General features: G+C 72.1%; 413 protein-coding genes, 6 tRNA genes, 5 pseudogenes and 1 riboswitch (1 of these 425 only partly in view). Of the genes and pseudogenes, 244 read left to right on the forward strand and 180 right to left on the reverse strand.

Annotated elements, in window-relative coordinates; translation table 11 throughout:
- The 3 genes in view from ACTFAP_RS18665 to ACTFAP_RS18675 are tightly spaced (each overlapping or abutting the next) and all read left to right on the forward strand, a layout consistent with a single transcriptional unit that may run on beyond the window.
- Positions 1–746: the 3' portion of a VTC domain-containing protein gene (locus tag ACTFAP_RS18665; protein ID WP_495681606.1), read on the forward strand. Its footprint begins 118 nt before the window's first position; 746 of the gene's 864 nt are visible here — the last part of the coding sequence; its start codon lies off the left edge, out of view; the stop codon is at positions 744–746.
- Positions 736–1,413 carry a DUF4956 domain-containing protein gene (locus ACTFAP_RS18670; RefSeq protein ID WP_390117608.1) on the forward strand — a complete coding sequence of 226 codons (678 nt, stop codon included), beginning with the start codon at positions 736–738 and terminating at the stop codon, positions 1,411–1,413. The genes ACTFAP_RS18665 and ACTFAP_RS18670 overlap by 11 nt, the downstream gene beginning before the upstream one ends.
- On the forward strand, positions 1,413–3,227 hold the full coding sequence (locus tag ACTFAP_RS18675) for a CotH kinase family protein (RefSeq protein ID WP_500466910.1): 1,815 nt from the start codon (positions 1,413–1,415) through the stop codon (positions 3,225–3,227). The genes ACTFAP_RS18670 and ACTFAP_RS18675 overlap by 1 nt, the downstream gene beginning before the upstream one ends.
- A gap of 52 nt (positions 3,228–3,279) precedes the next feature.
- Here ACTFAP_RS18675 and mmpB read toward each other — a convergent pair whose 3' ends face one another.
- From mmpB to ACTFAP_RS18690, 3 genes are all read right to left on the reverse strand, one after another.
- Entirely contained in the window at positions 3,280–3,423 is a 144-nt protein-coding gene (gene mmpB / locus ACTFAP_RS18680; protein WP_390117605.1) for a morphogenic membrane protein MmpB, read from the reverse strand.
- Between the two features lie 86 nt (positions 3,424–3,509).
- Positions 3,510–3,716 (reverse strand): acyl-CoA carboxylase epsilon subunit, encoded by a 207-nt coding sequence (locus ACTFAP_RS18685; RefSeq protein WP_451749048.1) that lies wholly within the window; start codon positions 3,714–3,716, stop codon positions 3,510–3,512.
- Positions 3,717–3,778: 62 nt separating this feature from the next.
- Positions 3,779–5,377, reverse strand: a complete 1,599-nt coding sequence (locus tag ACTFAP_RS18690; protein WP_390117856.1) for an acyl-CoA carboxylase subunit beta — start codon at positions 5,375–5,377, stop codon at positions 3,779–3,781.
- A gap of 170 nt (positions 5,378–5,547) precedes the next feature.
- Between ACTFAP_RS18690 and ACTFAP_RS18695 the strand changes: the two genes are divergently transcribed.
- From ACTFAP_RS18695 to hutH, 5 genes are all read left to right on the forward strand, one after another.
- Positions 5,548–6,405, forward strand: coding sequence for a biotin--[acetyl-CoA-carboxylase] ligase (locus ACTFAP_RS18695; RefSeq protein WP_500466911.1), 858 nt, complete (start codon positions 5,548–5,550; stop codon positions 6,403–6,405).
- Positions 6,406–6,564: 159 nt separating this feature from the next.
- On the forward strand, positions 6,565–7,632 hold the full coding sequence (locus ACTFAP_RS18700) for an adenylate/guanylate cyclase domain-containing protein (protein WP_046724647.1): 1,068 nt from the start codon (positions 6,565–6,567) through the stop codon (positions 7,630–7,632).
- Between the two features lie 8 nt (positions 7,633–7,640).
- Positions 7,641–8,453, forward strand: coding sequence for an enoyl-CoA hydratase/isomerase family protein (locus ACTFAP_RS18705; RefSeq protein WP_500466912.1), 813 nt, complete (start codon positions 7,641–7,643; stop codon positions 8,451–8,453).
- Between the two features lie 69 nt (positions 8,454–8,522).
- Positions 8,523–9,623: a GGDEF domain-containing protein gene (locus ACTFAP_RS18710; RefSeq protein ID WP_500466913.1), complete on the forward strand. Its 1,101-nt coding sequence runs from the start codon at positions 8,523–8,525 to the stop codon at positions 9,621–9,623.
- 118 nt (positions 9,624–9,741) lie between these two features.
- A complete protein-coding gene (gene hutH / locus ACTFAP_RS18715; RefSeq protein WP_500466914.1) occupies positions 9,742–11,319 on the forward strand; it encodes a histidine ammonia-lyase in 1,578 nt (525 codons plus the stop codon).
- Positions 11,320–11,343: 24 nt separating this feature from the next.
- Here the strand turns inward: hutH and ACTFAP_RS18720 are convergent, their stop codons facing one another.
- Positions 11,344–11,523, reverse strand: a complete 180-nt coding sequence (locus tag ACTFAP_RS18720) for a hypothetical protein (RefSeq protein ID WP_390117598.1) — start codon at positions 11,521–11,523, stop codon at positions 11,344–11,346.
- Between the two features lie 136 nt (positions 11,524–11,659).
- Here ACTFAP_RS18720 and ACTFAP_RS18725 point away from each other — a divergent pair, with 136 nt between their 5' ends.
- From ACTFAP_RS18725 to ACTFAP_RS18735, 3 genes are all read left to right on the forward strand, one after another.
- A complete protein-coding gene (locus ACTFAP_RS18725) occupies positions 11,660–11,989 on the forward strand; it encodes a hypothetical protein (protein ID WP_390117596.1) in 330 nt (109 codons plus the stop codon).
- 158 nt (positions 11,990–12,147) lie between these two features.
- A complete protein-coding gene (locus ACTFAP_RS18730; RefSeq protein WP_500466915.1) occupies positions 12,148–13,410 on the forward strand; it encodes a L,D-transpeptidase in 1,263 nt (420 codons plus the stop codon).
- A gap of 81 nt (positions 13,411–13,491) precedes the next feature.
- On the forward strand, positions 13,492–13,839 hold the full coding sequence (locus ACTFAP_RS18735; RefSeq protein WP_436979169.1) for a helix-turn-helix domain-containing protein: 348 nt from the start codon (positions 13,492–13,494) through the stop codon (positions 13,837–13,839).
- 12 nt (positions 13,840–13,851) lie between these two features.
- Here ACTFAP_RS18735 and ACTFAP_RS18740 read toward each other — a convergent pair whose 3' ends face one another.
- Complete coding sequence (locus ACTFAP_RS18740; RefSeq protein ID WP_390117593.1) at positions 13,852–14,469, reverse strand: ClpP family protease; 618 nt, start codon at positions 14,467–14,469, stop codon at positions 13,852–13,854.
- A 1-nt stretch (position 14,470) separates the two neighbouring features.
- The gene (locus ACTFAP_RS18745; protein ID WP_390117591.1) at positions 14,471–15,112 is read right to left on the reverse strand and encodes a ClpP family protease; all 642 of its coding nucleotides are present in this window, start codon (positions 15,110–15,112) and stop codon (positions 14,471–14,473) included.
- A gap of 453 nt (positions 15,113–15,565) precedes the next feature.
- On the opposite strand from ACTFAP_RS18745, the gene ACTFAP_RS18750 reads away from it, so the two are divergent.
- On the forward strand, positions 15,566–16,240 hold the full coding sequence (locus tag ACTFAP_RS18750; protein WP_500466916.1) for a hypothetical protein: 675 nt from the start codon (positions 15,566–15,568) through the stop codon (positions 16,238–16,240).
- Between the two features lie 143 nt (positions 16,241–16,383).
- Here ACTFAP_RS18750 and msrA read toward each other — a convergent pair whose 3' ends face one another.
- On the reverse strand, positions 16,384–17,046 hold the full coding sequence (gene msrA, locus ACTFAP_RS18755; protein ID WP_436979166.1) for a peptide-methionine (S)-S-oxide reductase MsrA: 663 nt from the start codon (positions 17,044–17,046) through the stop codon (positions 16,384–16,386).
- A gap of 14 nt (positions 17,047–17,060) precedes the next feature.
- Complete coding sequence (locus tag ACTFAP_RS18760; RefSeq protein WP_500466917.1) at positions 17,061–18,260, reverse strand: hypothetical protein; 1,200 nt, start codon at positions 18,258–18,260, stop codon at positions 17,061–17,063.
- Between the two features lie 99 nt (positions 18,261–18,359).
- Between ACTFAP_RS18760 and ACTFAP_RS18765 the strand changes: the two genes are divergently transcribed.
- Positions 18,360–19,514: a cystathionine gamma-synthase gene (locus tag ACTFAP_RS18765; protein WP_495681620.1), complete on the forward strand. Its 1,155-nt coding sequence runs from the start codon at positions 18,360–18,362 to the stop codon at positions 19,512–19,514.
- A 29-nt stretch (positions 19,515–19,543) separates the two neighbouring features.
- On the opposite strand, the gene ACTFAP_RS18770 is transcribed toward ACTFAP_RS18765, so the two are convergent.
- Positions 19,544–20,011, reverse strand: coding sequence for a MarR family winged helix-turn-helix transcriptional regulator (locus ACTFAP_RS18770; protein WP_390117563.1), 468 nt, complete (start codon positions 20,009–20,011; stop codon positions 19,544–19,546).
- Positions 20,012–20,203: 192 nt separating this feature from the next.
- Here ACTFAP_RS18770 and ilvA point away from each other — a divergent pair, with 192 nt between their 5' ends.
- From ilvA to ACTFAP_RS18790, 4 genes are all read left to right on the forward strand, one after another.
- The gene (ilvA, locus tag ACTFAP_RS18775) at positions 20,204–21,427 is read left to right on the forward strand and encodes a threonine ammonia-lyase (protein WP_500466918.1); all 1,224 of its coding nucleotides are present in this window, start codon (positions 20,204–20,206) and stop codon (positions 21,425–21,427) included.
- A gap of 202 nt (positions 21,428–21,629) precedes the next feature.
- Positions 21,630–22,781: an ATP-binding cassette domain-containing protein gene (locus ACTFAP_RS18780; protein ID WP_500466919.1), complete on the forward strand. Its 1,152-nt coding sequence runs from the start codon at positions 21,630–21,632 to the stop codon at positions 22,779–22,781.
- Positions 22,778–23,644, forward strand: a complete 867-nt coding sequence (locus ACTFAP_RS18785; RefSeq protein WP_500466920.1) for an ABC transporter permease — start codon at positions 22,778–22,780, stop codon at positions 23,642–23,644. The genes ACTFAP_RS18780 and ACTFAP_RS18785 overlap by 4 nt, the downstream gene beginning before the upstream one ends.
- A 168-nt stretch (positions 23,645–23,812) precedes the next feature.
- Positions 23,813–27,124: a tetratricopeptide repeat protein gene (locus tag ACTFAP_RS18790; RefSeq protein WP_495681623.1), complete on the forward strand. Its 3,312-nt coding sequence runs from the start codon at positions 23,813–23,815 to the stop codon at positions 27,122–27,124.
- A 179-nt stretch (positions 27,125–27,303) separates the two neighbouring features.
- Here the strand turns inward: ACTFAP_RS18790 and ACTFAP_RS18795 are convergent, their stop codons facing one another.
- Together ACTFAP_RS18795 and mca are read right to left on the reverse strand one after the other, a co-directional pair.
- Positions 27,304–27,603 (reverse strand): hypothetical protein, encoded by a 300-nt coding sequence (locus ACTFAP_RS18795; RefSeq protein WP_390117554.1) that lies wholly within the window; start codon positions 27,601–27,603, stop codon positions 27,304–27,306.
- A complete protein-coding gene (gene mca / locus ACTFAP_RS18800; RefSeq protein WP_386541245.1) occupies positions 27,596–28,480 on the reverse strand; it encodes a mycothiol conjugate amidase Mca in 885 nt (294 codons plus the stop codon). The genes ACTFAP_RS18795 and mca overlap by 8 nt, the downstream gene beginning before the upstream one ends.
- A 127-nt stretch (positions 28,481–28,607) precedes the next feature.
- Between mca and ACTFAP_RS18805 the strand changes: the two genes are divergently transcribed.
- Positions 28,608–29,018 (forward strand): DUF4307 domain-containing protein, encoded by a 411-nt coding sequence (locus ACTFAP_RS18805; protein WP_390117553.1) that lies wholly within the window; start codon positions 28,608–28,610, stop codon positions 29,016–29,018.
- A 210-nt stretch (positions 29,019–29,228) separates the two neighbouring features.
- Positions 29,229–29,726, forward strand: a complete 498-nt coding sequence (gene greA / locus ACTFAP_RS18810; protein WP_030728529.1) for a transcription elongation factor GreA — start codon at positions 29,229–29,231, stop codon at positions 29,724–29,726.
- 407 nt (positions 29,727–30,133) lie between these two features.
- On the opposite strand, the gene ACTFAP_RS18815 is transcribed toward greA, so the two are convergent.
- The 7 genes from ACTFAP_RS18815 to ACTFAP_RS18845 form a co-directional block, all read right to left on the reverse strand.
- Entirely contained in the window at positions 30,134–31,234 is a 1,101-nt protein-coding gene (locus ACTFAP_RS18815; protein WP_500466921.1) for a hypothetical protein, read from the reverse strand.
- A 206-nt stretch (positions 31,235–31,440) separates the two neighbouring features.
- The gene (locus ACTFAP_RS18820; protein WP_500466922.1) at positions 31,441–32,376 is read right to left on the reverse strand and encodes a helix-turn-helix domain-containing protein; all 936 of its coding nucleotides are present in this window, start codon (positions 32,374–32,376) and stop codon (positions 31,441–31,443) included.
- A gap of 164 nt (positions 32,377–32,540) precedes the next feature.
- Positions 32,541–33,290: a type I-E CRISPR-associated protein Cas6/Cse3/CasE gene (locus ACTFAP_RS18825; protein ID WP_500466923.1), complete on the reverse strand. Its 750-nt coding sequence runs from the start codon at positions 33,288–33,290 to the stop codon at positions 32,541–32,543.
- Positions 33,287–34,186 carry a type I-E CRISPR-associated protein Cas5/CasD gene (gene cas5e / locus ACTFAP_RS18830; RefSeq protein WP_500466924.1) on the reverse strand — a complete coding sequence of 300 codons (900 nt, stop codon included), beginning with the start codon at positions 34,184–34,186 and terminating at the stop codon, positions 33,287–33,289. The genes ACTFAP_RS18825 and cas5e overlap by 4 nt, the downstream gene beginning before the upstream one ends.
- Positions 34,183–35,535: a type I-E CRISPR-associated protein Cas7/Cse4/CasC gene (locus ACTFAP_RS18835; RefSeq protein WP_500466925.1), complete on the reverse strand. Its 1,353-nt coding sequence runs from the start codon at positions 35,533–35,535 to the stop codon at positions 34,183–34,185. Before ACTFAP_RS18835 ends, cas5e begins: the two co-directional genes overlap by 4 nt.
- Before the next feature lie 46 nt (positions 35,536–35,581).
- Complete coding sequence (casB, locus tag ACTFAP_RS18840; RefSeq protein WP_500466926.1) at positions 35,582–36,151, reverse strand: type I-E CRISPR-associated protein Cse2/CasB; 570 nt, start codon at positions 36,149–36,151, stop codon at positions 35,582–35,584.
- Positions 36,144–37,775: a type I-E CRISPR-associated protein Cse1/CasA gene (locus ACTFAP_RS18845; protein WP_500466927.1), complete on the reverse strand. Its 1,632-nt coding sequence runs from the start codon at positions 37,773–37,775 to the stop codon at positions 36,144–36,146. Before ACTFAP_RS18845 ends, casB begins: the two co-directional genes overlap by 8 nt.
- Positions 37,776–39,052: 1,277 nt before the next feature.
- Between ACTFAP_RS18845 and ACTFAP_RS18850 the strand changes: the two genes are divergently transcribed.
- Complete coding sequence (locus tag ACTFAP_RS18850; protein ID WP_500466929.1) at positions 39,053–43,042, forward strand: hypothetical protein; 3,990 nt, start codon at positions 39,053–39,055, stop codon at positions 43,040–43,042.
- 103 nt (positions 43,043–43,145) lie between these two features.
- On the forward strand, positions 43,146–45,188 hold the full coding sequence (locus ACTFAP_RS18855; RefSeq protein ID WP_500466930.1) for a thioredoxin domain-containing protein: 2,043 nt from the start codon (positions 43,146–43,148) through the stop codon (positions 45,186–45,188).
- Between the two features lie 31 nt (positions 45,189–45,219).
- Here ACTFAP_RS18855 and ACTFAP_RS18860 read toward each other — a convergent pair whose 3' ends face one another.
- The 3 genes from ACTFAP_RS18860 to trhA all read right to left on the reverse strand — a co-directional run bounded on the left by ACTFAP_RS18860 (position 45,220) and on the right by trhA (position 48,137).
- A complete protein-coding gene (locus ACTFAP_RS18860) occupies positions 45,220–45,825 on the reverse strand; it encodes a TetR/AcrR family transcriptional regulator (RefSeq protein ID WP_500466931.1) in 606 nt (201 codons plus the stop codon).
- Positions 45,822–47,363, reverse strand: a complete 1,542-nt coding sequence (locus tag ACTFAP_RS18865; RefSeq protein WP_500466932.1) for an MFS transporter — start codon at positions 47,361–47,363, stop codon at positions 45,822–45,824. Before ACTFAP_RS18865 ends, ACTFAP_RS18860 begins: the two co-directional genes overlap by 4 nt.
- A gap of 63 nt (positions 47,364–47,426) precedes the next feature.
- Complete coding sequence (gene trhA, locus ACTFAP_RS18870; protein WP_390117528.1) at positions 47,427–48,137, reverse strand: PAQR family membrane homeostasis protein TrhA; 711 nt, start codon at positions 48,135–48,137, stop codon at positions 47,427–47,429.
- Positions 48,138–48,376: 239 nt separating this feature from the next.
- Between trhA and ACTFAP_RS18875 the strand changes: the two genes are divergently transcribed.
- The 4 genes from ACTFAP_RS18875 to ACTFAP_RS18890 all read left to right on the forward strand — a co-directional run bounded on the left by ACTFAP_RS18875 (position 48,377) and on the right by ACTFAP_RS18890 (position 52,829).
- On the forward strand, positions 48,377–50,236 hold the full coding sequence (locus ACTFAP_RS18875) for a phosphoenolpyruvate carboxykinase (GTP) (protein ID WP_500466933.1): 1,860 nt from the start codon (positions 48,377–48,379) through the stop codon (positions 50,234–50,236).
- Between the two features lie 277 nt (positions 50,237–50,513).
- Positions 50,514–50,660, forward strand: a complete 147-nt coding sequence (locus tag ACTFAP_RS18880; protein WP_495681636.1) for a hypothetical protein — start codon at positions 50,514–50,516, stop codon at positions 50,658–50,660.
- A gap of 41 nt (positions 50,661–50,701) precedes the next feature.
- Complete coding sequence (locus ACTFAP_RS18885; protein ID WP_500466934.1) at positions 50,702–51,559, forward strand: hypothetical protein; 858 nt, start codon at positions 50,702–50,704, stop codon at positions 51,557–51,559.
- 82 nt (positions 51,560–51,641) lie between these two features.
- On the forward strand, positions 51,642–52,829 hold the full coding sequence (locus tag ACTFAP_RS18890) for a helix-turn-helix domain-containing protein (protein ID WP_500466935.1): 1,188 nt from the start codon (positions 51,642–51,644) through the stop codon (positions 52,827–52,829).
- Here ACTFAP_RS18890 and ACTFAP_RS18895 read toward each other — a convergent pair whose 3' ends face one another.
- Positions 52,830–54,044, reverse strand: coding sequence for a pyridoxal phosphate-dependent aminotransferase (locus tag ACTFAP_RS18895; RefSeq protein WP_390117518.1), 1,215 nt, complete (start codon positions 54,042–54,044; stop codon positions 52,830–52,832). It lies immediately after the preceding gene.
- 183 nt (positions 54,045–54,227) lie between these two features.
- Between ACTFAP_RS18895 and ACTFAP_RS18900 the strand changes: the two genes are divergently transcribed.
- The 14 genes and pseudogenes from ACTFAP_RS18900 (at position 54,228) to ACTFAP_RS18965 (ending at position 66,327) form a co-directional block, all read left to right on the forward strand.
- Positions 54,228–55,520, forward strand: coding sequence for an alanine racemase (locus ACTFAP_RS18900; RefSeq protein ID WP_400010060.1), 1,293 nt, complete (start codon positions 54,228–54,230; stop codon positions 55,518–55,520).
- Positions 55,521–55,645: 125 nt separating this feature from the next.
- Positions 55,646–56,676: pseudogene (locus tag ACTFAP_RS18905) on the forward strand (ParB/Srx family N-terminal domain-containing protein).
- A gap of 26 nt (positions 56,677–56,702) precedes the next feature.
- On the forward strand, positions 56,703–57,590 hold the full coding sequence (locus ACTFAP_RS18910; protein WP_390117512.1) for a hypothetical protein: 888 nt from the start codon (positions 56,703–56,705) through the stop codon (positions 57,588–57,590).
- Between the two features lie 67 nt (positions 57,591–57,657).
- Positions 57,658–58,407: a Flp pilus assembly protein CpaB gene (gene cpaB, locus ACTFAP_RS18915; RefSeq protein WP_390117510.1), complete on the forward strand. Its 750-nt coding sequence runs from the start codon at positions 57,658–57,660 to the stop codon at positions 58,405–58,407.
- 25 nt (positions 58,408–58,432) lie between these two features.
- Positions 58,433–59,656 (forward strand): CpaE/TadZ family protein, encoded by a 1,224-nt coding sequence (locus ACTFAP_RS18920; protein WP_500466936.1) that lies wholly within the window; start codon positions 58,433–58,435, stop codon positions 59,654–59,656.
- A gap of 155 nt (positions 59,657–59,811) precedes the next feature.
- Positions 59,812–60,237 carry a TadE/TadG family type IV pilus assembly protein gene (locus ACTFAP_RS18925; RefSeq protein WP_495681641.1) on the forward strand — a complete coding sequence of 142 codons (426 nt, stop codon included), beginning with the start codon at positions 59,812–59,814 and terminating at the stop codon, positions 60,235–60,237.
- Entirely contained in the window at positions 60,234–60,641 is a 408-nt protein-coding gene (locus ACTFAP_RS18930) for a TadE/TadG family type IV pilus assembly protein (RefSeq protein WP_500466937.1), read from the forward strand. Before ACTFAP_RS18925 ends, ACTFAP_RS18930 begins: the two co-directional genes overlap by 4 nt.
- 16 nt (positions 60,642–60,657) lie before the next feature.
- Positions 60,658–62,004, forward strand: coding sequence for a TadA family conjugal transfer-associated ATPase (locus ACTFAP_RS18935; RefSeq protein ID WP_390117504.1), 1,347 nt, complete (start codon positions 60,658–60,660; stop codon positions 62,002–62,004).
- Complete coding sequence (locus ACTFAP_RS18940) at positions 62,004–62,987, forward strand: type II secretion system F family protein (protein WP_390117502.1); 984 nt, start codon at positions 62,004–62,006, stop codon at positions 62,985–62,987. The genes ACTFAP_RS18935 and ACTFAP_RS18940 overlap by 1 nt, the downstream gene beginning before the upstream one ends.
- Before the next feature lie 18 nt (positions 62,988–63,005).
- The gene (locus ACTFAP_RS18945) at positions 63,006–63,899 is read left to right on the forward strand and encodes a DUF5936 domain-containing protein (protein WP_432744208.1); all 894 of its coding nucleotides are present in this window, start codon (positions 63,006–63,008) and stop codon (positions 63,897–63,899) included.
- A 269-nt stretch (positions 63,900–64,168) separates the two neighbouring features.
- Positions 64,169–64,375: a hypothetical protein gene (locus ACTFAP_RS18950; protein ID WP_234306781.1), complete on the forward strand. Its 207-nt coding sequence runs from the start codon at positions 64,169–64,171 to the stop codon at positions 64,373–64,375.
- Positions 64,376–64,446: 71 nt separating this feature from the next.
- Positions 64,447–64,941, forward strand: coding sequence for a hypothetical protein (locus ACTFAP_RS18955; RefSeq protein WP_500466938.1), 495 nt, complete (start codon positions 64,447–64,449; stop codon positions 64,939–64,941).
- A 24-nt stretch (positions 64,942–64,965) separates the two neighbouring features.
- Positions 64,966–65,589, forward strand: coding sequence for a hypothetical protein (locus ACTFAP_RS18960; protein WP_400010045.1), 624 nt, complete (start codon positions 64,966–64,968; stop codon positions 65,587–65,589).
- Positions 65,590–65,601: 12 nt separating this feature from the next.
- Positions 65,602–66,327, forward strand: coding sequence for an OmpA family protein (locus ACTFAP_RS18965; RefSeq protein WP_500466939.1), 726 nt, complete (start codon positions 65,602–65,604; stop codon positions 66,325–66,327).
- Between the two features lie 19 nt (positions 66,328–66,346).
- Here ACTFAP_RS18965 and ACTFAP_RS18970 read toward each other — a convergent pair whose 3' ends face one another.
- Positions 66,347–68,035: a serine/threonine-protein kinase gene (locus ACTFAP_RS18970; RefSeq protein ID WP_500466940.1), complete on the reverse strand. Its 1,689-nt coding sequence runs from the start codon at positions 68,033–68,035 to the stop codon at positions 66,347–66,349.
- Between the two features lie 566 nt (positions 68,036–68,601).
- On the opposite strand from ACTFAP_RS18970, the gene ACTFAP_RS18975 reads away from it, so the two are divergent.
- From ACTFAP_RS18975 to ACTFAP_RS19000, 6 genes are all read left to right on the forward strand, one after another.
- Positions 68,602–69,351, forward strand: a complete 750-nt coding sequence (locus ACTFAP_RS18975) for a prepilin peptidase (RefSeq protein ID WP_495681647.1) — start codon at positions 68,602–68,604, stop codon at positions 69,349–69,351.
- Positions 69,352–69,626: 275 nt separating this feature from the next.
- Positions 69,627–70,385 (forward strand): isoprenyl transferase, encoded by a 759-nt coding sequence (locus tag ACTFAP_RS18980; protein WP_495684977.1) that lies wholly within the window; start codon positions 69,627–69,629, stop codon positions 70,383–70,385.
- Between the two features lie 322 nt (positions 70,386–70,707).
- Entirely contained in the window at positions 70,708–72,042 is a 1,335-nt protein-coding gene (phoH2, locus tag ACTFAP_RS18985) for an RNA 5'-3' helicase PhoH2 (RefSeq protein ID WP_390117488.1), read from the forward strand.
- Positions 72,043–72,445: 403 nt separating this feature from the next.
- On the forward strand, positions 72,446–73,159 hold the full coding sequence (locus ACTFAP_RS18990; RefSeq protein WP_030728296.1) for an aggregation-promoting factor C-terminal-like domain-containing protein: 714 nt from the start codon (positions 72,446–72,448) through the stop codon (positions 73,157–73,159).
- 160 nt (positions 73,160–73,319) lie between these two features.
- The gene (locus tag ACTFAP_RS18995; protein ID WP_500466941.1) at positions 73,320–74,840 is read left to right on the forward strand and encodes an AI-2E family transporter; all 1,521 of its coding nucleotides are present in this window, start codon (positions 73,320–73,322) and stop codon (positions 74,838–74,840) included.
- Between the two features lie 226 nt (positions 74,841–75,066).
- Positions 75,067–76,086, forward strand: a complete 1,020-nt coding sequence (locus ACTFAP_RS19000; RefSeq protein WP_500466942.1) for an endonuclease/exonuclease/phosphatase family protein — start codon at positions 75,067–75,069, stop codon at positions 76,084–76,086.
- An 89-nt stretch (positions 76,087–76,175) separates the two neighbouring features.
- Here the strand turns inward: ACTFAP_RS19000 and ACTFAP_RS19005 are convergent, their stop codons facing one another.
- On the reverse strand, positions 76,176–78,041 hold the full coding sequence (locus tag ACTFAP_RS19005; protein WP_500466943.1) for an alpha/beta hydrolase: 1,866 nt from the start codon (positions 78,039–78,041) through the stop codon (positions 76,176–76,178).
- Between the two features lie 194 nt (positions 78,042–78,235).
- Between ACTFAP_RS19005 and ACTFAP_RS19010 the strand changes: the two genes are divergently transcribed.
- The 5 genes from ACTFAP_RS19010 to ACTFAP_RS19030 all read left to right on the forward strand — a co-directional run bounded on the left by ACTFAP_RS19010 (position 78,236) and on the right by ACTFAP_RS19030 (position 83,865).
- Positions 78,236–79,678: a catalase gene (locus ACTFAP_RS19010; protein WP_500466944.1), complete on the forward strand. Its 1,443-nt coding sequence runs from the start codon at positions 78,236–78,238 to the stop codon at positions 79,676–79,678.
- A gap of 107 nt (positions 79,679–79,785) precedes the next feature.
- On the forward strand, positions 79,786–80,310 hold the full coding sequence (locus ACTFAP_RS19015; RefSeq protein ID WP_030728281.1) for a PadR family transcriptional regulator: 525 nt from the start codon (positions 79,786–79,788) through the stop codon (positions 80,308–80,310).
- Positions 80,307–80,984 carry an ABC transporter ATP-binding protein gene (locus ACTFAP_RS19020; protein ID WP_436979113.1) on the forward strand — a complete coding sequence of 226 codons (678 nt, stop codon included), beginning with the start codon at positions 80,307–80,309 and terminating at the stop codon, positions 80,982–80,984. The genes ACTFAP_RS19015 and ACTFAP_RS19020 overlap by 4 nt, the downstream gene beginning before the upstream one ends.
- Entirely contained in the window at positions 80,981–83,365 is a 2,385-nt protein-coding gene (locus ACTFAP_RS19025) for an FtsX-like permease family protein (RefSeq protein ID WP_500466945.1), read from the forward strand. The genes ACTFAP_RS19020 and ACTFAP_RS19025 overlap by 4 nt, the downstream gene beginning before the upstream one ends.
- Before the next feature lie 95 nt (positions 83,366–83,460).
- The gene (locus tag ACTFAP_RS19030) at positions 83,461–83,865 is read left to right on the forward strand and encodes a cytidine deaminase family protein (RefSeq protein ID WP_500466946.1); all 405 of its coding nucleotides are present in this window, start codon (positions 83,461–83,463) and stop codon (positions 83,863–83,865) included.
- 33 nt (positions 83,866–83,898) lie between these two features.
- Here the strand turns inward: ACTFAP_RS19030 and ACTFAP_RS19035 are convergent, their stop codons facing one another.
- A complete protein-coding gene (locus ACTFAP_RS19035; RefSeq protein WP_500466947.1) occupies positions 83,899–85,698 on the reverse strand; it encodes a hypothetical protein in 1,800 nt (599 codons plus the stop codon).
- An 82-nt stretch (positions 85,699–85,780) separates the two neighbouring features.
- Here ACTFAP_RS19035 and ACTFAP_RS19040 point away from each other — a divergent pair, with 82 nt between their 5' ends.
- From ACTFAP_RS19040 to ACTFAP_RS19065, 6 genes are all read left to right on the forward strand, one after another.
- Positions 85,781–87,169, forward strand: coding sequence for a serine/threonine-protein kinase (locus tag ACTFAP_RS19040; protein ID WP_500466948.1), 1,389 nt, complete (start codon positions 85,781–85,783; stop codon positions 87,167–87,169).
- A gap of 50 nt (positions 87,170–87,219) precedes the next feature.
- Positions 87,220–88,899, forward strand: coding sequence for a fumarate hydratase (locus tag ACTFAP_RS19045; RefSeq protein ID WP_500466949.1), 1,680 nt, complete (start codon positions 87,220–87,222; stop codon positions 88,897–88,899).
- A 59-nt stretch (positions 88,900–88,958) separates the two neighbouring features.
- Positions 88,959–89,492 carry a DinB family protein gene (locus tag ACTFAP_RS19050; RefSeq protein WP_500466950.1) on the forward strand — a complete coding sequence of 178 codons (534 nt, stop codon included), beginning with the start codon at positions 88,959–88,961 and terminating at the stop codon, positions 89,490–89,492.
- 19 nt (positions 89,493–89,511) lie between these two features.
- Positions 89,512–90,909 (forward strand): class II fumarate hydratase, encoded by a 1,398-nt coding sequence (locus tag ACTFAP_RS19055; RefSeq protein WP_376045474.1) that lies wholly within the window; start codon positions 89,512–89,514, stop codon positions 90,907–90,909.
- 41 nt (positions 90,910–90,950) lie between these two features.
- Positions 90,951–91,652 (forward strand): cytidylyl-2-hydroxypropylphosphonate hydrolase, encoded by a 702-nt coding sequence (gene fomD, locus ACTFAP_RS19060; protein ID WP_390117464.1) that lies wholly within the window; start codon positions 90,951–90,953, stop codon positions 91,650–91,652.
- 88 nt (positions 91,653–91,740) lie between these two features.
- The gene (locus ACTFAP_RS19065; protein WP_500466951.1) at positions 91,741–93,657 is read left to right on the forward strand and encodes an ATP-binding SpoIIE family protein phosphatase; all 1,917 of its coding nucleotides are present in this window, start codon (positions 91,741–91,743) and stop codon (positions 93,655–93,657) included.
- A 36-nt stretch (positions 93,658–93,693) separates the two neighbouring features.
- On the opposite strand, the gene ACTFAP_RS19070 is transcribed toward ACTFAP_RS19065, so the two are convergent.
- Both ACTFAP_RS19070 and ACTFAP_RS19075 read right to left on the reverse strand, forming a co-directional pair.
- Positions 93,694–94,224, reverse strand: a complete 531-nt coding sequence (locus ACTFAP_RS19070; RefSeq protein WP_390117460.1) for an alkyl hydroperoxide reductase — start codon at positions 94,222–94,224, stop codon at positions 93,694–93,696.
- 10 nt (positions 94,225–94,234) lie between these two features.
- Positions 94,235–94,789 carry a peroxiredoxin gene (locus ACTFAP_RS19075; protein WP_030737525.1) on the reverse strand — a complete coding sequence of 185 codons (555 nt, stop codon included), beginning with the start codon at positions 94,787–94,789 and terminating at the stop codon, positions 94,235–94,237.
- Between the two features lie 173 nt (positions 94,790–94,962).
- Here ACTFAP_RS19075 and ACTFAP_RS19080 point away from each other — a divergent pair, with 173 nt between their 5' ends.
- Positions 94,963–95,895: a hydrogen peroxide-inducible genes activator gene (locus ACTFAP_RS19080; RefSeq protein WP_500466952.1), complete on the forward strand. Its 933-nt coding sequence runs from the start codon at positions 94,963–94,965 to the stop codon at positions 95,893–95,895.
- Here ACTFAP_RS19080 and ACTFAP_RS19085 read toward each other — a convergent pair.
- Both ACTFAP_RS19085 and ACTFAP_RS19090 read right to left on the reverse strand, forming a co-directional pair.
- A complete protein-coding gene (locus tag ACTFAP_RS19085) occupies positions 95,882–96,202 on the reverse strand; it encodes a type II toxin-antitoxin system antitoxin (protein WP_500466953.1) in 321 nt (106 codons plus the stop codon). The genes ACTFAP_RS19080 and ACTFAP_RS19085 overlap by 14 nt on opposite strands.
- Entirely contained in the window at positions 96,199–97,140 is a 942-nt protein-coding gene (locus tag ACTFAP_RS19090; protein ID WP_500466954.1) for an SPFH domain-containing protein, read from the reverse strand. The genes ACTFAP_RS19085 and ACTFAP_RS19090 overlap by 4 nt, the downstream gene beginning before the upstream one ends.
- A 115-nt stretch (positions 97,141–97,255) precedes the next feature.
- Here ACTFAP_RS19090 and ACTFAP_RS19095 point away from each other — a divergent pair, with 115 nt between their 5' ends.
- Both ACTFAP_RS19095 and ACTFAP_RS19100 read left to right on the forward strand, forming a co-directional pair.
- Positions 97,256–97,939, forward strand: a complete 684-nt coding sequence (locus tag ACTFAP_RS19095; RefSeq protein ID WP_390117454.1) for a DUF1707 SHOCT-like domain-containing protein — start codon at positions 97,256–97,258, stop codon at positions 97,937–97,939.
- Between the two features lie 219 nt (positions 97,940–98,158).
- Positions 98,159–98,512, forward strand: a complete 354-nt coding sequence (locus ACTFAP_RS19100; protein ID WP_386535112.1) for a WhiB family transcriptional regulator — start codon at positions 98,159–98,161, stop codon at positions 98,510–98,512.
- A gap of 107 nt (positions 98,513–98,619) precedes the next feature.
- Here the strand turns inward: ACTFAP_RS19100 and glpX are convergent, their stop codons facing one another.
- The gene (gene glpX, locus ACTFAP_RS19105) at positions 98,620–99,651 is read right to left on the reverse strand and encodes a class II fructose-bisphosphatase (RefSeq protein WP_030737510.1); all 1,032 of its coding nucleotides are present in this window, start codon (positions 99,649–99,651) and stop codon (positions 98,620–98,622) included.
- A gap of 148 nt (positions 99,652–99,799) precedes the next feature.
- Between glpX and ACTFAP_RS19110 the strand changes: the two genes are divergently transcribed.
- On the forward strand, positions 99,800–100,420 hold the full coding sequence (locus tag ACTFAP_RS19110; protein ID WP_500466955.1) for a DUF4245 domain-containing protein: 621 nt from the start codon (positions 99,800–99,802) through the stop codon (positions 100,418–100,420).
- A gap of 12 nt (positions 100,421–100,432) precedes the next feature.
- On the opposite strand, the gene ACTFAP_RS19115 is transcribed toward ACTFAP_RS19110, so the two are convergent.
- The 3 genes from ACTFAP_RS19115 to xseA form a co-directional block, all read right to left on the reverse strand.
- The gene (locus ACTFAP_RS19115) at positions 100,433–101,026 is read right to left on the reverse strand and encodes a malonic semialdehyde reductase (protein WP_500469497.1); all 594 of its coding nucleotides are present in this window, start codon (positions 101,024–101,026) and stop codon (positions 100,433–100,435) included.
- Positions 101,027–101,139: 113 nt separating this feature from the next.
- A complete protein-coding gene (locus ACTFAP_RS19120) occupies positions 101,140–101,418 on the reverse strand; it encodes an exodeoxyribonuclease VII small subunit (protein ID WP_495681665.1) in 279 nt (92 codons plus the stop codon).
- Entirely contained in the window at positions 101,415–102,656 is a 1,242-nt protein-coding gene (gene xseA / locus ACTFAP_RS19125; RefSeq protein WP_495681666.1) for an exodeoxyribonuclease VII large subunit, read from the reverse strand. The genes ACTFAP_RS19120 and xseA overlap by 4 nt, the downstream gene beginning before the upstream one ends.
- A gap of 90 nt (positions 102,657–102,746) precedes the next feature.
- Between xseA and ACTFAP_RS19130 the strand changes: the two genes are divergently transcribed.
- Positions 102,747–103,757: a 4-hydroxy-3-methylbut-2-enyl diphosphate reductase gene (locus ACTFAP_RS19130; RefSeq protein WP_390117445.1), complete on the forward strand. Its 1,011-nt coding sequence runs from the start codon at positions 102,747–102,749 to the stop codon at positions 103,755–103,757.
- A gap of 40 nt (positions 103,758–103,797) precedes the next feature.
- Here ACTFAP_RS19130 and ACTFAP_RS19135 read toward each other — a convergent pair whose 3' ends face one another.
- Entirely contained in the window at positions 103,798–104,292 is a 495-nt protein-coding gene (locus tag ACTFAP_RS19135) for a DUF6542 domain-containing protein (RefSeq protein ID WP_500466956.1), read from the reverse strand.
- Positions 104,293–104,491: 199 nt separating this feature from the next.
- On the opposite strand from ACTFAP_RS19135, the gene ychF reads away from it, so the two are divergent.
- The gene (ychF, locus tag ACTFAP_RS19140) at positions 104,492–105,580 is read left to right on the forward strand and encodes a redox-regulated ATPase YchF (protein WP_030737494.1); all 1,089 of its coding nucleotides are present in this window, start codon (positions 104,492–104,494) and stop codon (positions 105,578–105,580) included.
- 63 nt (positions 105,581–105,643) lie between these two features.
- Here the strand turns inward: ychF and ACTFAP_RS19145 are convergent.
- Together ACTFAP_RS19145 and ACTFAP_RS19150 are read right to left on the reverse strand one after the other, a co-directional pair.
- Positions 105,644–105,751 (reverse strand): annotated as a pseudogene (locus ACTFAP_RS19145) (type II toxin-antitoxin system RelE family toxin); the annotation flags it as partial.
- A gap of 155 nt (positions 105,752–105,906) precedes the next feature.
- Positions 105,907–106,611, reverse strand: a complete 705-nt coding sequence (locus ACTFAP_RS19150; protein WP_495681669.1) for an alpha/beta fold hydrolase — start codon at positions 106,609–106,611, stop codon at positions 105,907–105,909.
- A gap of 590 nt (positions 106,612–107,201) precedes the next feature.
- Here ACTFAP_RS19150 and ACTFAP_RS19155 point away from each other — a divergent pair.
- Complete coding sequence (locus ACTFAP_RS19155) at positions 107,202–108,068, forward strand: hypothetical protein (protein ID WP_495681670.1); 867 nt, start codon at positions 107,202–107,204, stop codon at positions 108,066–108,068.
- A 218-nt stretch (positions 108,069–108,286) separates the two neighbouring features.
- On the opposite strand, the gene ACTFAP_RS19160 is transcribed toward ACTFAP_RS19155, so the two are convergent.
- From ACTFAP_RS19160 to ACTFAP_RS19170, 3 genes are all read right to left on the reverse strand, one after another.
- Positions 108,287–110,167 (reverse strand): DNA/RNA helicase domain-containing protein, encoded by a 1,881-nt coding sequence (locus tag ACTFAP_RS19160; protein ID WP_495681671.1) that lies wholly within the window; start codon positions 110,165–110,167, stop codon positions 108,287–108,289.
- Between the two features lie 109 nt (positions 110,168–110,276).
- Positions 110,277–112,334: a DNA/RNA helicase domain-containing protein gene (locus tag ACTFAP_RS19165; RefSeq protein ID WP_495681672.1), complete on the reverse strand. Its 2,058-nt coding sequence runs from the start codon at positions 112,332–112,334 to the stop codon at positions 110,277–110,279.
- A gap of 737 nt (positions 112,335–113,071) precedes the next feature.
- Complete coding sequence (locus tag ACTFAP_RS19170) at positions 113,072–113,578, reverse strand: MarR family transcriptional regulator (protein WP_495681674.1); 507 nt, start codon at positions 113,576–113,578, stop codon at positions 113,072–113,074.
- Between the two features lie 72 nt (positions 113,579–113,650).
- Between ACTFAP_RS19170 and ACTFAP_RS19175 the strand changes: the two genes are divergently transcribed.
- From ACTFAP_RS19175 to ACTFAP_RS19210, 8 genes are all read left to right on the forward strand, one after another.
- Positions 113,651–115,813 (forward strand): MMPL family transporter, encoded by a 2,163-nt coding sequence (locus tag ACTFAP_RS19175; RefSeq protein ID WP_495681675.1) that lies wholly within the window; start codon positions 113,651–113,653, stop codon positions 115,811–115,813.
- Positions 115,814–116,159: 346 nt separating this feature from the next.
- A complete protein-coding gene (locus ACTFAP_RS19180; RefSeq protein ID WP_390117430.1) occupies positions 116,160–116,342 on the forward strand; it encodes a hypothetical protein in 183 nt (60 codons plus the stop codon).
- Positions 116,343–116,442: 100 nt separating this feature from the next.
- Positions 116,443–119,577, forward strand: a complete 3,135-nt coding sequence (locus ACTFAP_RS19185; RefSeq protein ID WP_500466957.1) for a lantibiotic dehydratase — start codon at positions 116,443–116,445, stop codon at positions 119,575–119,577.
- The gene (locus ACTFAP_RS19190) at positions 119,574–120,881 is read left to right on the forward strand and encodes a lanthionine synthetase C family protein (protein ID WP_500466958.1); all 1,308 of its coding nucleotides are present in this window, start codon (positions 119,574–119,576) and stop codon (positions 120,879–120,881) included. Before ACTFAP_RS19185 ends, ACTFAP_RS19190 begins: the two co-directional genes overlap by 4 nt.
- Positions 120,882–120,922: 41 nt before the next feature.
- A complete protein-coding gene (locus ACTFAP_RS19195; RefSeq protein ID WP_500466959.1) occupies positions 120,923–121,801 on the forward strand; it encodes an HTTM domain-containing protein in 879 nt (292 codons plus the stop codon).
- Positions 121,785–122,804, forward strand: coding sequence for an alpha/beta hydrolase (locus ACTFAP_RS19200; protein WP_500466960.1), 1,020 nt, complete (start codon positions 121,785–121,787; stop codon positions 122,802–122,804). The genes ACTFAP_RS19195 and ACTFAP_RS19200 overlap by 17 nt, the downstream gene beginning before the upstream one ends.
- Positions 122,779–123,330, forward strand: a complete 552-nt coding sequence (locus ACTFAP_RS19205) for a hypothetical protein (RefSeq protein WP_500466961.1) — start codon at positions 122,779–122,781, stop codon at positions 123,328–123,330. Before ACTFAP_RS19200 ends, ACTFAP_RS19205 begins: the two co-directional genes overlap by 26 nt.
- On the forward strand, positions 123,327–124,538 hold the full coding sequence (locus ACTFAP_RS19210) for a cytochrome P450 (RefSeq protein ID WP_500466962.1): 1,212 nt from the start codon (positions 123,327–123,329) through the stop codon (positions 124,536–124,538). Before ACTFAP_RS19205 ends, ACTFAP_RS19210 begins: the two co-directional genes overlap by 4 nt.
- Here the strand turns inward: ACTFAP_RS19210 and ACTFAP_RS19215 are convergent.
- A complete protein-coding gene (locus tag ACTFAP_RS19215; protein WP_500466963.1) occupies positions 124,528–125,358 on the reverse strand; it encodes a GNAT family N-acetyltransferase in 831 nt (276 codons plus the stop codon). The genes ACTFAP_RS19210 and ACTFAP_RS19215 overlap by 11 nt on opposite strands.
- A 226-nt stretch (positions 125,359–125,584) precedes the next feature.
- Here ACTFAP_RS19215 and ACTFAP_RS19220 point away from each other — a divergent pair, with 226 nt between their 5' ends.
- On the forward strand, positions 125,585–126,337 hold the full coding sequence (locus ACTFAP_RS19220; RefSeq protein ID WP_400010002.1) for a GntR family transcriptional regulator: 753 nt from the start codon (positions 125,585–125,587) through the stop codon (positions 126,335–126,337).
- A gap of 28 nt (positions 126,338–126,365) precedes the next feature.
- Here ACTFAP_RS19220 and ACTFAP_RS19225 read toward each other — a convergent pair whose 3' ends face one another.
- The 3 genes from ACTFAP_RS19225 to ACTFAP_RS19235 form a co-directional block, all read right to left on the reverse strand.
- Complete coding sequence (locus ACTFAP_RS19225; protein WP_500466964.1) at positions 126,366–128,864, reverse strand: SpoIIE family protein phosphatase; 2,499 nt, start codon at positions 128,862–128,864, stop codon at positions 126,366–126,368.
- Positions 128,865–129,019: 155 nt separating this feature from the next.
- Complete coding sequence (locus ACTFAP_RS19230; RefSeq protein WP_390117410.1) at positions 129,020–129,223, reverse strand: SPOR domain-containing protein; 204 nt, start codon at positions 129,221–129,223, stop codon at positions 129,020–129,022.
- Between the two features lie 108 nt (positions 129,224–129,331).
- The gene (locus tag ACTFAP_RS19235) at positions 129,332–129,958 is read right to left on the reverse strand and encodes a TPM domain-containing protein (protein WP_495681684.1); all 627 of its coding nucleotides are present in this window, start codon (positions 129,956–129,958) and stop codon (positions 129,332–129,334) included.
- A 163-nt stretch (positions 129,959–130,121) separates the two neighbouring features.
- Between ACTFAP_RS19235 and ACTFAP_RS19240 the strand changes: the two genes are divergently transcribed.
- The 12 genes from ACTFAP_RS19240 (at position 130,122) to ACTFAP_RS19295 (ending at position 145,962) form a co-directional block, all read left to right on the forward strand.
- The gene (locus ACTFAP_RS19240; RefSeq protein WP_495681685.1) at positions 130,122–132,131 is read left to right on the forward strand and encodes an ABC transporter substrate-binding protein; all 2,010 of its coding nucleotides are present in this window, start codon (positions 130,122–130,124) and stop codon (positions 132,129–132,131) included.
- A gap of 145 nt (positions 132,132–132,276) precedes the next feature.
- On the forward strand, positions 132,277–134,145 hold the full coding sequence (gene typA, locus ACTFAP_RS19245; RefSeq protein ID WP_495681686.1) for a translational GTPase TypA: 1,869 nt from the start codon (positions 132,277–132,279) through the stop codon (positions 134,143–134,145).
- Between the two features lie 383 nt (positions 134,146–134,528).
- A complete protein-coding gene (locus tag ACTFAP_RS19250) occupies positions 134,529–136,169 on the forward strand; it encodes an ABC transporter substrate-binding protein (protein WP_495681687.1) in 1,641 nt (546 codons plus the stop codon).
- Positions 136,170–136,249: 80 nt separating this feature from the next.
- A complete protein-coding gene (locus tag ACTFAP_RS19255) occupies positions 136,250–137,179 on the forward strand; it encodes an ABC transporter permease subunit (RefSeq protein ID WP_495681688.1) in 930 nt (309 codons plus the stop codon).
- Entirely contained in the window at positions 137,172–138,134 is a 963-nt protein-coding gene (locus ACTFAP_RS19260) for an ABC transporter permease (RefSeq protein ID WP_500466965.1), read from the forward strand. Before ACTFAP_RS19255 ends, ACTFAP_RS19260 begins: the two co-directional genes overlap by 8 nt.
- A 14-nt stretch (positions 138,135–138,148) precedes the next feature.
- Positions 138,149–139,192, forward strand: a complete 1,044-nt coding sequence (locus ACTFAP_RS19265; protein ID WP_390117397.1) for an ABC transporter ATP-binding protein — start codon at positions 138,149–138,151, stop codon at positions 139,190–139,192.
- Entirely contained in the window at positions 139,185–140,240 is a 1,056-nt protein-coding gene (locus tag ACTFAP_RS19270) for an ABC transporter ATP-binding protein (RefSeq protein WP_390117395.1), read from the forward strand. The genes ACTFAP_RS19265 and ACTFAP_RS19270 overlap by 8 nt, the downstream gene beginning before the upstream one ends.
- A gap of 174 nt (positions 140,241–140,414) precedes the next feature.
- Positions 140,415–142,046: an ABC transporter substrate-binding protein gene (locus ACTFAP_RS19275; RefSeq protein ID WP_495681690.1), complete on the forward strand. Its 1,632-nt coding sequence runs from the start codon at positions 140,415–140,417 to the stop codon at positions 142,044–142,046.
- Between the two features lie 34 nt (positions 142,047–142,080).
- Positions 142,081–143,004, forward strand: coding sequence for an ABC transporter permease subunit (locus ACTFAP_RS19280; protein ID WP_495681691.1), 924 nt, complete (start codon positions 142,081–142,083; stop codon positions 143,002–143,004).
- The gene (locus ACTFAP_RS19285; protein ID WP_495681692.1) at positions 142,997–143,950 is read left to right on the forward strand and encodes an ABC transporter permease subunit; all 954 of its coding nucleotides are present in this window, start codon (positions 142,997–142,999) and stop codon (positions 143,948–143,950) included. The genes ACTFAP_RS19280 and ACTFAP_RS19285 overlap by 8 nt, the downstream gene beginning before the upstream one ends.
- 16 nt (positions 143,951–143,966) lie before the next feature.
- Complete coding sequence (locus ACTFAP_RS19290) at positions 143,967–144,941, forward strand: oligopeptide/dipeptide ABC transporter ATP-binding protein (protein WP_495681693.1); 975 nt, start codon at positions 143,967–143,969, stop codon at positions 144,939–144,941.
- Positions 144,934–145,962, forward strand: coding sequence for a dipeptide ABC transporter ATP-binding protein (locus ACTFAP_RS19295; RefSeq protein WP_495681694.1), 1,029 nt, complete (start codon positions 144,934–144,936; stop codon positions 145,960–145,962). The genes ACTFAP_RS19290 and ACTFAP_RS19295 overlap by 8 nt, the downstream gene beginning before the upstream one ends.
- Before the next feature lie 105 nt (positions 145,963–146,067).
- Here the strand turns inward: ACTFAP_RS19295 and ACTFAP_RS19300 are convergent, their stop codons facing one another.
- Complete coding sequence (locus ACTFAP_RS19300; protein WP_495681695.1) at positions 146,068–147,072, reverse strand: zinc-binding dehydrogenase; 1,005 nt, start codon at positions 147,070–147,072, stop codon at positions 146,068–146,070.
- A gap of 73 nt (positions 147,073–147,145) precedes the next feature.
- Positions 147,146–147,829, reverse strand: coding sequence for an SDR family oxidoreductase (locus ACTFAP_RS19305; protein WP_495681696.1), 684 nt, complete (start codon positions 147,827–147,829; stop codon positions 147,146–147,148).
- A gap of 87 nt (positions 147,830–147,916) precedes the next feature.
- On the opposite strand from ACTFAP_RS19305, the gene ACTFAP_RS19310 reads away from it, so the two are divergent.
- Positions 147,917–148,477: a TetR/AcrR family transcriptional regulator gene (locus ACTFAP_RS19310; protein ID WP_500466966.1), complete on the forward strand. Its 561-nt coding sequence runs from the start codon at positions 147,917–147,919 to the stop codon at positions 148,475–148,477.
- Between the two features lie 104 nt (positions 148,478–148,581).
- On the opposite strand, the gene ACTFAP_RS19315 is transcribed toward ACTFAP_RS19310, so the two are convergent.
- The 10 genes from ACTFAP_RS19315 to ACTFAP_RS19360 all read right to left on the reverse strand — a co-directional run bounded on the left by ACTFAP_RS19315 (position 148,582) and on the right by ACTFAP_RS19360 (position 159,421).
- Positions 148,582–150,210 (reverse strand): hypothetical protein, encoded by a 1,629-nt coding sequence (locus tag ACTFAP_RS19315; protein ID WP_495681698.1) that lies wholly within the window; start codon positions 150,208–150,210, stop codon positions 148,582–148,584.
- 232 nt (positions 150,211–150,442) lie between these two features.
- Positions 150,443–150,817, reverse strand: a complete 375-nt coding sequence (locus ACTFAP_RS19320) for a DUF6113 family protein (protein WP_495681699.1) — start codon at positions 150,815–150,817, stop codon at positions 150,443–150,445.
- On the reverse strand, positions 150,814–151,656 hold the full coding sequence (gene mshB, locus ACTFAP_RS19325; RefSeq protein ID WP_500466967.1) for an N-acetyl-1-D-myo-inositol-2-amino-2-deoxy-alpha-D-glucopyranoside deacetylase: 843 nt from the start codon (positions 151,654–151,656) through the stop codon (positions 150,814–150,816). Before mshB ends, ACTFAP_RS19320 begins: the two co-directional genes overlap by 4 nt.
- Before the next feature lie 35 nt (positions 151,657–151,691).
- Positions 151,692–151,886 carry a hypothetical protein gene (locus ACTFAP_RS19330; RefSeq protein WP_026047610.1) on the reverse strand — a complete coding sequence of 65 codons (195 nt, stop codon included), beginning with the start codon at positions 151,884–151,886 and terminating at the stop codon, positions 151,692–151,694.
- A gap of 162 nt (positions 151,887–152,048) precedes the next feature.
- On the reverse strand, positions 152,049–153,134 hold the full coding sequence (locus ACTFAP_RS19335) for an oligopeptide/dipeptide ABC transporter ATP-binding protein (protein WP_495681701.1): 1,086 nt from the start codon (positions 153,132–153,134) through the stop codon (positions 152,049–152,051).
- The gene (locus tag ACTFAP_RS19340) at positions 153,131–154,159 is read right to left on the reverse strand and encodes an ABC transporter ATP-binding protein (RefSeq protein WP_390117375.1); all 1,029 of its coding nucleotides are present in this window, start codon (positions 154,157–154,159) and stop codon (positions 153,131–153,133) included. Before ACTFAP_RS19340 ends, ACTFAP_RS19335 begins: the two co-directional genes overlap by 4 nt.
- A 16-nt stretch (positions 154,160–154,175) precedes the next feature.
- The gene (locus ACTFAP_RS19345) at positions 154,176–155,153 is read right to left on the reverse strand and encodes an ABC transporter permease (protein ID WP_030737391.1); all 978 of its coding nucleotides are present in this window, start codon (positions 155,151–155,153) and stop codon (positions 154,176–154,178) included.
- Between the two features lie 105 nt (positions 155,154–155,258).
- The gene (locus ACTFAP_RS19350; RefSeq protein ID WP_495681702.1) at positions 155,259–157,076 is read right to left on the reverse strand and encodes an ABC transporter substrate-binding protein; all 1,818 of its coding nucleotides are present in this window, start codon (positions 157,074–157,076) and stop codon (positions 155,259–155,261) included.
- A 23-nt stretch (positions 157,077–157,099) separates the two neighbouring features.
- Positions 157,100–158,083 (reverse strand): ABC transporter permease, encoded by a 984-nt coding sequence (locus ACTFAP_RS19355; protein ID WP_500466968.1) that lies wholly within the window; start codon positions 158,081–158,083, stop codon positions 157,100–157,102.
- Between the two features lie 369 nt (positions 158,084–158,452).
- Complete coding sequence (locus tag ACTFAP_RS19360; RefSeq protein WP_500466969.1) at positions 158,453–159,421, reverse strand: GNAT family N-acetyltransferase; 969 nt, start codon at positions 159,419–159,421, stop codon at positions 158,453–158,455.
- A 129-nt stretch (positions 159,422–159,550) separates the two neighbouring features.
- Between ACTFAP_RS19360 and fdxA the strand changes: the two genes are divergently transcribed.
- From fdxA to ACTFAP_RS19375, 3 genes are all read left to right on the forward strand, one after another.
- Positions 159,551–159,877 (forward strand): ferredoxin, encoded by a 327-nt coding sequence (gene fdxA / locus ACTFAP_RS19365; RefSeq protein ID WP_019434882.1) that lies wholly within the window; start codon positions 159,551–159,553, stop codon positions 159,875–159,877.
- A gap of 105 nt (positions 159,878–159,982) precedes the next feature.
- Positions 159,983–161,125, forward strand: a complete 1,143-nt coding sequence (gene dapC / locus ACTFAP_RS19370; RefSeq protein ID WP_495681704.1) for a succinyldiaminopimelate transaminase — start codon at positions 159,983–159,985, stop codon at positions 161,123–161,125.
- A gap of 96 nt (positions 161,126–161,221) precedes the next feature.
- The gene (locus tag ACTFAP_RS19375) at positions 161,222–161,542 is read left to right on the forward strand and encodes a hypothetical protein (RefSeq protein WP_495681705.1); all 321 of its coding nucleotides are present in this window, start codon (positions 161,222–161,224) and stop codon (positions 161,540–161,542) included.
- A 64-nt stretch (positions 161,543–161,606) separates the two neighbouring features.
- Here ACTFAP_RS19375 and ACTFAP_RS19380 read toward each other — a convergent pair whose 3' ends face one another.
- The 5 genes from ACTFAP_RS19380 to ACTFAP_RS19400 form a co-directional block, all read right to left on the reverse strand.
- A complete protein-coding gene (locus ACTFAP_RS19380) occupies positions 161,607–162,014 on the reverse strand; it encodes a hypothetical protein (RefSeq protein WP_019434884.1) in 408 nt (135 codons plus the stop codon).
- Positions 162,015–162,159: 145 nt separating this feature from the next.
- Positions 162,160–163,107, reverse strand: a complete 948-nt coding sequence (locus ACTFAP_RS19385; protein ID WP_495681706.1) for a M48 family metalloprotease — start codon at positions 163,105–163,107, stop codon at positions 162,160–162,162.
- The gene (locus ACTFAP_RS19390; protein ID WP_495684978.1) at positions 163,104–164,669 is read right to left on the reverse strand and encodes an MFS transporter; all 1,566 of its coding nucleotides are present in this window, start codon (positions 164,667–164,669) and stop codon (positions 163,104–163,106) included. Before ACTFAP_RS19390 ends, ACTFAP_RS19385 begins: the two co-directional genes overlap by 4 nt.
- A gap of 80 nt (positions 164,670–164,749) precedes the next feature.
- Positions 164,750–165,295, reverse strand: coding sequence for a TetR family transcriptional regulator (locus tag ACTFAP_RS19395; RefSeq protein WP_495681707.1), 546 nt, complete (start codon positions 165,293–165,295; stop codon positions 164,750–164,752).
- An 88-nt stretch (positions 165,296–165,383) separates the two neighbouring features.
- A complete protein-coding gene (locus tag ACTFAP_RS19400) occupies positions 165,384–166,376 on the reverse strand; it encodes a VldE C-terminal domain-containing protein (RefSeq protein ID WP_495681708.1) in 993 nt (330 codons plus the stop codon).
- 51 nt (positions 166,377–166,427) lie between these two features.
- On the opposite strand from ACTFAP_RS19400, the gene dapE reads away from it, so the two are divergent.
- Both dapE and ACTFAP_RS19410 read left to right on the forward strand, forming a co-directional pair.
- On the forward strand, positions 166,428–167,507 hold the full coding sequence (gene dapE / locus ACTFAP_RS19405) for a succinyl-diaminopimelate desuccinylase (RefSeq protein ID WP_500466970.1): 1,080 nt from the start codon (positions 166,428–166,430) through the stop codon (positions 167,505–167,507).
- Positions 167,508–167,615: 108 nt separating this feature from the next.
- Entirely contained in the window at positions 167,616–168,368 is a 753-nt protein-coding gene (locus ACTFAP_RS19410; RefSeq protein WP_390117349.1) for an LOG family protein, read from the forward strand.
- Positions 168,369–168,408: 40 nt separating this feature from the next.
- On the opposite strand, the gene folP is transcribed toward ACTFAP_RS19410, so the two are convergent.
- Positions 168,409–169,269: a dihydropteroate synthase gene (gene folP / locus ACTFAP_RS19415; protein ID WP_500466971.1), complete on the reverse strand. Its 861-nt coding sequence runs from the start codon at positions 169,267–169,269 to the stop codon at positions 168,409–168,411.
- Positions 169,270–169,385: 116 nt separating this feature from the next.
- Between folP and ACTFAP_RS19420 the strand changes: the two genes are divergently transcribed.
- Complete coding sequence (locus tag ACTFAP_RS19420; protein ID WP_495681711.1) at positions 169,386–169,745, forward strand: DivIVA domain-containing protein; 360 nt, start codon at positions 169,386–169,388, stop codon at positions 169,743–169,745.
- 46 nt (positions 169,746–169,791) lie between these two features.
- Here the strand turns inward: ACTFAP_RS19420 and ACTFAP_RS19425 are convergent, their stop codons facing one another.
- Entirely contained in the window at positions 169,792–170,586 is a 795-nt protein-coding gene (locus tag ACTFAP_RS19425; protein ID WP_500466972.1) for an enoyl-CoA hydratase/isomerase family protein, read from the reverse strand.
- Positions 170,587–170,787: 201 nt separating this feature from the next.
- On the opposite strand from ACTFAP_RS19425, the gene ACTFAP_RS19430 reads away from it, so the two are divergent.
- Positions 170,788–170,955 (forward strand): DUF3117 domain-containing protein, encoded by a 168-nt coding sequence (locus ACTFAP_RS19430; protein ID WP_019434894.1) that lies wholly within the window; start codon positions 170,788–170,790, stop codon positions 170,953–170,955.
- A 120-nt stretch (positions 170,956–171,075) separates the two neighbouring features.
- On the opposite strand, the gene ACTFAP_RS19435 is transcribed toward ACTFAP_RS19430, so the two are convergent.
- Positions 171,076–171,726 (reverse strand): O-methyltransferase, encoded by a 651-nt coding sequence (locus ACTFAP_RS19435; protein ID WP_078635784.1) that lies wholly within the window; start codon positions 171,724–171,726, stop codon positions 171,076–171,078.
- A 161-nt stretch (positions 171,727–171,887) separates the two neighbouring features.
- Here ACTFAP_RS19435 and sigE point away from each other — a divergent pair, with 161 nt between their 5' ends.
- Positions 171,888–172,667 carry an RNA polymerase sigma factor SigE gene (sigE, locus tag ACTFAP_RS19440; protein WP_390117342.1) on the forward strand — a complete coding sequence of 260 codons (780 nt, stop codon included), beginning with the start codon at positions 171,888–171,890 and terminating at the stop codon, positions 172,665–172,667.
- Positions 172,664–173,521, forward strand: coding sequence for a zf-HC2 domain-containing protein (locus ACTFAP_RS19445; protein ID WP_495681714.1), 858 nt, complete (start codon positions 172,664–172,666; stop codon positions 173,519–173,521). Before sigE ends, ACTFAP_RS19445 begins: the two co-directional genes overlap by 4 nt.
- A 180-nt stretch (positions 173,522–173,701) precedes the next feature.
- Here ACTFAP_RS19445 and ACTFAP_RS19450 read toward each other — a convergent pair whose 3' ends face one another.
- Complete coding sequence (locus ACTFAP_RS19450; RefSeq protein WP_500469601.1) at positions 173,702–173,989, reverse strand: hypothetical protein; 288 nt, start codon at positions 173,987–173,989, stop codon at positions 173,702–173,704.
- Positions 173,990–174,338: 349 nt separating this feature from the next.
- Between ACTFAP_RS19450 and ACTFAP_RS19455 the strand changes: the two genes are divergently transcribed.
- The 3 genes from ACTFAP_RS19455 to ACTFAP_RS19465 all read left to right on the forward strand — a co-directional run bounded on the left by ACTFAP_RS19455 (position 174,339) and on the right by ACTFAP_RS19465 (position 177,770).
- The gene (locus ACTFAP_RS19455; protein ID WP_500469499.1) at positions 174,339–176,369 is read left to right on the forward strand and encodes a S1C family serine protease; all 2,031 of its coding nucleotides are present in this window, start codon (positions 174,339–174,341) and stop codon (positions 176,367–176,369) included.
- A 99-nt stretch (positions 176,370–176,468) separates the two neighbouring features.
- Positions 176,469–176,942 carry a sec-independent translocase gene (locus ACTFAP_RS19460; protein ID WP_390117338.1) on the forward strand — a complete coding sequence of 158 codons (474 nt, stop codon included), beginning with the start codon at positions 176,469–176,471 and terminating at the stop codon, positions 176,940–176,942.
- Between the two features lie 138 nt (positions 176,943–177,080).
- On the forward strand, positions 177,081–177,770 hold the full coding sequence (locus ACTFAP_RS19465; RefSeq protein WP_390117336.1) for a hypothetical protein: 690 nt from the start codon (positions 177,081–177,083) through the stop codon (positions 177,768–177,770).
- Positions 177,771–177,822: 52 nt separating this feature from the next.
- Here ACTFAP_RS19465 and ACTFAP_RS19470 read toward each other — a convergent pair whose 3' ends face one another.
- Positions 177,823–178,974, reverse strand: coding sequence for an Mrp/NBP35 family ATP-binding protein (locus ACTFAP_RS19470; protein ID WP_390117334.1), 1,152 nt, complete (start codon positions 178,972–178,974; stop codon positions 177,823–177,825).
- 178 nt (positions 178,975–179,152) lie between these two features.
- On the opposite strand from ACTFAP_RS19470, the gene ACTFAP_RS19475 reads away from it, so the two are divergent.
- Positions 179,153–179,863: a hypothetical protein gene (locus ACTFAP_RS19475; protein ID WP_495681715.1), complete on the forward strand. Its 711-nt coding sequence runs from the start codon at positions 179,153–179,155 to the stop codon at positions 179,861–179,863.
- A 13-nt stretch (positions 179,864–179,876) separates the two neighbouring features.
- Positions 179,877–180,425, forward strand: a complete 549-nt coding sequence (locus ACTFAP_RS19480) for a hypothetical protein (RefSeq protein ID WP_400009967.1) — start codon at positions 179,877–179,879, stop codon at positions 180,423–180,425.
- Between the two features lie 105 nt (positions 180,426–180,530).
- Here the strand turns inward: ACTFAP_RS19480 and ACTFAP_RS19485 are convergent, their stop codons facing one another.
- Positions 180,531–181,268 carry a ferritin-like fold-containing protein gene (locus ACTFAP_RS19485; RefSeq protein WP_390117329.1) on the reverse strand — a complete coding sequence of 246 codons (738 nt, stop codon included), beginning with the start codon at positions 181,266–181,268 and terminating at the stop codon, positions 180,531–180,533.
- A 388-nt stretch (positions 181,269–181,656) separates the two neighbouring features.
- Between ACTFAP_RS19485 and ACTFAP_RS19490 the strand changes: the two are divergent.
- Positions 181,657–183,070 (forward strand): annotated as a pseudogene (locus ACTFAP_RS19490) (DEAD/DEAH box helicase); the annotation flags it as partial.
- 191 nt (positions 183,071–183,261) lie between these two features.
- Here the strand turns inward: ACTFAP_RS19490 and ACTFAP_RS19495 are convergent.
- Entirely contained in the window at positions 183,262–185,082 is a 1,821-nt protein-coding gene (locus tag ACTFAP_RS19495) for a bifunctional metallophosphatase/5'-nucleotidase (RefSeq protein ID WP_500466973.1), read from the reverse strand.
- Positions 185,083–185,215: 133 nt separating this feature from the next.
- On the opposite strand from ACTFAP_RS19495, the gene ACTFAP_RS19500 reads away from it, so the two are divergent.
- The gene (locus ACTFAP_RS19500; protein WP_500466974.1) at positions 185,216–186,175 is read left to right on the forward strand and encodes an alpha/beta fold hydrolase; all 960 of its coding nucleotides are present in this window, start codon (positions 185,216–185,218) and stop codon (positions 186,173–186,175) included.
- A gap of 14 nt (positions 186,176–186,189) precedes the next feature.
- Here ACTFAP_RS19500 and ACTFAP_RS19505 read toward each other — a convergent pair whose 3' ends face one another.
- The 8 genes from ACTFAP_RS19505 to ACTFAP_RS19540 form a co-directional block, all read right to left on the reverse strand.
- Positions 186,190–187,032 carry a PHP domain-containing protein gene (locus ACTFAP_RS19505; protein ID WP_495681719.1) on the reverse strand — a complete coding sequence of 281 codons (843 nt, stop codon included), beginning with the start codon at positions 187,030–187,032 and terminating at the stop codon, positions 186,190–186,192.
- 13 nt (positions 187,033–187,045) lie between these two features.
- Entirely contained in the window at positions 187,046–187,702 is a 657-nt protein-coding gene (locus ACTFAP_RS19510) for a DUF6758 family protein (RefSeq protein ID WP_495681720.1), read from the reverse strand.
- A 43-nt stretch (positions 187,703–187,745) separates the two neighbouring features.
- Complete coding sequence (locus ACTFAP_RS19515; protein ID WP_500466975.1) at positions 187,746–188,330, reverse strand: suppressor of fused domain protein; 585 nt, start codon at positions 188,328–188,330, stop codon at positions 187,746–187,748.
- A gap of 10 nt (positions 188,331–188,340) precedes the next feature.
- On the reverse strand, positions 188,341–189,342 hold the full coding sequence (locus ACTFAP_RS19520) for a DMT family transporter (protein WP_500466976.1): 1,002 nt from the start codon (positions 189,340–189,342) through the stop codon (positions 188,341–188,343).
- Between the two features lie 20 nt (positions 189,343–189,362).
- Positions 189,363–189,641: a hypothetical protein gene (locus ACTFAP_RS19525; RefSeq protein WP_453857654.1), complete on the reverse strand. Its 279-nt coding sequence runs from the start codon at positions 189,639–189,641 to the stop codon at positions 189,363–189,365.
- A 119-nt stretch (positions 189,642–189,760) separates the two neighbouring features.
- Positions 189,761–189,988 (reverse strand): DUF3107 domain-containing protein, encoded by a 228-nt coding sequence (locus tag ACTFAP_RS19530; RefSeq protein ID WP_030737309.1) that lies wholly within the window; start codon positions 189,986–189,988, stop codon positions 189,761–189,763.
- Positions 189,989–190,111: 123 nt separating this feature from the next.
- The gene (locus ACTFAP_RS19535; protein WP_390117316.1) at positions 190,112–190,756 is read right to left on the reverse strand and encodes a TetR/AcrR family transcriptional regulator; all 645 of its coding nucleotides are present in this window, start codon (positions 190,754–190,756) and stop codon (positions 190,112–190,114) included.
- 143 nt (positions 190,757–190,899) lie between these two features.
- Entirely contained in the window at positions 190,900–191,163 is a 264-nt protein-coding gene (locus ACTFAP_RS19540) for a hypothetical protein (RefSeq protein WP_390117314.1), read from the reverse strand.
- 112 nt (positions 191,164–191,275) lie between these two features.
- Here ACTFAP_RS19540 and ACTFAP_RS19545 point away from each other — a divergent pair, with 112 nt between their 5' ends.
- The 6 genes from ACTFAP_RS19545 to moeZ all read left to right on the forward strand — a co-directional run bounded on the left by ACTFAP_RS19545 (position 191,276) and on the right by moeZ (position 198,887).
- On the forward strand, positions 191,276–192,331 hold the full coding sequence (locus ACTFAP_RS19545; RefSeq protein WP_495681724.1) for an alpha/beta fold hydrolase: 1,056 nt from the start codon (positions 191,276–191,278) through the stop codon (positions 192,329–192,331).
- An 8-nt stretch (positions 192,332–192,339) separates the two neighbouring features.
- The gene (locus tag ACTFAP_RS19550) at positions 192,340–193,512 is read left to right on the forward strand and encodes a DUF3152 domain-containing protein (protein WP_500466977.1); all 1,173 of its coding nucleotides are present in this window, start codon (positions 192,340–192,342) and stop codon (positions 193,510–193,512) included.
- 162 nt (positions 193,513–193,674) lie between these two features.
- On the forward strand, positions 193,675–195,480 hold the full coding sequence (locus tag ACTFAP_RS19555; RefSeq protein ID WP_495681726.1) for a DUF3492 domain-containing protein: 1,806 nt from the start codon (positions 193,675–193,677) through the stop codon (positions 195,478–195,480).
- Positions 195,477–196,517 carry a hypothetical protein gene (locus tag ACTFAP_RS19560; protein ID WP_500466978.1) on the forward strand — a complete coding sequence of 347 codons (1,041 nt, stop codon included), beginning with the start codon at positions 195,477–195,479 and terminating at the stop codon, positions 196,515–196,517. The genes ACTFAP_RS19555 and ACTFAP_RS19560 overlap by 4 nt, the downstream gene beginning before the upstream one ends.
- A gap of 122 nt (positions 196,518–196,639) precedes the next feature.
- Positions 196,640–197,596, forward strand: coding sequence for an NAD-dependent epimerase/dehydratase family protein (locus tag ACTFAP_RS19565; protein ID WP_390117306.1), 957 nt, complete (start codon positions 196,640–196,642; stop codon positions 197,594–197,596).
- Positions 197,597–197,708: 112 nt separating this feature from the next.
- The gene (moeZ, locus tag ACTFAP_RS19570; protein ID WP_030737285.1) at positions 197,709–198,887 is read left to right on the forward strand and encodes an adenylyltransferase/sulfurtransferase MoeZ; all 1,179 of its coding nucleotides are present in this window, start codon (positions 197,709–197,711) and stop codon (positions 198,885–198,887) included.
- A gap of 39 nt (positions 198,888–198,926) precedes the next feature.
- On the opposite strand, the gene ACTFAP_RS19575 is transcribed toward moeZ, so the two are convergent.
- Positions 198,927–200,501 (reverse strand): alpha/beta hydrolase, encoded by a 1,575-nt coding sequence (locus ACTFAP_RS19575; RefSeq protein WP_500466979.1) that lies wholly within the window; start codon positions 200,499–200,501, stop codon positions 198,927–198,929.
- Positions 200,502–200,522: 21 nt separating this feature from the next.
- Positions 200,523–200,813, reverse strand: coding sequence for a hypothetical protein (locus ACTFAP_RS19580; protein WP_500466980.1), 291 nt, complete (start codon positions 200,811–200,813; stop codon positions 200,523–200,525).
- Between the two features lie 149 nt (positions 200,814–200,962).
- On the opposite strand from ACTFAP_RS19580, the gene ACTFAP_RS19585 reads away from it, so the two are divergent.
- Positions 200,963–201,850, forward strand: a complete 888-nt coding sequence (locus ACTFAP_RS19585; protein ID WP_500466981.1) for a helix-turn-helix domain-containing protein — start codon at positions 200,963–200,965, stop codon at positions 201,848–201,850.
- A gap of 11 nt (positions 201,851–201,861) precedes the next feature.
- The gene (locus ACTFAP_RS19590) at positions 201,862–202,071 is read left to right on the forward strand and encodes a DUF397 domain-containing protein (protein ID WP_432744072.1); all 210 of its coding nucleotides are present in this window, start codon (positions 201,862–201,864) and stop codon (positions 202,069–202,071) included.
- On the opposite strand, the gene ACTFAP_RS19595 is transcribed toward ACTFAP_RS19590, so the two are convergent.
- The 3 genes from ACTFAP_RS19595 to ACTFAP_RS19605 are packed head-to-tail and all read right to left on the reverse strand — an operon-like array spanning position 202,044 to position 203,651.
- On the reverse strand, positions 202,044–202,901 hold the full coding sequence (locus ACTFAP_RS19595) for a helix-turn-helix domain-containing protein (protein WP_500466982.1): 858 nt from the start codon (positions 202,899–202,901) through the stop codon (positions 202,044–202,046). The genes ACTFAP_RS19590 and ACTFAP_RS19595 overlap by 28 nt on opposite strands.
- A gap of 5 nt (positions 202,902–202,906) precedes the next feature.
- Entirely contained in the window at positions 202,907–203,425 is a 519-nt protein-coding gene (locus ACTFAP_RS19600) for a DUF6879 family protein (protein WP_500466983.1), read from the reverse strand.
- Complete coding sequence (locus ACTFAP_RS19605; protein WP_500466984.1) at positions 203,397–203,651, reverse strand: hypothetical protein; 255 nt, start codon at positions 203,649–203,651, stop codon at positions 203,397–203,399. The genes ACTFAP_RS19600 and ACTFAP_RS19605 overlap by 29 nt, the downstream gene beginning before the upstream one ends.
- 180 nt (positions 203,652–203,831) lie before the next feature.
- Here ACTFAP_RS19605 and ACTFAP_RS19610 point away from each other — a divergent pair, with 180 nt between their 5' ends.
- Both ACTFAP_RS19610 and ACTFAP_RS19615 read left to right on the forward strand, forming a co-directional pair.
- Positions 203,832–204,284, forward strand: coding sequence for an NUDIX domain-containing protein (locus ACTFAP_RS19610; protein WP_500466985.1), 453 nt, complete (start codon positions 203,832–203,834; stop codon positions 204,282–204,284).
- A 349-nt stretch (positions 204,285–204,633) separates the two neighbouring features.
- Positions 204,634–205,302 (forward strand): hypothetical protein, encoded by a 669-nt coding sequence (locus tag ACTFAP_RS19615; protein ID WP_500466986.1) that lies wholly within the window; start codon positions 204,634–204,636, stop codon positions 205,300–205,302.
- Here the strand turns inward: ACTFAP_RS19615 and ACTFAP_RS19620 are convergent.
- The 4 genes from ACTFAP_RS19620 to ACTFAP_RS19635 all read right to left on the reverse strand — a co-directional run bounded on the left by ACTFAP_RS19620 (position 205,254) and on the right by ACTFAP_RS19635 (position 208,954).
- Positions 205,254–206,864 (reverse strand): alpha/beta hydrolase, encoded by a 1,611-nt coding sequence (locus ACTFAP_RS19620; RefSeq protein ID WP_500466987.1) that lies wholly within the window; start codon positions 206,862–206,864, stop codon positions 205,254–205,256. The two genes, ACTFAP_RS19615 and ACTFAP_RS19620, sit on opposite strands and share 49 nt — an antisense overlap.
- A 111-nt stretch (positions 206,865–206,975) precedes the next feature.
- Complete coding sequence (locus tag ACTFAP_RS19625) at positions 206,976–207,785, reverse strand: ABC transporter permease (protein WP_500466988.1); 810 nt, start codon at positions 207,783–207,785, stop codon at positions 206,976–206,978.
- Positions 207,782–208,546 carry a molybdate ABC transporter substrate-binding protein gene (gene modA / locus ACTFAP_RS19630; protein ID WP_500466989.1) on the reverse strand — a complete coding sequence of 255 codons (765 nt, stop codon included), beginning with the start codon at positions 208,544–208,546 and terminating at the stop codon, positions 207,782–207,784. The genes ACTFAP_RS19625 and modA overlap by 4 nt, the downstream gene beginning before the upstream one ends.
- A gap of 3 nt (positions 208,547–208,549) precedes the next feature.
- Entirely contained in the window at positions 208,550–208,954 is a 405-nt protein-coding gene (locus tag ACTFAP_RS19635) for a TOBE domain-containing protein (RefSeq protein ID WP_200364616.1), read from the reverse strand.
- A 168-nt stretch (positions 208,955–209,122) separates the two neighbouring features.
- Between ACTFAP_RS19635 and ACTFAP_RS19640 the strand changes: the two genes are divergently transcribed.
- Positions 209,123–209,578 carry a PaaI family thioesterase gene (locus ACTFAP_RS19640; protein ID WP_500466990.1) on the forward strand — a complete coding sequence of 152 codons (456 nt, stop codon included), beginning with the start codon at positions 209,123–209,125 and terminating at the stop codon, positions 209,576–209,578.
- 16 nt (positions 209,579–209,594) lie between these two features.
- On the opposite strand, the gene ACTFAP_RS19645 is transcribed toward ACTFAP_RS19640, so the two are convergent.
- Positions 209,595–212,456, reverse strand: coding sequence for a lysylphosphatidylglycerol synthase transmembrane domain-containing protein (locus tag ACTFAP_RS19645; protein WP_500466991.1), 2,862 nt, complete (start codon positions 212,454–212,456; stop codon positions 209,595–209,597).
- A 176-nt stretch (positions 212,457–212,632) separates the two neighbouring features.
- On the opposite strand from ACTFAP_RS19645, the gene ACTFAP_RS19650 reads away from it, so the two are divergent.
- From ACTFAP_RS19650 to nudC, 4 genes are all read left to right on the forward strand, one after another.
- Positions 212,633–212,980 (forward strand): MGMT family protein, encoded by a 348-nt coding sequence (locus tag ACTFAP_RS19650; RefSeq protein WP_500466992.1) that lies wholly within the window; start codon positions 212,633–212,635, stop codon positions 212,978–212,980.
- Positions 212,981–213,219: 239 nt separating this feature from the next.
- A complete protein-coding gene (locus ACTFAP_RS19655; RefSeq protein WP_500466993.1) occupies positions 213,220–216,459 on the forward strand; it encodes an ATP-dependent helicase in 3,240 nt (1,079 codons plus the stop codon).
- Positions 216,460–216,709: 250 nt separating this feature from the next.
- Positions 216,710–220,036, forward strand: coding sequence for an ATP-dependent helicase (locus ACTFAP_RS19660; protein WP_500466994.1), 3,327 nt, complete (start codon positions 216,710–216,712; stop codon positions 220,034–220,036).
- A 9-nt stretch (positions 220,037–220,045) separates the two neighbouring features.
- Positions 220,046–220,981: an NAD(+) diphosphatase gene (gene nudC, locus ACTFAP_RS19665; RefSeq protein WP_030737259.1), complete on the forward strand. Its 936-nt coding sequence runs from the start codon at positions 220,046–220,048 to the stop codon at positions 220,979–220,981.
- 10 nt (positions 220,982–220,991) lie between these two features.
- On the opposite strand, the gene ACTFAP_RS19670 is transcribed toward nudC, so the two are convergent.
- Positions 220,992–221,252, reverse strand: coding sequence for a mycoredoxin (locus ACTFAP_RS19670; protein ID WP_500466995.1), 261 nt, complete (start codon positions 221,250–221,252; stop codon positions 220,992–220,994).
- A gap of 163 nt (positions 221,253–221,415) precedes the next feature.
- On the opposite strand from ACTFAP_RS19670, the gene ACTFAP_RS19675 reads away from it, so the two are divergent.
- The 4 genes from ACTFAP_RS19675 to ACTFAP_RS19690 all read left to right on the forward strand — a co-directional run bounded on the left by ACTFAP_RS19675 (position 221,416) and on the right by ACTFAP_RS19690 (position 225,011).
- Positions 221,416–223,707, forward strand: coding sequence for an ATP-dependent DNA helicase UvrD2 (locus ACTFAP_RS19675; protein ID WP_500466996.1), 2,292 nt, complete (start codon positions 221,416–221,418; stop codon positions 223,705–223,707).
- Between the two features lie 163 nt (positions 223,708–223,870).
- Positions 223,871–224,224: a hypothetical protein gene (locus tag ACTFAP_RS19680; protein WP_390117276.1), complete on the forward strand. Its 354-nt coding sequence runs from the start codon at positions 223,871–223,873 to the stop codon at positions 224,222–224,224.
- Positions 224,225–224,322: 98 nt separating this feature from the next.
- The gene (locus ACTFAP_RS19685) at positions 224,323–224,682 is read left to right on the forward strand and encodes a WhiB family transcriptional regulator (RefSeq protein ID WP_030737249.1); all 360 of its coding nucleotides are present in this window, start codon (positions 224,323–224,325) and stop codon (positions 224,680–224,682) included.
- The gene (locus ACTFAP_RS19690) at positions 224,679–225,011 is read left to right on the forward strand and encodes a putative WhiB-interacting protein (RefSeq protein WP_030737246.1); all 333 of its coding nucleotides are present in this window, start codon (positions 224,679–224,681) and stop codon (positions 225,009–225,011) included. Before ACTFAP_RS19685 ends, ACTFAP_RS19690 begins: the two co-directional genes overlap by 4 nt.
- Before the next feature lie 130 nt (positions 225,012–225,141).
- Here ACTFAP_RS19690 and ACTFAP_RS19695 read toward each other — a convergent pair whose 3' ends face one another.
- Positions 225,142–226,296 carry a TOMM precursor leader peptide-binding protein gene (locus ACTFAP_RS19695; protein ID WP_500469501.1) on the reverse strand — a complete coding sequence of 385 codons (1,155 nt, stop codon included), beginning with the start codon at positions 226,294–226,296 and terminating at the stop codon, positions 225,142–225,144.
- A 201-nt stretch (positions 226,297–226,497) separates the two neighbouring features.
- On the opposite strand from ACTFAP_RS19695, the gene ACTFAP_RS19700 reads away from it, so the two are divergent.
- The 4 genes from ACTFAP_RS19700 (at position 226,498) to ACTFAP_RS19715 (ending at position 230,206) form a co-directional block, all read left to right on the forward strand.
- The gene (locus ACTFAP_RS19700) at positions 226,498–227,076 is read left to right on the forward strand and encodes a M48 metallopeptidase family protein (RefSeq protein WP_390117272.1); all 579 of its coding nucleotides are present in this window, start codon (positions 226,498–226,500) and stop codon (positions 227,074–227,076) included.
- 86 nt (positions 227,077–227,162) lie between these two features.
- The gene (locus tag ACTFAP_RS19705; protein ID WP_500466997.1) at positions 227,163–228,734 is read left to right on the forward strand and encodes a TerD family protein; all 1,572 of its coding nucleotides are present in this window, start codon (positions 227,163–227,165) and stop codon (positions 228,732–228,734) included.
- 10 nt (positions 228,735–228,744) lie between these two features.
- Positions 228,745–229,434, forward strand: a complete 690-nt coding sequence (locus tag ACTFAP_RS19710; RefSeq protein ID WP_390117268.1) for an AIM24 family protein — start codon at positions 228,745–228,747, stop codon at positions 229,432–229,434.
- A gap of 16 nt (positions 229,435–229,450) precedes the next feature.
- Complete coding sequence (locus tag ACTFAP_RS19715; RefSeq protein WP_400009935.1) at positions 229,451–230,206, forward strand: AIM24 family protein; 756 nt, start codon at positions 229,451–229,453, stop codon at positions 230,204–230,206.
- A gap of 89 nt (positions 230,207–230,295) precedes the next feature.
- Here ACTFAP_RS19715 and ACTFAP_RS19720 read toward each other — a convergent pair whose 3' ends face one another.
- Positions 230,296–230,826 carry an NUDIX hydrolase gene (locus tag ACTFAP_RS19720; protein ID WP_436978997.1) on the reverse strand — a complete coding sequence of 177 codons (531 nt, stop codon included), beginning with the start codon at positions 230,824–230,826 and terminating at the stop codon, positions 230,296–230,298.
- On the reverse strand, positions 230,823–232,277 hold the full coding sequence (locus ACTFAP_RS19725) for a zinc-dependent metalloprotease (protein ID WP_500466998.1): 1,455 nt from the start codon (positions 232,275–232,277) through the stop codon (positions 230,823–230,825). Before ACTFAP_RS19725 ends, ACTFAP_RS19720 begins: the two co-directional genes overlap by 4 nt.
- 133 nt (positions 232,278–232,410) lie before the next feature.
- Here ACTFAP_RS19725 and ACTFAP_RS19730 point away from each other — a divergent pair, with 133 nt between their 5' ends.
- The 4 genes from ACTFAP_RS19730 (at position 232,411) to ACTFAP_RS19745 (ending at position 235,608) form a co-directional block, all read left to right on the forward strand.
- Entirely contained in the window at positions 232,411–233,550 is a 1,140-nt protein-coding gene (locus ACTFAP_RS19730; RefSeq protein ID WP_495681740.1) for an NAD-dependent epimerase/dehydratase family protein, read from the forward strand.
- Between the two features lie 171 nt (positions 233,551–233,721).
- Complete coding sequence (locus ACTFAP_RS19735) at positions 233,722–234,165, forward strand: molybdenum cofactor biosynthesis protein MoaE (protein WP_200364594.1); 444 nt, start codon at positions 233,722–233,724, stop codon at positions 234,163–234,165.
- 107 nt (positions 234,166–234,272) lie between these two features.
- Positions 234,273–234,491: a hypothetical protein gene (locus ACTFAP_RS19740; protein ID WP_500466999.1), complete on the forward strand. Its 219-nt coding sequence runs from the start codon at positions 234,273–234,275 to the stop codon at positions 234,489–234,491.
- A 25-nt stretch (positions 234,492–234,516) separates the two neighbouring features.
- Positions 234,517–235,608: a YlbL family protein gene (locus tag ACTFAP_RS19745; protein WP_390117258.1), complete on the forward strand. Its 1,092-nt coding sequence runs from the start codon at positions 234,517–234,519 to the stop codon at positions 235,606–235,608.
- Between the two features lie 77 nt (positions 235,609–235,685).
- Here the strand turns inward: ACTFAP_RS19745 and ACTFAP_RS19750 are convergent, their stop codons facing one another.
- The gene (locus ACTFAP_RS19750) at positions 235,686–236,228 is read right to left on the reverse strand and encodes a PPA1309 family protein (protein ID WP_495681742.1); all 543 of its coding nucleotides are present in this window, start codon (positions 236,226–236,228) and stop codon (positions 235,686–235,688) included.
- 114 nt (positions 236,229–236,342) lie between these two features.
- Here ACTFAP_RS19750 and ACTFAP_RS19755 point away from each other — a divergent pair, with 114 nt between their 5' ends.
- The 4 genes from ACTFAP_RS19755 to ACTFAP_RS19770 all read left to right on the forward strand — a co-directional run bounded on the left by ACTFAP_RS19755 (position 236,343) and on the right by ACTFAP_RS19770 (position 242,399).
- Entirely contained in the window at positions 236,343–239,291 is a 2,949-nt protein-coding gene (locus ACTFAP_RS19755; protein WP_495681743.1) for a UPF0182 family protein, read from the forward strand.
- Between the two features lie 79 nt (positions 239,292–239,370).
- Positions 239,371–239,444, forward strand: a tRNA-Met gene (locus ACTFAP_RS19760).
- Between the two features lie 344 nt (positions 239,445–239,788).
- Positions 239,789–241,483, forward strand: a complete 1,695-nt coding sequence (locus tag ACTFAP_RS19765; protein WP_500467000.1) for a tetratricopeptide repeat protein — start codon at positions 239,789–239,791, stop codon at positions 241,481–241,483.
- A gap of 115 nt (positions 241,484–241,598) precedes the next feature.
- Positions 241,599–242,399 (forward strand): alpha/beta fold hydrolase, encoded by an 801-nt coding sequence (locus tag ACTFAP_RS19770; RefSeq protein ID WP_500467001.1) that lies wholly within the window; start codon positions 241,599–241,601, stop codon positions 242,397–242,399.
- Here ACTFAP_RS19770 and ACTFAP_RS19775 read toward each other — a convergent pair.
- On the reverse strand, positions 242,318–243,838 hold the full coding sequence (locus ACTFAP_RS19775; protein WP_390117248.1) for an MDR family MFS transporter: 1,521 nt from the start codon (positions 243,836–243,838) through the stop codon (positions 242,318–242,320). The genes ACTFAP_RS19770 and ACTFAP_RS19775 overlap by 82 nt on opposite strands.
- A 193-nt stretch (positions 243,839–244,031) precedes the next feature.
- On the opposite strand from ACTFAP_RS19775, the gene ACTFAP_RS19780 reads away from it, so the two are divergent.
- Entirely contained in the window at positions 244,032–244,616 is a 585-nt protein-coding gene (locus ACTFAP_RS19780; RefSeq protein WP_500467002.1) for a TetR/AcrR family transcriptional regulator, read from the forward strand.
- On the opposite strand, the gene ACTFAP_RS19785 is transcribed toward ACTFAP_RS19780, so the two are convergent.
- Positions 244,606–246,075, reverse strand: a complete 1,470-nt coding sequence (locus ACTFAP_RS19785) for an alpha/beta fold hydrolase (protein WP_495681746.1) — start codon at positions 246,073–246,075, stop codon at positions 244,606–244,608. The two genes, ACTFAP_RS19780 and ACTFAP_RS19785, sit on opposite strands and share 11 nt — an antisense overlap.
- Positions 246,076–246,213: 138 nt before the next feature.
- Positions 246,214–246,834 carry an SACE_7040 family transcriptional regulator gene (locus ACTFAP_RS19790; RefSeq protein WP_495681747.1) on the reverse strand — a complete coding sequence of 207 codons (621 nt, stop codon included), beginning with the start codon at positions 246,832–246,834 and terminating at the stop codon, positions 246,214–246,216.
- Between the two features lie 89 nt (positions 246,835–246,923).
- Here ACTFAP_RS19790 and ACTFAP_RS19795 point away from each other — a divergent pair, with 89 nt between their 5' ends.
- The 5 genes from ACTFAP_RS19795 to ACTFAP_RS19815 all read left to right on the forward strand — a co-directional run bounded on the left by ACTFAP_RS19795 (position 246,924) and on the right by ACTFAP_RS19815 (position 253,703).
- The gene (locus ACTFAP_RS19795; protein WP_500467003.1) at positions 246,924–248,555 is read left to right on the forward strand and encodes a carboxyl transferase domain-containing protein; all 1,632 of its coding nucleotides are present in this window, start codon (positions 246,924–246,926) and stop codon (positions 248,553–248,555) included.
- 29 nt (positions 248,556–248,584) lie between these two features.
- Positions 248,585–250,600, forward strand: coding sequence for an acetyl/propionyl/methylcrotonyl-CoA carboxylase subunit alpha (locus ACTFAP_RS19800; RefSeq protein WP_500469503.1), 2,016 nt, complete (start codon positions 248,585–248,587; stop codon positions 250,598–250,600).
- Positions 250,601–250,614: 14 nt separating this feature from the next.
- Entirely contained in the window at positions 250,615–251,544 is a 930-nt protein-coding gene (locus ACTFAP_RS19805; protein WP_495684981.1) for a hydroxymethylglutaryl-CoA lyase, read from the forward strand.
- Positions 251,545–251,547: 3 nt separating this feature from the next.
- Complete coding sequence (locus ACTFAP_RS19810) at positions 251,548–252,705, forward strand: acyl-CoA dehydrogenase family protein (RefSeq protein ID WP_495681749.1); 1,158 nt, start codon at positions 251,548–251,550, stop codon at positions 252,703–252,705.
- 101 nt (positions 252,706–252,806) lie between these two features.
- Positions 252,807–253,703, forward strand: a complete 897-nt coding sequence (locus tag ACTFAP_RS19815; RefSeq protein WP_495681750.1) for a DUF4429 domain-containing protein — start codon at positions 252,807–252,809, stop codon at positions 253,701–253,703.
- A 72-nt stretch (positions 253,704–253,775) separates the two neighbouring features.
- Here the strand turns inward: ACTFAP_RS19815 and ACTFAP_RS19820 are convergent, their stop codons facing one another.
- Together ACTFAP_RS19820 and ACTFAP_RS19825 are read right to left on the reverse strand one after the other, a co-directional pair.
- The gene (locus tag ACTFAP_RS19820) at positions 253,776–254,459 is read right to left on the reverse strand and encodes a hypothetical protein (RefSeq protein ID WP_500467004.1); all 684 of its coding nucleotides are present in this window, start codon (positions 254,457–254,459) and stop codon (positions 253,776–253,778) included.
- A 34-nt stretch (positions 254,460–254,493) separates the two neighbouring features.
- Positions 254,494–255,510, reverse strand: coding sequence for an ABC transporter substrate-binding protein (locus tag ACTFAP_RS19825; RefSeq protein WP_500467005.1), 1,017 nt, complete (start codon positions 255,508–255,510; stop codon positions 254,494–254,496).
- 121 nt (positions 255,511–255,631) lie between these two features.
- On the opposite strand from ACTFAP_RS19825, the gene ACTFAP_RS19830 reads away from it, so the two are divergent.
- The 5 genes from ACTFAP_RS19830 (at position 255,632) to glmS (ending at position 260,910) form a co-directional block, all read left to right on the forward strand.
- Entirely contained in the window at positions 255,632–256,705 is a 1,074-nt protein-coding gene (locus tag ACTFAP_RS19830; RefSeq protein WP_390117838.1) for a FecCD family ABC transporter permease, read from the forward strand.
- Complete coding sequence (locus ACTFAP_RS19835; protein ID WP_500467006.1) at positions 256,702–257,805, forward strand: FecCD family ABC transporter permease; 1,104 nt, start codon at positions 256,702–256,704, stop codon at positions 257,803–257,805. The genes ACTFAP_RS19830 and ACTFAP_RS19835 overlap by 4 nt, the downstream gene beginning before the upstream one ends.
- 1 nt (position 257,806) lies before the next feature.
- A complete protein-coding gene (locus ACTFAP_RS19840; protein ID WP_500467007.1) occupies positions 257,807–258,646 on the forward strand; it encodes an ABC transporter ATP-binding protein in 840 nt (279 codons plus the stop codon).
- Between the two features lie 72 nt (positions 258,647–258,718).
- Positions 258,719–258,997 (forward strand): hypothetical protein, encoded by a 279-nt coding sequence (locus ACTFAP_RS19845; protein ID WP_030737162.1) that lies wholly within the window; start codon positions 258,719–258,721, stop codon positions 258,995–258,997.
- A gap of 92 nt (positions 258,998–259,089) precedes the next feature.
- The gene (glmS, locus tag ACTFAP_RS19850; protein ID WP_030737159.1) at positions 259,090–260,910 is read left to right on the forward strand and encodes a glutamine--fructose-6-phosphate transaminase (isomerizing); all 1,821 of its coding nucleotides are present in this window, start codon (positions 259,090–259,092) and stop codon (positions 260,908–260,910) included.
- A gap of 419 nt (positions 260,911–261,329) precedes the next feature.
- On the opposite strand, the gene ACTFAP_RS19855 is transcribed toward glmS, so the two are convergent.
- Positions 261,330–261,851, reverse strand: coding sequence for a universal stress protein (locus ACTFAP_RS19855; RefSeq protein ID WP_390117228.1), 522 nt, complete (start codon positions 261,849–261,851; stop codon positions 261,330–261,332).
- 645 nt (positions 261,852–262,496) lie between these two features.
- Between ACTFAP_RS19855 and ACTFAP_RS19860 the strand changes: the two genes are divergently transcribed.
- The 11 genes from ACTFAP_RS19860 (at position 262,497) to rsgA (ending at position 271,656) form a co-directional block, all read left to right on the forward strand.
- Positions 262,497–263,615, forward strand: a complete 1,119-nt coding sequence (locus ACTFAP_RS19860) for a helix-turn-helix domain-containing protein (protein WP_495681755.1) — start codon at positions 262,497–262,499, stop codon at positions 263,613–263,615.
- A gap of 98 nt (positions 263,616–263,713) precedes the next feature.
- The gene (orn, locus tag ACTFAP_RS19865; RefSeq protein WP_453857396.1) at positions 263,714–264,310 is read left to right on the forward strand and encodes an oligoribonuclease; all 597 of its coding nucleotides are present in this window, start codon (positions 263,714–263,716) and stop codon (positions 264,308–264,310) included.
- Positions 264,311–264,415: 105 nt separating this feature from the next.
- Positions 264,416–264,488, forward strand: a tRNA-His gene (locus ACTFAP_RS19870).
- A 428-nt stretch (positions 264,489–264,916) separates the two neighbouring features.
- Entirely contained in the window at positions 264,917–265,915 is a 999-nt protein-coding gene (locus ACTFAP_RS19875) for a helix-turn-helix domain-containing protein (protein WP_495681756.1), read from the forward strand.
- Positions 265,916–266,082: 167 nt separating this feature from the next.
- On the forward strand, positions 266,083–266,535 hold the full coding sequence (locus ACTFAP_RS19880; protein WP_495681757.1) for a peptidoglycan-binding protein: 453 nt from the start codon (positions 266,083–266,085) through the stop codon (positions 266,533–266,535).
- Positions 266,536–266,648: 113 nt separating this feature from the next.
- Positions 266,649–267,101, forward strand: coding sequence for a peptidoglycan-binding domain-containing protein (locus ACTFAP_RS19885; RefSeq protein ID WP_500467008.1), 453 nt, complete (start codon positions 266,649–266,651; stop codon positions 267,099–267,101).
- Positions 267,102–267,342: 241 nt separating this feature from the next.
- Positions 267,343–267,759 carry a peptidoglycan-binding domain-containing protein gene (locus ACTFAP_RS19890; protein ID WP_500469506.1) on the forward strand — a complete coding sequence of 139 codons (417 nt, stop codon included), beginning with the start codon at positions 267,343–267,345 and terminating at the stop codon, positions 267,757–267,759.
- Positions 267,760–267,909: 150 nt separating this feature from the next.
- A complete protein-coding gene (locus ACTFAP_RS19895; RefSeq protein WP_495681758.1) occupies positions 267,910–268,089 on the forward strand; it encodes a hypothetical protein in 180 nt (59 codons plus the stop codon).
- Positions 268,090–268,504: 415 nt separating this feature from the next.
- Positions 268,505–269,227 carry a M50 family metallopeptidase gene (locus ACTFAP_RS19900; RefSeq protein WP_400009913.1) on the forward strand — a complete coding sequence of 241 codons (723 nt, stop codon included), beginning with the start codon at positions 268,505–268,507 and terminating at the stop codon, positions 269,225–269,227.
- A 51-nt stretch (positions 269,228–269,278) separates the two neighbouring features.
- Positions 269,279–270,631: a 3-phosphoshikimate 1-carboxyvinyltransferase gene (gene aroA / locus ACTFAP_RS19905; RefSeq protein WP_500467009.1), complete on the forward strand. Its 1,353-nt coding sequence runs from the start codon at positions 269,279–269,281 to the stop codon at positions 270,629–270,631.
- A 17-nt stretch (positions 270,632–270,648) separates the two neighbouring features.
- Entirely contained in the window at positions 270,649–271,656 is a 1,008-nt protein-coding gene (gene rsgA / locus ACTFAP_RS19910; protein ID WP_390117214.1) for a ribosome small subunit-dependent GTPase A, read from the forward strand.
- A gap of 28 nt (positions 271,657–271,684) precedes the next feature.
- Here rsgA and ACTFAP_RS19915 read toward each other — a convergent pair whose 3' ends face one another.
- The 4 genes from ACTFAP_RS19915 to ACTFAP_RS19930 form a co-directional block, all read right to left on the reverse strand.
- Entirely contained in the window at positions 271,685–272,410 is a 726-nt protein-coding gene (locus tag ACTFAP_RS19915; protein ID WP_500467010.1) for a sensor domain-containing protein, read from the reverse strand.
- Between the two features lie 262 nt (positions 272,411–272,672).
- On the reverse strand, positions 272,673–273,107 hold the full coding sequence (locus ACTFAP_RS19920; protein ID WP_400009909.1) for a PIN domain-containing protein: 435 nt from the start codon (positions 273,105–273,107) through the stop codon (positions 272,673–272,675).
- On the reverse strand, positions 273,104–273,346 hold the full coding sequence (locus tag ACTFAP_RS19925) for a ribbon-helix-helix domain-containing protein (RefSeq protein WP_500467011.1): 243 nt from the start codon (positions 273,344–273,346) through the stop codon (positions 273,104–273,106). Before ACTFAP_RS19925 ends, ACTFAP_RS19920 begins: the two co-directional genes overlap by 4 nt.
- Positions 273,347–273,400: 54 nt before the next feature.
- Positions 273,401–274,441 (reverse strand): NAD(P)H-dependent flavin oxidoreductase, encoded by a 1,041-nt coding sequence (locus ACTFAP_RS19930; RefSeq protein WP_500467012.1) that lies wholly within the window; start codon positions 274,439–274,441, stop codon positions 273,401–273,403.
- A gap of 105 nt (positions 274,442–274,546) precedes the next feature.
- On the opposite strand from ACTFAP_RS19930, the gene ACTFAP_RS19935 reads away from it, so the two are divergent.
- Positions 274,547–275,311 (forward strand): ABC transporter ATP-binding protein, encoded by a 765-nt coding sequence (locus tag ACTFAP_RS19935; RefSeq protein ID WP_500467013.1) that lies wholly within the window; start codon positions 274,547–274,549, stop codon positions 275,309–275,311.
- Complete coding sequence (locus ACTFAP_RS19940; protein WP_500467014.1) at positions 275,308–278,010, forward strand: ABC transporter permease; 2,703 nt, start codon at positions 275,308–275,310, stop codon at positions 278,008–278,010. Before ACTFAP_RS19935 ends, ACTFAP_RS19940 begins: the two co-directional genes overlap by 4 nt.
- Here ACTFAP_RS19940 and ACTFAP_RS19945 read toward each other — a convergent pair.
- Complete coding sequence (locus tag ACTFAP_RS19945) at positions 278,000–278,644, reverse strand: response regulator transcription factor (protein ID WP_200364540.1); 645 nt, start codon at positions 278,642–278,644, stop codon at positions 278,000–278,002. The genes ACTFAP_RS19940 and ACTFAP_RS19945 overlap by 11 nt on opposite strands.
- A complete protein-coding gene (locus ACTFAP_RS19950; RefSeq protein WP_500467015.1) occupies positions 278,632–279,801 on the reverse strand; it encodes a sensor histidine kinase in 1,170 nt (389 codons plus the stop codon). Before ACTFAP_RS19950 ends, ACTFAP_RS19945 begins: the two co-directional genes overlap by 13 nt.
- Before the next feature lie 110 nt (positions 279,802–279,911).
- Here ACTFAP_RS19950 and ACTFAP_RS19955 point away from each other — a divergent pair, with 110 nt between their 5' ends.
- Both ACTFAP_RS19955 and hisN read left to right on the forward strand, forming a co-directional pair.
- Positions 279,912–280,091, forward strand: a complete 180-nt coding sequence (locus tag ACTFAP_RS19955; protein WP_390117202.1) for a hypothetical protein — start codon at positions 279,912–279,914, stop codon at positions 280,089–280,091.
- A 22-nt stretch (positions 280,092–280,113) separates the two neighbouring features.
- Positions 280,114–280,932: a histidinol-phosphatase gene (gene hisN / locus ACTFAP_RS19960; RefSeq protein ID WP_386532781.1), complete on the forward strand. Its 819-nt coding sequence runs from the start codon at positions 280,114–280,116 to the stop codon at positions 280,930–280,932.
- 108 nt (positions 280,933–281,040) lie between these two features.
- On the opposite strand, the gene ACTFAP_RS19965 is transcribed toward hisN, so the two are convergent.
- On the reverse strand, positions 281,041–282,504 hold the full coding sequence (locus ACTFAP_RS19965; RefSeq protein WP_400009899.1) for a catalase: 1,464 nt from the start codon (positions 282,502–282,504) through the stop codon (positions 281,041–281,043).
- A gap of 158 nt (positions 282,505–282,662) precedes the next feature.
- On the opposite strand from ACTFAP_RS19965, the gene ACTFAP_RS19970 reads away from it, so the two are divergent.
- The 3 genes from ACTFAP_RS19970 (at position 282,663) to tesB (ending at position 284,176) form a co-directional block, all read left to right on the forward strand.
- Complete coding sequence (locus tag ACTFAP_RS19970) at positions 282,663–283,088, forward strand: Fur family transcriptional regulator (protein WP_390117199.1); 426 nt, start codon at positions 282,663–282,665, stop codon at positions 283,086–283,088.
- A gap of 42 nt (positions 283,089–283,130) precedes the next feature.
- A tRNA-Met gene (locus ACTFAP_RS19975) sits at positions 283,131–283,204 on the forward strand.
- Between the two features lie 78 nt (positions 283,205–283,282).
- Positions 283,283–284,176 carry an acyl-CoA thioesterase II gene (gene tesB, locus ACTFAP_RS19980; RefSeq protein WP_390117197.1) on the forward strand — a complete coding sequence of 298 codons (894 nt, stop codon included), beginning with the start codon at positions 283,283–283,285 and terminating at the stop codon, positions 284,174–284,176.
- A gap of 57 nt (positions 284,177–284,233) precedes the next feature.
- Here tesB and ACTFAP_RS19985 read toward each other — a convergent pair whose 3' ends face one another.
- Together ACTFAP_RS19985 and ACTFAP_RS19990 are read right to left on the reverse strand one after the other, a co-directional pair.
- Entirely contained in the window at positions 284,234–285,175 is a 942-nt protein-coding gene (locus tag ACTFAP_RS19985; RefSeq protein WP_500467016.1) for a GNAT family N-acetyltransferase, read from the reverse strand.
- A 9-nt stretch (positions 285,176–285,184) separates the two neighbouring features.
- A complete protein-coding gene (locus ACTFAP_RS19990; RefSeq protein WP_390117195.1) occupies positions 285,185–285,979 on the reverse strand; it encodes a phosphatase in 795 nt (264 codons plus the stop codon).
- 118 nt (positions 285,980–286,097) lie between these two features.
- On the opposite strand from ACTFAP_RS19990, the gene ACTFAP_RS19995 reads away from it, so the two are divergent.
- Positions 286,098–286,364 carry a helix-turn-helix domain-containing protein gene (locus ACTFAP_RS19995; protein WP_453855910.1) on the forward strand — a complete coding sequence of 89 codons (267 nt, stop codon included), beginning with the start codon at positions 286,098–286,100 and terminating at the stop codon, positions 286,362–286,364.
- Here the strand turns inward: ACTFAP_RS19995 and ACTFAP_RS20000 are convergent.
- Positions 286,361–286,567 (reverse strand): hypothetical protein, encoded by a 207-nt coding sequence (locus ACTFAP_RS20000; RefSeq protein ID WP_500467017.1) that lies wholly within the window; start codon positions 286,565–286,567, stop codon positions 286,361–286,363. The genes ACTFAP_RS19995 and ACTFAP_RS20000 overlap by 4 nt on opposite strands.
- The gene (locus ACTFAP_RS20005) at positions 286,561–287,391 is read right to left on the reverse strand and encodes a methyltransferase domain-containing protein (protein WP_500467018.1); all 831 of its coding nucleotides are present in this window, start codon (positions 287,389–287,391) and stop codon (positions 286,561–286,563) included. The genes ACTFAP_RS20000 and ACTFAP_RS20005 overlap by 7 nt, the downstream gene beginning before the upstream one ends.
- 29 nt (positions 287,392–287,420) lie before the next feature.
- Between ACTFAP_RS20005 and pdxR the strand changes: the two are divergent.
- Positions 287,421–288,990: pseudogene (pdxR, locus tag ACTFAP_RS20010) on the forward strand (MocR-like pyridoxine biosynthesis transcription factor PdxR).
- A 16-nt stretch (positions 288,991–289,006) separates the two neighbouring features.
- Here pdxR and ACTFAP_RS20015 read toward each other — a convergent pair.
- From ACTFAP_RS20015 to ACTFAP_RS20025, 3 genes are all read right to left on the reverse strand, one after another.
- Positions 289,007–289,798 carry a phosphotransferase gene (locus ACTFAP_RS20015; RefSeq protein ID WP_500467019.1) on the reverse strand — a complete coding sequence of 264 codons (792 nt, stop codon included), beginning with the start codon at positions 289,796–289,798 and terminating at the stop codon, positions 289,007–289,009.
- Positions 289,795–290,568 carry a ribosomal RNA small subunit methyltransferase A gene (locus tag ACTFAP_RS20020; protein ID WP_500469507.1) on the reverse strand — a complete coding sequence of 258 codons (774 nt, stop codon included), beginning with the start codon at positions 290,566–290,568 and terminating at the stop codon, positions 289,795–289,797. Before ACTFAP_RS20020 ends, ACTFAP_RS20015 begins: the two co-directional genes overlap by 4 nt.
- Before the next feature lie 84 nt (positions 290,569–290,652).
- The gene (locus tag ACTFAP_RS20025) at positions 290,653–290,781 is read right to left on the reverse strand and encodes a hypothetical protein (RefSeq protein ID WP_500467020.1); all 129 of its coding nucleotides are present in this window, start codon (positions 290,779–290,781) and stop codon (positions 290,653–290,655) included.
- A 200-nt stretch (positions 290,782–290,981) separates the two neighbouring features.
- Here ACTFAP_RS20025 and ACTFAP_RS20030 point away from each other — a divergent pair, with 200 nt between their 5' ends.
- Positions 290,982–294,698 (forward strand): ABC transporter ATP-binding protein, encoded by a 3,717-nt coding sequence (locus ACTFAP_RS20030; RefSeq protein ID WP_500469509.1) that lies wholly within the window; start codon positions 290,982–290,984, stop codon positions 294,696–294,698.
- Positions 294,699–294,730: 32 nt separating this feature from the next.
- Here ACTFAP_RS20030 and ACTFAP_RS20035 read toward each other — a convergent pair whose 3' ends face one another.
- A complete protein-coding gene (locus ACTFAP_RS20035) occupies positions 294,731–294,952 on the reverse strand; it encodes a hypothetical protein (protein WP_500467021.1) in 222 nt (73 codons plus the stop codon).
- Positions 294,953–295,060: 108 nt separating this feature from the next.
- Here ACTFAP_RS20035 and ACTFAP_RS20040 point away from each other — a divergent pair, with 108 nt between their 5' ends.
- Positions 295,061–295,441 (forward strand): type II toxin-antitoxin system RelE/ParE family toxin, encoded by a 381-nt coding sequence (locus tag ACTFAP_RS20040; protein WP_500467022.1) that lies wholly within the window; start codon positions 295,061–295,063, stop codon positions 295,439–295,441.
- Positions 295,438–295,761, forward strand: a complete 324-nt coding sequence (locus ACTFAP_RS20045) for a helix-turn-helix domain-containing protein (RefSeq protein WP_500467023.1) — start codon at positions 295,438–295,440, stop codon at positions 295,759–295,761. Before ACTFAP_RS20040 ends, ACTFAP_RS20045 begins: the two co-directional genes overlap by 4 nt.
- Before the next feature lie 3 nt (positions 295,762–295,764).
- On the opposite strand, the gene ACTFAP_RS20050 is transcribed toward ACTFAP_RS20045, so the two are convergent.
- From ACTFAP_RS20050 to ACTFAP_RS20060, 3 genes are all read right to left on the reverse strand, one after another.
- Complete coding sequence (locus tag ACTFAP_RS20050) at positions 295,765–296,277, reverse strand: NUDIX hydrolase (protein ID WP_500467024.1); 513 nt, start codon at positions 296,275–296,277, stop codon at positions 295,765–295,767.
- A 114-nt stretch (positions 296,278–296,391) separates the two neighbouring features.
- Positions 296,392–298,512: an ATP-binding SpoIIE family protein phosphatase gene (locus ACTFAP_RS20055; protein ID WP_500467025.1), complete on the reverse strand. Its 2,121-nt coding sequence runs from the start codon at positions 298,510–298,512 to the stop codon at positions 296,392–296,394.
- Between the two features lie 119 nt (positions 298,513–298,631).
- A complete protein-coding gene (locus ACTFAP_RS20060) occupies positions 298,632–299,810 on the reverse strand; it encodes a LacI family DNA-binding transcriptional regulator (RefSeq protein WP_500467026.1) in 1,179 nt (392 codons plus the stop codon).
- A 126-nt stretch (positions 299,811–299,936) separates the two neighbouring features.
- Between ACTFAP_RS20060 and ACTFAP_RS20065 the strand changes: the two genes are divergently transcribed.
- The 3 genes from ACTFAP_RS20065 to ACTFAP_RS20075 are packed head-to-tail and all read left to right on the forward strand — an operon-like array spanning position 299,937 to position 303,101.
- The gene (locus ACTFAP_RS20065; protein WP_046724747.1) at positions 299,937–301,106 is read left to right on the forward strand and encodes a Gfo/Idh/MocA family protein; all 1,170 of its coding nucleotides are present in this window, start codon (positions 299,937–299,939) and stop codon (positions 301,104–301,106) included.
- A gap of 19 nt (positions 301,107–301,125) precedes the next feature.
- Positions 301,126–302,286, forward strand: a complete 1,161-nt coding sequence (locus ACTFAP_RS20070; protein WP_500467027.1) for a dihydrodipicolinate synthase family protein — start codon at positions 301,126–301,128, stop codon at positions 302,284–302,286.
- 17 nt (positions 302,287–302,303) lie between these two features.
- Positions 302,304–303,101, forward strand: a complete 798-nt coding sequence (locus tag ACTFAP_RS20075; RefSeq protein WP_500469511.1) for a sugar phosphate isomerase/epimerase family protein — start codon at positions 302,304–302,306, stop codon at positions 303,099–303,101.
- A gap of 67 nt (positions 303,102–303,168) precedes the next feature.
- Here ACTFAP_RS20075 and ACTFAP_RS20080 read toward each other — a convergent pair whose 3' ends face one another.
- The gene (locus tag ACTFAP_RS20080) at positions 303,169–303,786 is read right to left on the reverse strand and encodes a choice-of-anchor C family protein (RefSeq protein ID WP_400010943.1); all 618 of its coding nucleotides are present in this window, start codon (positions 303,784–303,786) and stop codon (positions 303,169–303,171) included.
- Between the two features lie 155 nt (positions 303,787–303,941).
- The gene (locus ACTFAP_RS20085; protein ID WP_500467028.1) at positions 303,942–306,230 is read right to left on the reverse strand and encodes an ATP-binding cassette domain-containing protein; all 2,289 of its coding nucleotides are present in this window, start codon (positions 306,228–306,230) and stop codon (positions 303,942–303,944) included.
- A 147-nt stretch (positions 306,231–306,377) separates the two neighbouring features.
- Here ACTFAP_RS20085 and ACTFAP_RS20090 point away from each other — a divergent pair, with 147 nt between their 5' ends.
- On the forward strand, positions 306,378–307,154 hold the full coding sequence (locus ACTFAP_RS20090; protein WP_500467029.1) for a TetR/AcrR family transcriptional regulator: 777 nt from the start codon (positions 306,378–306,380) through the stop codon (positions 307,152–307,154).
- A 129-nt stretch (positions 307,155–307,283) separates the two neighbouring features.
- Positions 307,284–308,315, forward strand: coding sequence for a prenyltransferase (locus ACTFAP_RS20095; protein WP_500467030.1), 1,032 nt, complete (start codon positions 307,284–307,286; stop codon positions 308,313–308,315).
- A gap of 79 nt (positions 308,316–308,394) precedes the next feature.
- Here the strand turns inward: ACTFAP_RS20095 and ACTFAP_RS20100 are convergent, their stop codons facing one another.
- From ACTFAP_RS20100 to ACTFAP_RS20115, 4 genes are all read right to left on the reverse strand, one after another.
- The gene (locus ACTFAP_RS20100) at positions 308,395–309,105 is read right to left on the reverse strand and encodes a DUF6891 domain-containing protein (RefSeq protein WP_500467031.1); all 711 of its coding nucleotides are present in this window, start codon (positions 309,103–309,105) and stop codon (positions 308,395–308,397) included.
- Positions 309,106–309,151: 46 nt separating this feature from the next.
- Positions 309,152–310,405: an APC family permease gene (locus tag ACTFAP_RS20105; protein ID WP_500467032.1), complete on the reverse strand. Its 1,254-nt coding sequence runs from the start codon at positions 310,403–310,405 to the stop codon at positions 309,152–309,154.
- Positions 310,406–310,679: 274 nt separating this feature from the next.
- The gene (locus ACTFAP_RS20110; RefSeq protein WP_500467033.1) at positions 310,680–311,141 is read right to left on the reverse strand and encodes an SRPBCC family protein; all 462 of its coding nucleotides are present in this window, start codon (positions 311,139–311,141) and stop codon (positions 310,680–310,682) included.
- A gap of 124 nt (positions 311,142–311,265) precedes the next feature.
- Positions 311,266–311,940 carry a TetR/AcrR family transcriptional regulator gene (locus tag ACTFAP_RS20115; protein ID WP_500467034.1) on the reverse strand — a complete coding sequence of 225 codons (675 nt, stop codon included), beginning with the start codon at positions 311,938–311,940 and terminating at the stop codon, positions 311,266–311,268.
- 152 nt (positions 311,941–312,092) lie between these two features.
- Here ACTFAP_RS20115 and ACTFAP_RS20120 point away from each other — a divergent pair, with 152 nt between their 5' ends.
- A complete protein-coding gene (locus ACTFAP_RS20120; protein ID WP_500467035.1) occupies positions 312,093–313,019 on the forward strand; it encodes an oxidoreductase in 927 nt (308 codons plus the stop codon).
- 54 nt (positions 313,020–313,073) lie between these two features.
- Here the strand turns inward: ACTFAP_RS20120 and ACTFAP_RS20125 are convergent, their stop codons facing one another.
- The 3 genes from ACTFAP_RS20125 to ACTFAP_RS20135 are packed head-to-tail and all read right to left on the reverse strand — an operon-like array spanning position 313,074 to position 314,592.
- Positions 313,074–313,496 carry a hypothetical protein gene (locus ACTFAP_RS20125; RefSeq protein ID WP_495681792.1) on the reverse strand — a complete coding sequence of 141 codons (423 nt, stop codon included), beginning with the start codon at positions 313,494–313,496 and terminating at the stop codon, positions 313,074–313,076.
- Positions 313,497–313,513: 17 nt separating this feature from the next.
- A complete protein-coding gene (locus tag ACTFAP_RS20130) occupies positions 313,514–313,765 on the reverse strand; it encodes a DUF397 domain-containing protein (RefSeq protein ID WP_500467036.1) in 252 nt (83 codons plus the stop codon).
- The gene (locus ACTFAP_RS20135) at positions 313,762–314,592 is read right to left on the reverse strand and encodes a helix-turn-helix domain-containing protein (protein ID WP_500467037.1); all 831 of its coding nucleotides are present in this window, start codon (positions 314,590–314,592) and stop codon (positions 313,762–313,764) included. The genes ACTFAP_RS20130 and ACTFAP_RS20135 overlap by 4 nt, the downstream gene beginning before the upstream one ends.
- Positions 314,593–314,704: 112 nt before the next feature.
- Between ACTFAP_RS20135 and ACTFAP_RS20140 the strand changes: the two genes are divergently transcribed.
- A complete protein-coding gene (locus ACTFAP_RS20140) occupies positions 314,705–315,184 on the forward strand; it encodes an ATP-binding protein (RefSeq protein ID WP_500467038.1) in 480 nt (159 codons plus the stop codon).
- A 19-nt stretch (positions 315,185–315,203) separates the two neighbouring features.
- Here ACTFAP_RS20140 and ACTFAP_RS20145 read toward each other — a convergent pair whose 3' ends face one another.
- Complete coding sequence (locus ACTFAP_RS20145) at positions 315,204–317,189, reverse strand: bifunctional serine/threonine-protein kinase/glutamate ABC transporter substrate-binding protein (RefSeq protein WP_500467039.1); 1,986 nt, start codon at positions 317,187–317,189, stop codon at positions 315,204–315,206.
- Between the two features lie 111 nt (positions 317,190–317,300).
- Between ACTFAP_RS20145 and ACTFAP_RS20150 the strand changes: the two genes are divergently transcribed.
- On the forward strand, positions 317,301–317,957 hold the full coding sequence (locus ACTFAP_RS20150) for a class I SAM-dependent methyltransferase (protein ID WP_500467040.1): 657 nt from the start codon (positions 317,301–317,303) through the stop codon (positions 317,955–317,957).
- Here the strand turns inward: ACTFAP_RS20150 and ACTFAP_RS20155 are convergent.
- Genes ACTFAP_RS20155 through ACTFAP_RS20165 form a run of 3 tightly spaced genes read right to left on the reverse strand, consistent with a single transcriptional unit; the run spans position 317,944 to position 319,336 of the window.
- Entirely contained in the window at positions 317,944–318,600 is a 657-nt protein-coding gene (locus tag ACTFAP_RS20155; protein WP_390117142.1) for a GNAT family N-acetyltransferase, read from the reverse strand. The two genes, ACTFAP_RS20150 and ACTFAP_RS20155, sit on opposite strands and share 14 nt — an antisense overlap.
- Before the next feature lie 41 nt (positions 318,601–318,641).
- Positions 318,642–319,175, reverse strand: a complete 534-nt coding sequence (locus tag ACTFAP_RS20160; RefSeq protein ID WP_500467041.1) for an AAA family ATPase — start codon at positions 319,173–319,175, stop codon at positions 318,642–318,644.
- An 11-nt stretch (positions 319,176–319,186) separates the two neighbouring features.
- The gene (locus tag ACTFAP_RS20165; protein WP_390117138.1) at positions 319,187–319,336 is read right to left on the reverse strand and encodes a hypothetical protein; all 150 of its coding nucleotides are present in this window, start codon (positions 319,334–319,336) and stop codon (positions 319,187–319,189) included.
- 72 nt (positions 319,337–319,408) lie between these two features.
- Between ACTFAP_RS20165 and ACTFAP_RS20170 the strand changes: the two genes are divergently transcribed.
- Positions 319,409–319,993 carry a CGNR zinc finger domain-containing protein gene (locus tag ACTFAP_RS20170; RefSeq protein WP_495681800.1) on the forward strand — a complete coding sequence of 195 codons (585 nt, stop codon included), beginning with the start codon at positions 319,409–319,411 and terminating at the stop codon, positions 319,991–319,993.
- Here the strand turns inward: ACTFAP_RS20170 and ACTFAP_RS20175 are convergent.
- Positions 319,973–321,127 (reverse strand): hypothetical protein, encoded by a 1,155-nt coding sequence (locus tag ACTFAP_RS20175; protein WP_495684986.1) that lies wholly within the window; start codon positions 321,125–321,127, stop codon positions 319,973–319,975. The genes ACTFAP_RS20170 and ACTFAP_RS20175 overlap by 21 nt on opposite strands.
- A 213-nt stretch (positions 321,128–321,340) precedes the next feature.
- Positions 321,341–322,504 carry a peptidoglycan recognition protein family protein gene (locus ACTFAP_RS20180; protein ID WP_500467042.1) on the reverse strand — a complete coding sequence of 388 codons (1,164 nt, stop codon included), beginning with the start codon at positions 322,502–322,504 and terminating at the stop codon, positions 321,341–321,343.
- Positions 322,505–322,700: 196 nt separating this feature from the next.
- On the opposite strand from ACTFAP_RS20180, the gene ACTFAP_RS20185 reads away from it, so the two are divergent.
- The 6 genes from ACTFAP_RS20185 to ACTFAP_RS20210 all read left to right on the forward strand — a co-directional run bounded on the left by ACTFAP_RS20185 (position 322,701) and on the right by ACTFAP_RS20210 (position 331,458).
- On the forward strand, positions 322,701–324,131 hold the full coding sequence (locus ACTFAP_RS20185) for an MFS transporter (protein WP_495681802.1): 1,431 nt from the start codon (positions 322,701–322,703) through the stop codon (positions 324,129–324,131).
- Positions 324,132–324,243: 112 nt separating this feature from the next.
- Positions 324,244–325,392 (forward strand): uroporphyrinogen-III synthase, encoded by a 1,149-nt coding sequence (locus ACTFAP_RS20190; protein ID WP_495681803.1) that lies wholly within the window; start codon positions 324,244–324,246, stop codon positions 325,390–325,392.
- A gap of 310 nt (positions 325,393–325,702) precedes the next feature.
- The gene (locus tag ACTFAP_RS20195) at positions 325,703–326,671 is read left to right on the forward strand and encodes a CehA/McbA family metallohydrolase (RefSeq protein ID WP_500467043.1); all 969 of its coding nucleotides are present in this window, start codon (positions 325,703–325,705) and stop codon (positions 326,669–326,671) included.
- A gap of 91 nt (positions 326,672–326,762) precedes the next feature.
- Positions 326,763–329,093 carry a HelD family protein gene (locus tag ACTFAP_RS20200; RefSeq protein ID WP_500467044.1) on the forward strand — a complete coding sequence of 777 codons (2,331 nt, stop codon included), beginning with the start codon at positions 326,763–326,765 and terminating at the stop codon, positions 329,091–329,093.
- A gap of 342 nt (positions 329,094–329,435) precedes the next feature.
- Positions 329,436–330,854: an NAD-dependent malic enzyme gene (locus ACTFAP_RS20205; RefSeq protein ID WP_386532692.1), complete on the forward strand. Its 1,419-nt coding sequence runs from the start codon at positions 329,436–329,438 to the stop codon at positions 330,852–330,854.
- 322 nt (positions 330,855–331,176) lie between these two features.
- Entirely contained in the window at positions 331,177–331,458 is a 282-nt protein-coding gene (locus tag ACTFAP_RS20210; RefSeq protein ID WP_019433197.1) for an HU family DNA-binding protein, read from the forward strand.
- A gap of 225 nt (positions 331,459–331,683) precedes the next feature.
- Here the strand turns inward: ACTFAP_RS20210 and murA are convergent, their stop codons facing one another.
- Positions 331,684–333,006: a UDP-N-acetylglucosamine 1-carboxyvinyltransferase gene (gene murA, locus ACTFAP_RS20215; protein ID WP_390117123.1), complete on the reverse strand. Its 1,323-nt coding sequence runs from the start codon at positions 333,004–333,006 to the stop codon at positions 331,684–331,686.
- Positions 333,007–333,125: 119 nt separating this feature from the next.
- Here murA and ACTFAP_RS20220 point away from each other — a divergent pair, with 119 nt between their 5' ends.
- The 6 genes from ACTFAP_RS20220 (at position 333,126) to ACTFAP_RS20245 (ending at position 343,534) form a co-directional block, all read left to right on the forward strand.
- Entirely contained in the window at positions 333,126–333,683 is a 558-nt protein-coding gene (locus ACTFAP_RS20220; protein ID WP_500467045.1) for a YqgE/AlgH family protein, read from the forward strand.
- 11 nt (positions 333,684–333,694) lie between these two features.
- On the forward strand, positions 333,695–334,018 hold the full coding sequence (locus ACTFAP_RS20225; protein ID WP_262833150.1) for a DUF3039 domain-containing protein: 324 nt from the start codon (positions 333,695–333,697) through the stop codon (positions 334,016–334,018).
- 29 nt (positions 334,019–334,047) lie between these two features.
- Positions 334,048–335,697 carry a beta-N-acetylhexosaminidase gene (locus tag ACTFAP_RS20230; RefSeq protein ID WP_500467046.1) on the forward strand — a complete coding sequence of 550 codons (1,650 nt, stop codon included), beginning with the start codon at positions 334,048–334,050 and terminating at the stop codon, positions 335,695–335,697.
- Positions 335,698–335,827: 130 nt separating this feature from the next.
- Positions 335,828–336,745, forward strand: a complete 918-nt coding sequence (locus ACTFAP_RS20235) for an FAD binding domain-containing protein (RefSeq protein WP_390117117.1) — start codon at positions 335,828–335,830, stop codon at positions 336,743–336,745.
- 3,026 nt (positions 336,746–339,771) lie between these two features.
- Positions 339,772–341,169 carry a (2Fe-2S)-binding protein gene (locus ACTFAP_RS20240; RefSeq protein ID WP_500467047.1) on the forward strand — a complete coding sequence of 466 codons (1,398 nt, stop codon included), beginning with the start codon at positions 339,772–339,774 and terminating at the stop codon, positions 341,167–341,169.
- 4 nt (positions 341,170–341,173) lie between these two features.
- Entirely contained in the window at positions 341,174–343,534 is a 2,361-nt protein-coding gene (locus ACTFAP_RS20245) for a xanthine dehydrogenase family protein molybdopterin-binding subunit (protein ID WP_390117113.1), read from the forward strand.
- Positions 343,535–343,613: 79 nt separating this feature from the next.
- Here ACTFAP_RS20245 and ACTFAP_RS20250 read toward each other — a convergent pair whose 3' ends face one another.
- Positions 343,614–346,019 (reverse strand): excinuclease ABC subunit UvrA, encoded by a 2,406-nt coding sequence (locus ACTFAP_RS20250; RefSeq protein WP_500467048.1) that lies wholly within the window; start codon positions 346,017–346,019, stop codon positions 343,614–343,616.
- Positions 346,020–346,137: 118 nt separating this feature from the next.
- Between ACTFAP_RS20250 and ACTFAP_RS20255 the strand changes: the two genes are divergently transcribed.
- Together ACTFAP_RS20255 and ACTFAP_RS20260 are read left to right on the forward strand one after the other, a co-directional pair.
- Positions 346,138–346,566, forward strand: a complete 429-nt coding sequence (locus ACTFAP_RS20255; protein ID WP_495681809.1) for a helix-turn-helix domain-containing protein — start codon at positions 346,138–346,140, stop codon at positions 346,564–346,566.
- Between the two features lie 10 nt (positions 346,567–346,576).
- Complete coding sequence (locus tag ACTFAP_RS20260) at positions 346,577–346,990, forward strand: VOC family protein (RefSeq protein WP_400010908.1); 414 nt, start codon at positions 346,577–346,579, stop codon at positions 346,988–346,990.
- A 28-nt stretch (positions 346,991–347,018) separates the two neighbouring features.
- Here ACTFAP_RS20260 and ACTFAP_RS20265 read toward each other — a convergent pair whose 3' ends face one another.
- A complete protein-coding gene (locus ACTFAP_RS20265; protein WP_495681810.1) occupies positions 347,019–347,225 on the reverse strand; it encodes a hypothetical protein in 207 nt (68 codons plus the stop codon).
- A gap of 240 nt (positions 347,226–347,465) precedes the next feature.
- On the opposite strand from ACTFAP_RS20265, the gene ACTFAP_RS20270 reads away from it, so the two are divergent.
- The 5 genes from ACTFAP_RS20270 (at position 347,466) to ACTFAP_RS20290 (ending at position 353,906) form a co-directional block, all read left to right on the forward strand.
- Positions 347,466–348,677 carry a glycosyltransferase gene (locus ACTFAP_RS20270; protein ID WP_500467049.1) on the forward strand — a complete coding sequence of 404 codons (1,212 nt, stop codon included), beginning with the start codon at positions 347,466–347,468 and terminating at the stop codon, positions 348,675–348,677.
- Between the two features lie 77 nt (positions 348,678–348,754).
- Entirely contained in the window at positions 348,755–350,215 is a 1,461-nt protein-coding gene (locus ACTFAP_RS20275) for an MFS transporter (protein ID WP_390117101.1), read from the forward strand.
- A gap of 84 nt (positions 350,216–350,299) precedes the next feature.
- The gene (locus tag ACTFAP_RS20280) at positions 350,300–352,108 is read left to right on the forward strand and encodes a DEAD/DEAH box helicase family protein (RefSeq protein ID WP_495681811.1); all 1,809 of its coding nucleotides are present in this window, start codon (positions 350,300–350,302) and stop codon (positions 352,106–352,108) included.
- Positions 352,109–352,334: 226 nt separating this feature from the next.
- Positions 352,335–352,979 carry an IclR family transcriptional regulator gene (locus ACTFAP_RS20285; protein ID WP_030736950.1) on the forward strand — a complete coding sequence of 215 codons (645 nt, stop codon included), beginning with the start codon at positions 352,335–352,337 and terminating at the stop codon, positions 352,977–352,979.
- A gap of 120 nt (positions 352,980–353,099) precedes the next feature.
- Complete coding sequence (locus ACTFAP_RS20290; protein ID WP_500467050.1) at positions 353,100–353,906, forward strand: S16 family serine protease; 807 nt, start codon at positions 353,100–353,102, stop codon at positions 353,904–353,906.
- A gap of 92 nt (positions 353,907–353,998) precedes the next feature.
- On the opposite strand, the gene hppD is transcribed toward ACTFAP_RS20290, so the two are convergent.
- On the reverse strand, positions 353,999–355,126 hold the full coding sequence (gene hppD / locus ACTFAP_RS20295) for a 4-hydroxyphenylpyruvate dioxygenase (RefSeq protein WP_495681813.1): 1,128 nt from the start codon (positions 355,124–355,126) through the stop codon (positions 353,999–354,001).
- Between the two features lie 125 nt (positions 355,127–355,251).
- On the opposite strand from hppD, the gene ACTFAP_RS20300 reads away from it, so the two are divergent.
- The gene (locus tag ACTFAP_RS20300) at positions 355,252–355,812 is read left to right on the forward strand and encodes an Lrp/AsnC ligand binding domain-containing protein (RefSeq protein WP_495681814.1); all 561 of its coding nucleotides are present in this window, start codon (positions 355,252–355,254) and stop codon (positions 355,810–355,812) included.
- Here the strand turns inward: ACTFAP_RS20300 and ACTFAP_RS20305 are convergent.
- Positions 355,752–356,237 (reverse strand): SsgA family sporulation/cell division regulator, encoded by a 486-nt coding sequence (locus ACTFAP_RS20305; protein WP_390117090.1) that lies wholly within the window; start codon positions 356,235–356,237, stop codon positions 355,752–355,754. The genes ACTFAP_RS20300 and ACTFAP_RS20305 overlap by 61 nt on opposite strands.
- A 257-nt stretch (positions 356,238–356,494) precedes the next feature.
- Here ACTFAP_RS20305 and ACTFAP_RS20310 point away from each other — a divergent pair, with 257 nt between their 5' ends.
- Both ACTFAP_RS20310 and ACTFAP_RS20315 read left to right on the forward strand, forming a co-directional pair.
- Complete coding sequence (locus ACTFAP_RS20310) at positions 356,495–357,823, forward strand: RDD family protein (RefSeq protein ID WP_500467051.1); 1,329 nt, start codon at positions 356,495–356,497, stop codon at positions 357,821–357,823.
- Positions 357,824–358,048: 225 nt separating this feature from the next.
- Complete coding sequence (locus ACTFAP_RS20315; protein ID WP_495681816.1) at positions 358,049–358,918, forward strand: RDD family protein; 870 nt, start codon at positions 358,049–358,051, stop codon at positions 358,916–358,918.
- 60 nt (positions 358,919–358,978) lie between these two features.
- Here ACTFAP_RS20315 and ACTFAP_RS20320 read toward each other — a convergent pair whose 3' ends face one another.
- A complete protein-coding gene (locus ACTFAP_RS20320) occupies positions 358,979–359,344 on the reverse strand; it encodes a hypothetical protein (RefSeq protein ID WP_390117085.1) in 366 nt (121 codons plus the stop codon).
- A 201-nt stretch (positions 359,345–359,545) separates the two neighbouring features.
- On the opposite strand from ACTFAP_RS20320, the gene ACTFAP_RS20325 reads away from it, so the two are divergent.
- Together ACTFAP_RS20325 and ACTFAP_RS20330 are read left to right on the forward strand one after the other, a co-directional pair.
- A complete protein-coding gene (locus ACTFAP_RS20325) occupies positions 359,546–361,924 on the forward strand; it encodes an immune inhibitor A domain-containing protein (RefSeq protein ID WP_495681817.1) in 2,379 nt (792 codons plus the stop codon).
- A gap of 121 nt (positions 361,925–362,045) precedes the next feature.
- Positions 362,046–362,387, forward strand: a complete 342-nt coding sequence (locus ACTFAP_RS20330; RefSeq protein ID WP_390117081.1) for a hypothetical protein — start codon at positions 362,046–362,048, stop codon at positions 362,385–362,387.
- A 67-nt stretch (positions 362,388–362,454) separates the two neighbouring features.
- Here the strand turns inward: ACTFAP_RS20330 and ACTFAP_RS20335 are convergent, their stop codons facing one another.
- Complete coding sequence (locus ACTFAP_RS20335) at positions 362,455–363,045, reverse strand: isochorismatase family protein (protein ID WP_390117079.1); 591 nt, start codon at positions 363,043–363,045, stop codon at positions 362,455–362,457.
- Positions 363,046–363,184: 139 nt separating this feature from the next.
- Positions 363,185–364,513: a nicotinate phosphoribosyltransferase gene (locus tag ACTFAP_RS20340; RefSeq protein WP_495681818.1), complete on the reverse strand. Its 1,329-nt coding sequence runs from the start codon at positions 364,511–364,513 to the stop codon at positions 363,185–363,187.
- A 55-nt stretch (positions 364,514–364,568) separates the two neighbouring features.
- On the opposite strand from ACTFAP_RS20340, the gene clpS reads away from it, so the two are divergent.
- The 7 genes from clpS to rodA all read left to right on the forward strand — a co-directional run bounded on the left by clpS (position 364,569) and on the right by rodA (position 370,300).
- Positions 364,569–364,880: an ATP-dependent Clp protease adapter ClpS gene (clpS, locus tag ACTFAP_RS20345; RefSeq protein ID WP_046725786.1), complete on the forward strand. Its 312-nt coding sequence runs from the start codon at positions 364,569–364,571 to the stop codon at positions 364,878–364,880.
- Complete coding sequence (locus tag ACTFAP_RS20350) at positions 364,880–365,485, forward strand: DUF2017 domain-containing protein (protein WP_400010890.1); 606 nt, start codon at positions 364,880–364,882, stop codon at positions 365,483–365,485. Before clpS ends, ACTFAP_RS20350 begins: the two co-directional genes overlap by 1 nt.
- Before the next feature lie 166 nt (positions 365,486–365,651).
- Positions 365,652–367,214 carry an alanine/glycine:cation symporter family protein gene (locus ACTFAP_RS20355; protein WP_390117073.1) on the forward strand — a complete coding sequence of 521 codons (1,563 nt, stop codon included), beginning with the start codon at positions 365,652–365,654 and terminating at the stop codon, positions 367,212–367,214.
- A gap of 65 nt (positions 367,215–367,279) precedes the next feature.
- Complete coding sequence (locus ACTFAP_RS20360) at positions 367,280–367,711, forward strand: Mov34/MPN/PAD-1 family protein (RefSeq protein WP_495681819.1); 432 nt, start codon at positions 367,280–367,282, stop codon at positions 367,709–367,711.
- A 98-nt stretch (positions 367,712–367,809) separates the two neighbouring features.
- Entirely contained in the window at positions 367,810–368,091 is a 282-nt protein-coding gene (locus ACTFAP_RS20365) for a MoaD/ThiS family protein (protein ID WP_030736910.1), read from the forward strand.
- Positions 368,091–369,041: a PLP-dependent cysteine synthase family protein gene (locus ACTFAP_RS20370; protein ID WP_400010883.1), complete on the forward strand. Its 951-nt coding sequence runs from the start codon at positions 368,091–368,093 to the stop codon at positions 369,039–369,041. Before ACTFAP_RS20365 ends, ACTFAP_RS20370 begins: the two co-directional genes overlap by 1 nt.
- Before the next feature lie 107 nt (positions 369,042–369,148).
- Entirely contained in the window at positions 369,149–370,300 is a 1,152-nt protein-coding gene (rodA, locus tag ACTFAP_RS20375; protein ID WP_500469514.1) for a rod shape-determining protein RodA, read from the forward strand.
- Between the two features lie 6 nt (positions 370,301–370,306).
- On the opposite strand, the gene ACTFAP_RS20380 is transcribed toward rodA, so the two are convergent.
- The gene (locus tag ACTFAP_RS20380) at positions 370,307–370,495 is read right to left on the reverse strand and encodes a hypothetical protein (RefSeq protein ID WP_500467052.1); all 189 of its coding nucleotides are present in this window, start codon (positions 370,493–370,495) and stop codon (positions 370,307–370,309) included.
- A 115-nt stretch (positions 370,496–370,610) separates the two neighbouring features.
- Between ACTFAP_RS20380 and ACTFAP_RS20385 the strand changes: the two genes are divergently transcribed.
- The 8 genes from ACTFAP_RS20385 (at position 370,611) to rdgB (ending at position 379,344) form a co-directional block, all read left to right on the forward strand.
- A complete protein-coding gene (locus ACTFAP_RS20385) occupies positions 370,611–371,366 on the forward strand; it encodes an MBL fold metallo-hydrolase (RefSeq protein WP_495681821.1) in 756 nt (251 codons plus the stop codon).
- 22 nt (positions 371,367–371,388) lie between these two features.
- Entirely contained in the window at positions 371,389–372,117 is a 729-nt protein-coding gene (gene rph, locus ACTFAP_RS20390) for a ribonuclease PH (RefSeq protein ID WP_390117063.1), read from the forward strand.
- 211 nt (positions 372,118–372,328) lie between these two features.
- A complete protein-coding gene (locus ACTFAP_RS20395; RefSeq protein ID WP_500467053.1) occupies positions 372,329–373,378 on the forward strand; it encodes a LacI family DNA-binding transcriptional regulator in 1,050 nt (349 codons plus the stop codon).
- Between the two features lie 27 nt (positions 373,379–373,405).
- The gene (locus ACTFAP_RS20400) at positions 373,406–374,809 is read left to right on the forward strand and encodes an ABC transporter substrate-binding protein (RefSeq protein ID WP_500467054.1); all 1,404 of its coding nucleotides are present in this window, start codon (positions 373,406–373,408) and stop codon (positions 374,807–374,809) included.
- A complete protein-coding gene (locus ACTFAP_RS20405; RefSeq protein ID WP_500467055.1) occupies positions 374,806–375,678 on the forward strand; it encodes a carbohydrate ABC transporter permease in 873 nt (290 codons plus the stop codon). Before ACTFAP_RS20400 ends, ACTFAP_RS20405 begins: the two co-directional genes overlap by 4 nt.
- Positions 375,675–376,568, forward strand: a complete 894-nt coding sequence (locus tag ACTFAP_RS20410; protein ID WP_500467056.1) for a carbohydrate ABC transporter permease — start codon at positions 375,675–375,677, stop codon at positions 376,566–376,568. Before ACTFAP_RS20405 ends, ACTFAP_RS20410 begins: the two co-directional genes overlap by 4 nt.
- A 59-nt stretch (positions 376,569–376,627) precedes the next feature.
- Positions 376,628–378,733 carry a beta-galactosidase gene (locus ACTFAP_RS20415; RefSeq protein ID WP_500467057.1) on the forward strand — a complete coding sequence of 702 codons (2,106 nt, stop codon included), beginning with the start codon at positions 376,628–376,630 and terminating at the stop codon, positions 378,731–378,733.
- Between the two features lie 8 nt (positions 378,734–378,741).
- On the forward strand, positions 378,742–379,344 hold the full coding sequence (rdgB, locus tag ACTFAP_RS20420; protein WP_500467058.1) for an RdgB/HAM1 family non-canonical purine NTP pyrophosphatase: 603 nt from the start codon (positions 378,742–378,744) through the stop codon (positions 379,342–379,344).
- A gap of 104 nt (positions 379,345–379,448) precedes the next feature.
- Here the strand turns inward: rdgB and ACTFAP_RS20425 are convergent, their stop codons facing one another.
- From ACTFAP_RS20425 to bcp, 4 genes are all read right to left on the reverse strand, one after another.
- Positions 379,449–380,150, reverse strand: coding sequence for a class F sortase (locus tag ACTFAP_RS20425; protein WP_500467059.1), 702 nt, complete (start codon positions 380,148–380,150; stop codon positions 379,449–379,451).
- A complete protein-coding gene (locus ACTFAP_RS20430) occupies positions 380,150–380,827 on the reverse strand; it encodes a hypothetical protein (RefSeq protein ID WP_495681826.1) in 678 nt (225 codons plus the stop codon). The genes ACTFAP_RS20425 and ACTFAP_RS20430 overlap by 1 nt, the downstream gene beginning before the upstream one ends.
- 118 nt (positions 380,828–380,945) lie before the next feature.
- The gene (locus tag ACTFAP_RS20435) at positions 380,946–381,725 is read right to left on the reverse strand and encodes an HAD-IIA family hydrolase (protein ID WP_030736868.1); all 780 of its coding nucleotides are present in this window, start codon (positions 381,723–381,725) and stop codon (positions 380,946–380,948) included.
- A complete protein-coding gene (gene bcp, locus ACTFAP_RS20440; protein WP_390121594.1) occupies positions 381,718–382,209 on the reverse strand; it encodes a thioredoxin-dependent thiol peroxidase in 492 nt (163 codons plus the stop codon). Before bcp ends, ACTFAP_RS20435 begins: the two co-directional genes overlap by 8 nt.
- Before the next feature lie 136 nt (positions 382,210–382,345).
- On the opposite strand from bcp, the gene ACTFAP_RS20445 reads away from it, so the two are divergent.
- On the forward strand, positions 382,346–382,663 hold the full coding sequence (locus tag ACTFAP_RS20445; protein ID WP_390121593.1) for a DUF3618 domain-containing protein: 318 nt from the start codon (positions 382,346–382,348) through the stop codon (positions 382,661–382,663).
- A 74-nt stretch (positions 382,664–382,737) separates the two neighbouring features.
- On the forward strand, positions 382,738–383,040 hold the full coding sequence (locus tag ACTFAP_RS20450) for a GroES family chaperonin (RefSeq protein WP_046725788.1): 303 nt from the start codon (positions 382,738–382,740) through the stop codon (positions 383,038–383,040).
- Between the two features lie 96 nt (positions 383,041–383,136).
- On the opposite strand, the gene ACTFAP_RS20455 is transcribed toward ACTFAP_RS20450, so the two are convergent.
- A complete protein-coding gene (locus ACTFAP_RS20455) occupies positions 383,137–385,401 on the reverse strand; it encodes a transglycosylase domain-containing protein (RefSeq protein WP_500467060.1) in 2,265 nt (754 codons plus the stop codon).
- 76 nt (positions 385,402–385,477) lie between these two features.
- Positions 385,478–386,782 (reverse strand): SGNH/GDSL hydrolase family protein, encoded by a 1,305-nt coding sequence (locus ACTFAP_RS20460; protein WP_500469516.1) that lies wholly within the window; start codon positions 386,780–386,782, stop codon positions 385,478–385,480.
- A gap of 12 nt (positions 386,783–386,794) precedes the next feature.
- Here ACTFAP_RS20460 and ACTFAP_RS20465 point away from each other — a divergent pair, with 12 nt between their 5' ends.
- The 5 genes from ACTFAP_RS20465 (at position 386,795) to ACTFAP_RS20485 (ending at position 389,843) form a co-directional block, all read left to right on the forward strand.
- Positions 386,795–388,117, forward strand: a complete 1,323-nt coding sequence (locus tag ACTFAP_RS20465) for a DUF445 domain-containing protein (protein WP_500467061.1) — start codon at positions 386,795–386,797, stop codon at positions 388,115–388,117.
- A gap of 185 nt (positions 388,118–388,302) precedes the next feature.
- Positions 388,303–388,554: a hypothetical protein gene (locus ACTFAP_RS20470; protein WP_500467062.1), complete on the forward strand. Its 252-nt coding sequence runs from the start codon at positions 388,303–388,305 to the stop codon at positions 388,552–388,554.
- A gap of 176 nt (positions 388,555–388,730) precedes the next feature.
- Positions 388,731–388,816, forward strand: a tRNA-Leu gene (locus ACTFAP_RS20475).
- Between the two features lie 141 nt (positions 388,817–388,957).
- Positions 388,958–389,386: an OsmC family peroxiredoxin gene (locus ACTFAP_RS20480; RefSeq protein WP_030736841.1), complete on the forward strand. Its 429-nt coding sequence runs from the start codon at positions 388,958–388,960 to the stop codon at positions 389,384–389,386.
- 88 nt (positions 389,387–389,474) lie between these two features.
- Complete coding sequence (locus ACTFAP_RS20485) at positions 389,475–389,843, forward strand: antibiotic biosynthesis monooxygenase family protein (protein WP_500467063.1); 369 nt, start codon at positions 389,475–389,477, stop codon at positions 389,841–389,843.
- 31 nt (positions 389,844–389,874) lie between these two features.
- Here ACTFAP_RS20485 and ACTFAP_RS20490 read toward each other — a convergent pair whose 3' ends face one another.
- Entirely contained in the window at positions 389,875–391,395 is a 1,521-nt protein-coding gene (locus tag ACTFAP_RS20490) for an MFS transporter (RefSeq protein ID WP_500467064.1), read from the reverse strand.
- Positions 391,396–391,476: 81 nt separating this feature from the next.
- Here ACTFAP_RS20490 and ACTFAP_RS20495 point away from each other — a divergent pair, with 81 nt between their 5' ends.
- Positions 391,477–391,944: a flavin reductase family protein gene (locus ACTFAP_RS20495; RefSeq protein WP_500467065.1), complete on the forward strand. Its 468-nt coding sequence runs from the start codon at positions 391,477–391,479 to the stop codon at positions 391,942–391,944.
- Here the strand turns inward: ACTFAP_RS20495 and ACTFAP_RS20500 are convergent.
- The 7 genes from ACTFAP_RS20500 to ACTFAP_RS20530 all read right to left on the reverse strand — a co-directional run bounded on the left by ACTFAP_RS20500 (position 391,901) and on the right by ACTFAP_RS20530 (position 397,410).
- The gene (locus tag ACTFAP_RS20500; protein ID WP_390121562.1) at positions 391,901–392,659 is read right to left on the reverse strand and encodes an IclR family transcriptional regulator; all 759 of its coding nucleotides are present in this window, start codon (positions 392,657–392,659) and stop codon (positions 391,901–391,903) included. The genes ACTFAP_RS20495 and ACTFAP_RS20500 overlap by 44 nt on opposite strands.
- Positions 392,660–392,772: 113 nt before the next feature.
- A complete protein-coding gene (gene ehuA / locus ACTFAP_RS20505; protein ID WP_030736829.1) occupies positions 392,773–393,564 on the reverse strand; it encodes an ectoine/hydroxyectoine ABC transporter ATP-binding protein EhuA in 792 nt (263 codons plus the stop codon).
- Positions 393,565–393,591: 27 nt separating this feature from the next.
- Entirely contained in the window at positions 393,592–394,245 is a 654-nt protein-coding gene (gene ehuD, locus ACTFAP_RS20510; RefSeq protein ID WP_030736826.1) for an ectoine/hydroxyectoine ABC transporter permease subunit EhuD, read from the reverse strand.
- Positions 394,242–394,940: an ectoine/hydroxyectoine ABC transporter permease subunit EhuC gene (ehuC, locus tag ACTFAP_RS20515; RefSeq protein ID WP_453857675.1), complete on the reverse strand. Its 699-nt coding sequence runs from the start codon at positions 394,938–394,940 to the stop codon at positions 394,242–394,244. Before ehuC ends, ehuD begins: the two co-directional genes overlap by 4 nt.
- Positions 394,940–395,863: an ectoine/hydroxyectoine ABC transporter substrate-binding protein EhuB gene (gene ehuB / locus ACTFAP_RS20520; RefSeq protein WP_500467066.1), complete on the reverse strand. Its 924-nt coding sequence runs from the start codon at positions 395,861–395,863 to the stop codon at positions 394,940–394,942. The genes ehuC and ehuB overlap by 1 nt, the downstream gene beginning before the upstream one ends.
- Positions 395,864–395,923: 60 nt before the next feature.
- Positions 395,924–397,120, reverse strand: coding sequence for a S8 family serine peptidase (locus tag ACTFAP_RS20525; protein ID WP_500467067.1), 1,197 nt, complete (start codon positions 397,118–397,120; stop codon positions 395,924–395,926).
- Complete coding sequence (locus ACTFAP_RS20530; RefSeq protein WP_500467068.1) at positions 397,117–397,410, reverse strand: hypothetical protein; 294 nt, start codon at positions 397,408–397,410, stop codon at positions 397,117–397,119. Before ACTFAP_RS20530 ends, ACTFAP_RS20525 begins: the two co-directional genes overlap by 4 nt.
- A gap of 1,330 nt (positions 397,411–398,740) precedes the next feature.
- Here ACTFAP_RS20530 and ACTFAP_RS20535 point away from each other — a divergent pair.
- Positions 398,741–399,247: a DUF3830 family protein gene (locus ACTFAP_RS20535; protein WP_046724774.1), complete on the forward strand. Its 507-nt coding sequence runs from the start codon at positions 398,741–398,743 to the stop codon at positions 399,245–399,247.
- Here the strand turns inward: ACTFAP_RS20535 and ACTFAP_RS20540 are convergent.
- A complete protein-coding gene (locus ACTFAP_RS20540) occupies positions 399,190–400,674 on the reverse strand; it encodes an amidase (RefSeq protein ID WP_500467069.1) in 1,485 nt (494 codons plus the stop codon). The genes ACTFAP_RS20535 and ACTFAP_RS20540 overlap by 58 nt on opposite strands.
- Positions 400,671–401,687 carry a D-2-hydroxyacid dehydrogenase gene (locus ACTFAP_RS20545; RefSeq protein WP_390121555.1) on the reverse strand — a complete coding sequence of 339 codons (1,017 nt, stop codon included), beginning with the start codon at positions 401,685–401,687 and terminating at the stop codon, positions 400,671–400,673. The genes ACTFAP_RS20540 and ACTFAP_RS20545 overlap by 4 nt, the downstream gene beginning before the upstream one ends.
- 236 nt (positions 401,688–401,923) lie before the next feature.
- Here ACTFAP_RS20545 and ACTFAP_RS20550 point away from each other — a divergent pair, with 236 nt between their 5' ends.
- Positions 401,924–402,832, forward strand: coding sequence for a maleate cis-trans isomerase family protein (locus tag ACTFAP_RS20550; RefSeq protein WP_390121554.1), 909 nt, complete (start codon positions 401,924–401,926; stop codon positions 402,830–402,832).
- 39 nt (positions 402,833–402,871) lie between these two features.
- Positions 402,872–403,660, forward strand: coding sequence for a maleate cis-trans isomerase family protein (locus ACTFAP_RS20555; protein WP_500467070.1), 789 nt, complete (start codon positions 402,872–402,874; stop codon positions 403,658–403,660).
- A gap of 96 nt (positions 403,661–403,756) precedes the next feature.
- Here ACTFAP_RS20555 and ACTFAP_RS20560 read toward each other — a convergent pair whose 3' ends face one another.
- Positions 403,757–405,601, reverse strand: a complete 1,845-nt coding sequence (locus ACTFAP_RS20560) for a putative bifunctional diguanylate cyclase/phosphodiesterase (RefSeq protein ID WP_500467071.1) — start codon at positions 405,599–405,601, stop codon at positions 403,757–403,759.
- Positions 405,602–405,914: 313 nt separating this feature from the next.
- On the opposite strand from ACTFAP_RS20560, the gene ACTFAP_RS20565 reads away from it, so the two are divergent.
- Positions 405,915–407,135 (forward strand): M6 family metalloprotease domain-containing protein, encoded by a 1,221-nt coding sequence (locus tag ACTFAP_RS20565; protein ID WP_495681839.1) that lies wholly within the window; start codon positions 405,915–405,917, stop codon positions 407,133–407,135.
- An 85-nt stretch (positions 407,136–407,220) separates the two neighbouring features.
- Here the strand turns inward: ACTFAP_RS20565 and ACTFAP_RS20570 are convergent.
- From ACTFAP_RS20570 to ACTFAP_RS20590, 5 genes are all read right to left on the reverse strand, one after another.
- Positions 407,221–407,294, reverse strand: a tRNA-Lys gene (locus ACTFAP_RS20570).
- Positions 407,295–407,421: 127 nt separating this feature from the next.
- A tRNA-Lys gene (locus tag ACTFAP_RS20575) sits at positions 407,422–407,495 on the reverse strand.
- Positions 407,486–408,022 carry a hypothetical protein gene (locus ACTFAP_RS20580; protein WP_400010836.1) on the reverse strand — a complete coding sequence of 179 codons (537 nt, stop codon included), beginning with the start codon at positions 408,020–408,022 and terminating at the stop codon, positions 407,486–407,488. Before ACTFAP_RS20580 ends, ACTFAP_RS20575 begins: the two co-directional genes overlap by 10 nt.
- A gap of 51 nt (positions 408,023–408,073) precedes the next feature.
- Positions 408,074–408,451, reverse strand: coding sequence for a DUF8844 domain-containing protein (locus ACTFAP_RS20585; protein ID WP_030736780.1), 378 nt, complete (start codon positions 408,449–408,451; stop codon positions 408,074–408,076).
- A 164-nt stretch (positions 408,452–408,615) separates the two neighbouring features.
- Entirely contained in the window at positions 408,616–409,494 is an 879-nt protein-coding gene (locus ACTFAP_RS20590; protein ID WP_390121550.1) for a phosphatase PAP2 family protein, read from the reverse strand.
- Positions 409,495–409,647: 153 nt separating this feature from the next.
- Here ACTFAP_RS20590 and ACTFAP_RS20595 point away from each other — a divergent pair, with 153 nt between their 5' ends.
- Positions 409,648–410,247 (forward strand): histidine phosphatase family protein, encoded by a 600-nt coding sequence (locus ACTFAP_RS20595; RefSeq protein WP_390121549.1) that lies wholly within the window; start codon positions 409,648–409,650, stop codon positions 410,245–410,247.
- Between the two features lie 327 nt (positions 410,248–410,574).
- On the opposite strand, the gene ACTFAP_RS20600 is transcribed toward ACTFAP_RS20595, so the two are convergent.
- Complete coding sequence (locus ACTFAP_RS20600) at positions 410,575–411,930, reverse strand: NsdA family TPR-like regulatory protein (RefSeq protein ID WP_500467072.1); 1,356 nt, start codon at positions 411,928–411,930, stop codon at positions 410,575–410,577.
- A gap of 176 nt (positions 411,931–412,106) precedes the next feature.
- Between ACTFAP_RS20600 and ACTFAP_RS20605 the strand changes: the two genes are divergently transcribed.
- Together ACTFAP_RS20605 and ACTFAP_RS20610 are read left to right on the forward strand one after the other, a co-directional pair.
- On the forward strand, positions 412,107–412,472 hold the full coding sequence (locus ACTFAP_RS20605; protein WP_495681843.1) for a hypothetical protein: 366 nt from the start codon (positions 412,107–412,109) through the stop codon (positions 412,470–412,472).
- A gap of 25 nt (positions 412,473–412,497) precedes the next feature.
- Positions 412,498–413,352 carry a fused MFS/spermidine synthase gene (locus ACTFAP_RS20610; RefSeq protein ID WP_495681844.1) on the forward strand — a complete coding sequence of 285 codons (855 nt, stop codon included), beginning with the start codon at positions 412,498–412,500 and terminating at the stop codon, positions 413,350–413,352.
- A 36-nt stretch (positions 413,353–413,388) separates the two neighbouring features.
- On the opposite strand, the gene ACTFAP_RS20615 is transcribed toward ACTFAP_RS20610, so the two are convergent.
- Positions 413,389–413,985, reverse strand: coding sequence for a hypothetical protein (locus tag ACTFAP_RS20615; protein ID WP_500467073.1), 597 nt, complete (start codon positions 413,983–413,985; stop codon positions 413,389–413,391).
- A 32-nt stretch (positions 413,986–414,017) separates the two neighbouring features.
- Between ACTFAP_RS20615 and ACTFAP_RS20620 the strand changes: the two genes are divergently transcribed.
- Together ACTFAP_RS20620 and ACTFAP_RS20625 are read left to right on the forward strand one after the other, a co-directional pair.
- The gene (locus tag ACTFAP_RS20620) at positions 414,018–414,713 is read left to right on the forward strand and encodes a response regulator transcription factor (RefSeq protein ID WP_030736762.1); all 696 of its coding nucleotides are present in this window, start codon (positions 414,018–414,020) and stop codon (positions 414,711–414,713) included.
- A complete protein-coding gene (locus ACTFAP_RS20625) occupies positions 414,710–416,173 on the forward strand; it encodes an ATP-binding protein (protein WP_495681846.1) in 1,464 nt (487 codons plus the stop codon). Before ACTFAP_RS20620 ends, ACTFAP_RS20625 begins: the two co-directional genes overlap by 4 nt.
- On the opposite strand, the gene ACTFAP_RS20630 is transcribed toward ACTFAP_RS20625, so the two are convergent.
- The 4 genes from ACTFAP_RS20630 to ACTFAP_RS20645 form a co-directional block, all read right to left on the reverse strand.
- Positions 416,170–417,621, reverse strand: a complete 1,452-nt coding sequence (locus ACTFAP_RS20630; protein ID WP_400010827.1) for a GH1 family beta-glucosidase — start codon at positions 417,619–417,621, stop codon at positions 416,170–416,172. The two genes, ACTFAP_RS20625 and ACTFAP_RS20630, sit on opposite strands and share 4 nt — an antisense overlap.
- Positions 417,622–417,735: 114 nt before the next feature.
- Positions 417,736–418,548 (reverse strand): ABC transporter permease subunit, encoded by an 813-nt coding sequence (locus tag ACTFAP_RS20635; RefSeq protein WP_495684990.1) that lies wholly within the window; start codon positions 418,546–418,548, stop codon positions 417,736–417,738.
- A gap of 137 nt (positions 418,549–418,685) precedes the next feature.
- Complete coding sequence (locus ACTFAP_RS20640; protein ID WP_495681847.1) at positions 418,686–419,693, reverse strand: ABC transporter permease subunit; 1,008 nt, start codon at positions 419,691–419,693, stop codon at positions 418,686–418,688.
- A 19-nt stretch (positions 419,694–419,712) separates the two neighbouring features.
- Entirely contained in the window at positions 419,713–420,981 is a 1,269-nt protein-coding gene (locus tag ACTFAP_RS20645) for an extracellular solute-binding protein (protein WP_495681848.1), read from the reverse strand.
- Between the two features lie 304 nt (positions 420,982–421,285).
- Between ACTFAP_RS20645 and ACTFAP_RS20650 the strand changes: the two genes are divergently transcribed.
- Entirely contained in the window at positions 421,286–422,323 is a 1,038-nt protein-coding gene (locus ACTFAP_RS20650; RefSeq protein ID WP_495681849.1) for a substrate-binding domain-containing protein, read from the forward strand.
- A 375-nt stretch (positions 422,324–422,698) separates the two neighbouring features.
- Here ACTFAP_RS20650 and ACTFAP_RS20655 read toward each other — a convergent pair whose 3' ends face one another.
- Positions 422,699–423,685 carry an NAD(P)/FAD-dependent oxidoreductase gene (locus tag ACTFAP_RS20655; protein WP_500467074.1) on the reverse strand — a complete coding sequence of 329 codons (987 nt, stop codon included), beginning with the start codon at positions 423,683–423,685 and terminating at the stop codon, positions 422,699–422,701.
- A gap of 161 nt (positions 423,686–423,846) precedes the next feature.
- Positions 423,847–424,305, reverse strand: a complete 459-nt coding sequence (locus tag ACTFAP_RS20660; RefSeq protein ID WP_500467075.1) for a GNAT family N-acetyltransferase — start codon at positions 424,303–424,305, stop codon at positions 423,847–423,849.
- A gap of 181 nt (positions 424,306–424,486) precedes the next feature.
- On the opposite strand from ACTFAP_RS20660, the gene ACTFAP_RS20665 reads away from it, so the two are divergent.
- Positions 424,487–424,819, forward strand: a complete 333-nt coding sequence (locus ACTFAP_RS20665; RefSeq protein WP_500469518.1) for a glyoxalase superfamily protein — start codon at positions 424,487–424,489, stop codon at positions 424,817–424,819.
- A gap of 91 nt (positions 424,820–424,910) precedes the next feature.
- Here the strand turns inward: ACTFAP_RS20665 and ACTFAP_RS20670 are convergent, their stop codons facing one another.
- On the reverse strand, positions 424,911–426,335 hold the full coding sequence (locus ACTFAP_RS20670; protein WP_390121537.1) for a glycoside hydrolase family 6 protein: 1,425 nt from the start codon (positions 426,333–426,335) through the stop codon (positions 424,911–424,913).
- Between the two features lie 617 nt (positions 426,336–426,952).
- Here ACTFAP_RS20670 and ACTFAP_RS20675 point away from each other — a divergent pair.
- Positions 426,953–428,920 (forward strand): annotated as a pseudogene (locus ACTFAP_RS20675) (glycoside hydrolase family 48 protein); the annotation flags it as partial.
- Between the two features lie 138 nt (positions 428,921–429,058).
- Here the strand turns inward: ACTFAP_RS20675 and ACTFAP_RS20680 are convergent.
- The gene (locus ACTFAP_RS20680; protein WP_500467076.1) at positions 429,059–430,117 is read right to left on the reverse strand and encodes an SCO2400 family protein; all 1,059 of its coding nucleotides are present in this window, start codon (positions 430,115–430,117) and stop codon (positions 429,059–429,061) included.
- Positions 430,118–430,364: 247 nt separating this feature from the next.
- On the opposite strand from ACTFAP_RS20680, the gene ACTFAP_RS20685 reads away from it, so the two are divergent.
- The 8 genes from ACTFAP_RS20685 (at position 430,365) to def (ending at position 438,387) form a co-directional block, all read left to right on the forward strand.
- Entirely contained in the window at positions 430,365–432,122 is a 1,758-nt protein-coding gene (locus tag ACTFAP_RS20685) for a glycoside hydrolase family 6 protein (protein ID WP_500467077.1), read from the forward strand.
- 131 nt (positions 432,123–432,253) lie between these two features.
- Positions 432,254–433,108, forward strand: a complete 855-nt coding sequence (locus ACTFAP_RS20690) for an SOS response-associated peptidase (RefSeq protein WP_400010815.1) — start codon at positions 432,254–432,256, stop codon at positions 433,106–433,108.
- 348 nt (positions 433,109–433,456) lie between these two features.
- A complete protein-coding gene (locus ACTFAP_RS20695) occupies positions 433,457–434,107 on the forward strand; it encodes a sigma-70 family RNA polymerase sigma factor (protein WP_030733316.1) in 651 nt (216 codons plus the stop codon).
- Positions 434,104–434,439 (forward strand): mycothiol system anti-sigma-R factor, encoded by a 336-nt coding sequence (gene rsrA, locus ACTFAP_RS20700; RefSeq protein ID WP_500467078.1) that lies wholly within the window; start codon positions 434,104–434,106, stop codon positions 434,437–434,439. Before ACTFAP_RS20695 ends, rsrA begins: the two co-directional genes overlap by 4 nt.
- A gap of 215 nt (positions 434,440–434,654) precedes the next feature.
- Positions 434,655–435,944, forward strand: a complete 1,290-nt coding sequence (locus ACTFAP_RS20705) for an HD-GYP domain-containing protein (RefSeq protein ID WP_500467079.1) — start codon at positions 434,655–434,657, stop codon at positions 435,942–435,944.
- Entirely contained in the window at positions 435,941–436,645 is a 705-nt protein-coding gene (locus tag ACTFAP_RS20710; RefSeq protein WP_495681857.1) for an HD-GYP domain-containing protein, read from the forward strand. Before ACTFAP_RS20705 ends, ACTFAP_RS20710 begins: the two co-directional genes overlap by 4 nt.
- 105 nt (positions 436,646–436,750) lie before the next feature.
- Positions 436,751–437,731 (forward strand): tetratricopeptide repeat protein, encoded by a 981-nt coding sequence (locus ACTFAP_RS20715; protein WP_030733325.1) that lies wholly within the window; start codon positions 436,751–436,753, stop codon positions 437,729–437,731.
- A 32-nt stretch (positions 437,732–437,763) separates the two neighbouring features.
- The gene (gene def / locus ACTFAP_RS20720) at positions 437,764–438,387 is read left to right on the forward strand and encodes a peptide deformylase (RefSeq protein WP_030733328.1); all 624 of its coding nucleotides are present in this window, start codon (positions 437,764–437,766) and stop codon (positions 438,385–438,387) included.
- 54 nt (positions 438,388–438,441) lie between these two features.
- Here def and ACTFAP_RS20725 read toward each other — a convergent pair whose 3' ends face one another.
- The 3 genes from ACTFAP_RS20725 to ACTFAP_RS20735 all read right to left on the reverse strand — a co-directional run bounded on the left by ACTFAP_RS20725 (position 438,442) and on the right by ACTFAP_RS20735 (position 441,562).
- Positions 438,442–438,810: a hypothetical protein gene (locus ACTFAP_RS20725; protein WP_500467080.1), complete on the reverse strand. Its 369-nt coding sequence runs from the start codon at positions 438,808–438,810 to the stop codon at positions 438,442–438,444.
- Positions 438,811–438,996: 186 nt separating this feature from the next.
- Positions 438,997–441,078 carry a hypothetical protein gene (locus ACTFAP_RS20730; RefSeq protein ID WP_500467081.1) on the reverse strand — a complete coding sequence of 694 codons (2,082 nt, stop codon included), beginning with the start codon at positions 441,076–441,078 and terminating at the stop codon, positions 438,997–438,999.
- Positions 441,065–441,562 carry a hypothetical protein gene (locus ACTFAP_RS20735; protein WP_500467082.1) on the reverse strand — a complete coding sequence of 166 codons (498 nt, stop codon included), beginning with the start codon at positions 441,560–441,562 and terminating at the stop codon, positions 441,065–441,067. Before ACTFAP_RS20735 ends, ACTFAP_RS20730 begins: the two co-directional genes overlap by 14 nt.
- 119 nt (positions 441,563–441,681) lie before the next feature.
- On the opposite strand from ACTFAP_RS20735, the gene ACTFAP_RS20740 reads away from it, so the two are divergent.
- Together ACTFAP_RS20740 and ACTFAP_RS20745 are read left to right on the forward strand one after the other, a co-directional pair.
- On the forward strand, positions 441,682–443,127 hold the full coding sequence (locus ACTFAP_RS20740) for a coiled-coil domain-containing protein (RefSeq protein ID WP_500467083.1): 1,446 nt from the start codon (positions 441,682–441,684) through the stop codon (positions 443,125–443,127).
- A complete protein-coding gene (locus ACTFAP_RS20745) occupies positions 443,124–444,344 on the forward strand; it encodes a S8 family serine peptidase (RefSeq protein WP_500467084.1) in 1,221 nt (406 codons plus the stop codon). The genes ACTFAP_RS20740 and ACTFAP_RS20745 overlap by 4 nt, the downstream gene beginning before the upstream one ends.
- Here ACTFAP_RS20745 and ACTFAP_RS20750 read toward each other — a convergent pair.
- The 7 genes from ACTFAP_RS20750 to ACTFAP_RS20780 form a co-directional block, all read right to left on the reverse strand.
- Positions 444,324–444,524 (reverse strand): DUF397 domain-containing protein, encoded by a 201-nt coding sequence (locus ACTFAP_RS20750; RefSeq protein ID WP_500467085.1) that lies wholly within the window; start codon positions 444,522–444,524, stop codon positions 444,324–444,326. The genes ACTFAP_RS20745 and ACTFAP_RS20750 overlap by 21 nt on opposite strands.
- A gap of 147 nt (positions 444,525–444,671) precedes the next feature.
- Positions 444,672–445,694 carry a ribonucleotide-diphosphate reductase subunit beta gene (locus ACTFAP_RS20755; RefSeq protein ID WP_500467086.1) on the reverse strand — a complete coding sequence of 341 codons (1,023 nt, stop codon included), beginning with the start codon at positions 445,692–445,694 and terminating at the stop codon, positions 444,672–444,674.
- Complete coding sequence (locus ACTFAP_RS20760) at positions 445,694–448,084, reverse strand: ribonucleoside-diphosphate reductase subunit alpha (protein WP_500467087.1); 2,391 nt, start codon at positions 448,082–448,084, stop codon at positions 445,694–445,696. Before ACTFAP_RS20760 ends, ACTFAP_RS20755 begins: the two co-directional genes overlap by 1 nt.
- A 137-nt stretch (positions 448,085–448,221) precedes the next feature.
- A riboswitch (cobalamin riboswitch) is annotated at positions 448,222–448,380 on the reverse strand.
- Positions 448,381–448,410: 30 nt separating this feature from the next.
- The gene (locus tag ACTFAP_RS20765; RefSeq protein WP_500467088.1) at positions 448,411–448,911 is read right to left on the reverse strand and encodes a GNAT family N-acetyltransferase; all 501 of its coding nucleotides are present in this window, start codon (positions 448,909–448,911) and stop codon (positions 448,411–448,413) included.
- Positions 448,912–448,987: 76 nt separating this feature from the next.
- Positions 448,988–449,233, reverse strand: coding sequence for a YbdD/YjiX family protein (locus tag ACTFAP_RS20770; RefSeq protein ID WP_436978826.1), 246 nt, complete (start codon positions 449,231–449,233; stop codon positions 448,988–448,990).
- Positions 449,230–451,488: a carbon starvation CstA family protein gene (locus tag ACTFAP_RS20775; protein ID WP_500467089.1), complete on the reverse strand. Its 2,259-nt coding sequence runs from the start codon at positions 451,486–451,488 to the stop codon at positions 449,230–449,232. The genes ACTFAP_RS20770 and ACTFAP_RS20775 overlap by 4 nt, the downstream gene beginning before the upstream one ends.
- Before the next feature lie 103 nt (positions 451,489–451,591).
- Entirely contained in the window at positions 451,592–452,401 is an 810-nt protein-coding gene (locus tag ACTFAP_RS20780) for a GntR family transcriptional regulator (RefSeq protein ID WP_390121519.1), read from the reverse strand.
- Positions 452,402–452,582: the final 181 nt, after the last annotated feature.

The raw sequence follows: 452,582 nt of genomic DNA on the forward strand, positions 1-452,582 counted from the left end.
GCGAGGAACTGGCGCGCCGCATGGACCGGGACGAGCACTGCCCGCCCGGCGGGTACGGGGTGTGGAGTCTCTACTACGACACCCCGGCGCTCCGTTTCTACTGGGAGAAGATCGAGGGCCTGAAGTTCCGCCGCAAACTGCGGATCCGGCACTACGGCGACCTCGGCGCGATCACCGACGACAGCCCGGTCTTCGTGGAGATCAAACAGCGCGTCAACCGGGTTACCCAGAAGCGGCGGGTGCGCATGCCGTACGACGGCGCGCGGGCGCTGTGCGACCGGCGTGAGCTGGTGGACACCGGTCCCTTCGGCAACGAGGTGCTCGACCTCATCGTCCGGCTCGACCTGCGGCCCACCGTCATCACCGGCTATCAGCGCGAGGCGCTCAAGGGACGTGACCAGGACGTCGGCCTGCGGGTGACCTTCGACAGCCGGGTGCGGGGCCGTGACCGCGACTTCCACCTCGGAACCACGGCGCAGAACCGTTACATCATCCCGCCCCGGCTGACCGTGATGGAGGTCAAGGTCAACGAGCGGGTCCCGTACTGGATCACCGATCTGATGGCCCGTCGCAGTCTGAGCGTGGTCCGGGTCTCCAAGTACGTCCAGAGCGTGGAGGCGCACGGCAAGGCCCCGCGCTCCGTCTTCCACGTCCGGGAGGAAGCCCTCCCGGAAACCCCGGCCGCCCCGGAAAGCCCGGGAACCCCCACCACCGTCCTCGCGAAGGAAAACGCCCGTGTTCTCTGAACTCCAGGATCTCAGCGGAACGTTCAGCGTCGCTGACATCGTGCTCTCGCTGGTGATCTCCTTCGCCCTGAGCATGATGGTCGGCTACGTCTACCGCGCCACCCACCGCAATGTCTCCTACAGCCAGTCCTATGTGCAGACGCTGGTGATCATCGGGGTCATCGTGGCGATGATCCTGCTCGTGGTCGGCTCCAACCTGGCCCGGGCGTTCTCACTGGTGGGCGCGTTGTCGGTGGTGCGGTTCCGCAACGCCATCAAGGAAACCAGGGACGTGGGCTTCATCTTCCTGGTGATGGGCCTGGGCATGGCCTGCGGCGCCCGCTTCTACGCGCTGGCGATCATCGCCGGCATCACCATCTGCGTGATCATCCTGGTGATGCACAAGTTCAACATGTTCCAGCTGAACGTGCAGCGCCAGGTCGTCAAGGTGCAGGTGCCGGCCGGTGAGGACTACACCCAGGTCATCCAGGACGTTCTGATCGACTTCACCAACGAGTTCGAGCTGGTCAGCACGGAATCGATACGCGGCGGGGCGCTCACCGAGGTCTTCTACACCGTCCGGCTGAAGAAGGGCCGCGAACCCGGTGCGCTGGTCGAGGCGTTGCGCGAGCGCACCATGGGCCAGCGGGTGACCGTCCTGACCGGCTACGACCAGACGGACCTGTGATGACGGCGGGAACGGCCCGGCTCGTCCACCGGCTGCCGGTGCCGCTGCGGCAGCACTGGAAGCCGATGGCCGCGCTGGTGGTGGCCCTGACGGTGTTGTTGCTGGCCTTCGGCGACACCCGCGTCTCGGCGACGGTCACCAGCGCCGCCAGCAACGACGGCGAGCAGGTCACCCAGAACATCGAGGGACTCACCGACCTCTACGACAGCGGAGAGATCCACAGGGTGTCCCTGGAGTACGACGAGGCCGACTACCAGCGGCTGATCACCGCCTACGAGGAGGACGGCGACAAGGAGTGGATGGAGGCCGACCTCACCATCGACGGCACCTTCATCGAATCCGTCGGCGTCCGGCTCAAGGGCAACTCCACCCTCAGCGCTCTGCGCGACGCGGACGGGATGGACGGCCCCGTCATGCGCGGTGTCGGCCCGGGCGGCGAGGAGATCGACCTGGAGGGCTTCGAACTGCCCGAGGGCGCGGGGGGAGACTTCGTCCTGCCCGAAGGGGCCGGAGAAGGCGGCGAGGCCGGTGAGGGCGGCGGCCCCGCGATGGGCGCCGGGATGAACATGGCCGAGCTCTCCGTCGACGAGCCAGAGAACCTGCCCTGGCTGATCAAGATCGACCAGTACATCGAGGGCCGCGCGTACCAGGGCCACACCGAGATCTCGGTGCGGCCGGGCACGGAGGACTCCACACCGCTGAACGAGGCCCTGATGCTGTCGCTGATGGACTCCTCCGGTCAGGTGGCGGAGCGGTACGCGTTCTCCTCCTTCACCGTCAACAACCGCCCCGCCTCCACCCGGTTGCTGGTGGAGAACCCCAGCACCGGCTACGCCGCCGAGCAGATCTACGGCAACGGGGTGCTGTACAAGGCGCGGGCCTCCTCCAGGTTCAGCTATGTGGGGGACGATCCGACCGACTACAAGGACCAGTTCAAGCAGATCACCAAGAAGGGCAGCCAGGACCTCCAGCCGGTGATCAACCTGATCAGGTGGGCGGAGGAGGCCACCGACGAGGAGTTCGCGGCGGAACTGGGCGACTGGGTCGACCTCGACTCGTTCGCGGCCTACGTGGCCACGCAGAACCTGCTCATGAACTTCGACGACATGAGCGGACCGGGGCAGAACTATCTGCTCTGGTACGACCTGGACACCAAGAAGTTCTCGGTGCTGGGCTGGGACTTCAACCTGTCGCTGAGCGGGGACGCCACGGCGGGGCCGCACGACCAGTCCTCGATGGGCGGGTTCGCGATGGGCACGCTGCCGGAGGGGGCCGAGATCCCGGACGGTGCCGGGGAGGGCGCGCAGGACACGCTCCCCGGGGGCGGGTTCCCGGAGGGCTTTCCCGAGGACGGCGCGTTCCCCGACGGTGCCTTCCCCGACGGCGCCCTGCCCGAAGGGCTTCCCGAGGACGGCACGGTCGCGGGCGGCACGGGCCCCGGCGGTGGCGGCCGGATGCCACCGGGCGGTGGCGAGGAGGGCGGTCAGGGCGGCGGGCCACGGCTCATCGGCCCGGACGGCGAGGAGATCGACCTGGGCAGCGACGGCGACATGCGGAGCCTGGGCGGCAACACGCTCAAGGAACGCTTCCTGGAACTGGACGCGTTCGAGGACGTCTACCTCGACGCCTACCGCGACCTGTACCAGCAGTGGTTCGCCTCCGGCAGCGCGCTGGAGGCCCTGGACGCGGTGCTGGAGGCGGCCGAGACCAACGGCGCCGACATGGACGCCCTGTCCGTCACGGCCGACCAGCTGCGCAGCACGCTCACCGAGCGGGCGGCCGCACTGGCCGCCGACGAGACGGTCGGCGGCTGAGCCCCCGCCGCCGGCCCCGCTGCCGCAGCCGCCGACCCGGCTCCCCGCCTCATCAGGTCGGCGGCTGCGACAGCATCACCAAAGACGTGCCGATCAGCCCGGCCAGGGCGATCACCCATCCCACCCGGCGCAGCATGGCGCGGGTGGTCCGGGCCTCCCGGGAGGGCTCCTGACGGCGCAAGTCGGACCACAGCATCCTTCGATGGTCCCGCGCCGCGGGGGCCGTCCGCCTGAGTACGCGTACTCAACCTGGCAGGAGACTTTCGGCCGCCGCCCGGGCGGTCAGTACCCCCGGTACGCGGCCTGCCACGCGCCGGGCCCCGGCGGCGGCAGCGGGCGCCGTACGGCCCCGCCCCGGGCCGCCCAGCCGCCCGGCACCGGCGCGTCGCCGCCCTTGGTGCCCGCCGCGGCGGCGACCCGGGCCCGTACCACCGCCACGGCCGCGGCCAGTTCCTCCGGCGTCGGGTTCCCCCGGACCACCCGGATCATCATGGGCTGCTCCCTGTCGTCGTCCTCGTGACGTACCTCGTGAAGGACCTGGTGGTGGCGGGTCAGAGCGGGATGTTGCCGTGCTTCTTCGGCGGCAGCTGCTCGCGCTTGGTCCGCAGCGCCCGCAGCCCGCGCACGATGTGCCGGCGGGTGTCGGCCGGCATGATCACCGCGTCCACGTAGCCGCGTTCGGCGGCGGCGTACGGGTTGAGCAGCGTCTCCTCGTACTCGGCGGTCAGCCGGGCCCGTTCGCTCTCACGCTCGGCCGGGTCCTCCAGCGCGGCGAGGGTGCGCCGGTACAGGATGTTCACCGCGCCCTGCGCGCCCATGACCGCCACCTGCGCGGTGGGCCAGGCCAGATTGAGGTCCGCGCCCAGGTGCTTGGAGCCCATCACGTCGTAGGCGCCGCCGAACGCCTTGCGGGTGATCACGGTGATCAGCGGAACGGTCGCCTCGGCGTAGGCGTAGATCAGCTTGGCGCCGCGCCGGATGATGCCGCCGTACTCCTGGTCGGTGCCCGGCAGGAAACCGGGGACGTCGACGAACGTCAGCACCGGGATGTTGAACGCGTCGCAGGTGCGTACGAAGCGGGCGGCCTTCTCCGAGGCGTTGATGTCCAGACAGCCGGCGAACTGGAGCGGCTGGTTGGCGACCACGCCCACCGAACGGCCCTCGACCCGGCCGAAGCCGGTGACGATGTTCGGCGCGAACAGCGGCTGCGTCTCCAGGAACTCCCGGTCGTCCAGCACGCCTTCGATGACCTGGTGCATGTCGTAGGGCTGGTTGGCGGAGTCCGGGACGAGGGTGTTGAGCTGCCGGTCCTCCTCGTCCGGCTCCAGATCGGCCTCCTCCTCGGGGAAGGCGGGCGGCTCGGAGAGGTTGTTGGAGGGCAGGTAGGACAGCAGCGCCTTGACGTACTCGATGGCGTCCTTCTCGTCGCCCGCCAGATGGTGCGCGACACCGGAGACGGCGTTGTGGGTACGGGCCCCGCCCAGCTCCTCGAAGCCCACGTCCTCTCCGGTGACGGTCTTGATCACATCGGGCCCGGTGATGAACATGTGGGACGTCTGGTCGACCATCACCGTGAAGTCGGTGATCGCGGGGGAGTAGACGGCGCCGCCCGCGCACGGGCCCAGGATGAGCGAGATCTGCGGGACCACGCCGGAGGCGTGCACGTTGCGGCGGAAGATCTCGGCGAACAGGCCGAGCGCGGTCACGCCCTCCTGAATCCGGGCCCCGCCCCCGTCGTTGATGCCGATGATCGGGCAACCGGTCTTCATCGCCCAGTCCATGACCTTGACGATCTTCTCGCCGTACACCTCGCCCAGCGAGCCGCCGAAGACGGTGAAGTCCTGGGAGTAGACGGCGACCGGGCGGCCGTCGACCGTTCCGTAGCCGGTGACGACCCCGTCCCCGTACGGGCGGTTGCGCTCGATGCCGAAGGAGGTGGAGCGGTGCCGGGCGAACTCGTCCAGCTCGGTGAACGAGCCCTCGTCCAGCAGCGCGAGCACCCGCTCGCGCGCGGTGCCCTTGCCCTTCGCGTGCTGCCGGGCCACTGCCCGGTCCGAGCCGGCCCGCACCGCCTCGGCCGCCCGCAGCCGGAAGTCCTCGATCTTGCCCGCGGTCGTATGGAGGTCGGGGGTGGTTTCCTGGGGCGACAGTTCGGGCACGGTACGCGGCTCCTACTCGTCCTCGGGTGGGCTACCGGAAAGTAGCCTAACCAGCGGCGGGCCGACCGGCCGGTGCGGCGTGGATCACAACGCGAACCGGCCAAAGATCGGCCGGCCCCCGGCGACCGCCCCGCGCCCCGGCGACGTCCTAGGGTGACCCCATGACCCCTCCCCCCGGCCGCTGGTCCGACCTCGACCGCCCGCCGCTGAACGCCCGGGCCCTGCGCACCGCGCTGGTGCGGCCCGGCAGTCTGTGGACCGGCCTCACGGTCGTCGAGTCCACCGGTTCCACCAACGCCGACCTGGCCGCCGCCGCGGCCTCCGGCGACGCCGCGCCCGGCACCGTACGGGTGGCGGAGGAGCAGGTCCGCGGGCGCGGCCGGCTGGACCGGCAGTGGAGCGCCCCGGCCCGCTCCGGCCTGTTCTGCTCCGTGCTGCTCGCCCCCGGACCCGAGGTGCCCGCCGAACGCTGGGGCTGGCTCCCGCTGCTGGCCGGCGTCGCCGCCGTCACCGCGCTCACCCCGGTCACCGAGGTCGCAACCGCGCTGAAATGGCCCAACGATCTGCTGGTGCCGGTGGACGGGGAGGAGCGCAAGCTCGGCGGCATCCTCGCCGAACGGGTGACCCTGGCCGACGGCACACCGGCCGTCGTCCTGGGCATGGGGATCAATGTGTCGCTGCGCGCCGGGGAACTGCCGGTGCCCACCGCCGGTTCGCTGCTCCTGGCCGGGGCGGCCAGCACGGATCGCGATCCCCTGCTGCGCGCCGTCCTGCGCTCCCTGGCCGAGTGGTACGGCCGCTGGACGGTGGCGGAAGGTGACGCGAGCGCCGCCGGACTGCTCCCGGCGTACGCGGCCTGCTGCGCGACCCTCGGCCGCAGCGTGCGCGCCCTGCTGCCGGGCGGCGCCGAGGTACGCGGCGAGGCCGTGGCGGTGGACGGCACCGGCCGGCTGGTGATCGCCGACGCCGAGGGCGTACAGCGCCCGGTGGACGCGGCCGACATCGTGCACCTGCGGTGATTGCCCGGCAACGCCCCGCGTGACTTAGGGCACACCTGCCGTAGGGTTGTGCGATGGACACCACGCGATGGGCGTGAACGAGCAGGAACGGTAGGGCGGCGGCAGTGCGCAGCGGAGGTAACCCCACCCCGGTGGCGTTCGCGTGGGCGAGGGCGGGCAGTGGCCGTGGCTGATGCGGAGGGAACCCCGCCCGATGAGACCGGTGACGATACCATCGCGCTGCGCATCGAACAGCTGATCATCGGGTCCGAACGGCAGTACACCCCCTTCCAGGCGGCGCGCGCCGCCGGCGTCTCGCTCGACCTGGGCACCCGCTTCTGGCGGGCCATGGGCTTCCCCGACGTGGGACAGGCCAAGGTCCTCACCGAGGCGGACGTGCTCGCGCTGCGGCGCCTCGGCGGTCTGGTCGAGGCGGGGCTGCTGAGCGAGCCGATGGCGATCCAGGTGGCGCGGTCCACCGGGCAGACCACGGCGCGGCTGGCGGACTGGCAGATCGACTCCTTCCTGGAGGGCCTGATCGAGCCCCCCGAGCCGGGCATGACCCGCACCGAGGTGGCGTACCCGCTGGTGGAGCTGCTGCTGCCGGAGCTGGAAGAGTTCCTGGTGTACGTGTGGCGGCGGCAGCTGGCGGCGGCCACCGGGCGGGTGGTGCAGGCCCAGGACGACGCGGAGATGGTGGACCGGCGGCTCGCGGTGGGCTTCGCGGACCTGGTGGGCTTCACCCGGCTGACCCGGCGCCTGGAGGAAGAGGAACTCGGCGAACTGGTGGAGGCCTTCGAGACCACCGCCGCCGACCAGGTCGCCGCCCAGGGCGGGCGGCTGATCAAGACACTGGGCGACGAGGTGCTGTTCGCGGCGGACGACGCGGGGACCGCCGCCGACATCGGGCTGCGGCTGGTGGAGACGCTGGGCGATGACCCGATGATGCCGGAGCTGCGGGTGGGCATCGCGTTCGGCACGGTCACGACCCGGATGGGCGATGTCTTCGGCAACACCGTGAACCTGGCGAGCCGCCTCACCTCGATAGCGCCGAAGGACATGGTGCTGGTGGACGGCGCGCTGCGCGACGAACTCACCTCCGCCGGTCTGGCGCCGGAGTCGGAGAAGGCGGCCGGCGGGCGGGACGGGCGCGGGTACCGGTTCGCGCTCCAGCCGCTGTACCAGCGGCCGGTGCGCGGTCTGGGGATAGTGGAACCGTGGCTGTTGTCGAGAAGGGGCGGGGAGTGAGCGACGGCGTGAGCACGAGCGAGGAACGCTTCGGCGAGTGGGTCGCGGTCCGGCGGGACGCGGACAGCGGAGTGGCGGAGCTGGTCCTGGACCGGGTGCCGGCGATGAACGCCGTCTCCTCGGCCATGGCGCGCGGCATCGCCGAGGCGTGCGCCGCCCTGGCGGCGGCACCGGCCCGCGAGGTGCGGGCGGTGGTGCTCAGCTCGACGCACGAGCGCGCGTTCTGCGTCGGCGCGGACCTGAAGGAGCGCAACGGCTTCACCGACGCCGACCTCGGCCGGCAGCGTCCGGTGTCCCGGGCGGCGTACGGCGGGGTGCTGAACCTGCCGATGCCGGTGATCGCGGCCGTGCACGGCTACGCGCTGGGCGGCGGCTTTGAACTGGCCCTGTCCTGCGATGTGATCGTGGCCGACCCGACGGCCGTGGTCGGGCTGCCGGAGGTGACGGTCGGCGTGATCCCCGGCGGCGGCGGCACCCAGCTGCTGCCGCGCCGGGTGGGCGCGGCCCGCGCGGCCGAACTGATCTTCACCGGCCGCCGGGTGGCGGCGGACGAGGCGCTGGCCCTGGGCCTGATCGACGTGGCGGCGGAGCGCGGCGAGGACCGTACCCGGGCGCTGGAGCTGGCGGCGGGCATCGCGGCCAACTCGCCGGTGGGCCTGCGCGCGGCCAAGCGCGCCCTGCGCACCGGGCACGGCCTCGACCTCGCCACCGGCATGGAGGTGGAGGACGCGGCCTGGCGCACGGTGGCCTTCTCCGCCGACCGGGCCGAGGGCGTGGCGGCCTTCAACGAGAAGCGCCGCCCGGCCTGGCCGGGGGAGTAGCCGCGCCCGCCGCCCGATGGGCGGATCATCGCCGGGCGGGCCCGATCCGCCCCGCTTAGCCTGGGGCGCATGGAGGCTTCCGGGGTGCGGGCCGTCGCGGCACTGGTGGCCGGGATGGCCCAGGCGACGCGGCTGCCCGAGGTCGCGCGGGCTGCGGCCGAGGGCGCCCGGCTGGCGCTGGACGGGTCGTTCGCCGCGCTGTCCGTGTGGGAGCGCGAGCGCGGCCGGCTGCGGGTGCTGGTCAACACCGGGCGGCTGGTGGCCGGCGAGGAGGAGTACCCGGCCGACGAGTCCTACGCCGTCCACGACTTCCCGGAGATCGCCCTGTCCTCGCCGCGCGAACCGCGGGCCTGGGTGGAGCGGGCGGACGGCCCCCGGCGCGGCGCCGCGCTGCGCCGCCAGGGCCGGGGCTGCTGCGTGGCCGCCCCGCTCGTGCTGGCCGACCGGGCGTGGGGGGAGCTGTACGTGGCGCGGGACACCGGCGCCCCCGTCTTCACGCCGCGGGACGCCGAGTTCGCGGCCGTCCTCGCATCCGTCACGGCCACCGGCCTGGCCCAGTACGAGCGGCTGGAGCGGGTGCGGCGGCTCGCGTTCACCGATCCGCTGACCGGTCTCGGCAACCGCCGCGCGGTGGACGAGCGGCTGGCGCGGGCGGTTGCCGCGCACCGGGCGACGGGCGAGCCGCTGGTGCTGGTGGTGTGCGACGTCAACGGCCTCAAGCAGGTGAACGACACCTACGGGCACGCCGCCGGGGACCGGCTGCTGGAACGGTTCGGCCGGCTGCTGTCGCTGTGCGCCGCGGCCTTCCCCGGGGCGCTGGCGGCCCGGCTCGGCGGCGACGAGTTCGCGCTCGTCGTCACCGGGCATCCGGACGCCGAGGTGGAGCGCGCGGTGGCCGGGATGTGCCGCGGTGCCGCGGATCTCGCGCTGGGGGAGGGGGTGGCCTGCGGGATCGCGGGCACGGGCGAGAGCATCGGGCCGCCCCCGACCGCGCGCCGGCTGTTCCGGCTGGCGGACGCCGCCCAGTACCGGGCCAAGGCCGCGCACGCGCCGGGCCCCGTGGTGGCGGGCCGGGGCGAGGAGGGCCGGGCGGCGTTGCGGATGGCCGACGCCCCGCCGCCTGCCGCGCCGGGGGAGCAGGAACGCCGGCGCTTCCGGGGCCGGGAGTGACGGCGGGCGTGGCGGTACGGCTCCCGCCGTCCGTCCCCGTATCGGGTCCCGTGTCCGCACATCCGCTGCACCACCCCCTTCGTGACGATTATCGATTCACTTCGTAGGCTCTGTGAATATGGCTATGCATCCCCTCGTCGTGGTCGGCCCCTCGGGCACCACCCCCGCCGACGTCCTCGCCGTCGCCCGGCACGACGCCCGCGTCGAACTCTCCACCGCCACCCGTACCGCGATGGCCGCCGCCCGTGCCGCCGTGGAGGACCTCGCGGCCCGCCCCGAGCCGGTCTACGGCGTCTCCACCGGCTTCGGCGCCCTCGCCGTACGCCACATCAGCCCCGAGCTGCGCGCCCGCCTCCAGCGCAACATCGTCCGCTCGCACGCCGCTGGCATGGGCCCGCGGGTGGAGCGCGAGGTCGTCCGGGCGCTGATGTTCCTGCGGCTGAAGACCCTGGCCTCCGGCCACACCGGGGTACGGCCCGAGGTCGCCGAGACCATGGCCGCGGTGCTGAACGCCGGCATCACCCCCGTCGTCCACGAGTACGGTTCGCTCGGCTGCTCCGGCGACCTGGCCCCTCTGTCGCACTGCGCGCTCACCCTCATCGGGGAGGGCGAGGCCGAGGGCCCCGACGGCCGGGTACGCCCCGCCGCCGACCTCCTCGCCGAGCAGGGCATCGCCCCGCTCACCCTGCGCGAGAAGGAGGGGCTCGCGCTGCTGAACGGCACCGACGGCATGCTCGGCATGCTGCTGATGGCCTGCGCCGACCTCGCCGCGCTGTTCACCGCCGCCGACATCACCGCGGCCCTCACCCTGGAGGCGCTGCTGGGCACCGACCGGGTGCTCGCCCCCGAACTGCACGCGATCCGCCCGCACCCCGGCCAGGCCGTCAGCGCCGCCAACATGGCGCGCGTGCTGGCCGGCTCGGGACTGACCGGGCACCACCAGGACGACGCCCCGCGCGTGCAGGACGCGTACTCGGTGCGCTGCGCCCCGCAGGTCAACGGCGCGGGCCGGGACACCCTCGCGCACGCCCGGCAGGTCGCCGAGCACGAACTGGCCGCCGCTGTCGACAATCCGGTGGTCGTACCGGCGGCCGGTGGCCGTCCCGCCCGCGTCGAGTCCAACGGCAACTTCCACGGCGCCCCGCTCGGCTACGTCCTGGACTTCCTCGCCATCGCCGTCGCCGATCTCGCCTCCATCACCGAACGCCGAACCGACCGGCTGCTGGACAAGAACCGCTCGCACGGACTGCCGCCCTTCCTGGCCGGCGACGCCGGGGTGGACTCCGGGCTGATGATCGCCCAGTACACGCAGGCGGCCCTGGTCAGCGAACTGAAGCGGCTCGCCGTCCCCGCCTCGGTGGACTCGATCCCGTCCTCCGCGATGCAGGAGGACCACGTCTCCATGGGCTGGTCGGCGGCGCGCAAGCTGCGCACGGCGGTGGCCGGGCTCACCCGCGTGATCGCGGTGGAGCTGTGCGCGGCCACCCGCGCCCTGGAACTGCGCGAGGGGCTGGCCGCGCAGGGGCTGCGCCCCGGGCCCGCCGCCCGCGCCGTCGTCGAGGCGGTACGGGCGGCCGGAGTGGGCGGGGCCGGGGAGGACCGCTGCCTGGCGCCCGACCTGGCGGCGGCCGAGGCGTTCGTACGGGACGGCGCCCTGGTGCGCGCCGCCGAGACGGTGGCAGGACCGCTGGGCTGACCGGCGCTGTGTGTCAGGCGGACCCTAGTGCTCCTCGGCGGGCACCTGGTGCTCGCTGACGGCGTCATTGCCCACCGCGTCCTCGCCGGCGGCGTCGTTCCCGGCGTGCGCGGTGGGCATCAGCCAGACCAGGCCCAGCACGGCGGCTGCGACGATGCCGGTGATCAGGGGCGGGTTGTTGGGGGTAGCACGGTGCTCGGCCACGGGGGCCTCCTGGGGGCGGGGCGGGGAGAGCGGGGTGGGGGGTGACGCGGTGGCTGGGGTGGTGCCATGAGCGATGTTAGGGGCCCATGCGGGTCGCGGGGAAGGGCTGTCCGAGGGGGCGGTTACTCTCCGTGTCATGAGTAGCAGCGAGGAGATGCGCCCGGTCACGGCCGAGGCGGCACAGCACGTACGCGTCCGGGTGGAAATGGTGCTGGAGCTGACGGACGCGGACGAGGTGATCCGGGCCGCCTGGGCGCGGATCCACGAGGACGACCTGATGCCCGACGAGGAGCGGCGGCAGGCGGCGGACGCGGTGGCGCAGGACCCGGCCGAGGCGATCGCGTACCTCCTGGACCCCGTCGATCTGGTGACCGATGTGCCCGGGATCGAGCTGGCGCAGGCTTCGTGGAGCAGCGAGCTGGCGGAGTACGATCCGGAGGAGACGTGGGACAGTGACGACGAATAGGACAAAGTTTCCCTAAAAGGGGGAACGCTTCGAACGCCGCCCACGTTGTCACGCAGGACGCCGGGACGAAACGTCCCATGCGTGTCCGAATACCCGCAACGCAACGCCGCCAGGGCGAGTGCCACAAGGGTGCCCCGGCGGGGATGGAGTGGCTGACGATGAGGGACGGCATGCGGCGCAGGGGCGCCGCCGGTGTGGCGGTGCTGCTGTCCGGAATGCTCACGCTGGGGGCCTGCGGCCTCAGCGGCGGCAGCGGGGACAGCGACGCCAAGGGCGCCGATCCGACGGCCTCACAGAGCGCCTCCGACGCGGCCCAGGCCGCCGACACCTCCGCGGCACAGATCTCCATCACCCCCGGTGACATGGCCGACAACGTCGCCATCACGGACGGTGTATCCGTCAGTGTGACGGACGGCACGCTCGACACCGTCACCATGAAGGCCACCGACAGCGACACCGAGGTGGCCGGCACCATATCCGCCGACGGCACCGGCTGGACCCCGGACGGGCAGCTCTCGCGGGCCACCCACTACGAGCTGGCCGTCCGGGCCAGCGACAGCCAGGGCCGCCAGGCGCACCAGAACGCCACCTTCACCACCATCTCCCCGGACAACAGCTTCATCGGCAACTTCACCCCCGAGGACGACTCCACGGTGGGCGTCGGGATGCCCGTCTCGCTGAACTTCGACAAGGAGATCACCGACAAGGCGGCCGTCGAGGGCGCCGTGGAGATCAACACCAGCAGCGGCCAGGACGTGGTCGGCCACTGGTTCGGCGACAAGCGCCTGGACTTCCGCCCCCAGAACTACTGGGAGGCCGGCACCCACGTCACCGTGACCCTGGACTTCAACGGTCTGGAGGCCGCCCCGGGCATCACCGGCGTCCAGGACCGCACGTTCAGCTTCGACGTCGGCCGCTCGCAGATCAGCACGGTGGACGCCGCGACCCACCAGATGACGGTCGTGCGCGACGGCAGGACCCTCAAGACGGTGCCGATCTCCTCGGGCAGCGACGAGAACCCCACCTACAACGGCGCGATGGTGATCTCCGAGAAGTACGACGAGACCCGCATGAACGGCGCCACCGTCGGCTTCACCGACAGCGACGGCAAGGGCGAGTACGACATCCCCGACGTGCCGCACGCCATGCGCCTGTCGAACTCCGGCACCTTCATCCACGGCAACTACTGGAGCTCCACCGACATCTTCGGCACCACCAACACCAGCCACGGCTGCGTCGGCCTCGCGGACGCCCAGGGCGCCGACGACCCCGGCACCGACGGCGCCTGGTTCTACGAACAGTCCCTGCTGGGCGACGTGGTCGTCGTCGTCAACTCCCCCGACCAGACCATCCAGCCCGACAACGGCCTCAACGGCTGGAACATGGACTGGAACCAGTGGGTGGCCGGATCCGCCCTGTAAGGGCACGCGGCGGGGCGGATTTCGCGCCGGGCGGACACCCGCGGGGGTGTCCGCCCTCCGTCCGCCTCCTACGCTGAGGAGATGACCAGCGACCCGTATCAACCGGCCCGCGAGCCCCTGCTGCGGCATCTGATCGGTGAGGTGCTGCGCCGGGAGCGGCAGGCACAGGAACGCACCCTCAAGGACGTGGCCGACGCCGCCCGGATCTCCATGCCGTACCTCTCCGAGCTGGAACGCGGCCGCAAGGAAGCCTCCTCCGAGGTCCTCGCCGCCGCCGCGGGCGCGCTCGGCCTCACCCTCGCCGACCTCCTCGCCCTGGCCCACCGCGAACTCGCCGGGCCACCACGGATCGCCTCGGTCACCTCCCTGACGAGCCGCCGGAACCTCCCGGCCCACCGCACCGGCGAGGCGCTGCTCCTGGCCGCCTGACGGCGAGCACCCTCAGGTGCTCAGCGTCATCGGCGGCACCGCCCGCCGGCTGAGCACCTGATCGGCCAGCCCGTATGCCACGGCCTCGTGCGCCGTGAACACCCGGTCACGGTCCAGGTCCGCCCGCAGGGCCGCCACGTCGTGCCCGGTGTGGCGGGCCAGCACCTCCTCCACCTGGGAACGGATCCGCAGCATCTCCTTGGCCTCCAGGCTCAGATCGGAGATCATCCCCTGCCGCCCGCCGCTGGCCGGCTGCCCCAGCAGCACGCGCGCGTGCTCCAGCACCACCCGCCGCCCCGGATCCCCGCCCGCCAGCAGCACGGCCGCCGTGGACGCGGCCTGCCCCACACAGAAGGTGGACACCGGCGCGGTCACGAAGCTCATGGTGTCGTAGATGGCCATCAGCGAAGTGAACGAACCACCCGGCGAGTTGATGTACAGCGAGATCTCCTGCTCCGGGGCCTCCGCCTCCAGATGGAACAGCTGCGCGATGACGACGTTGGCGACGCCGTCGTCGATCTCGGTGCCCAGGAAGATGACCCGCTCGGACAGCAGCCGGCTGTAGACGTCGTACGCCCGCTCCCCGTTCGGGGTGCGCTCGACGACGGTCGGAATCGTGTACTGGCCCATCTCAGAACCCCGCCCTTCGCGACGCGGCGGCCGGCCGGACCTCGGCGAGCGAGGTCACCACCCGGTCCACCATCCCGTACTCCCTGGCCTGTTCGGCGGTGAACCAGCGGTCGCGGTCCCCGTCCCGGTGGATCGTCTCCTCGCTCTGCCCGGTGTGCTCGGCGATGAGCCGCTCCATCGTCCGCTTGGTGTACTCCAGGTTCTCCGCCTGGATCGCGATGTCGGCGGTGGTCCCGCCGATCCCGGCGGACGGCTGATGCATCATGATCCGCGCGTTCGGCAGCGCGAACCGCTTCCCGGCCGCCCCGACACTCAGCAGCACCTGGCCCATGCTGGCCGCGAACCCCACGGCGAGGGTGGCCACATCGTTCGGGATCAGCCGCATGGTGTCGTAGATCGCCAGCCCGGCGTGCACGGAGCCACCGGGGGAGTTGATGTACAGCACGATGTCGTCCCGCGGATTCTCCGCCGACAACACCAGCAACTGGGCGCACACCCGGTTCGCGGACCCCTCGTCGACCTCGGTGCCGAGCATGACGATCCGCTGCTCCAGCAACTGCGCGGCCAGCCGGTCGTCGAACGCCGACGGTGCGCGTTCCCCCTCCCGGGCGCGCGGTGGGGCGAGTGCGGTGGTGGGAACCATCGGGCCTCCTGCGGTGCGGCGCGGCGCCGTTCGCCACGCTCGCCTCCCACCATCGACCGCCGCCCCCCGCACCGGGAGCCCGATCTGCCGGCGGCGAATTAGCCAACGGCAGATCGCCGGCCACGGGGCCGAGTGTCCTGTTCTGTCAGTCACCGGGCGTAGGTTGCTCGTCATCAGTGCAGGCTGCTCGGCTGGAGGACTCGACCTGTGCCCCGCGTGATTCCTGAACCTCCGTACGACCTCGCCCAGCTCATACCGGAGTTCGAGCCACTGGCCAGGGAGGCAGTGCTGCTGTACCCCCGGAGTGGGGCGCCCGGTCCCGGTGAGAGCTCCATGGGTGGCCCGCTGCTGTGGCCCGCCGATGAAGCGTGGCCGTACTGTGCCCGGCCCGGGCACTGGACCGCCGGCACCCGTGATGGATCGTGGCGGGAGACCAGCCCCGGGGCGGTCCCCATGGTGTCGGTGATCCAGCTCTTCGCCCGTGACATTCCAGGGCTGGAATTCCCCCCGGGGAAGGACTTGGTGCAGTTGCTCTGGTGCCCCCTCGTCCACGACAGCGAGGATCCTGGCCAACTCGTACGGCCCAGGCTGTACTGGCGCGATGAGGCCGAGACCGGCGCGCGCGAGATGTTGCCGGATGCTCCCGTCCCGCGTGAGGGGGAGTACGAGTCCGATCTGGTGCCCCGGCCCTGCACGGTGAATCCGACCCGCGTCGTTGAGTACCCGGGATACGACCTGCCCGGGGACTTGTTGAAGACGCTGGGGCCCCGCCTGGAGGAGCTCCAGGATCGCTTCGGGTTCTGGTACACGGAGGTGGCGAGCGCCTTGCAGAACAAGGTCGGTGGTTATCCCGCCTGGACGCAGGAGCCCATCTGGCCGCACTGTGGCCAGGGCCACCGCATGGAACATCTGTTCAGCATCACCGCCGAGGTGGCCTACGGGCGATGGCTTCCCCTGAACGAGCACGACCCTGGAACGACACAGCCGCGGTGGCAGGCTCCGGCGGCCGAGGACATCGTCGACACCATCGGCCCTGACCTGATGATCGGGGACATGGGCGGCGTTTACATGTTCCTGTGCCGCCGGTGCCCCGATCTGCCGTACGCGCATCGCTTCGACAGTCACTGACCGGCCCCGGAGAGCGGACGCCCCTGCCGCCCGTGGTCCGCCCCGCCGTGGTCCGGACGGAACAGTCCCCCGGAGGCTCCGTGCCTGCCGGGGGATGTCGTGGCCGCCCGTCCGCCGGGGCGGCCGATACGCGCCGGGCGGCGTCAGCCGGCCTTCGCCACCCCGATCGGGCAGGACAGGCCCGTGCCGCCCAGGCCGCAGTAGCCGGCCGGGTTCTTGTCCAGGTACTGCTGGTGGTACTCCTCCGCCACGTAGAACGGGCGGTCGGCCGCCGGGAGGATCTCGGTGGTGATCGCGCCGTAGCCCGAGGACTCCAGGACCTGCTGGTACGCGGCCCGCGACTCCTCGGCCGTTTCCCGCTGCGCCTCCGAGTGGGTGTGGATCGCCGAGCGGTACTGGGTGCCCACGTCATTGCCCTGGCGGAAGCCCTGGGTCGGGTCGTGCGACTCCCAGAAGACCTTCAGCAGCTCCGCGTACGAGACCCGCGACGGGTCGAAGACGACCCGCACCGTCTCGGTGTGCCCGGTCAGCCCGCTGCACACCTCCTCGTACGTCGGGTTCGGCGTGATCCCGCCCTGGTAGCCGACCAGCGTCGTCCAGACCCCCTCGGTCTGCCAGAAGCGCCGCTCGGCGCCCCAGAAGCAGCCCAGCGCGAAGTCCGCCACCTCCAGGTGCTCCGGGTACGGCGGGGCCAGCGGGGTGTCCAGGACGGTGTGCTGTCCCGGGTTGGGCCAGATCGGCTCGGAACGGCCCCGGAGCGCGTCCTCGGGGCCCGGAAGACGGGTCTTGAAACTGTTCAGCGTCATCTTTCTCTTCTCTCCTACTGACGGGTGATCGCCAGCGCGCGGTACGCCGCGTACTCCTGTGCCGGGTGCTGCCCGTCCACCCAGGGGATCGCCCCCACATAACCGTCGACGGCCCGCACCTGTTCCGCCGCCTCCGCGTACCTCTCGGCCCGCACCAGGAAACACAGCAGCAGATGCCGCACGTGCGCCTCCACCGGGTGCCCCGGGCGCACGTTGTTCACCGCGAACTGCGCGGCCTCGATCGCGTCCTTGATCACCGCGCCCTGGTACATGCCGGCCGACAGCTGCACCTCGGGCAGGTGCTCGTACACCGCGAACAGCGGCAGCGCCGGCAGCAGGCTGCCCGCCGGGGCCGCGCCCGCCGCCGACCGGGCGAAGCCCTCGGCGTCCTGGCGCGAGCCGTGCCACTTCTCCGCCCAGTACGGCAGGGCGGCCAGATGCGCCCCCATGTGCTGCGGGTCACGCTGGGTGACGTTCGCCCACAGGGACTCGAAGTCCGCGCGCCGGTAGCTCAGGCCCCGGGCGATGAACAGCTCCGTGATGTACGGGATCGGGTCCGCGGGCGCCAGCCGCGCCGCCTCGCCCGCGACCGTCCGGGCCTCCTCCAGCACGATCCGGTGATCGGCGGAGCCGGTGTCGGACATCGCCTGCCACACCAGGAACTGCGCGTACACCTGCGCGCCGCCCACGTCGGCGGGCTCCTCCTGCCGCCAGCGGCGCAGCCAGCCGGCATCGTGCCGGGGCGCCTCCTTCGACAGTGAGAGGCGGCCGTCGCCGGGCGCCGGGGCGTCCTCCATGGGCTGCCCGGAGGCCCGCCAGTGGGCCAGTTCCATGGCCGCCGCGCCCGCCAGGGACTGCACGCGCTGCCAGCGCAGCTCGCTGTCGTCCGTGAGGGCGAGCAGCTGCCCCGCCGGACGCCAGTTCTGGGTGCGGCGTACTTCCTCCAGCGTCGTCACCAGCTCCGGGTCGGGCCCCGGCAGCCGCAGATCGAGCTGATCGACGGGGACCAGGCCCGTGTCGTGGTACGGCTCCTCGCCCGCTCCGCCCTCGCGCCACCGGCCGCCGGGGCCGGGGCCGGGCCCCGGACCTGCGCCGCCTGACGTCTGCTGGGCGGCGCGCTCCAGCTCCTGGCGCTCCTTGCGGCGGCGCAGGGCGGGCATCACGACCACGCCGAAGATGGCGGTGACGGCGATGAGGAAAAGAAGGGCTTCCATGGCGGCGCGGCTCCCCCGGAAAGGATTTCTACGGTGCGGACAGCCTATGACCCCGCTGTTGCGGGCTCTCTCCACCGTACGGCCCATTACGGTGTACGCATGAATGAGCACGTCAGCACGCGGCATTTCGAGACGCTGGCCATCCACGCGGGGCAGGAGCCGGACGCCGCCACCGGCGCGGTGGTGCCCCCCATCCATCAGGTGTCCACCTTCAAGCAGGACGGGGTGGGCGGCCTGCGCGGCGGCTACGAGTACAGCCGCTCGGCGAACCCGACCCGTACCGCCCTCGAGGAGAACCTCGCGGCGCTGGAGGGCGGCCGGCGCGGCCTCGCCTTCGCCTCCGGGCTGGCCGCCGAGGACTGCCTGCTGCGGACGCTGCTCAAGCCGGGCGACCACCTGGTCATCCCGGACGACGCGTACGGCGGCACCTTCCGGCTGATCGCCAAGGTCGTCGAGAAGTGGGGCGTGGAGTGGTCGGTGGCCAACACCTCCGACCCCGCCTCCGTGCGGGACGCGCTGCGCCCGCAGACCAAGGTGATCTGGGTGGAGACCCCCTCCAACCCGCTGCTGGGCATCACCGACATCGCCCTCATCGCGGACATCGCGCGCGGCGCCGGCGCGCGCCTGGTGGTGGACAACACCTTCGCCAGCCCCTACCTCCAGCAGCCGCTGGCGCTGGGCGCCGACGTGGTCGTGCACTCCACCACCAAGTACATGGGCGGCCACTCGGACGTCGTCGGCGGTGCGCTGGTGACGGCCGACGAGGAGCTGGGCAACGAGCTGGCGTTCCATCAGAACGCGATGGGCGCGATCGCCGGGCCGTTCGACTCCTGGCTGGTGCTGCGCGGCATCAAGACGCTGGCGGTGCGGATGGACCGGCACAGCGCGAACGCCCAGCGGATCGTGGAGGCGCTGGTCGCGCACCCGAAGGTCACCCAGGTGTACTACCCGGGTCTGGCCTCGCACCCGGGGCACGAGACGGCGGCCAAGCAGATGCGGGACTTCGGCGGGATGGTGTCCTTCCGGGTCGCGGGCGGCGAGGAGGAGGCGGTGGCCGTGTGCGACCGCACCAAGGTGTTCACCCTCGGTGAGTCGCTGGGCGGGGTGGAGTCGCTGATCGAGCACCCGGGGCGGATGACGCATGCCTCGGTGGCCGGCTCCGCGCTGGAGGTGCCCGCCGATCTGGTGCGGCTCTCGGTGGGGATCGAGGCGGTCGACGACCTGCTGGAGGATCTGCGGCAGGCGCTCGGGTAACGCCGGCCGCGGGTGGCGGGCCCGCCGGTTCAGGCGGGGCCGCCACCGCTCTGCCACTGCCCCATGGCGCAGTTGAAGCGGTGCAGCAGGGTGTGGAACTGCTCGCGTTCCCCCTCGGTCCACTCCTGCGTCAGCAGCGCCATCAGTTCGCGCCGTGAGGAACGGACCTCCTCCAGGCGGCTGCTGCCGCGCGGGGTGAGCTGGAGCACCACGGCGCGCCCGTCGTCGGGGTCGGCGGTGCGGCGCACCAGGGCGGCGTCCACCAGCGGTGCGGCCTGCCGGGTGACGGTGGAGGAGTCGATGCCCATGCCGTGGGCGAGGGCCTTCACTCCGGTGGGCCCTTCCTGATCGAGCCTGCTGAGCAGCAGATAGGCGGCCCGGTCCATGGAGTTGCGGGCGGGGCCGAGGGCGCCGAGGCGGGTCTGTTCGGCGCGGCGGGCGAAGACGGCCACCTCGTGCTGGAGCCCGTCGTACAGGTCGGTGGATTCAGGCGTCATGTCTCGTGTGATGTCGGTGCCGGGGCACGGCGAACGGCGTACGGGAGGCGTACCTGGGGGCGTACGGGGGATGGCTCGCGCCACAGCGTACGCGGCCGGGCGCCGGTGCGGAGCCCGGTGGCCGAGACCCGTCGCCGAACGAGGGACGACGCCGGGCGGGCCGGGCCGCCAAACGCCTGCCAGACTGGCTCTATGGCCACAAATCCCCTCGCAGGCGCGCCGAATCTGGATGACATACGCGCCGCGCAGAAGGTGCTGTCCGGTGTTTCGCGGGTGACCGCCATGGAGGGGAGCCGGTATCTGACCCAGCTGGTCGGCGCCCCCGTTCACTTCAAGTGTGAGAACCTCCAGCGCACCGGTTCGTTCAAGGTGCGCGGTGCCTATGCGCGCATCGCGGCGCTCTCCGACGAGGAGCGGGCGCGCGGGGTGGTGGCGGCGAGCGCGGGCAACCACGCGCAGGGGGTGGCGCTGGCGGCGGCGCTGCTGGGGGTGCGGTCCACGGTGTTCATGCCGGCGGGCGCGCCGTTGCCGAAGGTGGCGGCGACCCGGGAGTACGGGGCGCAGGTGCGGACCGCGGGGCAGGTGGTGGACGAGACGCTGGCGGCGGCGCGGGAGTACGCGGACGCCACGGGCGCGGTGTTCATCCACCCCTTCGACCATCCGGCGGTGGTGGCCGGGCAGGGCACCATCGGGCTGGAGATCCTGGAGCAGTGCCCCGATGTGCGCACCGTGGTGGTGGGCATCGGGGGCGGCGGACTGGCGGCGGGGGTGGCGCTGGCGGTGAAGTCGGTGCGGCCAGAGGTGAGGGTGGTGGGGGTGCAGGCGGCGGGGGCCGCGGCCTATCCGCCCTCGCTGGCGGCGGGGCGTCCGGTGGCGCTGGAGTCGGTGTCGACGATGGCGGACGGGATGAAGGTGGGGCGCCCCGGGGACGTGCCGTTCCGGATCATCGCGGAGCTGGTGGACGAGGTGCGCACGGTCTCGGAGGACGCGCTCTCCAGCGCGCTGCTGCTGTGCCTGGAGCGGGCGAAGCTGGTGGTGGAGCCGGCCGGGGCGAGCCCGGTGGCGGCGCTGCTGTCGGAGCCCGAGGCGTTCGAGGGGCCGGTGGTGGCGGTGCTGTCGGGCGGGAACGTCGATCCGCTGGTGCTGCAGCGGACGCTGCAGCACGGGATGGCGGCGGCGGGACGCTATCTGTCGCTGCGGGTACGGCTGCCGGACCGGCCTGGGGTGCTGGCGGCGCTGCTGCGGGAGTTGTCGACGGCGGACGCGAATGTGCTGGCGGTCAATCACGTCAGGACCGATCCGCGGCTCGGGGTGAGCGAGGCCGAGGTGGAGCTGCATCTGGAGACGCAGGGGCCCCGGCACTGTGCGGCGGTGGCGGCGGGGCTGCGGGAGGCCGGGTACCGGATTCTCGACTGAGGCCGGGCACGCCGGGATCACCATCGCGATCTGTCGCGACAGTGCGCCCTCGGTGACGTTTTCCCAGGTGAGAGTGGGTTGATCGGGAGTTTTCCACAGGCTGTCGCGCAAGACTTGCGATATATCGCGTCAGCCGTAAAACTGGCGGAGTCGCTCCACCGGGGCGACGCTGAACGTCGGCCACCGATCACGGGGAGACCACATGCCGGGCGCGATCTATGCCGAGGGGCTGGTGAAGACCTTCGGCGACGTCAGAGCACTGGACGGCGTCGACTTCGACGTACCCGAAGGCACCGTCCTGGGGCTGCTGGGGCCCAACGGCGCGGGCAAGACCACCGCCGTACGGGTGCTGACCACGCTGCTGCGGGCGGACAGCGGACGGGCCGAGGTGGCCGGGCTCGATGTCGCGACCCACCCCAACGAGGTACGCCGCGCGATCGGGCTCTCGGGACAGTTCGCCGCCGTGGACGACTATCTGACCGGCCGGGAGAACCTCCAGATGGTCGGGCAGCTGTACCAGCTGTCCGCGCGCGACGCGAAGGCCAGAGCCGGGCAGCTGCTGGAGCGGTTCAACCTCGCCGACGCGGGCGAGCGCACCGCCCGTACGTACTCCGGAGGCATGCGGCGCCGGCTGGACCTGGCCGCTTCCCTGGTGGTCAGCCCGCCGGTGATGTTCATGGACGAGCCCACCACCGGGCTCGACCCGCACAACCGGCAGGCGCTGTGGGAGCTCATCAAGGAGCTGGTGGCGGGCGGCACCACGCTGCTGCTGACCACCCAGTACCTGGAGGAGGCGGACCATCTCGCCGACACTATCGCCGTGGTCGACCACGGCCGGGTCATCGCGCGCGGCACCTCCGACGAGCTGAAGACCCGCAGCGGCGGCGACGTCATCGAGCTGGTGGTGCACGACCGTGCCCGCATTCCGGAGGCCCAGGACATCCTGCGCCGGCTCGGCGAGGGCGAGCCGGGCCTGGTGGCGCACACCCGCCGGCTGACCGTCCCCGCCAGCGGCGGCGCCAAGCTGCTGGCGGAGGTCATCCGCGAACTCGACGGGCGGGACATCGAGATCGACGACATCGGACTGCGCCGCCCCACGCTCGACGACGTCTTCATCTCCCTGACCGGGCACAGCGCCGAGTTCGAGCTGAACGGCAACGAGGGCGACCAGGCCAAGGGCGCGGACCCCACGGGCGGCGGCGACCCGGGTGGCACAGAACCGGGTGGCGCCGCCGGCCCGGGTGGCGCCGGCCCGGCCGCCGGCAGCGACCCGGGCGGCGCGGGGGAGCGGGAACGCGGTCCCGGCGACCGGGGCCGCGGTACGGACGACCACCGGGAAGAGGGTGCCGCATGACCGCCGACACGCTGCGCACCCCGCCGCCCGCCGCCCCGCCCGGAGGCCGCATCACCCTGCGGCAGAACCTGCGCGACTCCCTGGTCGTCGCCAAACGCAACTTGCTGCGCATGCTCCGCATCCCGGAGACCGTCGTCTTCGGGCTCATCCAGCCCATCATGTTCGTCGTGCTGTTCGCCTACGTGTTCGGCGGCTCCATCAGCATCCCCGGCGCCGGGCTCAGCGCCTCCGCCTACCGCGAGTTCCTCATGGGCGGCATCTTCGCCCAGACCGTCACCTTCGCCACCGCCGGTGCCGCCGCCGGCATCGCCGAGGACATGCAGAAGGGCATCATCGACCGCTTCCGCTCCCTGCCCATGGCCCGCGGCGCCGTCCTCACCGGACGCACCTTCGCCGACCTGGCCCAGACCGCCGTCATCCTGGTCGTGCTCGCCATCGTCGCGTTCCTGGTCGGCTGGCGCATCCACGACGGGCCGCTGAGCGCCCTGGGAGCCTTCGGGCTGCTGCTCCTGCTCGGCTACGCGTTCACCTGGATCGGCGCCCTCATCGGGCTCTCCGTGCGCACTCCGGAGGCGGCCACCTCCGGCGGACTGGTGTGGCTGTTCCCGCTCACCTTCATCTCGGTCGCCTTCGTCCCCTCGGAGAACATGCCCGGCTGGCTCCAGCCCGTCGCCGAGTGGAACCCCTTCAGCGCCACCGTGCTGGCCGTACGCGATCTGTTCGGCAATCTGCCGCCCGACTACCAGGCCCCCGACGTGTGGCCGATGCAGCATCCGGCCCTCGCGTCGATCCTCTGGTCCGTCCTCATCATCGTGATCTTTCGCACGCTTGCGGTGCGCAAGTACCAGCGCGCCACGGGCTGACACCGGCCCACGGCCCGAACGCCCGTCCAAGCCCCCTTGGCCCACAGGGAAGTTGCGTATTCAATTCATCACGCCGAACGGCACGGTTCGGCCAAGAACAGCGTGAGGCGGCGGGCGCGGGGAAGGCGTCCGGGTGTCTGGAGGCAGACACCACGGGAGGGGGAACACATGGCGACACAGCTGGCACTGACCCAGGAACACCGGGCGGAGATCGACCGGCTCCTGGTGCGGGCCGCGGAAGAAGAGGTGCGGCGCTCCGACGGCCGCGTCGACGGGAGGCAACTGCTCCAACGCGCCCGCAGCACCATCGACGAGATCCACCGGCCGGCCCTGGAGGAGTACGCCGTCTACCGGCGCGCCGAGGACGAGTTCTCCCCGGGCCGGATGTCCGACCGGTTCCGGCCCCAGGCCCTGGGCGGCGCCGTCGCCGCGACCGTCGCCGCCTCCGTCGCCGTCCTCATCCTCGTCGGCGGCAGCGACCTGGCCACCTCCGTCGCCTTCTTCGACGCCGTCGTCACCATCGCCGCCGGGCTCCTCGGCTACGCCCTGTACGCCGTCTTCGCCCACCAGTGGGCCGTCCAGCGGCACGCGGGTGACCGGCACCAGCCCGGCGGCGTCGAGGCGCTGCGCCTGGAGTGGCTCACCGCCGTCGAAGTACGCGGCATCCGCCCCTACCTCGACCAGCAGCGCGCCCTGACCCCGCACCGCGAGAGCGCCGTCCCCGAACAGCGCGACCCGCGCCGCGCCCCCCAGCAGCAGCGCCGCCCCGACCGCAGCGCCGCCGCCCGCACCCGCTCCGTCCTCACCAAATCCTTCGGCCGGCTGCCCGAACCGGGACACCCCTTCATCGGCCGCCGCCGCCACCTCACCCAGATCACCCAGTGGGTCAACCGCGACCGGGCCCGCACCGACACCCGGCCCACCGTCGTCGTCCTGCACGGCCCGTCCGGCTCCGGGCGCACCATGCTCGCCCGCTGGGCCGCCCACGAACTGCGCGAACTCTTCCGCGGCGCCTGCCTGGTCGACCTGCGCGGCCAGAGCGTCGACCCGCTGCCCACCCGCGACGCCATCCTGCACCTCATGAACCGCCTCGGCGCCCCCCGCGACCAGCTGCTCTTCCGCGAGGGCGCCGGCCGCGAGGCCGACGCCGGACAACTGCGCCGCCTCGCCGAGCGCTACCACCAGCACCTCGCCGGGCTCCCCGTCGTCATCATCCTCGACGACGCCACCGACGCCGAACAGGTCCGCACCCTCATCCCCGAACGCTCCGACTCCCTCGTCCTGGTCACCGCCGCCGAGCCTCTCGACCTCGACCCGGAGCTGCCCGCCTCCGTGCACCAGCTCCCGCTGGAGGCCCTGGACCCCACCAGCGCCGAGGAACTCCTGCGCGCCAATGTCGGCCTGGGATCCCCCCTGCTCGAAGAGCCGGCGGACGGCTCGCCCCCCGGCACCGGACCCGGCAACGCCTCCGAGTGGCTGCGCCTGGCCGACCTGTGCGACGGCCGCCCCCTGCTGCTCCACCTGGTCGGCTCCACCCTCACCCACCGCACCCCCGCCCAGCTCATCGAGGCCCTGGAAGCCGCCACCCCGGAAGGACCGGGCGAGGACCCCGCCGAGCGCGTCCTGCGCACCCGCTACACCGACCTCAGCGAGCCGGCCCGCCGCCTGCTGCGCCGCCTCGCGCTGGCCGGCCGCGCCAGCCTCGGCGCCCGCGCCGCCGCCGCCCTGCTCGACGTCGGCCAGCCCGAGGGCGCCCAGCGCCTGGAGGAACTCAACCAGGCCGGGTTCATCCACAACGTGCGCGGCAGCCGCTACCGCCTCCACGACCTGGTGCGCCGCTTCGCCCGCGTCCGCCTCTTCGACGAGGAGAGCCACGAGGAGCGCTCGGCCGCCCAGGAACGGCTCATCCGCAGCTACGCCGAACTCGCCGACACCGTGATCCGGCTGGTCGACGGCAAGACCTCCACCCGCGCCGACCTGCTGCCCGCCGCCGCCGGCGGCCACGGCTTCAGCTCCCTGGACTCCGCCCTGCGCTGGCTGGACGACGAGACCAGCTTCATCACCGCCACCCTGCGCTACGCCGACGAACGCGTGGACCGGCAGGCCGTCCAGCACCTGCTCGGCGCACTGTGCGACTACTGCCTGCTGCGCGGCGACCTCTACCGGCTCGGCGAGCTGAACGAACTCACCCAGGCCGTCAACCAGGGCCTGCTCACCCGCTCCGTGCAGTGGCGCACCGGTGTCGCCGCCCGGCAGCTCGGCGAGCTGGACAAGGCCCGCTCCACCCTGTCCTCGGTGGTCACCCTCTACCAGGAGGCCCAGAACAACGCGGGCACCGCCCGCGCGCTGCGCGACCTGGGCATCACCCTCCAGCACCAGGGCCAGCTGCCCGAGGCGCAGAGCAAGCTGCGCGAGGCACTCGACCTCCAGCAGGCGCGCGAGCTGGCCGGTGACCGGGGCTGGACCCTCCACGCGCTGGCCGCCGTCGAACGCGAACGCGGCCGGCTCGGCTCCGCCCGCGGCATGCTGGCCGAGGCCCTGCGCCTGCACCAGGGCAGCGGCTCGGTGCACGGCGAGGCGTGGACCAGGTTCCAGCTCGGCCAGACCCTGCTGTGGGCCGGCCGCATCCCCGACGCCGAGCAGGAACTGCGGACCGCGCTCGACCTGTACGAACGCTCCCAGGACGTCCGCGGCGTCGCGTTCGCCACCACCGAGCTGGGTCTTGCCCGGCTCCACGACGGCGACACGACCTCCGCCCAGGAGCAGTTGCGGGCCGCGCTCGCCCAGCACCGCGAGACCGAGGACGCCCGCGGCGAGGCCTGGAGCCTGTACTACCTGGGGCAGGCGCAGGAGGAGGGTGGTGATCCGGAGAGCGCGCTGCGCTCGCTGGAACAGGCGCGCACCATGTTCAGCCGGATGCGGGACATCTATGGGCTGGCCTGGGCCCGGCACCACTCGGCCCGGGTGACCCGCGACATCAGGGCGCAGAGCACGGGCTCGCTGCGCAACTCGGGATTCGCCCGGCAACTGCTCACCGACGCCCGGCGCGACTTCCAGCGGGCCGGGGTGACGCACGGCGAGGCGTGGTCGGCCCTGGAACTGGCCGTGATCGACGCGGGCAACGAGCGGGCCGGGCAGGCGCTGGAGCTGGCCGACGAGGCGCTGCGGCTGTTCACCGAGGGCTACGGCGACGGTGAGCCGGACCGGCGCGGCGCGGACTGGGCGCAGTTCCTGCGCTGCACGCTGCTGCCGCTGGCCTCACCGGGCGGCTCCGAGATCGGCGAGGCGGTGGCGCAGCAGGAGCTGAGCGAGCTGCTGGAGGCGGAGCATCCGCTGCGCGATCCGCGGCTGACGGACGCGGCCTCCTCGTACGCCCTGATGCTGGAACGCGGTCACGGCCCCGAGTCGGGCTGGACCGCGTGGCGGATGGGCATGGTGCCGCGCCGCGGCGCCCGGGACGTCCTGGGCGTGCCCGCCTGACCGTACGGCCACCGGCCGGGCGGGGGAGTGCGGCCCCTGCGGGCGGCTCCCGGCCCGGCCGGTGGGCCGCCGTGGCCCGCGCCGAGGCCCGGATCGTGGCGGCAGGCCGGGGCCACCGCCCGACCGCGACGGCGAGGAGCCGGAACGAGGACCGGGAAGGGCCCCGGGGAACGCCGGGGTCAGGCCCGCGAGGAGGCGGGATCCCGGTCGGCGGCGGCCGGGCCGGAGCCCTTCGGCTCCTCCTCGGCACCGCCGCCACCGTTCCCATCGCCGTCCGGGCCGTCCGTCCCCTCGCCCCGCTGGGCGCGTTCCTGCTCCTTGAAGTCGATCCTGCCCAGCTGCCGGCTCATCGACTTCAGCAGCACCCAGACAGCCAGCCCCAGCACCGCGAACACGATGAAGCCCAGCACACCGGGCGTCACCGTGTACTCGGTGAGTTTCTTTTCGGCCTGCTCGGCCAGGGGAAGCAGCTCACTCATACCGGTCATTGTCGCGGATGCCCGCGAACAGGTCCGACTCGGGGATGGAGGTCTGCACGCGCGACTGGGCCAGCTCGTAGTCCTCCGTCGGCCACACCTCCTGCTGCACGTCCATCGGCACCCGGAACCAGCCGCCCTCCGGGTCGATCTGCGTGGCGTGCGCGATCAGCGCCTTGTCCCGCACCGGGAAGAACTCCGCGCAGGGCACGAACGTCGTCAGCGTGCGCCCCACCCGCTCCATCTCGTCCCAGCGCTCCAGCCACTCCCCGTACGGCGACTCAAGACCGCGCCCCAGCAGCGCCTCGTGCAGCGCGACCGTACGCGGCCGGTTGAAGCCCTGGTTGTAGTACAGCTTCAGCGGCGTCCACGGCTCGCCCGCGTCCGGGTAGCGCTCCGGGTCGCCCGCCGCCTCGTACGCCACCATCGAGATCTTGTGCGTCATGATGTGGTCCGGGTGCGGGTAACCGCCGTTCTCGTCGTACGTGGTGATCACGTGCGGCTTGAACGAGCGGATCAGCGCCACCAGCGGCTCGGCCGCCGCCTCGACGTCCTGGAGCCCGAAGCACCCCTCGGGCAGCGGCGGCAGCGGATCGCCCTCCGGCAGCCCGGAGTCCACGAACCCCAGCCACTCCTGCCGCACCCCGAGAATCTCCCGGGCCTCGGCCATCTCCTTCGCCCGTACCTCGTGAATGTTCTCCTCGATGTACGCGTCACCCTGGAGCTTCGGGTTGAGGATGGAACCCCGCTCGCCGCCGGTGCAGGTGACGACGAGGACGTCCACCCCCTCGGAGACGTACTTCGCCATCGTCGCGGCGCCCTTGCTCGACTCGTCGTCGGGGTGGGCGTGCACGGCCATGAGCCGCAGCTGCTTGGTCAAGGCTCGATCCTCGTGTCTTGGTCCTGGAGTCGCCTTCTATAGTGACTGATGGACCGGCTCGGGATATTCCCGTCCGTCCCGCCCAAGACACCCCGCCGATCCCATGCCCACCGCCGGAGGACGCACCATGGCTACCGTTCGTGACGGCGTGCCCGAGGGGCGGTACGGCCGGACCGGCACCGACGCGGACGCGCGCACCGACCGGCGGCTGAAGATCACCGGCCTCGTGCTCGGCGTGCTGCTGCTCGCCTTTGTCGGCTGGGCGGGCGTCTCCTATATCTCCGGGCAGAAGGTCACCGGAGAGGTGACCGGATTCACGGTCACTTCCGACACCGAGGTCTCGGTGAATATCGCCGTGCGCAAGCCCGCCTCCGTCACCGGTGTGTGCACCGTGCGCTCGCAGGCCGCCGACGGTCTCGAAGTCGGCCGGGCCGAGTTCCGTTTCGAGGAGGACAGCGACTCGGTGCACCGTTCCGTGGTGCTCAAGACCACCGAGCTCGCCACCTCGGCCGAGCTGATGGGCTGCTCCGAGGGCTGACCGGTCCTGACCCCCGTCCCCGCCGGGGCCGGCTCGTGTGGGTTTGCCCACGTCCGGACGGGGTAAATCCTTTCGCAAATCGATCGGCGTTGTTAGGGTCGACGTTTCGATCGCTGATTCGCCCACCCAGGAGCGCTGCCTTCCGGGCGGGCGATGTTTTTGTATCGACCCTCCGTTGTATCCATCACCACCTGTACCCGAGGAGCACCTGTGACCCAGACCAGCGACACTGTCACCTGGCTGACCCAGGAGGCGTATGACCAGCTGAAGACGGAGCTGGAGTATCTGTCGGGTCCCGCGCGCATCGAGATCGCCAGGAAGATCGAGGCCGCCCGGGAAGAGGGCGACCTCAAGGAGAACGCCGGTTATCACGCGGCGAAGGAAGAGCAGGGCAAGCAGGAGGCGCGGGTGCGCCAGCTGACCCAGCTGCTGGAAAGCGCGCAGGTCGGACAGGCTCCGGCCGACACCGGCGTGGTCGCCCCCGGCATGGTCGTCACGATCGCCTTCGACGGCGACGAGGACGACACCATGACGTTTCTGCTCGCCTCCCGCGAATTCGCCACCTCGGACATCGAGACGTATTCGCCGAAGTCGCCGCTGGGCAGTGGCGTCAATGGCAAGAAGGTGGGACAGGACGCGCAGTACGAGCTGCCGAACGGTTCCGTCGCCACCGTGCGGGTCCTGGAGGCCAAGCCCTATCAGGCGTGAGTCCCGCCCGCCCCGCTGAAACCCGCAGAACACCGTGGAATGCCTCCGCGCCCGCCGCGCGGGGGCATATCTGCGTCCGGGAGGCGGGTGCGCTCCGGTGCGGTTTGTGCGTCGGCCGGAACACCGCCGGCGACTGCGCACCGGTGCGTTTTCCGGGAATACCGCAGGGGCGGCACACGATGAGGATCCGGCCGTAATCCGGACCGTCCCGCGCACGCCCCTTCATTCGTGAACGCCGGACGGGACGGTGATTTTCCTTTCGGCCGGTGACAGAGCCGGGCGGCAGGAGAACGGACGTCGCGCGCTCTGCGCCGCCGGGCGGTGCGGCAGCCCGTGAAAGGGCGCCTCACCGCCCGCCTCCCCCGGGGCGGGCGCGGGAGTGGCGCCCGCCCGTCGTCCGGGAACGGTTACCGGGTCAGGCCGGTCGTGACGGGCGTCAGCGTGAAGCCGTCGTTCGGCAGTCCCGCGAGGAGGTCGGCCAGCCCGCCGCTGAGCGCGTACGTCCTCCCCTCCGGGCCCACGGTCACATCGCTGGTGACGGGGTCCGCGACGGTGTCGGTGACCGTCACCGTGGCTTCCTTCCAGCCGTCGCCCGGCTCCACGTGCTGGATCCGGGCGGGCTCGCCGGTCAGCAGACCGCTGCTGACCGCCAGGATCGAGCCGTCCTCCAGGACGCGCATGCCGGCCGTGGGGGCCGCCAGCTGCGCGGAGAGCTCCACCTTCTCCGCGTCCTCGGGACGGTCGACGGGCACCCGGACCAGGGAGCCGTCGGCCATGGAGATGATCAGCAGGTCGCCCTCCACCCAGTCCACCGCCGACATGCCCACACCGTTCAGGAAGTCGGGGATGTCCAGATCACCCTGGAGCAGGTCGTCCCGCAGGAAGACCGAGGCGTTGCCGTCGGTGTCGATGGCGAACACCGTCGGGGACAGCTGATCGACGGCGTAGGCGGTCCCGTCGGGGGCCACCGTCACATCAGCGACCAGGTGCTGCTTGCCATCCAGAGCCACCCCGGTCAGATCCACGCACCAGTGCTGCTCCCCGGTGGCCAGGTCGTAGCTCCCCACCCCGGCGATACCGAACGGCGCCTCCGGGTTCGAACGCTCGGCGGTGCCGTAATCCACGTTGCTGACCAGGAGACGCTCACGCTCGCGGTCCACGAGGACGGACTGCGCCGACACCAGCTCCGGGTCGTCGATGTGGGTGGTCACCTTTCCGTCCGTGTCGACGGAGAAGACCTTGCCCTGACCCAGCGAGCCGGCGAAGAACGTCTGCGAGCGGGGGTCGAAGTCCAGCGAGTGCGGGAACACGTTCGCCCCGTCCGCCTCGATGAGGCCCGGGGCCGCCTGCTCGTCCCCCTCGACCTGCCCGTTCTGCTCGGTCTGGGTCTTCTGGGACCCGGACCCGGTGGCGGTGCCGCTGTCGGGCGAGGCACAGGCCGTCCCGGTGACCGCGGCGACGACCAGGGCGGCGCTCACGACGGCGATCTTCAGCTTCGACTTCTTCATGGTCTCTGTTCCTCGAAGGGTGGGAGTGGGTGTGGCGCGGGGGCGCGGAGCACGAACGGGAGATCGGCAGCCGGAAGAGGGCATGCCGCAGTACCCCGTGGCCTTCCCGCCGCTGTCGGGCCGGGACGGCCGGGTGGGTGTTCAGCTGTGGTGGTCGGACGTGCTGCCCCGGGCGTACCTCGCCGGGGGCGCGACGTGCCCCGGCGTCAGGAGCGCGGGGAAGGTACGACGTGGACGGAGGTGTCGGCGGCGGCCTGACGGGTGGTCGCCGGCCTCTCGGTGGCGGGCAGCAGACTCTGGTGGAGCAGCCGCAGCGCTGCCTGCGAGGCGGAGTCCGAGGCCGCCGTCGTCACCACGACCCGCATCCCCTGCCCCCGGGGGACCGGCAGCGAGTGCTGCAGGACCTCCAACTCCCCGACCAGCGGATGGCGCATCCGGTACTCGGCCATGTCCCAGGCGCGCACCCGGTGCTCGGCCCAGAGCTTGGCGAACTGCGCGCTGCCCATGGTCAGTTCGCCGATGAGCGACGCGAGCTGCGGATCGTTCGGGTACTGGCCGACCGCCTGCCGCAGCTTGCCCACCACATCGCGGGCCTTCCGCGGCCAGTCCACGTACAGCTCCCGGGTGTGGGCGTCCAGGAAGACCAGCCGGGCGGTGTTGGGCCGGGTGGCCACCTGGTCCGGACTGCCCGGGTCCAGATGCCCGGCGAACAACGCGTGCCCGGCGCGGTTCCAGGTCAGGACGTCCGAGCGCCGGCCGACGACCACGACCGGTGAGTCCCCGAAGGCGTCCACCAGTTGACGCACGGCCGCGGTGACCCGCTCGGCGGGAAGCCTGCGGCGGCGCGGCCGGGGATCACCGGAGAGCGTGTGCAGGTGCTGCCGTTCCGCCTCGTCCAGCCGCAGAGCCGTGGCCAGCGCGTCCAGTACCTGGGGGGACGCGTTGAGCGACAGCCCCTGTTCCAGGCGGATGTAGTAGGCCACGCTCACTCCGGCCAGCTGGGCCAGTTCCTCCCGGCGCAGCCCCGGCACCCGCCGCCGGTCACCGTAGTCCCGCAGCCCCACATCGGCCGGCTTCAAGCGCGCCCGCCGCGTGGAGAGGAACTCCCCGAGGGAGGACGCGCCGCGCGTTGTCTCGTCCATGCGATCGAGTATGAACAGCCCCGCCCCACCCAGCCTGCTCCTGCCAGTAGCAGCCACGGCGCCACGGCGTACGCGGCACGTACGCGGGCTCCGCAATGGTGGGCACCGCCGGCGCTCGGGCACCGCGCCTCACGAGATCCGCTCCCGCTCAGCGGTTGAGTGGTTCAGCGTACGAGGATCAGCCCGCAGCTGTACGCGCGCGCGTGGCCGATGCCCTGGGTGAGGGCCGCGACGAACACTCTGGGGTCGGTAACCGTGAGGGTGCCCTTGATTTCTGCGCGAGCGATGCGCAGGCCCTTGTGCGGGGCTGGGCTCGAGACGCGCGGAAGCATGCGTACGGCGATCCGATCAGTGTCGGTGTCCGCTCCGATGCGGGTGACGCCGTCCGGGGCGATCGCGGGTTCGCCGGTCGGTTGGAGACGGCGCGCGAACCACCCCTTCACGTGTTCCGGGCGTGTGTGGGGGATGCGCGCACCCCGGGTCTTCGGCGCGGAGCCCGGTGGCGGCGGAACGCTGCGTACCGGATTGACGACCGTGCGAAACGCCACCCGGTCGCCGACGCGGAAGGTGCGGTCGACGGTGAGAGGCTCCGGCTTCTCGGCCAGGGCCGCGTGGGGGATGCCACTCCAGTCGGCGGGGAGCGACGACTGGACCACCAGGTTGAGCCGCGCCTGACGGAGGTCGACGGTCCAGGTCGACAGGATGCCCATCTGGGCCCGCGGGTCCGGGCTGCCATCGTCCACCCAGCCAGGAAAGCCGCTCATGACGGTTCGGTGCATGTCCTGTGCGTCGATGAGTGATTTACCGGCGAACGGATGCCGCGTATCCAGGGTCAGCAGAGTCTGCGCGGCGATGAATCTGGCGGCCCCACCCGCGCCCGACGGCGCATGTGACGCAGTGGTGGTCGTGTTCACAGGATGATGTCCCATCCACGGGCGTGTGCGGCGATGGTGATGCGGTGGCGGGTCTCCCAGCGGAGGCCGTGGGCGCCCCCGTCCGCTCCGAAGTGCACGGGCTGGTCGGACAGGGGGCCGACGCCGGGGAGCGGCTGCGGGCTCTCGATCCAGGCCCAGGGGCGTCCGCGCGGCACAGCATGTGACTGCTCGGCTTCGTGGCCGACGGCATCGGGAAGCAGGGCGTGTGTCTCGAACGCTTCCCGGAGGGAGCCCGGAACGATGCCGACGGCGAGGTCCCCCGACGGCGGACAGGCTTTACGACCGAGCCAGAGCAGCCTCTTCGGGTGCTCCAGGGCGTGGGCGACACGTTCCAGGAGATCCGTGTCCCGGTGTTCCAGACCGACGAGGAAGGCCGCGTCGGCCAGGTACCAGCGCTCTGTGATCAGGCTGTGGCGGCGGACCTCTCTGGAGACGAGAGCTCCTGACGTCGGGTCGGCGGTGACGTATTTCGGTGCGCCGTACCAAGCATCCAGGTCTGCGCCTCCGAACGAACCGGGCTCCGGGGCGTCACCCGAAGGCGGGACCGGCAGGGGCTCCGTCGTCGCTTTGGCAGCTCTCTGGTGGTCGGTGATGAGGTCGCGCGGGCGCAGCGGATACGTGCCGCCGCCCACCGTGTGGTAGTCGCGGAGCGACGTGCCGGGCCGGTCGGCCCGCACGCCGAAGCGCAGCTCGGCCAATTCCCCGAGGGGTTCTTCCCGCGGCAGTCCGAGCGCTGCCGCGCACAGGCCGATCACGCCCGACTTCGTGGGGCGGCTGTGGGTGTCGCGACGGGCGAATCTGCCGGTGATGCCCCAGGACTGCAGCGGTCCGGCCAGCCGGACGAGCAGGACGTGAGAGTCGTTCGCGTCGCTCACGGGGTGAGGTCCTCGGCCTGCTCCACCACGGACACCGACTCCGGCAGTCCCAGCTCTCCCAGGAGCAGGTCGATCTCGGGGTCGTACGTGAGTACCCGGGTGGTCCGCAGATCGTGGCGCCGGCGGCTGACGAAGGTGTGGTGGCGCAGCAGCCGGCGTACGGCGGCGGGGCCCGCCGGTCCTTCCCCACCGCCCGACACGGCGCCCTCGTCGACCGGCTTCTGGAAGGCAGACGCGTAGTTGTAGGGGCGTTCCCCTTCGAAGGCAAGGACGAGCGCCGGCAGCGATCCGGTGGACGCGGTGGAGTTCTTCTTCGCTTCCGGAAATGCCTCCACGAAAGAGTTGACGAACTCCTTCTCGGCCTCGGCGGCGGCCTGTTCGGCCTCGACCTCGTCCATTCCCGCCACCCGCAGATTGATGCGCAGCTGCGTACGGTCGAGGACGGCGTGCCGGTAGAACGTGCCGGAGATCAGGGACTGGTACCCGGTCATGCCCGCGCCGGCGTCGTCCGCGGCGTCGAGGAAGTCGAGCGCGTTGCGCTTGCGGTCGAGCTTCGCGTCGTCGGCGGCCGCGTAGAAGTCCTCGATCTGCTCGGCCTCGTGCACGGTGAAGGCGTGACCTGTCTGGACGGCGCCGTCCACGTTCGGCGAGTCGGGGATCTCGGCGAGGAAACGGCCGTAGAGAGCGATGTCCACGGCATCGCGAGGGGCGAGGGCCAGCAGAACGGCATCACGTGTGGCCTTGGGCAGCGGCGGCAGGTCGACGGCCGTGCTGGGTTCCGCCGTGGTCTCCTCCGTCTGTGGTGCTGTCGGAACCTTCTTCTTGGCTCCGCGACGCGCCTTCTTCGCTGCCTCACCCTGAGCCTGAGCTTCGAGGTACGTATCGCGCCACTCCTCGACCTCCGCCGCCCGGTCGGCGATGTGGCGCGCGATCCGCACCCCGGCGTCGGACGGCGCGAAGATGAGCACCTTGGTCAGATTGGCGACCGTCTTCTTCTTCGGATCGCCGAATTTGAGACCGCTCGCTTCCATCACCGCACGGGCCGTGGCGGTGGCCCTGTCCCGGTCCCAGCCATGAGCGGATTCGAGTTCTCGTCCGGCCAGCAGCGCCCACTCCCGGGTACGGACCCCCATGCTCCGTCCCTTGAGCGCCCCGAGGCCGGCGTTGGCCCGGTTACGGGCATGGACCCGCTCGGCACGCCGGCGGGCCTGGCTCGTGATCATGTGACGTTCCACGCCACCGAAAACCAGCGATTTGGGCTGTCCGTTCTCGTCACGTACGGGAAGGACCGCAGCCAAGGTCTCGATGAGATGCAGGGAGAGGAACTGGCTCCGAGGTGACTCGGTCACGAGGTGGTGTCCTTATGCGTCGTCGGTCGAATGGTCAGTGGAGACTTCACTCGCCTGTTCGGCTCGTTCGATGTTTTCCGGCCGCGCCCGGCGGGGTGTGGAACTCGACCGACCACTGATAGGCGATGCGTGCCTTGCGGTCGTTCCACTTGATGAGGTCCTCGGTCAGGGCGGTCCACGATGGCGGGGGCTGTTCGCAGGACCGAAGCCGAGTGACCGCGTGCTGGAGGTGGCGCCAGGGGACGCGCCGGCTCGCGACGACACGGTCCAGGAGCCGCTGGGCGCCGGGATTGTCCGGCCCGCGCCCGGTCCCGTCCCCGATCCTGCGTGCCGCGGCGCCGAGACTGCCGTGTCCGTACGAGGGTGTGGGGCGCCCCTGGTGGTAGATCGCGAACAGGAAGGCCACCTGCTCGAAGAGGTCGCGGTGGTCGTCGCCCCCGAACCATCCCGCGCGGATGTGTGCATTGGTACGGACCCGGGCCCGGCGCAACTCGGCCAGCGTCCCGTACTCGCGGTTGTGGACCCGGGAGGTGAGCCAGGCGGTGAGCGCCGTGCTGTCGTGCGGGAAACGGGATGGCTCCGTCTCCCTGACCACCGACGGGTTCTGCTCAGTCAAAGGCGATCTCCCCTCGGAGTTCTGCCGGGGCCCGATCACCGGACATGGCCCCCTCGAAAAGCTGCACGCCCCGGGCACGCGCTCGGTGATTGCGGTCGCCGGGCGGCAGGGTGTCGAGGCGCCGGAGCAACTGAGTGCGCGCCATGTGCATCAACTCCAGTGCGTAGGCGACCAACGGAGCGGACACGGGGTCGTCGTCCTCGACGCCCCGGTCGATCACCTCGTCCAGGAGTTCGTGGAAGGGGGTCTCGGCAGCGGGCCAGAAGGCGTATCGGGCGTCGAGCCGCGCCACCTGGCCGGCTTCGTCCGAGGCTCTCAGGGCGGGGAACGCGGTTTCCGCGGCGACGATCGCCGCGTTCTTCAGGGTCTTCGCGATGTGTTCGGCAATGACCGAGCCACGGCGGGACGCCCGGTAGAGGTGCGCGGCCATACCCGGGGCGTAGGGGTACGCGCCGTGGGTCCAGATGACGGGGAGTGTCTTGTTGGCCAGGAGCCCGACGGCCCAGAGCTGGTAAGGGGCGCCCTGCTCCGTTTCCCGGTACGCGTCCACGGATTCTGTCCGCTGGTACGGGACAAGGGATCGCAGCCGCGCGTACATCCCGGTCCGGTCGTCCTTGACGGCGCTGTACAGGGCATGGGCCTGTTGCCAGAGGGCCCGGCTGGGCGAGGGCCACAACGGCTTCGACACGCCGCTGGTCGTCTCGCTGTACACGGCGTCCTGGAGATGACGCTCCGGGTCGAGTTCCAGTAGCTCACCGGCTCCGATCAGAACCTGGTCGACCATGACCTGTCCGCGCGGACCGCGTGCCGGACGCAGCAGTACGGAACGCCCCAGGGAACTGTGCAGGTCAGCGGAGCTTCGTGGCGCCCGGGGCTTCGGCTTCTCCTTGAACGTGCGCCGTTCGAAACCCGCCGCGGTCCACGAGGTGTTGAGCGGTTCTCCGGGACCGTCGGGCGGATAGAGGTTCAGGCGCAGCGTCTCGCCGAGCGTCCGCCCCAGGGCGACGACCCGGATGCGTCCCGACAGCCGGCCTGCTGCGAGATTCGTGATCTTCGCGCCGTGCTCACCCCCGGACATCCGGGCCCGGCCATAAAGGCCGTAGACGTGCTGCGTGAGGGTGGCGCGGAACGCGTCCGCCGCCGGCAGCGGGTTCTCGCGTTCGAGGTGATGGTGGTCGAAGTGCTGGTTGTAGTCACCGGCGTGTTCGATGATCAGCTGGGCGGTTCCGGTGCCGCTCGTGAAGAGATCCCTTGCAAGATGGGAATTCTGCGCCAAGGGCTTGGTGGGGTGAAACAGGTCCCAGGAGTCCGCCGGTTGCTGCGACAGCCAATCCGCGGCCGGCGCGAGGGTCCTTCTGTCGAGGATCCAGTCGCTCCAGTCCTTGTCGGAGGACGGGCAGGTACCGGAGGCGAAGCAGATGGCCAACAAGTACTCGATGACGGCTACGGTCTCGCCCGGCGAAGCACAGTCGAGGGCGGCCAGGTCATCGGCCTGGACGAAGAGCCCGCGCAGGGAGTGGTGCGCGGTCGAGCCGTCGAGGGCGACGGCGGGGATGCAGGGCTGGACGCGAGGATCCCAGCTGGCGCGCTGTCCGGCAGGAACCAGCGCTTGGGCCTCGTGCAATCCGTGCCACCTCCTTCTGGACCAACACTCAGGAAACTAACAGGTGGTGGCACTGGTGCGGGCGTGTTCTCCACATCTGGCCGCACTCCGAGTGCTCTGCGCACATCGGAGTGCGTCCCATCCCCGCCCACGCGGGGAAAAGCCCTGCCAGAGCACTCCAGGCTCCCGACGGGCCACTCCCGCTACGAGCGGGAAGCGTTGTGGCGGCCTTGAAGCTCCTTGTTCGTAAAAGAGTTGGGCCACCCGGACGGTAGAACCGATCCAGGATCTAAACTCAGAGGTTGCCGATGTTTCGGCAACCTCGGCAGCATTTCACCGGGAAGCCGGCGAGGTGTGAGTGGTCCCCGCCCGTGTGCGCGGAACGGGAACCACTCACTGCTGGGGCAGGCCGTTCTCGACGCGCTAGGTGCGTCGAGAGCGGCCGTCTACCAGAGGTAGTCGACCACCTTGGCTGCCAGTGCGCTCACCACTGCGGCCACCAGGATGAGGGACAGTTCATCCCTGCGGCGCTCCAGCCACTCACGCGCTGCCTCTAACACAACTTCACTCCCTCCATGTCGGGACCTACAGCGCCACGGATACGGCGCTGTAGGCACCCTCACGGCCTGAGCGGATGGCAGCACCCGACAGTTGTACAGCAACATCCCTGCCGTTTAGAGCATTTCAGGCCACTAACGCCGAGGAATGGACGATCAGTTCAGGTACCCGTCTGGATGATTCGCCAAAGCCAGAGCAATCCAGGCCCCCGAGTTGACCAGTGCAGTCCAATCTCCCGAGTTCCAGTAGCTAGAGCAGGCCGCCGATCCGCCTGAGCAGGGCTCCGCCACACGTGCGGGTCCGGTGGGACCGCGTGCCATCGGGCGTATGCCCGCGCTCAACGCGACCTCCGACGCACAAGGATGCTGAGCGTCGTCCGTGCGTCCCTGCGGCGACTCGGTGTGGAGGCGAGGACGGAGACGAGGGCCACGGCGAGCAGGACGAGCGTGTAGAGGAGACCCGCTGACCCGCTCAGGAGAAGAGTGTGATGCAGCAATGGGGGGTACTGAGACACTGTTTTTTTCCTTCTGTCCGGAGCCGGTTTCGGCTGCTGCGGTGATGGCTCCAGACTGGCGGCGGCGGCGCTGTGACTGGAAGTTGCGCCGAGCTTTTCTTCACTGTTTCCCCAGGTCAGCCTGGATGAGGTCTAACGAAGGCAGCCGGGTTTTCGGGCGACGAACAAGGACAGGAGTGGGTCGGTGGCGGCTTCGGCGAGGCCCGCGCGAGACAAGCTGCACGGCATGCTGAAGGAGGCGTGGGACGCCGCCGGGCTGACCTCTGCCTTCGTGGTCGGAAGGCTGGATTGTTCACGCTCGACTCTGCAAGGCTGGATCGAGGGCAAGACGGTCCCCTCGCCGGCGCGGGAGCATGACTTCCGGATCCTGGTGGGCCTGTTGCGGAACGCGCCGGGCTCCACGACGCACTCGGACGCCGCCTGGGAAGCCGCCCTGCGCGCGGCTCAGGAGGAGGCAAGGGGCGAGCAGCACGGCCAGATTTCCGTGAACCGGCGGCAGGCGGACCCCGGTCTCCGTTTCATCGGGCTGCACCGGTCGGCCCCCGACTCTTCCACGGTCGAGGTCCGGGGCCGAGCGAACGAGCGTACGGAAATGAACGTGTTCGCCCAGGACACCCGCTCCGAGGCGCCGTCCTACCTGTGCTGGCACGCCGACGGCCCGGTGGGCAAGACGACGCTGCTTGCCGACTTCGTCCGCCGGAAGCCTCCGCCCGCCATCGACATCCTGACCTTCTTCGTCTCCGCGGCCGAAGGCACCGATACGCGGGCCGAGTTCGAGAAGGAGATCGCCGACCAGATCCATACTTTCCTCGGCAGGCCCGGGAGCCCGGTACCGAGCGGCATCCGGGAGTGGAAGATCCTTTTCGCCGAAGCCGCGGCGAAGAGCGCGCGGCACGGACGGAACCTCTTGCTCGTGGTCGACGGGCTCGATGACGACGTGGCCTGGTCGGACCTCCCGGGCAAGAAGGGGACCCCGGATTCCCTGGCTCACCCCGAGGTCGAGCCCAACGGCCCGGCCGGACCCGTACGAAGACCCGCGCGCGCAAGCATCGCCGCGCTCCTGCCCTCCCGGCCTCCACCCACCATGCGCGTCATCGTCTCCCTCCGGCGCTGTGCCCCACTTCCCCCGGACGTCCCCAAGAAGCGGCATCCACTGCGCCAGGACGGCTACCTGCGGACCCTCCTACCCGTCGCAGGAGTACCGCAGATCCGACAGCCGCCACCGGACGCCACCGCGCTGGGCCAACCGATCGCGGGGCTGCTGGCCGTGGCGGGCGGCGGCTTGCGCACGGCGGACCTGGCCGAGCTGACCGGGCTCTCCGCCGACCACGTCGACCGCTTGGCGCAGGGCCCGGCGGGGCGCGCCCTCATGACCGAGGATCCAGTGCTCCTGACGCGTGCTCTGGCGGACTCCCGCCTCGTCCGCACGGTCCGCGAGGACCTGGGAGAGGCGGAGGTCCTGCGGTACACCCGGGAATTGCTCGCCTGGTCGGCGAGATGGCGCGCGGCCAGCTGGCCTGACGGCACTCCTCCGTACCCTTTGACACATCAGCTCCGCCTGCTGACCGGCGCCGGCGAACGTGCCGCGTACGTCCTCGACCTGCCCCGCCTGCGCCGACTCGCCCGCACCGCTGGGCCGGACGTCGCACTCGCCCAACTGGACGCCTTCGAGGAGGAGATCGGCGAGCGGACCGATGGCACGTCCGACGCCGATGGCCTGGCGGCACTCGTCCCCCTTTACGGGGCTCGGTCCCTGCTGCGCCGGGCACACGGCGCGGACGTGCCCGACGGCGCCGCCGCCCTCTTCGTCAGGCTCGGGGACGCGGAGCGCGCACGCGGCCTGGCGCGCTCCGCGCCCACTGCGGTCAGCAGGGCCGTGCACCTGGCGGACGTGGCGGTGGAACTGGCGTACACGGAGCAGTCCTCTACGGTACGGATCGGCCTGGACGCCGAGGCCGTCGCGCGGGAGACGGTCGCCTGGCTTGAGCAGGACCGTGCCCACCGGGGCTTCCCCGGCACCCTCCGGGACTCCGAGGCATATACACGGATCCTCTGCGCCGCCGCCACGCTCGCGCGTCTGAAGGACCCCGGAGCCGCCCGGCCGATGTTCCTCGCGGTGCTCGAGGACCCGGCGGCCGGGACAGCGGCGACCATGGAGGCGGCGAGGGCGCTGGACGCAGTCCTGGCGTTGCAGCACCGGGCCGAGACGCTCAGTGCCGGCGGCCCGCGTGCCCGGACCGCAGCGGTGGAACTCTACGGCGCGTTGGCGCAGGCCGCGCCCCACCTCCTTCGGTACCCCGGGGATCGCATCGAGGCGATCTGCGCGGCACTCGGCGACGCGGACGGACTGGCAGCCGTCGATGTCTGGGCCACCTCGGCGTCGGCGCTCATGGCTCTGCCCGTCAAGCGACCTGCCCGAGCCGCCGAACAGTTGCAGAAAGCTCTGGCCCGGATGAGCAAGGAGATCGGAGGACTGAGCAACCCCGCTTCCGCGTCCGATTCCCTTTCCGAAGCTGATTGGGCCCATCTGCGCCGCGAACTCGCGGGGACACTGGCGAGCCTTGCCAAGGCCGCCGCCGACATGGGCGTGCGGGGCGACCTCGACGAGATCAGAAGTCTGATGGAGGCACTGCCGGAAGGTCTGCGCATCGGCGTCCTCGGCGACCCCCTGCTGGAACGGGCCCAATGGACTCTCGATACGGCTGAGGACGACACGGCGCGACGTCGCCGCCGGGAAGCGGAGACCGCCGTCGAGAAGAACACAAGAGAGCGCAAGGAGAAGCGCAGGGCCGCGGACGCCGAGCGCGCCGCATTTGCCAAAGAGCGCGAGGCCTACAAGAAGACAGTCGGCCGGACGCCACAACCCACACCGGCGGAACCCGAGGACGTACAGCCCCCACCCCCGCCCCCGCGCGGCCCCACACCCCCGCGCACGAACCCGCACCGGCGATCAACCGGCCTGCTGCGCCCCGGCGACGGCCTCTACCCCGATCGCCCGGACCAGCCGCTCCTCCCGCTGCTCCTGACGGCGGACGACCACCTCAGCACGGGCCATCTCCTCCGCAGCCGGGAACTCCTGGAGGCGGCCCTGCGCCAGCGTCCCGCAGTACGGCCCGCGGACCTCCCGTCCCTCCCGGAGAGCTGGACGGCCGACCTCTGCCAGGCCATGGGCGCGGCAGGGGCATCGGACGAGGCCGAAGCCCTCGCTCGGAGCCTGCCCGACACACGTGACCGCGCGCGGCACCTGGCGGCCCTCTCCCTCGGCTGTTCTCTCGCCGGACACGACGACGCAGGCATCCGCTACGCGCGGGCGGCGGCCCACCTGGTTCCCGACGGCGGCGCCCCCGACCTGGCGAACGCCGTGGCCCAGGCGCTTGCCCACACCGGGGACGAGCCAGCGGCGACAGCGATGGCGACGGGACGTACCGCCGCGCAACGGCGGCAGTCACTGACAACGGTCGCCGCCGGACTCGTACGCCACCGACCGGATGCGGCAGCACGCGCTGCCGAGCCACTGGTGGAGGCCCTCGCACGCCGGATCGAGGCCGGGGGCAGCCCCCTCACTCCCCTCCCCGAACTGGCGGCCCTGCTTCTCGCCTTCCCGGACGTCCGGGCTCCTGCCCCACGGCTGAGCGAGGCGCTCGGCCGCGCCGCGCTACGGGTGGCCGATCCCTCCATGGCGTGGCCGGCCCGGCCGATGGCCGTCCTCGCCCTGCTGGCACGGCTCGGCTGCCTCCCGGACGAAGCCACGGACGCCGCCGAAAGCTCGGTCTCCAGATGGCGGCGCGCCCTTGCGGACGGTCCGGAGGTCTCCGCGGAACTGGCGTTGCTGGCCGCGCTGGACGGCGACACCGCCGCCGTGTGGCGGTACGCCGACGGGGCGCGGACACCGGAGGACCGAGCGGGGGCGCTGAGCACCGCCGCCGCGTACCTGGCGGGCGCCCGGACCGTGCTGGCGACGGACAGCGGTGCCGACGACCGGGTGATCCGGACCTGCCTGGCGCTCGCCCAGACCGCCGGCGACAGCTGTCCCCCCGGGCAAGAGACGGCTCGGCAGATGGCGCTGGGGCTGTTGCGGTCCGACGCGTGGACGCGCACGATCCCGCTGCTTCCCCGACTGGCCCCTGGGGCGCTGGGGCATCTGGGCGCAATGGCGAAGGACATGAACCCGCTCATGGAAGGAGCAGTCGACGGCGGAGCGTCATCCCAAGGGTGAGGCCACGCTGTCCCGTTGCGTCCGGGTGCCGGCTCCGATGGAGCCATGCGGAGCCTGTGCGGGATTCCGCGGCCGGGTTGGGGCCTGTGAGAGGCTTTGGCTCATGAACCGGCTGGCTGGTATGACCTCGCCGTATCTGCTGCAGCACGCCGACAATCCGGTGGACTGGTGGCCCTGGAGCCCCGAGGCGTTCGAGGAAGCGCGACGGCGCGATGTGCCCATTCTGCTGTCGGTCGGTTATGCCTCGTGCCACTGGTGTCATGTCATGGCGCGGGAGAGCTTCGAGGATCAGGAGACGGCCGACTATCTCAATGAGCGTTTCGTCGCGGTGAAGGTCGACCGTGAGGAGCGCCCGGACGTGGACTCCGTGTACATGGACGCGGTGCAGGCCGCGACCGGGCAGGGTGGCTGGCCGATGACGGTGTTCATGACGGCCGACGGGGAGCCGTTCTACTTCGGCACCTACTTCCCGCCGCAGCCGCGCGAGGGCCTGCCGTCGTTCCGTCAGCTGCTGGCCGGTGTGCACACGGCGTGGAGCGAGCGGCGTGGTGAGGTCACCGAGGTGGCCGCCCGGATCGGGCGGGAGCTGGCCGGGCGGGAGCTGGAGTACAGCGCCCCGCGTGCGCCGGGGGAGGCCGAGCTGGCGATGGCGCTGGGTGGCGTGCGCGGGGACTTCGACGCCGAGCGGGGCGGCTTCGGCGGCGCGCCGAAGTTCCCGCCGTCGATGGTGCTGGAGTTCCTGCTGCGCCACCACGCGCGTACGGGGGCGCCCGAGGCGTTGGAGATGGTGGAGCGCACCGCCCAGGCGATGGCGCTCGGCGGGCTGTACGACCAGCTGGGCGGCGGCTTCTCCCGGTACACCGTGGACAACGCCTGGGCGGTGCCGCACTTCGAGAAGATGCTGTACGACAACGCGCTGCTGGCCCGGGTGTACGCGCACTGGTGGCGGGCCACCGCGTCCCCGCTGGCGCGCCGGATCGCGCTGGAGACGGCGGAGTTCATGGTGCGGGAGCTGCGGACCGCGCAGGGCGGTTTCGCCTCCGGCCTGGACGCGGACAGCGACGACGAGCGGGGCCGGCACCGCGAGGGCGCGTTCTACGTCTGGACGCCGGACCAGGTGCGCGCGGTGCTCGGGGAGGAGGACGGCGCGCGGGCGGCCCGGCTGTACGGGGTGACGCCGGCCGGGAACTTCGAGGAGGGCGCCTCCGTCCTGCGGCTGCTGCCGGGCACCGACCACGATCCGGCGCTGCGGGCCGCCCTGCTGGCGGCGCGCGCCGAGCGGGCCCGTCCCGGGCGGGACGAGAAGGTGGTCGCGGCCTGGTGCGGGCTGGCGATCGCGGCGCTCGCGGAGACCGGGGCGTGCTTCGACCGGCCGGATCTGGTGGACGCGGCGCGGGACGCCGCGCTGCTGCTGGAACGGGTGCACACCCGGCGGGACGGGGACGGCGTACGCCTGGCGCGTACCTCGCGGGACGGCAGTGCCGGGCCGAGCGTGGGCGTGCTGGAGGACTACGCGGACGTGGCGGAGGGCTATCTGGCGCTGTACGCGGTGACCGGCGAGACCCGGTGGCTGACGGGGGCCGGGGCGTTGCTGGAGACGGTGCTGGCGCACTTCGCGACCCCCGACGGGGCGCTGTACGACACGGCGGACGACGCGGAGCGGCTGATCCGGCGCCCGCAGGACCCCAGCGACGGGGCGACCCCGGCCGGCTGGACGGCGGCGGCCGGTGCGCTGCTGTCGTACGCCGCGTACACCGGCTCGGAGCGGCACCGGGAGGCGGCACGGCGGGCGCTCGGCATCGTGACGGCGCTGGGGGAGCGCGCCCCGCGCTTCATCGGCTGGGGCCTGGCGGTGGCGGAGGCGGCGCTCGACGGCCCGCGCGAGGTAGCGGTCGTGGGCCCGCCCGGGGACCCGGCGACGCAGGAGCTGCACCGTACGGCGCTGCGCTCGACCGCACCCGGCGCGGTGGTCTCGGTGGGCGCCCCCGACACACCGGACGCGCCGCTGCTGAGCGACCGCGCGCTGCGGGACGGGCTGCCCACGGCGTACGTGTGCCGCAATTTCGTCTGCGCGCTTCCGACGACGGATCCGGTCGAACTGGCCCACCAACTGCGCACCGGCCGCACGGAGGACACCACGGGCTGATGTGGTGGCGGCGGCTCGTTCGCCCGTCGGCTCAGTCGGCCAGGTCGCGGTCCAGGACCGTCATCGCGCGGTCGACCAGGGTGCGCACGTCCTCCTCCAGGCCGGTCTCGGCCCAGTACATGAGGGCCTCGGTCAGGCCGCCGATGAGGGAGCCGACGAAGACCCGCAGTTCCAGGCTGTCGGCGGCGTGGCCGGTACGGGCGGTCAGGGCGCGGGTGAGGAGGTCCGCGTTGGCCGCCGCGTTCTCCTTCATCCGCGTCCTGATGGTGGGCACCGTCGCCACCAGCCGCATCCGCAGGTGTACTTCGGCCATGGCCTCCGGGGTGACGTACAGCTCGTCCAGCGTCTGATGGATCGCGGCGCGCAGCGCGGTCAGCGGGGCCTCGTCGGCGGGCCGCGACCGCAGGGCCGCCTCGAACACCGGGTCGTCCTCGTCGGTGACGACGATGTCCTCCTTGGTGGGGAAGTACCGGAAGACGGTGCTCGGGGAGACCTCCGCCGCCGCCGCGATCGTGTCGACCCGGGTGGCGTCGTATCCGTGTTCGGCGAACAGCCGGTACGCGGCGCGCCTGATGGTCTGCCGGGTGCGGATCTTCTTGCGCTCGCGCAGCGAAGGGGCGGGTGAGGCGGAGGTCATGCCGCCCATTGTCGGGTATCGGGCAGCAGCCGGGCGGCGAGCAGCGCGCAGAGCAGGGCGGCGCAGCCGCTGACGAACAGAACCATGCTCATGGCCTCGGTGAAGGCCGTGTCGGCCGCCGCCGCGAGCGCGGTCAGCCCGCCCGTCTCCGCGAGCGCGTGGGCCGCCGTCACCGACTCGCCGGCGCCCGCCGGGGCGTTCGGCGGCAGGGCGCCCGCGTACGACTGGGCCAGGACGCTCCCGAGCACCGCGACGCCGAGGGCGCCGCCCACCTGCCGTACGGTCATCAGCAGTCCGGAGCCGGTGCCGGAGCGTTCGGGGCCGATGGCTCCCAGGGCGCTGTCCATGGCGGGCACCAGCACGAGGCCGACGGCGAGTCCGGCGACGCCGAGCCAGGAGGCGGTGAGCGCGTATCCGGTGTCGGCGCGGGTGCCGGCGCCCAGGAAGGCGGCGAAGGCGAGCACCGCCAGGCCGGTGGCGACGACGGCTCTGGCCCCGAAACGCCGGGCCAGCGGGGCGGCGGCGCGGGCGGCGACGATGAGCCCCGCCATCAGCGGCATCAGCCGGATCCCGGTGGCCAGCGCGTCGTGGCCGCGCACGGCCTGGAGGTACTGCGGCACCACGAACAGCACGCCGGTGAGGACGAAGGTGACCAGGGTGCCGGTGAGCGCGAACGGTCCGAAGGTACGGTCGCGCAGCATGGCCAGGTCCAGGACGGGGCGCGGCCGGCCGCGTTCGGTGCGTACCAGCGCGGCCAGCAGCAGGGGTGCGGCGATCAGTGAGGCCAGGACGAGGGGGTCGGTCCAGCCGCGGGCCGGGCCCTCGACGACGCCGTGGATCAGGGCGCCGAGGCCGGCGAAGCTGAGCAGCGTGGGCAGGGGCCGCACCCGGGGTGCCGCCGGGTCCCTGGTCTCGGGGAGCAGCCACAGGCAGGCGGCGATGCCGAGGGCGACCAGCGGCACGTTGACGAGGAAGACCGAGTTCCACGCGTAGTGGTCCAGCAGCCAGCCGCCCAGCAGGGGCCCCAGCGGCATTCCGGCGGCGAGGGCGCCGGTGACGGCGGCGACGGCCTTGGCGCGTTCGGCCGGGCCGAAGAGCGCGGGGAGTACGGCGACGGCGAGCGGGGCGATCAGCGCGCCGCCCAGGCCCATGACGGCGCGGGCGGCGATCAGGAGGCCGGGGCCGCCGGCGGCGGCGCCGAGCAGTGATCCGGCCAGCATCAGGGCGAGTCCGGTGATGAGCAGGGCGCGCCGGCCGAAGCGGTCGCCGAGCAGTCCGGCGGGGAGCATGCCGGCGGCGAAGGTGAGGAGGAAGGCGTCGATCACCCACTGCTGCTGGCCGGTGGTGAGGTGGAGTTCGGCGGCGAGGGTGGGCAGCGCGATGTTGAGGATCGTGGTGTCGAAGCCGAGGACGAGGACCGAGAGCACCAGGGCGCCGAGTGCCCACCAGCGGCGGGGGTGGCCGGGGCCGGCAGCGGGGGGAGAGGTGCCCGGGACGGGGGCGGGGACGGGGTCGGCGGGAACGGGCTCGTCGGTCACAGGGCACCCCTTTGAGAGTCACTATCAAGTGATAGTGACTCTCAAAAGAAAGCTACTGTCAAGCTATGCGTGCTGATAGGCGACGATCGAGATGCCGACGTAGTGCACCGCGAACGCCGCCAGCGTCAGCGAGTGGAACACCTCGTGGAAGCCGAACCAGCGCGGCGACGGGTTGGGTCGCTTCATCCCGTAGATGACACCGCCCGCGCTGTACAGCAGCCCGCCGATGACCACCAGCGTCATCACCACGACGCCGCCCGTGCGCAGGAAGTCCGGCAGGAAGAAGACCGCCGCCCAGCCCATGGCGATGTAGCACGGGGTGTACAGCCAGCGCGGCGCGCCGACCCAGAAGACCCGGAAGGCGATGCCGGCCACGGCCGCCGCCCAGATGCCCCACAGCAGGATCTGCCCCCGTGCGCCCTCCAGCAGCAGGATCGTCAGCGGCGTGTAGGTGCCCGCGATGATCAGGAAGATGTTGGCGTGATCGAGCCGCCGCAGCACCGCGGCGACCCGCGGCGGCCAGTTGCCGCGGTGGTAGAGCGCGCTGACCCCGAAGAGCAGGCATGCGGTCAGCGTGTAGACGGCGCAGGCGATGCGGCCCCGGGGGCTGCCGGCGAGGGCCGTCAGGAAGACCCCGGCGATCAGCACCGCCGGGAACATCATCGCGTGCAGCCAGCCGCGCAGTCGCGGTTTGACCAGGGCTGAGGGCGGCGGGGACAGCGGGGGTGCGGGCGCTTCGGTCCCTTCGGCGGCCTGGGCCGCGGCAGCAGTCATGCCGCCGATGCTACCGAGGGTGCCTGGGCCATTGGAGGGGAGCGGCCGGGATGGTGCGTACGCGGCGGGGCGTGCGCCTGCTCACTTGAGCTGCTCTGGACACAGACGAGAAGACGACGCAGAATCATAGGAACAGATGAGCGCGATGACTTCCGGATGAGCAGTGCGCGTACTCACCGGGAACGCTCACCTTGCACCACCCCAAAACCCTCAAACCCTCGAAACCCTCAGGAGTGATCGTGGCGCTGACGTCAGCCAGTCCCGTCACCACCCACAGCACGGACTCCGCCCCCACCCGCCACCGCGAGCTCCTCGCCTGGGTGAGCGAGATCGCGGACCTCACCCAGCCCGACCGGGTCGTATGGTGCGACGGCTCCCAGGCCGAGTACGACCGGCTGTGCGCGGAACTGGTCCAGCGAGGCACCTTCACCGCACTCGACCCCGTCAAGAGGCCGCACTCCTACTACGCCGCCTCCGACCCGACCGACGTCGCCCGGGTCGAGGACCGCACCTTCATCTGCTCCGAGCGCGAGCAGGACGCCGGGCCCACCAACCACTGGAAGGACCCCGCCGAGATGCGGGACATCTTCGGTGGCGAGCGCGGCCTCTTCCGCGGCTCGATGCGCGGGCGCACCATGTACGTGGTCCCGTTCTGCATGGGCCCGCTCGGCTCCCCGCTGTCCGCCCTCGGCGTCGAGATCACCGACTCCGCGTATGTCGCCGTCGCCATGCGCACCATGACCCGGATGGGCAGCGCCGTCCTGGAGCAGCTCGGCACGGACGGGGAGTTCGTCCGCGCCGTGCACTCGGTCGGCGCCCCGCTGGGCCCCGGGCAGCAGGACGTGCCCTGGCCCTGCAACGCCACGAAGTACATCTCGCACTTCCCGGAGATCCGCGAGATCTGGTCCTACGGCTCCGGGTACGGCGGCAACGCGCTGCTCGGCAAGAAGTGCTACGCGCTGCGCATCGCCTCCGTCATGGCCAGGGACGAGGGCTGGCTGGCCGAGCACATGCTCATCCTCAAGCTCACCCCGCCCACCGGTGAGGCCCGGTACATCGCCGCGGCGTTCCCCTCCGCGTGCGGCAAGACCAACCTCGCCATGCTCCAGCCCACCATCCCCGGCTGGACGGTGGAGACCATCGGCGACGACATCGCCTGGATGCGGTTCGGCGCGGACGGCCGGCTGTACGCCATCAACCCGGAGGCGGGCTTCTTCGGCGTGGCCCCCGGCACCGGCGAGCAGACCAACGCCAACGCCATGAAGACGCTGTGGGGCAACTCCGTCTTCACCAATGTCGCCCTCACCGACGACGGCGACGTGTGGTGGGAGGGCATGACGGACGAGCCGCCGGCCCATCTGACGGACTGGCGCGGCAACGACTGGACGCCGGAGTCCGGCACCCCCGCCGCGCACCCCAACGCCCGCTTCACCGTGCCCGCCGCGCAGTGCCCGACGATCGCCCCCGAGTGGGAGGACCCGGCCGGGGTGCCGATCTCGGCGATTCTGTTCGGCGGACGCCGGGCGACCGCTGTCCCGCTGGTGACCGAGTCCTTCGACTGGCAGCACGGTGTCTTCCTGGGCGCGAACGTCGCCTCCGAGAAGACCGCGGCGGCCGAGGGCACGGTGGGCGAGCTGCGCCACGACCCGTTCGCGATGCTGCCGTTCTGCGGCTACAACATGGGCGACTACTTCGCCCACTGGCTGAAGGTCGGGCAGAGCGCCGACCCGGCGAAGCTGCCGAAGATCTACTACGTCAACTGGTTCAAGAAGGACGCCGCGGGCCGCTTCGTGTGGCCGGGCTTCGGCGAGAACAGCCGGGTGCTGAAGTGGATCGTGCAGCGGCTCAACGGCGAGGCCGCCGGGGTGGAGTCGGCGATCGGCGTGCTGCCGGCGCCCGGCTCGCTGGACGTGGAGGGTCTGGGGCTGAGCGAGAGCGAGCTGGAGTTCCTGCTGGAGGTCGACCGTGAGGTGTGGCGCCGGGAGGCGGCCCTGATCCCGGCCCACCTGGACACCTTCGGCGACCACACGCCGCGCGCGCTGTGGGACGAGTACCACGCGCTGGTGGAGCGGCTGGCGAAGCTGCCCGCCCGCGACTGACACCGGCGACGGAGGCGAACACCCTCCGTCACCCCAACGACAAGCCGGCCCCCGCCCGACGATGTGCGGGGGCCGGCTTTGTGCGTGCCCGCCGCCCGTCCCGCACGTCATCCCACGGTGCAGGAAAAGAGCAGGTCAGACGCGGTACGGCGTCCCATCGTCCCGTACCCCCGGCTGTGCGTTGACCGGCTGGGGGAGACCGGGGGCAGTCTTCTCCCAGGGCGCCGGACAGCGCGCCGGGCGCCACGCACCGTGGCCGAGCGGGAGGGGACGACACATGAGGAACGGCACCAGGGCCCTGCGGACGGGGGCCGGCATCGCGGCCGGGGCGACCGTGGTGGCCGCAGTGGGGGTCGGGGTGAGCACCCGGATCTTCAACGACGCGAGGCTCGCCAGCGGCGTCGCCTCCACCCGCTGGTGCTGAGGGCACGGCCCACCGCACCTCCATGGGTCGCCGGGGTGGTGATGCTCGTGGCCGGATGTTCGCTGTCCGGCCACGAGACCCCGCCCGACGTGCCCGATCCGCGGCCACTGGGGGGCGCCGTGCACTTCACGGCCGACCAGCGCAGCGCGCTGTGGGCTGCCGAGGAGGCCGGGGTGCGGGCCTGCATGCGCGAGCGCGGCCACCCCTACGTCTCCCCGGAGCCGGGGGACAGCCGCCGGGCGGCCGCTTCCAGTCCGTACGCCCTGCTGCGGCCCGGATGGGCGGAGAGCGACGGTTACGGCATGACCGCGGAACACATCGGGGGCCTGCCGCCGGACCCCAATGAGGACCACCTGGCCGGCCTCACCGAGGAGGAGGAGGAAATCTGGCGGCGGGCACTGGTGGGGGACGAGGAGAACGTCCGGGAGATCGTGCTCGGAGAGGGACTGACCACCGGTGATGACCCGGGCTCGTGCGTCGGTGTGGCGCGGGCGGAGGTCTACGGCACGGAATGGCCGGAACTTTATGACCCGATGGAGCAGCTGAGCAACGAGGTCATCGAGCTGACCCGGGAGTCGGGGGGCTTCCGGGGGGCCGAGGCCCTGTGGGCGGGCTGCATGGCGGAGCGGGGGCTCGGCTACGAGTCGCTGGAGGACCCGCGCCGCGAGATCCAGGAGTTGCTGATGGAGGGGGCGAGTTCGCAGGCCGCCGGGGAGCGGGAGCTGGAACTGGCCCGCACGGATCTGGAATGCCAGATCGAGACAGGACTTCACGAGGAGGTGGAACGTGCCCAGCAAGAAGTCGAACAAGCAGTCGGAGCCGAAGCGCGGCTGGAGCTGGAACGCTACGAACAAGCCAAGGTGGTCGCTCTTGAACGATCCAAAGTTGGCCGAGAGTAATCGGAATCGTCACGCAGGGTAGCCAAATCCCTCGCTGGTCACTAAGCTGCCGGTGACAGGCACTTGGACCACTGGGGGAGATATGCCCGAAGGACGCGAAGGCGCCGTCGCTATCGAGGCATTCGCCGAGCGGCTGCGTGAACTGAAGGACAGTACCAGTCACAGCTTTGAGTCACTGGCCCGCCGCATCGGGGTGAGCCGTTCCACACTGCACCGCTACTGCCAGGGCAAGGGCGTCCCCGGCGAGTTCGCGACCGTGGAACGCTTCGCGCGGGCCTGCAAGGCCGACCGGGCGGTCCTGACCGAACTGCACCGGTTGTGGGTGCTGGCCGATGAGGAATACCGGCGTGGGGACGTACCCGCGCCGGCCGAGGTGACGGCGGGGGAAGACGTACAGCCATCACCCGAGCCGGCGCAGGTCCCCGAACTGAGCCCGGTAGCGGCCATCACCCCCCAGCCCGCCGCACCGCCGCAGGACCAGGCCCCCGACCCGGGCCCGGATCCGGCGAAGGACGTGGCGGCGGGGTCGCGCCGTTCCCGCCGCTGGCTGGCGGCGGGAACGGCAGCGGCGCTGATCGTCTCCGCCGGTGCCTTCGTGCTGTGGGACAGGGACGGCTCCTCCGGCGACAGCACCGCCGGGAAACCGGCCGACGACCGCCCGCTGTTCAGCGGCGTGTGCGACGAGCCCCTCGCCATGGGCCGGCACGACGGCTGCGTCGAGGAACTCCAGAAGCTGCTCGTCGAACGGGGTCTGCCCCTGGTCGTCGACGCCCAGTACGGCCCCGAGACGCTGCGCCGGGTCACAGCCTTCCAGGTGCTCTCCGACCTTCCCGTCAACGGGGTCGTGGGGGACGAGACCAAGAACGCGCTGTACGAGTCCGACCTGCAGGTGGCCACCTGGAGCGAGGAGGAGATCACCGACCGCATCCGCGAGGTCTTCCCCGGCGAGGCCGGCGATCAGGCGGTGCTGATCTCGCGCTGCCAGTCCCGCCTCGACCCGTTCTATGTCCTCGCCAACGAGAACGGGACCCGCAACTGGGGCCTGTTCCAGCTCACCGACTTCCGGGTGCGCCAGGCCGGGGGCACCACGCTGGACGCCTTCGACCCGGAGTTCAACATCCAGGCCGCCTACCAGCTGTGGTCCCAGCACGAGGACTTCCGCGACTGGCCGTTCTGCCTCCCCGCCCTGGACAACCCGCAGAACCAGGACGAGGAGGAGAAGGGCGGCGACGAGGACACCGGCGAGGAGCCGGCCGAGGACCGGCCCTGATCAGAACTGCTGCTGATAGCCGTCCAGGAACTTCCCGATCCGGGTGACCGCGTCCGTCAGCTGCGTCACCGACGGTAGCGTCACGATGCGGAAGTGATCCGGCTCCGGCCAGTTGAAGCCCGTGCCGTGCACGATCATGATCTTCTCGGCGCGCAGCAGATCCAGCACCATCTGCCGGTCGTCCTTGATCTTGTACACCTTGGGGTCGAGCCGGGGGAACGCGTACAGCGCGCCCTTCGGCTTGACGCAGGTCACCCCCGGGATCTGGGTCAGCAGGTCGTACGCGACGTCCCGCTGCTCCTTGATCCGCCCGCCCGGCAGCACCAGCTTCTCGATCGACTGCCGGCCGAACAGCGCCGCCGCCACCGCGTGCTGCGCCGGCATATTGGCGCACAGCCGCATATTGGCCAGGATCGTCAGGCCCTCGATGTAATTGCCCGCGTTCTCCTTGGGCCCGCATACCGCCATCCAGCCGCTGCGGAAGCCCGCCACGCGGTAGTTCTTGGACAGGCCGTTGAAGGTCAGGGTGAGCACGTCCGGCGCGATCGCCGCCATCGGGGTGTGCGTGGTGCCGTCGTACAGGATCTTGTCGTAGATCTCGTCCGAGCACAGCATGAGCCGGTGCCGCCGCGCCACGTCCGCCAGCTGCCGCAGCATCTCGTCGCTGTAGACGGCCCCGGTCGGATTGTTGGGATTGATCACCACCAGCGCCTTGGTGCGGTCGGTGATCTTCCGCTCGATGTCGGCGATGTCCGGCATCCACTCGGCCTGCTCGTCGCACCGGTAGTGCACCGCCGTACCGCCGGCCAGCGACACCGACGCCGTCCACAGCGGATAGTCGGGCGCCGGGACCAGCACCTCGTCCCCGTCGTCCAGCAGCGCCTGCATCGACATCTGGATCAGCTCGGAGACCCCGTTGCCCAGGTAGATGTCCTCCACCGACAGCTGGATGCCCTTGGTCTGGTAGTGCTGCATGACCGCGCGGCGCGCCGACAGCAGCCCCTTCGCGTCGCCGTACCCGTGCGCGCTGGAGACATTGCGCAGGATGTCCTCGAGGATCTCCGGCGGGCACTCGAACCCGAACGCCGCAGGGTTCCCCGTGTTCAGCTTGAGGATCCGGTGACCCGCTGCTTCGAGCCGCATGGCCTCCTCGAGCACCGGGCCGCGGATTTCGTAACAGACATTGGCGAGCTTCGCCGACTGGATCACCTGCATGTCCGCCACCCTACGGCCGGGCGACGGACGGCGCCCTGTGTTTTCCCCCACCGGAGCGAGGGCCCCCTACGGACAGCCCCGGCCCACGATGGCCTCGGGCGATCGCACTGCGTTGACCGGTGACGTACACGGTGCTAATCAAGGTGAGGCCCCCCGCGCCCGCCCCGCCCCCCTGGAGTCGCCATGAGCACCGCCGCCCTGGACCAGCTCGCGGACGAGGTCGTCGACCACCGGTTCAAGGGGCTGCCGCCCGACGCCGCCGGGGCCACCGTGGGGCGGCTGCGGGCCCAGCGGCGTGATCTGTACACCGGCGGCTTCACCACCCCTGTCCTGACGCTGTCCGCAGAGGCCGTTGAGCACAATGTGCGCTCCCTGGACCGCTTCGCCTCCCGGCACGGCATGGTGCTCGCCCCGCACGGCAAGACGTCCATGGCGCCGCAGCTCTTCCAGCGCCAGCTGGACGCCGGGGCCTGGGGCATCACCCTGGCCGTACCGCACCAGGTACGGGTGGCCCGCGCCTTCGGTGTCCGCCGCGTCTTCCTCGCCAACGAGCTGGTCGACCCGGCCGCGCTGACCTGGCTCTCCGGAGAGCTGGAGGAGGACGCCGAGTTCCGGTGCGTGTGCTACGTGGACTCGGTGCGCGGCGTGGAACTCATGGACGACACCCTGCGCGCCGTCGGCGGGAACCGGCCGGTGGAGGTCGTGGTCGAGCTGGGCGCGCCCGGCGCGCGCAGCGGGGTGCGCGATGCCCGGCAGGCGGCGGCCGTCGCCGACGCGGTGGAGGGTACGGAGTCCCTGCTGCTGGTGGGGGTCGGCGGCTACGAGGGGGAGCTGCCGGACGCGGACGGCGACACGGTGCGCGAGTGGCTGAACGCGCTGTCCTCGCTGGTGGTGGAGTTCGACAAGGAAGGGCGCTTCGCCGACACTCCCGAGATCATCATCAGCGCGGGCGGCAGCGCCTGGTTCGACGCGGTGGCCGAGGTCTTCGAGGAACTGCCCGATCTGTCCCGGCCGGTGTGCAAGATGCTCCGCTCCGGCGCGTACATCAGCCACGACGACGGCCGCTACCGCGGGGTCACCCCCTTCCGCCGTGTCCCGCAGGAAGGGTCGCTGCTGCCCGCGTTCCGGCTGTGGGCCCAGGTCGTCTCCCGCCCCGAACCGGGCCTGGCCCTGATCAACGCGGGCAAGCGGGACCTCTCGTACGACCTGGGGCTGCCCGAGGTCCAGGTGATCCGCGACGCCCGGGGCGCGGTGCGCGGCGGCGCGGGCCTGGTGGTGTCCCGGCTCGCCGACCAGCACGCCTTCGTCGTGCCGGACCCGGAGGCCGGGGCGGACGGCGGCGCCGAGCCGCCGGAGGTCGGCGACTGGGTGGGTCTCGGGCTGTCGCACCCGTGCACCATCTTCGAGAAGTGGCCGCTGATTCCGCTGGTGGCGGGCGACGGCACCGTCACCGACTACATCCGCACCTTCTTCTGACCGCCGGCGTGCGGGCGGCCGCACCCGCACGCGAAGCCGTACCCGCACCCGAATGCGGTTCCGGTTCGCCCGGCCGCCACCCGGCCGCCACCCCTCGGTCATGCCGGGCTGTGATGTTGCCCGGTATGACCCACTCCCGGACACCGCGGCGCCTCGCGCTGCTGCTCACCGTACTGACCGTACTGACCGCGCTGGGCTCGGCCGGCACCGCGACCGCCGCGCCCGGTGCCGGCGCCCAGTCCGCCGCGAAGCCGCGGGCCGGGGAATTGATCACCGTCAAGCTCGGTGACTTGACGCCCACCCAGGCCGCGCTCGGCCACGACCAGATCCGCTACAAGCTGGGCCGCTACACCAGCACCAAGGACGAGGAACGCGGCAAGCCCAACAAGAAGTACGACGACTGGTGCGAGGCCAACGGCCAGGGCGAGGCCGCCACCGTCAAGGCCAACGCCCGCCTGGACAAGCCCCAGCGCTTCACCTGCACCATCCCGCTCGGCCAGGAGACCGCCGAGTCCCTGGCCGCCATGAAGACCGTCGTCGTCGGCCCGCGCGGCCGGCTCTACCTCACCGACGGCACACCTTCACCAGCTTCCTCGAAATGCCGGACGGCGGCACCAAGATGAAGATCCGGGTGCGCGTCACGGACAACCTGAGCCGGCTCGACGAACGCGCGTTCTGGCGCGAGATGGAGAGCCGCGGCTACGTGTGGCTGCGCGACGCCGACAACCGGCCCATCACCCCCGCCCAGCTGCCCGCCCGCCTCGGCCTGCGTGCGATGGCGGACGACCCGTACCGCTCCCTGGTCTACTTCACCCGCGACATCGGCTACGCCAAGCCCGACGACGGACCGAGCCCGGAGTTCCTGGAGTTCTCCTGGGCCGGCTGGCTGCGTACCCAGAGCGACCTCGACCCGGCCGGGTACGACCGCACCGACCTGAGCGGCTACCTGGCGCTCATCGAGGACACCTCGCGCGCCATGGTCGCTCTCGACCCCGGCACCGAACTGCCCGGCAGCGGACGCACCGCGCAGCAGCTGGGACGCCTGGACGCCTTCGGCACCAAGGAGTTCACCTCGCTCTCCGCCCCCCTGTCCGCCGACAAGCCCGGCAAGGTGGCCTACGCCCTCAGCTACCGGAGCACGCCCGGCTGCCGCTAGGCTTCGCCCCGACGGGAGGGGGCGGTATGCCGATTGCCATCGCCGTGACCAGCGCCGATCTGGTGCTGCCGGCCACGGATCCGCACACCCCGGCCGCCCATGTCCTCACCCCGCCCGGCGGGCAGGACTTCCCCACCGCCCTGGCGGAGGCGGCCGGGCTGCTGGAACGCCACGGCTACGTGATCGCCGTCTACCCGGCCACCACCCCGCGCGGCTACGTCCAGCGGCTGCACGCCGTGCGCGCCATGCTGGAGAGCGACCGGATAGCCCTGCTGCCGACCTCCCTCCCACCCCTGGGCGCGGCCGTTCTGGTCCGGCAGTTGCGGCAGTTGTCGGTGTGCGACTTCAGCCCCGGGGTGCTGGGCGCCGCCGCCCGGCTGCTGTCCCACTACATCTACGCGGGCGCGCTGCTCGGCTCGGCGTCCCGCGCCGACCGGCTGCCGGTCGCGCTGCCCGCCGTCACCGGGCCGCGTTCCTCGGCCTCGGGGCCGCACGCCGTGCTGGCCAGGCCCACCGCCCAGCTCGTACGCGCCTCCGGAGTCGGCCTGGCCGGGCCGCAGTTCGCCACCACCCTCACCTACGCTCCCGGCCAGCTCGGCAGCGAGTGGGTCACCGGGCAGCTGGCCCGGCAGTGGCAGGTGCAGGGGGTGCATCCGGTGCCGCTGCCTGAGCAGTCGCCGTCGTGGTGGCGCACCAACAAGCTGGTGGAGTTCGCCGCCGCCATCCAGGACGCCTCGCTGCTGTACCAGATGGTGTCCTCGATGCGTCAGGAAGCCTGCCACTGGTGCGGGTTCACCCTCATCGGGGACCGCTGCGCGTTCTGCTCCGCGCCGGTTCCGGCGGCGCGGGACCGGGTACCGAGAGCGATAGGCGGCGCGAGCGGCGGCGGTCAGCGCAAGGCACTCGCGCGGTGAGCGGTTTTTTCGCACCGATATCCACAACGGCCGACGCGCTGTCAGAAGCAGAAGGTAGAAAGACCCCATGAACGCTCGACAGCGCCGCGGTTCGCTTCTGCTGATCGTCTCGGTCCTGCTCGCCCTCGGCGCGTTCGTCGGGGTGGTGGCGGTGATCAACGACGTGGAGTCGAAGGTCGGCCCCGAGGTCACGGCGTACGAGCTGAGCGAGGACGTCGAGCCGTACACCGAGCTGCGCGCCGCCCAGCTGCGCGAAGTCACCATCCCCGAGCGGTACATACCCGACTCGGCGGTGACCGAGCTGTCCCAGATCGAGGGAAAGGTCGCGGTCTCGCCGCTGCGCGAGGGCTCGCTGCTCCAGCAGGACATGATCTCCGACCGCCCGGAACTCGCGCCGGGCCAGCAGGAGATCGCGGTGCTCATCGACGCCTCCACCGGGGTCGCCGGGAAGATCTACCCCGGCGCGAAGATCAACCTGTACGCGGCGTTCCGGGCCCGCGACACCTCGGCCGACGACAGCGAGGAGATGGAGTTCGTCCGGCTGATGGTCAACAACGCCGAGGTGATCGAGGTCGGCGACCTCACGGAGGTCGAGGAGGACCGCCGTACGACGCAGGCGGTGCCGATCACCTTCGCCCTGGACCATCTGGACGCCGAACGGGTCACCTTCGCCGAGGCGTTCGCCGAGCAGGTGCGGTTGGCGCTGGTCGCCCCCGGGGAGGAGCAGGAGATCCCCGAGGACGAGCGCACGTACACCATCGTGGGCGACATGAGCGGCAGCCCGCACAGCGGCGCACCGTTGGGGATGGTTCCGTGATGAGCATGGGGTTGGGGTGGCAGGGATGACGACGCGCATTCTCCCGGCGGTGGGCGACCCGGACACCGCGCGCTCACTGATCACGCTGCTGAGCCAGCTGCCCGGCACCGAGCCGATGCGCGCGGTGCCCGACTCGGCGACCCTGCTGGAGATCCTGGCCGCGCTCTCCCACGAGTCGGTGGCCGGGCTGCCCGAGGTCGTGGTCGTCCACGAGCGCATCGGACCGCTGCCCGCGCTGGAGCTGATCCGGGAGGTCGCGCTGCGCTTTCCCGCGGTGGGCGTGGTGCTGATCTCCGCCGATCCGACCGCCGGCCTCTACTCGGCGGCGATGGACGCGGGCGCGCGCGGTCTGGCCGGGCTGCCGGTGTCCTTCGAGGAACTGTCCACCCGGCTGGCCGCCGCCGCCCAGTGGGCCGCGGGCATGCGCCGCCACCTGGGCGCGGGCGAGAGCTTCGGCACCGGCCCCGGCGGCACGCTGATCACCGTCTCCGGCGCGAAGGGCGGGGTGGGCGCGACCCTGCTGGCCACCCAGCTGGCGCTGGCGGCGCAGCGGCCGGAGGGGCGCGGGGTGGTGCTGGTCGACCTGGACCTGCTCAGCGGGGACGTCGGCTCGTTCTTCGACGTGCAGTTCCGCCGCTCGCTGGCCGACCTGGCGGGGATCAGCGACATCTCCCCGCAGGTGCTGACCGAGGCGGTGTTCACCCACCGCACCGGCCTGTCGATGCTGATCGCCCCGGCCGAGGGGGAACGCGGCGAGGACGTCACCGACACCACCGCCCGGCAGTTGCTGGCGGCGGTACGCGCCCGGTACGACACGGTGGTGGTGGACTGCGGCTCGCAGATGAACGCCGCCACCGCCGCCGCCGTGGAACTGGCCGACACCGCGCTGCTGGTCACTACCCCCGACGTGATCTCGGTGCGGGCCGTCAACCGCATGGTGCGGATGTGGGACCGGCTCCAGATCCGCAAGGCGGAGGGTGTGACCACCGTCGTCAACCGGCTCACCCGCTCCAGCGCGATCCAGCCGCAGCTGATCTCCCGGATCACCGGCACCCAGGTCGCCCGGCAGGCGGTGCCCGCCAACTTCAAGGAACTGCAGGAGGCGCAGGACGCCGGCCGCATCCAGGACCTGGACGTCAAGGGGCCGGTGCGCCGCGCCATGTGGGCGCTGGCCACCGAACTCGGCCTGGCGGCCCCGCAGCCCGCGGGCGGGGGCGGCCACAGCCGGCGCAAGGGACGCCGGGGATGAGGACGGCCTTCCCGGCCGGGGCGCCGCGAGGCGGCCCCGGGCCCGGACGGCCCGGCCGTACAGCACGCCAGGTCCGGTCCTCCCGTACGCGCCCGGTACCGGCCGGAGCCGCACGCACCGCCGGGGCCACCGGAGACGCGGACGCCCTCGGCTCCGTGCCCCCCGTACGTGCTCCGGGCACCGCGGGCCGGACCACCGACCCGGCGGCGGGCCCCTGCCGGGCGGCGCGCCGTGACCGCGGCGCGGTGATGGTGGAGTTCGCCGGGATCTTCCCGCTGATCCTGCTGCTCTTCGCCGTCGCCTGGCAGTGCGCCGTCATCGGCTACGGCTTCCACCTCGCGGGCAACGCGGCGGACGAGGCCGCCCGCGCCGCCGCGGCGGCGGGCGGCGGCGAAGGCGCCTGCGGCACGGCGGCCCGCGAGCACATCCCCGCCTCCTGGTCGATGAGCGTGTCCTGCCCGCTGGAGGGCGTGGTCCGCACCGCCCGCGTCGAACTCCAGGTGCCGGTGCTGTTCCCCGGCGCGTTCAACCTCCCCATCACCATCTCCGGTACCGCCGGCGCGGTGGAGGAGGACCGATGAGCGCGCGGCCGGAGAACCCCAAGGAACGAGACGACGCGGGCGACAGCGCGACGGCGTACGGGGACCGGGGCGTCACCGCCGTCGAGTTCGCCGGCTGGCTCCCCCTCCTCGTGCTCGTCTCACTCGCCGCGCTCCAGCTCGGCATCGCCGGCTACACAGCACTCCAGGCCGGCTCCGCCGCCCGCGCCGCCGCCCGTACCGCCTCCCAGGAGGAGATCGCCGACCAGTACCAGACCAGCGGGCGGGCCGCGATGAGCGGCTGGCTGGCCGCGAACACCGACTTCGAACTGTCCGCGTGCGGCGACGAGGCCACCGTCACCGCCCGCGTGACGGTGCCCTCCGTCCTGCCGTTCATGAGCGACCTCGGCCGGGCCAGCAAGACGGTGACCATGCCATGCGACTGACGAAGGGAGGCCGGCGATGGGCCTGAGAGCACGCATCCACGCCCAGGAGGAGCCAGGGCCCGGCGCCGGACCCGGTGACAACAACCGGCTGGTCGCCGTCTACCGCGGCAAACTCCTGGAGGAGATCGACCTCGCGGAGATGTCCGCGCTGTCCACCGCCGACCGCCGCGACCGCCTGGAGCGGGTGCTGGGCCACATCCTCAGCCGCGAGGGCCCGGTGCTCTCCACCCAGCAACGCTCCCTGCTCATCCGCCGGGTGGTCGACGAGGCCCTCGGCCTCGGCATCCTCGAACCCCTGCTGGAGGACGCCTCCATCACCGAGATCATGGTCAACGGCCCCGACCAGATCTTCGTCGAACGGTCCGGGCGCGTGGAGCAGCTCCCGCTGCGCTTCGCCTCCGAGGACCAGCTCATGCAGACCATCGAGCGCATCGTCTCCACCGTCAACCGCCGCGTGGACGAGTCCAATCCGATGGTCGACGCCCGGCTGCCCACCGGCGAGCGGGTCAACGTCATCATCCCCCCGCTGTCCCTCAGCGGCCCCGCGCTCACCATCCGCCGCTTCCCCCGCGCGTACACCCTCGCCGAACTCGTCGACTTCGGCACCCTGGACCAGCACCTCGTGCTGCTGCTCGCCGGACTGGTGCGCGCCAAGCTCAACATCATCGTCTCCGGCGGCACCGGGTCCGGCAAGACCACCCTGCTCAACGCGCTCTCCGGACTCATCCCCGACGGCGAGCGCATCGTCACCGTCGAGGACGCCGCCGAACTCCAGCTCCAGCAGAGCCATGTCCTGCGCCTGGAGTCCCGGCCGCCCAACATCGAGGGCAAGGGCGAGGTCACCATCCGCGACCTGGTCCGCAACTCGCTGCGGATGCGCCCCGACCGCGTCATCGTCGGCGAGGTGCGCGGCGGCGAGACCCTCGACATGCTCCAGGCCATGTCCACCGGCCACGACGGCTCGCTCGCCACCGTGCACGCCAACAGCGCCGAGGACGCCCTGCTGCGCCTGCAGACGCTGGCGTCCATGTCCGAGATCAAGGTGCCCTTCGAGGCACTGCGCGACCAGATCAACAGCGCGGTGGACGTGGTCGTCCAGCTCGTACGGCACCCGGACGGCACCCGCCGGCTGACCGAGATCGCGGTGCTCGCCTCGCACGGCCGCGAATCGTTCCGGATCGCCACCATCGCCGAGTTCACCGCCGAGCCGCTCACCCCGGGCGGCACGGTGCACGGCAGGTTCCGGCACTATCCGATACCGCGTGCCGTCGCCGACCGGCTCTACCTGGCGGGCGAGCAGATCCCGCAGGCGTTCGGGGTCCACCTGGACGACAGCCAACTGTCCACCCGGGAGGCGCAGTAGTGGTACCCATCGCACTGGAGACCGGCGCGGCGCGGGCCACCCTGAGCCTCGCGCTGGGCGCGCTGGTGCTGGCGGTGGCCGGACTGTACGTGTACGCCACCGGCCGCGCCGCGCGCCGTGCGCTGCTGCACCGGCTCACCGGCCCGGACGCCGGGCCCGCCGGGGCGGGCGCCGCCGACCCCGGGGACCCGGCCAGGGACCGCCCGTTCGCGGCGCTCGACCAGCGGCTGCGCCGGACGTCCGTGGGCCGCAGGATCCGCGTCAAGCTCCACTCCACCGGCCTGGAGCTGACGGCCGGGGAGTACGTCGCGTACGTGCTGGGCGCGATGGCGGTGTTGTGGGCCGTCGGCCACGTGCTGCTCGCGCCGTTCTTCGGCCCTGTCTTCGCCCTGGTCGCGATCTGGGGCGGCAACGCCTTCCTGGGCTGGCAGCGCGCCAAGCGCACCGAGAAGTTCATTGGCCAACTCCCCGAACTGGCCCGTCTGATCGCCAACGGCACGGCGGCCGGCCTCGCCCTGCGCACCGCCCTGTCCATGGCGGCCGAGGAGATGGACGACCCGGCCGGCGCCGAACTCGCCCTGGTCGCCAACCAGCTCACCGTGGGCCGCTCGCTCGATGAGGCACTGGGAGAACTCGGCGAACGCCTCCCGTCGCGCGAACTGAACGTGCTCGTCACCACGTTGATACTGGCCAACCGGGCCGGCGGCTCCATGGTGGGCTCCCTGCGGAACCTCACCGCCACCCTGGAGGAGCGCAAGGAGACCCGCCGCGAGGTACGCACCATGCTCGCCGAGGTCAACGCCACCGCCGTCACCGTGCCGCTGCTGGGCCTGGGCGCGCTGCTGATGATCAACGGCATGTCGCCGGGCGCGCTGGGCCGGGTGACGGCGAGCCCCGGCGGACAGATCGCCATGGTGATCGCGCTCGTGATGTACGCCGTGGGCTTCGTGGTCGTGCGCCGCTTCGGCCGCATCGACGTCTGATCCGAGAGGAACACCGGCATGCTCGCTCTGCTGCTGGGCCTGGCCATGGGTGCCGCGGTCTTCGGCATCGTGATGGCGCTGCGGCTGCTGCGCACGGCCACCCCGCTGCCGCCCGACCTGGCGCTGGCGCTGGAGATCGGCTCCACCCGGGTGACGGCGACCGGCTCGGCCGTCGACCGCCTCGGGATGCGGTTCGCACCGCTGGTGCTGCGGCTCATGGGCCCCAAGGGCGTGGACCGCAAACGCCGCCGCATCGACCAGGCGGGCAACCCCCAGGGCCTGACGGTGGAACGCTACGCGGCGCGGCGGGCCGTGTACGGCATCTTCGGCGCGCTGGCGACCCTGAGCTTCATCGCCAATGGCTGGCCGTTCTTCGCCCTGTTCGCCCTGGCCTTCGGCGCCTTCGCGGCGGATGCCGTCATCTGGCAGAGCATCAGGGAACGCCGGGACGTCATCGACCGCACGTTGCCCGACTTCCTGGACGTGCTCGCCGTGGTCGTCTCGGCCGGTCTCGGCTTCCGGCAGGCACTGGAGCGGGTGGCCGGACGGTACGAGGGCCCGTGGGCCGATGAAGTACGCATCACGCTACGGCAGATGGACATGGGGGTGTCGCGCCGGCAGGCGTTCGACGACCTGCGGCGGCGCAACGACTCCGAGCCGGTGAACCAGTTCGTCACGGCGCTCCAGCAGGGCGAGGAACTGGGCGCGCCGATCGCCGAGACGCTGATACAGATCGCCACGGACATGCGCCGCACCGACGCCCAGAACTCCCGCCGCCGGGCCGCGAAGGCGATTCCCAAGGCGACGCTGGCGACCCTGGTGTTCATGGTGCCGGCGACGATGATCGTGATCGTCGCGGGCATGATCCTCGGCTCGGGCACGAACATCACGGACATCCTGAACGGTGGCTGACTCCGCCCTTCCTTCGCCCGTGACCACGAAACCGTCCCTTTGCCGAGGTCTCCCTGCCCAAGTGCCCCTGGGTGTGGCACAGTCAGTGCCAACAGGTGTGTGAACGGGTTGGCCCGCAGGGCGCGGGAGGGGGTCGGACATGCTGCGTCCACGCTTCAACCAGGCGTCATACGGGCAGTGTCATTCCCCGAGCCCCAACGCCGGGCACATACCACCTCGGGGCATGAGCATGCCGGCCGGAACGGGGCTGGCCGGGGGAAAAGGACGCCATGAGCAGGATGCTGCTGAACTGGAGAATGAAGGTCGTCACCCATCTGACGACCCCCCGCCACAGCGACCGGGGCGCGGGCTTCGTGGAATACGCGGGCCTGCTGCTGCTGATCGCGGCGATCGTGGGGACGGTCTTCGGTCTGGGGCTGGACACTCAGATCAGCAATGCCGTCCAGCGGGCGGTGAACAACGTCCTGGGCAACTGAGGACCGGACGGCGGACCGGCGATCGCGGAGCGGTCTTCCCGCTGTACATCGCGGTACTGACGCTGACCCTCATGGTCGCCTTCACGTTCCTCGTCTTCGCGCAGGCCTCGGTGGTCCGCAGTGGGGGGCAGTCGGCGGCGGACGCCGCGGCGCTGGCCGCCGCCCAGGAGGCCAGGGACCGCCTGCTGGACGGTGGCGGTGACTGGGAGGACATCCTCGCGGGCGACGGCTTCGCCGTCGATTCGGCGTGTGCGGAGGCAGGCCGGCTGGCGGCCAGAAACGATGCCACGGTCGTCTCCTGCGATGCGGACCGTGCACGCATCGGCTATACCGTGACGGTGCGGACCAGCCGTACGGTCGGGGACTCGATCATCCCCGGCACGGAGAACCAGACAGCCCAGGTACGTGCGACCGCCGTCATCAGGGGGCTGTGCGACGTCACTTCGGACGAGGACGATCTCGTCGAACTCAGCTGCGAAGAAGAACGGCGTTGGTCATTCGATCCGGAGCAGGAAGAGACCTGGCCCGACGCCCGGGACCTGTTCCAGGTGTATCTGGATGAATGACCGCTCCCGAGTACACGCGAAGGAATGAACGAGCAGATGGATCTCCGCGACAGCAAGTCCCGCCTCATCCTCATCGTGGTCGCCCTCGGGGCCGCCCTGGTCATCGCGGTGGCCAGTTGCAGCGGTGGCGGTGGCGATGACGACGGCGCCGCGGGCAACGGTGGGACGTCGCAGACCCCCGCCCCCTCGGGGGACGGCGATGGTGAACAGGACGACGCACCCGGTGACGACGAGCCCGGCGACGGCGGCTCGGGCGAGGTGCTCGCGGAGAGCACGGGCGAGGACAGCATCACGCTGACCTTCACCCGCGCCCAGCGGGAAGCCGGCGGCTTCCTCACGGTGGAGGGCACGATCCAGAACAACGGCAGCGAGACATGGTTCGACGTGGCCTGGGCCGGTGCCGAGCGTGAACTGCGCGACAACGCGTTCTCCATGGCGGGTGCCTCGCTGGTCGCCCCGGAGGAGGGGAAGCGCTACCTGATCCTGCGCGACACCAGTGGCCGCTGCCTGTGCACAGGATTCGGCCCGGGTATCGGACAGGGGGAGACCGTTGAGTGGTTCGCTCAGTTCCCCGAGCCGGACCCGGAGACGACCGAGGTGCAGTTCCAGATCGGCAACATGCCGCCGGCCACCATCGAGATCCGCTGAGAGGCGAGCCAGATGACGTATCGACCGCTTGGACCCGCCCGGGTCTCCCTGGTCGCCGCAGTCGGCACCGTCGCCGTACTGGGCTTGAGCACCCCGGCGCTGGCGGACGACGCCGAGGACGACTACCAGCAGCCGCCCGGGTACGAGGCACCGGCGGTGCCGGACATCGACGCCAACGCGCCCGGTCTGATGCTGGGTGATGGAGCGACGCTGGCCGAACCCCGGGTACTGGACATCAAGTTCATCACCGAGGATCTGGGCAGTGCCGCCGATCCGCCGCCGAACAGCGGCGGCAACAACGAAGATCCTCCCGTCGACCCCGAACCCGACCCCGCGCCGGGTACGGGAGGTGGCGAGCAGCGTGAGGAACGCACCGGCGGACAGCACAAGTTCACGCTCCAGACCGACGTGGTCTTCGGCAAGAACAGCGACGAGATCAGTGAGGAGTCCCGCGCCGCTCTCGCCGAGGTGGCCGCCGCGATCGACGAGTACCAGCCCGAGCAGGTGAACGTCTTCGGCTTCACGGACAACCTGGGCTCGTACGAGAACGGCGTGACGCTCTCCGCCAACCGCGCGCGGAACACCCAGACGGTGCTCCTGGAACTCATCGAGGACCCGTCCGGCATCTCCTTCAACGTCCGCGGCTACAGCGAGGACTACCCGCTGTACGACAACGAGACCGAGGAGGGCCGGCAGAAGAACCGGCGGGTGGAGATCTCCTGGCCCAGCGGCAACTGAGCCGCCGGGCGCGGTGCGGTCAGTCGTTGGGCTTCCACTGGGTGGCCGTGATCAGGTAGTTCCGCAGATCCTGATTCTGCGGAGCGGGCTCGACCCGGTCGATCCACAGCAGGACGAGCGTGCCCTCGGCGGTCTCGACGCAGATGCCGGTGTCCTCCCGGAGGAGGCTGTCGCTCCGGATGTCCTCGATGGTGATGGGGTTGGGGACGTCCGAGCGGTGGGCCGCGTCGTAGCACTCCTCCGGTGTCGGGCCGGGCTTGTCGACGACACCGACGAACGTGTCGGTGTCGAAGCTCATGCCTTCGTTCAGCGCCGTGGGCTGGCCGCAGAACTGGTAGGTGATGTGCGAGTTCTCCGGCACATCGCCCATGCTGCCCATCGGTGACTTGGTGTCGACCGTCAGGTCCTCCAGATTGACCCGGCTGACGTTGGCCCCGTAGCACAGGCCGTTGTGCGCCGTGATGTCCTCCTGGTAGAGCGGGGCCCTGATCGTGAGACTGACATCGTCGGCGATGAGCCAGTACGGCGCGTCCGGGTCCTGCTCCGGAATCTCCTCTCCCCGCTCCTCCGGTCCTCCCGGCAGCTCCGCGCCCGCACCCGATTCCGGGACGGTGTCCGGGTCCGTGTTCGTCCCGGCCTCCGTCTCCGGTGCCTCCCCCGACGGCGACGCCGGGCCGCCCGCCCGGGAGGTGTCGTCGTCCCCGTCCGTCAGCAGCCAGGCCGCCGTCGCCCCGCCCGCGACCGCCGCCAGGACGGCCGTCGCGGCCAGCGCGATCGCCATCGTGCGGCGGGGCTTCGCCGCCGGGGGCGGCGGGATCGCCGGGGCCGTGGCCGGCAGGGGCGGCGGGGTGGGGGGCTGGGTGCCCTGACGCTGCGAGACCTGGGTGGCCAGGCCCGCCGGGAGCCAGCTGTCGCGCCGCTGGAGGGTCTGGCCGGGGGACAGGGACCGGCACATCTCCACGACCTGCGCCGGTCCCGGCCGCTGCGCCGGGTTCTTGGCGAGGCAGGCCGCGATCATGGGCCGCAGGGCCTCGGGGGCGCGGGCCAGGTAGGGGTCCTCCTGCACGATCCGGTACATCAGCCCGTGCGCTCCGCCCTCCCCGAAGGGGTGGCCGCCGGTCGCGGCGAAGTGGGCGATGATGCCGAGGGCGAAGACATCGGTGCCCGGCCCGGCCGGCGGGTTGCCCATGATCTGTTCGGGGGCCATGTACGCCGGGGTTCCGACGCGTACGTCGGTGCCGGTCAGCGCGGTGCTGTCGGCGGCCTGCGCGATGCCGAAGTCGATCACCTTCGGGCCCTCGGTGGCCAGCAGCACGTTGCCCGGTTTCAGGTCGCGGTGCACCACGCCCACCGCGTGGATGGAGGCGAGTGCCTCCGCCACCCCGGCGACCAGCAGCAGCACCGTCTCCAGTGGCAGCGGTCCGTGCCGGCGCAGCGCCTCGGCCAGCGAGAGGCCGGGGACGTAGGCGGTCGCCAGCCAGGGCGCGGCGCCCTCGGTGTTGCTGTCCAGGACGGGGACGGTGTAGAGGCCCTGTACCCGGCGGGCGGCCCGTACCTCGGCGGCGAAGCGGCGGCGGAAGTCGGGGTCCTCGGCGAACTCGCCGCGTACCACCTTCAGCGCGATGGGCTGCCCGCCCCGGGTGTAGGAGAGGTAGACGCTGCCCATGCCGCCCGATCCGATGCGGGCGCGCAGTTCGTAACCAGCCATCTCGCGTGGATCGTTGGGTCCCAGTGGGCTGAACTGGGGTTGAGGTGGGGCGTGTTCGTCGTGCGCGGCCATGGTTCCCCCCTGGCGGTTACGGCGTACCGGCGTACCGCAGGCATCGTAGTGCGCGCCGGTTTCCGGCCCCAGTCGCCCCGCTCCGCCGGCCCGGGTCTGGCGCCGGCCGTGCCCCCTCGAACGGGTGTCCCTCCGCCGGGCTGTTCCGGGCCCCGCGCGCCCGGCGCGTGTCCCTCACCTGCGCCCCCGTGACCGCGAAATGAGGCCAGTGGATGACCGTGGGTAGTGTGACGGAAGGGCTTGTGCGAAGGGGGTCACAGTCCAGTGTCACGTACGGTAGGGTTCCCTCAGTCAGTCACGCTGACATCCATAACTGCCAGCGTCGTCACTCCCACCCCGGCGACGTCTGGCGGGGCGGACCGTGAGCCACCCCCCCCCGCTCCGGTCCCCCCATACAAGCGGGCCGGTCTGCCCTCCCCCCACTCGGGCAGACCGGCCCGCAGTACGTCCGCACCCCTGCCGCTTCCGTGCGGCAGGCCCGTACGCTCAGCCGGGTGCACCCGCTGTTGATCCTCGCCGCCGCCGCGTACGGAGCCCTGACCGGCCCGCTGCTCGCCCGGCCCCGCTACCGGCTGTCCGTCGAGCCGGAGGAACCCTGGCGCTCCGCCTGCCCGGCCGGCCACCCCCTGCCGCCCGCGGCCCAGGGCGGCTGGCTCGGCACCGCACGCTGCCCGCACTGCCCGCCCGCCACCCGCCGCTACGGCACGGGCGCCGGGGCGCTCACCGTCTGGACCGCGCTGGTCTGCGCCGCCCTGGCCGCCGCCACCGGGCCGCACCCCGAGCTCGTCGTCTGGCTGCTCGCCGCACCGGCCGTCGTGCTGCTGGCCGCCGTCGACCTCTCCGTCCAGCGGCTGCCCGACCCGCTCACCCTCCCGCTGGCCGCCGCCCTGCCCGCCGCCCTCGGCGTGGCGGCGCTGTCCGGCTCCGCCACCGGCAGTTGGCTCCGCGCCCTGCTCGGCGGCCTCGTCCTGGGCTCCGTCTACTTCGTGCTCTTCCTGATCAATCCGCGCGGCATGGGCTTCGGCGACGTCAAGCTCGCCGTCCCGCTCGGGGTCGCCATGGGCTGGTACGGCTGGGACGTGATCTTCTTCGGCACCTTCACCGGCTTCCTGTGCGCCGCCGGCTACGGCCTGATCCTGATCGTCGCCCGCCGGGCCACCCGCAAGACCGCCGTTCCCTTCGGGCCCTTCATGGCCCTGGGCGCCCTCGTCGCCCTCCTGCTGGGTGCCCTCGCCGCCGCCTGACCCGGCCCGTCGTCCGCGGGCCCGCCGGCCCGGGACGGATCACCGCGCCACGCCTGAATCCGGCCCACTGGCACACAGCGGCCTCTTCCATGCGTTACGGTGGAATACCCCCCCTCGGGCCGGTCCGTATCCCCCCCACGGACCGGCCCGCTTTCTGTTCCGGCGCCGAGCTGTCCTACAGTGCTGGTTCCGACGGGGCAGGGTGTGCGAGGGGATGCGGCGTGGCAAAGCAGGAGCAGGGCCGAGGAGGAATCTTCGGCAGGGCCCGGAACAAGATCCGCCGCGGGTTCGTACGGCTGTACGCCCACCGGGTGGAGGGCAAGCTCGGCAACGCGGAGGGCGTGCCCAAGCACATCGGCGTCATCCTGGACGGCAACCGCCGCTGGGCCAAGGCCGCCGGTGGCACCACCAAGGAGGGGCACGAGGCGGGCGCCGCCAAGATCCAGGAGCTTCTGGGCTGGTGCGCCGAGACTGACGTCGAGGTGGTCACCCTGTGGATGCTGTCCACCGACAACCTCGCCCGCCCCGCCGACCAGCTGGACCCGCTGCTGACCGTGGTCGAGGGCGCGGTGCGTGACCTGGCCGCCGACGGCCGCTGGCGGGTGCACCACGTCGGTGCCCTGGACGTGCTGCCCGAGCGCACCCGCACCGTGCTCCAGGAGGCCGAGGAGCTGGCCGGAAAGCGCGAGGGAATACTGGTCAACGTGGCGGTCGGCTACGGCGGCCGGCAGGAGATCACCGACGCCGTCCGTTCGCTGCTGGCCAAGCGGGCCGCGGAGGGCCAGGACCTGGCCCAGGTCGCCGAGTCGCTGGGCGTCGAGGACATCTCCGAACACCTGTACACACGCGGTCAGCCCGACCCCGACCTGGTCATCCGCACCAGCGGTGAGCAGCGGCTCTCCGGCTTCATGCTCTGGCAGTCGGCCCACTCGGAGTACTTCTTCTGCGAGGCGTACTGGCCGGCCTTCCGCAAGGTCGACTTCCTGCGGGCGCTGCGTGACTACGCCGCCCGGCACCGCCGCTACGGCGTCTGATCCGGGCGGTTCATCCGGTATTACCCTCTCGTACCTTCGTTCACCACCCCATGTCCGCCGAGCGGGCATGGGGTGGTGCCGTCCGAGGGGTTGTCCGCATGAGATGCGGAGGCAGCGGGCATATTCATCGCGGACCGGGCGTCAGCCCCGTCCGCCGGGAGGCCCGTTTGCGTACCACGGACATGGACCAGGGCCGGTGCCCGGCCCGTGCGTGCATGGCTCCCATGGAGGCCACGGGCCATCGCCGGCCAGCAGACGCCCGGCGTCGCACGACCAGCGGCGCCGCGTCTTCCACACCTCTCCCGAGGGGGTTCGTCCACACGTGGTGACCAGCAAGAAGCGTCTCAGCGAGCGGCGCATGTACGTCCTCGACACCAGTGTCCTCCTGGCCGACCCATCAGCGATGACCCGTTTCGACGAGCACGAAGTGGTGCTCCCGGTGGTCGTCATCACCGAACTGGAGGCCAAGCGCCACCATCCGGAGCTGGGGTACTTCGCCCGCCAGGTGCTGCGTCGGCTGGACGAGTACCGGGTGCGGTACGGCCGCCTCGACAATCCCCTGCCCATCGGTGATCTCGGCGGCACTCTGCGGGTGGAGCTGAACCACTCGGATCCGGCCATTCTGCCGCCGGCCATGCTGACCGGCCGCGGGCAGCTGCTGGACAACGACACCCGCATCCTGGCCGTCGCCCGCAATCTCCAGGCGGAGGGCCACGATGTGACGGTGGTCTCCAAGGACCTGCCGCTGCGCATCAAGGCGTCCTCGGTCGGTCTGGCCGCCGAGGAGTACCGCGCGGAACTGGCCATCACCGATTCCGGCTGGACCGGGATGATGGACATCACGATGCCCGGCGAGAGCGTGGACGAGCTGTTCGCCTCCGAGAGCGTCTTCGATCCGCAGGCCGCCGAGCTGCCGGTGCACACCGGTCTGGTGATCTCCTCCGAGCGCGGCCGGGCGCTGGGCCGGGTGGCGCCCGAGGGCCGGGTGAAGCTGGTGCGCGGCGACCGGGAGGCGTTCGGCATCCACGGCCGCAGCGCCGAGCAGCGGGTCGCCCTGGATCTGCTGCTCGACCCGGACGTCGGCATCGTGTCGATGGGCGGCCGGGCCGGCACCGGCAAGTCGGCGCTGGCGCTGTGCGCGGGCCTGGAGGCAGTCCTGGAGCGCCGCCAGCACCGCAAGGTGATGGTGTTCCGGCCGCTGTACGCGGTGGGCGGCCAGGATCTCGGCTACCTGCCGGGCACCGAGGCCGAGAAGATGAACCCCTGGGCGCAGGCCGTCTTCGACACCCTCTCCGCGGTGACGACCCGTGAGGTCATCGAGGAGGTGGTGGCGCGCGGGATGCTGGAGGTGCTGCCGCTCACCCACATCAGGGGCCGTTCGCTGCACGACGCGTTCGTCATCGTCGACGAGGCCCAGTCGCTGGAGCGCAATGTGCTGCTGACGGTGCTCTCCCGGATCGGCCAGGACTCCCGGGTGGTGCTCACCCACGACGTGGCGCAGCGTGACAACCTGCGGGTGGGGCGGTACGACGGTGTGGTGGCGGTGGTGGAGAAGCTCAAGGGGCACCCGCTGTTCGCGCACGTCACCCTGACACGCTCCGAGCGCTCCCCGATCGCCGCGCTGGTGACCGAAATGCTGGAGGAGGGGCGGGTTTAGCCCCCGGCCACGCTGTGTGTTCCGTCCGTGCGGCCGCTGCTGTTCACCGGCCGCCGGGCGGAACGCAAGCCCCCGTTCGGCTGGAGTGCGTGTGACCTTTCCCACATCGAGCTGAATTGCTTACCGCTCCTCGTTTCCGGCAGTGTGTGCCTCTGTCAGGCCCCGCATACGGCACTGCCGCACCGCCATCGGAGCGGCGCAGTACAGAGTTTGACAACTGAACAGCCGTCAGCCGTATGCCGCCCGCAGCACCACGCGGGGTCCCGTGCCAGCAAGGGCAGGGGGTTCCGCCGGGCCCGTGCCTTCTGTGACCCGCTGGTCCGTTCAGCGGTGAAGGCCCGTGTCAGGGGCACGATTGCGCCCGTGGGGGTCACCCACGCGGGCGATGGTGGAAGGAAACCGTGTGAGCCGGATTTCGGTCCGGGGATTCGCCGTGGCGTCTGCTACCGCGGTCACAACCGTCGGTGCTGCCGTCGGTGTTGCCTCGGGAGACGAGCAGGGCGGCGTCAGCGACATCGAGTTCGCCGCCGCCGACGCGACGCTGCTGGCGGACATACCCGCTGCCCCGAATGCCCAGCTGCACACCGCGTCGCTGGTCCAGCAGGCGGAGTCGCAGGCGGACGTCGCCGACGTCCAGACCCGTAAGGCGGCCGAGGAGGCCGCCCGGGTGCAGGCCGCCTCGGATGCCCAGGAGCGGCGCGAGCGTGCCGAGCAGGAGGCCAGGGAGCAGGCGGAGCGCGAGGCGGAGGAAGAGCGCCAGCGTGAGGCCGCGGAGGCCGCCAGCAGGGCCGCCTCACGGGCTTCCGCGCCCGTCCAGTCCTCGTACAGCAAGGCGGAGATCCAGGCGATCGCCCGGGACATCGTGGCGGCCGACCAGTTCCAGTGCTTCTCCACGATCGTGGAGCGCGAGAGCGGCTGGAACCACACCGCCACCAACCCGTCCTCCGGCGCGTACGGCCTGATGCAGGCGCTGCCGGGCACGAAGATGGCCTCGGCCGGTGCCGACTGGCAGACCAACCCGGCCACCCAGATCCGCTGGGGTCTGAACTACATGAACGAGCGCTACGGCAGCCCGTGTGGCGCATGGGAGTTCTGGCAGGTCAATCACTGGTACTGACCCTTCCGTCAGTCCCCGGCGAACAGTGCTCACGGGATCCCCGCACCGGCTTCGGTGCGGGGATTTCCGCTTTCGTGAGGGGACCCTCCTTCCGGCGGGCGCGCAGGGTAACGTCAGGGCGCGGACCGCGGTGCGAAAACTGGGGGAAGAGGGAAACGGGATGTCTGGAGTGAGCCGGTTCAAGACCGGCCTGGCGCGGCTGAACTCGCGCGTGTCGGCCTATCGGGCCGCCGCGGAGCGCGAGATTCAGCGCCGGGAGCGGGAGGCGGAGGAGCGGGTCGCCGGGCGAGCCGAGGACAGCGGGGGTGGGTACGAGCAGCTGGAGGCCCGGGTCCGGCGGACCGTGGCCCCGGATGTGCTGGGGCCCGTCGAGGGCCCGCCGGCCGGCGAGGGCGGCGGCGCCGCCGGGAGCGGTGCGGGCGGTGCGGGGGCGAGCGCGGGCGGCGACGGCGGGGGAGCCGGGCCGGGTGACGCGCAGCCGCCCGCCACCCCCGAGCGCCCGGCGCCCGATGCCGTGATCCCGTGGGGCGTCCGGGTCGCGGCCGAGGCCGGCTGGCGGGTCCTGGTGCTGGCGGCCGTGGTGTGGGTGCTGATCCAGGTGGTGTCGGCGGTCAGCCTGCTGGTGATCGCGTTCGCCGCCGGGCTGCTGGTCACCGCACTGCTCCAGCCGTTCGTGGGACGGCTGAAAAGGCTCGGGGTGGGGCGCGGGCTGGCCACCGCGATCGTCTCCATCGGCGGCTTCCTGGTGATGGGCGGCGTCGGCTGGTTCGTGGTCTGGCAGGTCATCGAGAACACCGACCGGCTGGTGGAGCAGGTCCAGGACGGCATCGACCAGCTGCGCGACTGGGTGCTGCAGCTGCCGTTCGGGGTGACCGAGGAGAACATCAACGAGACCGTCGACAACCTCAACAGCTGGATCACCGATCACAGTGACGAGCTGACCTCGGCCGGTCTTGAGGGCATCAACTACCTCACCCAGTTCCTGTCCGGCGCCGGTGTGGCGTTGTTCGTGACGCTGTTCCTGCTCTACGACGGACGCGGGGTGTGGTACTGGTTCCTGAAGCTGGTGCCGGCCCAGGCGCGCGAGGGTGTGGCGGGCGCCGGGCCGCGGGCGTGGATCACCCTCACCGGCTACGTGCGCGGCACCGTGCTGGTGGCGCTGATCGACGCGCTGGGCATCGGCATCGGGCTGTTCGTGCTGGAGGTGCCGATGGCGGTGCCGCTGGCCGTCATCGTGTTCCTGTCGGCGTTCGTGCCGCTGGTCGGTGCCATCGCCTCGGGCGCGCTGGCCGTGGTGGTGGCGCTGGTGACCAACGGCCTGTTCACGGCGCTGATGGTGCTGTGCGTGGTGCTGCTGGTGCAGCAGGTCGAGGGCCACATCCTCCAGCCGTTCATCCTGGGCCGGCTGGTGAAGGTGCACCCGCTGGCCGTGGTGCTCGCGGTGACCGCGGGCACGCTGCTGGCCGGTATCCCGGGCGCGGTGGTGGCCGTGCCGCTGGTCGCGGTGGCCAACACGGTGGTCGGCTATCTGCGCGCCTACCAGGCGGAGGCCGATCTGCGGAACGGTCCTTCGGGGGCGACCATAGCGCCGCTGGCCCCGGTGCGGCCGGCCCCTCCGGTGAGCCCGCCGGAGGACGGTGCGGGCGGCGCCGGACGCGAGGGCGACCGGCCCCGGGACTGACCCGGGACGGGGCGCGACGCGCCGTCCCGCCCGGATGTGTGGAGCACGCCGCTCCCCCGGCCGAAGGCTGGGGGAGCGGTCCCGTCTCCGGCCCCCCGGACCGGGCGGCGTCGCGTCGGACTGTCCCCACGGCCGGGCGGCAGGCGGATCGCGTCAGCTCTCTCCACGACAGAACCGATGATCAAGCACGCTCTGCGCGTCACTCGGCGCGGAGCCTGACGGAGGGATGACCGTGTCGGACGAGACCGGGGCGGGCACGTCGACGGCGGAGAAGGCCCGTCGCGCGCTGACGCGGTGGCTGGGCGAGGACGCCCGGGGCCGGTCGGTCTGGGGCCGGGGGCGGGTGCTCGCGGCGCTGGCGGTGCTGACGGGCGGACTGCTGGCGTTCCCCGGCGTCGTCCCCAACACACCGGGCCGGCTGGGCAGTCTGCTGGAGTCCTTCCTGCCCTGGCTCGGCCTGGTGATCGTCGTGCTGTTCGGTCTCGCGGTGCTGCGGCGTTCGGCCACCGCGCTGATCGCCCTGCTGCTGCCGGTGGTCGCCTGGTCCGCTCTGTTCGGCGGGCTGTTCCGGTCGGCTCAGGCCGGTGACGTCGATCTCGTCGTGGTCCAGCACAACGTGAGCGACGAGAACGACGACCCGGCGGGCACCGCCCGCGCCCTGGCCGAGGCGGGGCCCGATCTGATCGCGCTCCAGGAGTTGCTGCCCTCGGCGTTGCCCGCCTACCAGGAGGCGCTGGCCGCGCGGTATCCGTACCACGAGGTCCGGGGCACCGTGGGGCTCTGGTCCGTCCACCCGCTGAGCGACACCCGGGTCGTGGACATCAAGCCCCGGGACATCGAGGAGTACTGGAGCCGGGGGATGCGGACCGTGGTCCACGCGCCGCACGGCGAGTTCGCGGCGTATGTCGCGCACCTGCCCTCGGTGCGCCTCGGGGCCGGCGGGTTCGCGTCCGCCCGGCGTGACGAGAGCGCCGAACGGCTGGCGCGGGCCATCGCCGCCGAGGACCTGGGCCGGGTGGTCCTGCTGGGCGACCTCAACGGCACCGTCGAGGACCGTGGGCTGGCGCCGCTGACGTCCCGGCTGAACGTTGCGGAAAGCGGCTTCGCCTTCAGCTTCCCCGCGTCCTTCCCCGTGGCCAGGATCGACCAGGTCATGGCACGCTCCGCGACGGTCTCCCGCGTGCACACGCTGCCCGCCCTCGGCAGTGACCATCTGCCGGTGGTCGCCCAGCTCCGGTGGGAGTGAGCGGCACCGTGCGGTGGTGATCACGGCGTGCCCCGGCCCGGGGTATCGGCCGAGCCGGGCGTACCCGCGGGCGCGGTGGGGGAGACCCGCTACCCGGCCCAGCCGTGCTGGGGTGGGTGGCGCGCTTCGAGCAGGACGCTCAGGGCGTCCGTCTGCGGCTGGCTCCACCCTTCCGAGGGCGCGATGTACGCCCAGGCGTCGACCGGGTTGGAGCCGTAGCGGTGGCCGTGCGGCGCGGGCGACCCGTACGAGACGGCCATGTCGACCGTCGTCTGCCAGAAGGTGACGAACGGGAACCAGTCGATCTGCGAGGTGACGTCCGGGCCCAGCGGCTCGTTCATCCATTCGGGCCGCTGGAAGAGCAGATCGGGTGACCACCACACCACCGGGTCGGAGGCGTTCTGGAGGTAGATCACCCGGGGTTCCTCCCAGGGGCCCGGTTCCAGCAGCAGGTCCCGCTCGGGGAACTGGGCGAACCGTACGTGCTTCCCGCCGTCGTACACCGGGCGCCACACGGGGCTGCCGGGGTCGCGGCCGGCGGTGAGCTCGCTGTGGAGCGGGGAGAAGTCGGGCGGGCCGACCAGCAGCGCGCCGTCGGTGCGGGCGAGCAGGTCATCCAGGCCGTCGAAGGCGTCCTCGATGGCGGTGACGGCGAGGGACTCGCCGAAGACCACGAGCTTGGGGCGGTCGTCCTCGGGCAGCTGTGACCAGTGCTCCCACACGGCGTCCACCAGTTCGCGGGTGGCGTTGCCGGCCTCCTCGCGGTCCACCACGAACGAGGCCCAGCTGGGGAGGTAGGAGTACTGCATGGTGACGACGGCGGTGTCGCCGCCGTGCATGAACTCCAGCGCCTCCACCGTGGTGGGGTTGATCCAGCCGGTGCCGGTGGTGCCGGCGATGGCGAGCACCTCGCGGTCGAAGGCCCCCGTGCGCTCCAGTTCCCGTACGGCCAGCGCGGCGCCGTCCGGGTAGGCGCCGTAGGCGGCGCGGCCCACGTACACCCGGACGGGCGGCTGGGCGGGGCGCCCGGTGAACTGGGTGATCTCCTCGGTGGACAGCACCGTTCCGGTGAAGGTACGGCCCTTGTTGCCGAGGTCCTCCCAGGAGATCAGCGAGTCGGGGCTGCCGGAGACCATGGGGGAGTACGGGCGCATCACGCCGTCGTCGGTGCTGCGGTCCTTGGCGGCGGAGAGCCGGTCGGCGATGGTGAGGACGCCGCGGTCCCACACCACGTCACGGGTGCCGTACACGACGATGAGGCTGGTGAGGGCCAGGCCGAGGGCGACGGCCAGCGGCCAGGGCACGAACCGGTTGAGCCAGCGGGTGATCAGGCGGGTCAGCAGCCGGATGGCGCGGGCGACGGCCACGAAGAGCACCAGCACCCCGAGCGAGATCAGCGCGATCATGAGGGAGTGCCAGGTCAGGGTGGGCGGCAGCTCCTGGAGTCGGCGCAGTTCGCGCTGCATGTCGGCGCTGCGGCCGAGCATGATCGCGACCGCGAACGGGAGCAGCAGTTCGTACCCCAGCCAGGCGCGGGCACGGAGCCGGGGGGTGGGCTGCCAGGGCAGCAGCCGGTAGAGCGAGGAGACGGTGGAGCCCAGGCCGTAGCCGATGGCGGCGGTGATGCCGCCGATGGCGCCCTGGTAGTACCAGGGGCGCGGCACGAGGGAGGGAGTGAGGGAGAGCCAGAAGAAGAAGGTGGCGACCAGGCAGGCGGTGAGGTCGGGCCAGCGGCGCATCAGCCATTCGGAGCTGGGCCGGTCCCAGTAGGGCTTGCGGGCGTAGGCGAGGGCCAGGTCTCCGGTGCGGCGGGTGGCGGTGCGCAGCGCGGCGCCGGCGCGTTCGGCCGGGGTGGCGGAGGGTGCGGGAGTGGCGGGAGGGGCGGCCGGGTCCGCCGGGGGTGCGGGCTGCGGGGTACCCCCGGCGTCGTCGCCGTCCCCCGTGGTGTGCTGCATTGTCTGTCTCCGACCGCTCCCTATGGCGTGACTCCCCGTGTCCACGCGCCCGTGGGACAGACGCAGCGGTAATGAGCCGAGTTGCTTGCTTCCGCGTTGAACAAACTACAGGTCTTGACGGAGTCCAATCGGTTGCCGATGCGACGGGACCGCGATTCGCTGGTGGGGACCCGCAGCCGGGAGGAGGCTTCGCCATGGACCACACCACCAACAACGCCGGCGTACCGGTGGAGAGCGACGAGCACTCGCTGACGGTTTCGCCGGACGGTCCCGTCCTGCTCCAGGATCACTATCTGATCGAGAAGATGGCGCAGTTCAACCGGGAGCGGGTGCCGGAGCGGGTGGTGCACGCCAAGGGCGGCGGGGCGTACGGCACCTTCACGGTGACCGGGGACGTGAGCGAGCTGACCCGGGCCGACCTGTTCCAGCCGGGCCGGCGCACCCGGATGCTGGCGCGGTTCTCGACGGTGGCGGGGGAGCAGGGCAGCCCGGACAGCTGGCGGGACCCGCGCGGCTTCGCGCTGAAGTTCTACACCCAGGAGGGGAACTACGACCTGGTCGGCAACAACACCCCGGTGTTCTTCGTCCGCGACCCGCAGAAGTTCCAGGACTTCATCCGCTCGCAGAAGCGTCACCCGGGCAGTGGATTGCGCGACCACGACATGCAGTGGGACTTCTGGACGCTGTCGCCGGAGTCGGCGCACATGGTCACCTGGCTGATGGGCGACCGGGGCATCCCGCGCACCTGGCGGCACATGAACGGGTACAGCTCCCACACCTATCTGTGGGTGAACGCGGCCGGCGAGCGGCACTGGGTGAAGTACCACCTGAAGACGGACCAGGGCATCGACTTCCTCACCCAGACGGAGGCGGACGAGCTGGCCGGCCAGGACGCGGACGCGCACCGCCGCGATCTGTACACGGCGATCGACCGCGGTGAGGCGCCGACCTGGACGATGTACGTGCAGGCGATGCCGTTCGAGGACGCGCCCGACTACCGCTTCAACCCCTTCGACCTCACCAAGGTATGGCCGCACGGCGACTACCCGCTGATCGAGGTGGGCCGGATGCGGCTGGAGGAGAACCCGGAGGACTACTTCATCCACATCGAGCAGGCCGCCTTCGAGCCGTCCTCGCTCGTGCCGGGGATCGGGCCCTCGCCGGACAAGATGCTGCTGGGCCGGCTGTTCTCCTACCCGGACACCCACCGCTACCGGATCGGCCCCAACTACGCCCAGCTGCCGCCGAACCGACCGGTCGTCCCGGTGCGTTCGTACGCCAAGGACGGCCCGATGCGCTACGAGCCGGCCAGGACGGCGGCACCGTACGCGCCGAACTCCTACGGTGGCCCGGCCGCCGACACCGCCCGGTACGGGGAGCCGGCCGGCTGGCGGACGGCGGGCGAGATGGTGCGGGCCGCGTACACCCTGCACTCCGAGGACGACGACTTCGGGCAGGCCGGGACGATGGTGCGCACCGTGCTGGACGACGCGGCCAGGACGCGTCTGGTGAGCAATGTGGCCGGCCATCTGAAGGTGGACGTGAGCCCGCCGGTGCTGCGCCGCGCGCTGGACTACTGGCGCAGTGTCGACGCGGCCCTCGGGGACCGCATCGCGAAGGAAGTCAACAGCGCTTAGTCCGAATGGGGTTGGCGTCGCGCGGGGCCCTTGATCATTTATGCAGGTCAAGGGCTATGCAGTCCGGGTATACACACGGTTTATACGTGGTGTGTATAGTGACGGCCATGTCCATCGGTCACACCCTGCTCGCGCTCCTGGAAGCCGGTCCCCGACACGGCTACGACCTCAAGCGCACCTTCGACGATCACTTCGGCCAGGACCGCCCGCTGCACTACGGGCAGGTCTACTCCACGATGTCCCGGCTGCTGAAGAACGGCCTGGTCGAGGTCGACGGCATCGAGGCGGGCGGCGGACCCGAGCGCAAGCGCTACGCCATCACCGACGCCGGCATCACCGACGTCGACGCCTGGCTGGGCACCCCCGAGAAGCCCGAGCCGTACCTCCAGTCCACGCTCTACACCAAGGTCGTCCTCGCCCTGCTCACCCGGCGCGACGCCAACCGGATCCTGGACACCCAGCGTGCCGAACACCTGCGGCTGATGCGGCAGCTCACCCGGCGCAAGAGCAGCGGCGACCTCGCCGACCAGCTCATCTGCGACCACGCCCTGTTCCACCTCGAAGCCGATCTGCGCTGGCTCGAAATGGCCGCCGCGCGCCTGGAACGGCTCGCCAAGGAGATCCACCCGTGACAGCCCTGCTCACCGCGCACGCCCTGCACAAGTCCTACGCCAGCACCCCCGCCCTCGACGGCGCCGACTTCTCCATCAACGCCGGTGAAGTCGTCGCCGTCATGGGCCCCTCCGGGTCCGGCAAGTCCACCCTGCTGCACTGCCTGGCCGGCCTGGTCCCGCCCGACCAGGGCACCGTTCGCTACCAGGGCCGCGACCTGGCCGCTCTCTCGGACGCCGAACGCAGCGCCCTGCGCCGCGCCGACTTCGGCTTCGTCTTCCAGTTCGGCCGGCTCGTCCCCGAACTGAGCTGCGTCGAGAACGTCGCCCTCCCGCTGCGCCTCACCGGCACCAAGCGCAAGGAGGCCGAGGCCCGCGCCACCGAATGGCTCGCCCGCCTGGAGGTGGACGACGTACGCCACCACCGCCCCGGGCAGGTCTCCGGCGGCCAGGGCCAGCGCGTCGCCGTCGCCCGCGCCCTCGTCAACAACCCGCGGGTCGTCTTCGCCGACGAACCCACCGGCGCCCTCGACTCCCTCAACGGCGAACGCGTCATGCAACTGCTCGTCGAGGCCGCCCAGGAGTCGGCCGCCGCCATCGTCCTGGTCACCCACGAATCACGGGTCGCCGCCTTCTCCGACCGCGAGGTCGTCGTCCGTGACGGCAAGGCGCGCGACATGGCGGGGGCGGTATGACAACGCCGGTCTCCGTGTGGACACGGGATCTGCTCATGGGCGTCCGGTTCGCCGTCGCCGGCGGCCGGCCCGGCTGGGCCCGCACCACCCTCACCGCCCTGGGCGTCGGCCTCGGCGTCGCCCTGCTGCTGTTCGCCGCCTCCGCGCCCAGCGTGTTCCAGAACGCGGACGACCGCGGCGACGCCCGCGTACCGATCTGGTACGAGGACCTGGCGCCCGGTCCCGACACCCTGCGCTACGAGAGCATCCCCACCGTCTACCACGGGGCACAGGTCACCGGCATGCTCCTGCAGCCCGACGCGGGCGAGGCCACCACGGCCACCCCGCCCCCGGGCGTCGACGCCTTCCCCGCCCCCGGCGAGATGCTGGTCTCCCCGGCCCTGAAACGGCTCCTGGACTCCTCCGACCACGAGGTCCTGCGGGAACGGCTCGCCGGGTACGAGATCACCGGCACCATCGGCGACGCCGGACTCCGGGGCCCCGCCGAACTCGCCTTCTACATGGGCACGGACACCCTCACCGACACCGCCGCCGACGGCACGCCGAACAACAACCGCACCGACACCTTCGGCGCCAGCTACCCGCCCACCACCCTGAGCCCCATGCTGATCCTGCTCATCCTGGTGATCTGCGTGGTGCTGCTCATGCCGGTGGCCGTCTTCATCGCCACCGCCGTACGGTTCGGCGGCGAACGCCGCGACCAGCGTCTGGCCGCCCTGCGCCTGGTCGGCGCCGACCGCTCCGGCACCCGCCGCATCGCCGCGGGGGAGGCGCTGGCCGGTGCTCTGCTCGGCCTCGCGGTCGGCGTGCTGTTCTTCCTGCTGCTGCGCCAGGCAGCCTCCCACATCACCCTCGCCGGGACGAGCGCCTTCCCCGCCGACTTCGTGCCCAGCGCGCCGCTGACCGTCCTCATCCTGGCCGCCGTGCCGCTGTCCGCCGTCCTGGTCACGCTGTTCGCCCTGCGCGGCGTCGCCATCGAACCCCTCGGCGTCGTCCGGGAGTCGGCCGACCGCCCCCGGCGGCTGTGGTGGCGGCTGGTGCCGGCCGCACTGGGCCTCATGCTGCTGCTCCCACTGGCCGGCGCCTACTCCGCCGGCAGCAGCGGGGCCCGCGAACTCCAGGCCGGCGCGGGCATCGTGCTGATCCTGGTCGGCGCCACCGCCTTCCTGCCCTGGCTCGTGGAACGCGGCGTCGCCGCCTTCCGGGGCGGCCCCGTCTCCTGGCAACTGGCCGTCCGCCGACTCCAGCTGGGCAGCGGCTCCGCCTCCCGCGCGGTCAGCGGCATCACCGTCGCCGTCGCCGGGGCCATCGCCCTGCAGATGCTGTTCGGCGGCGTGCAGGCCGAGGAGAGCAGCCCCACTGGCTACGACACCGACCAGGCTCAGATCCAGGTCGTCTCCTCCGGCATGACCGCCGGGAGCAGCACCCGGATGCTCGGCGAACTCTCCGGCGCCCAGGGCGTGCTGGACGTCTTCGGCAGCTACTCCGGCTACGCGGTGCGTCCCGAGGACCGCGAGCTGCCCGGCGACCTGGTGGCCGCCGGCGTGTACATCGCCGACTGCACCACCCTGCGGAAGATGGCCGAACTCCCCGACTGCTCCAACGGCGACGTCTTCCTCGCCTCCGACCCCGACGACTCGGGGGAGGGGACCTTCCCGCTGCCCGGCCCCGGCGACACCGTCGACGTGAGCGTCGACGTCGGCGGCGCGGCCTGGGACCCGGACCGCGCCGAGCCCGACCTGTGGACCGTCCCGGACGACGCCGTCCGTGTCGACTCCGTCGGCGACCCGCTGGGCCGCTGGGCCTACGGCATCCTGGCCACCCCCGGCGCGCTGGACGGCTCACGCTTCGGCGGCGGCTTCACCGAAGTACTGATCAACGTGGACCCGGAGGACCGGACCGACACCGTCGAGCGGCTGCGCACCGTCCTGTTCGGGATGCCCGAGCGCCCCGCGCTGTGGGAGATCCAGTCCGTCTGGACCTCCGACGAGTTCGCCTCCATCCAGCGCGGGCTGCTCATCGGCTCGATCGCCGTGCTCGCCCTGATCGGGGCCAGCATGATCGTCTCCCAGCTGGAACAACTGCGCGAGCGCAAGCGGCTGCTGGCCTCGCTGGTGGCCTTCGGCACCAAGCGCACCACGCTGAGCGCCTCCGTGCTGTGGCAGACCGCCGTCCCGGTGGCCCTGGGCCTGACCGTGGCCAGCGTCGCCGGTACGGGACTGGGCTTCGTCCTGATGCGGATGGTGGGCCTGCGGGTCACCGACTGGTTCGGCTTCCTGCCCATGGCGGCGGCCGGACTCGTGGTGATCGCCGTGGTCACCCTGGCCAGCATGCCGCTGCTGTGGCGGCTGATGCGGCCCGAGGGGCTCCGTACGGAATGACCGGCTGAACCCCGCGCCCGGGCCGGGCCGCCACGCGTGAAAGCACACCGAAAACGCGTGGTGGCCCGGCCCGTACCGCCGGTACGGTGCCGCCCATGCACCGCGAGCTGATCGACGAGGCCCTGGCCGCCCTGCGCCCGCACCGGGCGGGGGACCGGCTCTTCGGCAATGTGGCCAGCGTGCTGGTCACCGACACCGGGGCGCACCACCGGGGCGTGTGCATCGACACCCCGTGCGGCACCGGCTTCTGCGCCGAACACGCCGCCATCGCCGCCATGGTGACGGCCGGTGAGTACCGCATCGCCGACATCGTCGCCGTGTGGCGCGACGAGACCACCGGCCGCGCGCACGTGCTGCCGCCGTGCGGGCGCTGCCGCGAGTTCATCCGGCAGATCGACCCCGCCAACATCGACACCCGGGTCATCCTCGGCCCCGACCGCTCGGCCCCGCTGCGCGACCTGCTCCCCGCCCACGCGTGGCCCGAACCGCTGGCGGACTGACGCGCGAAGCCCGACGCCTGACGCCCGCGCCGCTCAGTGGGCCGTGGCGGCCTGGGACTCCATCTCCCGCCACAGCTCGACGGCCGCGTTCAGCCGTCGCGCCCGTTCCCGGATCGCCGCGACGTCGTCCCAGGTCACCGCGTCCGCGTGGGCTTGGAGCAGCCGTTCGTGATCGGCACGGATACGCTGCAGGACCCGCACCTGACGCGGTGAGGTACGGGGCATCGGCAGCCCGGCCAGCACCTCGTCCAGCCGCTCCAGATCGGCCCGCGCCGCGAGCGCGGGGATCTCCGCCCGCTCCCGCTCCCGCGCCAGTTGCTCCGGTGTCATCCGGGCGACCTTCCTGGCGCGCGCCGCAGCGGCGCGTATCCGGCGGCGGCGCGGGAACAGCACCCGCACCAGCAGGTTGGCCGTGGACAGCACACTCAGCGCGACGACGGCCAGCACCGCCCAGGTGGTCGGGCTCCAGCCGCCCCCCTCGGTGGTCTCCGCGGCCATCCCCTCATCCGCCTCGTCCCCGCCGGGCACGCCGGCCGCCGGAGCGTCCACCAGTTCCAGCAGCGCGTCCAGCGAGGCGGCCACGAATCCTTCCCCGGACTCCTGGGTTCCCCATGCCCGCTGGGCGAGGTCGTCGTCACCGGACACCGAAACGGCCGAGACGCGGCCACCGTTGTATGTGTCGACGCGGTACACCACCACCCGCTGGTCCGAGGTGTCCGCCCAGTCGATCTGCCCCGCCAGCGTCCCCGCCGGCTCGGCGTCGTCCCCCGACCACGGCGTGTCCTCGCCGAGTTGCAGTTCCAGAACGCTCTCCGGCAGGAAAGCCACCCGCACCGGGGTGCCCGCCCCGGACAGCGCCGCCGCGTACTCCGCCTCCGCGTCGAAGCCGGGGATCCCCGGGTGCACGTACAGCGCCTGCTCCCCGAGCATCCCGGCCGCCTCCGTCAGCAGGTCGGTGTCCGACAGCACGGAGGCCAGCAGCGCCAGCCGCCCCGGCATCTCCTCCACCGGGACCGAGGTGATGGCGCTCGATCCCACCACGCTCACCAGATCGCTGATCGTGTACGGCACGCCGGGCCCGGTGGCCATCACCGCCGAGAAGTCGTCGTCCTGCCACTGGAGCAGCAGCGCCGCCCCGTCGTCCGGCAGATCCTCGGCCAGGGCCGCCATGGTGTCCTCGGTCCGCCCGCTGACCCCCGACACCAGGGCCACCCGCAACTGCGGCACCCCGGCGAACACCGACTCCAGCATCGCCTCGTCCAGCGAGGGGAACGCCTCGGTCACCGCCGGGTCCGTGAAGAACCGCGTGTCGCCGTCCGCCAGTCCGTACACTCCGGCCGACACGTCGCCGTCCAGCGCGTCGGGCAGGCTCAGCAGCACATTCCCGTTGCCGATCCCGACCCGGGCCATCTCCTCGTCGAACAGGCCCCACTCGTCCAGGGAGATGCCCACCGTGGTGCGCTGCTCGCTGCGGTTGGGGCTGTCGCTGGTGGCGCTGCGCGTCTCGCTGTGCACCATGTACACGCCCGGCTCGCCGATCGCCGCCGCCAACTGCTGTGCCGCCGCCCCGTCCTCGCCGATCTCCTCGGTCACGAAGGCGATCCGGAACGTGGTGTCCGTCCGCTCGTAGCGGGCCCGCAGCAGCTCGACCAGCTGCGGATCGGCGCCCTGGTAGTCCTCGGCCACCCACACCGTCTCGCCGTCCGCGAGCGCCGCGATGGCCTCCTCCAGCTGTCCCGCGGCCCGGGCGGGCGGGGCGGTGAGCAACCCGAACAGCAGCAGCACGCCCAGCAGGCCCGCGAGCCGCGCTCTGCGCCCGTCGGTGATCCTCATCCCCGTCCCCCTGTCCGCGATGTCCTGTGGAATGCTATGCCCGCCAACTGACAGCAGGGCACGGACGGGGGACGGGAACCGTATGGCGGTCGGGGATCTTCTGGACGGCCGGTACCGGCTGGTGCGCAAGCTCGGCGAGGGCGGCATGGGCCAGGTGTGGCAGGCCCACGACGAGCGGCTGCGGCGCGACGTCGCCATCAAGACCGCCACCGACGGCGCGGACAGCGCGCTGGTGCGCCGCCTGGAGCGGGAGGCGATGGCCATCGCCCGGCTCGCCCACCCGCACATTGTCACCGTGCACGACATGCTCACCGGCGAGTTCGAGGGCGGCTCCGCCGTCATGCTGGTGATGGAACTGGTGCCGGGGGAGTCCCTGGACCGCACGCTGGCGGGTGGCCCGCTGCCGCTGGACCTGGCCCTGGAGTGGGGCGCGCAGATCGCCGACGCGCTCTCGGCGGCGCACGCCCCGGGCGTCGGCATCGTGCACCGCGACCTCAAGCCGGCCAACGTGATGATCACCCACCAGCGGGTCAAGCTGCTGGACTTCGGCATCGCCCACCTCGCCGAGGGCATCGACGAGGGCCGGCGCACCTCCCTCACCGCCACCGGCACCGCCATCGGCACCCCCGACTACATGGCCCCCGAACAGTGCACCGGCGCCGAGATCACCGCCGCCACCGACGTGTACGCGCTGGGCTGCGTGCTGTTCACCATGCTCACCGGGCGCACCGTCTTCCCGCCCGGCGGCACCGTGATGCAGGTGATGTACCGGCAGGTCAACGAGGTGCCCCCGCAGCGGCCCGGCGAGCTGCGCCCCGGGCTGCCGGCGGACGTCGACGCGCTGGTGCTCGCCCTGCTGGCCAAGGACCCGGCCGACCGTCCGGAGGGCGCCGCCGCCGTACGCGACCGGCTGCGCGAGCTGGCCCGCCCCCAGGGGACACCCGCGCCGAAGCCGGACCCGCGGGTGAGCAGCCCGCACACCGTCCGGCTCACCCCGCCCGTGCCGGGCCCCTCCGAGCCCACCGACCGGGTGCCCACCGGGTACGACCGGGACGCCTCCGCGACCCCGCCGCCCACCCCGCCCGCCCCCTCCGTCCAGGACACCCCCTCCGTCCAGGACGCCCCGCCCGCCCCCTCCCTGCGCAAGGACCCGCCGGAGCCGGAGCCGCAGCCGGAGGAGCCCCCCGCCCGTCCCGCCGACGAGCTGCGCGCCCGTACCCGCGAGGCCCAGGCCGCCCAGCAGAGCGGCAACTCGGCCGCCGCCGCCGAACTGTGGGCCGCCCTCATACCCCGCCTCGCCGAGTACTACGGCCCCGACGGCTGGCCCACCGAACGCGCCTGCGTCCAGCTCGGCCTCATCGGCCACCACACCACCACCGCCATCGCCCGGGACCTGGAGGGCCGCTACGGCTCCCGCCGCACCCGCCGGGCCCGCAAAGCCCTGGCAGGACGACCCATCCCCCTGGAGTGAGAACCGGGCCCCGTACCCTGGAAAGGCTGTACCGCCCCGGCCCTGTGGAGATGACGATGTCTGCCAGTCCCGCGTTCCAATACACCGACCTGCTCCCGGTCGGCGCGGACGACACCCCGTACCGTCTGGTCACCGCCGAGGGGGTCAGCACCTTCGAGGCCGGTGGGCGCACCTTCCTCCAGGTCGAGCCGGAGGCGCTGCGGCGGCTCGCCGCCGAGGCCATGCACGACATCTCGCACTACCTGCGCCCGGAGCACCTGGCCCAGCTGCGGAAGATCCTGGAGGACCCCGAGGCGTCGCCGAACGACCGCTTCGTGGCGCTGGACCTGCTGAAGAACGCCAACATCGCCGCCGCCGGCGTGCTCCCCATGTGCCAGGACACCGGCACCGCGATCGTCATGGGCAAGCGCGGCCAGCAGGTCCTCACCGAGGGCGAGGACGCCCGCGCGCTCTCCGAGGGCATCTTCGACGCCTACACCAAGCTGAACCTGCGCTACTCGCAGATGGCGCCGCTGACCATGTGGGACGAGAAGAACACCGGCTCCAACCTCCCCGCCCAGATCGAGCTGTACGCGGAGGACGGCGACGCGTACAAGTTCCTGTTCATGGCCAAGGGCGGCGGCTCGGCGAACAAGTCGTTCCTCTACCAGGAGACCAAGGCGGTGCTGAACGAGGCATCGATGATGAAGTTCCTGGAGGAGAAGATCCGCTCCCTGGGCACCGCCGCCTGCCCCCCGTACCACCTGGCCATCGTGGTCGGCGGCACCTCCGCCGAGTACGCGCTGAAGACCGCCAAGTACGCCTCCGCGCACTACCTGGACGAGCTGCCGGCCGAGGGTTCGCCCACCGGCCACGGCTTCCGCGACCGCGACCTGGAGGAGAAGGTCTTCGAGCTGACCCAGAAGATCGGCATCGGGGCGCAGTTCGGCGGCAAGTACTTCTGCCACGACGTGCGCGTGGTGCGGCTGCCCCGGCACGGCGCCTCCCTCCCGGTGGCCATCGCGGTCTCCTGCTCCGCCGACCGCCAGGCCAAGGCCAAGATCACCGCGCAGGGCGTCTTCCTGGAGCAGCTGGAGACCGACCCGGCGCGCTTCCTGCCGGAGACCACGGACGAGCACCTCACCGAGGACGAGGTGGTACGGATCGACCTCACCCGGCCGATGGACGAGATCCGCGCCGAACTCAGCAAGCACCCGGTGAAGACCCGCCTCTCGCTGACCGGGCCGCTGGTGGTGGCGCGGGACATCGCGCACGCCAAGATCAAGGAGCGGCTGGACGCGGGCGAGGAGATGCCGCAGTACCTGCGCGACCACGCCGTGTACTACGCGGGTCCGGCCAAGACCCCCGAGGGGTACGCCTCGGGCTCCTTCGGTCCGACCACGGCCGGCCGGATGGACTCCTACGTCGCGCAGTTCCAGGCGGCGGGCGGCAGCCACGTGATGCTGGCCAAGGGCAACCGCTCGGCCCAGGTGACGAAGGCGTGTGCCGCGCACGGCGGTTTCTACCTCGGCTCCATCGGCGGCCCGGCCGCCCGTCTGGCGCAGGACTGCATCAAGGCGGTGGAGGTCCTGGAGTACGCGGAGCTGGGCATGGAGGCGATCTGGAAGATCGAGGTGGAGGACTTCCCGGCGTTCATCGTGGTGGACGACAAGGGCAACGACTTCTTCACCGACCCGGCCCCGGACCAGCCGTTCATCACGAGCATCCCGGTGGGCGGCCCGCGCGGCTGACCCCGCCGGGCGGGAATTCCGGTGCGCGCCACGGGCGCGCACCGGTACCGTCCCCTCCCATGTCGACTTCCGGCGCCCCGCGCGTCCCCCGTACCCGTCCCGAGTTGCGCGCGGACGAGCGCACCCAGCTGACCGGCTGGCTGGAGATGCAGCGCGACATCATCCACTGGAAGTGCGAGGGGCTCTCCGAGGAGGAGGCCCACCGCCCGGTGCTGCCCGGCTCCCCGCTGATGACGATGGCGGGCCTGGTGTCGCACCTGCGGTGGGTGGAGCACTGCTGGTTCGAGGTCATGATGATGAACCGGCCCGCGGTCGGCCCGCAGTTCGACGAGGGGCTGCCCGAGGACGCCGACATGCGGGTCGAGGGGATCGCGCTGGAGCGGCTGCTGGACGACTACCGGCGGCAGTGCGCCGTTTCGGACGGCATCATCGCGGCCCATGGCCTGGACGACGCCGGCCGCAACACGGACTTCAGGAGCGGTGGCGCCAGTCTGCGCTGGATGCTGCTGCACATGATCGAGGAGACCGCGCGGCACGCCGGGCACGCCGACACGATCCGGGAGCTGCTCGACGGCACCAGGGGGTACTACTGAGCGCGTTAGCTTGGGGGGCATGAGCGACTTCAGTGGTGAGTTCCGGGTCGAGCACGACTCCATGGGGGAGGTGCGGGTCCCGGCCGGGGCGAAGTGGCGGGCCCAGACGCAGCGGGCGGTGGAGAACTTCCCGATCTCCGGGCACCGTCTGGAGCGGGGGCACATCGCGGCGCTGGCCCGGATCAAGGCGGCGGCCGCCACCGTGAACGTACGGCTCGGGGTGCTGGATCCGGACATCGGCGCGGCGATCTCCGCCGCCGCCGACGAGGTGACGGCCGGAGAGTGGGACGACCACTTTCCGGTGGATGTCTTCCAGACCGGCTCCGGCACCTCGTCGAACATGAACATGAACGAGGTGCTCGCCACGCTCGCCACCGAGCGGCTGGGCCGGCCCGTTCATCCCAATGACCATGTGAACGCCAGCCAGTCCTCCAACGATGTCTTCCCCTCCTCGATCCATGTCGCCGCCACGGCCGCCGTGCTGGAGGAGCTGATTCCGGCGCTCGGCGTGCTGGCCGCCGCGTTCGAGGACAAGGGCGCGGAATTCGCCGGGGTGGTGAAATCGGGGCGCACCCATCTGATGGACGCCACCCCGGTCACCCTGGGGCAGGAGTTCGGTGGATACGCGGCGCAGCTCCGGTACGGCCAGGAACGGTTGCGTTCCGCGCTGCCACGGCTGGCCGAACTGCCGCTGGGCGGTACGGCGGTGGGCACCGGGATCAACACCCCCGCCGGTTTCTCGGCCGCCGTCATCGAGGAGGTGGCCCGCACCACCGGGCTGCCGCTGACCGAGGCGCGGGACCATTTCGAGGCGCAGGGCGCCCGCGACGGCCTGGTGGAGACCTCGGGGCAGCTGCGTACCGTCGCCGTCTCGCTCACCAAGATCTGCAACGACCTGCGCTGGATGGGATCGGGCCCGCGCGCCGGGCTCGCCGAGATCAATCTGCCCGATCTGCAGCCGGGTTCCTCGATCATGCCGGGCAAGGTCAACCCGGTGATCCCGGAAGCCGTGCTGATGGTGTGCGCCCAGGTCACCGGCGCGGACGCCGCCGTCGCCGCGGCCGGCGCGGCGGGGAATTTCGAGCTGAACGTGATGCTGCCCGTGATGGCCAGGAATCTGCTGGAGTCCATCCGGCTGCTGGCCAACGCGTCCACCCTGCTCGCCGAACGCACCGTGGCCGGAATCACCGCCAACGCCGAACGCGCCCGCGAGTACGCCGAGTCCTCGCCGTCCGTCGTGACCCCGCTCAACCGCTACCTCGGGTACGAGGAGGCGGCCCGGATCGCCAAGCGGGCGCTCGCCGAACGCAAGACCATCCGCGAGGCGGTGCTGGACGGCGGCTACGTGGAGCGCGGTGAGCTGACCCTCGCGCAGCTCGACGAGGCGCTGGATGTACTGCGCATGACTCATCCTTGAGGGTGGCGCCTTGTCCCGGTCGCCCCGAATATCATGTGCCGATGACAGAACCAGTGCACGCTTGGCGACCAGGGGAACACATTCTGTGGCGTTACCGGGCGAACGCGGCGCCGGGTATTCATATCTGCCGCCCCGTCACCGTGGTGCGCGATGCGCCGGATCTGCTCGCCGTCTGGGTGGCGCCGGGTACCGAATGCGTGCGCCCGGCGCTCGCCGACGGCTCCCCGGTCCACCAGGAGCCGCTGGCGACCCGCTACACCAAGCCGCGCATCACGGTGCGCGACCGCTGGTCGGGCACCGGGGTGCTCAAGCTGGCCCGTCCCGGCGAGCCCTGGTCCGTGTGGCTTTTCTGGGATCGGGGGTGGCGCTTCAAGAACTGGTACGTCAATCTTGAAGAGCCCCTGCACCGCTGGTCGGGCGGGGTCGATTCGGAGGATCACTTTCTCGATATCGCGGTCTATCCCGACCGCAGCTGGGAGTGGCGGGACGAGGACGAATTCGCCCAGGCGCAGCTGGCAGGACTGCTGGACGCCGGTCAGGCGGAGCGGATCCGTGCGGCCGGCCAGGCGGCGACGCGGGTGATCGGGACCTGGGGGCGGCCGTTCAGTGAGAACTGGGAGTCCTGGCGCCCGGACCCGCGCTGGCGGAACCCCGCACTGCCCCACGACTGGGACCGGACCGCGGTGCTCCCCGCCCCGTTGCGGGGCGCGCACCCGGTGCCGCAGCAACCCAGAGCCTCTTGATGCACCCCCGGGCGTCAAACGTAGGATCGACCCCCACGACCGCTCCACCGCACAACATCCCCACTTCGCACGCCAGTTCCTCGCCCGGATGGATGGACATCCCCTCGTGACGGACCCGACCTCACCGCAGCCCGTGGCTCGCACGGCGGACGTACCCTCCCACGCCGGCTCCGCGGCGCTGCCCCACGCGCGCTCCGAGCCCGACCCGGCCGAACATCCCCCGGTACGACCGGACGCCGGGGGCGGTGGTGGCGGCGCGGGCACCGTGGGCGGCGGCTCGGGGTCCATCGACCGGCTGCGCTTCGTCGGCGTCGCCACCCGGCGCATCGCCCGGGGCTCCGACGCCGACGAGATCATCCTGGGCCTGTGCCGGGCCACCGTGCCCACCTTCGCGGACGCCATCCTGGTCTATCTGCTCAATCCGCTGCCGGTCGGCGACGAACAGCCCCAGAACCCGTGGGTGTTCGTGCTGCGCCGTACCGACCGCATCCCGGACGAGCTGGCCTTCCGCGACGTCTCGGGCGGCCTGGCGGCCGATGGCGGCGGGGGTACGGGGTCGGCCGCCGTACTGCCGCTGCTGTCGGGCGCCCTCGCCCGCGTCGAACTGCGCGGCAACGGCCCGCTCGCCGAGGTGCTGCGCGGGGTGCGCCCCGTGTTCACCGACACGCAGGTCTCCCAGCAGGCGCTGTCCGAACTGACCGGCGCCGAGACCCTGCCCGAGGAGCGGCACGCCATCCTCGCCCCGCTGCGCGGTCAGCGCCGCGTGATCGGCGCGGCCGTCTTCCTGCGCCGCCCGGACAACGACGCGTTCGAGAAGGACGACCTCCAGGTCGCCCAGCAGCTGTCCACCCACTCCGCGCTCGGCGTGGACAAGGCGATCCTGCACGGCAGAGAAGCCTCCATCGCGGACGAGCTGCAGCGCACCATGCTGCCGGACGACCTGCCCCAGCCCACCGGCGTCCGCCTCGCCAGCCGCTACCTCCCCGCCGGGAAGACCGCCCGGGTCGGCGGCGACTGGTACGACGCGATCCCGCTGCCCGGCAGCCGGGTCGCGCTGGTGGTCGGCGACGTGATGGGCCACTCCACCACCTCGGCCGCCATCATGGGCCAGCTGCGCACCACCGTGCAGACACTCGCCGGGCTCGACCTGCCGCCCCAGGAGGTGCTGCACCACCTGGACGAGCAGGCCCAGCGCCTGGGGGATGACCGGATGGCGACCTGCCTCTATGCGGTGTACGACCCGGTCGCGCACCGCATCACCGCCGCCAACGCGGGCCACCCGCCGCCGGTGCTGCTGCACCGCGACGGCACCACCGAGGTCGTCAACCTGGAACCCAACGCCCCCATCGGCGTCGGCGGCGTGGACTTCCAGACCGTCGAGCTGCCCGCCCCGCCCGGCTCCACGCTGGTGCTGTACACCGACGGCCTGGTGGAGTCCCGTACCCGCGACGTGTGGACGGGCGTGGAGGACCTGCGCGAGAAGCTCACCGAGACGTGCTCGCTCACCCGGCCCGATCACGCGGCCCCGCTGGAGCCGCTGTGCGACGCCATCCTGGACATCGTGGGGCCCGGCGACCGTGACGACGACATCGCCCTGCTGGCCGCCCGCTTCGAGGGCATCGCGCCCGGCAACGAGGCGTCCCTGGAGCTGGAGCCGCGCCCCGAATCGGTTCGACACGCCCGCCGCCTGGTGCGCGAGTCGCTCGCCGGCTGGGACCTGACCGAGCTGGAGGACGCCGTCGAGCTGCTGGTGTCCGAGGTGGTCACCAACGCCGTGCGGTACGCGGAACGCCCCGTCAGCGTACGGCTGCTGCGTACCGACGTGCTGCGCTGCGAGGTGGGCGACGACGTGCCGCAGCTGCCGCGCCTGCGGCAGGCGGGCCCGGCCGACGAGGGCGGGCGCGGGCTGTACCTGGTGCAGCGGCTGGCCCGCAAGTGGGGCGCGACGCGGCTGTCCACCGGCAAGCTGGTGTGGTTCGAGATGACGCTGCCCGGCCGGTCCTGATCGGGACCGGCCGGGCAGGCCGTGGAACGGGGCCGCTCAGGCGAGGGCGGCCTCGGCGTCCAGGGTGGTGGCGACCGCCTGGATGACGGCACCGATCTTGAACGCCTCCTGGATGGTCTCCCGGTCGACGCCGGCCTTGCGCAGCACCTGCTCGTGCGAGTCCAGGCACTGGCCGCAGCCGTTGATGGCGGAGACCGCGAGCGACCACAGCTCGAAGTCGACCTTCTCCACGCCAGGGTTGCCGATGACGTTCATCCGCAGCCCGGCGCGCAGGGTGCCGTACTCCGGGTCGCTCAGCAGGTGGCGGGTGCGGTAGAAGACGTTGTTCATCGCCATGACGGCGGCGGCCGACTTGGCGGCGGTGTACGCCTCCTCCGACAGGTGCTCGCGGGCCTGCGGCTCCAGCTCACGCAGCACGAGCGCGGAGCGGGCGGCGATGGCGCAGGCGAGCACGGTGCCCCACAGCTGCTGCTGGGGCAGGGGCGAGTTGCCTATGACGGAGCCGAGGTTCAGCTTCAGGTCCTTGGCGTACGCCGGGACGGACGCCTTCAGTTCGTCGAGAGCCATGAGGGGTGCCTCACGCGCCCGCGAGCAGCGCGACCGGGTCCAGGGTGGTCTCGCCCTTGGTCCAGTTGCAGGGGCACAGCTCGTCGGTCTGCAGCGCGTCCAGCACCCGCAGGACCTCCTTGGGGTTCCGGCCGACGGAGCCCGCGGTGACCATGGTGAACTGGATCTCGTTGTTCGGGTCGACGATGAAGACGGCCCGCTGGGCGAAGCCGTCCTCGCCCTGCACGCCGGCGGCGCGCATGAGCTCGTGCTTGGAGTCGGCGAGCATCGGGAAGGGCAGGTCGCGCAGGTCGGCGTGGTCCTTGCGCCAGGCGTGGTGGACGAACTCGGAGTCACCGGAGACGCCGAGGATCTGCGCGTCGCGGTCCGCGAACTCCTCCTCCAGCTGGCCGAAGGCGGCGATCTCGGTCGGGCACACGAAGGTGAAGTCCTTCGGCCAGAAGAACACGACGCGCCACTTGCCCTCGTAGGTCTTGTGGTCGATCTGCGCGAACGCGCTCTCGGCGTCGAGGCTGACGCAGGCGGTGAGGTCGTACTCGGGGAACTTGTCGCCGACGGTGAGCAACTCGGTCTCCTTGTGTGGTGCTGAGGGTTTGCTGCCGGGGCTGCCGGGGGGCTTCCCTGACGGTCTGGGCGGGCACTACGCTGCCATATCGGCCATTGATCTCAGAAATAGCTAGACTCGTCGTGATTAATCGGAGGTAGTTATCAGTGGCCGGTACGACGGGTCCCGCGGGCATGCCGAGACAGCCCACATTCGCGCAGCTGAGAGCGTTCGCCGCGGTGGCGGAGCACCTGCACTTCCGGGAGGCGGCGGCCGCCATCGGGATGAGCCAGCCGGCGCTTTCCGGCGCCGTCGCCGCGCTGGAGGAAACCCTCGATATCACCCTCTTGGAGCGCACCACCCGCAAGGTGCTGCTCTCCCCGGCCGGCGAACGGCTGGCCGTACGGGCCCGCTCCGTGCTGGAGACCGTACGGGAGCTGGTGGAGGAGGCCGAGGCCGCCCGGGCGCCGTTCACCGGGGCGCTGCGGCTGGGCGTCATCCCCACCTGCGCGCCGTACCTGCTGCCGACCGTGCTGCGGCTGATCCGCGAGGAGTTCCCCGACCTGGAACCACGGGTGCACGAGGAGCGCACCGCGGAGCTTCTGGAGGGGCTCACCGGCGGTCGGCTGGACGCGCTGCTGCTCGCCGTGCCCCTGGGGTATCCGGGGGTGACCGAGCTGCCGCTGTACGACGAGGACTTCGCGCTCGTCCTGCCGCACGGCCATCCGCTGGCCGGCTGCCGCGACATCCCGCGCGCCGCGCTGCGCGATCTCGACCTGATCCTGCTGGACGAGGGGCACTGCCTGCGCGATCAGGCGCTGGAGATCTGCCAGGAGGCGGGGCGCGAGGCGGGGGCCACCATGGCGGCCAGCGCGGCCGGGCTCTCCACGCTGGTGCAGCTGGTGGCGGGCGGCCTGGGGGTGACCCTGCTGCCGCGCACCGCCCTGAAGGTGGAGACGGCGCGCAGCGAGGAGCTGGCCACCGGGTTCTTCGCCGATCCGGCGCCCACCCGGCGGATAGCGCTGGTGATGCGCACCGGGACGGCGCGCACGGCGGAGTTCGAGACGCTGGCGCGCGCCCTGCGCCGGGCGCTGCGCCCGCTGCCGGTGCGTATCAGCCGTCCCTAGCGCCCGCCCCGTCGCCCCTGCCCCGGCTCTCGCCCTCGCCCTCGCCCCCGAGTCTGCGGCTCTGCCGGGGCGGCCGGCCGCGCCGCGGGGGCGGGCGGGCGTCGCCCGGCAGCCGCCCGGCCTCCCGCATCGCCTGCCGCAGCAGATAGTCGATCTGCGCGTTGGTGCTGCGCAGCTCGTCCGCGGCCCAGCGCGCGAGCGCGTCGTGGACGGCCGGGTCGAGCCGCAGCAGCACCTGCTTGCGGGCGGGCCGCGCGGGGCGCTCCGACGGCGCGGGGGGCTCGGTGGGCTCCGCGGGGTCCGTCACTGGTAGAGGGACCCGGTGTTCAGCACGGGCTGGGGCGAGTGGTTGCCGCACAGCACGACCAGCAGGTTGGAGACCATGGCGGCCTTGCGCTCCTCGTCCAGCTCGACGATGTCGAGTTCGGTGATGCGGGCGAGCGCCGTCTCGACCATGCCGCAGGCGCCCTCCACGATGGTCTCGCGGGCCGCGACCACGGCGCCGGCCTGCTGGCGCTGGAGCATCGCGGAGGCGATCTCGGGGGCGTAGGCGAGGTGCGTGAACCGGGCCTCGATGATCCGCACCCCGGCGGCCTGCACCCGCGCCGTCAGCTCCACGGCCAGCTTCTCGGTGATCTCCTCCGCGTCGCCGCGCAGCGACAGTTCGTCCTGGCCGTGCGCGTCGTAGGGGTACTCGATGGCGATGTGACGCAGCGCGGACTCGGTCTGGGTGGAGACGAACTCCACGAAGTCGTCCACCTCGAAGCTGGCCTGCGCGGTGTCCTCGACCTTCCAGACGATGACCCCGGCCAGTTCGATCGGGTTGCCGTGCGCGTCGTTGACCTTCAGGACCGCGGTCTCGTGGTTGCGCACCCGGGTGGAGATCTTGGTGCGGGTGGTCAGCGGGTTGACCCAGCGCAGCCCGTCCTTGCGGATGGTGCCCGAGTAGCGGCCGAAGAACTGCACCACCCGCGCCTCGCCGGGGGCGACCATGTTGAGCCCGCTCATCATGAAGACCGAGACCAGGAAGAGCAGTGAGCCCGCGACGATGAGCAGCACGCCCATGCCGACGGATTCGTCGTTGGCGAGCACGATGCCGCCGATGCCTATGCCGATGCTCGCCACGGTGCCCAGGAAGGTGAGCAGCAGGGCGAGCCCGCCCGGAATGCTGTGCGCGGGCGTCTCCCTGACCCGGGGTTCGGGCATCTGGGGTGTGTCGACGGTGAGTTCACTGCCAGTGGTCATGGTGTCCCCGTTCCTGTCACGGCGGCCGGTGCGGCCGTGCCCCACCTTAGCAATGTGATATCACTTTATGGCAAGGGGGTGGTCGCGATGTATCGCGAATCGGTAGCCTGAGGGGGTGACTTCCGAAAAGCCCCCCGCCGTGCCGCTGGCCAAGCCCGCCGCACCGGCCCCCGTGCCGCACGCCGCGCCGGATTCCGTACGTGCCTCCGACGCGGACCGGGACCGGATCGCGGACATCCTGCGCGAGGCGCTGGCCGAGGGCCGGCTGGACGCGGAGGAGCACTCCGAGCGCATCGAGTCCGTCTACCGGGCCAAGACCCTGGGCGAACTGGAGCCGCTGATCCGCGATCTGCCCGCCGGGCAGCGCACCGCCCCGCCGCCCCCGGCCCCCGCCCCGCACCATGCCCCGCCGCACGGCGGTCAGATGGTGGTGCCCGAGGGGCCGCGCAGCGTGGTCGCCGTCTTCAGCGCCGCCAACCGGACCGGCCGCTGGCGGATCGGACTGCGCACGGTGGCCTCCGCGGTCTTCGGCAGCGTCGAACTCGACCTGACCGAGGCGATCTTCGACCAGCCCTACGTGACCATCGACGCCACCGCCGTCTTCGGCAGCGTGGAGATCAAGGTCCCGGAGAACGTCACCGTGCGCACCGGCGGCACCGGGGTGCTGGGCAGCTTCGAAGTGGTGGAGATGGTCTCCGGCGACCCGGGCGCCCCGGTGATCATGGTCAAGGGCGCGGCCGTCTTCGGATCCGTCGAGGCGCGGCCGGTGCCGGGGAAAGCGGTGCGGAATCTCCGTTGATGCCTGAGATGTCCGCCTGAAGTGACGGATGCGGACGCCCGTGTGGTTGCTCCGTGCATAAGCACGCGTACAGCGGGTAGGGCTCGGGGGACCGTCACTCGTATGGCCGCGCGAGGTGGGAAAGGCACTCTCCATTCAGTTGGGGACTGGTCCGGTCCGGGTGAGGGTCTCTTAGCCAGCCATGAGCGACCCCCGGTAGCCGTCGTCAGGAGTTTGACTGTGCTGCAATCGTCACCGCCCCAAGAGTCCCAGTGGTCACCGGCCGTCCCGGCTCAGCGCAGTTCGAGAGACCTGGCGGGGCCATGGCACTCCGAGGCAGCGTGTCGGCGGGATGAGGCAGGACTCTTCTTCGCCCCCTCCCAGGAGCCCACCGCGGCCCGGCTCTCCCGCGAACAGGCCGCCAAGGCCGTGTGCGCGCGCTGCCCGGTGCTGCTCGAATGCCGGGAGCACGCGCTGCTCCAGCCCGAGCCGTACGGGGTGTGGGGCGGCCTGACCGCCGCCGAACGCCGCGTGGTGCTCAGCCGGCGCCGCCGCCGCGAGGCCACCAGCGGCAGCACCACGCGCGTCGCCTGACCGGCCCCCACACCGGCCGGGCACGCCACCCGCCGGCCGGCCCGCACCCGTGCGCGGGCCGGCCCCCGGGAGCCGGCCGTCCCACCCCGGCCCTCTTTCGTACGGGCTCACTTGCCCCGGTCGAAGTCCACCGCGCTGTACGCGCGCAGCTTGGACAGCCGGTGCGTGGAGTCGATCTGCCGGATGGTGCCCGAGCGCGAACGCATCACCAGTGACTGGGTGGTGGCGGTCTCGGGCCGGTAGCGCACCCCGCGCAGCAACTCGCCGTCCGTGATGCCGGTCGCCACGAAGAAGACGTTCTCCCCGCGCACCAGGTCGTCCGTGTGCAGCACCCGGTCCAGATCGTGCCCGGCGTCCAGAGCCGCCCGCTTCTCCGTCTCGTCCTTGGGCCACAGCTTGCCCTGGATGGTGCCGCCCAGGCACTTGATGGCGCAGGCCGCGATGATGCCCTCCGGGGTCCCGCCGATGCCCAGCAGCAGGTCGGCCCCGGTGCCCTCGCGCACGCTCATGATGGCGCCGGCCACGTCCCCGTCCGAGATCAGCTTCACCCGGGCGCCCGCCTCACGGACCTGCCGCACCAGATCGTCGTGGCGCGGCCGGTCCAGGATCACCACGGTCACATCGCCCGGCGCGCCGCCCTTCGCCTTGGCGACGCGGCGCACGTTCACGGCGGGCGGCGCGTCGATGTCCACGAACTCGGCGGCCTCGGGCCCGGTCGCCAGCTTGTCCATGTAGAACACCGCGCTCGGGTCGAACATCGCGCCGCGCTCGGCCACCGCCAGCACCGAGACCGCGTTGCCCATGCCCTTGGCGGTCAGCGTCGTCCCGTCCACCGGGTCCACGGCCACATCGCACTCGGGGCCGGTGCCGTCGCCCACCCGCTCGCCGTTGTACAGCATCGGGGCCTCGTCCTTCTCCCCCTCGCCGATGACGACCACGCCGTTCATCGACACGGTGGAGACCAGCGCCCGCATGGCCTTCACGGCGGCGCCGTCCGCGCCGTTCTTGTCGCCCCGGCCCACCCAGCGGCCCGAGGCCATCGCCCCGGCCTCGGTGACCCGTACCAGCTCCAGGGCCAGGTTGCGGTCAGGTGCCTCGGGAGCCACTTCGAGCGGCTGCGGAAGATGATGGTCGGGCATCGGAACGCACCTTTCTGCGCGGCTTGGCCGCTGGATGAGGGTGCTCATGACTTTAGCCGGAATTCGTACACCTGAGCAGAGTGCCCATCTGATGAGCGACCCCGGGGGCGGTTCCGCGCCCGTCCGGGGCATACGGGACGATGGACGGGTGGCGAGCGATGCGGACGTGACCGAGAAGAGCGAGCAGACCGGCCCGGCGGACGAGGCCCCGGCGGCGGAGGCGCAGGCGCCGCCCAAGCGGCCCAAGCTGAAGTCGGCCCGCGACATGGTGCTGTCCATGGCGGTGATCACGGCCGTGTCGTTCGGGCTGTACCTGTTCGCCCCCGGCGGCGACGCCGGCGCGGACCCGGTCAAGCCCATCAGCTACGAGGCCGAGGCCGATCTCGCGGCCCGCGCCGCGCCGTACGCACTCCTCGCCCCCGAAGGGCTGCCGGACGACTGGCGGGCCACCTCGGTGCGGTACCGCGCCACCGACCCGTTCGGCGCCACCTGGAAACTCGGCTTCGTGGACCCGGACAACGAATACGCCGGGCTCGTCCAGGCGGACGGCGACCCCGCGCCCTTCATCGCCGACGCCACCCAGGGCGCCGAGGACACCGGCGAGACCGTGTCCCTCGGCGGCGAGGAGTGGGCCTGGTACGAGGGGTCGCGGTACGACGCCCTCGTGCTGGAGGGGGCGGAGGTGACCACCGTGGTCACCGGCACCGCCCCCCGCGCACAGCTGACGGAGCTGGCCGGATCGCTCCGGGTCAGGTCCGCCGGGCAGTGAGCCGGAAGGGGCTCACAGCACGCTGACCGCCTCGGCGTACTCCAGACGCGGCTTGCGCGGGAAGAACGCGTCAGGCCCCGGGCGGCCGATGTTCACCACCAGCAGCGCCTTCTGCCGGCCGTCGCCGAAGAACTCCTTGTCGACGCCCTGCGCGTCGAAGCCGCTCATCGGGCCGGCCGCCAGCCCCGCCGCCCGCACGCCCAGCAGGAAGTACCCGGCCTGGAGCGTCGCGTTGAAGCTGCCGTGCCGCTCGCGCAGCTCCGCCTCCCCGTACATGTCGTCCTTGAGGGTGGGCCGCACCGGCAGCAGCCGGGGCAGCTTCTCGTGGAAGTCCAGGTCCACCGAGAGGATGGCCGTCAGCGGCGCGCTGCCGGTCTTGTCCCGGTTGCCCCGCGACATCAGCGGCAGCAGCCGCTCCCTGGCCTCGCGCGAGCGCAGCAGGGTGATCCGCAGCGGCGATTGGTTGAACGCGGTCGGCGCCAGCTTGATCAGGTCGTACACCGCCTGGATCTGCTCCTCGCTCACCGGCTCCGCGGTGAACGTGTTGGCGGTGTGCGCCTCGCGGAACAGCAGATCCTGCGCGGTGGGGTCGAGGGCGAGGGTCATCGGGACGGTGCCTTTCATCGGGAGTACGGGACCCGGGGCCGTGCCACCGGGCCAGGGGAGACTTCCCCGCCCCGCCAACCCCGACGCGTCCGTCCGCTATTCCCTCTTGCCCGTCATTCCTCCCGCTCCGCGTCCCCTCCGGCGGCTTCCGCCGCCTCCTGGGCCCGCAGGGCCTGGTCGAGCCTGGCCCGGGCACCGGCCAGCCAGCCGGCGCAGATCTTCGCCAGCTCCTCGCCGCGCTCCCACAGCGCCAGGGACTCCTCCAGAGTGACCCCGCCCGCCTCCAGCCGGCGGACCACATCGATCAGCTCGTCCCGCGCCTGCTCGTAGCTGAGCGCCGGGTCCGTGTCCGCTTCCGCCATGTCCGCCACCTCGTGTCCGCCGTCCGTCATCGCTGTTCCGCCCGTCCCTGCTCCTGATCCGGACCGTCCACCGTCACCGTGAACGCTCCCTCGGCCACCCGTGCCCGCAGCGTCTCACCGGACGCCACCTCGGCCGGGTCCCGCACCGCCGCACCGTCCGCGCGCTGGAGCACGGCGTAGCCGCGCCGCAGGGTGGCCGCCGGCGACAGCGCCACCACCCGCGCCCTGGTGTGCGTCAGATCGGCCTCCGCCCGCTCCAGCAGATGCCCCAGGGTGCGCCGCGACCTGGCCACCAGGGCCTCGATCTCCTCCGCGCGTCCGGCGATCATCCGCTGCGGCTCGGCCAGCACCGGCCGGCTGACGGCCGCCGCCAGCCCCCGCTCCTCACGGTCCAGGTACGTCTCCAGCACCCACCGGCCGCGCTCGCGCAACTGCCGCACCCGGGACTGCTCCTCGCCCACATCGGGCACCGTCCGCTTGGCGGCGTCGGTGGGCGTGGAGGCCCGCAGGTCCGCCACCAGGTCCAGCAGCGGCGAGTCCGGCTCGTGCCCGATGGCCGAGACCACCGGCGTACGGGCCGCGGACACCGCCCGGATCAGCGCCTCGTCCGAGAACGGCAGCAGATCCTCCACACTCCCGCCGCCCCGCGCCACGATGATCACATCGACCTCGGGGTCGGCGTCCAGTTCCTGGAGCGCCTCGATGACCTGCGGAACGGCGTGCACCCCCTGGACCGCCACATTGCGCACCGCGAACCGCACCGCCGGCCACCGCAGCCGGGCGTTCTGCAGCACATCGCGCTCGGCCGCCGACGCCCGCCCGGTGACCAGGCCCACGCACCCGGGCAGAAACGGCAGCGGGCGCTTGCGCTCGGGCGCGAACAGCCCCTCGGACGCCAGCGACTTCTTCAGTGCTTCCAGCCGCGCCAGCAGCTCCCCGACGCCCACCGCCCGCAGATCGGTCGCCCGCAGCGACAACTGCCCACGCGGGGCGTACCACTCCGGCTTGCCGAACACCACCACCCGCGCGCCCTCGCCGATGACATCCGCCACACGATCGAACACACCTCGGAAACAGGTGACCGTCAGTGAGATGTCGTGGGACGGGTCGCGCAACGTGAGGAACACCACGCCCGCCCCCGGCCGGCGCGAGATCTGGGTGATCTGCCCCTCCACCCACACCGCGCCCAGCCGGTCGATCCACCCGCCGATCAGCCGGGACACCTCGCCGACCGGCATCGGCTGCTCCGCCGTCGTCTGTACCGCCATGCCCGCAACGCTAGCGCCGCCCACCGACAGTTCCCGCCCACCGCCCCCGGACCGCCCGCACCGCCGCCCGCCCGCGGGGCCCTGCGTACGATGGGAGACATGGCCGACCCAGCACTTCCCGCCACCGCCGAGCCCGCCCGCCGCGTCCTGCTCGCCGCCCCCCGGGGCTACTGCGCGGGCGTGGACCGCGCCGTCCTCGCCGTGGAAGCGGCCCTCGAACAGTACGGCGCCCCGATATACGTCCGGCACGAGATCGTCCACAACAAGTACGTGGTGCAGACGCTGGAGCGCAAAGGCGCCGTCTTCGTCGAGGAGACCGCCGAGGTCCCCGAGGGCTCCATCGTGATCTTCTCCGCGCACGGAGTCGCCCCCGAGGTGCACCGGGAGGCCGAGCGCGGCAAGCTCGCCACCATCGACGCCACCTGCCCGCTGGTCACCAAGGTGCACAAGGAAGCGGTGCGGTTCGCCCAGGACAACTACCAGATCCTGCTCATCGGCCACGAGGGTCACGAGGAGGTCATCGGCACCAGCGGCGAGGCCCCCGAGCACATCACCCTGGTCGACGGTCCCGCCGACGCCGCCACGGTCCAGGTGCCCGACCCGGACAAGGTCGTGTGGCTCTCCCAGACCACCCTGTCGGTCGACGAGACCATGGAGACGGTGGACGCCCTCAAGGGGCGCTTCCCCAATCTGCTCAGCCCGCCCAGCGACGACATCTGCTACGCCACGCAGAACCGCCAGCTGGCCATCAAGCAGGTGGCGGCCGACGCCGACCTGGTGCTGGTGGTCGGCTCGAAGAACTCCTCGAACTCCGTCCGGATGGTGGAGGTCGCCCTCGGCGCCGGAGCCGGCGCCGCGCACCTGGTGGACAACGCCTCGGAGATCGACGAGGCATGGCTGAACGGCGTCACCACCGTGGGCCTGTCCTCCGGCGCCTCGGTGCCCGAGGTGCTGGTCGAGGGCGTGCTGGAGTGGCTCTCCGAGCGTGGCTACGTCGACGTCGAGCTGGTGCAGCCCACCGAGGAGCACATCCAGTTCTCGCTCCCCAAGGAACTCCGCCGCGACCTGCGCGCCGAGGCCGCCGCGAAGGCCGCGGGCTGACCAGGGCTTGCCTGACGGATCCCGCCCGGCCTCAACGGCGCTATCCGTCAGACAAGCCCTGGCGCGAGGAGGCGGCCCGGCGCCGCCGCCTCCTGATCCGGCCGACGGCCACCCCGATCCCGCGCAGCAGCGCCAGACCGGCGGCGGTGGCCGTCCCGCCGAACAGCCACGGCGCGCGCAGCGCCAGCTCGGTGACGGCGGCCATCGGCCCCAGGGTGGTGACGAGCCCGATCGCGAAGGCGATGGGGGCGGCCACCGGGGCACAGATGAGATCGGCCGGCCGCACCCACAGCGCCGCGACGGCGCAGGCGAGGATGAACAGCACCCCGTACAGGGAAGGGGCGCCGCCCATCGGCTCGCACAGCCAGGCGGCGCCGACCATCGCGACGGTGGCCAGCACCCCGCAGCCGAGTCCGGTCAGCCGGGGACGGGGGAGTCGGGAGAGTGCCGCCAGCACGGGGGGCACGGGGCGGGTACGCGGGCGGTTCCGCATCGCCGCCTGCCCGGCGGGCCGGGGCACACTCGTCCGCACCACGGCGGGATATTGCCGAGGGTGCTCGGTTGTGTGCGTACTGTATTCCACAGGTCCAACGTAAGCCGCCGGACGGGGGCCAGGCGGGTATGGACACGCTTGACGTTCCATATGACTGTGCGCCCGGAGTCGCGGTCGGCCTCGTGCCCGCGCCCGTAGACTGGAGGACGGCCCTTTTCTCCTCGCTACGGGAAGTCGTCACGTGTCGCTCACGATCGGAATCGTCGGTCTGCCGAATGTCGGCAAGTCGACCCTGTTCAACGCCCTGACCAAGAACGACGTGCTGGCGGCCAACTATCCGTTCGCCACCATCGAGCCGAACATCGGCGTGGTCGGCGTGCCGGACGCCCGGCTGGGCGAGCTGGCCAAGGTCTTCGGCTCCCAGCGCCAGCTGCCGGCCACGGTGGACTTCGTGGACATCGCCGGGATCGTGCGCGGCGCCAGCGAGGGCGAGGGCCTGGGCAACAAGTTCCTGGCGAACATCCGCGAGTCGGACGCCATCTGCCAGGTCATCCGGGCCTTCAAGGACGAGAACGTCATCCACGTGGACGGCAAGGTCTCGCCCAAGAGCGACATCGAGACGATCGACACCGAGCTGATCCTGGCCGACCTCCAGACCGTGGAGAAGGTGCTGCCCCGGCTCCAGAAGGAGTCGCGGATCAAGAAGGACCGGCTGCCGGTGGTCAAGGCGGTCGAGGAGGCCCAGGCCATCCTGGAGGACGGCCGCACCCTGTTCTCGGCCGGCATCATCCAGGGCAGCGAGCGCGCCGAGCCGCTGCGCGAGCTGCACCTGCTGACCGTCAAGCCGTTCCTGTACGTCTTCAACGTGGACGAGGACGAGCTGACCGACGAGACCTTCAAGGACGAGCAGCGGGCCCTGGTGGCCCCGGCCGAGGCGGTCTTCCTGAACGCCAAGCTGGAGGCCGACCTCGCCGAGCTGTCCGACGAGGACGCGCTGGAGCTGCTGGAGTCGGTGGGCCAGGACGAGCCGGGCCTGGCGAAGCTCGCCCGGGTCGGCTTCGAGACGCTGGGCCTGCAGACCTACCTGACGGCAGGCCCCAAGGAAGCCCGCGCCTGGACCATCCCCAAGGGCGCCACCGCCCCCGAGGCGGCCGGTGTCATCCACACCGACTTCCAGAAGGGCTTCATCAAGGCGGAGGTCATCTCCTACGAGGACCTGATCGCCACCGGCTCCACCGCCGAGGCCCGCGCCCAGGGCAAGGCCCGGGTGGAGGGCAAGGACTACGTGATGCGCGACGGCGACGTGGTGGACTTCCGCTTCAACGTCTGACCGGACGAGGCAGGGGTCGGGCTCGGTCGAGTCCGACCCCTTCGTCTGGCCAGGTGTCGTTGAAGTGGACCGATGTCCTACGTGCGCGACCCAGACCGCCAACTCTCCGTCGTCGAGCGTGTAGACGACGCGATCATCCCCGACACGCAGGCGGCGGCGTCCTGGACGTGCGCAGTACCTCCGCCAGGTGTGCACGCACGTCGCGGATGGACTTTCTGGGCAGTGGCTGCGTCATGAGGCAAAGGTGCCAAGTGTCCCATGTGTGCACAACCGCGTGCCGGCCGGGCCGATGTGAGACGCATCGGTGACGGTGTCGATTCCGGCGTTCATCGTGCCGGGTCCGTGCTGGGTACCGGTGTGTGGGGAAGTGTTGGCAGGTTGGCCAGAAGGTCTGTGACGGTGGAGGCCACGGTGCGGTGCCAGTAGGTGCTGTGGCGGAGCATCGCGTGGTCCCCGCCGGGGACCAGGGTGACGTCGGCTCGGGCGCCCGCGGCGCGGGCCCGGTGGGCGAAGGACTGGGACGCGCGGGGGTCGGTGATCCGGTCGCGGTCGCCGTGCAGAACGACGACGTGCTTCCCCTTCAGATGATCGACCGGTTCCCCGTCGGGGCACCAGGGCGCCAGCGCGAGGACGGCCGAGACCTGGGGTGAGTCCGCGGCGCGCAATGCGGCGCGGCCGCCCATCGAGTGGCCCACGAGGATCGTGGGGATGCCGGGGAAGCGCTGGGAGAGTTCCGCCAGTGCCCGGCGGGTGTCCCGCAGCGGGTCCTCGTCCCGGCCGTTCCAGCCCCGCACCCGGTAGCGGACGCTGCCGACGACGACATCGTCCTGGGCCCCGGCCACCGCACGGATGAAGGGGCGCATCCGCAGGGCTGCCAGGTGCCAGGGGCGTGACCGGTCCCGGCTTTCGGTCCGGCCGCCGTGCAGGAACAGGACGGCCGCCCTGGGGCCGGCGGGCGCGCGGCGGGTCAGCAGGGCCGACCTGGGCGCGGGTGCCGTTCCGGGGGCGGGGGAGTGAGCCTGTCGTGCCATGCGTGTACCTCTTTCGTCCTGGACCCGATCCTGACAGGGCGACCGGTTCACGGATGATCCGGCGCCGTCCGCCCCGCGGCTTGGTCTTCTGAGGGCGGGATGCTTCTTCGTCGCGACGTGGAGCCCCGGTGGATGCGCCTGCGTTCTTTCTGCGCCGGTCCGGTTCGTCGTTTCCCGGTGTACCCGAAGGGCAGTTCCGGGTCCCCTGTGGGAAGCGCGGGGGCGGCATGGGTGGACACTTTCCGGCGACCCGCGAGGGCAGCCCGGTGGCGGTGGTGCGGCCGGTGCCCGGCGACGGGCGGCGGGACGCTCGTAGGGACCGCCGAGATCGGTGTGATGGTGGGTTAACCTCCCCCTCGGGGGGTGTTCTCTTCAGGGGGAACAGGGCGAACGGGAGTTCCGGCGGCGCGTGTTGTCTCCGCCCCGAGCGTCTTCCGCCGGTCGTTCCCTTCGGACACCGGTGAGTCAGGGACGAGACCAGGGAGCGGCGCATGGGATCACGATCCGGACGTGGTGAGCAGTCGGGCGGGACGCGCCGGGAATCGGGGGAACGGTCTCCTGCCGGGAGTTCACGCCGGCGGGAGTCCACGATGCCGCAGCACTTCGCGGACGTCCTGTCGCTCCAGCGCCTGGCCGGCAACAGCAGGACGAGTCAGAGCGTCCAGCGCGCCCGGAGGCGGGACAGCGACGACTCGGACCTGGCCTACGGCTCGGACCACCGGACGCCCTCGCCCGTCGAGCAGCCGTTCAGCGGCTCGATCGGCGGGGTGCGGTTCACGAGTGAGAGGAGCGGCCAGTTGATGGGCCAGATCTTCGGATTCGTGGCCGACGTGTCCTCCTACTTCTCCACGGAACTGTCGAGAGCCGGCTCCATCACCGTGCAACTCGGCCGTACGCAGGGCGGAACGCCCGGTGAATGGCGGGCGGGCAGCCGTACGATCGTGCTGAACTCCAGGCTGGCGGACCCCGTGCATCTCGGGGGGACCGCGGTGTTCGAGATCCTCAACGCCGCGGCGGACGCCCGCCGTGTCGCCCTGGACGCGGCTACGCGCAGCGGCCGTATCGACGACGACGCCGAGGCCGCCGGGTGGGATCCCGCGCAGTTCTACGCGATGGAGGTGGAACGGATCGAGTACGACAACGGCATGACGCACCGGGAGATCATGAACGCCGCGGGGGTGACAGGGGGGGCCAACCTGTTCGCCAATGAGGGCAACTTCAACGCCTTCTACCAGCGTCAGGTGGAAAGCGGCCACACGCACAGTTACGAGTTCCGCTACGCCCTGTTGCGGGAGGAGGCGCGGGCCGCGGCCGCCCGTCGCCGGGAACAGGAGCAGGCGCAGGCGCAGGAGTCGGGCTCGTCGAGAAGCCGACGCGGGGGAGAGTCCTCCTCGCACGGCTCGCACAGCTCGCACGGACGCCATCGCGAATCCGGCTCCCGCCGGCACCGGCGCTGAGCCGCCCGGCGGGTACCGGCTTCTGCCGGTGCCTGCCGGTTCCGCAGCCACGAAAACTGCTGTGCCTACCTCACAGACGATCTGATGAGACGCCTCCAGCTCTGGACGCGGGCGCTGACGTCGACGCCGGAGAGTCCGCGAGGGTCATGCGGCCGGTGCAAAATGGTCCGACCCACCCACGGACAGGTCCTGGTCTGCTGCACATGTCTGCCCAGGGGTCACACGGCTGTAAGGCTGGAGCTCGCGCCGGTCAGGGTACGGAGCCTCTGACGCGTTTCCGTATCGGTTGAATACACCACCGTGCCGATCATTCCTCGTGTCAGCAGCACCTTGTACGTGTTGCGGATCAGCCGATCCACATCGGCGTCCGGGGTTGTCTTCTTGAAGACCGGATCCTTGGACGCCGAACGATCGATGACCCAGCGGTCGCCGCGCCAGACGAGGTCAGGTCCGATGATCACGCCGCTCCAGTCGTACTCGAAGCCCTGCGCCGTGTACACGCAACCCACTTGCCCAAAACCGGCCGGATCGGTCGCCCACAACGCCGCCGGAGGCGCGCCTTGGACGGAGCGGTCCCCGAAGACGTTCCAGGGCCGCTCCCACTCCCCGATGACGACGTCTGCGGGCAGTGTCTGCCCGGGCGGCACCTTCTTGGTCCACTTCCAGCAGTAACCTGCAGACATCCGTGCGCTGTACCCCTGCGAGCGGCGATTCTCGAGGAACGCTTCCAATTCCTGAGGACTGTCCGCGACCATGAGTTGCATCTTTCCGTCGGGCTCCCACTGCACGGGGCCGCCCGTCTCAAGCCCCAACAGCCGTACCACCCATCGCAGATAGGCATCACTGCCACCGCACCGGAACTGACTGTCCAACGGAATCACCCGACAACGGAGTCCCTTCTTCTTCGCAGCGAGATCGATCTCCTCAACCGTGCCCATCTCACCTGGCCGAACCACCTGGTGTTGATCGAGCAGGAAGACCGGAACGCGTGCCGCGTCGATGAGCTCCTCGATCTGGGCTTTGCCTGTGCGGTTCGACGCGGGCGTGTAGCGGTTGGCCGATGTCTCCCGGACGCGGTGAGCCTCATCGCAGATCAGGACATCGAGACCATTGCGCTCGGCGGTCATGAAGCTGTTGAAGTACTTGAAGAGGTTCTTTACCTCGGGCTTCCGGGCCCCTGCCACCTTTCTCATGGTGGTCGTGAAAGAGTTGGAGCCTGTCGCGTGCAGCGCCGTGCTGCCCTGCCGGTACAACTCACCCAAGAGCGACAGCGCGATGACGCTCTTGCCGGTTCCGGGTCCGCCGGTGACGATCACGACTTCCTTGTGATCGGATCGTGTGGCGCGGCGGACGGCGTTGATGACGGTGCGGTAAGCGATTTGCTGTTCGTCCAGCAACACGAACTGCTCACGTTCGCGCACTTCTCGGGCGGCTACCGCCATGAGTTGCCGGGACGGACCGATCTTCCCATGGAGCAACTCGTCTGCGGCCGAAGCGCCGGATCGCGGTGCCAGCCTCATACGCAGAAAGTCGATGAATTCGCCCCGGCGTGCACCGATGAAGAGCTGGCCGTACTGGTCCTGTTCCGCCTCGAAAAGCCCGCTGACACCGAACTCCGTGGCGTTGTGCAGGTACGCGGCCCCGTGGACCCGATCCGGGTGCTCGGCGACCGCTCCATTGAAAGCGATGAGGTACTCGCAGTAGCCGCGCACCTGGTCGACGGGGTTCAGCACCGCCCGGGCGTAGGCGTCAATACGGCACAGCGAGGGATCGCCGTCTTCGGGCTCCGCGCTGCTCCATTGCTTGAGCTCCACGACGACGTATGACGGCTGGCCGCTCTTGGGGTGAACCCCCGCCAACACGGCGTCCGCCCGCTTGCTGCTCAGCGGCAGGCCGTATTCCAGGAGCACCTCCACCTGCCCCAGCCCCGCCTCGTTGAGCACGCTCGCGAGGACGGGGATGCTCCGCTCCCACGAACGGACCTCGGACGGAGTCGGCTTGTGACCGTGCGCGCGCACGTACTGCTCCGTCAGACGAAAGAACAAGGCACCAGAGAGGCACTCGGCGCCGACCACTGCGGCGGAGTCGCGGAACAGCAAGAATGCCCCCAGACAGCACGAAGAAACTCGTGCGGGTGGGGGCATTTCCTTCGTGACTCCGCCGCGCGGAGCGGAAGCCCGGCGGGCCGCAGCTACGTCGGGATCAAGGTTACCTGTGCTGTCTACGGTGGGCGGGCGGCAGTTGGGGTCCCTCTGCGGTGAGCCTCGGCTGAGCGCCGTCGTAGTGCTGCATGCCGATGGCACCCGGGATGAGTCTGCGCAGCGCGTTGTGGGTCGCGGGGTCAACGGCATAGACAATGGTGCCGACGACCCCGCGGGTGAGCAGCACATGGTAGGCGTTGAGGACGCACCGGATGACGACCGTGTCGTCGATCGTCTTGTGAAAGGCTGGATCGAACGAAGCACTCCGGTTCACCCTGAACTTTCCTTCCCGGAAGAGCAGATCGGGCCCGATGATGACGCCGTTCCAGTCGTACTCGAAGGTCTGTGCCGTGTAGACACAGCCGACCTGATCGACACCGCGTCGATCGGTTGCCCACAGGTCCGACCTGGGTGCGTGCGGGACACTGTGCTCCGGCATCACGTTCCACGGCCGGCGCCAGTCGCCGATCTCCACGTCGTCGACGAGTTGCTGTCCCTCGGGGGGATTCCACGGCCAGCAGAAGCCAGCGGTGATGCGGGCCGACAACCCTTCGAGGTGGCGTTCGCGGATGAACTGCTCCAAAAATTCGACGGAATCGGCTGTTGTCAAGGCCATTTTCCCATCCGATCGCCACGCCACCGGATCGGAGGCGTCAAGGCCCAACAGCTGTTGCACCCAGCCTTGGTAGCGCTTGCTGCCGCCAGCTCGGAACGTCCCCTCCAGGTCCGTCACTTCGACCTGGCAACCCATATCCTCGGCGAGTTCCTTGAGATACGTGGCAGTGCCCACCTCATCCGGACGGATCGACTGGTGATCGTCGAGAAAGAAGATCGGCACCTTGGCGGCCCTGATCAACTCGGTGGCCTGCGGCCGGTCATCGTCCCGAAGGGGCTTCGGCGTCCATCGGTGCGTCGAACTACGTCGCATCCGGTGTGCCTCGTCACAGATGAGGACATCGATGCTGTCCGGTGGTGTCTCGCTGAAGCTGTTGAAGTAACGGTAAATCCGCTGGGCCGCACGCCTCTTACAGCCCAGCTGTCCCGGGCGGGCAGTGCTGACCATGATCTCTCGCAGAGTCTCCGTGTACGCGTGCGAGCCGCTGGCCAGAACAGCCTCGTGGCCCTTGAGACCGAGTTCGCGCTGCAACTGCAGCGCCACCGCGCTCTTCCCACTACCAGGGCCGCCCCGCAGGATGTAGACGTGCTTGACGCCCGGATCGGGCGTGTGGCTGTGATTGGCGTCAGGGTCGTAGAACAGTCCCACATCAAGTCCGGTGAGACGCGAGGTTTTCTCAAGTCGCCGGGTGATCCTGTCGAACGCGACGTACTGTTCGTCGAGGAGAGTGAGACCACCCTTGACAACGGAGCGCTGTCGGGCCACATCTGTGACCTTGAGCAAAGGGTCCCTGCGGGCTCGTTTCAGAGCATCTGCGGCCCGCTTGCCGGACGAGGCAGTGAATCTTGAGGTAAGGACTCGGCGGAACCGATCCAGATCGTCAAGCGTGTAGAGGAAGCCATGGTCGGTCTCGGGCAGATCGAACAGTGCTTCCACGTCCGCGTCACGCGCGTTGTGAAGCAGGGCTACCCCCATCAGCCGATCTTCGTCCTCGCGCAGATGGGGCAGATAACGCAGCATGTAATCGCAGTAACGCTGAATCTGCCGTACCGGATGGAGCTTGTTCTTCCCGTCACCGAAGCCGAGATCGACGGCGATGGGGCACTCTGGGTCCACCGTGGCATGTCGTACCTGTTTGAGTTCAACCGCGAGGTAGGAATCTGTTTCGGTGCCGGGACGCCGGCCGCACAACACCAGGTCGACCGCGGAGTTGGTGTGCGGTAGGTCGACCTCGACCTGTACCTCGACTTCGTCGAGGCCACACTCCAGCAGAGCCCTCACGACCACGGGGATGCTGTTGTTCCAAGAAGCGATATCTCCCTGGCTGGCAGCACCTCCCTTGATCCGGGAATGCTCGTGGATCAATCGTTCGGTGAGCGGAAGGTGCGCCGATCCGGCCCGGGCGACAATGAGTCGGCCGAGCTCGGCTGCGGAATGTTGAAGGAGCACGAAGGTTCCCCAGGCACGAGATGACTCGTGCGGGTGGGGGCATGTCCTTCGTTGCTCCACTGAGGCGGAGCGGAAGCCCGTCGGGCCGCAATGACAACCCGTAGATTACCCGGCCGTGGATCGTTGGGGCGGGCCCGTGAGGGCCCGCCCACTGCCTGGCTCAGCCGAGGCGGTGCACGATCGCCTGCGCCAGCGCCCACATCAGGTTTGAGCCGAGGCTCGCCATGATGCCAACCAGGACATCACGCACCCAGGTGCGGGGCTTGGGCATGTACTCAGCGGAAGCCATAGGAACGCGTCCCCTTCGGTGTTGTGGTGACGGTGCCGGATGGCTCCCGCCGGGAGCGCACCATGGGTCCACGTCACCGAACCGAAGAATCTGACGTCTCTACAGGTTCACGTCGGGTACCTCCTCCGAGGAGGAGCGTCGTGCGGGACAACGCTAGCTGAAGATGGGGGGTGCGGGCACGGCATTCATGTAGGGAAACCGAGGTGATGGGCCGCAGGGGGCACGGGTGGCTAAGGAGTGCCGAGGCAGACGGCCGCTGAACTGCCAGCGTCGGGACGGAGTTCCCATGCCGGAATCCCGCAGGACGGTTCCTCCTGCAGCGTGTTCCACAGGTCGGGGATCTGCGCCGGGGGCTCGCCGTAACAGAGTGTGACGGCGTTCCTGCGGGCGCTCGAATGCCCGGGGTCGAGTCCTTGGGGGCTCGGCCCCCTCTCGCTTTCCGCGGCGGTCAGGGGCGCTGGTCGCGGATGCCGGCGAGTTCTTCGTTGAGGGAGGACAGGAAGCCGCCGATGGCGCGCCGTTCGGCGTCGGAGAACGGGGTCATCGCCGTGGCCGTGACGGTGGCCAGGGGCTGGAAGAACTCGCGGGCCACGCGTTTGCCCTCGGGCGCGTAGTGGAGGTGGACCACGCGCCGGTCCTGGGCGTCGCGGGTGCGCCGGATGTGGCCGGCGCGTTCCAGGCGGTCGAGGCACGCGGTCATGGCGCCGGAGGTGAGGTTGAGCCGGGCCCGCAGCCGCCCGGGTGTCATCGGCTCGCCGCCGTTCTCCGGGCCCTCGTCGAGGATGCTGATCAGCGCCTGGACATCGGTGGGATGCAGGCCCTGGTCGTGGGCGAACGCGTGGATGAGCCGGTTGAACTCGCCCGTCATCCTCCGCAGCAGTACGGCGTAGCTGCGCAGCGTGCCCGGATCCGCGGCGGAGGCGGAAGGGGACGGGGGCTGGTTCGGCGGCGGCATGCCCCCAGCGTAATATCTCTCAATGGCCGAGATAGTTCACGGCCGAGATATACCGCCATGACGAGGAGCAGCATGAACGGGCCGTCACGTGCCACCAGATGGGGCATCCCCCTGATCCTGCTCGCCCTGTGGCTGGGCATCGGCGGGGCGCTCGGCCCGTTCGCCGGGCGGCTGGGCGAGGTCTCCACCAACGACCAGGCCGCCTTCCTGCCACAGAGCGCGGAATCCACCCGGGTCATCGAGGAGCAGCGGGCCTTCGACCAGGACGGCACCCTGCCCGCGATCGTGGTGTGGACCGCCACCGACGGCGGCCCGCTGCCCGAGGGCGCTGCGGCCGTCGCCGGGGCGGCTCTGGCCGCTCTGGAGGGTGAGCCCGGCGTGCTCGGCGTCTCGCCCGCCCTGCCCTCGGAGGACGGCGAGGCCCTCCAGGGCGTCGTCCAACTGCCCCCCGACCTCGGGGAGGAGCTGGAACCGGTCCTCGAATCCGTCCGGGAGGCCGTCACCGTCCCGGGCGGACTGACGGCGCTGATCGGCGGTCCGGCGGCCAGCCAGGTCGATCTCTCCGGCGCCTTCGCCGGCATCGACGGTCTGCTGCTGGGGGTGGCCGTGATCACCGTGCTGCTCATCCTGCTGCTCGTCTACCGCAGCGTGCTGCTCCCGCTGGCCATCATTACCGGCGCGGTCCTGGCCCTGGCCCTGGCCTGCGCCGTGGTCTACGCGCTCGCCGACCGTGACATCGTGCGGGTGGACGGCCAGGTGCAGGGCATCCTGTCGATTCTGGTGATCGGCGCGGCCACCGACTACGCGCTGCTGTACACCGCCCGGTTCCGCGAGGAACTGGTCGCCGGCCGGGACCGTTTCCCGGCGGCGCTGCGGGCCGCGCGCAACTCGGCCGGGGCCATCGTCGCCAGCGCCGCCACCGTCGCCCTCGGACTGCTGGCCCTGCTGCTGAGCGACCTCACCAACAACCAGGCCCTGGGCCCGGTCGGCGCCATCGGCATCGCCTGCGCCGTGCTCAGCACCCTGACCTTCCTGCCCGCCGTGCTCATCCTGCTGGGCCGTTCCGCGTACTGGCCGGCCCGGCTGCCCCGTACGGCCGCCCCCGCCGCCGGGGACGAGCCCGACGCCGCCAGGGAGGCCCCGGAGCCGGCGGGCGGCGCGGGCGTGTGGCACCGCGTCGCCGCCCTGGTCGACCGCGCGCCCAGGAAGGTGTGGGCGACGACCCTCGCCCTGCTCGTGGCCTGCGCCGCGTTCGCCCCGCTGCTGGACTCGCGCGGCGTGCCGCTGGAGGAGACCTTCATCCGCGACGCCCCCTCGGTGACCGCCCAGGCGGTGCTGAGCGAGCACTTCCCCGGCGGCTCCGGGAACCCGGCCGTGGTCATCGCCGCGGCCGACGCCGTGACGGAGGTGGCCCAGGCCGCCGCCGCCACGGCCGGGGTGGACTCGGCCACGCCCGTGACCGCCTCCGGCGCCCCCGGCGGCGAGCCGCTGGTCGTCGACGACCGGGTGCGGATCAACGTCACCCTGGCGGACCCCGCCGACAGCCGGGCGGCGGAGCAGACCGTCGAGCGGCTGCGCGACGTGCTGGGCGAGGTGCCCGGGGCCGACGCGCTGGTCGGCGGCTACACGGCGCAGCAGTACGACACCCAGGCCACCGCCGCCTCGGACCGGCTGCTGATCGTTCCGGTCGTTCTGGTGATCATCGTGCTGGTGCTGGTGGGGCTGCTGCGCTCGCTGCTGATGCCGGTGCTGCTGGTGGCCACCGTGGCGCTGAACTACCTCGCCACGCTGGGCATCTCGGCGCTGGTCTTCCAGTACCTGTTCGGCTTCAGCGGCACGGACGCCTCGGTGCCGCTGTACGGCTTCGTCTTCCTGGTGGCGCTGGGGGTGGACTACAACATCTTCCTGATGTCCCGGGTCCGCCAGGAGACGGTCCTGCACGGTACGCGGCAGGGGCTGCTGCGCGGGCTGATCTCCACCGGCGGGGTCATCACCTCCGCCGGGGTGGTGCTGGCCGCGACCTTCGCGGCGCTGCTCGTCATCCCGCTCGCGTTCCTCGCCCAGCTGGCCTTCATCGTGGCGTTCGGGGTGCTGATGGACACGCTCGTCGTCCGCTCGCTGCTGGTCCCCGCCCTGGTGCGGGACATCGGCCCGCGCTCGTGGTGGCCGGCCCGCCCCGGCGGCGCGGCGGACACGCCCGCCGGTGACCGGGAGAAGACCCCGGCCGGCGTCTGACGCCGACCGGCCCCGACGGCCGGGTCACCCGCTTCCGCAGCGGGTGGCCCGGCCGTCGTGTGTGTGGGGATTCCGTGGCCCCTCGTATCTCTTTCCTTTCCGGTTCCTGCTGTGCGCCCCGGATTAAGTGGCGGCACACACTCCGGTCAGTCGTTAAACCCGGTGTACCTAACAACAAGTTGTCATGGTGGGCGGTAAACAGTGATTTCCGTCCCTGGCGCACCTCTTGACACCCCTCGTCGCACATCCGTAGGCTCCCGCACTGTTGTTCATTTCCCTGGCTTTATCGCCGGGTAAAGGGAATTGCGACAGCGTTCGCGTACAAGTCAACGAAGGAGTCAGATCAATGGGTGCTGACCTCATCACCGCGGCGGCGAATGAGGAACTGTCCGACCTTGACCTCGACCTCACGTTCGCCCCCAACGACGAAAACACGCACGTCATGCTGGCCTGTGCCGTCGACAGCATGGGCAACAACGTCAACACGTCCCGGGGGATCATCCCCCAGGCGCCGGTCTGCTGCTTCTGATCGACAGACAGGGCCGGTCCACGGGCGAAAGGGGAGGCGACTCCCCGGCCCGTGGGCCCGCCCACTGATTCCGGGCGGGGAGAGGCAAGAGCGGGAACACATGACGGAAACGTATTTCACCGCGGAAGAACCCATGCTTCTGCGGGTCGCCACCCTTTCGCGCGAAGGGCTTTCCGGGCCGCTGCTGCGGACGGCGGTCACCGGTGAGATGTCGGACGACGAGCTCGTTTCCTATATCCGGGAATTGGCGTCCCACGCCATTCTCCGGGAATCCGTCGCGGTCTCCAGCGGATCGTTGAGCGACACACTGGACAAGATCGAGCAGGGCACTCCGCATTCCCGCAAGAAGCTGCTCGGCACGGCCATCTCGCTCACCAAGTACGCGCTGCGCCTGACCGGCCGACCCACCCCCTTCGGGATTCAGGCCGGCGTGTCGATCGCGACCGCAGCCGAGCGGGCGGCCGTCCGCCGTACCGCCCCCACCAAGCGGGTGAGTCACGACGCGCGCTGGGCGGAGCGGGCCGCCGGGCTGCTCTTGGCGGACGACGGGGTGCGGAACGCGCTGACCGTCGTCGCCAACGACCTGTGCCTGCCGCGCGGCGGCCGGCTCGTGCTGCCCTACGCGCGCGGCGGCGACACCACCGGCGACCGGGCCGCCGCGAGCCGCAACGGCAGCGTCTCGGTGCGCGTGACCCGGCTGCTGTCCGCCGTCCTGACCGCCACCAGGACCCCCGTGACCTACCGCGACCTGGTACGCGACACCGTCCGGGACTTCCCCGACCTGACCGGGCAGCGCGTCGACGGCTATCTGCGCGAACTGATCGGCCGCGAGGTGCTGCTGACCTCCCTCGACACCCAGGACTTCGGCGGCGCGATCCCCGGCGCGGCCGGCACGGGGCTGCCCGCCGCCCTGCCCGGGATCGCGGAGGCCGCACGGCGCTACACGGAGCAGGACCTGGGCCGGGGCCGCGCCGCCTTCGCCCACGCCGCCGCCACGGCCCGCGACGCGGTCGGCGACGCGGCCGGCGCAGCCGACAACCCGCTCCAGGTGGACCTCGGGGCGGACATCGAAGCCACCCTGCCCCACGAGGTCCTGCGCGAGGTCGAGAGCTACGCCTCCACGCTGTGGCGCATCGCGCCCGACGTCCCCTCGCACCCGCACATGACGGCGTACTTCGACGCCTTCGTCGACCGCTACGGCCGGTACGGCGCGGAGCGCCTGGAGACCCTGGTCGACTCCCACCGGGGACTCGGCTTCCCCACCGGCTACCTCCACCCCCGCGTGGAGCCCAGCGGCCTCGGCGCGTACGAACGCCCCGTCCCTGAGGAGGAGAACCGGGAACGGTATGAGGTCACCGCCGAACTCCTGCACCGCGCCCTGCGCGACGGACGGGGCGAAGTCACCCTCGGCGCCGCCGAGATCGAGCGGCTGGCCCGGCACTCCACGAGCGAGGCCCCGCCCTCCTCCATGGACCTCTGCTTCCACCTGCTGTCCCCGGGCCTGGCGGAACTCACCGCGGGCGACTTCGAACTCGTCGCCTCGCCCCTCGTCGGCTCCCGCGTCATCGGCGCCACCCTGGGACGGTTCGCCGAGCTGACCGGACACACCGAGGCGATCGCCGCACTGTGCACGGACGCCCGCTCCACGGAGCCGGGCACCCTGTACGCGCAGGTCATGTTCCGGCCCAGCAACCTCCGGGCCCGCAACGTCATGCGCACCCCCCGGCTCTCCCCCCACACCCTGCCGGTCGGCACCTTCCCCGGCCGCGACACGGGCGCCATCGACTGGCGCGAGCTGATCGTGTACTCCGACGGGCGCGCCCTGCGGCTGTACTGGGAACGGGCGGACCGTCATGTCCAGCCCTTCGTCCCGCACATGCTGGCCCTCGCCGAACGCGCCCCGAACCTCGCCCGGTTCCTCAGCGAACTCCGGTACACCGAGGGCACCAAGCCCTGGACCCCCTGGTCCTGGGCGGGCTTCGAGGCCATGCCCGATCTGCCGCGGGTCCGCGTCGGGCGCGTCATCGCCTTCCCCCGCACCTGGCGGCCCACCGCCGCACTGCGGCAGGCCGCACAGCACAAGGACACCTGGCAACGCGGCCTGCCCGCCTGGCGGGAGCGGGCGGAGATCCCCGGCGCGGTGAGCGTGGCGCGCGGGGACCGGGTCTACCCCATCGACCTCGACAACGCCTTCCACGGCGAGATGCTCCGGCGCGACGTGCTCAAGGGCGGCGTCATGGTCACCGAGACCACCGGCGCGAAGGAGCGGGACAGCGGCTGGCTGGAGGGCCGCAGCAACGAGATCGTGGTCCCGCTGCGCAGCGCGCGCCGCCCCGCGCCCGCCCGGGCCTTCACCCGCGACCGGGCCCGTACGGTGTTCGCCCAGCCGCGCCACGCACCGGGCGGGGAGTGGGCCTACGTCCAGGTGCACGCCGACACCTCGGCCCACAGCACGTTCCTCTCCCGGCATCTGCCCCAGGTCGTACGGGCGGTGGCGGCCGACACCGACCGGTGGTTCTTCCTGCGGTTCGGCTCCCCGGGCCCGCACCTGCGGCTGCGCTTCCACCGCGGATCGCCCGAGGCCGGCACCCGGCTGCTGGACTCGCTGCTGGCCGCGCTCAGCACGGTGCGCGCCACCCACGCCATCCGCGAGGTGACCGTCCACACCTACGAGCCGGAGGTCAGCAGGTACGGCGGGCCCGAGGCGCTGCCGCTGGCCGAGCGCGTCTTCTGCACCGACAGCCAGACCGCCGTCAACCAGATCGGCCTGCTGGAGGGCGGCGCGGGCGCGGCCGTGGGGCCGGTGACGCTGCTGGCCGCCAACCACGCCTGCCTGCTGACCGCCCTGGGCTTCGACTGGCCCGCGTGGGCCGGGAAGCAGTTCCCGCGCAGCCGGGACGGGGAGGTCTCGCGCGCGGAGATCGACGCCGCCCGCGAGCTGATCACCGCGCACGACACCGCGCGGCGGGTCGCCGAGGTCCTGCCGGCCGCCAACCTCGAACCGGCCTGGACCGGCAACGTGGCGGCCAAGGAGTACGGCGAGCTGCTGTGGCACCCGTCCTCCGCCCTCACCCCGGTGCAGCGCGACCACGCCGTCCTCAGCCTGCTGCACATGCAGCACAACCGGCTCATCGGCAGCGACGAGCACAGCGAGCGGCGCGCGCTCACGCTGCTGGGACACGTGGCCCGGGGGCTCGCGCGCCCCGGCCGGCCGGGGCACGGGGGAACGGAGTGAACCCGACGCCCACCGACGCCGACCCGCGCACCGGGGCCGCCGGGATCACGGCCGAGGTCGCCCGCCGGCTGCGCGATCCCGGCCGGATCCTGGACCACTTCGCCGCCTCGCCCGACACCGCCCTGTGGACGCCCCAGACCCGGCACACCCTCGGCAAGGGCCTGGCAGGGACGGCGCTGTTCCTGGACCACACCGGGACCGGCGGCCAGGACACCGGCCCCGCCGCGCACACCCACCTGACGGCCGTCGCCCGCTGGCTGGGCCGGATCCCCGCGCTCAACGCCGGCCTGCACACGGGCCTCGCGGGCATCGGCCTCGCCGCCCACGGCCGCGCCGCCCGGTCCGGTGGCTACGCCACCTTCCTGGACCGGCTGGACCGGGCGCTGGCCGCCATGGCCGCCTCCCAGCACGAGGCCGCGTCAGCCCCGCTGTCCACCCTGGCCGGGTACGACGTCATCGTCGGCCTGACCGGCACCGGACGGTACGCCCTGCTGCGCGGCGCCCCGCTGCGCCCGGTGCTGGAGAGCGTCCTCACCGCGCTGGTCCGGCTGACGGAACCCGTGGCCACCGAGGGCGGGTCCGTCCCCGGGTACTGGAGCCTGAGCCGCCCCCGGGGGGAGCCGGTGACCCGCGCGCGGGACGGCCATCTCAACCTGGGGCTCTCGCACGGGATCGCCGGCCCGCTCGCCCTGCTGTCCCTCGCCCTGGAGGCGGGCGTGCGCGTACCCGGGCAGCGGGAGGCCATCGAGCGGATCGCGCGGGTGTACGGGGAGCGGCACCGCGCCGACCCGTACGGCCTCCACTGGCCCAACCTGCTGACCTGGGACGACTGGCACCACGGTGGGGCGGGCGCCGGCCGGGGCCGGGTCGCCTGGTGCTACGGCAGCCTGGGCATCGCCTGCTCCCTGCGGCTCGCCGCCCGCGCCACCGGCCGCGCGGACCTGGCGAAGCTGGCGGCACAGGCCGTGGCGGCGATGCTCCGCATGCCGGTCGGCGAGTGGGGGATCACGGACGCCTCCCTGTGCCACGGCTGGGCCGGGGCGCTGAACTGCCTGAAGTTCTTCGCCACCGGGGAACACGCCACCGAGGTCGCCCGGACGCGGGAGCACCTGGCCCGGCGGATCGTGCGGCACTTCGAGCCGGGCTCCGCGTTCGGCTACCGGTACCCGGAGCCGGGCAGCGGCCGGCCCATCGACGCCCCCGGATTCCTCGACGGCGCCGCCGGCGCGGCCCTCGCGCTGGACGCCCACACCCGGGGCGACACGGCGCCGGCCGCCTGGGACGCCGCGCTCCTGCTGGCCTGACCGAACACCGTTCCTGCGAAGAGGTGATGAGAGTGCGCCGTGTGTCGCACCTGATGAAGAAGGCGTTCCGGTCTCCGCGGATCGGCAGGGAGAGAGCACTCACCACGACCGAGCAGGTGAGCGCGCTCACCCACCTCGTCAACAGCCTGGAGGTGCTCGCCAACGAACGCGACCCGCGCAACGCCGTCCTGGCCGACTGGGACCTGCTGCGCGAGCGGTACACCTGGGCGCCGCGACCCGTCCAGCGGGCCCTGGGCCTGGTCGCCAGGCCCGGCGTCAGCCGCGCCATCCACCTGGCGCGGGCGGCGGCGGCCCTCTCCCTGCTGATCCCCGGCACCCCCCGCCGGCACCGGGTGGCCACCGGGGCGTTCCTGTCCCTGAGTTCCGCCGTCACCAACCCGCGCCAGTACTTCGGTACGGACGGCTCGGACCAGGTCGCCTTCATGGTGCAGGGCGTCGCGGCCCTCGCGCGCTCCCAGGACAGCAGGCCCGCCGTCGTCGACGCCTGCCTGTGGTTCGTCGGGGTCCAGTCGGCCCTGTCGTACGCGACCGCCGGGGTGGCGAAACTCGCCGGGCCGCAGTGGCGCAACGGTGAGGCGCTGCCGCTGGTGCTGCGCACGGAGGCGTACGGCGACGGCGCCTCCTACGCCCTGGCGAAGCGGTATCCGCGCGTCACCCGGGCCGTCGGGGCCGGCGTCATCGTCGTGGAGTGCGCCTTCCCGCTGGTGTTCGCCGGGAAGGGCCGGCTGACGGTCCCGATGCTGGCGACCACCGCCACCTTCCACGTGGTGAACGGCCGGGTCATGGGCCTGTCCCGCTTCGTGTGGGCGTTCCTGTCCACCTATCCGGCGGTCCTCTACGTCACACAGTCGACCGGGCGAGCGAGCGGAACGGGTGGTGCGGATGTCCACGGCCGGTAGAAGCGATGTCCTGCCCCGGCTGACCGGCGGGCTGCTCGCCGGGGCCCTCGCCTGCGGCCTGGGCATGCGGTCGGCACGCCGGCGCCGTGTCGAACGCGGCGCGGGCGACGAGGAGTTCCTGGAGACCGGCGCGGGGAACCTCATCGCGTACACGCTCCACCGGGCCGCCAGGCCCCGGTTCCCCCAGGACCCGATCCTGGTGTTCGTGCCCGACCTGGGCACGCCGGTGGCCCGCTGGACCGCGCTGCGCGAGGCGCTCGCGCCCGGGTTCTCCGTCCTCGCCCATGACCGCGCCGGCTACGGCAGAAGCCGCTACCGCCGCCGTACCCCCTTCACCCTCGACACGGCCCGCGCCGACCTGGTCGACGTCATCGCCGCCGCCCCGCCCGGCAGGCCCGTGATCCTGGTCGGTCACCGGCTCGGCGGCCTGCTGGCCATGGCCGCCCAGGAGACGTCCCGGCGGCCCGTGGCGGGGCTGGTGCTGCTCGACCCGCGCTACCCCTGCGAGCTGGGACGTTCCGCGCTGCTGCACAGCGGCTCGGAGCAGGTGGGCCACAACATGAGCCACATTCCGCTCTCCTGCGAACTGGGCCTGGCCCCGCTGCTGGCCACCCCGCCCTGGGAACGGCTCCTCAGCGCGGAAGCACGGCGACTGTGCCTGGACCAGTACCGCGACGCCGGCCTGTGGCGGGCGGCGCTGCGGGAGTGGCGGGCGGCGCACACCGAACTCACCACGGGCGCCCCGCCGAAGGTGACCGCCCCCGTCCAACTGGTGACCTCCGGGCCGCGCAGCGCCCAGAGCCGCGCCTACGAGGAGTTCGGCGCGGAGCTGCTGGCCTCGGTGGAGCACGGCGCGCACACCGTGCTGGAGCGGGTGCAGCGGGACCAGGTGCCGCTGACACCGGAGTGCGTGACCGCCCTGGCCCGCGTCATCGGGGAGTTCGCCGGATCGGCTGTCGAGGAATCAGGAGGACGGTATGCCGCACCGCACCACGCCGGGTGAACGAGGCGTCCAGCTGCTGCTCGCCGGATGGCTCGCGGTGACCGTGCTGAGCCAGCACCCGCAGCGCTCCTTCGACGCGCTGCGCCGGTACGACAAGGTCGGGGCGATCCCGAACTGGCGCTTCTTCGCCCCGTTCCCCATCCAGCACGACTATGTGCTGCTCTACCGGGTGGCCGGGGACGACGGCCGGGTCACTCCGTGGCGCCGCGCCATGGAGCGGCAGAAGCGCTCCTGGTCCTCGGTGGTGTGGTCGCCGGGCCGCCGTGGCGAGAAGTCGGTGCTCGCGGTGTGCGCGGAGCTGGTGACGGACCTGCTGGCGGGCGGCCAGGAGGCGGTGCGCGACGGGGTCCCCGACCGGATGCTGCGCGCGTTCGTCCGGCAGGCGGCCCTGATGGACCCCGAAACGCCGGCGGACGGACGCCGCTGCCAGTTCCTGATCTGCGAGAGCGGCGGCTACGAGACCGCCATCGCGCCCAAGTTCCTGCACGCGTCCCCGTTCTTCGCCCTGCGACCGGAGGCGGCATGACGGACGCCCAGGCGCTCCTGACGGGGCTCTTCTCCCCGGCCGGGCAGGCCGACCCCTATCCCGCCTACCGTGCGCTCCTGGCGGCGGGCCCGGTCCACCGCACCGGGAACCGGTTCTGGGTGCTGGGCCACGCCGAGGCGTACGAGGCCCTGCGCGACCCGCGGTTCCGGCTGGCGACCCAGCCCCCGCCCGACAAGCAGGACGCGGCGGGGGACGCGGCGCAGGACCAGCACCTGTTCGCCAGCTCCCTGCTCTACGTCCGGCCGCGCTCGCACGCCTGGATGCGGCGGCTGCTCTCCCAGCCGTTCTCGCCCCGCCGGCTGGAGGAACTGCGGCCCATGATCGCCCGCAACGCCGGGCTGCTGCTCGACCGTCTGGAGGAGCTGGGGCGGGGCGGCGCACGCGTCGATCTGCTGCGCGAGTTCGCCTACCCGCTGCCGATCGCGGTGATCAGCGAACTGGTCGGCGTGCCGCGCGCGGACCGGGACTGGTTCCGCGGGGAACTGCACCGGCACCTGGAGAACGTGCTCGGCCCGTCCGCGCCGAAGGAGGCCGCGGCGTCGTCCGGCGCCGTGGAGGAGTACTTCGCCGCGCTCATCGCCGAACGGCGCCGGAAGCCGGCGGACGACCTCATCAGCGAGCTGATCCTCGCGCAGGGCGACGACGGCCGGGGCCTCAGCGACCGGGAACTGCTGGCGAACGTGGTTTTCCTGTACGTCGCCGGGTTCGAGACCACCTCCTACGCCATCGCCAACAGCGTCCTCCTGCTGCGCGACCGCCCGGAAGAGCGGGCGGCCATCGCCGGGAACGCGGCAGCCGCGGTGGGCTTCACCGATGAGGTCATCCGCTTCGACCCGCCCTCCCAGCTGGCCAATCTGCGCTGGGCGAGCCGGGACCTCTCGCTGGCCGGACACCGCGTTCCCGAGGGCTCGGCCGTGTCGGTGTGCCTCGGGGCGGCGAACCGGGACCCGGCGCGGTACCCCGACCCCGATCGCTTCGACCCCGCCCGCAGCGGCGGCCCGTCCATCGCCTTCAGCGCGGGACCGCACTACTGCCTGGGGACCGGTCTCGCACGGCTGGAGACGCAGGAGGCGCTGCACCTGCTGTGCCGGCGCTTCCCCGGTCTGCGGACCACCGCCGAGCCGGTGCGCGGGCAGAGCTTTCCGATCCGGCGCTTCGCCTCGTTCCCCGTCGCGGTCAGCCCGTGAGCCGCCGCAGGAGCACGACGCCGCTCACCGGGTAGCCGAGGGCGTCGTAGAGCCGCTGGGCGGGGCGGTTGTCGGCGAAGACGCTGAGGCTCAGGGTGGAACACCCCAGGGACAGCGCCTCGTTCTCGGCGGCCCGCAGCAGGGCGCGGCCGTGTCCCTGGCCGCGGTGGTCCGGCGCGATCCGTACGTCGTGGACGAAGGCCCTGGTCTGCGGGCCACGGGTGACACCGGCCCACAGGTGTCCGACCGGCACGCCCCGGTGGCAGAGCGAACGGAGGAGGTACCGGTGCGAGTCGAGGCGGTGCGCGGTCAGGTCCGCCGCCCAGCGGCCGGCTCCCGTCTCGGCCTCGGCGGCCGGGATGCCGCCCCGGCGCAGGGCGTCGCGGTAGTCCGCGCGGAAGAGCGGCAGCCAGTCCAGGAAGCCGCGTTCGGTCAGGGCGTGGAGGGTGTACGCGCCGTCCACCGGCTGCCGGCCGCCCAGCGGCGTGCTGCGGGTGCGGGCCAGTTCGCGGTAGCCCAGCGCCCGGAACGCGGGCAGCAGGGGGTGGCCGGCGGTGGGCAGGGTCACCTGGGCGTAGCCGCAGCCACGGGCGCGCAGCCGTTCCCCGGCCGCGGTGATCGCCGCGCGGGCCCAGTGGAGGCCGGGGTCGGGGCGGGTGATCCGGAGGGCGTCGATCCGGCCTCCGGTGGAGCCGGCCGTCGTCGGTGCCGTCAGGCCCAGGTGGCCGACGGTGCCTTCCGGGTGCGCCCGGATCTCGGACACCCCGCTTCCGGGGATGTCGATGAGGTGGATTCGGCGCGCCGGGTCCCGGGTCGGCAAAGGAGGCTCCTTCGGGAGAAGGCGGCCCAGTGTGCCATGGGAGGCGGCAGGGCGCTATGGCCCGTGAACGGGCCGCGCCGTCACGGAACTTCGGCGATCCGTGCTGGTCACGGACGCGTCATCACTTCGGGTGATTCGGTGGCCAGCTCTTGCGGACGGCAACCCTCCGTTGTCAAGCTGTTGCTGTTTGTGAAATCAGCAGACGGATCAACGCCGGGGAGGGCTTATGCCGTTCGGTGAGCAGCCCGCGTATCTGAAGGTGGCCGATGATCTGCGGCAGCAGATCGCCGATGGGACGCTGCCGCCGCACACCCGTCTCCCCTCGCAGGCGAGCATCCGGGCGAAGTACGGGGTCTCGGACACCGTCGCCCTGGAGGCGCGGAAGGTGCTGATGGCCGAGGGGCTGGTCGAGGGGCGCTCCGGTTCGGGGACCTATGTGCGGGAGCGGCCGGCGCCCCGGCGGATCTCGCGCAGCGGGTACCGGACGATGGGGGAGTGCTCGCCGTTCCGGCAGGAGCAGACCGACGAACGGGTGCGCGGCACCTGGGAGGGGCGCAGCGAGCGGGTCGCCGCCGGGGAAGCGGTGGCCGACCGGCTGGCGATCTCCCCCCGGGACGCGGTGATGTGCACCCGCTACGTGTTCCGTTCCGGCAATGAGCCGGTGATGCTGTCCACGTCCTGGGAGCCGCTGGCCGTCACCGGCCGGACCCCGGTGATGCTGCCCGAGGAGGGCCCGCTGGCGGGGCGCGGGGTGGTGGAGCGGATGGCGGCCATCGACATCCAGGTGGACAACGTGGCCGAGGAGGTCGGCGCCCGGCCGGCGCTGGCCGCCGAGGCACGGGTGCTGGGCGGCCTCGCCGGGCATCCGGTGCTCGTCATCACCCGCACCTACCGGGCGGGCGGGCTGCCGGTGGAGACCGCCGATGTGGTGATCCCCGCCGACCGGTTCCGGATCGCCTACCACCTGCCGGTGAGATGAGGGCCCGCCGGGAGGCGTCGGACAGAGGCTAGGTGTCGGACAGTCCCTGGGGCAGCAGCAGTTCGAACCACACCGTCTTGCCGTGGGCGGCCTGCCGGGTGCCCCAGCGCCGGGACTGACGGGCCACCAGGTGCAGGCCCCGGCCGCCCTCCTCCAGCAGGGAGGCGGTGCGCTCGTGCGGCGGGTCGGGGAGCCGGTCGGAGACCTCCACCAGCAGCGAGGTGCCGCGCACCATCCGCACCTCGACGGGGCCGTGCGCGTACCGCAGGGAGTTGGTGACCAGCTCGCTCACCAGCAGCACCGTGGTGTCCACCAGGGGTTCGAGGTTCCAGTCGAGCAGCGCCCGGCGCACCGCGCGCCGGGCCTTGCGCGGGGCGTGCGGTTCGGGGGCGAAGATCCATTCCGCCGAGTTGCCCTCGGGCAGGCCGCTCAGCCGGGCGGCCAGCAGCGCGATGTCGTCGGAGGGGCCCGGGGCGCCGCCGCCGGGGCCCGCCGCCGGGCTCAGGCCCTCGATGATCCGGTCGCACAGCTCCTCCAGCGGCGCCCCCGGGGTGCCCCTGGCCGCCAGCAGCGCGCACAGCCGCTCCAGGCCGGCCGTGATGGACTCGCCGCGGGTCTCGATCAGGCCGTCGGTGTACAGCACGAGCGTCGAGTCCTCGGGGACGGTGATGCGCCGTTCCTCGAAGGGCACCCCGCCCACGCCGAGCGGGGCGCCGGAGGGCAGCTCCAGCGCGTCGGCCGACCACAGGCCCGTGGCGTCGTCCCGGGTCACCAGCACGGGCGGCAGATGCCCGGCCTTGGCCAGGACGCACTCGCGCGAGGCCGGGTCGTACACGGCGTACAGGCAGGTCGCCCACAGCTGGTCGTCGGGGGCCTGGGCCAGGTCCTCGCTGAGGTCGTCCACCCGGCGCAGCAGTTCGGCCGGGGCCAGCTCCAGGCCGGCCAGGGTGCGCACGGCGGTGCGCAGCCGGCCCATGGTGGCGGCGGCGCGCAGCCCGTGGCCCATCACGTCGCCGACCACGAAGGCGACCCGGCCGCCCGCCAGCGGGATGACGTCGAACCAGTCGCCGCCCACCTCGGTGCCCACGCTGCCGGGCACATAGCGGTGGCCGACGGCGACGCCGGGCGGCTGCGGCACGTTCTGCGGCAGCAGGCTGCGCTGGAGGGTGAGGGCGGACTCCCGCTCCCGGGCGTACAGGCGGGCGTTGTCCATGGAGATGCCGGCCCGTCCGGCCACCTCCATGGCCAGGGCCTGGTCCTCCCGGTCGAAGGCGGAGCGGCGGCCGGCCCGGGTGAGGATGATCAGCCCCAGGACGGTGCCGCGGGCGCGCAGCGGCAGGATCAGCATCGAGTGGATGCCGAGGTCCATGGCGGCGCGCACCTTGGCGGACTGGGCGCCCAGCTCGTCCGGTGAGCCGATCAGCAGCGGGTTGCCGGTGCGCAGCACGGTGCTGAACGGGGAGCCGGGCTCGAAGGTGATGCGCTCGCCGGCCTCCAGGGCGGTGTCGGTGTGGGTGCTGTGCTGCTTGGCGGCGGTGCCCAGCTGGAGGACGGGTGTGTCCGGAAGCTGTTCGGCGGTGGGCAGCTCGCCGCCGTGCGCGACGGGGGCGAGCAGTTCCACGGCGGCGTAGTCGGCGAACCGGGGCACCAGCAGCTGGGCGAGTGAGCCGGCGATCAGGCGTACGTCCAGCAGGTCGCCGAGCGAGCTGCCGATGTCGTCCAGCATGGCGAGCCGCTGCCTGGCCCGTTCGATGCGGTCCAGGGCCTCGCGGCGTTCGGTGATGTCCGTGACGGTGGAGCTGACGCCGACGGTGCGCCCGTCGCGGTCGGTGAGCCGCCCGAAGGACAGGGAGTGGGCCCGTACCCCGTCGGGCGCGGGGGTGATCAGGTCGGTGACCGAGTGGCCGCTGCGCAGGACGTCGCCCTGGACGGCGTACACCTTCTGGGCCATGGGGGCGGGCAGGATGTCCAGCAGGGTCTTGCCGAGCAGTTCGGCGGGGGTGGCGTCGTGCATGCGGGCGAGTGCCTCGTTGACGCGCACCAGCCGCTGGTCGGTGTCGAAGACGCCGATGCCCAGCGGGGAGGCGGTGAACAGGGCGTCGAAGGCGGCCAGGTCCTGTTCGATGCCGGTCATCCGGGTGGTCTCCACCAGGTTGGCCAGGATGAACGGGGTGCCGCCGGCGTCCAGCAGCAGGGCGGCGCGGCCCTCCAGCTGGATGATGTGCCCGTCGCGGTGGCGCAGCGGCAGCCTGCCGCGCCAGTGTCTGCGGTTGCGCAGCGTGGCGTGGATGCGCGCGACGGTGGCGGGGGTGTGGCCGGGGGCGAGCATGTCGGTGAGGCGGCGGCCCACCGCGTCGCGGTCGGGCCAGCCCAGCAGCTCACGGGCCATGGGGCTCCACAGCCGGATGGTGCCGCGCTCGTCCAGCATGATGATCGCCACGCGCAGCACGTCGAGCAGTGAGCGCTCGTCGCTCCGGGCCGCGGGGACCGGGGTCAGTCCGGACGGCTCGGACGGGTTGGTCGTCACACGCTCCTGCCCCCGCTCGGGTACGTCTTCTCCGGATGATAACGGTATCCGGATAAATCGGACCAATCGTCCGATACCCATTGGGTTGATCGGGGTGGGCGGAGCGCTCCCCGGTAGGGCGCAGCGGTGCGGCGTGGTGGCGTGAGTGGTGCCGCTCAGCGGCGGGCGCGGGCTCCGGCCTCCACCCGTTCGACCAGATACCGGCCGGGCTCGGTGACGGGGCGTACGCCGGCGCCGGATTCGAGCCGCCTGATGAGGCGTTGTGCTTCGGCGCGGGTGGCGCAATGCCCTATGCGATAGCGACTGCCGTTTTCATCCTGCCGGATCACCTGCCATGGGCGCAGGTTGCTGTCGTTCATTCCTCACCCCCGGTCTGCATATGCCAGACCATACGCCTGTGCCTCACCCCGCGCACACGGATTGGCCGAGGGACCGTCCAACAACCTCCACCCAATGGCCGGTTGTCGTCACATGCCGCGCGGACCGCGACGGTCCCGGGTGCCGCGTACCACCAGATAACAGAGCACCACGACCCCCGCGGCGAACAGCGCGAGCGGCAGCACCGTCCCGATACCGCCACCCGCCGGAGGCTCCCCCGCCTCCGGCGCCCCGGTGGACGGCGCGGGGACGGGGATGCGCTCCCCCTCACGCACCGCCGCGAGCCCCTGTGCCGCGCCGATCGCCGCGCCCGCCCAGTCGCGGCGCCCGACCGCGGGCGCCACCGCCGTCCGCCCGATCTCCTGGATCTGTTCGCGCGTCAGCCCCGAGGCGGCGTTCACCGAGAAGGCGTACGCGCGCTGCGCGGTCCCCACCGCGAGCAGCACCGCGTGGGTGTCCAGCTGGTTCCGCTCCGCCGTGGCGTCGGCCCAGGTCTGGGCGTCGAGACCGGAGAAATCCCGGACGTAGGCGGCGTACAGCTGCAGGCCCTCCCCGGAGGCCACCTCGCCGATCGCCTCGCGCACCTCGGCGGCCCGGCCGCCCAGGGCGTCCGCCCGGTCGGTGACCCCGCCCTCGCCGGTCAGCTCGAGGGGGTACTCGGCCGGCAGCAGCAGCGCCGCGGTCCCGGCCAGCGCGGTGAGGCATCGCAGCAGCACCCCTTGACGCTATGCGGGCCGCCGCAGCCGCGCCGGATCCGGTACGCCGCTCGGGTGGGCGGGCGCCCGGCGTACGCCGTGTCGCCGCCGTCGCGCCCCCCGCGTCGCCTTCAGTGGGACGGTCTGCTGTTGATACGTGTGATGAGCTGACCGGAGGTACGGCATGCGCCCCCCAGTGACCCGCCGGCACGGGCCGAGGCCGCTGGCCTTGCTGCTCGCCGGGGCTCTATCCCTGGCCGCCGCCCTCTCCGGCTGCGGCAGTGACCCCGGACCCACCCGCTCCGGGGCCTCCGGCGCCGCACAGTCGCTCGCCCTGGCCGACCGCACCGAACTGCGCACCGGCGGCACCGTGCGCTGGGGGGTCGCCGAACTGCCCGCCACCTTCAACGCCTTCGCGCCGGAGGCCGGACCGGTCACCGACCAGGTGGCCGCCGCCGTCCTGCCGGCGCTGTTCACGCTCGACGAGCGGGGCAGGCCACAGCTGAACACCGACTACCTCAGGTCGGCCGAGATCACCACGCGCGAGCCGCGCCAGACCGTTGTCTACACCCTGCACCCCGAGGCCGCCTGGAGCGACGGGCGGGCGATCGGCGCCGAGGACTTCATCGCCCAGTGGCGGGCGCTCGGCGGCGGCGAGGGCAGCCACCCGGCGGCCCGCAACGCCGGCTACGACCGGGTGGAGAACGTCACCGCGGGCCCCGGCGAGCACCAGGTGCAGGTCACCTTCGCCAAGCCCTACGCGGACTGGAAATCGCTGTTCACCCCGCTGTACCCGAAGGCCGTCACCGAGGACGCCGCCGCGTTCGGCACCGGCTCGCGCGACGCGCTGCCCGCCACCGCGGGACCGTTCGCACCGGGGAAGGCGGACCGCGAGGCCGGCACCCTGTCCCTGGTGCGCGACGACACCTGGTGGGGCGATCCGGCGCTGCTGGACGAACTGATCCTGACCGTGGTCCCCGACGCCGAACGCGGCGCCGCCCTGGAGGCCGGCTCCCTGGACGTACTGGAGATCGACCCCGACGACGCCGACACCCTCACCGAGGCCGACGACGGCGCCTACTCCGTGCACCGCGCCTACGCCCCCGCCTACACCCAGCTCGCCCTCAACGGCCGCTCCGGACCGCTGAAGGACGAACGGGTCCGCTGGGCGGTGGCCCGCGCCATCGACCGCGAGGCGCTCGCCGCCGCCGTGCACGAACCGGCCGGGCTGCCCGTCCGCTCGCTCGGCAGCCATCTGCGGACCCTGGACCAGATCGGGTATGAGGACAACAGCGAGGCGCTCGGCACCTTCGGCACGGAGATCGCCGGCTCCCTGCTGGACGACGCCGGCTGGGAGGGCGGGCCCGGGTCCGGGGGCGAGGACGGCGCCGCACCGGAGCAGGAAGGACCGGACGCCGCGGCGGACCCGGCCGCCGGCCCGCCGTCCGCCCTCGTCTCCGGGCCGCTGCCCGCAGGCCAGCCCGCCGCCCGGCAGCAGGCCGCCCTGCTGCGCCAGGCCGCCGGCGCCCAGCGCGACCTGGCCGAGGCCGACGCCGACGGCGCCGAGGACGCCGAGCAGCGCGCCGACCAGCTGGAGGAGGAGGCCGCCCGCACCGAGGCGGCGGCCGACGACCTCGCCGACCGCTCCGCCGGTGCCGTCCGCACCGACCAGGACGGCACCGCGCTCAGTCTGCGCTTCGTCGTCCCGGACGGGGAGGCCGGCGCCCGCCAGCGGCAGATCGCCGACCGCATCACCGCCATGCTCGCCGCCACCGGGGTCCGCGCCGTGCTCACCGAGGTACCGGCGCACACCTTCTTCGCCGACCACATCAGCACCGGCGACTTCGACCTCGCCCTGTACTCCTGGCCCGCCAGCGGCTACCCGGCCACCGACGCCGCCCCGCTGTTCGCCAAGCCGTACCAGGAGCCGGACGGCGGCCTCACCGTCCAGCAGAACTACACCCGCATCGGCACCGACCACATCGACCAGCTGCTGGCCCAGGCGGCGGGTGAGCTGGACGAGGAGGAGCACCACCGGCTGCTCAACGAGGCCGATGCCCGGCTGTGGGCGACCGCCGGATCCATCCCGCTCTTCCAGCGCCCGCAGCTCGTCGCCGTCGACCCGGCGCTGGCCGGGGTGGGCGCCTTCGGCCTGGCCACCCCCCGTTACCAGGACATCGGCTACCGCGCCTGAGCGTCACCACGCCCCCGCCGCGTTCGCCCCGGATCCCCGGCGCGAGCGCGGCGGCGCGCCGGGCCCCGTACGATAGCGGGACAGGCCGGTGTACATATCTGCCGAGCCGTCTCACTCCCTCGTCTCGGAAGAAGCACCGTCAGCCATGCCCACGCGCCATGACATCCGCAACGTCGCCATCGTCGCCCACGTCGATCACGGCAAGACGACGCTGGTCGACGCCATGCTCAAGCAGGCGGGAGCCTTCGCCGCCCACCAGCAGGTCGACGACCGGGTGATGGACTCCGGCGATCTGGAGCGCGAGAAGGGCATCACCATTCTCGCGAAGAACACCGCCGTCAAGTACCACCCCAAGGGCGGCGGCACCCCGATCGTCATCAACATCATCGACACCCCCGGCCACGCCGACTTCGGCGGTGAGGTCGAGCGCGGCCTGTCCATGGTCGACGCCGTCGTCCTGCTCGTGGACGCCTCCGAGGGCCCGCTGCCGCAGACCCGCTTCGTGCTGCGCAAGGCGCTGTCCGCGAAGCTGCCCGTCATCCTGTGTGTGAACAAGACCGACCGGTCCGACGCCCGGATCGCCGAGGTCCTCGACGAGACCTACGACCTCTTCCTCGACCTGGACGCCGACGAGAACCAGATCGAGTTCCCCATCGTCTACGCCTGCGCCCGCGACGGCATCGCCTCGCTGACCCAGCCCGCCGACGGCACGGTCCCGGCCGACAGCGACAGCCTGGAGCCCTTCTTCTCCACCCTGCTGTCCGCCGTGCCCGCCCCGGTGTACGAGGAGGAGGCCCCGCTCCAGGCGCACGTCACCAACCTGGACGCGGACAACTTCCTGGGCCGGATCGCGCTGTGCCGCGTCAAGCAGGGCGAGCTGCGCAAGGGCCAGTCGGTGGCCTGGCTCAAGCGGGACGGCTCGCAGCAGCAGGTGCGCATCTCCGAGCTGCTGATGACGGACGGTCTCACCCGCAAGCCGGCCGAGGTGGCGGGCCCCGGCGACATCTGCGCCGTGGCCGGCATCCCGGACATCATGATCGGCGAGACCCTCGCCGACCCGGAGAACCCGGTGGCGCTGCCGCTGATCACGGTGGACGAGCCGGCCATCTCCATGACCATCGGCACCAACACCTCGCCGCTGGTCGGCAAGGGCGGCAAGGGCCACAAGGTCACCGCGCGCCTGGTCAAGGACCGCCTGGACCGCGAGCTGGTCGGTAACGTCTCGCTGCGGGTGCTGCCCACCGAGCGTCCCGACGCCTGGGAGGTGCAGGGCCGCGGTGAGCTGGCGCTGGCCATCCTGGTGGAGCAGATGCGCCGTGAGGGATTCGAGCTGACGGTCGGCAAGCCCGAGGTGGTCACCCGGGAGATCGACGGCAAGGTGCACGAGCCGGTCGAGCGGATGACCATCGACGCCCCGGAGGAGTTCCTGGGCGCCATCACTCAGCTGATGGCCTCGCGCAAGGGCCGCATGGAGACCATGACCAACCACGGCTCCGGCTGGGTGCGGATGGAGTTCCTGGTGCCCTCGCGCGGACTCATCGGGTTCCGCACCGAGTTCCTGACCGACACCAAGGGCACCGGCATCGCGCACAGCATCTTCGAGGGCCACGAGCCGTGGGTGGGCGAGCTGCGCACCCGGCAGAGCGGCTCCCTGGTGGCGGACCGCGCCGGCAAGGCCACCCCCTTCGCGATGATGAACCTCCAGGAGCGCGGCACGATCTTCATCGAGCCGGGCACCGAGGTGTACGAGGGCATGCTCGTCGGCGAGAACTCGCGCGCCGATGACATGGACGTCAACATCACCAAGGAGAAGAAGCTCACCAACATGCGGGCGGCCTCCTCGGACACGACCGAAAATCTCGTTCCGCCGCGCAAGCTCTCCCTGGAGCAGTCGCTGGAGTTCTGCCGCGAGGACGAGTGCGTCGAGGTCACCCCGACCGAGGTGCGGATCCGCAAGGTGCAGCTCGACCAGCGGGATCGGGCGCGCGCCGCGTCGCGGGCGAAGCGCCAGTAGCGACCCGGGCTGTACCCGGCAGTAGCTCTCCGTTCAGCGCGGGCTACCGGATGTATCGAATTCTGTCAAGGTTCGATCCGGTCGCCCGCGCTGAGTTGTGTTCGTTATGCGAACGAAATGGGGCGACCTTCGTCACATGAGTCCGCATATCGGTGACTCCAGGGGGTGGGTATGTCCTTATTGTCTGATCTCACCTCCCTATCTTCATCAAAATGAAATCGGCAATCGGTGGTTCACCGAAGTTTTATGCCCAATAGTTGGGGGCATTGCGCTCAGGCTTTCGCCGGCGCGGCCGCAGGACGCTTTGGGTATTCAACGCGTGTTGACAACCCCCAGGTCCGCGGCCACCCAGCAACGAACCGGACTCCCAAGGAGGCAAGCCCATGCGTGGTGCGCGCAGCGCCAAGTGGGCCGCAGTGGCGATCGTTGTGGCTCTGGCCGCGACCGCCTGTGGTAGCGATGACGACAACGGCGGCAGCGGCGACGGCGGCAACGCGTCCGGCAACGCCTCGGGCATCGTCAAGGTCGACGGCGGCGAGCCGCAGGCCGCGCTGGTCCCCACCAGCACCAATGAGCAGTACGGCTCGCTGGTGATCAAGAACGTCTTCGCGAACCTGCTGGACTTCGAGGACGACGGCTCCATCAAGTACGTCGCGGCCGAGTCCGTCGAGTCGAACGACGACGCCTCCGTGTGGACCGTGACGCTGAAGGACGGCTTCACCTTCCACGACGGCGAGGCCGTCACCGCTCAGCACTACGTGGACGCCTGGAACTGGGCCGCCAACGTGGACAACGGCCAGAGCCAGAGCGCCTGGTTCGAGGACATCGAGGGCTACGCCGATGTCCACCCGTCCGAGGAGGGCGCCGAGCCCACCGCCGAGACGATGTCCGGCCTGAAGGTCGTCGACGAGCTGAGCTTCGAGATCACGCTGGCCAACCCGGTCTCGTACTACAACTACAAGCTGGGCTACCACGTCTTCGCCCCGCTGCCCTCCAGCTTCTACGACGACCCGGCCGGCTTCGGCGAGAACCCGATCGGCCAGGGCCCGTACAAGTTCGACAGCTGGACCCACAACGAGCGGATCAGCCTCAGCACCTACGCCGACTACGCCGGTCCGAACAAGGCGCAGAACGGCGGCGTGGAGATCACCGCGTACGACAACCTGAGCACCGCCTACCAGGACCTGGTCTCCGACAACCTGGACGTGCTGCGTCAGGTCGCGCCCCAGGACCTGCCGGTCTACATGGACGAGCTGGGTGAGCGCGCCATCGCGCAGCCCTACAACGCCACCCAGTCCATCGTCCCGGTGTTCTACGCCGGCTGGAGCGAGCTGGACGACCCGTCCAAGGTCATCCAGGGCGTCTCGATGGCGATCGACCGCGAGACCATCACCCAGACGGTGCTGCACGGCTCCCGTACCCCGGCCGACAGCTTCGTGCCCCCGGGCGTGTTCGGTTACGAGGCCGGCGCCGCCGAGGGCAAGACCGACTTCGACCCCGAGACCGCGCGTCAGCTGGTCGAGGAGGGTGGCGGTGTCCCCGGTGGCACCATCACGATCCAGTTCAACGCCGACGCGAACCACGACGAGTGGGTCACGGCCGTCTGCAACGACCTGATCAAGAACCTCGACATCGAGTGCCTGAAGGACGCCAAGACGGACTTCGCCACCGACCTCGAGGAGCGTCGTGCGGACAACGTCAAGAGCATGTACCGGGGTGGCTGGCTCCAGGACTACCCGCTGAACGTCAACTTCCTGCGGGACCTGTACAGCACCACCGCGCCCTCCAACTACGGCCGGTACAGCAACGCGGAGGTCGACGACCTCTTCAAGCAGGGTGACCAGGCGGGGTCCTTCGACGACACCGTCGCCGCGTACCAGGACGCCGAGAAGGTGCTCTGGGAGGACATGCCCGCCATTCCGCTCTGGTACCAGAACGTGAACGGCGGTTACTCCAACAACGTGGAGAACGTGCGCTTCGACGTGGCCGGCCAGCCGGTCCTCGAAGAGATCACGGTCAAGTAAGACCGTCGCTGCAAGGGGGCCGGTGGCCGCTTCCGTGACCCGGAGCGGCCACCGGCCCTGCCGACTGACATGGAGGAATGATGGGGCGCTACGTCGCGCGGCGACTGCTCCAGATGATCCCGGTGTTCGTAGGGGCGACCTTCATCATCTTTATGATGATGTACGCCCTGCCGGGTGACCCGATAGCCGCACTGTGGGGCGAACGCGCCCCCGACCCGGCTCAGATGGCCCAGATGAAGAAGGAACTGGGCCTGGATCTGCCGATCATGCAGCAGTACTGGAACTACCTCACCGGCGTGTTCCAGGGTGACTTCGGGATCCAGATCTCCAGCAGACGCCCGGTCATCGACGTCATCACCGAGGCGCTGCCCGCCACGCTGAGACTCACCGTGCTGGCGTTCATCTTCACCGCCGTCGTCGGCATCGCCATGGGCCTCATCGCCGGTCTGCGGGCCGGCCGCAAGACCGACAGCAGCATCCTCTTCATCACCCTGCTGCTGATCTCGGTTCCCGGCTTCGTGCTCGGCTACCTCGCCCAGGTCTACTTCGGCAACAAGCTCGGCTGGGTCACCCCCTCCGTGCAGAACTCGGAGAACTGGGGCGAGCTGCTGCTGCCCGCGATGGTGCTCGCCGCGCTCTCCCTGGCCTATGTGGCCCGGCTGACGCGTACCTCCGTCGCGGAGAACAAGCGGGCCGACTACATGCGCACCGCCCGCGCCAAGGGGCTCACCCAGCGCCGCGCCGTCAGTGTCCACCTGCTGCGCAACTCGCTGATCCCGGTGGTCACCTTCCTCGGTGTGGACCTCGGCAACCTGATGACCGGTGCCATCGTCACCGAGGGCATCTTCAACGTGAACGGCATCGGCCGCGCGGTCTTCCGCGCGCTGAACGGCCGTGAGGGGTCCACCGTCGTCGGCATCGTGACGTTCATGATCGTCGTCTATCTCGTTGTCTCCCTGCTGGTCGACCTGCTCTACGCGGTCCTGGACCCGAGGATTCGCTATGCCTGAGGCTCCTGACACCACGGCGACCACCAAGGGCGAGGACGCGGGCAAGGCCCCCGAGGGGGTGCTGGTCGCGGAGGCGGGCCCGCCGCCCGGCAAGCCGCGCAGCCTGTGGTCGGACGCCTGGCACGACCTGATCCGCAAGCCGAAGTTCGTCATCCCGGCGTTCATCATCCTGTTCCTGCTGTTCGTCGCCGCCTTCCCCTCCGTCTTCACCTCGGAGTCCCCGCGGATCGGCGACCTGGCCAATCACCACCTCCAGAAGCCGGAGCTGACCCACTTCTTCTCTCCGGAGTGGTTCGGCTACGACCAGCAGGGCCGCAGCATCTACGCCCGCGTCGTGTACGGCACCCGCGCCTCGGTCACCATCGGTATCTGTGTGACCGCCCTGGTGCTGGTGGCGGGCTCGCTGATCGGCATGCTGGCCGGTTACTTCGGCGGCTGGGTGGACGCGGTCCTCTCCCGGGTCACCGACACCTTCATGGGCATCCCCTTCATGCTGGGCGCCATGGTCGTGCTGGTCTCCTTCAACGCCCGCACCCAGTGGGTGGTGATCCTGGCGCTGGCCTTCCTGGGCTGGACCACCGTCGCCCGTGTCATGCGCGGTTCGGTGATCTCCATCAAGCAGGCCGACTACGTGCAGGCCGCCCGTTCGCTGGGCGCCGGCACCACCCGGATCCTGCTGCGGCACATCCTGCCGAACGCCGCGGCCCCCGTGATCGTGGTGGCGATGGTGGCCCTGGGCGGCTACATCACCGCCGAGGCCACACTGTCCTTCCTGGGTATCGGCCTGTCCGACCCGGCGATCTCCTGGGGCGGTGACATCAACACCGGCCGGAACTCGATCCGGGTCGCCGAGCATGTGCTGATCTTCCCCTCGATCGCGCTGAGCGTGACCATCCTGTCCTTCCTGATGCTGGGTGACGCCGTGCGCGACGCCCTCGATCCCAAGCTGCGCTGAGGGAGTTGACGCGCGTGTCGATCGAACCGATCGAAATCACCCCGGCGGACGCCCCCGGCGTACCGCTGCTGGAGGTCCGTGACCTCCATGTGGAGTTCCACACCCGGGAGGGCGCGGCCCACGCCGTCAACGGCGTGAGCTACACCGTGGACGCCGGCGAGACCCTCGCCGTCCTCGGTGAGTCCGGTTCCGGCAAGTCGGTGACCGCCCAGACCATCATGGGCATCCTGGACATGCCGCCCGGGAAGGTCACCGGCGGGGAGATCCTCTTCAAAGGCCAGGACATGCTCAAGATGTCCGAGGCCCAGCGCCGGAAGATCCGCGGCAACCAGATCGCCATGATCTTCCAGGACGCGCTGTCCTCCCTGAACCCGGTGCTCTCGGTGGGCTTCCAGCTGGGCGAGATGTTCCGGGTGCACCGGGGCGCCTCGCGCAAGGAGGCCAAGGCCAAGGCCATCGAGCTGATGGACCGGGTCCGCATCCCGGCCGCCAAGGACCGGGTGAACGACTACCCGCACCAGTTCTCCGGCGGTATGCGCCAGCGCATCATGATCGCGATGGCGCTCGCCCTGGAGCCCGATGTGATCATCGCGGACGAGCCGACCACGGCCCTGGACGTCACCGTCCAGGCGCAGGTCATGGACCTGCTGGCCGAGCTCCAGCGCGAGCACAACATGGGGCTCATCCTCATCACCCACGACCTCGGTGTGGTCGCGGACGTCGCCGACAAGATCGCGGTGATGTACGCGGGCCGGATCGTGGAGAACGCCCCGGTGCACGAGCTGTACAAGCGGCCGGCGCACCCGTACACCAAGGGCCTGCTGGAGTCGATACCGCGTCTGGACCTCAAGGGCCAGGAGCTGTACGCGATCGCCGGCCTGCCGCCGAGCCTGACCGCCGTGCCCTCCGGCTGCGCCTTCAACCCGCGCTGCCCGATGGCCACCGACCAGTGCCGTACGGACGTCCCGCCGCTGGTGAAGGTCACCGAGCCCGACGGCGTTCCGATCGCGGGCCGCTCCAGCGCCTGCCATCTGTGGAAGGAGACGATCCATGGCTGACCTCGGCAAGGCCGCGAGCGAGCGCGAGCCGATCCTGGAAGTGCGCAATCTCGTCAAGCACTTCCCGCTCACCCAGGGCATCCTCTTCAAGAAGCAGATCGGCGCGGTCAAGGCCGTCGACGACATCTCCTTCACGCTCTACAAGGGCGAGACGCTGGGGATCGTCGGCGAGTCGGGCTGTGGCAAGTCGACCGTGGCGAAGCTTCTGATGAACCTGGAGAAGCCGACCTCCGGGCAGATCTTCTACAAGGGCGAGGACATCGCCAAGCTGTCCGGGCGGGCGCTGAAGGCGGTGCGGCGGAACATCCAGATGGTGTTCCAGGACCCGTACACCTCGCTGAACCCCCGGATGACGGTCGGCGACATCATCGGCGAGCCGTACGAGATTCACCCGGACGTGGCCCCCAAGGGCGACCGGCGCCGCAAGGTGCAGGAGCTGCTGGAGGTCGTGGGGCTGAACCCGGAGTACATCAACCGGTACGCGCACCAGTTCTCCGGCGGCCAGCGGCAGCGCATCGGGATCGCCCGGGGCCTGGCGCTCAACCCGGAGATCATCGTGTGCGACGAGCCCGTCTCGGCGCTGGACGTGTCGGTGCAGGCGCAGGTCATCAACCTGATGGACAAGCTCCAGAACGAGTTCGAGCTGTCGTACCTGTTCATCGCGCACGACCTGTCCATCGTGCGGCACATCTCCGACCGGGTCGGCGTGATGTACCTGGGGAAGATGGCGGAGATCGGGTCCGACACCGAGATCTACGACCACCCGACCCACCCGTACACGCAGGCGCTGCTGTCGGCGGTGCCGCAGGCCGATCCGGAGGGCCGGGACTCGCGCGAGCGGATCATCCTGTCCGGGGACGTTCCCTCGCCGGCGAACCCGCCCTCGGGCTGCCGCTTCCGTACCCGGTGCTGGAAGGCGCAGGACCGGTGCGCGGAGGAGCTGCCGCTGCTGGCGGTGCCCGAGCGGTTCCGCGAGGCGGGCGGCGGGGCGGCGCACGAGTCGGCCTGTCACTTCGCCGAGGAGAAGGACGTGGTGGGCGCCTCGTGACCTTGTCACCGCGCTGACCAGCAGGACGGCCACGGCCGCCGGGCATCTTGGATGTCCGGCGGCCGTCGGCATGTGAGGGATGAGGGCGTGTCGGGGCGCCCGTAAAGAGGATCTTGTGATGAAAGGTCCTATATTGCCTTAATGCGACTTTCGGTAGTCCAAGGAGGCCATCCCATGCGTGCAGCCACCCGTCTGACCTGGGCCATCGCCGCCACGACGGCCCTCGCCCTGACCGCGACCGCCTGTGGCGGCAACGGCACCGCGAGCGGCAGCGCCGGGGTCGTCCGCGCCTCCTGGGGCGACCCCCAGCACCCCTTGGAGCCCGCCAACACCAACGAGGTGCAGGGCGGCAAGGTCCTCGACATGATCTTCCGCGGCCTCAAGCGCTACGACCCGGAGACCGGCGAGGCCAAGGACGAGATGGCCGAGTCCATCGAGACCACCGACCAGCAGAACTTCACCGTGAAGATCAAGTCCGGCTGGACCTTCTCCGACGGCACCCCGGTCACCGCCGCGTCCTACGTCGATGCCTGGAACTACGGCGCCAATCTGAAGAACGCGCAGATCAGCAGCTACTTCTTCCAGTTCATCGAGGGCTACGACGACGTCCACCCCGCCGACGAGAACGCCACCCCCTCCGCGGACACCATGAGCGGCCTGAAGGTCGTCGACGACCACACCTTCACCGTCAAGCTCAGCGAGCCGTTCTCCCTGTGGCCCGAGACGCTCGGCTACGCCGCCTACTCCCCGCTCCCACGGGCCTTCTTCGACGACCACGCCACCTGGCTCAACAAGCCGATCGGCAACGGCCCGTACAAGATCGACACGTACACCAAGAGCCAGAGCATGAAACTGGTGAAGTACGAGGAGTACGCCGGCCCCGACAAGGCCCAGAACGAGGGCGTGGAGCTGCGCGTCTACACCGACAACAACACGGCGTACACCGACCTCCAGGCCGGCAACCTCGACGTCATCGACGACGTGCCCGCCTCCCAGCTCAAGAACGCCCAGAAGGACCTCGGCGACCGCTACATCAACCAGCCGGCCGGCATCATCCAGACCGTCTCCTTCCCCGTCACCCAGGACGGCTGGACCAGCCCCGAGTCCGCCAAGGTGCGCCAGGGCCTGTCCATGGCGATCGACCGCCAGGAGATCACCTCCAAGATCTACTTCGACACCCGCACCCCCGCCACCGACTTCACCTCACCCGTCCTGGGCGACGCCGGCGGCTACCAGGAAGGGCTGTGCGGCGAGTTCTGCACCTATGACCCCGAGCGGGCCAAGCAGCTGATCGAGGAGGGCGGCGGACTGCCCGGCGGCAAGATCACCCTCAGCTCCAACGTCGACACCGGATCGCACCGGCAGTGGATGGACGCCGCCTGCAACAGCATCAACAACGCCCTGGACGACACCGGCGCCTGCACCGTCAACCCGGTGCCCACCTTCGCCGACTTCCGCAACCAGATCACCGAGGGCCGCATCAGCGGCATGTTCCGCAGCGGCTGGCAGATGGACTACCCGCTCATCCAGAACTTCCTCCAGCCGCTGTACTACACCAACGCCTCCTCCAACGACTCCCGCTACAGCAGCCCCGAGTTCGACCGGCTCATCGACGAGGCCAACTCCGCCTCCGACGAGGCCGAGGCCATCGGCAAGTTCCGCGACGCCGAGAAGGTCCTCGTCGAGGACATGCCCGCCATCCCGCTGTGGTACCAGAACGGGACCGCCGGCTACTCCACCCGCGTCAGCGACGTGAAGCTCAACCCCTTCTCCGTCCCCGTCTACACGGACATCAAGGTCAGCTGACAGACACCAGCCACCGCAGCGGAGGTCCCCCCACATGGGGCGCTACGTCGTACGACGCCTGCTCCAGATGATCCCGGTGTTCATCGGCGCCACCTTCCTCATCTTCGTGATGGTGTACGCGCTCGGCGACCCGGTCGCCGCCCTGTTCGGCGACCGGGCCCCCGACCCCGCCACCGCACGCCAACTGCGCGCCGAGTTCCACCTCGACAAGCCCGTGTGGCAGCAATACCTGCTCTACATGGGCAACATCCTCTCCGGGGACTTCGGCACCGCCTTCAACGGCGAGCAGGTCACCGACCTGATGGGCCGCGCCTTCCCCATCAGCTTCCGGCTGATGCTCACCGCCCTGGTCATCGAACTGGTGCTGGGCATCCTCCTCGGCGTCATCACCGGGCTGCGCCGCGGCCGGGTCTTCGACACCTCCGTGCTGATGGCCACCCTCGTCGTCATCGCCATCCCCACCTTCGTCCTGGGCACCACCGCCCAGTTCTTCCTCGGCGTCCAGCTCGGCTGGATCAACCCCGCCGTCAGCCCCGAGGGCCGCTTCGGCGAACTCATCGTGCCCGGCTGCATCCTCGCCCTCGTCTCGCTGGCGTACGTCACCCGCCTCACCCGCACCTCGGTCGCCGAGAACACCCGCGCCGACTACATCCGCACCGCCGTCGCCAAAGGGCTGCCGCGCCGCCGGGTGACGGTGCGCCACTTGCTGCGCAACTCCCTCATCCCGGTGGTCACCTACCTCGGCGCGGACATCGGCACCCTGATGGCGGGCGCCATCGTCACCGAACGGATCTTCAACATCCAGGGCGTCGGCTTCCAGCTCTACCAGGGCATCCTGCGGCAGAACTCGCCCACGGTGGTGGGCTTCGTGGTCGTCCTGGTGCTGATCTTCCTGCTCGCCAATCTGCTGGTCGACCTCCTGTACGCCGTGCTCGACCCGAGGATTCGTTATGACTGAACCCCCACCGGTCGGACCGCCCGAAGGGCCCATCGCCATCGCGGCGGGCGACGGCCGGGGCGAACCCCCGACCGTCACCGGAACCGAACCCGGCCGCCCCCGCAGCCTGTGGTCGGACGCCTGGCACGATCTGCGCCGCAATCCGGTCTTCATCGTCTCGGCGCTGCTGATCTGCTTCCTGGTGCTCATCTCCGTGTGGCCCTCGCTGATCGCCACCGAGTCCCCGCTGCGCTGCCAGCTCTCCCGCTCCCTGGAGGGCGCCTCCGCCGGGCACTGGTTCGGCTTCGACACCCAGGGCTGCGACGTCTACACGCGCACGGTGTACGGGGCCCGCGCCTCGATCGCGGTCGGCGTCTGCGCCACCCTGGGCGTCGCCCTGGTCGGCACCGTCGTCGGCGGCCTCGCCGGCTTCTTCGGCGGCTTCTGGGACGCGCTGCTGTCCCGGGTGACGGACATGTTCTTCGGCATCCCGCTGATCCTGGGCGCCATCGTCTTCCTCAGCATGATCAAGATCTCCGGGATCTGGCCGGTGGTCCTGGTGATCGCCGCGCTCAGCTGGCCCCAGATCGCCCGCATCGCGCGCGGCGCCGTCATCACCGCCAAACAGAACGACTACGTGCAGGCGGCCAGGGCGCTGGGCGCCTCCAGCTCCCGCATCCTGCTGCGGCACATCCTGCCCAACGCCATCGCCCCGGTGATCGTCATGGCGACCATCATGCTGGGCACGTTCATCGCGCTGGAGGCGACGCTCAGCTACCTCGGCGTCGGCCTGCGCCCGCCCACCGTCTCGTGGGGCGTGGACATCTCGGCCGCCTCCACCGGCATGCAGTTCCGCAACGCCCCGCACATCCTGCTCTACCCGGCCGCCGCGCTGTCGCTGACGGTCCTGGCCTTCATCATGCTCGGCGACGCGGTCCGCGACGCCCTCGACCCCAAGCTGCGCTGACCGGAGGCTGACCGTCATGCTGCTGGAAGTCCAGGACCTCCAGGTCGAATTCGCCACCCGGGACGGCGTGGTGAAGGCCGTCAACGGCGTCACGTACGCGGTGGACGCCGGCCAGACCCTGGCCGTGCTCGGCGAGTCGGGCTCCGGCAAGTCGGTGACCGCCCAGGCCATCATGGGCATCCTCGACTCACCGCCCGGCCGCATCGCCGGCGGCTCCATCCGCTTCCAGGGCCAGGACCTGCTGACCATGGGCCGCGAGGACCGGCGCAGGATCCGCGGCGAGAAGATGGCGATGATCTTCCAGGACGCGCTGTCCTCCCTCAACCCCGTGCTGCCGGTGGGCTACCAGCTGGGCGAGATGTTCCAGGTGCACCGCGGCGCGAACCGCAAGGAGGCGAGGACCGCCGCCATCGAGCTGATGGACCGGGTCCGTATCCCGGCGGCGAAGGAACGGGTGGGCGACTACCCGCACCAGTTCTCCGGCGGTATGCGGCAGCGCATCATGATCGCGATGGCGCTCGCCCTGGAACCCGACCTGATCATCGCGGACGAGCCGACCACGGCGCTGGACGTCACCGTGCAGGCACAGGTGATGGACCTGCTCGCCGAACTCCAGCAGGAGTACCGGATGGGCCTCATCCTCATCACCCACGACCTGGGCGTCGTCGCCGACACCGCCGATGTCATCGCGGTCATGTACGCGGGCAAGATCGTGGAACACGCCCCCGTCGACGCCCTGTACCGGCGGCCGGCCCACCCGTACACCAAGGGCCTGCTCGACTCCATCCCACGGCTGGACCGCAAGGGCCAGGACCTGTACGCGATCTCGGGGCTGCCCCCCAACCTGGCGAAGATCCCCCCCGGCTGCTCCTTCCACCCCCGCTGCCCGATCGCCCGCGACCGGTGCGCGGTGGACGTCCCCCCGCTGTACGAGGTGTCCGCCGACCGCTCCAGCGCCTGCCACTACTGGAAGGAGACGATCGGTGACTGAGCCGCTGCTGGAGGTGGAGGGTCTGGTCAAACACTTCCCGCTGACCCAGGGCATCCTGTTCCAGCGCCAGATCGGCGCGGTCCAGGCGGTGGACGGCGTCTCGTTCACCCTGGCGCCGGGGGAGACCCTGGGCATCGTGGGGGAGTCGGGCTGCGGCAAGTCCACCGTGGCCAAACTGGTGATGAGCCTGGAACAGCCCACCGCGGGCCACATCCGGTACAAGGGCGAGGACATCACCCAGCTGTCCGGGCGGGCGCTCAAGGCCGTGCGGCGGAACATCCAGATGGTGTTCCAGGACCCGTACACCTCCCTCAACCCCCGGATGACGGTCGGCGACATCATCGGCGAACCGTACGAGATCCACCCCGAGGTGGCCCCCAAGGGCGACCGGCGCCGCAAGGTCCAGGACCTGCTGGACGTGGTCGGCCTGAACCCGGAGTACATCAACCGGTACCCCCACCAGTTCTCCGGCGGCCAGCGGCAGCGCATCGGCATCGCCCGCGGACTGGCGCTCAACCCCGAGATCATCGTGGCGGACGAACCCGTCTCCGCCCTGGACGTCTCCGTCCAGGCCCAGGTCGTGAACCTGCTGGACCGGCTGCAGAACGAGTTCGGCCTGTCCTACATCGTCATCGCCCACGACCTGTCCATCGTGCGGCACATCTCCGACCGGATCGGCGTGATGTACCTCGGGAAGATCGTGGAGACCGGCACCGAGACCGAGATCTACGACCACCCCACCCACCCGTACACGCAGGCCCTGCTCTCCGCCGTCCCGGTGCCCGACCCGGCCCAGAGCGGGCTGCGCGAGCGCATCATCCTTTCCGGCGACGTACCCTCCCCGGCCAACCCGCCCTCGGGCTGCCGCTTCCGCACCCGCTGCTGGAAGGCCCAGGAACTGTGCGCCCGGGTCGAGCCGCCACTGACGGTCCCCGAGGTCTTCACCGACCCCACGACCGGGGCCCACCACCCCTCGGCCTGCCACTTCGCGGAGGAGAAACGCACGGTGGCGGGCGCGTAGCGGACTACGCGTCGAGGAATTCCAGCGCCCGCGCGACGAACCCGTCGTGGTACTGGAAGATCCCCCCCGTGCCCGGCGTCGGGGCAGCGAGGGCGCGGGACTTGGTCAGGTCATCGCGATGACGACCTTGCCGGCCTTCGCGTGGCCCCGCTCGACGTATTCCAGGGCTTGCCGGGTCTCATCGAAGGGGAAGACCCGGTCGATGAAGGGCCGGATGCTGCCCGCGTCGATGAGCGGGGTGAGTTCGCGCAGCTGGGCGCCGCTGGGCTTCATGAACAGAAAGGAGTACCGCACACCGCGACGCTTGGCGCGGAGCCTGACCGGGAGGCTGAGCGCGGTCATCGCCAGCCGGAGGAGCGGGCTGGCACCCAGCTCGCGGGCGAAGGCCGGGTCGGGGGGACCGGCGACGCCGATGGCCGTGCCACCGGGTGTGAGCACCCGCAGGGACTTGGTGAGGTTCTCGCCGCCGAGGCTGTCCAGGACGACGTCGTAGCCGGAGAGGACCGTCTCGAAGTCCTGCCGCTTGTAGTCGACGACGACATCGGCGCCGAACCCCTTCACCAGGTCGGCCTTGGCCGTGCTCGCGGTGGTGGCCACGTGCGCTCCCAGGTGCTTGGCCAGCTGGATGGCGACGCTGCCGAGGCCGCCGGCCCCGGCGTGGATCAGAACCTTCTGGCCGGGCCGGACGTGGGCCCGTTCCACCAGGGCCTGCCACGCGGTGAGGGCGACCAGCGGAAGGGACGCGGCCTCGGTCATGGTGAGAGTGGCCGGTTTGGGCGCCAGGTCGTCCTGGTGGACGGCGATGAGCTCGGCGAACGTACCGATGCGGCCCTTGTCGGGCCGCGCGTAGACCTCATCGCCGGGCGCGAACCGGGTGACGGCCGATCCCACCCTGTCGACCACCCCGGCGAGGTCATTGCCCAGGATGAGCGGGAAACGGTACGGGAGGAACGCTTTGAACTCTCCGTCGCGGATCTTGAGATCCAGCGGGTTGACGCCCGCCGCATGGATCCGCACCAGGACATCGTCGGCGCCCACCGGTGGCTCGGGCATCTCGGCGGGGCGCACCCCGGCCTTGTCGCCGTACCGCTGAACAGTGAAGGCCCTCATCGTCGTCTCCGCTTCCCGCTCATTCCGGATTCTCGTGGTGTGGAAATTGCGGCATGTGCCGCGCTGTTCAGGTTCAGGCCGCCGGCGCGGTGGCCAGGCTCCGCCGGACCTGGCGGGTGATCTCGTCGGCGAGGATCTCCGGCCGGCCCGTCTCGACGCCGTTCAGGGCCAGTGCGGCCACCTCGGCGGGGTCGGTCTTCTGATCGGCGGGGACACGCGTGGCCATGTCGGTGTCCATGTATCCGACATGCAGCGCCGAGACGCTGATGCCGCGTGGCGCCAGTTCCTCGCGGGCCGCGTCGGTCAGTGCCCAGGCGGCGGCCTTGGCGGCGGCGTAGGCTCCGAGGCCGGCCGGGTGCAGCCAGGACAGCACGGACAGGATGTTGAGTACGGCGCCGCCGCCGTTGCTCTCGATGACGGGAGTGAAGGCGCGGGTCACGGCGAGGGTGCCGAAGAAGTTCGTCTCCATCTCCAGGCGCACCGCCTCCGGATCGCCCGCGATCAGCGGGGTGGCGGTCGAGATGCCGGCGTTGTTCACCAGCAGCGTCGCGTCGGACGCGATGCGCGCCGCGTCCCGGATCGACTCCTCGTCGGTCACGTCCAGCCGCAGCGGGGTGACACCCGGCAGGTCCACCGTCTCCGGACGGCGGGCCGCCGCGTACACCTTCGCTCCGCGCGCCGCGAGCTGGGCGGCCAGCTGGCGCCCGAGCCCCCGGTTGGCGCCGGTGACCACCGCTACCGATTCCTTCAGTTCCATGTCAGCTCCCGGGTGATTAGATTATGGGTGCAATCTAAACACTTGATTAGGATAGATGCCAGTCGACATCAAACCGGGAGGTGGCAGATGGGCCGCGTGTCGCAGGCACAGGCGGAGGAGAACCGCCGGCGAGTGGTGGAAACCGCCTCCCGGCTGTTCAGGGAACAGGGCACCCAGGTCAGTGTCGCCGACCTCATGAAGGCGTCCGGGCTGACCCACGGTGGCTTCTACAAGCGGTTCGCCTCCAAGGAGGCGCTCATCGACGAAGCCACCGCCCACGCGTTCGGCGAGCTCACCCGGCTCCACCAGGACGGCCTCGACCAGCACGCCGGACAGCACGGTGCCGCCCAGCGGGCGGTGATCGACTCCTACCTCTCCATCGAGCACCGCGACAGCGCGGCGGACGGCTGCCCCGTCGCCGCGCTCGCCACCGACATGGCCCGCGAACCGGAGGACCGCGAGGCACGCCGTATCTACACCGAGGGAGTGGGCGACTTCGCCCGGGTACTCGCCACCGACGACCAGGACGGCATCACCCGGCTGTGCACGATGCTCGGCGCCCTCGTCCTGGCCCGCGCCACCAAGGGCTCCCCCCTCTCCGAGGAGATCCTCGCCACCGCGCACGCCGCCTTGACGGAGACCGGCTGATCAGGGCCGTGGCGATCCGGCCGGTCACCCGGGCGGCGACAGCGAGCGAGCCCGGTCCCGCCGGGGGCGGGGCCGGGCTCGCGGGCCGGTGAAGCCGGCCGGGGTCAGTCCGTGCCGAGGTCGATGACCGCGACGCGCTTGGCCGGGTCCGTCTCGCGCAGGGCGTCGCGCAGGGCGCCCGCCACGTCCGTCGGTTCGACCGGGGTCTGGCTGCCGTCGCCCCGCGTCACCAGGACGCCGTCGAACTGGGAGCCGTAGAGGGACGCCAGGACCTCCAGGTCGTACACGTCCACCAGCGAGCCGTTGGAGGGCTGCATCGACAGGAACTGGTGGATGGAGTTCTCCGGGCTCATCGGGAGGGAGATGCCGCCCGCCTCGATGTAGACCATGTCGGACATCGCCGGTTCGGCGAACTCCGCCATCGCGCGGGCCACTTCCTCCTCGGTGATCTCCGGCTCCACCGTGGTCGTGGGCAGGGTGATCACGGTGTTCTCACCGGTGGCCGCGCGGGTGCGGAACGCCGACTCCACCGCGTCGGCGGCGGCCTGCACGTTGATGCCCTCGCCCGGCGTGCCCGGCTGTGCCTCGGCGCCCGTGCTGCTGAAGGTGATGGAGCCCTCCACCGGGGCGCCGGAACCGACGCCCGCCGTCAGGTCCTCCAGCGCCACCGTCAGCTTCTCCCGGTCCACGGAGAAGACCGCGTCCATCGCCCGCTCGCTGCCCAGCAGCGAGCCGAAGACGGCCATCGGCGCGTAGTCCGGCTCGGCGGCGGCGCGCACGGTCGCCTCGGTGTCCACCGAGAGACCGGCCACGCTCGGCTTGAGCTCCATCTCCTCGTCGCCGACCTGGAGCAGCAGCGGGGCGTTGTTGGCGTCGTCCAGCGCCGCGTCCAGCAGGGCGACGGCCTCGGGGGTGTTGCGGCCGCCGATGTCCTGGCCCAGGACGGTGGTGCCCTTGGGGACATCCTCCTGGTTGAGCACCAGGCCGGTGCCGTAGGCGGCCACCGCCACCAGCACGACGGCGACGGCGGCGAGCTTGCCGAGCTTGCCCACCTTGCTCTTGCGCTTCTTCGGCGCCGCGGGGGCCGCCGCCGGGGCGGGCTTGGGCTGCTCCGCCACCTCGTCGAAGTCCAGCGCCGGGGGCGGCACCGGCGGGCCGGAGGCCGGCTCGGAGAAGGCCGGGATGGCCGCGGTGTCACCGTGCCCGGGGGGCGGCGGGGGCGGGAACGGGCCCCCCAGGTCCAGGGTGGGGCCGCCCGGCTCCTCCCGGTCGCCGGGAGGAAGCGTCAGCTCCCCGGTCATCGGCCCCGTGGTAGGCCCGGACGGCGCGGAGGCGCCCACCGGGCGCGGGGGCAGCCCCATGCCCTCGGCCGGGGTCTCGGAGAACCAGGAGGGGTTGCCTCCGGTCTCGTCCAGCGGCTTGCGCGGGGCGGGCGGGGCGTCGAACGTCGTGTCGCCCAGCGAGAGCGCGCCGGTCTGCTCGCCCTCGGCCTGCGGCGCCTTGCGCGGCTCGAACCACGAGCTGGTCTTCTTCTTGCCGGCCGAGGGAGTCTGCTCGCCCAGGCCGCTGGAGGTGGCTCCGGAGGCGGGCTTGGGCCGGACCGGCAGGCCCGGAGCGGGCGCGGGCGGTGCCGGTGTCTCGTCCCCTGCCACGTCGTCGTCGAGCGTCTCCCGCATGACGACGGGCGGAATCGGCCGGGATCCGGGGATGTTGATCCGGATCCGGGTCGTCATCGTGGTCTCGGTCTTCTTCTCCTCCGGCTGCGCCGCACCCGGCGGAGTACCGTCGTTCCCCCGGGGACTGGGGTACGGACTGTCAGTTTCACGACTCAAGGCAGGATCTCCCGGTTGGCTTCCACCGGCCGGCCCGGATTCACTGGCCGGGGCCGGGCGGCAGCCCCACCATACTGGGGTCGGCGCGAACGTACGGCCTCAGCACAGGATTGGCACATCCGTGCTCCGGGGTTCATGAACGTCCACCGGACAGCCGTTCCGGCGGCACCCAGAACATCGGGCGGCCGGCCGGTGCGAGTGCCCAACAGACTCCGGCCAGGACCATACCGCCCAGCAGGAACACGTAACTCGTCGCCCCCGACGCGAAGATGAAGTCTCCCTGCGGACGGGACGCGGTGAGGGCCAGCACGGCCAGAATCCAGCCGGCCGCCGGAGCCCCCGCCCCGGCGCGCGAACGCGTCAGCAGCGCACCACCCCAGAACAACGCCGCCGCCCCCGCGAGTGACAGCAACAGGCCCAGCGGTGACCAGCCGGCCTGGATCAGCGAACCGGCGATCCCGCCCAGCGCTCCGAGGACGGCCAGCGCCACGTATGCCGCGATTTTCATGGTGCCTCTTCCAGGCCGGCGAAGACGTCCGTCGCGCCGGGGGGTACGGGGGCGCCCGCCGCCGAAAGGTAGTACTCGGTCTCCCACAGCGGCTGGGCCAGATCGTTCGACAGGGTGAAGGAGGTGCCGTCGGCGGCCACCGTGATCTGGGTGGCGTGGGCCGCCATCGCCGCCCGCTTGGCCGCCAGCTGGGCGGCCGTGCCGGTCACGGTGATCGCCACCGCCTCCTCGGGCACCACGCCGGGCAGATCCGCCGGGGCGGCCGTCCTGGCGGAGCCCCCCAGCGAGGCCAGCCGGCGGGCGGCCTCGCGCTCGGGAAGGCAGTTGTACAGCACCCGCCCGACCCGGTGCTCCCCGGCGGCCAGTTCCGCGCCGCGCAGGGCCACCCGGTGGGCCTGGATGTGGTCAGGGTGCCCGTAACCGCCCTGCGGGTCGTAGGTGATCAGCACGTCCGGGCGGACCTCGGTGATCACCCGCGCCAGCTCCCGGGCCGGCTCGTCGGGGGCGGCGGACCAGAACGCCCCGGGCGCCCGGTTCGTCGCCAGGCCCATCATGCCCGAGTCGCGCCAGCGGCCCGCGCCCCCCAGCAGTCGGTGGTCGCGCACGCCGAGGGCCCGCATCGCGGCGGACAGCTCCCGCTCGCGGTACGGGCCCAGGGTGTTGTCGCGGTCGGCGGCCAGGTGCGCCAGCTCCGGCGGGATCACCTCACCCTCCTCGCCGAGGGTGCAGGTGACCACGGTGACCCGGACACCGGCGGCCACGGCGGCCGCCATGGTGACGCCGTTGCCGATCGACTCGTCGTCGGGGTGCGCGTGCACCAGCAGCAGGGACCTACTCATGCCCCTGAGCTTACGACGCCGTGCCGAGCGTCCGGTCAGAAGGAGAGATTGCTGATCATTCCGGCCACGCTGGAGGTCACATCATTGATGGTCGGTGCGATGTTCGAGCTGGCGAGATAGAAGCCGAACAGCACACACACCAGGGCGTGGATGCCTTTGAGACCTGCCTTCTTGATCAGCAAGAAGACAATGATCGCGAAGAGCAGCACTGCGGAGACGGAGAGCGCCACCGGGATCACCTCCATGTCGTGACCGGTTCCGGGCAGGGGGAGCGGCCCCTGAGCCGGGGTTGCCCAGAGGAATTCCTACCCATCGTGCGCAACGGATCATAACGATCAGTCAGGCGGCATGACTCGGTGCACAGGAGCAGAAGAGGGGCGCACGCCCCCGTCTCACGACGGCTCGCGCATCACGATGTCGTGCTCCCTGGCAACGGTGGACCCTTCTTCCGGGTAGTGGCAGGCGGTCAGATGGCCCGGCCCGTTGCCCTCGATCCGCACCAGCGGGGGCTCCTCGGCGGCGCACAGCTCCCGCGCCTTCCAGCAGCGGGTACGGAAGCGGCAGCCCGAGGGCGGGCTGGCCGGGGAGGGGACGTCCCCCGCCAGCCGGATGCGCTCCCGCCGCCCCCGTCCGGCCGGGGCCGCCCCCGCGGCGGCCGGCTCCTCGTCCGACAGGTCCACCTCGGGTACAGCCGACAGCAGGGCGTGCGTGTACGGATGACGTGGGCGCTCGTAGATCGCCTCCCGGTCACCGACCTCCACGATCCGGCCCAGGTACATCACCGCCACCCGCTGCGAGAAGTGCCGCACCACGGCCAGGTCGTGCGCGATGAACAGGAACGCGATGCCCAGCTCGCGCTGCACCCGGCGCAGCAGATTCACCACCTGCGCCTGGATGGACACGTCCAGGGCGGAGACCGGCTCGTCCGCGATGATCAGCTTCGGCTCCAGGGCCAGGGCCCTGGCCACCCCGATGCGCTGCCGCTGCCCGCCGGAGAACTCGTGCGGGAAGCGGTTGTAGTGCTCGGGGTTGAGGCCGACCGTCTCCAGCAGCTCCCGTACCCGTGCCTCCCGCCCGCCGGGAGGCACCAGGCCGTTGATCTCCATCGGTCCGCCGATGATGGTGCCCACCGTCTGCCGGGGGTTCAGCGAGGAGTACGGGTCCTGGAAGATCATCTGGATCTCGGAGCGCACCGGCGCCATCGCGCGCCGTCCGGCCCGGGTGATGTCCCGGCCCCGGTAGGTGATGGTGCCCGCCGTCGGGTCCAGCAGCCGCGCCAGCAGCCGCCCGGTGGTGGACTTGCCGCAGCCCGACTCGCCGACCAGGCCGAAGCTCTCGCCCGCGTGCACGGTGAAGTCGAGGCCGTCCACCGCCCGGACCGCGCCGACGGTGCGGCGGAAGGGGAAGCCGCCCTTGACCGGGAAGTGCTTGGTCAGCCCCTCGACCGTCATCAGGGGGGCGCCGGTTTCCGCGCTCATCGGCTCTGTCCTTCCAGGCGGGGTCGTACGCGTGCGTCGAACAGCGTGCGCCGCTGCCCGTCGTCCAGGTGGCAGGCCGCCCCGCGCCCGGCGGGCAGCGCGGGCCGTTCGCCCGTGCAGCGTTCGGCGGGCGTCACCGCGTCGCGGTGGGCGCAGCGCGGCGCGAACGGGCAGCCGTCCGGGGGGCTGAGCAGGGAGGGCGGGGAGCCGGGGATCGGCAGCAGCTCCTGCTCGGTGTCGCCGCCGAGGCGCGGCATGGAGCCCAGCAGCCCCCAGGTGTACGGGTGCTGGGGCCGCCGCAGGACCTCCCGCACGGTGCCGCGCTCCACGGCCCGGCCCGCGTACATCACCAGGACGTCGTCGCTGACCTGCGAGACCACCCCCAGGTCGTGGGTGATCAGGATGATCGCGGAGCCGAACTCCTGCTGGAGGTCGAGCAGCAGATCCAGGATCTGCGCCTGGACGGTGACATCCAGCGCGGTGGTCGGCTCGTCCGCGATCAGCAGATCGGGGTCGCACACCAGCGCCATCGCGATCATCGCGCGCTGCCGCATGCCGCCGGAGAACTGGTGCGGGTAGTCGTCCACCCGCCGCTGCGGGTGCGGGATGCCGACCTTGCCGAGCATCTCGATGGCCCGCTCGCGCGCCTCGCGCTTGCCGGCGCCCCGGTGTTTGCGGAACGGCTCGGCGATCTGCCGGCCGATCGTGTAGTAGGGGGAGAGCGCGGTGAGCGGGTCCTGGAAGATCATCGCGGCCTTGTTGCCGCGCAGCTGCTGCAACTGCCGTTCCCCGGCGCCGGTCAGCTCCTGCCCGTCCAGTTCGATCTCGCCGCCGATGGTGGTGGTGCGCGGGTTGTGCAGCCCCAGGATCGCCTGGTTGGCGACCGACTTGCCGGATCCCGACTCGCCGACGATGCCCAGCGTCCGGCCGCGCTCCAGCTCGAAGGAGAGCCCGTCCACGGCCTTGACCACGCCGTCCTCGGTGCCGAAGTGCACGCGCAGATCGCGTACCGACAGATAGCTCACGGATGGCTCCCGGCTCCTAGGACAGCCGCACGCGCGGGTCGATGAGGGCGTAGGCGGCGTCGACGATGATGTTGAAGACGACGATCATGAGGGCGGCGAACAGCATCACCCCCATCAGCATGGGGAGGTTGGACTTGGTGACCGAGTCGACGGCGAGCCGGCCAAGACCGGGGAGCGCGAACGTGTACTCGGTGACCATCGCGCCGCCGAACAGCGAGCCCATGTCCACGCCGATGATCGTGACGATGGGGATCAGCGAGCCGCGCCACGCGTACCGGAAGAACACGGTGGGCCGGGACATGCCCTTGGCCCGCGCGGTGCGCACGTGTTCCTCCTGGAGCTGTTCGATGAGGGTGGCGCGCGCCATGCGGGTGTAGTTCGCGGTGAAGATGGTGGACAGCACCAGCCAGGGCAGCAGCAGCCCCTTCAGCCAGCCGAGCGGGTCCTCGGTGAGGGGCACGTACTGGGGCTGCGGCAGCAGCTGCGTCTGGTAGACGAACAGCGCCAGGGCGAGGGGGCCCAGGAAGTAGATCTGCATCGAGGAGAGCACCAGCGAGGTGGAGCTCATCACCTTGTCCAGCAGCGTGCCGCGCCGCCAGGCGGCCAGCATGCCCAGGCCCAGGCCCAGCACCAGGAAGACGACCGCGCCGCCCAGGGTGAGCGAGACGGTGGTGGGCAGCCGGTCCAGGATGGTGTCCAGGACGGGGCGGTTGTCGGCGAAGGAGAAGCCGAGGCAGGGTGCGGGGCAAGGGCCGGCGGCGAAGTCACGGCCGGCGAAGATGCCGACCATGTACTCCCAGTACTGCACGGGCACGGGCTGGTCGATGCCCAGGTTCCGCTCCACGATGGCCAGCTGGTCGGGGGTGCAGACCTTGCCGCAGGCCAGCAGCGCGGGGTTGCGGGGGATCGCGTAGAAGAGGAAGAAGGTGACGGCGCTGATGATCAGCAGGATGGCGACGGCACCCAGCGAGCGCCGGAAGAGGAATCGGAGCATCTGGTAGGCAGCTTTCGGTGACAGCCGGCGCCGGGGCCGGCGACCGGGGGCGCGCACCCGGGTGGGTGGGCGCCCCCGGCCGCCGGCGGCCGATCGCGTCGCGGGTCAGTCCTGGATGACGAACAGGCGGTGCATGTCGACGGTGCTGAAGTCGTTGTTGAAGACCGCGCCGCCGATCTGCGACCCGTGCAGGATGTTCTGCTTGTAGTAGAAGAGGGGGACGCCCGGCAGGTCCTCCTCCAGAATCCGCTTCTGGAGCGCGAACCAGGCGGTGGCCGCCTCCTCGGCGTCCGACAGCAGGAGGATCCGGTCGATCTCCTCGTTGATGTAGTCCTGGTTGATGTGGCTGTAGTTGGACGCGCCGTCCTGGATGGTGCGGCCGTCGTACTGCGCCGGGATCACCGTGGCGGCCGACAGCCAGTCATGGCCCCAGTTGCTGCGGTAGATGTCGTAGCCGTTGTCGACCTGGCCGATGGTGTCGTAGTACTGCTCGGTGGGGACCTCGCTGCGGTTGACGTCGAAGCCGGCCGTCTCCAGGGCGTCGGCGATGGCCACCGCCGCCTGCTGGTCCTCGGGGGCCACGTGGTGCAGGTAGTTCAGCTCGTAGCCGACCGCGTCGGCCTCCTCCAGCAGTTCCCTGGCCCGCTCGGTGTCGCCCTGCGGCAGGGCGAGCTTGCCGTACGGGTCGTAGCCCTCCTCGTAGCCGGGCAGCAGCGGGGAGATGAAGCCGCCCGCGTAGTCGCCGCCGATGGCGCCGCCGTACGCGTTGAGCACCCCGTTGAGCGGCACGGCGTGCGCGATGGCCTCGCGGACGCGCTTGTCGGGCACCGTCTCCTGGTTGATGACGAGGGAGGCCACGAACACCTGGTAGCCGCTGACCAGCCGCTCCTGGACGGCCGGGTCCTGGACGACCTCGGCAGAGCCGGCGTCGATGCCGTTGTTGAAGCTGATGGCGTACTGGTTGTCGCCGTTGTCCGCGACAAGACGGCCGGTCGAGTCGTCCTGGCTGTGGCCGAAGGTGATCTCGTACCGGTCCGGGTAGGCGTTGCGCGCGGCGTCGGTCTCCGGCACCCAGTGCTCGTTGCGGGTGAGCGTCATGGAGCGCCCGGGGCGGAAGTCCTCGATCTGGTACGGGCCGGAGGTCAGCGGGTCCTGGTCGTACCGCTCCTGGGTGTCGCCCTCCAGCGAGACGGCGAAGTAGCCGGGCTGGGTCAGCGCGTACGGCAGGTCGTTCTGCGGCTGGGCGAAGTGGAAGACGATGGTCTTCTCGTCCGGGGTCTCCAGCACGGTGTCCGGCAGGTGGTCGCCCTCGTACGGGCCGCCGGGCAGCAGCTCGCGGTAGGCGGCACCCTCGGCGTCGGCCAGCCAGGACTGGATGAACGTCGGGCCCTGCGTGATGAAGTCCGCGAACTGGCGCTCGAAGGTGTGCCGGATGTCGGCGGAGGTGATCGGGCTGCCGTCGTTGAAGTAGATGTCGTCCTTGAGGGTGTACGTCCAGGTGCGGCCCTCGTCGGCGACGGTGCCCGCGTCGGTGGCGAGGTCGCCGACCACCGCGTACGTGCCGTCGTTGTGCAGCCGGGTGGTCGTCAGGCCGCGGTGCAGCAGCCGGGCGATGGTCATCTCGTGCGCGACGTAGACCTGCGCCGGGTCGAGGTGGTCGGGGGAGGTCTCCTGGAGGACCCGGATGGTGCCGCCGGGCTGCGCGCCCGGTACCTCCTCGGCCGGTCCCGTCGACCCGGCCGCGTCGGCGAACTCGATGGTCTGGAGGGTCTCGGGGCCGGGGTCCTTGCCGCCGTCCCCGTTGTCCGCGCCGCCCCCGCCGCCGCTGCTGCACGCGCTGAGGACCAGGGCACCGGCCAGGGCGAGGGAGGCGGCCACGGTGCCCCGCCCGGGTATGGATCTGCGTCGCGTCGAGATGGTCATGGCTGTGGTCGCACCTCACTGGGTCAGCGGTCGGACTTCGGGTCGAAGGCGTCCCGGACGGAGTCCCCGAGCAGGTTGAAGGCGACCACGAAGATCACCATCGCGATGCCGGGGAAGAACATGTAGGTGATGTCGCTCTTGTAGACCCGGGCACCGGTGGCGAACATCCGGCCCCAGTCGGGGGTGGGTTCGGTCATCCCGACCCCGAGGTAGGAGAGCGCGGCGGCGGTGGTGACGAAGCTGGGCAGCATGTAGGTCGTCTGCACCAGGGTCGGGGAGACCACGTTGGGCAGCAGTTCCTTGCGGATGATGCGCCAGGGGGAGGCGCCGGAGACCTTGGCGGCCTCGACGAACTCCCGGTCGCGCAGGGAGAGGGTGGCCCCGCGCAGAATGCGGGCGAGGGTCATCCAGCCGAGGATCCACAGCACCACGACCACCGACACCACCCGTATGTAGGTGGGGGTTTCCTGCCGCGGGTCGACGAACAGGCTGGTGACGATGGGGAGGAAGGCGACGAAGAACAGCTGGTTGGGAAAGGCCATCAGCAGATCGATGAGCCGGCTGATGGCGTAGTCCCACTTGCCGCCGAGATATCCGGCGGCGATGCCCAGCACGATCGCGGTGACGGTGGCCAGGACGGTGACGGCCAGCGCGATGAACAGCGAGGTGCGGATGCCGTACACGAGCTGGGTGAGAACGTCGCGGCCCATGAGGGGTTCGAGTCCGAACCAGAACTCGCCGTCGATACCGCCATTGGGCTTGACCGGATAGCCGTACTCATTGAGCAGGGTCGGATCGATCTGGCCGTAACGGGTGTACGGGTCCTTGCCGTAGAGCCAGGAGATGACCGGTGCCAGCAGTCCGATCGCGAAGAAGAGCAGGACGACGCAGGCGGAGGCGACCCCGACCTTGTCGCGGCGGAAACGGCGCCACATCAGCTGTCCCGGGGAGCGCCCGGTCAGCTCGGATTCGGCAGCGGCAACGGCAGCCTTCGACTGACCCGCCATCACATGACTTCCCCCCGCCCGGAATCAATACGCGTGTAGAGCGGGACTGTCGCAAGGTCGACATGGGCTCGTCAAGAGAAAGCAATGGTATAAACCTATGATGATAATTCGGGGGATCATCTTTATGCAGATGGGCAGGGCCGTCCCCTTGACTGCGCTTTCATCTTTCGGAAATGTGCTGAAAAATAGCTACCGTTGGCTTAACACGTCAGCAACCTGCCGGACCCGGCACCGATATGCGGACGCCCCAGACTGTGGCGGTACGGCCGTGCGGGTGCCGTAGCCCGGGGCGGTGCGGCGTTGACGACCGTGCCGCCCCGGGTGCCCCGGCGTCCACCGCGCGCGGAACCGGGTCGCGGCCGTCGCCCCTCAGGGCGCCGTGCGGTAGTGGTAGTGATGGTGATCCGTGAAGCCGAGCCGGTCATACACCGCGCGGGCCGCGCTGTTGCCGGTCTCCACCTGGAGATACGCCGCGCTCGCACCCTCCACCAGCGCCGTACGGGCCAGCTCGGCCATCAGTGCCGTCGCCAGCCCCCGCCGCCGGTGGGCGGCGGCCACCTCCACCGCCGCGAACCCGGCCCAGCGGCCGTCCACCACGCACCGCGCCACCGCGGCCCCCGGCACTGTGGCGAACCACACCGACGGGCCGCCGGTCAGCACCTCCCGCACCGTGTCCGGGGCCTCCCGGTGCCGGGGATAGCCCGCCAGCCAGGCGTCGGACAGCTCCCGGTGCACCCGCACCCGTGGGTCCGGCTCCCGGTCCGCCAGCGGGGCCAGCGGCGCCACCCGCAGCAGGGCGAACCTCTCCGCCCGCCAGCCGGCCCGCTCCAGCGCGGCGTCCAGCAGTTCGTCGCTGTCGCCCGCGCCCGTCGTCACCTGGAGCCGGGCGGGCAGCCCGCGCGCCGCGTACCACTCCCGGATCCGGTCCACCTCCGGTGCCCCGGGGCCGACCCGGTACGCCGAGTTGGCGCGCGCCGTCCACCCGGCCGCGGCGTTCAGCCGCCAGTCACCGATCCGCTCCGTCTCCACCCCCGGCCAGCCGCGCCCGGCGACGGCGACCAGCTCCGCCACACCCGCCGCGGGAGTGCCCCGGCGTCGCGCGGGGGCGGCGGGGACGGTCTTTCCGGCCACCACGGTGGCCTCTTCGTGCCGGATCATCTCCCCGTTCCGCCGTGTGATGCTCAGCACGCCCCCGGTCCAGGAGGTCAGTACTCCCACGGTGTCGGTGAATCGGGCCGTTCCGTCACCCTGGGCGGCGATCGTCCGAACAGAGACGCGTTTTCCCACGTCATCCGGGGTGATGCGGACCTCAAGGCGTCCGCCCATGGTGAACTCCACCGTCTTGTCCGCCCCTCGGATTACTTCTTGTCCGTTCGACCCGCGATACTAGAGGGTGAGCATCGACGACGCCGCGCTCCCGCGCGCCCAGCGGCTGATTGCCGCCCCTTACCGAGGAGGACTGACAGCGTGACCTACGTCATCGCGCAGCCGTGTGTCGACCTGAAGGACAAGGCATGCATCGAGGAATGCCCGGTCGACTGCATTTACGAGGGCCAGCGTTCCTTGTACATCCACCCGGATGAGTGCGTCGACTGCGGTGCCTGCGAGCCGGTGTGCCCCGTCGAGGCGATCTTCTACGAGGACGACACCCCGGAGGAGTGGAAGGACTTCTACAAGGCCAACGTGGAGTTCTTCGACGAGCTGGGTTCGCCCGGTGGCGCCAGCAAGCTGGGGCTCATCGAGCGCGACCACCCCTTCATCGCCGCGCTGCCCCCGCAGGAGCACGACGAGTGAGACGGTGAACGAGCCGTCGTACAACTCGTACACCTGACGTCCGGTCCCGCGCGGCAGTACCAGCCGTGCGGGACCGTCGCGTTCTCCCAGAAAGTGAGCCACCCCGTGCCGTCCCTCTTCGCCCGGCTGCCCGCCTTCCCCTGGGACAGCCTGGAGCCGTACAAGGCCACCGCCGCCGCGCACCCCGGCGGCATCGTCGACCTGTCGGTCGGCACCCCGGTGGACCCGGTGCCGGAGCTGGTCAGGGAGGCGCTGACGGCCGCCGCCGACAGCCCCGGCTACCCCACGGTGTGGGGCACCACGGCGCTGCGCGAGGCCATCCTCGGCTGGCTGGCCCGCCGGACGAAGGCGGCCGGCCTGGACCATGCCAACGTGCTGCCGGTGGTCGGCTCCAAGGAGCTGGTGGCCTGGCTGCCGACCCAGCTGGGGCTCGGCCCGGGCGACAAGGTGGCGTACCCGCAGCCCGCGTACCCCACCTACGAGGTGGGCGCCCGGCTGGCCGGCGCCGAACCGGTGCCCTACACCGGGTCCGTCACCGAGCTGGATCCGGCCGGTCTGAAGCTGGTCTGGCTGAACTCCCCGGGGAACCCGAGCGGCCGGGTGCTGGGCGTGGACGAGCTGCGGGCGGCGGTGGCCTGGGCGCGCGAGCACGGGATCCTGCTGCTGAGCGACGAGTGCTACCTGGAACTGGGCTGGGAGGCCGAGCCGGTCTCCGTGCTCGACCCGGCGGTGTGCGGCGGCCCGGTGGACGGGCTGATCGCGGTGCACTCGCTGTCCAAGCGCTCCAACCTGGCCGGCTACCGGGCGGCGTTCCTGGCCGGGGACGCCACGGTGCTGGGCGAGCTGCTCCAGATCCGCAAGCACGGCGGGATGATGCTGCCGGCCCCGGTGCAGGCCGCGATGGCGGTGGCGCTGGGGGACGACGCGCATGTGGCCGTCCAGCGTGAGCGGTACGCGGCGCGGCGCTCGGCGCTGCGGACGGCGCTGGAGGGGCGCGGCTTCCGGATCGAGCACAGCGAGGCGTCGCTGTACCTGTGGGCGACGCGGGACGAGCCGTGCTGGGAGACGGTGGCGGGCCTGGCCAAGGACGGGATCCTGGTGGCCCCCGGCGCGTTCTACGGAGAGCCGGGCGAACACTTCGTGCGGGTCGCCTTCACCGCAACGGATGAGAGAGTCGCGGAGGCAGTGCGGCGTCTGGGACAGCCGTGGGGGTCCCCCCGGCCGGAGGGCGCGGCTCTGACCGGGTGACGGTGGGAGCCGCGCGGCGGTGGGACACCGCGCGCGCGTGCCGGGGCCGCCAGACTGCCCAGGGCCTACCGTCACCACGCCTTCCGGGGAGCCCTCATGTCCCAGCCGGATGCCTTCTTGGCCGTGTGCGGCCACACCCACCTCTTCCCCGGCGCGCGCTGCCGCGTCCAGGGGCTCCCCGACACCCGGGCCTTCGCGGCGCTCCCGTGGCCGCTCGACCTGGTGCTGCGGTTCTCCGACGGGGTGGCCGCCGAGGCGGAGCTGCGCACCGGTGATCCGATGGGTCCCGCGCTCATGGTCCAGGCGCACACCACCGGCGCCGGCACCGAGATCGACGGCCGTACCTGGGTGATCCGGGAGGTCCGCCGGGCGGGCAGCGAGATCGAGCTGACGCTCGGCGGCCGCACCGGGCTGTGAGCACAGCCGTGAGCCCCCGGGGCGGGAGATACCCCGGGGGCTCAGGTGTGTGTCGGGAGCCGGGTCAGCCGATGGGCAGGCCGCCGAGCAGCTGGGTGGCGGAGGTGGGGTTGACCGGGGCGGCGGAGGTGAGGGTCTTGCCGAGCGCGCCGGCGCCCTCGGTGGCGACCTCGGCGGCCAGCTCGCCGACGACCTGCTGGGCGGCCGGGACGGTGCCCTGGATGGCGGTGTTGGCGGTCTCGCCGAGGGCCGGGAGCGTACGGTTCTCCTCGCCGGTCAGCCCGCCCGCGGTCTTGGTGACGCCCTCGACCGTGTTGCCCAGGGTGGCCGGGTCCAGGTTGGTGATCCCGTTCAGTTCCCCGTTGGTGGGCAGCCCCAGGGCGCTGGCCTGGCCGGCGGCGCCGACGAGGGGAGCGGCCGCCGCGAGGACGATCGCGGCCTTGGTCACACGGCGCTGGAGGGGGTTGGACATGATGCTCCTTGTGGCGAGAAGTGGTGCGTTGTGGTGCGTTGCCGTGCCTATCGCTCGGAAGGGCTTGGAGGTTGCGGTCTCGCCAGGTAAAGGATTGTTAATGCGTCGCATGATCATTTCGGCGCAAAAACGCTTCAGCAGCGCGTCATTGCAGCGTGGCCAGGGCGAACAGGCCCGGGCCGAAGGTGATCAGCAGCGGCAGTAAGGGCGCGAGGGCCGCCGCCGTGGCGGCCGTACGACGCCGTGCGGGGGTCAGCCGTACGGGCGGTTCGAGCAGCCGTGCCACCCGATCGCCGAGCTGCCGCCGGCTGGAGGCGCAGGACAGAACGCCCCGGTGCTCGTTCAGCTCGATCAGGGCCAGCGCCGTGTCGAGATGTCCGCAGCGGCGTGAGGCGGTGTCGTCGGCGGCGAGTTCGACCAGCCGGTGGGTCTGCTCGCAGAAGTGCGCGAACAGCGGAACCCGCGGGAAGCCGGTCGCCAGGGCACTGGACAACTGGAGCAGCCAGTCGTGCCGGGCCCTGGCGTGACCGCGTTCATGGGCGAGCACGGCGTCGAGCCGCCGCCCGGTGAGCCGCCGCAGCGCCCCCGTCGTGATCACCAGCTGGCCGGTGCCGGGCAGCCACCAGGCGTCCGGGTACTCGTCCTCCAGCACCAGCAGCGGACCGGGCGCGGCGGGCAGCAGTTCGGCCGGCAGATCGGGGGCGCGCTCGCGCAGCCGGGCGCGGCGCACCGCCCGTCGCCGGTAGGCGTCGGTGATCTCGCGGGCCAGCATGGCGGCGGTCCAGGCCGCGCCGCAGGCCAGCAGCAGGGTCAGGGCGGCCGTCCAGGTGGAGACCTCGTGCAGGTCGTACGCGGCGGTGACGGCCTCGGGCGCGGGGGCGAACACCTGCGCCCGTACGGTCTCGAACACGGCCGCCGCGCCCAGCAGCAGCGCCGCCAGACAGCACAACAGCACGGTGCCGACCAGGCATTGCCACACCCACAGGGCCACCACCGGTTCCCGGCCCGGCCAGGCGGCACGGGTCAGCGCGCGCGGCAGCAGCACCGCGGCGCTCAGGGCGGTGGCCGTGAGCAGGAGGAGACTGAGGCTCACTCCGCGGGGTCCCCCTTCGTGACCAGGTGCCCGGTCGTTCCGGCGAGTTCGCCGTCGAGTATCTCGGTGGTGCTGAGGGTCGGGGCGGGCCGGGACAGCAGCCGGGCGGTGAGGGCGGCGCCGCCCACCAGGACCACCGTAGCGATGAGCAGGGTCGCCGTATAGCCATGGTCGAAAGCCCGGTGGGCCGCCGACAGCAGCGCGCCGGCCGTGGTGCCGTCCGGGAGTTCACCGGCGGCGGCGATGGCCTGGTCCAGGCCCTCCCGCGCCGAGTCCGGGGCGTCGGCGGGCAGCCGTACGGTCGCGGTGTACAGCGCGCTGAGCATGCTGCCCAGGATCGCGACGCCGGACAGCGAGCCCAACTCGTAGGAGACCTCCTCGACCGAGGCGGCCATACCGGCCCGGTGTGCGGGGGCGTTGCCGATGATGGCGGCCGAGGCGGCGGTCATCGCCAGACCCGACCCGGCGCCCACCACCACCAGACCCGGCGTGATCCAGGCCGAGTGGTCCGGGTGCAGGGACAGGAACGGCACCATCTCGGGGGTCAGGGCGAGGGTGAGCAGGGCCCCGACGCCGGTCAGGAGCAGTCCGCCGGCGATCAGCGGGCGGGTGCCGACGCGGTGCAGCACGGCGCCGCCGATGATGCCGGCGGGCAGCGCGCCCACGGCCAGGGCCGCCACCAGCACCCCGGCCTCCAGCGGGGTCAGGCCGAGGACGAGCTGGAGGCGCTGGGTGAGCACCAGCTGGATCCCGGCGTCCGCGAACATCGCCAGACCGGCCGCCGCGATGCCGGCCATGATGCGCGGGTCGCGCAGCAGGGTGAAGTCGATCAGCGGGTGCGCCATGCCGCGCTGGCGGCGGACGAAGAGCAGGAAGCCGACGGCGGCGGCCAGCAGGGCGAGCACGACGTGCAGGGGCTGCGGGGCCGGCTTGGTGATCTCCTTGATCGCGTACACGACGCCGACCAGACCGACCATGATCTGGGTGGAGGCGAGCAGGTCCCAGGGCTTGTCCGGGTTGCCGGAGCCGCCCGGGGCGAGGAAGGCGGCGGCCACCAGGGCGATCAGCACCACGGGGACGTTGATCAGGAAGACCGAGCCCCACCAGAAGTGCTCCAGCAGCAGCCCGCCCACGATCGGGCCGAGCGCCATGCCGAAGACGGACATGGTGCCCCACACGCCGATGGCGATGCCGCGTTCGCGCTCGTCCTCGAAGGTGATGCGGATGAGGGAGAGGGTGGCGGGCATCATCGCGGCGGCGCCGACCGCCAGGAAGGCGCGGGCGCCGATCAGGACCGCGGCGTTGGGCGCGAAGGCGGCCAGGACGGAGGCCGTGCCGAACAGGACCAGGCCGATCAGGAACATCCGCTTGTGGCCGATGCGGTCGCCCAGGGTGCCGGCCCCCAGCAGCAGCCCGGCCATCACCAGGGGGTAGGCGTTGATGATCCACAGCTTCTGGGAGGCATCGGCCGACAGTTCTTCGGTCAGCGTCGGCAGAGCGGTGTACAGGACGGTCATGTCCACCGCGATCAGCAGCAGTCCCGCCGATACGGTCACCAGCATCCACCAGCGCTTGGCGCTGTGCACGTCGTTCTCCTGTCTTTCTCCGGTTGGGGGTCGGTGGGGGAAGGGCTGGGCGGCGGTCAGCCGGCGGCGGGGTCGCTCAGCTCGGTGATCCGCCGCAGCAGGGCCGCCTTGAGGGGGGCGGGCAGCGCGGCGCCGGTGGTGGCCTCGTACAGCCACATGCCGTCGGACGCCATCCTGGCCAGCAGCAGATCGAGGTCCGCCGGGTCCTCCACGTGCTCGGGCAGCGGCGCCCAGCGGTGCATGAGTTCGTCCCACAGCTGGGCGAGCGCGGGCTGGGCCACGGATTCGAGCATGAAGGTCAGATCGGCCTTGCTGGCGGTGGTGGCCGCGCCCTCGATGGTGTAGGCGACGGTGGTCTCCCGGGTGGTCGCCTGTGCCTGCGGTTTGCCGAGGGTGTCCGCCAGCCGCTCCTCCCACTGCGTGATCAGGTGCTTCTGGATGGCGATCAGCAGTTCTTCCCGGCTGGGGAAGTGGTACATCAGGCCGGCCTTGGTCACCCCGGCCTCGCGGGCGGCGGCGTCCAGGGTCAGGCCCGTGATGCCGTCGCGCTCGGTGACGCGGATGGCGGCGTCCAGGATCAGATGGCGGGAGCTGGGTCGCATACCCATAACTTTACCATCCGGAAGGTAAAGTTACGGAGGCGTGCGGAACGGCGACGGCCGGACCCCGGCGGGCCCGGCCATCACCCGGTCACTCCGTCTCCGACGTCTCCGCCCCGGACCCCGAGGTCTCCGACGTCTCCGGCGTCCCGTCCTCCACGGGCGGACCGGGCAGAATGCTCAGCACCAGCTCGTCGCCGGTACGGGCGCCCCCGACCCCCTCCAGGGCCGCGTCAGAACGCTCCTCGGCCTCCCGCCAGCCCTCCGTGGACCGCTTGGCCTCCCACACCCGGTTACCCAGCTCGATCCGCTCGATCCCCAGCTCGGCCGCGTGCGCCACCGACCAGTGCGCCAGCTCCCAGCCGCGCTGCGTGTTCTCCACCGGGGTGAGGCCCACCGCCACCAGCTCGCCGTCCCCTTCCACCGGCACCTGATCGCCGAACTCCGCCCGGATCCGGTCCCCCACCTCCACGGGCGGGAAGGGGGACACCCCCTCCTCGCCCACCGTGCAGTTCAGCGCGGCCGGCGAACGGCCGGTGAACGCGGCGGCCAGCAGCGCCGCCCGCGGCTCGTGCTTCGCGTACTCGTCGGGAAAGGCGCTGCGCTGCACCTCCTGCGCGGCGACGGTCAGCGGCTTCGTCAGATAGTCCGGGATCTCGACCAGATGGTCGTAGAACTGCCCGGCCGAGTACACCGGATCCATGATCTCCTCCACCGTGCCCCAGCCCTGGCTGGGGCGCTGCTGGAACAGACCCACCGAATCCCGGTCCCCGTAATCGATGTTGTAGAGACTGGACTCCTGCATCGCGGTCGCGATCGCTATCGTGATCGCCCGCTCCGGCAGGCCGCGCGCGGTGCCGACGGCCTGGATCGTGGCGGCGTTCGCGGCCTGCTGCGGGCGCATGGTGAACGAGGCGGTCTCCCCCTCACCCGCCACCGTGCAGTGCGGGGGCTGGGCCGGGCCGGGCGAGGACGTGTACTGGATCACGCCATAGCCGGCCACGGCCGACAGAACCAGGACGGCGGACCCGCCGCGGACCAGCCTGCGACGTCGGGGAGAAGCGGTGGGTTCGGGCACGCGCATACGGTAACGGGTCCGGTCACCGCCGGATCACCCACCGGTACCCTCGTCCGCATGGAACCACCCGCACTTGACCTCGCTCTCGACGCCCCCGCCCTCACCGCCCAGCTCGTGGACATCCCCTCGGTGAGCGGTTCGGAGAAGTCCCTGGCCGACGCCGTCGAAAGCGCCCTGCGCGCACTGCCGCACCTGCGGGTGGACCGCTACGGCAACAACGTCGTCGCCCGCACCGACGCCGGCCGCGCCGAACGCGTCCTGCTCGCCGGCCACCTCGACACCGTGCCGATCGCCGGCAACCTGCCCTCCCGGCTGGACGAGGAAGGGCTGCTGTGGGGCTGCGGCACCACCGACATGAAGGCCGGCGTCGCCGTCCAGCTGCGCATCGCCGCCACCGTGCCCGAGCCCAACCGCGATCTCACCTTCGTCTTCTACGACAACGAGGAGGTCGAGTCCGAGCGCAACGGCCTGCGGCACCTCGCCGCCGTCCACCCCGAGTGGCTGGCCGCCGACTTCGCCGTTCTGCTGGAGCCCTCCACCGGTGAGGTCGAGGGCGGCTGCCAGGGCACGCTGCGCGTCCAGGTGAAGCTGCCCGGCGTGCGCGCCCACTCCGCCCGCTCCTGGATGGGCTCCAACGCCATCCACGCCGCCGCCCCCGTGCTGGCCGCCCTCGCCGCCTACGAGCCGCGCCGCCCGGTCATCGACGGCCTGGAGTACCACGAGGGCCTCAACGCCGTCGGCATCGAGGGCGGCGTCGCCGGCAACGTCATCCCCGACGCCTGCGTCGTCACCGTGAACTACCGCTACGCCCCCGACCGCGGCGAGGACCAGGCCATCGCCCACGTCCGCGAGGTCTTCGCCGACTGCGGCGCCCTGGAGATCGAGGTCACCGACCACGCCCCCGGCGCCCTGCCCGGACTCTCCCACCCGGCCGCCCAGGCGTTCATGGCGGCGGTCGGCGGCGAGGCCCGGCCCAAGTTCGGCTGGACGGACGTCTCCCGGTTCAGCGCGCTCGGCATCCCGGCGGTCAACTACGGCCCCGGCGAGGCCAGCCTGGCGCACCGCCGCGACGAACGGGTGGACACCGCCCTGATCACCCGCTGCGAGGAGCGGCTGCGCGCCTGGCTCGGCGCGTAACGGCAGGTGACAGCCGGGGTAATGCACTGTCCCGCGCCCTTTCATCAGCGCTTCACTTTTGCCACCGTACGCTGAGTGAGGAGTACGGACCGTCGTAAGGAGCAACGCATGAGCAGCAGCCCGGAGTACCGGCCGGCCACCGACGGCCGCCGTGAGCAGCGCCTGGGCCCGGTGGTGCGCCGCCGCGAACAGGTGGTGCCCGGGACGGCCGACCAGCGGCTGCTGGACACCCGTGGCCCCTCCGACTGGGTGCACGGCGACCCGTGGCGGGTGCTGCGCATTCAGTCCGAGTTCGTCGAGGGCTTCGGCGCGCTGGCCGAACTCGGCCCGGCCGTCAGCGTCTTCGGATCGGCCCGGACGCCACCCGGCTCGCCCGAGTACGAGGCCGGGGTGCGCATCGGGCGCGGGCTCGCCGAGGCCGGCTTCGCGGTGGTCACCGGCGGCGGTCCCGGCGCGATGGAGGCCGCGAACAAGGGCGCCGCCGAGCACGGCGGGGTCTCCGTCGGCCTCGGCATCGAACTGCCCTTTGAGCAGGGGCTCAACGAGTACGTGAACATCGGCGTCAACTTCCGCTACTTCTTCGTCCGCAAGACGATGTTCGTGAAGTACGCGCAGGGCTTCCTGGTGCTGCCCGGCGGCATGGGCACGATGGACGAGCTGTTCGAGGCGCTCACCCTCGTCCAGACCCAGAAGGTGACCCGCTTCCCCATCGTGCTGGTGGGCCGCGACTACTGGCAGGGCCTCGCCGACTGGCTGCGGCACACCATGATCGCCGGCGGCAAGGCGTCCGAGAAGGACCTCGACCTCTTCCACGTCACGGACGACGAGGACGAGGCGATCGCCCTGGTCACCAAGCCGTAGCGGCCACGGCGCCGAGCACGGCCACGGCTCCGCGCACCGGCTACGCCAGCCCGCGGCGGGCGACCGCCGGGGGCCGGTGGCCGGCGATCGAGGCCACCATCTCCAGCACCTGCCGGGTCTCGGCGACCTCGTGCACCCGGTAGACGCGGGCCCCCAGCCAGGCGGACACCGCCGTGGTGGCCAGCGTCCCGATCAGCCGCTCCTTGACCGGCCGGTCCAGCGTCTCGCCCACGAAGTCCTTGTTGGACAGCGACACCAGCACCGGCCATCCGGTGGCCGTCATCTCCTCAAGACGCCGGGTCGCCTCCAGCGAATGCCGGGTGGACTTCCCGAAGTCGTGCCCCGGGTCGATGAGCACGGCGTCCCGCCGCACCCCCAGCCCCACCGCGCGCTCCGCCAGGCCCACCGTGGTGCGCAGGATGTCCGCCATCACGTCGTCGTAGGTGACCCGGTGCGGGCGGGTACGCGGCCGCGCACCGCCCGCGTGGGTGCACACCAGGCCCACCCCGTGCCGGGCGGCGACCTCGGCCAGCTTCGGATCGACCCCGCCCCAGGCGTCGTTGAGCAGGTCGGCGCCCTCCGCGCACACCGCCTCGCCCACCTCGTGCCGCCAGGTGTCCACGCTGATCACGATGTCCGGGTGGCGGCGGCGCACCTCGGCGACGAAGCCGGCCGTGCGCCGGATCTCCTCCGCCGCGTCCACCTCCTGGCCCGGGCCCGCCTTGACCCCGCCGATGTCGATGATCGCCGCGCCCTCGGCCACCGCCCGGCCGACCCGCTCCAGGGCCGGGCCGTCGTCGAAGGTGGCGCCCCGGTCGTAGAAGGAGTCGGGCGTGCGGTTCACGATCGCCATGATCACCGGCTCGTCGGCGGCGAACTCTCGGTTCCCCAGGCGCAGCATTGTCGGGTCAGCCCTCCCATAAGCGGCGGTTCCACTCCGTCATGAACCTACCTGGCCCCTGTCCCGGGCGGGGCATGGCACGATCGGTACCCCCAAGTGAGAGGCGGTCGGGCGCGGTGTTCTGGTTTCTGATGGCGGCCATGGTGGCGGTCGTCGCGGCGGTCGCGCTGGCGGTGCTGGGCAGTGGGGACGGCTCGGGCGGGCCGGTGACGGGCGGGCTGCCGGAGGCGCAGCCGGACCGGGCGGACGATCCGCTGCCGGTGGACCGGCCGCTGAGCGCGGCGGACGTGGTGGCGGTACGGCTGCCGGTGGCGGCACGTGGCTACCGGATGGCGGAGACCGACGACGTACTGGACCGGCTCGCGGCCGAACTGGCCGAGCGGGACGCGCGGATCGCGGCGCTGGAGTACGAACTGGGGCGGGTGCGCGAGGACGGCCGGCCCCCGGCCGGCGCCGAGACGGAGCCGGGGGCCTGAGGGCGGTGGCGGCCCGGCGCCCGGCAGCGGGCGCCCGGCCGCGCGGTCACTCGCCCCGGAAGCTGGGCCGTTCCTTGGCGACGAAGGCGGCCACGGCGGCGCGGTGATCGGCGGACGCCCCGGCGCGCTGCTGCAACTCGGCCTCGTGCGCCAGGGACTGCGTCAGCGTGTGGGTGGCGCCGTGTGCCAGCGCCGACTTGATCGCGGCGTAGGCGAGGGTGGGGCCCTCGGCGAGCCGGTGGGCCAGTGTGCGGGCCTCGTCCGCGAGTTCGGCGTCGGGCACCACGCGCTGGGCGATGCCCAGGCGCAGCGCCTCCGCCGCGTCGAGGGAACGCGGGAAGAGCAGCAGATCGGCGGCCCGGCCCGGGCCCACGAAGCGCGGCAGGGTCCAGGAGAGACCGGAGTCGGCGCCGAGTCCGACCTGGGCGAAGGAAGTGTTGAAGGAGGCGCTCTCGGCGACGAGCCGGTAGTCGGCGGCGAGCGCGAATCCGAATCCGGCGCCGGCCGCCACGCCGTTCACCGCGGCCAGTACGGGCTTGGGCATGTCCGTGATGGCTTCGGTGATGGGGTTGTAATGCTCGGTGACGGTATTCATGGGGGGTCCGTCGGGTCCGGTGTTCCGCAGGATCCCGATGTGTTCCTTCAGATCCTGTCCCACGCAGAACGCGCGCCCGTTCCCGGTGAGCAGAACCGCGCGTACGGCACGTTCCGTGGCGGCCGTGCGCAGGGCGTCGCGCAGGGCTTCCTTGGTGCCGAGATCCAGGGCGTTCATTGCCTCGGGACGGTTCAGCGTAATGGTCGCGAGACTCTCGGTGACGTGGTAGAGCACAGTGTCGGCCATGCTGCACAGCATAGGGATGCGATACCCGGTCCCTGCTGCCGAATTGGGGGGATATGTGAGTATGCGTTGCCGAAGGGAGATCCTCCGATGTTGGTCAGAGGGTCACTCGATGCGGGATAATGGCCGAGAAGCAATGTGTTCGATGCCGGTGACGCTCGGGTTGTCGGCTGCGATGTAGCGGTTTCAGGAAGGGGAACGAGCATGGCGGCCATGAAGCCGCGGACGGGCGATGGCCCGCTCGAGGTGACCAAGGAGGGGCGGGGCATCATCATGCGCGTCCCGCTCGAAGGCGGCGGCCGGCTCGTTGTCGAGCTGACCCCGGACGAAGCGGTCGCTCTCGATGAGGAGCTGAAGAAGGTGACCGGCTGAGCCGGCGAGCACCACGTGCTGTACAACCTTTGGCGCTGCCCCGGCCGGTGACGGTCCGGGGCAGCGCTGGTGTTTACGGACGGTGCGTGATCCGCCGCTGCGGGGTCATCTGCGGCGGGGTCATCTGCGGGCGGCGCACAGCAGACCGTCACCGGCGGGCAGCAGCGCGGGCATGAGCTCCTCGCTCTCCCGCACCGCGCGCAGCAGCTCGCGCAGCTTGAGCACCTCGGTGGGCTGCGGCCCCGAGCCGACGGTCCGGCCGCCGGCGAAGACCCCCGCGAAGCAGACCAGCCCCCCGGGGCGCAGGAGCCGCAACGATTCTGCGAGGTAGGCGAGGTACTCGAGCCGGTCCGCGTCGCAGAACACCAGGTCGTAGCCGCCGTCGGTGAGCCGCGGCAGCACATCCAGGGCGTGCCCGGGGATGAAGCGGGCCCGGTTCGCGGCGAACCCGGCCGTACGGAACGCCTGGCGCGCGAACTGGAGCCGCTCGGGCTCGATGTCCACGGTGGTCAGCACGCCGTCCGGGCGCATCCCCTGGAGAAGATGGATGCCGGAGACCCCGGTGCCGGTGCCGATCTCCACCACCGCGCGGGCCCCGCAGGCCGCGGCGAGCAGCCGCAGGGTGTCACCGGCGCCCGGGGAGACGGGCCGTACCCCGCCCTCTACCGACCGGTCGTGGGCCCAGCGCAGAGCCGTCCCCTCGGGGCTCTCGGCGTCCGGAGACCCGTACGCCTCAGCGAACGCCCAGCTCGTCAGCCGGTTGCCGGTAATGGCCTTCTCCTGTCCCCCGTCTTTCGCGCGCTTTGACTGTAGCGACTCCGGGCGGGAACCGGATCGGCGGTCCGGACGTTTGATCTCTCGCAGGGGTTCGGCAGACGTGCGGCCGAAAGCCGGTCATAAATACTTATCCGGAGTTAACGGGCGAGGTGGCTATGGTAGGCACTCCACTGGACACCACCAGAGCCGACAGGGGAGGTGCGGCCGCGTCTGAGGGCAGGGGAGTGCTCAAGCGCTTCCGGCGCTCTTCCGGCGGGCCGAATTCTGTGACTGACATCGTTGACGGAGCCCACACCGACACCGGATCCGCTGACGGCGCTCCCGCCGCCACCGCGACCTTCAGTGCGGGGCCCGACGGCCAGACCTGGGCCCCGCCCAGCTGGGACGAGATCGTCAGTACCCACAGTGCCCGCGTCTACCGGCTCGCCTACCGGCTCACCGGTAATCAGCACGACGCGGAGGACCTCACCCAGGAGGTCTTCGTACGGGTATTCCGTTCGCTCTCCACGTACACCCCCGGCACATTCGAGGGGTGGCTGCACCGGATCACCACGAACCTCTTCCTGGACATGGTCCGCCGCAAGCAGCGGATCCGCTTCGACGCGCTGGGCGACGACGCCGCCGAGCGGCTGCCCAGCCGCGAGCCCACCCCGCAGCAGCACTTCCACGACACCCACTTCGACGCGGACGTCCAGCAGGCGCTCGACACGCTGGCCCCGGACTTCCGGGCCGCGGTGGTGCTGTGCGACATCGAGGGTCTCAGCTACGAGGAGATCGCCACCACGCTGGGCGTGAAGCTCGGCACGGTCCGCAGCCGTATCCACCGGGGCCGTTCGCACCTGCGCAAGGCGCTCAAGCACCGTTCACCGCGCGGCAAGGCGGTACGGGCGCCGGAGCCGGAGCCGGCGCTGGCTGCCGGGGGTGCGGCGGAGTGAGCGTCGCGCCGGAACCGGGCGCGGGCCAGGCGGATCGCCATCTCGGGGAGAGCTTGGCCGCGCTGATCGACGGAGAGCTGTCCCACGACAGCCGGGACCGGGTGCTCGCGCACCTGGCCACCTGTGCCGACTGCAAGGCGGAGGCCGACGCGCAGCGCCGGCTCAAGAGCGTGTTCGCCGAGAGCCCGCTGCCCACCCTGTCCTCCGGGCTGCTGGCCCGGCTCCAGGGCCTGCCCGCCGCGGGCGCGGCGGGTACGGGCTCCGCGCCGCCGGGCCCGCCCGGTGCTTCGGCAGGACCGCGGCCCGGGCCCTTCGGCCTGGGCCGCGGTTCCGCGCTGCCCGGGGGAGCGGATGGCGAATCGCTGCTCAGCAGGTCGGGGCTCGGCCCCGACCGGGGCTTCCGCATCCACCAGCCGGCCCGCGCCGCCCGTGCGACGGCGCGCGACAGCCGTCCGTCCTCGGGCCACCGTTTCGCCTTCGCGGCGGCGGGAGCGGTCTCGGTGGCCGCCCTGGCCATCGCGGGCGCCGTCAGCAGCGCCGGCCTTGGCACCCCGCCCACGGCGGGTTCCCCGGGCACGGCCCACCCGTCCTCCGCCGGTACGACCGCGGCCATGGCCACCGCCCGCACCTCCGGCCGGGTGGCCGAGGGGGACACCGAGCAGACGGTGGAGGCCCCCGGCTCCCGCGCGGTGGGAGCGCCGGGCCCGGGTCTGTCGGGGGCGCTGGGGCCGGTCGCCCTGAGCGGCCAGCAGTACCCCATACCGTTGTGGAACACCGAACCGATCGTCTGGCCCCTCGCCGCCTCCCCGGGACCTTCACCGACCACCGCGCTCGGAGCAGTGAGCCCGCGCTGAATCCGCCGGACGGACCTGGTTGAATCCATTGCCGGAACTTGGCGGTGCGGACACGATGGGGACTGCGATGGACACAGGGCAGGGCAGCACGTCGTGGGGCCCGGAGGACGAGAGCGGTCAGGACCCGTACGGGACGCCGCCGTACGGGCAGCCCGGCCCCTGGGCCCCGGCGCCCCCCGTTCAGCACCCCACCCCCGCGTCGGGCACGCCGACCGGGACCCCGGCTGCGGGCACGCCGACCGGCACTCCGGCTCCGGGTGCCCCGACCGGGACCCCGGCGGCGGGCACGGCGGTGCCGCCGGGGGCGGGCGCCCCCACGCCCCAGGCACCGCCGCCGCCCGTGAGCCCGCCGGCCGGGGTGGGGCTGGCGAAGCACACACCCGCCACGGGTACGACGACACGCCCGCCCGAGCCACCCGCCGCGAGCGCCGCCACACCCCCGGCGGGCACGCCGGGGCCCGCGACCACCGGCGCGCACGCACATGGGCACCCTGACGGCTTCGGCCCGCCGCCCGGCTCCACCGGCGGTCAGCCCCCGGCGGCCGACGCGGGCGCCCACGGCCCCGGGGGCACGGCACCCGAGCCCCCGCCCGGCACAGCCGGTCAGCACACGCCCGAACCCGGGACGGGCGCAGCCGACGGCGGACGCCCCTCGACGACCCCTGCCCCGACCGTCACCGGCGGGACGACCCCACCGGCCGGAACAGCGCGGCCGGAGACCGGCGCGGGCGCCTTCGGACCCGGCGCCGCCCAGGACGGCGGTACGGCGGCACCCGGGGCCGGTACGCCGAGCCCCGGCCGGGTCACCCCGGCCCCCGTGGGCCACACTCCGGCAGCCGGTACCGCCGGACCCGGCGCGGGCGGTGCGACCCCACCGCCGGGCGGATACGGCTACGGCGCTCCTGTACCGGGGACGCCGCCGCGTACGCCGGAGCACCCCGCGAGCGCGGCAGCGTCCGCGCCGGGGACCGGAGCCCCCGGCGCCGGGCACGGCGCCCCACCGGGGCAGACCCCGGCGCTCGGGACACCCTCGGCGGGGGGCCACGGCTACGGTGCCGCTCCGGCCGCCCCGGCGGGGCAGACCCCGGCGGCCGGCACGCCGGCGCCCGGCAGCGGCGGGCCCCCGTCGCCCCCCGCAGGGGGGCACAGCTACGGCGCTCCGCCCGCCACCGGCACGGCGGCACCCGGCGCGGCTTCGGCAGCGCCCGCGGCCGGCACCGGTGGGACCACGCCACCGCCGGGCACCCCCGCCGGGGGCGGCTACGGCTACGGCACGGCGCCCACCGCAGGCGGCCCCGTGCCCGCGGGGCAGACCGGCCAGGCTCCGGAACCCGGTGCGAGCGGGCCCACCCCGCCTCCGGGAGCCCCTCCCGCAGCGGCACACCCCCACGGCGGTACGCCCTCGCCCGGCACCGAAGGGCCCACGCCCCCGCCGGGCACCCCCGCCGGGGGCGGCTACGGCTACGGCACGGCGCCCACCGCAGGCGGCCCCGCCCCCGCGGGGCAGACGCCGGGGTCCGGGCCGGGCGGGTACGGGCACGGTGGTGCCGCCGGGCCCGGGCCGGGACCGGCGGGTGCCCAGGACAGCGACGCCCACCTCCCCGCCGGTCAGACCGCCGCTCCCGGCGGCTATCCGGAGGCGCCGCCCGGTGACGGGCTGCGGCGGTACGACCCCTGGGGCGTCTCCGTTCCCGCCGCCGGTGAAGCGGCCGACACCGCCGTCGCGACCCGGCCGCGACGCGGCACGCTCGTGCTCGGGGCCGTCGTCATCGCGCTCGTCGCCGGCCTCATCGGCGGCGGCGTCGGGGTCTACCTCGAACGCGAGGGCCAGTTCAGCGCCGTGCGGCTGCCGCAGGCGGGGTCCGAGCGCGGGTCAGCGCCCGCCGGAAGCATCGCCGGGATCGCCGAGGCCGCCCTCCCCGGTGTGGTCACCCTGCACGTCCAGGGCGGCGGCGCCGCCGGGACCGGGACCGGCTTCGTCCTCGACGACCGGGGCCACATCCTCACCAACGCGCACGTGGTGCGCCCCGCGGCCGGCAGCAACGGCGCGATACAGGTCACCTTCCACAGCGGTGACACCGCGAGCGCCGAGATCGTCGGCCAGGACGCCGGCTACGACCTGGCCGTCGTGAAGGTCACCGGCGTCTCCGGGCTGACCCCGCTGCCGCTGGGCGACTCCGACGGCGTCCGGGTCGGCGACCCGGTGGTCGCCATCGGCGCCCCCTTCGATCTGGCGGGCACCGTCACCTCCGGCATCATCAGCGCCGTGAACCGGCCGATCACCGCCGGGGGCGAGGAGTCGGACGGCTCGGACGTGTCGTACGTGAACGCTCTGCAGACCGACGCCCCCATCAATCCGGGGAACTCGGGCGGCCCCCTCGTCGATCTCAACGGCCATGTCATCGGGATCAACAGCGCGATCCGTGCCCCGGAGCCGATGGGTGCGGACGGCGGCCAGGCCGGCAGCGTCGGGCTCGGGTTCGCCATACCGATCAACCAGGGCAAGGACATCGCCGAGCAGCTGATCAACACCGGCCGGGCCACCCACCCCGTCATCGGGGTGACGCTCGACCTCAGCTACCGGGGCACCGGTGCCAAGGTCGGCACCGCGGCCGGCAACGACGGCGGCACCGCCGTCGAGCCCGGCGGCCCCGGGGACCGCGCCGGGCTCCGGGAGGGCGATGTGATCACCGCCGTCAACGGCCAGCGGGTCCGCAGCGGCGACGAGCTGATCGTCAAGATCCGCAGCCACCGGCCGGGGGACGAACTCGTCCTCACCGTGCAGCGGGACGGAGAGGACCTGGAACTTCCGGTGACTCTCGGTGAGGCATCGGGGGGCCGAGAGTGATGTGGCCCGCTGTTTACCGTCCGATGGCGCCCCACGCCTCCCACCTCCGGCCCCCGGCCGGTACCGTGGCGTGGTCCAGACGTGTGAGGGAGCAGCCAGGTGTTCTTCGATATCGGATCACTGGAATTCCTGGTGATCATTGTGCTGGCCATCCTGGTCTTCGGGCCCGAGAAACTGCCGAAGATGATCCAGGACGCCACCCGGCTCATCCGTAAGATCCGGGACTTCTCGGACAACGCCAAGCAGGACATCCGCTCGGAGCTGGGCCCCGAGTTCAAGGACTTCGAGTTCGAGGACCTGAACCCCAAGCGCTTCGCGCAGAAGCACCTGCTCGACAAGGACGACACCTACGGCCTGAAGGAACTGCGCGAGAACCTCGACATCCGCAAGGAGCTGACCGAGGTCACCGACTCCGTGAACGGCCGCGCCCCGCGCCGTGCCATCGCGCCCGACACCTCGGGCAAGGTGGAGCTGGCCAAGACCGGCGGCACCCCGGTGGACCTCGGCAAGCCGGGTGACGCCGCCCGCGTCGCGCAGGAGGCCCCGCCCCCGTTCGACGCCGACGCCACCTGACCGGGTGGATTCAGCCTGCTTGTGGGTCATATGGGCCCACCGGTCGATCGGCCCTGCCCACCTGCCAGGACGCTGATGGCTATCCTCCCTATGTCCGGGGTGTGCCCAGGACGAGGGCAATGAGGAGGCGTCGCGCAGATGGAGACGACGAGGCGGGCAGAGCCGCAGGACGCCATGGGGGAGCCCGGGCCGTCCGGGTCCGGGGGACAGGACGCGCCCCAGGCGGTCCCCGGTGCGCGCCGCGCGGCGGTGGACGGATATCTGCTGGCGGGGTTCCCCTGGTACGGGCTCGATGAGGCCTTCACGGGCCGTCGCTGGCTGATGCAGGTCGGCGCCGCCACGGACGGCACGGTCGAGCACGGATCCACCGGGCACGGCGACGAGCCGTCGCTGCTGACCGAGCTGGGCCAGGAGGAGCAGCGTTTCACGGTGGTGGTGACGGTCGCGTCGCGGCCCGTGCGGCGCAGCCCGGACGGCACCGGCGTACTGGAGGCCACCTCGGTCTCCTCGGCCGCCTGGCTGGCCGGTGCGGGGCTGCTCGCCGGGACCTGGCCGGCCCAGATGGAGCGGGCGCTGCGGCAGGACTGGCTGGACCAGCAGACCGCGATCGCCTGGGAGCTGGCGGACGATCTGGACGGCGGCGCCTGGTCGATCCTGCAACTGCCGGTGGACGGGGTGCAGACCGACTTCCACTACCGGGAGTCGGAGTACGGGTGGGTGCTGGCCGCCGCCGCGGCGGACGGCGTGCACATCGGCGCCTACGGGCGGGGGATGAGCGCGTACGGCCTCGGCTTCTCCGTGATCAAGGACCTGGAGAGCTACACCTAGGGCCGTACGCCCCTCGGAGGGTGGGCCGACCGCCCACCCTCACATCCGTCGGTCAGAACTTGTTGCGCGGGGTGATACCCAGGGACAGGCCGGACAGTCCGCGCTGCCGCCCGCCGAGCGCGTCGGCGATCTTGAGCAGCGCCGCCCCGGCCGGGGAGTCCGGGTCGCTCAGCACCACCGGCTTGCCCTCGTCGCCGCCCTCGCGCAGGCGGACGTCGATGGGGATGCTGCCCAGCACCGGAACCTCGGCGCCGGTGGTTTTCGTCAGCCCGTCCGCCACCCGCTGGCCGCCGCCGCTGCCGAAGACGTCCACCATCTCGTCGCAGTGCGGGCAGGGCAGGCCCGACATGTTCTCGACCACGCCGACGATCTTCTGGTGGGTCTGCACGGCGATCGACCCGGCCCGCTCGGCGACCTCGGCGGCGGCCTGCTGCGGGGTGGTGACGACGAGGATCTCGGCGTTGGGGACCAGCTGCGCCACCGAGATGGCGATGTCGCCGGTGCCGGGCGGCAGGTCGAGCAGCAGGACGTCCAGGTCGCCCCAGTACACGTCGGCGAGGAACTGCTGCAGCGCGCGGTGCAGCATCGGGCCGCGCCACACCACCGGGGCGTTGCCCGGGGTGAACATCCCGATGGAGATCACCTTCACGCCGTGCGCGGACGGCGGCATGATCATGTTCTCGACCTGGGTGGGCCGGCCGTCCGTCCCCAGCATCCGGGGCACCGAGTGGCCGTAGATGTCGGCGTCGACGACGCCCACCTTCTGCCCGCGCGCTGCCAGCGCCGCGGCGAGGTTGACGGTCACCGAGGACTTGCCGACCCCGCCCTTGCCGGAGGCCACGCAGTAGACACGGGTGAGCGATCCGGGCTGGGCGAACGGCACCTCCCGTTCGGCCTGCCCGCCGCGCAGGGTGGTCGCCAGTTCCTTGCGCTGCGCGTCGCTCATCACGTCCAGCTCGACGTGCACCTCGCTCACGCCCGGTACGGAGCGCACCGCCGCCGCCACGGAGGAGTGGATCGTCTCCCGCATCGGGCAGCCCTGGACCGTGAGGTAGATGCCGACGGTCACGGAGCCGTCCTGGGCGATCTCGACGGATTTGACCATGCCCAGATCGGTGATCGGCCGGTGGATCTCCGGATCGTTCACCGTGGCGAGCGCGGCCCGAACGGCGCTGTCCGTGGGCTGGGGGATGTCGGTAGCCATGCCACCGATGGTACGGCGGTGCCGGAGCCCAAGAGCTACTGCCTTCAGGGGGGATGGCCGGGTGCGGGTACGCTGCGCCTCAACTCCCCGACCCCTTCGAGGAAAGGCAGCCGACGTGAGGGCAGCGGTCCCCGGATGGCCCAGGTGGCGCAGGGCTGTGCTGGCGCTGGTGTGCGCGATGGCGAGCGTGACGCTCACCGCGTGCGGAGGCGGCGACGAGGACCCCGACGAGGGCACCAACGGCCTGGCGAAGCTGACGGCCGAGGAGATCGAGCAGGAGGCGCGCGGCGCGGTCGAGGGCGCCACCGCCGTACGCCTGTCCGGCACGGTGATCACCGAGGGAACGACGTACCGCCTCGACATGCGGATCGGCGAGGAGGGTGGGGTGGGGGAGGTCTCCACCGAGGGCAGCACCTTCGAGCTGCTGCGGATCGGCGAGGACCTGTACATCAAGGCCGACGTGGGTTTCTGGCAGGCCCAGGGCGGTGAGGACGAGGACGAGGACGCCGGCGAGGATCCCGACCCGGCGTACAAGCTGGACGGGAAGTACGTACGGGTCGCGCCCGATGACCCGGCGTACGAGCAGCTGAGCGGCTTCACCGACCGCCTCGTGCTGTTGGAGGGGCTGCTCGCGCTGGACGGCGAGCGGGCGATAGGGGAGCGGGGTGAGATCGGCGGCGTGCAGACCATCCGTCTGGAGGCGGCGGAGGGCGCCGGCGGCGCCATGGAGGTCTCGCTGATCGGTACGCCGTATCCGCTGCGGTTCGAGCGGGGTGGCGCGGCGGGGGAGCTGACGCTGACGGACTGGAACAAGGAGTTCACGCTGCACGCGCCGCCCGAGGAGGAGATCCTCGACTACGGCGACGAGATGGTCACCGGCAAGGACTGAGGGGCGAGGGCTGATGGATCCGCTGGTTTTCGACCGGGCGCTGATCGAGGAGAGCGCGAAGAAGTCCGCCCTGGTGTGGGTGCGGGGCCCGCAGGGGCCGGCCCGGGGGCTGTGGCACGTGTGGCACGAGGGTGCGGTGTGCCTGGTCGGCGTGAGCGGCGGGGCCGCTGCCGAGGGCGGTGAGCAGCCGCTGGACGGGCTCGGGCTGACGGACGGCGGTTCCGCGACGGTCACCTGCCGCAGCAAGGACAAGGGCGGCCGGCTCATCGTGTGGCCGGCCCGGGTGAGCGAGCCGGAGCCCGGCGGTGAGCTGTGGGAGGCGACGGCCGGCGAGCTCAAGGGCAAGCGGCTCAACGCCCCCGATCAGGACGGACTGCTGGAGCGCTGGGCGCGCGCGTGCCGGGTGCTGCGGCTGGAGCCGGCGGGCCCGGCCGAGCAGCGTCCCGGCGCGATGCCGGACGGGGGCGGGGCGGCGCCGCCGCTGCCGACCCCGGCGGCCACCAGGGTGGCGGCCCCCAGCGGCCTGCCGGTACGGCGCGGCCGGCGTGCGCGCACGGCGTAGCGGGCGGATCCGGGACCGGGAGGCGGCGCGACCCGGCCCGCGAAGCGCGCGACCGGCGGGGCCGCGAGGCCCGTCCCGTTCCCGGCCCCGTCACCCGTCGGTGTCTCAGGCCGACAGGCCCAGGGCCGCCATCCGCTTCGTGTGGGCCTCGGTGATCCGCGAGAACATCCGGCCGATCTCGGCCAGGTCGAAGCCGTCGGCCACTCCGCCCACCAGCATTGTGGACAGCGCGTCCCGGTCCGCCACGACCCGCTGCGCCTGTGAGAGGGCCTCGCCCATCAGCCGCCGCGCCCACAGCGCGAGCCGGCCTCCCACCCGCGGGTCCGCCTCGATGGCCGCCCGTACCTTCTCCACCGCGAACGACGCGTGGCCCGTGTCGTCCAGCACCCGCAGCACCAGGCCCCGGGTGTCCGCGTCGAGCCGGGAGGCGATCTCGCGGTAGAAGTCGGCGGCGATCGCGTCGCCCACGTACGCCTTGACCAGGCCCTCCAGCCAGTCGGACGGGGCGGTCAGGCGGTGGAACTCGTCCAGCGGGACGACGAACGGCTGCATCGCCGCGACCGGCTCCTCGGCGATCGCCGCCAGGTGCTCGGAGACCTGCTCGAAGTGCTGGAACTCCGCCGACGCCATCCGTGCCAGGGCCGCCTTGTCCGCCAGACCCGGCGCCAGCTTGGCGTCCTCGGCCAGTCTTTCGAAGGCGGCGAGTTCCCCGTACGCAAGTGCCCCCAGCAGATCGACCACGGCCGCCCGGTACCGCGGGTCTGCGGAAGCCTCGGCCCAGTCCTTGACGGGCGCGGGGGCGTCGGAAACGGCGGGTTGCTCGGGGCTCTGCGGCGTCTGCATGGTCCGCACAATAGTCCCCGGCCAGGGCCCCGGGGGACCGAGCCCTGACACATATGCACGGTTCCGGGGTACAGTGCTATAGAGGCCCGCCCGGAGGTGGTGGGGCCTTCCCATGCCGGAGTCTGATGGATCCGGGACCAGCCCGGGTTCCATGACCTCCGAGGATGTCCGGTCGGCAGGCCGATCGGCTCCGACCTGACCAGCCCTCCGCGTGGTGGGTGCGCCCCGCAGCCACCACGGTATGAGGGGCCCGCTCGCGCGGTGCGTGCGCTTGAGCGAGACGACCGGGTCCTGCGCCACAGGCGGCCCCAAGGCGGGCCGCCATCGTACGGCGCGGTACTGATGACCCGCCTCGCCGCCACGTGCGCCGCGACACACAGAAGAGGCAATCACCCTGTCCGCCACCACGACATTCCGAGATCTCGGGATTCTTCCCGAGACCGCCGAGGCCCTCGAGGCTGTCGGCATCGTCCATCCGTTCCCCATCCAGGAACTCACCCTTCCCGTCGCGCTCGCCGGTACCGATGTCATCGGCCAGGCGAAGACCGGCACCGGCAAGACCCTCGGCTTCGGGCTTCCCCTCCTGGAGACCGTGACCGTCCCGGCGGACGTCGAGGCGGGCCGGGCCCGCCCCGAGGAGCTGACCGACGCCCCGCAGGCACTCGTGGTCGTCCCCACCCGCGAGCTGTGCCAGCAGGTGACCAACGATCTGCAGACGGCCGGCAAGGTCCGCAACGTCCGCGTGCTGTCGATCTACGGCGGCCGTGCCTACGAGCCGCAGGTCGAGGCGCTGACGCGCGGTGTCGACGTGGTCGTGGGCACCCCGGGCCGGCTGCTCGACCTGGCCGGGCAGCGCAAGCTGCGGCTGTCGGAGATCCGCACCCTGGTGCTGGACGAGGCCGACGAGATGCTCGACCTGGGCTTCCTGCCGGACGTCGAGAAGATCATGCAGCAGCTGCCCGCCAAGCGGCAGACGATGCTGTTCTCCGCGACGATGCCGGGGCAGGTCATCGGCCTGGCGCGGCGCTACATGAGCCAGCCCACCCACATCCGGGCCACCGACCCGGACGACGCGGGCGCGACCGTGGCCAATACCACACAGCACGTGTTCCGGGCGCACTCCATGGACAAGCCGGAGATGGTCTCCCGCATCCTGCAGGCGAACGGGCGCGGGCTCGCGATGGTGTTCTGCCGCACGAAGCGCACCGCCGCCGATGTCGCCGACCAGCTGGCGCGGCGCGGATTCGCCTCCGGCGCGGTCCACGGCGACCTGGGGCAGGGCGCGCGCGAGCAGGCGCTGCGGGCGTTCCGCAACGGCAAGGTCGACGTGCTGGTGTGCACCGATGTCGCGGCGCGCGGCATCGATGTGGAGGGGGTCACGCATGTGATCAACTACCAGACGCCGGAGGACGAGAAGACGTACCTGCACCGCATCGGGCGTACCGGGCGGGCCGGGGCCACCGGTACGGCCGTCACGCTGGTCGACTGGGACGACATCCCGCGCTGGCAGCTGATCAACAAGGCGCTGGAGCTGAACTTCCCCGACCCGGTGGAGACGTACTCGACGTCGCCGCACCTGTTCGAGGCGCTGGAGATCCCCGAGGGGACCAAGGGCATACTGCCCCGGGCCGAGCGCACCCGGGCGGGCCTGGCCGCCGAAGAGGTCGAGGACCTGGGCGGGCGCGAGAGCAAGCGTTCCGGAGGCGGTGGCCGCGCCAAGCAGTCCGCCGACGGGGACGCCGAGCGGCCCCAGCGGACCCGCACCGCGACGCGGCAGCGGCGCCGTACCCGGGGTGGCGTCACGGTGACCGCCGAGGCGGCGGCAGCCGCCGCCGCTGCCGGAGCGCTGCCGGAGCAGGGCGCGGCGGACGTGTCGGACGCTCCGGCGGCCGATGACGCGGCCGGGCCGCGCACCCCGCGCCGTCGCCGGCGGCGCCGCCGTACCACCAGCGGCACCGCCGAGAGCTGAGGCGACGGACGGACGGACTGGCTGTCAGCCGAAGACGGGCTGGCCCGCACGGGTCAGCCGCCAGTCCACGGAGGCGAACCGGGCCGGATCGATCTCACCGTTGGCCTGGACCCAGGTGATGATCGTGTTGCGGATCTCGTCCGAGTTCGCCCACAACTGATCGGCCGCGGCGATGTGCGGGAAGTTTCCGCCGCCGCTGGCCCGGTAGTTGTTGACCGCGAGCACGAACCGCGCGTCGTCCGCGACCGGTTCGCCCGCGAAGCGCAGGTCGGTGATCCGCGAGCCGGCCGGCTCCGCGATGTCGATGTCGTACGTGACGCCGCTGACCGCGTCGTAGTTGTAGTCGGGAATGCCCTCGGCGTTCGTCAGCTTCGCCGGGTCGATCGCCGCACCCGCGGGCGTCCGCACGAAGTAGCGCGCCGAGAACTCCAGATACTCCCGCAGCTGCGCGCCCGTGATGAGTCGCGCCTCCAGGGTGTTCTCGAAGACGTACATCCCCGCCACGTCCCGGATCGTGACGTCCCCGGACGGGATCGCGGCTGAGCGCGAGAAGCACGCGGCCTGGGAGAGCACCGGCAGGTCCGCGTACGCGCCGCCGGCGAGCGCCGCCGTCACCGTCTCGGCCTGCACGAAGTTGATGAAGTCGATGATCGGGGCGTCCTTGTACGCGGCCTCGGCGGCCGACATCGCCTCGGTCGCGGTGCCGATGACCTGGTTGACGTACGCGATGACCCGCTCGTGCTCCTGCGACAGCAGCCGCGTGATGCGCGGGTCCTCGGCGACGGTGTTGGTGTTGCGCACCTCCGAGGAGACCGACTCCACCACCCAGCGGCCCCGTTCCCACGCGACGGAGATGTCGAACACCGTGAGCCGTTTGCCCCAGAACAGCGGTTCGGAGAGCACCACGTCCTTGCCGGTCTCGGCGTTGGTGACCCGGTACTCGGGGATCTCGGCGTGCGCGTGGCCCACCAGGATCGCGTCGATGCCGGGGACCCGCTCGGCGACGATCGCGGCGGCGTTCTCGATGTGCGGCAGCTGGTCGCCGTAGGAGGAGGTGCCGCTGGTGCCGGAGTGGGCGGAGACGATGACCACGTCGGCGCCCATCGAGCGCAGCCGGGGAACGTACAGCGCGGCCTGCTGCTCCAGGCTGGGGAAGGTCATCTTCCCCTCCACATGGGCCCGGTCCCAGATGGCGATGCCGGGGTTGGTCAGGCCCAGCACGGCGACCTTGACGTCCCGGCCACGCGGGGTGGGGACCTTGATCATGTGGTACGGGGGAAAGGCCGGGCGTTCGGTGCGGGCGTCCAGGGCGTTGGCTCCCAGCAGCGGGAAGTCGCACTGCTGCTCGAACTTCCGCAGCAGCGGGATGCCGTAGTTGAACTCGTGGTTGCCCAGGGCCGCGGCGTCGTAGCCGATGGCGTTCATGGCCCGCGCCATCGGGTGCACCGGGCCGCGGCGGGCGGTGATCGGGTCGACCTTGGCGTAGTAGTACGCGAGCTGGGTGCCCTGGAGGGTGTCGCCCGCGTCGATCAGCACGGTGTTGCGGCGGCCGCCCTTCTCGGTGCGGACCTCGTCGATGAGGGTGGAGAGCTTGGCCAGCCCGACATCGTTGCCGCCGGCGTCCTCGAACTCGGCGTCGGTGAAGTAGTCCCAGTTGAAGACGTGGCCGTGCAGATCGGTGGTGCCGAGCACGGAGAAGGTGTGCCGCTTGGTGGTGCCGTTGCCGTTTCCGTGGCCCTGCGGCTGGGGGGTGGCCGACGCCGTGCCGGCGGCGCCCCCGGCGAGCACCACCCCGGCGGAGGTGACGGCGGTTCCGCCCAGGAACTTTCGGCGGTTCAGCGACATGTGGATGACTCCTCGGTGGGGCGGTACGGGCGTAACGCGCGTAGATTCTGGCCCAGAAGTCGTACGAATGACAGACCTTGGCGGTTTCGTCCGGGTGACCGGCCGGTGTCGGGGCACGGATAGGCTGGTCGGCGTGAGCAGGCCGCCTTTTGTTGAGATGCCGCCCGGGGTACGGGTCCACCGGCTGCGTACGCGGCGCGGATCGTTCGCCGCGCTGGACGCCGCACCCGTGGGCCAGCCGGCCGGGACCGTCCTGCTGGTGCCCGGATACACGGGCAGCAAGGAGGACTTCATCGGCCTGCTCGGGCCGCTGGCGGCGGCCGGCTACCGGGCGGTGGCCGTCGACGGGCGCGGGCAGTACGAGACGCCCGGCGGGCACGGCTGGGACTCCTACCGGCTCGGCGCGCTCGCCGAAGACGTCCTGGCGCAGGCCGACGCGCTGACGGCCGACGGGGACACCGCCCCGCTGCACCTGGCCGGGCACTCGCTCGGCGGCCTGATCGCCCGGGGTGCGGTGCTGCGGGCGGCCGAGGGCGGCGCGACACCGTTCGCCTCGCTGACCCTGATCGCCTCGGGCCCCGGCAAGGTCGCCCCCTGGCAGCGCTGGAAGACCCGCTTCCTGACAGCCGGACTCCCGGTGCTGGGCACCACCGGCGTGTGGCGGGTCACCCACCGCACCAAGGAGGCGCTGCCGGACGCCGCGGTCGAGGCCGGGACGTCGGGCACCGAGGGCGTGGTCTCCGACCTGGGCGTGGACGGCTTCCTGCGCCGCCGCTGGCTGGCCACCACCCCGGCCCAGCTGATCGCCACCGGGCGCACCCTGCGGCACGAGCCGGACCGGGTGGAGCAGCTGGCCGCCACCGGGGTGCCGGTGCACGTGCTGTCCGGCGTACGGGACGGGGTGTGGCCGATCGCCCAGCTGGACGCGATGGCGGCCCGGCTGCGGGCCCGCCGCACCATCATCAGGGGCTCGGAGCACTCCCCGAACTCCGAACAGCCCGCCGCCACGGCGGCCGAACTGATCGACTTCTGGCGCTCGGGGCTCGGCGCTCCGAGCGACGGCCCCGGATGCGGGAGCGGGCGGGCGGGCTGACGGCCGGACGGGCGTCAGCCGGTGACCGGCTTGGCGCCGGAGGCCCGGGCCACCAGCTCCTCGTAGACCTCGGGGGCGGTGGTGTTCTCGCCGAGCCGGCACAGCTTGCGCTCGCCGTGGTAGTCGCTGGAGCCGGTGGGCAGCAGGCCCACGTCCGCCGCCAGGGAGCGCAGCGTCGCCCGGGTCGCCGCGTCGTGGTCCATGTGGTCCACCTCGATGCCGTCCAGACCGGCCGCCGCCAGCTCGGCGATCGCCCGGTGGGGGACCACCGCTCCGCGGTGCGCCGCCGCCGGGTGCGCGAAGACCGACACCCCGCCCGCCGCCTTGATCAGCCGGATCGCGGTGACCACGTCCAGTTCGTGCTTGCCGACGTGGGCCCGCCCGCCGTCCGCGATCCACTGCGGGGTGAACGCGTCCGAGACCGTGTCGACCACGCCCGCCTCCACCATCGCCGCCGCGATGTGCGGACGCCCCACGGCGCCCTGCGCCAGCTGCCGTACCCGCTCCCAGGTGATGTCCACCCCCAGCTCGCGCAGCCGGGCCACCATCGCCCGGGCGCGCGGCACCCGGTCGTCACGCACCAGCTCGCGCTCGCGGGCCAGCTCGGGCTCGGCCGGATCGTACAGATAGCCCAGCAGATGCAGGCTGACGTCCCCCATCCGGCAGGAGAACTCGGTGCCGGTCACCAGCGTCAGCCCGGCGGGCAGCGCGGCCAGCGCCTCGGCGTGGCCGCCCACCGTGTCGTGGTCGGTCAGCGCGACGACATCGAGGCGGGCGCCGGCGGCGGCCCGCATCAGCGCGGCGGGGGAGTCCGTACCGTCGGAGGCGGTGGAATGCGTGTGCAGGTCGATGAGCACCCGTTCAGCCTACTCACTGCTCGGCCGAGGGCCGGGTCAGTATCCGCGGGGAGAGCGCCCCGCACGGCAGCAGGTCGAACTCGGAACCGGCGTCCCGCAGATCGGTGAGCAGCAGTTCGTCGTACATCAGCAGTCCCGACTGCTGCGGCCACACCACCGCCCACAGCCAGATGCCCATCGCCTCACCGGCGAACACCGCCCGGTCCTCCGGGGCGTCCGCCACCTGCCACAGGGGGGTGGGCCGCCCGGCCGCCAGCATCTTGACCTGCGGCTGGCTGTCCGTCTTCAGATACGGCCCCGGATCGGGCCCCGGCACCCCCGCGTACCGGGCACCGAGCCCCACGCCCAGCTCCTCGGCGATCAGCAGCAGATCACTGGCGCCGCCCAGCGGCCCGGGGCCCGAGCAGGCCACGACGGACGCGCGCCCTCCGCTGCGCTCGTCCCCGGCGGCGGCCACTCCCGTGAACAGCCAGCCCACCGGCAGCGGCCAGGGCATCCACACCGGGACCTCGGTACGCCCCACGACCACCGCGAGGGCGTCGACGCTGGGCGGGATGATGGGCTGCAGCGGATAGACCGGGCCATGGGCGGAGCACTGCCAGGAGTCGGAGAAGAGCCCGGGCGCGCGTACCCGGCTCCCACACTTCGGGCAACTGAATTCGCCCCTCATGCCACCCAACAGTCCCCGTGTCGCCCTCATCCGTCAAGGAGCGTCACCCGGACAGGGGTACGGCGACACGGTCCGGGGCGCGCAGGTCGGTCCCGTGGGCCAGCCACGCCTCGCGCAGGGCCTGCGGGCCGCGGGCCCGCTGCCAGGCGGTTTCGGCGGGGGTCATGGGCAGCAGGGGGTAGAAGCGCACCGGGTCCTGTGGTTCGGGGAGCGCGAGGTCGGGGACCAGGCCGCCGGGCTCGGCGACCAGGACCGCCTGGAAGGGGGCGCCGGGCCACAGCGGCTCGCCCAGGTCCAGACAGGCGTCGGGGGTCACCACCAGGCCCTCGACCTGCGGTGCGGCGGCCAGCACCGCCAGCGGGCGCAGCACCTGGTCGGTGGCGGGGTGGCCGGCGTGCAGGGTGAGGACGAGTTCGGCGCGCGGGCCGCGCTCGGGGTCGGCGACGCTCGCGGTGAGGTCGGTCATCGCGGACGCCGACATGCCGAGCGTCGCGTACCGCACGAGGCCGCGTTCCCGGTCGGCGAAGCGCAGCACCTCGATGCGGTCCGCACCGAGGAAGGTCACGGCGGCGCGGGCGTCGACCTCGCCGAGGGCCGAGGTCAGCGCGGTCTCGGTCAGCTGAAGCATGGGGGTGAGCCTAGGGCGTGACCGGGGCGCGGCCGTTCTCGGCCCGGATGACCAGGGCCAGGCCGGCGAGGATCACCGCGAGCGCCGGGTAGGCGGCCGGTTCCGGGCGCTGGCTCAGCCAGACGGCGGCGATCAGGGCCGCGATCGGGGCCTCCAGCAGGATCGCGGTGGAGGTCACGGAGGGGCCCAGGCTGCGGACCACGCGGTTCATGAGGGAGTGGCCGAGCAGTTGGGCGGTCGCGGTCAGCAGCAGCAGTTTCAGCCAGGTCTCGCCCGAGTAGCCGCCGAGCCCGGCGCCGGCGATCAGGCAGACGGGCAGCAGCAGCGCGGCGGTGGTGGAGTAGCACAGGAAGGTGTACGCGGTGGTGCTGGTGGTACGGCGTACCTCCGCGCCGATCAGGACGTACACGGCTCCGGCCATGCCGCCGGCCAGGGCGAGGGCGTCGCCGGCCAGCGCGCGGGCGGAGACGGTCAGGTCCACGCCGGTCAGCAGCAGCGCACCGGTGAAGGCGACGCACACGCCCAGCCACACGGCGGCCGGCGGGCGGTGGCCGCGCAGCCGCAGCAGCAGGATGGTCCAGATGGGGGTGGTGGTGACCAGCGCGACGGAGGAGGCGACCGAGGTCATGCTGAGGCTGGGCAGCCACAGGGCGAAGTGCGCGGCCAGGACGGCTCCGGCCAGGGCCGAGAGGACGAGCGTGCGCCTCCCCCGGCCTTCGGCCGGGAGGTGCCCCCAGGTGCGGCGCAGTTCGCGGCGGAGTGTGGGGCGCAGCAGGACGGCGGGGACGAGCGCGGCGGTGGCCAGGGCGTTGCGCCAGAAGGCGATGGCCAGGGCGGGGGCGGCGATGGCGGTGATCAGCGGGCCGGACAGGCCGATGCCGAGGACGGCGAGCGCCAGCAGGGCGATGTCGAGTCGCGGAGCGGTGGCGAGGCCGGTGCCGCCGGCAACCGCCGGGATGGGGCGGGGGGTGGGGGGAGCGCCGGCGGTGGCGCGCGTACCGGAGGCGGGCATTCCCCCACTGTAAGTGCCGACTACGGCGTTGGTGCTGACGGTCCGGGGAGTGGACGGGTACGCGGACGGGCCAGCAGGGAGACCAGAACGGCGGAGACGGTCGCCGCGCCGGCGAGCGTCGCCAGCGGGGCGCCGGGGCCCAGCACCGCGTGCACGATCCCCCAGCCCACCAGGCCCGCCACCGCGCCGGTGGCCAGGGTCAGCGCACGGTGCGGGAAGTCCGCGCGCGGGCGGCGGCCGGTGGCCGCTCCCGCGACCGCGAGCCCGACCATCATCGACAGCAGTGTCAGCACGATCACACCCGCCTCCTACCACCGGCGGAGAACGGCGAAACGGCGGCCCAGGAGTTCACCGGGCCGCCGTTTCCGCTGTTCAGCGTGCGTTCACCGCACCATCACCGAGCGCGTCCTCCGACACTTCACAGGGCTCCGAAGCCCACCCGGCGCACCGCCGGCTCGCCGATCTCCACGTACGCGATCCGGTCGGCGGGGACCAGGATCTTGCGCCCGTGCTCATCGGTCAGGCTCAGGAGCTTGCTCTCGCCGGAGAGCGCCTCGGCAACGGCGGTCTCCACCTCCTTGGCAGACTGCCCGCTTTCGAGAGCGATCTCGCGCGGCGTGTGCTGAACGCCGATCTTGATCTCCACGGCTTGTCCCTCCGCTGGTCACTGACGTGCTGACGTGCGCGATGGCCCGCGCCGTGTACGTAGTACGTACCCTGCACAGGTTATCCGGGCGCCCTCGTGCCCGGTCCGCGGTGGGCCACGCCCTCAGCGAACAGCGGCCGCGTCGCCCTGCATCGGGAAACCCGCGATGCCGCGCCAGGCCAGGGCGCCGATCAGCGATTTCGCCACCTCGCGCGGCACCGGCTGCCCGGAGCTGAGCCAGTGCCTGGCCGTGACCTGTGCCATGCCGCACAGGCTCACCGCCAGCAGCATGGACTCCTCCTCGGGCAGGTCGGTGTCCTCCGCGATCACGGCGCCGACCAGCTTCGCGCAGTCGAGGGAGACCTGGTCCACCCGTTCGCGCACCTGCGGCTCGTTGGTCAGGTCCGACTCGAAGACCAGCCGGAACGCGCCGCCCTCGTGCTCGACGTAGTCGAAGTAGGCGTTCATGGTGGCGGCCACCCGCGCCTTGTTGTCGTGGGTGGAGGCCAGGGCCTGGCGCACCGAGCGCAACAGCGCCTCGCAGTGCTGATCGAGAAGTGCCAGATACAGATCGAGCTTGCCCGGGAAGTGCTGGTACAGGACCGGCTTGCTCACGCCGGCGCGGTCGGCGATGTCGTCCATCGCCGCCGCGTGGTAACCCTGGGCGACGAACACCTCCTGTGCCGCGCCCAGCAGCTGGTTGCGACGGGCCCTGCGCGGCAGGCGGGTGCCGCGGGGCCGAGCCTCTGTGTGCTCGATGGCGCTCACGCCGCCTCCCGGTGAGTGGTCGATGTCGTCCCGTCCGATCGCGTCGACCGGGTTCGACTCGCCATCGTACGTTCGGGGCCACGGCCGCCGCGTACTCTCACCGCAGGATTTCACTGGGTGGACACCCGGTCCGTCCGGCCCGGTCAGGACCGGTACTCCTCGTCACCAGGATCCACCACCCGCGCCTGCTCGGCCTCGTCGGCCGGGTCCACCTCGTCATGGTGACGCCCGGCGACCGGGGAGTCACGGCGCTGCAGCAGTTCGAGGCGCTGTTCGACGGCGTCCGCCTCCGGGGCCTCGGGGTCCTCGGAAGCGCGCCCGCGCCCGTAGCCCTCGTTCTCGTCCTGTTCCGCCTCGTGCGCGAGGAACTCGTCGAGCCCCTCGGGCTCCCGTGGATCAGCAGTCATGACGCTCCACCTCCCGGAGGACCGGTTGGGTGTCTCCCAGCGTAGGAGCCGAAAGCGGCGATGGCGAACGGGGCCCGCGAGGGTCCACGATGCGGACTCGTAATATTGCGCCATGCCATCCACCGAAGAGCCCCGGGCACGGAACACTTCGGACCCGTCGTCCCCGGCGGCGTCACCGTCGACCCCCGCGCCCTGGCCGCCGGAGCGGGGCACCGATGTCTCCATGGAACTGCGCGACGGTGAGACCTCGGGGTTCCTCGAACTCCCGGCGTCCGGCACCGGGCCGGTGGGCGGCATCACCCTGGCCCTGCGGGGTCGCGTCCCGGAGCGGGAGGGGCTCGAACCCGCCCTCTTCGTCCACGGCCTGGGCGGTTCCTCGCGCAACTGGTCCGCGGTGATGGCCCGGCTCGGCGGCGATGTCGAACCGCTGGCCGTCGACCTGCCGGGGCACGGCGCCTCACCGCCGCCCGCAGACGGCGACTACTCCCTGTACGCGCACACCCGGGCCGTCGTCCGGGCGGTGGCGGCCGGCGGGCGCGGCCCGGTGCATCTGGTGGGGCAGTCGCTCGGTGGCGCGGTCGCCACCCGGGTCGCCGCGCTCCGCCCCGACCTGGTGCGGACGCTCACCCTCATCTCTCCCGCGCTGCCCGAAGTGAGAGTGCCGCGCACCGCGTTGCCCACCGCGCTGCTGGCCGCCCCCGGGGTGGCGCACCTGTTGCGCCGACTGGCGCGCGATCTGCCGCCGGCGAACCGGGCCAGGGATGTCCTGGCGCTGACGTACGGCGATCCGCAGCGCATCGCGCCGGAGGAACTCGCCGCGGCGGCGGCCGAGTTCGAGCGGCGGCAGGCGCTGCCGTACTTCTGGGAGTCGCTCAGCCGCAGCGCGCGAGGACTGGTGAACGCCTATACGCTGGGCGGGCAGCAGTCGCTGTGGAAGCAGGCGGAGCGGGTGCTGGCGCCCACGCTGCTGGTGTACGGGGGCCGGGACAAGCTGGTGTCGGTACGCTCTGCGCGGCGTGCGGAGCAGACCTTCCCCGACGCCCGGTTCGTGCTGCTGCCGGAGGCAGGGCACGTGGCCATGATGGAGTTCCCGGACGTGGTGGCGGATGTATTCCGGGAACTGCTGGCCGAAACCGGGACCACCGATCACGAAGACGGCCACCACTGAGGAGCCGCATGAACCGCCATGACGCCGCAGGATCCGCGTCCCCGCACCGCGTGGGGCGGGACGCGACCGGCGGCACGCCGCGGCAGGAGTACGTCGACGCCTTCAGCGACGAGCAGTACGGGCAGCCGCTGCCGGTCCCCGGGCCGCGCCGGGGCGAGCCGGGGGACGGGGCGACCAGCGGGGCGTCCACTGGGGCGGATGCGGAGGAGCCGGCCGGCCGGGACCGGGAGCCGGACCCGGAGCCCGGGACGGAGACCGGGGCCGGGGCCGAGGCCGGGCACCGTACGCCGCAGTCGCGGCCGGGCCGCAGACGGCACCGCGCGGTCCGCGGGCGGGCGGCGCGGCGCGGCGGCTGGGGCCGTACGGTCACCGGGGCGGCGGCCGCCGCGGTGGCGGTCGTGATGACGGTGGTCGTCGCGGGGGAGATGCACGGCGGGGTGTCGTCGGCGAACGGCGACGCGGCCGACCGGCGCCCGCATCTGGGACAGCAGGACCTGCCGCCGGGGGACGCCGGTGAGGCGGGCTCGGCGCCGGAGGGCGAGGCCGGGGAGGCACCCGAGCCGGATCCCGAGCCGACGTACGACGAACTCATGGAGACCCGTTTCCCGCTCGACCCCGATCTGACGGGCGATGGCGAACTGGTGCCCGTCAGCGGCAGCGACCCGGCCGCCGACCCCGACGCGATGACCGTGCTGCGCTACCGGGTGGACGTGGAGGCGGACATCGGGCTGGACCCCGAACTGTTCGCGCAGGCGGTGCACCGCACCCTCAACGACCAGCGCAGCTGGGGCAACAACGGGGAGCGCTCCTTCGCCCGGGTCTCCTCGGGCGACCACGACTTCGTGATCACGCTCGCCTCGCCCGGCACCACCGCCGAGTGGTGCGACAAGTCGGGGCTCGACATCCGGCAGACCAATGTCTCCTGCGACTCGGCCAGCACCGAGCGGGTGATGATCAACGCCTGGCGCTGGGCCCAGGGCGCCGAGACCTACGGCGACGAGATGCACGCGTACCGGCAGATGCTGATCAACCACGAGGTGGGGCACCGGATCGGCTACGGCCATGTGGGCTGTTCCGCCGAGGGGGCGCCCGCCCCGGTGATGATGCAGCAGACGAAGTTCCTGACCTGGACGAACGGGCTGACCTGCCGACCCAATCCGTGGCCGCACCCGGAAAACTGACCCGGGCTCCGCGCCTTAACGACTGAACTCCCTCCAAAGTCACGTTTCTTCACCCCTTCTGGTGGTGTGGCGGACAACCGTCCGTCGTGCCTGGCTCATCCGGACATACCGTCTTCCCGCTGATGTCCAACCGAGTCCCAGGCATCCAGGGGAGGTGCGCCGGTGCGTATCGCACTGCTGACCGAGGGTGGATACCCCTTCGCACAGGGCGAATCCGTGGTCTGGTGCGACCAGTTGCTGCGCGGACTGGCCACCCACGAGTTCGAGATCTGCGCGCTCAGCCGCAGCAGGAGCCAGAGTTCCGGGCCCTGGCGCGAACTGCCGCCGAACGTACGGCGGGTGCGCACCGCTCCGTTGTGGGGCCAGCCGCCGCGCGGTAACGGCGCGGGCGGGCGGCCCTCGCGCCGACTGGGCCGCCGCTACGCCGAGCACTTCGCTGAGCTGACCGCGGCGCTGTGCTGGGGCGAGCCGGGCCCCGACCGGCTGCCGAGCGGGCAGGCGGACCGTTTCGCCGCCGGGCTGTACGGCATGGCGGGCACCGCCGTCGAGTTCGGCGGGCTGAGCGGCTGGCTGCGCTCGGAGGAGGCGGTGCGCGTCCTGGAGGCGGCGTGCCGGGCACCGGGGGCGCCGCGCGCGGTGCACGCGGCGCAGGTGCCGGATCTGCTGGCGGTCACCGAGCGGCTGGAGCGGGCGCTGCGTCCGCTCTCGCTCGACTGGTACGGCTCGGGCGCGGACGGCGACGAGGGGCTCGCGGCCATCGATCTGTGCCACGCGGTGGGCGGCGGCCCCGCGGCCCTGCCCGGCCTGCTGGCGCGGCACTTCTTCGACACCCCGCTGCTGATCACCGAGTACGGGGTGCGGTTGCGCGAGCACTATCTGAGCAGCGCGGCGAGCGCCGCGCGCGCCGCCCACGCGGTGCCACCCACGGCGGCGGGCGCCCCCGTACGCGCCCTGCTGGCCTCCTTCCAGGCCCGGCTGGCCCGCGAGGCGTACGCCCGGGCCACCCTGATCACCCCTGGCAACACCCATGTGCGGCGGTGGCAGGAGCGCTGCGGCGCCGACCGGGACCGGCTGCGCACCGTCTACCCGGGCCTGGACGCCCGGCCGTTCCTGAAGGTGGGGGAGGGCGAGGCCGAGCGGGCGGCGCGGCGCGGCACCCCGGAGCGCGAGCCCGCAGCGGCGCCGACCCTGGTGTGGGTGGGCCGGGTCGCGCCCGCCAAGGACCTGGTGGGGCTGCTGCACGCGTTCGCCGAGGTGCGCCGGGCCGAGCCGGCGGCGCGGCTGCGGATCGTGAGCGGGGCGCCGGGGGACGCGGGGTACCTGGCGCACTGCCGCGCGATGGCGGCCCAGCTGTTCCCCGCCGAGTCACCCGACCCGTACGCGGCGGGCGTCAGCCCCGTCTCCTTCGAGGAGACCGGCGGCCCCGAGCTGCCGAGTCCGGCCGCCGCGTACGCCGCCGGGAGCGTGTTCGTCCTCTCCAGTTCGGTGGAGGGGTTCCCCGTCCCGCTCATCGAGGCGATGTTCAGCGGGCGCGTGGCGGTATGCACCGAGGTGGGCTCGGTGTGCGAGGTGATCGGTGGCACCGGCCTCGTGGTGCCCCCGCACAACCCGCGTGCGCTGGCGGACGCGTGCGTCGCGCTGTTGCGTGACCCGGCGCGCAGGGCCCGGCTGGGGGCAGCGGCGCGGGCCCGCGCCCTGGAACTGTTCACCATTGAGCGGAACGTGGCGGCGTTCGACCAGATCTATCTGGAAATGATCTCGACCGGTCCGGTGCGCCGTCCCGTCACCGAGCCGGCCACCGACCCGGACGTCCCGTTCGCCCGCCCCGCCGAGAGCCATCTCGCGGCGCCGGTCCCGGCCGCACCGCCCGGCTGGGCCATACCGGCCCTGGGCGCCATGACCGAGCAGAGCCCCGGCCACTGCCCCGGTCCCGGCGGTCCCGGCCAGGGCCCCGGTGATCCCGCGTGACCGCCCCGGCCGACCCCGTACGGGTGCTGCTGCACCGCCACCGCGAACTGTGCGAGCACGCCACCGACCCGCTGGAGATCGCCGCCGCGCTGGAGGCGTACGGCCTGACCGACGCCGGGGCCGCCCGGTTCCGGCACCGCGATGTGTTCTCCCTGGCAGAGGAGCTGTATGCGCGTACCCCACGCCCCGGGGAGCATCCCCAGGGCCCCGCCCCCGACCTCCGTCCCGGCCGGTCCCGCCACCGCGGGCACCGTGACGCGGCCCGGCCGGCGCAGCCCCTCCGGCCCCCGGGCCGGAAGAAGGCACTCGCCCCGGGCGGCCCCGTCCGTCCGCTGTTGCCACTGTTCCCCGCCGCGCTGGTCTCGGCGGGTATGGCGGTGGCGGACGCCAGGGCCCAGGCCGCGCTCACCGCGGCTGCCGTAGTGGCCGCCGGATTCCTGCTCTACGGGCGCGGCAGGCCCCGGATCGCCGCGCTGTGCGTCCTGCCCCTGCTGGCCCTGCTGTGGCACCGGGCGGGTCCCGGCGCGCTGCTGCCGCCGGTGGCCGCGGTCGCCCCGGCGGTGTGGTGCCGCGACTGGTTCGCGGCCCGCGCCCGGCGCCGGCTGGCGGCCAGCCGCAGTCTGAAGGAGTTCGCCGCCGCGGTGCGGCACCTGCTCGGCGCCGCGCTGCTGCTGTTCACCCTCTGCCTGGCCGCTCTGCGGGCCGCCCTGTGGCCGCTGCTTCCCCCGGCGGCGACCACCTGGACGGTCACCGGGCAGAGCGTCGCGCTGGGCGTGCTGCTGTTCCTGTCCGTCCTGCTCGCCGCGCACGGCTTCCACCGTGCGGCGGCGGCCGGGCCGCTGGCGGCCTGCGCCGCCCATCTGCTGCTCGCCGTCACGGCCCCGCCGGCCGAGGCCCTCCTGCACGCCGCCGCCAGCGGCGCGACGGCGGTCCTCCTGCTGATCCCGGCCGGCCGTGCGCTGGTGGCGGCCTCCGCCCATCACCACGAACACCCCCACCCTCGCGGCCGGCCGCCGCGGCCACGCACGCACCACTGACGGCCGGCCCGTACGTCCCCTCATCCCCCCCGACCCCACGCACCCGCGGAAGCAAGAGGAGCAATCCCCCCCATGACCACACCCCCCCTCACCCGTGACCTCACCGCAGGGGAGACGATCCGATGAGAGTCCTCCTGCTGGGCGCCAGCGGCTACGTCGGCCGCTTCGTCGCCGAACGGCTCCTCGCCGACCCCGCCGTCCACCTCACCGCGCTGGGCCGCGGCGACGAGGCCGACGTACGGTTCGACCTCGCCACCGGCAGCCCCGGCGCCCTGACCCGCTTCCTGGACGCCGTGCACCCGGGCGTCGTCATCAACTGCGCCGGCGCGATCCGGGGCACCGCCAGCGAGCTGACCCGGCAGAACACCGTGGCCACCGCCACCCTGTGCGAGGCGGTGCGGCGCAGCAGCTGCCGCTCGCGGCTGGTGCACATCGGCTGCGCGGCCGAGTACGGGCCCTCCCAGCCGGGTTCCTCGATCGCCGAGGACGCCCTGGCCCGCCCGGGCGGCCCGTACGGCGTCAGCAAGCTCGCCGCCACCGAACTCGTCCTCGGCTCGGGCCTGGACGCGATCGTGCTGCGGGTGTTCTCGCCGACCGGGCCCGGCACCCCGGCGGGTTCGCCGCTGGGCCGGCTCGCGGACTCGCTGCGGCGGGCCATGCAGCACGGCGACAGCGAGCTGAAGCTGACCGGGCTCGGCGTCCAGCGGGACTTCGTGGACGTCCGCGATGTCGCGCGCGCCGTGCACGCCGCCACGCTCTCGGCGGCGCAGGGCGTCGTCAACATCGGTACCGGCCACGCGGTACGGCTGCGCGAGGCGGCCACGGCGCTGGCCCGGATCTCCGGCTACGGCGGCGCACTGCACGAACTGGACGCGCCGCTGGGCCCGCCCGCGCAGCGCGGCCCCGAGTCGGCGGCCCTGCCGGTGCCGCCGCCGCAGCCCGGCCCGTACCCCGACGGGTGCGGCGCCTGGCAGCAGGCGGACGTGCGCACCGCCCGCGACCGGCTCGGCTGGCGGGCCCGGATCGGCCTGGAGGAATCACTCGCCGACATCTGGATGGAGGCCGCCTGCCGCCTGTAGGAAAGCGGTTCCGGGACGGGCGTCTCACGTACCAGGACGCCCGTCTCGGAATGCCCGGCACCGTGGCACTGTTGTACGCAGAACGTCTGTCCCTATGACCATCGGAGTCCCCGTGTCGCTGCCACCCCTGGTCGAGCCGGCCGCCGAGCTCACCGTCGACGAGGTCCGCAGGTACTCCCGCCATCTGATCATCCCGGATGTGGGGATGGCGGGGCAGAAACGGCTGAAGAACGCCAAGGTGCTCGCGGTGGGGGCCGGCGGCCTCGGCTCGCCCGCGCTGATGTACCTGGCGGCGGCGGGTGTCGGCACCCTCGGCATCGTCGAGTTCGACGAGGTCGACGAGTCGAACCTCCAGCGGCAGATCATCCACAGCCAGGCGGACATCGGCCGTCCCAAGGCCGTCTCGGCCATGGAGACGGTGCAGGGCATCAACCCGTACGTCCAGGTCAACATCCACGACGAGCGCCTCGACTCCTCCAACGTGATGGAGCTGTTCAGCCAGTACGACCTGATCGTCGATGGCACGGACAACTTCGCCACCCGCTACCTCGTGAACGACGCGTGCGTGCTGCTCGGCAAGCCGTACGTGTGGGGCTCCATCTACCGCTTCGACGGCCAGGCCTCGGTCTTCTGGTCCGAGCACGGCCCCTGCTACCGCTGCCTGTACCCCGAGCCGCCGCCGCCGGGCATGGTCCCCTCGTGCGCCGAGGGCGGCGTGCTGGGCGTGCTGTGCGCGTCCATCGGCTCCATCCAGGTGACCGAGGCGATCAAGGTGCTGACCGGTACGGGCGACCCGCTGGTCGGCCGGCTGATGATCTACGACGCCCTGGAGATGACCTACCGCCAGGTCAAGGTCCGCAAGGACCCGGACTGCGCGGTGTGCGGCGAGAACCCGACGGTGACCGAGCTGATCGACTACGAGGCGTTCTGCGGGGTCGTCTCGGACGAGGCGCAGGCGGCGGCGAAGGACTCGACGATCACGCCCCGGCAGCTGAAGGACTGGATCGACGCGGACGAGAAGATCGAGATCATCGACGTCCGTGAGCAGAACGAGTACGAGATCGTGTCCATCCCGGGCGCGCGGCTGATCCCGAAGAACGAGTTCCTGATGGGCAGCGCCCTCGGGGACCTGCCGCAGGACCGGCGGATCGTCCTGCACTGCAAGACGGGTGTCCGCAGTGCGGAAGTGCTGGCGGTCCTGAAGAACGCCGGTTTCGCGGACGCCGTGCACGTGGGCGGCGGCGTGATCGGCTGGGTGAACCAGATCGAGCCGGAGAAGCCCGTCTACTGACGGCACTCCCGGCGGGGTACGGCGAGCGGGGCCGGGTGCCTACGGGCACTCGGCCCCGTCGTCCGGTGTGGCCCCGGCCAGCAGATGGGCGTGCACGGCGGCGCTGACACAGGCGTCCCCGGACCCGTACGCCCCGTGCCCCTCGCCCGCGTAGGTCAGCAGCACCCCGACCCCCGGGCCCAGCGCCTCCCGCATCCGTTCGGCACCCGCGTACGGGGTCGCCGGATCGCCGGTGGTGGCCAGCAGGAGGATCGGCCGGGCGCCCTCGGCGCGCACCCGGGGCTGATCGCGCTCCCCGGTCACGGGCCAGCCCGCGCAGGACAGCAGTCCCCAGGCGAAGTACGGGCCGAAGACGGGCGAGGCCTCCTCGAACTCCGCCATGTGGTCGAGCACGTCGCCCACGGTGGGCCGGGAGGCGAAGTCGGCGCAGTTCACGGCGCGGTTGGCGGCGTGCAGATTGCGGTACGCGCCGTCGCCGCCGCGCCCGTTGTACTGCTCGGCGGCGGCCAGCAGCAGCGCCCCGTTCCCCTCGTCCAGGGCCTGCCGCAGCGCGCGGGTGAGATAGGGCCAGGAACCCTCCGAGTACAGCGCGGACATGACGCCGGTGAAGGCGAGGGACTGGGTGAGCCGTCGCGGCCCGGCGGCCGGCAGCGGCTGCTCCCGCAGCCGGTCGAGCAGGGCGGCGATCTCCTCCTGGGAGGGGCAGCCGCCGGTGGGCCCGCAGGCCGCGAGGTAGTTGCCGAGCGCGAGCTGGAACCCCTCGGTCTGGAGCAGCGCCCGCTGCACCACGTCCCGGGTCGGGTCGACGACGGCGTCCAGGACCGTACGCCCGACCCGCCCGGGATACAGATGCGCGTACACGGCGCCGAGCTTGGTGCCGTAGGAGGCGCCGTAGTAGTGCAGTTGGGAGTCGCCGAGCACCTGGCGCAGCAGATCCAGATCCCGCGCGGCGTCGACGGTGCGCAGCCGCGGCAGGAGCGGGCCGGCGGCGGCCTCGCAGTCGGCGGCGAGCTCCCGGATCCTGGCGGCCAGTTCCTCGCCCTCCCGGCGGTCGCGCGGCACCCCCGGGTCGGCCTGCTCCGCAGCGTCGATGTCGGCGCCGTCCCGGCACACCACGGGCGAACTCGCCCCCACCCCGCGCGGGTCGAAGCTGACCAGATCGAACCCCTGCCGCAGCGTGTCGTACCCGCCGGCCACCCGGGGCAGCGTTGCGACCCCGGAACCGCCCGGCCCGCCGAAATTGAACACGAGTGACCCGATCCGCTCCGTCCCCTCCACGGCCGCCACCCGGATCAGCGCGATGCCCAGGGTCTCGCCGTCCGGCTCGGCGTAGTCAAGCGGCACTGTCAACTCGGCACACTCCCACGGCGCACCGTCGGCGAGCGCCCGCGGCGCGGGGCCCGCGCCCTGTGCGGCGGTGGGCGCCGGGCAGTCGCCCCAGGCGAGCACCTGCCGGGTGAGGGCATCGGGCAACTCCGGCCCGGTGGGGTCCTGCTGGGCGGGCGAGGGCTGGTTGACGCCGGGTATCGGACCGCCGTCGTCCACCCCCGGCCCGGCGGTGCACCCCGCGAGCAGCACGCACCCCACGACCACCGCCCCGACAACGCGCCGCACAGGACCACCTCCCCGGGGAGGCTACCTGGCGGCGGAATCCACCCACACGACCCGTGTGGCGTCCTCGGTGACCCGGGAGACGAAGGTGGCCGCGGTCTCGGCGGTGGGGAACACCTTGTACGCCTCCCGCTCCTCACCGTGGATGCGCACCTGCTCGTCGTCGAACCGCAGCCCCCACGCGGCGACATGCGCGTCGCGCTGGTCCCCGACCCAGTACCCCTGCACGATCGCGAACCGACACGGAGCATTCTCGACGACCAGGGCGTGGACGCCTTCCTCGTACTCCTCGGGCGAGACATCGGGAACAGACATGAGAAACCTCCATGGGCTGTTGGGTGTTGAGTGATGGACGCCACACTCACCGTACGGTGAGGGTTTGAAATTTCCAAGCGCTGTTCTCGAAGGTGTAGGTTCCATGCGGTGAAGGTTTGACCGCTGAGAGCGAGGGGCAACGAGGCGCGATGGGTCTGCGAGCCAATCCCGGCTATCGGCATCGCCGGTTCGGTGCGGAAGTCAAGAAGCTCCGCCTGCGGGCGGGCCTCAGCTCCGGCGAGGCTGCTGCGTTGATGGCGATGAAGCAGTCGCAGTTGAGCGGTATCGAATCCGGACGTACGGGTCTCTCGGCGGATCGACTGCGCCGCCTCGCGGACGCAGCGGGGTTGAAAAATAAACCGTTCGTGGAGGCGCTGATCGACCTCGGCAACGCGACGGGCAAGGGCTGGTGGAGTGAGTACCGTGAGCGCTTGCGCCCGGCCTTCCTGGACTTCGCCGAACTGGAGGCGTCAGCCGAGACGTTGCTGACCTACGAACCCACCTTCATTCCGGGGCTGCTCCAGACGCCCGAGTATGCCTTGGCCAGCTATCGCGGCGGACACGCGAAGGTCACCCAGGAAGAGGCCGAACTCGGTGTGGAGTTCAAGGTCCAGCGACAGCGCATCCTCCTCGGCAGCGATGGTCCTCGCCTCCACGCGATCATCCATGAGGCGGCTCTCCACATGTCATTCGGCGTCGGCAGGGAGCTGATGCGCGGACAGCTCCTTCATCTGATCGAGGCGTCACGCTCCCCGCGCGTGACCGTTCAGGTGCTGCCCTTCGCCGGGCCTGTGCCCTTCGGGAGCGCTTTCACGCTGGCCGCTCCACGAGTGCGGGAACTCAGCACGGTCTATGTTCCCCATATCGAGGAGTCGTTGTACCTCGCGGACGCGGAGGCATTGGATCGCTATCACCGGCTGTTCGGTAGTCTGCGCATGTCAGCGCTGCCTCCGGTCGATGCGGACGTGCGGCCGGAGGCCCACACGCTCAAGGACTCCCTGGGGCTGATCCAGGCGCTCCTTTATCCCTTGCTCTAGGAGGGCTCAGCATGCCAGATCTCGTGTGGCTGAAGTCGAGTTTCAGCGAGCCCGGGACCGAGAACTGCATAGAACTGGCTGCGGATCCGACGGGTTCGACGCGGATACGGGAGAGCGCCAGCCCTGAGGTGGAACTGACCACCACCCCAGCCCGCTTGCGCGGCTTGCTGCTTGCCGTTCGGCGCCCGGGGCCTCACCGTTCCAGCGCCTCCAGCGCCTGAACGATGAGGGCGCGGGCGGGTGCCCCGTACACGGCGAGCTCCGACAGGCCCTGGAACGCCTTGAGGTAGAGGCCGATCTCCGACCGCTCAGTGATATTCACGGAGGCGGAGAGGAGTTCGACCACCACCTGCCGGTCGTCGAAGACGGTGAACGTCTCCAGCGGCCAGACAGCGCCCTCACGGTCGGCGGTGGCCGGAATGACGCCGAGCGAGACGGCGGGAAGAGACATGGCAGTCAGCAGATGGCCGAGTTGCCCCGCCATGACCTCGGCGTTCCCGATGCGGTAGTGCAGCACCGTTTCCTCAATGAGGAGCGCGAATCGGTGGTTGGCCTGGTGGATGACCTCGGAGCGGCGTACCCGGGCCGCCGCCGCTTCGGCCGCATCATCAGGGGCTCCGTGGAAGCGGGAGATATTGCCCAACAGCGCGGTCGCGTAGCCCGGTGTCTGGAGGAACCCGGGCACAACGTTGGAACAGTACGCCCGGAACGCGCGGGACCGCTGGTAGAGCGGGACGGACGACTCTTGCAAACGGCGCAGGCCGGTTCGTTGAAGTCGCCGCCACTGCACGTACAAGGAGTCCGCCCGGCGATTGGCCTCGATCAGGTCGGCGGCCTGCTCCGGTACCCGGCACGCATCGCACCAGGCGCGCACGTCGGCGTCGGAGGGCGCGGTCTTCGCGTTCTCGATCCGGGAGGACTTCGACTCGCTCCAACCGCACCGCTCCGCCAGCGTTCGTCCGTTGATTCCGGCATCCAGGCGCAGCTCACGCAGCCGCGCGGCGAGATCCTCGCGGGCGCGCTGTGCACTGGATGTCGGGGGGAGAGACATGCGGATCAGCGTATGGCGTATGCCTCGTGGGGGATCGCGTGCTGCCACACCTGCTCGAAGCCGGTGGCGCAGTGGGCGATCAGAGCCGGATCGTGGGTCACTTCGTCCTCCACGATGTCCCCGTCACCGGAGAAGTGATGGACGCGGGCGGTGTGGTCGTCGAAGACCCAGAAGTCGTTGCCCGGCAGGCTGAGGCCGCTGGCCTGACGGCGGGGGAGCCAGCGCACGTCTTCGCCGGCTGCGACGTTGGCGTGGGTGACGTAGTGCTCCCAGCGGATGTACTCGGTAACTGGCTCCGACACCACCCGAGCGCGTCGTACGACCACTCCCCGAGCCACAGCCTCCGCGATCTGCTGATGGAACTCCTGCCACCAGGAGTCGCGATCGTCCCAGTCGACCCGGTGCCCCTGTCGCCACTCTTCGAACCGGGGGTTGCTGTAGTACGTGTCGCGCGTTTCCAGATGGATGGCCGACCGCTTGCAGCCTTCCAGCAGTTCACCGAACGACGGAACGCTCGATGACATCGCATGCCTCCCTCAGCGCCGGCGCCATACGGGCCGGGGTACGGATGATCATTTCATTGTCGGGCACGGTTGCCGTAGCCGGACTGGTCGCCTCGCAGGCGGCCTTGTGGGCATCGCCAGCGATGTAGCCCTGGATCAGGATGTCCTGACTGTCTGTGTCGGTCCAGACGGTCGGGCAGTGGTTGCCGTTGGTCTCGGGGTCTATGCCGACGAACTTCACTTTCATGGCTGCCTCCAGTGCTGTGAAGTCGCTTGCTGTGACTTGCACTACCGTCCTGCCTGGGGCTTCTCTCGTCAAGAGCGCCTGCGATGCCATATTCATCTGCAAGTATCTGCAAGTTGACGGGCGCTCCGCCCCACCCGCTCCTAGCCTGATCTCGATCAGACTCCCCGAAGGGATCTCCCCATGAAGAAGCTGATCGCCCGCCTGTGGCGGGTCATCCGAGGGCCGCTCCAGTGGCGGGTGCTGTGGCTGTGGCACGCGAAGTTCATGGTCGGGGTCACCGGGATCGTCCGGGACGACGCGGGCCGGGTGTTGCTGCTGAAACACCGGATGTGGCCGGAGGGGCGGCAGTGGGGGCTTCCGACCGGATACGCCAACAAGTCGGAAACCTTCGAGGAGACCATCGTCCGCGAGGTGCGGGAGGAGACCGGGCTGACCGTCCGCGTCCACCAGCTCGTGCGTCTCAAGAGCGGCTACAAGCTGCGGGTGGAAGTGGCCTACGAGGCCGAGCTCATCGGCGGCGCGGTCAAGACCGACTCGTTTGAAATCCTGGAGGCGACATGGTTCTCGCCGACCGAACTCCCCACGGGACTCCAGGAGTCGCACCGGCTCCTGATCCTGTCCGAACGCGTCTGATCCCCTGGGCGACCTCGTACCTCGCCCCCAACGAACATCTCGTCGGCACGCCGGAGGAGCGGGCCGTACTGGCAGCCCGCCTCGCCGCCCACCGGTCGTGCGCCGGCTTGGACCGGGCGCATCCCGATCTCACGTTCTCGCTGCTGCCCTGGGTGCTGGACAGCATGGACGACGACGGGGCCGGATGGGAGATCTTCCGTACCGGAGTGGCCCGGCTCTGTATCCGTTACCGGGAACTGGGTCTGACCGGCCTGCTGCCGATCGACCGGGTGTGGGTGGGCGTACGGTCCGCGCTTCCGGAGGCGTTCGGGGCTTTCACTACCCCGACCAGGGATACCGACACCGCCAGATGGGCGCGGTCATCACCCGCTACGGGGACCTCACCTCAGCTGTGGTGCCGGCACCGGAGCTGGTGGCGCTGGATCTGCTGCGCTCGTACGCCCATGACTGCCTGCACTACGGCACCTATCGCGAGTACCGCCTGTGGGACGGCCAGATCATACGGACGCGGTACGGGATCAACGGCCGGGACCGGCAGGGGCGTACCTACTCGGCTCCGGACCGTCCGGGCACCGTCTCCACCCGGAATCTCGGCATCGTCATGGAGGGTGCCACCGACCACGAGGCCCGGGGCATCGCCCGCTGGGCCGCCGAGGGGTGTGGTGTCGCGGAGCCCGGTCCGGACCGTCGGCTGGACCGGGTCGCGTTCGGTGACATCACCGGCCGGCCGGTGACGGGGAGCGCCCCGGAGGGCTGGTACGCGGGGGCGGTCACTGCCTACGAGCGGCAGGTCGGCATCCCCTACCGCGGTTTCCTGCGGGAGATCGGCGCGGGCGAGGCCGATGCGCTGCACGACCTCGTCCTGCGCGGCATGGTCCGGGGACGGCGGTCTGTCGTGGGGGAGTGGCTGGACGTGCGGCGTGGGGGTGGGGCTTTTCGGTCGCTCTTCCGGGCGGGTGGACGGGGGATTCAGGGGCAGGTCTTGCCGTCCGTGGGGACGTCGCCGTCCAGGAGGTAGGCGTTGACGGTGTCCTTCACGCAGGTGTCGCCGCTGTTGTAGGCGCCGTGGCCCTCGCCTTCGTAGGTGAGTTCCACCGCCTTGTCCTTGCCCAGGGCCTCCTTCATGTTCTGGGTGCCCGCGTACGGGGTGGCCGGGTCGCCGGTGGTGCCGATCAGCAGGAGCGTCGCGTCCGTCGTGGTGCTGACGTCCGGGTGCGACTGGGTTCCGGTCACGGGCCAGTCGGTGCAGCTGAGCAGGGACCAGGCCATGCCGGGGCCGAAGACCGGGGAGGCGTCGGTGAATTCGGGGAGCGCGTTGTGGACGTCCGCGACGTCGTAACGCTGGTCGGTGTCGGCGCAGTTGATCGCCACCAGGGAGGACTGGAGGGTGGAGTAGGTACCGTTCTGGTTGCGGCCGTTCATCGAGTCGCCGAGGGTCAGCAGGATGGTGCCGTCGGGGTTCTCCGAGGCCATCGCCTCCTCCAGGCCCTGGGTGAGGAAGGGCCAGAAGTCCTCGGAGTACAGCGACTGGGCGATCCCGCCCCAGGCCAGGGATTCGGTGAGCGGCCGGCCGTCCGGGTCCTGGGTGGGCAGCGGATGGGACCTGAGGTTCTCCAGGAAGTCCTTGAGTTTCTGTTCGCCCTCCTGCGGGGTGCTGCCCAGCGGGCAGTTCTCGCTCTGGGCGCAGCTCTCCATGTAGGTGGTGAGGGCCTGCTGGAAGCCCTTCGTCTGCGCCAGTGCGCCCTCGCGCGCGTCCGCCGTCGGGTCCACCACGGCGTCCAGGGCCGCCCGGCCCACCCGCTGCGGGAAGAGGTGCGCGTACACGCCGCCCAGCTGCGTACCGTACGAGATCCCGAAGTAGTGCAGTTTGTTGTCGCCGAGCACCTGGCGCATCAGGTCCATGTCGCGGGCCGTGTTCACGGTGGTGAGGTGGGGGAGCAGCGGTCCGGCGGCGGCCTCGCAGGCGTTGTCGAAGGCGCGCAGCCGGTTGAGGTAGTCCCGTTCCTCCGCCTCGCCGGAGGGGACCGGGTCGGCGGCGAAGTAGTCGTCGAGCTGTTTGTCGCTCATGCACACCAGGCCGTCGCTGTCGCCGACGCCGCGCGGGTCGAAGCTCACCAGGTCGTAGCGCTGGGCGAGTTCGGTGTAGTCGCTGCCGAAGGCCGGCAGGGTGACGACGCCGGAGCCGCCGGGGCCGCCGAAGTTGAAGAGGAGGGAGCCGAGCCGGTCGCCCTCGGCGCCGGTGCTGCGGGCGCGGATCAGGGCGAGGTCGAGGGTGTCGCCCTCGGGGTCCGCGTAGTTGACGGGGGCCTTCATCGTGGCGCACTGCCAGGGCTCGCCGTCCGGCAGCGGGGAGGGCGAGCCGCCGCTGTCGCCCTGCGCGGAGTCGGGCGTCTCGCACTCCGACCACTCCAGTTTCTGGGCGGTGAGGGAGTCGGGGAGGCTTTCGGTGGGGACGGGGCTGCCCGAGGGGGGTGGGGTGGTGGTGTCCGCGACCCGTTCGGGGCTGCCGCCGGCGGAGCAGCCCGCCGCCGGCAGCACCGCCAGCGTGGTGAGGACGGCTGCCAGGCGGACACGCATCATCGGACGGCTCCCATCGGGTCGGCGTCCCTTCCGGATACCGTCCGGGAGGGACGCCCATCTTCCGGTGCCGCCCGCCCCACCCGCATGTGGTGGGGCGCATGTGGGTGACCCTCAGCGGCTGCCGCCCCCGCCCCCGCCGCCGCCCACCGGCAGCCAGCGGCCGCGCAGCGTGAACAGGATCGTCGCCGCCACCAGCAGCAGCAGCAGGGACAGGGCGGTCGCGCCCGCCGGGTCGTTCTGGAGGAGCAGGTAGACCTGGAGCGGAAGGGTCTGGGTGGTGCCGGGAAGGTTCCCGGCGAAGGTGATGGTCGCGCCGAACTCGCCCAGCGCCCGCGCCCAGGCCAGCGCCGCGCCGGCCACCAGGGCCGGCCGCGCCATGGGGAGCGTCACCAGCCACAGGGTGCGCAGCGTCCCGGCGCCCATGGTGGCGGCGGCCTCCTCGTACAGCGGGTCGATGCCGGTGAGCGCCCCCTCCAGGCTGATGACCAGGAACGGCATGGCGACGAACGCCGCCGCCACCACCGCCCCCGCCGTGCTGAAGGGGAGGGTGACGCCCACCGATTCGAGCCAGTCGCCGAGCAGGCCGCGCCGTCCGAAGCCCTGGAGCAGGGCCACACCGGCCACGGTGGGCGGCAGGACCATGGGCAGCAGCACCAGGGAGCGGATGAGCGGCTTGCCGGGCAGCGGTACCCGGGCCAGCAGCCAGGCGAGCGGGACGCCCAGCAGCAGCGAGATGACCAGTGCCCACAGCGACACCACCAGGGACAGCCGCAGCGCCTGGGTGACGGCGGGGTCGGTGAGGCGTTCGGTGAGGCCCGACCACGGTGCGCTGGTGATGATCCCCAGGAGCGGGATCAGCAGAAAGGCCACCGCCAGCAGGGCCGGGATGAGCAGGGTCAGGGGTACCGCGCGCTTGTTCACGGGGTGACGAAGCCGGCCGCCGTGAGCAGGTCGCGGGCCGGTTCCGTGCCGAGCCAGGCGACGAAGGCGGCGGCCTCGTCGGGGTGTTCCGAGGTGTTGAGTACGGCGGCGGGGTATTCGGCGATGACGTTCTGCTCGGCGGGGATGGGGAAGGTGAGCACGTCCTCGCCCGCCGAGGCGGCGTCGGTGGCGTAGACGAGTCCGGCGTCGGCCTCGCCGAGCCGGACCTTGCTGAGGACGGCGCGGACGTTCGGTTCCTGGGAGACGGGGGTGACGCTCACCCCCGCGCGGTCCAGGATCTCCTCGCCGTAGCGGCCGACCGGGACCTCGGGGGCGGCCAGCACCAGGCGCAGGCCGTCCTGGGCGAGGTCGGTGAGGTCCTCGACGCCGGCCGGGTTGCCGGGCGGGGTGACGATGACGAGTTCGTTGCGGGCGATGACGGCGGGCTCGCCGGTCTCCTCGGCGACGGACTCCATGGTGGCGGTGTCGGCGGTGACCACGGCGTCGGCGGGGACGCCCTGCTGGATCTGGGCGGCGAGTTCCTGGGAGCCGGCGAAGGAGAACTCCACGGTGACGCCCTCGTGCTCCTGCGCGAAGCGGTCGGCGGCCTCGGTGAAGACGTCGGTGAGGGAGGCGGCGGCCAGGACGGTCAGTCCGGTGCTGCCGGTGCCGTTCGCGCCGTCGCTGTCGCTGCCGCTGCCGCAGCCGGCCAGGAGGACGGCGGACAGGGCCGCGCCGGCCAGCAGCCGGATCTTCTTCACGGGTCATTCCCCCCGGTCGATGTGGACGCTGGTCGCCTTGACCCGGGCGGTGGCCTCCATGCCCACGGCGAGGCCGAGTTCCTCGACGGCCTCCCGGGTGAGCAGGGAGACCAGCCGGTGCGGGCCCGCCTGGATCTCCACCTGGGCGGCGACATCGCCGAGCTTGACGGCGGTGATGATGCCGGGGAAGGCGTTGCGGGTGCTGCTGTACGGCTCGTCCGTACCGTCGTCGTCCGCGCCCTCGGCGGCCAGCGCCACCGCGAACGCCGCCAGGTCGGGGCCCTCGATCAGCCGTTTGCCGGCCTCGTCGCGGCGGGTCGGCAGCCGGCCGGCGTCCGCCCAGCGGCGGACGGTGTCGGGGCTGACCCCGAGCAGCCGGGCGGCCCGGCCGATCGTATAAGAACGCATGTGCGGCAGGTTAGGCCGAATGGGTTGGCATCTGCAAGGTGGCAACCGTCAAGTGGCTCGCAGTTGCGCTGCGATGGGGGAGCGGTGGGGACTTGTCGGCCGGGCGGGCGGAGCCGTACGTTACTGGCGGGTAGTTTCCCGTCCGTGCCACCCACCCGAGGAGAGCCCGTGTCCACCATCGACCTCGCCGCCATGTCAGGGCTCGACCTGATGCGCTGGGTGCAGCGCGAACAGCCCACCGACCTCCCGCACATCGGGCGGCTCCTCGGCATGCGCTTCGACGAGGTCGAGCACGGCCGCGTCGTCGTCTCCCTCGACACCCGCCCGGACTTCGCCAACCCCCTGGGCACCCTGCACGGAGGCATCGCGGCCACCCTGCTGGACAGCGTGATGGCCTGCGCCGTGCACTCCACGCTCCCGGCCGGTGTCACGTACACGACCCTGGAACTCAAGGTCAACTACATCCGGGCCGGACGCACCGACGGCCAGACCCTCACCGCGCACGGCAGCGTCCTGCACGCCGGGCGCCGCACCGCCACCGCCGAGGGCAAGGTCCTCGACGAGCGCGGCAAGCTGATCGCGCACGCCACCACCACCTGCATGGTGCTGCGCCCCGGGGACTGAGCCCCGGTCAGCTCGGTCAGATCGCCTCTTTACGGGTCAGGTGCGTGAACGCCAGCCAGCCCGGCAGCACCGGCAGCCAGAACGTCATCAGGCGGAACAGCAGGACGGCCGCCAGCGCCGAGTCGTACGGCACCCGGAACGCCGCCAGCGCACCCGTCAGCGCCAGCTCGACCGCGCCGATACCGCCCGGGGTCGGGGCGGCCGAGCCCAGCGCGTTGCCCGCCAGGAAGATGACCGCCACCGTCGGATAGCTCAGCTCCACCCCGAACGCCTGCAGCGAGGCGTCCAGGCACAGCACGAACGCCATCGTCATCAGCAGCATCCCGCCGATGCCGCTGAGCAGCTTCTTCGGCTGCTGCACCACGTCCAGCATGCGCGGGACGACACCGGCGAACAGGGTCTGCACCCGCTCCGAGATCGCTTTGCGCAGCGCCGGGATCGCGGTCACGATCAGCACCAGCACCGCCGCCGTCAGCAGCCCCGCGATGACCGTGCGGGACGGCGAGAGATTCGGCGTGTGCTCGGTGCCCGTCATGTAGCCGAAGGTCAGCAGCAAGGTGATGTGGCTGCCCAGACCGAACAGCTGGGACGCCCCGACACTGGCCACCGCGTGCCCGGGGCGCAGCCCCTGACGTTGCAGATAGCGGGTGTTCAGTGCCACCCCGCCGATCGCGGCGGGCGCCACCAGCTTCACGAACGAGCCGGCCACCTGCGCCACCACGGTCCGCAGATAGCGCACCTTCTCCGGGACGAAGCCCAGCAGGCTCACGGCCGCCGCGAAGTACGTCAGCGCCGAGAAGCAGGCAGCCGCTATCACCCACCACCAGTTGGCGTTGTCGATGACCGTGTCCAGCTTCAGCTCGGCCAGCTGGGTGATGAGGAAGTAGCCGGCGAAGGCGGCGGCGATCAGCGACACCAGGGTGCGCGGCCGGACCCGTTCCATCCGGGCCGGCTCTATGGCGGCCTCCGGCCGTACCAGCAGCACCTCCTGCCGGATCAGCGACAGCAGGTCGGTCTCCTTGGAGTCCTCCAGCGCCTGCTCCATGACCTGCTTCTCGGCCTGCTTGGCGGCCTTGACGGTCTTGCGGTCGGCGTCCTCGGGCAGCGCGCCGCGCGCCTCCCGGTAGGCACGGACGGCGTCGAGCACGGCCTGCCGTTCGCGCGCCGAACGCTCCTTGCCCAGCTGACGCAGCGTGGTGCGGGTGGTGCGGGACAGCGCGATCGGCTGCAGCATCGGGAGGCTGTCGGCCACCACGTCCGGGCCGAGTATGGAGACGGCCGAGGCCACCGCCCGCTCGGCACCGACGCGCAGGCCGAAGGTCGTCAGCAACTGGGCGACGTCCATCCGCAGCGGGATGTCGCCGGCCGCGATCTCCCCGCCGCGCAGATTCGTCAGATAGACCTCACCGGCGCGCCCCACCAGCAGCGAGTGCCCGTCCAGCCGGCGGTGCGCGATGCGCCGCGACTGGAGCGCGACGACCTGCTGCCAGGACGCCTCCATCAGGTCGTCGGTGATCTCGTCGGAGGGCACCGACTCCAGCGAACGGCCGCCGATGTGCTCGTACACCAGCATCACGGCGTCCGGGCCCAGCTCGGAGGTGGCGATCAGCTTCGGGGCGTTGGCACCGGCGGCGATCGCCGCGTACGCGAGCAGAGCCTCCTGCTCCAGCGCCTGCCGCAGCGAGGGCAGGCTGCGGCGCTGGGTGATGCCCCGGACGGTCAGCCGGCGCCAGGCGCGGTAGAAGAAGCCCTGGGCCTGCTGGGCGCGGTCCACCACGGTGATGTCCAGCGGTGGACCCGTCTCCAGGGTGACGAGATAGCGGCGGGTGAGCTGTCCCCGGTCGCTGTCACCGTCACCGTCGCTGTCGCCGCTCGCGGCGGTCCCCGCGCCCGCCGCCTCCTCGGTGCGCAGCGCGCTCACCGGGCGGAAGCCGACGTTGCGCAGCCCGGCCAGGAGTTGCTGGCCGGTGGGACGCACGTTCGGGGTGCCCACGGCGTAGAGCGTGCCGTACGCGATCGTCCAGCCGATGAGGACCGTGACCAGGATGGAGAAGAGCGTGGTGTACCCGGCGACCAGCACGGACACCGCGTCCAGGACGAGCACCGCGCCCATGATCAGCCGCCAGCGGGGGCGGTGGGTCATGCCGACGGCGGTGGCGTAGGCGATGACGGGGGCGAGGTAGCCGTGCACGGGGTCGGTGAGGCCGGCCCCGGCCGGGGCGTCGCGGGTGAGGGCGTCCTGGATGGATTCGGGGGCGACCCGGGCCACCCACAGGCTGAAGGACAGGGACACGCCGTGCGCCAGGACGGCGGCGAGCACCCCGTCCGCGATGCGCAGGCCGTCGCGGCGGATCAGCCGTTCGACGGCGAAGGCGACCGGGACGATGAGGACGGCGACCGAGGAGGCGAAGCCGGCGAAGGAGATGAGGAGCGGCGGGGCGCCGACCGCGCTGTCGTTGATGTCCTTCTCGATGCCCGCGGTGGTGCCCACCGCGAACGTCGCGGTGAGCAGGACGAGGGCGATGCCGAGCAGGCCGAGCAGGGAGCGGATGAGGTCGCCGGGGCGGTGGACGCGGGCGGCGAGGATCGGCTCGTCGATCTCCAGGCGGTCCGAGAGCGGGGCCGGTGCGGGTCCCGCAGCCGGTGCCGGCGGTGCTGATGCGCGCGCCGGTGCCGCTGCCGCGGGTGCGTCGGTGGGTGCGGGCGGCGCCTGCGGCACGGTGCGCGCGGATGCGTGCGGCTCGGTCGCCGAGGACGCCTGCCGCTTGGCCTCCCGGCGCCGCTCCGTGTTCGCCCGCCGGGCGGCCTTCGCCCGTTTGCCGCTCTTCGGGGGCTGCCGCAGCGCGGGCGCCGGTGACTGTCCGTTCAGGCCACTCATGGCGTCGCGCGGCCCCTCCCCCTGGTCAGCTCCCGGCGCCTGCTCCGACGGGAGCCGTTCCGCCTCTTCTTCGCCCCGTATCACTGGCCGTTTCCTCGGTCTTCGTCACTGTGACGATAGTGGCACGAGTGACGCCCGGCCGGGGACTGTCCGTGACATACGGCACCATGGGCGCCATGACCAGCCCCGCCCACCGACTTCCGGACTATGCCGACCGGGTGCTCACCGCCGCCGAACGTGTCCCGCCCGGCCGCGTGATGACGTACGGCGACATCGCCGGCGTGCTCGGCTCCGGCGGCCCCCGCCAGGTCGGCCGGGCGATGGCCCTGTACGGCGGCGCCGCCCCGTGGTGGCGCGTGGTGCGCGCCGACGGGAGGCCGCTGCCCGGTCACGAGCAGCGGGCGCTGGAGCACTACCGCGCCGAGGGAACCCCGCTGCGGTACGACGGGGCGGGCGTACCGCGCCTGGACATGGCCGCGGCCCGCTGGACGCCGCGGGACGACGGTCCGGGCGAAACACGCTGAGGGCTGTACGGGCAGGCGGGTCACAGGCACCAGCTTCCGTCATCGGGGCCGCCGGCGGTATGCCCGGCGCCGTCCGTACGGGGGACCTCACGGACAGTGCGGCACTCCGTACGCCCGTGGCGCGCGCCGTCGCGCGGCGTGGGGTTCCCCTGCGCGCACCGCGCCCTCTGGCGTAGCGTCTTCCCCATCGCTCCGCCGCCCGATCCCATCCCCAAGGGGACCCCCCGCGAGAATCCGCTATGCACGTGAGCCTCTCTGTCCCGCCCCCGGACTCCGTCCGTGAGGCGCCCCCGAATGCCCCGGCCTCCGGAGCGTACCGACTGGTGCGCGATCCGGTCCTGACCACGCACCCCCCTGTACTGGACGCAAGCCAGCGCTCGGTGGTTGAGCATCCGGGCGGACCGCTTCTCGTGCTCGCCGGGCCCGGCACCGGCAAGACGACCACGCTGGTGGAGTCGGTGGCCGCCCGGGTCGCGGCCGGTACGGACCCCGAGCGGGTGCTGGTGCTCACCTTCAGCCGCAAGGCCGCCGCCGAGCTGCGCGACCGCATGACGGCCCGGATGGGCGGCGGCGCGCCGCAGGCGACCACCTTTCACTCCTTCGCCTACGCGCTGGTGCGCGCGCACCAGGACCGCGAGCTGTACGCCGAGCCGCTGCGCCTGCTGTCGGGCCCCGAACAGGACGTGTACCTGCGGGAGCTGCTCGCCGGGCAGCTGGAGCTGCCGCCGCGTGTGCCGTGGCCGGCCGAGCTGCGCGCCTGCCTGACGACGCGCGGGTTCGCCGACGAACTGCGCGCGGTGCTCGCCCGTACCCGCGAGCTGGGCCTGGGCCCCGGCACGCTCGCCGACTTCGCGCGCCGCACCGAACGGCCCGACTGGGAGGCGGCGGCGCACTTCCTGGCCGAGTATCTGGACGTCACCGAGGCCCAGGGCGTGCTCGACTACGCGGGCCTGGTGCGCGGCGCCGTGCGGCTGACGGAGCGCGAGGAGATCGCGGCCCGGGTGCGGGCCCGGTACGACGCGGTGTTCGTGGACGAGTTCCAGGACACCGACCCGGCCCAGGCCGCGCTGCTCGGCGCGCTCGCCGGAGGGGGAGGCGGGCGCGACCTGATCGTGTTCGGCGACCCGGATCAGTCGATCTACGCGTTCCGGGGCGCTGACGTGGGCGGCATCCTCGGCTTTCCCGACGCCTTCCGTACGGCGGCGGGCGACCCGGCGCCGGTGGCGGTCCTCACCACCGGGCGGCGCTCGGCCGCGACCGTGCAGGACGCCACCCGGCTGCTGACGCAGCGGATGCCGCTGGCCCGGCTGCCGGCCGAGGCGGTACGGCGGCACCGCGCGCTGACGGCCGTGCGCGAGGGCGGCTCGGTGGAGGTGTACACCTACCCCACGCCAGGCGCCGAGCTGGAGAACATCGCCGATCTGCTGCGCCGTGCCCATCTGGAGGACGGTCTGCCCTGGGGCGAGATGGCCGTCCTCGTCCGCGCCGGGGGGCGCTCGCTGCCCGCCGTGCGCCGTGCGCTCACCTCCGCCGGAGTGCCGCTGGAGGTGGACGGCGCCGACCTGCCGCTGCGCCAGGAACCGGCCGTGGCGCCCCTGCTCACCGCGCTGCGCGCCGTCGCCGAACCCGCCGCCCGCTTCGACCCGGAGACCGCCGCCGCCCTGCTGACCTCCCCCCTGGGCGGCCTGGACGCCTCCGACCTGCGGCGCCTGGGGCGCGCGCTGCGCCACGAGGAACGCACCGCCGGGGTCTCCGTCCCCAGCCCCTCGGGGGAACTGCTGGCGCGGGCCCTGGCCGAACCGGAGCGACTGGTCGCCCACGACCAGGGGTACGCGGGCGGCGCGCGGCAGCTGGGCCTGCTGCTGCGCAAGACCCGCGAACTGCTGGCGGGCGGCGGCAGCCCCGAGGAGGCGCTGTGGGAGCTGTGGTCCGGCACCACCTGGCCCGACCGGCTGGAGCGGGCCGCCCGGCGCGGCGGCGCGGGCGGTCGCAACGCGGACCGTGACCTGGACGCCATCTGCGCGCTGTTCGAGGCGGCGGCCCGCGCCGAGGAGCGCGGCGGCGGACGCGGCGCGCTGATCTTCCTCGACGAACTGGACGCCCACGACATCGCCGCCGACACCCTGGCCGCGCGGGCGGTACGGCCCGACGCCGTACGGCTGATGACCGCGCACCGCGCCAAGGGCCTGGAGTGGTCCCTGGTGGTGGTGGCCGGCGTGCAGGACGGGCTGTGGCCCGACCTGCGGCGGCGCGGCTCCCTGCTGGAGGCGGACCGCATCGGGCGCGACGGTCTCGCCGAACCGCTGACCCCCGGCGCGCTGCTCGCCGAGGAACGCCGGCTGTTCTACGTGGCGGCCACCCGGGCCAGGGACCGCCTCGTCGTGACGGCGGTGCGCGGCGCGGACGAGGGCGACCAGCCGTCGCGGTTCGTGACCGAACTGGGCGTGGAGCCGCAGGACGTGAGCAGCCGCCCGCGCCGCCCGCTGGCCCTGTCCGCGCTGATCGCCGAACTGCGGGCGTGCACCGTCGACCCCGGGGCGACGCCCGCGCTCCGCGAGGCGGCGGCGCGCCGGCTGGCGAAGCTGGCGGCGCTGCGCGACGGCGACGGCCACGCGCTGGTGCCCGCCGCGCACCCGCAGCGCTGGTGGGGACTGCGCGAGCAGACGCTGTCGGCGGCCCCGGTGCGCGACCCGGAGCGCCCGGTGGCGCTGTCCGCCAGCGCGCTGGGCGAGCTGGTGAACTCCTGTGCGCTCAAGTGGTTCCTGGGACGCGAGGTGCACGCGGACGCCCCGGCGACGACGGCCCAGGGCTTCGGGAACGTGCTGCACGTGCTGGCCGACGAGGTGGCCTCCGGCACCACCCCGGCCGACCTCGCCGTCCTGATGGAACGCCTGGACGTGGTGTGGGAAGGGCTCGCGTTCGAAGCGCCCTGGCAGTCGCGCAGGGAACGCGACGAGGCGCGCGCCGCCCTGGAACGGTTCGTGCGCTGGCACGTCCTCCAGGGGCAGACCGGCTTCGAGCCGGCCGCCTCGGAGGAGGACTTCGACGTCACGCTGGCGGCGGGCGAGCACCGCATCCGGATCAGGGGCACCCTGGACCGCGTCGAGCGGGACGCGGACGGCCGCGCGTACGTCGTCGACTTCAAGACCGGCCGCAACAAACCGTCCAGGGCGGAGGTGGAACGGCACCCGCAGCTGGCCGTGTACCAGCTCGCCGTACGGCACGGGGAGGCCGAGATCGGCGGCGCCTCGCTGGTGCATCTGCGCCAGGGCGCCCCGAAGAAGGAGGGCGGCGACACGCTGCCGGCCGTCCAGAAGCAGCCGCCCCTGGAGGGCGATTGGGTCGGCGACCTGCTGGCCACGGCGGCCGGCCGCGTCCTGGACGAACGCTTCACCCCCACCCCGGGCCAGCAGTGCGGCACCTGCCACTTCCGCGCCTCCTGTTCGGGCCGCACGGAGGGCCGCCAGGTGGTGGAGTGACGCGAGGCGGGCACGCGTCAGCCCCGCGTCAGCCTCGGCGGGTCAAGACCACCCGAGCCACCTGCATGCACAGCCGTACGGCCAGGGCTACCGCACCCGTACCACCACGGAGTTCGGTCGCCCCATCGAACTGCCGGAGCCCTTCGGCTTCGCCCTCGACACCACCAGGTTCACGATCTATCCGCCGCGCCGCCCCACCCGGTAGGGCCCGCGGGCCCCGTTGTCAGCGGTCGCCGATAGCCTCTTCCGGGTGGCCGCACGACTGACGCATCCCGGACAGCTCCGTGAGCTGCTCGGGATTCCCTTCACCCCCGAGCAACTGGCGTGCATCACCGCGCCCCCCGCACCGCAGGCCATCGTCGCCGGGGCCGGGTCCGGCAAGACCACCGTCATGGCCGCCCGCGTGGTGTGGCTCACCGGCACCGGGCAGGTCGCCCCCGAGCGCGTCCTCGGACTCACCTTCACCAACAAGGCCGCCGGCGAACTCGCCGAACGCGTCCGCAAGTCCCTCGCCAAGGCGGGCATCGGCCAGGAGACCACCGAGACGGGGGAGCCCGGCGGCGAGCCGCAGATCTCCACCTACCACGCCTTCGCCGGACGCCTCCTCAAGGAGCACGGGCTGCGGCTGGGCATCGAGCCCGCCTCCCGGCTGCTCGCCGACGCCGGACGGTTCCAGCTCGCCGCCGAGGTGCTGCGCGCCGCGCCCGCCTCCTTCGAGGCGCCGGCCGCCGGGTTCACCACCCTGGTCACCGATCTCATCGCCCTCGACGGCGAACTCGCCGAACACCTCGTACCGCCCGAGCGACTGCGCGACTTCGACCGCGCGCTCCTCGCCGAGCTCGACGCCACCGCCCTCACCAACAACGATCTGCGGCGCATCCGCGAGGCCGCGCAGGGCCGCGGCCACCTCCTCGACGTCGTCCAGGAGTACCGGGCCCGCAAACGCGCCCGCGACCTCATCGACTTCGGCGACCAGATCGCGCTGGCCGCCACCCTCGCCCGCGACGTCCCCGAGGTCGGCCGGGCGCTGCGCGAGGAGTACGGCGTGGTCCTCCTCGACGAGTACCAGGACACCTCCGTCGCCCAGCGCATCATGCTCGCCGGACTGTTCGGCGCCGGCCCGGGCACCGGCCACCCCGTCACCGCCGTCGGGGACCCCTGCCAGGCCATCTACGGCTGGCGCGGCGCCTCCGTCGCCAACCTCGACGACTTCCCCGACCACTTCCCCGCCGCCTTGGGGTCTCCCCTGCTCGAAGAGCTTGGGGAAAGCACCCCCGCCCGCCGCCACTCGCTCAGCGAGAACCGGCGCAGCGGCGGGCGCCTCCTGCACCTCGCCAACGACCTCGCCGCACCGCTGCGCGCCCTGCACCCCGCCGTCGTACCGCTGCGCCCGGCCGAGGGCGCCGAGCGGGCCGGCCGGGTGCACTGCGCCCTGCTGCCCACCCACGCCGCCGAACTGGCGTGGCTCGCCGACTCCCTCGCCCATCTCGTGCGCACCGGCACGGCCCCCGGCGAGATCGCCGTGCTGTGCCGCACCCGCAACGACTTCGCCGAGATCCAGCGGGAACTCGTCGAACGCGGCGTCCCCGTCGAGGTCGTCGGCCTCTCCGGGCTGCTGTACCTGCCCGAGATCGCCGACCTGGTCGCCGTCTGCGAGGTGCTGGCCGACCCCACCGCCAACGCCGCGCTGGTCCGGCTGCTCACCGGGCCCCGCTGGCGCGTCGGCCCCCGCGATCTGGCACTGCTCGGGCGCCGGGCGCGGATCCTGGTGCGCCGCGCCGCCCCCGGCGCGGACCAGGACCGGCTGGCCGCCGCCGTCGAGGGCACCGACCCCGCCGAGACCACCTCGCTCGCCGACGCGCTGGACACCTTCATCGGCGAGGACCCGGACGAGGACGGGCTGCCGTTCTCCGCCGAGGCCCGGGTGCGGTTCGCGCACCTGGCCGCCGAGATCCGCGAACTGCGCCGCTCGCTGGCCGACCCGCTCATGGACGTGCTCCACCGGGTGCTGGCCGTCACCGGGCTGGAGGTCGAACTCTCCGCCTCCCCGCAGGCGCTGGCGGCCCGACGCCGCGAGACCCTCACCGCCTTCCTCGACGTGGCCGCCGCCTTCGCCGCCGGCCGCACCGGCGTCGCCGTCGACGGGGAGCGGCTCGGCGGCGGCCTCACCGCCTTCCTCGCCTTCCTGCGCGCCGCCGCCCAGTACGACAAGGGCCTGGACGGCTCGCTGCCCAGCGACGAGAACACCGTCAAGGTGCTCACCGTCCACCAGGCCAAGGGCCTGGAGTGGGACGTGGTCGCCGTCCCCGGACTCTGCGCCGGACAGGGCGGCTTCCCCTCCGCGCAGGCCCGCGACTCCTGGCTCAAGCACCCACGCACCCTGCCGCACCCGCTGCGCGGCGACGCCGCCACCCTGCCCGCCATCGAGAGCTGGACGGCCGCCGCCTACAAGGCGTACTCCGGGCTGGTGGCCGAACACCAGTTGCACGAGGAACTGCGCCTGGGCTACGTCGCCTTCACCCGCCCCCGCAGCCTGCTGCTGGGCTCCGGCCACTGGTGGGGGCCCAGCCAGAAGAAGAAACGCGGCCCCTCCGCCTATCTGGAGGCGCTGCGCGCCCACTGCGAGAGCGACCCCGCGCACGGTGAGGTCGAGCAGTGGGCGGAGATCCCCGAGGACGACGAGGAGAACCCGGCACTCGCCGAACCCACCGAGGAACGCGCCTGGCCACTGCCGCTGGAGCCGGTCGCGCTGGCGCGCCGCCGCAGCGCCGCCGACCGGGTGCTCGACCTGCTGCGCGAGGGCTTCGAGGAGCGGCCCGCCGCCGCGCCGGGGCCGCCCCCGCAGCTCACCGCGGAGGAACGGCGCGCCGTCGAGTCCTGGGACCGCGACCTGGACGCCCTCACCGGCGAGCTGCGCCGGGCCAGGGAAGGCGTACGGGAGGTGCCGCTGCCGGTGTCGCTGTCCGCGACCCAGGTGCAGCGGCTGGCGTCCGACCCGGAGGGGTTCGCCCGCGAGCTGGCCCGCCCGATGCCGCGCCCGCCGCAGCCGGCGGCCCGCCGCGGCACCCGCTTCCACGCCTGGGTCGAGTCGCGCTTCGAGGAGCTGCCGCTGCCGATGCTGGGCCCGGACGAGCTGCCGGGCGCGGCGGAGGACGGCGGCGACGCGGACGTGATCGCGGACGAGCGGGAGCTGGCGGCGCTGAAGGAGGCGTTCGGCCGCACCCCGTACGCGCGCCGCACCCCGTACCGCATCGAGGCGCCGTTCCAGCTGACCCTGGCCGGCCGGGTGATCAGGGGCCGGATCGACGCGGTCTACCGCACCGACGACCAGGGCGGCGAGCGGTACGAGATCATCGACTGGAAGACCGCCAGGCGGCAGGAGGCGGACCCGCTCCAGCTGGCGATCTACCGGCTGGCGTGGGCGGAGCGGCGCGGTCTGCCGCTGAACCGGGTGACGGCGGCGTTCCTGTACGTACGCAGCGGGGAGGTCGTACGGCCCACCGTGCTGCCGGGGCGGGCCGGCCTGGAGCGGCTGCTGCTGGGGGAGGAGTCCTGGGAGCCGAACGACCCCGGATAGGCTTCCGGTATGGCAAGCACCTCGGACAACGGCGTCCAGCCGATCGCGCTCACCGGCAACGGCGGCATCGACCGGGGCGGCGAGCACCGTCTCGACGAGGCCTGGCTGGGGGCGGCCTGGAGCCACCCCACCACCAGGGTGTTCGTGGTGTCGGGCGGGCAGGCGCTGATCGAGGAGACCGAGGACGGCCGCACCGAGCTGGTGATGATGCCGTCCTTCGACGCGCCGTTCACCGAGGCGCACCGTTACTTCCTGGGCACGGATCCGGACGGGGTGCGCTACTTCGCGCTCCAGAAGGACGCGCTGCCGGGCCGGATGGACGACGCCGCGCGCCCGGCCGGGCTGCGGGAGGCCGCCCCGCTGCTGTCGGAGCGCGACAACGAGCTGCTGGTGCACGCCGTGGCGCTGGAGAACTGGCAGCGCTCGCACCGCTTCTGCTCGCGGTGCGGGGAGCGCACGGTGATCGCGGCGGCCGGGCACATCCGGCGCTGCCCGGCGTGTGGCGGAGAACACTATCCGCGTACCGATCCGGCGGTGATCATGCTGGTCACCGACGGGGAGGACCGGGCGCTGCTGGGGCGGCAGATGCACTGGCCGGAGGGGCGCTACTCGACGCTGGCCGGCTTCGTGGAGCCGGGGGAGTCGGTGGAGCGGGCGGTGATCCGGGAGGTCGCCGAGGAGGCCGGGATCGTGGTGGGCGAGGTGGAGTACGTCGCCAGCCAGCCGTGGCCCTTCCCCTCCAGCCTGATGCTGGGCTTCATGGCGCGGGCCGTCACCTCGGCGGTCAAGGTGGACGGCGAGGAGATCGAGGAGGCCCGCTGGTTCTCGCGGGACGAGCTGCGGGCCGCGATCGAGGCCGGCGAGGTGCTGCCCCCGTCCGGCGTCTCCATCGCGGCCCGGCTGATCGAGATGTGGTACGGCGAACCGCTGGCCGATCTGGCCTGACCGGGTGCGGTCAGGAGACCGGGACCAGGGCCTGCTTGACCTGGGCGAGGGAGGGGTTGGTCATGGTGACCTCGGCCCCGCCGTTGGGGGCGACGACGACCGTGGGCACGGTCTGGTTGCCGCCGTTGGCCTTCTCCACCAGGGTGGCGGCCTCGGGGTTCTCCTCGATGTTGATCTCGGTGTAGGCGATCCCCTCGCGGTCCAGCTGGCTCTTCAGCCGGCGGCAGTAGCCGCACCAGGTGGTGCTGTACATCGTCACGGTGCCCAGCATCGTGTGCGCTCCTTGGTCGTGTGCGGATGTGCGTCTCGGTCGCGATCCCATCATCGCTGAGGGGACAACACCGACGGCGGGGTGCGTAATCCCCAGGAATGGTGGGACGGTATGACCGGGCCTGTGGACAAGTGACCCGCATCCCGGCGCGGGACCTGGCAGCATGACGGGCGTGACAGCAGCAACCCCGCCCCCAGGACTCCCCGGCTCCCCCGGCCTCCCCGGCTCCTCCGGTTTCCCGACCGTCCCGGACTCCGCCGACGCCGTGCTCGACGGGCTCGACCCCGAACAGCGCGCGGTGGCCACCACCCTGCACGGCCCGGTGTGCGTGCTCGCGGGCGCCGGCACTGGCAAGACCCGGGCGATCACCCACCGCATCGCCTACGGGGTGCGCTCGGGGGTCTTCCAGCCCAGCACGGTGCTGGCGGTCACCTTCACCCACCGGGCGGCGGGCGAGATGCGCGGCCGGCTGCGCGGCCTGGGCGCGGGCGGGGTCCAGGCCCGTACGTTCCACTCGGCCGCGCTGCGCCAGCTCCAGTACTTCTGGCCCCGGGCGGTGGGCGGCGAGGTGCCCCGGCTGCTGGACCGCAAGATCAAACTCATCTCGGAGGCGGCGGGGCGCTGCCGGATCTCCCTCAACGGTCACGAGCTGCGCGATGTCACCGGCGAGATCGAGTGGGCCAAGGTGACCCAGACCACCCCGGACGACTATCCGGCGGCCGTCATCAAGGCGGGCAAGGACGCGCCGCGCGACCCCGCGCAGACCAGCCGCATCTACGCCACCTACGAACAGCTCAAGCAGGACCGGGGCGCCATCGACTTCGAGGATGTGCTGCTGCTCACCGTCGGCATCCTCCAGGACCGCGCCGACATCGCCGAGACCGTGCGCCGTCAGTACCAGCACTTCGTCGTCGACGAGTACCAGGACGTCAGCCCGCTCCAGCAGCGGCTGCTCCAGCTGTGGCTGGGCGACCGGGAGAGCCTGTGTGTGGTCGGGGACGCCAGCCAGACCATCTACTCCTTCACCGGGGCCACCCCGGACCATCTGCTGAACTTCCGCACCCTGCACCCCAACGCCACCGTGGTGAAGCTGGTGCGGGACTACCGCTCCACCCCGCAGGTGGTGCAGCTGGCCAACGGTCTGCTGGACCAGGCGAAGGGCCGGGCCGCCGAGTCCCGGCTCCAGCTGATCTCGCAGCGTCCGGCCGGGCCCGAGCCGGAGTTCTCCGAGCACCCGGACGAGCCGGCCGAGGCCGCCGCGACCGCCCGCCGGATCCGGCAGCTGATGACCCCGGTCGAGCAGGGCGGGGAAGGCGTGCCCGCCAGCGAGATCGCCGTGCTGTACCGGGCCAACTCGCAGTCCGAGAGCTACGAGGCCGCCATGGCGGAGGCCGGGGTGCCCTACCAGCTCAAGGGCGCCGAGCGGTTCTTCGAACGCCCCGAGATCCGGCAGGCCGGGATGGCGCTGCGCGGCGCGGCGCGGGCCGGCAGCGGCAACGACCAGGCCCTGGTGGGGGCGGACAGCCTGGCCGCCGAGGTGGGCGCGGTGCTGGCCACCACCGGCTGGACGCCGGAGCCGCCGGCCGGCTCGGGCGCCGCCCGGGACCGGTGGGAGTCCCTGGCCGCTCTGGTGCGGCTCGCCGAGGACTTCCAGCGCGCCACTCCGGGGGCCACGCTGGTCGCCTTCGTCGCCGAGCTGGACGAGCGGGCCAACGCCCAGCACGCCCCGACGGTGGAGGGGGTGACCCTCACCTCCCTGCACACCGCCAAGGGCCTGGAGTGGGACGCGGTGTTCCTGGTCGGGCTCACCGACGGGATGCTGCCGATCACGCACGCCAAGACGGCCGAGCAGATCGAGGAGGAACGGCGGCTGCTGTACGTGGGGGTGACCCGGGCCCGGCTGTATCTGACGCTGTCGTGGTCGCTGGCGCGCGCCCCGGGCGGCCGGGCCTCCCGGCGGCCCAGCCGCTTCCTGGACGGGCTGCGGCCCGGCTCGGGTCCCGCCGGTGCCCGCCGCAAGGGCGGGGCGGGCGGCGTCGAGGGCGGTGGCGAGGGCGGTCGCCGTCGCAAGCCGCGCGGTCCGGTGCCGTGCCGGGTGTGCGGGCGGACGCTGACCGAGGCCACCGAGATGAAGCTGCGGCGCTGCGTGGACTGCCCCTCCACCATGGACGAGGCGCTGTACGAGCGGCTGCGGGAGTGGCGCCTGGAGCAGGCGAAGGAGCTGGGGCGCCCGGCGTACGCGGTGTTCACCGATGTCACCTTGATGGCGATCGCCGAGTCGGTGCCGGGCGACCGGGCCCAGTTGTCGCGGATCTCGGGTGTCGGAGCCCACAAACTGGCCCAGTTCGGCGACGACATCCTGGCCCTGTGCGCAGGTCAGGAGCTTCCCGAGCGGGACGGGGAGGTGGCGGACGAGGCCGCCGATCACCCCGACGGGGAAACCTCGGGAAAATAGTTTGCGCGGCCCCGAGCGATACGCATAGCGTGCTGCACACGGCGTCGAGGGAGGCTTTCGCTTCCGGACGAGCCGTGCTGTACTGAGTTGTACCGATTCTGTATGCCTCGGGTCAGGATGTGATTCCTGTACCCGCCGAGACTCCTTAGGGGAGGCGATTCCAGTGGCGAGCATCACTCTGACGAAACTGTCCGGGCTGTCCGGCCATGACGTCGTCTCCTCCTGCCTGCCGGGCGGTTCCCACCTGTTCTTCGCCACCGGTGTCTCCGGTGCCGAAGCCGTGCGTGAGGTGCGCATTGAGCGCGTCGAGCGCAGTGAGCGACCGACCCAGGCGCCCGCGGTAGCGGCAGTGGCAGCGGCACAGGCATCGGATGCCTATGGCGCGATCGCAGCAGCAGCAGCCAACGGCGCCGGCGCGGCAGCAGTGGCAGCGAATCAGCTGTTCGGACAGCAGAAGACCCAGCTCCACACGATGTGGGCCCTCCGCGGGCTCAAACCCTGGACGCACCCAGCCTGATCGGCACAGATCAGGTCGGCACCTTCCAGGGCCGCGGAACCCACATCGGGATCCGCGGCCCTTCTGTTTTGCCCACGACAACAGAAAAGAACAAGGACATGACCGTGCCCATCGCGCCGTCCGCCCGACCTGACCTGAACTCACCACCCGATCCGGAGACTTCTGTGACCCCGCTGTACAGCCTCAACGAACTCGACGAGGCCATCGAGCGACTCGACGCCACCGTGCCGTGCCGTTCCTACGACCCCGAGGTGTTCTTCGCCGAGTCCCCCGAGGACGTCGAATACGCCAAGTCGCTGTGCGGCGCCTGTCCGCTGCGCGAGGCATGTCTGGCCGGCGCGAAGGAGCGGCGTGAGCCGTGGGGCGTCTGGGGCGGCGAGCTCTTCGTCCAGGGTGTGGTGGTGCCGAGGAAGCGGCCCCGTGGCCGCCCGCGCAAGAACCCGGTCCTCGCCTCATGAACACCAACGGCACCATCGGCAACCCGGCCGCCCATGGCCCCCGGCGGATCTCCCGGATCCGTCCACTGAACGACAACACCGCAGATCTGGCCGCGGTCGCACCGCGCCAGGACCAGAACAGGATCACCGAGTTGTATCTCATCCCAGAAGCGCTGGCACGCTCCCATATGAGCGAACGCGTGCGCGAAGCCGAATCTCAACGCATGTCGCGGCAGGTGGCCATCGCCGACCGGCTGCACCGCAAGTCCCGCCGCCTCCAGGCCCGCGCGGAGCGGGCCTCCAACCGGGCCCGCCGGGCCCTGGCCCAGGCGGTGCTCCACCAGCGCTGACCCCGTCAGCGACCGTCCACCTTCGACCGAAGCCCCCGCCCCGGCGGGGGCTTCCGCGTTCCCGCTCCGGGAGCCCCTGCGGCGGACCGGCCTCCGGCCGCCGGACCGTCGCCCGGCCCCGTCCCGGCCTTCAGGAGGCAGCCCCGGCCGGGTCTGCGGCGCGGCCCTCGGCCGGGGCGCCGGGGACGTCTTCGGTGTCGGGTGCGGGTGCGGGATGGGTGCCGGACCTGAAGGCTCCGCAGGGGCAGTCGGGGTGCGGCGGATGGGTGGTCGTGGTGAAGGAGAGATCGGGCAGGGAGAGTTCCGTCCGGGTGCTCAGCGGGGGCGGGGCCGTGCCGTCCAGGTAGGAGAGCACGGTGGCCGCCGTCAGCCCCGCGATCGTCTGGGCCAGGGCGGCGTCGCAGGACGGGGTGGTACCGGGACGGGCGTTGCGCCACTGGGCCACCAGCAGCGGCCAGCCCGGTTCGCCCCGGGCCCTGGTGTGCAGCAGACATTCCGCACAGGCCGTGCGCCCGGGCCGCACCAGGGGACCGGTGAAGCCGGTGGCCTCCACCACCCCCGCGTACAGATGCGGTGTGCCGGCCGCGAGCAGCGGGGCGGCCGACGCCGGGTCGGGGGCGTAGGCGGTGATGCCGTCGCGCGGGGCGAGCACCACCAGATGCGGCCTCTCCTGCCGTTCCCCGGGCGGGGGCGGCCCGCCCTCGCGTTGCCAGGGGACGGCGGCGCTCACCGCCGAGGCCGCAGCCTCGGCGCGGCGCTGTCCCTTGCGGTCGGCGCGCACCCCGCCCGGTGAGGTGTCGGCGGCCGACACCCGGCCACCGTCGATCACCTCCACCCGGCCCACGCCCGCCTGCGCCAGCGTGACCGCCACCGCCGCGCCGACCCGGCCGGCGCCGCGCACCCGTACCCAGGCCCGGCGGCGTTCGAGCAGCCGGCGCAGCCCCCGGCCGGGTTCGCGGTGCACCAGGGACAGCGAGGCGAGGTCCGGCCGCGCGGCCTCGGTGATCCGGGAGGCCGCCGCACGGTCGGCCGCCGCGTCGTCGAGCACACCCAGGTCGGTGAGCCGGTGCGCGATCCGGTCGGCGGCGGCGCGGCCAAGGCCCAGTGCCGCCGCCGCGTCCCGCAGCGCGGGCAGCCCCCGGGTGCCGTCCAGCAGGGTCAGAAAGCTCTGGGTGGCCGTGTCCACCGGCCCGAGCAGCACCGCGTGGGCGGGGGTCACCCCGAAGCGCAGCGTGTGTCCGTCCCGCCAGCCACGACGCAGGGCCGGCTTGATCATCGGATGCATGTGGGTCATCCCCGCTTTCACTGTTGCTTTCACCTGTCGCGCTCTGTTCGTGACTCAGCGTGCACGATCGTGCGGCGGCGGCGGGAAAAGTTATCCACATGTGAGGGATATGGTCTGATAAGCGGCCTGGCTCCACGCCGCTTGCCCGCTCCGGAGCCGCCAGGGGGGACATTTCCGCCTGTCAGCGGGTAACGTCGAAGTGTGACCGCCGATCCGCTGAACAGCAGCGCCGGCCCGCCGCGGATCAGTCCCCCGGTGGACCGGGCGGTCGAGGTGCGCCGCTCCACCCGCCGCCGGCGTACGGTCTCCGCCTACCGCGAGGGCGACCGCACGGTGGTCCTCATCCCCGCCCGGATGTCGGCCGACGAGGAGCGGCGCTGGGTCTCCGTCATGCTGGAGAAGCTCGCCGCCCAGGAAGACCGCCGGATGCTCGACGACGACGCGCTCGGGCAGCGCGCCGCCGAGCTCTCCGCCCGCTATCTGCGCGGCCGGGCCCACCCCGACAGTGTGCGCTGGGTGACCAACCAGAACTCCCGCTGGGGCTCGTGTACCCCCGCCATGGGCAGCATCCGGCTCTCCCACCGGCTCCAGGGCATGCCGGAGTACGTCATCGACTACGTCATCCTCCACGAGCTGGCGCATCTCCTGGTGCCCGGTCACGGCGAGGGCTTCTGGCGGCTGCTGGACGCCTACCCGCGCACCGAGCGGGCCCGCGGGTTCCTGGAGGGGGTGGTGGCCGCCGAGCGGTTGCCGTACATCCCCTGCGGTGCCCCCGACTGACACTCCGCCGTCCCGCTGTCGGCGGCAACGACTAGGCTGATCGACACAGTTCGTTCGGATCGGGACCGGGGGACGGTCGGTTACGCATGGTCAGGCAATTCCAACGCGGCCAGAAGGCCAGACTCAGCGACCTCACCCTGGGGACGGACCTCTACGTCGGCGTCCAGATCTCCGGTCCGGGGATGACCTTCGACATCAGCTGCTTCGGCCTCGACGCCGACGAACGCCTCAGCGACGACCGGTACTTCATCTTCTACAACCAGCTCACCTCCCCCGAGGAGTCCCTGCAACTGCTGGGCGCGCAGGCCGGGGACACCGAGTCCTTCCGCATCACCCTGGACCGGGTGCCCCCCGCCATCGACCGGCTCGCCTTCACCGCCACCATCGACGGCGACGGCACCATGGCGCAGGCGGCGCCCGGCTATCTGCGCATCGTGGCAGGTGGCGAGGAGGTGGTCCGGTACGCGTTCGAGGGCTCGGAGTTCACCACCGAGCGGGCCGTGATGCTGGGCGACTTCTACCGCAAGGACGGCTGGCGCTTCGCCGCGGTCGGGCAGGGCTTCGACGGTGGTCTGGAGGCGCTGCTGCGGCACTTCGGCGGCGAGGTCGACGAGGAGGAGCCGGAGGCGGAGGCGGCGCCCGAGCCGCAGCAGCCCGCGGCCGTGCCCGGCTTCGCGCCACCACCCGGCCCCGGATCCGCGCCGGCGCCAGCACCAGCGCCGGCTCCCGTCACGTTCGCGGCCCCGGCCCCGGCCCCGGCCGCCCCGGTCGCGGCGCCCGCCCCCGCACCGGCCGCCCCGCCGCCAGCTGCTCCCGCACCGCCCGCCCCCGCACCCGCCGTCTCCCCGCCGGCCGCACCGGTCGGACCGCCCGCCCCCGTACCACCACCCGCCCCCGTACCCACCGGGCCACCCCCGGCCGCGGCTCCGGCCGCCGGGTTCGGGCAGGCGCCGCCACAACCGCAGGAACCGCTGCCCGCCCCGCCCGCCGGCGGGATACGCACGGCCCTCGACGCCTACGGCGCGCTCGGTACCGAGGCAGGCCGCTGGAGCCTCCAGAACCCCCAGCTCGTCCGCATCGACCTCGCCGCCGACGAGGGCCGCCCCATCATGGCCAGGCTCGGCTCCATGGTGCTCTACCAGGGCGACGTCGACTTCGCCTACAAGGGCGGCGGCATCAAGCGCCGCCTGGTCAGCGGCATGACCGGCGAGGGCTTCGGCTCCCTCATGCGGGTCAGCGGCACCGGCCAGGTCTACCTCGCCGAGGAAGCCACCCGCCTGCACCCCGTCGAGCTCCAGGGCGACGCCCTGTGCGTGGCCTCCCAGCACGTCCTCGCCTTCGACGAGACCCTCGACCACGAGGTACGCCGCATCGACGGCCCCGGCATCCCGGGCGGCTCGCTCTACGCCCTCCAGTTCCACGGCCACGGCACCGTCGTCATCACCACCCGCGGCGAACCCCTCGTCCTCCCCGTCACCCCCATGACCTTCACCGACGCCAACGCCACCATCGCCTGGTCGGCGGCCGCCCAGGTGCTGGTGGCCCATCAGGTACGCCTGCGCCGCCACGCCTACCCCGGCGACAGCGGGGAGACCACCCAGCTCCAGTTCCGCGGTGCCCCGGGGAACTTTGTGATCGTCCAGCCGTTCGAGATCTGACGGAGCGATGATGGATCAGCACATGGTGTCGGGCCACGCCCCGACCCCGCCCGCCGCCCGGATGGAGAACCACGGCCCCACCATGGCCAAGATCGCCATGCGGACCGGCGCCGAACTCCTCGCCAGGACCGGCTCCATGGTCGCCTACGAGGGCTTCATCCAGTACGAGTCCAACCCGGCCGCGCTGCGCCGGGTCGCCTCGCAGTGGCTCAGCGGCGAGAGTGTCCCGCTGATGCGCTGCCACGGCGACGGCATCCTCTATCTGGCCGACTACGGCGCCAACGTGGTCTGCGTCCCCCTCAACGACGAGAACCTGTCCGTCAACGCCACGAACGTCCTCGCCTTCGACGCCCATCTCACCTGGGGCGTGCAGCGGGTCAAGGGCATGGCCAAGTTCGCCGGGCAGGGCCTGTTCAACTTCGGGATCTCCGGTACGGGATGGGTCGCCGTCACCAGCCGGGGCATCCCGGTGGTCATCGACTGCGCGCGGGACGGCGAGATCTTCGTGGACCCCGACGCGCTCGTCGCCTGGTCCACCGGCCTGGAGATGAAGGGCAGACGCAGCTTCAAGGCGTCCTCACTGATCGGCCGGGGCAGCGGCGAGGCGTACCAGCTGGGGTTCAGCGGCGAGGGCTTCGTCGTCGTCCAGCCCAGCGAGGACAGCACCGAGCGGCTCACCGAGCAGCAGCAGCCGTCCTAACGGGGGAGAGCAGGACATGCAGAGCACGATCTTCAACCACACGGTGACGCAGTCCGCCGAGCGCTTCGCCTCGCAGAACGCCCGGATGCTGCGGGTGAACCTGAGCGAGGGCGACGACCTGGTGGCCCGGGCCGGCTCCATGGTGGCCTTCGAGGGCATGGTCGAGTTCGACGGCGAATACCTGAGCCGGCACCAGCAGTACGCGCAGTGGGCCACCGGCGAGGTGCTGCCGCTCATGCGCTGCTTCGGGCAGGGCACCGTCTACCTCGCCAACCTCGCCCAGCACATCCACGTCCTGGACGTCGGCCACGACGGGCTCACCGTGGACAGCGCCTACGTGCTGGCCTTCGACTCCCATCTGCACTGGGAGATCATCTCGGTGGAGAGCCAGCACGGCATCGCCGGGGCCGGCGCGTACAACCTCGTCATCAGCGGGCAGGGCAAGGTGGCCATCACCACCTCGGACGCGCCGCTGGTGATGCCGGTGACCCCCGACCGCTATGTGAGCGCCGACGCGGACGCCGTGGTGGCCTGGAGCACCGCGCTGCGGGTGCAGATGCAGGCGCAGACCGCCTCCCGCTCCATCTGGCGGCGGCGCGGGGCGACCGGCGAGGGCTGGGAGCTGAGCTTCATGGGGGAGGGGTACGCGGTGGTGCAGCCCAGCGAACTGCTGCCGCCCCAGCACACCTCGTTCGGCCAGCGTCTTCCGACGGCCGGCCGCGTCGGGGCGGGCCCCGGCCTGCACCAGGGCGGCGCCTGGGGGCCGCGCTAGCCCCTCGCACTGTGCCCTGACCCCCGGCGCGCCCCCGGCCCGGAGACCGGAGGCGGCCCGGGGCCAGGGAGGACGCGGGAAGGGACGGTCTAGCGCAGGGCGGCGCGGGTGCGGTCCAGCAGCCGGACCACCGAGGCGTCCGCGACCTCCCGCACCTCTTCGTAGTCGAACCAGCGCAGCTCCAGCGATTCCTCACTGATGGACTCACGCGCGCCGGACGGGGCCAGAGCCGCGTACTGCACATCCAGATGGACGGCGCACGGGGTGCTGTGCCGGTCCAGATTGACCGGCTCGGGCAGCAGCCGCAGGCCGGGGACGCCCGACTCCTCCGTCGCCTCGCGCAGCGCCGCGTCCGCCAGGGTCGGGTCGCCCGGCTCGCAGTGGCCGCCGGTCTGCAGCCACATCCGCAGCTTGCGGTGCAGAGTCAGCAGCACCTGCCGCCGTTCCGGGTCGATGATCAGCGCGCTCGCGGTCAGATGACCGGCGGCGCACGCCTTCCACATGCCGTCCGGGTGCGCCGCGAGATGGGCGGCGTACTCGGCGCGCAGCTTGTCCTGCGCGCCGTCCGGCGCGGGCCACGCCTCCAGCACTCGCGCCGCGTCCTGGTGCAGGGAACTCACTTGGTGTCGTCCCCGCCCTTGTCCCTGCCGCCGTCCCCGTTCCCGTCGTCGCCGTCGTCGCCGTCCTTCTCCAGACGCGGGCGCTCCTGCGACTCCTGGCCGTCCCGCGACTCCCGGCCGTCCGGCGCGGCCTCGCCCAGCATCCGGTCCAGCTCGGAGAAGTCCGGCTGCTCGTGGTGGACGAAACCGTCCGGGTCGTTCAGGTCCTCCGCCGTGGGCAGCAGATCCGGGTGCGCCCACAGCGCCTCCCGCCCCGACACCCCGCGCGCGTCCGTGAGCGACGCCCACAGCCGGGCCGCGTCCCGCAGCCGGCGAGGCCGCAGCTCCAGACCGATCAGCGTGGCGAACGTCTGCTCCGCCGGGCCACCGGTCGCCCGGCGCCGCCGCAGCGTCTCGCGCAGCGCGGAGGCGGCCGGCAGGTGCGGCTCGGCGGCGGCGTGCACCACCGCGTCCACCCAGCCCTCCACCAGCGCCAGCGCCGTCTCCAGCCGGGCCAGCGCCGCCTTCTGCTGCGGGGTGTCCTCCGGCTGGAACAGACCCTGCTGGAGCTTCTCCTGCAACTCCTCGGGCCGGCTCGGGTCCAGCTGCCCGACCAGGTCCTCCAGCTTCTCCGTGTCCACCTGGATGCCGCGCGCGTACCCGTCCACCGCGCCGAACAGGTGCGAGCGCAGCCACGGCACGTGCGCGAACAGCCGCTGGTGCGCGGCCTCCCGCAGCGCCAGGTACAGCCGTACCTCGTCCTGCGGGACCCCCAGGCCCGCACCGAAGGCCGTCACATTGGCCGGCAGCAGGGCCGCCTTGCCCGCCGGCGCCAGCGGCAGCCCGATGTCGGTGGAGCCCACCACCTCACCGGCCAGCACCCCCACCGCCTGCCCGATCTGGGTGCCGAACATCGCCCCGCCCATCGAGCGCATCATGCCCAGCAGCGGGCCCGCCATGGCCCGCATCTCCTCCGGCAGGACATCGCTCATCGCCGCGCCCACGCGCTCCGCGACCGGGTCCACCAGCTCCTTCCACACCGGCAGGGTCGCCTCGACCCACTCGGCGCGGCTCCACGCCACCGCCGTGCCGGCGCCCGAGGGCAGCGCCGTGACCCCGTCCAGCCACAGGTCGGCCAGCCGCATGGCCTCCTCGACCTGCTCACGCTCGTGCCGGCCCACGCTGGTGTCCTTCGAACCGTCGGCCGCGCCCTGCGCGACCGTCTGGCGCGCCACGTTCTGGGCCAGCTCCCAGTTGACCGGGCCGCCCTCGTAGGACAGCAGCTGTCCCAGCTGCTGGAACGCGGCGCCCAGATCCTGCGGGCTCATCTGGCCGCCCGCGCCCAGCGACCCGAACATCGCCGACAGCGGATCGCCGCCCGGCAGCTCGCCGCCGCCCTGGCCGTCCTTCTTCTTGCCGGGGTCGTCGTCGGGGTCATCCGGGAGGCCGAATCCGAAGGGGAAGTTACTCACGGGAATCCTCGGCTCTGTGTCGTCGGACGGAACCAACGTGCCTGAATCGCTGGTCTCTGCCTCCAGCCTAGACACCTCTCAGGCAGGATGGGGCCTGCGCACGTCGTACTGAAACAACCGCTGGAGAAGTCCTGTGAGTTCCCCGGAGCCAACCGTTCGCGCAGCGCGAAACGGCCCCAAGGCGCCGCTGACCGTCGCGGTCACCGGCGCCGCAGGCGGGGTCGGGGCGCTGCTCACCGAGCGGCTGCTGGCCACGCCGGACGTCCACCGTGTGCTGGCGCTCGATGAGCGCCTCGGGGACGCCAAGGGCGCCGAATGGCACACCCTCGACGTCCGCGACCCGGCCATCGCCGAGCTGCTGCGGACCCGTGGCATCTCGCGCGAGTCCGCCGAGCACGAAAGCCCGGTGGACGTCGTGGTCCACCTCGCGCTCGACCTCGACCTGGAGTCGGACCCCGCGATCCGTACCGCGTACAACGTGCGCGGCACCCAGACCGTGCTCACCGCGGCCGCCGCGGCGGGGGTGCGGCGGGTGGTGCTGGTCACCTCGGCCATGGTCTACGGGGCGCTGGCGGACAACGATCTGCCGCTCGCCGAGGACGCCGAACTGCGGGCCACGGCCGAGGCCACCTGTGTCGGTGACTTCCTGGAGATCGAGGACCTCGCCCGCCGCGCGCCGCGCGCCCACCCCGGGCTCAACGTCACCGTGCTGCGTCCCGCCGTTCTGGTGGGCGGCATGGACACGGCCCTCACCCGGTACTTCGAGTCGCCCCGGCTGCTGGTGGTGGCCGGTTCCCGGCCGCGCTGGCAGTTCTGCCACGTGCAGGACCTGGTGGGCGCGCTGGAGTACGCGGCGCTGGAGCGGGTCGAGGGTGAGCTGGCGGTGGGCTGTGACGGCTGGCTGGAGCAGGAGGAGGTCGAGGAGCTGTCCGGCATCCGCCGCATGGAGCTGCCCCCGGCCGTCGCCCTGGGCGCGGCGGGCCGGCTGCACCGGCTGGGCCTGACCCCGTCCCCGGCCGGGGACCTGGCGTACACCATGCATCCGTGGGTGGTCAGCGGCAGCAAGCTGTACGAGGCGGGCTGGCGGCCCGAATGGACCAACGAGGAGGTGCTGGCCGAACTGCTCACCGAGGTGGCGGGCCGGCACACGGTGGCCGGCCGGCGGCTGGGCCGCAAGGACGCGGCGACCACGCTGGGCGCGGCCGGTGCCACGGTGGCGCTGGTCGGTACGGCGGCGCTGGTCCGCCGGGCCCGCAAGGCCCGCCGGCGCTGACCGCCCGGGGCGGGACGGGGTACGGCACCCCGCCGCCCCCACCGTCCGCCGCCGCGCCGTCCCGTCCCGGTACGGGTGGGGCGGTGGTGTGGCGCGGAGGCCTTGGTGTTGGGTGGGGGCCGGGAAGCGCGCGCACGTGCGCGCGGATCCAGGAAGGCAGGCGAAGCCATCATGAGCTGGTCCGATCCGGTGCGGCTGCTCGCGGTACGCGAGGCGCCGCTGTCCGTCGACGAGGTGTTCGGCGCGGTGGGGGACGACGCCGCCGGGGGGACCGCGTTGTTCGTGGGGACGGTCCGCGACCACGACGGTCACCCGTCCGGCGCAGCCGTCACCGCTCTGGAGTACTCCGCCCACCCCGGTGCCGAGGCGGCGCTGCGCGCCGTCGCCGAGAAGGTGGTGGCCGACTTCCCGGTGCGGGCGCTGGCCGCCGTGCACCGCACCGGCGCGCTGGAGGTCGGTGACATCGCCGTGGTGGTGGCGGTCGCCTGTCCGCACCGGGCCGAGGCGTTCGCCGCCTGCCGCCGCCTGATCGACGACCTGAAGCGGGAGGTGCCGATCTGGAAGCGTCAGACGTTCGACGACGGCACCGACGACTGGGTGGGCGCGTGCGGATGATCACACGCCTGGGGGCGTGCGCTGCTCCAGTTGCGTAACCCCCGCGCTCCCCCGAGCGTTGTCTTGCCGAAGCATTCAGCGCTCGCCAAGGTGGGAGGTGGTCGGTCGTGGCCGTGCTGGTGTGGCTGCTGATCCCGCTCGCCGGTGGGCTGGTGGCCGGCGTGTGGGGCACCTGGGCCACCCGCCGCCAGACCGGCGTCGGGGGCATCGCCGACGCCGCCGGCGTCCGTCGCTACGACCGGTTCCGTTCCGCCATGGAGCGCTCTCCGATCCCGGTGTCCACGTTCCGCCCGGCCGCCGGGGAGCGGGCCCCGGCCGACGGCTGAGCGGCCCCTCACGTACTGTCAAGGCATGCCACGCCGCACCGCGACGCTGCTGACGTCCACTCTGCTGCTGATAGCTCTGCTGACCGCCGGAGTGCTGGTCAAGGTGCCCTACTCGGAGCTGTCGCCGGGGCCGACGGTCAACACGCTGGGCGACTACTCGGACGAGCCGGTGCTCAGCATCGACGGCCACCAGACGTACGAGACCACCGGTCACCTCAACATGACCACCGTGCGGGTCACCGGGATCAACTACCGGATGAACCTGCTGGAGGCCATGGCCGGCTGGTTCTCCGACGACCGTGCCGTCGTCCCGCACCGCACCCTGTACCCGGAGGATGTCAGCGCGGACGAGGTGGAGCAGGAGAACGCCGAGCAGTTCAGCCGCTCCCAGGAGAGCGCCAAGGTCGCCGCGCTCAACGAGCTGGGCATCGACTTCACCACCCAGACCATCGTGGACTCGGTGGTCAAGGACAGCCCCTCCGAGGGCAGGCTGCACGCGGGCGACGCGATCGTGGCCGTGGACGGCACGAAGATCAGTGACCCGGGGCAGGTCGCCGAGGAGGTCACCAAGCACACGGCGGGCGAGGACGTGGTGTTCACCATCGTTCCCGCGGACGAGGCGGAAGCCGCCCGCGACGCCGGGCGGGAGCTGCCCTCGCAGACGCGGGACGTCACCATCACCACGGGCGAGGCGCAGGACGACGGGCGCGCCATCGTCGGGATCGTGGCCGGGGTCGCGCACACCTTCCCCTTCACCATCGACATCGAGCTGGCCGACGTCGGCGGTCCGAGCGCCGGGCTGATGTTCAGCCTGGGCCTCATCGACAAGCTGTCCCCCGACGACCTCACCGGCGGCGCGTTCGTGGCCGGCACCGGGACCATCGACGACGTGGGGACGGTCGGCCCGATCGGCGGCGTCACCATGAAGACCATCGCGGCCAGGGACGCGGGCGCGGAGTACTTCCTGACCCCGAAGGACAACTGCGCGGCGGCCGCCGCCGACACGCCGGGCGGGCTCACCCTCGTGGAGGTCGAGAACCTCCAGGGCGCGCTGGACGCCCTGGAGCTGATCAGGACGGGCGACACGGACGCGCTGCCGCGGTGCGCGAAGGGCTGACGCGCCCCTTCGCACCCCGACCGCCGTGCCACCCGCCCGGTGTTGTTACGGCTTTGTTATGACGCCGGGCGCCGGGCTCACTCCTCGAATGTCGCCGACAGCGCCTCCGCCAGGCCCGGTACGAGATCGGCGCCGGTCAGGACCTCGGTGTCGCTGTCCTTCTCCCGGAATCGCAGCGCCGATTCACGGCCGCCGTCGCGCAGCACCGCGACCGTCATCCGGACCTCCTTGCGCTCGGGGTGTTCGGCCACCCAGCGCGTCAGCTCTTCCCCGGACAGTTCCTCGGGCACCTTCGCCTCGGCCGAGGCCGGCAGCATGAGCCGCTCCAGCGTCAGCGCGCATCCGGCCACCGCCCCCGGCCAGGCGATGGTCGCCAGGAACTCGTCCAGCGGCACGCCGTCCGGAAGTTCTTCCTGCTCAATGGGGGTGAGTTCGGCGCCCTCCGCGAGTTCGAGGCGGTCGGCGAGGCCGGGTTCGCTGGCGCGCAGCCGGGCGGTGTCGACGAGGGCGAAGAGCACCGCGGGCCGGTCCCACCCCAGTCCTGCGCTGTATTGGTCGATCTCCAGTACGGCCCGCGTCAGGGGGTTCGAGGCCGCGGGCTTGTGGGGCGTGTTGTCCATGGGCATATCGTGCCTTCCCGGGCCCCGGAAACGGGAACCGAGTAAAGCTTGAGTAAGTTAGTTCAGTGGGCAACCCCTGGGCTGCCCGGCTTCATCCACCCGCGAATCTTTGAGGTGCGCACCTTGGCTTTCCAGATGCCGGACCGGGGCTCGGGCCGCCCCAGCGGTCCGAACGGGCCCAGAGGCCCCCGAGGTCCGGGCGGACGGGGGTTCAATCGCCCCTCCAAGGGCGCCCGGAGCCTGCTGATCACCGCCGCCATCCTGGCCGGTCTGGCCATTCTCTTCGCGATGTTCGCGGGGTTCTGGACGGATTGGCTGTGGTATAGGTCGGTCGACTACACCAGCGTCTTCCGTACCCAGCTGGTCACCCGGGTCGTGATGTTCGCGGCCTTCGGCATCCTCATGGCGCTGGCGGTGGGGCTGAACATCTGGCTGGCCCACCGGCTGCGCCCGCCGCTGAGCGCGATGTCGATGGAGCAGCAGAACCTCGACCGCTACCGGATGAGTATCGCGCCCTACAAGAAGTGGGTGCTGCTCGGGGTCGCGATCCTGGTGGGCCTGATCGCGGGCGGCTCGGCCTCCGGACAGTGGCGCACCTGGCTCCAGTTCGTCAACGGCACGTCCTTCGGGGTCACCGACCCGCAGTTCAACAAGGACGTGTCGTTCTTCGCGTTCGACCTGCCCTTCTACCGCTTCCTGCTCGGCTTCGGCTTCGCCGTCGTCGTGGTGTCGCTGATCGCCGCCGCCCTGGTGCACTACCTGTACGGCGGGCTGCGGGTGACCACCCCGGGCAACCGGATCACCCCGGCGGCCACCGGGCACCTGTCCGTGCTGCTGGGCCTGTTCGTGTCGCTGAAGGCGGTCGCGTACTGGTTCGACCGCTACGGTCTGGCGCTCAAGGGCGGCGACTTCCGGGACAACGCCGGCTGGACGGGCCTGCGCTACGTCGACGCCAACGCGTACCTGCCGGCCAAGACCATCCTGACGATCATCGCCGCCATCTGCGCGGTGCTGTTCTTCGCCACCCTGTGGCGCCGGGTGTGGCAGCTGCCGGTGCTGGGCCTGGGTCTGCTGGTGCTGTGCGCCGTGCTGATCGGCGGCGTGTACCCGGCGCTGGTGCAGCAGTTCCAGGTCAAGCCGAACGAGCAGGCCAAGGAGATGCCGTACATCCAGAAGCACCTGGATGCCACCAAGCAGTCCTACGACATCGACGACGCGCAGATGCAGGACTACACCGGCATCAGCGACGCCGAGCCGGAGACGCTGCGCGGCGCCGTGTCCACCACGGCCAGCATCCGACTGCTGGACCCGAGCGTCGTGTCGCCCGCCTTCCAGCAGATCCAGCAGGTCCGTGGGTACTACCAGTTCCCGGCGACCCTGGACGTGGACCGCTACCCGAACGCGGACGGCAGCGAGACGGACACCGTCATCGGTCTGCGTGAGATGAACGTCAACAACGTTCCGGAGCGGAACTGGATCAACGACCACTTCCGCTACACCCACGGCTTCGGCGTGGTGGCCGCCAGCGGCACCGACGTGCTCAGCAACGGCCAGCCGGACTTCATCGAGCAGGACCTGCCCCCGCAGGGCGACCTGGGTGAGTACGAGCCGCGCATCTACTACGGCGAGTACACCACCCAGTACTCGATCGTGGGCGGCCCGCAGCAGGAGATCGACTACGCCGGCGAGGACGGCGAGGTCGAGTACAGCTACACCGGGGACTCCGGTGTGCCGCTGGACAACTACTTCAAGCGTGCGGCGTACGCGCTGACCATGAGCGAGCCGCAGATCCTGTACTCCGGGGCGATCGGCGACGGCTCGCGCATCCTGTACAACCGCACGCCCAAGGAGCGCGTCCAGGCGGTCGCGCCGTGGCTGACGATCGACGGCGACCCGTACCCCGCGGTCGTCGACGGCCGGGTCATGTGGATCGTGGACGCGTACACCACGACCAACGGCTACCCGTACGCCTCGCGCACCACCCTGGGTGAGGCCACGGAGACCTCGCTGACCGACGAGCGCGGTCAGGTCGTCGCCCAGGAGAACCGGGTCAACTACATCCGCAACTCGGTCAAGGCCACGGTCGACGCGTACAACGGTGAGGTCACCATGTACGAGTGGGACCAGGACGACCCAGTGCTCAAGACCTGGATGAAGTCCTTCCCGGGCACGGTGGAACCGCGTTCGGAGATCAGCGACGACCTGATGGACCACCTGCGGTACCCGCAGGATCTGTTCAAGGTCCAGCGCGATCTGCTCCAGCGCTTCCACGTGGACACCGCCTCGCAGTTCTACAGCGGTTCCGAGCGCTGGCAGGTGCCGGACGACCCGACTCACCGCGGTCAGTCCGTGCCGCCGTACTACCTGAGCATGAAGATGCCGGACCAGGACGAGCAGACGTTCTCCCTGACCACCACCTTCACGCCGCTCGGCCGTGACACGCTCGCGGCGTACATGGCGGTGGACGCCGACACCAGAAGCGACGACTACGGGACGATGAGAATCCTCACGCTGCCGTCGAACACGACGGTGTGGGGTCCGCAACAGGTGCAGAGCCGCTTCAACTCGGACCCGGCCATCGCGCAGGAGATCAACCTGCTCCAGCGCGGTGACTCGGAGATCGAGTACGGCAACCTGCTGACCGTGCCACTGGAGGGCGGGCTGCTGTACGCCGAGCCGGTGTACGTGCGCGGTGCCGGCACCAACTATCCGCTGCTGCGGAAGGTGCTGGTGACCTACGGCGAGCAGACCGCGTTCGAGGACACGCTGGACGAGGCGCTGGACGTGGTGTTCGGGGTCGCCGAGCCCACGCCGCCGTCGGAGGAGCCGCCGCCGGAGGAGGGCGAGGAGACGCCTCCGCCGCCCAGTGGCGGGACCGCCGAGGAGCTGGTGCAGCAGGCTCAGGACGCCTATGAGGAGGGCCAGACGGCGCTCCAGAACGGCGACTGGGCGGCGTACGGCGAGGCGCAGGCACGCCTGGAGGAGGCGCTGAACGAGCTGGAGCAGCTGCAGTCCGGCGACTCCGCGGCGCGGAACGAGGACGAGGAGCAGACCGACGGCTGAGGCCGTTGGTGAAGGAGCGTCTCCACCCCGTGGTAGTGTTCTACTTGTTCCCGCAAGGGGGCAAAGCAACACAACACGGCGCGGGGTGGAGCAGCTCGGTAGCTCGCTGGGCTCATAACCCAGAGGTCGCAGGTTCAAATCCTGTCCCCGCTACTGCCTGAGGGCCCGGGAACCAGAAATGGTTCCCGGGCCCTCTTCGTTGTCGTGCGGCGGTACTTGGGGCGCGTACGGGTGCGACCGGCGCGCGTCGTACGCCCGTTGTTCCTCCACGGCTGGTCAAGGCTGGTCAACTCGCTGTGTCGTTGCGGCTGTTCTGTCAGTGCTTGACGGCATACTGCGTGGCGACGGACCGATGCATCCGGATTCGCTCCCAACTCCACTCCTGCTGAGGCGTTTGGATGTATCCATATCGGGAAGTCGACAAAACGCTCAAGTGACTTCACTGGCTGCGGTATACCAGGTGTACGCAGGTTTCAGGTGGTGCGATTATGGACCTTATGGGGGACAAGGCAGGGTTCGAGAGCAGCCATGCGGCCGCGCTGGAGGGCGCGCGGCTGCTGCGCTTGGGCGAGCTGGAAACCGCCGAGCCGCGCCTGCGGGCCGCGGCGGCGGAGGGGGAGCGATCGGCCGCCAACAATCTCGGCGTGCTGCTCGCTCAGTCGGGGCGTGCCGATGAGGCCGCCGAGTGGTGGCGGATCGCGGCGGTCGCGGGTTCGGCACCGGCCGCGCACGCGCTGGGCCGGCACCACCGCGAGCGGGGTGACGAGACGGCGGCCGAGTTCTGGCTGCGGCAGGCGGCCGAGAGCGGCCACGCCTCGGGCGCGTTCGCGCTGGCCGCGCTGCTGGACCACCGGGGTGCGGCGGAGGCCGCGCGCTGGTTCCGGATGGCCGCCGAGCGCGGGCACCGGGAGGGCGCGTACCGCTACGCCACGCTGCTGGCGCGGGCCGACGGCGGCCCGGCCGCCGAGCCGTGGTTCCGGCAGGCGGCGGCGCGCGGGCACCGGGGCGCGGCGCTGCGGCTGGGCGCGCTGCTGGAGGCGGACGGCGCGCTCGCCGAGGCGGGCCGCTGGTACCAGGAGGCGGCCGAGGCCGGCGAGGCGAAGGCGGCCAGCGCGCTGGGCTTCCTGCTGCGGGACGCCGACGAGGCGGACGGCGCCGAGCAGTGGTGGCGGCGCGCGGCCCGCGACGGTGACGGCCCGGCGGCCAACGCGCTGGGCGCGCTGCACGCCGAGCGCGGCGAGCGCCAGGAGGCGCAGCGCTGGTACCGGGCGGCGGTCGAGGCAGGCGACATGAACGGCGCCTTCAACCTGGCGCTGCTGAGCGTGGAGGCCAACCGGATGGCGCAGGCCGAGCAGTGGTACCGGCGGGCCGCGTACGCGGGCCACCGGGAGGCGGCCAACGCGCTGGCCGTGCTGCTGCTGCAGCGCGGCGACGCGGCCGGTGCGGAGCCGTGGTTCTCCAAGGCGGCCGAGGCGGGCAGCGTCGACGCCGCGTTCAACCTGGGCATCCTGCACGCCGGGCGCGGCGAGACGGCCCTGGCGCGGCGCTGGTACGAGCAGGCGGCGGCGGCCGGGCACGCGGAGGCGGCGCTGCAGATCGCGGTCGGTCTGCTGCGTCCCGGCTCCTCGGAGGCCGACCTGCGGCGTGCCGAGGAGCAGCTGCGGGTGGCGGCGGACGGCGGGAGCGTGGAGGGCGCGTTCCGGCTGGCGGTGCTGCTGGAGCGGCGCGCGCTGCGCGCGGCCGGACCGGAGCAGGACACGGAGCCGGGCCCGGCCGAGCCGGGTGCGCAGCCGGGCGGCGAGCACGAGGAGTGGTACGAGCGGGCGGCCGAGCGCGGTCACCGGCGTGCGCAGGTGCGGCTGGGCATGTGCGCGGCGGGGCGGGGCGACGTGGTGACGGCGGCCCGCTGGTACCGGGCGGCGGCGGAGGCAGGCAGCCGCAACGGCGCGTTCAACCTGGGCCTGTTGCTGGCCCGGGAGGGCAGCGAGCCGGAGGCGGCGCTGTGGTGGACGCGGGCGGCGGAGGCCGGCCACGGCCGTGCCGCGCTGCGCCTGGCCCTGCTGGCGTCGCGCAGGGGCGACCTGGACGCGGGCGGCATCTGGTGCACCCGCGCGATGGAGCTGGGCCCGCCGGAGGTCGCGGAGCGCGCCGCCCGCCTGCGGGAGGCGCTGCGCCAGGAACTGACGGCCTGAGGGCCGGGGCCGGGCCCCGTACGGTGGTCCGGCCCGGCCCGGCCCGGCTGCGCGGCATCGGCCGCGCCGGCGATCGTCATACCGGTCATCCGCACCGGTGCGGGAGAATGGCGGGGTGGGTGAGTTCGCCGTTGCCGCAGACGAGGTCCGGATCGCGTATCAGGTGTCCGGCGCCGGGGAGCCGCTGGTGCTGCTCGCCGGGCAGTCCAACAGCCACGGGTGGTGGGACCCGGTGCGCGCGGACTTCGCCGCCGCGCACCGTACCGTCACCCTCGACTGGCGCGGGACCGGTGACAGCGACAAGCCCGATGTGCCGTACAGCACCCGTGGCTTCGCCGGCGATGTGATCGCCGTGCTGGACGCGCTCGGCATCGAACGGGCCCACGTGTACGGGACGTCGATGGGCGGCCGGGTGGCCCAGTGGGTGGCGGCGGCGTACCCGGACCGGGTGCGGGCGCTGGTGCTGGGCTGCACCTCGCCCGGCGGGCCGCACGCCGTGGAGCGCGGCAACGACGTACGCCGCTCGCTGGCGCAGGGCACCCCCGCCGAGATCCGGCGCGCGCTCATCGACCTGATGTACACCCCCGGCTGGACGGCCGCCCACCCCGGTCCGTACGCGACGCTCGGCGACCACACCATGCCCGGGTACGCCAGGCGGCGCCATCTGCTGGCCAGCAACGGGCACGACGCCTGGGACGCGCTGCCCGCCATCGGCGCGCGCACGCTCGTCCTGCACGGCACCGAGGACCGGTTCAACCCCGTGGCCAACGCCCCGCTGATCGCCGGCCGGATCCCCGGGGCCCGGCTGGAGCTGATCGAGGGGGCGCGGCATGCCTACTTCGAGGAGTGCTCGGCCATCTCCTCACCCTTGGTGCTGGACTTCCTGCGCTCCGGGGACGACGCGGGCGCGTCGTAACCGCGCAGCGGCACCTGGCGGATGAACCAGGCGAGCAGGAATCCGGCCGCCGCGAGCACCGCCGCCCCCCAGAAGGTGGCGGTCACGCCGTCCGTCACCGCCCGCTGGAAGATCTCGCGGGCCTGCTCCGGCAGGGACTTCAGCAGCTCGGGGGTCATCTGGGTGACGTCGGAGCCGAGTTCTCCGGCGTTGTCGGTGACGTGCGAGGTGTAGACGGCGCCGAGCAGCGAGACGCCGAGCGAACCGCCCATGTTGCGCAGGAACGTCACCGCGCCGGTCGCCGCGCCGACGTCCTTCGCGGGGGCGCTGTTCTGGGCGATCAGCGTGGTGGTCTGCATCAGGCAGCCCATGCCCAGGCCCATCAGCACCATGTACAGGGCGACGGTGGTCTTGGAGGTGTCCGTGCCGATGGTGGTGAACAGCAGCAGGCCCACCGTCATCAGGGCGGTGCCCGCGATCGGCAGCGCGCGGTAGCGGCCGGTTCTGCTGATGAGCTGGCCGCCGGCCAGGGACATCACCATCGCGGCGACCATCATCGGCATGAGCAGCAGACCGCTGTTGGTGGCGGAGGAGCCCTGGACGAACTGCTGGTACTGCGGCAGGAAGGTCACCCCGCCGAACATCACGAAGCCGACGACCAGGGCGAGTGTCCCGGCGAGGGAGAAGTTGCGGCTGGTGAACACCGACAGCGGCATCACCGGCTCGGCGGCCCGGCGTTCCACCGTGACGAAGGCGGCGAAGGCGAGCACGGTCAGCGCCGCGAGCCCGAGGATCTGCGGGGAGCCCCAGGCGTACTCGGTCCCGCCCCAGCTGGTGATGAGCACCAGCGCCGTGATCCAGGTGGTGAGCAGCGCCGCGCCGCTCCAGTCGATACGGGGGCGGGCCGCGCCGGTGGCGGCGGCGCCGCGCGGGAGCCGGGCCAGGGTGAGCCAGCAGACCACGAGGGCGACCAGGCCCAGCGGGAGGTTGACGTAGAAGGCCCAGCGCCAGCTGAAGTTGTCGGTGATGAAGCCGCCCACCAGCGGGCCGCCGATCATGGCCACCGGCATGACGGCCATCATCATGCCCTGGTACTTGCCGCGTTCGCGCGGCGGCACGATCTCGGCGATGACGGCCAGTACGCCCACCATCAGGCCGCCGGCGCCCAGGCCCTGGAGGGCGCGGAAGGCGATCAGCTCGGCCATGTTCTGGGCGGCCCCGGCCAGCACGGAACCGATGAGGAAGATCACGACGGCGGTGACGAAGGTGATCCGGCGGCCGTAGAGGTCGCCGAGCTTGCCCCACAGGGGAGTGGCGGCGGTGGAGGCCAGCAGGTAGCCGGTGGTGACCCAGGCGAGATGGCTGAGCCCGCCGAGGTCGCCGACGATGGTGGGCAGCGCCGGGGCGACGATCATGTTGTCGAGCATCGCCAGCGTCATGGCGATGATCAGACCACTCATCGTGAGCCTGATCTCACGGGGTGTGAACGAGGGTGGCGCGGGGGTTTCCTGGGGCGTGGGTGAAGCCATGAGGGTGATCCGTCCAGCTGAAATCGCACTTACCGGTCGGTCAGTAAGTTAGCTGAGGCCGATAGGGTGTGCAACAGGCGTTCGGGCAAGGTGCCGGTAAAGAAGCGGCGAAGGGCGGGCAGTCATGGCAGGCGCGGGGCGCCGGTCGGGGCAGGACACCAAGGCCAGGATTCAGGAGGTCGCCCTGGACCTCTTCACCGAGCGGGGCTACGAGGCCACCTCGATGCGGGAGATCGCCGAACGGCTCGGCATCACCAAAGCCGCCCTGTACTACCACTTCACGAACAAAGAGGACATCGTCGTCTCGCTCTTCAACCGGCAGATGACCGCCGTCGACGAGCTGATCGACTGGGCGAGCGGGCAGCCGCCCGGCCCCGAACTGCGTCGCGAGGTCATCGAGCGCTGGAGCGCGCTGACCGCCCGGCAGGGTGTGCGGATGTTCCGCTTCGCCATGGCCAACCAGCACACCCTGCGCGAGCTGAAACCGGGCCGGGAAGGCATGTTCCAGCGCTTCCAGCTGCTGTTCGACGCGGTCACCGACCCGGACGCCCCGCTGGAGGAGAAGCTGCGCACCCGGCTCGCGCTGCTGACCGTGCAGATGAGCATGATGGCGGGCCGGGACCTGGACGCGACGGACGAGGAGCTGGCGGAGGCTGCCCGGGGGATCTCCCTGGAACTGCTCGGCCTGCGGGCCGGCCCTAGCAGCTGAGGTCGGCCACCGGCAGCGTGCCGTCCCGGAAGTAGGCGTTCACCGCCTCGTCGGCACACGGCACCGGGGTCAGCCCGTCCGCGCCGCGCCCGTAGACGCCGTGCGCGCGCAGCTCGGCGGTGAGCAGCCGGGAGCCCGTCAGCCGTTCGTGCAGGGCCACCCCGCCCGGGTGCGGGGTGTTGACATCGCCGCGTGCCTGGAGCATCAGCAGCTCCACGTCGTTCCCGATGGCGACCCGCTCGCCGCGCGGCTCCGCCCAGAAGGCGCATGCGGAGACGGCACCCGCGACGGGGGCGAACACCGGCTCGGTGGCGCGCCGCTCCTCGATGCTCCGCCAGTACTCCTCGGCTTCGCGCGGGAAGCCGCCGGCCGGCCAGCCGGGGTCGGCGCACATGGTGAAGCTCGGCACCGCGAAGATCTCGTCGAGGTCCGGGGAGTTCAGGAGCGCGAGCCACATCTCCAGCTCCGGCCCCGGTTCGACGGACTCGCCGGCCGCCGCACGCGCCAGGTCCCGGGCGGTCGCGGCCAGCACGGGATCGTGCTCCTCGTTCTGGACGAGCTGCCGTACGACGAGTCGCAGCGTCCCGGCGTCCACCCGGTAGCCGCCCACGGTGAGCGGTGTGTGTTCGGCGTGCGTCAGGACGTCCCGCAGTGTCCGCGCCGTCTCCGGCTCCAGCGCCGCCTCGGCGGGCGCTCCGGCGTCCCGCAGGAGCGTGTACTGGTCGGCGGCCGGATCGGTGGAGCTGTCCAGCACGATCCGGCCCGCCCGGTCCGGGAACAACTGGGTGTAGACGGCGCCCAGATCGGCGCCGTAGGAGACTCCGTAGAACGACAGCTCGGACCGGCCGAGCGCTGCGCGGATCACGTCCATGTCGCGGGCGATGGCGGCAGTGGTGCCGTGCGGCAGCAGGGTCGCGTTGTCCCCGTGCTCCTGGCAGCGGCGGGCGGTGTCCTCGGCGGCGGACACCGAGCGGTCGAAGTCGGCGCGTGGTGTGGTCCGTTCCGGGATCTCACGCGGCTCACCCGGCGTGCAGCCGAGCGGGGTGCTGGCGCCGACGAACCGGGGGTCGAAGCCGATCAGGTCGTAGCCGTCGGCCGCGTCCCCCAGCGTCTCGCGCAGCCACAGCGGAAGGTCAAGACCGGGGCCGCCGGGGCCGCCCGGGTTGCTCAGCAGGACACCCCGATCGGCCGGGTCACCGGCGCCCTCCAGCCGGGAGAGGGCCAGCGTGATGGTCGCCCCGTCCGGATCGGCGTGGTCCAGCGGAACGGTCAGCTCCGCGCAGGTGCCGCCGGCCTGCGTCAGGTGTGCGTAACCGTCGGGGCAGGCGCCCCAGTGCACTTCCTGCTCCTCGAAGGCGATGAGCGGAGACGGGGTCGCCGCCCCGGTGGCGCAGGCCGTGCCGGCCAGGGACAGTGCGGCCAGTGCCAGACACAGCGCGGCGGCCTTGGTGGTTCGCATGGGTGGTGAGGTCCTCTCCCGTGTCGAGATGGTCCGTTCGGTTCCTCCGGTCGGATCCGGAGGGCCGGTCGGCCCACCCGACGTTAGGGGCGAGTTGATCACCGCGGGATGGGGTGGCCCGGTGGGTGCCCGCGGGGGCTAACCCCCGGACGCGGCGGTCCCGCCCGCCGCCTCGAAGGCGCCCGACGCCAGCCGGTGCAGCAGGGCCGCCGTCGCCTCGCGGTCCGGCGCGGCGCCCGGCCGCACCAGGCGCGGGGTGGAGTTCAGCAGGCCGAAGACCGCGTGAACGGCCGTCCGCGCCTCCGCCTCGGCCAGCCCGGGGTGCACCTCGCGCACGATCTCCACCCACAGCTCCACGTACTGCCGCTGAAGCTGCCGCACCTGCTTGCGGTCCGCCTCCGGCACCCGGTTCAGCTCCCGGTCGTGCAGGGTGATCAGCGCCCGGTCGTCCAGCGCGAAGTCGATGTGCCCGGCGATCAGCGCGTCCAGTGCCTCGCGCGGCGGCAGCCCGGCCGCCCTGGCCTCGGCCACCCGCTGCCGTCCGCCGTCCCGCAGCCGGCTGCTGATGCCCACCAGCAGCTCGGTGAGCATGGCCTCCTTGCCGGCGAAGTGCCGGTACAGCGCCGGTCCGCTGATGCCGACCGCCGCCCCTATCTGGTCGACCCCGATGCCGAGGAAGCCGTGCTCGGCGAAGAGCCGGGACGCCTCGCGCAGGATCTGTTCTCTGCGGGTTCCGGCGGGCCCGGCGTGCGTGTTCATGGATCCGATTGTAGACAGTCCGGTTAGCGAGCGTTAACCTGACGCTCGGCACACCGCTCCGCACAGCTGGTAAGGGAGGCCGAGCGATCATGCGGCAGGCACAGACTCCGCAGGCACCGGTGCTCACCAGCGCCGCAGACCCCGCCTCGGCGGCGTACGGCGCCAACGAGGCCGCCCACCGGGAACTGGCCGCCCGGCTCCGCGAGAAACTGGCCACCGCCCGGCTCGGCGGCGGCGAACGCGCCCGCGCCCGGCACACCGCCCGGGGCAAGCTGCTGCCCCGCGACCGCGTGGACGCCCTCCTGGACCCCGGCTCGCCCTTCCTGGAACTGGCCCCGCTCGCCGCCGACGGCATGTACGACGGGCAGGCCCCCGCCGCCGGGGTGATCGCCGGCATCGGCCGGGTCTCGGGACGGCTGGCCGTCATCGTCGCCAACGACGCCACCGTCAAGGGCGGGGCGTACTTCCCGATGACGGTCAAGAAGCATCTGCGTGCCCAGGAGATCGCCCTGGAGAACCGTCTCCCGTGCCTGTATCTCGTCGACTCCGGCGGCGCGTTCCTGCCGATGCAGGACGAGGTCTTCCCCGACCGCGACCACTTCGGCCGGATCTTCTACCACCAGGCCAGGCTGTCGGGCGCGGGCATCCCGCAGATCGCCGCCGTGCTCGGCTCCTGCACGGCCGGCGGCGCCTACGTCCCCGCCATGAGCGACGAGGCCGTCATCGTCCGCGACCAGGGCACCATCTTCCTGGGCGGCCCGCCCCTGGTGAAGGCCGCCACCGGCGAGGTCGTCACCGCCGAGGAACTGGGCGGCGGCGACGTCCACACCAAGACCTCCGGCGTCACCGACCACCTCGCCGAGAACGACGCCCACGCGCTGCGCATCGTCCGCAGCATCGTCTCCACCCTCCCGGCCGCGCCCGCGCCGCCCTGGGAGGTCACCGCGCCCGAGCCGCCGGCCGCCGACGAGGAGGGCCTGTACGGGGTGGTCCCCGCCGATCCGCGCACCCCCTACGACGTGCGCGAGGTCATCGCCCGGCTGGTGGACGGCTCCCGCTTCCACGAGTTCAAGGAACGCTACGGCCCCACCCTGGTCACCGGATTCGCCCGCATCCACGGCCATCCGGTCGGCGTCATCGCCAACAACGGCATCCTGTTCTCCGAATCCGCCCAGAAGGGCGCCCACTTCATCGAGCTGTGCGACCAGCGCGGCATCCCGTTGCTGTTCCTGCAGAACATCTCCGGCTTCATGGTGGGGCGGGCGTACGAGGCCGGCGGCATCGCCAAGCACGGCGCCAAGATGGTCACCGCCGTCTCCTGCGCCCGCGTCCCCAAGCTCACCGTCGTCATCGGCGGCAGCTACGGGGCCGGCAACTACTCGATGTGCGGCCGGGCGTACAGCCCGCGCTTCCTGTGGATGTGGCCCGGCGCCAAGATCTCCGTGATGGGCGGCGAACAGGCCGCCTCCGTCCTGGCCACCGTCAAGCGCGACCAGTTGGCGGCGCGCGGCGAACAGTGGCCGGACGCCGATGAGGAGGCGTTCAAGGAGCCGATCCGGGCCGGCTACGAGGCCCAGGGCAACGCCTACTACGCCACCGCCCGGCTGTGGGACGACGGCGTCATCGACCCGCTGCAGACCCGTACGGTCCTCGGCCTGGCGCTCACGGTGTGCGCGGGTGCCCCGCTGGGCGAGCCCGGCTACGGCGTCTTCCGGATGTGAGTGAGGGAGCAGCAGTGGCAGCGAACGTGATGATGGAGAGCGTGCTGGTCGCCAACCGGGGCGAGATCGCGGTGCGGATCATCCGCACCCTGCGCCGGCTGGGCATCCGCGCCATCGCCGTGTACAGCGACGCGGACGCCGGCGCCCGGCACGTGCGGGAGGCGGACACGGCCGTCCGCATCGGCCCCGCCCCGGCCGCCGACAGCTATCTGTCGGTCGAGGCGCTGCTGGCGGCGGCGCACCGCACCGGGGCCGCGGCCGTCCACCCCGGCTACGGCTTCCTCGCCGAGAACGCCGCCTTCGCGCGGGCCGTGACCGCCGCCGGGCTCATCTTCGTGGGCCCGCCGGCCGAGGCGATCGCGCTGATGGGCGACAAGATCCGCGCCAAGGAGACGGTCGCGGCGGCCGGGGTCCCGGTGGTGCCCGGCGCCTCGGGCGCCGAACTGGCCGCCGCGGCCCGCAAGCTGGGCATGCCGGTGCTGCTGAAGCCGTCGGCGGGCGGTGGCGGCAAGGGCATGCGGCTGGTGCGCGAGGAGGCCCGCCTGGAGGAGGAGATCGGCGCCGCCCGGCGGCAGGCGCTGGCCGCCTTCGGCGACGACACCCTGCTGGTGGAACGCTGGATCGACCGGCCGCGGCACATCGAGATCCAGGTGTTCGCGGACGACCACGGCAACGTCGTCCACCTCGGCGAACGCGAGTGCTCCCTCCAGCGCCGCCACCAGAAGATCATCGAGGAGGCGCCCAGCCCGCTGCTGGATCCGGCCACCCGCGCCGCCATGGGCGAGGCCGCCGTCGCCGCCGCCCGCTCCTGCGGCTACCGGGGCGCGGGCACGGTCGAGTTCATCGTCCCCGGCGCCGACCCCGGCGCGTACTGCTTCATGGAGATGAACACCCGCCTGCAGGTCGAGCACCCCGTCACCGAACTCGTCACCGGGGTCGACCTGGTGGAGTGGCAGCTGCGGGTCGCCGCCGGGCAGCCGCTGCCGCTGGGCCAGGAGGAGATCACGCTCACCGGGCACGCGGTGGAGGCCCGGCTGTGCGCGGAGACGCCGCGCGTCGCGCAGGACGCGGACGGGCGGCGGCACGTGGACTTCCTGCCCTCGGCCGGGCGGGTGCTGCTGCTGCGCGAGCCGGCGGGGGAGGGGGTACGGGTGGACTCCGGGCTGCGCGAGGGCGTCGGCGGCGAGGTCGGCACGGCGTACGACCCGCTGCTCGCCAAGATCATCGCGTACGGCCCCGACCGGTCCGCGGCGCTGGGCCGGCTGCGGGCCGCGCTGGGCTCCACGGTGGTGCTGGGCGTGGACACCAACGCGGGCTTCCTGCGCCGGCTGCTGGCGGATGAGCGGGTGGTGGCGGGCGCCCTGGACACCGGCCTGGTGGACGCGGACGCGGCGGCGCTGGTGCCGCAGGAGGTGCCACGGGAGGTGTACGCGGCGGCGGCGCTGCTGGCGCACGCCGCGCTGGAGCCCGCCCCGGATCCCGGCACCGGCTGGAGCGACCCGTTCGCCGCGCCGTCCGGGTGGCGGCTGGGCGCCGAACCGGCCTGGACACCGCATCCCCTGCGGGTGCCGGGGCGGGAGCCCGTCACGGTGCGCGTGCGCCCCGGGGAGGTACGGATCGGGGACGCCGACCCCGTGCCCGCCCGTCTGCTGTCGGCGCCCGGCGAGGCGGACGTCCACCTGGAGTATGCGGGGTACACGTATCACTTCGCGTACGCCGACGGATGGCTCGGCCGGGACGGGGACAGCTGGCACCCGCGCCCGTACGACGCGCTGGCCGCCGCGGCGCGCGGCGCCACCGAGGCCGGCGCCGACGCCCTCACCGCGCCGATGCCCGGCACCGTCACCGTCGTCAAGGCGGCGGCCGGCGACGAGGTGAGCGCCGGACAGACCCTGCTGGTCGTCGAGGCCATGAAGATGGAACACCTCATCACCGCCCCGCACGCCGGCACCGTCACCGCCCTCGACGTCACCGCCGGCAGCACCGTCGCCATGGACCAGGTGCTGGCCGTCGTCGCCGCCCACCAGGACGAGGAGACCCCGTGACCGGCGAACTCCCCATGCGTGTCCCCGACCCGGGCCTGCCCGCCCGGGTCCGCATCCACGAGGTGGGCCCCCGGGACGGCCTGCAGAACGAGAAGACGATCGTCCCCGTCGCCGTCAAGGCCGAGTTCATCCATCGGCTGGCCGACGCCGGGCTCAGCACCGTCGAGGCCACCAGCTTCGTCCACCCCGCCTGGGTCCCCCAGCTCGCCGACGCCGCGGAGCTGATGCCGCTGCTGGAGGACCTCGGCGACCGCGCCGTCCGGCTGCCCGTGCTGGTCCCCAACGAACGCGGCCTGGACCGCGCCCTGTCGCTGGGCGTCCGCGAGATCGCGGTGTTCGCCAGCGCCACCGAGTCCTTCGCCCAGGCCAACCTCAACCGCACGGTGGACGAGACCCTCACCATGTTCGAGCCGGTGGTGAGCCGCGCGCTGCGCGCCGAGGTCCCGGTGCGCGGCTACCTCTCCATGTGCTTCGGCGACCCCTGGGAGGGCCCGGTACCGGCCGCGCAGGTGGTGCGCGTCGTGCTGCGCCTGCTCGACCTGGGGTGCGAGGAGATCAGCCTCGGGGACACCATCGGGGTCGCCACCCCGGGGCAGGTCACCGCGCTGCTCGGCGCGCTGGGGGAGGCCGGGGTGCCGCCCGGCCGGCTCGCCGTCCACTTCCACGACACCTACGGCCAGGCCCTGTCCAACACCCTCACCGCCCTGCGGCACGGCGTCACCACCGTCGACGCCTCCGCGGGCGGTCTCGGCGGCTGCCCGTTCGCCAAGAGCGCCACGGGCAACCTCGCCACCGAGGACCTGCTGTGGATGCTCCAGGGCCTGGGCATCGACACCGGCGTCGACCTGCGGCGACTCGTCGCCACCAGTGACTGGCTGGCCTCACACCTCGGCCGGCCCAGCCCCTCGCGCACCGTACGCGCGCTCTCCCACAAGGAGTCCTGACCCATGGCACTGGACCACCGCCTGACCCCGGAGCACGAAGAGCTGCGCCGCACCGTGGAGGCGTTCGCCCACGACGTGGTGGCCCCGAGGATCGGGGAGTTCTACGAACGCCACGCGTTCCCGTACGACATCGTCCGCGAGATGGCCGCCATGGGGCTGTTCGGGCTGCCGTTCCCCGAGGAGTACGGCGGCATGGGCGGCGACTACCTGGCGCTGTGCCTGGCCCTGGAGGAGCTGGCGCGGGTGGACTCCTCGGTGGCCATCACCCTGGAGGCGGGGGTCTCGCTGGGGGCCATGCCGATCTACCGCTACGGCACCGCCGAGCAGAAGGAGCGCTGGCTGCCCAAGCTGTGCTCGGGCGAGATGCTGGGTGCCTTCGGGCTGACCGAGCCCGGCGTCGGCTCCGACGCGGGGGGTACCCGTACCACTGCGGTGCGGGACGGGGACCTGTGGGTGATCAACGGCACCAAGAGCTTCATCACCAACTCCGGGACCGACATCACCGGGCTCGTCACGGTCACCGCCGTCACCGGCCGCAAACCGGACGGCTCCCCGCTGATCTCCACCATCATCGTGCCCTCCGGCACCCCCGGCTTCACGGTGGCCCCCGGCTACTCCAAGGTCGGCTGGAACGCCTCCGACACCCGGGAGCTGTCCTTCTCGGACGTCCGGGTGCCGGTGGAGAACCTGCTGGGCGAGGAGGGCCGCGGGTACGCCCAGTTCCTGCGGATCCTGGACGAGGGCCGGATCGCCATCTCGGCGCTGGGCACCGGGCTCGCGCAGGGCTGCGTGGACGAGTCGGTGCGGTACGCGGGGGAGCGGGAGGCGTTCGGCCGCCCGATCGGCGCCAACCAGGCCATCCAGTTCAAGCTGGCCGACATGGAGATGCGGGCGCACACGGCGCGGCTGGCCTGGCGGGACGCGGCGGCCCGGCTGATGGCGGGCGAGCCGTTCAAGAAGGAGGCGGCGATGGCCAAGCTGCACTCCTCGGACGTGGCCGTGGTCAATGCCAGGGAGGCCACCCAGATCCACGGCGGCTACGGCTTCATGAACGAGTACCCGGTCGCCAGGATGTGGCGCGACGCGAAGATCCTGGAGATCGGGGAGGGCACGAGCGAGGTCCAGCGCATGCTGATCGCCCGGGAAATCGGCGTCGGCTGACCCTCCTGCCGGACGGTGGTGCGCCTGCCCCACGGCGGGGTCCGTGGGGTAGGTGGTGGGGGGAATTTGGCGTTCGCGGCCTGCTGGCACAATCTGGTGACATGGCTGAGATCACCCAGCGAGCCGGTAACTGGTATTTCGACGGCTCGGTGCTGCGCATCGTGCCCGGGCAAGGGAAGGGGGTGCATGCGCTGCGCACCGCTCTGGGGGAGCTGACCGTGCCGCTGGAAGCGGTGGCGGAGGTTTCCTTCGAGCCCGGGCGCAAGCACGACAGATTGCGGCTGCGCCTGCGGGAGGGCGCGGATCCGCTGACACAGGCGACCGGCGGCAAGCTGCCGGCCGTGGCCGATCCGTACCTGCTGGAGGTGCCGCACGACCGGGCGGACGCCGCCCGGGAACTGGCGGCCGAGATCACCGAGGCACTGCGGACCGCGCAGGTGCCCGCGACCCCCACCGACCGCTATCTGCTGCCGGGGCCCCAGGTCCCGATCACGCTGCACGCCTCGGACGGTGAGGCCACCTTCGACGGCGCCCAGATCCGCATCGACTGGGGCTGGGGCGCGGACGACATCAAGAAGAACAGCGGCGCCCGGGTCATCGCGCTGAGCGATCTGGCCGCCGTCGAGTGGGCGCCGCCGCGGATAGAGAACGGCTTCGTCCGGCTGCACCCCAAGGGCGCGCACTCCACCTACAAGCCCTCCCACGACCCCAACTGTGTGGTGATGTGGGGCTGGCGCGAGGTGAAGGACGTCACCGAGTCGGCGCTGTTCGTGGCCGCGCTGGCCGCCCGGCTGCCGCACCCCTCCACCGGGGAGGGGACCGTCCCCGTGCCGGTGCCCGCGCAGCCCGAGCCGCCGCGGGCGGCGAACGGGGACGCGGGCAGCGAGCAGGACGCGGTGCTGCGCCGGCTGTGGGAGCTGGGGGAACTGCACGACACCGGGGTCCTGACCGACGAGGAGTTCGGCGCGGCGAAGAAGGCCCTGCTCAACCGGTTGTAGGACAGCACCACCCGGCCGACCACCGCGCCGTCCGGCCGGTTCCGGCCGTGCGGCCCCCGGCGGGCCGGTGACTCAGCCGGCGGCGCCCTCCGGATCCAGGGGGGCGCCGTCGCCGTTGGGCGGGAGGTCGCCGCGCTGGACCGGGGCGCCGCCGTCCTTGCGCGGCAGTGCCTCGGCCAGCTCGGCGGCGTCGGCCGGGTGCGCGGCCTCCAGCGCGGCGCGCAGCAGGTCGGGGTCGGCGTCCGGGTCGGTCGTGAGGACGGAGATCCGCACGCCGTCGCGGATCCGGTGGAATTCGGTGATGCCCGCCGCCCGGTCGGCGGTGATGTCCGTGTCGGCGGCGCCGGGCTCGGCCCGTTCCACCCGCAGTTCGATCGTCCCGCCCGTGGCCGAGACGTAGGAGCAGCCCCAGCCGTCGTCCCCGATGACCCCCGCCGACTGCGGCGCCAGGGTGTAGCCGGGGATCTCGGTGAGGTAGATCAGCTCCGGGTCCACGCCGGGGAACTCCGCGGGCGCCGAGGGGTCCGCCGGGTCCGCCGGGGCCGTCGGCTCCGCCGGATCGGCGGGCTCGGACGGGTCCGGTGCGTCGGGCGAGGCGGGCGCTGCGGAGGTGTCGGCCGGCGGCGTCGGGTCGACGGCCTCGGCGGCCGGGGCGGCCGGGCCCCCGCTGCCGCAGGCGGTGAGCGGCAGCGCGAGCAGCGGAAGCAGCAGAACGGTCGCGGGCAGACGGCGGCGGGCGGAGCGCTGGGGGATCATGCCCGCATTCTCCGCCCGCCGTCCGTCCCCGGGGTCACTTCGCCGCGTCGACGCCGAAGATCTCCGCCATGTTGTCCAGTACCTGGTCCGCGCCCTGCAGGGACACCGAGGTCATCCAGATGGCGTCGTCGACCTCGTACACGTCGCCGTTCTCCACCGCGCTCAGCCGTTCCCACAGCGGGTTCGCCAGGAACCGCTCCTTGCGGTCCTCACCGCCCGAGTACGTGGTGTAGAAGATCACATCGGCCTCGGCCTGCTCGATCTGCTCCTCGCTGATCTCCAGGGTGAACTCCTCGGGATCGCGCTGGTTCTCCGGCCGGGTCAGCCCCATGTCGGCCAGGATGATGCCGGAGAAGGTGTGCGGCAGATAGATGCGGGTGGGGCCGTCGAGGAACCGGACGACCGAGACGGTCGGGTTGTCGTGTGCGGCGTTGACGGCCTCGCCGATCGCCGCCGCCCGGGTCTCGTACGCGGTGATCTGTTCCGCCGCCCGGTCCTCCGCGCCCAGGGCCTCGCCGACCAGGGCGATGTTGTCCTTCCAGGTCGGCCCGGTGGTGGCGACGAACAGGGTGGGCGCGATGTCGGAGAGCGTGTCGTACAGCTCGTCGTGGCGCACCGTCGCGGAGATGATCAGATCGGGCTCCAGGAGCATGATCTGCTCCAGGTTGGGGCTCTCCAGCGGGCCCACGTCCACCGTGTCCTTGACGGCGTCGCCCAGGTACGCGGGGAAGCCGTCCAGGTTGCGGTAGCCGCCGACGCCGGCCACGAGGTTGCCGTCCAGGGCCACGACCGCCTCGACCAGGCTGTTGTCCAGCGCCACGATCCGCTGCGGCGCGGCCGGGATCTCGGTGCTGCCCTTGTCGTGGGTGACGGTGCGCGGGAACGAGGCGTCGCCGGAGCCGGCGTCGGTGGCACTGTTGTCGCTGTTGTCGCTGTCGGCCGGCGAGGATCCGCCGTCGGACCCGCAGCCGGCCAGCCCGGCGGCCAGCGCGGTCATCAGCGCGAAGGCGCCAACGCGGTGGCGCCAGCGGCGCCGCAGGGGGGTGGTCACGGGTCCCTCTTTCGTTTTAGGTAAGGCTTGCCTTGGTAAGGGCGGTGTGAGCATAGCCAGCGTCCGGTGACCGGCGGAAGACGGGGGTGGCGAACCGCACAAGTCAGGCTTGCCTTACCTTGTGGGCGTGTCCGACACCTCCGCCAGTACCGCCGACGCCGTCCAGGCGCCGCCGGCCCCGCCCCCGCCCGGCCGTGGCCGCCCGGCCCGTACGGTCGCGCTGCTCGTGCTGCTGCTCGCCCTGGTCGCCGCCGTGTTCGCCTCCCTCGCCATCGGCAGCAAACCGGTCGCGTTCGGCGATGTGCTGGCCGCGCTCACCGGAAGCCGCGAGGGCGACGCCGTGGTGGTGCGCGACCTGCGCCTCCCGCGTACGGTGCTGGGCCTGCTGGTGGGTCTCGCGCTCGGCGCCGCCGGGGCCGTGGCCCAGGACATCACCCGCAACCCGCTGGGCGATCCGGGCCTGATCGGGGTCAGCGCCGGGGCGGCCTTCGCCGTCGCGGCCGGCATCGGGCTGTTCTCGCTCACCCACTCCTACCAGTACATCTGGTTCGCGTTTCTCGGCGGCGCCCTCGCCGGACTGCTCGCCTACACGGTCGGCGGCACCGGCTACGGAGGCGCCACCCCCGCCAAACTCGCCCTGGCCGGCGCCGCCGTGACGCTCTTCCTCGGCTCGTTCACCAGCGCGCTGGTCCTGCTCGACGTCAACACCCTGGACCAGTACCGCTCCTGGGCCGTCGGCTCACTCGCCGGGCGCGACGCCGCACTCGGCCCGCAGCTCGCGCCGTTCGTCGTCATCGGCCTGGTGCTGGCCATCGCGCTCAGCGGGCGGCTCAACGCCCTCGCGCTCGGCGACGACCTCGCCACCACGCTCGGCGCCAAGGTGCGCACCACCCGCGCGCTGGGCGCGGTCGCCGTGATCGTGCTGACCGGCGCCGCGGTGGCCGCCGCCGGCCCCGTCACCTTCGTCGGCCTCGTCATCCCGCATCTGGTCCGCGCCGTCACCGGCCCGGACGCCCGCTGGCTGATCCCCTGCTCGGCGCTGGGCGGCGGCGTCCTGCTGCTGACCGCCGACGTCATCGGCCGGGTGGTGGCCAGGCCCGGAGAACTGGAGGCCGGAGTGATCACCGCCGTCATCGGCGCCCCCTTCCTGGCCGTCATGGTCAAGCGCGGCAAGCTGCGGGAGCACACCCGATGAGCCGCACCGGCGCCCCGCCGAAGCCCGGGACCCGTACCGGCCCGCGTACCGCGCTGACCGCCGAGGCCGGCCCCTTCGGGCTGCGCGTACCGGTGCGGGTGGTCACCACCGTCCTGGCGCTGCTGCTCGCCGGCTTCGCCGCCTTCACCGCCTCCGTCTCCCTGGGCACCTACGCCATCCCGCTGCCCGACGTGCTGGGCGCGCTGTTCGGCTACGGGGACGGGGCCGCCGATCTCGTCGTGCACAAGCTGCGGCTGCCCCGCGCCCTGACCGCCGTGCTGGCCGGGCTCGCCTTCGGCATGGCCGGCGCCGTCTACCAGGCCGTCACCCGCAACCCGCTGGCCTCCCCCGACCTCATCGGGATCTCGGCGGGGGCCGGGGCCGGCGCGGTGGCCACCATCCTGTTCGGCGGGGTCACCGCGGCGGGCGCCGGAACCTTCGGCGCGGTGCCCTTCGGGGCGCTGGGCGGCGCGCTGCTCACCGCCGCCGTGATCTACGCCTTCGCCTACCGGGGCGGCACCATCACCGGCTACCGCTTCGTCCTGGTGGGCATCGCCGCCGCCGGGGCGCTGGCCGCGCTCACCCGCTGGATGCTGGCCCGCGCCGACATCGACCAGGCCGCGCGCGCCATGGTCTGGCTCACCGGCTCGCTCAACGGCCGCAGCTGGTCGCACGTCGCCTGGGTCGGCTGGGCGCTGCTGATCCTGGTGCCGCTCACCTTCGCGCTGGCCCGCCCCTACCAGCTGCTCCAGTTCGACGACTCCACCGCGCTCAGCCTGGGCATGCGGCTGCACCGGGCGCGCGTCGTGCTGCTGATCGCCGCGACCTGCCTGGCCGCGGTGGCGACCGCGGTGGCGGGCCCGGTCGCCTTCGTGGCCCTGGGCGCCCCGCAGATCGCCCGCCGGGTCGCCGGCACCGCCGGGGTGCCGCTGCTCACCTCCGGGCTGATGGGCGCCGTCCTGATGCTGGCCGCCGACCTCGCCGGGCGGCTGGTGCTCGCCCCGACCGAACTGCCGGTCGGCATCGTCACCGGCGCCGTGGGCGCCCCGTACCTGCTGTTCTTGCTCGCCCGCTCCAACCGGGCCGGAAGGGGAGGCTGAGATGCCCGCCGAGACCACCACCACCGCCACGACGGACGCCACGGACGCCGGGGCGGCGCACCTCGGCGCGGCCGGGCTGCGCCTGGAGTACGGGGACCACGTCGTCGCCGAGGACCTCGATCTGCGGATCCCGGACGGCAAGGTGACGGTGCTGGTCGGGCCGAACGCCTGCGGCAAGTCCACCGCCCTGCGCGCCCTCGCCAGGCTGCTGAAGCCCGCCGCCGGGGCGGTGCACCTGGACGGCCGGGACATCGCCGCCCTGGGCGCCCGGGAGGTGGCGCTGCGCCTGGCGCTGCTGCCGCAGTCCCCGGCCGCCCCGGACGGCATCACCGTACGGGACCTGGTGGCCCGCGGCCGTACCCCGCACCAGCGCTGGTGGCGGCAGTGGTCGGCGGCCGACGAGGAGGCGGTGGACGCCGCGCTCGCGGCCACCGGGGCCACCGCGCTGGCCGAGCGCTCCCTCGACGCGCTGTCCGGGGGCCAGCGGCAGCGGGTGTGGATCGCGATGGCGCTGGCCCAGGACACCGGGGTGCTCCTGTTGGACGAACCCACCACCTATCTGGACCTCGCCCACCAGGTGGATGTGCTGGAGCTGGTCGCCCGGCTCAACCGGGAGCGCGGACGCACCGTGGTGATGGTGCTGCACGAGCTGAACCTCGCCTGCCGGTACGCCGATCATGTGATCGCCATGCGGGACGGGAAGGTGGCGGCGGCCGGTCCGCCGGCCGAGGTGGTCACCCCCGGGCTGGTGCGGGAGGTGTTCGGACTGCGGGCCGCCGTGATCCCGTGCCCGGTCGCCGGAACCCCGCTGGTCATCCCCGAGCTGGCCGCCCGGGAATGAGAAACGCCACCTCCCTGCCCGATATCGGGCAGATTTGTTGCGGAAACCGTCCTTGATCCGCACTATCGAGGGGTGCTCGAACGTCGGACGTCCTCGCACGAGGACCTCGTGGACCACCTGGTGCGCAGCACGCCGCTCGCCAGGGGTGAGGCCGCGCGTGTCGTCCTCGATGTGCTCGCGTACTTCGACGAGACCATCGAGGAGTACACGCGCCGTCGGCACCGCGAGCTCCAGGGGCACGGACTGACCAATCCGGTGATCTTCGAGCGGATCGCCGAGGAGCTGACACACCGGGCGGTGGCCCCGCCGCGACTGTCGATACGACAGCTGCGGCGGATCGTGTACGGCTGACCGCCGCCGTACCGCGCCCGCCGGACCCGTACACCGTACGCGCCGCCCCACCGCCCGCCCGCAGGAATCAACCAGCCAGGAGGACACCCCTTATGTGTGGAATCGTCGGATACATCGGGAAGCGGGATGTCGCCCCCCTCCTCCTGGAGGGCCTGCAGCGCCTCGAATACCGGGGCTACGACTCCGCCGGCATCGCCATCCACAGCAGCGGCAAGGGCGGCGGCCTCAAGACGGTCAAGAACAAGGGCCGGGTCCGCGACCTGGAGGCCAAGGTCCCCGCCCGGTTCGCCGGCACCACCGGCATCGCCCACACCCGCTGGGCCACCCACGGCGCCCCCAACGACATCAACGCCCACCCGCACACCGACGCCGCACAGCGGGTCGCCGTCGTCCACAACGGCATCATCGACAACTCCGGCGACCTGCGCGCCAAGCTCACCGCGGACGGCGTCGAGCTGATCTCCGACACCGACACCGAGGTCCTCGCCCACCTCATCGCCCGCGCCCAGTCGCAGACGCTGGAGGAGAAGGTCCGCGAGGCGCTGCGCTACGTCGAGGGCACCTACGGCATCGCCGTGCTGCACGCCGACTTCCCCGACCGCATCGTGGTCGCCCGCAACGGCTCCCCGGTGGTCCTGGGCATCGGCGAGAAGGAGATGTTCGTCGCCTCCGACGTGGCCGCGCTCATCAGCCACACCCGCCAGGTGATCACCCTGGACGACGGCGAGATGGCCACCCTCAAGGCCGACGACTACCGCACGTACACCACGGACGGCTCCCGTACCTCCGCCGCGCCCACCACCGTCGAGTGGGAGGCCGAGAGCTACGACATGGGCGGCCACGACACGTACATGCACAAGGAGATCGCCGAGCAGGCGGACGCCGTGGACCGCGTGCTGCGCGGCCGGATCGACGACCGCTTCGCGACGGTGCGGCTCGGTGGCCTCAACCTCGACGCCCGCGAGGCGCGCACCATGCGCCGGGTGAAGATCCTGGGCTGCGGCTCCGCCTACCACGCCGGCCAGATCGGCGCCCAGCTGATCGAGGAGCTGGCCCGCATCCCCGCGGACGCCGAGCCGGCCAGCGAGTTCCGCTACCGCAACGCGGTGGTGGACCCCGACACCCTGTACATCGCGGTCAGCCAGTCCGGCGAGACCTACGACACCCTCGCCGCCGTGCAGGAGCTCAAGCGCAAGGGCGCCCGGGTGCTGGGCGTGGTGAACGTGGTCGGCTCGGCCATCGCCCGCGAGACCGACGGCGGCGTGTACGTGCACGCAGGGCCCGAGGTGTGCGTAGTGTCCACCAAGTGCTTCACCAACACGGCGGTGGCCTTCGCGCTGCTGGCGCTGCACCTGGGCCGGATCAGGGACCTGTCGGTCTCCGACGGCAAGCGGATCATCGAGGGGCTGCGCAAGCTGCCCGCCCAGATCGCCGAGGTCCTCGCGGACGAGCCGCGCATCGCCAAGCTGGCGGCCGACTTCGCCGACGCCAAGAGCATGATGTTCGTCGGGCGGGTGCGCGGCTACCCCGTGGCCAAGGAGGCATCCCTGAAGCTCAAGGAGGTCTCCTACATCCACGCCGAGGCGTACCCGGCCTCCGAGCTGAAGCACGGCCCGCTGGCGCTCATCGAGCCCGCGACCCCGACCGTCGCGATCATCCCGGACGATGACCTGCTGGAGAAGAACCGGGCCACCCTGGAGGAGATCAAGGCCCGCAGCGGGCGGATCCTGGCGGTGGCGCACAGCGAGCAGGAGAAGGCCGACGACACCATCGTGGTGCCGCGCAACGAGCCCGAGCTGGACCCGGTGCTGATGGGCATCCCGCTGCAGCTGCTGGCGTACCACACGGCGCTGGCGCTGGGCCGGGACATCGACAAGCCGCGCAACCTGGCCAAGTCCGTCACCGTGGAGTAGGCAAGCTCACCGCGGCGTCCTCGCGGCGCAGCGGACAGAGCGGCGGCCCCCGGACGGGGTGCGTGCCACCATACGCACCCCCGGGGGCCGCCATCTCGCGCCGGCGTCGCCCATTACGCCGGCGTGGGGGACAGCCGCCGCCGGGTCCGTCACCTCCCGGCGGCAGCCAGAGGTCTTGCTCCCTGTATGCCCCTCACAAGCGCACAATCCACCCCGCGAGGGGCAGCAATTTGCGGCGGTGTCCCGGCGGCGCGCGACCGGGCGCGCCGGGGCGGGCGCCGGTGGCCCGGGAACGACCCCCGGGGGAGTGGCCGGGCGAAAAGCGGGCAGACGACCCCTGCCGTGCGGCCGGCGGAAGCAGCGGGGCGCACGGGGGCACGACGGCGCGCGCCGGGCGCCGGCGCGCGGTGCCCGGGCCGTTACGGGATGACGATGACCGGCCGCCGGGCCCGGCGGGCCAGCCGCCCGGACACCGAGCCGAACAGCCGCCCCAGCAGCCCCTGGGTGGTGCCCACGACGATGGCGTCCGCCTCGTACTCCTGGCCCACCTCCTCCAGTTCGTGGCAGATGTCGCCGCCACGCTCCAGCAGGACCCAGGGGAGGTCGGTCAGCAGGTCCGAGCACGCGAGCTCCAGACCGATGACCTCGGTGCGGTGGTCGGGGATGTCCACCAGGGCGGGGGGTTCGCATCCCGCCCATACGGTGGTCGGCAGTCGGTTCGCCACATGAACGATGATCAGCCCGGAGCCGGCGCGGTGAGCCATGCCAATGGCGTATGCGAGAGCACGCTCACTGGTGGTCGATCCGTCGAATCCGACTACGACACCATGCTGAAATGCGGGGTCGCGTGTGTACCGCTCGTCGTCGGCGGGCGCGGGGGGAGTGGACGGATCCGCGAGACGCTTGCGGTCCGTGGGTTCTGGGAGCTCGTATCCAGCCATCAGTGCCTCGGCGGGCGGTCAGCGAGGAGACCTCGTGAGCACGGCAGGGACGGGTGTGGGACACGGAAGGGCCCACGTCAAGGCTGTTTCCTCAGCCACAAGCCCACCTCCAGATGACGTCGTACATTGCTGGTTCCCGCTGACGGCGTTGTCAACCCCGCGAACCGTGACCGAGCAGCATGCCGTACCGCGGGGCGGGGCGCAATGGTCGCCGCGCCCTTGTGTGCGACCGATGCCGGAGCGTAACGATACGGTGTCTGTGGCGTTGCCGGCGACCCGCCGGAACGTCCGATCACCGGCCGGGAGTCTTGTTGACGACTTTTATTTTCAGCCAACTTCCCCACTACTGAAACACCTTGCCCACCCGCCCCGCCAACCCCACGGCCCCACGGGGAAACGGCGAGGCACCGGGGGCCCCGGCCACCGGCGGTGCGGAGCACGACGAGAAGGCGCACTTCCCCCAACTGCTCGTACGTGTAACGCTTCCTGATCGACTGCTTCGCGCCACGTTGTCATGTCGATTTAGCGCCGAGTGATGAACTTGTCCCGCCGACCTCATCCGACACAGTAGATTCGATCTTGGCAATCACGTCGGGGGAAACGTGCAGGACCGAGAGGATGCGACGACCGAGGGAACTGAGGAGCATGAGCCAGGACCCAACGCACGGCCCCGAGCCCGCCGTCAAGCTCGCTGCCCGGCGCCGCCGCGAGATCGTCGCGGTGTTGCTGTTCAGTGGCAGCCCCATGTTCGAAAGTTCCATCCCGCTCTCCGTCTTCGGCGTCGATCGTCAGGACGCCGGAGTGCCGCGCTACCGCCTGCTGGCCTGCGCGGGGGAGGAAGGACCGCTGCGCACCACGGGCGGACTGGAACTGCGCGCGCCCTACGGTCTGGGGGCGATCTCCCGGGCCGGAACCGTCATCGTCCCCGCCTGGCGGTCGATCACCGGACCGCCGCCCGCCGCCGCGCTCGCCGCGCTGCGCCGGGCGCACACTGAGGGTGCCCGCATTGTCGGGTTGTGCACCGGCGCGTTCGCGCTCGGAGCGGCCGGCCTGCTGGACGGCAGACCGGCGACGACCCACTGGATGTACGCCCCCACGCTGGCCAAGCGCTATCCGTCGGTCCATGTGGACCCGCGGGAGCTGTTCGTCGACGACGGTGACATCCTCACCTCGGCCGGCACGGCCGCGGGGATCGATCTGTGCCTGCACATCGTCCGCATGGACCACGGCCCCGAAGCCGCGGCGGCCCTGGCCAGACGGCTGGTGCTGCCCACCAGGAGAGGGGGTGCCGGCAACGGCGCCGAGAGCGGCCAGCCGCGCCATCTGGACCGCTCTTTACCAGAGGACATCGGCGCGGACCCGCTGGCCGAGGTGGTGGCCTGGGCGCTGGAGCACCTCCACGAGCAGTTCGACGTGGAGACCCTGGCGGCCCGCGCGTACATGAGCCGCCGCACGTTCGACCGGCGCTTCCGGTCCCTTACTGGGAGCGCTCCCCTGCAGTGGCTGATCACGCAGCGGGTGCTCCAGGCGCAGCGCCTGCTGGAGGTCTCCGACTACTCGGTGGACGAGGTGGCGGGCCGCTGCGGCTTCCGTTCCCCCGTCGCTCTGCGCGGGCACTTCCGGCGCCAGCTGGGGGCCTCCCCGGCGGCCTACCGGGCCGCCTACCGGGCCCGGCAGCAGGAGTCGGCGGCCGGGCGCGCCAAGCCCGTCACCGACGGCTTCTCGCCCCGCGTGCCGGGGCAGCGGGGCCGGCCGGTGGCCTGAACGGGAGCACCGCCCACAGGTGCACGGCGGCCCGCCGCCCGGGACTCCGGGAGGCGGGCCGTCCCGTGGGCCCGAACGCCCGGCGTAGGGTTGCCCGCATGAACGACCGGATGGTGTGGATCGACTGCGAGATGACAGGTCTCTCGCTGATCGACGACGCGCTCATCGAGGTGGCCGCGCTGGTCACCGACTCTGAGCTGAACGTACTCGGGGAGGGCGTGGACATCGTGATCCGCCCGCCCGCCGCCGCGCTGGCCACCATGCCGGAGGTGGTGCGCACCATGCACACCACCTCGGGGCTGCTGGACGAGCTGGACGACGGCACGACGCTGGAGGACGCCGAGCGGCAGGTGCTGGAGTACGTCCGCACGTACGCGCCGGAGGCCGGCCGCACCCCGCTGTGCGGCAACTCCGTCGGCACCGACCGGGGGTTCCTCGCCCGGGACATGCCGGCCCTGGAGGGGCATCTGCACTACCGGATCGTGGACGTCTCCTCGGTCAAGGAACTGGCCCGCCGCTGGTACCCGCGCGTCTACTTCAACAGCCCCCCCAAGGGCGGGCAGCACCGGGCGCTGGCGGACATCAAGGAGTCCATCGCGGAGCTGCGTTACTACCGCGAGGCGCTCTTCGTGCCGCAGCCCGGACCGGACTCCGACACGGCCAAGCGGATCGCGGCGCGGCACGTCGCGCAGTGACCCGGGTGGGCCGCGGGGAACGCGGGAGCGAAGTGCCCCGCGCACCCTGTACACTCAATACGGCCGAGCGGGGAGAGCCGTAAAAAGCCTCCCGAGTCGGTCATGGTGGGTGTAGCTCAGTTGGTAGAGCACCTGGTTGTGGTCCAGGTGGCCGCGGGTTCAAGTCCCGTCACTCACCCTCACATCAAGGGCCTGACCTGCGGAAACGCGGGTCGGGCCCTTGGTCGTTCCCGGCCCTGGTCACATGATCGCCGCACCGGGCCGCCGCACCGTCAAGTCGCCCCGGGCACCGGGCCATCCCGCCGGGCCACGCAAGGGGCCCGTGCGGCCGGGCGGGCTCCCCGCGAGACGGGCGAATAACGGGCGTACCGGGGGGAGACGCGTGCCACAGCATTCCCGGTGGGTGGGGCGGGGAGGATGAAGACGATCTTCGGCGCACCGGGGGCGGGAGCCGTGGGGGTGGGCCGGCACGCCGCCGGGCGGGGCCCTCCCACGGGCCGCTCCGGGGCGCCGGGGACGGGGCGGGCCACCGGACGGGTCCGGCCCTCGCCGTACATCGCGCACCACCCACCGCGACTCGACGCCCGACCAGCCCAGGAGAGCCGCATGCTGCCCACGACTGTGCTCGACAGCAGTCACCTCGCTCCCCACGACCGCTTCGAGTACTGGCGCGAGACTCTCATCTCGCTCATCGCCCCGATGGAGATCACCAGTGACTTCACCACCGATTTCCAGGGCCGGTCGCGGCTGATCGCGCTGGAGGACATCCGGGTGCTGCCGATCACCATGCGGGCCGTCGAGGCGCGCCGGACCCCCCGGCTCATCCGGTGTTCCGACCCCGAGCTCCTGCACATCGCGCTGCCCACCCCCGGGGCCTCGCCGCTGGCCGTCAGCCAGAACGGCGGGCAGCACGTCAGCGGGCCGGGCGAGCTGTATCTGGTGGACACCTCGCGGCCCTTCACGGTCGGCGCCGCCACCCCCGGCCTGCCGTTCGGCGGGGACTGCGTCGAGATTCCCAAGAGCCGGCTGAGCCTGCCTCCGAACACCCCGACCGGCGAGATCCTGGGGCACGCGCTGTCCTCCCGGCACGGCTTCGGTGCGCTGCTCGCCCATTACGTCATCCATCTGCGGCAGCAGTACCGCACCTACCGGCCGGCCGACGTGCCCCGGCTCGCCACCACGCTCGCCGACCTGGTCACCGGGCTGATCATCCACACGCTCGACACCGCGCCGCCGCAGGACGAGGAGAGCGCGGAGCGGACCCTGCTGCTCGCCGTCAAGATGTTCATCGAGCGGCATCTCACCGACCCCGCGCTGAAGCCCGCCGTGGTCGCCGCCCAGCACCATGTCTCCGTACGCCACTTGCACCGGATCTTTCAGCGGCAGGGCACGACGCCCGCCGCCCACATCCGGCGCCGTCGGCTCGAACGCGCCCACGGTGAGCTGACCGACCCGACGCAGACCGGCGTCCCGGTGCACGCCGTCGCCCGCCGCTGGGGCTTCGCCTCGCACGCGCACTTCACCCGTGCCTACGCGCAGCAGTTCGGCCGCACCCCCAGCCAGGCCAGACGGCTCGTTCTTGACCGGCAGTGCCCGGGTTCTTGACTCTCCCCGCCAACCGGCCCCAAAGCTCTGGCAGATCAGGGCGCGGGCCGGTGGAATGACACGTATCAGCAGGTGAGCGGCGCCCTTGACCAGGGCGCGGCGCTCACGAGGGGGAGGCGTTGCGAGCCGCGTGGCGCCGCTCCCCGTGTCGGAAAAAGGGGGAAAGAATGCGCTCGAAGAACATGGCGAGGACCCTCGTCACGGCGACCGTGATCTGCGCGGTCGGTGCGGGCGGCCTGGTGACCGCGGGTACGGCGGTGGCGGCGCCGTCCGGGAAGCAGCAGGCGGTGGTTTCCGAGTCCGTCGCCCCGCTCGCCGTGGTCAATCTGGGGCTGACCTCCGCCGAGGCCCAGAAGGTCCAGCGCTGGCTGAGGACGTACTTCAACTACAACGGCGCGATCGACGGGCAGCTGGGCACCGAGAGCTGGAAGGCCATGCAGCGCTTCCTGCGCCAGCAGGCCGGGTACACCGACGCGATCGACGGGATCGTCGGGCCCAACACCATCCGGGCACTGCAGTACTGGCTGCGGCAGGCGAACGGCTACACCGGTGCGATCGACGGGATCGCCGGTGCCGGTACCCAGGCCGCGTTCAAGCGGTTCGCCAACGGTCTCGGCTGACGTCAGCGCGCCCGGCCGGACCGGGCCGGGGCCGGCCGGTCCACGCAGTCCACGTGGGGGAGAGCAACGCGATCCGCGGTGTGCCGTCCCTCGTCACGCAAGAGGAGAGAAGCATGCGATCGATGACGTTCACGAAGCCCCTGGTCGCCCTGGTGGCGGTCGCGGGGATCGGTGCGGGGAGTCTGGTGACCGCGGGTACGGCGGTGGCGGCGCCGTCCGGGAAGCAGCAGGCGGTGGTTTCCGAGTCCGTCGCCCCGCTCGCCGTGGTCAATCTGGGGCTGACCTCCGCCGAGGCCCAGAAGCTCCAGCGCTGGCTGAAGACGTACTTCGGCTACACCGGTGCGATCGACGGCCAGATGGGCACCGAGAGCTGGAAGGCCCTGCAGCGGTTCCTGCGGCAGAGCTCGGGTTACACCGACGCGATCGACGGGATCGTCGGCCCCAACACGGTGAAGGCACTCCAGCGCTGGCTGAAGTCGGCCTGGGGCTACACCGGTGCGATCGACGGGATCGCCGGTTCCGGCACCCAGGCGGCGTTCAAGCGGTTCGCCAACGGGCTTTCCTGACGGACCGCCGGGAGGGGCGCGCCCGGGACCGGGGGGTGCCACGGGCGGGCCGCGAGGGACGGCAGAAGTGCTCCGGGGGAGATTTCTGCCCGCGCGCGGGGAACGGGGCGGCCCCTGGCCGGGGCCGCCCCGGCGTGCGCCATTCACGAGGGGGCGGCGCCGCGACGGCGTCGGGTGCTGCCCCGCACTACGAAAGGGGAAAGAAGTGCGTACGAAGAACATGACCAGGACGTTCGTCACGATGACCGCGATCTGCGCGGTCGGTGCGGGGAGTCTGGTGACCGCGGGTACGGCGGTGGCGGCGCCGTCGGGCAAGCAGCCGGCGGTGGTTTCCGAGTCCGTCGCCCCGCTCGCCGTGGTCAACCTCGGGCTGAGCACGAGCCAGGCCCAGAGCGTCCAGCGGTGGCTGAGGGACACCTGGGGTTACCGGGGCGCCATCGACGGGCAGCTCGGCGCCGAGAGCTGGAAGGCCCTGCAGCGCATGCTGCGGGGAGGCTGGAACTACAACGACGCCATCGACGGGGTCGTCGGTCCCAACACGGTGAAGGCCATGCAGCGCTGGCTGAAGGCGGGCTGGGGCTACACCGGTGCGATCGACGGGATCGCCGGTTCCGGCACCCAGGCCGCGTTCAAGCGGTTCGCCAACTACCTGCCCTGAGCGACCGCGCCGAGCGGTCCGCCCCCGCGCCGGGCGGACCGCTCGGCGCTGCCCTGCGGTCGGTCTCCGTCAGGAGGGGGCGCATCATGGTCCTGCCCCGGGGGCACCGGGGCGTTGTTCGGCGGGACGGGAAAGGGCCGGTGCACGGGCATGGGGGTGGGCGCGCGGTGGTCAGACGCTCTGCTGCTCGCGGGGATTCTGCTGGTCGGCGGAGTGATCGCGCCGCTGCTGGAGGACGGGCCGCGGCAGGCCGTGCTCGGGATCGCCGCCGTCGGCGGCGGCAGCCTCGTCGGGGCCCGGATCCGCGCACGCCGCGGGTCCGGGCGGTGAGGCGGCCGGCGGGGTCAGTCGCCGCCGCCCCCGCCTCCGCCGTCGCCCCCACCGCCACCGCTGTCGCCGCTGCTTCCGCCGCTCCCGCCGTCGCCGCCACCCCAGCCCCAGCCCCAGCCACTTCCGCTGTCACCACCGCTACCGGTGTGGGGGTCCGTGTGCGTCGGTGATCCGCCCCCGCGCCCACCCCGGGGCCCGCTGAAACCGCTCCGGAAGGCCCGGAGGGCGATCGACCCCACCACGAGCACCAGCACCACGCCGATCACTATCACCATGAGTTCCGCTCCCCCCTCGCGCGTTTTCACACGTTCACGCGTTATCCACAGGCCCGGACGGGCTGGTGGCAGCCTCCCATAGGATCGCTCCGCAAGGCCGGGGGAATCGGTCGGAGAACGGGGAGAGGGGATGGGACGCCGTGGAGATCGCTGACATCGGGGAGCTGTGGGACCGGGTCACCGGTACGCAGCCCGCGCCCGAGCTGTGGCTGGTGCTGGCGACCGCCGCCGTGGCACTGGCCGTTGTCACCCCGTACGGGGTGTGGCGGGTCGCCCGGAACACCATCACCATCGCCCACGAGGGCGGCCACGGACTGGTCGCGCTGCTCACCGGCCGCAAGCTCGAAGGCATCCGGCTGCACTCCGACACCTCGGGGCTCACCGTCTCGCGGGGCAGACCCACCGGCCTCGGCATGATCCTGACCGCCGCCGCCGGGTACACCGCCCCCTCCCTGCTGGGCCTGGGTGGCGCCGCGCTGCTGTCCTCGGGCCGCATCACCGCCCTGCTGTGGGGCGCCACGGCGCTGCTGCTCGCGCTGCTCGTCATGGTGCGCAACGCCTACGGGATGCTCACCGTGCTGCTCACCGGCGCGCTGTTCCTCCTGGTCTCCTGGCTCACCGACCCCGAGGTACAGGCCGCCTTCGCCTACGGCGTGGTGTGGTTCCTGCTGCTGGGCGGGGTCCGCCCGGTGTGGGAGCTCCAGGCCAAACGGCGGCGCGGCGGCGCGGGGGACTCCGACGCCGACCAGCTGGCCCGGCTGACCAGGATGCCCGCGCTGATCTGGCTGCTGTTCTTCCACGCCGTCGTGCTCGCCTGCCTGATAGCCGGCGGTGGCAGCCTGCTGGACGCCGCCGCCCCCTGACCGGGCCCCATGCCCGCCGATCCCCCTCCGTCGCGCACTAAAGTGAGAACCATGACCGACCACAGTCTGACCGCCGACCACTGGCCCGCCCCGCTCGCCTCCGGCGCGGTCGAGGCGACCGTCACGGTGCCCGGCTCCAAGTCGGTCACCAACCGGGCGCTGATCCTCGCCTCGCTCGCCGCCGACCCCAGCTGGGTACGCCGCCCGCTGCGGTCCCGCGACACCCTGCTGATGGCGGAGGCGCTGCGCTCGCTGGGCATCGGCATCGAGGAGACCATCACCTCCTCCTCCAGCTCCGCCGTCACCGGCGGGCCCGAGGCCGGCGGCGAATCCTGGCGGATCATCCCCGCCACCCCGCAGGCCCCGGCCACCGTCGATGTCGGCAACGCCGGCACCGTGATGCGGTTCCTGCCGCCGCTGGCCACCCTCGCCGAGGGGCCGGTGCGCTTCGACGGCGACCCCCGTTCGCACGAACGCCCGCTGCACGGCGTCATCGACGCGCTGCGCGTGCTCGGTGCCCGCATCGACGACGACGGGCGCGGCGCGCTGCCGCTGACCGTGCACGGCGCCGGCTCCCTGGACGGCGGGCGGGTGGAGGTGGACGCCTCCTCGTCCTCCCAGTTCATCAGCGCCCTGCTGCTGTCGGCGCCGCGCTTCAACCAGGGCGTGGAGGTGCGGCACACCGGCGCCGTCCTGCCCTCGCTGCCGCACATCCGGATGACGGTGGACATGCTGCGCCGGGCCGGCGCCCAGGTGGACTCCCCCGAATCGGGCGGCGAGCCCAACCTGTGGCGGGTGGCGCCCGGCGCGCTGCTCGGCCGCGACCTGGTCATCGAGCCCGACCTGTCCAACGCCCAGCCGTTCCTGGCCGCCGCGCTGGTCACCGGCGGCAGCGTGACCATCCCCGACTGGCCCTTCCACACCACCCAGGCCGGCGACGCGCTGCGGGAGATCTTCTCCGCGATGGGCGGCGACTGCGTGCTGGACGACCGCGGTCTCACCCTGACCGGCAGCGGCCGGATCCTCGGCATCGACATCGACCTCGGCGAGGTCGGCGAACTCACCCCGGGCATCGCGGCCGTCGCGGCGCTGGCGGAGAGCGAGTCGGTACTGCGCGGAGTGGCCCATCTGCGGCTGCACGAGACCGACCGGCTCGCGGCCCTCACCCGGGAGATCAACGCGCTGGGCGGCGATGTCACCGAGACCGAGGACGGGCTGCGGATCAGGCCGCGCCCGCTGCACGGCGGCGTGTTCCACACGTACGAGGACCACCGGCTGGCGACCGCGGGCGCCGTTCTGGGGCTGGCGGTGAAGGACCTGGAGGTGGAGGACATCGCCACCACCGGCAAGACCATGCCCGACTTCCCCGAACTGTGGCACGGCATGCTGGCGGGACGCGGCTAGGGCCGGGCGGCACCGCGATGCGCCGGTACGGCAAGCACACCGATGAGGACGATGTACGGGTCCGGCCTTCCCGGCACGGCAGCCGCCCCCGCACCCACCGGCGCCCCGCGCACGAGGACGCGGCCGAGGGCTTCGTCCTGACGGTGGACCGGGGCCGGATCACCTGCCTGGTGGGCGAGGTGACCGTCACCGCGATGAAGGCCCGCGAACTGGGCCGCAAGGCCGTTGTCGTGGGCGACCGGGTCGCGGTGGTCGGCGACCTGTCGGGCAAGCGCGACACCCTGGCCCGGATCGTGCGGGTGGAGGAACGCACATCGGTGCTGCGGCGTACGGCCGACGACGACGATCCGTTCGAGCGGGTGGTGGTCGCCAACGCCGATCAGCTGGCCGTTGTCACGGCCCTCGCCGACCCCGAGCCCCGCCCCCGGCTGATCGACCGCTGCCTGGTGGCCGCCTACGACGCAGGGCTCCAGCCGCTGCTGATCCTGACGAAGGCGGACCTGGCCCCGGCCGGGCCGCTGCTGGAGACGTACGCCCCGCTGGGGGTGCGCCATGTGGTGACCAGCGCCGAACGGTTCGACGACGCGGCATCGGTGGAGCCGGTCCTGGAACTGCTGGCGGACCGGACCACCGCGTTCGTGGGGCACAGCGGCGTCGGCAAGACGACGCTGGTCAACGCCCTGGTGCCGGAACGGCAGCGGGCGACGGGCCACGTCAACGCGGTCACCGGCCGGGGTCGGCACACCACCGTCTCCGCCCTGGCCCTGCCGCTGCCCGACTCGGCGGGCTGGGTCATCGACACCCCGGGCGTACGGTCCTTCGGCCTCCACCACGTCGACCCCTCGCGGGTCATCGGTGCCTTCCCCGACCTGGAGCCGGGCGCGGCCAACTGCCCCCGGGCGTGCAGTCACGACGAACCGGACTGCGCCCTGGACGCGTGGGTGGCCGAGGGCCACGCGGACCCGGCCCGGCTGTACTCGCTGCGCCGGCTGCTGGCGACCCGGGAACGGACGGCCGGGGACTGACACACCGCTCCCGCGCGGAGCGCCGCCCTTACCGGGCGGAGATCAGCGGCTCGCTGGGCTGCGCTGCGGTGGTGGGCTGCGCTGCGGTGCCGACACCGGAGCCGGCCGCCGTCGTCGCTGCGGCGGCGCGGGCGGCGGCGGTCCGGTTGGTCAGCAGCGCACTGGCCAGCGAGCGGTGCAGCGCGGCCAGCCCGCGGACCAACGGCAGCGCGGTCACCAGCAGCAACACCCCGACGGCGGTGGTGAAGGCGACATCGGCCGCGAAGGAATCGTTGCCCGTGATCAGCTCGTACAGGCCCTGGTTGTCCTCGCCGCGCGGCAGCGCCCAGGCCCAGGCGACGTACAGCAGCCCACCGACCCCGCCCACCGTCCAGACCAGGGCCAGCGAGAAGCTCACCACGCGCAGCGGGAACGACACCACCATGTGCGCCAGATCGCGCCACGACTGCGGCTCCGCCAGCGAACGGGTCAGCCGGGCGAAGCCGGTACAGCCCGCGACACGGTAGTGGTGCGGCGGCAGCGGACGCCCGGAGAGAGCTTCCAGCTCACGCCGTTCCACGATGGCCATGCCCCGGGCGGCCCGCAGCGTACCCGCCAGGACCGGGATGCCGCACACGATCACCAGCGTGCCGACGCCCAGGGCGAAGCCGGTGACGGCGACGGTGAAGGCCACGATGCCGACCGGCAGCCCGCGCAGGAGAAACGACAGTTCGCGCAGGAAACGGCCACGGGACGAGGAAGTCGGTGTGCTCATGGGGTCAATCCTGTTGCCGCGAAGCGCTGTTCAACAGCGGCCTGGGGCGTCAGGAGGGGGTGGTGCCACGTACACCCTCCGCCTCCCGCCACAACCGGCGCGTCAGCTCCTCCGCACCCTCCCCCGTGGTGTGCCGGTGCCCGGTGCCCGCCCACAGACTCAGCCCGTGCGGGTCACCCGCGGCGCGCAGCGGCTTCGTCAGCTGGTGCAGCAGCGGGTAGCCGGGCAGGGTAGGTGGCGGTGGGCGGACCGCTCGCGGAGATCAGTGGTCGGCGGGGAGGACACGGAACGCGGAGAGCCCAGGGGTCAGGGGAGTGATGGCCCGGTAGTCGCGATGGTCGAGGGTGAGAATACGGTCCGTCTTGTACCGGTCGGCGAGGACGACACCCACGGCGTCGGCGAGGTCCAGACGCAGTCCCTCGTACTTCATGCGTACCTGGTGGGCTGACGCCAGGTCCGCAGGTTTCAGCTCGGCCAGCTTGTACTGGCCGTCCGTCATGCGGGCGTTCAAGGCGTCCATGATCTGTATGGCGGCGGGAAAGCCGAGATCCCGGTGCACCAAGTGGTCCAACTCGGCAATGACCAAGGGCGACATGGCCAGCACCTCGCGATCGACGATCTCCAGCGCGTCCCGGTGTTCGGGTTGTGTCGAGTCGAAGGCGGCGAAGAGGGCAGAGGTGTCCGCGACGATGATCAACGGCGTGCCGCCCGTTCCTTGATGTGGGCGTAGATCGAGTCGTCCATGGCTTCGGCGCTCATCGGCCGGCCACTCTCGAAGACCGGGAGCGGGTGGCTCTTCCTGGGGCGTACCGAGTTCTCCAGCAGCATCGCGATGCCCCGCCGGATCAGTTCGGCCTTGCTCACCCCTGTGGCGGCGGCCTCGGCGTCCAACCGCACCTCAAGATCTTCGGGAAGGTACACGGTCGTCTTCATCATGCTACGTAGGGTACCAGCTGCCATACGTATGGCTTAAATGGTGCAAAATTCAGCTCACTGGACCGACGCCTCCCGCCACAGCCGGCGCGTCAGCTCCTCCGCACCCTCCCCCGTGGTGTGCCGGTGCCCGGTGCCCGCCCACAGGCTCAGCCCGTGCGGGTCACCCGCGGCGGCCGCCGCGGCGCGCAGCGGCTTCGTCAGCTGGTGCAGCAGCGGGTAGCCGGCCGGGGCGGTGGCGGTGTGGTCGTCGATGAAACGGTTGCGCAGGCCCCGCGCCGGGCGGCCCGAGAAGGCCCGGGTGACCGTGGTCCGCCCGAACGTGCCGGGATCGGCGAGCGCCGCCCGGTACGCCGCGCCCGTACCCGCCTCCGGGGTGCGCAGATACGCCGTGCCCAGCTGCGCCGCCGCCGTGGTGTCGCCGCGCAGCACGGCCGCGATGTCCGCGCCGGTGGCCAGGCCACCGGCGGCGATCAGCGGAAGACCGGTCCGCTCCCGCACCCGCGCCAGCAGAAGCGGCAACGGGGTGTCGTCCGGGTCGGCCTCCGGGTCGAAGCAGCCGCGGTGACCGCCGGCCTCCGGGCCCTGCACACACAGCGCGTCCACCCCCAGCCCGGCCGCCTCCGCCGCCTCCCGCGGTGAGGTGACGGTGGCGACCACGGCCGTCCCGGCGGCGTGCAGCGCCGCCACCGTCGCGGCCGGCGGCGGGCCGAAGGTGAAGGACACCACCGGCACCGGGTCGGCGAGCAGCAGCTCCAGCTTGCGTTCCCAGTGATCGGTGTCGTGGACGTCGGGTTCGGGCAGCGCGACCCCGTACCGCTCGGCGTCCGCCGCCAGTTCGGCGCGGTAGCGGTGCACCGGGGCGAGATCCTCCGGCAGCGGGCGGGGCACGAACACGTTGACGCCGAACGGCCCCGGGCCCACCAGCTCCCGGGTCCGCGCGATCCGTTCCCCCAGTGCCCCGGGGCTCAGATAGCCGGCCGCGAGAAAACCGAGCCCGCCCGCCCGGACCACCGCCGCCACCAGCTCCGGGGTGGCCGGCCCTCCCGCCATCGGGGCCTGGACGATCGGGACGGGCAACCGGAGTACGGAGAACATGGCGGCAGCGTAGCCGCAGCCCCCGCACGGGTGGAGCGGGCTCCACCCCGGCACGGGTGGCAGCACGCTCGTGGCCGGACGGCCGCCGCTCGTAGCGTGCCGGTCATGCGAGAGGACAACAGGACGGCGATCGCGGCGGCCGGGGAACCGGCGCTGCGGCTCGACCGGGTGAGCCGGACCTACCCGGGCGGGCGTGCCCCCGCGCTGAACGGGATCGACCTGGAGGTGCCGCGCGGCCGGTTCCTCGCCGTGCTGGGCCGCTCGGGCTCGGGCAAATCCACGTTGCTGCGGTGCGCGGCCGGCCTGGAACGCCCCACCGGCGGCGCGGTCCACCTGGGCGGGGTGCCGCTGGCCACACTCCGCGCCACGGCACTGACCCGGCTGCGCCGCGACCGGATCGGCTTCGTCTTCCAGGAACTCAATCTGGTGGACTCGCTGACGGCCCTCCAGAACGCCGCGCTGCCCCTGCTGCTGGCCGGGGCGGGCGAAGGGGAGGCCACACGGGCGCGGGCGCTGCGGGTGCTGGACGAGGTCGGGCTGGCCGACCGCGCCGCCGAACCACCGGCCCGGCTCTCGGGCGGACAGCGGCAGCGGGTCGCCATCGCCCGCGCCCTGATCACCGAGCCGGACATCATCTTCGCGGACGAACCCACCGGCGCGCTGGACCCGGTGACGGCCGAGAGCGTCCTCGCGCTGCTGCGCCGCGCGGTGGACGCGCACGGGCACACCGTGGTGATGGTGACGCACGACCCGGTCGCCGCCGGGCACGCGGACGAGGCGATCGTCCTGGACGCGGGCCGGATCGTACGGCGGCTGGAACGGCCGTCCGCCGGCCAGGTACTGGGCGCGCTGCGGGCGGTGGCCGCGTGAAGGAGGCTCCCGCGGTGCTGGCCCGGGCGTCCGGGCGGTACCACCGGCGGTCGTGGCGGGCGGTGTCCGTCGCGCTGGCGGCGACCTCGCTGCTGCTCGGCTGCTTCGCGCTCGGCGCGCTGACCACCGCGCTCGGGCACCCCGACCCCGAACGGTACGCGGGCGCCGAGGTCGTGGTGACGGCGGATCAGCACACTCACCACCGTGGCGTGACGGCACCGCTGACGGAACGGGTGCGGGTGCGGCGCACGGTGGTGGACCTGCTGGAGTCCGTACCGGGGGTGGCGCGGGCCGTCGCGGACGAGGAGTTCACGGTACGGACGGACACCGCGGCGCAGCTGCCGGGCCGGCCGTGGCCGGCCGCCGCGCTGGCCCCCTGGGGGCTGATGGCGGGACGGGAACCGGTCGCCGCGGACGAGGTCGTCGCGTCGGCCGAGCTGGGGGTGCCGCTCGGCACCGAGTTGGAGGTGCGGGTCGGGCAGGACACCTCCGTGCGCCGGGTGGTGGGCCTGGCCGAGGGCCCGGCGGCGCTGTGGTTCACGGGGCCGGAGGCCGCCGCGCTGGCGGGTCACCCGGACTCCGTCGACGCGATCGGGCTGCTCGCCGAACCGGGCGTGGGCGCGGGTGCGCTGCACACGGCGGTTCGGCAGGCCCTGGACGCGGCGGGCGCGGTCGATGCCCGGCCGCAGAGGGTACGCCCGGCCGGTGACCCCGGCACGCTGCGGGCCCTGACCGGCGACGGACGGGGCGCGGCGGAGTCCCTGAGGGCGGAGCCGGTGCGGACGGGACTGCTGGCGCTGTTCGGCGCGATCGCCGGATCGGTGCTGCTGATCGCCGGACTGGTGCTGGCGACGCTGGTGGCGCGGGCGCTGCGGCAACGCGCCGGGGAGCTGGCGCTGTTGCACGCGGTGGGGGCCACGGCGCGGCAGCTGCGCGGGGCGGTCGCCCGTGAGGTGGCCGTCATCGCGGCGCGCGCGGCGCTGCTGGGGGCGGTGGCCTCCGTACCGCTGTTCGTGGTGCTGTGGCCGCTGGTCACGGCGGAGGCCGCGCCGTACGGGCTGGCGCTGCCGGTCCTGCCCTGGACGCTCCCGGCACCGCTGGTCACGGCGGGCCTGACCGTGGCGACGGCCGTGCTGGCCACCCTGCCCGCCACCGGCGGGGCGACCCCGGGCCCGCGCTCCCGGACCGGGCGCCGCCCCGTACGGCCCCGGGCCACCGGTCCCGGACCGTCACCCGTCGCTGCCGGCGGACCGGTTGGCTCCGGGACCGGCTCTGTGGGCCCTGCCGCTCCGGCTGTTCCCGCCCCGGCCGCCCCACGCGTCGGCTCTGCTGTTTCCGCAGGTCCCGCTCCGGTGGCCGGGTCCGCCGGCCCGGCAGGGCCGGCCAGGCCCACCCGCCTCGCCGTTTCCACCGGGGCAACCCCTCTCGCCGACCCCGCCGCCCCTGCGGGTTCCGCCGCGCCTGTTCAGCTCGCCGGTCCTGTCGGCTCAGGCCCACCCGCTTCGTCTGCCAACCCCGGCGCTCCTGCCGGCCCTGCCCGTCCCGTCACCGCCGGCGTGCCCGTCCCGCCGCCCGGCCCCGGTGGGCGGAAGGTCGGTGGGCTGGTGCTGCTCGGGATGGGGCTGATGTCCGCCACCGGTGGTGCCCTGCTGCCGGGGGAGGGGGCCGCCGCCGCGGCCGGTGCCGCCGTGGTGGTCATGGTCATCGGCTGCGCGCTGCTCGGGCCGTGGATCGCGGCGTGGGTGGTGGCGGTCACCGGCGGGGCGCTGCGCAGGTTCGGCGGAGTGGGCGGCCGGCTGGCCGCCGCGCAGGGGCGGGCTGACGCCCCCCGGCTCGGAGCCGCCGTCGTGTCCATCGTGCTGGTGACGGCCTTCGCCATCGTCCAGCTGGCGGCCGGTGCCACCGCGCAGCGCGCCGGGGAGGAACAGGCCCGCGCCACCGGCCCGGCCGAAGGGACGCACAGCACCGTGTTGGTCGCGCGCAGTGAGCTGGGCGAGGCCGTGCTCGACCGGCTGCCGGTGCTCGGGGTCACCCCCGGGGACCCCGCCTTCGACCCCGGGGTGCGCGACGGTGACCTCGCCGATCTGGGGGCGGGGACGGTCGCGGTCGGCGCGGACCGGGCCCGCACGCTCGGCGCCGGGGTCGGGGACACCGTCACGCTGCGGTACGGCGACGGCGTGGAGGACAGCCTGCGGATCGTGGCCGTGTACACGCGCTCCCTCGCGGTGGGCGATTTCCTGTTCGACCGCGCGCAGCTCGCCGCCCACGTCTCGGACCCGGCCGCACCGGCGGCGGCCGTGCGCACCCCGGTGGCCCTGGAGGGGGCCGCGCTGGAGAGCGGGCTGTCGGCCGCCGCCGTGGCCGGGCTGTGCGCGCTGGCGCTGCTCGCCGTGTTCTCCACCCTCGCGGTATCCGCCGTGGGCCGCCGCCCCGAGCTGGAACTGCTGCACCGGCTGGGTGCCGGGCGCGGGCAGCTGTGGACGATGCTGGTGCTGGAAGCCGCCCTGGTGGCGCTGACCGGGACGCTGCTCGGGGTCGCCGTGGCCGCCGTGCCGCTGCTGGGCTTCAGCTGGGCGGTGCTGCACACGCTCCCGTGGCTGCCGCCGCTCCAGGCGGCGCTGATCGGCACGGCGGTGCTCCTCACCACGGCCGCCGGGGCGCTGCTGCCGGCCCGCCGCGCGCTGCGCGTCAGGCGTTGAGGTACGCGAGCACCGCCCTGACCCGGCGGTGCCCGGAGTCGGTGGGCGGCAGGTTCAGCTTCAGGAAGACGTTGCCGATGTGCTTGTGGACCGAGCGTTCGGTGATGACGAGGGCGGCGGCGATGGTCGCGTTGTCGTGGCCCTCCGCCATCAGGTGGAGGACCTCCCGCTCGCGCGGGGTCAGTTCGCCCAGCGGGTCGCCGCGCCGCTGCCGGGACATGAGCTCGGTGACGACCTCGGGGTCCAGCGCGGTGCCGCCCGCCACCACCCGGTCCAGGGCGTCCAGGAAGTCGTCGACCCGGCCCACCCGGTCCTTGAGCAGATAGCCCACACCGCGTGCGCCGCCGCCGAGCAGTTCGGCGGCGTAGGTCTGCTCCACGTACTGCGACAGCACCAGCACCGGCAGCCCCGGCAGCTGTTCGCGGGCCGCCAGTGCCGCCCGCAGGCCCTCGTCGCGGAAGCCGGGCGGCAGCCGTACGTCCAGGACCGCCGCGTCCGGGCGGTGTTCCAGGAGGAGGGGCAGCACCTCGGGCCCGGTGGCCGCCACCCCCGCCACCTCGTGGCCCGCCGAGCGCAGCAGCAGGACCATGCCCTCCCGCAGCAGGGCGTTGTCCTCGGCGATCACCACACGCACGGCAGCTCCACTTCGATCTCGGTCGGCCCTCCGGCCGGCGATTGCACCCGCACGGTTCCGTCCAGGGCGGCGACCCGGCGGCGGATGCCGCTCAGGCCGGTGCCCCGTGTCTCGTCGGCGCCACCCCGGCCGGTGTCGCACACCCGCACCCGCAGCACGGTACGCCCGGCGTCGCCGGTGAGGTCCAGGGCGACGGTGGCGTGCCGCGCGCCGCTATGCTTGGCGGCGTTCGTGAGCGATTCGGCGACGGTGAAGTACGCGGCGGTCTCCACCGAGGCCGGGGCGCGCGGCCCGGCCTCCAGGGCATCGGCGACCGTGACGGCGACCTCCAGGCCGCTGCCGGCCGCCAGCGCCCGCACGGCGCCGGCCAGGCCGCGGTCGGTGAGCACCGGCGGGTGGATGCCGCGGACGACGTGCCGCAGTTCGCCCAGCGCCTCTTCCGCCTGGTCCTGTGCCTCGTCCAGCAGCCGGCGCGCGGTCTCCGGGTCGCGGTCGTACGCGCGGCGGGCCAGCCCCAGACGCATGGACAGCGCCACCAGATGGGCCTGCGCGCCGTCGTGCAGGTCGCGCTCGATCCGGCGCAGTTCGGCGCCGTGCGCCGTGATCGCGCCGGCGCGTGTCGCGGTCAGCTGCTCCACGCGTTCGGCGAGCCGGGCGGTGGGCGAGGGCAGCAGCAGGATCCGGGACCAGCGCGCGGAGAGGTCGGCGAGCCGGGTGATCAGGGGCAGCACCAGAGCCGGGCGGCGCAGCAGGCCGTGCCAGACGCCGTCCACCAGCAGCCCGATGGGCCACAGCAGCAGGACCGCGTAGCTCAGGGCGAGCCCGTACAGCAGGTGCGCGCCCAGCCAGCGCAGATCGCGGTGGGTGCTGGGGTCGGTGACGGACAGCCGTACCCGTTCGTACAGGTTGCCGGTCAGCGGTGGGTAGTGCTCGGGGACCGGGACGCCGCTCCACCGCGCGCTGCGGGTGCGCTCGAAGTGCGCCACCCGGCGCAGCAGCAGGACGAACTCCGGCAGTGCCGCCGCGCCGATCACCAGCAGGGAGGCGCCGGCCGCCGTCAGCCCCACGCCGACCATCAGGTAGTTGAACAGGCCGAGCGCGCCGCCGATCAGCAGAGGGATCGAGGCCCGCCAGGTCGTCCGGAGCAGCTCAGACACCCGCACAGCGTAGGGGAGCGACCGGGGCGGGCGCGGTGGAGCCCGCTCCACCATGCTCCGGGGGGTCCGCACGCTCGGCACGCGCCGGTGGCCGCACCAGACTGGGGCCCATGAAACCGCTGCTCTGGTGTGTCCTGCTCCTCGCCCTGACCGTCAATCTGAGTGTCAACTTCGTCGTCGACGAGGGCGCGTTGCAGATCGTGCTGAGCGTCTGCTCCGGTGTGGTGCTCATCGGTTCGGGCGTCGGCCTGTGGATGCTGCGCGACCGGGGCGACGCTCAGGCGTACTGATCCGCCGGGGATACTGGTCCGCATGGCCGACTACCACGACGATCTGCGGCTGGCCCATGTGCTGGCGGACGCCGCCGACGCGCTCACCATGGACCGCTTCAAGGCGATCGACCTCCAGGTGGCCACCAAGCCCGACATGACGCCCGTCACCGAGGCGGACCGCGCGGTGGAGGAGCTGATCCGCTCCCAGCTGGGCCGGGCCCGGCCGCGCGACAGCGTCCTGGGCGAGGAGTACGGCACCAGCCAGGGGGCGGACACCGCCCGCCGCTGGATCATCGATCCCATCGACGGCACCAAGAACTATGTGCGCGGTGTCCCGGTGTGGGCCACCCTCATCGCGCTGCTGGAACGGGACGCGGACGGCGTGGAACGTCCCGTCGTCGGCCTGGTCTCCGCCCCCGCGCTGCACCGCCGCTGGTGGGCGGCGCTGGGGTCCGGCGCGTTCACCGGGCGCAACCTGGCCTCCGCGACCCGGATGCGGGTCTCGCAGGTGGGGGAGGTGGCGGACGCCTCGTTCGCGTACTCCTCGCTCACCGGCTGGCAGGAGCGCGGCAAGCTGGGCAGCTTCCTGGAGCTGTCCCGCAAGGTGTGGCGCACCCGTGCCTACGGGGACTTCTGGCCGTACATGATGGTCGCCGAGGGCTCGGTCGATCTGTGTGCCGAGCCGGAGCTGTCGGTGTGGGACATGGCGGCCAACGCGATCATCGTCACCGAGGCCGGGGGCCGGTTCACCGCGCTGGACGGCACGGACGGTCCGCTCGGGGCGGACGGCGCGGCCTCCAACGGGCTGCTGCACGACGCGCTGCTGGCGCACCTGGGGTACGTGCCGGGCGCCGCGTAGCCGCGCCGCGCCCGTTCCGTTCCGCTGCGTTTCCCTCCTGCACAGGCCGGAGCGGCCGTCCCCGCCCACGGGGTCCGGCCGCTCCGGTTTTGTTACGGCAGGCGCCGGTCAGCCGCGGAGGGCCTGAACCGCGGTCTGCAGCCGCTTGCCGTAATCCTCGTCCGCCCGGCGGAAGTTCTCGATCGCCCGCTCGGCGATGTCGTCCCGCGACACCTGGGCGATGAAGCCGGCCAGGTTGTTGATCAGGCGTTCCTTCTCGTCCTCCGACATCAGCCGGTAGAGGTTGCCGGCCTGCACGAAGTCGTCGTCCTCGGCGTGCGAGGGCGCCGCGTGCCCGTCGGTGGTGCCGGTGACGGTGGCCGGCTCCCACAGCGGGCGGCCGGTCTGGGCCGGGCCGCCGAAGGAGTTCGGCTCGTAGTTCTTCGCGCCGCCGTGCCGGCCGTCGTACATGACGCCGTCCCGGCCGTGGGTGCGGGCCTCGGTGGCGTGCGGACGGTTCACCGGCAGGTGGTCGGCGTTGATGCCGACGCGGTAGCGGTGGGCGTCGCCGTAGCCGAACAGCCGGCCCTGGAGCATCTTGTCGGGGGACGGGCCGATGCCCGGCACGAAGTGGTGCGGGGAGAAGATCGACTGCTCGACCTCGGCGAAGATGTTCTGCGGGTTGCGGTTCAGCTCCAGCTTGCCGATCGTGATCGGCGGGTAGTCCGCGTGCGGCCACACCTTGGTGAGGTCGAACGGGTTGAAGCGGTAGGTGGGCGCCTCGTTCGCCGGCATGATCTGCACCTGCACGGTCCAGGTCGGGAAGTCACCGTTCTCGATGGAGACGCGCAGGTCGCGCTGGTGGCTGTCGGGGTCCTGGCCCGCCAGCACCGCGGCCTCCTCGGAGGTGAGGTTCTTGATGCCCTGGTCGGTCTTGAAGTGGTACTTGACCCAGAAGACCTCGCCGTCCTCGTTCGTCCACTGGAAGGTGTGCGAACCGAACCCGTCCAGGTGGCGGTAGGAGGCCGGGATGCCCCGGTCGCCGAACAGCCAGGTCACCTGGTGGGTGGACTCGGGCGACAGGCCCCAGAAGTCCCAGACGTTGTCCGCCTCCTGGGAGCCGGTGTACGGGTCGCGCTTCTGGGTGTGGATGAAGTCCGGGAACTTGATGGCGTCCTTGATGAAGAACACCGGGGTGTTGTTCCCGACGAGGTCGTAGTTGCCTTCCTCGGTGTAGAACTTCAGCGCGAAGCCGCGCGGGTCGCGGACGGCGTCGGCGGCGCCGAGGTTGCCGGCCACGGTGGAGAAGCGCAGGAAGACCTCGGTCTCCTTGCCGATCTCCGACAGGAACTTCGCCCGGGTGTACGGGGTGACGTCCGCGGTGACGGTGAAGGTGCCGTACGCGCCGGCGCCGCGCGCGTGCACGATGCGCTCGGGGATGCGCTCCCGGTTGAAGTGGGCCAGCTTCTCGATGAGCAGCTGGTCCTGGATCAGGCCGGGGCCGCCCGCGCCCGCCGTCTGGCTGTTCTGGTTGTCGGCTACCGGCGCGCCGGCCTCCGTGGTGAGCGGTCCCGCCGCGGTCTGGTCGGTCATCCCTCTTCACGCCCTTCGTTCATGCATCCTCAAGCGGCTTCGGTGCGGACTCTTGGCCTCCGCTGAATCCGATCCTATATTGGACTTAGTCCAAGTCAAGACGTGGCCCGAAGTCATACGAAGTCGGGCCTCCGGGAGGCTCACGCTAGGGTGGAACCATGAGTGACCTGCTACAACGACTCCGGGACCGTGGCTGGCGGCTCACCGCGCAGCGGCGTGTCATCGCCGAGGTGCTGGACGGTGAGCATGTGCACTACACGGCGGACGAGGTGCACGCCCGTGCCGTCGCGCGCCTGCCGGAGATCTCACGCGCCTCCGTCTACAACACGCTCGGCGAGCTGGTCGCCCTCGGGGAGATCATCGAGGTCACCACGGACGGGCGCGCCAAGCGGTACGACCCCAACGCGCACCACCCCCACCAGCACCTGGTCTGCTCCGGCTGCGGCACCATCCGCGACGTCCGGCTGGCCACCGATCCGCTGCGGGCGCTGCCGGAGGACGAGCGGTTCGGCTTCACCGTCTCGGAGGTCGCGGTCACGTACTACGGGCGCTGTCCGAGCTGTTCGAGCCCGGTCCGCAGCTGATTTGCCCTGCTCGGCAGCGTGGGGTTAGAGTTAAGCCATCGCCGCGGGGTGGAGCAGCTCGGTAGCTCGCTGGGCTCATAACCCAGAGGTCGCAGGTTCAAATCCTGTCCCCGCTACGGAAGCCGAAGGGCCCGGATCCGATGAGGATCCGGGCCCTTCGCACGTTCCGGGAGCGAACGGGGAGAATCAACGCCATGGACGCTACTCTTCAGTATCTTCTCGACCTGCTCGACCTGGAGCCGATCGAGCAGGACATCTTCCGGGGCGCCAGCCACCCCTCGGTCATCCCCCGGGTCTTCGGCGGGCAGGTCGCGGCGCAGGCCCTGGTCGCTGCCTGCCGCACGGTGCCGCCGGACCGGCTGCCGCACTCGCTGCATTCGTACTTCCTGCGTGGCGGGGATCCGGGCGCGCCCATCGTCTACACGGTGGACCGCATCCGGGACGGCCGCTCCTTCACCACCCGGCGGGTGGTGGCGATCCAGCACGGGCAGCCGATCTTCCACCTGTCGGCGTCCTTCCAGCTGCCGGAACCCGGGCTCGAACACCAGGAGCCGATGCCCGAGGCTCCGGACCCCGAGACGCTGCCGGGCGGGGAAGAGGTGCTGCACCGGTACGCGGACCGGTTCGCGCACCCGGCGGTGGCCGAGCTGCTGCTGGAGGCGCGGCGGGCGGTGGATCTGCGGTACGTGGCGGAGCCGCCGTTCGCGACGGCGGGGGAGCGGCGCGAGCCGCGCTCGCAGGTGTGGTTCCGCACCAACGGGAAGCTGGACGGCGAGCGCGACGACCCGATGCTGCACATCTGCCTGGCCACGTACGTCTCGGACATGACCCTGCTGGACTCGGTGCTGCTGGCGCACGGGCGCGGCGGCTGGGCGGTGGGCGACGTGGTGGGCGCGAGCCTGGACCACGCGATGTGGTTCCACCGGCCGTTCCGGGCCGACGAGTGGCTGCTGTACGACACGGAATCGCCGACCTCGGGCGGCGGGCGCGGGCTGGCCAGGGGGCGGATCTTCACCCGGGACGGCCGGCTGGCGGTCTCGGTGATCCAGGAGGGCGTCGTCCGGGTGCCCCGGCGCGAGCAGGAGTGATCGCGCGCGCCCTGGGCCGCCGGCGCACCCGGGCACGGACGCGCCGGGGGCGGCCCCTCAGTGGCCCGGCGGGCGCCGGGCCCAGGTGGTCCACAGCGGGCGGTAGCCCGCCCGGTGCCAGAACGGGCCCGAGAGCGGGCTGAGGGCGGCGTAGTGCAGCAGGGTGTGGGTGGCGCCCGCCTCGGCCAGGGCCAGGTGCGCGGTGCGGACCAGCGCCGTACCGGTGCCGCGGCCCCGCTCGGCCGCCTCGACCATGAGGGTGGAGAGATAGCCCACCCGCCGGGCGGCGACCTGCCGGGCGGCCCAGGCGGCCTCATCGGGCGGTTCGACCGAAAGCAGTCCGGTGATCCGGCGGTTGCGCTCGGCCAGCCACACCCAGGCGCCGGGGGTGGCCAGCCGCTGCCTGGCGTGGTGCGCGGAGGACTCGCGCGGCATCGTCGAGCCGAACTGCGCGTCCCAGCGCAGCTCGTCCAGCCACAGGGCCACCGCCCGGTCGAGATCGCCGGAGTCGGCCGGCGCCAGCGGTCGCACCAGGAGGTCGCCGGCCCGTGCGGCGCGGCCCGGCGGAGGTCCGGTGGTGGCGGTGCGGACGGCGGTGACGGTCTTCGGGGTGAAGCCGTGGGCGAGCAGGGTGCGGGTGACCTCGGTGTCGCGGCTGGGCCAGGTGAACACGGCCTCGCTGTCGCCCGGCGCCGGGCGGGCGGCGGCCATCCGCCGGTCCCAGGCGGTCAGCAGCGTGTCCAGCGCGCGGGCCGGGTCGGGGCCGGTGAGCCGGGCGTACAGCTGATGCTGATCGAGCGCCGCCCAGCTCGCCTCGTACGCCTGCGGATCGACGCGCCGCCGCCGGTAGCGGCCCTCGGCGCCCGGGAGGGTGAAGGTGATGTCGCCCTCGGCGGGTGCCGGCAGCGCGTGCACGGAGGGCAGCAGGGGGTCCAGGACCCGCAGCCGGGTCTCCGTGGGGGTGGTCGTGTTCGTGCTCGTACGCGTCACGGACGTCACGGCCGGAGCCTACGTCAGCAGCCCCGCCGCGTGGAGGAGATAAGCGGTCATCGGCTCGTAATAGCGGGGATTGGTCACATGATCGTCCAGCGGTACGCAGACCGAGAGGGTGCCCTCGGCCTCCGCGAGGAACAGCGCCGGGTCGTTGCAGTCGGCGTACCCGATGGCGTCGATGCCGTACTGCGCCGCGCAGCCCGCCCACCCGTGGTCGGCGACCACCAGGTCGGGCGGGGCCTGGCCGTCCGCCGCCAGCGCGTCAAGGATGGTGGCCATCGGGTGCGGCGAGTGGGTGTGCCACAGGGTCGCGCCGCGCTCGTACATCGCGACCCCGGCCATCTGGGCCACCACGCCCTCGTCGGCGGTGAGCCCGATCGGCACCTTGACGATGTCGCAGCCGGCCGCCGCCAGGGCGAAGCCGGTGCGGGCGTGGACGTCCAGCAGGCCGCCGGGGTGCCCGGTGGCCAGCAGCACCCGGGAGCGGCCGTCGGCCGCCTTGCGCAGGGTGTCGGCGGCGCGCTCCAGGGCGTCGACGGTCAGCTCGGGGTCGATGGTGTCCTGGCCCTGCCGGTGCTCGGGGTCCTCGTTGACGCCGCACCGCTCGGTCATGACCGCGAGCACGTCCTGTTCGTCCACCCAGCGGTCGCCGAGTTCCAGGCCGAGCCAGTAGTGCCGGTTGCCGTTGGCCAGTTCGCGATAGTGGGCGAGATTGTTCTCCCGCGGCGTGGCCACCTCCCCGGCGATCCGGGAGCGTATGAGGTGTTCGATCAGTTCCGGACGGGAGGGCACCAAGGACAGGGACGGCATACGGCCCAGTATCGCCCCCGGCGGTCCGTTGCGGGGGCCCTGTCGCCGAGCTGTGATCTCCGCCGGCGGGCGCTTCACACGGGTGGCCAATTCTTATACCGGTATTAGTATCACAGGCATGGTACGTACTCCTCTCACCCCCGAAGAGCGCGAACGCGGCCGGCGGCTCGGGCTGCTGCTGCGGGCCGCGCGTGGCCGGCGCAGCATGGCGGAGGTGGCGGCAGCCGCCGGAATCTCCCCCGAGACCCTGCGCAAGATCGAGACCGGCCGCGCCCCCACCCCCGCCTTCTTCACCGTCGCGGCGCTGGCGCAGGCGCTGGAGCTGCCGCTGGATCAGGTGGTGGCACGCTGCGCCGAGGCGGAGCCGGCCCCGGTGGCCGCCTAGGGTCTGGCCGACCCCTCCCGCCCTCCCCGCGCGCCACGGACCGGACACTCCCCGGCGACCCGCAGGTCCGCCGCGGTGCGTTCGGCGTCGCGGTCGCGGAGATCGGTGCTGCCCGTCGGTTCGCGGGTGGGGCGCCGGTGGCGGCGGTGGTTGCGTTCCAGGGCGGCCCAGACCAGCAGGACGGCGGCGGCGGTGATCAGCATGCCGGGCCGGTCGCGGTGGCCTTGAAGAAGGAGTACTGGAACGTTCCGCCCTCCGTCGCGCAGCGGTGCAGCTCCGTGATGCCCCGGTCCCACCGCGCCCCGGTGGTCAGACCGGCCGCGAGGGCGCCGGCCCGGAAGGAGTCGGCCATCGCGATGAAGGTGTCGCGGGTGAAGGAGCCGACCAGTCGCGGCCGGGTGCTGTCGGCGTACAGGGTGCGCGGGGTGACCTCGACCCCGGTGAAGCCGGCGGCGGTCAGCAGCGGCTGGAGCGTGCGCCCCAGCAGCGCGTTCCCGCCGGCCGCCGCCTGGAGGCGGACGAGATGGCCGATCACGGCACGGGCCGCGGCGCTCTCCGGGTGCAGCACGATGGCGCCGTGGTCCCCCTCGATCACGGTGAGGGTGCCGCCGGGGCGCAGCACCCGGCGCAGCGCGGCCAGGGTGCGCCCCGGATCACTCTGGTGCTCCAGGACGAAGCACACGAAGACGTGGTCGAAGGTGTCCGGGGGGAAGGGCAGCTCGTGCAGATCTGCCTGGAGCCAGGCCACCCGGGCGTCGGGGAACCCGGCCGCGACCCGGTTCCCGGCGGTGGCCAGCGACTCGGCGGAGATGTCCACCGCGGTCAGCCGGATACCGGGGCTGCCGGCCAGCAGGTGCACCGTCTGGGCGCCCACCCCGCAGCCGGCCTCCAGTACGCGGCTGCCGGCCGGGTAGCGGGTGTCGTGGTGCAGCAGGTCCGCGAGGCTGTTCGCCTGGTCGCCGAGCCGGCGGGTCTCGTTCGCCGAATAGCCGTGCAGATAACGGGCTGTGACGGTCGTACTGTTCATGGTCCCAGCGTCGGTCGCACAATGGCCCGGTGGACAGAGCCAATGAAGGGCCGGTCGGCAGGACCAAAACGGGTTCCGACTTCCTCCAGCTGCGCATCGAGGACGCCCCGCCGGGCGGCCGGGCCGACTGGCTGTCCCGGGAGATCCGCGCCGCCATCGCCGACGGCCGGCTGCCCCTCGGCAGCAAGCTGCCCGCCAGCCGGGTGCTCGCCGCCGAGCTGCGGGTCTCGCGCGGGGTGGTGACCGAGGCGTACCAGTGCCTCACCGAGGACGGCCATGTCGCGGGCCGGGGGCGAGCGGGGACCGTGGTGGTCGCGGCCCCCGTACCGGTGCCGGAGTCCGGGGCGGCCCGGGACCCGGCCCGGCCCTGCGGCGCGCTGCCGGAGGGCGCGCTGTTCGGGGCGGCGCCCGGCACCGATGTCTTCGACTCGCTGCGGGCCGCCGAGGCCCCGTACGACTTCACCCCGGGCGTCCCCGATCTGGCCGCCTTCCCGCGCACCGCCTGGCTGCGCGCCGAGCGTGCCGTGCTCGCCGGGCTGTCCGCGTCCGACCTCGGGTACGGCGATCCGCGCGGCGCGCCCGCGCTGCGCGCCGCCGTCGCGCACTGGCTGGCCAGGAACCGGGGCATCGCCGCCGACCCGGCCGACATCCTGATCGTGGCCGGGGTCTCCCAGGCGCTGATCCTGCTGGCCCATGTGCTGCGGGCGCGCGGCATCGGCGAACTCGCCGTCGAGGAGCCGGGGTCACTGGGCGCCCGGCATCATCTGCGGTACGGCGGGATGGCGATGCCCGCGGTGCCGGTGGACGGGGAGGGAGTACGGGTGGACGCTCCCCCAGACTTCGTCCGGGAGGTGCCCCCAACGTGCCAGTGGCGCCCGGGCCGTACTGCTCACCCCGGCGCACCAGTTCCCCACCGGGGTGGTGCTCAGCGGGGAGCGGCGGCGAGAGCTGATGGCCTGGGCACGGGAGACCGGCGGGCTGATCGTGGAGGACGACTACGACGCCGAGCACCGTTACGACCGGCCGCCGGTGCCGGCGGTGCGGGCGATGCTGCCGGAGGCCGTCGCGTACACCGGCAGCGTCTCCAAGCTGCTGGCCCCGGCGCTGCGGATCGGCTGGCTGCTGCCGCCGCCCGCGTACCGCGAAGCGCTGGTGGCGGCGAAGCGGTTCACGGATCTGGGCAACGGTGTACTGCCGCAGCTGGTGCTGGCCCGCCTCATGGAGTCGGGGAGCTGATGGGGGCACCTCCCGGACGGAGTCTGGGGGAGGCAGCTGCGGATGCTGCGGCGGCGGCACCAGCGGCGCCGGGACACGATGATCGAGGGCATCGGGCAGCATCTGCCGGGCGCGGTGGTGCACGGCGCGGCGGCCGGCGTCCATCTGATGATCACCTTCCCGCCGGACGCGCCGCTGGTGCGGGGCCGCTGTGACCTGGAGCTGGCCTCGCTCGCCCTCGCCCACGGGGTGAAGGTGCAGCCGCTGGCCTGGCACCGGCGCCATCCCGGGCCGCCCGGCCTGGTGCTGGGCTACGCGGCCAGCGGCCAGGACCGGATCGCGGAGGGCATGGCCGCCCTGGGCCGCGCGCTGCGGGCGCGCTGACCCGGCGCGGGCGCCGTCAGGTGTCGCGGGTGAGGGCGGTGGTGAAGGCGGCGCGGTGGGTGACCAGCCATTCCTGGAGGTGGTCCCAGTACGGCCAGCCGCCCCGGTCGGCCACCATCCGGACGAAACCCTCCTCGCCCGCCGCCACCCTGCTGGTCACGAAGGCCCGGCCCACGGCCGTGGCCTGCTCGATCACGGTGGGGAGCTGGGCACGTTCCGCCGCCGTCAGGCCGTAGCCGTCCGCCAGCACGCGCAGCCGGGCCGGTGCGTCGGAGGTCTCACCGGGCCGCATCGGGATCCAGTAGCGGGCGGTCATCGCCACGTCCCAGAGCGGCCGGCCGGGGGCCGCGAGATCGAAATCGATCAGGGCGGCGGCCCGGCCGCCGCGGAAGACGACGTTCTCCCGGCAGACGTCGTTGTGGCACAGCAGCGGGCCGCCCTCGGGGTCGGCCAGCTCCCGCGACCATCCGGCGTCCGGGGCGGCCGGGAGGCTCGCGCTCGCCTCGTGGAACGCGCGCAGCAGCGCGCCCACCGAACGCAGCGCGCCCGCCGTCCACGACCAGGCGGGGAAGGGCGGCACGGCCACCTCGCCCGGGAGGAAGGTGACCTCCTCACGGCCGTCCGGGGTGAGCCGCACCGGCTCCGGCGCCCCGGTGAACCCGGCCCGGCGCAGGGCGCGCAGATACCGGTGCAGGGCGGGCGCGTTCGGCGGGGCGGGGCGGTTCACCACCGGGCCCCGGCGGATCACCTCCCCGCCGCTGCCGAGACCGCCCGCGAGCCGTTCGTCCGTCCACCCCTGGTCCGTCATGCCCGGCAGCGTAGCTCCCGGTACAGCCGCAGCCAGACCTCCGGCGGCACCAGACCGCACGGCAGGCAGCGGTCGAGGTCCAGGGCGCGGGTGCGGCGGCGGCCGTAGTGGTGGGTCAGGGTCGCGTGCAGGGAGCCGCCCCGGCCGGTGAAGCCCAGGTCGACGAACGCGCCGTACGGGCCCAGGTCCGCCGCCGGCAGCAGCGGTTCGGGGCGGCGTTCCAGGCGCAGCACGGCCGAGTCGCCGCGCGGCACCGGGACGAAGTGCCGCCGGTGGACGCGCGGGCCCAGCCGCCAGGCGTACCGGGGCCAGCTGCGGACGGTCAGCAGCGGCCAGCTGCCGAAGTCCCCGGTGCGCCTGCGCGCGTACTCCAGCTGGGTGAGGAGGGTGGCCGAGGTCAGGTGGGGCGCGGCCAGGCACCAGCGGACGATGTCGGTGGTCCGTGAGTACGGGATGTTGCCGACCACCGCGAACGGTTCGCGGGGCGGCGTGGCACGCAGGAAGTCTCCCTGGACGAGGCGGATGCGGGGGTGGTCGGGGAACCGGCCGGCCAGTGTCCGGTCGATCTCGTAGGCGATGACCCGGCCGGTGGCGGCGGCCAGCGCGCGGGAGAGGTGACCCTCCCCGGCGCCGGGTTCCACGACCAGTTCGCCGGGGAGCACGCCGGAGGCGCGCACGATCGTACGAATGCTGGGGGTGTGATGCAGAAAGTTCTGTGAAAGGGCGAGACGACGGCGTGCCACGGGTGAGGTCCTCGGGTGTGAGGACAGGCAGCGCCAAGGCGGCGGGCCTGTCCGTGTCGATGAGCTGACACCGGACGGCCCTGGTGGCGTGAGGACTCGGAAAAGCTGTGGTCAGACGGTCAAGGCGTCGGGCGAGTCCTGGTGGACCAGGGCCGGACGCCGCACGCGCGGGCGGGGGCTGAGCTGGAACTGCCGCGCGGCGGCGCACAGCCCGTTCGTGATTGCCTGGGAAGCCGACATGAGTAAGACGATACGGATCGTCGCGCGGAAGGCGCAATCCCTTTCTTCACACTGTTGCGGTGGGATGAAATGACCCGACGCTGGTGTTGAGCACTGCGGCACTGATCAACGGGAGGCACCACGTGGCGGACACCGACCACAGCGGCACCAAGGGCTGGATACGGCGGCTCACCGCGTACTGCTGGCGTCACCGCCGCAACATGCTGCTCTCCCTCGGGGCTTCCCTGGCCGGCATGGGCGTCATGGCCCTCATGCCGCTCATCACCAAGATCATCATCGATGACATCGTCGTCGGCGGCCAGGGCGGACTCGGCCTGTGGATCGGACTGCTCCTCGCCGCGGCCGCCGTGATCTACGGCCTCACCTTCGCCCGCCGCTACTACGGCGGACGCCTCGGCATCGACGTGCAGCACGACCTGCGCACCGCGATGTACCGCTCCCTCACCCGCCTGGACGGCCGCCGCCAGGACCAGCTCTCCACCGGGCAGGTCGTCGGCCGCGCCACCAGCGACCTCAGCCTCATCCAGGGCCTGCTCTTCATGATGCCGATGGTCATCGGCAACTTCATGCTCTTCGCCGTCTCCCTCGCGGTGATGCTCGTCCTGTCCCCCCTGCTGACCCTCGTCTCCCTCGCCGTCATCCCGCTCCTCGCCTGGGTCGCCAACCTCAGCCGCCGCCGGCTCTACCCCGCCACCTGGCACGCCCAGAACCGGGCCGGTGCCGTCGCGGGCGTCGTCGACGGCGCCATCACCGGCGTCCGCGTCGTCAAGGGCTTCGGCCAGGAGGAACAGGAGAGCGGCAAACTGCGCGCCATCAGCCGCGAACTGTTCGCCGCCCGGCTGCGCACCGTACGGCTCAACGCCCGCTACATCCCCGCCTTCCAGGCCATCCCCTCGCTCGGCCAGGTCGCCATGCTCGCCCTCGGCGGCTGGCTCGCCACCCGCGGCGAGATCACCCTGGGCACCTTCGTCGCCTTCTCCACCTACCTCGCCCAGCTCGTCGCCCCGGTCCGGATGCTCACCATGGTCCTCACCGTCGGCCAGCAGGCCCGCGCCGGCGTCGAGCGCGTCCTGGAACTCATCGACGCCGAACCCGAGATCACCGAGGCCCCCGACGCCCGCGCGCTGCCCGCCGACGCCCCCGCCAGCGTCGAGTTCGACCGGGTCGGCTTCGGCTACGGGGACGCCAACCCCGTCCTCACCGACCTCAGCCTGCGCATCGAACCCGGCGAGACCCTCGCCGTCATCGGCCCCTCCGGCAGCGGCAAATCCACCGTCTCGCTGCTCCTGCCCCGCTTCTACGACCCCGACAGCGGCACCATCAGGGTCGGCGGCCACGACACCCGCGAACTGACCTACGACTCGCTGCGCGCGGCCATCGGTCTCGTCCCCGAGGACAGCTTCCTGTTCTCCGACACCATCCGCGCCAACCTCGCCTACGGCCACCCCGACGCCACCGACGAGCAGATCACCGCCGCCGCCCGCGCCGCCCAGGCCGACGACTTCATCCGCGCCCTGCCCGACGGCTACGACACCGTCGTCGGAGAACAGGGCATGACCCTGTCCGGCGGCCAGCGCCAGCGCGTCGCCCTCGCCCGCGCCATCCTCACCGACCCCCGGCTGCTCATCCTCGACGACGCCACCTCCGCCGTCGACGCCCGCGTGGAGCGCGAGATCCACGACGCGCTGCGCTCCGTGATGGCCGGGCGCACCACCCTGCTCATCGCCCACCGGCAGTCCACCCTCCAGCTCGCCGACCGCATCGCCGTCCTCGACGGCGGACGCCTCGCCGACACCGGCACCCACGCCGAACTCTCCGCCCGCAGCGAGCTGTACCGCCGGCTGCTGAGCGACCCCGACGAGTGGGGCACGGCTCCCCGCGACCCGGCCGGGCTCGTCCCGGCCGCCCCGCTCGCCGATGGTGATGACGGCGCCGACGACGGTGCCGGCGCCGGCCGCGCGGACGAGGGCCCCGGCTCGGACGGCACCACCCCTGGCCTGTGGCAGCGCACGGCGGGCGGCCCCGACGCCGACGCCACCGCCCTGATGGGCGGCACGGCCGCCGACCCCGAACTGCTCGCCCAGGTCGCCGCCCTGCCACCCGCCACCGACACCCCCGACATCGACGAGGACGCCGCCGCCCGCGCCGAGACCGGCGGCTACGGACTGCGCCGCCTGCTGGCCGGACTGCGCACCCCGCTGCTCCTGGCCCTCCTGCTGGTGGTCGCCGACGCCGCCGCCGCGCTGCTGCTGCCCGTCCTCATCCGGCACGGCATCGACCAGGGCGTGGAGAAGGCCGCGTACGGAGCGGTGTGGACCGCCGCCGTCCTCGCGCTGCTGGTGGTGCTCACCCAGTGGGCCGCCCAGGCCGGCGCCATCCGCGCGGTGGGCCGCACCGGTGAACGCGCCCTGTACTCCCTGCGCGTCAAGATCTTCGCCCACCTCCAGCGGCTGGGCCTGGACTACTACGAGCGCGAGCTGACCGGCCGGGTCATGACCCGGATGACCACCGACGTCGACGCCCTCACCTCTTTCCTCCAGACCGGCCTGGTGCAGGCGCTGGTGGCCGTGATGACGTTCTTCGGCATCATGGGCGTCCTCGTCGCCATCGACCTCCAGCTCGCCCTCGTCGTCCTGGCCACCCTCATCCCGCTGACCGTGGGCACCGTCGTCTTCCGGCGGCACAGCGTCAAGGCGTACGAGCTGGCCCGCGAGCGCGTCAGCGGCGTCAACGCCGACCTCCAGGAGTCCGTCGCCGGACTGCGGATGGTGCAGGCGTTCCGGCGCGAGAGCGACGGGTACGAGCGGTTCACCGACCGCTCCGACGGCTACCGCCGGGCGCGGCTGCGCGGCCAGTGGCTGATCTCCGTGTACTTCCCCTTCGTGCAGCTGCTCGCCACCCTGGCCACCGCCGGAGTGCTGCTGGTGGGCGCCGGCCGGGTCGGCGCCGGGACGCTCACGGCGGGCGCGCTGGTGGCGTACCTGCTGTACATCGAGCTGTTCTTCGCCCCCGTGCAGCAGCTCTCCCAGGTCTTCGACGGCTACCAGCAGGCCGTGGTCTCACTGGGCCGCATCCAGGAACTGCTCGCCGAGCCCACCACCACCCCGGCCGCCGAACGGCCCCGTGCGGTCGCCGAACGGCTGTGCGGAGAGGTGGAGTTCGACAACGTCCGGTTCGCGTACCGGGGGACCGAGGCCGCCGCCGGGGCGGGCGAGGAAGCCCTGCGCGGGGTGAACCTCACCATCCCGGCCGGCCAGACCGTCGCCTTCGTCGGCGAGACCGGCGCCGGCAAGTCCACGCTGGTGAAGCTCGTCGCCCGCTACTACGACCCGACGGCGGGCGCGGTCCGGGTGGACGGCGCCGACCTGCGCACCCTCGACCTCCCCGGCTACCGGCACCGGCTCGGCGTCGTCCCGCAGGAGCCGTACCTGTTCGAGGGGACGGTACGGGACGCCATCGCGTACGGCCGCCCCGACGCGAGCGACGCGGAGGTGGAGGCGGCGGCCCGCGCCGTCGGCGCCCACCACATGATCGCCGCGCTGCCCGGCGGCTTCCGGCAGCAGGTGGGGGAGCGGGGCCGCGCCCTGTCGGCCGGTCAGCGGCAGCTGATCGCGCTCGCCCGCGCCGAGCTGGTACGCCCCGACATCCTGCTGCTGGACGAGGCCACGGCGGCCCTGGACCTGGCGACCGAGGCCCTCGTCAACCAGGCCACCGACCGGCTGGCGGTGCGCCGCACCACCCTGGTCGTCGCCCACCGGCTGACCACCGCCGCCCGCGCCGACCGGGTGGTGGTGCTGGACCACGGCGCGGTCGTGGAGGACGGCACCCACGCCGAACTCCTGGCACGCGGCGGCCGGTACGCGGCGCTGTGGCGCACCTACGCGGGCGAGGAGGAAACGGCGCCGGTGGCGGGCTAGCGGCGCCGGGTCGCCGGTCGCCGGGTCGTCGGTCAGCGGTTGCGCGGGTGCTGTTTCGCCGTGCGCTCCTTGCCGCGCCGGTAGTTGCCGGTCCAGCGCGCCATCACCAGCTGCGGGTCGGCGCCCCCGGCGATCTCGGCGAGAAACGCGGCGGCCCGCTCCCCGCGCAGCGTCCCCGCGGGCCGCTCCCGGTGCGTGGTCCGCACCGTCCCATCGCCCAGCTCCCGGTACGCGAAACCCTCTGCTCTCCCCATGCGCGGCAGCGTACGCCGTCACTCCTGCGAGTGGTGACAGCCGAAAGGAACGGGGGTATGCCACTCGGCCATGTTTAGCTATTGCTAAACAAAGGAGGGGGTGCCACAGTGGAAGAGCGCTGGGAGGTCTATCTGACGGAGGGCGTTGACCAATGGCTCAACGACCTGGAGAAGTCGGACCAGGCTTCATATGTACTGGTCAATCAGGCCATCTTGGTGCTTGCCCGGGTCGGCCCGGCCGAGGGGAGACCTTTGGTCGACCGGGTGAAGGGATCGGTCCTGCACAACCTCAAGGAACTGCGCCCGGGCTCAGGAGGGCGCAGTGAGATGCGAGTGCTGTTCATGTTCGATCCCTGGCGCTCCGCCATCCTGCTGATGGCGGGCGACAAGGCCGGAGACTGGGATGCGTGGTACCGCCGGGCGATCCCGGAGGCGGAGCGGCGGTACGCGGAGTACCTCGCGGAGCGGAAGAGGGAGAACGGGCAGTGAGCGGATTCGTCAGCTGGTCCTCCGGCGGGCACCGGGAGCGGGCCGAGCAACTGGCCGGCGGCCCGGAGGTCTTCCACGAGGGCGCCCTGCGCCTGATGGCGGAGGCGCGGGCGTGGCGACTGGTGGAGATGCGGCAGGAGCGCGGACTCACCCAGCAGCAGGTGGCGGACCGGATGGGCGTCAGCGCTGGACGGATCTCCCAGATCGAGAGCGGCCAGGTCTCGGGGAGTGAGGTCATCGCCCGCTACGTCCGGGCGCTGGGCGGTGACCTCATCATGGTGGCCGTCTTCGACGACGGGGAACCGCGCAAGGTCGGCTGAGGGTCAGGGCCGTGCCGGGCCCGGTGCCCGGGTGCGCTCGCCCAGGTAGGTGTCCACCGTCTGCAGGGAGCCGCCGGGGAGGCCGGGTTCGCCCGACCACCAGTGGATGGCCTCGATCTCCTCGTTCGGCGCGAACGGCTGCGGTGCCGTCGTCTCCGCCTCGTACACCGCCCCGTACGCCATGGGGCGGTCACCGAAGGCGGTCTTGGCGAAACCCACGAAACGCAGCGCCTCGGGCGCGATCAGCTGGCCCGCCTCCTCGCGCAGTTCGCGGGCCGCCGCCACGCGCGGGGTCTCGCCCGGGTCGATGCCGCCACCCGGCAGCTCCCACGTCCGGCGCTTGCGTTCCAGGACCAGCAGCAGCCGTTCCCCGTGCCACAGTGCCACCAGGCTGTACGTGATCGGCGCGTCGTCGAACGTGGTCTCCTCCGGTACCTGTTCGAACGCGAGCAGCCGTACGTCCAGGGGGCCAGCCGCCAGGGGCTGGGGCGGGGTCTCGCGCTGATCCTCCGTCATGCCGCCGACCCTACTGCGGGGCGCTGACAACGGCGGAGACCCCGGCACGGGTGCCGGGGCCCGTGCGGAGGCGTGGATCAGGGGGCCGGCCCGGACGGCACCGGAGCGCGGCCCTCACAGGGCCGGCACCTCGGCGATGTCCGGGAAGTCCTCCGGCTCCTCGGACACCTCGGCCCAGATCGTCTTGCCGGTACTGCTCTGCCGGCTGCCCCACCGCTGCGTGAGGTGGGCGACGATGAACAGCCCGCGGCCGTTCTCGTCGTACGCCCGTGCCCGGCGCAGATGGGGCGAGGTGCTGCTGCCGTCCGACACCTCGCAGATCACGCCGCGCTCGCGGATCACCCGCAGCTGGATCGGGCCGCCCGCGTGCCGTATGGCGTTGGTGACCAGCTCGCTGACGACGAGTTCGGTGGTGAACACCGCGTCCTCCAGACCCCAGCTGGTCAGCTGCCGGGCCGCCAGTTCGCGGGCCCGGCCCACGGCCGTGGGTTCGGCCGGCACCTCCCATGTGGAGACCTGGGCCGGGGACAGGGCGCGGGTGCGGGCCAGCAGCAGCGCGATGTCGTCGGTGTGGTGTTCGTCCACCAGGGACTTCAGCACCATGTCGCAGGTCGCCTCCAGGGAGGCGGCGGGCCGGGCCAGCAGCTCGCTCAGCTCGGTGAGGCCCTGATCGAGATCCTGCCGGTAGGACTCCAGCAGGCCGTCCGTGTACAGGGCCAGCACGCTGCCCTCGGGCAGCGTGATCTCCACCGACTCGAACGGCAGGCCGCCGAGCCCGAGCGGCGGCCCGGCCGGCAGATCGATCATCTCCACCGTGCCGTCTGGACGGATCAGGGCGGGAGCCGGGTGCCCCGCCCTGGCGAGGGCACAGGTCCGCGACACCGGGTCGTACACCGCGTACAGGCAGGTGGCTCCGGTCTCCATGGTCTGCGCGGAGCCCGGTCTGCCCGGCTCCTCCGGCCAGTCCTGCGGCTGTTCGTTCTCGCCCCGCATCCGGATCACGACATCGTCGAGGTGGGTGAGCAGCTCGTCGGGCGGCAGATCGATGTCGGCCAGGGTCCGCACCGTGGCCCGCAGCCGCCCCATCGTGGCGGAGGCGTGCAGGCCGTGCCCCACCACATCGCCCACCACCAGGGCCACCCGTGCCCCGGACAGCGGGATGACGTCGTACCAGTCACCGCCCACCCCCGCCGTCGAGTCGGCCGGCAGGTAGCGGGAGGCCACCTCCACGGCGGCCAGATCGGGCCGGCCGCGCGGCAGCAGACTGCGCTGGAGCGTCAGCGAGGTGGACCGCTCGTGCGTGTAGCGGCGCGCGTTGTCCAGGCATACGGCCGCCCGCGCGCCGATCTCCTCCGCGAGCAGCAGATCGGCCTGGTCGAAGTCCTCCGGACGGCGGTGGCGCACGAACATCGCCACGCCCAGCGTCGCGCCCCGGGCGCGCAGCGGCACCACCACGCCGGAGTGCACGCCGTACTCGCGCACCCGCTCCGCCCGCTCCGGATCCCTCGCGAACCAGTCGGCGACCGCCGCCGCGTCGAGCACCCGCGCCCGGTACTCCCCGCTGGCCGCCACGGCGCGCCCGTGCGGCGATTCCGACGGGTACTCCAGCGACTCGCCGATGTCCAGCATGACCTCGGGGATCCCGTCCAGTACCGACCGCTGTGCCACCCGGCGCAGCGTGACCGGGCCGGGGAACCGCTGGGTGCGGGGTTCCTCGCCGCGCAGCACCGAGTCGTACAGATCCACCGTCACCAGATCCGCCAGTCGGGGGACGGCGACCTCGGTCAGTTCGTCGGCGGTGCGGCGCACGTCCAGGGTGCTGCCGATCCGGCTGCTGGCGTCACTGAGCAGGGTCAGCCGTTCCCTGGCCACCGTCAGCCGGGCGACGCGCCGCTCGCGGTCCTCCCGGATGCGGGTGACCAGCAGCGACAGCAGGCAGGCGAGCGCGACCGAGAGCAGCACGGTGACCCGGCCGCCGATGGACAGATTGGGGACGTGGAACCCGTACAGCGTGAGGGCGGCGGCGAAGGTGACCACGGCGATGACCAGCGCCTGCCAGAAGACGAGCAGCCCGGCGGCGGCGAGCGGGGCCAGCAGCGAGAAGCTGGCCCAGCGGGCGAGGTGGCCGGAGGACGTCTGGTACTGCACCACCGTGATGGCGGCGATGTAGACGAGCAGCAGGACCAGGACGGCAGCGCCCTGGAGGCGACGGAAAGGGGATCGAAAGGAAGCCATGTGGTCACCCTCCGCATCCACCGTAGCGTGGATGCGGAATGCCGCACCTTGGGTGCGGGAGGACCCGGGAGGACCGGAGCCCGCCGCCACGACCGGTGCCCGCCGGGGGTGCGGCCGGATCAGGCGGTGGCGCGGGGCGGCGCGGTGGAGGCGCGGACCATCAGATCGGCCGGGAGCGTGGCCACCCGGCCGGGCGGGGCGTCCTCGCGGCCGAGCGCCAGCCGGCCGGCGCGCGCCCCGGCCTCGTGCAGCGGGATCCGTACGGTCGTCAGCGCGGGCGCCGCGTCGATCGCGAACGGGAGATCGTCGAAGCCGGCCACCGAGATGTCCTCGGGGATGCGCAGCCCCCGGTCGCGCAGCGCCGCGCAGGCGCCCAGGGCGACCGTGTCGTTGGCGGCCACCACGGCGGTCAGGTCCGGCTCGCGGCGCAGCAGTTCCAGCGCGCCGTCGTAGCCGGAGGACCGGTCGTAGCCGCCGTGCACGGTGAGCCGGTCCGTGTCCCGCGCCCGCCCCGCGCCCGCCCCGGCGGCTTCGGCCAGCGCCGCGCGGTGGCCCTCCAGCCGGTGCCGGGTGGTGGTGCGGGCGGCCGGCCCGGCGAGGTAGCCGATGCGGCGGTGGCCCAGGGAGAGCAGGTGCGCGGTGAGGCGGCGCGCCCCGCCGAAGTTGTCGAAGGTGAGCGCCACGGGGGAGGGGCCCCAGGACTCGTCCTGCTCCGGTCCCGGCGCGGCCTCCCGCCCCGGTACGGCCTCCCGCTCCGCCTCCCGGCCGGTCGTGGTGGCCCCGCCGGCCGCCACCGGCCCCAGCGGCTGCCGGCCGCACAGCACCACCCGGGTGCCCCCGGCCTCCAGCCGCCGCAGCCGGGTGGCCAGGGCGGCCAGGTGTTCGGGGTCCTCGACCGTGCCGCCGGTGAGCACCACGGCCGCCGCGCGCTGGCGCAGCAGCAGCGTGAGGTAGGTGAGTTCGCGCTCCGGGGAGCCGCCGGTGTTGCAGATGATGGCCATCTTCTGGCTGTGCGGCGCGTCGTGTTCCCCGTCCGGCCCGATCTGGGACTGGATCGCGGAGGCCATCACCCCGAAGAAGGGGTCGGCGATGTCGTTGACCAGCACCCCCACCAGGTCGGAGGTGGCGGCGGCCAGCGCGCTGGCGGGGCCGTTGACCACGTACTCCAGCTCGTCCACGGCGCGCAGCACCCGGGAGCGGGTGGAACCGGCCACCGGGTAGTTGCCGTTGAGCACCCGGGAGACCGTTGCCGCGGACACCCCCGCCCGCGCCGCCACATCCGCCAGCGTCACCGACATGCTCCGCCCCGCTTTCCGTGCTGCCACTTGTCCCATCCGCTGTGGGCAGGTTAGCGTCTCCCCTGATAGAAAGCGCTTACTAACGGTGCCGCCGCCGCGCTGCCACTCCGGGAGGGAATCCGGCCCATGACCGACACGCCGAACCGCAGGACCGTCCGCATCGCCATGAACGGCGTCACCGGGCGCATGGGATACCGCCAGCACCTGGTCCGTTCGATCCTCGCCCTGCGCGAACAGGGCGGCCTCCCGCTCGCCGACGGCACCGTGATCTGGCCCGAGCCGATCCTCGTCGGCCGCCGCGAGCACGCCCTCAAGGCGCTCGCCGACCAGCACGGCCTGGACGCCTCCAACATCTCCACCGACCTGGACTCCGTCCTGGCCGACGACAGCGTCGACATCTACTTCGACGCCCAGATCACGCTCGCCCGCGAGGAGGCCCTGAAGAAGGCCATCGCCGCCGGCAAGCACATCTACACCGAGAAGCCCACCGCCACCGGCCTCGACGGCGCCCTCGCGCTGGCCCGCCAGGCGCGCGACGCGGGCATCAAGCACGGCGTGGTCCAGGACAAGCTGTTCCTCCCCGGCCTGCTCAAGCTCAAGCGGCTCATCGACGGCGGCTTCTTCGGGGAGATCCTCTCCGTGCGCGGCGAGTTCGGCTACTGGGTCTTCGAGGGCGACTGGCAGCCCGCCCAGCGCCCGTCCTGGAACTACCGCTCCGAGGACGGCGGCGGCATCGTCGTCGACATGTTCCCGCACTGGGAGTACGTGCTGCACGAGCTGTTCGGCCGTGTTGAGACCGTCCAGGCGCTGACCGCCACCCACATCCCGCGCCGCTGGGACGAGAACGGCCAGGCGTACGAGGCCACCGCCGACGACTCCGCGTACGGCATCTTCCAGCTGGCCGGCGGTGCCGTCGCCCAGATCAACTCCTCCTGGTCGGTGCGCGTCAACCGCGACGAGCTGGTGGAGTTCCAGGTGGACGGCACGCACGGCTCCGCCGTCGCCGGGCTGCGCAACTGCCGCGTGCAGCACCGCTCCGCCACCCCCAAGCCGGTGTGGAACCCGGACCTGCCCGCCACCGAGACCTTCCGCGAGCAGTGGCAGGAGGTGCCGGACAACGCCGAGTTCGACAACGGGTTCAAGGCCCAGTGGGAGCTGTTCCTGCGCCACGTGGTGCTGGACGAGCCCTACAGCTGGGACCTGCTGGCCGGCGCGCGCGGTGTGCAGCTGGCCGAGCTGGGCCTGAAGTCCTCCGCCGAGGGCCGCCGCCTGGACGTTCCCGAGCTGAGCCTGTAAGGACGGGGAGACCGAACCGATGATCCGACTCCCCGACGCGACGGGCACCGTACGGGACTACACGCCCCGTACCGCCCCCGCTCTCCCCGCCGCCGGTGAGGGCCCGCTGGCCTCCCGCATCGTCTTCTCGGCCGCGCACGTCGTCGCCGACCCGTTCGCGGACACCACCCCCGACGGCCCGGCCGCCGTGGACTGGGACGCCACCCTCGCCTTCCGCCGCCACCTGTGGTCGCACGGACTCGGCGTGGCCGAGGCGATGGACACCGCACAGCGCGGCATGGGCCTGGACTGGGCCGGTGCCGCCGAGCTGATCCGCCGTTCCGGCGCCGAGGCCAAGGCCGTGGGCGGCCGGATCGCCTGCGGCGTGGGCACCGACCAGCTCTCCGCGGGTCCGCACACGCTGGACCAGGTGCGCGCGGCCTACGAGGAACAGCTGGCCGTCGTGGAGGAGACCGGCGCGCAGGCCATCCTGATGGCCTCGCGCGCGCTGGCTGCCTCCGCCACCGGTCCGGACGACTATCTGAAGATCTACGGTGAGCTGCTGCGGCAGGCCGCCGAGCCGGTCGTCCTGCACTGGCTGGGCCCGATGTTCGACCCCGCGCTGACCGGTTACTGGGGCAGCGAGGACCTGGACGCGGCCACCGAGACCTTCCTGGAGATCATCGCCGACCACCCGGACAAGGTGGACGGCGTCAAGGTGTCGCTGCTGGACGCGGGCCGCGAGGTCGCGCTGCGCCGCCGCCTCCCCCAGGGCGTGCGCTGCTACACGGGCGACGACTTCCACTACCCCGAGCTGATCGCCGGCGACGAACAGGGCTTCTCCCACGCGCTGCTGGGCATCTTCGACCCGCTGGGCCCGGTGGCGGCGCAGGCCGTGCGCACGCTGGACACCGGTGACACGGCCGGGTTCCGGGCGCTGCTGGACCCGACCGTGGAGCTGTCCCGGCACCTGTTCCAGACCCCGACCCGCTACTACAAGACCGGCGTGGTCTTCCTGGCCTGGCTCTCGGGCCACCAGGAGCACTTCACCATGGTCGGCGGGCTCCAGTCGGCGCGCTCGCTGCCGCACTTCGCCCGCGCCTACGAACTGGCGGACGGTCTCGGCCTGTTCCCGGATCCGGCGCTCGCGCAGGCCCGGATGAAGTCCCTGCTGGCCGTGTACGGGGTGGAGCAGCCGTGAAGTTCTCGATCAACCAGATGACCGTCAAGCAGCTCAGCCTGCCCGAGCTGGTCAAGGGCTGTACCGACCTGGGCATCGAGGGCGTGGGCCTGTGGCGCGAGCCGGTGCGGGAGTACGGGGTGGCCGCCGCCGCGCGCCTGGTGCGCGACGCCGGGCTGACGGTCACCACGCTGTGCCGGGGCGGTTTCTTCACCGCCACCGACCGGGCCGAGCGGGCGGCCGCGCTGGACGACAACCGGCGGGCGATCGACGAGGCGGCCGAACTGGGCACCGACACGGTGGTGCTGGTCTCCGGCGGGCTGCCGGCCGGTGACCGTGATCTGGCGGGCGCGCGGGAGCGGGTCGCCGACGCGCTCGCGGAGCTGGGCCCGTACGGGGCGGAGCGCGGTGTGCGGCTGGCCATCGAGCCGCTGCACCCGATGTACGCGGCGGACCGCTGCGTCGTCTCCACGCTGGACCAGGCGCTGGATCTCGCGGAGCGCTTCCCCGCCGAGCAGGTGGGCGTGGTCGTGGACACCTATCACCTGTGGTGGGACGACCGGATCGCGCAGGGCATCGCGCGGGCCGGGGCCGGTGGCCGCATCCACAGCTTCCAGCTGGCCGACTGGGTGACCCCGCTGCCGGCGGGTGTGCTCACCGGCCGGGGCCAGATCGGCGACGGTTCGGTGGACATGCGCTGGTTCGCGGACGAGGTCGGCAAGGCCGGCTACACCGGCTGGACCGAGGTCGAGCTGTTCAACGACGTCCTGTGGTCGCGGGACGGCCAGGTCGTGCTGGCCGAGACCCTCAACCGGGTGACGCAGCACCTCGGCTGAGGGCGGACCGCTGTGCGGTGGGTGGGGCGGGGCCGGACGGCCCCGCCTCACCCGCGCGTTCAGGCCGTCAGCCGCAGGAGCCGCACGGCGGACAGGTGGTGACGGTGACGTCGTCGATGACCGGCCCCATGGCGGTGTCGGTGGTGCTGACGAAGGTCAGGGTGGTGGAGCCGGCGGTGGCGACGAAGGTGAACTGCCGGTAGACGTAGCCCATGTCCGTCCGGCTCTTGCCGGTGATGTCGAAGCTGAAGTCCTGGAAGTTCTGGCCGTCGACGAGCACCTTGCCGGTCTTCACGGTCGGGGCGCCCGCGGTGTTGCCGGCCAGCGCGTACGTGACGGTGTACGTCGTCCCCGGGACGGTGGTGAACGTCTGGGCCACCGCCCCGGCGGCGCGACCGCTGAGGTCGAGGGACTGGTCGCCCTCGGCGGCCTGCCAGAATCCGGCGCCGATGAGGTCCACGGAGCCGCTGGTGACCTGCCACGGGCCGATGGACTGCCCGGCCGCGAGTTCGGTGAACCCGCCCGGCGTGGAGACGGGGTACTCGAAGCTGCCGTCGTCGAAGCGGCTCAGCAGCGGGGTCGCCGCCGCGTCGGTCTCCTGGACCGGTGCCGCCGCGGCGGCACCGGTACCCGCGAGAAGGAGGACCGCCGCCGTGGCGGCGATGAGGGTGCGTGAGGCGCGCATGGACGTGTCCTTCCCCGGACCATCGCGTCGGTGCGATGGCTCTCGTGGCGGAGGCATGCCCAGGCACGCGAATCAGTATGTAGGGAAATAAATAGTCATTCGATATGTATTTCCTTGTTTCACGTGCCGCGCGCCGTCCCGTGTCACACCGGCCGCTACCGCCCGACGTACTCCCGCAGATGCCGCCCGGTCAGCGACGCCCGCTCCCCGTCGGCCGCCGCCACCAGCTCCGCCGGTGTCCCCGTGAAAACCACCTGTCCGCCGTCCGAACCCCCGCCGGGGCCCAGGTCGATGATCCAGTCCGCGTGCGCCATCACCGCCTGGTGGTGCTCGACGCACACCACCGTGTTCCCGTCGTCCACCAGCCGGTCCAGCAGCGCGAGCAGCTTGTCCACATCCGCCATGTGCAGCCCGGTCGTCGGCTCGTCCAGGACGTACACCGCCGACTTCTCCGCCATGTGGATCGCCAGCTTCAGCCGCTGCCGCTCCCCGCCCGACAGGGTGTTCAGCGGCTGCCCCAGCCGCAGATAGCCCAGCCCCACATCGGCCAGCCGGCCCAGCACGGCGTGCGCCTGCCCGCCGGGGAAGAAGTCGTACGCCTCGGCGACCGACATCCCCAGCACCTCGCTGATGTTCCTGCCGCGCAGCGTGTACGTGAGCACCTCGTCCGTGAACCGGCGCCCCTCGCACCGCTCGCACACCGACGCCACCCCGGCCATCATCGCGAGGTCGGTGTACACCAGCCCCAGACCGTTGCAGTTCGGGCAGGCACCCTCCGAGTTGGCGCTGAACAGCGCCGCCTTCACCCCGTTCGCCTTGGCGAAGGCGGTACGGATCGGGCCCAGCAGCCCGGTGTACGTCGCCGGGTTGGAGCGCCGCGAACCCCGGATCGGCGACTGGTCAGCGACCGCGACCCCCTCCCGGCCCGACACGTACCCGTGGACCAGTGAGCTCTTGCCCGACCCGGCCACCCCGGTGACCAAGGTCAGCACGCCCAGCGGCACATCCACGTCCACCCCGCGCAGATTGTGCCGGTCGGCGCCGCGCACCTCGATGTGCCCGCGCGCGGTGCGCAGCCGCCCCGGCTCGCGCAGCCGCGTCCGGTGCTCCAGGTGCCGCCCGGTGAGCGTCCCGGAGGCCCGCAGCCCGGGCACGTCCCCGGCGTAGCACATCTCGCCGCCGGCCGTGCCGGCGCCGGGGCCCAGGTCGATGACGTGGTCGGCGATCCGGATGACCTCCGGCTTGTGTTCGACGACCAGGACGGTGTTGCCCTTGTCGCGCAGCCGCAGCAGCAGGTCGTTCATGCGCTGGATGTCGTGCGGGTGCAGTCCGGTGGTGGGCTCGTCGAAGACGTAGGTGACATCCGTGATGCTCGATCCCAGATGCCGCACCATCTTCACGCGCTGCGCCTCGCCGCCGGACAGGGTGCCGGAGGGGCGGTCCAGGGAGAGATAGCCCAGGCCGATCTCCACGAGTGAGTCCAGCAGATGGCGCAGGCTCTCCAGCAGCGGGGCGACGGAGGGGTCCTGCACGTCCCGCAGGAACTTGGCGAGTTCGCTGATCTGAGCGGAGGAGCAGTCGGCGATGTTCCAGCCGTTGATCCGGGCGCCGAGCGCGGCGGCGTTCAGCCGGGTGCCGCCGCACCCGGGACACGGGGCGAACCGTACGGCCCGGTCCACGAACGCCCGGATGTGCGGCTGCATCGCGTCGCGGTCCTTGGCCAGGATCACCCGCTGGACCTTCACCAGCAGGCCCTCGTAGGTGATGTTGTTGGTGCTGATCCGCATCTTGGTCGCGGGCTTGTGGAGGAAGTCCTCCCACTGCCGCTCGGTGAAGTCCTTGAGCGGGACGTCCGGGTCGTAGAGCCCGGACAGCACCATCGTCTGCCAGTACCAGGAGTCGACGGTGAAGTTCGGGACGGTGATGGCGCCCTGGTTGAGGGAGAGTTCGCGGTCCACGAGCTGGTCGATGTCGATCTCGGAGACCTCGCCGAGCCCTTCGCAGCGCTGGCACATGCCCTCGGCGCTGTTGAAGCTGAAGGCGCTGGAGGTGCCCACGTACGGGGTGCCGAGGCGGCTGAAGACGATCCGCAGCATCGTGTACGCGTCAGTGGCGGTGCCCACCGTGGAACGGGAGTTGGCGCCCATCCGCTCCTGGTCGACGACGATCGCGGCGGTGAGGTGGTGCAGCCCGTCGACATCGGGGCGGCCCAGGCTCGGCATGAAGGACTGGACGAACGCCGTGTACGTCTCGTTGATCAGCCGTTGGGACTCGGCGGCGATGGTGCCGAAGACGAGTGAGGACTTCCCGGAGCCGGAGACGCCGGTGAAGACGGTCAGCCGGCGCTTGGGTATGTCGGCGTCCACGCCGCGCAGGTTGTTCTCCCGGGCGCCGCGGACCTGGATGACGTCATGGCTGTCCGCGGGCGTGGTGGCGTGGTGCATGGCGGGCGGTCTCCTCGGTGTGTGGGTGGGGCGGCGCGGGGGAGTGGGGCGCGGGGGGACACGGAGCGGGGCGCGTACAGCGTACTCTATACACAGTACAAGGTACGCTGTACGCATTACATGCGCGGGCGGGAGAAAATGACGGCCATGGACACCGACAGGGAGAGCGACGCCGCCCGCGCCCTCCGGCTGCTGTGGCGCGAACCCGGCTCCTCCGGGCCGGTTGGCCGCGGCCCCCGCCCGGCACGCAGCGTCGAGGGGGTGATCCGCGCCGCCATCGCCGTGGCCGACGCCGACCCGGGCGGCCTGGACGCCGTCACCATGCGCCGCGTCGCCCAGGAACTCGGCGTCACCCCCATGACGCTCTACACCTACATCCCGGGCAAGGCCGTCCTCCTCGACCTGATGCTCGACACCGTCTACCAGGACATGCCCCGCCCGCCCTGGTCGCCGGACACCCCCTGGCGCGAGCGGGTCACCGCCGTCGCCGACGCCAACCGCGACCTCTTCCGGCGCCACCCCTGGGTCGCCCGGCTCCCCACCAGCCGCCCGCCCCTGGGCCCCGGCGTGATCGCCAAGTACGAGCACGAACTGCGCGCCCTGGACGGCCTGGGGCTCGACGACCTCGACATGGACGCCGCGCTCACCCACCTCCTCGCCTTCGTCCAGGGCACCGCCCGCGCCGCCCTCGACCAGCGCGCCACCGAAGCGGGGAGCGCCCTCACCGACCAGGAGTGGTGGGACGCCCACGCCCCGGTCCTCGCCAAGATCCACGACCCCGAACGCTTCCCGCTCGCCGGCCGGGTCGGCACGGCCGCCGGGCAGGCGTACCGCAGCGCGAACGCCCCCGACCACGGATACGCCTTCGGCCTGGCCCGGGTCCTGGACGGCCTCGCCGCCCTGATCGACCGGCGCACGCCGTAACGCGCGCGGCGCACCCGCGCGTAACGTGGGCCCCTCCCACCCCAGGCGCCCCTGCGTGCCCCCTGCTCGACACCCGCCCCACCCCGCTTCACTGGGCCTCAACACACCCGAGGAACAGAGGAGTTGACGGTGACAGCGGTCACACAGGCACCCGCGCGGCCAGAACGGGGAACCGGGCGGCGGCTGGGGGCACTGATCCGGCTCGGCAGGCCGAAGTTCCTCTTCCACAGCCTGCTGGTGCTGTGCGCCGGAACGGAACTCGCGGTGCACGCCGGAGCACGGTTCGACGCCGGCCTGTTCACCCTGGTCCTCGCCTTCGGCTGTGGCGCCCACCTCATGACGTACTACTGCAACGACTACTTCGACCTGGACGCCGACCGCGCCAACCCCGCCCCCACCGCCTGGTCCGGCGGCAGCCGCGTCCTCACCGAGCGGACCCTGGCCCCCACCACCGGACTGGCCGCCGCCTTCGTACTGCTGCTGGGCACCGTGTTCCTGCTCGCCCTGCTGCCCACCTCCGGCACCCGGCTGCTCGCGGTCGGCTTCCTGCTGCTCGCGTGGTTCTACACCGCGCCCCCGTTCCGCCTCAACTACCGGGCCGGCGGCGAACTCGCCTGCGCGCTCTCGCTGCACGGGCTGCTGCCGCTGCTCGCCTGCCTCGCCCAGCTCGGCGGCGTCCCCGCCCAGGCATGGGCCTGCGTCGCCGTCCTGGCGGCCCTGCAATTCCTGCAACTGCTCGTGCTCAACCTGGCCGACCTGGACGGCGACCGCGCCGTCGGCAAACTCACCGTCACCGGCCTGCTCGGCCCGCGCCGCACCGTCCGGCTCTACGCGGCCGGCCAGGCAGGGGTGTACGGCGCGGTCGCCGCGCTCGGCCTGTGCGGCTTGCTGACCCCGTGGGCGACCGTTCTGCTGCTCGCCACCGCCCCGCTGCCGTGGGCCGCCGCCCGCGCCATGGGCGCGGGTGACCTCGGCACCCGCACCACCTTCGCCGCCACCGCCCAACTGCCGCTCGCCTCCGCCGCCGTCGTCGCCGGGCTCACCCTGAGCGCCTGGCCGCAGGAGTGGGGCTGGTGGCCGGCCCTCAAGGCGGCGGCGCTCGGCGCGTTCGCCCTGTGGTGGCTCGTCACCGGAGGTCAGGTGCGGGCACCGCGCGACTGAGACCGCCCCCGCGCGGCGCCGCCGGCCGGACCGTCGCGGCGGAATCCCCTCGCGCCGTGGCAAGGGGACCCCCGGCGCCTCATGCGCCGCCGGGGGCGCCGTTCCCGGCGGACGTGCGCACGGTGATCGCCGAGCCCGGGTGCCCGTCCCACTCCACGCTCAGCCCCTGCCGTTCCAGCCCGGTCACCACCTCCCGGCCGATGGCCGCCGTGGTGTCCGCCGAGTCGTCGAACCCGCCGTACAGCAGCGACGCTTCGCTGTACGGCTCGGAGGTGAGGAAGACGAACCCCCGGGCGTCCGGCGCGCCCGCCCCGCCGATCTCCGCGAGGCCGCAGGCGCGGCAGCAGGCGAAGTTCTCCCGCGCCGTGATGCCCGCCGCCTCCAGCTCGGCGAACGCCCGGGTCAGCGGCGGTGCCTGCGCGTCCTCCGTCTCCTCCGCGCCCCCGCCGTCCGTCGCCTCCTGTGGGAACGTCAGCCGCTCCCACGCCAGCCCGGCGTCCCAGCCCCCGGCCGACCGCGCCCAGCCCGTGAGCGCCTCGGCCACCGGACCGGGCGCGTCCACCGTCGTCGTGAAATGCCGCTCCGGAACCCCGTCCCGGTGCTCCAGCGTGTACGCCCCGCCCTCCTCGTGCCACACCTGGACGTAGACATCCGGCACATCGGGAAGACGCTCCACCACCACGAAGCGGTCCCCCGCGCCGCCGATCCGCCGCACCAGCGCGGCCAGCTCACCGGCCGTCAGCCGGTCCCGCGACCGCCCGTCCTCGGTCCGCACCCTGATCCCCAGCATGCCGTCACTCTCGCACCCGCCACTGACAACGGCCGGGCGCGCGCCGTCAGCGCCACCGGCCCCGTACCGCGTACGCCACCGCCCCCGCCGTCAGCACCGCCGCCCCCGCCACCACCGAGGCCACCGGCAACGCCGCCGCCAGCAGCGCGCAGCCCGCGAAGCCGACCACCGGAACCAGCGGCACCGGCCGCCCCTCCGCCGGGCTCAGCGTCCACGCCGAGGCGTTGGCGATCGCGTAGTACACCAGCACCGCGAACGACGAGAACCCGATCACCCCCCGCACATCCGCCGTCGCCGCCACCACCGCCACCACGGCGCCGATCGCCAGCTCCGCCCGCTGCGGCACCCCGAACCCCGGGTGCACCGCCGCCAGTCCCGAGGGCAGATGACGGTCCCGCGCCATCGCCAGCACTGTGCGCGAGACCCCGAGCAGCAGCGCCAGCAGGGAACCGAGCGCGGCCAGCACCGCCCCCACCCGCACCACCGGCGCCAGCCAGCCGGACCCCGCCGCCCGCACCGCGTCCGCCAGCGGCGCGCCGGACGCGCCGAGACCGCCAGCCCCCAGCGCCGTCAGCACCGCCACCGCCACCAGGACGTACACCACCAGCGTGATCCCCAGCGCCACCGGGATCGCGCGCGGAATCGTCCGCGCCGGATCCCGCACCTCCTCCCCGAGCGTCGCGATGCGCGCGTACCCCGCGAACGCGAAGAACAGCAGCCCCGCCGCCTCCAGCACCCCGCCCCAGCCGACCGCCCCGGCCGGGACCCCGCTCACCGCGTCCGGGCCGCGCCCCGGCACCAGACACGCCGTCACCACCGCCGCGAGCACCGCCAGCACCACGGCCACCACCACGCGGGTGACCAGCGCCGACTTCCGCACCCCGAGACAGTTGACGGCCGTCACCGCCACCACAGCGGCCACCGCCACCGCGTGCGCCTGTCCCGGCCACGCGTAGACACCGACCGTCAGGGCCATCGCGGCGCAGGACGCGGTCTTGCCGACCACGAACCCCCAGCCGGCCAGATAGCCCCAGAACGGTCCGAGCCGCTCGCGCCCGTAGACGTACGTCCCCCCGGAGGCCGGGTACCTGGCCGCCAGCCGCGCCGACGACGTCGCGTTGCAGTACGCGACCACGGACGCCACCGCGAGCCCCAGCAGCAGCCACCCCCCGGCCGCCCGCGCCGCCGGGGCGAGCGCCGCGAAGATTCCCGCTCCGATCATCGACCCGAGCCCGATGACGACGGCGTCGAACACGCCGAGCCGCCGCCGGAGCCCACCGCCGGGAGACGACTGACTCATGACGAACCTCTCGGCGGGCCGGGCATACGGTGTCCGCCGACGCTAACCGATCATCCACCGGCCGTCCGGGACCAGGAGAAGGGCATCGGGTGAACCCGCGCCGAAGCGCCGATGACCGGGCGGAGTTCCGCACCCTCGCCCCACTCTTGGGGAACCGGGCCCGACCCGGCCGACCCGGCCACCCCGGCGGACGCGGCCGGCCCGATCGGCGGTCGCCCGTCCGCGCGGTTGCGGGACGCCGGGCTGCCTCGGCTGCCGGTGGGGAGCGGCGAGGTTACCGCTCGGCGTAGGCGGCGAGGTTGGCGAGGGACGAGGCGAGCCCTTCGGCGTGGTCTTCGGCGGAGACACCCTCCGGGACGTCATCGGCGACGATGTCGACGCGTGTGCCCGCTTCGACGGCGGTGACCTGCCAGGTCATGGTCATCGTGCCCGCGTTGGCGGGATCGTCGGAGACGAAGTCGATCGCCTGCACGACCCGCACACCGGGGGCGATGTCCACGAAGCGCGCCTCGACGACATCGGAGTCTGCGGTCGCCTTGCCGGGCGCGCCGGAGGCGTCGCCATAGGTCAGCACCAACCGGTACGAGCCACCCGGCCGGGCGTCGAACCGCTCGAACCTGCCCGTCATCCCGGCCGGCGGAAGCCATGCCGTGAGCGCCTCACGATCGATGAGGGCGTCAAAGACGCGGTCGATGGGGGCGGCGATCGTCCTGGAGGCGGTGTCCGTACGTGACATGGCCGGACCTTAACACCGCCCGCCCATCGCCTTACCAGCTGATCGTTGCGGAACCGGTGCCGCCGGTCGGCGGCGCGGTCGGGGCCCTGGCCCGGGCCCACTGGGGTCGGGGTGCGGATGCGGTTCAGGCGGAGACGCGGGCGAGCGTGCCCGCTGTGAGGGTGGCCAGCATGTCGCGCAGGGCGGCCGTGAAGTCCAGCTTGTACGCGGTGAGCGAGGGGTCGGCCTCGTAGGCGGCGAGCATCGCCCGGGAGGGCCGCGCGTGGGTCCACACGGCGCCGATGGCCATGATCACGGCTGCCGTCAACTGCGGGGCACTGTCACCGAGTTCCGGAAGGTGCCGGCGGGTCAGCGCGGCGATGTCGACGACGTTGGCCACGGCTGCGCGCTTGTAGCGGGCGGCCACCTCGGGGGAGACGTTGTGTTCCAGCACGCTCGCCTGGCTGCTCAGCAGGTCGCACAGGATCCGGCGCTCGGTGAGGGAGCCGGCGACGGCGGCGGCGAACTGCTCCGCACGCCGGCCCACCGGGGCGTCCGCGTCGATGCCGGCGTCGAGATGGGCGGGCAGGTCGGCCGTCCACTGCTGCCAGGCGCGGTCGAGAAGCTCCAGCAGGATCGCCTCGCGTGACTCGAAGTAGCGCAGCACGTTGGACTTCGCCAGCCCGACGCGGCGGCTCAGTTCGTTCAGGCTGAGCTCGCCAGCCGGCATCTCCTCCAGCATGCCGGCCGCGGTGTCGAGTACGGTCCGGCGCCGGATCTCGCGCTGTTCCTCGCTGCGTGCGCGCTGGAAGTCCGCCATGCCGCCATGTTACAGACTGTCGGTCTTTTGACAGTAGACCGGCGGTCCTTTAACTTGGTGGCGCGGTACAAAAGACTGCCGGTCTGTAATGCCGGTATGTCCGAGAGCCTCGCCGAGCGGCCGGGCATCAACCCGATAGGAGCAGGGCAGCGATGAGCCACTGGACCCCCGACGCGATTCCCGAGCAGACCGGCCGCACCGCGCTGATCACCGGCGGGAACAGCGGGATCGGCCTGGAAACCGCTCGCGTGCTCGCCCACCACGGGGCACGGGTCATCCTGGCCGGACGCGACCGGACCAAGCTCGACCAGGCAGCGGAAGCGGTACGCGCCTCCGCACCCGGAGCCGAGGTCGACACGCTCACCCTCGACCTCTCCGATCTCTCCTCCGTCCGTGAGGCAGCCGCTCGGATCGCCGAGACGGAAACGATCGATCTGCTGTTCAACAACGCCGGCGTGATGAACCTGCCCGAGCGGCAGACCACGCGCGACGGCTTCGAGATGACCGTCGGCACGAACCACCTCGGCCACTTCGCCTTCGACGCCCAGATCTGGCCCGCCGTGCGCCGCTCGACGGCACCGCGCGTGGTCACCGTCAGTGCCGCCGCCGCGCGCTGGCCGATGGGCAGACTCGATGACCTGATGAGCGGCCGGCGCTACCGCCCCATGGGCGCCTACGCGAAGTCCAAGCGCGCCAACATCGTCTACACCCTTGAACTGGCACGCCGCACCGCGCACAGCGCCATCGAGGCGCTCGTCATCCACCCGGGGTCGGCGATGACAGGCATCCAGCAGCACGGCACCGGCCCCCTGGGCCGCGTGGTCACCCCGATCGCCGCGCGCCTGCTCATGGGGTCCGCGAACGGCGCCGCCTGGCCCTCCCTGTACGCGGCGACCAGCCCGCAGGCCCGCTCGGGCCAGTTCATCGGGCCTGCCGGACGTGACCAGACCTCCGGCACCCCCAAGCCCGCCAAGCTCCCCAAAGGCGCCGACGACCCGGCCGAGGGCAGGCGCCTGTGGGCGGAGAGCGAACAGCTCACCGGCGTCCCCTTCGCGCCCGAGGCCGAGACCGCCGGCTGAAGAACTCCGGCCACCCTCACCGTCGGCACCGATCGGACTCCCCGCCGCCGCCGATCAGTAAGAGTGGCCGTCCGGTTCGACGAGGCGCACCGCCGAGACCACGGTGGTGAAGTTGCGCAGCATCTCGCCCTCGGCGGTGAACACCAACTCGGTGTGACCGGGGGAGAAGTCGAGTCCGCGCTGATGGGAGAGGAAGTCCGTCACCTGCGCGCACAGCGCCTCGGAGTCGACGTCCTTGCTGTCGCTCAGCACGGCGATGAAGTACGGGGCGCCTGAGTTGTCCATGGTGACGTGAATGCGCGCCACCTTCTGCGCCAGTTCGTCGTCCCGGTACACGGACCGGTACTCCTCGGCCGTCGCCTGCGCACGCTCACGCATGAGTGAGGCAACGGTCGGCCCCTGCTCCTGGTCACGTCCGGTCCGGTAACCGAGAACGGCGGCGAGGGCGATGAGACTGACCGCGATCAGAATCCCCACGCCGCCGAACATCGGCTTCAGTCGCTGATGAGCGCTACGGATGCGGTGAAGTGCGACCATGAGTCCGGACTTACGGTGAGGATGGGGCCAGTGAGGTTCTTGGAATCACGGATGTGCACGGTGTCGCCCGGGCAGCGGGCCACCTCGACGCAGGCGCCGCCCTCGGTGTTGCTGTAGCTGGACTTCTGCCAATCGAGGGCGACTTCGAGGCAGTCGCCGCCGTTGTCACCGCTGTAGCTGCTCTTGAACCAGGTCAGTGTGGTGTTCATGATTCTCCTCGCAACCGGTCCAACAGGCGCTTGCTCTCCTCCGGGTTGAGAGCCTGCGATCGCAGCATTGCATATTTCTGCGACAGGATGCTCACCTCGTATGGATCTTGGAAGAGCTGGCTGCCGCGCTGTGTCTCGGTGTAGCCGAGGTGCTGGTGTTCGGGGGTCTCCACCAGGATGAATGGACCGTTCAGACCGGCGTGATGCTCCCGGCCGAGCGGCATGATCTGGATCGCGACCCCGGGGAGATCGGCACACTCCCGCAGATGGCGCAGCAGGTCGTGGTGCACCTCATCACCGCCGATCCGGTCCCTCAGGACTGCTTCCGAGATGATGAAGCTGGCGTACAGCGGATTCTTCTTGCGGCGCAGCACTGCTTGCCGTTGCAACCGGGCGGCCACGTTGGTCTCGATCTCCTCCTCGGTGAACGTGGGGAGAGCGTTGCGGAAGATCGCCCGCGCATAGCCCTCGGTCTGGAGCAGCCCGGGGAGGATCTGGTTCTCGTACCAGGAGAGTGCGATCGCCTCCTGCTCGTGGGCCATGTACTCCTGTACCCAGATCGGAAACTTCACCTCCTCCGGCAGGTTGTCCACCATCACCCAGAGCACCCCCTTGGTCTCCAGGACATCGTCCAGCCGCTCCGCCAGGTGCGGAAGAAGGGGCCTTCTTCCCTGTTCGATGGAGGCGATGGTTTCCTGGGCCACGCACGCCAGCTCCGCGAGGGCGCTCTGTGAGAGGCCGGCGTGCGTGCGCAGGCGGCTGAGGACGGCGCCGACCGTCTTCATCGTCGTGGTGTTCTTCTTGCGCTGACTGCTCCTCGGGGCCATGTGATCCCACTCCCCATCGGGTTCCGTACGTGACCGAAATCCGTCCGTACGCTCAAGCCGTACGGCTTCACGCACTGTTGGAGCTTACGCACGCAACGCCACCGTTGGGGGCGTGGACGAGGACTTTCATCAGATCTGTGTACGCGAGCGGTTCTTCCGGCGCGACAAGCGCAACGTCTTCGCGGCTCGTCGGTTTGTCCGAAAAGCATTGAACGACTGGCGGATCGAGCAGCGGGCCGACGAGGTACTGGTGTGTGTGAGCGAGTTGGCGACGAACGCGATCACGCACGGCGTGCCGCCGGGCCGTGGCTTCTCCCTCCATCTCTGGCTCACCACCGACGCCGTCCTGCGCCTGGAGGTGCACGACAGCGGTGACGGGCGGCCACGGCTGCGCGACCTGGACGAGGGCGGGGAGACCGGGCGCGGGCTGTGGCTGGTGGAGGCGCTGTCGGACTGCTGGGGCGTGGGGACCCGGGACCCCGGCAAGGTGGTGTGGTGCGAGTTCGTCCTCGATTCGGACGCCGTCCGCGCCGCCCGGCTCGCCCCGCCCCCCGGCTGGCGTCTGGGCGGCGGCGAGCCGACGGTGCCGTGACGGGTGGTCCTCCGGAGTGCTAACCGTCCTCGCACCGCTCCAGGTCCTGGAGGGACGGGCTGTCGCGGGATTCGCCGCCCAGGAGGTCCTGCAACTCTTCCCGGTAGAGCTGCTGCCAGCGCCCGTCCCGGACCACGTCGCGGATCACCCCGCACACCGTGTCGCGCAGCGCGCCCTCGTCGGACTGGAGGCCGACGCCGTAGCGCTCCGTGGTGAAGGAGCGCGGGAGCATCTCCAGTTCGTCCGGATGCTGGGCCTGGAACCCGGCCAGGATCAGATCGTCCGTGATCACCGCGTCGTAGGTGCGGTCCAGGAGCAGGTTCACGCACGTGTCGTAGTCCGACCGGGTGTCCACCACGAACCTCCCCGGCCAGTCCTGTTCCAGGGCGCCCACCGATGTCGAGTTGTCGCCCGTGCACACCCGGGTGCCCTGCGGGAAGTCCGCAGGACCCGAGACGTCCTCGTACACGCCCTGCCGCATCAGCATCGTCTGGCCGGTGATGAAGTACGGCCCGGCGAACGTGACGCCCTCCTCCTGGCGTTCGGGTGTGATGCTGTACGTGGCGACGACCAGGTCCAGCTGCCGCTGGTCCAGCAGCTTCTCCCGGTTCACGCTCGACACCGGCACGAACTGCACCTCGGTGTCCGGGTCGAAGCCCAGGTCCGTGGCGATCAGTTTGGCGAACTCGATGTCGAAGCCGCGCCATTCACCGTCGACCAGCTCGCTCATGCCGGGCTGCCCCGACTTCACGCCGATCCGCAGCAGGCCCCGGGCCTCCGCGCCCTGGATGGTGGGGGAGCTGCGGGACAGATCGCCGCCGCCCCCGGGCCCCCACAGCAGCCAGCCGCCGCCCGCGAGCAGCGCGAGGACCAGGGCGATCGCCGCGCCCGGCCCCCACCGGCGGCGGCCGGGGTCCCGGAACGGCGGGAGTTCCCGTGGCGGCTCCTTCGGCGGTTCGGGGATCGCCGGCGGCTCCTCGCGGGCGATCCGGCGCAGCCCGTCCTCCAACTCCTGCGCCGAGATCCGGTGCCGGGGCAGCTTGCGCAGCAGGCCCTCGATCAGCGGTGCGAGCGGACCCGCGTACCGCATGGGCGGGGTGGGGGAGTTGAGCGCCGCCTGCTGGATCTCCAGGGCGTCCAGGCCGTTGAACGGCGGTCGGCCCTCCACCATTTCGTACAGCGTGACGCCCAGCGACCACAGGTCGGACGCCGGCGAGGCCCTGCGTTCGGGCCCCGGCGAGAAGTGGCCCAGTTCGGGGGCGAGATAGCGCGGCGTGCCGATGACCGAGTGCGAGCGGGTGACCTGGGCCGCGCCCTCGAAGGTGGCGATGCCGAAGTCCATCAGCAGGGCCTTGCCGCCCCGCCGGAAGAGGATGTTGTGCGGTTTGACGTCGCGGTGCAGTACCTCGGCCGCGTGCACGGCGCGCAGGCCGCGCAGCACCTGGAGCGCGATCCGGGCCGCCCGCTGCACCGGGAGGCGGCCCTCCTCGCGCAGGATGTCGGCGAGCGAGCGGGCGTCGAGCAGTTCCATGACGATCCACACCTCGCCCTCGGCGCCGGTGCCGTCCTCCGCCTCCACCATCTCGGCCGCGCCCTCGATGATGTCGTGGACGGCGATGACGTTCTGGTGGCCGATGCGGGCGATGGCCTGGGCCTCGCGGCGGGCGCGTTTGACCAGTTCGGCCTGGGTGGACGGGTCGATGCCGCCGCGCAGCAGCACGCCCTTGACCGCGACCGGGCGGCCCAGCCGGGTGTCCATGGCCTCCCACACCACGCCCATTCCGCCGCGGCCGAGCTGTCGGCGCAGCTGGTAGCGGCCGGCGATCACCGGGTACGGGCCGGGCGGCGGCATGGGCTGGGTGACGGTGGTGGGGGTCTCGACGGGTTCCGTCCGGTCCGGCTGTGTTCTGCTGGGCAGCTTGTACGTGTCGGGGTCGGGCTCGTGGCGCAGCCGTCTGGTCTCCTCGGCGTCGCCGTTTGCCGCCCCCGTTTCGTTGCCGTGCATGGGCCCCCACTCAATGAACGGTCAGTCCTGATCGTCAGGTTAGACACTCATCCGCAAAACATCAGGACCTCTTCCGGTAACGCCTCGCCCGGACGCGTAAAGTCCGCGGCCATGGCCACCTCCGAAGAAGCCACCGCCGCCGCCACCCGGGACGCCTACGGGGCGATGTCCGGCCGCTACCTGGAGTTCGTCCGGGAGCAGTTCCCACGGCAGGCGTACGACCTCGCCCTGCTCTCCGTCTTCGCCGATCTCGTCCGGGACACCGGTCCGGTGGCCGACATCGGGTGTGGGCCGGGCCATGTGACGGCGCATCTGGACCGGCTCGGCGTCCGCGCCTTCGGCATCGACCTCACCCCGGAGTTCACCGGGCTGGCCCGTGCCGCCTACCCGGGGCTGAGGTTCGAGACCGGCACCATGCTGGACCTGCGCCCTTACGTCCCCCGGGGAGGTTCGCTGGCGGGGGTGCTGGGCTGGTACTCGCTCATCCACCTCCCGCCCGCGCAGGTGCCGCTCGCGCTGGCCGAGTTCCACCGGGTGCTGGCCCCGGGCGGGCACCTGCTGCTCGGCTTCCAGTCCACGGCGGCCGGAGCCGCGCGGGAACCGGTGCCGTTCGACCACAAGGTGACGCCCGGCTGGCTGTGGCCGGTGGACACCTTCGCGGACGCGCTGACCGCCGCCGGGTTCACCGTCAGCCTGCGTTCGCTGCGCGAGCCGGGCCCCGACTACCACCGCCACCAGGGCTATCTGCTGGCGGTCAGGGAAGGCTGAGGCCGAACAGCTCACGGCACGCGTCCGTGAGGCCGTGCACCGTCACCGGGACCGTACGGTGCGCCTGCCAGTCGGCGCGGTCCACCCGCAACCTCTGGAGGGTACGCGGGCGGCCCTGCACGGACGCGGTGGTGATGCCGTCGTCGCGGTAGCCGAGCCGGCGCGAGACGCCGAGCGAGCGCGGGTTGTCGGTCATCGCCGCGGAGGTCATCGAGCGCGCGCCCAGACCTTCGAAGGCCAGGTGCAGCGCCGCCGCCCGCATCTCGGTGCCCAGGCCCCGGCCCTGGTGCGGCAGGCCCAGCCAGGAGCCGGTCTCGGCCTCGCCGGTCACCGCGAAGTCGGTGGCCATGAGGTCCTGGCGGCCGATGACGCGGCCCTCGTGCCGTACCGCCAGGCTCAGCGCCCACGCCTCCGGGCGCCAGGCGGCGACGGTGCCCAGCAGATGCTGGAAGGTGGCACGCGCCCGCTGGTCCGGGGCGGCGTCGCTCCAGGGGAAGCTGAACGGCATGGCGCCGTCCTCGTGCACCCCGTTCCCGGCCACGGCCGCGAGCTCGGCCAGCTCCTCCAGGCCGGGCAGGCGCAGCTCAAGTCGGGGGGTGGTCAGGCGCAGGCCGTACAGCGGCCAGATCTCGTGCGGTTCCATCGCGCGATGCTGCCGGAGGCGGGGCCCGCGCGTCGAACGTTTTAGAGCCGTCCGGCGATGGTGCGCGCGACCTGCGCCGGGGGCGTGTGGGTGGTGTCCAGGACGTGCGCCTCGGTCCGCAGCCAGGGCAGGGCCGCCGTGTACCGCTCGATGTGGGCGAGCCGCCACCGCCTGACCTCGGGGGTGCTGGTCTCCGGGTCGGTGTCGGTGGTGATCCGGTGGGCGAGCGTGCCGGGGTCGGTGTGCAGGACGAAGTGGTGCACGGGGACGGCGGGTTCGGTGGCGAAGCCGTCCGCCAGCTCGTCCCAGTACGCCCGGGTCAGCACCGTCTGCGGGATGATCAGCGGCCCGCCGCCGGTGAAGCCGAGCAGCTCCCGGGCGGTCGCCACGACCAGCGACCGCCACGGGTGCCACTCCTGGAAGTTCTGTGCCGGGTGCCGGCCCGCCAGGACACCTCGCAGCAGGTAGCCGACCTGCTCGGCGTCGAAGACGTACGACCCCGGGAGCAGGCCGGCCAGATGCCGGGTGGTGGTGGTCTTGCCGGCCCCGAAGGTGCCGTTCAGCCAGACGATCATGCCGCCCCAGGTTACGCGGGGCGCCGCCGCCGCTGGGCGGGCTGATGGCCGTGCCGGATCGCGTTGCCGGCGTCGATGCCGTACGCCGCGTCCGCGCCGACCCGGCGCAGCCAGCGCCAGCCGTGCCGTATCCGTGCCTGTGCCCGTGTCGAGGTCCGCATGGGAAACCGCCACCTCCGCGTTAAGGTGTATAGAGGAGTTACAGCGGTTACCGTACCAGGACGAGGTAAGGCATGAAAGTCTCTTTTTCCGATTACGCTGCGGGGGCGGGACTCGCCACCGACCTCGTCAACACCTCGCCCCTGGTGTGGAAGAGCGCCGGCGAGATGCTCGGCGACCCCGCCGGGCTGGCCGACTTCCTCAACGAACACGGCATCGACCACCCCACCCCCACCCCCGCCGACCTCCGCCAGGTCCACCACCTGCGCGACGACCTGCGCGCCGTCCTGGAGGCCGGCACCGAGGACGCGACCGCCGCCGGTGCCAACGCCCTGCTCACCCGCGCCACCACTGCCCCCGTACTGGAACGCGACGCCGACCGGGAGTGGCAGTGGTACGTGGCCACCGACCCCGCCACCCCCCTCGCCGACCGGCTCGCCGTGCTCACCGGCACCGGCCTGCTCGGCACCCTGCGCACCCTGGGACACACCCGCTTCCGGCCCTGCGCCTCGCCCACCTGCGACGGCCTGTTCGTGGACACCAGCCGGGCCGGACGGCGCCGCTACTGCATGCCGGACCTGTGCGGCAACCGCGCCAACGTCGCCCGGCACCGCGCCCGCAGCCGGCGGAAGGCCGAATCAGCCCGCGGCCACCGGTGAGAACGGCGGCCGGTCGCGCTCCGCGCCCGCCGAACGCCCGGTCCAGCGGTACTTCTCGGCGAAGCCCTCCTGCCGGGCCACCCCGTCCGGGCCGACCACCCGGACGCTGTCGGCCACGTAGTACGTGCCGTCCCCCAGCGCCTCGAAGCCGTACTGGCCGTGGAAGTCGAAGCCGTCACTCACCTTCAGCAGTTCACCGCGCTCACGCTCGGGCTGCCCCTTGATCTCCCCGCGCACCGGCCGCGCCGTGCCGTCGATCACGAAGAACGAGTAGTTCGGGAAACCGGCCTTCGCCCCCTCGTACACCGCCAGGAACCAGTCGCCGGTGTAGGGGTCGTACTCCAGGTTCTGCACCCCGTACCGGGTGTTGCCGGTGTACGCGAAGAACTTGCCGTCCGTACGGGAGGGGCCGCTGTGGTGCGGGGCCGCCTGCGACAGCGGGCGCTCGTACCGCCACCAGTTCCGCACGTCGTACTCCAGGATCACCTGGTGGTCGTTGTCGGTCCGCTCCGTGTTCGAGTAGACCCCGTACGCCACCTTCAGGGTGTCCCGGCCCTGCCCGGACCGCTTGCCGAACCCCGGCCCGAACGCCACCCCGTCGATGCCGCTGCACCCGTACCGGTGGTCCGCGGTGTCACCCGTGTCACCGTCGAAATGGCCGTCCCCGTCCATGTCGGCGGTGAAGTCCTCGACCACCTCGGGCAGATACACGGCCGTCATCACGCCGTCCCGCTCGGCGTTCATGCCGATGCGGTCGACCTTGCGCACGTCGAAGATGGCGATGTAGAACGCCTCTTCCGCCTTGTACTCCAGCGAGCCGTAGACCCGGCCGTCCCGGGGGTTCAGGTCGAGATCCCCGAGGTGCCCGGTCAGTCCCTCCACCGTGCCGATGACGTTGCCGCGCAGATCCGTCTTCACCAGCATCTGGGTGAAGGACCAGTACATGAAGCCCTTCTCCCGGTCCAGCGCCACTCCCTGGAGGTGGGAGGTGGGCCAGGCACCGCCGTTGATCTCGTTCGGGAGCGCGGGCAGCGGCGGCCTGCCCCGATCCTCCTCGGCCACCGCCGCCACCGCCGGTGTGACGGTGGTGAACAGCAGCCCGGACAGTACGGCAAGGACGGCGAGCTTTCGCATCATGGGGGCCTCCTCGGACACGTTGTACCGCGACATCCCGATCCTGGGGAGCGGGGATGAACACGGCGCGCCGGGGCAGCCGGCCCCCGGCGACGCCCGCGTGAACACGCGACGGCGGCACGCGGGCGTCACCGGAGTACGGGGGCCGTACGGGCCTCACGGGGTGTACGGGACGTACGGGGGCCGCGGCCGGGCCCTGCTCGCGGGCGGCGGTCAGCGCTGCGAGGCCACCGCCTCGCGCAGCGCCGCCAGCTCCGCGTACATCACCTCACCGGGGCAGTCCGTCTCCAGCCAGTCACGGTGCCCGCTGATCTCCGCCACGTCCTTCTCGACGCCGTTGACCGGGTTCACGTAGGTGACATCCGCCAGCGGGTCACGGCCGTGCAGCCGGAACGCGGTGCGCACCAGGCGGGTGAGGGAGGCGCGGGCCGCGTCCGTCGGGCCACGCTCCGTCAGATCGCCGAGCAGCGCGATGCCCAGGTTCCCGGAGTTGAAGCCGCCCACGTGGAAGGCGGTCACGAGGTCGCCGTCCTCGTTGTGCGCCGGGAGGCCGCCCTCGCCCGAGTAACGGCCCTCGTAGATCCGGCCCTCCTCGTCGATGAGGAAGTGGTAGCCGATGTCGCCCCAGTCGTTGGTGATCGCGTGGAACTCGTAGATCCCGCGCACCGTGGCCGCCGGGTCCGGGTCGTCGTTCGGCGTGACGGTGTGATGCACCGTCAGCGTCTGGAACGCGTAGAACTCGGTGGGGGTGTTCTCGCTGCCGTCCGGCAGGAAACGCAGCGACTCGTCCGCGCCCCAGGCCGCCCGGGAGAGGTACTCCACGCCGCGTACCCGGGTCGGGTCGGTGGGCACCGGGATCTCGTGGCGCGGGCCGCGCGAGGTGTCCAGGGCGACCGACAACAGGTCGTTGGCCCCTTCCGGCGCCCGCAGTTCGTACCCGGTGGCCTGCCGGGCGGCCACCAGCAGCCGGCCGCCGTTGCTGTCGGAGCAGCCGCCACCGCTCAGCGGCGTCCACGCGCCGGCCTCGTCACCGTCCGCGCCGGTGAACCGGATGCCGCCGCCGGTGGCGTCGCGGGTGCCGGCCCAGGCGACACCGACGAAGCCGATCGGGAAGGCGGTGCGCACCGCCTCCTCGCCGGTGGCCGCCGCGCTGCGGGTCTTCGGGAACGACTGCGGCGTCGTACCGGCCGGTGCCGCGTCACCGGCGGTGCCGCCGCCGTCACCGTCACCGGAGCCGCCCGTCGCCGCGATGACCGCAGGGGTCACGACGGCGCCCGCCGCCACCGCGCCGGCGGTGCCGATCAGCGCCCGGCGGGTGACCCGCGAAGCGGGCCGGTGGGAGGTGGGGGGTGTGGGGGATGTGGGGGATTCGGGCATGTAAAGGTCCTTGTCGCCTTGTGCAGTTCGGGAGTTCGGACCCCTCCATGCTTAGCAGACCGGCGGGCCGGGGCCGCTCACCGGGCCCGTGGGCCCGCCGTGAGTGCACGGTTGCCTGCGTGACATCTGAGGCAATCGCCGCTGACATCCGGCCTGTCTAGCGTGCCCGTGCAGACACACCCCCGAGGGAGGCGCCATGACAGGACCAGCACCACAGGCGGGAACCGGGCCGGCCCCGGCCACCGGAGCCCGCACCCGACGCCCCGGCGGGCGCTGGATCCAGGAGTGGGACCCCGAGGACGAGCGGTTCTGGGCCGAGAAGGGCGAACGCATCGCCCGCCGGAACCTCGCCTTCTCCATCCTCTCCGAGCACATCGGCTTCTCCATCTGGACCCTGTGGTCGGTCCTGGTGCTCTTCATGGGCCCGGAGTACGGCATCGACGCGGCCGGCAAGTTCTTCCTCGTCTCGGTCGCCACCCTCGTCGGCGCGATCGTCCGCGTCCCCTACACCTTCGCCGTCGCCCGGTTCGGGGGCCGCAACTGGACCGTGGTCTCCGCCGCGATGCTGCTGCTGCCCACGGCCGCCGCCTGGATCGTGATGGAACCGGGCACCTCGTACACCACCTTCCTGCTGGTCGCCGTCCTCACCGGCGTCGGCGGCGGCAACTTCGCCTCCTCCATGACCAACATCAACTCCTTCTTCCCGCTGAGGAAGAAGGGCTGGGCGCTCGGCCTCAACGCCGGCGGCGGCAACATCGGCGTGCCCGTCATCCAGCTCGCAGGCCTGCTGGTCATCGCCACCGCCGGGGACGGCAGCCCGCGCGTCCTGCTCGCCGTCTACGCCCCGCTCATCGTGCTCGCCGCCGTCCTCGCCTGGCGCCACATGGACAACCTGGAGAGCGTCAGCAACGACACCGGCGCCGCGCGCGAATCGGTGCGCGACGGCCACACCTGGATCATGTCGTTCCTGTACATCGGCACCTTCGGCTCGTTCATCGGCTACAGCTTCGCCTTCGGCCTCGTGCTCCAGAACCAGTTCGACCGCACCCCGCTCCAGGCCGCCTCCATCACCTTCCTCGGCCCGCTGCTCGGCTCGCTCATCCGGCCCGTCGGCGGCGCGCTCGCGGACCGGTTCGGCGGGGCGCGCATCACCCTGTACACCTTCTGCGGCATGGCGGCGGCCACCGGCGTGGTGATCCTGGCCTCGCAACAGGAGTCGCTGCCCGTCTTCCTGATCGGCTTCATCGCCCTGTTCGTGCTCACCGGCCTCGGCAACGGCTCGACGTACAAGATGATCCCCGGCATCTACCACGCCAAGGCGCACGCGCTCGGCCTCAGCGGCGAGGCCGCGGCGGCCTACGGGCGGCGGCTGTCCGGCGCGGCCATCGGGCTGATCGGGGCGGTGGGCGCGCTCGGCGGCCTCGGCATCAACCTCGCTTTCCGCCAGTCCTTCCTGTCCACCGGCACCGGCACCGCCGCCTTCGTGTCCTTCCTCGCCTTCTACGTGGCATGCTGCGTGGTCACCTGGGCCGTATACCTGCGCGGCACGGGCACCGGCCGCCCGCAGGACGGCGGGACGGCCGACGCCGCCGGACAGCGCGCACAACCCGCGTACGCGGGCGTGTGACGGCGGCCCGCGGCGTTACACCCGGGAAACATGACGGGAGCGGCCCTGTCACCGGCCGTTGACAGGCTGGTCCGCCAGGCTCGACACCCTCTTGCCCCTTGGGAACCACCAGATGCAGCGAGACCCCCAGCCGATCGACCCCCTGGCCGGATTCACGGTCGGGGTGACCGCCGCACGACGGGCGGAGGAACTGATCGCCCTGCTGCGGCGGCGCGGCGCCGAGGTGGTGCACGCCCCGGCGCTGCGGATCGTCCCGCTCTCCGACGACGACGAACTGCTGCACGCCACCCGGGAGCTGACCACCCACCCGCCGGACGTGGTGATCGCCACCACCGCGATCGGCTTCCGGGGGTGGGTGGAGGCCGCCGAGGGCTGGGGCGTCGGGCAGGAACTCCTCGCCACCCTGGGACGCTCCGAGGTGCTGGCACGCGGCCCCAAGGTGCGCGGCGCCATCCGGGCGGCCGGGCTCACCGAGGAGTGGTCGCCGGCTTCCGAGTCGATGGCCGAGGTCCTCGCGCGGCTGCTGGACGGCGGCGTCGAGGGCCGCCGCATCGCGCTCCAGCTGCACGGCGAGCCGCTGCCCGGCTTCATCGAGGCGCTGCGCGAGGCCGGCGCCCAGGTGGTGGAGGTCCCCGTCTACCGCTGGATGCCGCCGCAGGACATCGGCCCCGTGGACCGGCTCATCGACGTGACCCTGGCGGGCGGCCTGGACGCCCTGACCTTCACCAGCGCCCCGGCGGCGGCCTCCCTGCTGCGCCGGGCGGAGGAACGCGGGCTGCTGGACCCCCTGCTGGAGTCCCTGCGCCGGGGCGTGCTGGCGGCCTGCGTGGGCCCGGTCACCGCACTGCCGCTGACAGCACGGGACGTACCGGTACGGCACCCCGAACGCTTCCGGTTGGGGCCCCTGGTGCAGCTGCTGTGCACCGAACTCCCCGCCCGCGCGCGGGCGCTGCCGGTGGCCGGGCGGCGGATGGAGGTACGCGGCCACGCGGCGGTGATCGACGGCGAACTGCGGCCGGTGCCGCCCGCCGGGATGGCGCTGCTGCGGGCCCTGGCCAAGCGCCCCGGCTGGGTGGTGCCGCGCGGTGAACTGCTGCGGGCGCTGCCGGGCGCGGGCCGCGACGAGCACGCGGTGGAGACGGCGATGGCCCGGCTGCGCACCGCGCTCGGCGCCCCGACGATCATTCAGACGGTGGTCAAGCGTGGCTACCGGCTGGCGCTGGACCCTACGGCGGGGGACGGCGACAAGTACGCGCCGTAACGGGCGCCCCGGACAACGGCCGCGGCCGGTCGCCGCGTCCTCCGTGCCGCCCGGCCCGGGCGGGCCGCGGTCTCCGGCACCGGCTTCGCTCACCGTGCGCGCCGTTCTCCGATGCGACGCATCTGCCGGTGCCCAGGTCAGAAGGCGGCCGAGGGCGCGATCCACCCGGCCCCGGCGCGGCCCGGCACACCGAACCGTCCGCCCCGCATCCCGCCATGTTTGCCCGGGCGCCGGCCGAGGCCATCACCATGGCAGGGCGGCGCAGCGTGGCACGGTGCGCGTCGGCGGCACGAGGGACGCGGGAGGGACCATGGGGCACCGCTGGTACCGGGGCGACTGCCATGTCCACTCGGTGCATTCGGACGGCACGCTGACCCCCCGGCGGCTGCTGGCCGTCGCCCGCGCCGCCGGACTCGACTTCCTGGCGAGCACCGACCACAACACCGCCGACGCGCACGGCGCCTGGCCGCGTACGACCGGCGACCCGCTGGTGATCCCGGGCGAGGAGGTCACCACCGCCACCGGCCACTGGCTGGCGCTCGGCCTGCCGCCCGGCCGGCTCATCGACTGGCGCTACGGCGTGCGCGACGCGCGCCTGCACCGGCACCTGGACGAGGTGCACGCCGCCGGCGGTCTGTGCGTGGCCGCCCACCCCCACGCGCCGTACCCCTCCGGCACGTTCATGTACCCCTACGAGGGCTTCGACGCGGTCGAGGTGTGGAACGGGCCGTGGACCTCGCGGGTGCCGTGGCAGGCCGACAACGAGGCGGCGCTGGCCGAATGGGGCCGGGGGCTGGCGGCCGGCGTGCACAGCGGCCGGTGGCGGCCCGCGCTGGGCGGCAGCGACACCCACCTGGAGGGGCAGCTCGGCATCCCGCACACCGTCGTACGCGCCGGGGGGCCCAGCCAGGCCGCGCTGCTGGCCGGGCTGCGCGCCGGGCACAGCTGGATCGCCGCCTCCACGGCGGTCACGCTGGACTTCTCGGCCGCGGCGGGGGCCGGGGCCGCGGCACGCCGCGCCGGCCCCGGCGACCGGCTGACGGCGGCCGTCGACGAGCCGTGCCTGGTCAGGGCGGCGATCCACGGCGTGCCGCACGCGACGGTCACCTTCCACACCGAGCTGGGCGCCGCGCACCGTGCCACGCTGCCCGCCTCGGGGAGGGGCACCGTCGAATGGCGCACCGGGCCACGGGAGTCGGGCTTCGTGCGGGTCGAGGTCCGCGACGCGGACGGCGGGATGGCGGCGCTGAGCAATCCGGTGCTTCTGGGGGCGGCCTGAGACAGGCCCGCCGCGGGCTTCGCGTACCGTAGTGCGCCGTTCTTCAGTGCAGTGCATATGCCAGTGCGCAGGTCAGAAGGGGGCCGAGGTCGTGGACGTACGGGAACGGGAGGTCCTTGGCGAGCAACGGCACCTCGACACCGTGTACGGGCGGCTCGAGGAGAAAATCCACGAGGCCGAGTTCCTGATGGCGGATGCCGCCAAGCGCGTGCAGGTCGGCACCCCGGGCGCGCTGGCCGAGCGGGACGCTCAGGTCTTCCAGGCCGGGGTGCACCTGTCCCGGCTGAACAACGAGTTCGAGGACTTCCTCTTCGGCCGCATCGACCTGCTCGCGGGACAGGACGGCCGGCGCGGCCCGGACGGGGCGCTGACCTCGGTGGACCCCGCCGAGGACGCCGTCCGCCCGGGCCCCGACGGTGAGCCGGCCGCCGAGATCGCCGAGACCCTGCACATCGGACGGCTGGGCGTGCTCGACGCCGAGTACGTCCCGCTGGTCATCGACTGGCGCGCCCCCGCCGCCGCCCCGTTCTACCGCGCCACCCCGGTCGCCCCCGGCCGTGTCGTGCGGCGCCGCGTCATCCGCAGCAAGGGCCGCCGCGTCCTGGGCGTCGAGGACGACCTGCTCCGCCCCGAGCTGCGCGCCACCCTGGCCGGCGAGGAGCTGCCGGTGGTCGGCGACGGTGCGCTGATGGCGGCCCTGGGGCGCACCAGGGGCCACCGGATGACCGACATCGTGGCCTCCATCCAGGCCGAGCAGGACGAGGTGATCCGCGCCCCCGCCGTCTCCGTCACCGAGGTGACCGGCGGCCCGGGCACCGGCAAGACCGCCGTCGCCCTGCACCGCGCCGCCTACCTGCTGTACCAGGACCGGCGCCGCTACGCGGGCGGCATCCTGATCGTCTCGCCGACCCCGCTGCTGGTCTCGTACACCGAGGGCGTGCTGCCGGCGCTCGGCGAGGAGGGCCAGGTCGTCATCCGGGCGCTGGGCTCGCTGGTGGAGGGCGTGGAGGCGCAGGCGTACGACGAGCCGCCCGTCGCCCGGATCAAGGGCTCCGCCGCCATGGCGCGTGTGCTGTCCCGCGCGGCGCGCGGCGCCGTGGACGCGCCCCAGGCGCCCGAGCGGCTCCGCGTCGTCGCCTTCAACGCCCGCGTCGAACTCGACGCCGCCGACCTCGACCGCGTACGGCAGCAGACCCTCGGCGGCACCGCCCCCGTCAACCTGCTCCGGCCCCGCGCCCGCCGCCTCCTGCTGGACGCCCTGTGGCACAAGTCGGGCGGCGCCGCCCGCCGCTACGGCGACGCCGAACTCGCCCAGGAGGCCCGCGACGGCTTCAACGAGGACATCTCCACCGAGGACGCCTTCACCGACTTCCTCGACGCCTGGTGGCCCGAGGTCACCCCGCTCCGGGTGCTGCGCGCCATGGCGGACGAATCCCGGCTCGGCCGCTGGGCACGCCGCCTGCTGCGCCCGCGTGAGGTGCGCCAGCTGGCCCGCTCGCTGCGCCGCGTCACCCCGGACGGCGGCGGGCTCTCCGTCCACGACATCGCGCTGCTGGACGAGCTGCGGCAGCTGCTGGGCACCCCCTCGCGGCCCAGGGAACGGGAGCGGCGCGAGGCCGACCCGCTGGACCTGCTCACCGGCCTGGAGGAGCTGAGCACGTACGCCGACCGGCTCGGCCCCTCACGCCGGGAGCGGCGCGAGCGCCGCGAGCAGGAGGGGGAGCGCGCCGACTACGCGCACATCATCGTGGACGAGGCGCAGGACCTCACCCCGATGCAGTGGCGGATGGTGGGCCGCAGGGGCCGCCAGGCGACGTGGACGATCGTCGGCGACCCGGCGCAGAGCTCGTGGTCGGCGCCCGAGGAGGCGGCGGCCGAGAAGGACGGCGCGCTGGGCACCCGCCCGCGCCGCCGCTTCGAGCTGACCGTGAACTACCGCAACCCGGCCGAGATCGCCCAGGTCGCCGACCGGGTGCTGGCGCTGGCCATGCCGGGCACGGTGCCGCCGCGCGCGGTGCGCGCCACCGGGGTGCGCCCGGTGTACGAGGTGGCGGTGGGCCCGGACGGCGCGCCGGAGCGCAGCCCGGGCGAGGCAGCCGTGCGGGCGGCGGCCGAGCGGCTGCTGGCCGAGGTGGAGGGCACCGTCGGCGTGGTGGTGGCGATGGGCCGCCGCGCGCAGGTGCGCGGCTGGCTGGCGGGCGCGGGGGAGCGGCTGCTGGTGCTCGGCTCCCTGGAGGCCAAGGGCCTGGAGTACGACGCCACGCTGGTGGTGAGCCCGGCGGAGATCGCGGACGAGTCCCCGGCGGGGCTGCGGGTGCTGTACGTGGCGCTCACCCGGGCGACGCAGCGGCTGACCGTCCTGGCGGGCGCGGCCGATGACCCCGACGGGCGCGGGGTGCCCGATCTGCTCAGGGAGACCTGACAGGCATATGCGCCGCGCGTATGAGGTAGAACGAGGAACGAGCGATTCGGCGGCGGAACGCTCTAGTTGTGTTCTGCTGTGGTTTGTTACGCTTTAGGTGGCACCGGCCCGATCCATGCCCCCGGGCCCAACCATTGTCGCTACGAGCGACCACTTGCCGCGAGGCGAGCTGGCGGGTCGGTGTCAAGACTTTTCTCACACTCTCTCCTTCACCCCGGTGCCGTACGCACCCCTTGCGTTGTTACGGTCATATAGGTCGATGCCCCTGGGTTACCGGCTACTCCACGGTAGGTGCGACCATTCGGGGGCACGCGTGAAGGTGAAAGTGAAGGAAGTCGGCTCATGGCAACGGCGCCCAGCGTCTCGTACTCGATGACCGTTCGGCTGGAAGTTCCGGCCAGCGGCACGGCGGTCAGTCAGCTCACCACGGTCGTGGAGTCCTCCGGGGGTTCCGTCACCGGTCTCGACGTCACCGCGTCCGGCCACGAGAAGCTGCGTATCGACGTCACGATCGCCGCCTCCTCCACGGCGCACGCGGACGAGATCGTGCAAAAGCTCCGGGGGATCGAGGGCGTCGCGCTCGGCAAGGTCTCCGACCGTACGTTTCTGATGCACCTCGGCGGCAAGATCGAGATGACGTCGAAACACCCGATTCGCAATCGCGACGACCTCTCGATGATCTACACCCCCGGCGTGGCCCGGGTGTGCACCCAGATCGCCGCCCACCCCGAGGACGCCCGGCGCCTGACCATCAAGCGCAACAGCGTCGCCGTGGTCACCGACGGCTCCGCCGTCCTGGGCCTGGGCAACATCGGCCCGCAGGCCGCGCTGCCCGTCATGGAGGGCAAGGCGGCCCTCTTCAAGCGGTTCGCCGGCATCGACGCCTGGCCGATCTGCCTGGACACCCAGGACACCGACGCCATCGTCGAGGTCGTCAAGGCGATCGCCCCCGGATTCGCGGGCATCAACCTCGAAGACATCTCCGCCCCGCGCTGCTTCGAGATCGAGGCGCGGCTGCGTGAGGCCCTGGACATCCCGGTCTTCCACGACGACCAGCACGGCACCGCCATCGTCGTACTCGCCGCGCTGCACAACGCGCTGCGCGTCGTCGACAAGGAACTCGCCGACGTGCGCGTGGTGATGTCCGGCGCCGGCGCCGCCGGCACCGCGATCCTCAAGCTGCTGCTGGCGGCCGGCGTCAAGCACGCCGTCGTCACCGACATCCACGGCGTCGTGCACGCGGGCCGCGCCGACCTGGTGGACGCCGAACCCGGCACCCCGCTGCGCTGGATCGCCGACAACACCAACCCCGACGGCGTCACCGGCACCCTCAAGGACGCCATCGTCGGCGCCGACGTCTTCGTCGGGGTCTCCGCCCCCAACGTGCTGGACGCCGACGACGTCGCGGCCATGGCGGACGACTCCATCGTGTTCGCGCTCGCCAACCCCGACCCGGAGATCGACCCGGCGATCGCGCGGCAGACCGCCGCCGTGGTGGCCACCGGCCGCTCGGACTTCCCCAACCAGATCAACAACGTGCTGGTCTTCCCCGGGGTCTTCCGCGGTCTGCTCGACGCCCAGTCGCGCACCGTCAACACCGCGATGATGCTGGCCGCCGCCCGCGCGCTGGCCGATGTCGTCGGCGAGGACGAGCTGAACGCCAACTACATCGTGCCGTCGGTGTTCAACGAGAAGGTCTCCGGCGCGGTCTCCGGCGCCGTCCGCGAGGCCGCCCAGGCCACTCACGCCGCCGAGGCGTAGGCCACACCGCGCGGCCCCGCAGCGGCCCGCACACGGCTCCGTACGGCCCCGGCACCGGCCCGCCCCCGGCGAGTCGGTTGCCGGGGCCACCGGCGCCCCCCGTAGGGTGACCCGGAGGCTGAGCCCCGGGACGGACGCCAGGACTCTTCGTGTGACACCGCGGGCGCCGGATTGGCCTTCACACCACTGGTGGAGGCAGGATGCGTATCCGGGCGCGAGGGTCACCAAAGCTGACCCGGGTCCGGGAACTGTCCGAGGGTCCTGGCAGCATCGGCTTCGATCTCACGCCTCATCGGCAAGGAAGAACACGGGAGTACGAAATATGAACCGCAGTGAGCTGGTGGCCGCTCTGTCCGAGCGTGCCGAGGTGACCCGGAAGGACGCCGACGCTGTACTGGCGGCCTTCGCGGAGATCACCGGGGAGATCGTGTCCAAGGGCGACGAGAAGGTCACCATCCCCGGCTTCCTGACCTTCGAGCGGACCCACCGCGCGGCGCGCACCGCCCGCAACCCGCAGACCGGCGAGCCGATCCAGATCCCCGCCGGGTACAGCGTCAAGGTGTCCGCGGGCTCCAAGCTCAAGGAAGCCGCCAAGGGCAAGTGACCCTGAGCGCAGGCTCTGGGCAGTACCACCGGCAGTAGGCACCGCGAGGGGCCGCCGGCCGTGGTGGTGAACGTATGAGGGTGGCCCCCAGCCAGGGGGCCACCCTCTTCGCCGTCCGTGTACGGCAGATGTCCCGCGCCCCACCCCCGGATGACGGCTGGCCGTGCGGCCGGGTGCGAGACGCGGGACGGACGCCGCGGGGCGCCGGGTTACGCGGGGTGCGGGTTACGCCGGGCGCTCGACCTTCGCGCCCAGATCCTCCAGCTTCCTGATGAAGTTCTCGTAGCCGCGGTTGATCAGGTCGATGCCGTGCACCCGCGAGGTGCCCTGCGCCGCCAACGCCGCGATCAGATAGGAGAAACCGCCGCGCAGATCGGGGATCACCAGATCCGCGCCCTGGAGCGTGGTAGGCCCCGACACCACCGCCGAGTGCAGGAAGTTGCGCTGCCCGAACCGGCAGGCCGAGCCGCCCAGGCACTCGCGGTACAGCTGGATGTGCGCGCCCATCTGGTTGAGCGCGCTGGTGAATCCGAGCCGCGACTCGTACACCGTCTCGTGCACGATCGACAGCCCCGACGCCTGGGTCAGGGCGACCACCAGCGGCTGCTGCCAGTCGGTCTGGAAACCGGGGTGGACATCCGTCTCCAGCGCGATCGCGTTGAGCGGGCCGCCCGGGTGCCAGAAGCGGATGCCCTCGTCGTCGATCTCGAAGGCACCGCCCACCTTCCGGTAGACGTTCAGGAACGTCATCATCTCCCGCTGGGCCGCCCCGCGTACGTACACGCTGCCCTTGGTGGCCAGCGCGGCGCTCGCCCACGAGGCGGTCTCCAGGCGGTCCGGGAGGGCCCGGTGGGTGTACCCCTCCAGGCGGTCCACACCGGTGATGCGGATGGTGCGGTCGGTGTCCATGGAGATCATCGCGCCCATCTTCTGGAGCACGCAGATGAGGTCCTCGATCTCCGGTTCGACCGCGGCGTTGGAGAGTTCCGTCACACCCTCGGCCAGCACGGCGGTCAGCAGCACCTGTTCGGTGGAGCCCACGGAGGGGTACGGCAGCCGGATCTTGCAGCCGCGCAGCCCGCGCGGCGCCTCCAGGTACTGGCCGTCGGCGCGCTTGTCGATGGTGGCGCCGAACTGGCGCAGCACGTCGAAGTGGAAGTCGACCGGACGGCCGCCGATGTCGCAGCCGCCGAGGCCGGGGATGAACGCGTGCCCGAGCCGGTGCAGCAGCGGGCCGCAGAGCAGGATCGGGATGCGGGACGAGCCGGCGTGCGCGTCGATGTCGGCCACGTTGGCGCGTTCGACCCGCGAGGGGTCCATGTACAGCTCGCCCGGCTCCTCGCCGGTGCGCACGGTCACACCGTGCAGCTGCAACAGCCCGCGTACAACACGGACATCACGGATATCGGGGACATTGCGCAGCCGGGACGGACTGCTGCCGAGCAGCGCCGCCACCATGGCTTTCGGCACGAGGTTCTTGGCGCCCCGCACCTTGATCTCGCCCTCGATCGGGGTGCCGCCATGAACAATCAGGACGTCGTCAGTCATGGAACTCGCGATCTCCAAGAGGGCCGGGGGAATCGAGCGGAGGTAATCGAAATGGTAATGCTCCACACGGTCCGCACCCGGCACTCCCCACCGCCCTCCCGATGGGGAATCATGTCCTCATGACCGAGGTGTCCTCGCTCACCGGGCGGCTGCTGGTGGCCACCCCCGCGCTGTCCGACCCCAACTTCGAGCGCGCCGTGGTGCTGATGCTCGACCACGACTCCGACGGTGCCCTCGGGGTCGTCCTCAACCGCCCCACCCCGGTCGGCGTCTCCGAGGTGCTGGAGGGCTGGGCCGAGCTGGCGGGCGATCCCGGCGTCGTCTTCCAGGGCGGCCCCGTCGCCCTGGACGCCGCCCTCGCCCTCGCCGTCGTGCCCGGCACGGGGCCGCTGGGCTGGCGGCGGGTGCACGGCTCGATCGGCCTGGTGGACCTGGAGGCGCCGCCCCAGGTGCTGGCCGCCGAGGTCGGCTCCCTGCGGGTTTTCGCCGGCTACGCCGGATGGGGGCCCGAGCAACTGGAGGCCGAGCTGGAGGAGGGCGCCTGGTACGTGGTGGAGTCCGAACCGGGGGACGTGTCCGCCCCGCACCCCGAGGGCCTGTGGCGGGCGGTGCTCCGCCGCCAGCGCGGCAAACTGGCGCTGCTCGCCACTTACCCGGATGACCCCTCGCTCAATTAGGCTTGGTGGTCATGAGCACCCTTGAGCCCGAGCAGCAGCCCGAGCGCGGTGCGGGCACCGGCACCCTCGTCGAGCCCGTCCCGCAGACATCGCACGGCGATGGCGACCATGAGCGCTTCGCCCACTATGTCCAGAAGGACAAGATCATGGCGAGCGCGCTGGACGGCACGCCCGTCGTGGCGCTCTGCGGCAAGGTGTGGGTACCGGGCCGGGACCCGAAGAAGTACCCCGTCTGCCCCATGTGCAAGGAGATCTACGAGTCCATGGGCGCCTTCGGCGGCGGTGGCAAGGGCGGTAAGGACGGCAAGGGCGGCAAGGGCGGCGGCAAGAAGTAAGCCGCCGCCGTGGCGGGAACCATCCCTCCATGACCGTTGAGAATGCCGAGACCGCAGGGGCGCCCGGGGGCACGGGCGCCGATCTCGTACCGGCACCGCTGACGTACACGCCGGGCCCGGGTGCCGGGCCCGCACTGGGGCCGGGGGCCGTGCTCGACGCCGCCCCCGGTACCGAAGGGACGGCCCGCCTGCTGCGGGCCTTCCTGGACCTGGAGCCGTCCGGCGCCGACCACGGGGCACGGGTGCGGCTGACCGTGGACCCGCAGCTGGCCGGCGGCCCCGAGGCGTACCGGCTGACCGCGGACGCCGATGGGGTGCTCATCACGGGCGGCGGCCCGGCCGGGGTCTTCTGGGGCGCCCAGACGCTGCGCCAGCTCGCCGGACCCGACGCCCACCGTCACGCCCCGCTCACCGGACGTGAGTGGCGGCTGCCGGCCGTCACCGTCGAGGACGCCCCGCGCTTCGCCTGGCGCGGCTTCATGCTGGACGTCTCCCGCCACTTCCTGCCCAAGGCCGGCGTGCTGCGCCAGCTGGACCTGATGGCCGCCCACAAGCTCAACGTGCTCCATCTGCATCTCACCGACGACCAGGGCTGGCGGGTCCAGATCGACCGCTACCCGGAACTGACCGGAACGGGCGCCTGGCGGCCCCGGTCCCGCTACGGGCACCGCCACTCCCCGCTGTGGGACGAACGGCCGCACGGCGGCTTCTACACCCGCGAGGACCTGCGGGAGATCGTCGCCTACGCCGCCGAGCGGCACATCACCGTCGTCCCCGAGATCGAACTGCCGGGGCACTCCCAGGCGGCCATCGCCGCGTACCCCTGGCTCGGCAACGAGGGGCACGGTTCCCCCGGGGTGTGGACCGACTGGGGCATCAGCCCGCACGTGCTCGCCCCCACGGACGAGGTGCTGCGCTTCTACGAGAACGTCCTGGCCGAGATCCTGGAGATCTTCCCCTCGCGCTTCATCCACATCGGCGGCGACGAATGCCCCAAGGACCAGTGGCGCACCTCACCCGTGGCCCAGGAACGGATCGCGCGGGAGGGGCTGGGCGACGAGGACGGACTCCAGTCGTGGTTCATCCGGCACTTCGACCGCTGGCTGACGGAACGCGGACGGCGGCTGATCGGCTGGGACGAGATCCTGGAGGGCGGACTGGCGCCGGGCGCCGCGGTCTCCTCCTGGCGCGGCTACGAGGGAGGCGTCGCGGCGGCGGAGGCGGGACACGACGTGGTGATGTGCCCCGAACAGTTCGTCTACCTCGACCACCGGCAGGCACCGGGGGAGGACGAGCCGATGCCGGTCGGCTGGGTCCGTACGCTGCGCGACGTATACGAGTTCGAGCCGGTGCCGCCCGCGCTGGCAGGACAGGAAGCGGAACGGCACGTCATCGGCACCCAGGCCAACCTGTGGACCGAACTCATCGACGGCGAGGCCCGCGCCGACTACCAGACCTACCCGCGGCTGTGCGCGCTCGCGGAGGTGGCGTGGAGCGCGCCCGGGCGGCGCTCGTGGCCCGACTTCGCACAGCGGATGACGCGCGCGCACTACGCGCGGCTCGACGCGCTGGGTGTCGCGTACCGGCCGCCGGGCGGCCCGCTCCCCTGGCAGCGGCGGCCGATGCCCGCCGGGCACTCCGGACAACTCGGGCGTCCCGTCGACGGCGAGCCGAGCTGAGTTCGCAACGGGCGTGACGCGCTTCCGGAATGAGGGTGACCCCGGCACCGGTGGAGCGGAAAAATGTGCCAGAGTTGCTTCGCATACCGTACGGCTGGGCAGCCGGGACAGCCGGAAAGGGGCAGCTGGATTGAGCACGCACGCACCTCAGGCCTCTCGGGCGGAAGCGCCGCGGAACCAGGGCGCTCAACTCGTCGCGCTGCCCGCCACCCTGGACGACGCCGTGGCAGCCCTGGTGGACACCCCGGCCGCCGTACCCGTGGCGGGCGGCACCGACCTGATGGCCGGGGTCAACGCCGGGCTGCTGCGGCCCGCCGCCCTCGTCAGCCTCGGCCGGCTCGGTGAACTGCGCGGCTGGGAGTACCAGGACGGGCACGCGCTGCTCGGCGCGTGCCTCACGCACGCCCGCATGAGCCGCCCCGACTTCGCCGCCCTCATCCCGGCCCTGGCCGCGGCCTCCCGCTCGGCGGGGCCGCCGCAGGTGCGCAACGCCGGGACGCTGGGCGGCAACATCATCTCGGCGGCGGCCTCCGGCGACACCCTGCCGGTGCTCGCCGCACTGGAGGCGACGCTGCTGGTCGCCGGCCCCGAGGGGCAGGGCCGGCAGATCCCCGTCAGCAACCTGCTGGCCGGCATGGACCACCTGCGCCCCGCCGAACTGCTCGCCCACGTCAGGGTTCCGCTGCTGCACGCCCCCCAGACCTTCCTGAAGGCGACCGCGCGCAGCGGCCCCGGGCGGGCGCTGGCATCGGTGGCGGTGGTGCTCGACCCGATACGGCGCGAGGTGCGGTGCGCGGTGGGCGGCGTCGCGCCGATGCCGCTGCGCCCGCTGGACGCGGAGCGGTGGGTGGCGTCGCTGGTCGACTGGGACGGCGAACACGGGCGGGCGCTGGCGCCCGAGGCGCTGACCGCGTTCGGTGACTACGTGGGCCTGGCCTGCGTTCCCGATCCGCAGCCGGGGGAGGCGCAACTGCCGGCTGCTGTGCTGCATGTGAGGCGAACCGTGGCGACACTGGCCCGCCGTGGACTCGGAAGGGCGCTGCGATGAACGACGATCAGCGGCGGCCACGGCCACAGAGTGGCTGGGCCGCGGGGGAGTACGGCGGCGACTACGACGCGGACGCGACCGCGTTCGTGCAGTTGCCGCCCCAGCCGGTGCCGGGTACGGACCCGCTCGCGGTGAGCGGGGGCGGGTCCCCGGTCACCGACCCCGGTGCGACCGGGGCGTGGTCCCTGCCCTTCGCACAGCAGGCGCAGCAGGCGCAGCAGGCGCCGCCGGGGCAGCAGGGCGGGCAGGGCGAACTGCCGGAGTCCGGCCCCTGGACCGCCCCCCAGCAGGCGAGCTGGCCGGGCGCGCAGCAGTCAGGAGGCGGCACCGCCTCCTGGCCTGGCGCGGCAGCCGCGCGCTGGCCCGCTGCGGCCGGAGTGGGGACGGACGCCGGGGGCGGCCGGCCCGAGGGCGACGCGCACGCCGGCGGCGGCGCGGCGCTGCGGGAGGGCTGGCAGGACGCCGCCGCACCCACCGGCGCCGGGCCGGGGACCGGGGCGCCGGGCACGGCCAACGGTGCCGCGCCGCACGGCGATTGGCCGGACACGACGGAGAACGGACGCACCGGCAGCTGGCCGGGCGCGGCGGCCACCCTCGCCGCCACCGGAGCGGTGCCGACCGACACCGCCATGGACAGGCCCGCGCAGGGCTGGCCCGAGCAGGCCGGCGGCGCGACGCCACCGCAGGGAACGGGCTGGACCGACCCGGGAACGCAGGCACCGGCCGCCACGAACGGCCCGTCGCCCCAGTCCTCATGGCCCCACAGCGGCGCCAACGGGGCGGCCCCGGCAGGAAACGCCGGGGACGCGGCCCCGAACGAGGCCACCGGCCAGACGTCATGGCCGCACCAGGCCACCGCAGCCGCACCGGACGGTGGCGCGGGAGAGCCTCACGCGGGGCCCGGCCCGGCCGGTCCCGCACAGCCTGTGGACGGCGGCGACGGCGCGGCTGCCCCCTGGTCCGAGGCACACGGCAACGGAGCGCCCGCCCCGTCCGGGGCGCCGAACGCCCAGACGGGCGAGACCAGGCGCCCCAGCTGGTTCGACGCGCCTTCCAGCGCTGCCAACGGTGTCAACGCTGCCCAGGGTGGCCACGGCGACGCACAGCGGCAGCCCTGGTCCGATCGTGCCCCCGGCGGCCCGTCCGCCGCGCCGGGCACGGAAGGTGCCCCGGTGAGCGGCGCCCAGCCCGCAGGCGGCGCGCCGCAGGCCGGCTGGCCGGCCAGCGGCGGAGGCGAACTCCCCGCTCAGCACGGTTCGACGGCGCCGGACGCCGGCGGTACGCCCCCGGCGGGATGGCCGGAGACGCACGGTGGCGTCCCCACGCCGCCCGGTGCGCCGAGCCCCGCCGGTTCTACGGCGCCGGGCCCCACGGCCCCGGACGCGATCCCGGCGGAAGCCGGGCACGGTGGTGTCTCTCCGGGGGGTTGGCCGGAGAGCAACGGTGCCGTCCCCACGCCGTCCGGTGGGGCGAACGCCGGTGGCTCCGCGGCCCCCGACGCGGTCGCGCCCGAAGCCGGGCACGGCGGAATCCCCCAGGCGGGTTGGCCGGAGACGCACGGCAGCGTGAGCGCGGCTGCGGGTCCCGCCGGTACGAGCGAGGTCCTGCACGGTGGTCCGCCGGCGGCGGACTGGTCCGACGGTGCCGGGGTACCGGTTCCGTCCGGCGTGAGAGGTGGTCCGCACAACGGTGCGCCCCAGGCGGGTTGGCCGGGCACCGGCGGCTCAGGCGTGTCTGTTCCGTCCGACCCGGCGAGCGCGGACGGTTCCGCCGCGCGGTCCGCTGCGGCTCCCGCCGTTCCGGTCGCCGCTACGCAGTCGGCCGCCGGTGGCGACGCCACGAACGGTCACCCCCCGCAGGGCACCTGGCCGCACACTCCTGGCACCACGGGAGCGGGCGTCGCCCACGGCGACGCCCCGGCTCAGCCCGTCGGTGCCGCCGTGGCCGTTGACGGCGCCCCGAACGGGGCGGCCCCGCAGGCCGCGTGGCCCGACGCACCGGGTAACCCGGCGACGGACGGTGCCCGTGGGGCCGGCGCGCACAACGGTGCCGACGTGCCCGCCGGGTCTCACGGTGCGGCAGCACCGGGGCACGACGTACAGCCGGCGGCCGGGACCGCCCCCGTGGAGGGCGGCGCGCCTCCCGCGCAGTGGCCCGACGCCTCAGGGCCTGCGGTGGCGGGTGGCGCCCCAGCGCCTGAAACACAGGGCGGCGGGGGCGAACACGGTGCCCCCGAAGGGACGGCCGGACCGGCGCACGGCGGGCAGCCGGTGGCCGGGGCCGGCCCCGTGAGCGGTGGCGCGCCTCATGCCGAATGGACCGAGGCACCCGGCCACACGGCGACGGGCGGTACGCCCGGTGTCGCCGCCGGAGACGGTTCGCCGCAGGCGGAGCGATCCGACGTGTCGGCTGGTGTGGCGGCGGCTGCCACCCCCGCGTCCGAAGCCCGCGGTGCTGCGGGCGGGCGCGGTGCGCCCGAGGGCGTGCGGCCGGAAGCCGGTGGTAACGGAGTTCCGCAACGGACGTGGCCCGAGACATCATCCGGCGACCCCGCGCCCGGTGGTGCACCACTCGGCGCGGCTGCCGGTGCCGGTGCGACGCAGCACGGCTCTCCCCAGGCGGCGTGGCCCGACGCTTCGGGCAACGCGGCGCCGGGCGATGTCCGTGCGGCCGAGGCGCCGAACGGTGTGCCCGGGGCGGTGCCCGCATCCGCCCACGGCGGGGCGGCTGACCTCGGCAGCGCGGTGGGCGCGGGCGCGCCGAGCGCCGCGCCATCCGACCGGAACGGCCCGGCCGTGGCGGGGGTTCCTGCTCAGGTCGGACGGGTGCCGGACGGTACGGACGGGCGGGGTGTGCCCGTGCCGCCGGGTGCGGAGCAGGCTCCGCAGGCGGGTTGGGACGGACCGGCGGCCCCCGGCGCGGGCGCGCCGAGCGCGGCGCCTTCTGACCCGCATGGCCCGGCCGTGGCGGGGGTTCCTGCTCAGGCCGGTCCGGTGCCGGACGGTACGGACGGGCGGGGTGTCCCCGTGCCGCCGGGTGCGGAGCAGGCTCCGCAGGCGGGTTGGGACGGGCCAGCGGCCCCCGGGACGGGCGACACCGCAGGCCCGGGCCCGCAGCCCGGTACGGAGAACGGCGCCACACCGGACGCCGGTTGGCAGCAGCACGGTCTGCACGGTCAGGACGGGGCACCACAAGCCGGCGCCCCGGACGGCGACGCGGCGACCGATCGGGGCCCCGCACCGGGGCAGCCCGGAACGGGCAGCGGTGCCTGGGCGGGACCGGGATCCCCGGGCGCCCCTTCAGCGGAAACGGTTTCGTTCCCCGGTGAGCCGGGGCCCGGCGCGGCCGGTCCGGCCGACGCCGCCCGGCCGGAGGCCGAGGCGATTCCCGTACCGGCCGCAGCCGTTGCCGTTTCCGGCGCCGCCGGGCCGGAACACGGCCACGCCCACGCGCCCGCCGACTCCGCCGGTTCGGCGACCGGGCCCGCACAGGTCGACGTGGCGGCCGGTCCGGACGTCGCGGGCGCTCCCGGCGCCACCGAGGCACCCGGCGCGGCCGTCCACCCGACGCCGGGCGGCGACGCCCCGGCGGCACCGGAGGCTTCGACCGGCGCGCACTCCCCGGCCCCGGAGGGCTCCGCCCCCCCGCCGGACGGCGCCGCCGCCGGACCCACCGCCCCGGACGCCCACCTCACCACCCCGCCGCCCCCGGCCGCCGAAGGCGGCCCCGTGCAGCGGCCCGCCACGTTCGGCGGCAGCGGAGGCGGGGACGAGTCCGGGTCCTGGGTGATCCCCTCCGAGGTCACCGACCCCGCCCATGGCGAGAGCGAGCCCGCGCCCCCGCCGCCCCCCACCGACAGCGAGCACCCCGAGACCTCCTACGTGCTGCGCGTCAACGGCATCGACCGTGCCGTCAGCAGCGCCTGGATCGGCGAGTCCCTGCTCTACGTCCTGCGCGAGCGCCTCGGCCTCGCCGGGGCCAAGGACGGCTGCTCGCAGGGCGAGTGCGGGGCCTGCTCCGTGCAGGTCGACGGGCGCCTCGTGGCGGCCTGCCTGGTTCCGGCCGCGACCGCCGCCGGGTGCGAGATCCGTACGGTCGAGGGGCTCGGCACCGAGGAGGAACCCTCCGACGTGCAGCGCGCCCTCTCCTCATGCGCGGTGCAGTGCGGTTTCTGCCTGCCCGGCATGGCCATGACGGTGCACGATCTCCTGGAGGGCAACCACCAGCCCACCGAGCTCCAGACCCGCCGGGCACTGTGCGGCAACCTGTGCCGCTGCTCCGGCTACCGTGGCGTGCTGGACGCCGTCCGCACCGTGATCGACGAGCGGGCCGAACGGGCCGAGCACGCCGAACGGGCCGCCAGGACCGCCGCAGAGCCGCCTCGTATTCCGCAGCAGTCCGGCCCGTCCGAGGGAGACGCCTGACACGATGAGCGAGCAGCCCATCGACGGCATCACCGCCGTCACCGTCGCCGGTGCCGAGCCCGCGCCGGGCCCCGCCGAGGGTGCCCCGGCGCTCGGCCTCGGCGCCTCCGTTCCGCCGGCCGACGCCGCCGCCAAGACCACCGGCGTCTACCCGTACACCGCCGACCTGTGGGCCGAAGGGCTGCTGTGGGCGGCGGTGTTGCGGGCCCCGCACCCGCGGGCGAGGATCCGGGGCATCGACACGTCCGAGGCCGCCGCCCTGCCCGGCGTGCGCGCCGTCGTCACGCACCTCGACGTGGGCGGCACGCCCCCGGGCGACCGGCCGCCGCTGGCCGCCGACGAGGTCCGCTACCACGGTGAGCCGGTGGCGGCCGTCGCCGCCGATCACCCCGAGACGGCCAGGCTGGCCGCCGCCGCGATCGCCGTCGAGTACGAGGTGCTGCCGCCCGTCACCGACCCGGAGAAGGTGTTCGAGGCCGAACCGCTCCACCCGGACGGCAACATCATCCGGCACATCCCGCTGCGGCACGGCGACCCGAACATGAACGGCGAGATCGTCGTCGAGGGCGTCTACCGCATCGGCCGCCAGGACCCCGCCCCCATAGGGGCGGAGGCGGGCCTCGCGGTGCCCCGCCCCGACGGCGGCGTCGAGGTGTACACCGGCAGCACCGACCCGCACGGCGACCGCGATCAGCTGGCCGCCTGCCTGGGGCTGGAACAGGAGCAGGTCAAGGTCTATGTGACGGGTGTGCCGGGCGCGTTCGGCGATCGGGAGGACCTCGGCTTCGAACTGCCCCTCGCGCTGCTCGCCATCCGCACCGCGTCCCCGGTGAAGCTGGCGGCCACCCGCGAGGAGTCGTTCCTGGGCCACCCGCACCGGCATCCCACCATGCTGCGCTACTGGCACCACGCCGACCGCGAGGGCAAGCTGGTGAAGGTCGAGGCGCAACTGCTCATGGACGCGGGCGCGTACGCCGACGGTTCGGCCGAAGCGCTGGCGGCGGCCGTGTCGTTCGCCGCCGGCCCCTACCGCGTCCCGAACGCCGTCGTCGACGGCTGGGCGGTGCGCACCAACAACCCGCCCTCCGGCCATCTGCGGGGCGAGGGCGCCCTCCAGGTGTGCGCCGCGTACGAGGGCCAGATGGACAAGCTGGCCGCCCGGCTCGGCCTGGATCCGGCCGAGGTGCGGGCCCGCAACGTGATGAGTACGGGTGACCCGCTGCCCACCGGGCAGGCCGTCACCTGCCCGGCGCCGGTCGCCGAACTGCTGCGCGCGGTACGGGAGTCCCCGCTCCCGCCGCCGCCCGACGAGGACTGGGTGCTGCCCGGCGGCCCCGACGGCGCCGCCGATCCGGGGGCGGTGCGCCGTGGCGTGGGCTATGCCCTGGGCATGGTGCACATGCTCGGCGCGGAGGGTGCCGACGAGGTGTCCACGGCCACCGTCAAGGTGGAGGGCTCGGTGGCCACCGTGCTGTGCGCGGCGGTGGAGACGGGGCAGGGGTTCGCCACGCTGGCGCGGCAGATCGTGCAGGAGGTGCTGGGGGTCGAGGAGGTGCATGTCGCACCGGTCGACACCGATCAGCCGCCGGCCGGTCCCGGGCTGCGCGGCCGCAACACCTGGGTGTCGGGCGGGGCGGTGGAGCGGGCGGCGAAGATGGTCCGCACCCAGCTGCTCCAGCCGCTGGCCGCGACCTTCGGGATGTCGGCCGAGCTGCTGACCATCGCGGACGGCAAGATCACCTCCTACGACGGGGTGCTGAGCACGACGGTGGCGGAGGCCCTGGAGGGCAAGGAGCTGTGGGCGACGGCGCAGTGCCGCCCGCACCCCACCGAGCCGCTGAACGCAGCCGGTCAGGGCGACGCGTTCGTGGGCCTGGCGTTCGCGGCGGTTCGGGCCGTGGTGGACGTGGATGTCGAGCTGGGTTCGGTGCGGGTGGTGGAGATGGCCATCGCGCAGGACGTGGGCCGGATCCTCAACCCGGCGCAGCTGCGGGCCCGTATCGAGGCGGGGGTCACGCAGGGCGTGGGCACCGCGCTGATGGAGCATCTGCGGGTGGCGCGCGGCGTGGTGCGGCGCCCGGACTTCGCCGACTACGCGCTGCCGACCGCGCTGGACGTGCCGGAGATCCGGATCGTGAAGCTGCTGGAGGAGCGGGACGTGGTCGCGCCGTTCGGGGCCAAGGCGGCGGGCGCGGCGCCCGTCGTGGTGTCCCCGGCGGCGGTGGCCGCGGCCGTACGGGCGGCCACCGGGCGGCCGGTGAACCGGCTGCCGATCCGCCCGCAGTCGGCGGTGGTCACCGCGGGCCAGGCGGGCGCCGCCGGTGCGGCGGGCGCGGTGCCGGGCCCGGCCGGCGTCCCCGCGTAACGGCCAAGGGGCTTTCCCTGTACGGGTGGGGCGGCCGGCGCGGCAGCCCCACCCGCCGCCCGCCCGCCCCGGGCCCGGCTCAGGCGCCGACGTACGCCGCCAGGTGCTCCCCGGTGAGGGTGGAGCGCGCGGCGACCAGCTCCGCCGGGGTGCCCTCGAAGACGATCCGCCCGCCGTCGTGTCCGGCGCCGGGGCCCAGGTCGATGATCCAGTCCGCGTGCGCCATCACCGCCTGGTGATGCTCGACGACGATCACCGTCTTCCCGGAGTCCACGAGCCGGTCGAGCAGGCCGAGCAGCTGCTCGACATCCGCCAGGTGCAGCCCCGCCGTCGGCTCGTCCAGGACGTACACCCCGCCCTTGTCGCCCATGTGAGTGGCGAGCCTGAGCCGCTGCCGCTCGCCGCCCGACAGGGTCGTCAGCGGCTGGCCCAGGCTCAGATAGCCGAGCCCCACGGCGGCCAGCCGGTCCAGGATCCGGTGCGCGGCCGGGAGCGGGGCCTCCCCGTCGCCGCCGAAGAACTCCAGGGCCCGGGCCACCGGCATCGCCAGCACCTCGCTGATGTCCCGGCCGCCCAGGTGGTACTCCAGCACCGCCGCCTGGTAGCGCTTGCCCTCGCACTCCTCGCAGGTGGTCGAGACGCCGCGCATCATGCCGAGGTCGGTGTAGATGACGCCGGCGCCGTTGCAGTTCGGGCAGGCGCCCTCCGAGTTGGCGCTGAACAGCGCCGGCTTCACGCCGTTGGCCTTGGCGAACGCCTTGCGGACCGGTTCGAGCAGCCCGGTGTACGTGGCGGGGTTGGAGCGCCGCGAGCCGCGGATTCCACTCTGGTCGATCGACACCACGCCCTCGCCGGCCGCGCCCGAGCGCAGCGGCAGCGAGCCGTGCACGAGGGAGCTCTTGCCGGAACCCGCCACGCCGGTGACCACCGTGAGCACCCCGAGCGGGATGTCGACGTCCACGTTCCGCAGGTTGTGCGCGTCCGCGCCGCGGATCTCCAGCGTCCCGCTCGGGGTGCGCACCCGCTCCTTGAGCGCGGCCCGGTCGTCCAGGTGGCGCCCGGTGACGGTGTCACTGGCCCGCAGCCCCGCCACGGTGCCCTCGAAGCAGACCGTGCCGCCCTCCGTACCGGCGCCGGGGCCCAGGTCGATGATGTGATCGGCGATCGCGATCGTGCCCGGCTTGTGCTCGACGACCAGGACCGTGTTGCCCTTGTCGCGCAGCCGCAGCAGCAGACCGTTCATGCGCTGGACGTCGTGCGGGTGCAGCCCGGTGGTGGGCTCGTCGAAGACGTAGGTGACATCGGTGAGCGAGGAGCCGAGCTGGCGGATCATCTTCACGCGCTGCGCCTCGCCGCCGGACAGGGTGCCCGAGGACCGGTCGAGGGAGAGATAGCCCAGGCCGATCTCCACGAAGGAGTCCAGGGTGTGCCGCAGCGCGGTGAGCAGGGGCGCCACCGAGAGTTCGGCGAGGCCGCCCACCCATCGCGCCAGGTCGCTGATCTGCAGCGCGCAGGCGTCGGCGATGCTGACGCCGCCGATCGTGGAGGAGCGGGCCGCCTCGCTGAGCCGGGTGCCGTGGCACTCGGGGCAGGCGGTGAAGGTGACGGCCCGTTCCACGAACTCCCGGATGTGCGGCTGCATCGCCTCCGGGTCCTTGGCGAGCATCGACTTCCGGACCCGGGGGACGAGCCCCTCGTAGGTCATGTTGATGCCCTCGATCTTCATCCGGGTCGGCTCGCGGTGGAGGAAGTCGTGCAGCTCGCTCGCGGTGAACGCGCGGATCGGCCGGTCCGGGTCGTAGAAGCCGGAGGACGCGTACAGCCGGTGGTTCCAGCCGCCGGCCGTGAAGCCGGGGATGGTGAGCGCGCCCTCGTTGAGCGACTTGTCCGCGTCGTAGAGCTGGGTGAGGTCGATGTCGGAGACGGTGCCGCGGCCCTCGCAGCGCGGGCACATGCCGCCGGTGCGGGTGAAGGTGGCCTTCACGGCCTTCTTGGCGCCGCGCTCCACGGTGATCGCCCCGCTCGCCCGGACCGAGGGCACGTTGAAGGCGTACGCGCCGGGCGGGCCGATGTGCGGCTGCCCCAGCCGGCTGAAGAGGATGCGCAGCATCGCGTTGGCGTCGGTGGCGGTGCCGACCGTGGAGCGCGGGTCGGCGCCCATCCGCTGCTGGTCGACGATGATCGCGGTGGTCAGCCCTTCGAGCACGTCGACCTCGGGCCGCGCCTGGGTCGGCATGAAGCCCTGGACGAACGCGCTGTACGTCTCGTTGATCAGCCGCTGCGACTCGGCGGCGATCGTGTCGAACACCAGTGAGCTCTTGCCCGAGCCCGAGACCCCGGTGAACACCGTGAGGCGGCGCTTGGGGATCTCGACGCTGACGTCGCGCAGGTTGTTCTCGCGCGCCCCGTGCACCCGGATGCGTCCGTGGAGGTCGGCAACGTGCGGTGCGGCGGAGCTGTCGCCGGGGGCGCTGGGGTCGGACATGATCACTCCTGAGCTGGTGGTTCTGATCATTTCTGATCGGTATTGCCTGGTCCGTCACGCTAGCCGGGCCCTTCCGCCGCCGCTTCTCCATTCCTGACCCGTCTGGGACACTGAACGGGTGAGACGGCCCGACCTCGACGACCTCGTCCGGCTGCGGAAGGCCCGTGACCGGATGGACCGCGACTACGCCGAGCCGCTGGACGTCCCCGCGCTCGCACGCGGAGCCCTCATGTCGCCGGGCCACTTCTCCCGCAGCTTCCGCGCCGCGTACGGCGAGACCCCGTACAGCTATCTGATGACCCGCCGCATCGAACGCGCCAAGGCGCTCCTGCGGCGCGGCGACCTGTCGGTGACCGAGGTGTGCATGGCGGTCGGCTGTACGTCGCTGGGGTCCTTCAGCACGCGCTTCACCCAGCTGGTCGGCGAGAGCCCGAGCGCCTACCGGGCCCGTGGCCACGAGGCCGGCGCCGCCATCCCCGCCTGCATGGCGAAGATCCACACCCGGCCGGTCAGGAACGGAGAAGCCACCGGCGCCGCCCGCCCGTAGCGTGGGCGGCATGGATATCACGATCTCCCAGTGCTTCATCGCCGTCGACGACCACGATCAGGCGATCGCCTTCTACCGCGACGCCCTCGGCCTTGAGGTTCGCAATGATGTCGGCTTCGAGGGGATGCGCTGGGTGACCGTCGGCCCGCCGTCCCAGCCGGACGTCTCCATCGTCCTGGAGCCCCCGCTCGCCGACCCCAACGCCTCGCCCGAGGACCGGCAGGCCATGGCCGAGCTGATGGCCAAGGGGATGCTGCGCGGCGTCATCTTCGCGACCGACGACTGCGACGCGACGTTCGAGCGCATCAGCGCGGCGGGGGGCGAGGTGCTCCAGGAGCCGATGGACCAGCCCTACGGCGTCCGCGACTGCGCCTTCCGCGACCCGGCAGGCAACCTGCTGCGCTTCAACCAGCCGCTGAACTGACCCGGCCCCCCGGCGGCGGGCCGCAGCGCTACTCGACGCCGGGGCCGTTCAGGCACTGCGCGGCGCTCAGCGTGCCGTAGTTCACCGTCTCCCCGAAGTCCGGGGCCTCGCCGCAGAACTGGAGGGTGATGACGGTGATGTTGTCGGAGTTGGTGTTCCCATCGGCGTGGGCGGCCCCAGCTGCGGCGGCGAGACCCGCGAGGGTGAGGGCGAGGGCGGCGGCTGGAGTACGCATGATGCTCCCGGTGTTGACGGTCCGCGGCGAAGGGCGCGGCGAACGGCGCGGCGGGACGGCGGCCCGGCGCGCGTGCGTGCATTACCGCACAACGGCGCACCGCGCCCGGGGCATCGCGCGGATGGCGGGGCATACGTCCACCGGAACGGGTGAGTTCGCGGCCGGACGCCCATCCGCCGCCGCCGGCCGGGGTACCTCTGCACAGGTCACCCGCCACCCGCCCCTTCCGGAAGGAACCCCATGCGCGTCCTGTGCACCGCCATGGCCTCCCCCTCGCACGGCCGGGCCCTGCTGCCGCTGGCCCGCGCACTCGCCACGGCCGGGCACGAGGTCACGGTCCTCACCACCGAGGCCGTCGCACCGGTGTTCGCCGCCGACCGGCTCGCCGTCCGCACCGTCCTGCCGGACGTTCCCCGGCCGGGCCGGGACGTCGTGTTCGACCCGGCGCAGGACATGTCCTCGCCCGACCACCCGCTGACGGCGCTGCTGGCCGGCCCGTACGCCCACACCGTGCTGGGCGTCCTGCGGGAGACGGCACGCGAGGTACGGCCCGAGGCCGTCGTCCGGGACGGCATGGACTTCGCCGCCGTCGTCCTCGCCGAGGACCGCGACATCCCGCAACTCCCCTTCCCCAGCGGCTTCCTCAACCTGCTCGACCCCGCACCGCTGCTGCCTGCCGTCAACGCCCTGCGGGCCGCCGCCGGCGTGCCCGCCCGCGAGGACCCGGCGAGCCTGTACCCGTACGGCCGGTTCGACTACATGCCGCCCGCGTACGGCTTCGCCCGCCACCCCACCGCCGCGCTCGCCTACCGGCAGACCACGGCGGTCGACGTGAGCGGCGAACTCCCGCCCTGGGCCGCCCGGCTGCCGGGCGACCGGCCCCTCGTACTCGCCGCCCTCGGCACCGTCCTGCCCACCTTCCGCGAGGCCGGGTGGAAAGTACCGCTGCCCCCCGAGGCGACCGACCCGGCGACCATGCTGCGCACCATCGTCGCCGGACTGTCCCTGCTGGACGTCACGGCGGTCGTCGCCACCGGCGGCATCCCGCTGGAGGGCGCCGAGCCCGGCCCGAACGTCCTGCTCACCGACCGCGTTCCGCAGCCGCTGCTGCTGGAGTGCGCCGACCTGTTCGTCACCCACGGCGGGTACAACAGCATCCGGGAGGCGGTGCGCACCGCCACCCCCATGGTGGTCGTCCCCAACTTCGGCGACCAGCCGCACAACGCCCGCCGGGTGACGGAGCTGGGCCTGGGCCGGCACCTCACCGGCACCCCCGCCCCCGAGTCCCTGGCGCAGGCGTGCCAGGACGTTCTGGAGGACCACGCCACCACGGCCCGCTCGCGTGCCGCCCGGCTCGCGATGCTGGCGCTCCCCGACTTCGCCCGGGCCCCGGCGGACCTGGCCGAGATCGTGGCGGGCCGCCGGCTGGTGCCGCCGCGCGTACCGGCCTGACCGTACGCCGCTCCTTCCCCGGTCCTCGGCCGTATCGGGTATGGGCCCGGGGCCGGTCGTTCCTTACCGTGTGACGTATGACCGACCCCGTACCGGCGACAACGCCGTCGCCATCCGCCCCGGCCCCGCCCGCGTCCACCCCGCCCCCGGCCCCGCCCGGGGGCGTGCTCAGCCGGCCCCACCGGGCGCTGACCCTCGGCTGCGTGAGCACCATCCTGCTCATCGCCTTCGAGGCCATGGCCGTCGGCACCGCGATGCCCGCCGCCGCCGAGGCGCTGGACGGGGTCGCGCTGTACGCGTTCGCCTTCTCCGCGTACTTCACCACCTCCCTGCTGGGCATGGTGGTGGCCGGGCAGTGGTGCGACCGCAGCGGGCCCATGGGGCCCGTGGTGGGCGGGATCGCCGTCTTCTCCACCGGGCTGCTGCTCTCGGGCGTCGCCCAGAACATGCTCACCTTCGTGGCCGGCCGCGCCGCGCAGGGCACCGGCGGGGGCCTGGTCATCGTCGCGCTGTACGTCACCGTGCGCCGCGCCTACCCCGAACATCTGCGCCCCGCCGCCCTCGCCGCGTTCTCCGCCGCCTGGGTGGTGCCCTCGCTGCTGGGCCCGGTCATCGCCGGCGTGGTCACCGAACACTTCGGCTGGCGCTGGGTGTTCCTGGGCATCACCGTCCTGGTGGTGCTGCCGCTGCTGATCATGCTGCCGCCGCTGCGCCGCGAGGCGTCCGGGCCGCCCGACACCGGCGCGAAGAAGTTCGACGCCCGCACCCTGCGGCTGGCCGCGGCCGTCGCCATCGGCGCCGGGCTGCTCCAGTTCGGCGGCCAGGAGCTGCGGTGGATCTCCGTGCTCCCGGTCGTCGCCGGGCTCGCCCTCGTCGCGCCCTCCGCCCGCCGGCTGCTGCCCGCCGGGACGTTCCGCGCCGCCCGGGGCCTGCCGTCCGTCATCATGCTGCGCGGACTGATCTCCGGCGCCTTCATGGCCACCCAGACCTTCCTGCCGCTGATGCTGGTGACCCAGCGCGGCCTGTCCGTCACCCAGGCCGGCCTCGCGCTGGCGGTCTCCGGCGCGGTGTGGGCCCTGGGCTCCTACGCGCAGTCCCGGCCGCGCTTGGAGCCGTACCGGTTCACGATGGTGCGCTCCGGCACGGTGCTGATCCTGTTCGCCGTGCTCACCACCCCGCTCGTCCTCATCGACGCGGTACCGGTGTGGACGCCGGCTCTCACCCTGTCCGTCGGCTGCTTCGGCATGGGCATGGTCGTCTCCTCGGTCGGCGTGCTCGTGCTGCGACTCTCCCGCCCGGAGGAGGCGGGCGGAAACGTGGCCTCGCTCCAGGTCTGTGACGCGCTGTCGAATGTGGTGATGCTCACTGCCGTCGGGAGCGCCTTCGCCGCCCTCGGCGGCAGCACCACCGCCGCCGATGACGCCGCAGCCGTGGGCCCCGGCGCCTTCGTGGTGGTCTACGCGGCGGCCACCGCCGTCGCCGTGCTGGCCGTCATCACCGGGGGGCGAGTGGCGGCAAAGGGGGACATAGCGAACTGAATACCGGACTCCGAAGCGGCCGGCGGGCCGGGTACGCTGGCGCGGTTCCCACCACATCCGCCCACCGTCCCAGCCCCGGAGACCGTGACTACCACCGCCGCTTCCGCCACCACCACCGCGTCCTCCCACCTCTCACCGGCCTTCCCCGGCCGCGCCCCCTGGGGCACCGCGAGCAAGCTGCGCGCCTGGCAGCAGGCGGCGATGGACGCCTATGTGCAGGCCCAGCCCCAGGACTTCCTCGCCGTCGCCACCCCCGGCGCCGGCAAGACCACCTTCGCGCTGACCCTCGCCTCCTGGCTGCTGCACCACCACGTCGTGCAGCAGGTGACCGTGGTGGCCCCCACCGAGCACCTGAAGAAGCAGTGGGCCGAGGCCGCCGCCCGGATAGGCATCAAGCTGGACCCCGAGTACAGCTCCGGGCGGCTCGGCGCGGAGTACCACGGCGTGGCCATCACGTACGCGGGCGTCGGCGTGAAGCCGATGCTGCACCGCAACCGCTGCGAGCAGCGCAAGACCCTCGTCATCCTCGACGAGATCCACCACGCCGGTGACTCCCGCTCCTGGGGCGAGGCGTGCCTGGAGGCGTTCGAGCCCGCCACCCGCCGGCTCGCCCTCACCGGTACGCCCTTCCGCTCCGACACCAACCCCATCCCCTTCGTCGCTTACGGGGACAACGGGGACGGCATCCGCCGCTCCGTCGCCGACTACACGTACGGCTACGGCAGCGCGCTCGCCGACGGCGTCGTGCGGCCCGTCATCTTCCTCTCCTACAGCGGCAGCATGCGCTGGCGCACCAAGGCGGGCGACGAACTCGCCGCCAAGCTCGGCGAACCGATGACCAAGGACGCCACCTCGCAGGCGTGGCGCACCGCGCTCGACCCCAAGGGTGCCTGGATGCCGGCCGTGCTGAGCGCCGCCGACCGGCGGCTGACGGAGGTGCGGCGGGCCATCCCGGACGCCGGGGGCCTGGTCATCGCCACCGACCAGGAGTCGGCGCGGGCGTACGCCAAGCTGATCCGCGAGATCACGGGCGAGGGCGCCACGCTCGTGCTGTCGGACGACGGCGGCGCCTCGCAGCGCATCGACGACTTCCGGCAGTCGGACGACCGCTGGATGGTGGCGGTGCGCATGGTCTCCGAGGGGGTGGACGTACCGCGGCTGGCGGTCGGCGTGTACGCCACCACCATCTCCACGCCGCTGTTCTTCGCGCAGGCGGTGGGCCGCTTCGTGCGCTCGCGGCGGCGCGGCGAGACCGCGTCCGTCTTCCTCCCCACCATCCCCACCCTGCTCGGCTTCGCGCACGAGATGGAGGTCGAACGCGACCACATCCTCGACAAGCCCAAGAAGGGCGGCGATGACGAGGACCCGTACGCGGAGGAGGCCGACCTCCTCGCGGAGGCGGAGCGCGAGCAGAACGAGCCGGACGGAACGGATGACCAACTGCCGTTCGAGGCGCTGGAGTCGGAGGCCGTCTTCGACCGGGTGATGTACGACGGCGCCGAGTTCGGGATGCAGGCGCACCCGGGGAGCGCCGAGGAGCAGGACTATCTCGGCATCCCGGGACTGCTGGAACCGGACCAGGTGCAGATGCTGCTCCAGAAGCGGCAGGCACGGCAGATCGCGCACAGCAAGAAGCGGCCGGACGAGGAGGCCGACCTGCTGGAAGTGCCCGCCGAGCGGCGCCCGGTGGTCACCCACAAGGAGATGATGGACCTGCGGCGCGAACTGAACGCGCTGGTGGGGGCGTACGTGCACCAGTCGGGCAAGCCGCACGGGGTGATCCACACCGAGCTGCGCCGGGTGTGCGGCGGGCCCGCGACGGCGGAGGCGACGGCGGGGCAGTTGCGGCAGCGGATGGCCAAGGTGAAGGAGTGGGCCACCCGGATGCGCTGAGGACCTGCCCGGTCCCTGCCCGGTCCCTGCCCGGTCCCTGCCCCGGGAGGGCCGGATGGGGCGCGGCAGGGGTGATCCGGCGGTTGGGCCCGGACGGCGGACCGGACGTGGCGCAAAACTGGTCGAAAAAGGGTGGTTCGGTGCTCGAATACTGGACAACCCCTTCCGCTGAGCGGTAACGCTGGATAAGTTCCCGGTCACGCGTTGGCAGCCGAAAGGGGGCGTCGTGACCGCGGAGACCTCTCAGACGCTCGACCGTGGACTACGGGTTCTCAAACTGCTCGCCGAGACCGATCACGGTCTGACCGTGACCGAACTGTCCAAACAGCTCGGCGTCAACCGCACCGTGGTCTACCGCCTGCTGGCCACCCTCGAACAGCACGCCCTGGTCCGCCGCGACACCAGCGGCCGGGCCCGGGTCGGCGTCGGCGTCCTGGGGCTCACCCGCCAAGTGCACCCGCTGGTACGGGAAGCCGCGCTGCCCGCGCTGCGCGCCCTGGCCGAGGACGTCGGGGCCACCGCCCATCTCACCGTGGTCGACGGCAGTGACGCCCTCGCCGTCGCCGTCGTCGAACCGAGCTGGACCGACTACCACGTGGCGTACCGGGCCGGCTTCCGTCACCCCCTGGACCGGGGCGCGGCCGGGCGCGCCATACTGACCGGCCGCTGCAAGGACATCCAGGACGAGGAGGGGTTCGTCCTCACCCACGGCGAACTGGAGGCGGGCGCCAGCGGCGCCGCCGCCCCGCTGCCGCGCGACTGCGGCATCGAGGGGAGCGTCGGCGTCGTCATGCTGAACGAATCCGTCCCGCCCGACGTCGGCCCCCGCGTCGTCCGCGCCGCCCTCGAAGTCGCCGCCGTGCTGCGCTGACCGCCCCCGCCGGGCCCGGCGCCGTGCACGGCCCGCCGTACGCCGGTGCCGGTGCCGGTGCCGGTGCCGGTCCCGGCCCTCGGCGGGAGGGGCCCCGCCACGTGCGTTAGATTCGGCGGCATGTCCGCCCTCACCAAGTCGCTGACCGGCCGGCGCCGTACCTGGGTGCTCGCCGCGTGCGGCGCGCTGTTCGCCGCGCTGCTCGTGGTCGCCGCGTTCGCGCCGCTGCCGTTCGCCGTCGCGCACCCCGGCCCCACCGCCAACGTGCTGGGCGACAGCGACGGCAAGCCCGTCATCACCATCACCGGTGCCCCGGTGCGTGAACCCGAGGGCGAACTGCGGATGACGACCATCACCGCCACCGCACCGGACGCCTCCGTACGCCTGACCGACGTCCTCGGCGGCTACTTCGCCTCCGATCAGGCGGTGCTGCCCACCGAAGCGGTCTACCCGGTGGGTGATTCGGTCAAGGAGATCCAGCAGCACAACCGCGAACAGATGACCCAGTCCCAGCACTCCGCCGTCGCCGCCGCCCTGGGCCACCTCGGCCGCACCGACGAGGGCATCGACGTCGCCCTCAGCCTGGACTCGGTCGGCGGCCCCAGCGCCGGGCTGCTGTTCTCGCTCGGCATCGTCGACCTGCTGGACGGCGACGGTCACGGCGGCGACCTCACCGGCGGCGCGGTCATCGCCGGCACCGGCACCATCGACGCCGACGGGACCGTCGGCCCGGTCGGCGGCGTACCGCTGAAGACCCAGGCGGCCAAGCGCGACGGCGCCACCGTCTTTCTCGTCCCGCGGGACGAGTGCGACGCGGCCACCGCCAACCTCCCCGACGGACTGCGCCTCATCCCGGTGACCACCCTGTCCGGCGCCATCGACGACTTGCGCGCACTCGCGGCGGGGGAGTCCGTACCAGGCTGCTAGGCCCGGGCCCCGGGGCCGTGCACGAGCCCCGGCGGCATAAAAACCGCCCCCGCGAGTGCAGGTCGCGGGGGCGGTTGTGGGGGGTGGTGTTCTTACAGATTCCCCCGCCGCGCCTGTTCACGCTCGATTGCCTCGAAGAGAGCTTTGAAGTTCCCTTTGCCAAATCCCAGCGATCCGTGCCGCTCGATCATCTCGAAGAAGACCGTTGGCCGATCCTGTACCGGCTTCGTGAAGATCTGCAGCAGATAGCCGTCCTCGTCGCGGTCGGCCAGGATCTTCAGCTCCCGCAGCGTGTCCACCGGCACCCGCGTCTCGCCGACCCACTCGCCGAGTGTGTCGTAGTACGAGTCCGGTACGTCGAGGAACTCCACGCCCGCCGCCCGCATGGCGCGCACGGTGTGGATGATGTCCCCGGTGTTCAGGGCGATGTGCTGGACGCCTGGGCCGCCGTAGAACTCCAGGTACTCGTCGATCTGCGACTTCTTCTTGCCCGGCGCCGGCTCGTTGATCGGGAACTTCACCTTGCGGGTGCCGTCCGCCACCACCTTGGACATCAGCGCCGAATACTCCGTCGCGATGTCGTCGCCCACGAACTCCTTCATATTCGTGAAGCCCATGACGTTGTTGTAGAACTCGACCCACTCGTTCATCCGGCCGAGTTCCACATTTCCCACACAGTGGTCGATCGCCTGGAACACCCGGCGCCGCCCCTCCGCCGGCGCGACGATCGGGCGCGCCGGGGTGAACCCCGGCAGGTACGCCCCCTTGTAGCCGGAGCGCTCCACCAGCGTGTGCCGGGTCTCCCCGTAGGTCGAGATCGCCGCCAGGACCACCGTCCCGTCGTCGTCCGACAGCTCGTACGGCTCCGCGAGACCGTGCGCGCCCCGCGCCACCGCGTGCGCGTACGCCGCCCGGGCGTCGGGTACCTCGATCGCCAGATCGATCACCCCGTCCCCGTGCTCGGCGACATGCCGCGCCAGCTCCTTCCCGCGTTCGCCCGTCGGAGTGATGACCGAGGTGAAGACAAACCGGGCGCTTCCGGATTCCAGCACGTACGAAGCGGTCTCCCGGCTGCCGTTCTCCGGGCCCTGATAGGCGACGAGGGTCATCCCGAACGCCGTCGAGTAGTAATGCGCTGCCTGTTTGGCATTGCCCACCGCGAAGACGACCGCATCCATCCCCTGTACCGGGAACGGATCGGCCGGAGTGTGCTCAGTCATATGCGCAGGGTGCGCCCCCTCCGCAAGGTGCGCAATAGTTGTCGCGAGCGCTGGACATCCCGTACAGCCCCACGCGCGTAGCTCCGTACGGTGTGTACAGGTTGCCCAGTGGAGAGGAGCCCCGCATGGCGATCGACGAACTGGATGGCCGGCTGCTGGAACTGCTCGCGCGCGAGCCGCGCATCGGCGTACTGGAGGCATCCAGACGGCTGGGGGTCGCACGCGGCACCGCCCAGGCGCGTCTGGACAAGCTCCGTGCCACCGGAGTGATCCGGGGCTTCGGGCCCGAGGTGGATCCGGCGGCCATCGGCTTCCCGGTGACGGCCTTCGCCACCCTGGAGATCAAGCAGGGACGCGGGGGAGAGGTGCGCGCCCATCTCGCCTCCGTCCCCGAGGTGCTCGAACTGCACACCATCACCGGCCAGGGCGACATGCTGTGCCGCCTCGTCGCCCGCTCCAACGCCGACCTCCAGCGCGTCATCGACGAGGTCGTGGGCTTCGACGGCATCGTCCGCTCCGCCACCGCCATCGTCATGGAGAACCCGGTGCCGTACCGCACCACCCCGCTCGTCCGGCACGCCGCGCGTCCGCACCCGGACCCGCACCCGCCTTCCCGGCCGCAGGCTCACCTGTCACCGTCGGACAGCCCGTCGAGCGGCCCCCACAGGTCGCCGCCGCCCGGGTAGCAGTCGTCACCCGGCGCCGGGGTCAGCAGGGCGAACAATTCCTCCTCCAGGTCGGTGTTCTCGGACTCGGTGCCCGGCGGGACGAGGCGCAGCGTGCGCTCCAGCCACGCCGACACCGCCACCGCGGGCGCCTGGATCAGCGCGTCGCCGTCGGGTGAACTCAGCGCCACACAGATGACGCTGCGGGTGTCGATCTTCGTCGGCCATACCCGCACATCGCCGTGCCCGGAGGGCCGGAAGACGCCTTCCACCAGCAACTCGCGGGAGAACGTCCAGTACACGGGGGTGTCGGAGCCGAAGTGGAAGGTGATGTGGACGGCGTACGGGTCATCGGACCGGTACACGAAGCGGGCCGGTACCGGGATGCTGCGCTCCGGCGAGAGCACCAGCTGGAGTTCGAGGTCCCGTTCGACGGTGGTGTTCATGCGCTGCGTCGCCCCTTCACATGCGTTCCTGTCAGTCAGGCACAGGGGGAGAGGGAGCAGCGGGCCGATCCTTACGCCGCTTTGGAGATTTTTCTGCGAAGGGTGCGTGTCGGCAGGCCGCCGCACCGTCGGTGGCCGGTCGTACGGGACACTGTCGTCGACGTAGCTGTATCTGCCGCCCCGCCGGGGGACGTACCATGCATACCCGGCGACGGCCCGCAGACAGACCAGTAGGACGAGGAGATTCAGGACCGCTCATGAGCTCCCCACCCGCAGGAAGCGCCGGCGGAAGCCCGGGGCCCAACTGGTATCCGGACCCGTCGATTCCCGGCTACATCCGGTACTGGAACGGCGCCGCCTGGATGCCCGGCACCAGCCGCCCGGAGCCACGGGACGGGGAGCAGATGCCCGCACCGCCGCCCGGGGCACCCGCGCCCGCCCTTCCGGAGCCGGCTCCCGAGGCACGGGCAGTGCCCGAGCTGGAGCCCGCGCGCCGGGCCGGGGACGAGGACGCGCACGCGGCGCCCGTGGCGCCCGCGCAGAAGCCCGACCCCCGCATCGATCCCCGGGGCCAGTTCCTGCGCGCGCCGGGGCGTGAGCCGCAGGCGCAGTCGCCGGCCCAGCCGGAACCGCAGCCGCAGGCGCAGCAGCAGGCCCAGCCGGAACCGGAGCGGGTGCCGGAACAGCAGCGGCCGGCCGCCGCCGCGCCGGCCGCGCTGCCCGCCGTACCCGAGCAGCAGGCCCGGCCGGTGCAGCCCGCGCTGCCCGCGCAGGCCCGGTCGGCGCCGCCGGAGCGGCCGCACGAGCAGACCGCCCAGCTGCGGCTGCCCAAGGGGGAGTCCTGGCAGCACCAGGTGCGCGAACTCGCCCAGCAGGCACCGCAGCAGCAGGCCCCGCAGCCGTTGCCGCCCCTCCCGGTCCCGCAGCAGCAACAACAGCACCTGCCGGTGGCCCAGCCGCAGCCGCAGCCCCAGCCCCAGCCGCAGCAGGCAGCGCCGCAACTCCAGGCCCCGTCCGCGCAGTCGCCGTTCCTGCGGTCGCACCAGGCGGACCCGCTCACCCCGCTGCCCTTCAGCAAGGACGCGATCTTCGGCACGGGCGACCAGCTGTACCCGGCCGGTCTCGGCCGCCGGCTGCTGGCCCGGCTGATCGACTCCCTGCTCCCGCTGGGCGCCGCCGCCGCGATGGCGGCCATGGTGATCGGGGACGCCAGGGACCACATCCAGCAGCAGATCGACGCGGCCAACGAGGCCGGGGTGACCCGGGAGATCTGGCTGATCGACGGCACCACGGGTGGCTACCTGGCCATGGTGCTCGGCGTCTTCCTGGTGGCGGGCTTCCTCTTCGAGGCGCTGCCCACCGCGCTGTGGAGCCGTTCCCCGGGCAAGGCCCTGTGCAAGCTGCGGGTGCTGGACCTCCAGAGCCAGATCAAGCCCACCTTCGGGGCCGCGCTGTTGCGCTGGTTCCTGTACAGCGTCCTGGGGATCCTGGTGATCGGGATCGTCAACGTGCTGTGGGGTGTGCGTGATCGCCCCTGGCACCAGTGCTGGCACGACAAGGCGGCGGGCACCTTCGTCGCACGCTGACCCGGTCGCGGCCCCCGTTGACCTCCGGCCGGAGGTCAACGGGGGCCGTTCCGTGTGCGCGGGAAGGGACGTGACCGGCCCTCGTCGGTGGGGGCGCTCATGCCGGGGGGCGCGCCGTGCGCGGGCCGGGCCCGTACCGGTCCGCCGGTACCCCCACGGCGCAATGTGTCCCCCGAACGCCCCACGCCGGATGCGTGGGCCGCACGGCCGGGGTCGACTCGGGCCATGAACACTGACCAGCCCCAGCCACCGCCCGGTGACGAGCCGGACCCGCCGGCCGACGACGGCCGGGAGTCCCCCGGCGAGCCCCGTCCGCCGGACCGGCCGCAGGGGCGGGACGCCGGCGCTCCGGGGCCGGAGCCCGGCGGAGGACCGGAGCACGGGCCCGCCGGCGGCGCGTCACCTCAGGAGGGATCCGAGGGCCCCTCCGCGGTGCCGCCCCCCAGCGGCGGCGGTACGGGCGAACCGGCCGCCGGTGCGGGTTCCGGGGCACAACCCCCCAGCGGTCCGGGTTCCGGGGCGCCGCCGCCTTCCGGGCCCGCCGAGCCTCCTCCGCCCACCGGGCCCGGCTTTCCCAGTGCGCCGCCGCCCTCGGGGGAGGTACCCGGTTCGGCGGGCGGCCCGGGCCCGTACGGCGAGGCCGATCCGCTGGCGGGGATGCCGCCGTTGCCCTCCCGGGGGCGGCGGCTGGTGGCGCGGATCATCGACGCGCTGATCATCGGCATCCCGATGTCCCTGCTGCTGTGGGCGATCACCGGCGACCGCAACTACGACACCGCCTCCAGCAGCAACTACCTCCAGCAGGCCGCCATCATCATCGTGTACTTCGTATACGAGGGCGCGATGCTCAGCGCGCGCGGGCAGACGCTGGGCAAGATGGCCATGCGGATCCGGGTGGCGATGCTGGAGAACGGGGCCGTGCCGCACGGCAGTCCGGGGTGGTTCCGGGCCGGGGTGTACTCCCTGCCGGAGCTGCTGCCCTGCTTCGGCTTCATCTTCTGGCTGGTCAACGTGCTCAACTGCACCTGGGACAAGCCCTACCGGCAGTGTCTGCACGACAAGGCGGCCAGGACCGTTGTGGTCTCGACCGCCTGATCGGTGCGTGCGGGTGCCGGTGCGTGCCGCTGGTGAGCGGGGAGTGCCCGGGCGGCCGGCTCAGACGCGCGCGTGCGACCGCTCCACGGGCCGGTGCGCCGGGCGCTCCGCGGTCCGTTCGGCGCGCGGGGGCCCGGGCTCGGAACGGGCGGCCGACGGTTCCGACCGGGGCCCGGAGCGGGCCCGCAGGATCATCGTCACGCTGATGCCGAGCACCAGCGCCAGCGCGGCGATCGCCACGAGCGCCGGGGTGGTCTCCGCTCCGGTGGTCAGGAGCAGGACGAGGGTGGTGACCAGGACCGTGCCCGAACCGTAGACGATCTGCACGGGGGTCGGATGCGGAAGCGGCATGGCGAAGTCCGTCCTGAGGGTGGGGTGCTGGTGCCTGGGGTGCCGTTCGTGGGTCGGGGTGCTACGGGCGTGCATGCCCGCACGCTACGAGCTTGATGCCTCCGGCAGGTGCCGTCGGACCGGAGCATGGGGGGCGCACGGAGTCATATATCAACAGATCGTGAAATGAACATGAGATTCCGTGATCATTCTCGGCAGGATCTGTCTTTTTGACGTGACCTCGTGTCCAATGCCTGTGATCAGAGACCATGTTCGCGACAAAGGACAGACATCAGAGTGAACATTCGAGGCAGATCCACAAGATCTACCACCCTCGCCGCGGCTACGGCCATCGCCGCCCTGACCGCCGCCGTCCTCGTCCCCGCAGGCACCGCCCAGGCGGCCGCCACCAGCGCTGACGACGCCACCGGAATCCCCGCCGACCAGCAACTCTTCGCCGCGGAACCGCATCTGGAGAACCCGCTGGGCGAGAAGCGCGAAGCGCTCAAGCAGGAGGCCCACCAGCAGCTGATCACCGGTCAGGCCCGTCCCCGCGCGCAGCACGGCTCCGAGGTGGTCGAGCTGGGCGACGGCGAGTTCGTGGAAGTGGCCACCACCGGCACGGACAAGATCTTCACCATCCTGGTCGAGTTCGGCGACGAGATCCACCCGGAGTTCGGCGGCACCCGGGGGCCGCTGGCCAACGAGATCGCCGAGCCGGACCGTTCGGTGGACAACAGCACCATCTGGCAGAAGGACTTCAGCCAGGAGCACTACCAGGAGCTGTACTACGGCACGGACCCCGCCGTCCCGTCGGTCAAGCAGTACTTCGAGAGCCAGTCCTCGGGCCGTTACTCCATCGACGGCACCGTCACCGACTGGGTCAAGGTCGACTACAACGAGGCGCGGTACGGCAACAGCGCCTGCGGCTCCAACGTCTGCCGTTCCGTGTGGGAGGTCGTCACCGACGGCGTCAACGCTTGGTACGACGACCAGATCGCCCGCGGTCTCACCCCGGACGAGGTCCGCGAGATCCTCTCCGAGTACGACCAGTACGACCGCTACGACTACAACAACGACGGCAACTTCAACGAGCCGGACGGCTACCTCGACCACTTCCAGATCGTGCACGCCGGTGAGGACGCCTCGGCCGGCGGCGGCGCGCAGGGCGACGACGCCATCTGGGCACACCGCTGGTACGCCTACGCCGACCAGGTCGGCCTGACCGGGCCGCCGCAGAACCTCGCCGGCGGCGTGGAGATCGGCGACAGCGGCATCTGGGTCGGCGACTACACCATCCAGCCCGAGAACGGCGGCGTCGGCGTCTTCGCCCACGAATACGCGCACGACCTGGGCCTGCCCGACCTGTACGACACCTCGGGCGGCGAGAACGGCACCGGCTTCTGGTCGGCGATGTCCTCCGGTTCGTGGCTGAGCGACAAGAACGACGGCGCGATCGGCACCCTGCCCAACGACATGGGCCCGTGGGAGAAGCTGCAACTGGGCTGGCTGGACTACGACGTGGCCCGGGCCGCGACCCGCTCCACCCACGTCCTGGGCGCCTCCGCGGACCAGTTCCCCGAGGGCAACCGCCGCTTCGACTCCCAGGCGCTGGTGGTCGAACTGCCCGCCAAGACCGTCACCACCGACCTCGTCGCCCCCGCCCAGGGCGAGACCCAGTGGTGGAGCGGCAGCGGCGACAGCCTCTCCAACACCCTCACCCGCACCGTGGACCTGACCGGCGCGTCCACCGCCTCCCTGGACCTCAGCGGCTGGTGGAGCATCGAGGAGGACTACGACTTCCTGTACGTGGAGGCCTCCACCGACGGCGGCGCCACCTTCACGCCGCTGGCCGGTACGGGCGACGGCGCGCCGCTGCCCACCGACAGCGCCGGACGCACCGCCCTGCACGGCGAGTCGGGCGGCCAGGTGGCCCTGTCCTACCCGCTGGACGCCTTCGCCGGGCAGACCATCGAACTGCGCTTCCGCTACCTCACCGACGGCGCGCTGGCCGAACTCGGCTTCACCGCCGACGAGATCACCATCACCGCCGACGGCGCCACCGTTTTCTCCGACGACGCCGAGAACGGCGAGGGCGACTGGAAGGTGAACGGTTTCTCCCTCGTGGGAGCCTCGATCACCGACGACTACCCGCAGTTCTACATCGCGGAGAACCGCCAGTACACCGGCTTCGACCGGACACTGAAGCACGGCCCGTACAACTTCGGCTTCCTGGACACGAAGGACGACTGGGTCGAGCACTACGCCTACCAGTCGGGTCTGCTGGTGTGGCTGTGGGACACCTCGCAGAGCAACAACAACACCCGCCAGCACCCGGGCGAGGGCCTGATCCTGCCTGTCGACGCCTCCCCGGTGGCCGAGAAGTGGTCGGACGGCACGCTGTTGCGCAACCGCATCCAGTCCCGGGACGCGACCTTCAGCCTGTTCTCGACGCCGAAGCTGACGCTGCACAAGGACAGCGTGGCCACCACGCTGCCCGGGCACCGCGGTGTGCCGGTCTTCGACGACCGCAAGGGCGACTACTGGGACCCGGCGAACCCGTGGAACAGCGTGGTCGTGCCGGACACCAATACCAAGATCACGATCCTGACGCAGTCGCCCACCGGCAGCGGCAAGATCCCGATGGTCCTCCAGGTGGCGCCCAGCACCCGATGACCCCGCGTAGTCGAACGATCACCTGATGTCTTCCGGCCGTCGCCCCTTGTAGGGCGGCGGCCGGTCGGGTGAGTATGGCGGGGTCCCCCCCACTCACCGGGACCTCGAGGAAAGGTGTCTCATGGCCGACGGAGGCTTTGTCCGGCTGCCCGACGGCAGCGTCGTGGTCGCGCTGCAGCTGCCGCGCCCGGCGACCCACGGCCGGATCCGGGTGCTGGTGCACGCCGCGAACCGGGCCAGGGCACTGACCAGGCTGCGGAACCTGGGGCTGCGCGCGGTGTACCTGCGCGGCAACGCGGCCCCGCCGACCCCGGACGAGATCACCGCAGTGCTGCACCACCCCGACGGCGCCCTGTGGCGCTCCAGCCCGCACCACGAGACGGAGCGCTGGCGCCCGATGGCGGCGCTGTGGGGCGCCACCCGGGCCCGTACCTCGCAGGAGGCGCACATCTGGGCGGCGTGAGCCTCGCCCGCCCCCCACGCCGCTCACACCGCCCCACGCCACCCCGCGCGCCCCCTGAGGGCGCGGCTCAGCCGGCGACGATCGCCTTGCCGGACAGTTCCACCCCGGCGTTCTCCAGCTCCCGCAGCGCCGCCTCCACGGTCTCCTGGCTGACCCCGGCGGTCAGGTCCAGCAGCACCTGGGTGCGGAACCCGGCGCGCACCGCGTCCAGCGCGGTGGCCTTCACACAGTGGTCGGTGGCGATCCCCACCACGTCGACCTCGGTCACCTGGTGGGCGCGCAGCCAGTCCGCGAGCGTGTTGCCATCGGCGTCGGCGCCCTCGAAGCCGCTGTACGCCGCCTCGTAGGCCCCCTTGTCGAAGCAGGCGTCGATCGCGCCGGAGGCGACGGCGGGGGCGAAGTTCGGGTGGAAACCGATCCCCTCCGTACCCGCCACGCAGTGCCGCGGCCAGGAGTCCCGGAAGTCCGGGGTGTCGGAGAAGTGGCCGCCGGGGTCGATGTGGTGATCACGGGTGGCCACCACGTGCCGGTAGCCGGGAGTGGCGTCCCCGATCAGATCGGTGATGGCGGCCGCCACGTCGGCTCCGCCGGCGACCGGCACGGCACCCCCTTCGCAGAAGTCGTTCTGTACGTCGACGACGATGAGTGCGCGGTGCATGACGAACACCCTTTCGCTGGTTCTGGTCTCGAACGGTATCGGGTGCAAGGCCGACCACTTCCGAGGCTAAGGCTCTGGCGTGCCGGGGGCGAGGGCTCACGGCGGGGGCACGGTCACAGCCTGCGGTCGTGCTTTGGCCTCAGATGTACTCCGTGCGCAGGACGGGCTCCCCCTGGGACAGCTGGGTGGCCGAAAGGGGCAGCAGGTCACGGGCCGCCCGGTGCCGGTCACGGGCGGCGTCCAGGCGCTCGCGCGCGACCGCGCGCCCCTCCCGCATCAGGTCCACGCTCAGCAGCTGCCCGGACAGCTCGGGCGGCACCTCACCGGTGCCGATGACCTCGGCCTCGGCGATTCCGTCCGCGTCCGGGCGGCGTGCCGCCCACTTCACCCCGCCGATGGACAGCTTCCCGCCGGTGGACTTCTTGGCCACCGGCTCCAGGGGCGCGTCCGGCTCGTCCCCGGTGGCGCGGGCCACCATCTTGTACACCATGGAGCAGGTCGGGTGCCCGCTGCCGGTCACCAGCCGGGTGCCGACCCCGTACGCGTCCACCGGCGCGGCGGCCAGCGAGGCGATCGCGTACTCGTCCAGATCGCTGGTGACCACGATCCGGGTGTCCCGGGCGCCCAGCTCGTCCAGCTGGCGGCGCACCCGGTGGGCGACCAGCAGCAGGTCGCCGGAGTCGATGCGGACCGCGCCGAGGCCGGGCCCTGCCACCTCCACGGCGGTGCGCACCGCCTCGGTCACGTCGTAGGTGTCCACGAGCAGGGTGGTCCCGGTGCCCAGCGCGTCGACCTGGGCGACGAAGGCGTCGCGCTCGGTGTCGTGCAGCAGGGTGAAGGCGTGCGCGCTGGTGCCCACGGTGGGGATGCCGTAGCGGAAGCCGGCGGCCAGGTCGGAGGTGGAGGAGAAGCCGCCGACGTACGCGGCGCGCGAGGCGGCGACGGCGGCCAGCTCGTGGGTGCGCCGGGCGCCCATCTCGATGAGCGGGCGGCCGACGGCGGCCACGTCCATCCGGGAGGCGGCGGCGGCGATGGCCGAGTCGTGGTTGAGGATCGACAGGATCACCGTCTCCAGCAGGACGCACTCGGCGAAGGTGCCGGAGACCTGCAGGACGGGCGAGCCGGGGAAGTACACCTCCCCCTCGGGGTAGCCGCGCACGGTGCCGGTGAAGCGGTAGTCGGCCAGCCAGCGCAGTGTGGGCTCGTCGACGACCCGCGCCTCGCGCAGATAGTCGAGCAGGGGTGGATCGAAGCGGAAGTTCTCGACGGCGTCCAGCACGCGGCCGGTGCCGGCCAGCACGCCGTAGCGGCGGCCTTCGGGGAGGCGCCGCGTGAAGACCTCGAAGACGGTGCGGCGGTGCGCGGTGCCTGCGCGCAGCGCGGCCTGCAGCATGGTCAGCTCGTACTGATCGGTGAACAGCGCGGTCGAGGGCACCGCCACCGGCAGTCCCAGCTCCAAGTCATCCATGGGGACAGCGTACCCCCCATCTCGTCAGAGTGACGATATTGGGGTGTGTGGCAGCATGGGACCCGTGAGTGCCATCCCCATGGAGGTCGAGCGCACCCAGTCCGAGGAAGCTCCGGTGCAGGTGCCCGAGCCCGAGGTGCCGTGGGTGACGATCGTGCACAACGACCCCGTTAACCTGATGAGTTATGTGACCTACGTCTTCCAGGCGTATTTCGGCTATTCGAAGGACAAGGCCAAGAAACTCATGCTCGACGTACATCACAAGGGCCGGGCCGTGGTCTCCGAGGGGAGCCGCGAGGAAATGGAGCGGGACGTGCAGGCCATGCACGGCTACGGCCTGTGGGCGACGCTCTCCCAGGACCGGTGATGACGGGTTACTTCGAACGCGCGGGTGGCGCGGAGGGCGGCGCGGCGGTCGCGCTGGACGAGATCGAGATCTCCATTCTGCGCAGTCTCGCCGTCCAGCTGGTGGAACTGATCGGTCCCGGCGCACGGGCCGAGAGCGTCGGTGACGAACTCGACGCGCTGTTTTCCGAGGGGCCGAGCGAGGCGCCCACCGACCCCGCGCTTGCCCGGCTGTTCCCGGACGCCTATCACGGCCCCGACGACGGCGATCAGGACGAGCGTTCCCGGGAGCACTCGGCGGAGTTCCGCCGCTTCACCGAGGACGATCTGCGCGCGGGCAAGCGGGAAAATCTGCTGACCGTCATCCGGGCACTGGACGGTCTTTCCGGGCAGGAAAACGGGCCCGGCGGGGCAGTTCTCACGCTCACTCCGGAGGAATCCCAGGCGTGGCTGCGCGCCCTGAACGATCTCCGGCTGGCCATCGGCGTGCGGCTGGACATCAGCAAGGACGACGACAGCGACCGGCTGTTCCACCTCCCCGACGACGACCCGGACAAGCCGCTGGTGATGGCCTATCTGTGGCTGGGGGGTCTTCAGGAATCGCTGATCGCCACTCTGTTGCCCTGAGAGGTTCCGGCATTGAGTGTGGGTAATGTGACCATTGCCCACCGTGTGATGTGTACCACATCGTGTTCACAGTGTTGCGTGGTAGGAAATTCCCCATCTGAAATGGCCCCGGCGCACGACGCGCAGTGTCTTTCTTCCCCACCAGCAGCCAGAGGAATCCCCACCCATGTCCTGGACTGATGACGTCGACAAGGCGATCAGTGACTTCTTCGATCCGATCAGCAGCACCGCATCGGACATCGTCTTCTACAACGTCCCGGTCTTCGGGGCCGAATTTCCGGTGATCGTGGCCTGGCTGGCGATCGCCGGCTTCGTCTTCACCATCTACTTCGGCTTCGCCCAGGTCCGCTACATCAAGCTCGCCCTCAAGTTCGTCAGCGGGAAGTACGAGCAAAAGGATGCGCCCGGCGAAATCAGTCACTTCCAGGCGCTGACCTCCGCGGTCTCCGGCACCGTCGGCCTCGGCAATATCGCCGGTGTGGCCGTCGCCGTCTCCCTGGGTGGCCCGGGTGCCACCTTCTGGATGATTCTGTGCGGCTTCCTCGGCATGGCGACGAAATTCGTCGAATGCACCCTTGGGGTGAAATACCGCGAGATCGATGACCAGGGCCGGGTCACCGGTGGCCCCATGCTCTACCTGCGCAAGGGCCTCGCCGAGCGCGGCCTGCCCCAGCTCGGCCGGATGATAGCTGCTCCCGCCGCGCTGATGGTGCTGCTCTTCGCCCTCTTCGGCGGCAACGTTCTCCAGGTCAACCAGTCCCTGGAGCAGATCGTCTCGGTCACCCAGGACTCCACCGACTTCTTCGCCGGTTCCGCCGGCTCGCTGTTCTTCGGCGTGCTGATGGCCGTGCTGGTCGCCCTGGTGCTGATCGGTGGCATCAAGTCCATCGGCGCGCTCACCTCCCGGCTCGTGCCCGGCATGGCGATCCTGTACGTCACCGCCTGTCTGATCGTCATCCTGTTCAACGTCGGCCAGGTGCCGGACGCGATCAGCACCATCATCACGGGTGCCTTCAGCCCCGAGGGCGTCACCGGCGGTGTGATCGGCGCGCTGATCCAGGGCTTCCGGCGGGCCGCCTTCTCCAACGAGGCGGGCGTGGGCTCCGCCCCCATCGCCCACGCGGCGGTCAAGACCAAGCGCCCCGCCACCGAGGGCCTGGTCGCCATGATCGAGCCGTTCGTCGACACGGTCATCATCTGCACCATGACCGCGCTGACCATCGTCATCGCCAGTGGCCCGGTCTACGAGGCCGCCCGGCAGTCCGACGAGCCGGTCGGTATCTCCATCACCTCCGACGCGTTCGCCACCGCGCTGCCCTGGTTCCCGAACGTCCTCACCGTCGCGGTGCTGCTGTTCGCCTTCTCCACCCTGATCACCTGGTCGTACTACGGACAGAAGTCCTGGCACTACCTCTTCGGCGCCTCCAAGGTCAGCGACACCCTCTACAAGCTGGTGTTCTGCTTCTTCGTCATCATCGGCGCCATGATGTCGCTGGGCTCCCTGGTGGACCTCTCCGACAGCGCGCTGTTCCTGGCCGCCGTCTTCAACATCATCGGGCTCTACCTGCTGGCCCCGGTCGTGAAGCGGGAGCTGAAGAAGGTCCTGGAGTACGTCAGGCGCCGCGACGCCGGCCACTCCGAGGAGGAGATCGAGGCCGACGAGCGCGCCGCGGAAGCCGCCGAGGCCGCCGCCCGCACCGCCGGCAAGACCCCTCTGGTCAAGGACTGACCCCGGCAGGCACCACCCGCCCCCGGCCCGCCTCGGCGGCCGGGGGCGGTCGTATGGTGGGCCGCATGCTGACCATCACCCAGGAGCTGCACGACGCGATCCTCGCCCACGCCCGCAGGGACCACCCGGACGAGGCCTGCGGCGTCATCGCCGGACCGGCCGGCAGCGACCGCCCCGAGCGCTTCATCCCGATGCTCAACGCGGCCCGCTCGCCCACGTTCTACGAGTTCGACTCCGGTGATCTGCTGCGCCTGTACCGGGAGCTGGACGACCGCGACGAGGAGCCGGTGGTCATCTACCACTCGCACACCGCCACCGAGGCGTACCCCTCCCGCACCGACATCTCCTACGCCGGCGAGCCCGGCGCCCACTACGTGCTGGTCTCCACCGCCGAGTGCGGCAACGACGAAGGCCCCTTCTCCTTCCGCTCCTTCCGCATCGTGGACGAGGAGGTCACCGAGGAGGAGGTCCGCATCGTGGACACCTACGGCGGCTGACCGGGAATCGATACGATGACCGCATGGTTGTCCCAGGCGTGCGCGGGCCCCGACCGGGCGCGCACACGGCCCGCCGTACCATCTGATCTGGAGCTTTCATGGCCATCGAGGTCCGCATCCCGACCATCCTGCGCACCTACACCGACGGCGAGAAGGCCGTGAACGGGGCCGGGGCGAACCTGGCCGAGCTGATCACGGACCTGGAGTCCCGGCACCCCGGCATCGAGGCCCGGCTGATCGACGACAAGGGCGAACTGCGCCGCTTCGTCAACGTCTACCTGAACGACGAGGACGTCCGCTTCCTGTCCGGCATCTCCACCGAGCTGGGCGACGGGGACCAGGTCACCATCCTGCCCGCCGTCGCCGGGGGCGCGCGCTGATGCGCTTCGACTCCCCGCTGGCCTCGGTCGGCAACACCCCCCTGGTGCGGCTGCCGAGGCTCTCCCCCTCCGACACGGTCCGGGTCTGGGCCAAGCTGGAGGACCGCAACCCGACCGGCTCCGTCAAGGACCGGCCCGCCCTCCACATGATCGAGCAGGCGGAGAAGGCGGGCCGGCTCACCCCCGGCTGCACCATCCTGGAGCCGACCTCGGGCAACACCGGGATCTCCCTGGCCATGGCCGCCAAGCTCAAGGGCTACCGGATGGTGTGCGTCATGCCGGAGAACACCTCCGCCGAACGCCGCCAGCTGCTCGCCATGTGGGGCGCCGAGATCATCTCCTCCCCGGCGGCGGGCGGCTCCAACACGGCCGTACGGGTCGCCAAGGAGCTGGCCGCCGAGCACCCCGAGTGGGTGATGCTCTACCAGTACGGCAACCCGGACAACGCCGGCGCGCACTACGCCACCACCGGCCCGGAGATCCTCGCCGACCTGCCCTCCGTGACCCACTTCGTGGCCGGTCTGGGCACCACCGGCACCCTCATGGGCGTCGGCCGCTACCTGCGCGAGCAGCGCCCGGACGTGCAGATCGTGGCCGCCGAGCCGCGCTACGACGACCTGGTGTACGGGCTGCGCAACCTGGACGAGGGCTTCATCCCCGAGCTGTACGACGCCTCCGTCCTCACCACCCGCTTCTCGGTCGGCTCCGAGGACGCGGTGCGCCGCACCCGTGAGCTGCTGGAGCAGGAGGGCATCTTCGCCGGGGTCTCCACCGGCGCGGTGCTGCACGCCGCGCTGGGCGTCGCCCGCAAGGCGGTACGGGCCGGGGACGAGGCCGACATCGTCTTCGTCGTCGCGGACGGCGGCTGGAAGTACCTGTCCACCGGTATCTACACGGCGTCCAGTACGGAGGAGGCGGTGGAGCTGCTCCAGGGCCAGCTCTGGGCCTGACGGCCACCTCCACGCTCGGTTCACGCTGAGTGTCCGCGTGCTCACGTACAGTCCATGACGTGAGTGTGCACAGTTATACCGGCCGGCAGACCGAGGCCCAGCGGACCATGTGGGGCTGGTTCACGGACCGGGACTCGATCGCGCGGCGCCTGGACTGGCCGCTGCTGGGCGCCGCGCTGGCCCTGTCCCTGCTCGGCGCCACCGTGGTCTATTCGGCCACCCGCGCCCGTACCGACCTCACCGGCGACGACCCGTACTTCTTCCTGATGCGGCACCTGCTGAACATCGGCATCGGTTGCGGCCTGGCCGCCCTGGTGGTCTGGCTGGGGCACAGCCGGCTGCGCGACCTGGTCCCGGTGCTGTACGCGGGCACGCTGCTGCTGTGCCTGCTGGTGCTCAGCCCGCTGGGCAGCAATGTGAACGGCTCCCAGAGCTGGATCCAGCTGGGCGGTGGCTTCGCGTTCCAGCCCTCCGAACTGGTGAAGGTGTCCGTCATCCTGGCGATGGCCACGCTGCTGGCCTCCGGGGTGGAGGGCGACAACAACTCGGTGCCCGACACCCCGGCGGTGCTGCGGGCGCTGGGCCTGGTCGCGGTCCCCGCGGTGCTCATCCTGGCCACCCCCGACGTGGGCACGACCCTGGTGCTGGCGGCCATCGCGCTGGGCGTGCTGATGTCCTCGGGTGCCGCGCGCCGCTGGATCATCGGTCTGGTGACGGCCGGGCTGCTGCTGGCCGTCGCGGTGTGGCTGCTGGGTGTGCTCGACCAGTACCAGATCAACCGGTTCGCGGCGTTCGCCAACCCGGCGCTGGACCCGGCGGGCGTCGGCTACAACACCAACCAGGCGCGGATCGCGATCGGTTCGGGCGGACTGTTCGGACAGGGCCTGTTCCACGGGAGTCAGACGCTGGGTCAGTTCGTGCCCGAGCAGCACACCGACTTCATCTTCACGGTGGTGGGGGAGGAGCTCGGCTTCGTGGGCGGGGCGGCGGTCATCGGCCTGTTCGGGGTCATCATGTGGCGCGGCTGCGTGATCGCCATGAAGTCCCCGGACGTGTACGGCACGATCGTGGCCGGTGGCATCGTCACCTGGATCGCCTTCCAGTCCTTCGAGAACATGGGTATGGCCCTGGGCATCATGCCGGTCACCGGCGTGCCGCTGCCGTTCCTGTCCTACGGGGGCTCCTCCACCTTCGCGATCTGGATCGCGGTGGGGCTGCTGCTGGCCATCCAGGTGCGCCGCAAGACGAAACTCAACTAGCGCCGCTCAGCCCCGGCCGGCGGGCCCGTCGCCCCCGTCGTCCCCGGGGTCCCGGCCTCCGCCGCGGCCCCACGGCCGCCGGCGGCGCGCCCGGCCGGAGCCGTGCGTGCCCAGCCGGGCGGCGCCGTCGACGAGCGCGGCGACCAGCGCCACACCGGCGATCACCAACAGGACAATCCACCACAAGACGTCCACGCTCCGACCGTACCCCGCCACGGTGATTCCGCCCACACCGCGCTGCGGCCGGGGAGCGGGCGGCCCCCGTGCGACTTACAGTCATTCGAACCCCACCACGGAGGTTCCCCCGTCCATGAAGCTCACCGTCGTCGGCTGCTCGGGGTCGTTCCCGTCCGCGGACTCGGCCTGTTCCAGCTACCTCATCGAGGCCGAGGGCTACCGGCTGCTCCTTGATCTGGGCAATGGCGCCCTCGGCGAGCTACAGAAATACACGGGTCTGTATGACATCGACGCGATCGCGCTCAGTCATCTGCATCCGGACCACTGCATCGACATGTGCGCGTACTTCGTCGCCCGTTACTACCGCTACGAGGGCGGTCGCTGCGAGCCGATCCCGGTCTACGGGCCGGAGAACACCGAGCGGCGGCTGACCACGGCGTACGACGACACGCCGTCGGAGAAGTCGATGAGCGAGGTCTTCGACTTCCGCTCCCTCAGCGCGGGCGGCACCTATCAGCTCGGCCCGCTGACCGTGCGCACCGACCGGGTGACGCACCCGGTGGAGACCTACGGCTTCCGCATCGAACACCGCGGCCGCGCGTTGTGCTATTCGGGTGACACCGGGGAGTGCGGCAACCTCACCGAGCTGGCCAGGGACGCCGATCTCTTCCTGTGCGAGGCGTCCTTCACCCACGGCAAGGAGGACATCGGCGAACTGCATCTCAACGGCCGCCAGGCCGGGGAGTGCGCGCGGCGCGCCGGGGCCGGGCAGCTGGTGCTCACCCACATCCCGCCGTGGACCGACCCGCTGACCAATCTGCGCGACGCCCGGGAGGTCTTCGACGGGCCGGTGGAACTGGCCAGGCCAGGGGCGGTCTACCGGATCTGAGGCCGCACACTAGGCTCGCCGCATGTCTCGTATCGACGGCCGCAAGGCCGACCAGCTCCGACCCGTCAGCATCGAGCGCGGCTGGAGCAAGCACGCCGAGGGTTCCGTGCTGGTGTCCTTCGGGGACACCAAGGTGCTGTGCACCGCCAGCTTCACCGAGGGCGTGCCGCGCTGGCGGCGCGGCAGCGGCGAGGGCTGGGTGACCGGCGAGTACGCGATGCTGCCCCGGGCCACCAACACCCGGGGGGACCGTGAGTCGGTCCGCGGCAAGATCGGCGGACGCACCCACGAGATCTCCCGGCTGATCGGCCGCTCGCTGCGCGCCGTCGTCGACTTCAAGGCCCTGGGCGAGAACACCATCGTGCTGGACTGCGACGTGCTCCAGGCAGACGGCGGGACCCGTACCGCCGCCATCACCGGTGCCTACGTGGCGCTGGCGGACGCGATCGCCTGGGGGCGTACCCGCAAGCTCGTCAAGGGCAAGGGGCAGCCGCTGACCGGCACCGTCTCCGCGGTGAGCGTCGGCATCATCGGCGGGGTGCCGATGCTGGACCTGGCCTACGAGGAGGACGTGCGGGCGGGCACCGACATGAACGTGGTGTGCACCGGGGACGGCCGGTTCATCGAGGTGCAGGGCACCGCCGAGGGGGTGCCGTTCGCCCGGCACGAGCTGGACGCGCTGCTGGACCTCGCGGTGGCCGGCTGCGCCGAGCTGGACACGGCGCAGCGGGCGGCGCTGGCCACCGACTGAGCGCCGGCGAGCGCGCTCTCCGCCGAAGGGGCGGCTACCCACAGTGAGGGTGAGGCGGCTGCCCCTTTCCGCTGTCCGGTATTCCGAACGAATTTCAGGATTCCGAACACAATCCGGCAGAAAGTCTTGACGCCCCCATCGGCTCTCCCTAGCGTATCCGGCACCGCTTGACTGCGCAGTCAACGGGGGTCGCTGGCAAAGGAGCTGGTGCATGACGAGCCGCATATCCATGAGGGATGTCGCCCGCCGGGCCGGGGTGTCCCAGAAAACCGTTTCCCGTGTCGTCAACGACGAACCCCACGTCTCCCCGGAACTGCGGGAACGCGTCCGCCAGGAGATAGAACAACTCGGTTACCGGCCCAATACGTTCGCCCGCGCGCTGGTCACCAGAAGGTCCCGCAGAATCGGCCTCATCTCCACCGGCAGCGGCTATTTCGGCCCCGCGTCACTCCTCAGCGGATTGCAGCGCGCCGCCCACGCCGAAGGCTATGACGTCAGCGTCATCCACGCCGATGAACACGACCCGGAAGAAGCCGGCCGCGCCGTATGGCAATTGGTCGGCCACGGCATCGACGCCATCGCGCTGTGCGGCCCGATCGGCTCCGCCGAAATCGCCCGGCACATTCCCCACGACATACCCGTCCTGCGCGTCGACCTCCCCGAGACCCCGGAGGGCACCGGCACCGACAGCCACCACGTCCTGTTCGTCGGCAACGACGACATCTCCGCCGCCACCGAGGCCACCTCCCACCTGCTGCGCCTGGGCCACCGCACCGTGCACCACCTCGCCGGACCGCCCCGCTGGGCCGTCACCGGCTACCGCGAACGCGGCTGGCGCACCGCCCTGGACCTGGCCGGCGCACCCTGCCCCGACGTACGGCGCGGCGACTGGAGCCCCGCCTCCGGCTACCACGCCACCCGCGAACTGCTCACGGACGGCGACCTCACCGCCCTGTTCGCCGCCAACGACCAGATGGCCATCGGCGCCGTCCACGCCATCGAACGCAGCGGCCGGCGGGTCCCCGAGGACGTCAGCGTCATCGGCTTCGACGACATCCCCGAAGCCGCCTACCTCTCCGTCCCGTTGACCACCGTCCGGCAGGACTTCGCCCGGATCGCCGCCGAGGGCATGCACAGGCTGGTCGCCGCCATCGGCACCACGGCCCGCCCCGCCGACCCCGGCCCCGGCGGCGCCACCATCCCCGCCCAGCTCATCCACCGTGCCTCCACCGCGCCCCCGCCCGGGGCCGGACCGGCCTGAGCACAGCCACCAGGAACAGGGACGACGATGACCCGAACCCCTGGCCGACGGCCCGCCCCGACCCCCGGCCCCCACCCACCGCCCCCCGGCATCTCCCGCCGCCACCTGCTGCGCGCCGCCGGCGGCCTGGGCGCCGCCGCGCTCGCCCCCGCCCTCGGCGCCTGCGCCGCCGCCACGCCCACCGCCGAGCCCCTCACCTCGGGCCGCGCCGACATCTCCTTCTGGACCCACGACGACGCCTACGTCGACTTCTTCCGCGCCGCCGCCGACGCCGCCACCGGCTCCCCCTTCACCTGGAACCTGCGGCCCACCCGGGCCGGCGCCGCCGACGTGGTCACCAAGACCATCGCCCAGGCCATCGCCGGACGCGGCACCCCCGACGTCGCCGGCTTCGAACTCGGCGCCTTCACCCGCCTGCTGCGCGGCGACATCGCCCCCGAACTCCTCGAAGACCTCACCGGACACCTCGACCCCGCCGTCCGCGAGGACCTGCTGACGGTGCGCACCGAACCCTTCAGCAAGGACGGCGCCCTGTACGCCCTGGACTCCGACGCCCCGCTGGTCGTCTACTACTACCGCGAGCCCGAGTTCGCCCGGTACGGAGTGCCCACCGACCTCGGCAGCTGGGAGGAGTTCGCCGAAGCCGGCACCCGCCTCGCCGACCGGCACGGCATCGCGCTGGCCGCCGTCCCCACCGGCAGCGACCTGCCGCAGATCCTCCAGTCCTTCGAAATGCTGCTGCTCCAGCGCGGCGGCCGGCTCTTCGACGCCGACGGCACCCTCACCCTGGACACCCCCGAGGCCGAGGACACCCTGCGCTTCCTCGCCGAGGGCGTCCAGCGCGGCTACCTCACCGCCGTCTCCGACTACTACGGCCCCAGCATGCAGGCCGCCCTGAAGACCGGAAAGGTCATCGGCCAGTGGATGGCCAGCTGGTACAAGGTGTACGGGCTCATCGCCAACGTGCCCGAACAGTCGGGGGAGTGGCGGATCCGCCCGCTGCCCGTCTTCACCGGCGGCGGCGGACGGACCTCCTTCGCCGGCGGCACCGGATTCGCCGCCCTGCGCGGCAAGCGCAACACCCTCGCCGGCGTCGAACTCGTCAAGGCCGCCTACCTCAACCCCGCCGAACAGATCCGCCGCTACCAGGTGCTCGGCTACCTCCCCAGCCTCCGCTCCGTCTTCAACGACCCGGCGCTCTCCCTCATCGAGGACGAATACTGCGGCGGCCAGCGCATGTTCGAGGTCTACCGGGACGTCATCGACGAAGCGCCCGTGCTCTACCTCAGCGCCGACCGCTCCATTCTCGACACCGTCCTCAGCGGATATCTGCTGCGCGCCTATCAGGGCCGCACCTCACCGCGCGAGGCACTGCGCTCCGCGGCGCGCGATTTCGCCGGCCAGACCCGTACCCGGGGAGGAACCCGATGACCTCCCGCAGACAACTCGCGCCGTACGCGTTCATCGCCCCCTTCTACGTCCTCTACGGCCTGTTCATGGTCGTGCCGATCGGCGTCGCCTGCTATCTCAGCCTCACCGAATGGGTCGGCCTCGGCACACCCACCTTCATCGGATTCGACAATTTCACCGACCTCGCCCGCGACACCAGTTTCCACAAAGCACTCGGTAATTCCCTGATCTTCGTCCTGGTCTCGCTCTTCCTCGTGGTGCCCTGCGCCCTGCTCATCGCCCAACTGCTCAACACCAGAGGGCTGCGGGCCCGCGATCTGTTCCGGGTCACCTTCTTCCTCCCCATGGTGCTGTCACCCATCGTGATCGCGCTGCTGTACAGCCTGCTGCTCGACCGCGAGTACGGCCTGGTCAACTCCGTGCTGCGCGCCCTGTTCGGCTTCGGCGGCGCCGACTGGCTGGGGGACCCCACCCTCGCCAAGGTCTCCATCGGCTTCGTCCTGCTGTGGCGCTGGACCGGCTACCTCACCATCTTCTTCCTCGCCGCCCTCCAGGCCGTCCCCCGCGAACTGTACGAATCCGCCGAACTGGACGGCGCGGGCACACTGCGGCAGTTCACCACCGTCACGCTGCCCTCCATCCGTCCCGTCACCGCCTTCGTCGTGGTGACCTCCTTCATCGGCGCCGCCCAGCTCTTCGACGAGCCCTACCTGATCACCGGCGGCGGACCCGGCGAGGCAACCCTGACCGTGGCCCAGTTCGTGTACCGCGCCGCCTTCGAACGCCAGCAGTTCGGCTACGCGGCGGCGGCCGGCCTCGTCCTGTTCTTCATCGTGTTCGGCCTCAGCCAACTCCTCAACCGGCTGCTGCGCATCGGGAGGACCGCATGAGCGCCACCGGCACCACCACCGCCCCCGCCGCCACCCGCACCGCCCCGCCCACCAGGCCGCGCCGCCGCCGCTCCCTGCCCGCCCGCATCGCCCTGTACGGCACCCTGAGCCTGCTCCTGCTGGTCTTCGCCGCCCCGCTGCTGTGGGCGCTGTCCGGCTCGTTCAAGCCGCGCGGCGACATCTTCGACTACCCGCCGACCCTCGTCCCCGACCCCGCCACCACCGAGAACTACCGCAACCTGCTCAGCGGCCAGCCCTTCTGGAACTGGTTCGCCATCTCCGTCGTCACCGCGCTGATCGCCACCACCATCGCCGTCTTCGTCTGCGCCCTGGCCGGCTTCGCCTTCGCCAAATACCGGTTCGCCGGCAAGAAGGTGCTGTTCAACGTGATGTTCAGCTCGCTGTCCGTGCCGTTCGCGGTGATCCTGGTCCCGCTGTTCATCCTGGTGGTCAAGTCAGGACTCGCCAACCCCTGGTTCGCGCTGATCGTCCCCTGGGTCGCCCCCGCCTTCGGGATCTTCATGATGCAGCAGTACATCATCCAGTCCATCCCGGACGAGATCCTCGAAGCCGCCCGCCTCGACGGCAACAGCGAGTTCGGCATCTTCCGCCGCGTCGTCCTGCCGCTGCTGCGGCCCTCCCTCGGCGCCCTCGGCGTGTGGCAGTTCCTCCAGAGCTACAACAGCTTCCTGTGGCCCCTGGTCCTCATCTCCGACACGGACCAGTACACCCTGCCGCTCGGCCTCAACATCCTCTTCCGCGCCGAGTCCCGCGCCTTCGACCTGGTCCTCCCCGGCGCCGTCCTCGCCTCCGTACCGACCATCGCCGTCTTCCTGCTGCTGCGCAAACAACTGCTCGAAGGACTCTCCGCCGGCGCGGTCAAAGGCTGACCGCCACAGCACCGCCACCCCACCGGCACCGCACCACCCGCACCCGAGAAAGGTTCCGCATGTCCGTCCTGCCCCACCGGGTCCTCTTCGGCGCCGCGTACTACCACGAGTACCAGCCCACCCCGCGCCTGGACGAGGACCTCGACCTGATGGCCGCGGCCCACTTCACCGTCATCCGGGTCGGCGAATCCGTCTGGTCCACCTGGGAACCGGAGAACGGTGTCTTCGACCTCGACTGGCTCCTGCCCGTCCTCGACGGTGCCCACCGGCGCGGCATCCAGGTCATCCTCGGCACCCCCACCTACGCCGCCCCGCCCTGGCTCGCCCGCGCCTACCCCGAGATCAACACCGAACGCCGCACCGGACAGCGCGCCGGCTGGGGCGCCCGCCAGGAGATCGACTACACCCACCCCGCGTTCCTCTTCCACGCCGAACGCGTCATCCGCAAGATCATCGAGCGCTACGCCGGCCACCCCGCCGTCATCGGCTTCCAGGTCGACAACGAACCCGGCAACGAGATCTTCCACAACCACGGCGTCTTCCAGCGCTTCACCGACCACCTGCGCCACCGGTACGGCACCGTCGAGGAACTCAACCGTGCCTGGGGCCTCACCTACTGGTCCCACCGGCTGTCCACCTGGGCCGACCTGTGGACCCCCGACGGCAACGCCCAGCCCCAGTACGCCCTCGCCTGGCGGCGCTTCCAGGACAGCCTCACCACCGAGTTCATCGGCTGGCAGGCCGACATCGTGCGCGAGTACGCCCGCCCCGGCCAGTTCGTCACCACCTGCATCTCCTACGAACGCCCCGGCGTCCGCGACGACGCCCTCACCGCGCGCCTCGACGTCACCGCGGGCAACCCCTACTACCGCATGCAGGACAGCCTCCAACTGCCCCCGGACCCCCAGGAGCCCGGCCAGACCTGGACCACTCACGGCACCTGGGCGCTGTACGCCACCGCCGACCGCATGTACGCCTCCCGCCAGGAACCCTTCCTGGTCACCGAGACCAACGCCCAGGCCATCGGCCCCACCTGGATCAACGAACCCGCCTACGACGGCCAGTGGCGGCAGGCCGCCTGGGCCCTCGTCTCACGCGGCGCCACCATGATCGAGTACTGGCACTGGCACACCCTGCACTACGGCGCCGAGACCTTCTGGGGCGGCATCCTGCCGCACAGCCAGGAACCCGGCCGCACCTACGAACAGCTCGCCGCGCTCGGCGCCGAGTTCGACCGCGCCGGGGAACTCGTCGCCGCCCTCACCCCCGACGCCGACCTCGCCCTGCTCTACAGCGTCGACAGCAAATGGGCGCTCACCGAACACCCCATGCTCGCCGCCGAGGACGGCGGCCCCGACCGCCGCTCGTACCAGACCGTCCTGGAGTCCTTCCAGCGCGGCGCCTTCGACAGCGGCCTCCAGGCCCGGCTCATCCACCCCGGCCAGCTGTTCACCCAGGACCCCGCCGCGTACGCGCGCACCCAGCCGGTCCTGGTCGCCGCCGCCCTGATGACCGCCGACGACGACCAGCTGCGCTGGCTGCGGGAATACGCGGCGGCCGGCGGCCACCTGGTGCTCGGCATCCACACCGGCTACGGCGACGAGGAGGCCCGCGCCCGCACCGAACGCAAACCCGCCCACCTCGGCGAGGCGGCCGGCGTGCGCTACGACGAGTTCTCCACCCTGCGCGGCCCGCTGCCCGTCCACGCCCCCGACAGCTCCCCGCTGCGGCTGCCCGGACACGCCACCGCCACCCGCTGGGCCGACGGCCTGCGCGTGGACGACGCCCAGGTGCTCGCCGCCTACCGGCACCCGCACTTCTCCCGCTGGCCCGCCGTCACCACCCGCGCCCACGGCGCCGGGCGCATCACCTACGTCGGTACCGTGCCCGACCCGGCGCTGGCCGCCGCCGTCCTGGAATGGGCCGCCGCAGAAAGCCCCGGCCCCCACGGCGCCTGGCGCCCGGCCGCCGACAGCCAGACCGTCACCGGGGCGACCGCGGGCGACGGCACCCGGCTGCGGTTCGTCCACAACTGGTCCTTCACCCCCAGCACCTTCCCGCTGCCCGCCGCCGCCCGCGACGTGCTCTCCGGGCAGGAACTGCCCGCCGGCACCGCACTGGACCTCGGCCCCTGGGACGTCCGCGTCCTCGCCGAACACGGATAATCACCGCCATGCACCGTCTCGTCCTCGCCACCCGCAACGCCCACAAGGTCACCGAGCTGCGCGCCATCCTCACCGGAGCCGGGCTCGACGTCGAACTCATCGGAGCCGACGCCTACCCCGACATCCCCGACGTGCAGGAAACCGGCGTCACCTTCGCCGAGAACGCGCTGCTCAAGGCACACGCCCTGGCCCGGGCCACCGGTCTGCCCGCCGTCGCCGACGACTCCGGGCTGTGCGTGGACGTCCTCGGCGGCGCACCCGGCATCTTCTCCGCCCGCTGGGCCGGCCGGCACGGCGACGACCGGGCCAACCTGGAACTCCTGCTGGCCCAGCTCGCCGACATCGCCGACCCGCACCGCGCGGCGCACTTCGCGTGCGCCGCCGCGCTGGCCCTCCCCGACGGCACCGAACGCGTCGTGGAGGGCCGGCTGCGCGGCACGCTGCGGCACACCCCGGCCGGCAGCGGCGGCTTCGGCTACGACCCGATCCTCACCCCCGACGGCGACACCCGCTCCGTCGCCGAACTCACCCCCGAGGAGAAGAACCGCATCAGCCACCGCGCCCACGCCTTCCAGGCACTGGCCCCCGTGGTCGCCGAACTGCTGCGCTGACACCGCCCGGCGGCGCCCCGGACCGTCCGCACCACGGCCTGGGCGCCCGCGCCCGACCGGCACCGCTCGGCAAACAGCGGCGGCCGGACAGGCCGGACGCGCCGTCAGGCCGCGCCCGCGCCGCCGTCCGCGGACGGGCCGCCGTCGCTGTCCGTCAGATACGCCGACACCACCACATTCGCCGAGTACTCCCGGCGCTCCGCGTCGTACGTCCCGCCACAGGTGATCAGCCGCAGCTCCGCCGCCCCGTCCTGCCGCGGGCCGTACACCCGGTCCGGGTCGAAGTCCGCCCGCTCCACCACCTCGGTGCCGCTCACCGTGAACGCCGCCACCGAGCCGTCGTCCCGCACCACCCGCACCCCGTCACCCGGCTCCACCGAGCTGAGCGCGTAGAACACGGCCGGATCCGTCTCCGTGTCCACATGCCCCACCAGCACCGCCGCCCCCTCCGCGCCCGGCGCCGGGCCGCCCGCGTACCAGCCCACCAGACCCGGCTCACCGTACGGCGGCGGCGCCACCCCGCCGCCCTCGTCGACGCCACGCGCCATGATGTCCGCGCGCACCCCGATCGCCTCGATCTCCAGCACCGCCGGATCCACCCCGGCGGCCAGCGGATCGGCGGCCGGCGGCAGCGACCCCCGCGCCCCCGCCGCCTGGGCCTGCGCCGCGCCGGGCGAGGACCCCGGCAGCCAGCCGCCGCCCTCGGTCAGCTGACGGCCCCACAGCCACAGTCCCGCCAGCAGCAGCGTCCAGGCGACACAGGAGACGAGACGGCCGGTGCCCGAGGCGCTCGGCTCGTCCTCCATCACCTCTCCCGGGCGCGCAGCCGCCGCACGGTCAGCGCGGCCGCCGCCGCCAGCACCCCCGACAGCACGGTCAGCGCCGTGGGCGCGGTCGGCACCCGGTCCTGTTCGCCGGCCACCGCCGTCGCCGTACCGCCGCCACCGGCCCGCACCGGCGCCGAGGGGCGCGACGGCAGCGAGGGAGCCGCCTCCTGCCCGTGGTCGCGCTCGCGTTCGTCCTCGCGGCCCTGCTCCCGCTCGTGTTCCCGCTCGTGCTCGCGTTCCTTGTCATGGCCGCCCCCGCCGCTGCCCCCGCCGCTCCCCGCGACCGTCAGCTCGCCCGTGACCGCCCGGTCGTCGCCGTCGCACGACACATCCACCCGGTACGTACCGTCCGCGACTGTCGAAGAGACCCGCGCCTCACCGAACAGCCCGCCCTCGGCGGACGGCGCCAGCACCGCCTCCGCCACGAACGCCTCCGAGTGCGCCGTGCCGCTCTTCTCCCGGCACCCCGTCACCCGCAGCACCACTTCCTCACCCGGGCGCGGCGCGGCCGGCGAGATCCGTACCTCGCCGTGCCCCCGCTCCCGTTCCCCCTCCTGACCCCCACCGGTCGCGAACGCCGCGCCGGCCGGCGCCAGCACGGCCAGCGTCATCGACAACGTGCACAAGGCGAGCCCCGCGGGCCTGACGATGCTCATGGCGGAACCTCCGGATCGCTCCCTCCGAAGGTCACCCGCCACCCGCACCGCCGCACCCGCAGGCCCCGCCCCTTACGCCGTTGGGGGACCCGGATCACCCGGGCGCGTCACCGAGGTCTCAGACGCGGTCCACCAGATCCGCGATCGAGTCCACCACCGTGGAGGGCCGGAACGGATACCGGTCGATCTCCTCGGGCCGTGTCAGCCCCGTCAGCACCAGGAACGTCTCCATCCCCGCCTCCAGACCCGCCAGCACATCGGTGTCCATCCGGTCACCGATCATCGCGCTCGTCTCCGAGTGCGCCCCGATCTCGTTCAGCCCGGCCCGCATCATCAGCGGATTCGGCTTGCCCACGAAGTACGGCTCACGCCCCGTCGCCTTGGTGATCAGCGCCGCCACCGAACCCGTCGCCGGCAGCGCCCCCTCCGTCGAGGGACCCGTGTGGTCCGGGTTGGTCGCGATGAACCGCGCACCGTCGTTGATCAGCCGGATGGCCTTCGTCAGCGACTCGAAGCTGTACGTCCGCGTCTCACCCAGCACCACGTAGTCCGGCCCGGAGTCCGAGAGCACATAGCCCACATCGTGCAGCGCCGTCGTCAGCCCGGCCTCACCGATGACGTACGCGCTGCCGCCGGGCCGCTGCTCCGACAGGAACTGCGCGGTGGCCAGCGCCGAGGTCCAGATGCTCTCCACCGGCACCTCAAGACCCATCCGCGACAGCCGCGCGTGCAGATCCCGCCGGGTGTACATCGAGTTGTTCGTCAGCACCAGGAACGGCCGGCCCGACTCCCGCAGCCGCTTCAGGAAACGGTCCGCGCCCGGAATCGGCACGCCCTCATGGATGAGCACCCCATCCATGTCGGTCAGCCACGACTCGATCGGCTTGCGCTCACTCACCCTGCTCGCCCCCCGCCGCCAGCTCCAGGTCACGGATCAGCTTCGCGACATGGCCGGTCGCCTTCACGTTGTACAGCGCCCGCTCGACCTTGCCGTCCTCGCCCACGATCACCGTGGAACGGATCACCCCGGTCACCGTCTTGCCGTACAGCTTCTTCTCGCCGAACGCCCCGTACGCGCCCAGCACCGCCTTGTCCGGGTCGCTCAGCAGCGTGATGCCCAGGCTCTCCTTCTCCCGGAACTTCGCCAGCTTCTCCGGCTTGTCGGGCGAGATCCCGATGACGTCGTAGCCGGCGCCGGCCAGCAGCTGGAGGTTGTCGGTGAAGTCGCACGCCTGCTTGGTGCAGCCCGGGGTCAGCGCCGCCGGGTAGAAGTAGACGATGACCTTGCGTCCGGCGTGATCGGCCAGCGACACCCGCTTGCCATCGGCGTCGGGCAGGGAGAAGGCGGGGGCGGGATCCCCCGGCTGAAGGCGCTCACTCATCGCGGATCCTCACGGTTCGGTCATTTCCAGCACTGCGCCACCCAGCCTAATCGTGGCCTGCGACAGGCAGTGGCCCGGCGGAGCTGACACACTGTCCCGTAAACCCGATCCGGGATTGGACGATGGAGGCGTGAGCGTGTCGCAAGCAGCCGAGAACCCCGCGGCGATCGAGGCGCGGATCCACAGGCGGCGGGAGAGCCTGCGGGGCACCCTCGAAGAGATCGGCGTCCGGGTCCACCCCAGCACCATCGTCGGCGACGCCAAGGCCCGCGCCGCCGCCAGCGTGGACCGCACGGTCGGCGGCTTCCGCGAGAAGCTGACCCACGAGGACGGCAGCTACCGGATGGGCCGGGTCATCCCGCTCGCCGTGGCGGTGGTCGTGGTGGGCCTGCTGGTCACCTCCTCCCGCTCCTCGGACGCCGAGCGCCCCAAGGACCGGCGGCGGAACCGGTAGCCGAACGTTCAACCACCTGAGATACGGTCATCCCCGTGAGCTCGAACCCCACCCACGACAAACTGCCGATCCGCATGCTCCACGACCGGATCCTGGTCCGGGCGGACGGCGAGGGCGGCGAACGCCGTTCCTCGGGCGGCATCGTCATCCCGGCGACCGCCCAGGTCGGCCGCCGGCTCGACTGGGCCGAGGTGGTGGCCGTGGGACAGAACGTCCGCACCGTCGAAGTCGGCGACCGGGTGCTGTACGACCCCGAGGACCGCGCCGAGGTGGAAGTGCGCGGCGTCGCCTACATCCTCATGCGCGAACGCGATCTGCACGCGGTGGCCGCCGAACGGCTCCAGGGGTCGGACGACTCCACCGGGCTCTACCTCTGACCCCGGCACCCGGCCCGACGCCCCGATCCGCACCGCCGGACCGCGCCACCGGTTCGCGCCGCTGATCTCGCCGCCGACCCGGGCCGCTGACTCCGCTCAGCGGCCCGGCGCCTGCTCCCCGTCCGGCTCTCGCGTCCCGGACGGCACCACCGAGGGCTCCCCGGGCGGCGCCGGGGGAGACGGATCGGCCGGCGGCGGCCCCGTCGACGGCGCCGCCGAACCCGGCGCCTCCGGCACCGCCGACCCGCCCGGCTCGGCCTCCGGCTCCCCGGACCCCTCCCGCCCGCCGTCCTCCCGCTCCCCGTCCGGCGCCGGCTCCCGCTGCTGCTCCCGGTCGGGCTCCGGCTCACGCTCCCCGTCCGGAGTCGCCGACGGCACCGGCTCCGCCGCCCCCTCGAACCCCACCACCGGCCGCCCCTCCAACGCCGCCGCCGTGTACTGACCCCAGATCCGCGCCGGAAACCCCCCGCCGCTGATCCGCTCCTGCCCCGCCGCCCCGTACAGCGACTGCTGCTCCCCGCTCTCCGAGTCCTGGCCGAACACCGCCACCACCGTCGCCAGCTCCGGCGTGAACCCCGCGAACCACGCCGCCCGGTCCTCCTCCGCCGTCCCCGTCTTCCCCGCCGCCGGCCGCCCCGCCGACTGCGCCGCCGTCCCCGTACCCCGCTCCACCACCCCGCGCAGCACCGCCGTCACCCCGTCCGCCGCCTCCTGCGACACCGCCCGCCGCTCCGCCGCCCCCGGCACCGGCACCGGCTCCCCGTCCCGGCTCACCTCCCGCACCAGCACCGCCTCCCGGTGCGTCCCCCGCCCCGCCAGCGCCGCGTACACCTGCGCCACATCCAGCGTGCTCGGCGTCGCCGTCCCCAGCGAGATCGAGCCGCGCGCCTCCGCAAGACCCGGCACGTCCTCCGGAATGCCCAGCGCCACCGCCGTCTCCCGCACCCGGTCCGCCCCCACGTCCTGCCCCAGCTGCGCGAACACCGCGTTCACCGACTGGTCCATCGCCTCGGCCACCGACACCGCGCCGAAGTCCCTCCCGCCCTCGTTCTGCGGCGACCAGCCCGAACCCGTACCGTCCCGGTTCACCACCTCCCGGCCGCTGTCCCCCGCGTACACCGTCGCGGGCCCGATCCGCTCCCCGTTCACCGTCAGCGCCGCGTGCTCCAGGGCCGCCGCGTACACGATCGGCTTGAACGTCGACGCCGCCTGATAGTCACGGCGCGTCGCGTTGTTGACGAACTGCTCCGTGTAGTCCCGGCCCCCGTACATCGCCACCACCTCGCCCGTGGCCACCTCCACCGACGTCGCCCCCACCCGCACGAAGGTGTCCGGCGGCTCCGAGCCCAGACCGTCCAGCAGCTGCTCGCCCACCGCCCGGGTCAGCGCCTCCTGCCGCACCGGATCGATCGTCGTGGTGATCCGGTACCCGCCCGCCGCCAGCTCGTCCTCGCCCACGATGCCCCGCCCGGTCAGATGCCCCTTCACCGCCTCCACCAGATAACCCCGCTCACCCGACAGCAGATCCGACGGCTCGTACGGGCCCGGCTGCGGGAACTCCAGACCCGCCCGCTCCGACGCGTCCAGCCACCCCTGCGACACCATGCCGTCCAGCACGTACTCCCAGCGGGCCACCGCCCGCCCCGCGCTGCCCGGATCCGCCACCACGTCGTACGCGCTCGGCGCCTGGAGCAGAGCCGCCAGATAGGCGCCCTCCGCCACGTCCAGACGCGCCGCGTCCTTCTCGTAGTACGCCTGCGCCGCCGCCTGGATGCCGTACGCGTTGCGGCCGAAGTAACTGGTGTTCAGATACCCCTGGAGAATCTCCTCCTTGCTGGTCTCCCGCCCCAGCTTCACCGCGATGAACAGCTCCTTGACCTTGCGGGTCACCGTCTGTCGCTGATCCAGGTAGTAGTTCTTCACGAACTGCTGCGTGATCGTGGAACCCGACTGCCGGCCCCCGCCGCGCAGCATGTTCCAGCCCGCCCGCACCATCGCCGACAGATCCACCGCCGAGGAGTCGTAGAAGTCCCGGTCCTCCGCCGCCAGCACCGCGTGCCGCACCGGCTCCGGCACCTGATCCAGCGACACGTTCGCCCGGTTCACCTCACCGACCGCCGCCAGCTGCGAACCGTCCGCGTACAGATAGACATTCGCCTGCGCGGCGGCCGCCGACTTCGGCTCCGGGATCTCCACCAGCAGGTAGCCCGCCACCAGGGCGCCGAGCCCGAGCACCGTACCGCCCATCAGCCCGGCCAGCAGCATCCGCCAGCTGGGCAGCAGCCGCCGCAGACCCCTGCGACGCGGCCGGCGCGCCCCCGCGCTCTTCGCCGGCCACCCCGGCCATCGGTCAACGCCCATGGGGCACACTGTCGCAACCCGGCCCCCGCGCGCCCCCCGCACACCACCGGTACGCCCCCGGGCTCCCCCGAACGGCCTACAGCACCGCGGCCGGCTCCACTCCCAGGAGCAGCGCCGGATCCACCGCCTCCGCCATCGCCCGGAACCCCGCGTCCGTCGGGTGCAGCGCGTCACCCGAGTCGTACGCGGGCAGCAGCCGCGACGGGTCCGCCGGATCGCGCAGCGCGGTGTCCAGATCGATCAGGCCATCGAAGACCCCGCCCGCCCGCAGCCGCTCGTTGACCTCCTGCCGGACCGCCTCACCCCGCTCGCTCCACGCGTAGTGCCCCTCGTACGGCATCAGCGTCGCCCCGACCACCCGCAGCCCGTTCTCCCGGGCCCCGGCGGCCAGCCGCTCCAGACCCGCCACGATCTCCCCGGCGTCCGGCTCGCGCGGCGCCCGCAGGATGTCATTGATCCCCAGCTGCACGACCAGCACCGTCGCGCCCTCCTGGCGCAACACGTCCGAGTGCAGCCGGCTCAGCCCGCTCGCCCCGTTGTACGACCTGCCGGGCGAACCGTCGCGCAGCAGCCGGTTGCCGCTGATCCCCAGATTGAGCACCGGCGTCCCCTCCAGCCGCGCCGCCAGGAAATCCGTCCAGCGATGCCCCGCCCCCGGCGTCGAGGAGATGCCGTCCGTCAGCGAATCGCCCAGCACCACCACCGCGCCCGGCGACGCGGGGGAGAACACCTGCACTCCCGTCAGATAACGCCAGTGCTCCGTCGTCGCCGTGTACGCCGCCCCCGACACGTCCGCCGTGTGCTCACCGCGCGCCGAGAAGTTCGTCTCCCGGGCGTGCCGGTGATACGTCACGGGCCCCGACGGGCCCGGCGCGTACACCGACACCAGCAGCCGCGTCGCCGGCTCCACCGCCAGCGCCACCGCGTCACTGAGCACCACGCCCCCCACCGGTATCGTCACCGCGGCCCCGCCGCCGAACGCGAGCGGCACCACGCTGTGCGCCACCGCCTCCGCGCTGCCCGGCTCGACCGCGAGCCCGACCGAGGCACGCGTGAACGTCACCGGCTGGCTCCCGTACCGGTTGGACAGCTCCACGCGCACCGCCGTCCCACCCGCCGACACCTGCACCACGTTGCGCAGCGACCGCCCGCCCAGACCGTCCCGGGTGCTCGGCTCCGACCCCGTCGGCGCCGCCGACCAGGCCCCCACCCACGCGCCCTGCGACGCCGGCACCACCGCGCCCGGCGGACCCGGGGCGGCCCGTACCGGCCGGCCCTCATCACCCGGCAGCCCCGACAGCACCGCCGACACGATCACCAGCAACGCCACCACCCCGGCCGCCCACCACGCCGGAGCCCGCCGTACACCCACCACTCCCACACCCACCCGCACATGATCCCACGATCGGACGGCACGGGCTCGTCCGTTCGGATCACCCCACCCCCGACAATGGGGGACATGAGCTTCACGGCAGCAGATGTGGCGAAACAGCGTTCCCTACGCCGCATGAAGGGCGTGGCGACCGGCCTGCTGGTGGCCGTCGCCGTCGTGTACGCGCTCGCCACCTGGGCCGAGCACAGCGGAGCCGGCGCCTGGGCGGGCTACGTGGCCGCCGCGGCGGAGGCCGGCATGGTGGGCGCGCTCGCCGACTGGTTCGCCGTCACCGCCCTCTTCCGCCACCCGCTGGGCCTGCCCATCCCGCACACCGCCATCATCCCGACCAAGAAGGACCAGCTCGGCCAGTCCCTCGGCGACTTCGTCGGCGACAACTTCCTCTCCGAGGGCGTGGTGCGCGACAAGCTCCGCTCCCTGGGCCTGTCCCGGCGTGCCGGGACCTGGCTGGCCCGCCCGGAGAACGCCGACCGGGTCACCGCGGAACTGGCCACCGCCGTGCGGGGCGGACTGACCGTGCTGCGCGACGCCGACGTCCAGGCCGTGATAGGTGAGGCCATCACCCGCCAGGCCGGCCGCCGCGAGATCTCCCCGCAGCTGGGCGACCTGCTCGACCGCACCGTCGCGGCCGGCGCCCACCACCGCATGGTCGACCTCGTGTGCGCCCGCGCCCACGACTGGCTGATCCTGCACCGCGACGCGGTCATGGAAGCGGTGGAGGGCGGCGCCCCCGGCTGGACCCCGCGGTTCGTGGACCGCAGAATCGGCGAACGTGTCTACCGCGAGCTGCTCCGCTTCGTCACCGAGATGCGCGACAGCCCCCAGCACCCGGCACGCGGCGCCCTGGACCGCTTCCTGACGGACTTCGCCCAGCAGTTGAAGGACGACCCGGACACCCGGGCGCGGGTGGAGCGGCTGAAGGCGGACCTGCTGCGCCGGCCCGAGGTGCAGGACCTGATCGCCTCCGCCTGGGCGGCGGTCCGGGCGATGATCATGGCGGCGGCGGAGGACGAGAACAGCGCGCTGCGGCTGCGGGCGCGGGCGGCGCTGCTCTCCCTGGGCGAGCGGCTGGCGACGGACGACCGCCTGGACACCAAGCTGGACGGCTGGGTGACGGACGCGGCGCTGCACGTGGTGTCCGGCTACCGGAGCGAGATCACCTCGCTGATCAGCGACACGGTCGCCTCCTGGGACGCCCGCACCACCTCCCGCAAGATCGAACTCCACATCGGCCGGGACCTCCAGTTCATCCGCCTGAACGGCACGATCATCGGCTCCCTGGCCGGCCTGGTGATCCACACGGCGACCCAGCTCCTCACCTGACCGGCGTCACCGCCGGGCACCCGGATCGTTGATCCGTACGAGACCGGGACGGACGGTCGAAGGGGAGCACTCATGGCCAGCCGGGACACACGGGAGCGCCTCGCGGAGGCGGCCAATCTCCGTTTGCTGTGCCCCAATTGCCACGCGACGACGGCGGCCTACCGGGGCCGGGGCAAGCGGGCCGCATGAGGGCGCGGTTCCGACGGGCACTCACGGATTCCGGCTGCGACACCTCGCGATTGCTCGGCCAGGCCCACGGTCGCGGGCACCGCAGCCCGGCGCGTCGCCCGGCCGAACAGATCCTGGCCAAGCACGCGGGTGCCCGCCGGACCACGACCGTACTGTTGCGCCGTGCGCTGGCCGACATCGGCCGCCCGGAGATCTGCGCGGAGTGCGGCACGGGGCCGGTCTGGCTCGGGGAACCCATGACGCTGTAGGTGGATCACCGGAACGGCGACTGGCGCGACGACCGCGAGCAGAACCTGCGGTTGCTGTGTCCGAACTGTCACGCGGTGACGGATACCTGGTGTCGGGGAGGAGCCGCACGGCGCGCCTCGGCCTGATCGCGGAAGTATCGAACCGAGGGACGCCCCGGTACCATGAGACAGATCAAGCGGCCGTGGCGAAATATGGTTATACGCGCGAGCTTTAGGTGCTCGTGGGCGAAAGCCCGTGCGGGTTCGAGTCCCGTCGGCCGTACCCATGGTGACATCGGACCATGGCCCGGCTCCCGCGGTGGAGCCGGGCCATCGTCGTGTCCGGGGTCGATCCGGGCGATCCGCTGTGCGTGCCGATAGCGTGTGGGGGTATTGCTTCAGCTGATTCTCTGGAGGATCGACCATGGCAACCACCCGTGTCGCCACGACCAATTGGGCCGGCTCTCTCATGGAGGGGTCGGGGACTGTCGCGCTGGAGTCCTCGGGGATCGGGACGTTCGAGGTGAACTGGCCCTCGCGGGCCGAGACGCCCAACGGGCGGACCTCCCCCGAGGAACTGATCGCCGCCGCGCACTCCTCCTGCTTCTCCATGGCCCTCTCGCACGGCCTGGCCGGCGCCGGCACGCCGCCGGAGACCGTGCAGACGCAGGCGTCCGTCACCTTCCAGCCGGGTGAGGGGATCACCGGCATCGTGCTGAACGTCAAGGCGCGTGTGCCCGGTCTGTCGGCGGAGGCGTTCCAGGAGGCGGCCACCACCGCCAAGGAGAACTGCCCGGTCAGCAAGGCGCTGGCCGGTGTCACGATCACCCTGGAAGCCGAGCTGCTGGCCTGATCCGACGCGTGCGGCCCCGGCATCCCAGGATGCCGGGGCCGCCGTACGCTGGGCGGTGGTTCGTACCCCCGGAGAGAGGCGTCCGCCGATGGCCAGCGTGGTGAAGATCAATGTTCTGACCGTTCCCGCCGAGCAGCGCGAGGAACTGGAGCGCCGGTTCGCCGCGCGGGCCGGTGCGGTGGAGGGGCAGGACGGGTTCGAGTGGTTCGAGCTGCTGCGGCCGGTGGAGGGCACGGACACGTACCTCGTGTACACCCGCTGGCGCAGCGAGGAGGACTTCCAGAACTGGATGCAGGGGTCCATGCGGCAGGCGCATGGCGGCTCCGGCGGCTCCGGCGGCTCCGGCGGCTCCGGCGGTGAGGGACGCAAGCCCGCCGCCTCCGGTTCCGAGCTGTGGTCCTTCGAGGTGGTTCAGCAGGCGGCGCCGGTCAGCGGAGATCGTCCCGGTCACGGTTGAGCCGGCCGCGGCCACGGTGCGGTCCCCGGGTTCAGGGACGGACCGCGGCTTCCTCCCGGGACACCGCGGGCCGGTCCCCGGTGGAGGTGGTCGGTGAGCCGCTCACGTCCTCGCCGTCGTCCTCGACGAGTTCGACCCGGCCGGGCGGCAGCACGAACGCGGACAGGCCGGCCAGGACGTACAGTCCCACGACGGTCCACAGGCCGGTGACGGCCGCCTCGGCGGGCGGGTTGCCGCCGTCCAGCACCGAGAAGTAGACGGTGGCGACGATGGCGACGCCGGTGGCGACCCCGACCTGGATGGCGGTGTTCACCAGCGAGGAGGCCGAACCCGAGGCGGAGCGCGGGACCTTGGCGAGCACGATGTTCACCAGCGTGCCGGCCACCATCGCCATGCCGAGCCCGGAGACGATCATGCCGGGGGCCAGGTGCCACGGCTCCAGCGAGCCGGCGTACCGGTCGACGGTGACGGTGATGATCACCATGCCGACGGCCATGATGGAGCAGCCGAGGAAGACGACCCGGCGGCCCAGCGGCATCAGCCTGGGCGCGAAGCCGGAGCCGATGCCGACGCCCACGGTGAAGGCGACCATGGTGAGGCCCGTACGCAGCGGGGAGTAGCCCTCGCCGACCTGGAGGTGGACGGTCATGACCAGCTGGTAGGCCATGCCGCAGAAGAAGAGGATGGCGACCAGCAGCCCGCCGACGGCGCCGCGGTGCCGCAGCAGGCTGGGAGCGATGATGGGGGAGCGGCCCAGATCGCTGATGCGCTGTTCGTAGCGGATAAACAGCCACAGCACCGCCGGGCAGGCGGCCATCAGGGCGAACGTCCACCAGGGCCAGCCCAGTTCGCGGCCCTCCACCAGTGGGAAGAGCAGGCACAGCAGACCGGCGGTGGCGATGAGGGTGCCGCGTCCGTCGAAGCCGCGCAGCTTCTCACCGCGCGATTCACGGGTCAGGAGGAGGGCGCCGATGAACGCGGCCACGCCGATCGGGATGTTGATGTAGAAGATGGGCCGCCAGTCGAGACCGAAGAGGTCGGCCTCCAGCAGCACCCCGCCCAGCAGCGGGCCCCCGATGCCGCCGACCGCGAAGGTCAGCCCGTACAGCGACATGGCCTTGGGGCGTTCGGACTTGGGGAACTCGATCTGGAGCATCGCCAGGACCTGCGGCACCATCATGGCGGCGGCGGCGCCCTGGAACACCCGGGAGGCGATGAGCATCTCCGGATTGACGGCGGCGCCGGCCAGGGTGGAGGCCACCACGAAGCCGGCCAGGCCCAGGAGATAGATCCGGCGGCGGCCGAACTGGTCACCGAGCCGGGCGCCGGTGAGCATCGCTGCGGCGAAGGCCAGGGTGTACCCGGCGACGGCCCACTCCAGTTGGGAGGAGGACGACCCCAGGTCGGCCTGGACCGAGGGCAGGGCCACGTTCAGGACCGTGTTGTCCACCATGTCCATCAGGACCGCGAACAGGGTGATGGCGAGTGCCGCCCAGCGGCGTGGGCTGTAGCGCGCCGCTTCTCTCTCGTCCGCTAACGCTTGGCCAGTCATGCCAAGGACCCCTCCGATAGGCGTACCTTAAAAAGCAACACTAATTTGCTTTGGAGGCAAAGCTATTTTGGAGGCGGAGGCATGTCAAGCGATGGTGTGCCCGAGAACGACGGCACCGGCGTGGATGACGGGGTCCGCACCCTGCTGCTGCTCATGCCCCGTGTGGTGGCGCGCACCAAACGCTCTCGCAAGCCCCAGGTCCTGGTGGAGCTCAGCCTGGCGCGCCGGCCTCAACTACGCGGCCCTCACGGTGGTGCTGCCATGACCGCGCCCGCCGACCCGACCGGGGCCACCGCCGTCGATCCGGCGGCCTTCCGCGCCGCCATGGCCCGGCACGCCGCCGGAGTCGTCGTCGTCACCACCTGGGATGCCGAGGGCCGCGGCCGCGGCGTCACCGCCACCTCGTTCTGCTCGGTGTCCGCCGACCCACCGCTGATCCTGGTCTGCCTGGCCGAGACGGCCGGCTCCTTCACCGCGTTCAGCCGCTGTACGCGCCTTCCGCCGGCTACAACGCGAGTGACAGCAGCGCCGGGGCCGCCTTGCGGTTGAGCGTCTCCGCCGCCTGCCGCAGCCGGTGCGCCTCACCGACCGGCAGCGACAGCGCCAGACAGCCCACCGTCGCCCCGGCCGTCAGCGGCACCGCGGCGCACAGCGTACCCACCGCGTACTCCTGGAGATCCAGCACCGGCATGGTGGCCGGCTGCCGCTCCAGCGAGTTCAGCAGGACCCGGGCGTCGGTGATCGTCCGCGAGGTCAGCCGCGCCGCCCGGTGCCGCGAGAAGTGGTCCTGCCGCCCGTCGTGATCGAGCTGGCTCAGCAGGCACTTGCCGATGGCCGTGGCGTGCGCCGCCGACCGGAAGTCCACCCACTGGTGCACCGGCGGCGTCTCCGGCGCGTCCGAGACGTGCGGCACCTCCAGCTCGCCGTCCCGGTAGAGCCCGATGTACACGGCGGCACCCAGCGCCACGCGCAGCGCGTCCAGCGCCTCCTGCAACTTCTCGTGCCGCGCCCGCTGCCGGTCACCGCCCCGGCTCAGCAGGATCAGCGCCTCACCGGGGAGGTACGCGCCGTCCCGCAGCTGGTGCACGTACCCCTCGCGGGTCAGCATCAGCAGCAGGTGGGAGAGCTGACCGGGCGGCAGATCGATGTGCTCGGCGATCTCGTTCTCCGGGATGCCGTCGGGGTGGCCCGCGACGGTCTCCAGCAGCCGCAGCGCGTACTGCACGGAGTGGAAGGGGGCGGTCAGCCCGGGTGTGATCGCCACTTCGTCCTCCTGGAGGGGGAGTTGTGCCAGCTCGGACCCAGGGTAGCGACGATGCGGCCACCAGGGAGGCGGTCCGGCACAAGTGACTCCCCCGGTGCCGGACCACCCCGCGATCACAGCACGGTGCTCAGGAACTCCCGGGTCCGGTCGTTCTCAGGATCGCTGAAGATCTTCTCCGGCGACCCCGACTCCACGATCTTGCCCTTGTCGAACATCAGCACACGGTCGGAGATGTCGCGCGCGAAGCTCATCTCGTGCGTCACACAGATCATCGTGATGTCGGTGCTGTGCGCGATGTCGCTCAGCACGTCCAGCACGCCGGCCACCAGCTCCGGGTCGAGAGCGGAGGTGACCTCGTCCAGCAGCAGCACCTGCGGGCGCATCGCCAGCGCGCGGGCGATCGCCACCCGCTGCTGCTGACCGCCGGAGAGCTGACTGGGGTACTTGTCGAGATGCTCGGTCAGCCCGACCAGCTCGATCAGTTCCCTGGCCCGCTGCGCCGCCTCGTCCTTGTCCATGCCCAGGACATGGACCGGCGCCTCCATCACATTGCGCTGCACCTTCATGTTGGGGAAGAGGTTGAACTGCTGGAAGACCATGCCGATCTTCTTGCGGACCTCGCGGGTGTGCCGCTCCCCGGCGCGTACCAGCTTCCCGTTCTTCTCCTCATGGGTGAGCAGGTCGCCGTCGACGGTGATGGTGCCCTCTTCGGGCCGCAGCAGGGTCATCAGCAGCCGCAGGATCGTGGTCTTGCCCGATCCTGAGGGGCCGATGAGGGTGACGTGCTTGCCCGTGGCGACGGAGAAGTCGAGTTCGTCGAGGACGGTCACCTCGCCGAAGCGTTTGGTGACCTTGTCGAACCGGACGAGTTCGGTGCCGTTCGCACGGCTGGGATCGTTGCTCATGGCTTGGGGTCTCTCAATGCAGTCGGATCAGGTGGTGAGCGCGAGCCGGCGTTCGAGGGCGCGGATCAGCAGCGAGGCCGGGTAGGCGATCACCAGGAACGCGATGCCGACGATGGTGTACGCCTCGGAGGTGAAGGTGGCGTTGCTGAAGCTGCGTGCCTCGCCGAGCATCTCCAGGGCGCCGATGACCGCGATCATGGGCGAGTCCTTGAGCATGGCGATGACGTAGTTGCCCAGCGCCGGGACCACCCGCCGGATGGCCTGCGGCAGGATGACCGCGGTCCAGGTGCGCACCCGCGGCAGGCTGAGCGCGGTGGCCGCCTCCCACTGGCCGGGCGGCACGCCGCCGATGCCGGAGCGGTACACCTCGGCCGTGTACGTCGAGTAGTGCAGCCCCAGGCCCACGATGCCGGTGGTCAGCGCCGACATGGACGGACCCCACTCGGGCACCACGAAGTACAGGAAGAACAACTGCACCAGCAGAGGCGTGTTGCGGATGAACTCGGTGACCGCGTTCACCGGCCAGCGCACGGCACGGAAGCGCGAACGTTGCGCTATCGCCCACACCAGGCCGAGGGAGAACGCGATCAGGGTCCCCAGGGCGAGTGCCTGGAGGGTGACCAGCAGGCCCTTCCAGAAGTCGGGCATGAAGTCGGAGACGACGTCCCAGCTCCAGCTCATCGTGCACCGCCCCCCACACGCAGCGGGAACTTCAGGGCGGGCGCCTGACCCACCCCCGCCTTGGCGGCCCGCTCCACGACCCGCATGCCGCGGGTGAGGACGAACGCCATCGCGAAGTAGAGAACCAGCAGCAGGGTGTACACGGGCGCGCTTTCATTGCTGCCGAGCCGGACCAGGTTGCCGGCGTACGTCATGTCGGCGACGCCGATGACGGAGACCAGCGCGGTGCCCTTGAGCAGCTCGATCAGCAGGTTGTTGAACGGTGGGACCATCTCGGGCCAGGCCTGCGGAATCTCGATCCGGCGCAACCGCTGGGCCCGGGAGAAGCCCAGCGCGACCCCCGCCTCGCGCTGGGCGACGGGCACGGCGGCGAGCGCGCCGCGTACCACTTCGGACCCGTACGCCCCGTACGTGAGGCCGAGCGCGAGCACGCCGGCGTACATCGGGACGAGCTGCCACTGGAGGATCAGCGGCAGGGAGAACGCCAGCCAGAACAGCATCACCAGCGCGGACATCCCGCGGAAGATCTCGAAATAGGCGCCGGCGAGAAAACGGACGATCCACAGGCGCGACGTGCGCAGCGTGCCGATCGTGAACGCGACGACCGCGGCGAGCGCGGCGCTGTACAGGGTCACCTGGACGGTGATCCAGATCCCCGGGAGGAAATAGTTGTGGAACATTCCTGAGGTCATCATCAGCAAAGCTCCTCGGCCGTGAGGTCCGTCATCTCGGCCTCGGTGAACCCGAAGGGGCTGACGATTTCGAGCAGCTCGCCACTGTCCTTGAGTTTGTGCAGTTCCACATTGAAGGCGTCGCGGAAATTCTTCTCGGAGCGACGGAAGGCGAAGCCGCCCGCACCGTAGGCCGGCTCGCCGTTCACATAGGGCTGGAACGGTTCGGTGGCCTCGGCCCGGGGGGAATTCTCGACGACGCCGGTGACGGTGACATTGGTCCCGGCGAACGCGGCGGCCCGCCCCTGGACGACGGCGTCGAGGCCGGCGACCTGGTCCGGGAGGATCAGCAGCTTGCTGTCCGGGATGCCGGCGGCGAGCGCGTAGTCGATCTCGGCGTACGCGGTGCCGGTGGCGAGGACGAGGCCCTGCTCGGCGATGTCCTCGTACCGCTGGATGTTGTGCGGGTTACCGGCGGGCACGATGAACGAGTCCAGCATGAGGTAGTCCGGGTCCGAGAACAGGACCTGGGCGCACCGGGTGGGATTGATGTACATCCCGGCGGAGACCACATCGAACTGTTGCGCCTTGAGCCCGGGAATGAGCGCGCCGAATTCGACGGGCACCGGGGTGACGTTGTCGATCCCGAGCCTGGTGAAGATCACCTTGGCGATGGCCGGGGCCTCGCCGTCGGGCTCGCCGTCCTTGTTGATGTAGCCGAACGGCGGCTCGCTCGCGATGCCGACCTTGACGGAGCCACGGGAGCGGAGCCGCTCCAGCAGATCGCCGCCCTCGACGCTGCCCTCCGGGGGGATCCTGCTGCACGCGGCAGCCAGGGAGCCGAAGGCGCCGAAGGCGGCGGCACCGGCGAGGAGTGATCGCCGACTGATGCCGTTTGACGTCCGTCTTTCGTAAGGTGTCGATTTTGTCCGTTGCGGTGGAGCCATGGCGGCGCGGCTACCCAGCCTCAACGAACTTATGCGACTCCTTTCCGGTACATCATCCGATCAGACGCGTCGCCGGTACAGAACCCATCCGGTCACGGCGACGACCAGGACGACGGCGGTGCCGCCGAGGATCCACGGGAGCGAGCTGCTGTTCTCGCTGGTGGCGGCGGCTTCCGCCTCGGGCCCGGGGGCGGGATCGGCGCTGTCGTCCGGAGTCGTTTCGGGCGTCGGCTCGGGTGTGACGGGCGGCACAAGGCCCGCTTCCCAGTCGCGGAAGATGGGCGGGCTGTCGGGGTCGCCTGGGTCGCCTTCCCCATCCACGATGACCCGGTCGGGGCGGACGATGCCGTACCCGGTGTAGTCATCGCGTCGCTGGTCGTCGGGGCGTTCTGCGGTGTTGAGCATGACGCGCAGGACCTGGTTCTTGGTCCAGTCGGGGTGCTGCGACCAGATGAGCGCGGCGGAGGCGGAGGCGAGAGCGGTGGCGGAACTGGTGCCACCCTCCTCGCGGATGCAGGCCGGGCCGGTGAGATCACCGCAGTGGCCTGGGACATCGTCACCAGGGGCGGCGAGAGTGACATGCGGGCCGTGCGCGGAATACGACGCCCGCTGATTTCCGTCGCCCACCGCAGCCACGCCCACGACCCCATCGAGGGAGGCAGGTGAGGAGGGCACATTTCCTTCCTGGGCGCTGTTTCCAGCCGATGCAAAGATGAGGACATCATGCCGGGCGGCCGCAGTGAGTGCGGCGTGGAATACTTCCTGTTCGTTTCCAAGGTCCGGGCCACCCAGAGAAATATTGATGATCTGGGCGCCTGCATCAATGGCGTATTCAATTGCACCCGGAATTTTATCGACCGAGAAGATGGAACTTCGGCTACTGCTGCGAATGGGGAGAATCTTGGCGCCCGGGGCAATCCCTTGAATTCCTTCGGCTGATCCCGTTCCAGCGATCAGCGCGGCGATATCAGTGCCGTGGGCGTCGAGGTCGACGTCATATCCTGCCCCATCTGACATGACATCGGTGCCGTCGAGGACTTGGCCTTGGAGTTCGGGGAGCGAGCTGTCGACTCCGGTGTCGATGACGGCGATGGTGATGCCTTCACCGGTGGTGTGTTGCCACATTTGTTCGACGCGGAGGGTGTCGAAGTACCAGGGGTGTTGGGGGGTGTCGGCTGCTTGTGCGGTGGTGGGTGCGGTGGCGAGGGCTGCGGTGAGGGCAAGGGTGGTGGCGAGGGCCCGGCGGGTGGGGGTCATGGCTGCTGCCTGTCGTCCTTGCTCTCGTTCTTCTTTTTCTTCTTCTTGCTGTTCTTCCTGCCCTGGCCGGGCAGGCCGATCACGCCGGTGGGTTTGGGCAGGGACCGTCCGCGATCCCCACGGCCGGTTGCGGGCCGTCCGTCGATTGTGGCCTTGCCATAGGTGGGGCGCGGTACTGCGGGCTGGTCGCCCTTGGACGGTGTCAGGCGGGAGTTGGCGGCGTTCATGCCGGGCTGGATCACCCCGCCGGGCGGGATGCGTGATGCGACGGTGGGTTTCGCGTTCGGCACCGGCTTACCGCCGAGCAGGCCGTAGTTGTTCGCCCGGCCCCAGGGATTAGCCCCACCAGGACCAGAACCGGGACCACCGCCACTCATGGGCGGGCGGCCCACGGGTGGCTGCTGGCCTCCTGGCGTGGTCGCGTTGGGTCGTCCCACTGGCGGCTGTGAACCCGGACCGGACGGCGGGCGCACCGGGGGCGCCTCACCCGGACGTAGACCCGGGCCGCGCACCGGCGGCACTTGACCCCCACCGCCACGCCCGTGCCCGGGCTGGCCAGGTGTCGGCCACCCGGGCACGGGACCCATCACCGGCTGCTGCACAGGACCACCACCCACCGGACGCTCCGTCATCACCGGCGGAGGAGACCCCGACGGAGCCACCGGAGGCGCCCCACCATTCGGCACCACCCCCACCGAATCCAACGACGTCCCCACACCATCACCCTCAACGCCCCACCCCGGGTTGGAGATCGCACCTGGGCTGTCGACGGGCGAAGTTGGCTGACCACCTGTTCGCGCGACCGGCACGGTGGCCGTCTGCTGGGGAGTGTCGGATGTTCCCGGTGGCGAAGCATGACCTCCAGGAGGGCGGTGTGAACCGCCGGGCGATCCCGGCGACGTGTCCACGGGGAACTCAGGCGTCTCGCCAAACGCTCGGAACCGCGGCTCCGGAGCGTCCTGCATCGTCCACGTCGACAACTGGTAGACGGACGCCAGCCGACGAAGAACCGCCACGGCTTCCTGGCGATCCGCCTCCGCTTCCAGCGGGGTCACCATGGGTCCGCCCGTCCGGAACATCTCCTGCGACGCCTGTTCAGGTGTCGCCGTCATACTGACCTCACGGACCGGCGGAATCTCGCTCTGGGCTTGGCGGAGGGCTTCACCCGCCCTGGTGATCGCTGTGCTCACCAAGGTCGCGTATGTCTTCAGCGCGCCGGACTCACGCCGGAAATCACTGACCCACGACCGAAATTCTTCTGCCGTCTGGCCTTCCCATTCCAGCTCGTTGGCTCTGCCCCAGATCTGCTCGCCCACCCAGTCCACAGTCTCGGCCGCCGACTCCAGTGCGGCGCCCCGGTCGATCAGAGCCTGGGGGTTCGCCCCTGCGAGCAGGGCTGCCAGTTGCTGGTGGGTCATGGCTTGCAGTTGCTGTTCCGCAGCGCTGTCGCCCTGGTATGTGTGCCAATAGCCGTCGGCGTCTTCCACGGTCCGATCCCCTCCCCGTCGACCTTTCCCCGCCAAGACGTTCGAGCCTCAGGATACGTTCCGCTGCCGACACGCTCCGGTGTGCCACCATGCCAGCAGCAGAACATCGTGTGCGGATCAGGAGGGATGTCCCATGTCGGACTCGGAGCGGTTCATCACCGTCTCGCTGGACAAGCGCGGGGTCAGCTGTACCGCCAAGCTGCTCAGTGACCGGGCGCCCATCACCTGCCATGCCGTGTGGGACGCCTTGCCGTTGGGCGGCGACGTCTACCACGCCAAGTACGCCCGCAACGAGATCTACACCCTCGTGCCGCCCTTCGCCCCCGAGGAGCCGCCGCTGGAGAACCCCACCATCACGCCGATCCCCGGCGACCTGTGCTACTTCACCTTCTCCGACACCCAGCTGGGCACCAAGGCCTACGGGTACGAGACGCACGCCGCCCACCAGGGCAAGGCGACCGTCGTCGATCTCGCGCTGTTCTACGAGCGCAACAACCTCCTCATCAACGGCGACGCCGGCTGGGTGCCCGGCATCGTGTGGGGGACCGTGGTCGACGGGCTCGACCGGATGGCCGACGCCTGTCAGGACCTGTGGCGGGCCGGCGCGCTCGGTGAGTCGCTCAACTTCCGGCGCGCGTAGGGGTCCTCGACCCGGGTGGCGCCCGAGGCGTCCAGCGCGTGGGCGACGGCCAGCACCAGTTCGTCCGCGTGCCGCGCCCCGACCAGCTGGGCGCCGATCGGCAGTCCGTCCGCGTCCGTGCCGCACGGCACGGTCGCGGCGGGCTGCTGCGTCATGTTGAAGGGGTAGGTGAACGGCGTCCATTCCGTCCACCGCGTCATGCCGGAGGCCGCCGGCACCTCAGCCCCCGCCGCGAACGGCGCGATCGGCATCGTCGGTGTCAGCAACAGGTCGTATGCCTCGTGGAAGCCGCCCATCGCCTTGCCCAGGGCCATCCGCACGTCCACCGCCGCCAGGTAGTCCAGCGACCCGTACCCGGCGCCCTGGCCGCAGATCTCCCGCAGCCCCGGATCGAGCAGCGCCCGCCGCCGTTCGTCGAAGGGCTGGATCACCCGCGCGGCGCCCGCGAACCACAGCACGTGGAACGCCTCCCGCAGCTGTTCCAGCGGCGGCAGCGGCGGGTCGGTCTCCTCGACGACCGCGCCCAGTTCGGCCAGCTTCTCGGCCACTCGCCGCACGGACGCCGCGATGGCCGGTTCGACCCGCACCCCGTCGAGGCCGAGCCGTGGCGAGTAGGCGACCCGCAGCCCCCGGACGGTGTCTCCTGCCTCGGCCACCGCCGTACGGAAGCCGTGGGCGCCGCCGGTTGCGGGCAGCGCGGACCAGTCGCGCGGGTCGGGGCGGGCGATCACATCCATCAGCAGCGCCGCGTCGCGGGCGTCCCGGGTGATCGGGCCAACGTGTGCCAGTGTTCCGAACGCGCTCGCCGGATAGATCGCGACCCGTCCGTACGTCGGCTTCAGCGCGAAGACCCCGCAGAACGACCCGGGGATGCGTACCGAGCCGCCGCCGTCCGTGCCCAGGCTCAGCGGCCCGGCCCCGGCCCGTACCGCCGCGGCGCTGCCCCCGCTGGATCCGCCGGCCGTACGCTCCGGGGCGTACGGATTGCCCGTCGCGCCGTGGCGCGGCGAGTCGGTCACACCCTTCCAGCCGAACTCGGGCGTGGTCGTCTTCCCGGTGAACACCGCCCCCGACTCCCGCAGCCGGGCCACCGCCGGCGCGTCCTCGTCCCACACGCCCTCGGCCGACAGCGCGGCCGAGCCGCGCAGTGTGGGGTGGCCGCGCATCAGCAGGATGTCCTTCACCGTGACGGGGACACCGTCCACCGGACCGGCCGCCGCGCCGCGCCGCCAGCGGTCCTCGGCGGCCCGCGCCTGCTCCAGGGCGCCGTCGTGATCGAGCAGGACGAACGCGTTCAGTTCGGGCTGTACGGCCTCGGCCCGGGCGAGCGCGGCGCGCGTCGCGTCCACGGGGGAGACCTCGCCCGCCGCGTACGCCCGCGTGAGTTCCGTCGCCGTCCAGCCGGTCAGTTCCTCGTCCACGCTCACGTGGGCTTCCCTTCCCCTCCGCCGGTGGCCGCGCCGGTGCCCGGGCCGTCGCCCGACACGTAGCCCAGCCGTTTGTCGACCACGTTGAACAGCGGTTCCCCCGCCGACCAGCGGTCGAAGTTGTCCAGGAACTGCTCCGCCAGGTCATCGCGCCACCCGAAGGTGTCCCCGCTCATGTGCGGCGAGACGATCAGCCCCGGCGCGTCCCACAGCGGGCTGTCGGCGGGCAGCGGTTCGGTGGCGAAGACATCCAGCGCGGCGCCCGCCAGCGCCCCGGCGTGCAGGGCCGCCGCCAGGTCGGGTTCCACCACATGGCCGCCCCGTCCGATGTTGATGAAGTGCGCGGTCGGCTTCATCCGGGCGAACGCGTCCGCGTCGAACAGGCCCCTCGTCGTCTCGGTCAGCGGTGCCGCGCACACCACCCAGTCGGCCTCCGGCAGCAGAACGGGCAGGTCGTCGGCGGCCCGCACCCGGCCGAATTCCGGATCGCCGGTGTGTTCACGGCGGCCGGTGAGTGTCACATCGACACCCAGTGCCATGAGCGTCGAACCGATTCTCCGGCCGATCGGACCTGATCCGATGACAACCGCCCGGCTTCCGTACACCTTGAATGTCTCCCGGTGCCGCCAGCGGCGCTCCTGCTGCAATTTCCAGCTGCCCAGGAAATCCTTTGCCATGGCCAGGACCAGGCCCGCAACATATTCGGCGATCGGCCGGTCGAAGACACCCCGGGCATTGGTAATGATCGTCGGGGCGGACAGCAGTTCGGGAAAGAGCAGCCGGTCCACGCCGGCGCTCGCGGTGTGCACCCACGCCGGGCGCGCTCCGGCGCCGGGCCAGGCCTCGCGCACCGCGTCGGAGCCGAAGTCCCACACGAGGAGTACATCCGCTTGGGGCAGCTGCCGGGCAAGGGCCGCGGCGCCGTCGGCGTGCAGGACGCGCGCCCGCCCGGCGAGCCGGTCGAGGCGGGGCAGGGGGTCGGCGTCAAGGACCAGGACACAGGATTCGGGCATCCGGCGAAACCGTTTCGAAACGAGGGCGTGTTTGGCTGGGGAGAAGGTGGCGCCAATGGAGGTGCGGCCAAGGATTGACCACGGTAGGGAGAAGAAACTACCTTCGTCAACGAAGGCCATCGCCTCCCGGCGTCCCGGTACCGGAAGATTCGCCGACCGGTTGTGCGTTTCTGTATATGTCATCGTCCGGCCAGACTGGTTCTGCGCCGCCCCTGCGTTTGAATATGGGGTGTGAAATGGATGTCTCCTTCCTGGGTGGCCCGCAGCCGCAGCGTGGGGTCGGAGTCGTGGCGCCGTTCGACTTCGCGCTCGATCGCGAACTGTGGCGGTGGGTGCCCGACGACATCTCCCTGCATGTGACACGAACCCCGTTCGTGCCGGTGGAGGTCAGCCTCGACCTAGCCCGGATGGTCTCCGAGCACGAGACCCTGCGGGAGGCGGTACGCGCGCTGTCCGCCGTGTCCCCCGAGGTCATCGCGTACGCCTGCACCTCCGGCAGCTTCGTCGGCGGGGTGGCCGGCGAGATGGCCATGACCACCGCGATGACCCAGGCGGGCGAAGCCCCCGCCATGACCACCTCCGGGGCGCTGCTGGAGGCGCTGCGCGAACTGCGTGTGCGCCGCGTCGCGGTGATCACCCCATACACCCGCTCGGTCACCGACTCCCTCGAGGACTTCGTGCACGCGGCCGGGGTCGAGGTCAGCGGACGCAGCTATCTGGGCCTCACCCGGGAGATCTGGCGGGTCGGCTACCGCGACGTGGTGAACATGGCCCGCGAGGCGACGGCGGCCGACGCCCCGGACGCGCTGTTCATCAGCTGCACCAACCTCGCCACCTACGATGTGATCCCGCAGCTGGAGGCGGAACTGCGCATTCCGGTGCTGTCGGCGAACCAGGTCACGGTCTGGAAGGCGCTGCGGATGATCGGCAAGGAAGCGGTGGGCCCGTACCAGGCGCTGCTCGACCCGGCCGCGCGGGCCTCGCTGGAGGCGCTGTCCGCCCTGCCGCCGCTGCCCACGGTCACCGCGCCGGAGCCGACCGCCGCAGCGGCGACGGCGGGGGAGGAGAGCCCGCTGGAGACGACCGGCGGGACGGTCTTCCCGGTCTTCCCGGACGACCTCGGCGGTGGCCGGCAGCCCGGCTGAGGGTGACCACGACGAGCACGAGCAGGAAGCGAGCGCCGTATGGACGACAGCAGGGACCTCACGGTCGGCACGGACGTGACGGACGACGGGGACGGCACCGTCGGATTCCTCTACCCCGGTTACTCGGCGGAGGACGACTACCCCCGGATGGAGGCCCTGCTGCGGGACAGCGGTGACCCCCGGGCGGCGGGGGTGCGGCTGCCGCTGGTCCACACCGACATGGGGACGGACGCCCACCGCGTGGACGCGCTGCTGGAGATGGGCGCGGTGGCCCGGCTGGCGGCGGGGGTCGGCGAGCTGAAGCGCGCGGGCGCGCGGGCGGTGGTGTGGGCCTGCACCAGCGCCAGCTTCGTATACGGCTGGGAGGGCGCGGGCCAGCAGGTGACGGCGCTCTCCGAGGCGGCCGGGCTGCCCGCCTCCAGTACCTCCTTCGCCTTCGCGCACGCGGTGGCCGAGCTGGGGGTGAGCCGGGTGGCGATCGCGGCGACGTACCCGGAGGACGTGGCCGGTCTGTTCGCCGAGTTCCTGAAGGTGGCGGGCGCCGAGGTGGTCGGCACCCGGGGCAGCGGCATCATCACAGCCGCCGAGGTGGGTACCTGGGGGCGCGAGGACGTGCTGCGGATCGCCCGCGAGGGCGATGACCCGGCGGCGCAGGCGGTGCTGCTGCCGGACACGGCGCTGCACACGGCGGCGTGGGTGGCGGAGCTGGAGTCGGAGCTGGGCAAGCCGGTGCTCACCGCGAACCAGGTGACGGCGTGGGAGGGCCTGCGGCTGCTGGGCCGTACGGTGCGGGTGCCCGCGCTCGGCGCACTGTTCGACCGGGCCTGAACGACTGGCGTACGGCGTCCGGCGTCCGACGAGGCGCCCGGCCCGCAGGAAGCGCACCCCGGCCCCCGGCCCCCGGCCGGTCGGCCGCTCAGCCGGTCAGGGACCGTCTGCGAACCCCGTCGTCCCGCCGATCATGGCGGTGATCCGTTCGGGCGGCAGCGGCTTCGCGTACAGCCAGCCCTGACCGGTGTCGCAGCCGATACGGCGCAGCCGGTCGGCCTGGGCCTGGCCCTCCACGCATTCGGCGGTGACGGTCAGGCCCAGCTTGTGCGCGAGGTCCACCAGGGCGGTCACGATGGTCTCGTCCGCCGGGTTGAGGTGGCGGGCGGTCCTGAACCCCTTGACGAACGTCCCGTCGAGCTTGAGGGCGCGTACCGGCAGCTGGGACAGGTAGGCGAGGTTGGAGTAGCCGGTGCCGAAGTCGTCGATGGCGATCCGCACCCCCATCTCGGACAGCTCCTGGAGCGCCTGGAGGGGCCGCCCGGCCGGGCCCATGACGGCGGATTCGGTGAGTTCCAGCTGGAGGAGCCCGGCGGGCAGCCCGGTCTCGGCGAGCACCCGGGTGACGTCGGCGACGACGTCCGAGTCCCACATCTGCCGCACCGCCACATTGACGCTGACGAACGGCGGCGGGCGGTGCTGGTGGCTGAGCTGCCAGGCGCGGGCCTGCCGGCACGCCTCGGTGAGCACCCAGCGGCCCAGCGGCACGATCGCGCCGTTCTCCTCGGCGAGGCCGATGAAACGGTCCGGGGTGAGCCGCCCGAACTGCGGGTGCTGCCAGCGCACCAGCGCCTCGACGCCGCGCAGGGTGTCGTCCGCGAGTGCCACGATCGGCTGATATTCGAGGACGAACTCGCCGCGTTCGATGGCGGGGCGCAGCGTGGCGGTGAGCGACTGGCGGGTCATGCGGTGCGCGTTGCGCTCGGGGTCGAAGACGGTCCAGCGGGCCCGGCCGTCCGCCTTGGCCCAGTAGAGCGTCGTGTCGGCGGCCTGCATGAGGGAGGTGGCGTTGACGCCGGCGCATTCGCGCTCCACGACGCCGATGCTCGCGGAGACGGACAGCCGCTGTCCCGCCACGTCGAAGGGACGCTGGAGCGCGGCGAGCATCGCCTGGGCCAGCCCGGTGAGCTGATCCGTGCCGGCCGAACTCTCCACCAGTACGGCGAACTCGTCGCCGCCCAGCCGCGCCACCAGGGTGCCGGTCCCGGTGGTGCCGCTCGTGCACTGGCTCAGCCGCCGGGCGGCGGCGCTCAGCAGTTCGTCGCCGACCCGGTGGCCGTGGGTGTCGTTGATGGCCTTGAAGCCGTCCAGGTCCAGGTAGCACAGGCCGATCCGGCCGGTGGCGGAGTCGTTCAGGGCGGCGGTGAGGCGTTCCACGAACAGCGAGCGATTGGGCAGCCGGGTGACCGGGTCGTGCATCTGGAGGTGCCACAGCTTCTCGCGCAGCTCGCGCCGTTCGGTGATGTCGAGCACCGACAGCAGGGCGCCGCCGTCCGGCCCGTACGGCCGCACGGTGACCTCCGCCCAGACGGTGTGCCCGTCGGCGTGTTTCAGCCGCCGTGTGCAGCGCAGCTGCTCGCGCCGCCCGCTGAGCACCGCGTGGTACGGGCCCCGGGTGTCGCCGTCCAGGCCGAGGTCGAGTCCGGTGGCGGCGTCGGCGGGGAGGCCCGCCAGCTCGCCGGGGCCGTGTCCGAGCAGGGTCTCCAGCGCCGTGTTGGCGGCCGTGATCCGGCCGGCGGGGGAGATCAGCGCCATCGGCGCGGAGGCGATCCGGAACGCGGCTCGGTAGTCGGCCCGGTGGTCGGCCCGGTGATCGGTCCGGGAACCGGTCTGCTGGTCGGCCCGGTAGCCGGCCTGAACATCACGCTCCGTGATGACCGGCCGGGAGATGTCCTGGGCGCCGCCGGGTGGGCCGCCCGGTCCTGGGATGGGTCCGTTCACCGATCGCTCCTGGGCTGCCGGCCGGGGGAATCCGCTGGAAATGTGCCGATCATAGAGGCTGATCCGTGGCCGGAGCCAGCTCCTTCCGGGCCTGTCTCGATCCCTGCCCCCACCGTCCCGCACACGTTTGCGAGGAGCTGATCGATTCTGCACACCCGGGGCGAGGTCGCGATCGATCCCGAAAGACATATACGCAGGGTAATCGTACTGCTCGTTACGCCAGCCGGCCCAACTCCATGGGGCACAGCGGGACAGAAGTGAACACAGTGGTGAGGGCATCTCCCCGCTCCCGCAGACCCCATGGGAGGCAGACGTGTCACGGAGCGCCCTCCGGCGGCCCGCCGCCGTCCTCACCGCGCTGACCGCCCTGATGGGGAGCACGCTCACCGCGGGACCCGGCACGGCCGCGCTCGCCGACGAGCCGTGCGGCCTGCCGCGCTCCGCGCACCACCACTCCGAAGGACTCGACACCTGGAACGCGGCCTACCCGCGCCCGGTGGGCACCCTCGACGCGGTGATGGTCTTCCTCTCCTTCCCCGACTCCGGCGACCTCCCCGACCCCGCCGACATCGCCGCCGACCACACCCCCGCCACCGACGACTTCTTCCGGCGCGCCTCCTACGGCCAATTCGAACTGGCGATGGACGTGGTGCCCCGGTGGACCGAGATGCCCGTCCCGTCCACCCACTACGCCGTCCAGCGCGACTGGGACGCCCGGCTGCGCACCACCTATCTGCGCGACGCCCTGACCGTCCTCGCCCCGGTCGTCGACGACCTCGGCGCGTACGACGTCATCTACCTGGTCGCCGACCCACAGGCGCCCGGCGTGGACTCCGACGCCACCAAGGTCGTCAACTTCCACGAGCCGCTGCGGGTCGGCGACACGGAGATCAGCCGGGTCGTCACCGTCTTCGAGAAACGGCCGCCGGACCGCAACGTCCTCGCCCACGAGACCGGGCACATCTTCGACCTGCCCGACCTGTACAACCGGCCCGTCGGCGACTACGGCGACTGGGACACCCACGTGGGCGACTGGGACCTCATGGGCAGCCAGTTCGGACTCGCCCCCGAGCCCTTCGGCTGGCACAAGTGGAAACTCGGCTGGCTCACCACCGAGCACGTCGACTGCGTACGGGCGCCCGGCACCACCCGGCACACGCTCCAGCCGCTCACCGCGCCCCTGGACGCCGCCAACCCCGCCGCCGACACCCGTCTCGCCGTCATCCGCCTCGGCCGCACCGAGGTCCTGGTCGCCGAGGCCCGCACCCGGGAGGGCAACGACAAGCGGGCCTGCACCCAGGGTGTCCTGCTCTACAAGGTGCGCAGCGACGTGGCCTCGGCCGACGGCCCGATCCAGGTCATCGACGGCCACCCGGGCACCGGCGCCTGCCACGGCAGCTCCGTGCACCCACGGCTGGCGGACGCGCCGCTGGGGACCGGGGAGAGCTACCACGACGAGGAACACGGCGTACGGGTGGAGGTGGGGGACCGGACGCCCTCGGGCGGCTGGAATCTCAAGATCGTCAAGGAGTGAGGTGGTGCGGTGGGGGTGGGGGGAACCGAGCGGTCGAGGGGTACGGAAAAGGCCCCTCGCCGCTGCGAGGGGCCTTCCGTGTCGGTGCGCCGCCAGGGACTCGAACCCCGGACCCGCTGATTAAGAGTCAGCTGCTCTAACCAACTGAGCTAGCGGCGCCTGCTGACGTCCTAAAGATTAGCACCCCGCGCGCCCCCTTCCGTACCACCCCGGGATGGGGTAGGAGCCGGGCGGTCGGGGGGTACGGAAAAGGCCCCCCGCTGCTGCGAGGGGCCTTCCGTGTCGGTGCGCCGCCAGGGACTCGAACCCCGGACCCGCTGATTAAGAGTCAGCTGCTCTAACCAACTGAGCTAGCGGCGCCTGCTGACGTCGTAGACATTAGCACCCCGCCGGTCATCAGCAAAAATCGCTTTCTCCCGCCCCCGCCCGGCCCCCTCCCTGGCCGCCCGGACGCAGGCCCACAGCAGCACCTCGGGACCCGGCAGCCAGGGATGACGGCTCTCGGGCGCCACCAGCCAGTGACCGTCCGCCGCCGTCGTGCCGTCCGGCACCGTCACCACGTCCCCCACGCCGTGGCACAGCAGCGGCGGGATCAGCCGGGTGCCGCGGCTCCACTCCTCCCAGCGCAGCAGCGCCGGCAGTCTGGCCGCGGTGCCGGGCGCCGCGAACAGCAGCAGCCGGCCCCGGTACGCCGCCACCGGGCCCCGGCCGGGCCCCGCCGACCACAGCTGCTCCAGCACGCGGCGCCCGAACAGACCCGGCGCGCTGATCACATCGAAGTCCGTGCCGCAGCGCGCCGAGGCCAGCCACCGGGCTCCGGAGGGGGTCGGTGTCGGTGCGGGCACAGGTGCCGGGGCGGGTGTCGGGAGGACCGCGGGTTCCGTCATGACACCCAGATGTACGGGATCGGGTACCGCGCCCGCTGCATGTCCGGGAAATCAGGACAGCGGGGGGTGGCCTCCGGTACCGTGCGGCGCCTGCCGCCGCTGGAGCCGCCGGCCGAACTCGATCATCTTCACCGCGTAGTCCTCGGTCCACTCCGCCCGCTCGGCGATCTGGGCCGCCGACAGCCGGTCGAAGCGGCGCGGGTCCGCCAGCTGGGCGGCCGCGACCGCCTGGTACTCCACCGCCCGGTCCGCCGCCGCCTGGAAGGCCACGGCGAGTTCGGTGGCGCGTGACAGGAGCAGATCCGGCTCGGAGATGGACTCCAGATCGAAGAAGTGCTCCTCCTCCGGGGCGTCCGTGGGCGGTTCGAAGAACAGCCCGGCAGGGCGGCGGAAGCGGGGCGACTCGGGTGCCGGTCCGGAATCGGTCATGCGGGAGCCTCCACGGCTGCTGAGCGGCGGGTGCGGGGGTGCTGGGACGCGGGGGGTGCTGGGATGAGGGGGGGTGCTGGGACGCGCGATCGGATGCGAGTGCGAGTACGAGTGCGGGATCTGCGTCGGATCGGGGACGTGGGGACGCGGGAATCCTCCCCAGGTTACGTCCGCGAGCCACCCGAGGTCCGGGCCAGTTCCGCTTCGCTCCGGTCGGCACTCCGCGCGCCGTCCGTACGCTCCGGGGCGTACGGTCCCGCGGGCGTGGCCCCGCCGCGGGACGCCGACGCGCTCCGCACCAGCCCCAGACGCTCCTGGAACCGCTCGGCCAGCCGCATGAGGGGGCGGGCCAGCAGCAGCCCGGCGATCATCACCGCGATGCCGGCCAGCGCGTCGATGAAGTAGTGGTTGGCGGTGCCCATCACCACCATCACGGTGATCAGCGGGTAACCGACCGCGAGGGCGCGCATCCACCAGGTGCGCGGCCCGAAGTACCACAGTGCGACCCCGCACCACACCGCCCAGCCGACGTGCAGGCTCGGCATCGCCGCGTACTGGTTGGTCATGTCGCCCATCCCGCTGGGCGCGCTCGCCTCGTCACCCCACCACCCGTACTCGCTGTACTGGGAGAGGCTGTCGGTGAAACCGTGCCGGTCGTGCAGCAGCCGGGGTGGCGAGGTGGGCATCAGGGTGAACCCGATCAGCCCCATCAGGGTGGACCCCATCAGCCAGGTCCGCATCAGCCGGTAGTGCGCGGCGCGGCGCCTGAACAGCCAGACCAGGATCGCCGGCGTGACCAGATAGTGCAGGGAGGCGTACGCGAAGGAGGACGGAATCCCCAGCCACGCCTCCTGCGTGAACAGGTCGTTGAGCGGCTCCTCCGGATTGAGGAACAGGGCCCGTTCCAGACGCAGGATCGACAGCCCGTTCTCCACCGCCGTACTGACATCACCCCTGGCCAGCAGGCGGGCGCCGGAATACGCCCCATAGACAACCACGATCAGCAGCAGCTCGGTCCACCAGCGGGGCCGGACTCGGGGCATGGGGTCGGACTCCAGTGTTCGGGCAGGGACAGTTCACCCCGCGGACGGCGGGACGTAAGGGAACAGACGCTCGGTCGGTACCCATGGTTCCATGCGGGAGGATGGGAAAATCAGCCACGTATCACCCGGTACACCGTGAGAGAAGTGAGAATCATGACCGCGCGCATTCTGCTGGTACGGCATGGGCAGACCGCCTGGTCGGTGGATGGACGGCACACCGGGCACACCGACGTTCCGCTGCTCGACGAGGGCCGGGCGGACGCCAAGGCGCTGGGCGCGCGGCTGCACCGCGCGCCGTGGGACGGGCTGCGCGGCGCACAGGTGCGCACCTCGCCCCTGTCGCGCGCCAAGGAGACCTGCGAACTGGCCGGATTCGGCGACCGGGCGAGCGACTGGGACGCGCTCAAGGAGTGGGACTACGGCGACGCCGAGGGCCGCACCGGCGAACAGATGGCCGAGGACCGGGGCGGTGAGTGGGTGCTGTGGCGCGACGGGGTGCGCGGCGGCGAGACCTTCGCGCAGCTGTCGGCGCGGGCCGACGAGGTGGTGGCGTGGGCGCGGGAGGTCGAGGGCGACGCGGTGCTGTTCGCGCACGGCCACATCCTGCGCTCGGTGGCGGCCCGCTGGCTGGGCCAGGACGTACACTTCGCCTCCCGCATCCGCCTCGCGGCGGCGTCACTGTCCGAACTGGGCTGGGCCCACGGCGAACCGGTCCTGGCCCGCTGGAACGACACGGGCCACCTGGAACACTGAGCGCGTACCCGCGCGCGGCACGCTGCACGAGGTGAACGAAAACCGGCCTGGGCCAGGACAAAACCACAGCTCAAAAAGGGTGCTCCCCGCACACGCGGGGATGGTCCGCCGTACCAGTTCGTGCCGAACATGCGGCTGTTGTGCTCCCCGCACACGCGGGGATGGTCCCCGCACCGCCCTCGTCGCCCGCCTGCTGCGCGGGTGCTCCCCGCATGGGCGGGGATGGTCCGGCACCTACGCACGTGTGTAGGTGCTTGTCCCTGCTCCCTGCACGGGGCTGGCCTCCGGCGGTACCCGCCGTTGACGCCCGCCCGCCTCTCCCGCGGGCTATGCCGCGTGGGCGGTGAAGGTGGCGACCTCCGGGGTGCTGTCGTACGGGGCCAGGCGTTGTGCCGTGCGGCGCAGGAGGGTGCTGATGCGGGAGGAGCGGACGCGGTCCAGGAGGTCGAGGGCCTGGCGGCCGGCCGAGGCGGCCTCTTCGGGGTGGCCGCCGTGTGTCAGGTGGTCCGCCAGTTCGGCGAGGTACAGCGCCCGGTTGCGTACCAGGTGGGGTTCCTGCGCCGTGAGCGCCCGGCGCGCCGCGTCGCCCGCGCGCTCCCAGTCCTCCAGCGCCGCCCAGCAGTGCGCCTCCTGGCTGGCCAGCTCCGCCTCGTTGAAGAAGGTCATCCAGGCCGGGTCGGTGTCGTCCGGGCCGTGCCCGAACGCCGTGTGGGCCCGGGCCAGGGCGAGTTCACAACCGCGGCGATCGCCGAGGCCGGCCCAGCCGCCGGCCTCGCGCAGCGCCAGCAGCGAGTGCAGCCGGTGCGAGCCGGCCGCGCGGGCGGCCTGCTGGCCGGCCTGCGCGGCGCGGACCGCCTCCCGGTGGCGGCCGGTGTCGCGGGCGAGGAAGGCCGTGTTGCAGAAGGCGTGCGCCTCCAGCGCGCGGTCATCGCTCATGCGCGCCGTGGCCAGGGCCTCGGCGTAGTGCGAGCGCGCGTCCGCGTGGCGCCCCGAGTCGTGTGCCAGCCAGCCCACCGACAGCGCCAGTTCGCCGGCGGCGGCGTGCAGCCGGGCGCTGACGGCGGCGCGGGCGGTGCCCGCGTCCAGCAGTTCCTGCGCGGCGCGCAGCCTTTCACCGGCCGGGCCGTACAGCTCGTCCGCGCCGTAGCGGTCGTCGAAGTCCCGGATGTCGGTGACCGCCTGTTCCACCGCGGCGGCCTCGGTGGCGCCGACGTGATGCGGCGTCGCGGAGGAGGAGGCGGCGGCCGGGCCGGCGGCCGCGGCGGTGGTCAGGGCGGCGAGGGGGGTGAGGGACGCCACGGCGGCCGGGCCGCCGGCCATGAACGCTCGGCGCAACACGTCGCTCTCCTCACAGTGGTCGGTGCCGGTGCTGTCCCTGGTGGTGTACCCACTCATTCGTACTGATGTGCTTACTCCGGCGCGCGCCCCGCGCCCGCGCACCGTGTCCCGGGGGGCGAAGCCCAGGTCGGCGAGGGTGCGGCCGGGAAACATATGGCGGAATACCCGCTCATAGGCGTAGTTCGGACAGCGGATGACACCCGACTCCACCCGCCCGATGTACCGGGCGTCGCAGCTGACGGTCTCGCCGATCTCCCGCGCCGCCCGCCGTACCGCCGTGGCGAACTCCGCGGCCGAACGGGTGCCGCGCAGCGCCCGGAAGGCTCGGTTCGGTGACGTGGCCATATCGGGACCGTACCCGCCGCATAGCGTCCAAGGGACGTCGATGTACGTACAGATCGGATATTCCGCCCGCGATCTGCCATGAACTGCCACTCGTTTCAGCGGCACATGCCCGTAGCCATTGACGCCTGTGCGGCGTTGTACCTCACACACCGATGTGACGTGAGGAGTGAATCCCCATGGTGAACGGCGGCGGAGCACAGCCGTGCGATCTGGTCACGGTACCGGCCAGGGAGGGCCTGGAAGCCGTGGACCTGATGGTGCGGCTGCTGAACGGCACCGGTCCCGTCCTGCACGACAGGAATGGCGACACCCTGGGCTTCCTCGTACCGCCGGGCACCGCGGAGCGCTGGGATCTGCCCGGCAGCGCCTGCACCCCCACCTACGGTCAGCCGCAGGGGGTGGGGCACCCGCCGGTCACCGGCACCGGCTGGCTGGTCCCGCCGGACGGCTCCGTCCCGCACGCCACCCCGCCCGAGCGGCTGCGCACCGCGCTGCGGCACGCGGCCCGGCTGCTCGCGGCGGCCGACCGCTGTCAGCCCTGACCGGTACCCGCGCGATACTGGTCGGATGGCACGACGAGGACGGCAGGCGGCGGAGACGACCACCGCGCAGGTGGCGGGCGGGCGCGCGGAGCTGCTGCCCGACGCGGATCGCGCCGAGGCGTGGGAACTGCTCCTGGACGGCGCGCCGCAGTCGCACGTCGATCTGGCCGAGCCCACCCGGCTCGGTTTCGAGTACCAGCGCCGGCTCGGCCATGTGATCGACGTGCTGGCCCCGCCCCGCGTCCCGCTCCGGGTCGTGCATCTCGGCGGCGGCGCGCTCACCCTGGCCCGCTACGTCGCCGTGACCCGGCCGCGTTCCGGGCAGCAGGTGGCCGAGCCCGACGCGGCGCTCACCGAGTTCGTACGCCGGCACCTGCCGCTGCCCGCCGGCGCGCGCGTCAAAGTGCGCGCCCTGGACGCACGCGAGGCGCTCGGCCGGCTGCCCGAGCACTCCGCCGACCTCGTGATCGCCGACATCTTCGCCCACGCCCGCACCCCCGCCCACTGCGCCAGCGCCGAATTCCTCGACGCCGTACGCCGGGTGCTCGCCCCCGGTGGAACGTACGCGGCCAACATCACCGACGGCGGCCCGCTGACCCATCTGCGCGGCCAGACCGCCACCGCGCTCAGCCGCTTCGGCACCGCCGCGCTCAGCATCGCCCCCGCCGTGCTGCGCGGCCGCCGCTACGGCAACGGCATCCTGCTCGCCGCCGACGGACCGCTGCCCCTGGACGCCCTGCGCCAGCGCCTGGCCCGCGAGCCGCAGCCCACCCGCCTGCTCACCGACACCGCACTGCAAGACTTCACCGCCGGCGCCCCGGTGGTCACCGACGTCACGGCCCAGCCGTCCCCGGCCCCGCCGGAGGGCCTGTTCGACTGAGCGGGACACCGCGCGCCCCCGGCACCTCGTGGCGCGTCACTGCTCGTGGACCTCGACCACGGGCTCGTACCCGTGCCAGGTGCAGAACGCCGACAGCTCCCGGCCGTGCCCGGCGAAGGTCACCCGCAGATACGACTCGGTGGTCCACACCTGCATCTCCCAGCCCGCCTCCGGGGTCGCCGACACCAACTCGCAGCGGTCCGGCGTCAGCTCGTAGACCACCCGCCCGCCGTCCAGCGTCACCGTCTCCACCCGGCCCCCGGCCGGTGGCGGATCCGCCGGCTCCGGGTCCGCTTCCGGCGGCGGTTCCCCCTCGCCTCCCTGACCGGGGTCGGATCCGGACTCCGACCCCGAGCCGGGTGCGCGATCCGGAGCGGGCTCCGGCTCCGGGTCCGGCCGTGACCCGTCCGGCGGCGCCCCCTCCGCTCCCGCCGCCCCCGCCGGCTCCTGCGGCGGCCGGTGCGTGGAGGACGCGGCCGGTTCCGTCCACACCGAGGCGTCCCGTACCGGAACGGCCCGCGGCGGGTCGTACACCGTCCCGCGCAGCACCGAATACACCCCGAACCAGGAGAACGTGACGGCCAAGCCGGTCGCGACCGCCCACACACCCGCGCGCACCAGGAGACGTTGCATCAGGATCACCCTAATGGCGTACGGTGCCGCGCATGGCGCATGTGCTCGTGGTGGAAGACGACCCCTTCGTACGGTCAGCCTTAATCCGTCAGCTCACCGATGCCGCACACACCGTGCGCAGCGTGGGCACCGCGCTCGAAGCGCTGCGGGAAGTGGCCCAGATCGGCTTCGACCTGGTGATTCTCGACCTTGGCCTGCCGGACCTGGACGGCCGGGAAGCCCTGAAGATGCTGCGCGGCATCACCGACGTGCCCGTGATCATCGCCACAGCCCGGGACGACGAGACCGAGATCGTACGGCTCCTCAACGACGGCGCCGACGACTATCTCGTCAAACCCTTCTCCGCAGAGCATCTTTCGGCCCGGATGGCGGCGGTATTGCGCCGAGTCCGCGCCGGGGGCGGGCGCCCCGGCGCACCCCAGGACGCCGAACTGCGCGTCGGCGGCCTGTCGGTGGACCCGCTGCGCCGCCGGGCCCGCCTCGACGGCATGGAACTCGACCTCACCCGGCGCGAGTTCGACCTGCTCGCCTTCCTCGCCCAGCGCCCAGGCGTCGTCGTCCCGCGCAAGGAACTGCTCACCCAGGTGTGGCGGCAGTCCTACGGCGACGACCAGACCATCGACGTCCATCTGTCCTGGCTGCGCCGCAAGCTGGGCGAGACCGCCGCCAAACCCCGCTACCTGCACACCCTGCGCGGCGTCGGAGTGAAGCTGGAAGCGCCCCTATGAGATGGGCGCTGGTGCGCATCTCGCTCGCCGTCACCTCCATGGTGGTGCTGGCCTTCGCCGTCCCGCTCGGCCTGGTCGTCCAGGAGATGGCCGGCGACCGGGCCATCGGCAACGCGGAACGGCAGGCCGCCGCCATCGGCCCCGTCCTCGCCATCACCGGCGACCGCGACCAGCTGGAACGGGCCGTCGCCAGCACGGAGGCGGGCGCCGCCGGCCGGATCGCCATCTGGCTGCCCGCCGCCACCGGACCCACCGACGAGGCCATCGTCATCGGCGAACCGCACACCAGCGACGAGGAGTTCCGCTCCTTCACCGAATTCGCCCGCGCCGCCACCCTGGAGACCCCCGGCGGCGTCATCCTGCTCCAGCCCACCGCCGTCTCCGGCGAACGCATCGCCGTCGTCGAGGTGTTCGTCCCCGACGCCGAACTCGCCACCGGCGTCACCACCGCCTGGCTGGTGCTCGCCGCCGTCGGCATCGCCCTGGTGGCCGGCTCCCTCGTGATCGCCGACCGGCTCGGCCGCCGCACCGTACGCCCCGCCGAGGAACTCGCCGGCGCCGCCCGCGAACTGGGCCAGGGCCGGCTGGAGGTACGGGTCCCCGAGGCCGGGCCCGCCGAACTGCGGGAGGCCGCCGTGGCGTTCAACTCCATGGCCGACCAGGTCGCCCGCCTGCTGGCCAACGAGCGCGAACTGGCCGCCGACCTCTCGCACCGGCTGCGCACCCCGCTCACCGTCCTGCGCCTGAACACCGCCACCCTCGGCGAGGGCGACGCCGCCGACCAGACCCGGCACGCGGTGGACCAGCTGGAGGCGGAGATCGACCAGATCATCCGCACCGTCCGCGAACAGCGCGCCCACCACCCCGCGGGAGGCACCGCGGCCGAGCGCGGCGAGGTCGACGCGGCGGAGGTGATCCGGGACCGGATGGCTTTCTGGTCGGCGCTGGCCGAGGACGAGGGCCGCGAGGTGCGGCTGTCCGGGGCGGACGAGCCCGTACGGGTACCGGTGCCGCGCGCCGAACTCACCGCGGCCCTGGACGCGATGCTCGGCAATGTCTTCCGGCACACCCCCGAGGGCACCGCCTTCGCCGTGGACGTGCACCACGCCAGCACCGACGACGCCGTGATCGTGCTGGTCTCCGACGCGGGGGAGGGGATCGCCGACCCGGACGCGGCGCTGCGCCGCGGCCACGGCCACGGCGGGCCCGGATCCACCGGGCTGGGCCTGGACATCGTGCGCCGGCTGGCGGAGTCCACCGGCGGCGATCTGCGGATCGGCCGCTCCGTGCTGGGCGGCGCCGAGATCCGGCTGTGGCTGGCCCTGGGCGGCCCGGCCGGCGACGCCGGGACGAACCCGGGCCCGGCCCGGCGCCGTGCGGCAACACGGCGGCGGACCAGGCACCAGGCTCCCCCGTCCCCCCTTCCGGGAAAGCGACGCCAGACGACGGGCGGCGGCTAGTCGCTTTGGGGGGCGCCTGTGGCCGGCTCCGCGGGCAGCTCACCGGCGGCGATCACCCCGGCGTACCAGCGGGCACTGGACTTCGGGGTGCGCGCCAGGGTGTCGAAGTCCACGTGCACGACCCCGAACCGCTTGCTGTACCCGAAGGCCCACTCGAAGTTGTCCAGCAGCGACCACACCTGGTAGCCGCGGACGTCCGCGCCCTGCTCCATCGCCTCGTGCACGGCGGCGAAGTGCTGGTGCAGATAGGCGATGCGCTCCGGGTCGTGCACCGCTCCGGTGGCGTCCGGCTTGTCGTCGTACGCCGCGCCGTTCTCGGTCACGTACAGGCCCAGCTTCGGAGCCTCGCGGGAGAAGCGCAGCAGCAGATCGGTCAGCCCCGAGGAGTCGACCGTCCAGCCCATCTCGGTGACCTCGCCCGGCGGCCGGTGGAAGACCACATCCTCCGCGCCCACCCACATGGAGTGCTCGGACTTGCCGTGGTTGCTGGAGAGCTTGCTCTCCGGCAGCTCCTCGTTCAGCGGGCCCGACACGATGGTGGTCGTGTAGTAGTTGAGCCCGATCGAGTCCAGCGGCTGGTGGATGATCGCCTCGTCGCCGTCGCGCACGAAGGACCAGTCGCTCACCCGCGCGGTGTCCCGCTTCAGGTCCTCGGGGTACGAGCCGTGCAGCACCGGGTCGGAGAAGATCCGGGTGTGCAGGTTGTCGATCCGGCGCGCCGCGTCGCGGTCCGCCTCCGAGGCCGGGTCCAGCGGACGGACCACACCCGGGTTGAAGCTGATCGACACCTCGGCGGAGCGCGGGAGCACCGAGCGCAGCGCCTGGGTGCCCAGACCGTGCGCGAGGTTGAGGTGGTGCGAGGCGCGCAGCACCGACTCCTGGTCGGTGCGCCCCGGGGCGTGCACGCCGGAGCCGTAGCCGAGGAACGCGCTGCAGAACGGCTCGTTGAGCGTGGTCCACAGCTGCACCCGGTCGCCGAGCGTCTCGCCGACGATCCCCGCGTACTCGGCGAACCGCTCGGCCGTCTCCCGCTCCGGCCAGCCGCCCGCGTCCTCCAGCTCCTGGGGCAGATCCCAGTGGTAGAGGGTGACGATGGGGGTGATGTCCCGCTCCAGCAGGCCGTCCACCAGCTCGCGGTAGAAGTCGAGCCCGGCCTGCACGGCCGGTCCGCGCCCGGTGGGCTGGACCCGGGGCCAGGAGACGGAGAACCGGTACGAGCGCAGGTTCAGCTCGGACATGAGCGCCAGGTCGTCGCGAAAGCGGTGGTAGTGGTCGCAGGCCACGTCCCCCGTGTCGCCGGCCAGGACCTTGCCGGGCGTATGGCTGAAGGTGTCCCAGATCGAGGGCGTGCGGCCGCCCTCGCGAGCGGCTCCCTCGATCTGATAGGCGGCCGTGGCCGCTCCCCACAGGAAGTCCGGTGGAAACACTCGTGGTTTGTTTTCAGTCATGGAAGCGCTCCCATTTTTGCTTGTTCAGAGGGTAACTGACCTCGCCGGACGGTGCTGATGGTGGCGGCGCCGGAGGAACCGGCGCCGCCACCCGACCGCGTACGCGGCCGATGCTCAGCCCTTGATCGCGCCGTGCATGATGCCGCCCACGATCTGCTTGCCGAACAGCACGAACGCGATCAGCAGCGGCAGCGTGCCCAGCAGCGCGCCCGCCATGATCACGCCCTGATCGGGGACATACCCACGCCCCAGGTTCGTCAACGCCACCTGAACGGTGGGATTGCGCTGGGTGAGGGCGATGATCGGCCAGAAGAACTCGTTCCAGGCCGCCACGAAGGTGAGCATCCCCAGCACGGCCATCGCCGGCCGCGCCACGGGGAAGACCACGTGCCACACCACCCGCAGGCTGTGCGCGCCGTCCACCCGGGCCGCTTCGATCAGCTCGGTGGGCAGCGCCTGCGACAGGTACTGCCGCATGAAGAACACCCCGAAGGCACTCACCATCATCGGCAGGATGACCGCCTGGAGGTGATCCGTCCACCCCACCTCCGAGACCGCCATGAACAGCGGCACCACCGTCAGCTGCGGCGGCACCATCATGGTGCCGATCACCAGCAGGAACAGCAGATTCTTGGCCCGGAAGCGGAGCTTGGCGAAGGAGAACCCGGCCAGCGTCGCGAACAGCACCGTGGAGAAGGTGATGGTGCCCGCCACGAAGGTGGTGTTGAGCAGCGCCAGACCGAGGTTGGCGTCGGTCCAGGCGCTGCCCAGGTTGTCGAAGAGCCGGTCCCCGAACCACAGCGGGGGCGGGGTCTGCGCCAGCCGGCCCGAGGAGTGCGACGCCGCGATGATCTGCCACACCAGCGGGATCAGCGAACCCACCGTGAAGATGATCAGGATGGTGTACGTGAGCCAGCCGCCGTGCATCTGCCGGCCGGCACTGCCGGCCCGCCGACCGCGCCCGCGCCCGGCGGAACGGCCCGTGCCGTTCCCGCCCGGACCCTTCGTGTCCGTGGCCGGCGACGCCGACCCGGCGCCCGCCTCGACCTCAGTGATTGACACGGTCACGCCTCCTTGCCGGCGGTGTCGCGGTTCACCCAGCGGGTGATCGCCCAATAGACCAGGCCGATGAGGATCAGCAGCATGAACATGGTCCAGGCGATCGCGGCGGCCCGGCCGAGATGGAAGTTGAACCAGCCCATCTGGTACATGTACAGACCGAGCGTCTGGTACTGGGACTGCGAACCACCCGCGGGCGACCCGGCGAACAGCAGTGGCTCACCGAACAGTTGCGTCGCGCCGATGGTCGAGACCACGACGGTGAAGATGATCGTCGGGCGCAGCGACGGGATCGTCACATGGATGAACTGCTTCCAGCGACTGGCGCCGTCCAGCGCGGCCGACTCGTACAGATCGTGCGGGACCGCCTGCATCGCGGCGAGGTAGATCAGCGCATTGTAGCCAGTCCAGCGCCAGATCACGATGGTGGAGACCGCGAACTGGCTGCTCCAGCTGCCCGCTTCCCAGGAGACCGGGTCGATGCCCACCAGGCCGAGGGCCCAGTTGATCAGACCGTAGTCCCGGCCGTACAGCATCGCGAAGACCAGGGTGGCGGCGGCGATGGAGGTGGCGTACGGCGTGAGCATCGCGACCCGGAACATCATCGAGCCGCGCAGCTTGTAGTTGAGGAGATGGGCGATGCCCAGGGCCATCAGCAGCTGCGGCACCGTGGAGATGACGCCGATGGTGAAGGTGTTGCCCAGGGCGTTCCAGAAGAACTCGTCCTCCCACAGCCGGGTGAAGTTCCCGAACCCCACCCACTCCAGCTCGTTCGGGTTGTGAAGGGACACCCGGTGCAGGGCGGACCAGCCCGTGTACAGCAGAGGGAAGAGCCCGAAGGCGGCGAAGAAGACGAAGAAGGGCGCGATGAAGCCGTACGGGCTCCACTTGGTGTCCCGCTGATAGCGGCGGGAACGGCGGTTGGCCCGGCGCTGCTCCTTGGCAGCGTCGCCGGGCGGGGCCGCGCCCCCCGTGGAAACGGGGGGCGCGGCCGGGACGTGATCGGTCGTCATTGATCCGCACCTGTTCCGATTACTCGTCGAGGGCGTTCTGGATCCTGCTGAGGGTGTTGCTCCACGCGGCGTCCGGCGACTCGCCCTGCTGCGCGATCTGGAGCAGACCGTCGGCGAAGGCCTCCTGGATCAGCTGGTCACGCGGACCGATGATGGTGGGCGGGATCTCCGCGGCGGCGCCGGAGAAGATCTCTCCCATCGGCATCCCCTCGAAGTAGGGGTGCGTGGCGTCCTGGACCTCGGGCGTGCTCTGCGCCTCCAGGGAGGAGGGGAAGCTGCCGCGCTCGGTGAAGAGCTTGGCCTGCTGCTCCGGGGCGGTCAGCCAGGCGGCGAGCTTGACGGCCTCTTCGTGGTTCTTGCCCGCCTCGGGCACGCCGACGAAGGCGCCGCCCCAGTTGGACGGTACGGGCGCGGGCGCCGCGTCCCACAGGCCCTCGGCGGCGTCCCCGGCCTTCTCCTGGATGTAGCCGAGCATCCAGGCGGGGCAGGAGATGGTGGCGAAGTCGCCGTTGGCCATGGCGCGTTCCCACTCGGGGGTGAACTGCTTCTGGCGCGTGCTCAGACCGCTCTCCTCGGTGCGCACCCCCAGCTCCCAGGCGGCCTGGACGGCTTCGCTGGTCTCGTAGACCAGTTCGCCCGAGCCGTCGTAGTAGCGCTCCTCGTAGCTGGAGACGACGCCGTTGTACACGCCGCCGGGGGAGTCCACCCAGGAGACGCCGTCGGGGGCGTTCTCCTGGAACTGCTCACCGGCCTCGACGTAGGCGGTCCAGTCGCCGGCCCACAGCGCGCCGAGTTCGTCCCGGTCGGTGGGCAGCCCGGCCTCCTCCAGGAGGTCCTTGCGGTAGCAGATGGCGGTGGGGCCGATGTCGGTGCCGAGCCCGATGAGACGGCCGTCCGCACTGGTGGACTGCACCAGCTTCCACGGGGCGAAGTGGCCGGTGTCGACGTCCTCGTACTCGTTGAAGTCCACCCAGCGGGTGTTCAGGTCGCCCGCCATGTCGGCGATGTTGGCGACCTCGATGGCCTGGATGTCGGCCAGTCCGCTGCCCTGCGAGAGGCGGGTGAGCAGCTGGGCTATGTAGTCCTTGTTCTCGGTGATCGAGTCCTGCTGGATCTTGATGTGGGGGTTGGCCTCCATGTACTCGTCGTACAGGCCGGCCTCCTCGTATCCGAACTGTCCGAAGACGCCCACGGTCAGTGTGACCTGGCCGTCGTCACCATCGTCGCCACTGCTCGAACACGCGCCGAGCAGGCCGGTCGCGAGGGTGGCGGTCAGGCCGATCGCCATCGCTCTGGCCGTCCGGCCGCGCCGGCGGTATGACACTTGGACTTCGGGTGTGTTGCGCATAGCGGGTCGTCCTCCTGGCGCACTGACGTTGCCTTCCCGGCCGGGGTGGTGCGGCGCGCGTGTGTGGGGGTGGGGCCTGGGTTCGGAACGTACGGGGTCTGTAGGGTTTCTGATGTGTGGGAGCGCTCCCAGTTGTGATGGGTTGAAGGCTCCCCGAGCCCTTGGCGGGTGTCAAGGCATCGGACACGACGACTCGGTTTCCGTGATGTAGTTGGAACGGGGCGGGCGAACGGGAGGAAAAGCGATGGTTCGTACAGGACGCGGCAGTGGCCGCGACGGCAGACCGACCCTGGAACAGGTCGCCGCCCGCGCGGGCGTCGGCCGGGGCACGGTGTCCCGCGTGATCAACGGCTCCCCACGGGTGAGCGACCGCACCCGCGCCACGGTGGAGGCGGCGATCGCCGACCTGGGCTACGTGCCCCACCGCGCGGCCCGTGCCCTCGCCGCCAACCGCGCCGACGCCATCGCGCTCGTCATCCCCGAGGCCGAGGCCCGGCTGTTCGCCGAGCCGTACTTCTCCGGCATCATCCGCGGCGTCACCGCCGAACTCGCCGACACCGACATCCAGCTGCTGCTCACCCTGATCCGCACCCCGAAGGAACGCCAGCGCTTCGGCCAGTACGCCTCCAGCCGCCGGGTGGACGGCGTCCTGCTGGTCTCCGTGCACGGCGATGACCCCCTGCCCGACCTGCTCACCGAGATCGGTATGCCCGCGGTCATGAACGGCCGCCGCTCGGCCCAGGAGTCCTTCCCGCACGTCGACTGCGACAACCTCGGCGGCTCCCAGCTCGCCGTCGAACACCTGCTGGGGCGCGGCCGGGGCACGGTCGCCACCATCACCGGACCGCTGGACATGTACGCGGCCCAGTGCCGGCTGGCCGGCTACCAGGAGGCGCTGCGGGCGGCCGGGCGCGAGGCCGACGACGAGCTGATCGCGCACGGCGACTTCACCGAGGAGAGCGGGCACGCGGCGATGCGCGCGCTGCTGCGCCGCCGCCCCGGCCTGGACGCGGTGTTCTGCGCCTCCGACCTGATGGCGATCGGTGCCCGCCGGGCGCTGCGGGAGATGGGCCGTACGGTGCCGGGGGACGTCGCCCTCGTCGGGTTCGACGACTCCTCCATGGCGCGGCACATGGACCCGCCGCTGACCAGTGTCCGGCAGCCGATGGAGGGCATGGGGCGGGCGATGACGCGGGCGCTGCTCGCGGAGATCACGGACGGCGGCCTGGAGCGGCCGCGCACGGTCCTGCCGACCGAGCTGGTGCGCCGCTCGTCCTCCTAGGGGGCGTGGGCGGATGCCCGTATGGGGCGTCCCATGGTGGCCGGATGACCGTTCGTGTGAGCGGTGCGGGCAGCGGCCGGTGGCCCTCGCGGGCACCGCGTGGTGTGCCGTCATGGCCGCGCGGACAGGCTCGGCGGCCGGACCGTACGCGGGGCAACGGGGCCGGGGGCGTCATTCCCCTTGCACCATGGGTGCCCGACCTTGGTGAGTCGGGTCGCCCCCCGCGGCGTGGGGGGAAGCCCGCTTCTGCCTTCCCCGGCTGCCCGGTTGGCCGCGCCCACCGCCCGGGGGTGCCCGGCTGGGCACCCTCGGGCGGCCCGGGTCGTACGGCGCCGGCCCGGGCCCGGCCGTACCACCTGCGCGACCCCCGGCGGGCTACCCGAGCGGATCGGCGGCGCGGTGGCGTGCCGCGTGGGCCGCGCGTTCGCCCGCCCCGGACAGGGCTGAGGCGGCGCGCCGGGAGGCCACGGCCGCGGTGACATCCTCCGCGAGCAGATCGGCGTTGACCTGCGCCGCCGCCACCGAGCCCTGCCCGGCGGCCGTGATGACCTGGGCGCGCGGGTCGACGACATTGCCCGCCGCCCACACCCCCGGCACGTCGGTGCGGCCGTTCGCGTCGACCGCCATGAAGCCGTTCGGCTGCCGCCGCGCGCCGAGCGCGGCCAGGATCTCGTCCCGGGGAACGAACGCCGGCATCACGAACACGGCCTCCCGCAGCACCGAACCTCTGCCGTCCACCTCCACCCCGCGCAGCCGGTCGTCCTCGACGGCCAGCCGGTTGACCCGGCCCGTCACGATCCGGACCCCGCGCGCCTCCAACTGCTCCCGCTCCTCGGGCGAAACGGGCACGTCGTGCGGGAAGTAGGCGATGTCGCCCGACCACTGACCGAGCAGCAGCGCCAGGTGCACGCTGCCGATGACGCCGATCGGGCGGTCCCTGACCTCGTACCCGTGGCAGTACGGGCAGGCCGCCACCTCCTTGCCCCAGCGCTCCCGCACACCGGGGATGCCGGGCAGTTCGTCGCGCAGCCCGGTCGCCAGGATCAGCCGGCGAGCGGTGAGCCGCCGCCCGTCCCCGAGCCGCACCGCGAACCCGTCACCCGCGGCCCGCACGTCCTCCACCAGGGCATCGATCAGCTCCACGCCGTACCCGGCGACCTCGGTCCGGCCGATCGCCAGGAGCTCACCCGGGGGCAGGCCGTCCCGGGACAGAAAGCCGTGCATGTGGGCAGCCGGGGCATTGCGGGGTGCCCCGCCGTCCACCACGGCCACCCGTCGGCGGGCCCGCCCCAGCACCAGCGCGGCGCTGAGCCCGGCCGCACCGCCCCCCATGATCAGCGCGTCGTACGCCTCGTCGGTCATCGTGACCACCTCCGCGACCGAGCATGCGAAGCGCGATGCACCGCCGACAACTTCCGTTGCCATTTCCGGGACGAGCGGTGGGGTCACTGTTCAAGAAATGAACGCAAGCGGGCGGTGTGCGGGCCCGGTCCAAGGGGCGCGCGGGCCGGGAACCGGTGCCGCTACTCCAGCATGAGTGCGCCGAGCACCTGCCCGTGGATCTTCTCACCGGTCGGACGGAAGCCCAGCCGCAGGTAGAAGTCCTCCGGTCCGTGCGCGTGCGGAACCCACAGCACCGTGACCCGGCGCTCTCCCCGGCGGCGGGCCTCCGCGCACACGGCCTCCACCGCGAAGCGGCCGTACCCCCGGCCCTGCTGATCCGCCGCGATGTTCAGCCGCCAGATGCCGCACCGGAAGGCGTCCACCGGGTGGGCCGGGTCGAAACCGCCCATGACGAAGCCCACGAGCCGGTCGCCGTCGAAGACCAGCCGGGGCCAGGCGCTGTCGCCGTGGGCATACGCGTCGGCCAGCGACCTGGCGACCGGCGCGACCACGCCCTCCTGCTCGGGGCGCACCACGAGGTCGCACGCCGCGTCGACATTGTGGGGGCCGACCTTTTCCACCCGCAGTGATGACGTCATGCCAGGAACCTACGCGGAGACACTGACAGACCGGCGGGCCGGCTCCGGGGCGGGTGCCGCACCCGTTGGAGGAACCCGTACGGGAGCCGTGCCCGGCACCGGCCCCGCTCCATGGAGGTGTGCCGGGACCGTTCGTCACGGATTGTCAGTGGCCGGTGCCACCATCGGGGGCATGGAGGAGATGGCGGAAGAGATCGTGCCGGTGCTGAGGGTGGCCGATGCCGGTGTCGCGGTCCGGTGGTGGGGGCGGCTGGGCTTCGCCAAGGTGTGGGAGCACCGGTTCGAGCCGGGGTTTCCGCCCTTCGTGGAGGTGGCGCGCGGGCGGGTGAAGGTGTTTCTGTCCGAGCACACCGGTGACGCCCCGCCCGGCGGGCTCGTGCATCTGCGGCTGCGGGACATCGACGCCGTGGCCGCCGAGTTCGGGGTCGATGTCTCGGAACAGCCGTGGGGGCGCGAGATGGAGCTGACCGATCCGGACGGGAATCGTGTGCGGGTCGGTGCGCCGCCCGGATAGGCGGGCAGCAACCCGCCCCCGGGCCGCAGGGGGCGCCGGGGGCGGGTGCGTTCAGGAGGGGGTGACACCGGTGGTGCGGGGTGCGATCAGATCACAGGGGCGGGTAGGCGTTCGCCAGCAGCTCCTGGAACTGGGCGGAGAACCAGTGCCCGGAGACGGGGGCGTCAGCGAGGGCGCCGGACATGTTGTTGTTGTTGCGGGGGTTGCCCTCGTAGGTCGGGTCGCACATGCGGTCGAAGCCCTTGCCCTCGTCGTTCGGGATCTCGGTGCTCGAACCGTCGGACTCGCCCGGGGGCTTCATCCACACGTAGGCGTCGATCCCGGTGGCGGGAGCGGCGGTCGGGCGCTCGCCGAGGCCGGCGCCGGCCTGGTTGCACCAGTTGCCCTGGTGGATGCGGCCATCGACGCGGCTTCCCTCGACGAACTCGTCCACGCTGCTGCGCGGTCCTTCACCGCTGGGCCGGTCGGCGCCGCCCCAGCCGCTGCGGGAGGTGTCGATCAGCATCCCGATGTCCGAGTTGAAGCCGAGGCTGACCAGTTCGGTGCGGAAGGCCTGGGCGAAGCCCTGGTTGTCGACGTAGCGGTTCCAGTCGACCCACTTCGACTCACGGACGGAGGTGCCGTTGATGGAGTCGTCGATGGAGTAGTACGGCTCGACCGCCGGCCCGAAGTTGGCCGTGTTGACGATGAAGCCGTGGACATCGTCGACGGTGGCGCCGCCGGTGGTGGCGGCCGTCTTGAACAGCTCGGCGGAGGCGGTGAAGTTGTCGTCCCAGCCGATCCAGCCGTAGTGCCCGGCGTCGATGTAGTTGTAGACGTTCGGGATGGCACCGAGCTGGTCAAGGGCATAGGCCACGCCCTCGACGTAGTTGCCGTTGGCCTTCATCACGTCGCACTCGGGGGTGGCCGTGGGCCGCGGGGTGACGTTGGTGATGAGGTTGGGCAGCGAGTCGATCTCGATCGTCGTCACGATCCGCAGATCCGCGTAGGCGGGGTCGGCGAGGATCTCCGCGATCGGGTCGATGAACTCGGACTTGTACCGGTCGATCTCGGTCGGACCCAGCTCACCGTTGGAGGCGAGAGCGGAACAGTCACGGCCCGGCAGGTTGTAGACGACGACCTGGAAGACGAACGCGTCGCTCCCGGCCGCCTGCTCCACCGCCGTATCGAGGTGGTCGCGCAGACCCATCGTGCGGCCGGCGCCCTGGCCGTCGCCCTCGATCGCGGCGGTCCGGTCCAGCCACACACCGGTCGGCTGGTCCGCGATCTGGCTGCCACCCGGTTCGGCGGCGGCATTCGCCGACCACTCCGGGTTCACATAGACATCGGCGCCGACATAGGGATTGTCGACCCGGTCCAGCGTGCTGGGGTCCTCGTTGGCCGAGGCGGCGCCCAGGGTGCCGACGGTCAGTGCGCCGGCGCCGAGAAGGGCGCCCGTCGCCAGGGCGATCCGGCGTCCGCGGCGGTCACGGCGGTGCGGGGGATGCTCGTGCGGGGGGTTCATGGTGCGGCTCATCGCAGTCTTCCTCCGTTGTGGGGGTTGGAGTGTTCTGCTGAAAGGTGTGCCTGTGCCTGTGCCGGTTCGGCGGGGGCGCGACCGCGAGGGTCGTGCCCGGTGGCCGGCCCGCCGCCGGTGGTCCCGCGGTGCGCGGGGCCGGTGTGGGCGTGACGGGTGCGGCGGGTGGGTTGTGGGGGGTGTGGGGTAGTGGGGGTGAGGTGGGGGGTACGGAACGGTGTCCGCTGCCTCGTGACGCGTCGTCCAGGGCGCCCATCGGCTTGGAACCGCTCCCACTGGTTGAAGGGACCGTAGGCCACGAAACCCCCATTCGCCAAGGGGGCGTTCGAGAAATAACCGTCAGAGGCGGTACTCCAGGGGGTTGACGTGCACACCTCGTAGACAGAATCCTTGGGAGCGCTCCCACTGGTTTGGTTCATCAAGCACCTCAGCACGAACAGCACGGCCTCTCACCCCCCACTGAGCCGCGAGGAGGCACGATGCGTATCCGGACCGGATCACCCATCGGGACCCCGACCAGAGCGAGACCACAAGACCCCCACCCGCCGCGCGCCGCGCGCAGAACCCGCCGGCTGTGGATGGCCGGCCTGGTGGCGCTGTCCCTTCCCCTGGGGCTGACCGCCACCGCCGCGCAGAGCAGCGCCGCGCCCGTCCCGCTCGCGGACGGCCCCGGCGCGCTGCGCTTCGAGAGCCAGTTCCTCGACCTCTACGCCACGATCAAGGACCCCGCGAACGGGTACTTCTCACCGGAGGGGATCCCGTACCACTCCGTGGAGACGCTGATCGTCGAGGCTCCGGACCACGGGCACGAGACGACCTCCGAGGCGTACTCGTACCTGATCTGGCTGGAGGCGCAGTACGGCAAGGTCACCGGCGACTGGGCGCCGTTCAACGACGCCTGGGAGCTGATGGAGCAGTACATGATCCCCGGCTCCGTCGACCAGCCGACGAACAGCTTCTACAACGCGTCGAGCCCGGCCACGTACGCCGCGGAGCACACCGACCCCTCGGCGTACCCGTCCCCCCTGGACCAGGGCGTGTCCGTGGGCCAGGACCCGATCGCCGGCGAGCTGACCAACACGTACGGCACCGCCGACATCTACGGGATGCACTGGCTCCAGGACGTCGACAACGTCTACGGGTTCGGCAACAGCCCCGGTAATCCCTGCGGTGGCGGCCCGGAGACCGAGGGGCCGTCCTTCATCAACACCTTCCAGCGCGGCTCGCAGGAGTCGGTGTGGGAAACCGTGCCCCACCCCTCCTGCGAGGACTTCACCTACGGCGGGGACAACGGCTACCTCGATCTGTTCATCGGGGACCAGGGGTACGCGGAGCAGTGGCGCTACACCAACGCGCCTGACGCCGACGCCCGTGCCGTGCAGGCCGCGTACTGGGCCAACCAGTGGGCCGCCGAGCAGGGCAACGCCTCGGCCGTGGCGGGCACGGTCGACAAGGCGTCCAAGATGGGCGACTACCTGCGCTACTCGATGTACGACAAGTACTTCAAGCAGGCGGGCAACTGCGTCGGCGCCACCTCCTGCCCGGCGGGCAGCGGTAAGAATAGCGCCCACTACCTGATGTCCTGGTACTACAGCTGGGGCGGCGCGCTGGACCCCAACGCGGGCTGGGCGTACCGCATCGGCAGCAGCCACTCCCACTTCGGCTACCAGAACCCGCTGGCCGCCTACGCGCTGAGCACCGACTCCGCGCTCATCCCCAACTCCCCGAGCGCCGGGCAGGACTGGGGACAGTCGCTGGACCGGATGGTGGAGTTCTACCGCTGGCTCCAGTCGGCCGAGGGCGGCATCGCGGGCGGTGCCACCAACAGCTGGGAGGGCTCCTACGCCACCCCGCCGGCCGGCACCCCCACCTTCTACGGGCTGTTCTACGACGAGGCGCCCGTCTACCGGGACCCGCCGTCGAACCAGTGGTTCGGTATGCAGGCCTGGTCGATGCAGCGGCTCGCCGAGTACTACCACGAGTCCGGTGACACGATGGCGGGCGAGGTGCTCGACAAGTGGGTCGACTGGGTGCTGGACCACGTGACCATCGGCAGCGGCGGGGACTTCCAGATCCCGTCCACCCTGTCGTGGTCGGGCAGCCCCGACACCTGGAACCCCTCCAACCCGGGCAGCAACTCCGGGCTGCATGTGACGGTCACCGAGTACACCCAGGACGTCGGGGTGACCGGTTCGCTGGCCAACGCCCTGTCGTACTACGCCGCGGCCAGCGGTGACACGGCCGCGCGGGACGCGGCGGCCGGGCTGCTGGACGCGCTGTGGGAGAACTCTGACGGTCTGGGCATCGCGGTGCCCGAGGAGCGCGGGGACTTCTCGCGCTTCGACGACCCGGTGTACCTTCCGTCCGGCTGGAGCGGCGAGATGCCGAACGGGGACGTCATCGAGTCCGGTGCCACCTTCGAGTCGATCCGGTCCTTCTACCAGGACGACCCGGACTGGGGGAAGGTGCAGGCCCACCTGGACGGGGGCCCCGCGCCGACCTTCGAGTACCACCGCTTCTGGGCGCAGGCGGACATCGCCATCGCGATGGCCACGTACTCCGAACTGTTCGGGGACGGCGCGTAGCGGGCAGGATCACCACGGGAGACCCCACCCACGCACCCACGCCCGGAGCCCCGGTCGGCGCCACAGCGCCGGCCGGGGCTTCCGGCGTGTGCGGGCGGGGCGCCGTGCGGTGGCCCGGGCCCGGGGCAGGGCCCGGAGTCAGGAGCACCACCACAGCCAGCAGCTGCCGCCGCCCCCGTTGTTGCCGTCGTCTCCGTCGTCGTCCCCGTCGCCGTCACCACCGCCGGAGCTGTCGTCCGGCGGCGGCGGGGAGGAGGGTTCCTCCTCGCCCGGCGCGGTCTCGGTCGGATCGGGGGAGGCTCCCTCGGTCGGGGCACCGGTATCACTGGGGGGAGGGCTCACCCGGCCCGAGCTGGAGGCGTCCGGGGGCGGGGACTCACCCGCGCTCTCCTCGGCACCGTCCCGCGCGTCCTCGTCCGCGTCCGGATCGTCCTCGTCCCGGCCCGCGGCCTCGCCGTCGTCCCCGTCCGTCGGGGAGCCGCTTTCGCCCGCGGTGGCGGTGGCGTCGCCGCTCGGTCCTGCCGCCGTGTCGCCGCCCCCGGAGGCGTCGTCCGTGCTCTCCCCGTCCTCCTCCGCTCCCGAGGACTCGGAGGCCGCGTCCGTGACGCGGTCGGAGTCGGCCGGCTGTTCGCGCTGCAGGGGCAGTCGTACCTCGCCGACCTCGGCGACCAGCACCCCGACGGCGACGATGCCCAGGACGGCGCCGAGCACGTAGCGGCGCCCCTTGCGGGGACGTGAGGCGTGGCGTTTGCCGCGCCGCTCGGCGCGCCGACCGCCGGCGGGGGGCGTGGCGGGGGAGTCGTCCGGGTGTTCGGGGCGTTCCGGGTCGCCGCCCCCGTCGTGGCCGTCCTGCGGAATGCGCCGGTCCTGCGAGCCGGAGCCGGAGGCCGTGCCGGAGTGCCGGCCAGGCGTGGCGTGGTCACTGCCGTGTCCGTCGACCGCCATCGGTGACGCGGGAGGGTCCTGGTGCGGCTGCTGCCGGGAGGTCACTTCGCCACATCCTGGACATGTCAAAGCTCCGTTGAGATGCCGACGGCAGGTTATGCAGTAGTCCACGGGCTTACCCGGCTTCGTGCGAGAGGGGGTGGGTGGTGCGCGAGACACCTTAGCGACGTGGACGTGCCGGGCGGTACGGGCGGTTCTGTGGGGGAGCAAAGTGGTGCGAGCTCCATGGCTAGTGGGAGCGCTCCCAACCATGTGCCCATGACGCGTATGTGTCAAGACCTTGGACGTGAGGTCATGACCGTCCGGTGATTTCCGTGCAGTACGTGACCTTCTGGTGACTTCATGGCCACAATTTCTGAACAGACATCTGGCGGACCGGGGGCGGAGGCGCTACCTTCCCCTCAGCTAGTGGGAGCGCTTCCATGCACCGCATCGCATCGCACCGCACTCCGGGCCACCGGCCGCGGGGTGTGGACCTTTCAAGGACGAAGGGACTCCGATGAGCCGCAGCACCCCCCCACTTCCCCGCCGGCGCAGACGCGGCCGTGCCCTGCTGGCAGCAGGGGCGCTGATCGCCACGGCGCTGGGCACCGGCGGCATGCTCCAGGGCACGGCCTCCGCCGCCGCCGTGGGCTGCTCCGTCGACTACCGCACCAATGACTGGGGCTCGGGCTTCACCGCCGATGTCACCATCACCAACTCCGGGACCACGGCCGTCAACGGCTGGACCCTCAGCTATGCCTACGCCGGCAACCAGACCCTCAGCGGGGGCTGGAACGGCCAGTGGTCGCAGTCCGGACGCAACATCACCGTCCGCAACGCCGCCCACAACGCCGGCATCGCCGCCAACGGCGGCAGTGTCAGCACCGGCGCGCAGTTCACCTACAGCGGCTCCAACGCGGCGCCCACCAGCTTCGCGGTCAACGGCGTCACCTGCGGCGAGGACCCGGGTGAGCCGGGCGAGCCCGGTGAGCCGGGCAACCCGCCCGGTGACCGCGTCGACAACCCGTACGTGGGCGCCGGTGTCTATGTGAACCCGGAGTGGTCGGCGAATGCCGCCGCCGAACCGGGTGGCAGCCGGATCGCCAACCAGCCGACCGGTGTGTGGCTGGACCGGACCGCCGCCATCAACGGCACGGGTCAGGGCGCCGGCCGCACGATGGGTCTGCGCGACCATCTCGACGCCGCCGTGGTCCAGGCCCGCAGCCACAGCGAGTTCGTCTTCCAGGTTGTTGTCTACAACCTGCCGGGCCGTGACTGTTCGGCTCTGGCGTCCAACGGTGAGCTGGGTGCGACCGAGATCGACCGGTACAAGTCCGAGTTCATCGATCCGATCGCTGCCATCCTCGCTGATCCCGCCTATGCGGATCTGCGGATCGTGACGACGATCGAGATCGACTCGCTGCCCAACCTCGTCACCAACGTCACTCCGCGGCCCACGGCCACTCCCGAGTGCGACGTGATGAAGGCGAACGGCAACTATGTCGAGGGCGTGGGGTACGCGCTGGGCAAGCTCGGTGCCATCCCGAACGTCTACAACTACGTCGACGCCGGGCACTACGGCTGGATCGGCTGGGACGACAACTTCACCGCGTCGGCCGAGCTGTTCAAGACGGCCGCCACCACCGCTGGTGCCTCTGTCGACGATGTCCACGGCTTCATCGTGAACACGGCCAACTTCGGGCCGGCGGTCGAGCCGTACTACTCCATAAGTGACTCCGTGAACGGCGCCTCGGTCCGTGAGTCGAAGTGGGTCGACTGGAACCGTTACGTCGACAACCAGAGCTTTGCCCAGGGCTTCCGCGCCGAGCTGGTGCGGCAGGGCTTCGACTCGGGTATCGGGATGCTGATCGACACCTCCCGCAGCGGCTGGGGCGGCTCCGACCGGCCCTCCGGCCCCGGTCCGCGCACCAGCCTGGACGCCTTCGTCGAGGGCAGCCGCGTGGATGGCCGTATCCACCAGGGCAACTGGTGCAACCAGGCCGGCGCCGGCCTGGGCGAGCGCCCGACCGCCGCTCCCGCCACCGGGATCGACGCGTACGTGTGGATGAAGCCGCCGGGTGAGTCGGACGGTTCGAGCTCGGAGATCCCGAACGACGAGGGCAAGGGCTTCGACCGCATGTGCGACCCGACCTACGAGGGCAACCCGCGCAACAACAACAACATGTCCGGTGCCCTGCCGAACGCACCGGTCTCCGGACACTGGTTCTCCGCCCAGTTCCAGGAGCTGATGGCCAACGCCTACCCGCCCCTGTGACCGATCCCGTGACGCGGCCCGACCCGGTCTGACCGGGCCGGGACCGCCCGGTACCGGTCCGCTCCGACCGCCGTATCACGATGCGCCGGGGCCCGTCACCGTACGGGCCCCGGCGCACTACGCTTGATCACATGTGTGGACGGTACGCGGCCAGCAGAAGCCCGGAGGATCTCGCGACGATCTTCGACATCGAGCGCTGGGAGCCGTCCGAGGCGCTGCCCGCCGACTGGAACGTGGCCCCCACCAAAGAGGTGTACGCGGTCCTCGACCGCCCCCTCAAGGGCGGCGGCCCCGAGCCGGTGCGCCAGCTGCGGGTGCTGCGCTGGGGCCTGGTGCCCTCCTGGGCCAAGTCCCCCGAGTCCGCCGCCAAGATGATCAACGCCCGCTCGGAGACCGTCCACGAGCGCGCCTCCTACCGCCGGGCCTTCGCCGCCCGCCGCTGCCTGCTCCCCGCCGACGGCTACTACGAATGGGCCACCGGCGGTGAGGAGCGCGCCGAGGAGGAGAAGGGCAAACGCAAGCGGCAGCGCAAGCAGCCGTACTTCGTCACCCCGGCCGACGGCTCGGTGATGGCGCTGGCCGGACTGTACGAGTTCTGGCGCGACAGCACCCTTCCCGAGGACCATCCGCGCGCCTGGTGGGTGACGTGCACCGTGCTCACCACCGACGCGGAGGACACCCCGCTGGCGGACGCGCCGCAGGGGGAGCCGCAGCCCGCCGGTCCTGCGGTGGGCGCCGCCGCCAAGGGCCCCAGGTCGCTGGCCGACATCCACCCCCGGATGCCGCTCATGCTGCTGCCCGACCGCTGGGACGCCTGGCTGGACCCCTCCCGCACCGACCCCGAGGACATCCGGGAGCTGCTGGCGCCGCCCCCGCCGGGCACGGTGCGCGCGTACCCGGTCACCACGGACGTCAGCAATGTACGGAACAACGGCCCCGAGCTGGTCGCCGCGCTGCCGGCCCCCGAGGAGGAGACGCTCTTCTGAGCCGGGGCGCGCGGGCGCCGGGCCCCGCACGGGCCGCTCCGCCCGCGTGAGCGTGCTCACAGCGGCAGTGATCACCGCGGCGCCCAGGAATGCGGCGCGCACCCGCCGTGTTGTGCCATGCGTACGGGCTGTACAGCACGCACGGCAGACGAGAGAGCGGAGACGTCCCCCATGGGATCCATCAGCTGCCCGACCCGACCGCGGCGGCCGGCCGCCGCCGAGGTGGACTGGGCGACGCTGGCACTGGCCTCCGACCGGTCCTCCCGACCGGCGGACGGGCCCATCCGTCGTCTATCCTCCGAAACGGACGGGCCCATGCCCGGGTTCGTCGCCTTTCGGAAGGAGGAGGTGGGTCAGGTCACCGGTACGGACGATTCGTCGCGGGACGAGGCCGCGCGGGAGACGGACGCCGAGCGCAACGCGCGCTTCGAGCGGGACGCCCTGGGCTTCCTCGACCAGATGTACTCGGCCGCGCTGCGCATGACGCGCAACCCCGCCGATGCCGAGGACCTGGTGCAGGAGACCTACGCGAAGGCGTACGGCTCGTTCCACCAGTTCCGTGAGGGCACCAACCTCAAGGCGTGGATGTACCGCATCCTCACCAACACCTTCATCAACTCGTACCGCAAGAAGCAGCGGGAACCGCAGCGCAGCGCCGCCGAGGACATCGAGGACTGGCAGCTGGCGCGGGCGGAGTCGCACATGTCGACCGGGCTGCGCTCGGCCGAGTCGCAGGCGCTGGATCACCTGCCCGACTCCGATGTGAAGCAGGCACTCCAGGCGATCCCGGAGGAATTCCGCATCGCCGTCTATCTCGCGGATGTCGAGGGCTTTGCCTACAAGGAGATCGCCGACATCATGGGTACCCCCATCGGCACGGTGATGTCCCGGCTGCACCGCGGCCGTCGGCAGCTGCGCGACATGCTCAGTGATTACGCCCGTGAGCGTGGCCTCGTCCCGGCCGGCACGGGCGGGGCACAGGAAGGCTCAGGCTCATGAGTGGCGACCCGTCGCGCCCCACGGACTGTTCGGAGGTCCTGGGCCATCTGTACGAGTATCTCGACAAGGAGATGCCCGACGTCGACTCCGCGAAGTTCCAGGAGCACATCGAGGAGTGCCGGCCGTGCCTGGCCGAGTACGGCCTCGAGGAGTCGGTGAAGAAGCTCGTCAAGCGCTGCTGCGGCCAGGACGAGGTACCCGCCGACCTGCGGGCCAAGGTGCTGGACCGGATCGATCTGATCAGGGGCACGGGCACGGGCGCCGCGGGTTCGGTCGCGGGTACGGCGCAGCCGGGTGGGGCCGCCGCACCGCCGGCGACGACCGCGGACTGACGCGCTCGCGCCGTGCGGCCCGCGCGGCGCAGGCACCCCGGGAACCCCGGGGGCGCGTCCCTCGCGCCCTCCGCCCTACTTTCACTTCCTTCACCCCCCTTTCACTCGATCGGGTGAGTATGGCGGCGTTCTGCCAGGACTGACCCGCAAACTCCCCCCGCGTCCTCCGGCGCGCGCTCTATCCTCCCCGGGACACCCAGGGGAGGAGGACCACCATGCGGGAATTCGGGGAGGCCGTCGCGGCCCTGCCGTGGACCCAGTTCCTTCCGCTCGCCCTGCTCGGCGCCCTGTGCGCCTACCTGCCCCGCTGCCGCTTCCTGGGCCACCGCGTACCACGGGAGACCGGCGCCTACGGGGCACTGCTGTTCACCGGCGTGTTCCTGCTGCCCCCCGGCCTGGCCGCGCTCGCCCCACTGCCCGGCGCCCTGCTCGGCCACCGCCCCGCCGAGGGCAGGACCCGGCACGCCATCCGCCTCATGGTCACCGCCGCGGCCGCCGCGTACTGCTTCCGGCTGCTCACCGAGGGGCTGCTCGGCGACGCGCTGCCCGCCACCGGCGCCGACCCCGGGCACGCCCAGCCCGCCGCCGCGCCGCTGACCATCACGCTGCTGCCCGCCCTCATCGCCGTGCTCACCTGCGCCGCCGCCGACCGGGCGCTGGGCGGCAGCCGCAGCGCCGCCGCCGTCCTGCTCGGGCACCTGCCCTACGGTCTGCTCGGACTGCTCGCCGCCACCCTGTGGCACGCCGTCCCCGGGCCGGGTCTGCTCGGCGCGCTCCCCGTCCTGGCCCCCGGCTACATCTGCTGCTGGATCATGGCCCGCTCCCGGCAGCTGGACGCCGCGCACCGCGCCACCGTCGCCGCGCTCGTCCAGGCCGTCGACCTCAAGGACCGCTACACCCGCGGCCACAGCGAACGCGTCGGCCACGCCGCCGCCCTCATCGCCCGCGAACTCGGCGTGGACACGGAGCGTGTCCACGCCCTGCGCACCGCGGGCGCCCTCCACGACATCGGCAAACTCGCCGTGCCCACCCGCACCCTGCGCAAGGAGGGCCCGCTCAGCGACGAGGAGTGGCGCCAGATCCGCCGGCACCCCGAGTACGGGTACCAGATCGTGCGCGGCATCCGCGTCCTGGGCGAAGCCGTGGACGCCGCCCTCCACCACCACGAGAGCTACGACGGCAGCGGCTACCCGGCCGGGCTCGCGGGCCCGCGGATCCCCGAGGCCGCCCGGATCGTGGCGGTCGCCGACGCCTTCGACGCCATGACCTCCACCCGCAGCTACCGGCGCGCCCGCCCGGTGCCCGAGGCCCTCGCCGAACTGCGCCGCTGCGCCGGCACCCAGTTCGACCCGCGGATGGTGGCGGCCCTGGGCACCGCCCTGGAACGGTACGGCTGGCCGTACACCGAGCCCCCGGCGCCCGAGGCGACGAGCCGGACCATCCCCGCCGGCCGCTCCGGCACCGACCGGCAGGTACCCGACGAGCAGCCGGGCGCGCGCACATGAACTGGTCCGCGTTACGGCTGCTGCGCGCCGACCCGCCCGCCGCCACCGCCCTGGCCGCAGCCGTGGCGGGCGGCGTCATCGCGCTGGCCCTGGGCACCGCGTACCTGCACTGGTGGGCGCTCCCGTTCTGCTGCGGGCCGCTGCTGCTGACCACCCTCGTCTTCCGCCGCTACGCCGTGGTCCGCGCCACCTACCGCCAGACGGTCACCGCGCTGGCCCTCGCCACCGAGGTCGCCGGCTACACCCCGCCCGGCCACGCCCAGCGCGTCGCCGCGCTCGCCCGCGCCACCGGCCGCGCGCTGCGGCTGCCCGGCCGGGAACTCACCGCACTGGAGTACGCCGCCCTGCTCCATGACATCGGACAGCTCTCCCTCTTCGAACCGCTGCCCGACGGCGCCACCACCGCCCTGCCGGCCGCCCGGCGCCGCGCCATCGCGGCGCTGGGGGCGGGCGTGGCCCGCGAGGCCGGGGCGGGCGAGACCATCGCGCACACCCTGGAGCTGCAGGCCGAGCCGTACCGGGACCAGCCGATGGCGGCCCGCATCGTGCGCACGGCCAACGCGTACGCCGACCTGAGCCCCCCGGACCGCCCCGGCCCGGGGCAGGCCCTGAGCGCGCTGGAACGCGATACGGGCACGGAGTACGACCCCGAGGTCGTGCGGGCCCTCCAACAGATCGTCTCGCGCGGGACGGTCGGCTGACCCATGCTGTGAGCAGGCCTTGGCCCGTACATGGTTGGATGCGGCCTAGGGCGGACAGGAGAACGACGACGTGCACACCACGAAGCGGGAATCGGGCAGGACATCGTGAGGATCTTCGGCAGGGTCCGGCAGCGGCCGTCCACCGACTGGCGGCTGGCCACCAACCGGGCTTTCACCCTCATCGACGACGGCCGTTACGAGGACGCCGGCGCGCTCCTCACCCGCGCCGCCGACCTGGAGCCATGGCTGTCCGAGTCCTGGTTCAACCTGGCGCTGCTGCACAAGTTCCGGCACGACTGGGAGCAGGCGCGCTCCGCCGGGCTGCGGGCCGTCGCGCTGCTGGAGCGGGACACCGGGGCCCCGGACTGGTGGAACGTCGGCATCGCCGCCACCGCCCTCCAGGACTGGCCACTGGCCCGCCGGGCGTGGCAGGCGTACGGGCTCGCCGTCCCCGGCGCGGGCACCGTCGCCGACGAACCGCTGGGCATGGACCTGGGCGGGGCGGCCGTACGGCTGTCCCCCGAGGGCGAGGCCGAGGTGGTGTGGGGCCGGCGGCTGGACCCGGCGCGCATCGAGGTGCAGAACATCCCGCTGCCGTCCTCCGGGCGGCGCTGGGGCGAGGTCGTGCTGCACGACGGCGTCCCGCACGGGGAGCGCAGCACCGGTGACGCCGTGTTCCCGGTCTTCGACGAGATCGAGCTGTGGGCGCCCTCGGCGATTCCCACCTGGGTGGTGCTGATCGAGGCCGCCTCGGCGCGGGACCGGGACGCCCTGGAGCGGCTGGCGGCGGACGCCGGGTACGCCGCGGAGGACTGGTCCTCCTCGGTGCGGCTGCTGTGCCGGGCCTGCTCCGAGTCCCGGATGCCCACCGAGGACGGTGACGGAGCGGTGCGGCACGACCCGCACGACCACAGCGTGCCGGGCAGCCCCGGGCCGCTGGGGCACGTGGCCCCGGACGGGCTGTGGACTCCGGAGCGCGAGTGCGGCCTGGCGGCGCCCGAGCCGCTGGTGCGCGGGCTGCTGGACGGCTGGGTCGCGGACAGCCCGGACACCCGGGAATGGCGGGACCTGGAAGAGGTCTGCTGAGGCTGTCCGGATCGGACCGTAAGCTGTAAGACATGACGCAAGAGATCGATCAGCGTGTGGATGAGTTCATCGATGACACGCAGGACTGCGAGGAGCGGGAGCAGGCGTACCGGGCGCGCGGCACCGCCCGCCCCATCACGGTCGTCGGGAACCCCGTACTGCACTCCGAGTGCCGGAACGTCACCGAGTTCGACGACGGTCTCGCGGCGCTGATCGACGACATGTTCGCCAGCCAGCGGGCTGCGGAGGGTGTCGGTCTCGCGGCGAACCAGATCGGTGTCGATCTGAAGGTGTTCGTGTACGACTGCCACGACGACGAGGGCGTGCGGCACGTCGGGGTGGTGTGCAACCCCGTCCTGGAGGAGCTGCCGGCCGAGTCGCGGGTGCTCGACGACAACAACGAGGGCTGCCTGTCGGTCCCGACCGCCTACGCGGAGCTGGCCCGCCCCGACTACGCGGTGGTCACCGGCCAGAACGCGGCGGGCGAGCCGATCCGCGTCCAGGGCACCGGCTACTTCGCGCGCTGCCTCCAGCACGAGACGGACCACCTGTACGGCCGCCTGTACATCGACCGCCTCTCCAAGCGGGAGCGGAAGAAGGCCCTGAAGATGATGGAGGAGGGGACCCCCCGCTACGAGACGGTCCCCAACGCCTGACCTCCCACCACCGAGCGCACCCCCTGAGGGGCGGACCGACTCCCGGTCCGCCCCTTAGGCGTAGTCGCACTGCTGGTACTCCTTGACGCCTTCGACGTAGCTGCGGGCGAAGGCTTCGATGGCGTCCTTGCGCTCCTCGTCGTCGTCGATGGGGGTGTCGAAGAAGTCGATGGAGATCTTCGCGTAGGCATAGAGATTTTCGTCGTCTGCTGCACACTGAAAGGAGATGCCAGCCCCCCTTTCCCACAGGAGCGCCTCTCCTTCGATATCAACCGTTTCCAGCAGTGTGCCCCAGTCGCTGAAGGCCGGCCCAGGTGGCGGAGAGAGCGTTTCCAGCATGTATGTGCTGAACTCTGCGGTCCTTTTTGAGTCGATATGAATGGAACAGAGAAGGCGACCTTCCATGGAATCGTCGACAGTCATGGAAAATTCGCCTCCAGGGGGAAATATTCCCTTCGAGAGCGAGGGATCCACGCGTATTCCGCAGATCTTCTCCTGGATTGAGTATTCTTGGCGTTCTTCTCCGCTTGAGCAGCCGGAGGCGAACAGTGATAGAGACAGGCAGAAGGCGGCGGCTGCCCCCGGTGATGTGCGTCGGATGTGGTCCATCTACTTGGTGTCCCTCCCCAACAGTGCCGATTCGCCGATTTTGTTGGCGCGCCCGGTTTCGGATCGGTAGTCGGTTTCCCCGTCTGCCCATGTCGAATTGACCTCGTACCAGGCTTCGGCCAGTGCGGCTAGTTGATTGGCCCGGGAGCGCGTGACGATATACTCCTCCTCGGAATACTTTCCTTCGATCCTTGCCAGCTCGTCGTCCAGCCACGCCTGTGTATAAACATCAACTCCCCGCTGCACCATGTCACCGAGTTCCGGAATAAAGTTGAAGGCTGCACCCAGGGCGTGATATTTCCAACGCGCGTTCCACGCGGCATCCGATTCCTCTTGCGCCATCTCCCCGTACAGTGCGTCGTTGCGTGCTTGCTCCAGGAAGCCGACGGTCTGTCCTGCCCGGGCCAGCGTGTCCTCAGGCTCCAGCACGTGTCCCGTTGTGCTTTCCGTTGCCTGTAGGGAGTCGACGAGCAGATAATTCATCCCCTCGTTGAGCGCGCCGTACGCTTGGGGGTCACGCGAGATCTGAGTGGCCACATTCGACAGATCCCTGTGGTCCAAAGGTTTCTCCGGCAGCTGACTTCCAGCCGTGTCGATGACGGCGTCCCCATGGTTGACCAGCATCTTGGCCATGGGGTCGCGGAACTCCGGCGGGAAGTCGTCGCCGAGGGCGGAGCCCAGTGCGAGTACGCGGTCGCGGGCCGCGTCGTGGTCGGCGGTGTGTTCGACGTACAGGGCGGCCGGATCATGCGGGTTGATACCGGTGGCGGCGGCGAACAGGGCCTGACCGGTCTCCTCGTGGACAGCGCCCCCGTCGGTCCTCGGAGTCTCGCGCACCGTGACGATGTACTCCGCGTAGTCCTGGGGGTCCTCAGTCAGGACAAAAGCGGTCGCCGCGTCCGGATTGTTGCCCAGGGCGCGCATGAAGCCTGTGAACGGGTCGGCGCGGTACTCATCACCGATGACCCGGCGATACTCTTCGACGGGTGCCGCATTGGCCCAGAACTGCGCCGTGTCAAAGGCCATTTCCTGCTCGGCATTCACCAGGCGGGCACCGTAGTCGACCAGCCAGTCCTTGTCGTAGTTTCCGTGCATCATGAGATCACTCATGATCTGGAACCCATAAGGATTCATGGCGGCGCCGGTACCGATCCGCTCGGACCCCAGCGCGATCATGTCGTTCCGCCACGCGTCCATCCCGTCGCGATGACTTTCCGACGCGGTGCCGAACGTCACGCCCAGGTTCTCCCGGAGCTGGAGCACCGACTCCCGGTAGGCGTCACTGACCTCGCCGGATTCGGGCCCGTCCAGCACGTCCGCCCAGAACTCCAGCGTTCCCTCCGCGCCGAGACCCGTCGCGAGGTAGGTGGCGAAGTGCTCATTGTGGCTCTGGGCCGCCGCCAGTTCGTTGAGACGGTCAATGCCTTCCTGGGTGTTGTACGCCTCCGACTCGATGAGGTCCAGATACTCCTGGGCATCCGCGATGCCCTGGGCCCGTTCACCGTCGAACAGGTTCTCCGCGGTGACGGGGGCGAAGTGGTCCCGCTCTTCGCCGATGTTCTCGCGCAGCGCGCGAGCGGTGGTCTCGTCCTGCGTGGCCGCTTCGGCCAGCACGGCCTGGATCCGGGCGGCGAAGTGGTCGATGTCAGCCTGGCGGGACGAGGTTCCGGGGCCGAGCAACGGGCCGGACTGCTCCAGACCCAGGTCGCTGTACGGACCGTCCGGCTGCTCGATGACCGTGCCGTTGGCCTGGACGTACAGACCCTGCTGTCTCGCCTCTTGCGCGATTTCCTGGAGAGACCGCTGGTGAGCCGCCTGGACGGCGCGGAACTCCGTGAGAATCGTGAAGACGGCCTGGGCCTGCTGATAGGCGTACTCGAACTCGGAGCCGGCGCGGATGATGAACTCCCGGCTGACGGTGGCGTTCTCGCCCCTCCACTGCGATGCCTCGATCTTGGACAACAGCCCCTGGGCCGCCTCGGCGGCCAGCGCGTCCAGGTCCCCCTTCGTCTGCCGCCAGTCCTCGATCGCCGCGTCCAGCGAGCGGAAGTCGACGTTGTTCAACTGCTCATACCCGGGCATCGGCACCGCCTTCGCCGCCCCATACGCCGGCGATCTCCGTGGGCTGGACATCGGCGAGAGCAACGATCGACGGAGTGCCCGGATATTGGAGGTCCTGGGTGGCCGACCGGAGCTGGGTCGAGATGTCTTCCTCAAGGGTGGCATGTGCCGTACTGGTGCCGGTGAGGTGATCTCCGACGCGTACACAGTCGTTGTGCAGATTCATCGATTGCCGGAAGAAACGCGCCATGGTGTGGTGCAGCGCGGAGCCGGTGGCGAATCCGTCGTTGCTGAGCGCCGCGGCGGCGGAGTAGGTGGTGCCGGAGGCTTGTGGGCCCGCCGTCAGAATGCGGGACAGCGCGTGAGCGTCCTCACCCATGGCCCGCAACTCCTCAGGATCGACCACCAGATCCGCCTGTGGCTGATCCCAGTCCTGCAAGGTCTCACCGTCCGGCACCACCGTGCTGTTCAGCCGGGTCGACGCGGAGTCTGCTGGTATGGACATGACCCCCCCGATGATTGACGTTCGGATACCCACGGTAGCAACCTGTTGAGTTGCCGCTGCGGGCGGTAAGTATCCTGTCCCGGTATGCACTTGGCCGGGGCGGGGAAGGGGGGCCGTTGATGACGCAGGACCTGTGGTCGATGTCGCATGCGGAATTGGTGGCGCTGCTGAACAGCGCCAATCCGGACGTGCTGATTCAGCGGGGCGATGTCCTGGAGGAAGTGGCTCGGGCTGTAGCCCACGTCGGCACGGCGGTAGCACGCGAGATGCGCCAGCTGGAGTGGGAGGGCCAGACAGCGAACATGCTGCGAGAGTGGGTGGCTCGATTCGAGCAGGAGTCCGAGGATCTCAAGACCTACGCCGATCGCGTCGGGACGTCCATCAAGCAGGCGGGTGCGGCTCTACGGGAAGCCAAGTCATCTATGCCACCGGTCCCGGACACCATCTTGACGACGAGCCGCGAGATCGCTGACCAGGAGTCCTTCCGGATGGGGAACGCTCCGACGTTCATGGAGGCGGAGGAACTGCGCTCGGAGGCGGCCGGTGTGATCAGTCGTCTCGGCTCGGTGTACGCGTGGGAGGCCACGGTCATGCAGACCGCGCCGGAACCAACGTTCACGCCACTGGAATGGGGCGGGGGACCGGGGATCTGGGATCCATCCCGTTCTGTGTCCGGGGGAACACCGGGAGAGGTACAGGAGCCCTTTCCAGTGGGGGGCCGGGTCGACCCACGGCAGGACCGCCCCGGCTACACAGCTCCGAGTGCCATCGACCCCAGCGCGGTAGCCGGAGTGGAGTCGGTGCCCGGCACAAGTGAGAAGGCCGGTGTGGGGACGTCGTTGGATTCGGTGGGGGTGGTGCCGAATGGTGGGGCGCCTCCGGTGGCTCCGTCGGGGTCTCCTCCGCCGGTGATGACGGAGCGTCCGGTGGGTGGTGGTCCTCCGCAGCAACTGGTGGTGGGTCCGGTGCCGGGGTGGCCGTCACCGGTCCAGCCCGGTCAGGGGCCCGGTCGTGGTGGTGGGGGTCAGGTGCCGCTTGTGCGCGGCCCGGCTCTGCGTCCGGGTGAGGCGCTGCCCGTGCGGCCCTCTGGTCCGCCGTCCGGTCCGGGTTCACAGCAACCGCTGGGGCGGCCTGCCGGGCCGGGGATGCCGGGAGGCCAGCAGCCTCCCCTGGGGCGCCCTCCCATGAGTGGCGGCGGTCCCGGTTCTGGTTCCGGTGGGGGTAACCCCTGGGCGCGTGCCAACAACTACGGTCTGCTCGGGGGTAAGCCGGTGCCGAACGCGAAACCGACCGTGGCATCGAGGATCCCGCCGGGTGGGGTGATCCAGCCCGGCATGAACGCCGCCAACTCCCGCCTCACTCCCTCCAAGAACGATCAACCCAACAACACCCCTCGCGGCACCTACGGCAAAGCGACGGTCGACGGACGGCCGGCCACCGGTCGTGGGGAGCGCGGACGGTCGCTGCCCAAACCCACCGGTGTCATCGGACTTCCGGGCCGAGGCAAGAGCAGCAAGAAGAAGAAAAAGAAGAACGAGAGCAAGGACGACAGGCAGCAGCCATGACCCCCACCCGCCGGGCCCTCGCCACCACCCTTGCCCTCACCGCAGCCTTGGCCACCGCACCCACCACCGCACAAGCAGCCGACACCCCCCAACACCCCTGGTACTTCGACACCCTCCGCGTCGAACAAATGTGGGAACATGCCACCGGCGAAGGCATCACCGTCGCTGTTCTCGATAGCGGCGTCGACAGCTCTCTCCCCGAACTGGAGGGTCAAGTCCTTGAGGGCACGGACCTCACCGAGTCGCCTGAGGGAGCGCATAGCGACGCCGATGGCCACGGCACCCACATGGCCTCATTGATTGCGGGCACTGGTGGAGGGCAGGGAGTTCGAGGACTGGCTCCCGGTGTCCAAATCTTGCCCGTTCGAATCTATGACGAGAGTCCGGATCTTGATCAGGCGGAGAGGTGGGCCGCGAGCATTGAATACGCGGTCGACCAGGGCGCTCAGATCATCAATATGTCCGTGAGCGGTACCGATAGCGGTGTTGTGCAGGAGGTCATGGCGGAAGCATTGGCGGTTGCGGCAAGAAGCGACGTTCTGATTTTCGCAGGAACAGGCAATGATGGGGACGGGAGCAATCCCGCCAATTACCCGGCATCGCATCCAGGCGTGATCGGGGTTGCCGCCGTCGACGCTGGAGGCGAGCGCGCCGCCTATTCGACGTATGGTCCGCAGGTCTCCCTGGCAGCTCCCGGAAAGGACGTGCCTGGTCCTTGCGACGGTCGCTCGGGTCCCGCTTGCATTTGGGAGTCGGGCGGCACCAGTTCCGCCACCGCTCTCGCCTCCGCCTCCGCCGCGCTCATCTGGTCGCAGCACCCCGACTGGACCAAGAACCAGGTCCTGCGCGTCATGCTCAACACCGCAGAACGCCCCGATGACCAGCGACGCGATGACTACACCGGGTACGGCATCGTCCGGCCCGACCGCGTCATCGTGGATGGGGAAGGCGACCCAGGGGACCCTGACAGCCCGCCCATCTTCCGCGACTGGGAAGCCGCCCTCGATCCCGCTGCCACCCCCGTCCCCGAACCGGAGGCCGAGACGGCCCCCGAAACCGACGCTGACGCCGCCCCCGGGCCCGAGGCGGAAGCCGCCGCCACCAGCGACGACACCAGCCCGCTGCCCTGGATCCTCGGTGGCACCGCCGTCGTCCTGGTCGCCTCCGTGACCGGGTGGGCGGTGGTCCGGCGGCGGTCAGCGTCCGCGGGGGCGTAAGGAGTCGGTCCTGGTGGCCGTGACGAAGGATTGCCAGGACGCCGCCGACAGGAGCAATGTGGCGCAGGTGCGCGCCTTCGTGTCGCGTACGGCCTGGAGGCCGGTCGGCAGGGGGGCGTGTTCCAGGCAGTTGTTGCCCGTGCTGCTGTAGCTGCTGATGTGCCATCGCACGCTCATCATGGGTCTGCTCCTCTCGGATGATGGGATGAGTCCTCATCCGAGAGGAGCAGCCGGAGCGAGCACAAACCGTCTTCTGATGCAGCGATCAATTAACGCCAGACGGCCTCTTGTATACGAAAGCGCCGGTGCGGCGCTCTCGTGTCCGTGTCAGAAGTCGTCGTCGAACGACACGTTCCCCTCGACCGCCACCTGGTAGGCGGAGGCCCGGCGCTCGAAGAAGTTGGTCAGTTCCTGGACGTCCTGGAGCTCCATGAACGAGAACGGGTTCTCCGAGCCGAACACCGGCTTGATCCCCAGCCGCAGCAGCCGCTGGTCGGCGACGCACTCCAGGTACTGGCGCATCGACTCGGTGTTCATGCCCGGCAGGCCGTCGCCGCAAAGGTCACGCGCGAACTGGAGTTCCGCCTCGACGGCCTCCTTCAGCATGTCGGTGACCTGGCGCTCCAGCTCCTCGTCGAAGAGCTCGGGCTCCTCCCGGCGCACCGTGTCGACGACCTCGAACGCGAAGTTCATGTGCATGGTCTCGTCGCGGAACACCCAGTTGGTGCCCGTCGCCAGGCCGTGCAGCAGACCGCGCGAGCGGAACCAGTACACGTAGGCGAACGCCCCGTAGAAGAACAGCCCCTCGATGCAGGCCGCGAAGCAGATCAGGTTCAGCAGGAAGCGCCGCCGGTCGGCCTGGGTCTCCAGCCGGTCGATGTTCTCCACCGAGTCCATCCAGCGGAAGCAGAACTGCGCCTTCTCCCGGATGGACGGGATGTTCTCGACCGCCGCGAAGGCTTCGGCCCGGTCGTCCGGGTCGGGCAGGTACGTGTCCAGCAGCGTCAGATAGAACTGGACATGCACCGCCTCCTCGAACAGCTGCCGTGACAGGTACAGCCGCGCCTCGGGGGAGTTGATGTGCTTGTAGAGCGTGAGCACCAGGTTGTTGGCCACGATCGAGTCGCCCGTGGCGAAGAACGCCACCAGCCGGCCGATCATGTGCTGCTCGCCCGGCGACAGCTTCGCCAGGTCCGCGACGTCCGAGTGGAGGTCGACCTCTTCCACGGTCCAGGTGTTCTTGATGGCGTCCCGGTACCGCTCGTAGAAGTCCGGGTAGCGCATGGGCCGCAGGGTCAGTTCGAAGCCCGGGTCGAGCAGGTTCTTCGTCTTCTGTGCCTCGGTGGTCATTACTGGCATGCCTCGCAGGACTCGGGGTTCTCCAGGGAGCAGGCGACGGCGTCGGCTTCGGTGACGGCGGCCGGCTGCTGCTGCACGGGGATGGTGGGGGCGGGCGCGGTGGCCGCGGCGGAGCCGCCGCGCGCCGACGCCGCGATCCGGGTGGCCGGGCGGGACCGCAGGTAGTACGTGGTCTTCAGGCCGCTCTTCCACGCGTACGCGTACATCGAGCTGAGCTTGCCGATGGTCGGCGAGGCCATGAACAGGTTCAGGGACTGCGCCTGGTCGATGAAGGGGGTACGGGCGGCCGCCATGTCGATCAGCGCCCGCTGCGGCAGCTCCCACGCCGTGCGGTACAGGTCGCGCACCTCGGCCGGCAGCGACTCGATGCCGTCGATGGAGCCGTTCGCCTCGCGCAGCGCGCCCCGGGTCGCCTCGTTCCACAGGCCCAGCCGCTTCAGGTCCTCGACCAGGTAGGTGTTGACCTGGAGGAACTCGCCGCTGAGCGTCTCGCGCTTGAACAGGTTCGACACCTGCGGCTCGATGCACTCGTACACGCCGGCGATCGAGGCGATGGTGGCGGTCGGCGCGATGGCCAGCAGCAGCGAGTTGCGCATGCCGGTACCAGCGATGCGGGTACGCAGCGCCTCCCACCGCTCCGGCCAGGTCACCTGGGCGTCGGCGTAGTGGTCGGGGTGCAGGACGCCGCGCGCGGTCCGGGTCTTCTCCCAGTTCTCGAACGGGCCGTGCCGCTCCGCCAGATCGGCGGAGGTCTCGTACGCGGCCAGCATGATCCGCTCGGAGATCCGGGTGGACAGCGCCTTCGCCTCGGGGGAGTCGAAGGGCAGCCGCAGCCGGAAGAAGACGTCCTGGAGGCCCATCAGGCCCAGGCCGACCGGCCGCCAGCGGCTGTTGGAGGCGGCGGCCTCCTTCGTCGGGTAGAAGTTGATGTCCACCACGCGGTCCAGGAAGGTCACGGCCGTGCGCACGGTGGCGTCGATCCGCTCCCAGTCCATGTCACCGTCGGCGCCCAGGTGCGCGGCCAGGTTGATGGAGCCGAGGTTGCACACGGCGGTCTCGCCGTCGTCCGTGACCTCGATGATCTCGGTGCACAGGTTCGAGGAGTGCACGATCGAGCCGGCCTCGGCCGTCTGGTTGGCGGTACGGTTCGCGGCGTCCTTGAACGTCATCCAGCCGTTGCCGGTCTGCGCCAGGGTCCGCATCATCCGCGCGTACAGCTGCCGGGCGGGCACCCGCTTGGCGGCGCGGCCCTCGGCCTCCGCCTTGCGGTAGGCGGCGTCGAACGCGTCGCCCCACAGGTCCACCAGCTCGGGCACCTCGGACGGCGAGAACAGCGACCACTCGGCGTCCGCCTCCACCCGGCGCATGAACTCGTCGGGGATCCAGTGCGCCAGGTTCAGGTTGTGGGTGCGGCGGGCCTCTTCACCGGTGTTGTCCCGCAGCTCCAGGAACTCCTCCAGGTCGGCGTGCCAGCTCTCCAGGTACACGCAGGCCGCGCCCTTGCGCCGGCCGCCCTGGTTGACGGCGGCGACCGAGGAGTCCAGGGTGCGCAGGAACGGCACGATGCCGTTCGACTTGCCGTTGGTGCCGCGGATCAGCGAGCCCCTGGCCCGGATGCGGGAGTAGGACAGGCCGATGCCGCCGGCGTGCTTGGAGAGCCGCGCGACCTGGTGGTAGCGCTCGTAGATGGAGTCCAGCTCGTCCAGCGGCGAGTCCAGCAGGTAGCAGGAGGACATCTGCGGGTGCCGGGTGCCGGAGTTGAACAGGGTGGGGGAGGACGGCAGGTAGGCGAGCGAGCTGGTCAGCCCGTACAGCCGTGCCACCTCCTCCAGGGCGCGCTCGGAGCGGTCCTCGGCGAGGCCGCAGGCCACCCGGAGCAGGAAGTGCTGCGGGGTCTCGATCACCTTGCGGGTGTGCGGGTGGCGCAGCAGGTAGCGGGACTCGACGGTGCGCAGCCCGAAGTAGCCGAACCGGTCATCCGCGCCGTCCGCGATCGCCTGCTCCACCAGGGCGTTCAGCCGTTCCGCGTGGAGTTCGACGAACTCGGCGGTGGTGTCGGCGATCAGGCCCTCGCGCTGCCCGGTGGCGATCGAGTCGGAGAAGGTGACCGCGCCCTGCCCGGCGGCTTCCTCGCGCACGGCGAGGGTGAGCAATCGGGCGGCGAGCCGCGAGTACTCGGGCTCCTCGCCGATGAGGCCGGCGGCGGCCTCGATGGCGAGCGAGCGGAGTTCGGCCGCGTCGGAGTCGGCCGCCCGGCCGCGGATCACGGCCGCCGTGACCCGCGAGGGGTCGGTGGCGGGCAGATCGGCGGTGAGGTCGCTCACGGTGCGCAGCAGTTCGGCTGAGGCCGGCTCCGCTGGGGCGACGGGTGCGATGGTCACGCGATGCTCTCCCTCATATCGCAGGGACACCTACAGGGGCTACGCACGACGGGCGCATGCGGGCATACGTGTAGCAAGGCAAAGGCTCACGTGACGTATACCGCGCAGCGTCCGCCGGCCCAGCCCACGAGGCCCGGACGTTCTCGATACTGACGGCAGGTGTTCGGACTCGTGACGGACCATCTGGAATCAGCCCATCACATACCGTTGCGGGACAGTTCCGGAATCACGCCGGATTCCCCTGCGACGACAGCGAGCACGAGCATACATCTTGTGCCGAGGGAAGCGAGCACCCCCATATGTAGTGTTCGTCGTCATACTTACGGTCACAGCTCACATGCGAACACGTGAAGTGTGACCCCCGGGAACGGGTCCCAGTCGCGCTCCGGGGCCCGAACGAAGCCGAGCCGCCCGTAGAGTCTGTGCGCTGTGTGCATCTGCGACGAACTGGAGATGACGACACGCCGTTTCCCGGCTCGGCGCGCCCGGCTCAGACACTCCCGCACCAGGGCCTCGCCGACCCCCCGGCCGCGCGCCTCGCCCCGTACGACCAGCATCCGGAACTCGGCCTCCTCGGGGGCGGCGGCGACGTCCACGTACGGCCCGCCGTCCAGGACGAGGGTGACGGAGCCCAGCAGCGTGCCGTCGGCGTCCGCCGCCACCAGGATCCGGGTGTGCGCCGCCCGGTGTGTGGTGTCGCGCAGCACTTTGAGGTAGGGGTCGTCGGCTCCGTAGGTGAGCAGGCCCTCGCCGAGGTAGGTGGTGGCGGTCAGCTCGCCGATCTCGGTCAGTTCAGCGGGCTCGGCGGCTCTGATCAGGGTGTCCATGGCGTCAGTATGTGACGCCTGTTCGACGCCCCGCACGGCGATATCGGCCGGGGCCCGCGGGCGGGCGGGGTGCGGGTCAGCAGCAGCCGGCGCCCGCGCCCGGCTCGGATGCCCTGGCGTCCATCCGCATCCGTTCGAACTCGCGCCGGCTCAGCACCTGTACCGTCGGGTCCTGGGCCCGGGCGCGGGCCGTATAGCGGTCGTACGCGCTCTCGCCGGTGACCTCGCGCACGTACCAGCGCAGCCAGCCGCCGACCCGGCGCGCGGTACGGGCCACCGTGGTGGTCCGTACCGCGCCGGTCGTGCCGTCCGTGGCGGTCATTCCCTGGCCCCTTCGGGGGTGCGCTCGCCGCCCGCCTCGCCGTCCCCGGCGGCCGGGATGCCGCCCTCGGGCCCGAGTCCGGCGGCCACCAGTTCGGCCTTCTCCTCCTTGGTGGCGATCAGCCCGGCGGGGGCGATCAGCCGGGACTCCACGAACGGGGCCTCCTGGAGGGAGACCGAGCCCGGGTCGCGCAGCGCCTTGACGATCATGCGGGCGGCGTCGGCGAAGACGACCAGGACGAGGACCGCCAGCAGCCCGGTGATGGCGGCGGTGATGGTGGCGTTGGTCACGATGGTCTGCATGTCGGACATGTCCTTGGCGCCCGGCAGCAGTTCTCCGTTCGCGATCCCGTCCTGGTACTGCGAGCGGCGGGCGAGGAAGCCCACCGCCGGGTCGCCGGAGAACACCTTCTGCCAGCTCGCGGTCAGCGTCACGATCGAGATCCACACCAGCGGCACCCCGGTCACCCACGCGTAGCGGGAGCGGCCGCCCTTGACGAGCAATACCGTGCAGATGGCCAGGGCGATGGCGGCCAGCAGCTGGTTGGCGATGCCGAAGACCGGGAAGAGCGTGTTGATGCCGCCCAGTGGATCGTGCACGCCGATCCACAGCAGCCCGCCCCACAGGCCGACCACCAGCGCGCCGGTGATCCAGATCCCGGGCCACCAGTGGGTGGAACGGAATTTCGCCAGCCGCGGGTGCACGCCGCCGATGGCGTCCTGAAGAATGAAGCGGCCCACGCGGGTTCCGGCGTCGATCGCGGTGAGGATGAACAGCGCCTCGAACATGATCGCGAAGTGATACCAGAAGGACATCATCGCTTCGCCGCCGAGGATGTCGGCGAGAATCGCGGCGAGGCCGAGCGCCAGCGTCGGTGCCCCTCCGGTCCGGGAGAGCAGTGAGCCCTCCTCCACCGATTCGGCCGCCGCCGTCAATTGGTCCGGGGTGACGGTGAATCCCCACGATGTGATGATCTCGGACGCCGACTGGACGGTGTCCCCGATGACCGCGGGCGGCGCGTTCATCGCGAAATAGATACCCGGATCCAGCACGCAGGCCGCGGTGATCGCCATGACCGCGACGGAGGATTCCATCAGCATCGCGCCGTAGCCGATGCTGCGTACCTGGGTCTCCTTCTGAATCATCTTCGGAGTGGTTCCCGAGGAGATCAGCGCGTGGAAACCGGAGAGGGCACCGCAGGCGATGGTGATGAAGACGAAGGGGAACAGCGAGCCCGCGAACACCGGGCCCTCACCGTTGGAGGCGAAGTCCGTGATCGCGTCCATCTTCAGGCCGGGCAGCGTGATGATGATCGCCGCAGCCAGCAGCCCGATGGTGCCGATCTTCATAAAGGTCGACAGATAGTCCCGCGGCACCAGCAGCAGCCACACCGGGACGACGGAGGCGGCGAATCCGTACACCGCCAGCCAGATCACCAGGGTGCCCGGCTCCAGGGTGAAGGTCTCGCCCAGCGAGGAATTCGCCACCCAGCGGCCGGCCACGATGACGAACATCAGCAGCGAGACGCCGATGACGGTGACCTCGGCGACCTTTCCGGGCCGCAGATGGCGCAGGTAGAAACCCATGAACAGCGCGATCGGAATGGTCATCCCGACCGAGAAGGTGCCCCAGGCGGACTCGGCGAGCGCGTTCAGCACCACCAGGGCCAGTACCGCGAGCAGAATGATCATGATCGTGAAGATCGCGATCACCGCCGCGACGCCGCCCACCGGGCCGATCTCCTCGCGCGCGATCTGGCCCAGCGACTTGCCGTCGCGCCGGGTGGAGGCGAACAGCACCACCATGTCCTGCACCGCGCCGGCGAAGATCACCCCGACCACGATCCAGATGGTGCCCGGCAGATAGCCCATCTGGGCGGCCAGCACCGGGCCCACCAGCGGGCCGGCGCCCGAGATGCCCGCGAAGTGATGGCCCAGCAGCACCCGGCGGTCGGTGGGGTGGTAGTCGAGCCCGTCGTTGTGCCGCTCCGCCGGAGTGGCCCGCCGCTTGTCGACACCCAGCGCCCGGTGCGCGATGAAACGCGAGTAGAACCGGTAGCCGATGGCGTACGAGCCGAGCGCCGCCGCCACCATCCAGGCCGCCGACACCTCCTCGCCGCGCGAGAGCGCCAGCATGGCCCAGCCGCAGGCGGCCACCACGGACACCAGGGTCCAGATGACGACCGTACGGGGTCGTGCCTGCCGTAGTTGTCGCACCACCGTCGTGCCTCCCTGCGCCGCCGTGCCGGCCGTCATCGCCCGACAGAGGGCGAATCTAGGGCAGCGGCGGCCGGATGACCATGGGGCGGTACGGGATTGCGGAGCGTCTTCACCGACTCATCGCGTCGTGATCATGAACTCATGACGCGGACGGCGCCGGGGGAGGAGTGGGGGAGGTCGGGGCGGGCCGCTCCAGATTGGCCACGAACTTGTAGCGGTCGCCCCGGTAGACCGAGCGCACCCACTCCACCGGCTCGCCGTCCGTGGCGAAGGAGTGCCGCGACAGCATCAGCATCGGCAGCCCCACATCGGTGCCCAGCAGCCCCGCCTCGCGCGGATTGGCCAGCGAGGTCTCGATGGTCTCCTCGGCGCGCGCCAGGTGCACCCCGTACACCTCGGCCAGCGCCGTGTACAGCGAGGTGAAGCGCACCAGGGAGCGGCGCAGCGCGGGGAACCGCTCCTGGGACAGGTGGGTGGTCTCCAGCGCCATCGGCTCGCCGCTGGCCAGCCGCAGCCGCTCGATGCGCAGCACCCGGCCGCCCTCGGGCAGGCCGAGCAGCCGGGACAGCCGTTCGTCGGCGGTGACGTAGCCGATGTCGAGCAGCTGGGAGGTGGGTTCCAGACCCTGGGCGCGCATGTCCTCGGTGTAGGAGGTGAGTTGCAGCGCCTGGGAGACCTTGGGCTTGGCCACGAAGGTGCCCTTGCCCTGGATCCGCTCCAGCCGTCCCTCGACGACCAGTTCCTGCAGGGCCTGGCGCACGGTGGTGCGGGAGGTGTCGAACTCGATCGCGAGGGATCGCTCCGGCGGCACCGGGGTGCCCGGCGGCAGGGTTTCGGTCATCCGCAGCAGATGCCGCTTGAGCCGGTAGTACTTGGGGACCCGCGCGGTACGGTTCCGGTCGGTGCCCTCGGTTCCGGCGGCCGGTGCCGTGCTTCCTTCGCCCGCCATGGCCCGTCCTTCCCCGTAGTGGTGCGGTGGTGTCACCGGCTCCTCCGTTTTTCGCAGCTGACATCGTGGCACGGCCCGAACAGACGCGGTGTCGGCGGACAGGTGTCGGTCCGATAACGGACGGACGAGGCCCGCTTGTGGACCCTTGACACCTCTCCTTGGTCTAGTCCAGGCTCCGTGC

The organism is Streptomyces sp. PH9007, from assembly GCF_059813725.1.

Coding starts and splice junctions, on each gene's coding strand:
- ACTFAP_RS18675 (WP_500466910.1), top strand. CDS start 1,413: ATGACGGCGGGAACGGCCCGGCTCGTCCACCGGCTGCCGGTGCCGCTG.
- mmpB (WP_390117605.1), bottom strand. CDS start 3,423: ATGCTGTGGTCCGACTTGCGCCGTCAGGAGCCCTCCCGGGAGGCCCGG.
- ACTFAP_RS18685 (WP_451749048.1), bottom strand. CDS start 3,716: ATGATCCGGGTGGTCCGGGGGAACCCGACGCCGGAGGAACTGGCCGCG.
- ACTFAP_RS18695 (WP_500466911.1), top strand. CDS start 5,548: ATGACCCCTCCCCCCGGCCGCTGGTCCGACCTCGACCGCCCGCCGCTG.
- ACTFAP_RS18710 (WP_500466913.1), top strand. CDS start 8,523: ATGGAGGCTTCCGGGGTGCGGGCCGTCGCGGCACTGGTGGCCGGGATG.
- hutH (WP_500466914.1), top strand. CDS start 9,742: ATGGCTATGCATCCCCTCGTCGTGGTCGGCCCCTCGGGCACCACCCCC.
- ACTFAP_RS18725 (WP_390117596.1), top strand. CDS start 11,660: ATGAGTAGCAGCGAGGAGATGCGCCCGGTCACGGCCGAGGCGGCACAG.
- ACTFAP_RS18730 (WP_500466915.1), top strand. CDS start 12,148: ATGAGGGACGGCATGCGGCGCAGGGGCGCCGCCGGTGTGGCGGTGCTG.
- ACTFAP_RS18735 (WP_436979169.1), top strand. CDS start 13,492: ATGACCAGCGACCCGTATCAACCGGCCCGCGAGCCCCTGCTGCGGCAT.
- ACTFAP_RS18740 (WP_390117593.1), bottom strand. CDS start 14,469: ATGGGCCAGTACACGATTCCGACCGTCGTCGAGCGCACCCCGAACGGG.
- ACTFAP_RS18745 (WP_390117591.1), bottom strand. CDS start 15,112: ATGGTTCCCACCACCGCACTCGCCCCACCGCGCGCCCGGGAGGGGGAA.
- ACTFAP_RS18750 (WP_500466916.1), top strand. CDS start 15,566: ATGGTGTCGGTGATCCAGCTCTTCGCCCGTGACATTCCAGGGCTGGAA.
- msrA (WP_436979166.1), bottom strand. CDS start 17,046: ATGACGCTGAACAGTTTCAAGACCCGTCTTCCGGGCCCCGAGGACGCG.
- ACTFAP_RS18760 (WP_500466917.1), bottom strand. CDS start 18,260: ATGGAAGCCCTTCTTTTCCTCATCGCCGTCACCGCCATCTTCGGCGTG.
- ACTFAP_RS18765 (WP_495681620.1), top strand. CDS start 18,360: ATGAATGAGCACGTCAGCACGCGGCATTTCGAGACGCTGGCCATCCAC.
- ACTFAP_RS18770 (WP_390117563.1), bottom strand. CDS start 20,011: ATGACGCCTGAATCCACCGACCTGTACGACGGGCTCCAGCACGAGGTG.
- ilvA (WP_500466918.1), top strand. CDS start 20,204: ATGGCCACAAATCCCCTCGCAGGCGCGCCGAATCTGGATGACATACGC.
- ACTFAP_RS18780 (WP_500466919.1), top strand. CDS start 21,630: ATGCCGGGCGCGATCTATGCCGAGGGGCTGGTGAAGACCTTCGGCGAC.
- ACTFAP_RS18785 (WP_500466920.1), top strand. CDS start 22,778: ATGACCGCCGACACGCTGCGCACCCCGCCGCCCGCCGCCCCGCCCGGA.
- ACTFAP_RS18790 (WP_495681623.1), top strand. CDS start 23,813: ATGGCGACACAGCTGGCACTGACCCAGGAACACCGGGCGGAGATCGAC.
- ACTFAP_RS18795 (WP_390117554.1), bottom strand. CDS start 27,603: ATGAGTGAGCTGCTTCCCCTGGCCGAGCAGGCCGAAAAGAAACTCACC.
- ACTFAP_RS18805 (WP_390117553.1), top strand. CDS start 28,608: ATGGCTACCGTTCGTGACGGCGTGCCCGAGGGGCGGTACGGCCGGACC.
- ACTFAP_RS18815 (WP_500466921.1), bottom strand. CDS start 31,234: ATGAAGAAGTCGAAGCTGAAGATCGCCGTCGTGAGCGCCGCCCTGGTC.
- ACTFAP_RS18820 (WP_500466922.1), bottom strand. CDS start 32,376: ATGGACGAGACAACGCGCGGCGCGTCCTCCCTCGGGGAGTTCCTCTCC.
- ACTFAP_RS18850 (WP_500466929.1), top strand. CDS start 39,053: ATGCTGAAGGAGGCGTGGGACGCCGCCGGGCTGACCTCTGCCTTCGTG.
- ACTFAP_RS18855 (WP_500466930.1), top strand. CDS start 43,146: ATGAACCGGCTGGCTGGTATGACCTCGCCGTATCTGCTGCAGCACGCC.
- ACTFAP_RS18860 (WP_500466931.1), bottom strand. CDS start 45,825: ATGACCTCCGCCTCACCCGCCCCTTCGCTGCGCGAGCGCAAGAAGATC.
- trhA (WP_390117528.1), bottom strand. CDS start 48,137: ATGACTGCTGCCGCGGCCCAGGCCGCCGAAGGGACCGAAGCGCCCGCA.
- ACTFAP_RS18880 (WP_495681636.1), top strand. CDS start 50,514: ATGAGGAACGGCACCAGGGCCCTGCGGACGGGGGCCGGCATCGCGGCC.
- ACTFAP_RS18885 (WP_500466934.1), top strand. CDS start 50,702: ATGCTCGTGGCCGGATGTTCGCTGTCCGGCCACGAGACCCCGCCCGAC.
- ACTFAP_RS18890 (WP_500466935.1), top strand. CDS start 51,642: ATGCCCGAAGGACGCGAAGGCGCCGTCGCTATCGAGGCATTCGCCGAG.
- ACTFAP_RS18895 (WP_390117518.1), bottom strand. CDS start 54,044: ATGCAGGTGATCCAGTCGGCGAAGCTCGCCAATGTCTGTTACGAAATC.
- ACTFAP_RS18900 (WP_400010060.1), top strand. CDS start 54,228: ATGAGCACCGCCGCCCTGGACCAGCTCGCGGACGAGGTCGTCGACCAC.
- ACTFAP_RS18910 (WP_390117512.1), top strand. CDS start 56,703: ATGCCGATTGCCATCGCCGTGACCAGCGCCGATCTGGTGCTGCCGGCC.
- cpaB (WP_390117510.1), top strand. CDS start 57,658: ATGAACGCTCGACAGCGCCGCGGTTCGCTTCTGCTGATCGTCTCGGTC.
- ACTFAP_RS18920 (WP_500466936.1), top strand. CDS start 58,433: ATGACGACGCGCATTCTCCCGGCGGTGGGCGACCCGGACACCGCGCGC.
- ACTFAP_RS18930 (WP_500466937.1), top strand. CDS start 60,234: ATGAGCGCGCGGCCGGAGAACCCCAAGGAACGAGACGACGCGGGCGAC.
- ACTFAP_RS18935 (WP_390117504.1), top strand. CDS start 60,658: ATGGGCCTGAGAGCACGCATCCACGCCCAGGAGGAGCCAGGGCCCGGC.
- ACTFAP_RS18945 (WP_432744208.1), top strand. CDS start 63,006: ATGCTCGCTCTGCTGCTGGGCCTGGCCATGGGTGCCGCGGTCTTCGGC.
- ACTFAP_RS18950 (WP_234306781.1), top strand. CDS start 64,169: ATGAGCAGGATGCTGCTGAACTGGAGAATGAAGGTCGTCACCCATCTG.
- ACTFAP_RS18955 (WP_500466938.1), top strand. CDS start 64,447: ATGGTCGCCTTCACGTTCCTCGTCTTCGCGCAGGCCTCGGTGGTCCGC.
- ACTFAP_RS18960 (WP_400010045.1), top strand. CDS start 64,966: ATGAACGAGCAGATGGATCTCCGCGACAGCAAGTCCCGCCTCATCCTC.
- ACTFAP_RS18965 (WP_500466939.1), top strand. CDS start 65,602: ATGACGTATCGACCGCTTGGACCCGCCCGGGTCTCCCTGGTCGCCGCA.
- ACTFAP_RS18970 (WP_500466940.1), bottom strand. CDS start 68,035: ATGGCTGGTTACGAACTGCGCGCCCGCATCGGATCGGGCGGCATGGGC.
- ACTFAP_RS18995 (WP_500466941.1), top strand. CDS start 73,320: ATGTCTGGAGTGAGCCGGTTCAAGACCGGCCTGGCGCGGCTGAACTCG.
- ACTFAP_RS19000 (WP_500466942.1), top strand. CDS start 75,067: ATGACCGTGTCGGACGAGACCGGGGCGGGCACGTCGACGGCGGAGAAG.
- ACTFAP_RS19005 (WP_500466943.1), bottom strand. CDS start 78,041: ATGCAGCACACCACGGGGGACGGCGACGACGCCGGGGGTACCCCGCAG.
- ACTFAP_RS19010 (WP_500466944.1), top strand. CDS start 78,236: ATGGACCACACCACCAACAACGCCGGCGTACCGGTGGAGAGCGACGAG.
- ACTFAP_RS19015 (WP_030728281.1), top strand. CDS start 79,786: ATGTCCATCGGTCACACCCTGCTCGCGCTCCTGGAAGCCGGTCCCCGA.
- ACTFAP_RS19025 (WP_500466945.1), top strand. CDS start 80,981: ATGACAACGCCGGTCTCCGTGTGGACACGGGATCTGCTCATGGGCGTC.
- ACTFAP_RS19030 (WP_500466946.1), top strand. CDS start 83,461: ATGCACCGCGAGCTGATCGACGAGGCCCTGGCCGCCCTGCGCCCGCAC.
- ACTFAP_RS19035 (WP_500466947.1), bottom strand. CDS start 85,698: ATGAGGATCACCGACGGGCGCAGAGCGCGGCTCGCGGGCCTGCTGGGC.
- ACTFAP_RS19040 (WP_500466948.1), top strand. CDS start 85,781: ATGGCGGTCGGGGATCTTCTGGACGGCCGGTACCGGCTGGTGCGCAAG.
- ACTFAP_RS19045 (WP_500466949.1), top strand. CDS start 87,220: ATGACGATGTCTGCCAGTCCCGCGTTCCAATACACCGACCTGCTCCCG.
- ACTFAP_RS19050 (WP_500466950.1), top strand. CDS start 88,959: ATGTCGACTTCCGGCGCCCCGCGCGTCCCCCGTACCCGTCCCGAGTTG.
- ACTFAP_RS19055 (WP_376045474.1), top strand. CDS start 89,512: ATGAGCGACTTCAGTGGTGAGTTCCGGGTCGAGCACGACTCCATGGGG.
- fomD (WP_390117464.1), top strand. CDS start 90,951: ATGACAGAACCAGTGCACGCTTGGCGACCAGGGGAACACATTCTGTGG.
- ACTFAP_RS19065 (WP_500466951.1), top strand. CDS start 91,741: ATGGATGGACATCCCCTCGTGACGGACCCGACCTCACCGCAGCCCGTG.
- ACTFAP_RS19070 (WP_390117460.1), bottom strand. CDS start 94,224: ATGGCTCTCGACGAACTGAAGGCGTCCGTCCCGGCGTACGCCAAGGAC.
- ACTFAP_RS19080 (WP_500466952.1), top strand. CDS start 94,963: ATGCCGAGACAGCCCACATTCGCGCAGCTGAGAGCGTTCGCCGCGGTG.
- ACTFAP_RS19090 (WP_500466954.1), bottom strand. CDS start 97,140: ATGACCACTGGCAGTGAACTCACCGTCGACACACCCCAGATGCCCGAA.
- glpX (WP_030737510.1), bottom strand. CDS start 99,651: ATGCCCGACCATCATCTTCCGCAGCCGCTCGAAGTGGCTCCCGAGGCA.
- ACTFAP_RS19115 (WP_500469497.1), bottom strand. CDS start 101,026: ATGACCCTCGCCCTCGACCCCACCGCGCAGGATCTGCTGTTCCGCGAG.
- ACTFAP_RS19120 (WP_495681665.1), bottom strand. CDS start 101,418: ATGACGGACGGCGGACACGAGGTGGCGGACATGGCGGAAGCGGACACG.
- xseA (WP_495681666.1), bottom strand. CDS start 102,656: ATGGCGGTACAGACGACGGCGGAGCAGCCGATGCCGGTCGGCGAGGTG.
- ACTFAP_RS19130 (WP_390117445.1), top strand. CDS start 102,747: ATGGGAGACATGGCCGACCCAGCACTTCCCGCCACCGCCGAGCCCGCC.
- ACTFAP_RS19150 (WP_495681669.1), bottom strand. CDS start 106,611: ATGGCACGACAGGCTCACTCCCCCGCCCCCGGAACGGCACCCGCGCCC.
- ACTFAP_RS19155 (WP_495681670.1), top strand. CDS start 107,202: ATGCCGCAGCACTTCGCGGACGTCCTGTCGCTCCAGCGCCTGGCCGGC.
- ACTFAP_RS19170 (WP_495681674.1), bottom strand. CDS start 113,578: ATGCCGCCGCCGAACCAGCCCCCGTCCCCTTCCGCCTCCGCCGCGGAT.
- ACTFAP_RS19175 (WP_495681675.1), top strand. CDS start 113,651: ATGAACGGGCCGTCACGTGCCACCAGATGGGGCATCCCCCTGATCCTG.
- ACTFAP_RS19180 (WP_390117430.1), top strand. CDS start 116,160: ATGGGTGCTGACCTCATCACCGCGGCGGCGAATGAGGAACTGTCCGAC.
- ACTFAP_RS19185 (WP_500466957.1), top strand. CDS start 116,443: ATGACGGAAACGTATTTCACCGCGGAAGAACCCATGCTTCTGCGGGTC.
- ACTFAP_RS19200 (WP_500466960.1), top strand. CDS start 121,785: ATGTCCACGGCCGGTAGAAGCGATGTCCTGCCCCGGCTGACCGGCGGG.
- ACTFAP_RS19205 (WP_500466961.1), top strand. CDS start 122,779: ATGCCGCACCGCACCACGCCGGGTGAACGAGGCGTCCAGCTGCTGCTC.
- ACTFAP_RS19210 (WP_500466962.1), top strand. CDS start 123,327: ATGACGGACGCCCAGGCGCTCCTGACGGGGCTCTTCTCCCCGGCCGGG.
- ACTFAP_RS19220 (WP_400010002.1), top strand. CDS start 125,585: ATGCCGTTCGGTGAGCAGCCCGCGTATCTGAAGGTGGCCGATGATCTG.
- ACTFAP_RS19230 (WP_390117410.1), bottom strand. CDS start 129,223: ATGAACGACAGCAACCTGCGCCCATGGCAGGTGATCCGGCAGGATGAA.
- ACTFAP_RS19240 (WP_495681685.1), top strand. CDS start 130,122: ATGCGCCCCCCAGTGACCCGCCGGCACGGGCCGAGGCCGCTGGCCTTG.
- typA (WP_495681686.1), top strand. CDS start 132,277: ATGCCCACGCGCCATGACATCCGCAACGTCGCCATCGTCGCCCACGTC.
- ACTFAP_RS19250 (WP_495681687.1), top strand. CDS start 134,529: ATGCGTGGTGCGCGCAGCGCCAAGTGGGCCGCAGTGGCGATCGTTGTG.
- ACTFAP_RS19255 (WP_495681688.1), top strand. CDS start 136,250: ATGGGGCGCTACGTCGCGCGGCGACTGCTCCAGATGATCCCGGTGTTC.
- ACTFAP_RS19260 (WP_500466965.1), top strand. CDS start 137,172: ATGCCTGAGGCTCCTGACACCACGGCGACCACCAAGGGCGAGGACGCG.
- ACTFAP_RS19270 (WP_390117395.1), top strand. CDS start 139,185: ATGGCTGACCTCGGCAAGGCCGCGAGCGAGCGCGAGCCGATCCTGGAA.
- ACTFAP_RS19275 (WP_495681690.1), top strand. CDS start 140,415: ATGCGTGCAGCCACCCGTCTGACCTGGGCCATCGCCGCCACGACGGCC.
- ACTFAP_RS19280 (WP_495681691.1), top strand. CDS start 142,081: ATGGGGCGCTACGTCGTACGACGCCTGCTCCAGATGATCCCGGTGTTC.
- ACTFAP_RS19285 (WP_495681692.1), top strand. CDS start 142,997: ATGACTGAACCCCCACCGGTCGGACCGCCCGAAGGGCCCATCGCCATC.
- ACTFAP_RS19290 (WP_495681693.1), top strand. CDS start 143,967: ATGCTGCTGGAAGTCCAGGACCTCCAGGTCGAATTCGCCACCCGGGAC.
- ACTFAP_RS19300 (WP_495681695.1), bottom strand. CDS start 147,072: ATGAGGGCCTTCACTGTTCAGCGGTACGGCGACAAGGCCGGGGTGCGC.
- ACTFAP_RS19305 (WP_495681696.1), bottom strand. CDS start 147,829: ATGGAACTGAAGGAATCGGTAGCGGTGGTCACCGGCGCCAACCGGGGG.
- ACTFAP_RS19310 (WP_500466966.1), top strand. CDS start 147,917: ATGGGCCGCGTGTCGCAGGCACAGGCGGAGGAGAACCGCCGGCGAGTG.
- ACTFAP_RS19315 (WP_495681698.1), bottom strand. CDS start 150,210: ATGACGACCCGGATCCGGATCAACATCCCCGGATCCCGGCCGATTCCG.
- ACTFAP_RS19320 (WP_495681699.1), bottom strand. CDS start 150,817: ATGAAAATCGCGGCATACGTGGCGCTGGCCGTCCTCGGAGCGCTGGGC.
- mshB (WP_500466967.1), bottom strand. CDS start 151,656: ATGAGTAGGTCCCTGCTGCTGGTGCACGCGCACCCCGACGACGAGTCG.
- ACTFAP_RS19335 (WP_495681701.1), bottom strand. CDS start 153,134: ATGAGCGCGGAAACCGGCGCCCCCCTGATGACGGTCGAGGGGCTGACC.
- ACTFAP_RS19345 (WP_030737391.1), bottom strand. CDS start 155,153: ATGCTCCGATTCCTCTTCCGGCGCTCGCTGGGTGCCGTCGCCATCCTG.
- ACTFAP_RS19350 (WP_495681702.1), bottom strand. CDS start 157,076: ATGACCATCTCGACGCGACGCAGATCCATACCCGGGCGGGGCACCGTG.
- ACTFAP_RS19355 (WP_500466968.1), bottom strand. CDS start 158,083: ATGGCGGGTCAGTCGAAGGCTGCCGTTGCCGCTGCCGAATCCGAGCTG.
- ACTFAP_RS19375 (WP_495681705.1), top strand. CDS start 161,222: ATGTCCCAGCCGGATGCCTTCTTGGCCGTGTGCGGCCACACCCACCTC.
- ACTFAP_RS19380 (WP_019434884.1), bottom strand. CDS start 162,014: ATGTCCAACCCCCTCCAGCGCCGTGTGACCAAGGCCGCGATCGTCCTC.
- ACTFAP_RS19390 (WP_495684978.1), bottom strand. CDS start 164,669: ATGCTGGTGACCGTATCGGCGGGACTGCTGCTGATCGCGGTGGACATG.
- ACTFAP_RS19395 (WP_495681707.1), bottom strand. CDS start 165,295: ATGCGACCCAGCTCCCGCCATCTGATCCTGGACGCCGCCATCCGCGTC.
- ACTFAP_RS19400 (WP_495681708.1), bottom strand. CDS start 166,376: ATGCGCGTGCCCGAACCCACCGCTTCTCCCCGACGTCGCAGGCTGGTC.
- dapE (WP_500466970.1), top strand. CDS start 166,428: ATGGAACCACCCGCACTTGACCTCGCTCTCGACGCCCCCGCCCTCACC.
- ACTFAP_RS19410 (WP_390117349.1), top strand. CDS start 167,616: ATGAGCAGCAGCCCGGAGTACCGGCCGGCCACCGACGGCCGCCGTGAG.
- folP (WP_500466971.1), bottom strand. CDS start 169,269: ATGCTGCGCCTGGGGAACCGAGAGTTCGCCGCCGACGAGCCGGTGATC.
- ACTFAP_RS19425 (WP_500466972.1), bottom strand. CDS start 170,586: ATGGCCGACACTGTGCTCTACCACGTCACCGAGAGTCTCGCGACCATT.
- ACTFAP_RS19430 (WP_019434894.1), top strand. CDS start 170,788: ATGGCGGCCATGAAGCCGCGGACGGGCGATGGCCCGCTCGAGGTGACC.
- sigE (WP_390117342.1), top strand. CDS start 171,888: ATGGTAGGCACTCCACTGGACACCACCAGAGCCGACAGGGGAGGTGCG.
- ACTFAP_RS19465 (WP_390117336.1), top strand. CDS start 177,081: ATGGAGACGACGAGGCGGGCAGAGCCGCAGGACGCCATGGGGGAGCCC.
- ACTFAP_RS19470 (WP_390117334.1), bottom strand. CDS start 178,974: ATGGCTACCGACATCCCCCAGCCCACGGACAGCGCCGTTCGGGCCGCG.
- ACTFAP_RS19475 (WP_495681715.1), top strand. CDS start 179,153: ATGGCGAGCGTGACGCTCACCGCGTGCGGAGGCGGCGACGAGGACCCC.
- ACTFAP_RS19480 (WP_400009967.1), top strand. CDS start 179,877: ATGGATCCGCTGGTTTTCGACCGGGCGCTGATCGAGGAGAGCGCGAAG.
- ACTFAP_RS19485 (WP_390117329.1), bottom strand. CDS start 181,268: ATGCAGACGCCGCAGAGCCCCGAGCAACCCGCCGTTTCCGACGCCCCC.
- ACTFAP_RS19495 (WP_500466973.1), bottom strand. CDS start 185,082: ATGTCGCTGAACCGCCGAAAGTTCCTGGGCGGAACCGCCGTCACCTCC.
- ACTFAP_RS19510 (WP_495681720.1), bottom strand. CDS start 187,702: ATGAGGGGCGAATTCAGTTGCCCGAAGTGTGGGAGCCGGGTACGCGCG.
- ACTFAP_RS19515 (WP_500466975.1), bottom strand. CDS start 188,330: ATGCTTCAGCTGACCGAGACCGCGCTGACCTCGGCCCTCGGCGAGGTC.
- ACTFAP_RS19520 (WP_500466976.1), bottom strand. CDS start 189,342: ATGCCCGCCTCCGGTACGCGCGCCACCGCCGGCGCTCCCCCCACCCCC.
- ACTFAP_RS19540 (WP_390117314.1), bottom strand. CDS start 191,163: ATGACTGCTGATCCACGGGAGCCCGAGGGGCTCGACGAGTTCCTCGCG.
- ACTFAP_RS19545 (WP_495681724.1), top strand. CDS start 191,276: ATGCCATCCACCGAAGAGCCCCGGGCACGGAACACTTCGGACCCGTCG.
- ACTFAP_RS19550 (WP_500466977.1), top strand. CDS start 192,340: ATGAACCGCCATGACGCCGCAGGATCCGCGTCCCCGCACCGCGTGGGG.
- ACTFAP_RS19565 (WP_390117306.1), top strand. CDS start 196,640: ATGAGAGTCCTCCTGCTGGGCGCCAGCGGCTACGTCGGCCGCTTCGTC.
- ACTFAP_RS19580 (WP_500466980.1), bottom strand. CDS start 200,813: ATGTCTGTTCCCGATGTCTCGCCCGAGGAGTACGAGGAAGGCGTCCAC.
- ACTFAP_RS19585 (WP_500466981.1), top strand. CDS start 200,963: ATGGGTCTGCGAGCCAATCCCGGCTATCGGCATCGCCGGTTCGGTGCG.
- ACTFAP_RS19590 (WP_432744072.1), top strand. CDS start 201,862: ATGCCAGATCTCGTGTGGCTGAAGTCGAGTTTCAGCGAGCCCGGGACC.
- ACTFAP_RS19595 (WP_500466982.1), bottom strand. CDS start 202,901: ATGTCTCTCCCCCCGACATCCAGTGCACAGCGCGCCCGCGAGGATCTC.
- ACTFAP_RS19600 (WP_500466983.1), bottom strand. CDS start 203,425: ATGTCATCGAGCGTTCCGTCGTTCGGTGAACTGCTGGAAGGCTGCAAG.
- ACTFAP_RS19605 (WP_500466984.1), bottom strand. CDS start 203,651: ATGAAAGTGAAGTTCGTCGGCATAGACCCCGAGACCAACGGCAACCAC.
- ACTFAP_RS19610 (WP_500466985.1), top strand. CDS start 203,832: ATGAAGAAGCTGATCGCCCGCCTGTGGCGGGTCATCCGAGGGCCGCTC.
- ACTFAP_RS19615 (WP_500466986.1), top strand. CDS start 204,634: ATGGGCGCGGTCATCACCCGCTACGGGGACCTCACCTCAGCTGTGGTG.
- ACTFAP_RS19620 (WP_500466987.1), bottom strand. CDS start 206,864: ATGATGCGTGTCCGCCTGGCAGCCGTCCTCACCACGCTGGCGGTGCTG.
- ACTFAP_RS19635 (WP_200364616.1), bottom strand. CDS start 208,954: ATGCGTTCTTATACGATCGGCCGGGCCGCCCGGCTGCTCGGGGTCAGC.
- ACTFAP_RS19645 (WP_500466991.1), bottom strand. CDS start 212,456: ATGAGTGGCCTGAACGGACAGTCACCGGCGCCCGCGCTGCGGCAGCCC.
- ACTFAP_RS19650 (WP_500466992.1), top strand. CDS start 212,633: ATGACCAGCCCCGCCCACCGACTTCCGGACTATGCCGACCGGGTGCTC.
- ACTFAP_RS19655 (WP_500466993.1), top strand. CDS start 213,220: ATGCACGTGAGCCTCTCTGTCCCGCCCCCGGACTCCGTCCGTGAGGCG.
- nudC (WP_030737259.1), top strand. CDS start 220,046: ATGGCAAGCACCTCGGACAACGGCGTCCAGCCGATCGCGCTCACCGGC.
- ACTFAP_RS19670 (WP_500466995.1), bottom strand. CDS start 221,252: ATGCTGGGCACCGTGACGATGTACAGCACCACCTGGTGCGGCTACTGC.
- ACTFAP_RS19675 (WP_500466996.1), top strand. CDS start 221,416: ATGACGGGCGTGACAGCAGCAACCCCGCCCCCAGGACTCCCCGGCTCC.
- ACTFAP_RS19685 (WP_030737249.1), top strand. CDS start 224,323: ATGACCGTGCCCATCGCGCCGTCCGCCCGACCTGACCTGAACTCACCA.
- ACTFAP_RS19690 (WP_030737246.1), top strand. CDS start 224,679: ATGAACACCAACGGCACCATCGGCAACCCGGCCGCCCATGGCCCCCGG.
- ACTFAP_RS19695 (WP_500469501.1), bottom strand. CDS start 226,296: ATGCATCCGATGATCAAGCCGGCCCTGCGTCGTGGCTGGCGGGACGGA.
- ACTFAP_RS19705 (WP_500466997.1), top strand. CDS start 227,163: ATGGTCAGGCAATTCCAACGCGGCCAGAAGGCCAGACTCAGCGACCTC.
- ACTFAP_RS19710 (WP_390117268.1), top strand. CDS start 228,745: ATGGATCAGCACATGGTGTCGGGCCACGCCCCGACCCCGCCCGCCGCC.
- ACTFAP_RS19715 (WP_400009935.1), top strand. CDS start 229,451: ATGCAGAGCACGATCTTCAACCACACGGTGACGCAGTCCGCCGAGCGC.
- ACTFAP_RS19735 (WP_200364594.1), top strand. CDS start 233,722: ATGAGCTGGTCCGATCCGGTGCGGCTGCTCGCGGTACGCGAGGCGCCG.
- ACTFAP_RS19745 (WP_390117258.1), top strand. CDS start 234,517: ATGCCACGCCGCACCGCGACGCTGCTGACGTCCACTCTGCTGCTGATA.
- ACTFAP_RS19750 (WP_495681742.1), bottom strand. CDS start 236,228: ATGGACAACACGCCCCACAAGCCCGCGGCCTCGAACCCCCTGACGCGG.
- ACTFAP_RS19765 (WP_500467000.1), top strand. CDS start 239,789: ATGGGGGACAAGGCAGGGTTCGAGAGCAGCCATGCGGCCGCGCTGGAG.
- ACTFAP_RS19775 (WP_390117248.1), bottom strand. CDS start 243,838: ATGAGTGGTCTGATCATCGCCATGACGCTGGCGATGCTCGACAACATG.
- ACTFAP_RS19780 (WP_500467002.1), top strand. CDS start 244,032: ATGGCAGGCGCGGGGCGCCGGTCGGGGCAGGACACCAAGGCCAGGATT.
- ACTFAP_RS19785 (WP_495681746.1), bottom strand. CDS start 246,075: ATGCGAACCACCAAGGCCGCCGCGCTGTGTCTGGCACTGGCCGCACTG.
- ACTFAP_RS19790 (WP_495681747.1), bottom strand. CDS start 246,834: ATGAACACGCACGCCGGGCCCGCCGGAACCCGCAGAGAACAGATCCTG.
- ACTFAP_RS19795 (WP_500467003.1), top strand. CDS start 246,924: ATGCGGCAGGCACAGACTCCGCAGGCACCGGTGCTCACCAGCGCCGCA.
- ACTFAP_RS19800 (WP_500469503.1), top strand. CDS start 248,585: ATGATGGAGAGCGTGCTGGTCGCCAACCGGGGCGAGATCGCGGTGCGG.
- ACTFAP_RS19805 (WP_495684981.1), top strand. CDS start 250,615: ATGCGTGTCCCCGACCCGGGCCTGCCCGCCCGGGTCCGCATCCACGAG.
- ACTFAP_RS19810 (WP_495681749.1), top strand. CDS start 251,548: ATGGCACTGGACCACCGCCTGACCCCGGAGCACGAAGAGCTGCGCCGC.
- ACTFAP_RS19815 (WP_495681750.1), top strand. CDS start 252,807: ATGGCTGAGATCACCCAGCGAGCCGGTAACTGGTATTTCGACGGCTCG.
- ACTFAP_RS19820 (WP_500467004.1), bottom strand. CDS start 254,459: ATGATCCCCCAGCGCTCCGCCCGCCGCCGTCTGCCCGCGACCGTTCTG.
- ACTFAP_RS19835 (WP_500467006.1), top strand. CDS start 256,702: ATGAGCCGCACCGGCGCCCCGCCGAAGCCCGGGACCCGTACCGGCCCG.
- ACTFAP_RS19840 (WP_500467007.1), top strand. CDS start 257,807: ATGCCCGCCGAGACCACCACCACCGCCACGACGGACGCCACGGACGCC.
- glmS (WP_030737159.1), top strand. CDS start 259,090: ATGTGTGGAATCGTCGGATACATCGGGAAGCGGGATGTCGCCCCCCTC.
- ACTFAP_RS19855 (WP_390117228.1), bottom strand. CDS start 261,851: ATGGCTGGATACGAGCTCCCAGAACCCACGGACCGCAAGCGTCTCGCG.
- ACTFAP_RS19860 (WP_495681755.1), top strand. CDS start 262,497: ATGAGCCAGGACCCAACGCACGGCCCCGAGCCCGCCGTCAAGCTCGCT.
- orn (WP_453857396.1), top strand. CDS start 263,714: ATGAACGACCGGATGGTGTGGATCGACTGCGAGATGACAGGTCTCTCG.
- ACTFAP_RS19875 (WP_495681756.1), top strand. CDS start 264,917: ATGCTGCCCACGACTGTGCTCGACAGCAGTCACCTCGCTCCCCACGAC.
- ACTFAP_RS19880 (WP_495681757.1), top strand. CDS start 266,083: ATGCGCTCGAAGAACATGGCGAGGACCCTCGTCACGGCGACCGTGATC.
- ACTFAP_RS19885 (WP_500467008.1), top strand. CDS start 266,649: ATGCGATCGATGACGTTCACGAAGCCCCTGGTCGCCCTGGTGGCGGTC.
- ACTFAP_RS19890 (WP_500469506.1), top strand. CDS start 267,343: ATGACCGCGATCTGCGCGGTCGGTGCGGGGAGTCTGGTGACCGCGGGT.
- ACTFAP_RS19895 (WP_495681758.1), top strand. CDS start 267,910: ATGGGGGTGGGCGCGCGGTGGTCAGACGCTCTGCTGCTCGCGGGGATT.
- aroA (WP_500467009.1), top strand. CDS start 269,279: ATGACCGACCACAGTCTGACCGCCGACCACTGGCCCGCCCCGCTCGCC.
- rsgA (WP_390117214.1), top strand. CDS start 270,649: ATGCGCCGGTACGGCAAGCACACCGATGAGGACGATGTACGGGTCCGG.
- ACTFAP_RS19915 (WP_500467010.1), bottom strand. CDS start 272,410: ATGAGCACACCGACTTCCTCGTCCCGTGGCCGTTTCCTGCGCGAACTG.
- ACTFAP_RS19925 (WP_500467011.1), bottom strand. CDS start 273,346: ATGATGAAGACGACCGTGTACCTTCCCGAAGATCTTGAGGTGCGGTTG.
- ACTFAP_RS19930 (WP_500467012.1), bottom strand. CDS start 274,441: ATGTTCTCCGTACTCCGGTTGCCCGTCCCGATCGTCCAGGCCCCGATG.
- ACTFAP_RS19935 (WP_500467013.1), top strand. CDS start 274,547: ATGCGAGAGGACAACAGGACGGCGATCGCGGCGGCCGGGGAACCGGCG.
- ACTFAP_RS19955 (WP_390117202.1), top strand. CDS start 279,912: ATGAAACCGCTGCTCTGGTGTGTCCTGCTCCTCGCCCTGACCGTCAAT.
- hisN (WP_386532781.1), top strand. CDS start 280,114: ATGGCCGACTACCACGACGATCTGCGGCTGGCCCATGTGCTGGCGGAC.
- ACTFAP_RS19965 (WP_400009899.1), bottom strand. CDS start 282,504: ATGACCGACCAGACCGCGGCGGGACCGCTCACCACGGAGGCCGGCGCG.
- ACTFAP_RS19970 (WP_390117199.1), top strand. CDS start 282,663: ATGAGTGACCTGCTACAACGACTCCGGGACCGTGGCTGGCGGCTCACC.
- tesB (WP_390117197.1), top strand. CDS start 283,283: ATGGACGCTACTCTTCAGTATCTTCTCGACCTGCTCGACCTGGAGCCG.
- ACTFAP_RS19990 (WP_390117195.1), bottom strand. CDS start 285,979: ATGCCGTCCCTGTCCTTGGTGCCCTCCCGTCCGGAACTGATCGAACAC.
- ACTFAP_RS19995 (WP_453855910.1), top strand. CDS start 286,098: ATGGTACGTACTCCTCTCACCCCCGAAGAGCGCGAACGCGGCCGGCGG.
- ACTFAP_RS20000 (WP_500467017.1), bottom strand. CDS start 286,567: ATGCTGATCACCGCCGCCGCCGTCCTGCTGGTCTGGGCCGCCCTGGAA.
- ACTFAP_RS20005 (WP_500467018.1), bottom strand. CDS start 287,391: ATGAACAGTACGACCGTCACAGCCCGTTATCTGCACGGCTATTCGGCG.
- ACTFAP_RS20015 (WP_500467019.1), bottom strand. CDS start 289,798: ATGACGGACCAGGGGTGGACGGACGAACGGCTCGCGGGCGGTCTCGGC.
- ACTFAP_RS20025 (WP_500467020.1), bottom strand. CDS start 290,781: ATGTCGGCTTCCCAGGCAATCACGAACGGGCTGTGCGCCGCCGCGCGG.
- ACTFAP_RS20030 (WP_500469509.1), top strand. CDS start 290,982: ATGCTGCTCTCCCTCGGGGCTTCCCTGGCCGGCATGGGCGTCATGGCC.
- ACTFAP_RS20035 (WP_500467021.1), bottom strand. CDS start 294,952: ATGGGGAGAGCAGAGGGTTTCGCGTACCGGGAGCTGGGCGATGGGACG.
- ACTFAP_RS20050 (WP_500467024.1), bottom strand. CDS start 296,277: ATGACGGAGGATCAGCGCGAGACCCCGCCCCAGCCCCTGGCGGCTGGC.
- ACTFAP_RS20055 (WP_500467025.1), bottom strand. CDS start 298,512: ATGGCTTCCTTTCGATCCCCTTTCCGTCGCCTCCAGGGCGCTGCCGTC.
- ACTFAP_RS20060 (WP_500467026.1), bottom strand. CDS start 299,810: ATGTCGGTGACGCTGGCGGATGTGGCGGCGCGGGCGGGGGTGTCCGCG.
- ACTFAP_RS20065 (WP_046724747.1), top strand. CDS start 299,937: ATGACCGACACGCCGAACCGCAGGACCGTCCGCATCGCCATGAACGGC.
- ACTFAP_RS20070 (WP_500467027.1), top strand. CDS start 301,126: ATGATCCGACTCCCCGACGCGACGGGCACCGTACGGGACTACACGCCC.
- ACTFAP_RS20075 (WP_500469511.1), top strand. CDS start 302,304: ATGACCGTCAAGCAGCTCAGCCTGCCCGAGCTGGTCAAGGGCTGTACC.
- ACTFAP_RS20080 (WP_400010943.1), bottom strand. CDS start 303,786: ATGCGCGCCTCACGCACCCTCATCGCCGCCACGGCGGCGGTCCTCCTT.
- ACTFAP_RS20085 (WP_500467028.1), bottom strand. CDS start 306,230: ATGCACCACGCCACCACGCCCGCGGACAGCCATGACGTCATCCAGGTC.
- ACTFAP_RS20090 (WP_500467029.1), top strand. CDS start 306,378: ATGGACACCGACAGGGAGAGCGACGCCGCCCGCGCCCTCCGGCTGCTG.
- ACTFAP_RS20100 (WP_500467031.1), bottom strand. CDS start 309,105: ATGCTGGGGATCAGGGTGCGGACCGAGGACGGGCGGTCGCGGGACCGG.
- ACTFAP_RS20105 (WP_500467032.1), bottom strand. CDS start 310,405: ATGAGTCAGTCGTCTCCCGGCGGTGGGCTCCGGCGGCGGCTCGGCGTG.
- ACTFAP_RS20110 (WP_500467033.1), bottom strand. CDS start 311,141: ATGTCACGTACGGACACCGCCTCCAGGACGATCGCCGCCCCCATCGAC.
- ACTFAP_RS20115 (WP_500467034.1), bottom strand. CDS start 311,940: ATGGCGGACTTCCAGCGCGCACGCAGCGAGGAACAGCGCGAGATCCGG.
- ACTFAP_RS20120 (WP_500467035.1), top strand. CDS start 312,093: ATGAGCCACTGGACCCCCGACGCGATTCCCGAGCAGACCGGCCGCACC.
- ACTFAP_RS20130 (WP_500467036.1), bottom strand. CDS start 313,765: ATGAACACCACACTGACCTGGTTCAAGAGCAGCTACAGCGGTGACAAC.
- ACTFAP_RS20135 (WP_500467037.1), bottom strand. CDS start 314,592: ATGGCCCCGAGGAGCAGTCAGCGCAAGAAGAACACCACGACGATGAAG.
- ACTFAP_RS20145 (WP_500467039.1), bottom strand. CDS start 317,189: ATGCACGGCAACGAAACGGGGGCGGCAAACGGCGACGCCGAGGAGACC.
- ACTFAP_RS20150 (WP_500467040.1), top strand. CDS start 317,301: ATGGCCACCTCCGAAGAAGCCACCGCCGCCGCCACCCGGGACGCCTAC.
- ACTFAP_RS20155 (WP_390117142.1), bottom strand. CDS start 318,600: ATGGAACCGCACGAGATCTGGCCGCTGTACGGCCTGCGCCTGACCACC.
- ACTFAP_RS20160 (WP_500467041.1), bottom strand. CDS start 319,175: ATGATCGTCTGGCTGAACGGCACCTTCGGGGCCGGCAAGACCACCACC.
- ACTFAP_RS20165 (WP_390117138.1), bottom strand. CDS start 319,336: ATGCGGACCTCGACACGGGCACAGGCACGGATACGGCACGGCTGGCGC.
- ACTFAP_RS20170 (WP_495681800.1), top strand. CDS start 319,409: ATGAAAGTCTCTTTTTCCGATTACGCTGCGGGGGCGGGACTCGCCACC.
- ACTFAP_RS20175 (WP_495684986.1), bottom strand. CDS start 321,127: ATGCGAAAGCTCGCCGTCCTTGCCGTACTGTCCGGGCTGCTGTTCACC.
- ACTFAP_RS20180 (WP_500467042.1), bottom strand. CDS start 322,504: ATGCCCGAATCCCCCACATCCCCCACACCCCCCACCTCCCACCGGCCC.
- ACTFAP_RS20185 (WP_495681802.1), top strand. CDS start 322,701: ATGACAGGACCAGCACCACAGGCGGGAACCGGGCCGGCCCCGGCCACC.
- ACTFAP_RS20190 (WP_495681803.1), top strand. CDS start 324,244: ATGCAGCGAGACCCCCAGCCGATCGACCCCCTGGCCGGATTCACGGTC.
- ACTFAP_RS20195 (WP_500467043.1), top strand. CDS start 325,703: ATGGGGCACCGCTGGTACCGGGGCGACTGCCATGTCCACTCGGTGCAT.
- ACTFAP_RS20205 (WP_386532692.1), top strand. CDS start 329,436: ATGGCAACGGCGCCCAGCGTCTCGTACTCGATGACCGTTCGGCTGGAA.
- ACTFAP_RS20210 (WP_019433197.1), top strand. CDS start 331,177: ATGAACCGCAGTGAGCTGGTGGCCGCTCTGTCCGAGCGTGCCGAGGTG.
- murA (WP_390117123.1), bottom strand. CDS start 333,006: ATGACTGACGACGTCCTGATTGTTCATGGCGGCACCCCGATCGAGGGC.
- ACTFAP_RS20220 (WP_500467045.1), top strand. CDS start 333,126: ATGACCGAGGTGTCCTCGCTCACCGGGCGGCTGCTGGTGGCCACCCCC.
- ACTFAP_RS20225 (WP_262833150.1), top strand. CDS start 333,695: ATGAGCACCCTTGAGCCCGAGCAGCAGCCCGAGCGCGGTGCGGGCACC.
- ACTFAP_RS20230 (WP_500467046.1), top strand. CDS start 334,048: ATGACCGTTGAGAATGCCGAGACCGCAGGGGCGCCCGGGGGCACGGGC.
- ACTFAP_RS20245 (WP_390117113.1), top strand. CDS start 341,174: ATGAGCGAGCAGCCCATCGACGGCATCACCGCCGTCACCGTCGCCGGT.
- ACTFAP_RS20250 (WP_500467048.1), bottom strand. CDS start 346,019: ATGTCCGACCCCAGCGCCCCCGGCGACAGCTCCGCCGCACCGCACGTT.
- ACTFAP_RS20260 (WP_400010908.1), top strand. CDS start 346,577: ATGGATATCACGATCTCCCAGTGCTTCATCGCCGTCGACGACCACGAT.
- ACTFAP_RS20265 (WP_495681810.1), bottom strand. CDS start 347,225: ATGCGTACTCCAGCCGCCGCCCTCGCCCTCACCCTCGCGGGTCTCGCC.
- ACTFAP_RS20270 (WP_500467049.1), top strand. CDS start 347,466: ATGCGCGTCCTGTGCACCGCCATGGCCTCCCCCTCGCACGGCCGGGCC.
- ACTFAP_RS20275 (WP_390117101.1), top strand. CDS start 348,755: ATGACCGACCCCGTACCGGCGACAACGCCGTCGCCATCCGCCCCGGCC.
- ACTFAP_RS20290 (WP_500467050.1), top strand. CDS start 353,100: ATGTCCGCCCTCACCAAGTCGCTGACCGGCCGGCGCCGTACCTGGGTG.
- hppD (WP_495681813.1), bottom strand. CDS start 355,126: ATGACTGAGCACACTCCGGCCGATCCGTTCCCGGTACAGGGGATGGAT.
- ACTFAP_RS20300 (WP_495681814.1), top strand. CDS start 355,252: ATGGCGATCGACGAACTGGATGGCCGGCTGCTGGAACTGCTCGCGCGC.
- ACTFAP_RS20305 (WP_390117090.1), bottom strand. CDS start 356,237: ATGAACACCACCGTCGAACGGGACCTCGAACTCCAGCTGGTGCTCTCG.
- ACTFAP_RS20310 (WP_500467051.1), top strand. CDS start 356,495: ATGAGCTCCCCACCCGCAGGAAGCGCCGGCGGAAGCCCGGGGCCCAAC.
- ACTFAP_RS20315 (WP_495681816.1), top strand. CDS start 358,049: ATGAACACTGACCAGCCCCAGCCACCGCCCGGTGACGAGCCGGACCCG.
- ACTFAP_RS20320 (WP_390117085.1), bottom strand. CDS start 359,344: ATGCACGCCCGTAGCACCCCGACCCACGAACGGCACCCCAGGCACCAG.
- ACTFAP_RS20330 (WP_390117081.1), top strand. CDS start 362,046: ATGGCCGACGGAGGCTTTGTCCGGCTGCCCGACGGCAGCGTCGTGGTC.
- ACTFAP_RS20335 (WP_390117079.1), bottom strand. CDS start 363,045: ATGCACCGCGCACTCATCGTCGTCGACGTACAGAACGACTTCTGCGAA.
- ACTFAP_RS20340 (WP_495681818.1), bottom strand. CDS start 364,513: ATGGATGACTTGGAGCTGGGACTGCCGGTGGCGGTGCCCTCGACCGCG.
- clpS (WP_046725786.1), top strand. CDS start 364,569: ATGGGACCCGTGAGTGCCATCCCCATGGAGGTCGAGCGCACCCAGTCC.
- ACTFAP_RS20350 (WP_400010890.1), top strand. CDS start 364,880: ATGACGGGTTACTTCGAACGCGCGGGTGGCGCGGAGGGCGGCGCGGCG.
- ACTFAP_RS20355 (WP_390117073.1), top strand. CDS start 365,652: ATGTCCTGGACTGATGACGTCGACAAGGCGATCAGTGACTTCTTCGAT.
- ACTFAP_RS20360 (WP_495681819.1), top strand. CDS start 367,280: ATGCTGACCATCACCCAGGAGCTGCACGACGCGATCCTCGCCCACGCC.
- ACTFAP_RS20365 (WP_030736910.1), top strand. CDS start 367,810: ATGGCCATCGAGGTCCGCATCCCGACCATCCTGCGCACCTACACCGAC.
- ACTFAP_RS20370 (WP_400010883.1), top strand. CDS start 368,091: ATGCGCTTCGACTCCCCGCTGGCCTCGGTCGGCAACACCCCCCTGGTG.
- rodA (WP_500469514.1), top strand. CDS start 369,149: ATGTGGGGCTGGTTCACGGACCGGGACTCGATCGCGCGGCGCCTGGAC.
- ACTFAP_RS20385 (WP_495681821.1), top strand. CDS start 370,611: ATGAAGCTCACCGTCGTCGGCTGCTCGGGGTCGTTCCCGTCCGCGGAC.
- rph (WP_390117063.1), top strand. CDS start 371,389: ATGTCTCGTATCGACGGCCGCAAGGCCGACCAGCTCCGACCCGTCAGC.
- ACTFAP_RS20395 (WP_500467053.1), top strand. CDS start 372,329: ATGACGAGCCGCATATCCATGAGGGATGTCGCCCGCCGGGCCGGGGTG.
- ACTFAP_RS20400 (WP_500467054.1), top strand. CDS start 373,406: ATGACCCGAACCCCTGGCCGACGGCCCGCCCCGACCCCCGGCCCCCAC.
- ACTFAP_RS20405 (WP_500467055.1), top strand. CDS start 374,806: ATGACCTCCCGCAGACAACTCGCGCCGTACGCGTTCATCGCCCCCTTC.
- ACTFAP_RS20410 (WP_500467056.1), top strand. CDS start 375,675: ATGAGCGCCACCGGCACCACCACCGCCCCCGCCGCCACCCGCACCGCC.
- ACTFAP_RS20415 (WP_500467057.1), top strand. CDS start 376,628: ATGTCCGTCCTGCCCCACCGGGTCCTCTTCGGCGCCGCGTACTACCAC.
- rdgB (WP_500467058.1), top strand. CDS start 378,742: ATGCACCGTCTCGTCCTCGCCACCCGCAACGCCCACAAGGTCACCGAG.
- ACTFAP_RS20425 (WP_500467059.1), bottom strand. CDS start 380,150: ATGGAGGACGAGCCGAGCGCCTCGGGCACCGGCCGTCTCGTCTCCTGT.
- ACTFAP_RS20430 (WP_495681826.1), bottom strand. CDS start 380,827: ATGAGCATCGTCAGGCCCGCGGGGCTCGCCTTGTGCACGTTGTCGATG.
- bcp (WP_390121594.1), bottom strand. CDS start 382,209: ATGAGTGAGCGCCTTCAGCCGGGGGATCCCGCCCCCGCCTTCTCCCTG.
- ACTFAP_RS20450 (WP_046725788.1), top strand. CDS start 382,738: ATGCTCCACGACCGGATCCTGGTCCGGGCGGACGGCGAGGGCGGCGAA.
- ACTFAP_RS20455 (WP_500467060.1), bottom strand. CDS start 385,401: ATGGGCGTTGACCGATGGCCGGGGTGGCCGGCGAAGAGCGCGGGGGCG.
- ACTFAP_RS20465 (WP_500467061.1), top strand. CDS start 386,795: ATGATCCCACGATCGGACGGCACGGGCTCGTCCGTTCGGATCACCCCA.
- ACTFAP_RS20470 (WP_500467062.1), top strand. CDS start 388,303: ATGAGGGCGCGGTTCCGACGGGCACTCACGGATTCCGGCTGCGACACC.
- ACTFAP_RS20480 (WP_030736841.1), top strand. CDS start 388,958: ATGGCAACCACCCGTGTCGCCACGACCAATTGGGCCGGCTCTCTCATG.
- ACTFAP_RS20485 (WP_500467063.1), top strand. CDS start 389,475: ATGGCCAGCGTGGTGAAGATCAATGTTCTGACCGTTCCCGCCGAGCAG.
- ACTFAP_RS20490 (WP_500467064.1), bottom strand. CDS start 391,395: ATGACTGGCCAAGCGTTAGCGGACGAGAGAGAAGCGGCGCGCTACAGC.
- ACTFAP_RS20495 (WP_500467065.1), top strand. CDS start 391,477: ATGTCAAGCGATGGTGTGCCCGAGAACGACGGCACCGGCGTGGATGAC.
- ehuA (WP_030736829.1), bottom strand. CDS start 393,564: ATGAGCAACGATCCCAGCCGTGCGAACGGCACCGAACTCGTCCGGTTC.
- ehuD (WP_030736826.1), bottom strand. CDS start 394,245: ATGAGCTGGAGCTGGGACGTCGTCTCCGACTTCATGCCCGACTTCTGG.
- ehuC (WP_453857675.1), bottom strand. CDS start 394,940: ATGATGACCTCAGGAATGTTCCACAACTATTTCCTCCCGGGGATCTGG.
- ehuB (WP_500467066.1), bottom strand. CDS start 395,863: ATGGCTCCACCGCAACGGACAAAATCGACACCTTACGAAAGACGGACG.
- ACTFAP_RS20525 (WP_500467067.1), bottom strand. CDS start 397,120: ATGACCCCCACCCGCCGGGCCCTCGCCACCACCCTTGCCCTCACCGCA.
- ACTFAP_RS20535 (WP_046724774.1), top strand. CDS start 398,741: ATGTCGGACTCGGAGCGGTTCATCACCGTCTCGCTGGACAAGCGCGGG.
- ACTFAP_RS20545 (WP_390121555.1), bottom strand. CDS start 401,687: ATGCCCGAATCCTGTGTCCTGGTCCTTGACGCCGACCCCCTGCCCCGC.
- ACTFAP_RS20550 (WP_390121554.1), top strand. CDS start 401,924: ATGGATGTCTCCTTCCTGGGTGGCCCGCAGCCGCAGCGTGGGGTCGGA.
- ACTFAP_RS20555 (WP_500467070.1), top strand. CDS start 402,872: ATGGACGACAGCAGGGACCTCACGGTCGGCACGGACGTGACGGACGAC.
- ACTFAP_RS20580 (WP_400010836.1), bottom strand. CDS start 408,022: ATGACGGAACCCGCGGTCCTCCCGACACCCGCCCCGGCACCTGTGCCC.
- ACTFAP_RS20585 (WP_030736780.1), bottom strand. CDS start 408,451: ATGACCGATTCCGGACCGGCACCCGAGTCGCCCCGCTTCCGCCGCCCT.
- ACTFAP_RS20590 (WP_390121550.1), bottom strand. CDS start 409,494: ATGCCCCGAGTCCGGCCCCGCTGGTGGACCGAGCTGCTGCTGATCGTG.
- ACTFAP_RS20595 (WP_390121549.1), top strand. CDS start 409,648: ATGACCGCGCGCATTCTGCTGGTACGGCATGGGCAGACCGCCTGGTCG.
- ACTFAP_RS20600 (WP_500467072.1), bottom strand. CDS start 411,930: ATGGCCACGTCACCGAACCGAGCCTTCCGGGCGCTGCGCGGCACCCGT.
- ACTFAP_RS20605 (WP_495681843.1), top strand. CDS start 412,107: ATGGTGAACGGCGGCGGAGCACAGCCGTGCGATCTGGTCACGGTACCG.
- ACTFAP_RS20610 (WP_495681844.1), top strand. CDS start 412,498: ATGGCACGACGAGGACGGCAGGCGGCGGAGACGACCACCGCGCAGGTG.
- ACTFAP_RS20615 (WP_500467073.1), bottom strand. CDS start 413,985: ATGCAACGTCTCCTGGTGCGCGCGGGTGTGTGGGCGGTCGCGACCGGC.
- ACTFAP_RS20620 (WP_030736762.1), top strand. CDS start 414,018: ATGGCGCATGTGCTCGTGGTGGAAGACGACCCCTTCGTACGGTCAGCC.
- ACTFAP_RS20625 (WP_495681846.1), top strand. CDS start 414,710: ATGAGATGGGCGCTGGTGCGCATCTCGCTCGCCGTCACCTCCATGGTG.
- ACTFAP_RS20630 (WP_400010827.1), bottom strand. CDS start 417,621: ATGACTGAAAACAAACCACGAGTGTTTCCACCGGACTTCCTGTGGGGA.
- ACTFAP_RS20635 (WP_495684990.1), bottom strand. CDS start 418,548: ATGCACGGCGGCTGGCTCACGTACACCATCCTGATCATCTTCACGGTG.
- ACTFAP_RS20640 (WP_495681847.1), bottom strand. CDS start 419,693: ATGACGACCGATCACGTCCCGGCCGCGCCCCCCGTTTCCACGGGGGGC.
- ACTFAP_RS20645 (WP_495681848.1), bottom strand. CDS start 420,981: ATGGCGATCGGCCTGACCGCCACCCTCGCGACCGGCCTGCTCGGCGCG.
- ACTFAP_RS20650 (WP_495681849.1), top strand. CDS start 421,286: ATGGTTCGTACAGGACGCGGCAGTGGCCGCGACGGCAGACCGACCCTG.
- ACTFAP_RS20655 (WP_500467074.1), bottom strand. CDS start 423,685: ATGACCGACGAGGCGTACGACGCGCTGATCATGGGGGGCGGTGCGGCC.
- ACTFAP_RS20660 (WP_500467075.1), bottom strand. CDS start 424,305: ATGACGTCATCACTGCGGGTGGAAAAGGTCGGCCCCCACAATGTCGAC.
- ACTFAP_RS20665 (WP_500469518.1), top strand. CDS start 424,487: ATGGCGGAAGAGATCGTGCCGGTGCTGAGGGTGGCCGATGCCGGTGTC.
- ACTFAP_RS20670 (WP_390121537.1), bottom strand. CDS start 426,335: ATGAGCCGCACCATGAACCCCCCGCACGAGCATCCCCCGCACCGCCGT.
- ACTFAP_RS20680 (WP_500467076.1), bottom strand. CDS start 430,117: ATGGTTGGGAGCGCTCCCACTAGCCATGGAGCTCGCACCACTTTGCTC.
- ACTFAP_RS20685 (WP_500467077.1), top strand. CDS start 430,365: ATGAGCCGCAGCACCCCCCCACTTCCCCGCCGGCGCAGACGCGGCCGT.
- ACTFAP_RS20690 (WP_400010815.1), top strand. CDS start 432,254: ATGTGTGGACGGTACGCGGCCAGCAGAAGCCCGGAGGATCTCGCGACG.
- rsrA (WP_500467078.1), top strand. CDS start 434,104: ATGAGTGGCGACCCGTCGCGCCCCACGGACTGTTCGGAGGTCCTGGGC.
- ACTFAP_RS20705 (WP_500467079.1), top strand. CDS start 434,655: ATGCGGGAATTCGGGGAGGCCGTCGCGGCCCTGCCGTGGACCCAGTTC.
- ACTFAP_RS20710 (WP_495681857.1), top strand. CDS start 435,941: ATGAACTGGTCCGCGTTACGGCTGCTGCGCGCCGACCCGCCCGCCGCC.
- def (WP_030733328.1), top strand. CDS start 437,764: ATGACGCAAGAGATCGATCAGCGTGTGGATGAGTTCATCGATGACACG.
- ACTFAP_RS20725 (WP_500467080.1), bottom strand. CDS start 438,810: ATGACTGTCGACGATTCCATGGAAGGTCGCCTTCTCTGTTCCATTCAT.
- ACTFAP_RS20730 (WP_500467081.1), bottom strand. CDS start 441,078: ATGCCCGGGTATGAGCAGTTGAACAACGTCGACTTCCGCTCGCTGGAC.
- ACTFAP_RS20735 (WP_500467082.1), bottom strand. CDS start 441,562: ATGTCCATACCAGCAGACTCCGCGTCGACCCGGCTGAACAGCACGGTG.
- ACTFAP_RS20740 (WP_500467083.1), top strand. CDS start 441,682: ATGACGCAGGACCTGTGGTCGATGTCGCATGCGGAATTGGTGGCGCTG.
- ACTFAP_RS20745 (WP_500467084.1), top strand. CDS start 443,124: ATGACCCCCACCCGCCGGGCCCTCGCCACCACCCTTGCCCTCACCGCA.
- ACTFAP_RS20750 (WP_500467085.1), bottom strand. CDS start 444,524: ATGATGAGCGTGCGATGGCACATCAGCAGCTACAGCAGCACGGGCAAC.
- ACTFAP_RS20755 (WP_500467086.1), bottom strand. CDS start 445,694: ATGACCACCGAGGCACAGAAGACGAAGAACCTGCTCGACCCGGGCTTC.
- ACTFAP_RS20765 (WP_500467088.1), bottom strand. CDS start 448,911: ATGGACACCCTGATCAGAGCCGCCGAGCCCGCTGAACTGACCGAGATC.
- ACTFAP_RS20770 (WP_436978826.1), bottom strand. CDS start 449,233: ATGACCGCCACGGACGGCACGACCGGCGCGGTACGGACCACCACGGTG.
- ACTFAP_RS20775 (WP_500467089.1), bottom strand. CDS start 451,488: ATGACGGCCGGCACGGCGGCGCAGGGAGGCACGACGGTGGTGCGACAA.
- ACTFAP_RS20780 (WP_390121519.1), bottom strand. CDS start 452,401: ATGGCGGGCGAAGGAAGCACGGCACCGGCCGCCGGAACCGAGGGCACC.